This window comes from Xanthomonas sp. WHRI 7064 (assembly GCF_040202355.2).
Taxonomy (GTDB): domain Bacteria; phylum Pseudomonadota; class Gammaproteobacteria; order Xanthomonadales; family Xanthomonadaceae; genus Xanthomonas; species Xanthomonas arboricola.
Map to the genome: position 1 here is coordinate 1,089,705 of NZ_CP167821.1, position 456,551 is coordinate 1,546,255.

At 65.8% G+C, this 456,551-nt stretch carries 392 protein-coding genes, 17 tRNA genes, 2 other RNA genes, 4 pseudogenes and 1 riboswitch (2 of these 416 cut by a window edge); of the genes and pseudogenes, 261 read left to right on the forward strand and 154 right to left on the reverse strand.

Features of this window, described 5'->3' with window-relative positions; genetic code table 11:
* Positions 1-450, reverse strand: the 5' end (the start) of a protein-coding gene (locus tag ABQY74_RS04585; protein ID WP_039530621.1) for an ABC transporter permease. Its footprint begins 2,034 nt before the window's first position; the window shows 450 of its 2,484 coding nt (coding positions 1-450); its start codon is at positions 448-450; its stop codon lies off the left edge, out of view.
* A complete protein-coding gene (locus tag ABQY74_RS04590; RefSeq protein ID WP_372470042.1) occupies positions 447-1,046 on the reverse strand; it encodes an ABC transporter ATP-binding protein in 600 nt (199 codons plus the stop codon). The genes ABQY74_RS04585 and ABQY74_RS04590 overlap by 4 nt, the downstream gene beginning before the upstream one ends.
* 109 nt (positions 1,047-1,155) lie before the next feature.
* On the opposite strand from ABQY74_RS04590, the gene ABQY74_RS04595 reads away from it, so the two are divergent.
* From ABQY74_RS04595 to ABQY74_RS04605, 3 genes are all read left to right on the forward strand, one after another.
* A complete protein-coding gene (locus ABQY74_RS04595; RefSeq protein ID WP_180969788.1) occupies positions 1,156-1,824 on the forward strand; it encodes an arylesterase in 669 nt (222 codons plus the stop codon).
* Positions 1,825-1,928: 104 nt separating this feature from the next.
* Positions 1,929-2,642, forward strand: a complete 714-nt coding sequence (locus ABQY74_RS04600; protein ID WP_002811889.1) for a response regulator transcription factor — start codon at positions 1,929-1,931, stop codon at positions 2,640-2,642.
* A 144-nt stretch (positions 2,643-2,786) separates the two neighbouring features.
* A complete protein-coding gene (locus tag ABQY74_RS04605; RefSeq protein ID WP_039530619.1) occupies positions 2,787-4,058 on the forward strand; it encodes a HAMP domain-containing sensor histidine kinase in 1,272 nt (423 codons plus the stop codon).
* Between the two features lie 239 nt (positions 4,059-4,297).
* On the opposite strand, the gene ABQY74_RS04610 is transcribed toward ABQY74_RS04605, so the two are convergent.
* Positions 4,298-4,999 carry an SGNH/GDSL hydrolase family protein gene (locus ABQY74_RS04610; protein WP_349793624.1) on the reverse strand — a complete coding sequence of 234 codons (702 nt, stop codon included), beginning with the start codon at positions 4,997-4,999 and terminating at the stop codon, positions 4,298-4,300.
* 318 nt (positions 5,000-5,317) lie between these two features.
* Between ABQY74_RS04610 and ABQY74_RS04615 the strand changes: the two genes are divergently transcribed.
* From ABQY74_RS04615 to ABQY74_RS04645, 7 genes are all read left to right on the forward strand, one after another.
* Entirely contained in the window at positions 5,318-5,698 is a 381-nt protein-coding gene (locus ABQY74_RS04615; RefSeq protein ID WP_039530617.1) for a diacylglycerol kinase, read from the forward strand.
* A gap of 266 nt (positions 5,699-5,964) precedes the next feature.
* Positions 5,965-6,594 carry a LemA family protein gene (locus ABQY74_RS04620; RefSeq protein WP_039524070.1) on the forward strand — a complete coding sequence of 210 codons (630 nt, stop codon included), beginning with the start codon at positions 5,965-5,967 and terminating at the stop codon, positions 6,592-6,594.
* Positions 6,595-6,979: 385 nt separating this feature from the next.
* Entirely contained in the window at positions 6,980-7,888 is a 909-nt protein-coding gene (locus ABQY74_RS04625; RefSeq protein WP_349793621.1) for a TPM domain-containing protein, read from the forward strand.
* A complete protein-coding gene (locus tag ABQY74_RS04630; RefSeq protein ID WP_184230095.1) occupies positions 7,888-8,379 on the forward strand; it encodes a TPM domain-containing protein in 492 nt (163 codons plus the stop codon). Before ABQY74_RS04625 ends, ABQY74_RS04630 begins: the two co-directional genes overlap by 1 nt.
* A 54-nt stretch (positions 8,380-8,433) precedes the next feature.
* Positions 8,434-9,324 (forward strand): prolipoprotein diacylglyceryl transferase, encoded by an 891-nt coding sequence (gene lgt, locus ABQY74_RS04635; RefSeq protein WP_184230093.1) that lies wholly within the window; start codon positions 8,434-8,436, stop codon positions 9,322-9,324.
* Positions 9,321-10,115 (forward strand): thymidylate synthase, encoded by a 795-nt coding sequence (locus tag ABQY74_RS04640; RefSeq protein WP_104560195.1) that lies wholly within the window; start codon positions 9,321-9,323, stop codon positions 10,113-10,115. The genes lgt and ABQY74_RS04640 overlap by 4 nt, the downstream gene beginning before the upstream one ends.
* Before the next feature lie 65 nt (positions 10,116-10,180).
* Entirely contained in the window at positions 10,181-10,675 is a 495-nt protein-coding gene (locus ABQY74_RS04645; protein WP_104600999.1) for a dihydrofolate reductase, read from the forward strand.
* A 351-nt stretch (positions 10,676-11,026) separates the two neighbouring features.
* Here ABQY74_RS04645 and ABQY74_RS04650 read toward each other — a convergent pair whose 3' ends face one another.
* The 9 genes from ABQY74_RS04650 to ABQY74_RS04690 form a co-directional block, all read right to left on the reverse strand.
* A complete protein-coding gene (locus tag ABQY74_RS04650) occupies positions 11,027-11,986 on the reverse strand; it encodes a symmetrical bis(5'-nucleosyl)-tetraphosphatase (protein WP_104574024.1) in 960 nt (319 codons plus the stop codon).
* 28 nt (positions 11,987-12,014) lie between these two features.
* The gene (gene apaG / locus ABQY74_RS04655) at positions 12,015-12,398 is read right to left on the reverse strand and encodes a Co2+/Mg2+ efflux protein ApaG (protein WP_039523655.1); all 384 of its coding nucleotides are present in this window, start codon (positions 12,396-12,398) and stop codon (positions 12,015-12,017) included.
* Positions 12,399-12,434: 36 nt separating this feature from the next.
* Positions 12,435-13,223, reverse strand: coding sequence for a 16S rRNA (adenine(1518)-N(6)/adenine(1519)-N(6))-dimethyltransferase RsmA (gene rsmA / locus ABQY74_RS04660; RefSeq protein WP_047125971.1), 789 nt, complete (start codon positions 13,221-13,223; stop codon positions 12,435-12,437).
* 115 nt (positions 13,224-13,338) lie between these two features.
* Positions 13,339-14,307 carry a 4-hydroxythreonine-4-phosphate dehydrogenase PdxA gene (gene pdxA, locus ABQY74_RS04665; protein WP_349793617.1) on the reverse strand — a complete coding sequence of 323 codons (969 nt, stop codon included), beginning with the start codon at positions 14,305-14,307 and terminating at the stop codon, positions 13,339-13,341.
* A 4-nt stretch (positions 14,308-14,311) separates the two neighbouring features.
* Positions 14,312-15,712, reverse strand: coding sequence for a peptidylprolyl isomerase (locus ABQY74_RS04670; RefSeq protein WP_047124651.1), 1,401 nt, complete (start codon positions 15,710-15,712; stop codon positions 14,312-14,314).
* Complete coding sequence (lptD, locus tag ABQY74_RS04675; protein ID WP_039523662.1) at positions 15,709-18,138, reverse strand: LPS-assembly protein LptD; 2,430 nt, start codon at positions 18,136-18,138, stop codon at positions 15,709-15,711. Before lptD ends, ABQY74_RS04670 begins: the two co-directional genes overlap by 4 nt.
* Positions 18,139-18,263: 125 nt before the next feature.
* Positions 18,264-19,172 (reverse strand): histone deacetylase family protein, encoded by a 909-nt coding sequence (locus ABQY74_RS04680; protein ID WP_104570361.1) that lies wholly within the window; start codon positions 19,170-19,172, stop codon positions 18,264-18,266.
* Positions 19,173-19,209: 37 nt separating this feature from the next.
* On the reverse strand, positions 19,210-19,767 hold the full coding sequence (locus tag ABQY74_RS04685) for a cob(I)yrinic acid a,c-diamide adenosyltransferase (RefSeq protein ID WP_104570360.1): 558 nt from the start codon (positions 19,765-19,767) through the stop codon (positions 19,210-19,212).
* A gap of 1 nt (position 19,768) precedes the next feature.
* Positions 19,769-20,347 carry a hypothetical protein gene (locus tag ABQY74_RS04690; RefSeq protein ID WP_104570359.1) on the reverse strand — a complete coding sequence of 193 codons (579 nt, stop codon included), beginning with the start codon at positions 20,345-20,347 and terminating at the stop codon, positions 19,769-19,771.
* 269 nt (positions 20,348-20,616) lie between these two features.
* Between ABQY74_RS04690 and ubiH the strand changes: the two genes are divergently transcribed.
* The 5 genes from ubiH (at position 20,617) to ABQY74_RS04715 (ending at position 25,517) form a co-directional block, all read left to right on the forward strand.
* Complete coding sequence (gene ubiH, locus ABQY74_RS04695; protein WP_104570358.1) at positions 20,617-21,825, forward strand: 2-octaprenyl-6-methoxyphenyl hydroxylase; 1,209 nt, start codon at positions 20,617-20,619, stop codon at positions 21,823-21,825.
* Complete coding sequence (locus ABQY74_RS04700) at positions 21,822-23,003, forward strand: UbiH/UbiF family hydroxylase (protein WP_104570357.1); 1,182 nt, start codon at positions 21,822-21,824, stop codon at positions 23,001-23,003. The genes ubiH and ABQY74_RS04700 overlap by 4 nt, the downstream gene beginning before the upstream one ends.
* Before the next feature lie 113 nt (positions 23,004-23,116).
* Complete coding sequence (locus ABQY74_RS04705) at positions 23,117-23,839, forward strand: alpha/beta fold hydrolase (protein ID WP_104555965.1); 723 nt, start codon at positions 23,117-23,119, stop codon at positions 23,837-23,839.
* A gap of 85 nt (positions 23,840-23,924) precedes the next feature.
* The gene (locus ABQY74_RS04710) at positions 23,925-24,356 is read left to right on the forward strand and encodes a nuclear transport factor 2 family protein (RefSeq protein ID WP_349793612.1); all 432 of its coding nucleotides are present in this window, start codon (positions 23,925-23,927) and stop codon (positions 24,354-24,356) included.
* A gap of 126 nt (positions 24,357-24,482) precedes the next feature.
* Positions 24,483-25,517: a transporter gene (locus ABQY74_RS04715; RefSeq protein ID WP_181143225.1), complete on the forward strand. Its 1,035-nt coding sequence runs from the start codon at positions 24,483-24,485 to the stop codon at positions 25,515-25,517.
* Positions 25,518-25,727: 210 nt separating this feature from the next.
* On the opposite strand, the gene ABQY74_RS04720 is transcribed toward ABQY74_RS04715, so the two are convergent.
* Complete coding sequence (locus ABQY74_RS04720; protein WP_047128171.1) at positions 25,728-26,402, reverse strand: GntR family transcriptional regulator; 675 nt, start codon at positions 26,400-26,402, stop codon at positions 25,728-25,730.
* A gap of 235 nt (positions 26,403-26,637) precedes the next feature.
* Between ABQY74_RS04720 and ABQY74_RS04725 the strand changes: the two genes are divergently transcribed.
* The 3 genes from ABQY74_RS04725 (at position 26,638) to ABQY74_RS04735 (ending at position 28,981) form a co-directional block, all read left to right on the forward strand.
* The gene (locus ABQY74_RS04725) at positions 26,638-27,543 is read left to right on the forward strand and encodes a gallate dioxygenase (protein WP_024938270.1); all 906 of its coding nucleotides are present in this window, start codon (positions 26,638-26,640) and stop codon (positions 27,541-27,543) included.
* 10 nt (positions 27,544-27,553) lie between these two features.
* Entirely contained in the window at positions 27,554-27,913 is a 360-nt protein-coding gene (locus tag ABQY74_RS04730) for a protocatechuate 3,4-dioxygenase (protein WP_039523676.1), read from the forward strand.
* A 66-nt stretch (positions 27,914-27,979) separates the two neighbouring features.
* Positions 27,980-28,981 (forward strand): LysR substrate-binding domain-containing protein, encoded by a 1,002-nt coding sequence (locus ABQY74_RS04735; RefSeq protein WP_016900751.1) that lies wholly within the window; start codon positions 27,980-27,982, stop codon positions 28,979-28,981.
* Between the two features lie 186 nt (positions 28,982-29,167).
* On the opposite strand, the gene ABQY74_RS04740 is transcribed toward ABQY74_RS04735, so the two are convergent.
* The 7 genes from ABQY74_RS04740 to ABQY74_RS04770 all read right to left on the reverse strand — a co-directional run bounded on the left by ABQY74_RS04740 (position 29,168) and on the right by ABQY74_RS04770 (position 36,190).
* Positions 29,168-30,646 carry an AMP-binding protein gene (locus ABQY74_RS04740; RefSeq protein ID WP_349793609.1) on the reverse strand — a complete coding sequence of 493 codons (1,479 nt, stop codon included), beginning with the start codon at positions 30,644-30,646 and terminating at the stop codon, positions 29,168-29,170.
* A gap of 204 nt (positions 30,647-30,850) precedes the next feature.
* A complete protein-coding gene (locus ABQY74_RS04745) occupies positions 30,851-32,320 on the reverse strand; it encodes an aldehyde dehydrogenase (protein WP_349793607.1) in 1,470 nt (489 codons plus the stop codon).
* Between the two features lie 83 nt (positions 32,321-32,403).
* Positions 32,404-33,231, reverse strand: coding sequence for a p-hydroxycinnamoyl CoA hydratase/lyase (locus ABQY74_RS04750; protein WP_016900748.1), 828 nt, complete (start codon positions 33,229-33,231; stop codon positions 32,404-32,406).
* A gap of 34 nt (positions 33,232-33,265) precedes the next feature.
* Positions 33,266-33,739 (reverse strand): MarR family winged helix-turn-helix transcriptional regulator, encoded by a 474-nt coding sequence (locus tag ABQY74_RS04755; RefSeq protein ID WP_024938266.1) that lies wholly within the window; start codon positions 33,737-33,739, stop codon positions 33,266-33,268.
* A gap of 145 nt (positions 33,740-33,884) precedes the next feature.
* Positions 33,885-34,280, reverse strand: a complete 396-nt coding sequence (locus ABQY74_RS04760) for a hypothetical protein (RefSeq protein WP_024938265.1) — start codon at positions 34,278-34,280, stop codon at positions 33,885-33,887.
* A 203-nt stretch (positions 34,281-34,483) separates the two neighbouring features.
* On the reverse strand, positions 34,484-35,206 hold the full coding sequence (locus ABQY74_RS04765; RefSeq protein ID WP_016900745.1) for a hypothetical protein: 723 nt from the start codon (positions 35,204-35,206) through the stop codon (positions 34,484-34,486).
* A gap of 81 nt (positions 35,207-35,287) precedes the next feature.
* A complete protein-coding gene (locus ABQY74_RS04770; RefSeq protein ID WP_104647051.1) occupies positions 35,288-36,190 on the reverse strand; it encodes an SMP-30/gluconolactonase/LRE family protein in 903 nt (300 codons plus the stop codon).
* A 260-nt stretch (positions 36,191-36,450) separates the two neighbouring features.
* Here ABQY74_RS04770 and ABQY74_RS04775 point away from each other — a divergent pair, with 260 nt between their 5' ends.
* A complete protein-coding gene (locus ABQY74_RS04775; RefSeq protein ID WP_039523684.1) occupies positions 36,451-37,560 on the forward strand; it encodes a Gfo/Idh/MocA family protein in 1,110 nt (369 codons plus the stop codon).
* A gap of 272 nt (positions 37,561-37,832) precedes the next feature.
* Here the strand turns inward: ABQY74_RS04775 and rlmM are convergent, their stop codons facing one another.
* The 6 genes from rlmM to ABQY74_RS04805 form a co-directional block, all read right to left on the reverse strand.
* Positions 37,833-38,876 (reverse strand): 23S rRNA (cytidine(2498)-2'-O)-methyltransferase RlmM, encoded by a 1,044-nt coding sequence (rlmM, locus tag ABQY74_RS04780; RefSeq protein ID WP_349793604.1) that lies wholly within the window; start codon positions 38,874-38,876, stop codon positions 37,833-37,835.
* A gap of 36 nt (positions 38,877-38,912) precedes the next feature.
* Positions 38,913-39,473, reverse strand: a complete 561-nt coding sequence (locus ABQY74_RS04785; RefSeq protein ID WP_024938261.1) for a nucleoside deaminase — start codon at positions 39,471-39,473, stop codon at positions 38,913-38,915.
* Entirely contained in the window at positions 39,473-39,889 is a 417-nt protein-coding gene (locus ABQY74_RS04790; protein WP_065048025.1) for a hypothetical protein, read from the reverse strand. Before ABQY74_RS04790 ends, ABQY74_RS04785 begins: the two co-directional genes overlap by 1 nt.
* Before the next feature lie 176 nt (positions 39,890-40,065).
* Complete coding sequence (locus ABQY74_RS04795; RefSeq protein WP_164741726.1) at positions 40,066-40,263, reverse strand: hypothetical protein; 198 nt, start codon at positions 40,261-40,263, stop codon at positions 40,066-40,068.
* Between the two features lie 115 nt (positions 40,264-40,378).
* Complete coding sequence (locus ABQY74_RS04800; RefSeq protein ID WP_104560213.1) at positions 40,379-41,308, reverse strand: DMT family transporter; 930 nt, start codon at positions 41,306-41,308, stop codon at positions 40,379-40,381.
* A 217-nt stretch (positions 41,309-41,525) separates the two neighbouring features.
* Positions 41,526-43,265, reverse strand: coding sequence for a glutamine--tRNA ligase/YqeY domain fusion protein (locus ABQY74_RS04805; RefSeq protein ID WP_039523690.1), 1,740 nt, complete (start codon positions 43,263-43,265; stop codon positions 41,526-41,528).
* 243 nt (positions 43,266-43,508) lie between these two features.
* Here ABQY74_RS04805 and ABQY74_RS04810 point away from each other — a divergent pair, with 243 nt between their 5' ends.
* Together ABQY74_RS04810 and ABQY74_RS04815 are read left to right on the forward strand one after the other, a co-directional pair.
* Positions 43,509-44,150 carry a glutathione S-transferase family protein gene (locus ABQY74_RS04810; RefSeq protein WP_349793601.1) on the forward strand — a complete coding sequence of 214 codons (642 nt, stop codon included), beginning with the start codon at positions 43,509-43,511 and terminating at the stop codon, positions 44,148-44,150.
* A 1-nt stretch (position 44,151) separates the two neighbouring features.
* The gene (locus ABQY74_RS04815; protein ID WP_016900736.1) at positions 44,152-44,382 is read left to right on the forward strand and encodes a DUF2007 domain-containing protein; all 231 of its coding nucleotides are present in this window, start codon (positions 44,152-44,154) and stop codon (positions 44,380-44,382) included.
* A 141-nt stretch (positions 44,383-44,523) separates the two neighbouring features.
* Here ABQY74_RS04815 and ABQY74_RS04820 read toward each other — a convergent pair whose 3' ends face one another.
* The 3 genes from ABQY74_RS04820 to ABQY74_RS04830 are packed head-to-tail and all read right to left on the reverse strand — an operon-like array spanning position 44,524 to position 47,599.
* Positions 44,524-44,988 carry a response regulator gene (locus ABQY74_RS04820; protein ID WP_228600634.1) on the reverse strand — a complete coding sequence of 155 codons (465 nt, stop codon included), beginning with the start codon at positions 44,986-44,988 and terminating at the stop codon, positions 44,524-44,526.
* On the reverse strand, positions 44,985-46,895 hold the full coding sequence (locus ABQY74_RS04825; protein ID WP_349793598.1) for an ATP-binding protein: 1,911 nt from the start codon (positions 46,893-46,895) through the stop codon (positions 44,985-44,987). Before ABQY74_RS04825 ends, ABQY74_RS04820 begins: the two co-directional genes overlap by 4 nt.
* Positions 46,892-47,599, reverse strand: coding sequence for a response regulator transcription factor (locus ABQY74_RS04830; protein WP_115510502.1), 708 nt, complete (start codon positions 47,597-47,599; stop codon positions 46,892-46,894). The genes ABQY74_RS04825 and ABQY74_RS04830 overlap by 4 nt, the downstream gene beginning before the upstream one ends.
* Positions 47,600-47,723: 124 nt before the next feature.
* Here ABQY74_RS04830 and ABQY74_RS04835 point away from each other — a divergent pair, with 124 nt between their 5' ends.
* Both ABQY74_RS04835 and msrA read left to right on the forward strand, forming a co-directional pair.
* The gene (locus ABQY74_RS04835) at positions 47,724-48,239 is read left to right on the forward strand and encodes an SgcJ/EcaC family oxidoreductase (protein WP_047128182.1); all 516 of its coding nucleotides are present in this window, start codon (positions 47,724-47,726) and stop codon (positions 48,237-48,239) included.
* Positions 48,240-48,321: 82 nt separating this feature from the next.
* Positions 48,322-48,972 carry a peptide-methionine (S)-S-oxide reductase MsrA gene (gene msrA / locus ABQY74_RS04840; protein WP_039530550.1) on the forward strand — a complete coding sequence of 217 codons (651 nt, stop codon included), beginning with the start codon at positions 48,322-48,324 and terminating at the stop codon, positions 48,970-48,972.
* Positions 48,973-49,303: 331 nt separating this feature from the next.
* Here the strand turns inward: msrA and ABQY74_RS04845 are convergent, their stop codons facing one another.
* The 6 genes from ABQY74_RS04845 to ahpC all read right to left on the reverse strand — a co-directional run bounded on the left by ABQY74_RS04845 (position 49,304) and on the right by ahpC (position 55,500).
* Positions 49,304-49,873, reverse strand: a complete 570-nt coding sequence (locus ABQY74_RS04845; protein WP_016900730.1) for a type 1 glutamine amidotransferase family protein — start codon at positions 49,871-49,873, stop codon at positions 49,304-49,306.
* A 338-nt stretch (positions 49,874-50,211) separates the two neighbouring features.
* Positions 50,212-51,177, reverse strand: a complete 966-nt coding sequence (gene tal / locus ABQY74_RS04850) for a transaldolase (protein WP_349793595.1) — start codon at positions 51,175-51,177, stop codon at positions 50,212-50,214.
* A 75-nt stretch (positions 51,178-51,252) separates the two neighbouring features.
* Positions 51,253-51,675: a nucleoside diphosphate kinase regulator gene (rnk, locus tag ABQY74_RS04855; RefSeq protein WP_016900728.1), complete on the reverse strand. Its 423-nt coding sequence runs from the start codon at positions 51,673-51,675 to the stop codon at positions 51,253-51,255.
* A gap of 432 nt (positions 51,676-52,107) precedes the next feature.
* Positions 52,108-53,049, reverse strand: coding sequence for a LysR substrate-binding domain-containing protein (locus tag ABQY74_RS04860; protein WP_024940621.1), 942 nt, complete (start codon positions 53,047-53,049; stop codon positions 52,108-52,110).
* A gap of 79 nt (positions 53,050-53,128) precedes the next feature.
* On the reverse strand, positions 53,129-54,721 hold the full coding sequence (gene ahpF / locus ABQY74_RS04865; RefSeq protein WP_024940622.1) for an alkyl hydroperoxide reductase subunit F: 1,593 nt from the start codon (positions 54,719-54,721) through the stop codon (positions 53,129-53,131).
* Positions 54,722-54,936: 215 nt separating this feature from the next.
* Positions 54,937-55,500, reverse strand: a complete 564-nt coding sequence (ahpC, locus tag ABQY74_RS04870; protein WP_039523700.1) for an alkyl hydroperoxide reductase subunit C — start codon at positions 55,498-55,500, stop codon at positions 54,937-54,939.
* Between the two features lie 200 nt (positions 55,501-55,700).
* On the opposite strand from ahpC, the gene prmC reads away from it, so the two are divergent.
* Both prmC and pip read left to right on the forward strand, forming a co-directional pair.
* Complete coding sequence (prmC, locus tag ABQY74_RS04875) at positions 55,701-56,552, forward strand: peptide chain release factor N(5)-glutamine methyltransferase (protein ID WP_167704714.1); 852 nt, start codon at positions 55,701-55,703, stop codon at positions 56,550-56,552.
* A gap of 229 nt (positions 56,553-56,781) precedes the next feature.
* Entirely contained in the window at positions 56,782-57,723 is a 942-nt protein-coding gene (gene pip / locus ABQY74_RS04880; RefSeq protein ID WP_349793592.1) for a prolyl aminopeptidase, read from the forward strand.
* Between the two features lie 131 nt (positions 57,724-57,854).
* On the opposite strand, the gene ABQY74_RS04885 is transcribed toward pip, so the two are convergent.
* The 4 genes from ABQY74_RS04885 to ABQY74_RS04900 are packed head-to-tail and all read right to left on the reverse strand — an operon-like array spanning position 57,855 to position 60,739.
* Positions 57,855-58,640 carry an N-formylglutamate amidohydrolase gene (locus ABQY74_RS04885; protein ID WP_039523704.1) on the reverse strand — a complete coding sequence of 262 codons (786 nt, stop codon included), beginning with the start codon at positions 58,638-58,640 and terminating at the stop codon, positions 57,855-57,857.
* Positions 58,633-59,184, reverse strand: a complete 552-nt coding sequence (locus tag ABQY74_RS04890) for an NUDIX hydrolase (protein WP_349793590.1) — start codon at positions 59,182-59,184, stop codon at positions 58,633-58,635. The genes ABQY74_RS04885 and ABQY74_RS04890 overlap by 8 nt, the downstream gene beginning before the upstream one ends.
* Complete coding sequence (locus ABQY74_RS04895) at positions 59,181-60,149, reverse strand: 5'-3' exonuclease H3TH domain-containing protein (RefSeq protein ID WP_221202393.1); 969 nt, start codon at positions 60,147-60,149, stop codon at positions 59,181-59,183. The genes ABQY74_RS04890 and ABQY74_RS04895 overlap by 4 nt, the downstream gene beginning before the upstream one ends.
* A 14-nt stretch (positions 60,150-60,163) precedes the next feature.
* Positions 60,164-60,739, reverse strand: coding sequence for a nitroreductase (locus tag ABQY74_RS04900; RefSeq protein ID WP_349793588.1), 576 nt, complete (start codon positions 60,737-60,739; stop codon positions 60,164-60,166).
* A gap of 130 nt (positions 60,740-60,869) precedes the next feature.
* On the opposite strand from ABQY74_RS04900, the gene ABQY74_RS04905 reads away from it, so the two are divergent.
* Positions 60,870-63,116, forward strand: a complete 2,247-nt coding sequence (locus ABQY74_RS04905) for a DUF1631 domain-containing protein (protein ID WP_349793586.1) — start codon at positions 60,870-60,872, stop codon at positions 63,114-63,116.
* A gap of 222 nt (positions 63,117-63,338) precedes the next feature.
* Positions 63,339-65,696 carry a DUF1631 domain-containing protein gene (locus tag ABQY74_RS04910; RefSeq protein WP_104600982.1) on the forward strand — a complete coding sequence of 786 codons (2,358 nt, stop codon included), beginning with the start codon at positions 63,339-63,341 and terminating at the stop codon, positions 65,694-65,696.
* A gap of 38 nt (positions 65,697-65,734) precedes the next feature.
* Here ABQY74_RS04910 and ABQY74_RS04915 read toward each other — a convergent pair whose 3' ends face one another.
* Positions 65,735-66,598 carry an alpha/beta hydrolase gene (locus tag ABQY74_RS04915; RefSeq protein ID WP_104596432.1) on the reverse strand — a complete coding sequence of 288 codons (864 nt, stop codon included), beginning with the start codon at positions 66,596-66,598 and terminating at the stop codon, positions 65,735-65,737.
* A gap of 136 nt (positions 66,599-66,734) precedes the next feature.
* Here ABQY74_RS04915 and ABQY74_RS04920 point away from each other — a divergent pair, with 136 nt between their 5' ends.
* Entirely contained in the window at positions 66,735-67,331 is a 597-nt protein-coding gene (locus ABQY74_RS04920) for a TetR/AcrR family transcriptional regulator (RefSeq protein ID WP_065047995.1), read from the forward strand.
* Positions 67,332-67,391: 60 nt separating this feature from the next.
* The gene (locus ABQY74_RS04925; RefSeq protein WP_167704711.1) at positions 67,392-68,483 is read left to right on the forward strand and encodes an NAD(P) transhydrogenase subunit alpha; all 1,092 of its coding nucleotides are present in this window, start codon (positions 67,392-67,394) and stop codon (positions 68,481-68,483) included.
* 213 nt (positions 68,484-68,696) lie between these two features.
* Here the strand turns inward: ABQY74_RS04925 and ABQY74_RS04930 are convergent, their stop codons facing one another.
* From ABQY74_RS04930 to ABQY74_RS04940, 3 genes are read right to left on the reverse strand one after another with little or no spacing between them, the layout of a single operon-like run.
* Positions 68,697-69,179 (reverse strand): DUF3106 domain-containing protein, encoded by a 483-nt coding sequence (locus ABQY74_RS04930; protein ID WP_349793583.1) that lies wholly within the window; start codon positions 69,177-69,179, stop codon positions 68,697-68,699.
* Positions 69,180-69,184: 5 nt separating this feature from the next.
* Positions 69,185-69,529, reverse strand: a complete 345-nt coding sequence (locus ABQY74_RS04935; protein WP_349793581.1) for a hypothetical protein — start codon at positions 69,527-69,529, stop codon at positions 69,185-69,187.
* Complete coding sequence (locus ABQY74_RS04940; protein WP_349793579.1) at positions 69,526-70,089, reverse strand: RNA polymerase sigma factor; 564 nt, start codon at positions 70,087-70,089, stop codon at positions 69,526-69,528. The genes ABQY74_RS04935 and ABQY74_RS04940 overlap by 4 nt, the downstream gene beginning before the upstream one ends.
* Before the next feature lie 123 nt (positions 70,090-70,212).
* Between ABQY74_RS04940 and ABQY74_RS04945 the strand changes: the two genes are divergently transcribed.
* Together ABQY74_RS04945 and ABQY74_RS04950 are read left to right on the forward strand one after the other, a co-directional pair.
* Positions 70,213-70,518 (forward strand): NAD(P) transhydrogenase subunit alpha, encoded by a 306-nt coding sequence (locus ABQY74_RS04945; protein WP_024940817.1) that lies wholly within the window; start codon positions 70,213-70,215, stop codon positions 70,516-70,518.
* Complete coding sequence (locus tag ABQY74_RS04950) at positions 70,515-71,972, forward strand: NAD(P)(+) transhydrogenase (Re/Si-specific) subunit beta (RefSeq protein WP_349793577.1); 1,458 nt, start codon at positions 70,515-70,517, stop codon at positions 71,970-71,972. The genes ABQY74_RS04945 and ABQY74_RS04950 overlap by 4 nt, the downstream gene beginning before the upstream one ends.
* Before the next feature lie 857 nt (positions 71,973-72,829).
* Here ABQY74_RS04950 and ABQY74_RS04955 read toward each other — a convergent pair.
* A complete protein-coding gene (locus ABQY74_RS04955; RefSeq protein ID WP_349793575.1) occupies positions 72,830-73,249 on the reverse strand; it encodes a hypothetical protein in 420 nt (139 codons plus the stop codon).
* A gap of 174 nt (positions 73,250-73,423) precedes the next feature.
* Here ABQY74_RS04955 and sufT point away from each other — a divergent pair, with 174 nt between their 5' ends.
* From sufT to ABQY74_RS04980, 5 genes are all read left to right on the forward strand, one after another.
* A complete protein-coding gene (sufT, locus tag ABQY74_RS04960) occupies positions 73,424-73,978 on the forward strand; it encodes a putative Fe-S cluster assembly protein SufT (RefSeq protein ID WP_016900709.1) in 555 nt (184 codons plus the stop codon).
* 64 nt (positions 73,979-74,042) lie between these two features.
* Positions 74,043-75,128 (forward strand): branched-chain amino acid aminotransferase, encoded by a 1,086-nt coding sequence (locus tag ABQY74_RS04965; RefSeq protein WP_349793573.1) that lies wholly within the window; start codon positions 74,043-74,045, stop codon positions 75,126-75,128.
* A 314-nt stretch (positions 75,129-75,442) separates the two neighbouring features.
* Positions 75,443-77,188: a S8 family peptidase gene (locus ABQY74_RS04970; RefSeq protein ID WP_039523743.1), complete on the forward strand. Its 1,746-nt coding sequence runs from the start codon at positions 75,443-75,445 to the stop codon at positions 77,186-77,188.
* A 267-nt stretch (positions 77,189-77,455) separates the two neighbouring features.
* Positions 77,456-78,865 carry a S8 family peptidase gene (locus ABQY74_RS04975; protein ID WP_349793571.1) on the forward strand — a complete coding sequence of 470 codons (1,410 nt, stop codon included), beginning with the start codon at positions 77,456-77,458 and terminating at the stop codon, positions 78,863-78,865.
* A 364-nt stretch (positions 78,866-79,229) separates the two neighbouring features.
* Positions 79,230-80,927 carry a S8 family peptidase gene (locus ABQY74_RS04980; protein ID WP_349793569.1) on the forward strand — a complete coding sequence of 566 codons (1,698 nt, stop codon included), beginning with the start codon at positions 79,230-79,232 and terminating at the stop codon, positions 80,925-80,927.
* Between the two features lie 200 nt (positions 80,928-81,127).
* Here the strand turns inward: ABQY74_RS04980 and ybaK are convergent, their stop codons facing one another.
* The 4 genes from ybaK to wrbA all read right to left on the reverse strand — a co-directional run bounded on the left by ybaK (position 81,128) and on the right by wrbA (position 83,174).
* Positions 81,128-81,601, reverse strand: coding sequence for a Cys-tRNA(Pro) deacylase (gene ybaK / locus ABQY74_RS04985; protein ID WP_349793567.1), 474 nt, complete (start codon positions 81,599-81,601; stop codon positions 81,128-81,130).
* A gap of 4 nt (positions 81,602-81,605) precedes the next feature.
* On the reverse strand, positions 81,606-82,091 hold the full coding sequence (locus ABQY74_RS04990; RefSeq protein WP_016900703.1) for an asparaginase domain-containing protein: 486 nt from the start codon (positions 82,089-82,091) through the stop codon (positions 81,606-81,608).
* Positions 82,092-82,176: 85 nt separating this feature from the next.
* Positions 82,177-82,521, reverse strand: coding sequence for a DUF2069 domain-containing protein (locus tag ABQY74_RS04995; RefSeq protein ID WP_104555996.1), 345 nt, complete (start codon positions 82,519-82,521; stop codon positions 82,177-82,179).
* Positions 82,518-83,174 (reverse strand): NAD(P)H:quinone oxidoreductase, encoded by a 657-nt coding sequence (gene wrbA / locus ABQY74_RS05000; RefSeq protein ID WP_172454310.1) that lies wholly within the window; start codon positions 83,172-83,174, stop codon positions 82,518-82,520. Before wrbA ends, ABQY74_RS04995 begins: the two co-directional genes overlap by 4 nt.
* Positions 83,175-83,225: 51 nt before the next feature.
* Between wrbA and ABQY74_RS05005 the strand changes: the two genes are divergently transcribed.
* The 4 genes and pseudogenes from ABQY74_RS05005 (at position 83,226) to ABQY74_RS05020 (ending at position 86,682) form a co-directional block, all read left to right on the forward strand.
* Entirely contained in the window at positions 83,226-84,503 is a 1,278-nt protein-coding gene (locus ABQY74_RS05005) for a YihY family inner membrane protein (RefSeq protein ID WP_024938585.1), read from the forward strand.
* On the forward strand, positions 84,500-85,108 hold the full coding sequence (locus ABQY74_RS05010) for a TlpA disulfide reductase family protein (protein ID WP_024938584.1): 609 nt from the start codon (positions 84,500-84,502) through the stop codon (positions 85,106-85,108). Before ABQY74_RS05005 ends, ABQY74_RS05010 begins: the two co-directional genes overlap by 4 nt.
* Positions 85,108-85,374, forward strand: a pseudogene (locus ABQY74_RS05015) (acylphosphatase). Before ABQY74_RS05010 ends, ABQY74_RS05015 begins: the two are co-directional and overlap by 1 nt.
* Before the next feature lie 84 nt (positions 85,375-85,458).
* A complete protein-coding gene (locus tag ABQY74_RS05020; RefSeq protein WP_065047973.1) occupies positions 85,459-86,682 on the forward strand; it encodes a hypothetical protein in 1,224 nt (407 codons plus the stop codon).
* On the opposite strand, the gene ppk2 is transcribed toward ABQY74_RS05020, so the two are convergent.
* From ppk2 to hemA, 5 genes are all read right to left on the reverse strand, one after another.
* Complete coding sequence (gene ppk2 / locus ABQY74_RS05025) at positions 86,664-87,446, reverse strand: polyphosphate kinase 2 (RefSeq protein WP_024938581.1); 783 nt, start codon at positions 87,444-87,446, stop codon at positions 86,664-86,666. The genes ABQY74_RS05020 and ppk2 overlap by 19 nt on opposite strands.
* A 30-nt stretch (positions 87,447-87,476) precedes the next feature.
* Positions 87,477-87,995 (reverse strand): molybdenum cofactor biosynthesis protein B, encoded by a 519-nt coding sequence (gene moaB / locus ABQY74_RS05030; protein WP_104556002.1) that lies wholly within the window; start codon positions 87,993-87,995, stop codon positions 87,477-87,479.
* 560 nt (positions 87,996-88,555) lie between these two features.
* On the reverse strand, positions 88,556-90,262 hold the full coding sequence (locus ABQY74_RS05035; RefSeq protein WP_349793564.1) for a tetratricopeptide repeat protein: 1,707 nt from the start codon (positions 90,260-90,262) through the stop codon (positions 88,556-88,558).
* Positions 90,259-91,344 carry a peptide chain release factor 1 gene (gene prfA, locus ABQY74_RS05040; RefSeq protein WP_039810741.1) on the reverse strand — a complete coding sequence of 362 codons (1,086 nt, stop codon included), beginning with the start codon at positions 91,342-91,344 and terminating at the stop codon, positions 90,259-90,261. The genes ABQY74_RS05035 and prfA overlap by 4 nt, the downstream gene beginning before the upstream one ends.
* Positions 91,322-92,620: a glutamyl-tRNA reductase gene (gene hemA / locus ABQY74_RS05045; protein WP_039810738.1), complete on the reverse strand. Its 1,299-nt coding sequence runs from the start codon at positions 92,618-92,620 to the stop codon at positions 91,322-91,324. Before hemA ends, prfA begins: the two co-directional genes overlap by 23 nt.
* Positions 92,621-92,685: 65 nt before the next feature.
* On the opposite strand from hemA, the gene ABQY74_RS05050 reads away from it, so the two are divergent.
* From ABQY74_RS05050 to ABQY74_RS05320, 55 genes are all read left to right on the forward strand, one after another.
* Positions 92,686-94,374: a tetratricopeptide repeat protein gene (locus ABQY74_RS05050; RefSeq protein WP_026063966.1), complete on the forward strand. Its 1,689-nt coding sequence runs from the start codon at positions 92,686-92,688 to the stop codon at positions 94,372-94,374.
* Complete coding sequence (gene lolB, locus ABQY74_RS05055; RefSeq protein WP_102583836.1) at positions 94,371-95,024, forward strand: lipoprotein insertase outer membrane protein LolB; 654 nt, start codon at positions 94,371-94,373, stop codon at positions 95,022-95,024. Before ABQY74_RS05050 ends, lolB begins: the two co-directional genes overlap by 4 nt.
* Positions 95,006-95,893, forward strand: a complete 888-nt coding sequence (ispE, locus tag ABQY74_RS05060) for a 4-(cytidine 5'-diphospho)-2-C-methyl-D-erythritol kinase (RefSeq protein WP_104556005.1) — start codon at positions 95,006-95,008, stop codon at positions 95,891-95,893. Before lolB ends, ispE begins: the two co-directional genes overlap by 19 nt.
* A 3-nt stretch (positions 95,894-95,896) precedes the next feature.
* A tRNA-Gln gene (locus tag ABQY74_RS05065) sits at positions 95,897-95,973 on the forward strand.
* A gap of 159 nt (positions 95,974-96,132) precedes the next feature.
* Positions 96,133-97,092: a ribose-phosphate diphosphokinase gene (locus ABQY74_RS05070; protein ID WP_002811729.1), complete on the forward strand. Its 960-nt coding sequence runs from the start codon at positions 96,133-96,135 to the stop codon at positions 97,090-97,092.
* A 110-nt stretch (positions 97,093-97,202) separates the two neighbouring features.
* A complete protein-coding gene (locus ABQY74_RS05075; protein WP_016900688.1) occupies positions 97,203-97,838 on the forward strand; it encodes a 50S ribosomal protein L25/general stress protein Ctc in 636 nt (211 codons plus the stop codon).
* 49 nt (positions 97,839-97,887) lie between these two features.
* Entirely contained in the window at positions 97,888-98,466 is a 579-nt protein-coding gene (gene pth, locus ABQY74_RS05080; RefSeq protein ID WP_349793561.1) for an aminoacyl-tRNA hydrolase, read from the forward strand.
* Between the two features lie 77 nt (positions 98,467-98,543).
* Entirely contained in the window at positions 98,544-99,635 is a 1,092-nt protein-coding gene (gene ychF / locus ABQY74_RS05085; protein WP_016900686.1) for a redox-regulated ATPase YchF, read from the forward strand.
* A 154-nt stretch (positions 99,636-99,789) separates the two neighbouring features.
* A tRNA-Tyr gene (locus ABQY74_RS05090) sits at positions 99,790-99,875 on the forward strand.
* 29 nt (positions 99,876-99,904) lie between these two features.
* A tRNA-Gly gene (locus tag ABQY74_RS05095) sits at positions 99,905-99,978 on the forward strand.
* A 33-nt stretch (positions 99,979-100,011) separates the two neighbouring features.
* Positions 100,012-100,087 (forward strand) — tRNA-Thr (locus ABQY74_RS05100).
* A gap of 46 nt (positions 100,088-100,133) precedes the next feature.
* Positions 100,134-101,324 (forward strand): elongation factor Tu, encoded by a 1,191-nt coding sequence (gene tuf, locus ABQY74_RS05105; protein ID WP_024938571.1) that lies wholly within the window; start codon positions 100,134-100,136, stop codon positions 101,322-101,324.
* Positions 101,325-101,430: 106 nt separating this feature from the next.
* A tRNA-Trp gene (locus ABQY74_RS05110) sits at positions 101,431-101,506 on the forward strand.
* Between the two features lie 49 nt (positions 101,507-101,555).
* Complete coding sequence (secE, locus tag ABQY74_RS05115) at positions 101,556-101,966, forward strand: preprotein translocase subunit SecE (RefSeq protein ID WP_016900684.1); 411 nt, start codon at positions 101,556-101,558, stop codon at positions 101,964-101,966.
* A 13-nt stretch (positions 101,967-101,979) separates the two neighbouring features.
* Positions 101,980-102,537 (forward strand): transcription termination/antitermination protein NusG, encoded by a 558-nt coding sequence (gene nusG, locus ABQY74_RS05120; protein ID WP_016900683.1) that lies wholly within the window; start codon positions 101,980-101,982, stop codon positions 102,535-102,537.
* Positions 102,538-102,736: 199 nt separating this feature from the next.
* Complete coding sequence (gene rplK / locus ABQY74_RS05125) at positions 102,737-103,165, forward strand: 50S ribosomal protein L11 (protein WP_016900682.1); 429 nt, start codon at positions 102,737-102,739, stop codon at positions 103,163-103,165.
* A 3-nt stretch (positions 103,166-103,168) separates the two neighbouring features.
* On the forward strand, positions 103,169-103,867 hold the full coding sequence (gene rplA / locus ABQY74_RS05130; protein ID WP_016900681.1) for a 50S ribosomal protein L1: 699 nt from the start codon (positions 103,169-103,171) through the stop codon (positions 103,865-103,867).
* Between the two features lie 549 nt (positions 103,868-104,416).
* Complete coding sequence (rplJ, locus tag ABQY74_RS05135) at positions 104,417-104,950, forward strand: 50S ribosomal protein L10 (RefSeq protein ID WP_016900680.1); 534 nt, start codon at positions 104,417-104,419, stop codon at positions 104,948-104,950.
* Positions 104,951-105,004: 54 nt separating this feature from the next.
* Positions 105,005-105,370, forward strand: a complete 366-nt coding sequence (gene rplL / locus ABQY74_RS05140; RefSeq protein WP_016900679.1) for a 50S ribosomal protein L7/L12 — start codon at positions 105,005-105,007, stop codon at positions 105,368-105,370.
* A gap of 298 nt (positions 105,371-105,668) precedes the next feature.
* Entirely contained in the window at positions 105,669-109,820 is a 4,152-nt protein-coding gene (rpoB, locus tag ABQY74_RS05145) for a DNA-directed RNA polymerase subunit beta (protein ID WP_016900677.1), read from the forward strand.
* Between the two features lie 100 nt (positions 109,821-109,920).
* Positions 109,921-114,135 carry a DNA-directed RNA polymerase subunit beta' gene (rpoC, locus tag ABQY74_RS05150; RefSeq protein ID WP_039524480.1) on the forward strand — a complete coding sequence of 1,405 codons (4,215 nt, stop codon included), beginning with the start codon at positions 109,921-109,923 and terminating at the stop codon, positions 114,133-114,135.
* 221 nt (positions 114,136-114,356) lie between these two features.
* Positions 114,357-114,731 (forward strand): 30S ribosomal protein S12, encoded by a 375-nt coding sequence (rpsL, locus tag ABQY74_RS05155; protein WP_002811712.1) that lies wholly within the window; start codon positions 114,357-114,359, stop codon positions 114,729-114,731.
* A 12-nt stretch (positions 114,732-114,743) separates the two neighbouring features.
* Positions 114,744-115,211, forward strand: coding sequence for a 30S ribosomal protein S7 (gene rpsG / locus ABQY74_RS05160; protein WP_005993356.1), 468 nt, complete (start codon positions 114,744-114,746; stop codon positions 115,209-115,211).
* Between the two features lie 137 nt (positions 115,212-115,348).
* Positions 115,349-117,466 carry an elongation factor G gene (gene fusA, locus ABQY74_RS05165; protein ID WP_024938568.1) on the forward strand — a complete coding sequence of 706 codons (2,118 nt, stop codon included), beginning with the start codon at positions 115,349-115,351 and terminating at the stop codon, positions 117,464-117,466.
* Between the two features lie 48 nt (positions 117,467-117,514).
* Positions 117,515-118,705, forward strand: coding sequence for an elongation factor Tu (tuf, locus tag ABQY74_RS05170; protein WP_024938571.1), 1,191 nt, complete (start codon positions 117,515-117,517; stop codon positions 118,703-118,705).
* A gap of 466 nt (positions 118,706-119,171) precedes the next feature.
* A complete protein-coding gene (gene rpsJ, locus ABQY74_RS05175) occupies positions 119,172-119,483 on the forward strand; it encodes a 30S ribosomal protein S10 (RefSeq protein ID WP_003486723.1) in 312 nt (103 codons plus the stop codon).
* A gap of 11 nt (positions 119,484-119,494) precedes the next feature.
* Positions 119,495-120,145 carry a 50S ribosomal protein L3 gene (rplC, locus tag ABQY74_RS05180; protein WP_006450633.1) on the forward strand — a complete coding sequence of 217 codons (651 nt, stop codon included), beginning with the start codon at positions 119,495-119,497 and terminating at the stop codon, positions 120,143-120,145.
* Between the two features lie 12 nt (positions 120,146-120,157).
* Positions 120,158-120,763 (forward strand): 50S ribosomal protein L4, encoded by a 606-nt coding sequence (gene rplD, locus ABQY74_RS05185; RefSeq protein WP_024938567.1) that lies wholly within the window; start codon positions 120,158-120,160, stop codon positions 120,761-120,763.
* Positions 120,760-121,059, forward strand: coding sequence for a 50S ribosomal protein L23 (gene rplW, locus ABQY74_RS05190; protein ID WP_002811694.1), 300 nt, complete (start codon positions 120,760-120,762; stop codon positions 121,057-121,059). The genes rplD and rplW overlap by 4 nt, the downstream gene beginning before the upstream one ends.
* 10 nt (positions 121,060-121,069) lie before the next feature.
* Entirely contained in the window at positions 121,070-121,897 is an 828-nt protein-coding gene (rplB, locus tag ABQY74_RS05195) for a 50S ribosomal protein L2 (protein WP_003486715.1), read from the forward strand.
* Between the two features lie 6 nt (positions 121,898-121,903).
* Entirely contained in the window at positions 121,904-122,173 is a 270-nt protein-coding gene (gene rpsS / locus ABQY74_RS05200; protein ID WP_005993369.1) for a 30S ribosomal protein S19, read from the forward strand.
* A gap of 12 nt (positions 122,174-122,185) precedes the next feature.
* Positions 122,186-122,521, forward strand: coding sequence for a 50S ribosomal protein L22 (gene rplV, locus ABQY74_RS05205; RefSeq protein ID WP_002811686.1), 336 nt, complete (start codon positions 122,186-122,188; stop codon positions 122,519-122,521).
* 17 nt (positions 122,522-122,538) lie between these two features.
* A complete protein-coding gene (rpsC, locus tag ABQY74_RS05210) occupies positions 122,539-123,273 on the forward strand; it encodes a 30S ribosomal protein S3 (RefSeq protein WP_024938565.1) in 735 nt (244 codons plus the stop codon).
* A gap of 5 nt (positions 123,274-123,278) precedes the next feature.
* The gene (gene rplP, locus ABQY74_RS05215; protein WP_011036127.1) at positions 123,279-123,692 is read left to right on the forward strand and encodes a 50S ribosomal protein L16; all 414 of its coding nucleotides are present in this window, start codon (positions 123,279-123,281) and stop codon (positions 123,690-123,692) included.
* On the forward strand, positions 123,692-123,877 hold the full coding sequence (gene rpmC, locus ABQY74_RS05220) for a 50S ribosomal protein L29 (protein WP_006450638.1): 186 nt from the start codon (positions 123,692-123,694) through the stop codon (positions 123,875-123,877). The genes rplP and rpmC overlap by 1 nt, the downstream gene beginning before the upstream one ends.
* A gap of 11 nt (positions 123,878-123,888) precedes the next feature.
* The gene (gene rpsQ, locus ABQY74_RS05225; protein ID WP_016900663.1) at positions 123,889-124,158 is read left to right on the forward strand and encodes a 30S ribosomal protein S17; all 270 of its coding nucleotides are present in this window, start codon (positions 123,889-123,891) and stop codon (positions 124,156-124,158) included.
* A 14-nt stretch (positions 124,159-124,172) separates the two neighbouring features.
* Complete coding sequence (rplN, locus tag ABQY74_RS05230; RefSeq protein ID WP_003486699.1) at positions 124,173-124,541, forward strand: 50S ribosomal protein L14; 369 nt, start codon at positions 124,173-124,175, stop codon at positions 124,539-124,541.
* Positions 124,542-124,556: 15 nt separating this feature from the next.
* Positions 124,557-124,874 carry a 50S ribosomal protein L24 gene (gene rplX, locus ABQY74_RS05235; protein WP_003486696.1) on the forward strand — a complete coding sequence of 106 codons (318 nt, stop codon included), beginning with the start codon at positions 124,557-124,559 and terminating at the stop codon, positions 124,872-124,874.
* A gap of 11 nt (positions 124,875-124,885) precedes the next feature.
* Positions 124,886-125,428, forward strand: a complete 543-nt coding sequence (gene rplE, locus ABQY74_RS05240) for a 50S ribosomal protein L5 (RefSeq protein ID WP_010371090.1) — start codon at positions 124,886-124,888, stop codon at positions 125,426-125,428.
* 18 nt (positions 125,429-125,446) lie between these two features.
* Complete coding sequence (gene rpsN / locus ABQY74_RS05245) at positions 125,447-125,752, forward strand: 30S ribosomal protein S14 (RefSeq protein ID WP_005917137.1); 306 nt, start codon at positions 125,447-125,449, stop codon at positions 125,750-125,752.
* Between the two features lie 205 nt (positions 125,753-125,957).
* Entirely contained in the window at positions 125,958-126,356 is a 399-nt protein-coding gene (rpsH, locus tag ABQY74_RS05250; protein WP_010371096.1) for a 30S ribosomal protein S8, read from the forward strand.
* A 15-nt stretch (positions 126,357-126,371) separates the two neighbouring features.
* Positions 126,372-126,899, forward strand: a complete 528-nt coding sequence (rplF, locus tag ABQY74_RS05255; protein ID WP_016900656.1) for a 50S ribosomal protein L6 — start codon at positions 126,372-126,374, stop codon at positions 126,897-126,899.
* 88 nt (positions 126,900-126,987) lie between these two features.
* Positions 126,988-127,347, forward strand: coding sequence for a 50S ribosomal protein L18 (rplR, locus tag ABQY74_RS05260; protein ID WP_016900655.1), 360 nt, complete (start codon positions 126,988-126,990; stop codon positions 127,345-127,347).
* Positions 127,348-127,506: 159 nt separating this feature from the next.
* Positions 127,507-128,049 (forward strand): 30S ribosomal protein S5, encoded by a 543-nt coding sequence (gene rpsE, locus ABQY74_RS05265; protein WP_003486682.1) that lies wholly within the window; start codon positions 127,507-127,509, stop codon positions 128,047-128,049.
* Positions 128,042-128,233, forward strand: coding sequence for a 50S ribosomal protein L30 (rpmD, locus tag ABQY74_RS05270; RefSeq protein ID WP_104627723.1), 192 nt, complete (start codon positions 128,042-128,044; stop codon positions 128,231-128,233). Before rpsE ends, rpmD begins: the two co-directional genes overlap by 8 nt.
* A gap of 4 nt (positions 128,234-128,237) precedes the next feature.
* Positions 128,238-128,681, forward strand: coding sequence for a 50S ribosomal protein L15 (gene rplO, locus ABQY74_RS05275; protein WP_016900650.1), 444 nt, complete (start codon positions 128,238-128,240; stop codon positions 128,679-128,681).
* A gap of 7 nt (positions 128,682-128,688) precedes the next feature.
* Positions 128,689-130,056, forward strand: a complete 1,368-nt coding sequence (gene secY / locus ABQY74_RS05280; RefSeq protein WP_349793557.1) for a preprotein translocase subunit SecY — start codon at positions 128,689-128,691, stop codon at positions 130,054-130,056.
* A 332-nt stretch (positions 130,057-130,388) separates the two neighbouring features.
* Positions 130,389-130,745, forward strand: coding sequence for a 30S ribosomal protein S13 (gene rpsM, locus ABQY74_RS05285; RefSeq protein WP_003486672.1), 357 nt, complete (start codon positions 130,389-130,391; stop codon positions 130,743-130,745).
* A gap of 10 nt (positions 130,746-130,755) precedes the next feature.
* Positions 130,756-131,148 (forward strand): 30S ribosomal protein S11, encoded by a 393-nt coding sequence (gene rpsK, locus ABQY74_RS05290; protein ID WP_003486671.1) that lies wholly within the window; start codon positions 130,756-130,758, stop codon positions 131,146-131,148.
* A gap of 15 nt (positions 131,149-131,163) precedes the next feature.
* Positions 131,164-131,790 carry a 30S ribosomal protein S4 gene (gene rpsD / locus ABQY74_RS05295; protein ID WP_002811641.1) on the forward strand — a complete coding sequence of 209 codons (627 nt, stop codon included), beginning with the start codon at positions 131,164-131,166 and terminating at the stop codon, positions 131,788-131,790.
* Positions 131,791-131,843: 53 nt separating this feature from the next.
* The gene (gene rpoA, locus ABQY74_RS05300) at positions 131,844-132,842 is read left to right on the forward strand and encodes a DNA-directed RNA polymerase subunit alpha (RefSeq protein ID WP_002811635.1); all 999 of its coding nucleotides are present in this window, start codon (positions 131,844-131,846) and stop codon (positions 132,840-132,842) included.
* Positions 132,843-133,022: 180 nt separating this feature from the next.
* The gene (gene rplQ, locus ABQY74_RS05305) at positions 133,023-133,406 is read left to right on the forward strand and encodes a 50S ribosomal protein L17 (RefSeq protein ID WP_011036134.1); all 384 of its coding nucleotides are present in this window, start codon (positions 133,023-133,025) and stop codon (positions 133,404-133,406) included.
* 325 nt (positions 133,407-133,731) lie between these two features.
* A complete protein-coding gene (locus tag ABQY74_RS05310) occupies positions 133,732-134,250 on the forward strand; it encodes a disulfide bond formation protein B (protein WP_039513404.1) in 519 nt (172 codons plus the stop codon).
* Positions 134,251-134,298: 48 nt separating this feature from the next.
* Positions 134,299-135,690, forward strand: coding sequence for a class II 3-deoxy-7-phosphoheptulonate synthase (locus ABQY74_RS05315; RefSeq protein WP_349793555.1), 1,392 nt, complete (start codon positions 134,299-134,301; stop codon positions 135,688-135,690).
* Positions 135,691-135,775: 85 nt separating this feature from the next.
* The gene (locus ABQY74_RS05320; protein WP_047128220.1) at positions 135,776-136,903 is read left to right on the forward strand and encodes a mechanosensitive ion channel family protein; all 1,128 of its coding nucleotides are present in this window, start codon (positions 135,776-135,778) and stop codon (positions 136,901-136,903) included.
* Here ABQY74_RS05320 and ABQY74_RS05325 read toward each other — a convergent pair.
* From ABQY74_RS05325 to typA, 3 genes are all read right to left on the reverse strand, one after another.
* The gene (locus ABQY74_RS05325) at positions 136,893-138,500 is read right to left on the reverse strand and encodes an amidase (protein ID WP_349793641.1); all 1,608 of its coding nucleotides are present in this window, start codon (positions 138,498-138,500) and stop codon (positions 136,893-136,895) included. The genes ABQY74_RS05320 and ABQY74_RS05325 overlap by 11 nt on opposite strands.
* Positions 138,501-138,605: 105 nt before the next feature.
* Positions 138,606-139,025 carry a DUF2127 domain-containing protein gene (locus ABQY74_RS05330; protein ID WP_179465012.1) on the reverse strand — a complete coding sequence of 140 codons (420 nt, stop codon included), beginning with the start codon at positions 139,023-139,025 and terminating at the stop codon, positions 138,606-138,608.
* Positions 139,026-139,095: 70 nt separating this feature from the next.
* Positions 139,096-140,925, reverse strand: coding sequence for a translational GTPase TypA (gene typA, locus ABQY74_RS05335; protein WP_016904579.1), 1,830 nt, complete (start codon positions 140,923-140,925; stop codon positions 139,096-139,098).
* Positions 140,926-141,143: 218 nt separating this feature from the next.
* Here typA and ABQY74_RS05340 point away from each other — a divergent pair, with 218 nt between their 5' ends.
* Both ABQY74_RS05340 and ABQY74_RS05345 read left to right on the forward strand, forming a co-directional pair.
* Positions 141,144-141,638 (forward strand): peptidylprolyl isomerase, encoded by a 495-nt coding sequence (locus ABQY74_RS05340; protein ID WP_016904578.1) that lies wholly within the window; start codon positions 141,144-141,146, stop codon positions 141,636-141,638.
* Positions 141,639-141,754: 116 nt separating this feature from the next.
* Positions 141,755-142,741 carry a malate dehydrogenase gene (locus tag ABQY74_RS05345; RefSeq protein WP_024938556.1) on the forward strand — a complete coding sequence of 329 codons (987 nt, stop codon included), beginning with the start codon at positions 141,755-141,757 and terminating at the stop codon, positions 142,739-142,741.
* A gap of 191 nt (positions 142,742-142,932) precedes the next feature.
* On the opposite strand, the gene ABQY74_RS05350 is transcribed toward ABQY74_RS05345, so the two are convergent.
* From ABQY74_RS05350 to ABQY74_RS05370, 5 genes are all read right to left on the reverse strand, one after another.
* Positions 142,933-143,547 (reverse strand): glutathione binding-like protein, encoded by a 615-nt coding sequence (locus ABQY74_RS05350; protein WP_349793553.1) that lies wholly within the window; start codon positions 143,545-143,547, stop codon positions 142,933-142,935.
* Positions 143,548-143,610: 63 nt separating this feature from the next.
* A complete protein-coding gene (locus tag ABQY74_RS05355; protein WP_016905076.1) occupies positions 143,611-144,072 on the reverse strand; it encodes a cell wall hydrolase in 462 nt (153 codons plus the stop codon).
* A 1,091-nt stretch (positions 144,073-145,163) separates the two neighbouring features.
* A complete protein-coding gene (locus ABQY74_RS05360; protein WP_349793551.1) occupies positions 145,164-146,474 on the reverse strand; it encodes an MFS transporter in 1,311 nt (436 codons plus the stop codon).
* Between the two features lie 298 nt (positions 146,475-146,772).
* On the reverse strand, positions 146,773-148,812 hold the full coding sequence (locus ABQY74_RS05365; RefSeq protein WP_349793549.1) for an NADPH-dependent 2,4-dienoyl-CoA reductase: 2,040 nt from the start codon (positions 148,810-148,812) through the stop codon (positions 146,773-146,775).
* Between the two features lie 601 nt (positions 148,813-149,413).
* Entirely contained in the window at positions 149,414-150,436 is a 1,023-nt protein-coding gene (locus ABQY74_RS05370; RefSeq protein ID WP_349793547.1) for a zinc-binding alcohol dehydrogenase family protein, read from the reverse strand.
* A gap of 416 nt (positions 150,437-150,852) precedes the next feature.
* Here ABQY74_RS05370 and ABQY74_RS05375 point away from each other — a divergent pair, with 416 nt between their 5' ends.
* The 3 genes from ABQY74_RS05375 (at position 150,853) to ABQY74_RS05385 (ending at position 153,527) form a co-directional block, all read left to right on the forward strand.
* Entirely contained in the window at positions 150,853-151,950 is a 1,098-nt protein-coding gene (locus ABQY74_RS05375; protein WP_016904179.1) for an OmpA family protein, read from the forward strand.
* A gap of 190 nt (positions 151,951-152,140) precedes the next feature.
* Positions 152,141-152,656 (forward strand): hypothetical protein, encoded by a 516-nt coding sequence (locus tag ABQY74_RS05380; protein WP_024938551.1) that lies wholly within the window; start codon positions 152,141-152,143, stop codon positions 152,654-152,656.
* Between the two features lie 19 nt (positions 152,657-152,675).
* On the forward strand, positions 152,676-153,527 hold the full coding sequence (locus ABQY74_RS05385) for a pseudouridine synthase (RefSeq protein ID WP_349793545.1): 852 nt from the start codon (positions 152,676-152,678) through the stop codon (positions 153,525-153,527).
* Here the strand turns inward: ABQY74_RS05385 and ABQY74_RS05390 are convergent.
* Both ABQY74_RS05390 and kbl read right to left on the reverse strand, forming a co-directional pair.
* A complete protein-coding gene (locus ABQY74_RS05390) occupies positions 153,481-153,870 on the reverse strand; it encodes an HNH endonuclease (RefSeq protein ID WP_104576257.1) in 390 nt (129 codons plus the stop codon). The genes ABQY74_RS05385 and ABQY74_RS05390 overlap by 47 nt on opposite strands.
* Positions 153,870-155,078 carry a glycine C-acetyltransferase gene (gene kbl, locus ABQY74_RS05395; protein ID WP_349793543.1) on the reverse strand — a complete coding sequence of 403 codons (1,209 nt, stop codon included), beginning with the start codon at positions 155,076-155,078 and terminating at the stop codon, positions 153,870-153,872. The genes ABQY74_RS05390 and kbl overlap by 1 nt, the downstream gene beginning before the upstream one ends.
* Positions 155,079-155,167: 89 nt before the next feature.
* On the opposite strand from kbl, the gene ABQY74_RS05400 reads away from it, so the two are divergent.
* The 5 genes from ABQY74_RS05400 to ABQY74_RS05420 all read left to right on the forward strand — a co-directional run bounded on the left by ABQY74_RS05400 (position 155,168) and on the right by ABQY74_RS05420 (position 160,138).
* Entirely contained in the window at positions 155,168-156,268 is a 1,101-nt protein-coding gene (locus ABQY74_RS05400) for a sulfate ABC transporter substrate-binding protein (RefSeq protein ID WP_349793541.1), read from the forward strand.
* Between the two features lie 3 nt (positions 156,269-156,271).
* Positions 156,272-157,132 carry a sulfate ABC transporter permease subunit CysT gene (gene cysT, locus ABQY74_RS05405; protein WP_024938546.1) on the forward strand — a complete coding sequence of 287 codons (861 nt, stop codon included), beginning with the start codon at positions 156,272-156,274 and terminating at the stop codon, positions 157,130-157,132.
* Positions 157,129-158,082 carry a sulfate ABC transporter permease subunit CysW gene (gene cysW, locus ABQY74_RS05410; RefSeq protein WP_047128230.1) on the forward strand — a complete coding sequence of 318 codons (954 nt, stop codon included), beginning with the start codon at positions 157,129-157,131 and terminating at the stop codon, positions 158,080-158,082. The genes cysT and cysW overlap by 4 nt, the downstream gene beginning before the upstream one ends.
* A gap of 7 nt (positions 158,083-158,089) precedes the next feature.
* Entirely contained in the window at positions 158,090-159,121 is a 1,032-nt protein-coding gene (locus ABQY74_RS05415) for a sulfate/molybdate ABC transporter ATP-binding protein (RefSeq protein ID WP_016902217.1), read from the forward strand.
* A gap of 300 nt (positions 159,122-159,421) precedes the next feature.
* A complete protein-coding gene (locus ABQY74_RS05420; RefSeq protein ID WP_039523829.1) occupies positions 159,422-160,138 on the forward strand; it encodes a TorF family putative porin in 717 nt (238 codons plus the stop codon).
* Positions 160,139-161,325: 1,187 nt separating this feature from the next.
* Here the strand turns inward: ABQY74_RS05420 and tdh are convergent.
* Together tdh and ABQY74_RS05430 are read right to left on the reverse strand one after the other, a co-directional pair.
* Positions 161,326-162,360 (reverse strand): L-threonine 3-dehydrogenase, encoded by a 1,035-nt coding sequence (gene tdh, locus ABQY74_RS05425; RefSeq protein ID WP_172641694.1) that lies wholly within the window; start codon positions 162,358-162,360, stop codon positions 161,326-161,328.
* A gap of 557 nt (positions 162,361-162,917) precedes the next feature.
* Positions 162,918-165,263 carry a TonB-dependent receptor domain-containing protein gene (locus ABQY74_RS05430; protein WP_349793539.1) on the reverse strand — a complete coding sequence of 782 codons (2,346 nt, stop codon included), beginning with the start codon at positions 165,261-165,263 and terminating at the stop codon, positions 162,918-162,920.
* 194 nt (positions 165,264-165,457) lie between these two features.
* Between ABQY74_RS05430 and ABQY74_RS05435 the strand changes: the two genes are divergently transcribed.
* From ABQY74_RS05435 to ABQY74_RS05485, 11 genes and pseudogenes are all read left to right on the forward strand, one after another.
* Positions 165,458-167,539: a phosphocholine-specific phospholipase C gene (locus ABQY74_RS05435; protein ID WP_104570314.1), complete on the forward strand. Its 2,082-nt coding sequence runs from the start codon at positions 165,458-165,460 to the stop codon at positions 167,537-167,539.
* A gap of 11 nt (positions 167,540-167,550) precedes the next feature.
* Positions 167,551-167,742: pseudogene (locus tag ABQY74_RS05440) on the forward strand (S46 family peptidase); the annotation flags it as partial.
* 91 nt (positions 167,743-167,833) lie between these two features.
* Positions 167,834-168,478 carry a histidine phosphatase family protein gene (locus ABQY74_RS05445; protein ID WP_016902223.1) on the forward strand — a complete coding sequence of 215 codons (645 nt, stop codon included), beginning with the start codon at positions 167,834-167,836 and terminating at the stop codon, positions 168,476-168,478.
* Between the two features lie 89 nt (positions 168,479-168,567).
* Complete coding sequence (locus ABQY74_RS05450) at positions 168,568-169,077, forward strand: hypothetical protein (protein ID WP_241235798.1); 510 nt, start codon at positions 168,568-168,570, stop codon at positions 169,075-169,077.
* Positions 169,078-169,227: 150 nt separating this feature from the next.
* A complete protein-coding gene (folC, locus tag ABQY74_RS05455; protein ID WP_126968020.1) occupies positions 169,228-170,520 on the forward strand; it encodes a bifunctional tetrahydrofolate synthase/dihydrofolate synthase in 1,293 nt (430 codons plus the stop codon).
* 59 nt (positions 170,521-170,579) lie between these two features.
* Entirely contained in the window at positions 170,580-171,650 is a 1,071-nt protein-coding gene (locus ABQY74_RS05460; protein WP_126968021.1) for an SPOR domain-containing protein, read from the forward strand.
* A 213-nt stretch (positions 171,651-171,863) separates the two neighbouring features.
* On the forward strand, positions 171,864-172,610 hold the full coding sequence (locus tag ABQY74_RS05465) for a CvpA family protein (RefSeq protein ID WP_016902227.1): 747 nt from the start codon (positions 171,864-171,866) through the stop codon (positions 172,608-172,610).
* Positions 172,611-172,640: 30 nt separating this feature from the next.
* Complete coding sequence (purF, locus tag ABQY74_RS05470; protein WP_016902228.1) at positions 172,641-174,107, forward strand: amidophosphoribosyltransferase; 1,467 nt, start codon at positions 172,641-172,643, stop codon at positions 174,105-174,107.
* A gap of 265 nt (positions 174,108-174,372) precedes the next feature.
* Positions 174,373-175,176, forward strand: a complete 804-nt coding sequence (locus ABQY74_RS05475) for a ferritin-like domain-containing protein (RefSeq protein WP_039530460.1) — start codon at positions 174,373-174,375, stop codon at positions 175,174-175,176.
* A 482-nt stretch (positions 175,177-175,658) separates the two neighbouring features.
* Positions 175,659-176,912, forward strand: a complete 1,254-nt coding sequence (locus ABQY74_RS05480; RefSeq protein WP_349793535.1) for a zinc-dependent metalloprotease — start codon at positions 175,659-175,661, stop codon at positions 176,910-176,912.
* A 135-nt stretch (positions 176,913-177,047) separates the two neighbouring features.
* Positions 177,048-177,467: a hypothetical protein gene (locus ABQY74_RS05485; RefSeq protein WP_126968022.1), complete on the forward strand. Its 420-nt coding sequence runs from the start codon at positions 177,048-177,050 to the stop codon at positions 177,465-177,467.
* Between the two features lie 255 nt (positions 177,468-177,722).
* Here ABQY74_RS05485 and lpxH read toward each other — a convergent pair whose 3' ends face one another.
* The 8 genes from lpxH to ABQY74_RS05525 form a co-directional block, all read right to left on the reverse strand.
* Positions 177,723-178,466, reverse strand: a complete 744-nt coding sequence (gene lpxH / locus ABQY74_RS05490; RefSeq protein ID WP_126968023.1) for a UDP-2,3-diacylglucosamine diphosphatase — start codon at positions 178,464-178,466, stop codon at positions 177,723-177,725.
* A 163-nt stretch (positions 178,467-178,629) separates the two neighbouring features.
* The gene (locus ABQY74_RS05495) at positions 178,630-179,172 is read right to left on the reverse strand and encodes a phosphatase PAP2 family protein (protein WP_016902233.1); all 543 of its coding nucleotides are present in this window, start codon (positions 179,170-179,172) and stop codon (positions 178,630-178,632) included.
* Positions 179,153-180,289 carry a glycosyltransferase family 1 protein gene (locus ABQY74_RS05500; protein WP_102583855.1) on the reverse strand — a complete coding sequence of 379 codons (1,137 nt, stop codon included), beginning with the start codon at positions 180,287-180,289 and terminating at the stop codon, positions 179,153-179,155. Before ABQY74_RS05500 ends, ABQY74_RS05495 begins: the two co-directional genes overlap by 20 nt.
* Before the next feature lie 243 nt (positions 180,290-180,532).
* On the reverse strand, positions 180,533-182,053 hold the full coding sequence (gene ppx, locus ABQY74_RS05505; protein ID WP_349793638.1) for an exopolyphosphatase: 1,521 nt from the start codon (positions 182,051-182,053) through the stop codon (positions 180,533-180,535).
* A 63-nt stretch (positions 182,054-182,116) separates the two neighbouring features.
* Positions 182,117-184,219: a polyphosphate kinase 1 gene (gene ppk1 / locus ABQY74_RS05510; RefSeq protein ID WP_039510626.1), complete on the reverse strand. Its 2,103-nt coding sequence runs from the start codon at positions 184,217-184,219 to the stop codon at positions 182,117-182,119.
* 122 nt (positions 184,220-184,341) lie between these two features.
* Positions 184,342-185,670, reverse strand: a complete 1,329-nt coding sequence (gene phoR, locus ABQY74_RS05515; RefSeq protein WP_016902237.1) for a phosphate regulon sensor histidine kinase PhoR — start codon at positions 185,668-185,670, stop codon at positions 184,342-184,344.
* A 77-nt stretch (positions 185,671-185,747) separates the two neighbouring features.
* A complete protein-coding gene (gene phoB, locus ABQY74_RS05520; protein ID WP_002806631.1) occupies positions 185,748-186,437 on the reverse strand; it encodes a phosphate regulon transcriptional regulator PhoB in 690 nt (229 codons plus the stop codon).
* A 174-nt stretch (positions 186,438-186,611) separates the two neighbouring features.
* Entirely contained in the window at positions 186,612-188,318 is a 1,707-nt protein-coding gene (locus tag ABQY74_RS05525) for a M48 family metalloprotease (protein WP_016902238.1), read from the reverse strand.
* An 88-nt stretch (positions 188,319-188,406) separates the two neighbouring features.
* Between ABQY74_RS05525 and grxC the strand changes: the two genes are divergently transcribed.
* The 3 genes from grxC to ABQY74_RS05540 all read left to right on the forward strand — a co-directional run bounded on the left by grxC (position 188,407) and on the right by ABQY74_RS05540 (position 190,483).
* A complete protein-coding gene (gene grxC, locus ABQY74_RS05530) occupies positions 188,407-188,715 on the forward strand; it encodes a glutaredoxin 3 (protein WP_016902239.1) in 309 nt (102 codons plus the stop codon).
* Positions 188,712-189,107 (forward strand): carboxymuconolactone decarboxylase family protein, encoded by a 396-nt coding sequence (locus ABQY74_RS05535; RefSeq protein WP_039523858.1) that lies wholly within the window; start codon positions 188,712-188,714, stop codon positions 189,105-189,107. The genes grxC and ABQY74_RS05535 overlap by 4 nt, the downstream gene beginning before the upstream one ends.
* 368 nt (positions 189,108-189,475) lie before the next feature.
* On the forward strand, positions 189,476-190,483 hold the full coding sequence (locus ABQY74_RS05540; protein WP_349793532.1) for an isocitrate dehydrogenase: 1,008 nt from the start codon (positions 189,476-189,478) through the stop codon (positions 190,481-190,483).
* A gap of 118 nt (positions 190,484-190,601) precedes the next feature.
* On the opposite strand, the gene ABQY74_RS05545 is transcribed toward ABQY74_RS05540, so the two are convergent.
* Positions 190,602-191,363 (reverse strand): Bax inhibitor-1/YccA family protein, encoded by a 762-nt coding sequence (locus tag ABQY74_RS05545; protein WP_016902241.1) that lies wholly within the window; start codon positions 191,361-191,363, stop codon positions 190,602-190,604.
* 152 nt (positions 191,364-191,515) lie between these two features.
* Here ABQY74_RS05545 and ABQY74_RS05550 point away from each other — a divergent pair.
* The 5 genes from ABQY74_RS05550 (at position 191,516) to ABQY74_RS05570 (ending at position 192,636) form a co-directional block, all read left to right on the forward strand.
* Positions 191,516-191,592: transfer RNA gene (locus tag ABQY74_RS05550), tRNA-Pro, on the forward strand.
* 42 nt (positions 191,593-191,634) lie between these two features.
* Positions 191,635-191,711 (forward strand) — tRNA-Arg (locus ABQY74_RS05555).
* Between the two features lie 31 nt (positions 191,712-191,742).
* A tRNA-His gene (locus ABQY74_RS05560) sits at positions 191,743-191,819 on the forward strand.
* An 84-nt stretch (positions 191,820-191,903) separates the two neighbouring features.
* Positions 191,904-191,979: transfer RNA gene (locus ABQY74_RS05565), tRNA-Lys, on the forward strand.
* A 210-nt stretch (positions 191,980-192,189) separates the two neighbouring features.
* Complete coding sequence (locus ABQY74_RS05570; RefSeq protein WP_372470045.1) at positions 192,190-192,636, forward strand: hypothetical protein; 447 nt, start codon at positions 192,190-192,192, stop codon at positions 192,634-192,636.
* A 125-nt stretch (positions 192,637-192,761) separates the two neighbouring features.
* Here ABQY74_RS05570 and ABQY74_RS05575 read toward each other — a convergent pair whose 3' ends face one another.
* Positions 192,762-194,057, reverse strand: coding sequence for a PAS domain-containing sensor histidine kinase (locus ABQY74_RS05575; RefSeq protein ID WP_104570307.1), 1,296 nt, complete (start codon positions 194,055-194,057; stop codon positions 192,762-192,764).
* A gap of 274 nt (positions 194,058-194,331) precedes the next feature.
* Here ABQY74_RS05575 and ABQY74_RS05580 point away from each other — a divergent pair.
* The 10 genes from ABQY74_RS05580 (at position 194,332) to ABQY74_RS05625 (ending at position 203,650) form a co-directional block, all read left to right on the forward strand.
* Positions 194,332-194,416 (forward strand) — tRNA-Leu (locus ABQY74_RS05580).
* Between the two features lie 201 nt (positions 194,417-194,617).
* A complete protein-coding gene (tig, locus tag ABQY74_RS05585; RefSeq protein WP_039524079.1) occupies positions 194,618-195,910 on the forward strand; it encodes a trigger factor in 1,293 nt (430 codons plus the stop codon).
* A 98-nt stretch (positions 195,911-196,008) separates the two neighbouring features.
* On the forward strand, positions 196,009-196,635 hold the full coding sequence (gene clpP / locus ABQY74_RS05590) for an ATP-dependent Clp endopeptidase proteolytic subunit ClpP (protein ID WP_002806026.1): 627 nt from the start codon (positions 196,009-196,011) through the stop codon (positions 196,633-196,635).
* Between the two features lie 125 nt (positions 196,636-196,760).
* Complete coding sequence (clpX, locus tag ABQY74_RS05595; protein ID WP_003483788.1) at positions 196,761-198,047, forward strand: ATP-dependent Clp protease ATP-binding subunit ClpX; 1,287 nt, start codon at positions 196,761-196,763, stop codon at positions 198,045-198,047.
* A gap of 145 nt (positions 198,048-198,192) precedes the next feature.
* Entirely contained in the window at positions 198,193-200,664 is a 2,472-nt protein-coding gene (lon, locus tag ABQY74_RS05600) for an endopeptidase La (RefSeq protein ID WP_016904733.1), read from the forward strand.
* 214 nt (positions 200,665-200,878) lie between these two features.
* Positions 200,879-201,151, forward strand: a complete 273-nt coding sequence (locus ABQY74_RS05605; RefSeq protein WP_024938423.1) for an HU family DNA-binding protein — start codon at positions 200,879-200,881, stop codon at positions 201,149-201,151.
* An 11-nt stretch (positions 201,152-201,162) separates the two neighbouring features.
* A tRNA-Val gene (locus ABQY74_RS05610) sits at positions 201,163-201,237 on the forward strand.
* A 28-nt stretch (positions 201,238-201,265) separates the two neighbouring features.
* Positions 201,266-201,342: transfer RNA gene (locus ABQY74_RS05615), tRNA-Asp, on the forward strand.
* 95 nt (positions 201,343-201,437) lie between these two features.
* Positions 201,438-201,514: transfer RNA gene (locus ABQY74_RS05620), tRNA-Asp, on the forward strand.
* A 165-nt stretch (positions 201,515-201,679) separates the two neighbouring features.
* Complete coding sequence (locus tag ABQY74_RS05625) at positions 201,680-203,650, forward strand: peptidyl-prolyl cis-trans isomerase (protein WP_349793529.1); 1,971 nt, start codon at positions 201,680-201,682, stop codon at positions 203,648-203,650.
* 681 nt (positions 203,651-204,331) lie between these two features.
* Here the strand turns inward: ABQY74_RS05625 and ABQY74_RS05630 are convergent.
* The gene (locus ABQY74_RS05630) at positions 204,332-205,516 is read right to left on the reverse strand and encodes a transglycosylase SLT domain-containing protein (protein ID WP_349793527.1); all 1,185 of its coding nucleotides are present in this window, start codon (positions 205,514-205,516) and stop codon (positions 204,332-204,334) included.
* The gene (gloB, locus tag ABQY74_RS05635) at positions 205,513-206,280 is read right to left on the reverse strand and encodes a hydroxyacylglutathione hydrolase (protein WP_126968519.1); all 768 of its coding nucleotides are present in this window, start codon (positions 206,278-206,280) and stop codon (positions 205,513-205,515) included. The genes ABQY74_RS05630 and gloB overlap by 4 nt, the downstream gene beginning before the upstream one ends.
* Positions 206,281-206,292: 12 nt before the next feature.
* On the opposite strand from gloB, the gene ABQY74_RS05640 reads away from it, so the two are divergent.
* The 3 genes from ABQY74_RS05640 to dnaQ are packed head-to-tail and all read left to right on the forward strand — an operon-like array spanning position 206,293 to position 208,187.
* A complete protein-coding gene (locus ABQY74_RS05640) occupies positions 206,293-206,949 on the forward strand; it encodes a hypothetical protein (RefSeq protein ID WP_065047613.1) in 657 nt (218 codons plus the stop codon).
* Positions 206,950-206,980: 31 nt separating this feature from the next.
* Positions 206,981-207,433 carry a ribonuclease HI gene (rnhA, locus tag ABQY74_RS05645; protein WP_024938428.1) on the forward strand — a complete coding sequence of 151 codons (453 nt, stop codon included), beginning with the start codon at positions 206,981-206,983 and terminating at the stop codon, positions 207,431-207,433.
* A 19-nt stretch (positions 207,434-207,452) separates the two neighbouring features.
* The gene (dnaQ, locus tag ABQY74_RS05650) at positions 207,453-208,187 is read left to right on the forward strand and encodes a DNA polymerase III subunit epsilon (protein ID WP_349793525.1); all 735 of its coding nucleotides are present in this window, start codon (positions 207,453-207,455) and stop codon (positions 208,185-208,187) included.
* A gap of 600 nt (positions 208,188-208,787) precedes the next feature.
* Here the strand turns inward: dnaQ and ABQY74_RS05655 are convergent.
* Complete coding sequence (locus ABQY74_RS05655; RefSeq protein ID WP_104595613.1) at positions 208,788-209,492, reverse strand: PP2C family serine/threonine-protein phosphatase; 705 nt, start codon at positions 209,490-209,492, stop codon at positions 208,788-208,790.
* A 197-nt stretch (positions 209,493-209,689) separates the two neighbouring features.
* Here ABQY74_RS05655 and ABQY74_RS05660 point away from each other — a divergent pair.
* Together ABQY74_RS05660 and ABQY74_RS05665 are read left to right on the forward strand one after the other, a co-directional pair.
* Positions 209,690-209,780, forward strand: a tRNA-Ser gene (locus ABQY74_RS05660).
* A 257-nt stretch (positions 209,781-210,037) separates the two neighbouring features.
* Entirely contained in the window at positions 210,038-210,442 is a 405-nt protein-coding gene (locus ABQY74_RS05665; protein ID WP_102252645.1) for a DUF6165 family protein, read from the forward strand.
* Positions 210,443-210,679: 237 nt separating this feature from the next.
* Here ABQY74_RS05665 and ABQY74_RS05670 read toward each other — a convergent pair whose 3' ends face one another.
* Complete coding sequence (locus ABQY74_RS05670) at positions 210,680-211,729, reverse strand: glycosyltransferase family 9 protein (RefSeq protein ID WP_126968518.1); 1,050 nt, start codon at positions 211,727-211,729, stop codon at positions 210,680-210,682.
* 20 nt (positions 211,730-211,749) lie between these two features.
* Here ABQY74_RS05670 and ABQY74_RS05675 point away from each other — a divergent pair, with 20 nt between their 5' ends.
* From ABQY74_RS05675 to ABQY74_RS05700, 6 genes are all read left to right on the forward strand, one after another.
* Positions 211,750-212,499: a 3-deoxy-D-manno-octulosonic acid kinase gene (locus ABQY74_RS05675; protein ID WP_024938433.1), complete on the forward strand. Its 750-nt coding sequence runs from the start codon at positions 211,750-211,752 to the stop codon at positions 212,497-212,499.
* Positions 212,499-213,248 carry an MBL fold metallo-hydrolase gene (locus ABQY74_RS05680; RefSeq protein WP_016902535.1) on the forward strand — a complete coding sequence of 250 codons (750 nt, stop codon included), beginning with the start codon at positions 212,499-212,501 and terminating at the stop codon, positions 213,246-213,248. Before ABQY74_RS05675 ends, ABQY74_RS05680 begins: the two co-directional genes overlap by 1 nt.
* A complete protein-coding gene (moaA, locus tag ABQY74_RS05685; protein ID WP_126968517.1) occupies positions 213,248-214,279 on the forward strand; it encodes a GTP 3',8-cyclase MoaA in 1,032 nt (343 codons plus the stop codon). Before ABQY74_RS05680 ends, moaA begins: the two co-directional genes overlap by 1 nt.
* A 76-nt stretch (positions 214,280-214,355) precedes the next feature.
* On the forward strand, positions 214,356-214,853 hold the full coding sequence (gene moaC, locus ABQY74_RS05690) for a cyclic pyranopterin monophosphate synthase MoaC (RefSeq protein ID WP_039523889.1): 498 nt from the start codon (positions 214,356-214,358) through the stop codon (positions 214,851-214,853).
* Positions 214,850-215,095: a MoaD/ThiS family protein gene (locus tag ABQY74_RS05695; protein ID WP_016902532.1), complete on the forward strand. Its 246-nt coding sequence runs from the start codon at positions 214,850-214,852 to the stop codon at positions 215,093-215,095. Before moaC ends, ABQY74_RS05695 begins: the two co-directional genes overlap by 4 nt.
* Positions 215,092-215,541, forward strand: a complete 450-nt coding sequence (locus tag ABQY74_RS05700; RefSeq protein ID WP_047128245.1) for a molybdenum cofactor biosynthesis protein MoaE — start codon at positions 215,092-215,094, stop codon at positions 215,539-215,541. The genes ABQY74_RS05695 and ABQY74_RS05700 overlap by 4 nt, the downstream gene beginning before the upstream one ends.
* A gap of 248 nt (positions 215,542-215,789) precedes the next feature.
* Here the strand turns inward: ABQY74_RS05700 and ffs are convergent.
* An RNA gene (ffs, locus tag ABQY74_RS05705) (signal recognition particle sRNA small type) lies at positions 215,790-215,886 on the reverse strand.
* Positions 215,887-215,955: 69 nt separating this feature from the next.
* Positions 215,956-216,048: transfer RNA gene (locus ABQY74_RS05710), tRNA-Ser, on the reverse strand.
* A 236-nt stretch (positions 216,049-216,284) separates the two neighbouring features.
* Between ABQY74_RS05710 and dnaX the strand changes: the two genes are divergently transcribed.
* From dnaX to ABQY74_RS05730, 4 genes are all read left to right on the forward strand, one after another.
* Positions 216,285-218,318: a DNA polymerase III subunit gamma/tau gene (gene dnaX / locus ABQY74_RS05715; RefSeq protein ID WP_115510459.1), complete on the forward strand. Its 2,034-nt coding sequence runs from the start codon at positions 216,285-216,287 to the stop codon at positions 218,316-218,318.
* A gap of 6 nt (positions 218,319-218,324) precedes the next feature.
* Complete coding sequence (locus ABQY74_RS05720) at positions 218,325-218,645, forward strand: YbaB/EbfC family nucleoid-associated protein (RefSeq protein ID WP_005913896.1); 321 nt, start codon at positions 218,325-218,327, stop codon at positions 218,643-218,645.
* Positions 218,646-218,742: 97 nt separating this feature from the next.
* Positions 218,743-219,336 carry a recombination mediator RecR gene (gene recR, locus ABQY74_RS05725; RefSeq protein WP_115510458.1) on the forward strand — a complete coding sequence of 198 codons (594 nt, stop codon included), beginning with the start codon at positions 218,743-218,745 and terminating at the stop codon, positions 219,334-219,336.
* Positions 219,337-219,442: 106 nt separating this feature from the next.
* A complete protein-coding gene (locus ABQY74_RS05730) occupies positions 219,443-219,793 on the forward strand; it encodes a histidine triad nucleotide-binding protein (protein WP_006448425.1) in 351 nt (116 codons plus the stop codon).
* 111 nt (positions 219,794-219,904) lie between these two features.
* Here ABQY74_RS05730 and ABQY74_RS05735 read toward each other — a convergent pair whose 3' ends face one another.
* The 4 genes from ABQY74_RS05735 to ABQY74_RS05750 are packed head-to-tail and all read right to left on the reverse strand — an operon-like array spanning position 219,905 to position 224,295.
* The gene (locus ABQY74_RS05735) at positions 219,905-220,438 is read right to left on the reverse strand and encodes a Slp family lipoprotein (protein ID WP_016902527.1); all 534 of its coding nucleotides are present in this window, start codon (positions 220,436-220,438) and stop codon (positions 219,905-219,907) included.
* A complete protein-coding gene (locus ABQY74_RS05740; RefSeq protein ID WP_126968516.1) occupies positions 220,435-222,387 on the reverse strand; it encodes a DUF3488 and transglutaminase-like domain-containing protein in 1,953 nt (650 codons plus the stop codon). The genes ABQY74_RS05735 and ABQY74_RS05740 overlap by 4 nt, the downstream gene beginning before the upstream one ends.
* Positions 222,380-223,336 carry a DUF58 domain-containing protein gene (locus tag ABQY74_RS05745; protein WP_104576234.1) on the reverse strand — a complete coding sequence of 319 codons (957 nt, stop codon included), beginning with the start codon at positions 223,334-223,336 and terminating at the stop codon, positions 222,380-222,382. Before ABQY74_RS05745 ends, ABQY74_RS05740 begins: the two co-directional genes overlap by 8 nt.
* Before the next feature lie 5 nt (positions 223,337-223,341).
* The gene (locus ABQY74_RS05750) at positions 223,342-224,295 is read right to left on the reverse strand and encodes a MoxR family ATPase (protein ID WP_016902524.1); all 954 of its coding nucleotides are present in this window, start codon (positions 224,293-224,295) and stop codon (positions 223,342-223,344) included.
* A 36-nt stretch (positions 224,296-224,331) separates the two neighbouring features.
* On the opposite strand from ABQY74_RS05750, the gene ABQY74_RS05755 reads away from it, so the two are divergent.
* Genes ABQY74_RS05755 through ABQY74_RS05765 form a run of 3 tightly spaced genes read left to right on the forward strand, consistent with a single transcriptional unit; the run spans position 224,332 to position 229,009 of the window.
* Positions 224,332-226,173 carry a glycosyltransferase family 39 protein gene (locus ABQY74_RS05755; protein WP_349793518.1) on the forward strand — a complete coding sequence of 614 codons (1,842 nt, stop codon included), beginning with the start codon at positions 224,332-224,334 and terminating at the stop codon, positions 226,171-226,173.
* An 8-nt stretch (positions 226,174-226,181) separates the two neighbouring features.
* On the forward strand, positions 226,182-227,177 hold the full coding sequence (locus ABQY74_RS05760; RefSeq protein WP_349793516.1) for a glycosyltransferase: 996 nt from the start codon (positions 226,182-226,184) through the stop codon (positions 227,175-227,177).
* On the forward strand, positions 227,177-229,009 hold the full coding sequence (locus ABQY74_RS05765; protein WP_349793514.1) for a hypothetical protein: 1,833 nt from the start codon (positions 227,177-227,179) through the stop codon (positions 229,007-229,009). Before ABQY74_RS05760 ends, ABQY74_RS05765 begins: the two co-directional genes overlap by 1 nt.
* Positions 229,010-229,123: 114 nt before the next feature.
* On the opposite strand, the gene ABQY74_RS05770 is transcribed toward ABQY74_RS05765, so the two are convergent.
* A complete protein-coding gene (locus ABQY74_RS05770; protein WP_126968512.1) occupies positions 229,124-229,699 on the reverse strand; it encodes a nucleoside triphosphate pyrophosphatase in 576 nt (191 codons plus the stop codon).
* Positions 229,700-229,808: 109 nt separating this feature from the next.
* Between ABQY74_RS05770 and ABQY74_RS05775 the strand changes: the two genes are divergently transcribed.
* The 14 genes from ABQY74_RS05775 (at position 229,809) to ABQY74_RS05840 (ending at position 241,085) form a co-directional block, all read left to right on the forward strand.
* Complete coding sequence (locus tag ABQY74_RS05775; protein WP_047128252.1) at positions 229,809-230,318, forward strand: YceD family protein; 510 nt, start codon at positions 229,809-229,811, stop codon at positions 230,316-230,318.
* Between the two features lie 97 nt (positions 230,319-230,415).
* A complete protein-coding gene (gene rpmF, locus ABQY74_RS05780) occupies positions 230,416-230,610 on the forward strand; it encodes a 50S ribosomal protein L32 (protein ID WP_003483870.1) in 195 nt (64 codons plus the stop codon).
* Between the two features lie 90 nt (positions 230,611-230,700).
* On the forward strand, positions 230,701-231,678 hold the full coding sequence (locus ABQY74_RS05785) for a beta-ketoacyl-ACP synthase III (protein ID WP_024938452.1): 978 nt from the start codon (positions 230,701-230,703) through the stop codon (positions 231,676-231,678).
* 60 nt (positions 231,679-231,738) lie between these two features.
* On the forward strand, positions 231,739-232,521 hold the full coding sequence (locus ABQY74_RS05790; protein ID WP_349793512.1) for a serine/threonine protein phosphatase: 783 nt from the start codon (positions 231,739-231,741) through the stop codon (positions 232,519-232,521).
* 104 nt (positions 232,522-232,625) lie between these two features.
* Positions 232,626-233,570 (forward strand): ACP S-malonyltransferase, encoded by a 945-nt coding sequence (gene fabD, locus ABQY74_RS05795; RefSeq protein ID WP_102583874.1) that lies wholly within the window; start codon positions 232,626-232,628, stop codon positions 233,568-233,570.
* A gap of 82 nt (positions 233,571-233,652) precedes the next feature.
* A complete protein-coding gene (gene fabG / locus ABQY74_RS05800; protein WP_102583875.1) occupies positions 233,653-234,396 on the forward strand; it encodes a 3-oxoacyl-ACP reductase FabG in 744 nt (247 codons plus the stop codon).
* 155 nt (positions 234,397-234,551) lie between these two features.
* Positions 234,552-234,791 (forward strand): acyl carrier protein, encoded by a 240-nt coding sequence (gene acpP / locus ABQY74_RS05805; RefSeq protein WP_002814322.1) that lies wholly within the window; start codon positions 234,552-234,554, stop codon positions 234,789-234,791.
* Positions 234,792-234,932: 141 nt separating this feature from the next.
* Positions 234,933-236,168: a beta-ketoacyl-ACP synthase II gene (gene fabF / locus ABQY74_RS05810; RefSeq protein WP_024938455.1), complete on the forward strand. Its 1,236-nt coding sequence runs from the start codon at positions 234,933-234,935 to the stop codon at positions 236,166-236,168.
* A 181-nt stretch (positions 236,169-236,349) separates the two neighbouring features.
* The gene (locus ABQY74_RS05815) at positions 236,350-237,705 is read left to right on the forward strand and encodes an aminodeoxychorismate synthase component I (protein ID WP_349793509.1); all 1,356 of its coding nucleotides are present in this window, start codon (positions 236,350-236,352) and stop codon (positions 237,703-237,705) included.
* 60 nt (positions 237,706-237,765) lie between these two features.
* Complete coding sequence (mltG, locus tag ABQY74_RS05820) at positions 237,766-238,830, forward strand: endolytic transglycosylase MltG (RefSeq protein ID WP_349793507.1); 1,065 nt, start codon at positions 237,766-237,768, stop codon at positions 238,828-238,830.
* Positions 238,827-239,786: a DNA polymerase III subunit delta' gene (locus ABQY74_RS05825; protein ID WP_039523908.1), complete on the forward strand. Its 960-nt coding sequence runs from the start codon at positions 238,827-238,829 to the stop codon at positions 239,784-239,786. Before mltG ends, ABQY74_RS05825 begins: the two co-directional genes overlap by 4 nt.
* Positions 239,783-240,136 (forward strand): PilZ domain-containing protein, encoded by a 354-nt coding sequence (locus ABQY74_RS05830; protein WP_024938459.1) that lies wholly within the window; start codon positions 239,783-239,785, stop codon positions 240,134-240,136. The genes ABQY74_RS05825 and ABQY74_RS05830 overlap by 4 nt, the downstream gene beginning before the upstream one ends.
* A gap of 241 nt (positions 240,137-240,377) precedes the next feature.
* A tRNA-Val gene (locus ABQY74_RS05835) sits at positions 240,378-240,452 on the forward strand.
* 306 nt (positions 240,453-240,758) lie between these two features.
* On the forward strand, positions 240,759-241,085 hold the full coding sequence (locus ABQY74_RS05840; protein ID WP_127159574.1) for a hypothetical protein: 327 nt from the start codon (positions 240,759-240,761) through the stop codon (positions 241,083-241,085).
* A gap of 206 nt (positions 241,086-241,291) precedes the next feature.
* Here ABQY74_RS05840 and prpR read toward each other — a convergent pair whose 3' ends face one another.
* A complete protein-coding gene (gene prpR, locus ABQY74_RS05845; RefSeq protein ID WP_349793505.1) occupies positions 241,292-242,893 on the reverse strand; it encodes a propionate catabolism operon regulatory protein PrpR in 1,602 nt (533 codons plus the stop codon).
* Between the two features lie 146 nt (positions 242,894-243,039).
* On the opposite strand from prpR, the gene prpB reads away from it, so the two are divergent.
* From prpB to pbpC, 14 genes and pseudogenes are all read left to right on the forward strand, one after another.
* The gene (gene prpB / locus ABQY74_RS05850; RefSeq protein ID WP_006448401.1) at positions 243,040-243,936 is read left to right on the forward strand and encodes a methylisocitrate lyase; all 897 of its coding nucleotides are present in this window, start codon (positions 243,040-243,042) and stop codon (positions 243,934-243,936) included.
* A 75-nt stretch (positions 243,937-244,011) separates the two neighbouring features.
* Complete coding sequence (prpC, locus tag ABQY74_RS05855) at positions 244,012-245,166, forward strand: 2-methylcitrate synthase (RefSeq protein ID WP_016903133.1); 1,155 nt, start codon at positions 244,012-244,014, stop codon at positions 245,164-245,166.
* Between the two features lie 172 nt (positions 245,167-245,338).
* Positions 245,339-247,930, forward strand: a complete 2,592-nt coding sequence (acnD, locus tag ABQY74_RS05860; RefSeq protein WP_349793503.1) for a Fe/S-dependent 2-methylisocitrate dehydratase AcnD — start codon at positions 245,339-245,341, stop codon at positions 247,928-247,930.
* Between the two features lie 91 nt (positions 247,931-248,021).
* Positions 248,022-248,264, forward strand: coding sequence for a type II toxin-antitoxin system ParD family antitoxin (locus ABQY74_RS05865; protein ID WP_016903135.1), 243 nt, complete (start codon positions 248,022-248,024; stop codon positions 248,262-248,264).
* Positions 248,265-248,284: 20 nt separating this feature from the next.
* Entirely contained in the window at positions 248,285-248,578 is a 294-nt protein-coding gene (locus ABQY74_RS05870) for a type II toxin-antitoxin system RelE/ParE family toxin (protein ID WP_202397434.1), read from the forward strand.
* A gap of 93 nt (positions 248,579-248,671) precedes the next feature.
* Entirely contained in the window at positions 248,672-249,871 is a 1,200-nt protein-coding gene (gene prpF / locus ABQY74_RS05875; RefSeq protein ID WP_349793500.1) for a 2-methylaconitate cis-trans isomerase PrpF, read from the forward strand.
* Between the two features lie 189 nt (positions 249,872-250,060).
* The gene (locus ABQY74_RS05880; RefSeq protein WP_349793498.1) at positions 250,061-252,277 is read left to right on the forward strand and encodes a TonB-dependent receptor domain-containing protein; all 2,217 of its coding nucleotides are present in this window, start codon (positions 250,061-250,063) and stop codon (positions 252,275-252,277) included.
* 106 nt (positions 252,278-252,383) lie between these two features.
* Positions 252,384-253,361, forward strand: coding sequence for a nucleoside hydrolase (locus ABQY74_RS05885; RefSeq protein WP_349793636.1), 978 nt, complete (start codon positions 252,384-252,386; stop codon positions 253,359-253,361).
* Positions 253,362-254,227: 866 nt separating this feature from the next.
* The gene (locus tag ABQY74_RS05890; protein WP_349794367.1) at positions 254,228-259,129 is read left to right on the forward strand and encodes an alpha-2-macroglobulin; all 4,902 of its coding nucleotides are present in this window, start codon (positions 254,228-254,230) and stop codon (positions 259,127-259,129) included.
* A gap of 153 nt (positions 259,130-259,282) precedes the next feature.
* Positions 259,283-259,750 (forward strand): annotated as a pseudogene (locus tag ABQY74_RS05895) (transposase).
* A gap of 214 nt (positions 259,751-259,964) precedes the next feature.
* A complete protein-coding gene (locus ABQY74_RS05900; RefSeq protein ID WP_372470046.1) occupies positions 259,965-263,114 on the forward strand; it encodes a TonB-dependent receptor in 3,150 nt (1,049 codons plus the stop codon).
* A gap of 156 nt (positions 263,115-263,270) precedes the next feature.
* Complete coding sequence (locus tag ABQY74_RS05905; protein ID WP_181141921.1) at positions 263,271-264,218, forward strand: glycerophosphodiester phosphodiesterase family protein; 948 nt, start codon at positions 263,271-263,273, stop codon at positions 264,216-264,218.
* A 131-nt stretch (positions 264,219-264,349) separates the two neighbouring features.
* Entirely contained in the window at positions 264,350-265,126 is a 777-nt protein-coding gene (locus tag ABQY74_RS05910; protein WP_349794371.1) for a type II CAAX prenyl endopeptidase Rce1 family protein, read from the forward strand.
* 111 nt (positions 265,127-265,237) lie between these two features.
* Positions 265,238-267,658, forward strand: a complete 2,421-nt coding sequence (gene pbpC / locus ABQY74_RS05915; RefSeq protein ID WP_349794373.1) for a penicillin-binding protein 1C — start codon at positions 265,238-265,240, stop codon at positions 267,656-267,658.
* 277 nt (positions 267,659-267,935) lie between these two features.
* Here the strand turns inward: pbpC and ABQY74_RS05920 are convergent, their stop codons facing one another.
* Together ABQY74_RS05920 and ABQY74_RS05925 are read right to left on the reverse strand one after the other, a co-directional pair.
* Positions 267,936-268,496, reverse strand: coding sequence for a bacterioferritin (locus ABQY74_RS05920; protein WP_024938597.1), 561 nt, complete (start codon positions 268,494-268,496; stop codon positions 267,936-267,938).
* Positions 268,497-268,539: 43 nt separating this feature from the next.
* Entirely contained in the window at positions 268,540-269,022 is a 483-nt protein-coding gene (locus ABQY74_RS05925; RefSeq protein WP_016903926.1) for a peroxiredoxin, read from the reverse strand.
* A 162-nt stretch (positions 269,023-269,184) separates the two neighbouring features.
* On the opposite strand from ABQY74_RS05925, the gene ABQY74_RS05930 reads away from it, so the two are divergent.
* From ABQY74_RS05930 to ABQY74_RS05975, 10 genes are all read left to right on the forward strand, one after another.
* Positions 269,185-269,661, forward strand: a complete 477-nt coding sequence (locus tag ABQY74_RS05930) for an Hsp20/alpha crystallin family protein (protein WP_039510602.1) — start codon at positions 269,185-269,187, stop codon at positions 269,659-269,661.
* Between the two features lie 140 nt (positions 269,662-269,801).
* Positions 269,802-270,698, forward strand: a complete 897-nt coding sequence (locus ABQY74_RS05935) for a DnaJ C-terminal domain-containing protein (protein WP_054590856.1) — start codon at positions 269,802-269,804, stop codon at positions 270,696-270,698.
* A gap of 523 nt (positions 270,699-271,221) precedes the next feature.
* Positions 271,222-271,608, forward strand: coding sequence for a twitching motility response regulator PilH (gene pilH, locus ABQY74_RS05940; protein WP_024938599.1), 387 nt, complete (start codon positions 271,222-271,224; stop codon positions 271,606-271,608).
* A 465-nt stretch (positions 271,609-272,073) separates the two neighbouring features.
* The gene (hflK, locus tag ABQY74_RS05945) at positions 272,074-273,213 is read left to right on the forward strand and encodes an FtsH protease activity modulator HflK (RefSeq protein ID WP_349794376.1); all 1,140 of its coding nucleotides are present in this window, start codon (positions 272,074-272,076) and stop codon (positions 273,211-273,213) included.
* Positions 273,213-274,076 carry a protease modulator HflC gene (gene hflC / locus ABQY74_RS05950; RefSeq protein ID WP_016903921.1) on the forward strand — a complete coding sequence of 288 codons (864 nt, stop codon included), beginning with the start codon at positions 273,213-273,215 and terminating at the stop codon, positions 274,074-274,076. The genes hflK and hflC overlap by 1 nt, the downstream gene beginning before the upstream one ends.
* A 407-nt stretch (positions 274,077-274,483) precedes the next feature.
* On the forward strand, positions 274,484-274,948 hold the full coding sequence (locus tag ABQY74_RS05955; protein WP_349794378.1) for a transposase: 465 nt from the start codon (positions 274,484-274,486) through the stop codon (positions 274,946-274,948).
* A gap of 266 nt (positions 274,949-275,214) precedes the next feature.
* Positions 275,215-275,400 carry a DUF2065 family protein gene (locus tag ABQY74_RS05960; RefSeq protein WP_349794380.1) on the forward strand — a complete coding sequence of 62 codons (186 nt, stop codon included), beginning with the start codon at positions 275,215-275,217 and terminating at the stop codon, positions 275,398-275,400.
* Between the two features lie 445 nt (positions 275,401-275,845).
* On the forward strand, positions 275,846-277,138 hold the full coding sequence (locus tag ABQY74_RS05965; protein WP_024938603.1) for an adenylosuccinate synthase: 1,293 nt from the start codon (positions 275,846-275,848) through the stop codon (positions 277,136-277,138).
* A gap of 175 nt (positions 277,139-277,313) precedes the next feature.
* Positions 277,314-279,977, forward strand: coding sequence for a M1 family metallopeptidase (locus ABQY74_RS05970; RefSeq protein WP_349794382.1), 2,664 nt, complete (start codon positions 277,314-277,316; stop codon positions 279,975-279,977).
* 225 nt (positions 279,978-280,202) lie between these two features.
* Positions 280,203-280,382 carry a type II toxin-antitoxin system RelE/ParE family toxin gene (locus ABQY74_RS05975; protein WP_372470048.1) on the forward strand — a complete coding sequence of 60 codons (180 nt, stop codon included), beginning with the start codon at positions 280,203-280,205 and terminating at the stop codon, positions 280,380-280,382.
* A gap of 289 nt (positions 280,383-280,671) precedes the next feature.
* Here ABQY74_RS05975 and ABQY74_RS05980 read toward each other — a convergent pair whose 3' ends face one another.
* The 3 genes from ABQY74_RS05980 to bdcA form a co-directional block, all read right to left on the reverse strand.
* A complete protein-coding gene (locus ABQY74_RS05980) occupies positions 280,672-281,997 on the reverse strand; it encodes an XVIPCD domain-containing protein (RefSeq protein ID WP_164739532.1) in 1,326 nt (441 codons plus the stop codon).
* A 25-nt stretch (positions 281,998-282,022) separates the two neighbouring features.
* The gene (locus ABQY74_RS05985; RefSeq protein ID WP_349794384.1) at positions 282,023-282,886 is read right to left on the reverse strand and encodes a hypothetical protein; all 864 of its coding nucleotides are present in this window, start codon (positions 282,884-282,886) and stop codon (positions 282,023-282,025) included.
* Between the two features lie 258 nt (positions 282,887-283,144).
* On the reverse strand, positions 283,145-283,858 hold the full coding sequence (gene bdcA, locus ABQY74_RS05990; RefSeq protein WP_184516421.1) for an SDR family oxidoreductase: 714 nt from the start codon (positions 283,856-283,858) through the stop codon (positions 283,145-283,147).
* Between the two features lie 70 nt (positions 283,859-283,928).
* Here bdcA and ABQY74_RS05995 point away from each other — a divergent pair, with 70 nt between their 5' ends.
* Positions 283,929-284,519, forward strand: coding sequence for a TetR/AcrR family transcriptional regulator (locus tag ABQY74_RS05995; RefSeq protein WP_349794387.1), 591 nt, complete (start codon positions 283,929-283,931; stop codon positions 284,517-284,519).
* Positions 284,520-284,858: 339 nt separating this feature from the next.
* Positions 284,859-285,216, forward strand: a pseudogene (locus tag ABQY74_RS06000) (AsnC family protein); the annotation flags it as partial.
* Between the two features lie 78 nt (positions 285,217-285,294).
* Here ABQY74_RS06000 and ABQY74_RS06005 read toward each other — a convergent pair.
* From ABQY74_RS06005 to hsdR, 5 genes are all read right to left on the reverse strand, one after another.
* On the reverse strand, positions 285,295-287,097 hold the full coding sequence (locus tag ABQY74_RS06005; RefSeq protein ID WP_349794389.1) for a DUF262 domain-containing protein: 1,803 nt from the start codon (positions 287,095-287,097) through the stop codon (positions 285,295-285,297).
* A gap of 36 nt (positions 287,098-287,133) precedes the next feature.
* The gene (locus ABQY74_RS06010) at positions 287,134-288,522 is read right to left on the reverse strand and encodes a restriction endonuclease subunit S (RefSeq protein WP_349794391.1); all 1,389 of its coding nucleotides are present in this window, start codon (positions 288,520-288,522) and stop codon (positions 287,134-287,136) included.
* Entirely contained in the window at positions 288,503-290,041 is a 1,539-nt protein-coding gene (locus ABQY74_RS06015; protein WP_349794394.1) for an N-6 DNA methylase, read from the reverse strand. Before ABQY74_RS06015 ends, ABQY74_RS06010 begins: the two co-directional genes overlap by 20 nt.
* Positions 290,038-291,240 (reverse strand): Fic family protein, encoded by a 1,203-nt coding sequence (locus ABQY74_RS06020; protein WP_349794397.1) that lies wholly within the window; start codon positions 291,238-291,240, stop codon positions 290,038-290,040. Before ABQY74_RS06020 ends, ABQY74_RS06015 begins: the two co-directional genes overlap by 4 nt.
* Before the next feature lie 88 nt (positions 291,241-291,328).
* The gene (hsdR, locus tag ABQY74_RS06025; RefSeq protein WP_349794399.1) at positions 291,329-294,802 is read right to left on the reverse strand and encodes a type I restriction-modification system endonuclease; all 3,474 of its coding nucleotides are present in this window, start codon (positions 294,800-294,802) and stop codon (positions 291,329-291,331) included.
* Between the two features lie 575 nt (positions 294,803-295,377).
* Here hsdR and ABQY74_RS06030 point away from each other — a divergent pair.
* A complete protein-coding gene (locus ABQY74_RS06030; RefSeq protein ID WP_102254645.1) occupies positions 295,378-295,638 on the forward strand; it encodes an XAC0095 family protein in 261 nt (86 codons plus the stop codon).
* 283 nt (positions 295,639-295,921) lie between these two features.
* Here the strand turns inward: ABQY74_RS06030 and ABQY74_RS06035 are convergent, their stop codons facing one another.
* Both ABQY74_RS06035 and ABQY74_RS06040 read right to left on the reverse strand, forming a co-directional pair.
* The gene (locus ABQY74_RS06035) at positions 295,922-296,374 is read right to left on the reverse strand and encodes a hypothetical protein (protein WP_102254646.1); all 453 of its coding nucleotides are present in this window, start codon (positions 296,372-296,374) and stop codon (positions 295,922-295,924) included.
* Between the two features lie 99 nt (positions 296,375-296,473).
* Positions 296,474-297,103: a TetR/AcrR family transcriptional regulator gene (locus tag ABQY74_RS06040; RefSeq protein ID WP_349794402.1), complete on the reverse strand. Its 630-nt coding sequence runs from the start codon at positions 297,101-297,103 to the stop codon at positions 296,474-296,476.
* A gap of 173 nt (positions 297,104-297,276) precedes the next feature.
* Between ABQY74_RS06040 and ABQY74_RS06045 the strand changes: the two genes are divergently transcribed.
* On the forward strand, positions 297,277-298,065 hold the full coding sequence (locus tag ABQY74_RS06045; RefSeq protein WP_126968486.1) for a histidine phosphatase family protein: 789 nt from the start codon (positions 297,277-297,279) through the stop codon (positions 298,063-298,065).
* Entirely contained in the window at positions 298,065-298,934 is an 870-nt protein-coding gene (locus ABQY74_RS06050) for an NAD(P)H-hydrate dehydratase (RefSeq protein WP_126968485.1), read from the forward strand. Before ABQY74_RS06045 ends, ABQY74_RS06050 begins: the two co-directional genes overlap by 1 nt.
* Before the next feature lie 288 nt (positions 298,935-299,222).
* Here ABQY74_RS06050 and ABQY74_RS06055 read toward each other — a convergent pair whose 3' ends face one another.
* Positions 299,223-299,420 carry a hypothetical protein gene (locus tag ABQY74_RS06055; protein WP_349794405.1) on the reverse strand — a complete coding sequence of 66 codons (198 nt, stop codon included), beginning with the start codon at positions 299,418-299,420 and terminating at the stop codon, positions 299,223-299,225.
* 110 nt (positions 299,421-299,530) lie between these two features.
* On the opposite strand from ABQY74_RS06055, the gene ABQY74_RS06060 reads away from it, so the two are divergent.
* Entirely contained in the window at positions 299,531-300,850 is a 1,320-nt protein-coding gene (locus tag ABQY74_RS06060; RefSeq protein ID WP_349794407.1) for a glycoside hydrolase family 30 protein, read from the forward strand.
* A 272-nt stretch (positions 300,851-301,122) separates the two neighbouring features.
* Here the strand turns inward: ABQY74_RS06060 and ABQY74_RS06065 are convergent, their stop codons facing one another.
* Positions 301,123-302,025, reverse strand: coding sequence for an SDR family oxidoreductase (locus tag ABQY74_RS06065; RefSeq protein WP_065046666.1), 903 nt, complete (start codon positions 302,023-302,025; stop codon positions 301,123-301,125).
* Between the two features lie 184 nt (positions 302,026-302,209).
* Here ABQY74_RS06065 and ABQY74_RS06070 point away from each other — a divergent pair, with 184 nt between their 5' ends.
* Entirely contained in the window at positions 302,210-302,917 is a 708-nt protein-coding gene (locus tag ABQY74_RS06070) for a DUF429 domain-containing protein (protein WP_349794410.1), read from the forward strand.
* Between the two features lies 1 nt (position 302,918).
* Here ABQY74_RS06070 and ABQY74_RS06075 read toward each other — a convergent pair whose 3' ends face one another.
* Positions 302,919-305,273, reverse strand: a complete 2,355-nt coding sequence (locus tag ABQY74_RS06075) for a GH92 family glycosyl hydrolase (RefSeq protein WP_349794412.1) — start codon at positions 305,271-305,273, stop codon at positions 302,919-302,921.
* 310 nt (positions 305,274-305,583) lie between these two features.
* Between ABQY74_RS06075 and ABQY74_RS06080 the strand changes: the two genes are divergently transcribed.
* The 3 genes from ABQY74_RS06080 to ABQY74_RS06090 all read left to right on the forward strand — a co-directional run bounded on the left by ABQY74_RS06080 (position 305,584) and on the right by ABQY74_RS06090 (position 308,667).
* A complete protein-coding gene (locus ABQY74_RS06080) occupies positions 305,584-306,213 on the forward strand; it encodes an alpha-ketoglutarate-dependent dioxygenase AlkB (protein ID WP_349794414.1) in 630 nt (209 codons plus the stop codon).
* Positions 306,214-306,655: 442 nt separating this feature from the next.
* Positions 306,656-308,365: an FAD-dependent oxidoreductase gene (locus ABQY74_RS06085; RefSeq protein ID WP_349794416.1), complete on the forward strand. Its 1,710-nt coding sequence runs from the start codon at positions 306,656-306,658 to the stop codon at positions 308,363-308,365.
* A complete protein-coding gene (locus ABQY74_RS06090; protein ID WP_349794418.1) occupies positions 308,362-308,667 on the forward strand; it encodes a UBP-type zinc finger domain-containing protein in 306 nt (101 codons plus the stop codon). Before ABQY74_RS06085 ends, ABQY74_RS06090 begins: the two co-directional genes overlap by 4 nt.
* A 189-nt stretch (positions 308,668-308,856) precedes the next feature.
* On the opposite strand, the gene ABQY74_RS06095 is transcribed toward ABQY74_RS06090, so the two are convergent.
* Positions 308,857-309,603, reverse strand: a complete 747-nt coding sequence (locus ABQY74_RS06095; RefSeq protein WP_349794420.1) for an EAL domain-containing protein — start codon at positions 309,601-309,603, stop codon at positions 308,857-308,859.
* 148 nt (positions 309,604-309,751) lie between these two features.
* Here ABQY74_RS06095 and ABQY74_RS06100 point away from each other — a divergent pair, with 148 nt between their 5' ends.
* Positions 309,752-310,390, forward strand: a complete 639-nt coding sequence (locus ABQY74_RS06100) for an HD domain-containing protein (RefSeq protein ID WP_016904210.1) — start codon at positions 309,752-309,754, stop codon at positions 310,388-310,390.
* Positions 310,391-311,031: 641 nt separating this feature from the next.
* On the forward strand, positions 311,032-313,569 hold the full coding sequence (locus ABQY74_RS06105) for an excinuclease ABC subunit UvrA (RefSeq protein WP_349794422.1): 2,538 nt from the start codon (positions 311,032-311,034) through the stop codon (positions 313,567-313,569).
* Positions 313,570-314,081: 512 nt separating this feature from the next.
* Here the strand turns inward: ABQY74_RS06105 and ABQY74_RS06110 are convergent.
* Positions 314,082-316,364: a glycoside hydrolase family 3 N-terminal domain-containing protein gene (locus tag ABQY74_RS06110; protein ID WP_349794424.1), complete on the reverse strand. Its 2,283-nt coding sequence runs from the start codon at positions 316,362-316,364 to the stop codon at positions 314,082-314,084.
* 173 nt (positions 316,365-316,537) lie between these two features.
* Between ABQY74_RS06110 and ABQY74_RS06115 the strand changes: the two genes are divergently transcribed.
* Positions 316,538-317,038, forward strand: coding sequence for a DUF421 domain-containing protein (locus ABQY74_RS06115; protein ID WP_053051582.1), 501 nt, complete (start codon positions 316,538-316,540; stop codon positions 317,036-317,038).
* Positions 317,039-317,132: 94 nt separating this feature from the next.
* Here the strand turns inward: ABQY74_RS06115 and ABQY74_RS06120 are convergent, their stop codons facing one another.
* The 5 genes from ABQY74_RS06120 to ABQY74_RS06140 are packed head-to-tail and all read right to left on the reverse strand — an operon-like array spanning position 317,133 to position 324,859.
* The gene (locus ABQY74_RS06120) at positions 317,133-318,296 is read right to left on the reverse strand and encodes an SGNH/GDSL hydrolase family protein (protein WP_349794463.1); all 1,164 of its coding nucleotides are present in this window, start codon (positions 318,294-318,296) and stop codon (positions 317,133-317,135) included.
* Positions 318,297-318,331: 35 nt separating this feature from the next.
* The gene (locus tag ABQY74_RS06125) at positions 318,332-319,084 is read right to left on the reverse strand and encodes an SDR family NAD(P)-dependent oxidoreductase (RefSeq protein ID WP_024938633.1); all 753 of its coding nucleotides are present in this window, start codon (positions 319,082-319,084) and stop codon (positions 318,332-318,334) included.
* Positions 319,085-319,134: 50 nt separating this feature from the next.
* Positions 319,135-320,430 carry an MFS transporter gene (locus ABQY74_RS06130; RefSeq protein WP_104624190.1) on the reverse strand — a complete coding sequence of 432 codons (1,296 nt, stop codon included), beginning with the start codon at positions 320,428-320,430 and terminating at the stop codon, positions 319,135-319,137.
* Positions 320,427-322,670, reverse strand: coding sequence for an oligoalginate lyase (locus ABQY74_RS06135; RefSeq protein ID WP_104624189.1), 2,244 nt, complete (start codon positions 322,668-322,670; stop codon positions 320,427-320,429). Before ABQY74_RS06135 ends, ABQY74_RS06130 begins: the two co-directional genes overlap by 4 nt.
* Positions 322,667-324,859, reverse strand: a complete 2,193-nt coding sequence (locus ABQY74_RS06140; protein WP_349794427.1) for a polysaccharide lyase 6 family protein — start codon at positions 324,857-324,859, stop codon at positions 322,667-322,669. The genes ABQY74_RS06135 and ABQY74_RS06140 overlap by 4 nt, the downstream gene beginning before the upstream one ends.
* A 270-nt stretch (positions 324,860-325,129) precedes the next feature.
* On the opposite strand from ABQY74_RS06140, the gene ABQY74_RS06145 reads away from it, so the two are divergent.
* Both ABQY74_RS06145 and ABQY74_RS06150 read left to right on the forward strand, forming a co-directional pair.
* Entirely contained in the window at positions 325,130-328,006 is a 2,877-nt protein-coding gene (locus ABQY74_RS06145; protein ID WP_372470090.1) for a TonB-dependent receptor, read from the forward strand.
* Between the two features lie 61 nt (positions 328,007-328,067).
* On the forward strand, positions 328,068-328,811 hold the full coding sequence (locus ABQY74_RS06150) for an FCD domain-containing protein (protein ID WP_349794431.1): 744 nt from the start codon (positions 328,068-328,070) through the stop codon (positions 328,809-328,811).
* A 256-nt stretch (positions 328,812-329,067) separates the two neighbouring features.
* Here the strand turns inward: ABQY74_RS06150 and ABQY74_RS06155 are convergent, their stop codons facing one another.
* The 3 genes from ABQY74_RS06155 to ABQY74_RS06165 are packed head-to-tail and all read right to left on the reverse strand — an operon-like array spanning position 329,068 to position 332,998.
* Positions 329,068-331,365: a xanthine dehydrogenase family protein molybdopterin-binding subunit gene (locus ABQY74_RS06155; protein WP_349794433.1), complete on the reverse strand. Its 2,298-nt coding sequence runs from the start codon at positions 331,363-331,365 to the stop codon at positions 329,068-329,070.
* The gene (locus tag ABQY74_RS06160; RefSeq protein WP_349794435.1) at positions 331,362-332,450 is read right to left on the reverse strand and encodes a xanthine dehydrogenase family protein subunit M; all 1,089 of its coding nucleotides are present in this window, start codon (positions 332,448-332,450) and stop codon (positions 331,362-331,364) included. Before ABQY74_RS06160 ends, ABQY74_RS06155 begins: the two co-directional genes overlap by 4 nt.
* Complete coding sequence (locus ABQY74_RS06165) at positions 332,423-332,998, reverse strand: (2Fe-2S)-binding protein (RefSeq protein ID WP_349794437.1); 576 nt, start codon at positions 332,996-332,998, stop codon at positions 332,423-332,425. Before ABQY74_RS06165 ends, ABQY74_RS06160 begins: the two co-directional genes overlap by 28 nt.
* A gap of 247 nt (positions 332,999-333,245) precedes the next feature.
* On the opposite strand from ABQY74_RS06165, the gene ABQY74_RS06170 reads away from it, so the two are divergent.
* The 5 genes from ABQY74_RS06170 to ABQY74_RS06190 all read left to right on the forward strand — a co-directional run bounded on the left by ABQY74_RS06170 (position 333,246) and on the right by ABQY74_RS06190 (position 341,137).
* Complete coding sequence (locus ABQY74_RS06170) at positions 333,246-333,770, forward strand: RNA polymerase sigma factor (protein WP_104590539.1); 525 nt, start codon at positions 333,246-333,248, stop codon at positions 333,768-333,770.
* A 65-nt stretch (positions 333,771-333,835) separates the two neighbouring features.
* Positions 333,836-334,858: a FecR domain-containing protein gene (locus ABQY74_RS06175; protein ID WP_349794465.1), complete on the forward strand. Its 1,023-nt coding sequence runs from the start codon at positions 333,836-333,838 to the stop codon at positions 334,856-334,858.
* A 374-nt stretch (positions 334,859-335,232) separates the two neighbouring features.
* Positions 335,233-338,130 carry a TonB-dependent receptor gene (locus ABQY74_RS06180; protein WP_349794439.1) on the forward strand — a complete coding sequence of 966 codons (2,898 nt, stop codon included), beginning with the start codon at positions 335,233-335,235 and terminating at the stop codon, positions 338,128-338,130.
* Positions 338,131-338,406: 276 nt separating this feature from the next.
* On the forward strand, positions 338,407-339,723 hold the full coding sequence (locus ABQY74_RS06185; RefSeq protein ID WP_181109777.1) for a histidine-type phosphatase: 1,317 nt from the start codon (positions 338,407-338,409) through the stop codon (positions 339,721-339,723).
* A 109-nt stretch (positions 339,724-339,832) separates the two neighbouring features.
* Positions 339,833-341,137, forward strand: a complete 1,305-nt coding sequence (locus ABQY74_RS06190) for a jacalin-like lectin (protein WP_349794441.1) — start codon at positions 339,833-339,835, stop codon at positions 341,135-341,137.
* A gap of 86 nt (positions 341,138-341,223) precedes the next feature.
* Here the strand turns inward: ABQY74_RS06190 and ABQY74_RS06195 are convergent, their stop codons facing one another.
* Both ABQY74_RS06195 and ABQY74_RS06200 read right to left on the reverse strand, forming a co-directional pair.
* Complete coding sequence (locus ABQY74_RS06195) at positions 341,224-341,649, reverse strand: type II toxin-antitoxin system death-on-curing family toxin (RefSeq protein WP_102254668.1); 426 nt, start codon at positions 341,647-341,649, stop codon at positions 341,224-341,226.
* A gap of 9 nt (positions 341,650-341,658) precedes the next feature.
* Positions 341,659-341,880: an AbrB/MazE/SpoVT family DNA-binding domain-containing protein gene (locus ABQY74_RS06200; protein ID WP_016903820.1), complete on the reverse strand. Its 222-nt coding sequence runs from the start codon at positions 341,878-341,880 to the stop codon at positions 341,659-341,661.
* Between the two features lie 161 nt (positions 341,881-342,041).
* Between ABQY74_RS06200 and lexA the strand changes: the two genes are divergently transcribed.
* From lexA to ABQY74_RS06220, 4 genes are all read left to right on the forward strand, one after another.
* Complete coding sequence (gene lexA / locus ABQY74_RS06205; RefSeq protein WP_184353228.1) at positions 342,042-342,647, forward strand: transcriptional repressor LexA; 606 nt, start codon at positions 342,042-342,044, stop codon at positions 342,645-342,647.
* 1 nt (position 342,648) lies between these two features.
* Positions 342,649-343,302 carry a translesion DNA synthesis-associated protein ImuA gene (imuA, locus tag ABQY74_RS06210; RefSeq protein WP_024938648.1) on the forward strand — a complete coding sequence of 218 codons (654 nt, stop codon included), beginning with the start codon at positions 342,649-342,651 and terminating at the stop codon, positions 343,300-343,302.
* A 9-nt stretch (positions 343,303-343,311) separates the two neighbouring features.
* Positions 343,312-344,730, forward strand: coding sequence for a DNA polymerase Y family protein (locus ABQY74_RS06215; RefSeq protein ID WP_104560793.1), 1,419 nt, complete (start codon positions 343,312-343,314; stop codon positions 344,728-344,730).
* 156 nt (positions 344,731-344,886) lie between these two features.
* Positions 344,887-348,135 (forward strand): error-prone DNA polymerase, encoded by a 3,249-nt coding sequence (locus ABQY74_RS06220; protein ID WP_349794445.1) that lies wholly within the window; start codon positions 344,887-344,889, stop codon positions 348,133-348,135.
* 145 nt (positions 348,136-348,280) lie between these two features.
* On the opposite strand, the gene ABQY74_RS06225 is transcribed toward ABQY74_RS06220, so the two are convergent.
* On the reverse strand, positions 348,281-348,484 hold the full coding sequence (locus ABQY74_RS06225) for a hypothetical protein (protein WP_080715734.1): 204 nt from the start codon (positions 348,482-348,484) through the stop codon (positions 348,281-348,283).
* An 82-nt stretch (positions 348,485-348,566) separates the two neighbouring features.
* On the opposite strand from ABQY74_RS06225, the gene ABQY74_RS06230 reads away from it, so the two are divergent.
* The 7 genes from ABQY74_RS06230 (at position 348,567) to ABQY74_RS06260 (ending at position 362,000) form a co-directional block, all read left to right on the forward strand.
* On the forward strand, positions 348,567-350,159 hold the full coding sequence (locus ABQY74_RS06230) for a S9 family peptidase (protein ID WP_349794467.1): 1,593 nt from the start codon (positions 348,567-348,569) through the stop codon (positions 350,157-350,159).
* 211 nt (positions 350,160-350,370) lie between these two features.
* A complete protein-coding gene (locus ABQY74_RS06235; RefSeq protein WP_047125796.1) occupies positions 350,371-351,189 on the forward strand; it encodes an HDOD domain-containing protein in 819 nt (272 codons plus the stop codon).
* A gap of 609 nt (positions 351,190-351,798) precedes the next feature.
* Positions 351,799-353,769, forward strand: a complete 1,971-nt coding sequence (locus ABQY74_RS06240) for an OPT family oligopeptide transporter (protein ID WP_104573900.1) — start codon at positions 351,799-351,801, stop codon at positions 353,767-353,769.
* Between the two features lie 835 nt (positions 353,770-354,604).
* Complete coding sequence (locus tag ABQY74_RS06245) at positions 354,605-355,453, forward strand: transporter (protein ID WP_104574042.1); 849 nt, start codon at positions 354,605-354,607, stop codon at positions 355,451-355,453.
* A gap of 302 nt (positions 355,454-355,755) precedes the next feature.
* Positions 355,756-358,182, forward strand: a complete 2,427-nt coding sequence (locus ABQY74_RS06250) for a glucose/quinate/shikimate family membrane-bound PQQ-dependent dehydrogenase (RefSeq protein WP_258077095.1) — start codon at positions 355,756-355,758, stop codon at positions 358,180-358,182.
* Between the two features lie 238 nt (positions 358,183-358,420).
* The gene (locus ABQY74_RS06255; RefSeq protein WP_349794448.1) at positions 358,421-359,707 is read left to right on the forward strand and encodes a carbohydrate porin; all 1,287 of its coding nucleotides are present in this window, start codon (positions 358,421-358,423) and stop codon (positions 359,705-359,707) included.
* 172 nt (positions 359,708-359,879) lie between these two features.
* Entirely contained in the window at positions 359,880-362,000 is a 2,121-nt protein-coding gene (locus ABQY74_RS06260) for a S9 family peptidase (RefSeq protein ID WP_349794450.1), read from the forward strand.
* A gap of 101 nt (positions 362,001-362,101) precedes the next feature.
* On the opposite strand, the gene ABQY74_RS06265 is transcribed toward ABQY74_RS06260, so the two are convergent.
* Positions 362,102-362,506, reverse strand: coding sequence for a hypothetical protein (locus ABQY74_RS06265; protein WP_023903078.1), 405 nt, complete (start codon positions 362,504-362,506; stop codon positions 362,102-362,104).
* Positions 362,507-362,838: 332 nt separating this feature from the next.
* On the opposite strand from ABQY74_RS06265, the gene ABQY74_RS06270 reads away from it, so the two are divergent.
* The gene (locus tag ABQY74_RS06270) at positions 362,839-363,309 is read left to right on the forward strand and encodes a hypothetical protein (protein WP_349794453.1); all 471 of its coding nucleotides are present in this window, start codon (positions 362,839-362,841) and stop codon (positions 363,307-363,309) included.
* A 128-nt stretch (positions 363,310-363,437) separates the two neighbouring features.
* Positions 363,438-364,163 carry an AraC family transcriptional regulator gene (locus ABQY74_RS06275; RefSeq protein WP_024939479.1) on the forward strand — a complete coding sequence of 242 codons (726 nt, stop codon included), beginning with the start codon at positions 363,438-363,440 and terminating at the stop codon, positions 364,161-364,163.
* Positions 364,164-364,987: 824 nt separating this feature from the next.
* On the opposite strand, the gene ABQY74_RS06280 is transcribed toward ABQY74_RS06275, so the two are convergent.
* The 4 genes from ABQY74_RS06280 to gcvP form a co-directional block, all read right to left on the reverse strand.
* The gene (locus tag ABQY74_RS06280) at positions 364,988-367,096 is read right to left on the reverse strand and encodes a catalase (RefSeq protein ID WP_046342001.1); all 2,109 of its coding nucleotides are present in this window, start codon (positions 367,094-367,096) and stop codon (positions 364,988-364,990) included.
* Positions 367,097-367,302: 206 nt separating this feature from the next.
* The gene (locus ABQY74_RS06285) at positions 367,303-368,157 is read right to left on the reverse strand and encodes an aldo/keto reductase (RefSeq protein ID WP_104645429.1); all 855 of its coding nucleotides are present in this window, start codon (positions 368,155-368,157) and stop codon (positions 367,303-367,305) included.
* Positions 368,158-368,178: 21 nt separating this feature from the next.
* Positions 368,179-369,828 (reverse strand): carboxylesterase/lipase family protein, encoded by a 1,650-nt coding sequence (locus ABQY74_RS06290; RefSeq protein ID WP_349794455.1) that lies wholly within the window; start codon positions 369,826-369,828, stop codon positions 368,179-368,181.
* Between the two features lie 428 nt (positions 369,829-370,256).
* Positions 370,257-373,190, reverse strand: a complete 2,934-nt coding sequence (gene gcvP / locus ABQY74_RS06295) for an aminomethyl-transferring glycine dehydrogenase (protein WP_349794457.1) — start codon at positions 373,188-373,190, stop codon at positions 370,257-370,259.
* A 97-nt stretch (positions 373,191-373,287) separates the two neighbouring features.
* Positions 373,288-373,402: riboswitch (glycine riboswitch) on the reverse strand.
* 257 nt (positions 373,403-373,659) lie between these two features.
* On the opposite strand from gcvP, the gene ABQY74_RS06300 reads away from it, so the two are divergent.
* Positions 373,660-374,913: a multidrug effflux MFS transporter gene (locus ABQY74_RS06300; protein WP_024939474.1), complete on the forward strand. Its 1,254-nt coding sequence runs from the start codon at positions 373,660-373,662 to the stop codon at positions 374,911-374,913.
* A 16-nt stretch (positions 374,914-374,929) separates the two neighbouring features.
* On the forward strand, positions 374,930-375,331 hold the full coding sequence (locus ABQY74_RS06305) for a hypothetical protein (protein WP_016901679.1): 402 nt from the start codon (positions 374,930-374,932) through the stop codon (positions 375,329-375,331).
* A 118-nt stretch (positions 375,332-375,449) separates the two neighbouring features.
* Here the strand turns inward: ABQY74_RS06305 and ABQY74_RS06310 are convergent, their stop codons facing one another.
* From ABQY74_RS06310 to ABQY74_RS06330, 5 genes are all read right to left on the reverse strand, one after another.
* On the reverse strand, positions 375,450-377,384 hold the full coding sequence (locus ABQY74_RS06310; RefSeq protein WP_349794458.1) for an XVIPCD domain-containing protein: 1,935 nt from the start codon (positions 377,382-377,384) through the stop codon (positions 375,450-375,452).
* Between the two features lie 130 nt (positions 377,385-377,514).
* Positions 377,515-379,533, reverse strand: a complete 2,019-nt coding sequence (locus ABQY74_RS06315) for a M2 family metallopeptidase (RefSeq protein WP_349794460.1) — start codon at positions 379,531-379,533, stop codon at positions 377,515-377,517.
* Between the two features lie 907 nt (positions 379,534-380,440).
* Positions 380,441-382,096, reverse strand: coding sequence for a phosphoethanolamine transferase (locus tag ABQY74_RS06320; protein ID WP_184231203.1), 1,656 nt, complete (start codon positions 382,094-382,096; stop codon positions 380,441-380,443).
* A complete protein-coding gene (locus tag ABQY74_RS06325; RefSeq protein WP_065049273.1) occupies positions 382,093-382,857 on the reverse strand; it encodes a phosphatase PAP2 family protein in 765 nt (254 codons plus the stop codon). Before ABQY74_RS06325 ends, ABQY74_RS06320 begins: the two co-directional genes overlap by 4 nt.
* A 100-nt stretch (positions 382,858-382,957) precedes the next feature.
* Positions 382,958-384,691, reverse strand: a complete 1,734-nt coding sequence (locus ABQY74_RS06330) for a glycosyltransferase family 39 protein (RefSeq protein WP_349793979.1) — start codon at positions 384,689-384,691, stop codon at positions 382,958-382,960.
* Between the two features lie 136 nt (positions 384,692-384,827).
* Between ABQY74_RS06330 and ABQY74_RS06335 the strand changes: the two genes are divergently transcribed.
* A complete protein-coding gene (locus tag ABQY74_RS06335; RefSeq protein WP_016901685.1) occupies positions 384,828-385,544 on the forward strand; it encodes a response regulator transcription factor in 717 nt (238 codons plus the stop codon).
* Complete coding sequence (locus ABQY74_RS06340; protein ID WP_039528578.1) at positions 385,537-386,820, forward strand: HAMP domain-containing sensor histidine kinase; 1,284 nt, start codon at positions 385,537-385,539, stop codon at positions 386,818-386,820. The genes ABQY74_RS06335 and ABQY74_RS06340 overlap by 8 nt, the downstream gene beginning before the upstream one ends.
* Here the strand turns inward: ABQY74_RS06340 and ABQY74_RS06345 are convergent.
* The 6 genes from ABQY74_RS06345 to ABQY74_RS06370 all read right to left on the reverse strand — a co-directional run bounded on the left by ABQY74_RS06345 (position 386,817) and on the right by ABQY74_RS06370 (position 390,976).
* On the reverse strand, positions 386,817-387,632 hold the full coding sequence (locus tag ABQY74_RS06345) for a sugar phosphate isomerase/epimerase (protein WP_104624171.1): 816 nt from the start codon (positions 387,630-387,632) through the stop codon (positions 386,817-386,819). The two genes, ABQY74_RS06340 and ABQY74_RS06345, sit on opposite strands and share 4 nt — an antisense overlap.
* A gap of 328 nt (positions 387,633-387,960) precedes the next feature.
* Positions 387,961-388,452, reverse strand: a complete 492-nt coding sequence (locus ABQY74_RS06350; protein ID WP_102583787.1) for a hypothetical protein — start codon at positions 388,450-388,452, stop codon at positions 387,961-387,963.
* A 69-nt stretch (positions 388,453-388,521) separates the two neighbouring features.
* Positions 388,522-388,779 carry a cell division topological specificity factor MinE gene (minE, locus tag ABQY74_RS06355; RefSeq protein ID WP_005994583.1) on the reverse strand — a complete coding sequence of 86 codons (258 nt, stop codon included), beginning with the start codon at positions 388,777-388,779 and terminating at the stop codon, positions 388,522-388,524.
* Between the two features lie 2 nt (positions 388,780-388,781).
* A complete protein-coding gene (gene minD / locus ABQY74_RS06360) occupies positions 388,782-389,591 on the reverse strand; it encodes a septum site-determining protein MinD (protein ID WP_016901689.1) in 810 nt (269 codons plus the stop codon).
* A gap of 35 nt (positions 389,592-389,626) precedes the next feature.
* Complete coding sequence (gene minC / locus ABQY74_RS06365) at positions 389,627-390,373, reverse strand: septum site-determining protein MinC (RefSeq protein WP_016901690.1); 747 nt, start codon at positions 390,371-390,373, stop codon at positions 389,627-389,629.
* Positions 390,374-390,376: 3 nt separating this feature from the next.
* Positions 390,377-390,976 (reverse strand): GNAT family N-acetyltransferase, encoded by a 600-nt coding sequence (locus tag ABQY74_RS06370; RefSeq protein WP_016901691.1) that lies wholly within the window; start codon positions 390,974-390,976, stop codon positions 390,377-390,379.
* Positions 390,977-391,202: 226 nt separating this feature from the next.
* On the opposite strand from ABQY74_RS06370, the gene ABQY74_RS06375 reads away from it, so the two are divergent.
* The 5 genes from ABQY74_RS06375 to ABQY74_RS06395 all read left to right on the forward strand — a co-directional run bounded on the left by ABQY74_RS06375 (position 391,203) and on the right by ABQY74_RS06395 (position 395,739).
* Positions 391,203-392,399, forward strand: coding sequence for a sensor histidine kinase (locus ABQY74_RS06375; protein ID WP_016901692.1), 1,197 nt, complete (start codon positions 391,203-391,205; stop codon positions 392,397-392,399).
* Complete coding sequence (locus ABQY74_RS06380) at positions 392,399-393,040, forward strand: response regulator transcription factor (protein ID WP_016901693.1); 642 nt, start codon at positions 392,399-392,401, stop codon at positions 393,038-393,040. The genes ABQY74_RS06375 and ABQY74_RS06380 overlap by 1 nt, the downstream gene beginning before the upstream one ends.
* A gap of 373 nt (positions 393,041-393,413) precedes the next feature.
* On the forward strand, positions 393,414-394,595 hold the full coding sequence (locus ABQY74_RS06385; RefSeq protein ID WP_349793976.1) for an SRPBCC family protein: 1,182 nt from the start codon (positions 393,414-393,416) through the stop codon (positions 394,593-394,595).
* Positions 394,596-394,690: 95 nt separating this feature from the next.
* A complete protein-coding gene (locus tag ABQY74_RS06390; protein WP_104645185.1) occupies positions 394,691-395,062 on the forward strand; it encodes a DUF423 domain-containing protein in 372 nt (123 codons plus the stop codon).
* Between the two features lie 2 nt (positions 395,063-395,064).
* On the forward strand, positions 395,065-395,739 hold the full coding sequence (locus ABQY74_RS06395; protein ID WP_184627497.1) for a DNA-3-methyladenine glycosylase: 675 nt from the start codon (positions 395,065-395,067) through the stop codon (positions 395,737-395,739).
* A gap of 39 nt (positions 395,740-395,778) precedes the next feature.
* Here the strand turns inward: ABQY74_RS06395 and ABQY74_RS06400 are convergent, their stop codons facing one another.
* The 4 genes from ABQY74_RS06400 to ABQY74_RS06415 all read right to left on the reverse strand — a co-directional run bounded on the left by ABQY74_RS06400 (position 395,779) and on the right by ABQY74_RS06415 (position 398,071).
* Positions 395,779-396,576, reverse strand: a complete 798-nt coding sequence (locus ABQY74_RS06400; protein WP_184627495.1) for a M15 family metallopeptidase — start codon at positions 396,574-396,576, stop codon at positions 395,779-395,781.
* Between the two features lie 155 nt (positions 396,577-396,731).
* The gene (locus ABQY74_RS06405; RefSeq protein WP_053051285.1) at positions 396,732-396,911 is read right to left on the reverse strand and encodes a hypothetical protein; all 180 of its coding nucleotides are present in this window, start codon (positions 396,909-396,911) and stop codon (positions 396,732-396,734) included.
* Complete coding sequence (locus ABQY74_RS06410; RefSeq protein ID WP_016901699.1) at positions 396,908-397,192, reverse strand: hypothetical protein; 285 nt, start codon at positions 397,190-397,192, stop codon at positions 396,908-396,910. The genes ABQY74_RS06405 and ABQY74_RS06410 overlap by 4 nt, the downstream gene beginning before the upstream one ends.
* 9 nt (positions 397,193-397,201) lie before the next feature.
* On the reverse strand, positions 397,202-398,071 hold the full coding sequence (locus ABQY74_RS06415) for an SPFH domain-containing protein (RefSeq protein ID WP_016901700.1): 870 nt from the start codon (positions 398,069-398,071) through the stop codon (positions 397,202-397,204).
* Positions 398,072-398,198: 127 nt separating this feature from the next.
* Here ABQY74_RS06415 and purT point away from each other — a divergent pair, with 127 nt between their 5' ends.
* Positions 398,199-399,398, forward strand: coding sequence for a formate-dependent phosphoribosylglycinamide formyltransferase (purT, locus tag ABQY74_RS06420; protein WP_349793973.1), 1,200 nt, complete (start codon positions 398,199-398,201; stop codon positions 399,396-399,398).
* 92 nt (positions 399,399-399,490) lie between these two features.
* Here purT and ABQY74_RS06425 read toward each other — a convergent pair whose 3' ends face one another.
* On the reverse strand, positions 399,491-400,720 hold the full coding sequence (locus ABQY74_RS06425) for an endonuclease/exonuclease/phosphatase family protein (RefSeq protein ID WP_349793971.1): 1,230 nt from the start codon (positions 400,718-400,720) through the stop codon (positions 399,491-399,493).
* A 52-nt stretch (positions 400,721-400,772) separates the two neighbouring features.
* A complete protein-coding gene (locus ABQY74_RS06430) occupies positions 400,773-401,687 on the reverse strand; it encodes an arginyltransferase (protein WP_039528547.1) in 915 nt (304 codons plus the stop codon).
* On the opposite strand from ABQY74_RS06430, the gene ABQY74_RS06435 reads away from it, so the two are divergent.
* On the forward strand, positions 401,578-402,315 hold the full coding sequence (locus ABQY74_RS06435) for an EF-hand domain-containing protein (RefSeq protein ID WP_372470051.1): 738 nt from the start codon (positions 401,578-401,580) through the stop codon (positions 402,313-402,315). The genes ABQY74_RS06430 and ABQY74_RS06435 overlap by 110 nt on opposite strands.
* Positions 402,316-402,501: 186 nt before the next feature.
* On the opposite strand, the gene ABQY74_RS06440 is transcribed toward ABQY74_RS06435, so the two are convergent.
* From ABQY74_RS06440 to ABQY74_RS06455, 4 genes are all read right to left on the reverse strand, one after another.
* Positions 402,502-403,695 (reverse strand): sigma-70 family RNA polymerase sigma factor, encoded by a 1,194-nt coding sequence (locus ABQY74_RS06440; RefSeq protein WP_349793967.1) that lies wholly within the window; start codon positions 403,693-403,695, stop codon positions 402,502-402,504.
* A gap of 99 nt (positions 403,696-403,794) precedes the next feature.
* The gene (locus ABQY74_RS06445) at positions 403,795-404,304 is read right to left on the reverse strand and encodes a pathogenicity-like protein (protein ID WP_016901706.1); all 510 of its coding nucleotides are present in this window, start codon (positions 404,302-404,304) and stop codon (positions 403,795-403,797) included.
* Between the two features lie 148 nt (positions 404,305-404,452).
* Positions 404,453-405,367, reverse strand: a complete 915-nt coding sequence (gene tesB / locus ABQY74_RS06450; RefSeq protein WP_016901707.1) for an acyl-CoA thioesterase II — start codon at positions 405,365-405,367, stop codon at positions 404,453-404,455.
* Between the two features lie 71 nt (positions 405,368-405,438).
* Positions 405,439-406,209 (reverse strand): enoyl-CoA hydratase/isomerase family protein, encoded by a 771-nt coding sequence (locus tag ABQY74_RS06455; protein WP_046342022.1) that lies wholly within the window; start codon positions 406,207-406,209, stop codon positions 405,439-405,441.
* A 53-nt stretch (positions 406,210-406,262) separates the two neighbouring features.
* On the opposite strand from ABQY74_RS06455, the gene ABQY74_RS06460 reads away from it, so the two are divergent.
* Positions 406,263-406,703 (forward strand): copper chaperone PCu(A)C, encoded by a 441-nt coding sequence (locus ABQY74_RS06460; protein ID WP_372470091.1) that lies wholly within the window; start codon positions 406,263-406,265, stop codon positions 406,701-406,703.
* A gap of 251 nt (positions 406,704-406,954) precedes the next feature.
* Here the strand turns inward: ABQY74_RS06460 and ABQY74_RS06465 are convergent, their stop codons facing one another.
* The gene (locus tag ABQY74_RS06465; protein WP_039519984.1) at positions 406,955-407,362 is read right to left on the reverse strand and encodes a thioesterase family protein; all 408 of its coding nucleotides are present in this window, start codon (positions 407,360-407,362) and stop codon (positions 406,955-406,957) included.
* The gene (uvrA, locus tag ABQY74_RS06470) at positions 407,362-410,328 is read right to left on the reverse strand and encodes an excinuclease ABC subunit UvrA (RefSeq protein WP_024940077.1); all 2,967 of its coding nucleotides are present in this window, start codon (positions 410,326-410,328) and stop codon (positions 407,362-407,364) included. The genes ABQY74_RS06465 and uvrA overlap by 1 nt, the downstream gene beginning before the upstream one ends.
* 291 nt (positions 410,329-410,619) lie before the next feature.
* On the opposite strand from uvrA, the gene rplU reads away from it, so the two are divergent.
* The 3 genes from rplU to obgE all read left to right on the forward strand — a co-directional run bounded on the left by rplU (position 410,620) and on the right by obgE (position 412,513).
* On the forward strand, positions 410,620-410,940 hold the full coding sequence (gene rplU, locus ABQY74_RS06475) for a 50S ribosomal protein L21 (RefSeq protein WP_016901712.1): 321 nt from the start codon (positions 410,620-410,622) through the stop codon (positions 410,938-410,940).
* Positions 410,941-410,952: 12 nt separating this feature from the next.
* Entirely contained in the window at positions 410,953-411,213 is a 261-nt protein-coding gene (gene rpmA, locus ABQY74_RS06480; protein ID WP_010365804.1) for a 50S ribosomal protein L27, read from the forward strand.
* A gap of 250 nt (positions 411,214-411,463) precedes the next feature.
* The gene (gene obgE / locus ABQY74_RS06485; RefSeq protein WP_016901714.1) at positions 411,464-412,513 is read left to right on the forward strand and encodes a GTPase ObgE; all 1,050 of its coding nucleotides are present in this window, start codon (positions 411,464-411,466) and stop codon (positions 412,511-412,513) included.
* Positions 412,514-412,604: 91 nt separating this feature from the next.
* Here the strand turns inward: obgE and rpsT are convergent, their stop codons facing one another.
* Positions 412,605-412,874, reverse strand: coding sequence for a 30S ribosomal protein S20 (rpsT, locus tag ABQY74_RS06490; protein WP_002807888.1), 270 nt, complete (start codon positions 412,872-412,874; stop codon positions 412,605-412,607).
* A gap of 116 nt (positions 412,875-412,990) precedes the next feature.
* On the opposite strand from rpsT, the gene murJ reads away from it, so the two are divergent.
* The 13 genes from murJ to ABQY74_RS06555 all read left to right on the forward strand — a co-directional run bounded on the left by murJ (position 412,991) and on the right by ABQY74_RS06555 (position 429,541).
* Positions 412,991-414,583, forward strand: a complete 1,593-nt coding sequence (murJ, locus tag ABQY74_RS06495; RefSeq protein WP_349793964.1) for a murein biosynthesis integral membrane protein MurJ — start codon at positions 412,991-412,993, stop codon at positions 414,581-414,583.
* A gap of 219 nt (positions 414,584-414,802) precedes the next feature.
* On the forward strand, positions 414,803-415,873 hold the full coding sequence (locus ABQY74_RS06500; RefSeq protein WP_349793962.1) for a bifunctional riboflavin kinase/FAD synthetase: 1,071 nt from the start codon (positions 414,803-414,805) through the stop codon (positions 415,871-415,873).
* 6 nt (positions 415,874-415,879) lie between these two features.
* Positions 415,880-418,711: an isoleucine--tRNA ligase gene (ileS, locus tag ABQY74_RS06505; protein WP_349793960.1), complete on the forward strand. Its 2,832-nt coding sequence runs from the start codon at positions 415,880-415,882 to the stop codon at positions 418,709-418,711.
* Positions 418,712-419,031: 320 nt separating this feature from the next.
* Positions 419,032-419,544, forward strand: coding sequence for a signal peptidase II (gene lspA, locus ABQY74_RS06510; RefSeq protein WP_039511422.1), 513 nt, complete (start codon positions 419,032-419,034; stop codon positions 419,542-419,544).
* 77 nt (positions 419,545-419,621) lie between these two features.
* Positions 419,622-420,572 carry a 4-hydroxy-3-methylbut-2-enyl diphosphate reductase gene (gene ispH / locus ABQY74_RS06515; RefSeq protein WP_349793957.1) on the forward strand — a complete coding sequence of 317 codons (951 nt, stop codon included), beginning with the start codon at positions 419,622-419,624 and terminating at the stop codon, positions 420,570-420,572.
* A gap of 179 nt (positions 420,573-420,751) precedes the next feature.
* Positions 420,752-420,827: transfer RNA gene (locus ABQY74_RS06520), tRNA-Thr, on the forward strand.
* A gap of 359 nt (positions 420,828-421,186) precedes the next feature.
* Positions 421,187-422,122: a ubiquinol oxidase subunit II gene (cyoA, locus tag ABQY74_RS06525; protein ID WP_024940071.1), complete on the forward strand. Its 936-nt coding sequence runs from the start codon at positions 421,187-421,189 to the stop codon at positions 422,120-422,122.
* Positions 422,122-424,122: a cytochrome o ubiquinol oxidase subunit I gene (gene cyoB / locus ABQY74_RS06530; protein WP_016901525.1), complete on the forward strand. Its 2,001-nt coding sequence runs from the start codon at positions 422,122-422,124 to the stop codon at positions 424,120-424,122. Before cyoA ends, cyoB begins: the two co-directional genes overlap by 1 nt.
* Positions 424,119-424,748, forward strand: a complete 630-nt coding sequence (gene cyoC / locus ABQY74_RS06535) for a cytochrome o ubiquinol oxidase subunit III (protein WP_006450194.1) — start codon at positions 424,119-424,121, stop codon at positions 424,746-424,748. Before cyoB ends, cyoC begins: the two co-directional genes overlap by 4 nt.
* Positions 424,748-425,083, forward strand: a complete 336-nt coding sequence (cyoD, locus tag ABQY74_RS06540; protein WP_006450195.1) for a cytochrome o ubiquinol oxidase subunit IV — start codon at positions 424,748-424,750, stop codon at positions 425,081-425,083. Before cyoC ends, cyoD begins: the two co-directional genes overlap by 1 nt.
* A gap of 180 nt (positions 425,084-425,263) precedes the next feature.
* On the forward strand, positions 425,264-427,144 hold the full coding sequence (locus ABQY74_RS06545) for a M61 family metallopeptidase (protein ID WP_161961170.1): 1,881 nt from the start codon (positions 425,264-425,266) through the stop codon (positions 427,142-427,144).
* Positions 427,145-427,462: 318 nt separating this feature from the next.
* The gene (radA, locus tag ABQY74_RS06550; protein ID WP_016901522.1) at positions 427,463-428,854 is read left to right on the forward strand and encodes a DNA repair protein RadA; all 1,392 of its coding nucleotides are present in this window, start codon (positions 427,463-427,465) and stop codon (positions 428,852-428,854) included.
* A gap of 300 nt (positions 428,855-429,154) precedes the next feature.
* Complete coding sequence (locus ABQY74_RS06555) at positions 429,155-429,541, forward strand: DUF805 domain-containing protein (protein ID WP_016901521.1); 387 nt, start codon at positions 429,155-429,157, stop codon at positions 429,539-429,541.
* 414 nt (positions 429,542-429,955) lie between these two features.
* Here ABQY74_RS06555 and ABQY74_RS06560 read toward each other — a convergent pair whose 3' ends face one another.
* Positions 429,956-430,741: a response regulator transcription factor gene (locus ABQY74_RS06560; RefSeq protein WP_104555714.1), complete on the reverse strand. Its 786-nt coding sequence runs from the start codon at positions 430,739-430,741 to the stop codon at positions 429,956-429,958.
* Positions 430,742-431,651: 910 nt separating this feature from the next.
* On the opposite strand from ABQY74_RS06560, the gene ABQY74_RS06565 reads away from it, so the two are divergent.
* The 3 genes from ABQY74_RS06565 (at position 431,652) to ABQY74_RS06575 (ending at position 437,446) form a co-directional block, all read left to right on the forward strand.
* Positions 431,652-433,007: a helix-turn-helix transcriptional regulator gene (locus tag ABQY74_RS06565; RefSeq protein WP_172454415.1), complete on the forward strand. Its 1,356-nt coding sequence runs from the start codon at positions 431,652-431,654 to the stop codon at positions 433,005-433,007.
* Positions 433,008-433,228: 221 nt separating this feature from the next.
* Entirely contained in the window at positions 433,229-435,097 is a 1,869-nt protein-coding gene (locus tag ABQY74_RS06570; protein WP_184231193.1) for an ATP-binding protein, read from the forward strand.
* Between the two features lie 24 nt (positions 435,098-435,121).
* The gene (locus tag ABQY74_RS06575) at positions 435,122-437,446 is read left to right on the forward strand and encodes a hypothetical protein (RefSeq protein ID WP_349793955.1); all 2,325 of its coding nucleotides are present in this window, start codon (positions 435,122-435,124) and stop codon (positions 437,444-437,446) included.
* Between the two features lie 1,459 nt (positions 437,447-438,905).
* Here ABQY74_RS06575 and ABQY74_RS06580 read toward each other — a convergent pair.
* Positions 438,906-440,006, reverse strand: a complete 1,101-nt coding sequence (locus tag ABQY74_RS06580; protein ID WP_104555717.1) for an NADH:flavin oxidoreductase/NADH oxidase — start codon at positions 440,004-440,006, stop codon at positions 438,906-438,908.
* A 547-nt stretch (positions 440,007-440,553) separates the two neighbouring features.
* On the opposite strand from ABQY74_RS06580, the gene ABQY74_RS06585 reads away from it, so the two are divergent.
* The 6 genes from ABQY74_RS06585 to ABQY74_RS06610 are packed head-to-tail and all read left to right on the forward strand — an operon-like array spanning position 440,554 to position 445,973.
* A complete protein-coding gene (locus tag ABQY74_RS06585; protein ID WP_039528520.1) occupies positions 440,554-441,396 on the forward strand; it encodes an STAS domain-containing protein in 843 nt (280 codons plus the stop codon).
* Position 441,397: 1 nt separating this feature from the next.
* Positions 441,398-441,760, forward strand: a complete 363-nt coding sequence (locus ABQY74_RS06590) for an STAS domain-containing protein (RefSeq protein WP_016901513.1) — start codon at positions 441,398-441,400, stop codon at positions 441,758-441,760.
* Positions 441,757-442,152 carry an ATP-binding protein gene (locus tag ABQY74_RS06595; RefSeq protein ID WP_349793952.1) on the forward strand — a complete coding sequence of 132 codons (396 nt, stop codon included), beginning with the start codon at positions 441,757-441,759 and terminating at the stop codon, positions 442,150-442,152. The genes ABQY74_RS06590 and ABQY74_RS06595 overlap by 4 nt, the downstream gene beginning before the upstream one ends.
* Entirely contained in the window at positions 442,143-443,153 is a 1,011-nt protein-coding gene (locus tag ABQY74_RS06600) for an ATP-binding protein (protein WP_104555718.1), read from the forward strand. The genes ABQY74_RS06595 and ABQY74_RS06600 overlap by 10 nt, the downstream gene beginning before the upstream one ends.
* The gene (locus ABQY74_RS06605; protein ID WP_104555719.1) at positions 443,150-444,025 is read left to right on the forward strand and encodes a sensor histidine kinase KdpD; all 876 of its coding nucleotides are present in this window, start codon (positions 443,150-443,152) and stop codon (positions 444,023-444,025) included. Before ABQY74_RS06600 ends, ABQY74_RS06605 begins: the two co-directional genes overlap by 4 nt.
* A complete protein-coding gene (locus ABQY74_RS06610; RefSeq protein ID WP_180973866.1) occupies positions 444,015-445,973 on the forward strand; it encodes a response regulator in 1,959 nt (652 codons plus the stop codon). The genes ABQY74_RS06605 and ABQY74_RS06610 overlap by 11 nt, the downstream gene beginning before the upstream one ends.
* A 231-nt stretch (positions 445,974-446,204) precedes the next feature.
* Here the strand turns inward: ABQY74_RS06610 and ABQY74_RS06615 are convergent, their stop codons facing one another.
* Positions 446,205-447,854 (reverse strand): glycoside hydrolase family 43 protein, encoded by a 1,650-nt coding sequence (locus ABQY74_RS06615; RefSeq protein WP_047124183.1) that lies wholly within the window; start codon positions 447,852-447,854, stop codon positions 446,205-446,207.
* 249 nt (positions 447,855-448,103) lie between these two features.
* Positions 448,104-448,180, reverse strand: a non-coding RNA gene (locus ABQY74_RS06620) — sX9 sRNA.
* Positions 448,181-448,288: 108 nt separating this feature from the next.
* Here ABQY74_RS06620 and ABQY74_RS06625 point away from each other — a divergent pair.
* Positions 448,289-450,664: a TonB-dependent receptor gene (locus ABQY74_RS06625; RefSeq protein ID WP_102596416.1), complete on the forward strand. Its 2,376-nt coding sequence runs from the start codon at positions 448,289-448,291 to the stop codon at positions 450,662-450,664.
* Positions 450,665-450,821: 157 nt separating this feature from the next.
* Here ABQY74_RS06625 and trxC read toward each other — a convergent pair whose 3' ends face one another.
* From trxC to ABQY74_RS06655, 6 genes are all read right to left on the reverse strand, one after another.
* Positions 450,822-451,268, reverse strand: coding sequence for a thioredoxin TrxC (trxC, locus tag ABQY74_RS06630; RefSeq protein ID WP_104555720.1), 447 nt, complete (start codon positions 451,266-451,268; stop codon positions 450,822-450,824).
* A gap of 176 nt (positions 451,269-451,444) precedes the next feature.
* Positions 451,445-451,810, reverse strand: coding sequence for a DUF1428 domain-containing protein (locus ABQY74_RS06635; RefSeq protein ID WP_024938078.1), 366 nt, complete (start codon positions 451,808-451,810; stop codon positions 451,445-451,447).
* Between the two features lie 390 nt (positions 451,811-452,200).
* Positions 452,201-453,331, reverse strand: coding sequence for a hybrid sensor histidine kinase/response regulator (locus tag ABQY74_RS06640; RefSeq protein ID WP_102583711.1), 1,131 nt, complete (start codon positions 453,329-453,331; stop codon positions 452,201-452,203).
* A complete protein-coding gene (locus tag ABQY74_RS06645) occupies positions 453,328-453,906 on the reverse strand; it encodes a chemotaxis protein CheB (protein ID WP_181098320.1) in 579 nt (192 codons plus the stop codon). Before ABQY74_RS06645 ends, ABQY74_RS06640 begins: the two co-directional genes overlap by 4 nt.
* A 5-nt stretch (positions 453,907-453,911) precedes the next feature.
* Positions 453,912-454,763 carry a protein-glutamate O-methyltransferase CheR gene (locus ABQY74_RS06650; RefSeq protein WP_180970621.1) on the reverse strand — a complete coding sequence of 284 codons (852 nt, stop codon included), beginning with the start codon at positions 454,761-454,763 and terminating at the stop codon, positions 453,912-453,914.
* Positions 454,736-456,551: the 3' portion of a response regulator gene (locus tag ABQY74_RS06655; RefSeq protein ID WP_104555722.1), read on the reverse strand. 1,349 nt of this gene lie beyond the right edge of the window; the window shows 1,816 of its 3,165 coding nt (coding positions 1,350-3,165); its start codon lies beyond the right edge, outside the window; its stop codon occupies positions 454,736-454,738. Before ABQY74_RS06655 ends, ABQY74_RS06650 begins: the two co-directional genes overlap by 28 nt.

Sequence of the window (456,551 nt, forward strand, 5' to 3'; positions counted from 1 at the left end):
GCCCAGGGCCTCCAGCAGGCGGGGATCGGCATAGGCCTGGCCCGGCGGTGGTGCGCCCGCAGGCTTGCCCTGCATGCCGGCACTGTCCGAGGACACCAGCAATTGCCCACGCAGCGGGTAGCCCGCGCCGACCCCGCGGATATTGGCCATCTGGCTGGCGTCGCCATGGAACAGCACGCTGGGGAAGCTGACCATGCGCGTGCTCTGCAAGCCACGCCGCTGCGCTTCCTCGGCGAAGTCGGCCGGGATCTCCTGGCGGCCGGTCACGCCCAGATCGCCACCAAGTACTTCGGCCGCGCTGGAGGTCAACGCCAGGGTCACCCGATCGACCAGCGTGCCCACGGCCGTCATCACTGCCACGCCCAGTACCAGCGCGGCGAACACGGTCAGCAGGTCGCCGGCCAGGAATTCGCGGCGCACCGCGCGCGCGGCTTGGCGCAGCACGTTCATGCGGCCGAACCGGGCTGGGCGTGCAGGCGGCCGCTGTCGATGCGGTAGATGTGGTTGCAGCGCTGCGCCAGCGTCATGTCGTGGGTCACCAGCACCAGGGTGGTGTCGCTGGTCGCATTGAGCGCAAACAGCAGGTCGCTGATCTGCGCGCCGGTGGTTTGGTCCAGGCTGCCGGTGGGCTCGTCGGCAAACAGGATGCGCGGTTTGGCCACGAAGGCGCGTGCCAGCGCCACACGTTGCTGCTCGCCGCCGGACAGCTGGCGCGGGTAGTGGCGCGCACGCGCGCTCAGCCCCACCGCATCCAGCACCTCGCGCACCCGCGCCGGATCCTCGCGCCCGGCCAGTTCCAGCGGCAGCGCGATGTTTTCTTCGGCGGTGAGTGCCGGCAGCAGGTGGAAGCTCTGGAACACGAAGCCCACCTCGCGCGCGCGCAGGGCGGCGCGCGCCTCCTCGTCCAACTGGCCCAGCTGCTGGCCGGAGAGCGCGATGCTGCCGCGGCTGGGCAGGTCTAGCCCGGCCAGCAGGCCGAGCAGGGTGGTCTTGCCCGAGCCGGACGCGCCGACGATGGCGATACTGTCGCCTTCACTGACCGTCAAGCTGATGTTGTCGAGGATGTGGAGTGTTCCCTCCGGTCCGCTGACGGACTTGCCGACCTCGCGGACGTCGATGGCGGTGCGGGTGCTGGAGCGGGGGGCCAGACTGTCGATGAGGAATCTCCGAATGCGTGAAAGAACACTGCGATATGGCGCGCTGGTCCTGTGGCTGCTGACACTGTCCCTGCTTGCGCCGGGAATTGCCTCTGCCAAAAGTCCGGTGGCGGCCGCACCGATCCTGGTGGTCGGCGACAGCCTGAGCGCTGCGCACAACATCCCGGTACAGTCCGGCTGGGTCACCTTGCTGGACCAACGCCTCAAGCGTGACATGGCGACGCCACCGGCGGTCGTCAATGCCAGCATCAGCGGCGAAACCACCTCCGGTGCGTTGACGCGGCTGCCCGGCCTGCTACAGAAGCACCGCCCCGGCGTGGTGGTGATCGAACTGGGCGGCAACGATGCGCTGCGCGGCCTGACCCCGGCCCAGCTCAAGGGCAACCTGGAAAAGATGATCCAGCTTAGTCAGCAGGCCGGCGCGAAGGTGCTGCTGCTAGGCATCGATGTGCCGCCCAACTACGGCCCCGCCTACCGTGAGCGCCTGAAGGCGAGCTACGCCGACCTGTCCAGGCAGTACAAGACCGCGCTAGTGCCGTTTTTCCTGGAAAAGGTCGCGCTGCAGCCAGGCCTGATGCAGGCGGACGGCCTGCATCCCACTGCCGCTGCCCAGCCCAGGGTGCTGGAAACGGTGTGGCCAGCGCTGCGTCCGTTGCTCGGGCGCTGACAACCGGCGGCCACCGCGCGCCGTCACAGAACGTTAGTTGGTCTTCACGCCCTTTCCACTGCCGATCCGGCATGTTTCACAAAGCTGAAGACCGAGGAAAGTCCATGCGTCAGACCAAGGAAACGTCCGGCCTCGTGCTGGTCGTCGAAGACAACCGCAATATCTCTGAAATGATCGGCGAGTACCTGGAAGGCCGTGGCTTCGAGGTCGACTACGCGCAGGACGGACTCGACGGCTACCGTCTGGCCGCCGAGAACAGCTACGACGTGGTCGTGCTGGATCTCATGCTGCCACGTCTGGACGGCATCGAAGTGTGTCGCCGCCTGCGTAACGACGCACGCAAGTCCACCCCGGTGCTGATGTTGACCGCCCGCGACACGCTGGACGACAAGCTTACCGGCCTGGGCTTCGGTGCCGACGACTACCTGACCAAGCCGTTCGCGATCCAGGAACTGGAAGCGCGTCTGCGTGCCCTGATCCGCCGCGAGCGCCGCCAGGTCGGCTCGGAAGTGCTCAAGGTCGCCGACCTGGTGCTCGATCCGGTCAGCATGCGCGCCACCCGCGCCGGCACCGAGCTGCAGCTCTCGCCGATCGGCCTGCGCCTGCTCACCATCCTGATGCGCGAGTCGCCGCGGGTGGTCACCCGCCAGGAAATCGAGCGCGAGATCTGGGGCAACGGGTTGCCGGATTCGGACACCTTGCGCAGCCATCTGTACAACCTGCGCAAGATCATCGACAAGCCGTTCGACCGTCCGCTGCTGCACACCGTGCAGAGCGCCGGCTATCGCATCGCCGACATCGCCCAGCCGATGGCCTGATGTCACCGGCCGGCCGCCGCTCTGGTGGCCGGTCACCTCCTCTAGGCGCCCACGCGCCTGTCGCTTCCGCGTGCTGCCGTCTGGCTGCACGACGGGCTTACGGAAGCGTTGCCTATAATCCGGCGCTCTCCCCTGGATGCAGCAATGCCGCACGGGCTCCCACGAAAAATACGTCTCGCCTTCCTGCTGCAGGTCGCCCTGGCGAGCCTGGCGATCGTGCTGGGCGGCTATCTGCTGTCCTTCGTGATCAAGTACAGCCTGGTGCGCACCGTGCTTGCCGACGAGGCAGTGCATTTCTGGCACCTGCACAAGAGCGCGCCGACCAACCCGCCGCCGAATACACGCAACATCCAGGGCTATTTTTCGCCCGCCGGCCAAGCCCGTGACCCTGCGCCAGCAGCCTTGCAGCGGTTGTCGCCGGGCTTCAGTGAAGTAGCCGCCGCCGACGCCCTGGTGTATGTCGATCAACGCCCGGAAGGGCGCTTGTACCTGGTGTTCCCACGCTCGCGTGCGGCGCACCTGACACTCTGGTTCGGGGTGGTGCCGGCGATGCTGGTGCTGCTGGCGATCTATGGCGTGTTCTGGGTGACCTACCGGATTTCCAAGCGGCTGGTCTCGCCGATCAGCTGGCTGGCGCGGCGCGTGTCGCAGTGGGATCCGCGCAATCCGGATGTCGACGAACTGGCGCCGGAGCGGCTGCCTGCCGACCTGCAGGGTGAAACCCGGCAATTGGCCGCCGCGCTGCATGCGCTGGGGCAGAAGGTCAGCGACCATGTCGCACGCGAGCGCAATTTCACCCGCGATGCCAGCCATGAACTGCGCACACCGTTGACGGTGATCCGAGTGGCCAGCGACATGGCGCTGGCCGACGACGAACTGTCGCAACGCACCCAGCGCAGCCTGCGCCGGATCCAGCGTGCCGGCCGCGACATGGAAGCGGTGATCGACGCCTTCCTGATCCTGGCGCGCGAGGCCGAGATCGACCCGCAAAGCGAAACCTTCGATGCCGCCGAACTGGCAAGCGAGGAAGTCGACAGCGCCCGCGAACTGCTGGGCGACAAGCCGGTGTCCCTGACGATGGTCGGCGACCGCAGCCTGCAGATGTTCGCCCCGCCGCGGGTAATGCGCGTGGTGCTCAGCAACCTACTGCGCAATGCCTGCGCCTACACCGACACCGGCAGCATCGAAGTGGAAGTCACCCAGGACCGCATCATCGTGCGCGATACCGGCATCGGCATGAGCGAGGAGGCGCGCGCGCGCGCATTCGAGCCCTTCTTCCGCGCCGATCCCACACGCCCGCAGGGTACCGGCCTGGGCCTGTCGATCGTGCGCCGGCTGTGCGATCGCTTCGGCTGGCGGATCGAGCTGCATAGCGAGTCCGGTGTCGGCACCTCGGTTGCGGTGGTGGTGGCCTGAGGTAGTGGTGGTGTTAGTGACATGCGGGTCGCCTGGAATCGTCTGCTGACGAGGCAGACGCGCTGCATGCGCCTGGGGCGCCGTTTACGGTTGCGATGATGGTGTTTTCGACCGCGCGGCATTGATCTCGCGCGCTGTGGCGATCCACCGCAGACGACAGCTGCATCTGCGGGATCGCTTCCCGCAATCGATCAATGGACCGATCTGGCGAGTGCGTCGCCAGATCGACCTGCAGGGCGCTACTTCTGCTTCAGTACCGGAGCCACCGCCTTGCGCCAGATGGCATACCCATCGGCGGTCATGTGCAGCATGTCCTGGCGAAACAGCTCGGCGCGTGGTTTGCCGTTGGTGTCGAGCATCGGCGTGTAGACGTCCACGTAGTCCACGTGCGGCAGTGGCGCGAGTGCGTCCTTGATCAGGCGGTTGGCAGTGACGATCGAAGGCAGCAGATGCGCGCGCGACGGGCTGGGTTTGATCGACAGATAGCTGATGCGCGCGGTGGGCAGGTCGCGGCGGATGCGCTGCACGAATGCCAGCACGTCGTCGCGCACCTGCTGTGGCGTGCGGCCGCTGTTGAGATCGTTGTCGCCGGCATACAGCACCACCTGGCGCGGCGCATACGGAATCACGATGCGGTCGGCGTACCAGGTGCTGTCGCGGACTTCCGAACCGCCGAAGCCACGATTGATCACCGGCATGCCGGGGAAATCCTGTGCCAGCGTGTCCCAGAAACGGATCGACGAACTGCCGACGAAGACGATGCCGTGCTTGGGCGGCGGTTGTTGCGCATCGCTTTCGGAAAAGCGCCGCATGTCGTCTTCCCAGGCGACGTTGGACACCTGTGCCGGTATCTGTGGCGTGGTGTGCGGGGCGGCGGCGTGGACGTGGCCGGACAACAAGGCAAGCGCGCAGAGCAGCGTGCGCAAGGGATGTTTGGTCATGCGAAAGAACCTGCGACAGTGAAGCGGACCACCATGGTGCGACAGGCTGGAAGCCCAGGGCAAACCGGCGGGCGTCCAGCGCCTGTCATGGGTTGCTCGCAGAGCGTGCCGCCGAGCCTGCACAGACAATGTGGAAAAGATTGCGCCATGCGGCAGCATCTGACGGCCTTGCAGGCCCAACGCCAGCTGTTGCTGCACCTGGTCATGCCCTGGCGGCGCGCTGCACGACGGTGCAAGATTCGCACTTTCCCCAGCAGTGACCACGCCATGCGTTCGAGCCGTCCCCAGACACGCCCTTGCGGCCGGAAGCACTGACGCATGGCCGATCAACTGGGACACGTGCCGCGCGGTCCGCGCCGAATGCTCAAGGCGGCGATCTGGTCATGGCAGGGCCTGCGCGCGGCATGGCTGCACGAATCCTCGTTTCGGCTGGAGGTGTGCCTGGCGGCAGTTCTGCTGCCGCTGGGGCTGTGGCTTGGCCAGTCCGGGCTGGAGCGCATCGCGCTGATCGCGCCGTTGCTGATCGTGCTGGCCGCCGAACTGCTGAACTCGGCGATCGAGGCGGTGATCGAACGCTACGGCCCCGAGCACCACGTGCTGGCCGGCCGTGCCAAGGACATGGGCTCGGCGGCGGTGTTCCTGCTGCTGATCAATGTGCTGCTGTGCTGGGGACTGATCCTGCTGCCGCGCTTGTTCTGAAGAGCGCTGCCTCTGCGCGACGTGCAACGACCAGTTGGCCTCTGCAGGCGACTGGATTGGCGGATGCATGGAGACCTTCGTTGCGATGAGATGCACCGGATCGCGCCAGCCGACGTATCAATCTGTCACCGCAGCATGCAGCGACTGCTTCTGCTGATGGCCGGGCGTCATCGTGCCTGGCCGAATCGCCTGCCAGGCGCACGCGTGCATGCCGGCTTGACTCGCCGCATGGCATGCTGCGGCTCTCTTTCAACGGAATCGCCTGCATGCCCGTCCTGATTCGCGCCCTGGTATTGCTGATCCTGACCGTCTCGCTGTCCGGTTGCGGCTACAACGCGATCCAGCAGAAGGAAGAAGGCGTCAAGGCAGGTTGGTCGGAGGTGCTGAATCAATATCAGCGTCGCGCCGACCTGATTCCCAATCTGGTGCGCACCGTGCAGGGCTATGCCCAGCAGGAGCGCCAGGTGCTGACCGAGGTGACCAATGCGCGCTCGCGGGTCGGGCAGATCCAGGTCAATGCCGACGACGAAGCCTCGCTCAAGCAGTTCCAGCAGGCGCAGGGCGAACTCGGCAGCGCACTGTCGCGCCTGTTGGTGGTCAGCGAAAACTATCCGCAGCTGAAATCCGACCAGTCGTTCCGCGATCTGCAGGTGCAGCTGGAAGGCACCGAGAACCGCATCACCGTGGCGCGGGGTCGCTACATCCAGACGGTGCAGGAGTACAACACCTACATCCGTTCGTTCCCGCAGGTGATCACCGCCAAGATCTTCGGCTACCAGCCCAAGCCCAATTTCAGCGTGGAAAACGAAGCGCAGATTTCGCGCGCACCGCAGGTGGATTTCGGCAATCAGCAGGCGCCGCAGCAGCCCGCGCAGCAGCCGCAGCCAGCGCAGTAAATACATGAATTTGCGCAGTACCAAATACTGCGCAATGTGCAGCACGGCATGTCGAGGCGATCGTTAGGTTTGCGATGGCAACCCATCGATCGCCAGTTGGATCAATGCCAACTTTCAGGAGCGGCACATCAAGCTCTCTGCCTTGGGGCGATAAGGCACGGCTTGCGCGCCGCTGGCGCACGTGCCTTTGAGCGCCCACGCTGCTAGCGAGGGCTAGGGCGCGGTGCGGGGGAGGGTACTAGGCGAAACCTGTGCGTTATTCATTCACACGAGGCTTCGCTCGCATCCTCATCCGCCCCTTCGGGGCAGCTTCTCCCGCATGGAGAAGGATCAGCCAAGTACCAGTGCCGATGAAGTGTCAGTGCTAATCAGCCAGGAGTTGCGAATGCGGAAGAACTACACGCGGGTGTTCTGGATGTTGGCGCTGTTGCTGTTGCCGGCCTCGCTGCTGGCGCAGGATCTGGCAGCCATTCCGCCACTGCGCTCGCCCGTGGTCGATACCACCGGCACACTGGACGCCACGCAGGTCCAGCAACTCGAGCAGCAGGCGTTGGTCTTGCAGCAGCGCAAGGGCGCGCAGTTGCAGGTCCTGATCGTGCCGACCACGCAGCCGGAGCCGATCGAGCAGTACACCCAGCGCGTGTTCGACCAGTGGGAGATCGGCCGCAAGGGCGTGGACGACGGTGTGTTGCTGCTGGTGGCCAAGGACGACCGCCGGGTGCGGATCCAGCCGGGCTATGGCCTGGAAGGTGCGATCCCCGACATCACGGCCAACCGCATCATCCAGGAGTATCTGGCGCCGCGCTTCCGTGAGGGCGACTACGCCGGCGGCGTCAGTGCGGCGACTGCGACGCTGGCCGGCCTGATCGAGGGCGAGGCCTTGCCGGCGCCGGTCAGCGGGCACGCCGATGGCGGCGCCGGCAATGGCTCGGGTGGCGGCGGCTGGATCATGGCCTTGTTCATCGGTTTTGTGGTCGCGATGGTGGCGCGCGGCATTCTCGGTGCTTTGCCACGGCCGCTGCGTGCATTGCTGACCGGCGTCGCCGCCGGCGGTGCCGCCTTGCTGTTTACCTCGCTACTGTTTGCCAGCGCCGGCGCTGCGGTGATCGGGCTGCTGGCCGGCCTGGCGTCCGGTTCGCCGGGGCGCTTTGTAGGCGGCGGTGGCTGGGGCGGTGGCGGATTCGGTGGTGGATTCGGTGGCTTTGGAGGCGGTGGCCGCGGCGGTTTCGGCGGCGGCGGCTGGGGTGGTGGTGGCGGATCATCGGGAGGCGGTGGCGCCTCGGGGAGCTGGTAATGCGGTGGCTCAGGCATATCTTCGCGCCCTCGGCGCAGCGCAGTTTCCCGGCCGGCTGCATGGATGCGATCGCCGCGGCGGTTGCCGCCAGCGAGCGTACCCATACCGGCCAGGTCATGGTGGCGGTGGAAGCCGACCTGCCGCTGGACGCGCTATGGCGCGGGCACACTGCGCGCCAGCGTGCCGAGCAGGCCTTCGCGCAATTGCGCACCTGGGACACCGAAGCCAACAACGGGGTGCTGCTCTACCTGCTGCTGGCCGACCACGCCATCGAAGTGGTCGCCGACCGTGGGCTGCGCAGCCGGGTGCCGGAGGCGCAGTGGGCCGAGGTGTGCCGGCGCATGCAGCAGTTCCTGCGCGATGGCGAGCACGAGGCGGCGGTGCTGGCCGGGATCGAGGCGGTGACCGAGCTGTTGACCGAGCATTTTCCTGCCGCTGCCGGCTCCCAGCATGAAGATGAGCTGCCCGATCGTCCCCAGCTCTTAGGCTGAACGCGTGCGAGGTGTCAGAATAGACGCCTCGCTTTTTTGTGATCCGCGGTCCGCATGATCTATCTGCACGCCATCGACCCCATCGCCTTCTCGCTTGGACCGGTGCAGGTGCACTGGTACGGGTTGATGTACCTGGCCGCATTCTTCTCTGCCTGGGCACTGGGGCGCTCGCGCATCCTGAGTGGCCGCCTGCCGGGTGTGGACATGGACGGATTTTCCGACCTGTTGTTCTACGGCATGCTCGGCGTGGTGCTGGGCGGGCGCATTGGCTACATGCTGTTCTATGCGTTCGACAGCCTGCTGGCCAACCCGTTGATCCTGTTCAAGGTGTGGCAGGGCGGCATGAGCTTCCACGGCGGCCTGCTGGGCGTGCTGATCGCCTGCGGGCTGTGGGCGCGCAAGCACCGGCTGCACTTCTTCGACGTGATGGATTTCGTGGCGCCGCTGGTGCCGCTGGGCCTGGGCTTCGGGAGGCTCGGCAATTTTGTCGGCGGCGAGTTGTGGGGCAAGTTCACCGATGCCGGCTGGGGCGTGATCTTCCCGCTTGCGCCGGAACTGGCCGGCAAGTTGCCGGCAGAACTCCAGGCGCAGTACGCCGCCGGTGCGTTGAACCAGTTCGCGCGCCATCCTTCGCAGCTCTACGAGGCGGCGCTGGAAGGCGTGGTGATGTTCGTGGTGCTGTGGACCTTCTCGATGAAGCCGCGCGCACGCTATGCGGTGTCGGGGATGTTCGCGCTGCTGTACGGCGTGTTCCGTTTCATCGTGGAATTCGTGCGCGTGCCGGATGCACCGATCGGTTACCTGGCCTTCAATTGGCTGACGATGGGGCAGATCCTGAGCCTGCCGTTGATCATCGGCGGCCTGGTGTTGCTGGCGATGTCGCGCCGCGCGCCGGTGTTGCAGCCGATGCTGGTGCAGACCGCGGGCGCGGAGGCGGCCAAGTGAAGCCTTATCTGGACCTGCTGCAGCATGTGCTGGAACACGGCGCCGAGAAGTCCGATCGCACCGGTACCGGCACGCGCAGCGTGTTCGGCTGGCAGATGCGCTTCGACCTCAACGACGGCTTTCCGCTGGTCACCACCAAGAAGCTGCACCTGCGCTCGATCATCCACGAGCTGCTGTGGTTCCTGCAGGGCGACACCAACATCGGCTATCTCAAGGACCACCAGGTCCGCATCTGGGACGAGTGGGCCGACGACAACGGCGATCTCGGCCCGGTGTACGGCAAGCAGTGGCGACGCTGGACCGGCCCGGACGGTGTCGAGATCGACCAGATGCAATGGCTGGTGGACGAGATCAAGCGCAACCCTGACTCGCGTCGGCTTGTGATCAGTGCCTGGAACGTCGGCGAGCTGCCGCAGATGGCCTTGATGCCGTGCCACAGCCTGTTCCAGTTCTATGTGGTGAACGGTAAGCTCAGCTGCCAGCTGTATCAGCGCAGCGGCGACATCTTTCTCGGCGTGCCGTTCAATATCGCCAGCTACGCACTGCTGACGCATATGGTGGCGCAGGCCACCGGCCTGGGCGTGGGCGATTTCGTGCATACGCTGGGCGATGCGCACCTGTACTCGAATCACTTCGAGCAGGCACGCGAGCAGCTGACCCGCACGCCACGCGCGCTGCCGCGCCTGCGCCTGAACCCGGCGGTGACCGACCTGTTCGCGTTCCGCTTCGAGGACATCGCCATCGAGGGGTACGACCCGCATCCAGCGATCAAGGCGCCGGTGGCGGTGTGAGCATCGCTTGGCTGGCGAGTGATGCCACACATTGATTTGATGTTCGAAGGGATATCGTCCGCTGCATGAAACTTATCCTGATCGTCGCCTTCGACCGTAACAATGCCATCGGCCGCGACAACGAATTGCCATGGAAGTTGCCGGACGATCTCAAGCGCTTCAAGGCGCTGACCTTGGGCAAGCCGATCCTGATGGGGCGCAAGACCGCGCAGTCGCTGGGGCGTGCCTTGCCGGGGCGAGTGAACCTGGTGCTGACGCGTTCGGGGCAGGTGCCGTTCGCGGACATGCAGGCGGTGGCGTCGCTCGATGAGGCGATTGCGCAGGCCGAGGCGGCCGGTGCACAGGAGCTGTGCGTGATCGGTGGCGGTGAGGTCTATCGCCTGAGCATGGAGCGTGCGGATCTGCTGGCCGTCACCGAAGTGGACACCACCGTGGAACGGGCCGACACCTACTTTCCGCCGATCGACCCGGCCGTGTGGGAGCCGGTGCAGCGCGAGTCGCATGCGCCCGATGCGCGGCATGCCTTCGCATTCGACTATGTGGACTACCAGCGCCGCTGAGGCTTGCGCTTCGACTGAAGAGCGAGTGGTTCAGTGATTGCTGCACGCCGTGTTGTCCATGCGCTGTTCGGCACTGCGCAGATCACGTTCAAGCAGCTGCCGCGCGATCATCCGATGCGCTTGTTCACCAGCAGCTCGCCTGACGCGACCCGCCGCGCGTGCACGATGGTGCGTGTCTAGCGCACGCAGCTCTCTGTTCCAGGGCGGTGAATGCGACCCGCGTGTCCGCGCGCCGGAGGTCGAACCTGCAAGCGTGCCAGTCGCGTAGCGGATGCATGCTCTGGCTAATTTGCAATCGCCGAGGTACCACCCCCGGCATGCTGCAACCAGTGCGCCGTTCACGCCCGTTAACTAGTCCGCAGCGGCAGCGGGCGGGGCTGCACTGGGAGCGGTCGAACCGGCGCTCGCGTTCGCATTGTCTCCGCCACCGCCACGCTGGCGTTGCCGACGGCGCGGTGGCCGGCTGCGCTGTGCGGTCTTTGGTGGCTGCGTGATCGGGATTCCCGGCACCTGCACCACGCGCAGTTCGTCGGTATCCAGCTGCAAGGCGGTGAGTTTGCCACCCCATACCGCACCGGTATCGATGGCGTGCACGCCCTGGGTGATGGTCAGCCCGAGTGCGGACCAATGCCCACAGACGATCTTGAGATCGCGCTCGACCCGGCCCGGCACTTCGAACCAGGGATACAGGCCCTGCGCCTGGGTACCCGGGGTGCCCTTGTCGTCGGTGGCAATGCGCCCACGCGGGGTGCAATAGCGCATGCGCGTGAACAGGTTGATGATTGCGCGGCTGCGGTCGTACCCGCTCAGGCCCGGCGACCAGCCCGGCTGATCGCCGTACATATTGCGCAGCAGTTTGCGATAGCCGCCGCCCTGCAGTTGCTGCTCGACCTCGCGCGCATGTTTCTCGGCCATCTGCGTGGTCCACTTTGGCGCCAGCCCGGCATGGATCATCATCCAGCCCAGTTCGCGGTCCACATGGGCCAGCTTCTGCATCCGCAGCCAGTCGAGCAGCAGGTCGCGGTCCTCGGCCAGCACGATGCGCAGCAGATCCGGGTTGACCTTGCGTTGTTCCTCTTCCGAACGCGCGCCGATCGCCAGCAGCGACAGGTCATGGTTGCCCAGCACCACCACGCTATGCGCGCGCAGCGAATGCACCAGGCGCAGCGTTTCCAGCGATTGACCGCCGCGGTTGACCAGGTCGCCACAGAACCACAGCGTGTCCTGCGCGGGGTCGAAGTTGATTTTTTCCAGCAGGCGCTGGGTGATGTCGTAACACCCCTGCAGGTCGCCAATTGCCCAGACGCTCATCGCGTGCGCTCCATCAGTCCAGCATCCATCAGTGCAGCGTCCTGGGTACGCTCAGCACGAAGGCGGCGATCGGGGCGGTGAATTCGGTGCCATCGTCGGCCACCATGTCGTAATGACCTTGCATCTGTCCCTGCTCGGTCTCCAGCAGCACGCCGGAGGTGTAACTGAACGCCTCGCCGGGACGCAGCCAGGGCTGTTCGCCGACCACGCCTTCGCCATCCACCCGTTCGGTGCGTCCGTTGGCGTCGGTGATCTGCCAATGGCGCGCGATCAGGCGCGCAGGCACGGCCCCCGCGTTCTGAATGCGGATGCTGTAGGCGAAGGCATAGCGGCCTTCGTCGGGGGTCGATTGATGGGCGAGGAAGCGGGGCGACACCTCGACCTCGACCCGGTAGCGCGGATCATCGTGCATGCGGAAAGTCTAAATAAAACCGTGTGGGAGCGGCGCTCAAGCCGGCTCGACATTGGCCAGGCGGATGAAATCCGCGACCTCGAGTTGTTCGGCGCGTGCATCCGGGCGCACCTGCGCGGCCTCGAAATGGGCAGGCTCGCAGACGTTGGACAAGGCATTGCGCAGGGTCTTGCGACGCTGGCCGAAGCCGGCACGCACCACGTCGGCAAAGCGCCGCCGATCCCTGATCTGTACCGTGGCCGGATCGCGCGGCACCAGCCGTACCACCGCCGAGTCCACCTTCGGCGGCGGCCGGAATGCGCCCGGCGGCACCACGAACAGCGCGGTGACCTCGCAATACGCCTGCAGCATCACGCTCAAGCGCCCGTACACCTTGCTGCCCGGGCCGGCAGCCATGCGGTCGACCACTTCCTTTTGCAGCATGAAGTGCATGTCGGCCACCGCTGCGGCGTGGTCCAGCGCATGGAACAGGATTGGCGAGGAGATGTTGTAGGGCAGGTTGCCAACCAGCCGGATCGGCGTGCCATCGGCCAGTGCAGTGAAATCCACACTGAGCACATCGCGATGGATGATGCTCAGCGCGCCGATCGGTGCGGCGGCGTCGGTCAGTGGTGCGATCAGGTCGCGGTCAAATTCGATCACGGTCAGTGCGCCGTGCTTGCGCAGCAGCGGGAAGGTGATCGCGCCCTGACCAGGGCCGATTTCGACCAGGTGCTGGCCGGCGCGCGGGTCCACTGCCTGCACGATGCGGTCGATGTAATACCGGTCGGCAAGAAAGTGCTGGCCAAGCGACTTCTTGGCCGGTGCGCTGAAAGAATGATTCATGTGCGCAGTTTAACGTGGCAGCGCCTGCACGCGGTGCCGGTTCTGCGCATCGCCGGCACGCCAGACGGGCTGCGTGCACGCTGCGCCCCGTCGATTGTTGGCAATCAGGCCTCGCTCAGCCGCGTGTGGCCAGGCGCGCGCACAGCTCGGTCGCCGCCATCAGGCTGGACGGGTCGGCGATACCGCGCCCGGCCAGCTCCAGCGCGGTGCCGTGATCGACCGCCACGCGTGGATAGGGCAGGCCGAGCGTGATGTTGACCGCCTGCTCGAAGCCGCTGTACTTGAGCACCGGCAGGCCCTGGTCGTGATACATCGCCACCACCGCATCGAAGCCGGTGAGCTTCTGCGGCAAGAATGCGGTGTCGGCCGGCAGCGGGCCGATCAGCTGCATGCCGTCGCCGCGTAGCTGCTCCAGTACCGGGATGATGACGTCCAGCTCCTCGCGGCCCAGGTGCCCGTCTTCGCCGGCATGCGGGTTGAGGCCCAGCACCGCGATGCGCGGGCGTTCCAGGCCGAAGTCGCGTCGCATCGCGGCGTCGGTGATGCGAAGGCAGCGCGTCACCGCGTCGGCAGTGATCGCATCGGCCACTGCGCGCAGCGGCAAATGGGTAGTCACCAGGGCGACGCGCACGATGGCATTGGCCAGCATCATCACTACCGGGCAGCCCGCCTGCTCGGCCAGCAGCTCGGTGGTGCCGGTGTAGGGAATGCCGCCGGCATTGATCACCGCCTTGTGCACCGGGCCGGTGACGATGCCCTGCAGCTTGCCGGACAGGCAGTCGCCGGCAGCGCCGCGCAGGCCGGCGATGACCGCCGCCGCATTGGCAGGGTTCGCGGTGCCGAAACGGGTCGGCACTGCCTGGCGGATCGGATGCAGCGGCAGGTCACCGGGCGCGCGGGCGCGCTGGTCCGGATCGAGCAGCCGTACAGACAAAGACAGCGCCTTTGCGGCGCTGTGCAGGGTGTCCGGATCGGCGTAGGCGATCAGATGGGCGTCCGAGCGCGGCCGTTGGGCGAGCCGGACGCACAGTTCCGGCCCGATCCCGGCCGGCTCGCCTGGCACCAGCGCGAGCGACGGGAGCATCGAATCAGCGCGTCGGCTGCGCCGGCGGCGGCGTCGGTGCGGCAGGCGCCGCAGGGTCGGCCGGCTTGGCCGGAGCGGCAGTGGCATCGCCATCGGCGCGGTCGCCGGTGCGGAAGCTCACATACGCTTCGCCACGCAGCTCCTGCAGATAGCGGTTGTACTCTTCTTCCAGCTTGCGGCGGCCGATCGTTTCACGGATCTGCGCACGCTGGCTTTCGGCACTGACGTCGGTCTGACGGCTGCCCACGCGCTGCACGATGTGCCAACCCGCCTGGGTGCGGAACGGCTCGGACACCGCGCCATCGGCCAGGCCTTCGACCTGCTTGCCGAAGTCCGGGCCGAACGCATCGGCCGGGAACCAGCCCAGATCGCCACCCTGACCACGGCTGTTGGTGTCTTCCGACGACTCCTTCGCGGTAGCCTGGAAGTCGGCGCCGCCGGTGATGCGGGCACGCAGCGTGTCGATCTTGGCCTTGGCCTGCGCCTCGGTTTGGCTGTCGTTGATGCGCACCAGGATGTGGCGTGCGTTGTATTCGGTGACCAGCTTCTTTTCGCCGCCGGCATTGGCGTCGCGCATTTCCACCAGTTTGAGCAACTGGAAACCGCTGGGGCCGCGCAGCGGACCGGCGACCTGGCCAGGCTGCATGTCGCGGATCAGCTGGGCGAATGCGTTGGGGATCTCGTCCAGGCTGCGCCAGCCCAGATCGCCGCCTTCCAGCGCGTTCGGGCTGTCGGAATACCGCACTGCCGCTGCTGAGAAGTCCAGCTCGCCTTTGTCGATCAATGCCTTCACGCCATCGACCTTTTTCTGGCCAGTGGCGATCTGGTCGGCCGTCGCACCTTCCGGCAGGCCAACCAGGATGTGCGCCAGGTGATATTGGCTGCCGGTGGTGGCCTGCTGCGCCAGCGCAGTGTCCACTTCACCTTCGCTCACACTGATGCGGCTCTGTGCAAAGCTCTGGCGCAGGCGCTGCACGATGATTTCGTCGCGCACCGAAGCGCGGAAATCGCCATAGCCCATGCCGTCGGCCGCCAGTTTCTGGCGCAGGCCATCGACAGTGGTGCCGTTCTGCTGGGCGATGCTGGCAATTGCCCGGTTGAGTTCCTCGTCGCTGACGCGGATACCGCTGCCATCGGCACGACCGACCTGCAATTTGACCAGAACCAGACGCTCGAGCACCTGGCGCTGCAGGACATCGTCCGGCGGCAGCTGGTTTTCCCGGCCGGCGTACTGCGACTTGACGTTGCGTACGGCACGATCGAGCTCGCTCTGCAACACCACGTCTTCATCGACGATGGCGGCAATGCGATCCAGCGGCTGGGATTGCTGTGCCGAGGCCAACGGCGAGAGCGTGCTGGTGAGTACCAGCAGCGAGGCAAGAACAACAGAGAAAGGCTTGGTCATGGAATCAAGTTCGGATCGTAATCGTCCGGATTAGTCGTGGTATTGCTGGGCGGGACCAGGTACAGGTCGTCGCGGTAATAGCCGAGAATAGCACGGCGCAAAGTGCGGTCCGTGTTCTGCCCGAACGAGCTCAGGCCCTTCAGCACGAACTCCACCTGGATGGAGTTGTCCATCTCGCCATTGCGGTTGCGCACGAACCGGCGCACCAGCGCGCGCACCGCCAGGCAGCAGCTGTCCCACTGCACGCCACCGATGATTTCCAGCGGCTTGCGGTCCAGCAGCGAGTAGTAATAGCGGCCGACCGCACTCCAGGTGGGGTTGATCGGGTACAGGAAGGAGAAGTCGGCCTGTTTGAGCTGATCGTTGTTACTGATCAGATCGCGGCGGTACCGGTATGCCAGATTGATGATGCCGTCGTTGCCCAGCAGGTAGCGCGTGCGCAGGCTGGCCAGATCTTCCTTGCGCGAGTTCGGGTTCCACTGATAAGTGGCGCCCATCGACCAGCGGTCGTTGATCATGTAGTTGGCATCGGCCACCCAGGCGGACTTGCCCTGCTCGATGGTCTGCTCGCTACCGGCAGCGGCATTGGTGCTGTTGTTGATGGTGACCAGCGAATCGTTGAAGTACAGGATCTGGCCGGCACTCAATGACAGCTTCTCGCGGCCGTCGTCCTGGCGCAGCCAGCGCGAGGTCACTGCCAGGGTCAACTGGTTGGCATCGTTCTGGCGGTCGGCGCCGGTATAGCGGCTATCGCGGAACAACTGTCCGTAGCTGAAGGTGAACGGGCGGGTATCGAAGACCGGCAGATCATCCTGGTCGCGGTAGGGCACGTACAGGTAGTACATGCGCGGTTCCAGCGTATTGAGATAGTTGGTGCCGAACACCGAGGTCTCACGGTCGAAATACAGACCGGCGTCGACGGATGCGATGGGCAGGCTGCGCGACGGAGAACGGTCGCCGGTCAACGGCGGGGTGTTGGCCAGCGTCGAATCCAGCTGATACGCGGTGTAGCGCCAAGCCACGGTCGGAGTGAAGAACCAGGCAGCGCCGGACAGCGGCATCGAGATGTAGGGCTTGATGTCAAAGCGCGAGCCGCTGCCATATTCCTTGTTGCGGATATTGGTGCGGACGTACTCGTCGCCGTTGTTATCGTTGTTGCCACTGTTGGGCGTGAACGTCACCAGATATGAGTCGTCATGGGTGAACCGCACTGCCTCGGCATACACGCCGGCCTCGAAGATGCCGAACGGCTTGTCCCAGGTGAAATAGGCGCGAGGCTGGCGGTTGTAGGGCAGCGCCTGCTCGTCCAGCGTGTAGTCGGTGAGCTGCCAACGGTCGGCCATCAGGCCGGCGGTCCAGGTCTCGCCCGTCCCGTAGACGCCTACAGTGCTCTGCAGGCTGGAGGCCGAGCCCATGCCGTTGATGCGGCTGGTGAAATCTTCCACATAGCGGGTGTCGCTGACCCAGGAGATGCTGCTGCGCGCCTGCCAGTGGGAATTGAGATTGTGGTAGCCACTGTAGAAAACGCTGCCGCGATCTTTATCGCGCAATTTGTCGTTGGGCAGATAGTTGCCGGTGATCTCGCCACGACCGCCTTCGTACAGGTAGCGGAACTCGGTGCCGAACATGAAACCGCGCTTGCTCATGTAGCGCGGCAACAGGGTCGCGTCGTAGTTCGGCGCCAGGTTCAGGTAGATCGGTTGCAGGTAATCGAAGCCATTGCGGCCGGACAGGCCGAACTGCGGGAACAGCAGGCCGGTCTGGCGACGGTCATCGATCGGGAACTTGAACCAGGGGAAATACAGCACCGGCACCTTGCCGATCTGCAGCACGGCGTTGCGGGCGGTGCCGAAGCCTTCTTCGTTGTCGACGTCGATCTCCGGCGCGCGCACACGCCAGATCGGCTGCGAGGGATCGCAGGTGGTATAGGTCGAGCGGTGCATCTGCCCGACCTGGCCCTGCAGGTCCACCGATTCGGCCGCGCCGTTGCCGCGCCGGTCCACCAACTGGTACTGGATGTTGGTGACCTTGTGGGCGTCGGTGTCCTGGTTGCCTTCGGCACGGTCGGCGACCATACGGAAGGAGGTGTCCTGGTAGCGGACATGGCCTTCGGCGATGTAGTTGCCGGTCTCGGTGTCCATGCGCAGGTTGTCGGCGCCCAGGAACTGGTCGCCGCGCTTGAGCGCCACATTGCCCTGGTACTGCGGGGTGGTGCTGGTGCCGGACAGCTGGTCGCCTTCGATGTCGGTCGGCAACTGCTGGCGCATTTCGGCGGCCTTGGCGTCTGCGGCGGGCGCGCCGTCGAAGCCAGGCAGCGGATCCACGGCCGGGCACAGTCCCCAGTTCAACGGCTTGTCGGCAGCCATGGCCGGGAGGCAGATGGCGATGCTCAAAGGCAGGGGCAGCAGGCGGAGAACTCGGCGCACGCGTGATTCAACCAATAAAATGGCGACTAGCTTGCCGCATACCCCGCATAGGGGCAATGAAGAGCTCCCTGGTCGGGAGGGCGAGGTTCATCGCGATGGGGGCGCGAACAAGGCGCCGGTAGGGTTCAACGCAGCGCGGCCACGTGCGCCACGCTGCTTTCGCGCAAGGCCTGCAGGTCGTAGCCGCCTTCCAGCATGGACACCACCCGGCCACGGGCATGCCGCTCGGCCAGGGTGCGCAGCGCGCCGGTCAGCCAGGCGAAATCGTCGGCATCGAGCATCAGATCGGCCAGCGGATCGCGCAAATGCGCATCGAAGCCGGCCGAGATCAGGATCAGCTGCGGGCGGAAGGCATCCACCAGCGGCAGCATCTCGTCTTCCCACACGTTGCGGAAGCGCAGCCCGTCGCTGCCTGGTTGCAGCAGCAGGTTGTGGATGTTGCCGATGCCGCGCTCGTAAACGCTGCCCGAGTGCGGATAGAGCCCGGACTGGTGGGTGCTGAGATACTGCACGCTCGGGTCGCGTTCGAAGATCGCCTGCGTGCCGTTGCCGTGGTGGACGTCGAAATCTACGATGCTGATGCGTTCCAGCCCATGCCGGTCGCGCGCATGCGCGGCGGCCACGGCAATGTTGTTGAACAGGCAAAAGCCCATCGACACCTGCGCGGTGGCGTGGTGCCCGGGTGGGCGCACGGCGCAAAACGCGGTGCGGGTGGCGTCCTGCATCACCGCGTCCACCGCGGCGATGCCGGCGCCAGCCGCGCGCAATGCTGCCGCGCGCGAGCCAGGTGACATCACAGTATCCACGTCGAGCCGGTGGTGGCCTTGGAACGCGGTTTCCAGTACCGCGTCGACCTGTTCGCGCTCATGCACCCGGCACAGGTCGCCGAGCTTGGCCAGTGGCGCCTCGCGCCAGTCCAGGTTCGGGAACGCGTCGCGCAGGGCCCCCACCACCGCTTCCAGGCGGGCGGGGCTCTCGGGATGCTCGGGGCCGGCGTCGTGACCGAGGCAGGCGGGATGGGTAAAGACCAACATGGGGCAAATCTAGCCTGTCCGCCGTGCCATGTGCAGCTCAGCCGCGCCGGCGGTCGTGCCGCCATAGCACTTCCTGCCGGCCATCGGCGCGCGCCAGCACGCGCGCCAGCACGAACAGAAGGTCGGATAGCCGGTTCAGGTAGCCGATCGCCTCGCTGCGCACGCTCTCCTGGCGCGATAGTGCAACGGTCTCGCGCTCGGCCCGGCGCACGATGGTGCGGGCCAGGTGGCAGCGCGCAGCGGCCTCGCCCCCGGCCGGCAGAATGAATTCCTTTAGCGGGGGCAGCGTGTCGTTGAACAGGTCCAGCTGGCGCTCCAGCGCATCGATATCGGCGCTATCGATGGCGGCATGGCCGGGGATGCACAACTCGCCGCCCAGATCGAACAACTGGTGCTGGATGGTGGTCAGCAGCCCGGCGATCGATTCCGGCACACCGGGGGCGGCCAGCAGCACGCCGATGGCCGAATTGGCCTCGTCCACGGTGCCGTAGGCGTTGACCCGCAGCGCATCCTTGCCGGTACGGCTGCCGTCGCCCAGCCCGGTGCTGCCGTCGTCGCCGGTGCGCGTATAGATCCGCGAGAGCCGGTTGCCCATCTCAGCCGGCCTGGGTCTGGCCAGGTGCGCTGGTCAGGCGCTCGGCGGCGACCTGGATTGCCGCAGCCGCAGCGACATACAGCGTGGCGCTGCGCAGATACGGTCCCAGCCAGTCGGTGTAGTTCTTGAACCAGCCGGCCACGGTCGGCTCGGCCACGCTGGCACTGATCCAGTAGAAGCTGCCCTGGGCGATCAACTGGCACAGCGCCACCGAGAGCAGCAGCGCCGGCACCAGCCGGGCCAGCGCGCTCCACTGTGCGCCGTGATACTGCCGACGCAGCCACACGCCGCCGGCCCATAGCGCGAAATACGCCGGGATCAGGCACCAGTACGCCGGCGACACGCAGTAGTGCTGCCAGAAGCTCAGGCCCTGGTTGGTGATCACCAGCCAATCCACCGCCACCGCCAGCAGCATCAGCAGCGGGAACGCCAGCCTGGTGCGCGCGGCCAGATGGAAGCCGCCGATGAAGAACACCGCCCAGGACGCGTCCGGGATCGGCGCGAAGTGATTGATCCGCGTGGCCGCCATCAGGACGGCAAGCAGACTCAAAACCAGGGTGTCGTGCGAGCGAGGAGTCATGCGCGAGAGGTGGCCGGATCACAGGCTGGCGAGTGTAGCGTGGAACCCGGCACGCCCGCGCCATTGGCGGCCTTGCGGTGGCCCGCCTGGCCGCCCCCGTTGCTGGACACGACGGACGCAAATCGGTGGGTTTCCGGATGCGCCCTGCACCGGCAAGGGTCGGCAGCGCTACCTGAGCGATCGCCGGCCGCGCTACGCCAGCCCGGGCGCGGCAAGCTGTCCCACCCGGGCGCGGCAACGGGTCACGGGCGAAGGCTTATCATGTGGCAATGACACATCCACATGACGTTCTGATCGTCGGCGGCGGCCTAGTTGGCTCCAGCCTGGCGATTGCGCTGGACCGCATCGGCCTGGATGTCGGGCTGGTGGAAGCCACCCCGGCCGGCACGCCGCCAGCGGTGTTCGACCAGCGCAACCTGAGTTTTGCCGCCGCCACCGTCAATGCGCTGAGCGTGCTGGGGGTGATGGCCAAGCTGCGCAGCGCCCCCGGGCCGATCCGGCGCATCCACGTCAGCCGGGCCGGCGACTTCGGTCGTGTGCAGCTGGACGCGGCCGATTACGGCCGCGACAGCTTCGGCCAGGTGGTGGTGGCGCGCGATTTCGGCGAGGCCTTGCAGGCACGCCTGAACGAACTGACCCGGCTGCGCCGCTATCGCCCGGCACGCTGCATCGGGGTCGAGCCGGTGCAGGACGGTCTGCGCGCGCTGCGGATTGCCACCGCCGATGGCGAGCAGCGCGTGCAGGCGCGGCTGGTGGTGGGCGCCGACGGCACCCATAGCGCAGTGCGCGAGCTGCTGCATATCGGCAGCGACGCGCACGACTTCCTGCAGACCTTGTTCGTGGCGCGGGTGCGTGCCTCCCGCCCACCGGATGGTACCGCCTGGGAGCGCTTCGGCGAGCACGGGCCGACCGCTTTGTTGCCGCGCGGCGACCGCCATTACGGTGCGATCCACTGCGTGGCGCGCGCCGAGGCCGAGACGGTGGCCGCGCTCGACGAGACCGGCTGGCTGGCCCGGTTGCAGCGGGCGGCCGGATGGCGCGCCGGGCGCTTTGTCGCCAGCGGCGAGCGCAGCGCGTACCCGCTGGTGCAGGTGCTGGCCAACGAGTTGGTCGCCGAGCGCGTGGTGCTGCTGGGCAACGCCGCGCAGACGCTGCATCCGATTGGCGCGCAAGGCTTCAACCTCGGCTTGCGCGATGCACTGACGCTGGCCGAACTGATCGAGCACGATCGCAGCGATGCCGGGGCGGGCGCATTGTTGGCCGAGTACCTGGCGCGGCGGCGCGTGGACCGCGAGCAGACCATCGGGTTTTCCAGCGGGCTGGCGCGGCTCACCGGCAATCCGGCGCCGTTGCTGCGGCCGTTGCGCAGCCTCGGCCTGCTCGCCACCTCGCAGGCGGCGCCGCTGCAATCGATGCTGGTCGGCGGGGCGATGGGTTTCCGGGGCGATGTGCCGCAGTTGTGCAGGGGCGTCGCATGAGTCGCCGTGGTACCCGCGATGCCTTGATCGTCGGCGGTGGCGTGGTTGGTGCTGCCTGCGCGCTGGCGCTGGCCGATGCCGGCCTGAGCGTGGCCCTGATCGAAGGCCGCGAGCCCGCGCGCTGGCGGGCAGACCAGTCCGATTTACGCGTCTATGCCTTCGCCGCCGACAATGCCGCATTGCTCGACAGCCTGGGCGTATGGTCCTTGGTGCGCGCTGCCCGCGTGCAGCCGTACCGGCGCATGCGGGTCTGGGATGCGGCCGGTGGCGGCGAGCTGAGCTTCGATGCCGACACCCTGGGCCGCGAACAACTCGGCTGGATCATCGAACACGCGGTGCTGGTCGATCGCCTGTGGGCCGCCGTGCACGCGGCCGGCATCGAGGTGCATTGCCCGGCACGCGTGGTCGAGCTGGAGCAGGACGCACATAGCGTACGCCTGCGCCTGGACGATGGCAGCCGCCTGGAAGCGGCGCTCGCCATCGCTGCCGACGGCGCCGCATCGAGCCTGCGCGAGCTCGCCGGTCTGCCGGTGTCGCGGCATGCCTACGCGCAGCGCGGCGTGGTCGCCTTCGTGGAGACCGAACAGCCGCATCAGGCCACTGCCTGGCAGCGTTTCCTGACCACCGGCCCGCTGGCATTCCTGCCGTTCGCCGATGGACGCAGTTCGATCGTATGGACCTTGCCGGATGCCGAGGCCGCGCGTGTGCTGGCGCTGGACGATGCCGACTTCTCGCGCGAGCTGACCCAAGCCTTTGCGGCGCGGTTGGGGCAGGTGCAAGTGGTCTCCGCGCGCACCGCGTTTCCGCTGCAACGGCAACTGGTGGAGCAATACGTCAGCGGCCGCGTGCTGACCTTGGGCGATGCCGCGCACGTGGTGCATCCGCTGGCCGGGCAGGGCGTCAATCTGGGCCTGCGCGATGTCGCTGCGTTGCGCGATGAAGTGCGCAATGCGCTGGCAAAGCGTGCGGACTGGGCAGCCCCGCACCGGCTGCAGCGCTGGGCGCGCACCCGGCGCAGCGAGAACACCGTGGCCGCGTATGGCTTCGATGCGATCAACACGGTGTTCTCCAACGACGACATGCACCTGACCCTGTTGCGCGGGTCGGTGCTCGGGCTGGCCGGCAAGTTGCCGCCGCTGGTCGATGTGCTGTGGAAGCGCGCCTCCGGCAGCGCGTGATCGCCTGACGGCCGACGCGCAAGCGTCGGCCATGTCTTGGTATGTTGATTCGCTTATAGCGCGGGCAGCATGTTCCATACGACGGGCGAAGCCGGCGTGGCTACAGTCGAGCCATGTCATCTTCCACCACCCGTTCGTCCAAGCCCGGCCTGCTGCTGCTCTGCGGCCTGCTCTGCGACGCCAGCATCTGGCAGCCGCAACGCGCGGCGCTGGGCGATCTGGCCGAGGTGCAGGTGCTGGACTTCGCCGGCTTCGACAGCATCGTGCAGATGGCAGCACACGTATTGGCCGTCGCTCCGCCGCAGTTCGCAGTGGCCGGCCATTCGATGGGCGGGCGGGTGGCGCTGGAGATCATGCGCCAGGCGCCGCAACGGGTGCAGCGCCTGGCCTTGCTGGACACCGGCATCGCGCCACGCCGCGACGGCGAGCGTGAGCAGCGCGCGGCGCTGGTGCGGCTTGCGCACACGCAAGGCATGCAGGCGCTGGCACGGCAATGGCTGCCGCCGATGCTGCATCCGGACCGGCACGCCGATGCCGAGCTGATGAACCCACTGATCGCGATGGTCCAGCGGCACAGCGTGCAGGACTACGCCGGCCAGATCGAAGCCTTGTTGGAGCGCCCCGATGCCGCGCCGGTGCTGGCGCAGATCCGCTGCCCGACCTTGCTGGGCGTGGGTCGGCAGGACGTCTGGAGCCCCCTGGCCCAGCACCAGCAGATGGCGCAGCAGATCCCGCACGCACGGCTGGTGGTCTTCGAAAACAGCGGGCATATGGCGCCGCTGGAAGCACCCGCGGCCGTCAGTGCAGCAATGCGCGACTGGCTGCAGGACGCGTGATGGCGGCCCGGTCCGGCTGGCGGCGCGTGCGCTGCCGTCGTTGACCAGGCGTGTCGGTTTTTCAGCAACGACCCGAGGAGGCTGCATGCCCGACAATGCATCGATCATCATTGCCTGCGAGCAGGTGATTCGCCAATTCGCACTGCTCAACGATCGGCACGATCACGACGGGCTCGCCGCATTGTTCACTGCCGACGGCGTGTTCGCCCGCCCCAGTGCGCCGGAGCTGCCGGTGCACGGGCGCGAGGCGATTCTGCAATCGTTCCGCGCCCGTCCGCCGCGGACGACCTGTCACCTGATGCTCAACACCCTGGTCAGCATCCAGTCGCCGACCCTGGCGCATGCGCACAGCAAGGTCCTGCTCTACACCGCTGCAGACACCTCGACGGCGCCGCCCTGGACAGCCCAATCGCCTGCGTTGCTCGGCAGTTTCGACGACGTGCTGGTGCTGGAGCAGGGGCGCTGGTTGTTCAAGCAGCGGCTTGGCGCCTTGCTGATGCGCATCGGCGCTGACTGATCGGCTGCCCTTACCGATTCATCGACGCACAGACGGCGCAGTCGCCGCCGCCGCGTACCGCAGCACCGCTTTCCTCCCCCCACGTCGCGCCGCAGTCATCCATCCATCGCATTGGAGAATCGCCTAGTGGAACGCGTGAGCTCATCTGCCTGCTGTGCTGTTGCACCGCCACGGTTGCCGTCGTACCGGCGCCGTGTCCTGACCTTGCTGACACTGCTTGGCGCCGGCGTGCCCGTTGCGGCATCCGCACAAGCGGTGCCGGAAACCGCTGCACCGCCGCAGGGCATCAACCTGGGCGGGACAAGTTTTCTCGATGGCTTCGGCTCCTCGACGCCGGGCTGGACGGTGATCGAGTATCTGCGCCACTACGACTTCGACGCGATCAAGGACGCGCGCGGCGACGATTCGGCTGCCTTCCGCGATCCCAAGGTCGGTGTCAGCGTCCTGCTGACCCAGCTGATCTATGTCACGCCCTATCGGTGGAAGCGCGCGTCGCTGAGCTTCAATACGATCGTGCCGCTGGTCAACTACGACACGTCCTTCGCCGCAGACAGCCCGGTGCAGTTGCGCGGCAACGGGTTCGGGATGGGCGACATTTCCTTCGGCCCGGCGCTGCAGATCGACCCGGTGATGCGCAACGGACGAATCCTGTTCTTCCAGCGGTTCGCGATCGATGCGTTTGCTCCGGTGGGCAAATTCGATCGCGATGTCGCGATCAACCAGAGCACCGGATTCTGGTCGGTGGCGCCGCATTGGGCGTTCACCGTACAACCCAGCGACAACTGGGAGATCAGCATGCGGCTGAACTATCTCTACAATTTCCGCACCGATCGCGCCGGCGGCGTACCGCCGATCCCGGGATTCCGTTTTCGCAATGGTCAGGCCGGCGATGTGCTGTGGGCCAACCTGGCTAGTTCGTTCAAGGTCAGCGAGCAACTGCGCCTGGGCATCAACGGGTATTACCTGCAGCAGCTAAAGGACAACCGCACCAACGGGCAGCGTGTGCCCGACAGCAAGCGCATGCAGTTCTATCTCGGGCCAGGGCTGTCCTGGCGTCTGGATGCCAACAACCTGCTGAATTTCAATGTCTATCTGCCGGTAGAGGTGAAGAATTCGGTGGCCGGCACCAGCGTCAACCTGATGTTCGTGCATTCCCTCTAGCTTGGACTCTCTGGCGTGGAAATCCGCAGGTATCCGCGGCATGCACGCCGGTGTATCTGCGTGCATGCCGCGGCGCAGACGAATGCAGCACGCTGATGCAGGCAACGCTGCATGCAGCGCAAGCCCGGGTAGTCCTACGTTCGAGTTCTGAGCTGTGCAGGCTGCTGCGCCAGGCCAGTGCACGCTGTCCGCGCCAAACCCGTGCGCGCGTCAGATGCCCATGCTGTGGCGCTGGGTATTGGCGTGCTCGCGGAACAACAGCTCGGCACGCGCGCCATCGCGTTGTTCGATGGCCGAGACGATGGCGCCGTGCTGCCGATGTCCGTAGTACAGATCGTCGTAGGCCAGGCTGGGCGAGCGTTGGCCGAACACCACATTGACCGGGCTGACGAAGGGCACCACGGTGCACCGGTCCACGGTCTCGGTCAGGATCGGCTTGTTGGCGGCCACCACGATGGCGCGGTGGAAGCGGGCATTCATCGCGCCATAGGCCTGCTCGTCGTCGGCATCCAGGCTGCGCGTGGCCAGGATCCGGTCGCCTTCGCCCAGACAGGCATGCAGCGTGGCCAGCAACGCAGCCGAGGCGCCCTGTTCGGCGACGGCGCGTGCAGCCATGCCTTCCATCAGGGCGCGCACCGCCAGGGCGTCCAGGCTCTCCTGCTGGCTGAAACGTCGCACCGCATAGCCGCGGTTACCGGCCTGCACAAGAAGGCCTTCCTGGCACAGCGCCGGCAGGGCCTGACGGATCGGAGTGCGCGAGATAGCCAGTCGCTCGGCCAGCGCGGCCTCGGTGATGCGCTCACCGGGGGCGAAGGTGCCGCACAGAATCAGTTCGCGTAGCTGCTGGACCGCTTGCAATCGGTGGTTGTTCGCCATTGGCTCCATTCTCTCGCGCCGTACTGCAGCGCACGTTCCTTCGAAGGGGAAAACTCGCAAAACCGGTATAAAAACCTTGCAGATGAGAGCGCTTGGTGGCACTTTGGATCCCAAGGATACCGTTTTGGCGGTCCGGAGTGGCTGGTCGGCGTTGTTGGGATCCCAAAGCGGGACGGATTTCGACTCAATCAATGATGCGCAATCGGCCAGCAGTGGTGGCCGGCGTGCATCGCAGGAGTGCAGCATGGCAAGCATCATCGGCGGCATCGGAACCTCGCACGTTCCCACCATCGGGGTGGCCTACGACAAGGGCAAACAGCAGGATCCATTGTGGAAGCCGTTGTTCGACGGCTACACACCGGTGGCTGCCTGGTTGGCTGAGCAGCAGGCAGACGTGCTGGTGTTCTTCTACAACGACCATTGCACGACGTTCTTCTTCGACCTGTATCCGACCTTCGCCCTGGGCATCGGCGAGCGCTTCCCGGTGGCCGACGAAGGCGCAGGGCTGCGCAACCTGCCGCCGATCCGCGGCGATGTGCAATTGCAGGCGCATATCGCCGAATGTCTGGTCAACGACGAATTCGATCTGACTGTCTTTCAGGACAAGCCGATCGACCATGGCTGCGCGGCGCCGCTGCCGTTGCTGTGGCCGCACGTGCCGGACTGGCCGGGCACGGTGGTGCCGATCGCGATCAACGTGCTGCAGTACCCGCTGCCGACCGCGCGCCGTTGCTATCGCCTGGGCCAGGCGGTGCGGCGGGCGATCGAATCCTATCCGGAGGATCTCAGGGTGGTGGTGGTGGGCACCGGCGGGCTGTCGCACCAGATCCACGGCGAGCGCACCGGTTTCAACAACACCGACTGGGACATGGAATTTCTGGACCGCTTCCAGCATGCGCCGGAAACGCTGACCGATCTCACCCACACCGATTACGTGCGCCTGGGTGGCGCCGAGAGCGTGGAGCAGATCATGTGGCTGGCGATGCGTGGCGCGCTGGGCGGGCCGATCCGCAAGCTGCATCAGAACTACTATCTGATGACCACCACCGCGATGACGGTGGTGCTGTACGAGCCGGGCGTCGAAGCCGCTGACGCGCCGTCTTCGGCGCAATTGCTCGCGCACGCCACGTCTACCGCGAATGCTGCATGAGGGCCGGCCGATGAATCCGCAAGTACAGGGCATGGACCAGATCGGCGGCACTTACCTGTTCGATCTGCGCACCAGCAACCGCGCGTTGCGCATCAACCGATTCTTCTGGCATATGATCCGCGCCCCATGGCGCGACCGCTTTCTGGAAGATTCCGAAACCCTGATGCAGGAAGCCGGCCTCACCGAGCATGAAAAGGCGCTGATCCGTGCGCGCGACTGGCTCGGCCTGGTGCAGTACGGCGCCAATTTCTTCGTCATCGAAAAATTCGCCCGCGTGGTGCGCATGACCAATCTGCAGGTCTACGCCATCATGCGTGGCGAATCCTTCGAAGATTTCATGCAGACCCGGCGTGTACCCGATGCACGCTGAGCTGCAGGCGGCGGCCTGGTGCCGTCCCGCCGCATTCCCCGACTTCCCAACGTAAGGTCTACCCCCATGACCATGTCCTCCGTGTTCTTCGAACACCGCATCAAGGTCCGGCATCTACGTGTCATCGAGGCGCTGGACCGGCAGAAAAGCCTGCTCCGCGCCTCACGCGTCTTGAACGTCACCCAGCCCGCATTGACGCGTGCCCTGCAGGAGATCGAAGAGATCGTCGGCGCGCCGCTGTTTGAGCGTCATTCGCGCGGCGTGCGCCCCAATGCAATGGGCGAGGTGCTGGTACAGACCGCGCATGTCGTGCTCGGCCAGTTGCGCCGCGCGCAGGACACCTTCGAGGGGCTGCTGCAGGACGATGCGCTCACCATCACCGTGGGCGCGTTGCCGGTCGCCGCCAGCGGCCTGTTGCCGGCCGTGCTGGCCGCCTTGTATCGCGCCGAACCCACGCTGCGGGTACGCCTGCTGCACGGACGCACCGACGAACTGCTGCCCAAGCTGGCCGGCAACGAGATCGACCTGGTGGTGGGCCGGCTGTATCCGCTGGCCCGCTACGACGCGTTGATCCGCAAGGTGCTGTACCAGGACCCGATCGCGCTGGTGGCGCGCAGCGATCACCCCCTGTTTGCCAATGGCCAGGTGCGCATCGCCGAAGCCGCTGCGTATCGCCAGGTGTTGCCGACGCTGAGCCAGCACGTCGAGCGCGACGTGGCGCAGGTGATGCGCGAGCACGGGCTGGCCACGCGCGATCAGCTGCGTTCCAGTTCGGCCAGCTTCACCCGCGAGATCCTGCTCGGCACCGACAGCATCGCGGTGATGCCGAGCATGATGGTGGCCGGGGATATCGCACGCGGCGAGCTGCGTGCCTTCCAGCTGCAGCAGCCGTCGCAGGCGCGCGCAGGCGGGGTGATCTATCGCGATGGCAGTGCCATCCACAAGCCCGGCGTGCGCCTGTTGATGCGCGAACTGGAACACCAGTTGGCGGTCATGGCCGAGCAGGGGGCGGTGTGGGTGGACGACCAGATCAGCGAGGACAACTTGTTGCTGGGCGAGTCCGCGTGATCGATTGAGCGCGGCATGCGCGGCGCAAGCCGCTGCCGTGTCGGGATGGCGCTGGAGTGCGGCATGCACACAACGGGCAGCTCAGGCTGCCCGTTGTGCTGTCTGGCATCGGTCGCTGCCTTGGCTGGGGCAGCGAGCCTGCGGGTCACTGCCGGCTGCTCGCGGCGTAATCCACATCCGGCCGCATCACGTCTCGGTGGCCAGCGCATCTTTCAGGCGCGCCTTCTGCAGCTTGCCGGTCGCGGTGCGCGGCAGTGCCTCGACCACGCGCAGGTGCTTGGGCACCTTGTACTTGGCCAGCCGTTCGATCAGATAGACGCGGATCTGCTCCAGATCCGGCGTCTCGTCGGCCGGTACGATCGCCAGGTAGCCCACCTCCCCCCATTGCGGGTCGGCGATCCCCACCACTGCGCATTCGCGTACCTGCGGGTGATCGGCAAGCAGCGCTTCGATCTCGGCCGGATACACGTTCTCGCCGCCGGAAATGAACATGTCCTTCTTGCGATCGACGACCCAGAAGAATCCGTCGGCATCGCGCCGCACGATGTCGCCGGTGCGGAACCAGCCGTGCTCGTCGAGCGCAGCGGCGCTTGCCTGCGGGTCGCGCCAGTAGCCGGGGCTGAGGTTGGGGCCGCGCAACAACAGCTCGCCGGGCATGCCGACCGGGCAGTCGTTGCCATCGCCATCGACCACGCGCGTCTGCACCGCAGGGGTCGAAATGCCGACTGCGCCCAGCTTGTCGCGGATCACCGCGCAGTCCACCGACATGCCGAACACCGTGCCGGCTTCGCTCATGCCGAAGCCGCTGACCATCGGCACACCGTCGTCCAGCCAGCCGAGCAGGTCATCGCTGGCGTGCGGCGCGCCGCCGCTGACCAGCGCGGTGAGATGCCGCAGCGACGCCGCGTCGAAACCGGGCTGGCTGCGGAAGGCCTGCATCATCTGCGGCACGCCGACGTAATGGGTGATGCCCAGCGACTGGTCGCTCAGCCAGCCCAGCGTGCGCCTGGGCTCGAAGCCGTTGGAAACCTGGATCGAGCCGCCCACCGCCAGCACCGGGCGCACGTTGGTGGCCAGGCCGATGATGTGGAACATCGGCGCTTCGCACAGGAAACTGCTGCCGGCATCCACGCGCGTGGTAACGCCGAAGTTGTGCGCCACCTGCTGCAGGTTCTGCTCGCTCAGCATCACGCCTTTGGGCTGGCCGGAGGTGCCGGAGGTGAACAGGATCAGGCTGATGCGTTCGGGTGGAATCGACCCGGTGTTCGCCGGTTCGAGCGTGTTCGCCGCATCGACGAAGTCGGCCAGCGAGGCGACATCGGTGCGCCCTGCCGCAACGTCGTCGCCCAACAGCAGGTGTGGCTCGGCGCGCTGCAGCAATGCATCCAGTTCGGCCGTGCTCAGCCGCCAGTTGAGCGGCACGTAAATCGCGCCGACGCGTCCACAGGCGAAATGCAGCGCCACCTGCCAGACCGAATTGCGCGCCAGCACGGCGAGCCGTTCGCCATCGATGCAGCCGCGCGCCTGTAGCAAGGCGGCCAGACGGCCGATCAAGATATCCAGTTCTGCGTACGTCCATTGCCGGTCCTGCAGCAGGTCGCGGGCGGCAAGCCGGTGTGGGGTGAGACGGGCGTGGAAGGAGATCGAGTCGGTCGGCATGGTCATGGCGCTGTCTTCCGAATGCAGATTGGGGGAGTGACTGGCGTGAGTGCGACGGCTGCGGCTGAAGGTTGACGCGTGTGCGAAAACACCTGGCGAACGTTCACCAGAAAGTGCGAACACACCGCAGGAACCGATGGACAAGGCAGTGCCTGTCGCATCGCGTTGCGACCGCGCTCTGGTGGTTGCGCGGTCGGTGAGCTGAAGGGCCTAATTGAGGTAGATGGTTTTGGTTTCTAGGAAAGCGTGCAGCCCTTCGATGCCGCCTTCGCGGCCGATCCCGGAGTGCTTGACCCCGCCGAACGGCATGTCGAAGTCCACCCACATGCCATTGATCGAATGACTGCCACTGCGCACGCGGCGGGCGATGCGATAGGCGCGATCGGGGTCCTCGCTGTAGACCGTGCCGTGCAGGCCGAAGTCGCTGGCATTGACCTTGGCGATCAGGTCGGCCTCGTCGTGGTAATCGATGAAGCTCACCACCGGGCCGAAGATCTCTTCGCGGGCGATGGTCATGTCCGGGGTCACCCCGGCAAACACCGTCGGCTCGATGAAGAAGCCGCGCGGCAGATGCGTCGGCCGGCCGCCGCCCATGACTAGGCGTGCGCCCTCGGCGCTGCCTTGTGCGATGTAGGACTGCACGCGCTCGAGCTGGCGGCCAAGCGCCAACGGGCCCATGCCGGTCTCGGCTGCGAACGGGTCGCCCAGCTTGAGCGCGCCCACAGCCGCGCAGTACGCCTGCAGGATCTGGTCGCGTCGCTGCGCCGGCACCAGCACGCGGGTGAGTGCGAAGCACACCTGGCCGGTGATCGGCATCGAGTAGGGCACCAGGCTGGGCAGCAGCTTGGCGATGTCTGCATCGTCCAGCACGATCGCGGCCGACTTGCCGCCCAGCTCCAGCCCGACCCGCGCCAGGCGCTCGGCGCAGGCCACGCCGATCAGCCGCCCGGCCTGGGTGGAACCGGTGAAACTCACCTTGTCCACCTGCGGATGGCGGATCAGCTGTTCGCCGACCTCGCGACCGCCCGGCAGCAGATTGAACACGCCACCGGGCACGCCGGCGGCGCTGATGCACTCGGCCAGGATGTAGGCATCGATCGGCGTTTCCGGCGAGGGTTTGGCCACCACCGTGCAACCGGCCGCCAGGGCCGCAGCGACCTTGTAGCAGAGCAGTACCAGCGGGGCGTTCCAGGGAGTGATCGTGGCGACCACGCCCACCGGCTCCTGCACGATATGCACGCGGCCGCCGTTGGCACGTGCACGCGGCTCCACGAATGGGTGGGTCGCGATCAGATCGCCGTAATAGTCGAACAGGCCGGGTGCTTGCTGCGAGGCGCGGCGACTGAAGCCGATCGTGGCGCCGACCTGTCCGGTCCAGGCCTCGGCCAGCTCCGGCAGGCGCGCACGCAGCTGTGCGGCCACGCGCTTGAGCACGACGCCACGCTCCTGCGGCGATAGCTGCGGCCAGGGGCCGCTGTCGAACGCGGCACGCGCGGCGGCGATGGCCGCCTCGGTGTCTGCCGGCGAGGGCTCGGTGTAGCGCAGCAGGCGTTGTTCGGTGTGTGGGGCAATCACATCGACGTCGCGATCGCCGCTGCTTGCGCGCCATTGGCCATCGATGAACAGGCCCAACGGCCCACGCGCAGCGATCCCGCGCAGGGTTGCGGACAAGGCTTCCATACTCCCTCCTCGGTGCAGAAAACCACTGGCAGCGCCAGCGATGCGCGTGCTGCACGCATCGCTTCAGGCGCCGTAGGACGTGCTCAGGCGCTGTTTTTGGTCAGGTCGTATTCGCCCAGGCCGGGCTTGTAGCTCTTCTCGTCGATGAACTGACGGATGCCTTCCTTGCGGGCGTTGTTGTCGAACGAATTGGCTGCTTCCTGCATGCGCACCAAGTAATCTTCGGCTTCGTCGTAGGTCATGGTGCCGACCCGGCGCACGGCGTCCTTTGCATACTTCAGCGCGACCGGATTCTTCTTGAGCAGTAACTGGGCCACTTCGCGGGTGCGTGCTTCCAGCCGTTCCAGCGGCACGCTTTCGTTGACCAGACGCCATTCGGCGGCCTTCTTGCCGTCGACCATTTCGCCGGTCAGCGTCATCCACATCGCATCGCGCATGGACAGCAGTTCCACCGCGACCTTGGTGACGCCGCCGCCGGGCAGGATGCCCCAGTTGATTTCCGACAGGCCGAACTGCGCCTCGTCGGCGGCGATCGCCAGGTCACAGGCGAACAACGGCCCGAAACCGCCACCGAAACACCAGCCATTGACCATCGCGATGGTGGGTTTCTGGTACCAGCGCAGGCGGCGGAACCAGCCGTAGGATTCGCGCTGCGAGCGACGCACGCCGCGCAGGCCCTGCGCCTCGGTCTCGCGGAAATATTCCTTCAGGTCCATGCCGGCCGACCAGGCGGTGCCTTCGCCACCGAGTACCAGCACGCCGACGTTGTCGTCGAATTCCAGCTCGTCCAGTACGTCCATCATGCGGCGGTTGAGCGCCGGGCTCATCGCATTGCGTTTGTCGGGGCGTGCGAACTTCACCCAGGCAATGCGGTTTTCGATACGGACCGATACCACGTCATGCTCGTTCAAGCGGCGTCTCCTTCGAGTCGGTACAGAGTGGAAGTCACAGTTCTTCGGCGAGCGCGGCGTCCGGCACGTTTGCCCGTTCCAATGTGGCGCTGGCGTTCAACTTGCAGAGCAGGCGCAGCAAGGTCTGCTGCTCGCTGGCCTGCAGGCCGGTGCAGGTGCGCGCGACTGCCCGCGCCAGACAGCCCTGCGCGGTGCCGAGCGTGCGCTCGCCAAGCGGGGTGAGGTACAGGCCCTTGCTGCGTCGGTCGCGGCCGGCCAGGCGCTCGATCAGGCCCTGCTCGGCCAGTGCGTTGGCGATCTTCATGCCGGCAGCGCGATTGACCAGCAGGCGGTTGCCCAGTTCGGTCTGGTCGCAGCCGGGCTGGTCGCGGATGTGGATCAAGGCGGTGACGCGCGCCGGGGTCAGATGCAGTTCGGCCAGTTCCTGGCGCGCGGCATGGCTGGAGGCCAGGGTCGCCAGTTGCAATTGATAGCCAAGGTCTGCGGCAAGGGCCAGGCGAGCGCTCATCGATCCATCCAAATTGTATCCGTTAAATACAATCTAGCCGACCGAAGCGGGCACTGCAAGAGGTTGTGGCGGTCATAAACGAAGGGCCGTGCGCGCCTGCGTAGCGCGGACGCGCGCGGCCCTGTTCGTGATGCTGCCGAATGACTTACTGGATCAGCCAGCCGGCCAGCTGTTCGCGGCTCAGGTGGCCGCTGTGCTGGGTGTCGAGCGCGTCGAATTCATCGGCCAGTGCCGGGTTGGCCTGTGCCTCGGCGCGGCTGATGCTGCCGTCGCCGTCGGTATCCATGGCCTGGAAATCGATGCGGTAGCTGCCGACCACGCTGTTGGGCTGGATCGAGCGCACGATCACGCTGGACTCGCCGCGCGGACGCTCCAGCTGGGCCTGATGGGTAACCTCGCCGCTGGACAGCGGCTGGGTGCGAATCACGTTGGGCACCTCGATCAGCGGCATGCTGCTGGCCGGCGTCGGCGCCTGTTGCGCGAGCGCGTGGCCGCCGAGCAGCAGCAATACGGAAAACGAAACGGTACGAACGGTGGTCATCAGATCCCCCTGATGTGGAACAGCCCGCAAGCATAGAGGCTGTCGGGCGTCCTGAGGTGTGCAACGTGCGCTCGATGTCTGACGACAGTGCCTGCATGCACTAGCTGACGGTGCGGCGTGCGCGATGCGGCATCGGCAACCGGGATGGGATCCGGAGCCAATGGCTGCATCGCTACCTCGCACGCTGCACCCGGGACAGCGGCTCAGCCGGGGATGAATGGAAACACGATCTTCAACAAGCCCTTCAGACCGCCCTCGGCAGTGCTGGCCACGGCTTTGGCGCCCAGGCTGTTGAGCGCGCGCCGTACGTCTTCCCAACGCACCTGCGCGATGTCCTTCTTCAACAGGTCCGCCACTTCTTCGGCGGTGGGTGTGAGCTTTTGCAGCTCGCGCACGGTGGCCTGCGGATCCGGCTGCAGATAGCCCCAGCGCTCGGCGACTTTCAGCAGCGTGTCGAAGCGCACCGCGACCACTTCGCGATTGCGCTCGTACACCGGCAAGGCACCCACATCCAGGATGGCCTGTTCGAATTGCTGCGCGTCATCCGGGTGTTCGATGCGCACCGCCAGAAAGCCTTCCTTGCGGCTACGCTCGCTGACGTGCTTGGCACCGGAGCGCAGGTTGTCTTCGGTGAGCACGTTGGCGACGATGCGCTGCATTGCCGCGTCGCCTTCTTCGGGCACCAGCGAGCGCCAGCGCGCATAGCCGTCGCGACGCAACGCCTTGACCTTGGCCGAGGTCACCCGCAGCTGCAGCGCGACCATCGCGTTGGAGCTGTTGCGCGAGATGGCGCCGTCGCGTTCGAGCAGCACGAAGATCAGCAATTCCAGATCGCGCTTGGTCAGCGATTGGAATCCCTGCAGCAGGGTCAGGCGCAGGAATTCGTTGCCGAAGGCAGCCGCGTCCTTGAGTTCGATCGGTTGCATGGGGAGTCCTCCACGGGTGACCTGCAGGATGCCAGGACGCTGTTGCGCGACCTGAGAACCGTTGCGACGCGCGCAGCAGTTTCAGCGTCCGGTTTCGCGGCCCGGACGATCGGACCTGAACGTTTCAACTGCGCCACGATCCTGCAAGGTGACGAACACCTGTTTGCCATCGGTGCCGCCGAACGCGACGTTGCTGGCCTTGCGGCCCTTCAACGCGACCGTGCGCAGCAACTTGCCCTGCGGCGAGACCACCGCGATCTGCCCGGCATCGTAGCGAGCGATATAGAGGTTGCCGTCGGCATCGCAACGCATGCCATCCATGCCGAAGTCCGGGAAGCTGATCAGCAGGCGCTTGTTGCGCAGGCCGCCATCGACGCGGTCGTATACCCACACCTTGCGCGACATGCTTTCGTTGACGTAGAGATGCTTGCCGTCGGGGCTGACGTCCAACCCGTTGGGCGTGGTCATGCCCGATTCCATCAACGTGACGACGCCCTCGCGGCTGATGTGCCACAGGCGGCCGCTGTTGTCCTTCCAGTTCGGGTCGCTTGCATAGAAGCTGCCATCGGGCGCGATCGCCAGATCGTTGGGGCCGTCGGCGTCGGGCAGCGAGGCGAAGGTGCTGACCGCGCGCGTCTGCAGGTTCACCTGCAGGATCTTGTGGCCGGTGAAATCGGCCACGTACATCGTCCCGTCGCGGAAGCGGATGCCATTGCCGGTGCTGCCCTCGGGCAAGGTCACAAACACCTCTGCCTTGGCGCTGCCATCGGCGTGCAGGGCAATGCGTGCGATGGTGCCGTCCTTGCCCAGATTCACCGCATAGAGCGCGCCATCCGGTCCGGCTGCAGGACCTTCGGCATTGTGGGTGAAGGCGCCATCGCCGATCAGGTCGCGCGCAACGAACGGCGCATCGGCAGCGGTCGCCAGCGAGCTGGACAACAGCAACGCCAATGGCAGGAAACGGCGGCGGGCAACAGCGGTCATGCGGCATGCTCCAGATGGGATCGTTGCCAGTGTGCCAGAACGTGCGCAGCGGCCATGGCGGTGATCACGCACGATCAAGTAAGGTGCCCGGGCAGCATTGGCCGACGAGCGACCAACAGAAGCACTGCGTCCGCCTGCGGGCAGTGCGATTGGGCGCGGTGCGGCATGTACCCACTGACACTCCGGTGCGAGTGTGTCGTCGTCACTGACGAACGCACGCGATGGTGTCAGCCGCTCTCAATCTTGCCAAGGAGGTTTGCATGTCCGTGGAATCGATCACACGTCGCCGTTTGCTCGCCGCGTTCGGCGGTGCTGGCATCCTGCTTGCTGCGCCCGGCTGGGCATTGCCGAAGAAAAAGCCGGGCAAACCGCTCAACGTGGCGTTGGCCGGCCTGGGCAGTTATGCCAGCGAACAGCTCGCGCCGGGCCTGGCATTGACCAAGCATTGCAAGCTGGCCGGCATCGTCACCGGCACGCCCGCGAAGATTCCGCAGTGGCAGGCCAAGTACGGCATCGCCGACCGCAATGTCTACAACTACGAGAACTTCGACCGGATCGCCGACAACGACGACATCGACGTGGTCTACATCGTCACGCCGACCCATCTGCATGCGCCGCTGACCCTGCGCGCGGCGGCGGCCGGCAAGCACGTCTGGTGCGAAAAGCCGATGGCGATGCATGCCGGCGAATGCGAGGCGATGATCGCGGCTTGCAAGCGCAACAAGGTGGCGCTGACCATCGGTTACCGCATGCAGCACGAACCCAACACGCGTCGCCTGATCGCGATGGCCAGCGAGAAACCGTTCGGCGCGATGCAGCGTGTGCGCGCCGAGGCCGGGTACAACGGCTATCACGATGCGACCAAGGCCGATCGTCCGTGGCGCTTGCGCTCCAAGTTCGGCGGCGGGGCGATGTACGACATGGGCGTGTATCCGCTCAATGCCGCGCGCTACACGGTGGGCAGCGAGCCGTTGGCCGTGACCGCCAAGCGCTGGACCGATCGCCCCGAATTGTTCGACGAAGTCGACGAGCATATGGACTTCACCCTGGAATTCCCGAACGCGGTGCGTGCCGAGTGCAAGACCAGCTTCGGGAACAACATGAATGTGCTGCGTGCCGAATGCGAGCGCGGCTGGTACGAGTTGTCGCCGTTCCAGAGCTACCAGGGCGTGACCGGCAAGGCCAGCGACGGGCGCGTGTTCGACGCCAAGGTGCCGCACCAGCAGGCACTGCAGATGGACGAGGACGCGCTGGCGATTATCAATGGCACCCCGCTGCGTGCGCCCGGCGAAGAAGGCCTGCGCGACATCCGCATCGTCGATGCGATCTACCGCTCGGCCCGCGAGGGCAGCAAGCGAATCGTGCTCTGATCGCGCCCAGCTTCGTCAATCGACGGAGCTGCCCGCCGAAGCGAAACGAGCAGGCTGGCGCGCACCAGCCTGCCACGATGAAGTCCCCAAGGGCCGTGCAGTCCAGCACCGAAAGCGGCTGCCGATCAATCACGCCGGACTGCCAGCACTGCCGACTGCGCTGATGTGGAACGCCACACCAAATTAGGCGATACCCGCCAGCACCCACAGCAACAACGCCACCAATCCCCCGCTTTTACGATTCCCAGTTCCCGATTCCCGATTCCCCGCTCTCAACCCCGCATCGCCAACACCGTGATCTCCTCACGATCGTGATACAGCTGCTTGGCACGCACGATCAGCGATTTCTCGGCCTGCTGCTCGAACAGGTCCAGGCACAGGCGGGTCTCGTCCCAGCGCTTTTTCATCGGCAGCTTGAGGTTGAAGATGGTGTTGCGGCACCAGCCTTCGCGGACCCAGGTGGCCATGCGTTCGGCCACGCGGCGCGGTTGCTCGACCATGTCGCAGACCATCCAGTCCAGCGCCTGCGCAGGCTTCCAATGAAAGCCGTCGGCACGCAGATGCTCGACCAGGCCGGTCTCCAGCACGTGCTCGCGTAGCGGGCCGTTGTCGACGCTGGTGACATGCACATGCTGGCGGGTGAGCACCCAGGTCCAGCCGCCGGGAGCTGCGCCCAGGTCGGCGGCGCGCATGCCGGGCTTGACCAGCGCTTCGCGTTCGTCCGGCGCGAGCAGGGTGAGCAGGGCTTCGTCGAGCTTTAGCGCCGAGCGCGATGGCGCCTCCGGCAACAGCTTCAAACGTGGAATGCCCAGAGGCCAGGGCGCGCTGTCGGCACTGTCGGCCACCGCCAGCAAGGCGTGGTCGCCATCGAGAAAACAGATGTGCAGCCGTGCCAGGCGCGGCTGCGGCTTGTCGGTGAGCAGGCCGGCCTTGCGCAAGGCCGGACGCAAGGCATTGCCGAAGCTGCGCGCCAGCCCTGCCAGCGGCTTGCCCGCGTCCGAATCCGGGTGTTCCACCCACAGATCGCCGAAACGCGGCTGGCCTTCCAATGCGGCCAGGATCGGCGTGATGCGGTCCTTAGGGTCGATGCCCTTGAGTTCGGCAATCACCACCAGCTTCTGCCGCGCGAAGATCAGCTCGCGCCAGTGCAGTTTCGCAGCCAGTTGTGCGGCCTCATCGCAGACGAACAGCACATAGCCGTCGTTGCGCTGGGTACGTGCATAGCCGGCGATGCCGACGAATGCGGCACGCGCACTCAACTCGGCGGCCAGCTCCGGCTCGAAGCCCTGGCGGCAGTAACACAGCAGGCCGCTCATCGCAGTGCCTGGCGTGCGCGATCGCTGCGGGGCAGATCAGTAATGGTCACCGCCGCCCTCGCCATAGTTGCGCAGTACCGCGCAGGCCTGGTCGCGATGCACGTCGCGCACTACCTCGATGCCGCGGCGCGTGAGCTCGCCCACCCAGTCGGCAGGCAGCGGGCCTTCGTCGAATTCGGTCAGCGCCATCACGTCTTCGGCGCGTGCGCCGATCAGCAGGCGGTCGATGCCGGCCCACACCGTGGCGCCGTAGCACTGGCAGCACGGCTGCGCGGAGGTGGCCAGCGTCACTGGCGACAGCACATCGTTCAGGCGCGGCGTCTGCAGGCGCTGCTGCGCGAGCATGTAGGCCATGTTTTCGGCATGCGCCAGCGAGGTGGTCTGCGGCACCACGCGGTTCACCGCCGCGGCGATGATGCGGTGGTCCGGGCCGAACACGACCGCACCGAACGGGCCGCCGCTGCGCTCCTGCACATTCATCCGCGACAGTTCGATTGCCAGCGCCACCTTGTCCTCGTCGCTGGGATAGGCGCGGCTGTCGTCGACATGCGCGTGGATCCAGTCGGGCAGCGTGAGGTGGACTTGCGCGTAAAGCATCAGTGGACCATTTCTGTAGAGGGGGGAGCGGGGCGCAGTGTATCGGCCTGGGCGTCCTTTGCGGCACATTGCCCGGCCACGCACTGGCAGGCGCTGATCTCGCGGAAGCCGCATACGCTCATCATGCCGCTTGCCTGGCACTGCGCCATCACGCCTTTGGGGTCGGTGGCACTGTTGACGTTGACGCAGGCCGGGAAGGCGCCGCAGCAGTTGCCGACGTTCTTCACCGTGCAATCGGCGTCGGTGCGGCAGGTGGTGGTCACGGTGACCGGTTTGCCGGTGGCCGGGCCACTTGCCGAGCCGGTCGCCGGAGGCGGCGCGGCGGTATCGGCCGGTGGTGCGGCCACGCAGCCGATCGACACCAGGCAGGCCAGCAGCAACAGCGTGCTCAGACACCGGGACAAAAGACGGGACATGCGGCCGCTCCGATCAGGACAGGTGAGCGGCCATGGTAAGCCCCGGATGCGCTGAATGTGGCGCGCGCTGGATCAGCTACGGAAACCCCTGGGATCGGCGGCCTTCACGCGTTGCGGCTGACGACCCTGGCCGGGGCGCGGCGTGTGACCGCAACACGCCTGCAGTTTCACCGCAGTCAACGCTGTCTGCGCAGCGCCAGGTGGCAGCGCGTGGCAAGGTCCAGTTGCTGCATGCTTTCGTCGCGGCGATCGCTGGGCAGATCGTCATCTGGCCGGCTCGGAAGAAGCGTGCAGAACACCTCGGCCGGGGTCACCGCGTTCGAGACGGGTGGCTGCGGCGAGCAGGCCGCCAGGCCGATCGACAGCGAAAACACCGCGCTACGCAGCGTGTTTGCAGGCGGGCGTGGACATGGTTGTGGGAGGCACATGGCGGCGTTGCTGGCGGACACAGCCTGCAATCTAGGCCGCTGCGTGCATCAGGTGCCGGCGTCATTTCGCTTCCGCATGCAGTGCTGCGCACCACAGCACGCCGACCAGCAGGCAGGCGATGGCGGCCAGCTCCAGTGGCGTGGGCAGGCGCATTTCCCAGGCAAAGCCGTATAGCAACGCAAAGACCGTCTCGAATACGATCATCTGGCCAACCAGAGTCAGCGGCAGCACCCGGCTGGCCCGGTTCCACAAGGCGTTGCCGATTACCGAGGCCAGGATGCCCAGCAACAGCGAGATGCCCCAGAAACTGGCCCAGTCGATCGGCGCATGTGGCGCGCTGCCGATCAGTGCGGCCGGCGCCAACAACAGCGCCAATGCGCCGGTGACCACACCGGTCAGCAGCGACCAATCGCCACCGGACAGGTCCGGGCGCCGCCGCAGCCAGCGCGCATTGCCGATGGAGTAGGCCGACCACGACACCAGTGCACCGACTGCGCAGAGCAGGCCGGCGATGCGGGTGGTGCGATCGCTGGCGTGGTGAGCGGCATCATGTTGCAAGGTGTCCAGGGCGACCAGCGCCACGCCGATGACGCACAACACGCAGGGCGCGGCCAGGCGTCGCAGTTGCACCGCGCCTGCGGCCCGCGTGCCGATCACGGTGACCACCACCGGCAGCAGGCCGATGATCAATGCGGTCGCCGCGCTGCCGGCCCACTGCACCGCGCTGCCGAGCAGCACGTAATAGATTAGGTTGCCCAACAGGCTCAGGCGCACCAGCGCCCACCATTCGGCGCGCCCCAGCCGCGCAGCGGTCTGGCGCGCGCGCGGTGCCAGCACCAGGGCTGCGACCGCGCCATACGACAGGTAACGGGCAACGGCCAATTGCAACGGCGTAAACGCCGCCAGCAACTGCGGCGCCAGAAACACCAGTCCCCATAACGCACCTGCGCCGATGCCGCAGGCAACACCCACCATCAAGCGCTCACGCATCGTGCTGCTCCTTCATGCCATGCAGCATGCAACGAAGTGCGGCACGCAGTCTCCATTGCGCTTGCTCATCAACTCAGAAGATACCGCTCTGAGGCGTCGTCCCCGCTGGCTGCATCACGCGCGATGACCACCAGCTGTGCGCCGATCGCCGCAGGCCTGGCTGCGGCTGCCTGCCGCCATTCCCGCGCCGGATGGCTGGCATCCGGCGCGGTCTGAATCACTTGGCCCAGGTGTCGCGCAGGGTCACGCTGCGGTTGAACACCGGCGTGGCAGCGCTATGGTCGCGGCGATCGGCAACGAAGTAGCCGGTACGCTCGAACTGGAACGACTGCTCGGGCGCTGCCTGTGCCGCGCTCGGCTCCACATAGCCGCGCACGCTGCGCTTGGACTCGGGGTTGAGATAGTCGCGGTAGGTCTTGCCTTCGGACTCGTCATCGGGCTTCTCCACCGAGAACAGGCGGTCGTACAGGCGGATTTCCGCTTCCACCGCATGCGCGGCGCTGACCCAATGGATGGTGCCCTTGACCTTGCGGTTGGCGCCTTCCATGCCCGGACGCGACTCCGGGTCCAGCCAGCCCCGCAGCTCGACGATCTCGCCCGCGTCGTTCTTGATCACCTCGTCCACGCGCGCAATGCCGGCGCCGCGCAGGCGGATCTCGCCACCGGGCACCAGGCGCTTCCAGCCCTTGGGCGGGACTTCGGCAAAATCCTCGCGCTCGATCCACAGTTCGCGCGCGAACGGCACCTCGCGTGTGCCGAAGGATTCGTCCTTGGGATGGTTGGAAAAGCTCAGCGTCTCGCTGTGGCCTTCCGGCAGATTGGTCAGCACCAGCTTGAGCGGGTCGACCACCGCCATGCGGCGCGCCGCGGCCGCATCCAGGTCCTCGCGCAGGCAGCCTTCCAGCACCGAGAAATCGATCAGCGAGTTCTGCTTGCTGATCCCCACCCGATCCACGAACAGGCGCATCGCCGCCGGCGTATAGCCGCGCCGGCGCAGGCCCTGCAGCGTGTACATGCGCGGGTCGTCCCAGCCATCCACCAGCTGTTCTTCCACCAGCGCGGTGAGCTTGCGCTTGCTCATCACCGTGTAGTTGATGTTCAGGCGCGAAAACTCGATCTGGCGCGGCTTGGCGGCCTCGCGCGGAAGCCCCTTGTCCAGCAGCGGCTGCAGCAGCTCCGGATGCGCGGCCAGGTCCACCTTGTCCACGCACCAGTCGTAGAGCGGGCGGTGGTCTTCGAATTCCAGCGTGCACAGCGAATGGGTGATGCCTTCCACCGCATCGCCCAGCGAATGCGCGAAGTCATACATCGGGTAGATCGGCCACGCATTGCCGGTGTTCTGATGCTCGACATGCTTGATGCGGTACAGCGCCGGGTCGCGCAGGTTGATGTTGCCGCTGGCCATGTCGATCCTGGCGCGCAGGGTGCGTGCGCCATCGGGGAATTCGCCGGCACGCATGCGCCGGAACAGGTCCAGGTTTTCCTCGACGCTGCGTTCGCGGAACGGCGAATTGCGGCCGGGCTCGGTCAGCGTGCCGCGGTATTCGCGCACCTGCTCGGCGGACAGGTCGCAGACGAAGGCATGGCCGTCGCGGATCAGTTTTTCCGCGGCCAGGTAATACACCTCGAAATAATCCGATGCATGGCGCAGCTGCGCCCACTCGAATCCGAGCCAGCGCACGTCGTCCTGGATGGCGACCACGAACTCGGGGTCTTCCTTGGCCGGGTTGGTGTCGTCCAGGCGCAGATTGCACAGCCCGCCGAACTCGGAGGCCAGGCCGAAATCCAGGCAGATCGCCTTGGCGTGGCCGATATGCAGATAGCCGTTGGGCTCGGGCGGGAAGCGGGTGCGGATGACCGTGTGCTTGCCGCTGGCCAGATCCTCGCGGACGATCTGGCGGATGAAGTCTTTCTTCTCCGCCGGGGCGGTGGCGTCGGTGGCTAGGGTCTCGGACATGCGCGCATCAGCAATAGGTAAACCGCAAGTTTAGGCGGTGGCACCGGTTAGGGGTAGGCGGCGTGTCGGGGGCGTACATCGCGCGCCACCTGCGCGCAGTGGTCTTGCGCGCAAGCGCCTTGCTGCCTGGGGCTGCACGGGCTGACTGCACCCAGGCCGGGTGCCATCGGCAGGCGGCACAGCGGGCTGGCCGGCACCGCCGCCGGCGCGTACGCTGCGGCGATCCTTCGGAGTGCCCCACGCATGCCTTTGCCCCGCCTGGTGATCGGCGACAAGACCCTGTCCTCCTGGTCGCTGCGCCCGTGGCTGCTGCTGCGGCACTTCCAGGTACCGTTCGAAGAGATCGCGCTGCCGCTGGATACGCCGCAATTCCAGGCCCGCATCGCCGGTTATTCGCCCACCCGCAAGGTGCCGGTGCTATGGGACGACACCCTGCATGTCTGGGATTCGCTGGCGATCTGCGAATACGTCAACGAACGCTGGCTGGATGGCCGCGGCTGGCCGGCCGAGCTGTCGGTGCGGGCGCAGGCCCGCGCGGCGGCGGCGGAAATGCACTCGGGCTTTGTGGATTTGCGCACCCAGCTGCCGATGAACCTGGCCCGCGCGCCTGGCCCGGCCCGCTGGGACGCGGCTGCCAAGCGCGACATCACCCGCATCCAAGCGCTATGGGCCAGCCTGCGCGCCGAGCACGGCCATGCCGGGCAGTTCCTGTGCGGCGACTTCGGCATTGTCGATGCGATATTCGCCCCGGTCGCGCTGCGTTTTGCCAGCTACGGCGTGCCGCTGTTCGAGGCTGCCGGCGATTACCTGGCCGCACTGGATGCACTGCCGGCACTGCGCGAGTGGAAGCAGGACGCCGAGCGCGAACGCCTGGAGCGCGGCTGACATGCAGATCGCGTATCGCGCCAGTCACATCATCGACGCGCATCTGGCCAAGCACGCGCTGGAGGATGCCGGTATCACCGCCTTCGTGTTCGGCGAGTCGCTCTTGGGCGGTGCCGGGGAACTGCCTGCCTTCGGCGTGCTGCAGGTCTGCGTGGCCGACCTGCACCTGAGCCAGGCACAGGCGGTACTGGCAGAGATCGGCCTGTGCGGCGAGGTCACCCGCGCGCTGTAGCGCAGCGCCCGTCGCAGGAGCGCACCCGGGCGCGCCGAGGCTGTGCCGATAAACGCCACGTCGCGCCCGGGCGCGCTTCTGCGCTGGTGTTATCGGCAAAGCTCCGGTCGCGCCCGGGTGCGCTCCTACGATGTGCGCGCGTCATTCCGGCTTACGCCACCCTGGCGGCGCCGCATCCGGTGCGGCCAGCGCCCGCAGGCGTTTGAACAGCACGGTGGTTTCGGCCACGTTCCAGACCCGCAGCGCGACCTCGAAGGTGTCCAGCGGCTTGGTCAGGAAGTCCTTGGCGCCCAGGCCCAGGGCGCGATGGCGCGCGCTGCGGCTGGGGTCGGCGGTGAGCACGATCACCGGCAGGAAGTGGCCGGGATCGGACAGCCGCGCCAGTTGTTCCAGCAGTGCATAGCCGTCGAGTTCCGGCATCTTCAGATCCAGCAGGATCAGGTCCGGCGCGAATGCCGACACCAGCCCCATCACCCGCAATGGGTCGGTGGTGGCGATGACCTGCTGGAAGCCTTCGCGCTGCAGCAGGTCTTCGAGCAGCCGCACATTGGCCGGCTCGTCGTCGACGATGAGGATGCGGGAACCCAGGATTTCGTCGCGTGTCATGCCAGCAGTCCGTCGATCACAGTGAAGAATTCCGCCACATCGAGCGGCTTGGTCAGATACGCGCGCACGCCCTGATTGCCGACGCGCGCCAGGGTGGCGGTGGTGGCATCGGCACTGATCACCACCATCGGCACGCCGGCCGTGGCCGGCTGCGCCTGCAGCTCGCGCAGCAGCTCTTCGCCGTTGCCGTCGCTCAGATGCAGGTCCAGCAGGATCAGGTCCGGCACGCCGTGCTGCAGCAGCGCGCGCGCCTGCGCCAGGCTGGCCGCTTCCAATAGCTGCCATTGCGGGCGACGTTCGCTGAGGGTGCGGATCAGGGCCTGGTTGGACGGGTTGTCTTCGATGCTCAACAGCCGGCATACGCCGGTGCCCGCGTTACTCGGCGGCACGATGGCGCGCGCCGGCTCGCTGCGTTGCGGTTCGCCCTGCGGCAGCGAGATCCAGAAGCGCGCGCCATCGCGGCTGCTGTCCACGCCGATGCGCCCGCCCATCGCCTCGATCAGCCGCTTGCTCAGTGCCAGGCCCAAGCCGGTGCCTTCCACCGCCGAGCGCTCGGCACCCAGCCGCTCGAACGGCGTGAACAGCCGCTCGATCTGCGCCGGTGTCAGGCCCGCGCCCTGGTCGGCGACCGTGATGCGCACCTGCTCGCCATCCGGCTGCGCGCTCACCTGCACCTGGCCGCCGGTGCGATTGAACTTGACCGCGTTCGACAGCAGGTTGAGCAGTACCTGGCGCAGCCGCTGTGCATCGGCGCGCACTGTCCACGGCCCGTCGATGGCGGCCGGCTGCAGCGCGATGCCATGCTTGTCCGCGTCCGGCGCGATCAGGCCCAGCGCCTCGTGCACGGCCGCGCGCACCGAGATCGGCTCCGGGCTCAGATCCAGTTGGTCGGCTTCGATCCGCGCGATGTCCAGCAGCTCGGTGATCAGCCCCAGCAGGTGTCGGCCGGCGCCGAGAATATGCTGCAGATGACGGCGATGCCCGGGCTCGGGCAGATCCATTTCCAGCACCTGCGCATAGCCCAGGATTGCATTGAGCGGCGTGCGCAATTCGTGGCTGCTGCGCGACAGGAATTCGGTCTTTGCGCGGTTGGCGGTTTCTGCCTCGCGCCGTGCCAGTTGCGCTTCGGCCGCACGTGCGGCCAGCAGTTCGCTGGCCTGCGCCAGGCGCTGGCCGACCTGGCCCAGCTCGTCGCCGGCGCGCGGCTGCGGCGCCAGCGGCAGGCCTTCGCCCAATCGGTCGGCGTTAGCCGCCAGCGTGCGCAGGCGCCCGGAAAGTGCCGAGGCGAACCACGCCACCGCGAACACCGCGCCCAGGCCGCCCAGCATTGCCGCACTTAAAGTGATGATGAGATTGCGCTGGCGCAGCCCTTGCGCCTTGGCGGTACGTACCTGCAATTGCGCGGTTTCGTAATTGCGCAGTTCGCGCAGTTCGGCACGCAGGATGTCGAGCTTGTACTTGCCGTCCCACAGCTGGCGGATCTCTTCTTCGCGGCTCAGATCCGGCGCCAGCAGCCGGCGCCACCCCTGCATTTTTTCCGCAAACAACGGTTTGATGCGCGCAAACCGCTGCGCCTGCCCCGGGTCGGTGATGCGTTGCGACAGCCGCTCGGCCACCCGTTGCAGGCGCGGCTCGGCATCGCGGTACGGGGTGAGGAATTCATCGCGGCGCACCAGCCGATACCCGCGCACGCCGGCCGCGGTTTCGGCCAATAGCGCGTGTGCTTCGTACAGATCGCTCAACACCTCCAGCGTCTGCCGCACATCGTTTTCGGCGGCGATGTTCTGCCGCTCCACGCTGTAGATCGCCATCAAGGCCACCGCCAGCAGCAGCAGCGGCAGGGTCACCACCGCCAGGCTCTTGCGGGTGATCGGCCAATCGTTCCAACGCACCGCCATTGCATTCATAGCGCGAGTCCGGCTTGGACCGCGTACACCGCGGCCTGGGTGCGATCTTTTACCTCAAGTTTCTGCAGGATTCGCTCCACATGCACTTTGACCGTGCCGGGAGAAATCCCCAGTTCAGCTGCCAGCGTCGCATTGGTGAGGCCGCGTGGCAGCAGGGACAGCACCTGTTTCTCGCGTTTGCTGAGCGCGGTGAGGCGGTCGTCCTGCACCGGCTTGCGCCGACGCGTGGCGAGCGGTCTGGCCGGTTCGGCCACCATCGCCGGCAGCAGCAGTGCGAAGGCCTGCAGCGCCTGCACATCGTCGTTGCCGGGGGCGGGACGGGTGTCGTTCCAGGCCACGCACAGCATGCCCAGGGTGCTGCCCAGCGCCTGGATCGGCACCTTGGCCTCGCGGATATCGGCCGGGCGCGGTGGCATCAGCCAGGCCGCTTCATGGCTGTCGCCGGCTGCGCTGGCACCGGGCGGCAATGCGCGGCCGCGGCTGGCCAGCACCTGCGCGCGTGGCCCACGCTGTGCCAGCACCGCGCCATGTTCCAGGCCCAGCAACAGCAGCACCCGGCCCAGTACCGCGTCGCAGGCCTGTTCCGGCGTCTGTGCCTGACGCAGCGCCACCGCGACCTCCCAGAGCGCCTGCCAGCGTGCGCTGTCGGATGCTTCGCGGCGTAGCGTCAGGCGCCAATCGCCAGCATTGGTAGGGGTTTCCATGAGTTCGCTCTAGGCCGATCAGCATATTTGAGTATATGCCAGTCGGCAGAATTGTTGGGCCCGCTTGGTTTCGATACTGAGCTTGCCCGATGCGGCAACCCCCTCAACCACACGGAGATTTCCCATGCGTCGCACTCTGTTCTCTCTGGTTCTGGCTCTGGCTGCCACCCCGGCGCTGGCTGGCGGCGTGATGCACTACACCGACAAGGCCACGTTGCCGGCCGGCGGCGAAGAACGCGAAGTCGCCGCGCTGTTCGACACCTGGAACGCGGCACTGGCTACCGGCAATCCGGACAAGGTGGCCGATCTGTATGCCCCGGACGGTGTGCTGCTGCCGACCGTGTCCAACGAGGTCCGCGCCTCGCGCGAGCAGATCGAAAAGTACTTCGAGATGTTCCTGACCAAGAAGCCGCAGGGCGTCGTCAACTACCGCACTGTGCGTGTGCTCGATGACGACAGCGCGGTGGATGCCGGTGTCTACACCTTCACGCTGACCGACAAGAACGGCAAGAAGACCGACGTGCAGGCGCGCTACACCTTCGTGTACGAGAAGCGCGACGGCAAGTGGCTGATCATCAATCACCACAGCTCGGCGATGCCGGAAGTGGACACCGCCACCGCCTCGGTGACCAGGAAGTAACGCCGCATTGGCCGTAGTGGCTTGAAAGCCGCTACGGCCGGCGCCATCCAGCAGGCAATCCTCACGATTGCGGAGTTGCACCATGCTGGGAATCGGCGCTTTCAAACAACGCATGCCACGTCCGGGCGAGGCCTTACCCGGACGCGAGCAGGCACTACCGCTCCACAACACCCACCTGATCAACGGCCATCCGTTGCGTGGGGAGTTCACCGGCCTGGCCCAGGTGCAGTTCGGGCTTGGCTGCTTCTGGGGTGCAGAACGCAAGTTCTGGAACCTGCCAGGGGTGTACACCACGGCGGTCGGTTACGCCGGCGGCGAGACACCCAACGCCACCTACGGCGAAGTGTGTTCCGGGCAGACCGGCCATACCGAAGCGGTGTTGGTGGTGTACGACGAAGCGTCGGTGTCGTTCGCACAGTTGCTGCGCACGTTCTGGGAAAGCCACGACCCCACCCAGGGCATGCAGCAGGGCAACGACGTCGGCACGCAATACCGCTCGGCGATCTATTGCACGACACAGGCGCAATACGACGCCGCGCTTGCCAGCCGCGATGCGTACCAGCAGCAACTGGACGCCGCCGGGTATGGCGCGATCACCACGGAGATCCGTTTCCCGGCGCCCGCGTTCTACTACGCCGAAGACGATCACCAGCAATATCTCGCCAAGCATCCCAATGGCTATTGCGGGCTTGGCGGAACGGGAGTGAGCTGCCCGATCGGGCTGGATGCCTGACGGAAAGGCGGGCCGGATTGAAGCGCTGTCATCCACGTGATCGTGGCGGCGTGCCGATGGCCAACAGTGACCGGCAGCGTTATCACGATCAGGCAGCGCATGGGAGTGCATGCCAGGCAACTTGAATGGCTACGTCGGAGACGACGTGGCCATCTTTTTTTTGCGGCGTGCGCACCACGCGCCGGCACCGCCGCGTGTAGCTGAGAGGCGAACCGGCCCGGCGCATCATTGTGGTCAATCCCGACAGCCAATCGGTGCAATGGATCGGTGCGGCGACCCACTGCATCCAGTCAGTGCAGCCAATGCGCCAGGCGTGCCTGAATCCGCTGGATCAGACGAACTCGCCGGCGAACATGCCGCGCAGCTGGGCGAGCATGTCGGTGCGTTCCGGATGCAGCAGTCGCATGCAGGCAAGAGCGAAGCCGACCGGGCTGGTGCCGGGTGCGGTGATCACGCCATCGGCGGTCACCACCTTTTCGTGCCGGTATTGCGCAGCACCGGCATACGGCACCACGTGTTCCTGCAGGAAGGCCAGCGCGTTGCTGGTATGCGCGCGCTGGTCGAGCAGGCCGGCATAGGCCAGGGCGATGGTGGCGCCGCAGATCGCCGCGACCGGGCGCTGGTGCTGCACGCGCTCGACCAGCAGGCCGCTCAGGCCGGGGATTTCGCCGGCCTGCCAACGCTCGCTGCCGGGCAGTATCCAGAGATCGGCGTCCAGCGGCGCCAGATCGGAGAGGGCGAAGTCCGGGGTGATGCGCAGCCCGCCGATCGACTGCACCGGCTGACCATCGATGCTGGCGATGGCGACCTGGTCGCCGAACCATTCGCGCGCCGCCGGCAGGACAACGCCAATTTCCCAATCGGCCACGCCGTCGACCATCACCACTGCAATGTTTGCCATTGTCCGCTACGCCAGTTGAGGAACCCGGATTCTAGGCAGTGCGGGTTGCGCGGGTGTAAGCGACGTGTGGAGAACGACGCCGAACCGCGCGCCGATCAGGCCAAAACGCGCGCATGGCAGCTCGGTGGCGGCTGTGCAGGCGTCAATGCGCCCACAAGCTCAACGTTGCCTGGGAGGTAAGGCAGCCCGAGGGCGGCCGCAGTTTCCAATGCCAGCGTCGCGAGGGCCTTGCCTACGCGTCGTGGCTGCATTGTGTGCTGCGCAGCCAGATTGCAAAAACCAAAACGCCCACAGCCACCAGGCTGCAGGCGTTGGTATTGCGACCCGCGGCGCTGCAATCAGTCGGCGAGCTTGTCGGTGATGGTCTTGCGCAGTGCCTGCAGATCCTTGGCGAAGGCATCAATGCCGCTGGCCAGCTTTTCGGTGGCCATCGGGTCGGCCGCCAGATCGGTGGCGAAGCTGTCGCTGTCGATCGGGGTGATCTGCGCGTTATCGGCCTGCGCAGGCGAGAGCTTGCGCGGCAGTTCGCCATATTCGGCGTCGAGCTTTTCCAGCAGCTCCGGCGAGATGGTCAGCCGGTCGCAACCGGCCAGGGCCTCGATCTGCGCGGTGGAGCGGAACGAGGCGCCCATCACCACGGTGGACGAGCCGCGCTGCTTGAACTCGTTGTAGACCGTGCGCACGAACACCACGCCCGGATCTTCGTCGATGCTGGCCGGGGTCTGCCCCTGGGCGACGTAGTAGTCCAGGATCCGGCCGACGAACGGCGAGATCAGGAACACGCCCGCTTCCGCACAGGCCAGCGCCTGCGAGCGGTTGAAGATCAGGGTCAGATTGCAGTCGATGCCTTCGCGCTGCAGCTGGCGCGCGGCCTCGATGCCTTCCCAGGTGGCCGCGATCTTGATCAGGATCTTGTCCTTGGACACGCCACGCTCGGCGTACATCGCAATGAACTTGCGCGCCTTGGCGATGGTCGCCTCGGTGTCGTGCGCCAGGTCGGCATCGACCTCGGTGGAGACGCGGCCCGGGACCAGCTCGGCCAGCCTGACGCCGACGCCGATAGTGAGGCGGTCGGCCACTTCGTTGACGGTGCTGGTGCGGTCTTCGCCGCCGTGTTCGCGGCCCCAGGCCAGTTCGCGCTCGATCAGGTCGGCATACACCGGCAGATCCAATGCCTTTTTGACCAGGGTGGGATTGGTGGTGCAGTCGACCGGCTTCAGGCGCTTGATGGCGTCGTAGTCGCCGGTGTCGGCAACGACGACAGACAGGTCACGCAACTGGGCAAGCTTGGAGGGAGCAGTCATGCGGGTTCTCTCGAATCGTGGAACGGGTCGTGGATAGGACGCAGCGCGCTACGGTAGCGCGCCTGGCGTGGGAAGTCAGGCGCCGGCCAGGGCATGTTGATCGTGCACGGCGCTGACACGCAGACGCAGGTCGCGCCCGTCGGGCGTGCGCCAATCGATGCTCTGACCGACCGACAGGCCAAGCAACGCACTGCCGACCGGCGCCAGCACCGAGATGCGGCCGTGCTGCACGTCGGCCTCGTGCGGATACACAAGGGTGAGCGTATGTCGTTCGCCATGCAGCTCATCTTCGCAATCGATGCGGGAGTGCATGGTGACGACATCGCCGGGAATCTGGTCGGGTGGCACGACGCGTGCGCGGCCCAGTTCGTCACTCAGCGCGGTGGCGGCCGGGTGCTTGTTGAAAGCGGGGGAATCGAGCAGGGCCTCGAGCCGGGCGAGGTCGTGGCTGGAAACCAGGATGGACGGCGGCAAGCCGCTGTGGTGCTGTGAAGTCATGGCAATCTCCTTGACGATGACGGCCCGCCAACATGGCAAGCCTCGCTGGTCAGATGAGGGCGCCGCTGCCCGATCGCAATGCATGGCGAGATGGCGCAGTGCATGGCAGGTATCGGGCGAGGCCGGCGCGGCACCGCGAGTAACGGACCGTGGCCAGCGCACCAGGCAGGCAGCGCTGCAGCGCCCAGGTGCGTGCCATCCGCCATCACCCAGCGACTGACTTGAAGTGCCTCGTGGAAGTCCACCACGTGCCAATGACGCCGCAACTGCCACGTGCGTCCAGATACATCACGTCGTAACCACCCACCAAACAAAAAACGACGCTTGCGCGTCGCTTCTGTTCGAGAACAGGTGAAAAAACATCCCGCCAAGCAACCGCAGCCATGAAACGATTTCCCGATTCCCGATTCCCGATTCCCGATTCCCGATTCCTCAGGCCGCAACTGCCTTGGGCCCAGTCGCCGGCTGATCCAACGTGAACAGGCTCTCCGGCAACTCCTTGAACAACTGCGCCAGCTGCTCCAGGAACGCGGTCATGGCCGAGCTGCGGCGCCAGGCCATGGCGATGCGGCGGCTGGGCTGCTTGTCTTCGCGGAAACGGATCAGGCGGATGTTCTCCGAGCGTGCAACCGGCGGCTTGACCGCCAGCAGCGGCAGCAAGGTCACGCCGACGTTGGCAGCCACCATCTGGCGCAGCGTCTCCAGGCTGGTGGCCTGGAATTCGGATTTTTCCAGGGCGCCAGCAAGATGGCAGACATCCAGCGCCTGCTCACGCAGGCAGTGGCCATCTTCCAGCAGCAACAGCCGCTGCTCGGACAGATCGTCCAGCGTCATGCTGTCGTGGCGCGACAGCGGATGGCCTTCTGGCACCGCCAGCACGAAGGGTTCCTCGAACAGGAATTCGGCATGCAGCTGCTCATCCTGCAACGGCAGTGCGAGCAGCGCCGCATCCAGACGGCCTTCGCGCAGCTGGTGCACCAGTTGATCGCTTTTTTCCTCGATCAGCAGCAGTTCCAGGCGCGGGAACCGCTCGCGGATCCGCGGCACCACATGCGGCAACAGATACGGCGCCAGGGTGGGAAAGATGCCCAGCCGCACGGTGCCGGCTTCCGGATCCTGGCTGCGCCGCGCGGCTTCCTTCATCTGTTCCACTTCGGCCACGATGCCGCGTGCGCGCATCGCCGCTTCGCGGCCGGCCGGGGTCAGCATCACCTTGCGCGGCGCACGTTCCACCAGCGGCACGCCAAGCTCGTCTTCGAGTTTCTTGATCTGTGTGGACAGCGTCGGTTGACTGACGAAGCAGGCCGTCGCAGCACGGCCGAAATGCTTGTGGTCGGCCAGTGCGACCAGATATTTCAGGTCACGCAGATTCATGTGCAGCAGCCCTCATTGCGGTGACGGGGTACGACTGGAGCTTAGCGCCCGGGCTGGCCGGGCGCTGGCTTGAGTGCGCTTATGCTGCCTGGGCGACGTTGTCGGCGCTGACCGGTGCACTGGAGCGGATCAGGTAATCGAACGCGCTCAACGCAGCCTTGGAACCTTCGCCCATCGCGATCACGATCTGCTTGTACGGCACCGTGGTGGCGTCGCCGGCAGCGAATACGCCCGGAACATTGGTCTGGCCACGGTCGTCGACGATGATCTCGCCGCGCGGCGACAACGCCACCGAGCCCTTGAGGAATTCGGTGTTGGGCAGCAGGCCGATCTGCACGAACACGCCTTCCAGATCCACGTGCTGGATGTCGCCGCCGGTGCGATCCTTGTAGACCAGGCCGGTGACCTTCTGACCATCGCCCAGCACTTCGGTGGTCTGCGCGCTGGTGATGATGCGCACGTTGTGCAGGCTGCGCAGCTTGCGTTGCAGCACTTCGTCGGCGCGCAGCTTGTCGTCGAACTCCACCAGCGTGACATGCGCCACGATACCGGCCAGATCGATCGCCGCCTCGACGCCCGAATTGCCGCCGCCGATCACCGCCACGCGCTTGCCCTTGAACAGCGGGCCGTCGCAATGCGGGCAGTAGGCCACGCCCTTGTTCTTGTACTGGTCTTCGCCCGGCACGTTCATCTGCCTCCAGCGCGCGCCGGTGGACAGGATCACGGTCTTGCTCTTGAGCGAGGCGCCATTGGCCAGCTTGATCTCGATCAGGCCATCGGCACCGGCCGGAATCAGCTGCTCGGCGCGCTGCAGGTTCATGATGTCCACGTCGTACTGGCGCACATGCTGCTCGAGCGCGGCGGCCATCTTCGGGCCTTCGGTTTCCGGCACCGAGATGAAGTTTTCGATCGACATGGTGTCCAGCACCTGACCACCGAAACGCTCGGCGGCCACGCCGGTGCGGATGCCCTTGCGCGCGGCGTAAACAGCCGCTGCCGAGCCGGCCGGGCCGCCACCGACCACCAGCACCTCGAAGGCGTCCTTGGCGGCGATCTTGGCGGCGTCGCGCTTTGCGGCATTGGTGTCGAGCTTGGCGACGATCTGCTCCAGCGTCATGCGGCCCTGGTCGAACAGCTCGCCGTTCAAGTAGACGGTGGGCACCGACATGATCTGGCGGGTTTCGACCTCGTCCTGGAACCACGCGCCGTCGATGGCCACGTGCTTGATGCGCGGGTTGAGCACGGCGGCAAGATTCAGCGCCTGCACCACGTCCGGGCAGTTCTGGCACGACAGCGAGAAATAGGTTTCGAACTGGTAGTCGCCATCCAGGTGCTGCACCTGCTCGATCAGCTCGGCGGCGGCCTTGGACGGGTGGCCGCCCACCTGCAGCAGCGCCAGCACCAGCGAGGTGAACTCGTGGCCCATCGGCAGGCCGGCAAAGCGCAGCGAGATGTCCTGGCCCGGCGTGGTCAGCGCGAACGACGGCTTGCGCTGGTTGTCATCGCGGTGGATGTCCAGGCTGATCTTGTCCGACAGCAGCACCAGATCCTCCAGCAGGTCGAGCATTTCGCGCGAGCCGGCGCTTTCGTCGATCGAGGCATTGATCTGGATCGGACGGGTAACCCGTTCCAGGTAGGCGGTCAGCTGGGTCTTGAGGTTGGCATCCAACATGGAGAACTCCTGGGAATGGGCAAGGGGAGGGCGTGGCGTCGCTGCGCTGAGGCAGGTCGCCGGGGAGGAGGGGATGAACCGCAGCCGGCGCGATGTCGGGAATGCGTGCTGGCGATGGCTGGCGGGCAGCCCGGCACCGGCTCCGGTTCACCCCCGGCCCAGTGCTGGGCCGGAGATGCTCCGGCCTCAACCACAGGCCGGAGGTGTCAGTCGGTTTAGATCTTGCCGACCAGGTCCAGCGACGGAGCCAGGGTCTTGGCGCCTTCCTTCCACTTGGCCGGGCAGACCTGGCCCGGGTTGTTGGCGACGAACTGGGCAGCGGTCAGCTTGCGCAGCGTCTCGGTGACGTCGCGGGCGATCGCGTTGTCGTGGATCTCGAGGGTCTTGATGACGCCTTCCGGATTGATGATGAAGGTGCCGCGCAGGGCCAGGCCTTCTTCTTCGATGTGCACGCCGAACGCACGGGTCAGCTTGTGGGTCGGATCGCCGATCAGCGGGAACTGCGCCTTGCCCACGGCCGGCGAGGTTTCGTGCCACACCTTGTGCGAGAAGTGCGTATCGGTGGTGACGATGTAGACCTCGGCGCCTGCCTTCTGGAACGCGGCATAGTTGTCGGCGGCGTCTTCCACTTCGGTCGGGCAGTTGAAGGTGAAGGCGGCCGGCATGAAGATCAGCACCGACCACTTGCCCTTCAGGCTGGCCTCGGTGACTTCGATGAAGTTGCCGTTGTGGTACGCATTCGCCTTGAACGGCTGGACCTGAGTGTTGATAAGAGACATTGAGTTTCCTCGTGCGATGAAGGGGGCGGGGGATGGAACAGTCGCCATGGTAGGTAGGATCGATAGATTTCTCAAATCGATTGATGGAATTGTATAGATAGGCTGTGGCTATCAAGTTTGCAGACGGCGTCTGCCGCTGCAGGGGCCGATTCCATCTCCGATAATGGTCAGCCGATGTTGCGCATGAGTGAATGATCCGTATGAGTGAGGACCCAGCCGGTCTTGCCGCCGAGCAGCTGCTGCGGCATGCGGTCGAGCGGATCGAGCGCAGTGATGCCGAGCCGCTGCTGCTGCACGCGCTGGGCCGCGACCGCGCCTGGCTGTTCGCGCATGGCCGCGATCCGGTCGAGCCGTCGGTCGCGCAGGCATTCGCGGCATTGGTGCAGCGGCGCCAGGCCGGCGAACCGGTGGCCTACCTGACCGGTACGCGGGGGTTCTGGACGCTGGATCTGGCGGTCTCCACCGCCACGCTGATCCCGCGCGCCGACACCGAAGTGCTGGTCGAGCTGGCACTTGAGCGACTGGACGCCCGGCCAGGCCGCCGCGTTGCCGATCTGGGTACCGGCAGCGGCGCGATCGCGCTGGCCATCGCCAGCGAGCGGCCGCAGGCACAGGTGATCGCCACCGATGCCAGCGCGGCGGCGTTGGCGGTTGCTCAGCGCAATGCCGACAGCCACCGCTTGCGCAATGTCGAATGCCGGCAGGGCAGCTGGTTCGCGCCGCTGGCCGGCGAGCGCTTCGACCTGATCGCCAGCAACCCGCCGTATATCGCCGCGCAGGATCCGCATCTGGGCGAAGGCGACCTGCGCTACGAGCCGGCCAGTGCGCTGGCTTCCGGCCCCGACGGCCTGGACGACATCCGCCTGATCGTCGCCGATGCGCCTGCGCATCTGCTGCCGGGCGGCTGGCTGCTGCTCGAACACGGCTGGGACCAGGGCGCGGCGGTGGCCGCGCTGCTGCAGGCGCGTGGCTTCGATGCGGTGGCCACGCATCAGGACCTGGAGCAGCGTGACCGGGTGACGTCGGGGCGCTGGTCGCCTGCTGCGGGCTAGGCGGCGGGCCAGCGGTCGCCGGGTGGGGCGCGGACGGCGCTCAGAGCTGAAACAGGACATGCCGCTTCCGGGCACCGACCGCGCCCGTCCGGCGCTGCGTGCAGGAGCCTGGCTCCGTCGCTCCACTCCCTCGCGCTTCGCCGTGCCCCCGCCCTGGCTCGATCGCATGAGGCGCCCGCGTGTGCAGACCGGGTGCCGATACACTAGCGGTTTCCCGCAGGACCGACGCATGCGCACGCTCTATCCCGAGATCACGCCGTACGACCACGGCACCCTCCAGGTCGACGACCGCCACACCCTGTATTTCGAACAGTGCGGCAATCCGCAGGGCAGGCCGGTGGTGATGCTGCACGGCGGCCCCGGCGGCGGTTGCAACGACAAGATGCGGCGCTTCCATGACCCGGCCAAGTACCGCATCGTGCTGTTCGATCAGCGCGGCGCAGGCCGTTCCACCCCGCATGCCGATCTGGTGAACAACACCACCTGGGACCTGGTTGCCGACATCGAGCGCCTGCGCGAACACCTGGGCATCGCACGCTGGCAGGTGTTCGGTGGCAGCTGGGGCTCGACCCTGGCGCTGGCCTATGCGCAGACCCATCCGCAGCAGGTCACCGAGCTGGTGCTGCGCGGCATCTTCCTGCTGCGCCGTTTCGAGCTGGAATGGTTCTATCAGCAGGGCGCCAGCCGGCTGTTCCCGGATGCCTGGGAGCATTACGTCAACGCGATTCCAGTAGTGGAGCGCGCCGATCTGATCTCCGCCTTCCATCGCCGCCTGACCAGCGACGACGAAGCCACGCGTTTGGCCGCGGCCAAGGCGTGGAGCGTGTGGGAAGGTGCCACCAGCTTCCTGCATGTGGACGCCGACTTCGTCACCGGACACGAGGACGCGCACTTCGCCCTGGCGTTCGCGCGCATCGAGAACCACTACTTCGTCAACGGCGGTTTCTTCGAGGTCGAAGACCAGCTGCTGCGCGACGCGCACCGCATCGCCGACATCCCCGGCGTGATCGTGCAGGGGCGTTACGACGTGGTGTGCCCGATGCAAAGCGCCTGGGACCTGCACAAGGTCTGGCCGAAGGCGCAGCTGCAGATCAGCCCGGCATCGGGGCATTCGGCCTTCGAGCCGGAAAATGTCGATGCGCTGGTGCGCGCCACCGACGGGTTCGCCTGAGCGCAACCGCGAGCGTGCACGGGAAGCTGCAGCAGTGCTCGCGCGCCAGCGGTAGGAGCGCACCCGGGCGCGACGTAGGGTAACGGGACGGCCTGTCGCGCCCGGGTGCGCTCCTACGGTGACTGCTGGAGTCAGTGCGGCAGCAGCGCCTGCGCCAGCGGCGGCAGGATGCGTGCCAGGCGCTGCGCCCACGCCTGTTGCCCGGCGGCATCGGCAATCAGGTCCTGGCGCAGTTCCAGCTCCACATGCAGCAGTCCGCGGCCTTCGCCGTAGACCGGAATCGCATAGTCGCTGGTGTCGCTGACCGCGTAGGGCTGGTTGTCGCCAACCACCAGATCCGGCTCGTTGCGCAAGGCCTGCAGCAGGCGGTGCGCCAGCCGCGTGTCGCGGTTGTACAGCACGCCGGCATGCCAGGGCCGTGCATTGCCGGCCATGATCGGCGTGAAGCTGTGCATCGACACCAGCACGGTGGGTTGCCCGCGCTGTGCGCGTGCATCCAGTTCCGTCGCAATGCGCGCGTGGTACGGCGCAAAGATCTCGTCGATGCGCTGCTGACGATCGTCAGCCGACAGCTGCATGTTGCCCGGAACCGAGGTGCCGTCGCTGACCTCGGGCATCAGCGTGGCCGAAGCATGCGGGCGGTTGCAGTCGATCACCAGGCGCGAATAGGTCTGCGCGATGGCGACCGCATCCAGCGCATCGGCCAGCAAGCGGGTGACCTCGGCAATGCCGATATCCCAGCCGATGTGGCGGTCCAGCTCCTGCTGCGGCAGGCCCAGATCGCCCAGCCGCGCCGGCACGCGCTGACCGGCGTGGTCGGCGATCAGCAGCCACGGCGAGGCGGCCTGCGGGTTGTGCACACTGAACGGTGCGGGATCGTCGGCGCCGAGCAGGCGGGCAGCGGTCGCTTCAGCCACGCGGGGTGCCGTCCAGTGCGTGATCGACCAGATACAGCCCGGCCCACAGCTTGGGATCCATCTGATAGCCCTCGGCCATCTTCTGCACCAGCCAGGCGCCGACCTGCGCGCGCGGGATCTCGTGCACGGTGATGTCTTCGCTGGCATCGCCGCCGCCGGCGCCGACCTTGCGCAGGCCGGTGGCGCGGACGAAGGCGATCTTCTCGCTGCTGGCGCCGGCCGAGGTCGGGCCGATCATCAGCACTTCGGCGTGCTCGGCGGTCCAGCCGGTTTCTTCTTCCAGTTCGCGAATGGCCGACAGCTCGATCGACTCGTCGGCATGCACGTCGCCGACCAGGCCGGCCGGCATTTCGATGGTGCGGGCCTGTAGCGGCACGCGGAACTGTTCGACGAACAACATCGCATCGTCCGGGGTCACCGCCACGATGATCGCGGCCAGGCCGCCGGCGTGCATGCGTTCGGAATATTCCCAGGTGCCGCGCACGACCATGCGCTGGTACTTGCCTTCGTAGACCACGGTGGGCGGGGTGTCGTGTCGGTTCATGGATGCAGGCCTTGTTCCAGGGAAACGGGAGTGCGCGGTGCCGGCGCGCCGCCGCAGGCGGCCAGCAACCGGCGCCGGGTGAGCGGGCCGAAGCGCAGGCTCTCGCACAATCCGCCCAGCATGTCGGTATCGGCTGGCGCGCGCGTGAAACCGGCATCGGTCAGCGCCAGCGGCGCGTCGAGTGCGATGGTGGTGAGCTGACGCCACAGCAGCGCGTGCTCGCGTTGCTCGCGCAGGCGCGCGGCCATCTGCGCCGCGCCGCGCAGGCGCAGGAACGGGATCTCGTCGATACGTTCAAGCAAGGCATCCAGGCTGCCGAAATGCGCCAGCAGGACCGCCGCCGATTTGGCGCCGATGCCGGTGACGCCGGGAATGTTGTCGATCGCATCGCCGCACAACGCCAGGTAGTCGGCGATCTGATGGGCGTGCACGCCGTGGCGCGCCTTGACCCCGTCCATGCCCCAACGCAGGTTGCGCGCGTAATCCCACTGCTCGTCGTGCTCGAGCAGCAGCTGCGACAGGTCCTTGTCGGCCGACACGATCACCCCGCGCAGGCCGTGCGCACGCACGCTGTGCAAGGCGCTGCCGATCAGGTCGTCGGCCTCGTAGTCGCGGTGCGCCAGCACGCTCAGCCCCAATGCCGCGCACAGCGCCTTGCAATGCGCGAACTGGCGCCGCAACGCATCCGGTGCCGGGGTGCGATTGCCCTTGTAGGCCGGGTAGAGCGCATGCCGAAAACAGCTGTCCAGCGCCTCGTCAAAGGCGATGGTGATGTGCTGCGGATCCTCGCGTTCGAGCAGGTCGAGCAGGAAGCGCGCAAAGCCGTGCACGGCATTGGTCGGCCAGCCCTGCGCATCCTGGAATTCATCCGGGATCGAATGCCAGGCGCGGAACACGTACAGGCTGGCATCGACCAGATACAGCGGGGTCGGGCGGCTGATCGCTGCCGGCGCACCTGCAAGCATTGGTGGGTGCGTGGTCACGGGGTCCAGTCGCGCAGCAGCGCACGCGGGTCCGGGCGCTCGCGCTCTGGCACCTGCAGGCGCGGGGTGCCGATATGGATGAAACCGGCGATGCGCTCGTTCTGCTCCAGGCCCAGATAGCCGGTCACCGCCGGGTCGTAGGCCATCCATGCAGTTAGCCACTGCGCGCCGAAGCCATGCGCCTGCGCAGCCTGCAGCAACGCAAAACACACGCAGCCGGCGGTGAGCAGCTGTTCCTGCTCGGGCACCTTGTGCCCGGGGCGCAACTCGGCGATCACCACGATCACCAGTGGCGCATCGTTGAAACGGTTGCGGTCTTTTTCGACCGCGGCGGGCGGCGTCAGCGGATCGGCGGCCAGGCTGCGCTCGGCCAGGAAATCGCCCAGTGCCTGGCGGGCATCGCCGCTGATGCGCAAGAAGCGGAACGGCACCAGCTTGCCGTGGTCGGGCACGCGCACTGCCGAGGTGAGCATGCGCAGCAGGGTGTCTTCATCCGGGCCGGGCTCGCCCAGCTGTTTGGAGGGGACCGAGCGGCGCGCGTCCAGCGCCTGGAGCGAATACGGTGCGTGCATAATTCCGGGTCGAGGCGAGGATGCGGGCAATTATAGACGGGCCCTTCCCAACGCCCGCCGCATCATGGGTGGCGGGCCGATGCCGGTCCGGTCGTGACATCCCTTCCATGTTCGTCCTGTGCGCCGCCCGATGACCCAGTTCGTATCCACCCCCGTGCTCCCCAGCCGCAATCCGCAGCTGCTCGATCAGGTACGCGAGATCGTGCTGGTGCCGCTGGCCGATGCCTTTGTCCAATTCCAGGACACATTGGCCGAGGCGCTGTTCCGGCTGGCGGCCGATGCCGGCCCGGCCCAGAACGACTTCCTGGAAGCGATCCAGGCGGTGCGGCAGCAGCGCGAGCCGATCACTGCGCGTTTTCGCGGGCATCTGGCCAAGGCCTGGCAGGGGCTGGAATCCGGGCGGCCGTTGTCGGCCGATCGCAGCCTGGGACGCGGTGCGGCCGGGCTGACCCTGCTGCCCGAGCAGGATCTGGAGGTGCGCCTGGCGGTGCGCAACCTGGCCGGCGCGCTGCAGCACCAGTGGCGCACGGAGCTGATGCGGCTCAATCGCTATCTCGGCTTCATTGCCGGCGGGCTGCGTATCGACGGCGACAGCAATCCGTTCGGGCCGGAGCATCTGGGCGTGGCCCTGTACGAGGCCTTTCAGGGGGTGACGCTGGCGCCCAAGGCGCATCTTGCGGTGATCAAGGTCTGCGAGCAGCACCTGATGGAACGCGTCGGCCAGCGCTACGGCGCGCTGGAACAGGCGCTGGCGCAGGTGGCGCGCTTGCGCGAGTTGCCGCAGCCGCGCAGCCGGCGGCGCGGCATTCCGCGCCAGGACGAAGGCGCCGGCGAGCAGGCCGCCGAGACGCCGGACTGGATTGCGCGCTTCTTCGCCGACTGGTCGGGCGGGCAGGGCGCGCTGTCCGGCGTCGAGGCGATCGACGTGCATCTGCGCAGCGGCCGCGAGCTGTTGCCGGCCAGCCTGCGCCATTTGCTGCAGCATGCCCGCCGCCAGCGCGAACCCGATACCGACACGCACGCATCTGCCGGGCAGCGCCTGCTGTCGCCGCGCGAGGTGGTCTCGGCGCTGTCGCTGCTGCAGACCATGCCGGCGGCCGGGTTCGATGCCATCGACGGCACCGATTCGGGCCTGGCGCGTGGCCTGCGGCAGCAGGTCAGACGCGCCGCCGCCGCGCTTGGGGTGGATCCGGCCACCACCTGCCTCAACCCCGACGACGAGGACGCGCTGGATCTGGTGGCCTTGTTGTTCGCCGCGATCCTGGTGCAGAGCCATCTGTCGGATGCGCAGCGCAGCCTGCTTGGCCAGCTGCTGGTGCCGATGGCCAAGCTGGCGATGCTGGACGGCCACCTGTTCGTGCGCGACGGCCATCCGGCGCGCCGCCTGCTCAACCTGTTGGTCGACGCCTGCGATGGCAATGCCGGCGAAACCGCGGCAGAGCAGGCCTTGCTCGGCCAGGTGCAGGCGGTGATCGACACGGTGGTGCGCGACTTCGACGAGCATCCGGGGCTGTTTCTGACGCTGGAAGCCGAGTTCGGCGCCAGTTACGAACAGTATCGGCGCCGGGTGGAAATTGCCGAGCGCCGCGCCAGCGAATTGCAGCGCGCCGAAGAACGCCGCGAAGCCGCACGCAGCACGGCCGCGCAGGCCCTGGCAGAGCGCTTGGCGCGCGGGCCGCTGCCGCCGCTGGTCGAGCACTTCCTCGGCCGCGTCTGGCAGCCGTATGTGCAACAGGTGGCGTTGCGTGGCGACGGCGCCAGCCCGGCGTTGGAAGCCGCCCTGGCCCTGGGCGATGCGGTGTTGGCGCAACTGGGTGCTGCGCCTGGTGACACCGCGCTGGAACCGCAGCGTGCGCAGCTGCTGCAGGCTTTTGCGCTGGCCGGCCTGGCGCAACGCGACGCCGAGCTGGCCCTGCAGGAACTGCAGCGCGCGCTGCTGTCCACGCCATCGGTGCCGGCTGCGGGAGCGCCGGATCCGGCCCTGTTTGCGCCGACCTTGAGCGCGCTGCGCCCGAGCCCCGGTCCGGCCGAGCCGGTCGGCGAGCCGCTGACGCCGATGCTGGATGCCACCGCGCAGGTGGAATTCGATCGTGTCACCGCCGATTTCTTCCGCGGCATGGCGCTGGGCACCTGCCTGGAGTTCGTCGACCGGCACGGCCGTGTGCAGGCCGGCAGGTTGTCCTGGATCAGCCCGATTTCCGGGCGGCTGATGTTCGTCAACCGGCGCGGCGGGCGGCTGTGCGTGTCCTCGCCGGAGGAACTGGCGATGATGGTGTGGCTGGACCGCCTGCGTCTGTACCGCGACGAGGACGCGTTCTACAGCGCGATGCAGGACGTGGTCGATGCGCTGGACCGGCCGCACATGCTGAAGGCTTAACCCCCGCAGGCGGTTGATACGCGCTGGCAAGCGCCACCGCAGCGATGCACGCTAGGATGTCCGACTGACACGCAAACCCTGGGCGGTCACGACTAAAGTGCGAATTGCGTCACACTTAACAAACGAGCGAAACGCCTACCATGCGGTGGCGGAATTTGGGGCCGCGTCCGTTTCCTTTCGTTTGAATATTTTCACGCCTGCAGGGGCGGGGAGCCTTTGCGCATGACTTTTCAGCCCAGTCCGTCGGGACATCCGGGCCGTGACCAACGCTTGCTCGAACAGGCGCACGCCGTGTTCGTGCCCGCACTCGCGCAGGTTTTTGCAGCTGCAGTCGCCCACTTTGATGATGTGCTGTTCGATCGCGCCGAATCCGCGGGAACATCGCAGTTGCTGTTTCTCGATGGCATGCGCGAGTTGCGCCGGAAGCGCGACGAAGTGGCCACGCAGTTCCGCCAGCAGCTGGACGATGGCTGGCAGGCGTTGCTGCTGGGCGAGCCCTTGTCGGCCGAGGTGGTCCTGGCAGGCGACATCGGCACCGGCCCGCTGAGTCTGGTGCCCGAACACGTGCTCGAATCGCGGCTGGCGGTGCGCAACCTGGCCACCGTGCTGCTGCGCGACTTCAAGCAGGTGCTGGCGCGGGTGGACCGCCGCCTGGGCTGGATCGCCGGTGGCCTGGAGCTGGTGGCCGACACCAACCCGCTCGGTCCGGAACATCTGGGCGTGGCGATCCATGAAGCCTTCGCCACCTGCGACCTGGCGCCGGAAGTGCGCCTGGTGCTGATCAAGCTGTGCGAGCGCGACCTGGCCGAGCCGATCGGCAAGCTGTATGCGCGCCTGGACGAGACGCTGGCCAAGGCCGGCGTCATGCCGGAAATCTCCCAGCCCAAGCGCCCGCCGCCGCGCGTGCAACCGCGTGGCGACACGCCCGAGGAGCGTGCCCAGGCCGAAGCCCAGGGCGCGGCTGCCGACATGGGCGGCGACGACCAGAGCGACCAGTACGCACCGGCCTGGGCCAACCGCTTCCTGGACCGCTGGGCGCATAGCCGCGGCCGCATGCAGGCCGCCGCCCAACGTGGCCAGGCCGGCGGCGGCGCTGCCGGCGGCATGGATGGGGGCGAGGCCGATCACCCTGGCGGCAGCCAGGGCATGTTGCTGGAGGCGCTGCACGAACTGCTGCAGCAAACCCGCAGCGTGCGCGACAACACCGCCTCTGCCGCATCGGTGGCGGTAGGGCAGCAACGCCCGTTGAGCCAGCGCGAGATGATGTCGGTGCTGTCGCTGCTGCAGGCCACGCCGAGCGCGACGTTGCAGGCAGCCATCGGCGACGACACCGAGTCGCTGGCGCAGCGGCTGAAGAACGAAGTGCTGTCCAGCGCCACCCGGCTGGGCGTGGACCCGGCGACCGCGCGCCTGGACCCGATGGACGAGGATGCGATCGATCTGGTCGGCATGCTGTTCGACGTGATGCTGGACGAGCGCGATCTGGAAAACCGCTCGCGCGAAATGATCGGCCGGCTGGTGGTGCCCTTCGTCAAGGTCGCGCTGCTGGACCGCAAGATGTTCGTGCAGAAGACCCACCCCGCGCGGCGCCTGCTCAATTCGCTGGCCGAGGCCTGCGAAGGCAACAATGGCGACAGCGCTGCCGAGCGCGTGCTGATGGGCAAGGTCGAGGAAATCGTCGACCGCCTGGTGGCCGAATTCAACGAGAACCTGGCGATCTTCCTGACCCTGGAAGAGGAATTCCGCGATTTCCTGTCGCAGCACCGGCGCCGGGTGGAAATCGCCGAGCGGCGCGCCACCGAAACCCAGCGCGGCCAGGAAAAGCTCGAGTTGGCACGCAGCCGCGCGCTGTCGGAGCTGGAACAGCGCACGCAGGCCGGCACGCCGCTGCCCAGGGCCGTGGAGGATTTCCTGCGTCAGCCGTGGCTGCACCATCTGACCATGGCGATCTTGCGCGACGGCGACGAAGGCCCGGGCACCGTCGAGGCACTGGCCCTGGCCGATGGCGTGCTGGAAGAACTGGCCGAGGCGCGTCGCCACATCGTCGGCAAGCCGTGGCTGCAGGTCTGGCAACCGGCATTGCATCGCGTATTTGCCAGCGTCGGCCTGCATGGCGATGCGGTGGTGGTGGCCATCACCGCATTGCACGACACCTTGCAGGCCATTGCCGAAGCGCGCCCTGAGCTGGAAAAGGCCTTGCCGGAGCTGCCGCAGGTCAACCTGCCGCCGCCGGCTGCCGAAAGCGTCAGCGTGGTGCTGGGTGCCGAGGCGGTGGCGCAAAGCATCGACAGTGCCGATGCCGAGCGTTTCCGCGCGATGGATATCGGCACCTGGCTGGATTTTGTCGACAAGGACGGCAAGGTGCAGGCGGGCAAGCTGTCGTGGGTGAGCCCGATCTCGCAGCGGCTGCTGTTCGTCAATCGCCGCGGCGTACGCTTCTGCGTCGCCTCGCCGGAAGAACTGGCGGTGATGGTGCGCCTGGGCCGGCTGCGCGAGCACATCAATGACGGCGCCTTCGACAGCGCCATGCAGGGCGTCATCGACCGCCTGGATCCGCTGCACAACAGCACCGTGCACTAGCGGGTGCCGCGCGATGCGCTTGCCGCATCGCGGTACGGTCAGGCGCGCGCCGGGCCGATAAAGTCCAGCGCCGCTTCGATGACCGAGGCATGGTCGACCATGCGGTTGTGGCCCAGGCCTTCGGTGGTCAGCAGTTGCGCCTGCGGCCACAGCGCCGCAAAACGCGCGCCTTCGTCCCAGGGGGTCTCGCGGTCGCGGCGGTCGTGGATGATCAGGGCTGGGCGCTGGAAACGCGGCAGATGCGGGGACGCATCGAAATCGGCAAAGCGTTTGCCGGTGATGGTGTGCAGCAGATTCTCGAACGGAACGAAGGTCTTGGCCGCGATGCCGAAGGCGCGGAACTGGCGGTGCGCGGCGTCGGCCGGTGCCAGCAATGGCGCGATCAGTACGTAGCGCTCCGGCTGCCAGGCCGCTTCATCGGCGAACACGATCGATGCCGAACCCAGCGAGTGGCCGATGAAGGCGACCGGCCGGCCGAAGCGATGCCCGATCCGGCGCAGCACCTCGACAAAGTGCGGCATGTAGCTGATGCGCCCCCCACTCAAGCCGTGCCCGGCCTGGTCGAAGGCCACCACCGCATAGCCCAGCGCCTGCAGCCGTGGCACCCAGGCGGCAAAGCGCAGGCCATAGCTGGACCAGCCGTGGGAGAGCAGCACATACGGTTGCTGCGCCGGGTCGCCCCAGACATACACCGCGATCTCGATGCCATCGATGGACAGGCTGTCGCGGCCCACGTCGGACAGCGTGGCCAGGGTGGATGCGGCGTGCCGGCGTGATGCCGCATCCGGCGTCACGAAGCGGCGCGCCAGCAGGCGGCCGGTCGGGCCGGGAGCCAGGCGGCTGGCCAACCCGAACAGCGTGCGGGTCAGGCGCATGCGCCAGCGGGAGGATGCCTTAGCCATGGGAACACTCGCTGGGGGAAGGGCTGCATCCGCCGCCAAATCTTGACGCTGGCAAGATGCGGGGCGAGTCTGCACCGCCAATCTTGTCAGCGTCAAGATTCCCTGCTCCAATGAAATCCCGATTTGCGAAGCCGCCATGTCCCACGCGCCCAAGTCAGCGACGTATCACCACGGCGATCTGCCCGCGGCCCTGCGCCGCGCGGCCTGGGAGATCGTCGGCGAATCGGGTCCGCGCGGGCTGAGCCTGCGCGAGTGCGCCCGCCGTGCGGGCGTTTCGCATGCCGCGCCGGCACATCACTTCGGTTCGCTGGAAGGCCTGGTGGTGGAACTGGTTGCAGACGGGTACGAACGCATGGTCGAGTGGATCGTGCAGGCCCAGCGCGAGGTCGACCCACTGCTGGGCGGCGGCCTAGGCTATATCCGGTTCGCCATCGCCTACCCGCAGCAGTTTCGCCTGATGCAGAGCCTGGAGCCGCAGCGACGCAGCCTGCCGCGCCTGCTGGCGGCCACCGATGCGGCAATGGCCTGCCTGCGCGATGCCTTGCATGCGGCCTGGCTGACCCGGCACGGCAGTGCGCCGGATGCGCACCTGCTACATCAACGGGTGTTGCTGGCCTGGAGCGCGGCGCATGGTTATGCGTGTCTGGCCATCGACCACCGCACCGAAGCGGTGGCGCTGGCGCCGCCCGAGCAGTTGCTCGCCCCGATGCTGCCGGCCTTGCTGACGCCCTGAGCGTGGCTGCCGCGCTCTGCTAGCATCGCCGCGACGACAGGCGCGCGAGCGGAGCAAGCCATGGCTGTGCAGGTGCTGGTGCTGAAAGAACACGCGGCAGGCGAGCGCCGTGTCGCCGCCACGCCGGAAACGGTCAGGAAACTGGTCGCGCTCGGCGCCAGCGTGTGGATCGAGCCAGGCGCCGGCTGTGCCAGCAGCATGGCCGACGCGGCGTATCTGCAGGCCGGGGCGCAGCTCGCCACGGCAGACACACTGGCCCAGGCCGAGGTGCTGCTGAGCGTGCAGGCACCGCCCACCGAGCTGCTGCAGCAATGCAGGCCCCACACCGTGCTGATCGGCATGCTGGCGCCGGACGCCGACCCGGCACGTGCGCAGGCGATTTCTACCGGTGCGCTGGTCGCGTTTCCGCTGGAGCGCCTGCCGCGCACCACACGTGCGCAATCGATGGACGTCTTGAGTTCGCAGGCCGGCATGGCCGGCTACAAGGCCGTGCTGATCGCCGCGCAACTGGCGCCGCGCTTCTTTCCGATGCTGACCACCGCCGCCGGCACCATGCGCCCGTGCAAGGTGCTGGTGATCGGTGCGGGCGTGGCCGGGCTGCAGGCGATCGCCACCGCCAAACGGCTGGGCGCGCAGGTCGAAGGCTTCGACGTGCGCCCGGAAACGCGCGAGCAGATCGCCTCGCTGGGCGCGCGCTTCCTCGATCTGGGCGTGAGCGCGGCCGGCGAGGGCGGTTATGCGCGCCAGCTCACCGACGACGAACGCGCCGAACAGCAACGCCGGCTGGCCGAACACCTCAAGAGCGTGGACGTTGTGGTCTGCACCGCCGCCGTGCCCGGCCGGCCGGCGCCCAAGATCCTGAGCATGGAGATGCTGCACGGCATGCGCGCCGGCAGCGTGATCGTCGATCTGGCCGCGGAAACCGGCGGCAATTGCGCCGCCACCCGGCCCGGCGATACCTATGAGCGCGATGGCGTGGTGATCGCCGGCCCGCTCAATCTGGCCAGCCAGGGCGCGGTGCACGCCAGCGAGATGTTCGCGCGCAACGTCTACGCGTTCGCCGCATTGCTGATCAAGGATGGCGCGCTGTCGTTCGACTGGGATGACGAACTGCTGGCCAAGACACGCTGGTCGGCGCCAGCGACTGCGTAGCCCCGCCGAGCCCATGCGCCTTGCGCGTTGACGGGTAGGAGCGCGCTGGCGCGCGATGGCGCTTTATCGGTAACGCTGCGTCGCGCGATGGCGCTTTATCTGTAATGCTCCATCGCGCGCTAGCGCGCTCCTACGGTGGCCGCGCGCATGTCCGCCTGTGACCGGGATGCGCGCGTGCGCTGGCGGGTCGCACTCGCCGCGGCAGCGCTTCCGTCAATCGTCGGTGGGCGGATGCTCGCGCAGCCAGGTGCTGCGTTCGGCCGGGCTCATCTTCTGCCAGCGTTGCTGCAGCTCATTGCGTTGTTGCTGGTTGAGCGTGCGCATGCGTTCGAACAAGGCCTTGGCCTCGCGGCGTTGCTCCGGGCTCATGTTGCGGAAGCGGTCCATGCCGGCCTTGGCCTGTTTGCGCTGCTCCGGGGTCATGTCCAGCCAGCGGCGCGCGTGGCGATACATGCGCGGGCGTTCTTCCGGCACATCATTCCAGCGTTCGCGTAGCGCATCGATCAGCACCTGCCGCTGCTGCTGGGTGAGCTTGTCCCACTCGGGCATCGGCGTGTCTGCCTCGCGCGGTCCGGGTCCTCGCGGGCCGGGGCCATCCGGCGGCGGCGGTTCGGGGGAATGGGCCTGGGCCAGCAGGGACGCGCAGGGCGCGGCGCACAGCAGCAGGGTCAACAACAGGCGGGTGGTGCGGGTCATCGTGCTTATTCCATGGCCAGGGCGGTATCGGACCCCAGCCAGACGTACAGGTCCGGGTTCTGGGTCAGCATGTCGTCGGTATCGGTGGTGGTGCCGGCGACCACCTGGGTCGGAGCGCGGTCCGGCGAGGCGCTCTCGCCCGGACGCAGCTGCAGGCCGATGCCGACCGCCAGCAGGCCGGAACACGCGGTCGCCAGCAACCAGTAGCCGCGCCGGGCGCGCGTGGGAGCAGCCGCATGACGGGCCTGGCGCAGGCGCGCCAGGGTCTGCGGCGTCAGGCTGGTCAGTGCGGAGGCATGCAGCTGGCGCAGGTGCGCATCCAGCTGGGCCGGGTCGTGGGAGCGGTTCACAGGAAATCCTCGAACTGTTTTTGCAACGCGTCGCGCGCACGCGACAGGTGGGTTTTGACCGAGCCTTCCGAGCAGCCCATCGCCTTGGCGGTGGTGGCCACGTCCAGCTCTTCCAGCACGCGCAGCGTGAACGCTTCGCGCTGGCGCGCCGGCAGGTTGCGCAAGGCCTCGACCAGCCGTTGGTAGGCCTGCTGATGCTGTTGTTCGTCCACGGGGCCGGTGCCGGGGTCGGCCCAGTCGATGGTGCCTTCGTCGTCGGCGCGTTCGGCCGGCGCCCAGAACTTCAGGCGAAAGCTGCGCCGGCGCTGCAGGTCGATGATGCGGCTGCGCAGGATGCTCCAGAACAACGGCGTCCATTCGGTGGCCGGGCGCTCGCGATAGCCGAGCAGCTTCACCATGGCGTCCTGCACGGCGTCCAGCGCATCTTCGCGGTGACGCAGGCCGGCCTCGGCAAAGCGGAACGCACGCGGGCCGATGCCGGCCAGGAAGGCGTCCAGCGAAGCCGGCGCGGTGGCGGCCGGTGCGGCAGGTTGCGGATCGAAAGGGGTTCCCACCAGCACAGCGTAGCTTCCGCGGAGACGATACGACGTCAACGGGCGAGTGCCGATTCGGTTGACACGCGCCCGGGCGCGCACGGCGTGGGTATGATCGGCGGGCCGCACCGGCCAGTGGAGCGAACGACGATGAGCGACGGATTCGTAGCGCTGTACATCTTCATGCTGGCGGCCATCGCCGGCCACGTGATCATCTCGCGGGTGCCGGTGATCCTGCATACCCCGCTGATGTCCGGCTCCAACTTCATCCACGGCATCGTGCTGATCGGTGCGATGGTGGTGCTGGGGCATGCCGATACCACGCTGGAAAAGGCGCTGGGATTTGTCGCAGTGGTGCTGGGTGCGGGCAATGCGGCCGGTGGTTATGTGGTGACCGAGCGGATGCTGGACATGTTCAAGTCCAGCAAGAAGCCGTCGGGCGGGGATGCTCCATGAACGTCTCCACTGCCGAGCTGCTGGCATGGCTGGTGAAGTCCAGCTATCTGGTCGCGGCGACCTTGTTCCTGCTCGGGCTGCAGCGCATGGCGTCGCCGCTGACCGCGCGCAGCGGCATCCGCTGGGCCGGGCTGGGCATGCTGATCGCCACGGTGGCGACATTCTTCCTGCCCGAGCTGCATAACGTGCCGCTGATCCTGGCCGCGCTGGTGATCGGCACCGGCGTGGCGTGGTGGTCGGCCAGGAAGATCGCCATCACCGACATGCCGCAGATGGTGGCCCTGTACAACGGCATGGGCGGCGGCTCGGCGGCGGCGATCGGGGCGGTGGAGTTGCTGCGCTTTGCCTTTTTCGCCAACCGCGACACTACCCACTGGAGCGCCCAGGCGATCGCCGAACTGGCGGCGCGGCGGCCGGACACCACCACGGTGGTGCTGGCGGTGGTCGGCTCGGCGATCGGCGCGGTGTCGCTGTCCGGGTCGATCGTGGCCTGGGCCAAGCTGGATGGCCGGCTCGACCGTCGGGTGACCTTTGCGGGCCAGCAGGCCTTTAATCTGCTGGTGGCGCTGGCGGTGCTGGTGCTCGGCATCTGGGCGGCCAGCAGCCTGCAGCCGCTGGCGATCATCGCCTTCTTCGTGGCGGCGCTGGCGCTGGGCGTGTTGATGACGCTGCCGATTGGCGGTGCCGACATGCCGGTGGTGATCTCGCTGTACAACGCATTCACCGGCCTGGCGGTGGCTTTCGAAGGCTATGTGCTGGGCAACGAGTCGCTGATCATCGCCGGCATGATGGTCGGCGCGGCCGGCATTCTGCTGACGCGCCTGATGGCCAAGGCGATGAACCGGCCGATCAGCGGGGTGCTGTTTTCCAACTTCGGTGGCGGCGGGCAGGCACAGGAGATCGCTGGAGCGCAGAAGCCGATCGAGGCAGGTGATGTGGCGGCGATGATGGCGTTCGCCGAGCGGGTGGTGATCGTGCCCGGCTACGGCATGGCGGTGGCACAGGCGCAGCACAAGATCTGGGAGCTGGCGCAGCGGCTGATCGCGCGCGGGGTGAAGGTGAAGTTCGCAATCCACCCGGTTGCCGGGCGCATGCCCGGGCACATGAACGTGCTGCTGGCCGAAGCCGGCGTGCCCTACGACCTGATCGCCGACATGGACGACATCAACCCCGAGTTCGCCAGCACCGACGTGTCGCTGGTGATCGGCGCCAACGACGTGGTCAACCCGGTGGCCAGGACCGACCCGGCCAGCCCGATCTACGGCATGCCGATCCTGGACGTGGTCAATTCGAAGAACACGGTAGTGATCAAGCGCGGCAAGGGCACCGGCTTTGCCGGCATCGAGAATGCGCTGTTCTACGCCGACAACACCCGCATGCTGTACGGCGATGGCGCGGAAGCGGCCGGCGCGCTGGTCAGCGAGCTGAAGGCGCTGGACGGGGGCGGGCACTGAGGCGTTGTGCGACTGATTTAACGGATGAATTTGCGAAGCCACTTGGTCGAGGGGCGGTGTCCTTTCTCACTACCAAGGACCTTGTAGCGATCTGCAGAACAGCCGCTCCTAAGTTGATCTATTCGTGTTTGTCCGGCCAGTCGTAAACAAGCCACGCAGCTTCAAGAAAATACCGGGCTTTGTGGGGCGTAGCGGTGTTTAAAGGCATTCAAGAGCTCGGCTCTTCGAGTGCGCGGTGCCCTCACCGCTTGCGGGACACGCCGTGAATCCATCCATGGAGGCTCCTTGGCGGCATCCATGCCGCCAAGGGTCCCGCAACCGGCAAGGACACCGCACCAGGAGGTTGGTTGGTGGTCGAATGAAAAGCTGCCTGTTGCGATTGCAAGTCTTGCGTCGGAACGCTGAAACGTTTGCAGGTTGCTTTGTTGAGCGGCTTCCGTTACTCGGTTTGCGCTGGAAAGCTGATCGAACGCACGGTGATCCGAACAACACACACCATGCTTTGCTTGCAACCAAACCACCGACCATCTCGACAGGTCCTTGCCGGCCCATCGTCGCGGGACCTTACGCGGCATGGATGCCGCGTAAGAGCCTACATGGACGTACTTGCGGCGTGTCCTGCGATGGTGGGCGGGCAAGGGCCCTGCAGCAAACTCACAGCGTCGAGGGCGCGGCGAGGACACCGCACCGGTTACCGGTTGCTCTGTCGAAAACCATGCACACCGACCATCTCGACCGGGCCTTGTCCGCTCACCGTCGCGGAACCTTACGTTGCAGAAGCGGCGTGACTTGCGCTGTGCACATGAAGCATCAACTTCAACGGATGCCTAGTGGCAGTCATTGCGAACGCGTCCGACTCAGCGCGCCGCCCACCACGCCAGGACCAGCGCGGCGGCATAGCACAGCAGGTCGAAGCCGTTGTTGGCCAGTTGCAGCAGGGTCCAGGCCAGCCCGGTGCCCATCTTCTGTGCCGAGGTCCACGGGTCCAGGCCCAGTGCGCCACCCAGCTGCGCCGAGGCGATGCCCCAGTTGGCGCCGACGATGATCAGCGCGGTCGCCACGACCGCGATGCCGATGCGCAAGGGGCCGGCGCCCAGCGTGCCCAGGCGCAGCATCCAGACGATTTCCAGCGCCACCAGCACCGCCATCCAGCCAGCCTGGTTGCCGAGGGCAAGCGCGATGAGCATCCAGGCGATCAGGGCGGTAACGCATCCCAGCAGCAGGAGCGGGGGCCAGAGCCAGTGGGCGGTTCTGGCGGACTCGGTGGTAGGCGGCATTGGAGCTCCTGACAGTGCGCACATGATAAAGCGCGCGCTGTACTTTGCGCGGTGATGGACGCGCCGATGGAATGCAGCGTCGTCGCTGGCTCCATCCCGCAACGGCAGCGGCCTTGCCGTGGTCGGCTAGAATGGCGGACTTGCGCGCATCCGCCGCGGCCCCATATCCAGCCCATGTACTCCCGTAGCAGCGAACCCGTCCAGTTCGAACGCGATTGCGATGCCGTCATGGTGCCGCAGGGCGATTCGGTGACCCTGCCCGCAGGCAGTTACGGCTATATCACCCAGGCGCTGGGTGGCAGCTATACCGTCTTTGTCGAAGGCAACCTGTTCCGCATTGCCGGCAAGGATGGCGATGCGATCGGCAAGGAGGCCCCGCCGGGGCTGGAACTGCCCGCCGATGCCAGCGACGAAGAGGTGGAGGCACTGGTGTGGCAGCAGCTGCGCACCTGTTTCGACCCCGAGATCCCGTTCAACATCGTCGATCTGGGCCTGGTCTACGAGGCGGTGGTCAGCCATCGCGAGGAAGACGATCAGCGCCGGGTGGACGTCAAGATGACCCTCACCGCGCCCGGTTGCGGCATGGGCGAGATCCTGGTCGACGACGTGCGCAGCAAGGTGGAGATGATCCCGACCATTGCCGAGGCCGACGTCGAGCTGGTCTTCGACCCGCCGTGGGGCCGGCATATGATGTCCGAAGCAGCCCGTCTCGAGACCGGCATGCTCTGATCGTCAGGCGCCATGTCCAAGAGGTGGCGCCGCGTCCTTTCGCCCGCCATACAGGAATCTTCCGGTGTCCGTGTCCTTCGCTTCCACCCGTTCCCCGTCGCCGCGCAGTGCCGACGAGCTATCCGTGATCCTGACCGCGCCCGGCTTCGGGCTGCATTTCACCGACCACATGGTCGCCATTTCCTGGACCAACGAGCTCGGTTGGCATGACGCGCAGGTACGCGCGTATGGCCCGCTGCAGCTGGATCCGGCTGCCTCGGTGCTGCATTACGGCCAGGAGATCTTCGAAGGCATCAAGGCCTACCGGCATGCCGATGGCTCGATCTGGACCTTCCGCCCGCAAGCCAATGGCGAGCGGCTGCAGCGCTCGGCGCGCCGGCTGGCGCTGCCGGAACTGCCGGTGGACCTGTTCGTCGAATCGCTGCGCCAGCTGGTGGCGGTGGATGCGAGCTGGGTGCCGTCGGCCCCGGAAACCAGCTTGTATTTCCGCCCGTTCATGATCGCCGACGAGGCGTTCCTGGGCGTGCGTGCGGCGCACAAGGCCTCGTACTACGTTATCGCAAGTCCCGCCGGTCCGTATTTCGCCAAGGGCGTGGCGCCGGTGTCGATCTGGTTGTCCACCGAGTACGCGCGCGCGGCCAAGGGCGGCACCGGTGCGGCCAAGTGCGGCGGCAACTATGCCGCCTCGCTGCTGCCGCAGCAGAAGGCCTATGCGCAGGGCTGCTCGCAGGTGCTGTTCCTGGACCCGGTGGAAGGCAAGTACATCGAAGAACTGGGCGGCATGAACGTGTTCCTGGTCTACAAGGACGGCACGCTGGTGACGCCGGAACTGTCCGGCAGCATCCTGGAGGGCATCACCCGCGACAGCATCCTGCAACTGGCCCGCGATCGCGGCATGCAGGTGATCGAGCGCAAGGTCGCCATCGACGAGTGGAAGCAGGGCGTGGCGTCGGGCGAGATCACCGAGGTGTTCGCCTGCGGTACCGCTGCCGTGGTCACCCCGATCGGCGAGCTGAAGGGCGATGGCTTTGCGGTCGGCGACCTGTCCGCACCGGCCGGCGAGGTGACCATGTCGCTGCGCCAGGAGCTGACCGACATCCAGTACGGGCGCGTCCCGGACCGCCACGGTTGGCTGGTGCGTCTGTCCTGAGCCAACACATCGCGTCAAAAAGGCCTCTGCGCGGTCGCGCAGGGGCCTTTTTTTTGGGCGCAGCGCAGCAGGTATGTGGCAATTCATGTCCGAATGTGTCGTCAACTGACTGAACGGTGCCGTACGGTGTCACAAATCTGATATTTAATTTATGGAAAGTGCGAACTTCTTATTGTCCAGTCTGGTTGTAGTGCGATAGGTTCGCTGAACGGATCGATAACAGGGGATCGGTCCGGGACCTCGGTGCTGACCTATGGAAGGCGGCACCGGCTACCACCGCTCCGGCGGTTCTCTTTGATCTAGAAGGGAATTCGATGTCGAACGAGTCTTTCCGCAAGTGCCCCCGCGCACTGACCATCCTGAGCGCAGCTGCGCTGACCTCGTTGTTGCTGGCAACCCCGGCCTTTGCCGGCGAGGTGTATCTGGATGGCCTGGCCACCGCCCAAACCCACCAGAAATTCATCGTGACCTACAAGGACGGCAGCACCGCGCTGGCCAGTCCAACCGCGTTGAGCACCTCGCTGCGCACTGCCGCGCGCGCTGTTCCGGCCAAGGCCGGCAAGGCGCTGGGCCTGAACTCGGTGCGCCGCCTGGCGCTGGGACCGGAGCTGGTCAAGGCCGACCGCGCACTCGACCGCGCCGAAGCCGAAACCCTGATGCGCCAGCTGGCCTCCGACCCCAACGTGCAGAGCGTGGAAGTCGACCAGATCCTGCACGCCACGCTGACCCCGAACGACACCCGCCTGTCCGAGCAGTGGGCCTTCGGCACCACCAATGCCGGCCTCAATATCCGCCCGGCCTGGGACAAGGCCACCGGCGCCAATGTGGTGGTGGCGGTGATCGACACCGGCATCACCACCCATGCCGATCTCAACGCCAACATCCTGCCGGGCTACGACTTCATCAGCGATGCCACCACGGCGCGCGATGGCAACGGGCGCGACAGCAATCCTGCCGACGAAGGCGACTGGTACGCCGCCAATGAGTGCGGCACCGGCATTCCCGCCGCCAATTCCAGCTGGCATGGCACCCACGTGGCCGGCACGGTGGCCGCGGTGACCAACAACACCACCGGCGTGGCGGGCACGGCCTACAACGCCAAGGTCGTGCCGGTGCGCGTACTCGGCAAGTGCGGCGGCTCGCTGTCGGATATCGCCGACGCCATCATCTGGGCCTCCGGCGGCAGCGTCAGCGGCATTCCGGCCAATGCCAATCCGGCCGAGGTGATCAACATGTCGCTCGGCGGCGGCGGTACCTGCTCGACCACCATGCAGAACGCGATCAGCGGTGCGGTATCGCGCGGCACCACGGTGGTGGTGGCGGCAGGCAACGATTCTGCCAACGTGTCCGGTTCGCTGCCGGCCAACTGCGCCAACGTGATCGCGGTGGCAGCCACCACCTCGGCCGGCGCCAAGGCCAGCTATTCCAACTTCGGCACCGGGATCGACGTGTCGGCGCCGGGTTCGGCGATCCTGTCCACGCTCAACAGCGGCACCACCACCCCGGGCAGCGCCAGCTACGCGTCCTACAACGGCACCTCGATGGCGGCGCCGCATGTGGCCGGCGTGGTCGCGCTGGTGCAGTCGGTCGCGCCGAGCGCACTCACCCCGGCTGCCGTGGAAACCCTGTTGAAGAACACCGCACGTGCGTTGCCGGGCGCCTGCTCGGGCGGCTGCGGCGCCGGCATCGTCAATGCCGATGCGGCGGTGACTGCCGCCATCAGTGGCAGCAATGGCGGCGGCGGTGGCGGCACCGGCAACACCCTGACCAACGGCACGCCGGTCACCGGACTGGGCGCGGCCACGGGTGCGGAGCTGAACTACACCATCGCAGTGCCGGCCGGTAGCGGCACGCTGACCGTGGCGATCAGCGGCGGCAGCGGCGATGCAGACCTGTACGTGCGTGCCGGCAGTGCGCCGACCGACACCACCTACACCTGCCGTCCGTACCGCAGCGGCAATGCCGAGACCTGCAGCATCAGCGCGCCGTCTGGCACTTACTACGTGCGCGTCAAGGCGTACAGCACGTTCTCCGGCGTGACCTTGCGCGCCAGCTACTGAGGCACGTCGGCACTGCCTGGCCCCGGCCAGGCAGTGCCGATCCGATCCGCTGCTGCGGATCCGCTTCACCCCCATCAGCGACCTATTGCCCACGTCTGCCGCATCGGCCGGCGGAGGCGGTGTGTTGCCGCTCGACCGGAATGGACATCGGTCAGTCGTCTCGCCGGGCGCTCGCGCCCGTGCACTGCCTGACCCGATCCGCAGCACGTGGAGCCGGTTCGGCCATCTCGCCGCAACTGCGGCACCCTCTCAAATAAGGAACGATCGATGTCCAATGTGTCGCAACGTCGTGCGCCCACGCGCGCGCTGGTGGTCCTGGGTGTGTCCGCGCTGACTTCGCTGCTGGCAGTGCCGGCGTTTGCCGGTCAGGTCAATCTTTCCGGGCTGGATTCGCAGCCCACCCTGGACCGCTTCATCGTCAAGTACAGGGACGGTTCCAGCGCCGCGGTGAGCCCGACCTCGCTGCGCGCATCGCTCAATTCGGTCGCCACCGCTGTGCCGGCACGCGCCGGCCGCGCGCTGGGCCTGAATCACGTGCGTCGCACCGCGCTGGGATCGGAAGTGCTCAAGACCGACCGTGGCCTGGACCGTGCCGAGGCCGAGACGCTGATGCGCCGGATCGCCGCCGACCCGAGCGTGGAGTACGTGGAAGTCGATCAGATCATGTACCCGACGCTGACCCCCAACGACACCCGTCTGTCCGAGCAGTGGGGCTTCGGCACCACCGCCTCGAGCATCAACGTGCGTCCGGCCTGGGATACCGCCACCGGCACCGGCGTGGTGGTGGCGGTGATCGACACCGGCATCACCAGCCACCCGGACCTCAACGCCAATGTGCTGCCGGGCTATGACTTCATCAGCGACGCGGCGCGTGCGCGTGACAACAATGGCCGCGACAACAACCCGGCCGACCAGGGCGACTGGCGCGCAGCCAACCAATGCGGCTCCGGCGTGGCAGCGGCCAACTCCAGCTGGCACGGCACCCACGTGGCCGGCACCATCGCTGCGGTCACCAACAACAGCACCGGTGTGGCCGGCACCGCGTTCAATGCGCGCATCGTGCCGGTGCGTGCGCTGGGCCTGTGCGGCGGCACCACCTCCGACATTGCCGACGCAATCGTGTGGGCATCCGGCGGCACCGTCTCCGGCGTGCCGGCCAATGCCAATCCGGCCGAAGTGATCAACATGTCGCTGGGCGGCAACGGCACCTGCTCGAGCACCTACCAGAACGCCATCAACGGCGCGGTGTCGCGCGGCACCACGGTGGTGGTGGCGGCCGGCAACAGCAATGCCAACGTGGCCAACTTCACCCCGGCCAGCTGCGCCAACGTGATTTCAGTGGCGTCGATCACCTCGGCCGGTGCGCGTTCGAGCTTCTCCAACTTCGGCAGCACCATCGACATCTCCGGCCCGGGCTCGGCGATCCTGTCCACGCTCAACAGCGGCACCACCACCCCGGGCAGCGCCAGCTACGCCTCCTACAACGGTACCTCGATGGCGGCCCCGCACGTGGCCGGCGTGGTGGCGCTGGTGCAGTCGGCGGCCAGCCGTCCGCTGACCCCGGCGGCGGTGGAAACGTTGTTGAAGAACACCGCGCGTCCGCTGCCGGGTACCTGTTCGGGCGGCTGCGGTGCCGGCATCGTCAACGCGGCCGGCGCGGTCAGCCAGACCCCGTAAGACGCCTCGCGGTGCCAGCGGCCGAGCCGTTGGCAGCGCTGCGGTCTGCGTGATGCGGTGTGTCTGCAGCACGCTCGATACCCCATTGCCCCGCCAAGTGCGGGGCAATGGCGTTTTGGGGGCGGCGCTGGAGAGTAGGACGGCGCGGTCCTGGTCGCCGCCGGCATCTGCCTCTCGAGCGGCCACCTTAACCAACCCGGTGGTTCGCCACGCCTGGCCAGCGATCCCGGCTCAGGTCCGTCCATACCCGGTCGATAGCGTGGGCAGGTGGGCAGCGACGCCAGTCGGCGCGCCTCACCACGATGCAAGGGCGGCACAGATGTGCCCTCGTTTGCACCACGACATCCCGGGGAGGGGTCGATCCATGCGTTATTTACCGTTCAAGGGGCTGCGCCATGTCGCGCTGGCCTGTGCACTGCTATGCGGCACTGCGCCTGCATTTGCTGGCGACGTCAGCCTGCAGGGGCTGGGGTCGGCGTCCGCCCATCAGCGTTTCATCGTCAGCTACAAGGACAGCAGCGCCGGCGACCGTGGGCGTCTGAGTGGCTCGTTACGCGAGATCGCCCGCGCGGTGCCGGCGCGGCGCGGACGGGCGCTCGGCCTGTCGTCGTCGCGCTGGCTTGGAGTCGGGCCGCAATTGCTGGTGGCCGATCGCGCGCTGGACCGGGTCGATGCGGAAACCCTGATGCGTCGTCTGGCGGCCGACCCGGCGGTCAAGCGCGTGGAAGTGGACATGCTGCTGCGCCCGATGCTGGTGCCCAACGACAGCCACCTGTCCGAGCAATGGGCGCTGGGCACCACCAGCGCCGGCATCAATGTGCGGCCGGCCTGGGACAAGGCCACCGGCAAGGGCGCGGTGGTGGCAGTGATCGATACCGGCGTGACCGCGCATCCGGAGCTGTCGGCCAATGTGCTGGCCGGCTATGACTTCATCAGCGATGCCTTCATCGCCCGTGACGGCAATGCGCGCGACACCGACGCCGCCGATCCGGGCGACTGGGCCGCGGCCAACGAGTGCGGCAGCGGTGCGAGCGCGTCCAGTTCCAGCTGGCATGGCACCCATGTGGCCGGCATCGTCGCGGCCGCCGCCAACAATGGTGCCGGTACCGCGGGCGTGGCATTCAATGCCAAGGTGCTGCCGGTGCGCGTGCTGGGCCGTTGCGGCGGCTACCTGTCCGACATCGCCGATGCGATCGTGTGGGCCTCCGGCGGCACGGTGTCCGGCGTGCCGGCCAATCCGACCCCGGCCAGGGTGATCAACCTGTCGCTGGGCGGCATCGGTTCCTGTTCCACCACCTTGAGCAATGCGATCGCCAGCGCGGTGTCGCGCGGCACCAGCGTCGTGGTGGCTGCCGGCAACAGCAATATCGACGTATCCAAAAGCGTGCCGGCCAATTGCCCGAACGTGATCGCGGTGGCGGCGACCACCTCGGCCGGGGCCAAGGCCAGCTTTTCCAACTTCGGCCAGGGCGTGGATATCGCCGCGCCGGGGCAGGCGATTCTGTCCACGCTCAACAGCGGCAGCGCGGCGGTGGGCACCCCAGGTTACGCGGTCTACAGCGGCACCTCGATGGCGGCGCCGCATGTGGCTGGCGTGGTGGCATTGATGCAGTCGGTGGCACTCAATCCGCTCAGTGCGGCCAGCGTCGAAGCGGTGCTCAAGAGCACGGCGCGTGCATTGCCGGTGGCGTGTCCGCAGGGGTGTGGGGCAGGGTTGGTCAACGCCGATGGTGCGGTGGCTGCGGTGATCGCCTCGACCACCCTGACCAGCAATGCAGCACGCAACGGCCTGGCCGCAGCCACCGGTGGCTCGCTGTATTACCAGGTCAACGTGCCCGCAGGCACGCGCAGCCTGCGGGTGGCGCTCAGCGGTGGTAGCGGCAATGCCGACCTGTCGCTGCGTGCCGGTGCATTGCCGAGCGATACCGCCTACAACTGCCGCACTGCGGTGGTGGGCAATGCCGACAGCTGCACGCTGAGCGCACCCGCGCCAGGGGTGTATTACGTGCGGCTCAAGGCCACGCTGGCGTTCTCGGCGGTCACGCTGGTGGCCACGTACTGAGCGTGCCCGGAGTCCTGCGCCGGTGGCGTGCAGGACTCCGGTCTTCCTTGGGGCGTGATCTTGTATCGGCCATGTGGCGTTGGCGATGCCTCACGCCGCAGCGGACGTGCGTGATCGCTGCCGCAAACCGAGCCACCTGTGGATTTCCAGATGCCGGCTTGCATCAGCCGGCCTGTACGCGGCGCGGTGTCTCGCCGCGGCTAGTCGCAAACACTGCAGGGCCGCGCCTGCAATGCGGCAACGATGCCATCGCCCGGCAATTCCAGCAGCAAGCCGCGTTGCCCGGCGTTGATCCACAGCGACGGGGCATCCAGTGCACTGGCTTCGATCACGACCGGCGCCTGGCGTTGCTGCCCCAGCGGGCTGATGCCGCCGACCTTGTAGCCGGTGCGACGCTCGGCATCGGCCACCTCCATCATGCGCGCCGACTTGCCGTTGCAGGCACTGGCCAGTTTCTTCAGCGACACCCGGCGATCGCACGGGATCACCACGCACACCGCTTGGTCGTCGACCCAGGCCATCAATGTTTTCAGCACCGTGTGCGGCGCCAGTCCCAGGGCGTTCGCCGCCTGCATGCCCTTCGCATCGGCATCGGCCTGGTAGGCGTAGGGGTGCAACACGTAGGCCACGCCGGCGGCATCCAATGCCTTGGTCGCGCGGGTGGCCTTGCTCATGGCGTCAGAGCGATTCGAAGCGGTTGGCGGCGACGTTCTTGCGCACCTTTTCCGGATTCCAGATGCGTCCGTTCATGGCGATGTACACGCCGGCCGGCAGCGACTGCACCGCGCCGACCGCGCAGCCGATGTTGAACTCTGCATCGGAGCCGCGAAAGCGCGCCGGATTGAGCGCGCCGGTCATCACGATGGTCTTGTCGGCGATCGACTGCAGCACCTTGCCGGTTTCCACCATCGAGTCGGTGCCGTGGGTGATCAGCACGTGGCGTGTCGGCTGGGCGGCGATGGTGGCGCGCACCAGTTCGCGATCGGCGTCGGTGATGTGCAGCGAATCCTTGCGGATGATCGGAATCACCGAGAAGCGGAAGGTCACGCCCAGCTCCTTGAGGATCTGGCCGATCTGCGGGTCGCCGATCTGGTAGTCCGATTTGTCGTCGAAGTAGATCTTGTCGATCGTGCCACCGGTGGTGACGATCAGGAGGTCTTCCATTGCTGCGGGTCCTTCAAACGGGCGCGGTGCAGGCCGCGCGAGGGCAGTCATGATACGACCCCGGCGCGGGTGCTGCCCAAGCGGGTCAACGTGGAGGGCGCTTGCGGCCGAAGCGCGCCGCCATGCCGGGGCCGCCCACCAATGCCACCACCAGCAGGGCCAGCAGCACTTCCAGCCAGGCCAGCCCACGCGCCTGCGGCTGGCTCCAGGCGGCCATCACGCCGTGACTGAACCAGCCCAGCGCGAACACGCCCGCCCAGAAACGCGCACGTGCGCTGCGCAACGCCAGCGCGGCTATCAGCGCCGGCGGCAGCGCAAACACCAGCAGCGCCGCGGTGCGATGGCGGTCGTCGTGAAACCAGCTCACGAATAGCACCGTCAGCGCGATCAGCGCGGCAGTCAGCAGCCAGTGCGTGGCGCGCAGGCTCATGGGCTGGCCAGGCGCCGGGCGATATCGGCCACCCGGCGGCCCAGCGCACGCGCCAGCAGCGCTTCGTCCTCGCTCGGTTGCGGGTCGCCGCCGGCACCGGAGACATGGCTGGCGCCATAGGGCGTGCCGCCGCTGGTGGTATGGCTGAGCGCCGGCTCGGTGAACGGGATGCCGACGATCAGGCAGCCGTGGTGCAGCAGCGGCAGGTGCATCGACAGCAAGGTGGATTCCTGGCCGCCGTGCATCGAGGCGGTGGAAGTGAACACGCCTGCCGGCTTGCCGGCCAGGATGCCGCTGGCCCACTCGGCGCCCAGGCCGTCGAGGAAATGCTTCATCGGCGCGGCCATGTTGCCGAAGCGGGTCGGGCTGCCCAGCAGCAAACCGCTGCATTCGGCCAGATCGGCCTTGTCCACATACGGCGCGCCCTCGTCCGGCACCGGCGGGGCGCTGGTCTGGGTCACCGCCGCCACCGGCGGTACCGTGCGCAGCCGCGCGCCCATGCCCGGTACTTCGCCGATGCCGCGCGCGATCTGCCGCGCCAGCCGCGCCACCGAACCGCCACGGCTGTAATACAGCACCAGAATCTCCGCCATCGCGCATCTACCGCCTGTGTGAGTTGCCGCAGTATCGGCCAAGCCACCGCCTGCCTGCACGCCGCAGTTGCGGCAAGGCCGCGATGACGGCGCATCGGGTACCCTTGCGCGATGTTGCGCGTGAACAAAATCCACCAATGGAAAGAACGACTGCGCGACCGCGCGCGGACGGTCAGCTTCGGGCGCTTCCTGTGGCGCCGCTTTCTCGACGACCGCCTGTTCCAGGCGGCCGCCTCGCTCGCTTACACCACGGTGTTCGCGCTGGTGCCGCTGGCGATCGTGGTGTTCGGGGTGCTGTCGGCGTTTCCGGCCTTCAACGAGTGGAAGGACGCGCTGACCGACTTCATCTTCAACAACTTCGTGCCCGGCGCGGCGCGCTCGGTGCAGAACTACCTCAATCGTTCGCTGGAGGATCTGGGCAAGTTCACCGTGGCCGGTATGGTCGCGCTGGTGGCCTCGCTGCTGATCACCCTGCACAGCATCGAGCAGACCTTCAACAGCATCTGGCGGGTGGCCGCCGCACGTCCGAAGGTGACGCGCTTCCTGATCTACTGGACGGTGCTGACCCTGGGCACCATGCTGGCCGCCGCCTCGATGGCGATGGCCGCCTACGTGTTCGCGCTGCCGCTGTTCCGCACCACCGAAGGCCAGTGGCTGGCCGAATTCGCCTGGCGGCTGGCGCCGATGGCGGTGGAATTCGTCTGCATCGTGCTGATCTACCGCGTGGTGCCGCAGCATGGCGTGCGCCTGCGGCATGCGCTGCCGGGCGCACTGCTGGCGGTGATCCTGATGGAAATCGTCAAATGGGGCTTCGGCTTCTATCTGGGCAATTTCCAGACCTATCAACGTATTTACGGCGCGCTGTCGGCGCTGCCGATCCTGCTGTTGTGGATCTACCTGAGCTGGGTCTCGGTGCTGCTGGGCGCCTCGCTGGCCTCTTCGATGGCGGCATTCCGTTACCAGCCCGAAGCGATGCGGCTGCCGCCGGGCTTCGAGATCTATGGCCTGCTGCGCCTGCTCGGCCGCTTCCGCCAGGCACGCATCCACGGCAACGGGCTGGACGAAGACCGCATCCTGGCGCTGGAGCCGATGCTCACCGACACGCTGATGCAGGAGTTGCTGTGCGAACTCAAACGCATCCGCCTGCTGCGCCGCGATGAGCGCGGCCAATGGCTGCTGGCGCGCGACCTGGATGTGGTGCCGCTGGCCGAACTCTACGAAAGCTGCCAGCTGCGCGTGCCGATCGAAGACCGCCCCCTGCCGTGCCGCGACGATGCCTACGGCCAGGCCGCTGCCGCTGCGCTGGAACAACTGCGCCAACCCTTGCGCAGCGTGCTGGCGCAACCGGTCGGCGACCTCTACACCCACCTTCCCGGAGACCTCCCATGACCGTGCGCCTTGTGCGCGGCGCCTGTGCGCTGCTGTTGCCGCTGTTGCTGCTGACCGCCTGCAAGCCCACCGGCGAGGGCACGCCCGCCGCCGGCGGTGCAGCGCCGGCGACCACCGCACAGACGCCGCAAAAGCCGGCCGCTCCCGCCGACCCGGCCAGCCCAACCGACACCTCGGTGGTGCAGCAGACCGCCGAGATGCCCAAGCTGTCGCTGCCGACCGTGACCGGCGAGGCCTATGACCTGGCCGCGCATCGCGGCAAGTGGGTGGTGGTCAATTTCTGGGCCACCTGGTGCGCGCCGTGCCTGAAGGAAATGCCCGAGCTGTCGGCGCTGCACACCATGCGCGACACCGTCGAAGTGGTGGGCCTGGCCTATGAAGACATCAGCAGCGCCGACATGCAGGCGTTCCTGAAGGACCACCCGGTGTCATACCCGATCGCCATCCTCGATCCCTACCAGCCGCCGCAGGACTTCGCCACGCCGCGCGGCTTGCCGATGACGTATCTGATCGGGCCGGACGGCAAGGTGGCCAAGCAGTTCCTCGGCCCGGTGACCGCACGCGACATCGAGACGGCGGTGGGCATCACCGGCAAGGCCGGCTGATGCAGGCGGCGCGCTTTATCGTCACCGGCGTGGTGCAGGGCGTGTGGTTCCGCGCCTCCACCCGCGAGCGCGCGGTTGCGCTGGGCCTGCGTGGGCATGCACGCAACCAGCCCGACGGCAGCGTGGAAGTGGTTGCTGCCGGGCCCGATGCCGCGCTGGACGCGCTGGAAACCTGGTTATAGCAAGGTCCGCCGGCGGCCAGGGTGGCCGCGGTGACCCGCACGCCCTGCGCGCCGCCGCCGACTGAAGAATTTGTAACTGGCTGAGTCGCTGCCAGCCGAGCAGGCCAACAGACTTGCGATGCGTCGCCGATAACCTTGTCAGCGCGATCAGGCGTGCAGGGGGAATGTATGGCCGCTCCATCTCAAGATCACACCGACGGGCACGAAGTGCCTGCCCGCAACCGTCGCCTAGCGCAGCTGGCGCCATGGCTGTACCTGGGCGTCCTGTCGGGCAGCGGCTGGTTGCTGTTTCTGCAGCCGCAGACCCGTGTGCTGCAGCCAGGGCAGGCGGCCACCAGCTGGCTGCTGGCCTGGATCTTCGGCGGCATCGTGATCGCTGCGGTGCTGTGGAGCCTGAAGCTCGCACGCCACGGCCTGGGCGCGTCCGCTGCCAGCTATCCGCTGTCGGCGCGTCTGCCCGATTCCTGGGCCGACGCCTACGCGGCGCTGTTGCGCCCGGCCCCCGCGGTGCCGCTGTCGGCCTCCAGGCCGGATCCTGCCGGCACCCAGCGCGGCGCAGCCTGGCACCGTTTCGGCGGCGGCATGCTCAGCGTGGAGAATTTCGATCCCAACGACGCTACCCGTGCGCCCTGGGACACCCTGGATGCCCAGGCCTGCATCTCGCGTCTGGATGATCTCCGTCCGGCCTGGCAAAACGCCACCGCGAACCGCGCGCTGCAACAGGAGCGTCGCTACTGGCTGGATGTGGTGCTGTCGCTGCTCGACCACGGCGTGATGCGCCCGCTGCAGGACGGCTACCTGCCCGACACCGCCACGCTGCGCACCGAACGTTTCCTGCTTGGCGCCGATGCCGGCCCGATCGTCCTGGCCGAAGTGCCGGCGCTGTTCGCACGCCGCCTGGCGCTGGCAATCGAGACCATGCCGGCCCCGCAGCGCGAGGCCGCCGGCGTCCAATGGCGTCTGCTGCAGCAATTGCACGGCCTGGTTGCCGAAAGCCGCATGCTGGACGAGCGCTCCCAGGTCATCCAGGTGCTGGCGTGGAATCCGGACGTGGACCTGGATCAGGTCGAAGTGGCCTACATCCTGGCCGCCGAGTACCGCCAGGGCATGCGCGACTGGTTGCGCCGCGCCGCGCTGGTGCGTCTGCCCGACAGCGCGCTACGCCTGGACGAAGTGCTGCTGTCGTCCTGCAGCCCGCTCGGCGCGCAGGCCGACGACGTCGATTACATCGAAGCGATGCGCCCGCTGCACCGCGGTTTCATGCAGCTGTTCAGTCAGCGCCTGAGCCAGCTTGTGCTGCAGGCCGAGCAGGCCGAGCGCCAGGCCGGCCTGTATCCCTTGCCGCGCGCCACCGCGGCCAGCGACGAGATCTCTCAGGACTGGCCGGCGTAATCGTCGATCGGTTCCAGCACGCCGTAACGTTCCTTGTGCGGCTTGCCGTCCAGTGGCGGCAGCTGCAGCGTGTCATCGGGCACCGCGGTGTCCGGGAGCCGATCCAGCAGATTGCGGATCAGGCTCAACCGGCCGCGCTTTTGGTCGTTGAAATCCACCAGCGTCCATGGCGCATCCGGCGTATGCGTCACCTCGAGCATGCGCTCGCGCGCGGCGGTGTAGTCCTCGTACTTGCTGCGTGACTGCAGATCCACCGGCGACAGTTTCCAGCCCTTGAGCGGATCTTCCTGGCGTTCGGCAAAGCGCTGTTCCTGCTCGGCCTGATCCACGCACAGCCAGTACTTGAACAGCAGGATGCCGTCGTCGACCAGCAGTTGTTCGAAGCGCGGCGCCTGCTCCAGGAACGCGTCGTATTGCGCGTCGGTGCAATAGCCCATCACCCGTTCCACGCCGGCGCGGTTGTACCAGCTGCGATCCATCAGCACCAACTCGCCGGCCGCCGGCAGGTGCGCCACATAGCGCTGGAAATACCATTGCGTGCTTTCGCGGTCGTTGGGTGTCGGCAACGCCACCACCCGGCACTGGCGCGGGTTCAGATGGCTGGCGATGGCCTGGATCACACCGCCCTTGCCGGCGGTGTCGCGGCCTTCCACCAGTACCAGCGCACGCTGGTTGGTGTGCCGCAGCCAGCGCGCCATGTTGACCAGTTCCAGCTGCAGCGGTGCCAGCAACTTCTTGTAGGCCTTGCGTTTCAGGTGCGACATGCGCGTTCCGACAGCGATGGAGCGCGCAGGCTATTCGCCCAGACGTGGACGCAGTGTCGCCAGATTGCAGGGCTTGGTCCGCGCATCCAGCTGCGCACGCACGATCTTTTCCCAGGCCGTGCGGCAGGCCGAGGTGGAGCCGGGCAGGCAGAACACGAAACTGTGATTGGCCAGCCCCGCAAACGCGCGCGACTGCAGCGACGAGGTGCCGATTTCTTCGACACTGACCGCGCGGAACAATTCGCCGAAACCGGGCATGGTCTTGTCCAGCAACGGCGTGATCGCCTCCGGTGTGCTGTCACGGCCGGTAAAGCCGGTGCCGCCAGTGATCAGGATGCCGTCGACCTGCGCGTCGGCGATCCATGCAGAGACGATCGCGCGCATGCGGTAGCGATCGTCCGGACACAGGGCGCGCTCGTGCAGCAGGTGACCGTCGTGAGTGAGGGCATCGACCAGATAGTCGCCGGAGCGATCATCGGCCAGCGTGCGGCTATCGGACACCGTCAGCACGCACAGGTGCAAGGGAATGAAGTCGAGATTGGAAGGCATGCCCCAAGCCTAGCGAGCCGGGACGACCGGGTACAGCACCACGGCGTGAAGCCGCACAACCTTGGTTGCCGGTGGGGTTCGCTGATACTGGCAATTGGCAACTGACAGTTCGTGGCAAATCGATAAGTCGCTCTCCCTGCGGGGCGAGAAGGCACAGCTTTCGTGCCCCTGGTGTGCGTGCCGCCGAGCGTCCATGCCGCAAGATTGGACGCCCCTCTCCCGCCGGGAGGAGGGGGTGGGGTGAGGGTACGGCGAAGCACACTGCCTGTCGGTACTAGCTTCGGTCAGGGCGGCAGCGCGGCCGGGGATCGGCTCCTCGGCTCGGCAGACATCCTGTCTGACTCGCCGCCGCGGCACATCCGTGTGCCGCTCTCCGCCAATCCCCGGCCACGCTGCCGCTCTGCACGTTGTTTCCATGACCTGAAAAGGTCTCGGAGAAACTCAATGACGCTTTGAAGCACCTCTCCCGCTGGGGCGAGGAGGCACAGCTGGGCGCGCGTGCCTGGGGGTGAGGGTGCGGCGGAAGACAGCCATCTACCTTGAAAAAGGCAAGCAGCCCGCTAGTTACCCAACCAACCATGTTGGCGCGCGAGTGCTTGCAACAGGTCCGCGAACCCGTCGGCAAACCCATCCATATCGAACACGCCCGACTCGCGCCGACGCTCCGCCACCCGCGCACGCAATGCACTCAACGCCGCTGGGTCACTCGCCAACGCCACCGCCTTGGCCACGAACGCAGCGTTATCGGCCACATTCATCTCATCCAGCCCCAGATGATGATTCAGGCTGCCGGCCACGCGCGCGGCAAATGTCTCGCCGGGCGTCGTCAACACCGGGCAACCCGCCCATAAGGCATCCGATGCGGTGGTATGCGCGTTGTATGGATGCGTATCCAGGAACAGGTCCGCATGCCGGTAGCGTGCCAGATACTGCGCGTGCGGCAGCTTCGGCATGAACACCAGGCGCTGCGCAGCCACGCCTTGCGTCTGCGCCACCGCACGCAGGCGTGCGTCGGCCTCGCCCGGTCCGGACAACAGCCACAGCACGCTGCCCGGCACCGCATGCAACACCGCCAGCATGCGCGCCATGCTGCGGGGATTGAGCTTGTAGCTGTTGTTGAAGCAGCACAGCACTACGCCATGCTCGGGCAAGCCGCACTGCGCCCGCGACGGCGGCTCGGCGACCACGCGCGAGGTGTCCGACGGCTGAAACGCACCGTTCAGGCGCAGCACGCGCTCGCGGTAGAACGGCTCCAGCGACGGCGGCAGCGCAAACGCATCGCCCAGCACATAGTCCATCCACGGCGCGCCCGACGTGCCCGGATATGCCAGCCAGTTGAGCTGCAGCGGCGCCGGCCGCAGTGCGAACACTTCCGGGCGCCCGCCACCGCCCCAGCCGCGCAGGTCGAACAGCAGATCGATGCCCTGGTCGCGGATGTGCTGCGCGGTGGCCAGGTGCCCGAACTCGGTGACATCGTGCAGCGTGGTGGCTTGCGCCAGGCGCGCGCGGATCTCGCTGCGGTCGTCATGGCTGGTGGCGAACAGATGCAGTTGCAGCGCCGGCTGCCGGCGCTTCAGCGCTTCGAACAACGCGACCGTCAGCAAGCCGGTGGGATGCGCACCAAAGCCGTTGGAAACGAAGCCGACCCGCAACCCGCCCTGGCGGCGCACGGCGGTCGGCGGCAGCGGCCGCAAAACGGAAGCGATCGCCTGCGCGCGCGTCCGTGCACAGGCCAGCTGTTCGGCAGCGCCGGCGTCCTCGCTCAGGAAGGCGAACGGTTCCACCGCAGCAGCGCCCTGCGCCACGGCACTGCGCACCTGCGCAGCAAGCGCATCCAGCTCGCGCCAGTCGCACAGGCGGCGTCGCCAGTTGAGCAGTTGCGCAGTGATATACGGCTCGTCGGGCAGCAGCTGATGCGCACGCGTATACGCGGCCGCGGCCGCTTCGGCCTGGCCTGCATCTTCCAATGCATGCCCCAGCCATAGCGCGATGCCCGGATGCTGCGGCACCAGGTCCGATGCCTGCTGCAGCAACGCTGCTGCGTCGGCATGCCGTTGCTGTGTCCAGCGCACCCGGCCAAGCCGCGCCACCGCTTCCGGGTGGCCCGGCTGCAGTGCAAGCGCGCGTTGCACCGCGGCCTCGCCTGCAGCGATTGCGCCCATGCCGAGCTCGGCATCGGCCAGCATCAGCCAGGTGATGAAGTCGCCCGGCTGGCGTCGCACCGCCTCGCGCAGCTGCAGCAGCTCGCGCGGCACCTGCGCACTCACGGGCTGTCGCTCAACCGTGCCAGTTCGTCGGCCTGATGCTCGTGCAGCAGTCGTGCGATCAGTGCATCCAGATCGCCTTCGATGATGTTGGGCAGGTCGTACAGCGTCAGGCCTTCCACGCGGTGGTCGGTGATGCGGCCCTGCGGGAAGCTGTAGGTGCGGATGCGCTGGCTGCGGTCGCCGCTGCCGACCTGCAGCTTGCGCGTCTGCGCTTCGGCGGCGGCCGCCTTGCTGCGTTCGGCTTCCACCAATTGCGCCTTCAGCCGCTTCATCGCCTTGTCGCGGTTGGCGTGCTGGCTGCGCTCGGTCTGGCATTCCACCACTACGCCGCTGGGCATATGGGTGATGCGGATCGCCGATTCGGTCTTGTTGACGTGCTGGCCGCCGGCACCGGACGAGCGGAAGGTGTCCACCTTCAGGTCGGCCGGGTTGATCACGATCTCTTCCACATCGTCGGCTTCGGGAATGATCGCCACCGTCGCCGCCGAGGTGTGGATGCGGCCCTGCGACTCGGTCGCCGGCACGCGCTGCACGCGGTGGGTGCCGGATTCGAACTTCAGCCGCGAATACGCGCCGCGTCCGACCACCCGTGCCACCACTTCCTTGTAGCCGCCGTGCTCGCCGGGGCTGTCGGATTCGATTTCCACCTTCCAGCCCTGGCGCTCGGCATAACGCGCATACATGCGGAACAGGTCGCCGGCAAAGATCGCCGCCTCGTCGCCGCCGGTGCCGGCGCGTACTTCCAGGAACAGGTTGCCGTCATCGCGCGGGTCGCGCGGCACCAGCAGCAAGGCCAGTTGCGCATCCAGTTCTTCCAGGCGCGCCTGTGCGGCGGCGATCTCCTCTTCTGCCAGCTCGCGCATTTCCGGATCGTTGCGCATCGCTTCGGCCGCGCTCAGGTCGGCCTTGGCGCGCGCTTCGTCTTCCAGGGCCACGGCCACCGGCTCCAGCTGCGACAGTTCGCGCGACAGCGTGCGGAACTTGTCGTTGTTGTTGACCACATCGGGGTCAGAGAGCAGGTGCTGCAGTTCTTCGCGGCGCTCGGCCAGCGCTTCGAGCTTACGGCGCAGGGTCGGCGTCATCGGTCCTCACGATCGGGGTGGCTACAGGGGGATGTTGGTAACCCGGTTTTTCCGGGAACAGCCGGTCGGCCGCGCTGGTCAATTCCAGGTCGTTGTTGAGCGCGGCATCGCGCAGCGCCGCAGTGGGCGGATGCAGCAGCCGGTTGGTCAGCGCATGCGCCAGCTGTTCCAGTACTTCGTCGGCCGGCTTGCCGTTGTGCAATTGCTGGCGCGCCTTGGCCAGCAGTTCGTCGCGGGTGCTGTCGCCGAATGCGCGCAAGCGTTTGAGCGGCGCCTGGCGCGCGTTGGCCTGCAAGGTCTCGACATAGCGTGCCACCTGCAGGTCGATGATGGCTTCGGCCTGGTCGGCGGCTTCACGGCGGCCGCGGCGGTTGTCTTCCACCGCGCGTTCCAGGTCGTCCACGGTGTACAGGTAGGCGTCGCCGAGTTCGGCCACCGAGGCTTCGATGTCGCGCGGCACCGCCAGGTCGAACAGCAGCATCGGCTTGCGCTTGCGCGCGCGCAGTGCCTGTTCCACCTGTACCCGCGTCACGATCGGCTCGCGCGCGGCAGTGGCCGAGAACACCACGTCGGCTTCGGCCAGATGGCGGTCCAGATCGGTCAGCGGCAGCGCGTAACCGCCGTGCTGGCTGGCCAGCGTCTGCGCATGCGCAAGCGTGCGATTGGCGATCAACAAGCGGCGCACGCGGCCTTCGCTCAGATGCTTGGCCGCAAGCTCGATGGTTTCGCCCGCGCCGATCAGCAGCACGGTGGATTCGTTGAGCCGCGCGAAGGATTCCTGCGCCAGTCGCACCGCCGTGGAGGCCACCGACACCGGATTGGCACCGACGCGGGTATCGGTGCGCGCCCGCTTGGCGACCGAGAAGGTCTGCTGAAACAGGCGGTCCAGCCCGCTGCCCAGCGCGCCATGTGCACGCGCCACTGCCCAGGCGTCCTTCACCTGGCCCAGGATCTGCGGCTCGCCCAGCACCATCGAGTCCAGCCCGGTGGCAACGCGGAACAGGTGGCGTACCGCCGCTTCCTCCTGATGCTGATACAGGTAACCGCTCAAGCCCGGCGCATGGGTCTCCAGCCAGCTCACCAGGCTGTGCGGGTCGTCGGACATCGCATACAGCTCGGTGCGGTTGCAGGTGGACAGCAACGCGGCCTCGCGCACCTGCGGCAACGCGCGCAGGGATTCGAGCGCGCGCGGCAACGCGTCACCTGCGAACGCCGCGCGTTCGCGCAGGTCCACAGGTGCGGTCTGGTGATTCAGTCCGAGCACCCACAACGTCATTGTTCAGTTGCTTGCGATAAGCTGGCGGCCATTCAGGGCCCCATTTTACGGCCCGGTTGCCCCCGATGCCTGTACCGATTCGCATCCTGTGTGTTCTTTTGCTGGTCGCAGTCTCCACCAGTGCCACTGCAGCACCCAAGAAAGCACCGCCCGCGCCGCCGCCCGGTCGCGCCGGCACCACCTCGCTGGAGCCGGTGCTCGCAGGCGAATTCGCCTTGCAGGCCGGGCAGTTGGACGATGCCGCCCGCGCCTACCTGGACGCCGCCAAGGCCGAGGCTGGCGATGCCGGGCTGGCCGAGCGCGCTGCCCGCATCGCCATGCTGGCCAACGACGACCCGCGTGCGATCGAGGCGCTGGCGCTGTGGCGTGCCCGCGCACCCTCGTCGATGTCCATGCGCAGTACCGAAGCCTCGCTGGCCTTGCGCCGCAACGACTTGCGTACCGCCCGCCGTGACCTGCTCGGCCTGCTCAAGGAGCCCGACCCGCGCGGCTGGCGCTTTGCCCTGATCGCCCTGGCCAATGGCGGGCGCGAGCCGGAAGCCTCTGCCGACGTGCTCGAAGACCTGGTCAAGGCCGGCGCCATCCCCAATCAGATCGAAGCCTGGCAGGAGTTCGGCCGGCTCGCCCTGCGCATGGAGCGCCCGGCGCTGGCCAAGCGCATCGTCGACGAAGTGGTGCGCCGCTTCCCCGAAGAGCCGCGCGTGGCCTTGTTGCACGCCACCCAGCTGCAGCAGGAAGGCAAGAACGACGAAGCGCTGGCACTGCTGAAGAATGTCGAGCCGCAGGCGGTCAAGGATTCGGAGCTGCGTGGCGCGCTGGCCTTTGCCTACGACGCCATGGGGCAGACCGAAGCCGCCGCACGGGTCTTGTCGACCGGGCCGCAGGACACCCAGACCTACGGGCTGCGTGCCTCCATGCTGGCCAAGGAAAAGGATCGCACCGCACTGGAGGCGCTGTATGGCGAGCTCAAGAGCAACGCCACCAAGCCCGACCCGGACCGCCGCCTGCTGCTCGGCAAGATCGCCGAATTCCTCAAGCGCTACGACGAGGCGGTGGAGTGGTATCGCGGCGTGCCCGGGGGGCCGCAGCTGAGCGAGGCACGCCTGCGCGCCGCCAGCGCCCTGTACGAGCTGGGCCGCAAGCCCGAGGCGCTCGCCGAAGCCCGCGCATTGCAGAGCGATGCCAGCGCCGACGACGACGCGCGTCGCGACGCCTACGTGCTCGAAGCCGAGCTGCACCAGCGCGCCGACGATGCAGCGGGCGAGCTGGATGCCTTCGAGCGCGGCCTGGCCGCCTACCCGGACGACGGCGCCCTGCTGTACGCCCGCGGCCTGGCCTGGGAGCGCCGTGACGATGTCGCGCGTGCCGAGGCCGACCTGCGCAAGATCCTGGTGGCCGAGCCGGAAAACGTGGCGGCGCTGAACGCGCTGGGCTACACCCTGGCCGACCGCACCACCCGCTACAAGGAAGCGCTGGCGCTGATCGACCGCGCCCGCACCGCCGACCCGGACAACCCGGCCATCGTCGACAGCTACGGCTGGGTGCTGTATCGCATGGGCCGCACCAAGGAAGCCCTGGTGCAACTGCGCCGTGCCTGGGCCCTGGTCAAGGATCCGGAAATCGCCGCGCACGTGGGCGAGGTGCTGTGGGTCAGCGGCAAGCAGGACGAAGCGCGGCGCTACTTCGATGAGGCGCGGCGTCTGGATCCGGACAACCGCGCGCTGCAACGCGCCGTGGAAAAATTCGGGCTATGAGCGGGACGATCCGAACACTGGCCCTGAGCGGGCTGGTGCTGGTCGGGCTGTCGGCCTGCGTCAGCGTGCCGCGCGGGCAGGGCGGTGGCGCCGCAGTGGTCGAACAGGTTTCCGAGGGTGCGCGTCAGGCCGAAGCCGCACGCCAGGCCTGGCTGCAGGCGCATCCGGCCTGGTCGTTCCAGGGCCGGGTGGCGATCAGCAAGGGCAGCAACGGCGGTAGCGGCCGCATCGACTGGCAACAGGACGGTGCGAAATACCGCGTGCAGCTCAGCGCGCCGGTGACCCGGCAGAGCTGGGTGCTCACCGGCGATACCGCCAGCGGCGGCGGACGCCTGGAAGGGCTGGACGGCGGCCCGCGCAGCGGCCCGGATGCCGAGCAGGTGCTGCTGGAAGCGACCGGCTGGACCATCCCGGTCAACCAGATGCCGGACTGGGTCCGCGCGCTGCGCATCGCCGACGCCGGTGCCGAACGCGCGGATCTGGATGCGGCCGGGCGGCCGCGTACCGTGCAGCAGGATGGCTGGACGATCGATTTTCTCGCCTGGGCGCCGGCGGGCGCCGGCCAGCCCGAGCTGCCGCAGCGCATCGAAGCCCGCAACGGCGAGGCCAAGGTGCGCCTGCTGGTCGATCAGTGGACGGTATCGCCCTGATGTCCGCGCTGGAGACGGGCTGGTCGGCGTGGCCTGCGCCGGCCAAGCTCAACCTGTTCCTGCAGATCGTCGGGCGCCGCGCCGATGGCTACCACCTGCTGCAGACCGCGTTCCGGCTGCTGGACTGGGGGGACACCATTCATCTTCGTTTGCGCAACGACGGCCTGATCCGGCGCATCGGCGACAGCCTGCCCGGCGTGGCGGAAGACGATGACCTGGTCATCCGGGCCGCGCGCCTGCTGCAATCCAGCGCGGGCACGCAGGCCGGCGCCGACATCCGGGTCGACAAGCGCATCCCCGCTGGCGGCGGCTTTGGCGGCGGCTCGTCGGATGCCGCCACCGTGCTGGTCGCGCTGAACGCCTTGTGGGGCCTGGGCTTGCCGGTCGACACGCTGGCCGAACTGGGGCTGCGGCTGGGTGCCGATGTGCCGGTGTTCGTGCGCGGGCACAATGCCTGGGCCGAGGGTGTTGGCGAGCAACTGACCCCGATCGGTCTCCCGGCGGCGTCCTACGTGCTGGTCGATCCGGGAATTCACGTGCCCACCCCGGTCTTATTTCAATCACGGGAATTGACGCGGGATGCCGCGCCCGTGAAAATAGCGGACTTCGCTTCGGGTTCTCTGCTCGACAATGCGTTCGAGCCGGTCCTGCGGCGCCGTGAACCCGCCATCGAGGCAGTGTTCCAGGCGCTGTCCAGGATCGGGAGGCCGCGTTTGACCGGGTCAGGGAGCGGGTGTTTCGTCGAATTCGCCACGCGCGCTGCTGCAGAGCAGGCCATGGCGCAGTTGCCGGGCAGCCTGAGGGCGTGGGTCGTGGAAGGTGCAGCGCACTCGCCACTGCTCGACGCGCTGGACGCGAGACAGGTTTGATGCAGGGGCGTCGCCAAGAGGCCCAAGGCACCAGGTTTTGATCCTGGCATTCGTAGGTTCGAATCCTACCGCCCCTGCCAGTTGTTGATGCAGGTCCCCCTGCAACAGTCGTACATGCAGGTCCCCTGCAATAGCCCGCACATCCATGTGCGGAGATTCAACGAAAAGCCCGGCATTTGGTCGGCTTTGTCCAGCTCAACCATCGCCCGCACGCTCTTTGCCGCCGCCCGAGAGATCCCATGCAAGACCAACGTAACCTGCTGGTGTTCTCCGGCAATGCCAACAAACCGCTTGCCCTGAGCATCTGCAAGGAGCTCGGCGTTCGCATGGGCAAGGCGCTGGTCACGCGCTTCTCCGATGGCGAGGTGCAGGTCGAGATCGAGGAAAGCGTGCGCCGGCAGGAAGTGTTCGTGATCCAGCCGACCTGCGCGCCGAGCGCGGAAAACCTGATGGAGCTGCTGGTGCTGATCGACGCGCTCAAGCGCGCCAGCGCCGCGTCGGTGACCGCGGTCATCCCGTACTTCGGCTACTCGCGCCAGGACCGCCGCATGCGTTCCTCGCGCGTGCCGATCACCGCCAAGGTCGCCGCCAAGATGATCTGTGCGATGGAGGCCGACCGCGTGTTGACGGTGGATCTGCATGCCGACCAGATCCAGGGCTTCTTCGATGTGCCGGTCGACAACGTCTATGCCTCGCCGCTGCTGCTGGCCGACATCTGGCGTGCCTACGGCACCGACAACCTGATCGTGGTCTCGCCGGACGTGGGCGGCGTGGTGCGCGCGCGCGCCGTCGCCAAGCGTCTGGACGATGCGGATCTGGCCATCATCGACAAGCGCCGTCCGCGCGCCAACGTCGCCACGGTGATGAACATCATCGGCGACGTGCAGGGCAAGACCTGCGTGCTGGTCGACGACCTGGTCGATACTGCCGGGACCCTGTGCGCCGCCGCCGCAGCGCTGAAGCAGCGCGGCGCGCTCAAGGTGGTGGCCTACATCACCCACCCGGTGCTGTCCGGCCCGGCAGTGGACAACATCAACAATTCGCAGCTCGACGAGCTGGTGGTCACCGACACGATTCCGCTGAACGAAGCCGCGCGCACCTGCGCCAAGATTCGTCAGCTGAGCGTGGCCGAACTGCTGGCCGAGACCATTCGCCGTATCGCCTTCGGCGAGTCGGTGAGTTCGCTCTACGTCGACTGATGCCGCATTCGGCGCCCGGAGTTCCGGGTGCCGGTACTACGTCTCGCCTGGTCGCGGGTGAGACGCTTCATCGCCGCGAGGCGGTATTCCAATCTAGGTAGTGAAACAACATGGCAAAGACTCACGAAATCAAGGTCGAGCGCCGCGCGAACGAGGGGAAGGGTGCGAGCCGCCGCCTACGTCACGCTGGCGTCATTCCGGCCATCGTTTACGGTGGCGAACTCGAGCCGGTCAGCATCCAGCTCAACCATGAGCAGATCTGGCTTGCCCAGCAGAACGAGTGGTTCTACTCGTCGATCCTCGACCTGAACCTCAATGGCGACGTGCAGCAGGTGCTGCTGCGTGACATGCAGCGCCATCCGTTCAAGCAGCTGATCATCCACATCGACTTCCAGCGCGTCAGCGCCAACGAGAAGCTCAGCGCCGCCGTGCCGCTGCACTTCATCAACGAAGCAGCCTCGCCGGCCGGTAAGTCCAGCGAAGTGGTCGTCACCCACGAACTCAACGAAGTTCAGGTCGTCTGCCTGCCGAAGGATCTGCCGGAGTTCATCGAAGTGGACCTGGGTGCCCTGGAAGTGGGCAACGTGATCCACTTGTCCGAGATCAAGCTGCCGGCCGGTGTGGAAATTCCGGAACTGAAGCTGGGCAAGGAGCACGACGTGGCGGTGGTTGCTGCCAAGCACGTGCGGATCGAGGAAGAAGACGCTGCCGGTGAAGAAGGCAGCGAAGGCGCCGAGACCAAGTAAGCCGTCGGCCGATCCCTCGCGCTGCGCGGGATCGGCTGCGGTCACTGGCATGTCTGCACTCCGCCTGATTGTCGGACTCGGGAATCCCGGTCCGGAACACGCGCAAACCCGGCACAACGCCGGGTTTCGTTTCGTCGATGCCCTCGTCGAGCGCCATGGCGTGCGCTGGGGGCTGGACGCCAAGTTGTTCGGCGAGACCGCCAAGGTCGAGATCGCCGGGCAATCGGTCTGGCTGCTCAAGCCGGTCACCTTCATGAATCTCAGCGGCAAATCGATCACCGCCGCGTTGCGGTTCTGGAAGATCGAGCCGGAGCAACTGCTCGTTGCACACGACGAACTGGATCTTGCGCCGGGCATCGCGCGGCTCAAGTTCGATGGCGGCCACGGCGGCCAGAACGGCCTGCGCGATACCATTCGCCTGCTGGGACACGGCAAATTCCATCGCTTGCGGATCGGCATCGGCCATCCCGGCCACAAGGACCGCGTGGTGCCCTGGGTGCTGGGACGGGCAGGGCGCGACGACGACGCGGCAATCGGCACTGCAGTGGACGCAGCCATCGATGTCCTGCCGCTGGCACTGGACGGTAATTTCAACGAGGCGATGAAGCGCCTGCATACGGAAAAATAGAGAATGGGGAATCGGGAATGGGAGGAGCGTTGCTCTTGCCATTCTCGATTCCCGATTCTCCATTCACTGGAAAACCTATGGGTATCAAATGCGGCATCGTCGGCCTGCCCAACGTCGGCAAGTCGACCCTGTTCAATGCGCTGACCAAGGCGGGCATCGCTGCGGCCAATTTTCCGTTCTGCACCATCGAGCCGAACGTCGGCATCGTGCCGGTGCCGGATCCGCGCCTCAATCAACTGGCTGAGATCGTCAAGCCGCAGAAGCTGATTCCGACCGCGGTCGAGTTCGTCGATATCGCCGGCCTGGTGGCAGGTGCGGCCAGCGGCGAAGGGCTGGGCAACAAGTTCCTGGCGCACATCCGCGAAGTCGATGCGATCACCCACGTGGTGCGCTGCTTCGAAAACGACGATGTCATCCATGTGAACAACAAGGTCGACCCGATCAGCGATATCGAAACCATCGATACCGAACTGGCACTGGCCGATCTGGACAGCGTGGAAAAGGCGCTCAACCGTGCCGAGCGCAGTGCCAAGGGTGGCGACAAGGATGCCGCGGCGCGCAAGCCGGTGCTGGCCAAGTTGCAGGCCGCGCTGGCCGATGGCAAGGCGGGGCGTGCAGCCGGCCTGGACGACGATGAAAAGGCGCTGGTGCGCGATCTGTTCCTGTTGACGCTCAAGCCGGTGATGTACATCGCCAACGTGCTTGAGGACGGTTTCGAGAACAATCCGCACCTGGACGCGGTGCGTCGGCATGCGTTGGCCGAAGGCGCCGAAGTGGTACCGGTCTCGGCAGCGATCGAAGAAGAGCTGTCGCAGCTCGACGACGAGGACCGCGACACCTTCCTGGCCGATCTGGGTCTGGACGAGCCGGGCCTGAATCGCGTCATCCGCGCCGCCTACAAGTTGCTTGGCCTGCAGACCTACTTCACTGCCGGCGTCAAGGAAGTGCGTGCGTGGACGGTCAGGGCTGGATCGACCGCGCCGCAGGCGGCAGCGGTGATCCATACCGATTTCGAGAAGGGCTTCATTCGCGCCGAGACGATCGGCTTCGACGACTTCATCAAGCACCGCGGCGAAGCCGGTGCGCGCGATGCGGGGCGTCTGCGTCTGGAAGGCAAGGAATACCGCGTGCAGGAAGGCGACGTGCTGCACTTCCGCTTCAACGTCTGACCGGTTGCGCGCGACCCCGATGGTCGCGCGTCTTCGGCACTGACGATTTGCTCAAAATTTTTGTTGACACTGCATGCATCCCACAACAAAATAACGGGCTGCTTCACCCCGAACCGAATTCGCCTCATCGCGCACCGGTCCGGTAGTAAAAGCTGGAGGGATACCCAAGCGGCCAACGGGGGCAGACTGTAAATCTGCTGGCTTACGCCTTCGGTGGTTCGAATCCACCTCCCTCCACCAGTTTCACGTTGTGGCATGCAGTTCCCGGCGCGGGAGTAGTTCAACGGTAGAACCTCAGTCTTCCAAGCTGATGGTGCGGGTTCGATTCCCGTCTCCCGCTCCATTGAACGCAAATGCATGGCATAATGCAAAACTCGCTCACGTAGCTCAGTCGGTAGAGCACCTCCTTGGTAAGGAGGAGGTCGAAGGTTCGATTCCTTTCGTGAGCACCACTACTCAATCGTCTTTAACTCCAAACGATTACCGAGACACGCACCCATGGCAAAAGCTAAATTTGAGCGCACCAAGCCGCACGTGAACGTCGGCACCATCGGTCACGTTGACCATGGCAAGACCACGTTGACAGCCGCGCTGACCAAGATCGGTGCTGAGCGTTTCGGTGGCGAGTTCAAGGCGTATGACGCGATCGACGCGGCGCCGGAAGAGAAGGCGCGCGGCATCACGATTTCGACCGCCCACGTCGAATACGAATCCCCGAACCGTCACTACGCGCACGTCGACTGCCCCGGTCACGCCGACTACGTCAAGAACATGATCACCGGTGCGGCGCAGATGGACGGCGCGATCCTGGTGTGTTCGGCTGCTGACGGCCCGATGCCGCAGACCCGTGAGCACATCCTGCTCTCGCGTCAGGTCGGTGTGCCGCACATTGTCGTGTTCCTGAACAAGGCCGACATGGTCGACGACGCCGAGCTGCTCGAGCTGGTCGAAATGGAAGTGCGCGAGCTGCTCAGCAAGTACGACTTCCCGGGCGATGACACCCCGATCATCCACGGTTCGGCGCGTCTGGCGCTGGACGGCGATCAGAGCGACATCGGCGTGCCGGCGATCCTGAAGCTAGTCGACGCGCTCGACACCTTCATCCCGGAGCCGACCCGCGACGTCGACCGTCCGTTCCTGATGCCGGTCGAAGACGTGTTCTCGATTTCCGGCCGCGGCACCGTGGTGACCGGTCGTATCGAGCGCGGCATCATCAAGGTTGGCGACGAAATCGAAATCGTCGGTATCCGCGACACCCAGAAGACCACCGTCACCGGCGTGGAAATGTTCCGCAAGTTGCTGGACCAGGGTCAGGCAGGCGACAACGCCGGTCTGCTGCTGCGCGGCACCAAGCGTGACGACGTCGAGCGCGGCCAGGTGCTGTGCAAGCCGGGTTCGATCAAGCCGCACACCGAGTTCGAAGCCGAAGTCTACGTGCTGTCCAAGGATGAGGGTGGCCGTCATACCCCGTTCTTCAAGGGCTACCGTCCGCAGTTCTACTTCCGTACCACCGACATCACTGGTGCTTGCCAGCTGCCGGAAGGCGTGGAGATGGTGATGCCGGGCGACAACGTGAAGATGGTCGTGACCCTGATCAACCCGGTCGCGATGGACGAAGGTCTGCGCTTCGCCATCCGTGAAGGCGGTCGTACCGTCGGCGCCGGTGTGGTTGCCAAGATCATCAAGTAAGTGCCTGCGTCCAGTCGCCTCGTGGCGGCTGGATTCAAACGAATGGCGGGCCGGCTGAACCGCGGTCCGCCTTCGTTGTCTTAGGGTTTGCGGTAAACGAGTACATACGCCAGTAGCTCAATTGGCAGAGCAGCGGTCTCCAAAACCGCAGGTTGGGGGTTCGAGTCCCTCCTGGCGTGCCACTCCTCTTTCCGGCCCAGCGATTCGGGTCAGATCGGTAACTAGAGCCGGATGAATAGCAAAATCGAGCCTTCCAAAAGCGCGTCTGCTGCCAGCGCTGATATCGTGAAATACGTCATCTCCGCGCTCCTGGTGATCGCGGGGTTGTTTGTGTGGTTCTGGTTTTCTGCGCCCGAGCGCGCCACCCAGTTCGGAGCCTGGACGCCGCAGTTGCGTGCGCTGGCCGTGATCGTAGGGTTGGTGGCGGGCGCATTCGTATTTTTGGGAACCGGCAAAGGCCGGGAAACCCGTGAATTCATGTCCGAATCCAGGTTTGAGTTGCGCAAGGTGGTCTGGCCGACGCGCCAGGAAGCCATTCGCACGACCTGGGTCGTGATTGTTGTTGTGATCATTCTGAGTTTGCTGTTGGGCGGCTTCGACTTCGTCATCCAGAAGCTCACGCAGTGGTTCCTGGCTCGTTGAGGAGAATCAAGCAGTGAAGCGTTGGTATGTCGTTCACGCCTATTCAGGCTTCGAAAAATCTGTTGCGCAGGCATTGCGCGACCGTATCGCCCGTACCGAGATGGAAGATCGTTTCGGCGACGTGTTGGTGCCGACCGAAGAAGTCATCGAGATGCGCGCCGGCCAGAAGCGCCGGTCCGAGCGCAAGTTCTTCCCCGGCTACGTGCTGGTGCAGATCGAGACCCACGAAGAGGCCGGTATTCCGCGCATCGACAATGAAAGCTGGCACTTGGTGAAGGAGACTTCCAAGGTGATGGGCTTCATTGGCGGCACCGCTGACCGTCCGTTGCCGATTCGCGACGAAGAAGCCGATGCAATCCTGCAGCGTGTGCAGGACGGCGTCGAGAAGCCGCGTCCGAAGGTGTTGTTCGAGCCGGGTCAGATGGTGCGCGTCACCGATGGTCCGTTCAACGACTTCAATGGCGTGGTGGAAGAGGTCAATTACGAGAAGAGCAGGCTGCGGGTTGCCGTGCTCATCTTCGGTCGCTCCACGCCGGTCGAGCTCGAGTTCGGCCAGGTCGAGAAGGGCTGACGCCGGCCGGGCGCCGTCTAGGCGCCCGCCTTGAATGCTGTTATAGTGCGCGGCTCGCTGACCTGGCGAACCGCCGGGAACCAATGGCTGCCGCATGGCAGCCATCTGCGTGTGGTCAGAAACGTGAAGCCGGGACACGTGATTTCCCGGTCCGATGGGGAGCCTGCAGTCAAGGCGCTAGCACCCGGAGAGTATCGAAATGGCAAAGAAGATAACTGCTTACATCAAGTTGCAGGTCAAGGCCGGTCAGGCCAATCCTGCACCGCCGGTCGGCCCTGCCCTGGGTCAGCGCGGTCTGAACATCATGGAATTCTGCAAGGCGTTCAACGCAGCGACCTCCAAGCTGGAGCCGGGTCTGCCGACGCCGGTGGTCATCACTGCGTACTCCGACCGTACCTTCACCTTCATCACCAAGAGCACCCCGGCCAGTGTGCTGCTCAAGAAGGCTGCAGGCGTGACTTCCGGTTCCAAGCGCCCCAACACCGACAAGGTGGGCAAGGTGACGCGCAAGCAGCTGGAAGAGATCGCCAAGGTCAAGGAAGCCGATTTGACGGCGGCCGAGCTGGAAGCGGCAGTGCGTACGATTGCGGGTTCTGCCCGCAGCATGGGTTTGACGGTGGAGGGCTAAGACATGGCACAGAGCAAGCGCGTTAAGGCCATTGCGGCCGCTGTCGTTCCGGGCAAGACCTATGCCTTCGAAGACGCAATCAAGATCCTGAAGACCGTGACCAAGGCCAAGTTCGTCGAGTCGATCGACGTTGCCGTGCGCCTGGGCGTGGACGCCAAGAAGTCCGACCAGCAGGTGCGCGGTTCGACCGTACTGCCGGCCGGTACGGGCAAGAGCGTGCGCGTTGCCGTGTTCGCACCGGCCGGTGCCAAGGCTGACGAAGCCCTGGCCGCTGGTGCCGAGGCGGTGGGCATGGACGACCTGGCCGAGAAGATGCAGGCCGGCGATCTGAGCTACGACGTGGTCATCGCCACCCCGGACGCGATGCGCGTCGTCGGTAAGCTCGGCACCCTGCTGGGCCCGCGCGGCCTGATGCCGAACCCGAAGGTCGGCACCGTGTCGGCCAACCCGGGCGAAGCGGTCAAGAATGCCAAGTCGGGTCAGGTGCGTTACCGCACCGACAAGGCTGGCATCATCCACTGCACCATCGGCAAGGCCAGCTTCGATGACGAAGCGCTGAAGTCGAACCTGCAGGCGCTGCTGCTGGATCTGATCAAGGCCAAGCCGGCCACCTCGAAGGGTACCTACCTGCAGAAGGTGTCGGTCAGCTCGACGATGGGTCCTGGTGTGACCGTCGACCAGTCCAGCCTTGCGCTGAAGTGAGTTGAGGGGTCGGGCCTGTCATGGGCCTGACCCGTCGATGTAGTACAGCATTGTTTTTCCGGCCCGGGTCACCGTGTGCTGGGAGTCCGTTCCCTCCTTTGGGGTAACGGACATTTTGAAGGCGATCGCCGGCATGTCCGGCGGTAGCCGTCAAAGACCGCAGGCGCGGTCAGCGCAGATCGACGACGGGCATGGATGCTCGCACTGGCAGGGAGTCGCCGTCGATGCAGCGGGATCGCTTAATCAGGTTCGCAAGAGCCGGCCGGCGTAGATGGTGTCGCCCTTCTGGAGCTTTCTGGTTTACGCGCGTCTGGGACATCCCGGATCGAGCCCACTCCAGGTCTAGAACGGCCACCAAAGGAACATCGGTCGATGTTCCCGGCTTCCAGGAAGGAGGCTGCCCTGGACCGCAACCGGCAGGAGCCGCGAGCGGAGTAGTTTGAAGCGGGGATGAGGGATTCGGCATTGGGGATTTGCAGGAGCGGCTTCATGGCTTTCGACGAATCACCAATCACCAATCACCAATCCCGGCTTTAACGGAGGAGTGCAATGGCTCTCAATCTGTCTCAGAAGCAAGAAGTAGTCGCCGAGCTGGCAGACATCGCCGCCAAGGCTCACTCCTTGATCGCCGCCGAATACGCTGGCATCACGGTCTCCCAGATGACCGCGATGCGCAAGCAGGCCCGCGAAACCGGCGTGTTCTTGAAAGTTGTCAAGAACACCCTGGCTGCGCGCGCCGTTGAAGGTACTGATTTCGCTGTCGTCGCTGACAAGCTGGTCGGTCCTTTGCTGTATGCGTTTTCGATGGAGGAGCCCGGCGCTGCCGGTCGCCTGATCAAGGAATTCGCCAAGGGCAACGACAAGCTGCAGGCCAAGGTCGTGTCCATCGGCGGGGAACTGTTCCCGGCTGGCCACGTCGACGTGTTGGCTTCGCTGCCGACCCGCGATCAGGCCCTGGCCATGCTGGCCCGCGTGCTGTCCGAACCGGCTGCCATGTTTGCCCGTGCCGTCAAGGCCGTGGGCGACAAGCAGGGTGGTGGCGACGAAGCCGCCGCGCCGGTCGCCGAGACTGCCGAAGCTTGATGTCCTAGCGTTTGCTAGAACCCCAATCCAGAAAATCATTTAAAGGTAATCACAATGTCCCTTACCAACGAACAGATCGTCGACGCCATCGCCGAGAAGTCCCTGATGGAAGTGATGGAGCTGGTCAAGGCCATCGAAGAAAAGTTCGGCGTCTCCGCCGCCGCTCCGGTCGCTGCCGCTGCAGCTGGCCCGGCCGCCGTGGTCGAAGAGCAGACCGAGTTCAACGTGGTGCTGGTTGATTGCGGCGCCAACAAGGTCGGCGTCATTAAGGCCGTCCGCGCTGTGACCGGCCTGGGCCTGAAGGAAGCCAAGGATCTGACCGAAGCCGGCGGCATCCTGAAGGAAGGCGCCACCAAGGACGAAGCCGAGAAGATCAAGAAGGAACTGACCGAAGCCGGCGCCAAGGTCGAAGTCAAGTAAGCAGCATCTTGCATCGCCAGCGTTTCATGGTGATGCACTGAAGGCTGGGAGCGTAAAGCTCCCGGCCTTTGGCCGTTTCGGGCGGGAATCGAGAATCGGGATTGGGGAATCGCAAATGCAACATCGCGTGCTCATCCGATTCCCATTTCTCCATTCCCGATTCCGGCCTCACCGAGTTGGTAGTTGGAAGTAGCGGGAGAAGGCGTGCTGGTGCCGGCAATACCAGCGACTTCCAACTGACAATTTTGTTATTTCAGGGCCGCCGCGACGCGGCCCCCGCAGCCTAGGGTGAAGACTCATGACGTCTTATTCGTTCACCGAAAAAAAGCGTATCCGCAAGGACTTCGGCAAGCAGCGCTCGATTCTCGAAGTGCCGTTCCTGCTTGCCATCCAGGTCGATTCCTACCGCGAATTCCTGCAGGAAGACGTGGAGCCGAACAAGCGTAAGGACCTCGGTCTGCACGCGGCACTGAAGTCGGTGTTCCCGATTTCCAGCTACAGCGGCAATGCCGCGCTCGAATACGTGGGCTATAAGCTGGGTCAGCCGGTGTTTGACGAGCGTGAATGCCGTCAGCGCGGCATGAGCTATGGCGCGCCGCTGCGCGTGACCGTGCGCCTGGTGATCTACGACCGCGAGTCGTCGACCAAGGCCATCAAGTACGTGAAGGAGCAGGAGGTCTATCTGGGCGAAATCCCGCTGATGACCGACAACGGCACCTTCATCGTCAACGGCACCGAGCGCGTCATCGTCTCGCAGCTGCACCGTTCGCCGGGTGTGTTCTTCGACCACGACCGTGGCAAGACCCACAGCTCGGGCAAGCTGCTGTACAGCGCCCGCATCATCCCTTACCGCGGTTCCTGGCTGGACTTCGAGTTCGACCCGAAGGACGCGTTGTTCACCCGTATCGACCGTCGCCGCAAGCTGCCGGTGTCGATCCTGCTGCGCGCGCTTGGCTACAGCAACGAAGAGATGCTGGCCGAGTTCTTCGAGATCAATACGTTCCACATCAATCCGGACGAAGGCGTGCAGCTGGAGCTGGTGCCGGAGCGTCTGCGTGGCGAAACGCTGAACTTCGACCTGGCCGATGGTGACAAGGTCATCGTGGAAGCGGGCAAGCGCATCACCGCCCGTCACGTCAAGCAGCTCGAAGCCGCCGGCGTTGCCGCGCTGGCCGTGCCGGACGACTACCTGCTCACCCGCATCCTGTCGCACGACGTGGTCGATGGCTCCACCGGCGAACTGCTGGCCAATGCCAACGACGAGATCACCGAAGACCAGCTGGCAGCGTTCCGCAAGGCCGGCGTCGATGCGGTCGGCACCCTGTGGGTGAACGATCTGGACCGTGGTCCGTACCTGTCCAACACCCTGCGGATCGATCCGACCAAGACCCAGCTCGAAGCGCTGGTCGAGATCTACCGCATGATGCGTCCGGGCGAGCCGCCGACCAAGGAAGCCGCACAGAACCTGTTCCACAACCTGTTCTTCACCTTCGAGCGCTACGACCTGTCCACGGTCGGCCGCATGAAGTTCAACCGTCGCGTTGGCCGCAAGGACGTGCTGGGCGAGTCGGTGCTGTACGACAAGAAGTACTTTGCCGAGCGCAACGACGAAGAATCCAAGCGTCTGGTCGCCGAGCACACCGACACCTCCGACATCCTGGAAGTGATCAAGGTGCTCACCGAGATCCGCAACGGTCGCGGCGTGGTCGATGACATCGATCACCTGGGCAACCGTCGCGTGCGTTCGGTCGGCGAAATGGCCGAGAACGTGTTCCGCGTGGGCCTGGTCCGCGTCGAGCGCGCTGTCAAGGAACGCCTGTCGATGGCCGAGTCAGAGGGTCTGACCCCGCAGGAATTGATCAACGCCAAGCCGGTGGCTGCGGCGATCAAGGAATTCTTCGGCTCCTCGCAGCTGTCGCAGTTCATGGATCAGAACAACCCGCTGTCGGAAGTCACGCACAAGCGTCGCGTCTCCGCACTGGGCCCAGGCGGTCTGACCCGCGAGCGCGCCGGCTTCGAAGTGCGCGACGTGCATCCGACCCACTATGGCCGCGTCTGCACCATCGAAACCCCGGAAGGCCCGAACATCGGCCTGATCAACTCGCTGGCCGTGTTCGCCCGCACCAACCAGTACGGTTTCCTCGAGACGCCGTACCGCAAGGTGCTGGACGGCAAGGTCTCCGACGACGTCGAATACCTGTCGGCGATCGAGGAAAACGAGTACGTGATCGCCCAGGCGAACGCGCTGACCGACGCCAAGAACATGCTCACCGAGCAGTTCGTGCCGTGCCGGTTCCAGGGCGAGTCGTTGCTGAAGCCGCCGGCCGAAGTGCATTTCATGGACGTCTCGCCGATGCAGACCGTGTCGGTCGCCGCGGCGCTGGTGCCGTTCCTGGAGCACGACGACGCCAACCGCGCATTGATGGGCGCCAACATGCAGCGCCAGGCCGTGCCGACGCTGCGTTCGCAGAAGCCGTTGGTCGGTACCGGCATCGAGCGTGCAGTTGCGCGCGACTCGGGCGTGACCGTGAATGCACTGCGTGGTGGCGTGATCGAGCAGATCGACGCGGCCCGCATCGTGGTCAAGGTCAACGAGGCAGAAATCGGCGGCGGCACCGATGCCGGCGTGGATATCTACAACCTGATCAAGTACACCCGCTCCAACCAGAACACCTGCATCAACCAGCGTCCGCTGGTGAACGTGGGTGACGTGATCGCGCGCGGCGACGTGCTGGCCGACGGCCCGTCCACCGACATCGGTGAGCTGGCGCTGGGTCAGAACATGCTGATCGCGTTCATGCCGTGGAACGGCTACAACTTCGAAGACTCCATCCTGCTCTCCGAGCGCGTGGTGGAAGAAGATCGTTACACCACGATCCACATCGAAGAACTGACCTGCGTTGCGCGCGACACCAAGCTGGGGCCGGAGGAAATCTCCGCCGACATCCCGAACGTGTCCGAGCAGGCCCTGAACCGTCTGGACGAGAGCGGCGTGGTGTACATCGGTGCGGAAGTGCGCGCCGGCGACATCATGGTCGGCAAGGTCACGCCGAAGGGCGAGAGCCAGCTGACCCCGGAAGAAAAGCTGCTGCGTGCGATCTTCGGTGAGAAGGCGTCCGACGTGAAGGACAGCTCGCTGCGCGTGCCCCCGGGCATGGACGGCACCGTCATCGACGTGCAGGTCTTCACCCGCGACGGCATCGAGAAGGACAAGCGTGCGCGTCAGATCGAAGAGTCCGAAATCAAGCGCGTCAAGAAGGACTTCGACGACCAGTTCCGTATCCTGGAAGCGGCCATCTACGCACGTCTGCGTTCGCAGATCGTGGGCAAGGTCGCCAACGGCGGTCCGAACCTGAAGAAGGGCGACAACGTCACCGACGCGTATCTGGACGGCCTGAAGAAGTCCGACTGGTTCCAGCTGCGCATGAAGGACGAAGACGCTGCCGACGCCATCGAGCGTGCGCAGAAGCAGATCCAGGCGCACGAGAAGGAATTCGAAGCACGCTTTGCCGACAAGCGCGGCAAGATCACTCAGGGCGACGACCTCGCACCGGGCGTGCTGAAGATGGTCAAGGTGTTCCTGGCAGTGAAGCGCCGCATCCAGCCGGGCGACAAGATGGCAGGCCGCCACGGCAACAAGGGTGTGGTCTCCAACGTCGTGCCGGTCGAGGACATGCCGTACATGGCCACCGGCGAGCCGGTCGACATCGTGCTGAACCCGCTCGGCGTGCCGTCGCGTATGAACATCGGCCAGATTCTGGAAGTGCATCTGGGCTGGGCCGCCAAGGGCCTGGGTCGCAAGATCCAGCGCATGCTGGAAGCCCAGGCGGCGGTCAGCGAGCTGCGCAAGTTCCTGGACGACATCTACAACCACGACAGCGCGATCAATGCACAGCGCGTGGACCTGTCGCAGTTCAGCGATGAGGAATTGCTCAACCTGGGCAAGAACCTGATCGATGGCGTGCCGATGGCCACCCCGGTGTTCGACGGCGCCAGCGAAGCGGAAATCAAGCGCATGCTGGAACTGGCCGAACTGCCGCAGAGCGGTCAGACCCAGTTGTACGACGGTCGTACCGGCGAAGCGTTCGATCGCAAGACCACGGTTGGCTACATGCACTACCTGAAGTTGAACCACTTGGTCGACGACAAGATGCATGCACGCTCGACCGGTCCGTACTCCCTCGTCACCCAGCAGCCGCTGGGCGGCAAGGCGCAGTTCGGTGGTCAGCGCTTCGGTGAGATGGAAGTCTGGGCGCTGGAAGCCTACGGCGCGGCCTACACCCTGCAGGAAATGCTGACGGTGAAGTCCGACGACGTGCAGGGCCGCAACCAGATGTACAAGAACATCGTCGATGGTGAGCACGAGATGGTCGCGGGCATGCCGGAATCCTTCAACGTGTTGGTGAAGGAAATCCGCTCGCTGGCGATCAACATGGAACTGGAAGAGTGATCGAGCTGGATCCCGGCGCCGCGATGCGGCGCCGGGATCCGGAACGTAAGGCCCTCGGTTTCATCTCAGCTACGAAATTCCTCCGACCCGGAGATATCAAATGAAAGACCTGCTCAACCTCTTCAATCAACAGCGCCAGACGCTGGATTTCGACGCGATCAAGATCGCGCTGGCATCGCCCGACCTGATCCGTTCGTGGTCCTACGGCGAAGTGAAGAAGCCCGAAACCATCAACTACCGTACCTTCAAGCCCGAGCGTGACGGCCTGTTCTGCGCCGCCATCTTCGGACCGATCAAGGACTACGAGTGCCTGTGCGGCAAGTACAAGCGCATGAAGCACCGCGGCGTGGTCTGCGAAAAGTGCGGCACCGAAGTCACCCTGGCCAAGGTGCGTCGTGAGCGCATGGGTCACATCGACCTGGCCTCGCCGGTCGCGCACATCTGGTTCCTCAAGTCGCTGCCCTCGCGCATCGGCCTGATGCTGGACATGACCCTGCGTGACATCGAGCGCGTGCTGTACTTCGAAGCCTACGTGGTCACCGAGCCGGGCCTGACCCCGCTCGAGCGCCGCCAGCTGCTGACCGAAGAGCAGTACCTGACCGCACGCCAGGAGTACAACGACGACTTCGACGCCGCCATGGGCGCCGAGGCCGTGTACGAACTGCTGCGCACGATCGACCTGCAGTCGGAAATGACCCGCCTGCGCGAGGAAATCGCCAGCACCGGTTCGGAAACCAAGCTCAAGCGCCTCACCAAGCGCATCAAGCTGATCGAAGCCTTCCTGGAATCGGGCAACCGTCCGGAGTGGATGGTCATGACCGTGCTGCCAGTGCTGCCGCCGGATCTGCGTCCGCTGGTGCCGCTGGATGGCGGCCGCTTCGCGACCTCGGATCTGAACGATCTGTACCGCCGCGTGATCAACCGCAACAACCGTCTGCGTCGTCTGCTCGAGCTCAATGCGCCGGACATCATCGTGCGCAACGAGAAGCGCATGCTGCAGGAATCGGTCGATGCGCTGCTGGACAACGGCCGTCGCGGCCGTGCCATCACCGGCACCAACAAGCGTCCGCTGAAGTCGCTGGCCGACATGATCAAGGGCAAGCAGGGCCGGTTCCGTCAGAACCTGCTCGGCAAGCGCGTGGACTACTCCGGTCGTTCGGTCATCACCGTCGGTCCGTACCTCAAGCTGCACCAGTGCGGCCTGCCGAAGAAGATGGCGCTGGAGCTGTTCAAGCCGTTCGTGTTCGCCAAGCTGCAGCGTCGCGGCCTGGCCACCACCATCAAGGCGGCCAAGAAGCTGGTCGAGCGCGAAGAAGCCGAAGTCTGGGACATCCTGGAAGAAGTGATCCGCGAGCATCCGGTGCTGCTGAACCGTGCGCCGACCCTGCACCGTCTGGGCATCCAGGCGTTCGAGCCGGTGTTGATCGAAGGCAAGGCCATCCAGCTGCATCCGCTGGTCTGTACTGCGTTCAACGCCGACTTCGACGGTGACCAGATGGCCGTCCACGTGCCGCTCTCGCTGGAAGCCCAGCTGGAAGCGCGTGCGCTGATGATGTCCACCAACAACATCCTGTCGCCGGCCAACGGCGAGCCGATCATCGTGCCGTCGCAGGACGTGGTGTTGGGCCTGTACTACATGAGCCGCGCCCTGGAGAACAAGAAGGGCGAGGGCATGGTGTTCGCCAACACCAGCGAAGTGAAGCGCGCCTATGACAACCGTGTGGTGGAACTGCACGCCAAGGTCAAGGTCCGCATCACCCAGGTGGACGTGGAAGCCGACGGCAAGCGCAGCAGCGGCACCTCGATCGTGGACACCACGGTCGGTCGTGCACTGCTGAGCGAAATCCTGCCCGAAGGCCTGCCGTTCCAGCTGGCCAACACCGAGATGACCAAAAAGAACATCTCGCGTCTGATCAACTCCAGCTACCGTCTGCTGGGCTTGAAGGACACCGTCGTGTTCGCCGACAAGCTGATGTACACCGGCTATGCCTACGCAACCCGTGCAGGCGTGTCGATCGGCATCGACGACATGCTGATCCCGGACGAGAAGAAGGGCATCCTCACCGAGGCCGAAGCCGAAGTGCTGGAAATCCAGGAGCAGTACCAGTCCGGTCTGGTCACCGCCGGCGAGCGCTACAACAAGGTCGTGGACATCTGGTCGCGTACCAGCGAGCGCATCGCCAAGGCGATGATGGACACCATCGGTACCGAGAAGGTCGAAAATGCCAAGGGCGAGACCATCGACCAGAAGTCGATGAACTCGCTGTACATCATGGCCGACTCCGGTGCGCGTGGTAGCCAGGCGCAGATCCGTCAGCTGGCCGGTATGCGCGGCCTGATGGCGCGTCCGGATGGCTCGATCATCGAGACGCCGATCAAGGCGAACTTCCGCGAAGGCCTGAACGTGCAGGAGTACTTCAACTCCACCCACGGTGCCCGTAAGGGTCTGGCCGATACCGCGCTCAAGACCGCGAACTCGGGTTATCTGACCCGTCGTCTGGTCGACGTGGCGCAGGACGTGGTGATCACCGAAGTCGATTGCGGCACCACCGAAGGGTTGATCATGACCCCGATCGTGGAAGGCGGCGACGTGGTGGAGCCGTTGAAGGAGCGCGTGCTGGGCCGTGTGGTGGCCGAGGACGTGTACCTGCCGGGCAACGACGAAGAGCCGATCGTCACCCGCAACACGCTGCTGGACGAAGCCTGGGTTGCCAAGCTGGAAGACGCCAGCGTGCAGTCGGTGAAGGTGCGTTCGACCATCAGCTGCGAGTCCTCGTTCGGCGTGTGCGCACGCTGCTACGGTCGCGATCTCGCACGTGGTCACCAGGTCAACATCGGTGAAGCGGTCGGCGTCATCGCCGCCCAGTCGATCGGTGAGCCGGGTACCCAGCTGACCATGCGTACGTTCCACATCGGTGGTGCGGCATCGCGTGCGGCGGCGGTGGACAACATCACCGTCAAGACCACCGGTTCGGTGAAGTTCAACAACCTCAAGTCGGTGGCGCATGCCAGCGGCGCGTTGGTCGCGGTCTCGCGTTCGGGCGAACTGTCCGTGCTCGACGGCCATGGCCGCGAGCGCGAGCGTTACAAGCTGCCGTACGGCGCCACCATCACCGCCAAGGACGGTGATGCGGTCAAGGCCGGGCAGGGCGTGGCGAACTGGGATCCGCATAACCACCCGATCGTGTCGGAAGTGGCCGGTTTCATCCGCTTCATCGACTTCGTCGACGGCGTCACCGTCATCGAGAAGACCGACGAACTGACCGGTCTGGCCTCGCGCGAAATCACCGACCCGAAGCGTCGCGGTGCACATGCCAAGGAACTGCGCCCGATCGTGCGCATCGTCGATGGCAAGGGTAACGACCTGACGATCCCGAATACGGATCTGCCGGCCCAGTACCTGTTGCCGCCGCGCTCCATTGTCAACCTGCAGGACGGCGCCGCCGTCGGCGTGGGCGACGTGGTTGCCAAGATCCCGCAGGAAGCGTCCAAGACCCGCGACATCACCGGTGGTCTGCCGCGCGTTGCCGACCTGTTCGAAGCACGCAAGCCGAAGGATCCTGCGATCCTGGCCGAGCGCTCGGGCATCATCAGCTTCGGTAAGGACACCAAGGGCAAGCAGCGCCTGATCATCAAGGACACCGATGGGTCGGAACACGAAGAGCTGATCCCGAAGTACCGCCAGATCATCGTGTTCGAAGGCGAGCATGTGACCAAGGGCGAGACCGTGGTGGACGGCGAGCCGAGCCCGCAGGACATCCTGCGTCTGCTGGGTGTCGAGCCGCTGGCTGCATACCTGGTCAAGGAAATCCAGGACGTGTACCGCCTGCAGGGCGTGAAGATCAACGACAAGCACATCGAGGTGATCACTCGCCAGATGCTGCGCAAGGTCGAGATCACCGACCAGGGCACCAGCAAGTTCCTCAACGGCGAGCAGGTCGAGCGCCAGCGCGTCATCGAGGAAAATGCCCGCCTGGTCAAGCGCAACGAACTGCCGGCCAAGTACGATCCGGTGCTGCTGGGTATCACCAAGGCCTCGCTGGCCACCGAGTCGTTCATCTCGGCGGCTTCGTTCCAGGAGACCACCCGCGTGTTGACCGAGGCTGCCGTGCGCGGTACCCGCGACAACCTGCGCGGTCTGAAGGAAAACGTGATCGTGGGTCGTCTGATCCCGGCCGGTACCGGTCTGGCGTATCACGCCGGACGTCGCAAGTCGTCGGGTCTGACCGACTCGGAAATGGAAACGCTGTCGGGCAAGCCGACGGTAGCCGAACCGGTCGCAGCCGTGGCCGACGCTGGCGCGGACGAGGAGTAAGCGCTCCGACGGCGGTCGCAAGACCGCCGTAAGCCAAGCGAAAAGGAGGGCAGGAGGCCCTCCGTTTTCCGGCCTTGGATGGGCCAGCAGGGTTAGAATTCCGTGAAGTTGACGGAGTTTCGTCCTGCCAGCTATACTTCCCTGTCTCGGCGGGCCGTTTTTCGGCCTGCCTTTGTTTTCGTGCAAGGCCGTCTCGGCCTCTCAATCAGAAGAATCAACTGATGACGACGATCAATCAGCTGGTCCGCAAGCCTCGGCAAGCGACCACCTACAAGAGTGCCTCCCCGGCACTGGACAAGTGTCCGCAGCGCCGTGGCGTCTGCACACGCGTCTACACCACTACCCCGAAGAAGCCGAACTCGGCCCTGCGTAAGGTTGCCAAAGTGCGCCTGACGAACCAGGAAGAGGTCATCAGCTACATCGGTGGTGAAGGCCACAACCTGCAGGAGCACTCCGTGGTCCTGATTCGCGGTGGCCGCGTTAAGGATCTTCCCGGTGTGCGTTATCACACCGTCCGTGGTTCGCTGGACGCCGCCGGCGTCGCAAAGCGCCGTCAAGGTCGTTCCAAGTACGGCGCCAAGCGCCCGAAGAGCTAAGGAAACACTCCAATGTCCCGTAAAGGTTCTACTCCGCAGCGCACCGTCCTGCCTGATCCAAAGCATGGCAGCGAAACCATTGCCCGCTTCATCAATATGGTGATGCAAAGTGGCAAGAAGTCGGTTGCTGAGAAAATTGTCTATGGCGCGATGGACGTCATTGGCGAAAAGAATCCGAATGCCGTCGAGCTGGTGCAGAAAGCACTGGACAACGTGGCCCCGGCTGTCGAAGTTAAATCGCGTCGCGTCGGTGGTGCTACCTATCAGGTGCCCGTCGAAGTGCGCTCCTCCCGTCGCATGGCGCTGGCAATGCGCTGGTTGATCGATTCCGCGCGCAAGCGTGGCGAGAACACCATGCCGCGCAAGCTGGCTGCAGAACTGTTGGACGCCTCGGAAAGCCGTGGCGGCGCGATCAAGAAGCGCGAAGAGACGCACCGTATGGCGGAGGCGAACAAGGCGTTCGCACATTACCGCTGGTGACCTCGTGGGCCTTGGTAACGGGGCCCTTCAGCACCATCTGAGTGCTGTTTGCGACGCGTTACGCGTCGCATCCAATCCGAAGGCCGCCGAAAGGCGGCGTTCGGCCATCCGAAATCCAAGAAATTGAGAGGCTCCCCGTGGCCCGCACCACCCCTATCGAGCGTTACCGCAACTTCGGCATCATGGCCCACATCGATGCCGGCAAGACCACCACCTCCGAGCGCATCCTGTTCTACACCGGTGTCAGTCACAAGATCGGCGAAGTCCATGACGGCGCTGCAGTGATGGACTGGATGGAGCAGGAGCAGGAGCGTGGTATCACCATCACCTCCGCTGCGACCACCGCGTTCTGGTCGGGCATGGACAAGTCCATGCCGCAGCACCGCTTCAACATCATCGACACCCCCGGGCACGTTGACTTCACCATCGAAGTGGAGCGCTCCTTGCGCGTGCTCGACGGTGCGGTGTTCGTGCTGTGCGCCGTCGGTGGCGTGCAGCCGCAGTCCGAGACCGTGTGGCGCCAGGCCAACAAGTACTCCGTGCCGCGCATGGCCTTCGTCAACAAGATGGACCGTACCGGTGCCAACTTCGACAAGGTCGTCGAGCAGCTGAAGGCCCGTCTGGGTGCCTACGCCGTGCCGATGCAGGTGCCGATCGGCGCCGAAGACGGCTTCGAGGGCGTGGTCGACCTGCTCAAGATGAAGGCGATCCATTGGGATACCGCATCGCAGGGCACCACCTTCGAATACCGCGACATCCCGGCCGATCTGGTCGAGATCGCGACCGAGGCGCGTTCGTTCATGGTCGAGGCGGCTGCAGAAGCCAGCGAAGACCTGATGGACAAGTACCTCAACGAAGGCGACCTGAGCGAAGAAGAGATCCTGGTGGGTCTGCGCGAGCGCACCCTGAAAGTCGAAATCGTGCCGGTGTTCTGCGGCTCGGCGTTCAAGAACAAGGGCGTGCAGGCCATGCTCGACGGCGTCGTGCACCTGTTGCCGTCGCCGGCCGACCGTCCGCCGGTCCAGGGTATCGATGAGGACGAGAAGGAAGACACCCGTCCGGCCACCGATACCGCGCCGTTCTCGGCGTTGGCGTTCAAGATCATGACCGACCCGTTCGTGGGCTCGCTGACGTTCTTCCGTGTCTACTCGGGCACGTTGAACTCCGGCGACCAGGTCTACAACCCGGTCAAGTCGAAGAAAGAGCGCGTGGGCCGCATCCTGCAGATGCACTCCAACAATCGCGAAGAGATCAAGGAAGTGCGCGCTGGCGACATCGCTGCTGCCGTGGGTCTGAAGGACGTCACCACCGGCGACACGCTGTGTGCGCAGGACAAGGTCATCACCCTGGAGCGCATGGTGTTCCCGGAGCCGGTGATCTCGATGGCGGTGGAGCCCAAGACCAAGTCGGACCAGGAAAAGATGGGTATGGCCCTGGGCCGTCTGGCGCAGGAAGATCCCTCGTTCCGCGTCAAGACCGACGAAGAATCCGGCCAGACCATCATCTCGGGCATGGGCGAGTTGCACCTGGACATCATCGTCGACCGCATGCGTCGCGAGTTCAATGTCGAGGCCAACGTCGGCAAGCCGCAGGTGGCCTACCGCGAAACCATCCGCAAGTCCGACGTCAAGTCCGACTACAAGCACGCCAAGCAGTCCGGTGGTAAGGGTCAGTACGGTCACGTGGTGATCGAGCTGTCGCCGATGACCGAGGACGATCGCAAGAGCGACAACGTCAAGGACGATTTCCTCTTCATCAACGACATCACCGGCGGCATCATCCCGAAGGAATTCATCCCCTCGGTCGAAAAGGGTCTGCGCGAGACGATCACCAGTGGTCCGATCGCCGGCTTCCCGGTGGTGGGCGTGAAGGTCAAGCTGGTGTTCGGCTCGTACCACGACGTCGACTCCTCGGAAATGGCGTTCAAGCTGGCCGCGTCTATGGCGTTCAAGCAGGGCTTTGCGAAAGCCAGCCCGGTGTTGCTGGAGCCGATCATGAAGGTCGAAATCGTCAGCCCGGAGGATTACCTGGGTGACGTGATGGGCGACGTGAGCCGCCGTCGTGGCGTGTTGCAGGGTCAGGACGACAGCCCGTCGGGCAAGATCATCAACGCGATGATTCCGCTGGGTGAAATGTTCGGCTACGCGACCTCGCTGCGCTCGATGAGCCAGGGCCGTGCGACGTTCTCGATGGAATTCGACCACTACGAAGAGGCACCGGCCAACATCGCCGACGCCGTCACCAAGAAGGGCTGAGTTCGCTCAGCCGCTTCTCACAAATTTTTCAATTAGAGGTAGTTAGTCATGGCAAAAGCTAAATTTGAGCGCACCAAGCCGCACGTGAACGTCGGCACCATCGGTCACGTTGACCATGGCAAGACCACGTTGACAGCCGCGCTGACCAAGATCGGTGCTGAGCGTTTCGGTGGCGAGTTCAAGGCGTATGACGCGATCGACGCGGCGCCTGAAGAGAAGGCGCGCGGCATCACGATTTCGACCGCCCACGTCGAATACGAATCCCCGAACCGCCACTATGCGCACGTCGACTGCCCCGGCCACGCCGACTACGTCAAAAACATGATCACCGGTGCGGCGCAGATGGACGGCGCGATCCTGGTGTGTTCGGCTGCTGACGGCCCGATGCCGCAGACTCGTGAGCACATCCTGCTCTCGCGTCAGGTCGGTGTGCCGCACATCGTCGTGTTCCTGAACAAGGCCGACATGGTCGACGACGCCGAGCTGCTCGAGCTGGTCGAAATGGAAGTGCGCGAGCTGCTCAGCAAGTACGACTTTCCGGGCGATGACACCCCGATCATCCACGGTTCGGCGCGTCTGGCCCTGGACGGCGATCAGAGCGACATCGGCGTGCCGGCGATCCTGAAGCTGGTCGATGCGCTCGACACCTTCATCCCGGAGCCGACCCGCGACGTCGACCGTCCGTTCCTGATGCCGGTCGAAGACGTGTTCTCGATCTCCGGCCGCGGCACCGTGGTGACCGGTCGTATCGAGCGCGGCATCATCAAGGTTGGCGACGAAATCGAAATCGTCGGTATCCGCGACACGCAGAAGACCACCGTCACCGGCGTGGAAATGTTCCGCAAGCTGCTCGACCAGGGTCAGGCAGGCGACAACGCCGGTCTGCTGCTGCGCGGCACCAAGCGTGACGACGTCGAGCGCGGCCAGGTGCTGTGCAAGCCGGGTTCGATCAAGCCGCACACCGAGTTCGAAGCCGAAGTCTATGTTCTGTCCAAGGACGAGGGTGGCCGTCATACCCCGTTCTTCAAGGGCTACCGTCCGCAGTTCTACTTCCGCACCACCGATATCACTGGCGCTTGCCAGCTGCCGGAAGGCGTGGAAATGGTGATGCCGGGCGACAACGTGAAGATGGTCGTGACCCTGATCAACCCGGTCGCGATGGACGAAGGTCTGCGCTTCGCCATCCGTGAAGGCGGTCGTACCGTCGGCGCCGGCGTGGTTGCCAAGATCATCAAGTAAGTCCTGCAGCCCGGCGGCTTCCAGTCGCTGGATCTGCAAAAGAGAGGGTCGGCGCAAGCCGGCCCTTTTTTTGTGCGTCAGGTCAGGTGGACATGCACACGAGGGCGCATTGATGGAACAGGACGCTTGCACAGGTAAAAACCCATCGCTATAATGCGCGGCTCGGTGTCCCTGGGTAGGGCGCCGAGTTACAGCGAAAAGAACGGCAGGATGCCGCTCGTGTTCGCCAGACCGGGAAGGTCGCGTTGCATGGAGCACTCAACAACTCACATGTTGTTGACCGTGCTCTTGTTGCGCATTATACTTTTCCGTCTGGGCAGGCCGGTTTACCGGTCTGCCTCAGTTTTTGGGCGGAGGAAATGCCCTCGTCAGCAGGATGCATGGCGATTTCATCTACGTCAGGAATATCGGGGCAGGTATCCCAGAGGCCTTGCCCGTCGCTCTTTTAACGAAGGAAGCTTCCGTCATGTCGGAACAAAAGATCCGGATTCGGTTGAAGGCGTTCGATCATCGTTTGATCGACCGTTCGGCCAGCGAGATCGTCGAAACGGCTAAGCGGACCGGCGCGCAAGTGCGTGGCCCGATCCCGTTGCCGACCAAGATCGAACGTTACACCATCCTCGTATCCCCGCATGCCGACAAGGATGCGCGTGACCAATACGAAACCCGCACGCACAAGCGTGTGCTCGATATCGTCGACCCGAACGACAAGACCGTGGACGCGCTGATGAAGCTCGAACTCGCGGCTGGCGTCGACGTTCAGATCAAGTTGACCTGAGGACTACGACCATGACGAAGAAATATTCGTTGGGCTTCGTAGGCCGCAAGGCTGGTATGAGCCGCGTCTTCACTGAAGACGGTCGCTCGGTACCGGTCACGCTGATCGAAGCAACTCCAAACCGCATCGCGCAGATCAAGACCGTCGAAGCTGACGGCTACAGCGCTGTGCAGATTACCGTTGGTGCCCGTCGTGCCGCGCTGGTCAACAAGCCGGCTGCTGGCCACTTCGCCAAGGCGAAGGTGGAAGCGGGTCGCGGCCTGTGGGAATTCCGCGTTGAAGACGCGCAGCTCGGCGATTTCGCCGTCGGCGGCGAAATCAAGGCGGACATCTTCGAGGTCGGCCAGAAGGTCGACGTCCAGGGCGTCACCAAGGGTAAGGGTTTCCAGGGCACCATCAAGCGCTACAACTTCCGTATGGGCGATGCAACTCACGGTAACTCGCTGTCGCATCGCGCGCCGGGTTCGTTGGGTCAGCGCCAGACCCCGGGTCGCGTTTTCCCGGGTAAGAAGATGTCGGGCCACATGGGCGCCGTGCAGCAAAGCACGCAGAACCTGGAAGTGGTCAAGGTCGACGTCGAGCGTGGTCTGATTGCTATCCGCGGCGCCGTGCCTGGCGCAGCTGGTGGCGACGTGATCGTCCGTCCGGCGAGCAAGGCATAAGGAGAGATGACGATGGAACTCGTTATCACGGGTAGCAACAACAAGGTCTCGGTCTCCGATGCCGTGTTCGGTCGCGAATTCAGCGAAGATCTGGTTCACCAGGTCGTCGTCGCTTATCGCAATGCCGGCCGCGCTGGTACCAAGGCTCAGAAGACGCGTTCGGAAGTTGCGGGCACGACCAAGAAGTCGAAGAAGCAGAAGGGCGGCGGTGCGCGTCATGGCGCGCTGACGGCTCCGATCTTCATCGGCGGCGGCGTGACCTTCGCGGCCAAGCCGCGCAGCTTCGAACAGAAAGTCAACCGCAAGATGTACCGTGCGGCCATCTGCGCGATCTTCTCTGAGCTTAATCGCCAGGGTCGCCTGATGATCGTCGATGCGTTCGACGTCGAAACCACCAAGACCCAGGGTCTGATCGAGAAGCTGAAGGGACTGGACGTGGGCAAGCGCCCGCTGATCGTCACCGAGGAAGCGTCCGAGCACCTGTATCTGTCCGCCCGCAATCTGCCGTATGTGCAGGTGCGTGATGTGCAGGGTTTGGATCCGGTCGCTCTGGTCGGGGCCGATACGGTCGTGATCACCGCCGATGCGGTCAAGAAGGTCGAGGAGTGGCTGGCATGAGCAGCAACGAAAAAATCTTCAGCGTGCTGCGTGCTCCGCGAGTCTCCGAAAAGACCGCGCGCCTGCAGGAAATCTCCAACCAGTATGTCTTCGAAGTTTCGAACGAAGCCACCAAGGCCGATGTAAAGGCCGCGGTTGAGCAGCTGTTCGACGTCAAGGTCAAAGCGGTCAACGTGGTCAACGTCAAGGGCAAGAGCAAGTCCTTCCGTAACCGTGCTGGCAGCCGTGGCAATTGGCGCAAGGCGTACGTCCGCCTGGTTGATGGTCAGTCCATCGACGTAACGGCCAAGGCCTGAGGTCCATCCCATGCCATTGATGAAGTTCAAACCCACCTCTCCCGGCCGTCGTTCCGCCGTGCGCGTGGTTACTCCCGATCTGCACAAGGGCGCACCGCACGCGGCGCTGCTCGACTCGCAGAGCAAGTCCGGTGGTCGTAACCACCATGGCCGCATCACCGTGCGTCACGTCGGTGGTGGCCACAAGCAGCACTACCGCATCATCGACTTCAAGCGCAACAAGGAAGGCATTCCGGCGCGTGTGGAGCGGATCGAATACGATCCGAACCGTACCGCTCATATCGCCCTGCTGTGCTACGTCGACGGCGAGCGTCGCTACATCATTGCCCCCAAGGGCTTGAAGGCTGGCGATCAGGTCATTGCCGGTGCCAATGCACCGATCAAGACCGGCAACACGCTGCCGCTGCGCAACATCCCGGTCGGTACGACGGTCCACGGTATCGAGCTGAAGCCGGGTAAGGGCGCTCAGATCGCACGTGCTGCCGGCGCAGCCGTCCAGCTGGTCGCTCGCGAAGGCATCTATGCCACGCTGCGTCTGCGCTCGGGCGAAATGCGCAAGGTGCCGGTCGAGTGCCGCGCCACCATCGGCGAAGTCGGCAACGACGAGCACAACCTCGAGAAGCTGGGCAAGGCTGGCGCCAAGCGCTGGCGCGGTGTTCGTCCGACCGTTCGCGGTGCGGCCATGAACCCGGTCGATCACCCGCACGGTGGTGGTGAGGCCAAGGCTGGCCAGGGTAATCCGCATCCGGTCACCCCGTGGGGTGTTCCGACCAAGGGTTACAAGACGCGCAAGAACAAGCGCACCCAGCAATTCATCGTCCGCGATCGTAGGGGCTAATCGACCATGGCACGTTCACTTAAGAAGGGCCCGTTCGTCGATCACCACCTTGCAAAGAAGGTGGAGTCCGCTGCGGGTAGCAAGAAGCCGATCAAGACCTGGTCGCGCCGTTCGATGATCCTGCCGGAAATGGTAGGCATCACCATCGCCGTGCATAACGGCAAGAACCACATTCCGGTGCTCGTCAACGAGAATATGGTCGGCCACAAGCTCGGCGAATTTGCCGTCACCCGGACCTTCAAGGGTCACGGTGGCGACAAGAAGTCGAGCAGGTAAGGAGAGATGACGATGGAAGCGAAAGCAATCCTGCGCACCGCGCGCATCTCCCCGCAGAAGGCCCGCCTGGTCGCTGACCAGGTGCGTGGACTGTCCGCCGAACGTGCGGTCAATCTGCTGAAGTTCTCGGACAAGAAGGCTGCGCACCTGATCAAAAAGGTTGTGGAGTCGGCTATTGCCAATGCCGAGAACAATCAGGGCGCGGATGTCGACGAGCTGAAGGTCAAGACCATCATGGTTGATGAAGGTCCCTCCCTGAAGCGTTTCATGGCGCGGGCGAAAGGCCGCGGTACCCGCATCCTCAAGCGCACCAGTCACATCACTGTGATTGTTGGCGCCGCCAAGTAAGCGGAAAGGAAAAGACCATGGGTCATAAAGTTCATCCGACTGGAATTCGCCTTGGCATCGCCAAGGACTGGAATTCCAAGTGGTACGCAAGCAAGGCCGACTTCGCCGCCTACCTGGCAGCCGACCTGAAAGTGCGTGAAATGCTGCGCAAGAAGCTCGCGCAGGCAGGTATCAGCAAGATCTTGATCGAGCGCCCTGCCAAAACCGCCCGCGTGACGATCCACACCGCCCGTCCGGGCGTGGTGATCGGCAAGCGTGGCGAGGACATCGAAAAGCTGCGTAAGGAAGTGAGCGCGATGATGGGTGTTCCTGCCCACATCAACGTCACCGAAGTGCGCAAGCCGGAGCTGGATGCGCAGCTGGTCGCCGAGTCGATCGCGCAGCAGCTTGAGCGTCGCATCATGTTCCGCCGCGCAATGAAGCGCTCGGTCGGCAACGCGATGCGCTTGGGTGCCCTGGGCATCAAGGTCAACGTGGCTGGCCGCCTCAACGGTGCAGAAATCGCCCGTTCGGAGTGGTACCGCGAAGGCCGCGTGCCGCTGCACACGCTACGTGCCGACATCGATTACGGTTTTGCTGAGGCGTCCACGACGTACGGCATCATCGGCATCAAGGTCTGGATCTATAAGGGTGAGGTCTTCGACTTCTCCCAGGTTGGCCAGGAGAAGCAGGACGACAGCCCGCGCAACGATCGTAACGATCGCGGCGACCGTGGTGACCGTCCTTCGCGCCCGGCTCGTGAAGCGAGGTAACGGCAATGTTGCAACCCAAGCGAACCAAATATCGCAAGATGCACAAGGGCCGTAACGACGGCCTGGCATGGAGCGGAAACGCCGTCAGCTTCGGCGAGTACGGCCTCAAGGCAACCGCGCACGGTCAGCTGACCGCGCGTCAGATTGAAGCAGCACGTCGTACGATCAGTCGCCACGTCAAGAAGGGCGGCAAGATGTGGATTCGTGTGTTCCCCGACAAGCCGATCACCAAGAAGCCGATCGAAGTCCGCATGGGCTCCGGTAAGGGCAACGTGGAGTACTGGGTCGCGCAGATTCAGCCGGGCCGCATGATCTATGAAATCGAGGGTATTCCCGAAGATATCGCACGTGAGGCGTTCCGCCTTGCCGCCGCGAAATTGTCGGTGACCACCACTTTCGTGACCCGGACGGTGCGCTGATGGATATCAAACAACTCCGCGAGAAGTCGGCTGACGAACTGAAGGCCCACCTGACCGATCTGCGTAAGGAGCAGTTCTCGCTCCGTATGCAGCAGGTCACCGGCCAGCTGCCGAAGACCCACGATACCCGCCGGGTGCGCCGCGAGATTGCTCGCGTCAAGTACCTGCTCGGCAGCACCAAGTAAGGACGGCCGCGATGAGCGACAACAACGAAAAGCAAGCGCTGCGCACGGTCGAAGGCCGTGTTGTCAGCAATAAGATGGACAAGACGGTCACCGTGTTGGTGGAGCGCCAGGTCAAGCACCCGTTGTACGGTAAGTACATCAAGCGCTCGTCCAAGCTCCACGCACACGACGCCGACAATGCCTGCAACGAAGGCGACGTCGTGCGTGTGACCGAGATTGCTCCAATGTCCAAGACCAAGAACTGGCGGGTGGTCGAAATCGTCACCCGTTCGGCCGAATAAGGGAGATCTGAATCATGATCCAGATGCAGAGCTACCTCGATGTCGCCGACAATTCGGGTGCCAAGGAAGTGATGTGCATCAAGGTGCTGGGCGGCTCCAAGCGCCGCTACGCACACATTGGCGACATCATCAAGGTGACCGTCAAGGACGCCATTCCGCGTGGCAAGGTCAAGAAGGGCGAAGTCTACGACGCCGTCGTGGTGCGTACCCGCAAGGGTGTGCGCCGTCCCGACGGTTCGCTGATCCGCTTCGATGGCAACGCCGCTGTGCTGTTGAACAATAAGCAGGAGCCGATCGGGACCCGCATCTTCGGGCCGGTGACGCGCGAGCTGCGTTCCGAGAAGTTCATGAAGATCGTCTCGCTCGCTCCCGAAGTGCTGTGAGCGGAGGACATATACATGGCTAACCGTATCAAGAAGGGCGACCAGGTCGTCATCAACACCGGCAAGGACAAGGGTAAGCAGGGTGAAGTTGTGCGTGTGGATGGCGATCGCGTGATCGTCTCCAATGCCAACGTCATCAAGCGCCACACCAAGCCGAACCCGCAGGCGGGTGTCGCCGGCGGCGTGGTCGAGCGTGAAGCGTCGATCCATATCTCCAACGTCAATATCGTCAACCCGGCAACGGGCAAGGGCGAGCGCGTTGGCTTCAAGGTGCTGGAGGATGGACGCAAATTGCGTGTGTTCCGCTCCAGCGGTGAGGCGCTCGACGCCTGAGGAATGCGATCATGAACACTCGTCTCGAAAAGTTTTACAAGGAAAACGTGGTGCCGGCCCTGATGAAGGAATTCGGCTACACCAATCCGATGGAAGTGCCGAAGCTGGTCAAGGTCACGCTCAACATGGGCGTGGGCGAGGCGGCTACCAACAAGAAGATTCTGGAAAATGCGGTCGCCGACATGTCCAAGATCTCCGGTCAGAAGCCGGTGGTCACCAAGTCGCGCGTTTCGGTCGCATCGTTCAAGATTCGTGACGGTTGGCCGATCGGCTGCAAGACCACGTTGCGTCGCGCCAAGATGTACGAGTTTCTGGATCGTCTGATCAACATCTCGCTGCCGCGCGTGCGCGACTTCCGTGGTGTTTCCGGTCGCTCCTTTGACGGTCGTGGCAACTTCAACATGGGTGTGAAGGAACAGATCATCTTCCCGGAAATCGACTTCGACGCCGTCGACGCGATTCGCGGTATGGATATCGCCATCACCACCACCGCCAAGACGGATGCGGAAGCGAAGGCGCTGCTGGCAGCGTTCAAGTTCCCGTTCCGTAACTGACCGTCGAGGACATCCGAAATGGCAAAGACCTCCATGATCCACCGCGACATCAAGCGTGCAAAGCTGGCGAAGAAATTCGCCGGCAAGCGTGATGCGCTGAAGAAGATCCTCTCCAGTCAGGATGCGTCCTACGAAGAGAAGATCGACGCGTCGACCAAGTTGCAGAAGCTGCCGCGCGATTCGTCGCCGAGCCGCCACCGCAACCGTTGCGAGTTGTCCGGTCGTCCGCGCGGTGTCTACCGCAAGTTCGGTCTGGGTCGCAACATGCTGCGCAAGGCCACGATGAACGGCGACGTTCCGGGCCTGCGCAAGGCAAGCTGGTAACAGCATTGCCGGCCGTTCGCGGCCGGCTTGAACAGGATGGTTCTGTTCAACAAGGGAGTCCGACGCAAGTCGGGCTCTTTTGTCGTATACTTCCGCTTCTGTCTTGCCCGCATGGGCCTGGCATGGCGTAAAGGGTCCTGGCCCATCCCCAGGAAAACACAAGATTTTCGCGAAAGCGGATATCGGTGCACTCAAAGGTACTCATATGAGCATGACTGATCCCATCGCCGACCTGCTGGTACGCATCAAGAATGCGGCAGCGGTTGGTAAGCAGACGGTGAAATTGCCGTCGTCCAAGATCAAGGTCGCGATCGCCCAGGTCCTGAAGGACGAGGGTTACATCACCGACCTGCGCGTGACAGCGACCGAGAACAACAAGTCGGAGCTGGAAATCGTGCTGAAGTATTTCGAAGGCCGTCCGGTCATCGAGACCCTGAAGCGTTTCTCGCGCTCGGGTCTGCGCCAGTACCGCGGCAAGACCGAGCTGCCCAAGGTCCTTGGCGGCCTGGGTATCGCCATCATTTCCACGTCGAAGGGCATCATGACCGATGCGCAGGCTCGCGAAGCCGGCGTTGGTGGTGAAGTCCTGTGCTTCGTGGCCTAAGGGAAGGAATCGATCATGTCCCGTGTAGCCAAGAAGCCTGTCTCCCTTCCGAAGGGTGTTGAACTCAAGGTCCAGCCCGAGCTGGTCAGCGTCAAGGGCCCGAAGGGCACCCTGACCCTGCCGAAGCCGGTTGGCGTCGAAATCGCCATCGACGGCGACGTTGCCACGCTGTCGGCCAACGAACCGTCGCAGATCGCCATCACCGGCACCGTGCGCGCCATTCTGGCCAACATGGTCAAGGGTGTGTCCGAGGGCTTCGAGCGCAAGCTCGAGCTGGTCGGCGTCGGTTACCGTGCCGCCATGCAGGGCAAGGACCTGAGCCTGTCGCTTGGTTTCTCGCATCCGCTGGTGTTCGTGGCGCCGGAAGGCATCACGCTGTCGACCCCGACCCAGACCGAAATCGTGGTCCAGGGCGCCGACAAGCAGCGCGTCGGCGAAGTTGCCGCCAAGATTCGCGGTTTCCGTCCGCCGGAGCCCTATAAGGGCAAGGGTGTGAAGTACGCCGGTGAAGTCATCATTCGCAAGGAAGCCAAGAAGGCTTAATGGCGAGTCCCTCGCAAGAGCCCGCACATCCCTGTGCGGACTTTTGATAGGAGCACGCTTTCCCTTCAGCTTCCGTAGGATAAATATCATGAGCATCAACAAGAACATCGCACGTCTGCGTCGCGCCAAGTCCACCCGTTCGCACATCCGTGAACTGGGCGTCGCTCGCCTGTCGGTGCTGCGCACCGGCCAGCACCTGTATGCGCAGGTCTTCACCGCCGACGGCTCCAAGGTGATCGCTGCGGCGAACACCCTGCAGGCCGACGTCAAGGAAGGCCTGAAGAACGGCAAGAACAGCGATGCGGCCGTCAAGGTCGGCAAGCTGATCGCCGAGCGCGCCAAGGCTGCGGGCATCGAGAAGGTCGCATTCGACCGCTCGGGCTACCGCTACCATGGCCGTATCAAGGCGCTGGCCGACGCAGCTCGCGAAGGCGGCCTGCAGTTCTAAGCACTGCTGCGGATGTGGCCATCGGCCATATCCGCGTTACCGCCGGCAGGTGAGATGCCGGACCGTCCCGTTCTTTTGCAACGGTGCCGGGAACACAGCGTGACTCCACAACCATAAGCGGCTTCGAGCCGTACATACTCAATCAATCAAGGAATCAAGATGGCAGAAGAACGTGCACCGCGGGGTCGTGATCGCGACCGTAACCGCGAAGAGAAAGTCGACGATGGCATGATCGAAAAGCTGGTCGCGGTCAATCGCGTCAGCAAGACGGTCAAGGGCGGTCGCCAGTTCACCTTCACCGCGCTGACCGTGGTCGGCGATGGTCTGGGCAAGGTCGGTTTCGGTTATGGCAAGGCGCGCGAAGTGCCGGTCGCCATCCAGAAGTCGATGGAGCAGGCGCGCAAGAACCTGGCCACTGTCGATCTGAACAACGGTACCTTGTGGCATGCCGTCAAGTCCGGCCATGGCGCAGCACGCGTTTACATGCAGCCGGCGTCGGAAGGTACGGGCGTCATCGCCGGCGGCGCCATGCGCGCTGTGCTGGAAGCGGTCGGCGTCAAGAACGTGCTGGCCAAGGCGGTTGGTTCGCGTAATCCGATCAACCTGGTCCGTGCAACCCTGAAGGGTCTGTCGGAAGTGCAGTCGCCGGCCCGTGTTGCGGCCAAGCGCGGCAAGAAGGTGGAGGAGCTCAACCATGGCTAAGGACGCCAACAAGACCGTGAAGGTGCGCCTGGTGCGTGGCCTGCGTGGAACCCAGTCGCGTCACCGCCTGTCGGTGCGTGCGTTGGGCCTGAATAAGCTCAACGATGTGCGTGAACTGAAGGACAGCCCGCAGGTTCGCGGTCTGATCAATACCGTTCACTACCTCGTCAAGGTTGAGGACTAATCCCATGACTTTGCATCTCAATGACCTCAAGCCCGCCGACGGCGCCCGTACCGAGCGCACCCGCGTCGGTCGTGGCATCGGCTCCGGCCTTGGCAAGACCTGCGGCCGCGGCCACAAGGGTTCGTTCGCTCGCAAGGGCGGCGGCAAGATCAAGGCCGGCTTCGAAGGCGGCCAGACGCCGATGCAGCGCCGTCTGCCGAAGATCGGCTTCCGTTCCAAGATGGCGCGTGACAGTGCCGAAGTGTTGTCCTACCAGCTGGACAAGCTGGAAGCCGGTGAGATCGACTTCGCAGCGCTGCGTGCGGCCAATCTGGTCCCGAGCCGCGCCAAGAAGGCGAAGATCGTGCTGAAGGGCGAGCTGAGCAAGAAGTTCGTGCTGAAGGGTGTCGCCGCAAGTGCGGGCGCCAAGGCAGCAATCGAAGCTGCCGGCGGCAGCGTAGAGGAGTAATCGGCAGATGGCGCAGGCTGGCATTGGTAACCTCGGTGGCGGGCTCGGCAAGTTCACGGAACTTCGCCAGCGGCTACTGTTCGTCCTCGGGGCATTGATCGTCTATCGCATCGGCTGCTATGTGCCGGTGCCGGGCGTGAATCCCGATGCCATGCTTTCGTTGATGCAGGCGCAGGGTGGCGGCATCGTGGACATGTTCAACATGTTCTCGGGCGGCGCCCTGCACCGTTTCAGTATTTTTGCGTTGAACGTGATGCCGTATATCTCGGCATCGATCGTGATCCAGTTGGCCACGCACATCTTTCCCGCCCTCAAGGCGATGCAGAAGGAAGGCGAATCCGGCCGACGCAAGATCACCCAGTATTCGCGTATCGGTGCGGTGTTGCTGGCGGTGGTGCAGGGCGGCAGTATCGCGCTGGCACTGCAGAACCAGACCGCGCCTGGTGGCGCTCCGGTGGTGTACGCGCCGGGCATGGGCTTTGTGCTCACCGCAGTGATTGCACTGACCGCCGGCACCATCTTCCTGATGTGGGTGGGCGAGCAGGTCACCGAGCGTGGCATCGGTAACGGCGTATCGTTGATCATCTTCGCTGGCATCGTGGCAGGCCTTCCGTCGGCGGCGATCCAGACCGTCGAGGCCTTCCGCGAAGGCAATCTGAGCTTCATTTCGCTGCTGCTGATCGTCATCACCATTCTGGCGTTCACGCTGTTTGTGGTGTTTGTCGAGCGCGGGCAGCGACGTATCACGGTCAATTACGCGCGCCGCCAGGGCGGTCGCAATGCGTACATGAACCAGACCTCGTTCCTGCCGCTGAAGCTCAACATGGCAGGCGTGATTCCGCCGATCTTCGCCTCCAGCATCCTAGCCTTCCCGGCCACGCTGTCGATGTGGTCCGGTCAGGCGGCGTCTGGCAGCGGTCTGGGTTCGTGGCTGCAGAAGATTGCCAATGCGCTTGGGCCTGGCGAGCCGGTGCACATGCTGGTGTTCGCTGCACTGATCATCGGCTTCGCGTTCTTCTATACCGCGCTGGTGTTCAACTCGCAGGAAACCGCCGACAACCTCAAGAAGTCTGGCGCACTGATTCCGGGTATCCGCCCGGGCAAGGCGACGGCTGATTATGTGGACGGCGTGCTGACTCGCCTGACTGCGGCAGGCTCGTTGTACCTGGTGATCGTCTGCCTGCTGCCGGAAATCATGCGCACCCAGCTGGGCACCTCATTCCACTTCGGTGGTACGTCGTTGCTGATCGCCGTGGTGGTGGTGATGGACTTCATCGCGCAGATCCAGGCACATCTGATGTCGCATCAGTATGAGAGCCTGCTGAAGAAGGCCAACCTCAAGGGTGGCTCGCGCGGCGGTCTGGCGCGCAGTTAAGTGGTACACTAGATCTTCATTGCGTGAAGACGGCTCGGTTCCCGGGCCACGATCTTCCGATCAGAAGGGCGGCTCGCGCGACGTCTCGCGCGCGGGTGTGACGAGGTGGTCCTGTGCGGGAGTAGTACAGGCGATTCAGAGAAGTTTTCTGGATCAACATCGTCCGGCGCCGGAGCGAGGGCACACTCCCCACGCCGGGTCCTTGGAACTTTTGGTTCCACGGGCTTCAAAGCAATCCGAGGCCTTGCTACAATTCCGAGTTCACTTTTGATCCATCCTGCCGGATGGCGCCTGGGCGCTGTCGGGCCATCACTCAGTTGGAGAATCGCGTCATGGCGCGTATTGCAGGCGTCAACCTGCCAGCCCAGAAGCACGTCTGGGTCGGGTTGCAAAGCATCTACGGCATCGGCCGTACCCGTTCGAAGAAGCTCTGCGAATCCGCAGGCGTTACCTCGACCACGAAGATTCGTGATCTGTCCGAACCCGAAATCGAGCGCCTGCGCGCCGAGGTCGGCAAGTATGTCGTCGAAGGCGACCTGCGCCGCGAAATCGGTATCGCGATCAAGCGACTGATGGACCTGGGCTGCTATCGCGGTCTGCGTCATCGCCGTGGTCTCCCGCTGCGTGGTCAGCGCACCCGTACCAACGCCCGCACCCGTAAGGGTCCGCGCAAGGCGATCAGGAAGTAAGGGATAGATCATGGCAAAGCCAGCAGAAAAGAAAACGAAGAAGAAGATCAAGCGCGTCATCACTGACGGCGTCGCTCACGTCCACGCTTCGTTCAACAACACCATCGTCACCATCACCGATCGTCAGGGCAATGCACTGTCGTGGGCTACGTCCGGCGGCGCCGGTTTCCGTGGTTCGCGCAAGTCGACCCCGTTCGCTGCTCAGGTTGCCGCCGAAAAGGCTGGCCGCGCTGCGCTCGACTACGGCGTGAAGTCGCTGGAAGTACGTATCAAGGGTCCGGGTCCGGGCCGTGAGTCGGCCGTGCGTTCGTTGAACAACGTGGGCTACAAGATCACCAACATCATCGACGTGACGCCAATCCCGCACAACGGGTGCCGTCCGCCGAAGAAGCGTCGCGTCTAAAGGGAGCGATAAGAAATGGCTCGTTATATCGGTCCTACCTGTAAGCTCGCCCGCCGCGAAGGCGCCGACCTTTCCCTCAAGAGCCCGGCGCGTGCGCTGGACTCCAAGTGCAAGCTTGAGCAGAAGCCCGGCCAACACGGCGCGGCTCGCAAAGGCAAGCTCTCCGACTACGCTACCCAGCTGCGTGAAAAGCAGAAGGTCAAGCGCATCTACGGTTTGCTGGAACGTCAGTTCCGCAACTACTACAAGAAGGCCTCGACCAAGAAGGGCAACACCGGCGAGAACCTGCTGCAGTTGCTGGAAACCCGTCTGGACAACGTCTGCTACCGCATGGGCTTTGCCGTCACCCGTCCGGCCGCGCGCCAGCTGGTGTCGCACCGTGGCGTGCTGGTCAATGGCAAGTCGGTGAATCTGGCTTCGTACCAGATCAAGGCTGGCGATGCGATCACGCTGTCGGAAAAGGCACAGAAGCAGCTGCGCGTGCAGGAAGCCCTGACCGTGGCTGAGCAGCACGACATGACGCCGTCGTGGGTCGAAGTCGATTCGAAGAAGTTCAGCGGCGTGTTCAAGGCCGTTCCGGATCGCGCTGACCTGCCTTCGGATATCAACGAAGCGCTGATCGTCGAGTTGTATTCGAAGTAATTCACATTGGAGAGCCTCCGGCACCGCCGGAGGTTCGCAGGAGACCCCGCAACATGACGGTTACCGCCAACCAGGTTCTGCGCCCCCGTGGTCCGCAGATCGAACGTCTTACCGACAATCGCGCAAAGGTCGTGATCGAGCCCTTGGAGCGCGGTTACGGGCACACGCTGGGCAATGCCCTGCGTCGTGTGCTGTTGTCGTCGATCCCGGGTTTTGCGATCACCGAGGTCGAGATCGACGGCGTGCTGCACGAGTACACCACGGTCGAAGGGCTGCAGGAAGACGTGCTTGACGTCCTGCTCAACCTGAAAGACGTGGCGATTCGCATGCATAGTGGCGACAGCGCGACGCTGTCGTTGTCCAAGCAGGGTCCGGGCACGGTCACTGCGGCCGACATCAGGACCGATCACAACGTCGAGATCATCAACGGCGACCACGTGATCTGCCACCTGACTAAGGACACGGCGCTGAACATGCGCCTGAAGATCGAGCGTGGTTTCGGCTATCAGCCGGCTGCCGCGCGTCGTCGTCCGGACGAAGAGACACGCACCATCGGTCGTCTGATGCTGGATGCGTCGTTCTCGCCGGTGCGTCGCGTTGCCTATGCCGTGGAAGCTGCGCGCGTTGAACAGCGCACCGACCTCGACAAGCTGGTGATCGATATCGAAACCAACGGCACGATCGATGCCGAGGAAGCCGTGCGCACCGCCGCCGACATTCTCAGCGATCAGCTGTCGGTGTTCGGCGATTTCACCCACCGCGATCGCGGTGCGGCCAAGCCGGCTGCCAGCGGCGTGGATCCGGTGCTGCTGCGCCCGATCGACGACCTCGAGCTGACCGTGCGTTCGGCCAACTGCCTGAAGGCCGAGAGCATCTACTACATCGGCGATCTGATCCAGAAGACCGAAGTGGAGCTGCTCAAGACCCCGAACCTCGGCAAGAAGTCGCTGACCGAAATCAAGGAAGTGCTGGCACAGCGCGGCCTTGCACTGGGCATGAAGCTGGAGAACTGGCCGCCGGCCGGTGTCGCCCAGCACGGCATGCTTGGTTAATGCATCACCGCATGGGCGTCTTCGGGCGCCCATGCTGTTTTTTTACATCGACGGGCCAAAGCCCGCGGTGACATCCGGTCAAAGGACGGCCGGCTCGGACCAACCGCAGTCCATTCAACAGCGCCAGGATGGCGACAACGTCTCTCAAGCAGTCTCAACATTCCTTAGGAAATCACACTCATGCGTCACCAGAAATCCGGTCGTAAATTTAACCGCACCAGCGCACACCGCGAAGCCATGTTCCGCAATATGGCCGCGTCGCTGTTCAAGCACGAGCTGATCAAGACCACTTTGCCGAAGGCCAAGGAACTGCGTCGCGTCGCCGAGCCGCTGATCACCATCGGCAAGGTCGATGGCGTTGCCAATCGTCGTCTGGCGTTCGCTCGCCTGCGCGACAAGGAAGCAGTGGGCAAGCTGTTCGTCGAACTGGGCCCGCGTTACGCGACCCGTCCCGGCGGCTACCTGCGCATCCTGAAGGCCGGCTTCCGTGCCGGTGACAATGCGCCGATGGCGTATGTCGAGCTGGTCGACCGTCCGGTCGTCGCCGAGGAAGTGTCCGAGTAATCGGTTCGCTCTTCGCAAAGATTCTCGAAAAGCCCGGCTAGCGCCGGGCTTTTTTATTGCCGGCCCCGGACCATGTCGGTCGATCTTGGTGCCGGTCTTGCACCAGCGCAGCGCAGTGATGCGCGGGGCCGAGGCTGATCGACACAGGCACTGAAAAAGTGACCGCATCCGGCAGCGTGGCGCGGTCTGCAGGGTGGCGCATGACTGTCGACCTGCATGACTGCGCCGGGCCTGCCGCCAGGCGACCTGCCCGATGCAGCCATCCGTGGTCACCGCGGCAGCGATGGCTGATAATCGGGCATTCGATCCTAGGCAAGCGGTAGCGATGAATCCATTTCGTTGGGGTTTCCGGGCGCAGTTCTTGCTGGGCTTTCTTGCCTGCGCAGGACTGCTTGCCTATGCGATCTATGTACAGCTGCATCTTGGGCTGGAGCCTTGCCCGCTATGCATCTTCCAGCGGATCGCGTTTGCGGCGCTGGCGGTGTTGTTTCTGCTGGGCGCCTTGCATGGGCCGCGCGCCGCGGGCACGCGCAAACTCTATGGCGTGCTGAGCTTCATCGCTGCCGGCGTCGGCATGGGCATCGCGGCGCGGCATGTCTGGGTGCAGATCCGGCCCAAGGACATGATGTCCTCGTGCGGGCCGCCGTTGAGCTTCCTGAGCGAAACGATGGGGCCGTTCGAAGTGTTCCGCACCGTGCTGACCGGCACCGGCGACTGCGGCAATATCGATTGGCGCTTTCTGGGCCTGAGCATGCCGATGTGGAGCATGCTGTGGTTCGTGGGCCTGGCGCTATGGGCGCTGTATGCCGGCTTCAGGCAGCGTGGTCCGCGCAAATTGTTCTGATCGTTTCGTTCCGGCGCTGGCCGGCGCCCGAGATTTCTGGAGTTCACGATGTCCGCTTCCCCTCATTCGTCCGTCAACCAGGCAGACCAGTGGTCGCCGCAGAGCTGGCGGCAGCGTCCGGCGTTGCAGATGCCGGTCTACCCGGACGCCATTGCGCTGGAACACACGCTGGGCGAGTTGCGGCAGTTGCCGCCGCTGGTGACCTCCTGGGAAATCTTCGCGCTCAAGCGCCAGCTGGCGGAGGCGCAGGAAGGCAAGCGCTTCCTGCTGCAGGGCGGCGACTGCGCCGAGAATTTCAGCGATTGCGAATCGGGCACGATCTCCAATCGCCTGAAGGTGCTGCTGCAAATGAGCCTGGTGCTGGTGCATGGCCTGCACCTGCCGGTGGTGCGGGTAGGGCGCTTTGCCGGGCAATACGCCAAGCCGCGCTCGGCCGATACCGAAACCCGCGACGGGGTGACCTTGCCGAGCTACCGCGGCGATGTGATCAACGCGCCGGCCTTCACCGAAGCGGCGCGCGTGCCGGATCCGCAGCACATGATCACCGCGCATTCGCGCTCGGCGATGACGATGAATTTCGTACGCGCCCTGATCGACGGCGGCTTTGCCGACTTGCACCATCCCGAATACTGGAATCTGGACTGGGTGGGGTATTCGCCGCTGGCGGCGGACTACCAGAAGATGGTGGCATCGATCGGCGACGCGGTGCGCTTCATGGAGACCCTGTCCGGCGCGGAGGTCTACAACCTCAACCGCATCGACTTCTACACCTCGCACGAGGCGCTGTTGCTGCCGTACGAGGAAGGCCTGACCCGGCAGGTGCCGCGCCAGTGGGGCTGGTTCAACCTGAGCACGCATTACCCGTGGATCGGCATGCGTACCGCCGCGCTGGATGGCGCGCATGTGGAATACCTGCGTGGCGTGCGTAATCCGATCGCGATCAAGGTAGGGCCGTCGGTTCAGCCGGATCAGCTGTTGCGTCTGATCGACGTGCTCAATCCCGAAGACGAACCCGGCCGCCTGAGCTTCATCCATCGCATGGGCGCGGCGCAGATCGCCGAGAAGTTGCCGCCGCTGCTGGAGGCGGTCAAGCGCGATGGGCGTCGGGTGTTGTGGGTCTGCGATGCGATGCACGGCAATACCGAAAGCACCGGAAATGGCTATAAAACACGGCGTTTCGACAATATCCGCAGCGAGGTCGAGTTGTCGTTCGATCTGCATGCGGCCGCCGGGACGCGGCTGGGCGGGGTGCATCTGGAACTGACCGGCGAAGACGTCACCGAATGCACCGGTGGCGCGCGCGAGTTGACCGAGCGCGATCTGGAACGCGCCTACCGCTCCAGCGTGGATCCGCGGCTGAACTACGAGCAGTCGCTGGAAATCGCAATGGCGATCGTGCGCAAGCAACAGCAGGTGGCGTCGCAGCCGCTGGGCGCGTGATGTCACCGTACGCATGACGTGATGCTCATGCCGCGTGCGGCATGATGCTGCAGCCATCCCTCTTTCCCCCCACAGGAGGAACGGTTTGACTGCCGATTGGAACGTCATCCGCGAATACGCAATCCCGCTTGGTGCCGCGCTGCTGGCGGGCATCGTCACCTGGTCGCTGATGCTGTGGCTGTTTCGCCGCATGCAGGGCCGCGACTATCGCCGCGCACGCATCATTCGCGTGGTCACGCTGCCGGCTGCCTTCATCCTGCCGCTGCTGTTTCTGGGGGTCGCCACCGAAGCGACGCCGCTATCCGGCAAGGGGCTGGCGGCAATGCAGCATCTGCTGCACGTCGGCATCGTCGGCTGCGTGACCTGGTTGTTGGTGCGCGCGGTCGCCGCCGGCGAAATGGCGATCCTGCGCAGCAACCCGATCGAGGTGTCGGACAACCTCACCGCACGGCGCATCCAGACGCAGACACGCGTGCTGAGCCGGGTGGTGATGGGCGCGGTGATCCTGCTCGGCATCTCGGTGGTGCTGCTGACCTTTCCGCAGGTGCGCCAGATCGGCAAGACGCTGCTGGCCTCGGCCGGCATCATCGGCCTGGTGGCCGGTATCGCGGCCAAGCCGGTGTTCGGCAACCTGATCGCCGGCCTGCAGATCGCCCTGACCCAGCCGATCCGGCTGGACGATGTGGTGATCGTGGAAGGCGAGTGGGGCCGCATCGAGGAAATCGGCAGCTCGTATGTCGTGGTGCGGATCTGGGACGAGCGGCGCATGGTGGTGCCGTTGACATGGTGGATCGAGCACCCGTTCCAGAACTGGACACGCAGCAGCGCCGACCTGCTCGGTACCGCATTCCTGTGGCTGGACTACCGCACCCCGATCGCGGCAGTGCGTGCCGAGCTGGAGCGCATCTGCAAGAGCGAGCCGCTGTGGGATGGACGCGTGTGCGTGACCCAGGTGACCGAAACCAGCGAGAGCACGATCCAGGTGCGCCTGCTGGTGAGCGCACGCAATTCCGGCGATGCGTTCGATCTGCGCTGCATCAGCCGCGAGCGCATGATCGACTTCCTGACCCGCGAGCATCCTTACGCATTGCCCAGGATCCGCGCCGAAATCGCCGCGCAGGAAAAGCCGCCCCTGCGCGCTGCCGCGCCGATCGCCCAGGAGAGCGTGCGCTCGCCCGGTGCCGAAGACGGCGAGCCTGCGACTACGGTGTAGTAGCTGCAGGCGCGGCCGCCGACGCGCTGGGCGCAGTCGGCGCATAGCGGGGCGCAACACGCGCCTTGCTGCGTTGTTCGTAGGCGTAGGCCAGTTCGATCAGGCGCGGCTCGCTCCAGGCGCTGCCCATGAACAACAAGCCCAGCGGCAGGCCCTGGGTCTGCCCCATCGGCACGCTCAGGCTGGGATAACCGGCCACCGCGGCCGCACCGTAGCCGGCTCCGGGAAAGGTGTCGCCCTTGACCAGGTCGGTGACCCAGGCAGCACCGGTGGTCGGCACGATCAGGGCATCCAGGCGATTGGCCTGCAGCGCGGCGTCGATGCCGTCCGGCCCGGCCAGCCGTTTGGCAGTGGCGCGGGCCATAAGATACGCGGCATCGTCCAGTCCGGCCGCGGCCTGCGCCTGCTCGAACAGCTCCTGTCCGAAGTAGGGCATTTCACGCTGCGCGTGGCTGCGATTGAAGGCGATCAATTGTTCCAGGCTCGACACCGGGGCGGCGTGGCTGCGCAGATACGCGTTCAGGCCGGCCTTGAACTCGACCAACAAGACTGTTTGCTCGGCGGCATCCCACTGGCCATCGGTTGCCAGGCTGGTTTCGATCACGGTGGCGCCGGCGGCGCGCAGCGTCTGCACGGCGCGCTCCAGCGTGGCGGCAATGGCCGGATCTTCGCGCAGGGGGTTGCGCAGCAGGCCCAGGCGGGCGCCGCGCAGGCCATCGGGCCTGAGATGCGCCAGATAGTCCGGTGTGGACGTCGGTGCAGTGCGCGCGGCCGGATCCTGCGGGTCGGGCGCGGCAATCGCCTGCAGCACCGCGGCCGCATCGGCGACGCTGCGCGTCATCGGGCCGGCGGTGTCCTGGGAGGCCGAGATCGGAATGATGCCGTCGCGGCTGACCAGGCCCACGGTCGGCTTGAGCCCGACCAGGCCGTTCACCGAGGCCGGGCAGGTGATGCTGCCGTCAGTTTCGGTGCCGATGCCGGCCGTGGCCAGGCTGGCGGCGATCGCCGCGCCGGTGCCGGCACTGGAGCCGCAGGGATTGCGATCAAGCGCGTAAGGATTGCGGGTCAGCCCGCCGCGCGCGCTCCAGCCGGAGCTGGATTTGGTGGAGCGGAAGTTGGCCCACTCGCTCAGGTTGGTCTTGCCCAGGATCACCGCGCCAGCGGCGCGCAGGCGCTGCACCAGGAACGCATCGCGGCCGGGCCTGAAATCGGCTAGTGCCAGCGAGCCGGCGCTGTTGACCATCGGCAGCGCATCGATGTTGTCCTTGAGCAGCACCGGAATGCCATGCAGGGGCCCGCGCACATGGCCGGCGCGGCGTTCGGCGTCCAATGCACGTGCGTCGGCTTCGGCCTGCGGGTTGAGTTCGATCACCGCATTGAGGGTGGGCCCGGCGCGATCGATGGTGGCGACACGCTGCAGGTACGCGCGGGTCAGGTCCAGACTGCTGGTCTTCCCTGACGCCATGCGTGCCTGCAGGCCGACGATGTCGGCGTCGATCAGATCGTCTTGCCTGGCAGTGGCTGCGTTGGCACCGGCCGAGGTCAGGCTTTCGGTATGGGCACAGCCGCACAGCGCAAGCAGCAGCGCGAAGGACAAGGTGGTGGATCGCATTGGCGGTGTTCCCCGGGGACTGCTCGCAGGCTAACGGCGCTGCGTCGGGGTGACAATGTGTATGACATGCCCGCAGACGGGCAGGGGGCGTCAGCGGCGCCGGCGCTTGATCAGATCGCGTGCCAGCACGCCGACCACGATCAGATTGATCGCCAGCACGCCCCAGGCGGTCCAGCCGGGATGGCGGACGATGGCATAGATATCGAAAGGCAGGTAGATGGCCGCCGACAGGCAGCCCAGCAGTGATGCCCAGGCCTTGGCACGCCACAGACCCCAGGCTTCCACCACGTGCAACAGGCCATAGGCCAGCATTGCGGCAGCAGCCAGATGGACGGCGTCGGGACTGATGGTCTTGAGCAACGACGGTAGTGCGCCGTGGTCAGGATCCAGGTTGAAACGGCGGATCAGCGTGCTGACCGCGTCCTGCAGCGGGAGCGGGCCCAGAATTTCCAGGCCCGTCGCCGCCAACAGCGCAAGCGTCCCCTTGACCGCCTCTAGCAAGGCGATCACATGCAGCCCCGGATGCGCACGCGGATCCGGGCTGTAGGGCGTGTTGCTCACGGAGATGGACGTCCCGTGCTTAGCCGGAACGGCCAGCGCGCTTGCGGTCGCTTTCGGTGAGGAACTTCTTGCGCAGGCGGATTTCCTTCGGGGTGACTTCGACCAGCTCGTCGTCCTCGATGAAGTCCAGTGCCTGCTCCAGCGTGTACTTGATCGCCGGGGTCAGCTTGATCGCATCGTCCTTGCCCGAGGCGCGCATGTTGGTCAGCGGCTTGGTCTTGATCGCGTTGACGGTCAGGTCGTTGTCCTTGGAGTGGATACCGACCAGCTGACCTTCGTACACGTTGTCGCCTTCGGCAGCGAACAGGCGGCCACGCTCTTCCAACGGCCCCAGCGCATAGGCCGGGGTGGCGCCCGCTGCGTTGGCAATCATCACGCCGTTCTGGCGCTTGGCGATCGCGCCCTGTTCCTTCGGACCGTAATGGTCGAACACGTGGAACAGCAGGCCCGAGCCCTGGGTCAGGGTGCGGAACTCGTTCTGGAAGCCGATCAGGCCACGCGCCGGGATCATGTAGTCCAGGCGCACGCGGCCCTTGCCGTCCGGCTCCATGTTCTTCAGCTGGCCCTTGCGGGTGCCCAGCTTTTCCATCACGCCGCCCTGGTGCTGTTCTTCGATGTCCACCACCAGCTGTTCGATCGGCTCCATCTGCTTGCCGTCGATTTCCTTGATGATGACTTCCGGACGCGACACGGCCAGCTCGTAGCCTTCACGACGCATGTTCTCGATCAGCACCGACAGGTGCAGTTCGCCACGGCCGGAAACCAGGAACTTGTCGGCGTCGGAGCCTTCCTCAACCTTCAGTGCCACGTTGTGCACCTTCTCGCGGTCCAGGCGGTCGCGCAGCTGGCGGCTGGTCAGGAACTTGCCGCCGGACAGGTCCTTGTTGCCGGCGAACGGCGAGTTGTTGACCTGGAAGGTCATCGAGATGGTGGGCTCGTCCACGGTCAGCGCCGGCAGCGCTTCCGGGGCGTCGAGCGCGCACACGGTGTCGGAAATGGTCAGCTCGGCCACGCCGGAGATGGCGACGATGTCGCCGGCCTCGGCGGTGTCCTGCTCGATGCGCTCCAGGCCGAGGAAGCCCAGCACCTGCAGCACCTTGCCCTGGCGCTTCTTGCCTTCGCGGTCGATCACGCTGACCGGCATGTTCTTCTTCAGCACGCCGCGCTGGATGCGGCCGATGCCGATCACGCCGACGAAGTTGTTGTAGTCGAGCTGGCTGATGCGCATCTGGAACGGGCCGTCCGGATCCACGTCCGGTGCCGACACGTGCTGCATGATCGCTTCGTACAGCGGGGTCATGTCGCCGTCGCGCACGCTCGAATCCAGGCTGGCGTAGCCGTTCAGGGCGGAGGTGTAGACGATCGGGAAGTCCAGCTGCTCGTCGGTTGCGCCGAGCTTGTCGAACAAGTCGAACACCTGGTCGATGACCCAGTCCGGGCGTGCGCCGGGACGGTCGATCTTGTTGACCACCACGATCGGCTTGAAGCCCATCGCGAACGCCTTCTGGGTCACGAAGCGGGTCTGCGGCATCGGGCCGTCCATCGCGTCGACCAGGATCAGCACTGAGTCCACCATCGACAGCACGCGCTCGACTTCGCCACCGAAGTCGGCGTGTCCCGGGGTGTCGACGATGTTGATGCGGTTGCCGTTCCAGGTGATGGCCGTGTTCTTGGCCAGGATCGTGATGCCACGCTCCTTTTCCTGATCGTTGCTGTCCATCACGCGCTCAGCCAGCACGGTGCGTTCGGACAGGGTGCCGGACTGCTTCAGCAGGCAGTCGACGAGGGTGGTCTTGCCATGGTCAACGTGCGCGACGATGGCGATATTGCGGAGTTTTTCGATAGACATGCGGAAAGGGCCCCTGTCTGGCGCCAGTCTTGAGATGAGGTAAGCCCGACATTATAGCGGTTTCGTTGCCGTGCCGTTGCGTTCGGCCGCCAAGCGGTCCAAAACGCCCATTCAGCTAGCCCGGATACCCCCGACGATGGTCCAACCTGCACGGCCGCCTGCACGGCCGGGTGTATTCTAATGGGCTGTCATACACCCTGAAACCTGCAAGGATTTCCATGTCCCTGATTGCCCATTTCGACACCACCCGCGGCCCGATCGTGGTCGAGCTGTTCGCCGACAAGGCCCCGCTGACCGTTGCCAACTTCGTCAACCTGGTCCAGCGCGGCTTCTACGACGGCCTGAGCTTCCACCGCGTCATCGCCGACTTCATGATCCAGGGCGGCTGCCCGGAAGGCTCCGGCCGCGGCGGCCCGGGCTACCGTTTCGAGGATGAAGCCAACAACGGCGTCGGTCACGAGCGCGGCGTGCTGTCCATGGCCAATGCCGGCCCCAACACCAACGGCAGCCAGTTCTTCATCACCCACACCGCCACCCCGTGGCTGGACGGCAAGCACACCGTGTTCGGCAAGGTCACCCAGGGCCTGGACGTGGTCGATGCCGTCGCCCAGGGCGATGTGATCAACAAGGTGACGATTGAAGGCGATACCGACGCCGTGCTGGCCGCCAAGGCCGACCGCGTCGCGGAGTGGAACAAGATCCTCGCCGCCTGATGTCTTTCCCCGAACGGCCGCCTTGTGCGGCCGTTCGTCTGTCACTGCGCGCCGCCAGGCCTTGCGCCACGCCAGCGTGCACCTCCACCCATGTTTTTTAGCAGAGGAAACTCCCCATGAAAGCACCTGTTCGTGTTGCCGTGACCGGCGCTGCCGGCCAGATCGGCTATGCCCTGCTGTTCCGCATCGCTTCCGGCGAAATGCTGGGCAAGGATCAGCCGGTGATCCTGCAATTGCTGGAACTGTCCAATGAAAAGGCCCAGGCCGCGCTCAAGGGCGTGATCATGGAGCTGGAAGACTGCGCATTCCCGCTGCTGGCCGGCGTGGTCGGCACCGACGACGCCGAAGTGGCGTTCAAGGACATCGACGTCGCCCTGCTGGTCGGTGCGCGTCCGCGCGGCCCGGGCATGGAGCGCAAGGACCTGCTGCTGGAAAACGCCAAGATCTTCACCGCGCAGGGCGCGGCGTTGAACAAGGTCGCCAAGCGTGACGTGAAGGTGCTGGTGGTCGGCAACCCGGCCAACACCAATGCCTACATCGCAATGAAGTCGGCGCCGGATCTGAACCCGAAGAACTTCACCGCCATGCTGCGTCTGGACCACAACCGTGCGCTCAGCCAGCTGTCGCAGAAGCTCGGCAAGCCGGTCGGCGGCATCGAGAAGCTGGTGGTGTGGGGCAACCATAGCCCGACCATGTACCCGGACTACCGGTTCGCCACCGCCGATGGCGCGTCCATCGGCGATGCGATCAACGACCAGGAATGGAACGCGTCCACCTTCATCCCGACCGTGGGCAAGCGCGGCGCCGCGATCATCGAAGCGCGCGGCCTGTCCTCGGCTGCGTCGGCCGCCAATGCCGCCATCGATCACGTGCGTGACTGGGTGCTGGGCAGCAACGGCAAGTGGGTGACGATGGGCGTGCCGTCCGACGGCTCCTACGGCATTCCGGAAGGCGTGATCTTCGGCTTCCCGGTGACCACCGCCAACGGCGAGTACACCCTGGTCAAGGATCTGCCGATCGACGACTTCAGCCAGAAGTACATCGACAAGACCCTGGCTGAGCTGGAAGAAGAGCGCAGCGGCGTGTCGCATCTGCTGGGCTGATTTGTCGCCTCGCTGTTGTGACGAAAACGCCGGGCAATGCCCGGCGTTTTTTATGTGGCGCTTTGTGCGATGCAGTGCGTGAGATGCGGTGGGCTGCGGCGCGGAAAAGCTACAGGCATGCCCATCGATGTTGTAGAGCCGGTGCGAGACGCATGGCCGCTGCACCGATCACCTCGCGCGCTACCTTCGGCTCAAGCCAGGCCTTCGGCCTGCAATGCGGCCTGCACATCCGTATCGTCCAGCATGCGCTGCACGAATGCATCCACTGCGCTCAGGCCGCTCAGGTCCACGCCCACCTTCTGCGCCCACCGCAGCGTCACGAACAGGTACGCATCGGCGCCGGTGTGGGTGTCGCCTGCCAGCCAGTTGCGCCCCTGCAGATGCGCGTCGACACGTTCGTACAAGCTGCGCAGCTTGCTGCGTGCGTCGGCATGGCTGCGCGCGATCAGCGCGTCGTCCTGCAGATAGGCGGTGCTGCCGAAGATCGGCTTGAAGGCCGGATGCACATCCGCATTGGCGAAGGCGATCCAGCGATTGATCTCTGCACGGCTGCGCGCGGTGCCATCGCCGGACAGGCCGGTGAGCGGCGCGATGTCGGCGATGTAGTTGAGGATGGCGGCGTTCTGGGTCAGTGCCCAGTCGTCAACGAGCAGCAGCGGCACGGCACCGGCCGGGTTGAGGCGCAGATACTCGGGGGACTTCATCGTGGCGGCGTCGACCACCTCCAGATCGAAGGGCAGCCCCGACCAGCGCAGCACGATGTGATCTGCCAGCGAACACGCGCCCGGCTTGGTGTACAGCTTCATGAGAATTTCCGCACAAGAACGAAGACGCAAGCTTAGCGGCAACGCGTGAGTGCGTGGGCAGCGTCAGGATGCGGTGCGCGGGCGCAGCTTCTGTACGCGATAGAACGTGTGGTCGCCGATGGTGGCCACCTGATAGGCATTACGCCAGCTCGGGCTTGCGATCGCGCTTGCGGCAAAGTGACTGGCACCCGGCACGATTTCCTTGCGTTGACCCACCGGCAGCGCCCAGTTGCGCTCTGCAGCCAGTGCCACATCCAGCGCCTTGTTCCAGGCATCGTCGTTTTTCAGCTGCGTTCCCGGAGCCACGATGGTGGGCGCGAACTGCTTGCGCGCAGTGACCACCTGACACATCGAGTCGCCCCACAAACCGCTGTCCAGCCGACGCAACGCAACTTCGGCGACGGCTTGCTGGCCGCGCAAGGTCTGATCACGCGCTTCCAGGTACACGGTAGTGCTCAAGCACAGCGAATCTGCAGCCGGCTGCGGCAACAACTGCGACAGCCAAAGTATCCAAACCAGTTTCATATAACTCCTTGCTCCGTATGGGCCGATCCGTAGAGCATCCAAGGTGGATGCACCAGTACAGAGGGCTTGGCGTCATGGGGAGGCGACCTGCCACGGGTCGCCCGGTCTCCGGCGAAAGAAGATCTACCGGAGGTGCCCACCAAATGCGGTGGGTCAAAAAGTTGGCGCAAGGTAGGCGTCGATCACAGAATCGCGGCTGAATAGGCGGGGTTGACGCGTGTGATCGCTTGCTGCATCTACCGCTTCGCTCAACGACAACAGCGCGATGTATTCGTTGTGTGCGTCGCATCGCGGTGGCGACAGCGATGCTGTAACCGATATCGACACGGTGCCCGCGCAGTGTTGCGGGTCTGCGCGGTTGTTCGAGATACGCAATGCGTTGCGCGTGAGCTACGCATGTAGCGTCATTGGCAGGCTGCGCTACACATCATCGTCACTGATGGATGTGCTTGCGTACTGCCGTTTTCTATCGCAGCGGGGATACATCGAGATGCGAACGCGGGGTGCATAAAGGAACTTTCTGTGCGTGGTGCTTGATGCTGCCCGGATCATGCATCGAACGCTCGCATGTGCATCGTAGAACGCGGCGTTGTAATCACTAGAAGAGGCGTCCGAGTTGCTCGATGCGCGTTGATGGTGACGACTGAGCACGAAGCGCCACGACGTTATTAGCCCTCGCATCGCATCACCAAGTCGCGCATCAAGCTTGCATATGCATCGCGCACAAATGCGTTAGCGGAATTTTAGATGGCTTGTAGTGGCTGCACGATGATATGCAGCCTAGATCGTCAAAATCATCGATCACGATTCTTTCGACGGTATCAGTGGCACATCTGCGGTGACCATACGGCAATCGCATTACGCGCTTGCTGCCGCTTTTGCTTATTCGCAGTGCATATGTTCAAACGTGTCAGGCATCTTGAATCACACGCATCAAGTTCGACACGGAGCGAAATAGTTTCATGCAGACATGCAGACATGCAGACATGCAGACATGCAGACATGCAGGGCGATTGCCGAAGACCACAACTGCAGTCAGCGCAGAGCCTTGTGCGCACGCGTTGAAAATCAGCGTGGCCTGATCGAGATCGTCAGGTCTGACTCGACGGCATTGCTGCAACAGGTCTGCGTTTTTCAGGCATTGCAAATGCACTGCCGATCCAGGCGATCAGCATGCACAACACGCCGCAGAGCATCGGCCCCAAGGCCATCGCCCACGCCAGATGCGTATCGTTTCCGGTGTGATAGTCGGATGTGCCCAGCAGCAGTCCGATCACGCCACTGCCGGCTGCCAGCGCGAGTTGGGCGGTCGCGGTGAGTGCGGCACTTTCGCGCGCCTGCTGTGCGGGGCCATGGCGCGAAGCAAGTTCTGCATGGCGTGCCCACACCCATTGCCCGGCACTACCGGCCGCCAAACCGATGCCGACGGCCAGGCTGGCATCCAGCACGTAATGTCGAGACGTGGCGGTGGCGAAGAGCAATCCCAGTACGGACAACGCGGCTCCACTCAGGCCCAATCGACGCATTGCCACGGTCGGCCAACGCGCTGCCAGGGGCTGTATGCAAACGCTGCCCAATGCATATGCAATCAATACCGCGCTGCCCCAGCCGGCCGAGCCGGTACGCGACTGCGCCAGATACGGCGCCAATTTGGTGAATGTCGGCAACGCCAAGGCCAGTGCGGCGATGATCGCCAAGGGCAGCAACTGATCGCACCGCCAATAAGAGGTAGCTAGCGGCGATGGCGTGGCGGTAGCCGTATGCGTGTAAGGCTGCAGTGCGTTGCGTAACCACCATGCCGACAGCAGTGCGATGCTGCTGACCAGCGCGACCACCATCAACGCAGTCGATGCGGCAGCGGGCGTGCCGGCCTTCAGGACCAGGCCGATCGCGGCGCTGACCAGGAGTGCGGCCAGCCCGCTACCGATCAGACGCAGCGCACTGACGCCGCGCGCGCCACGCCAGGGCCAGTGGCCCAATCCCAGCAAGGTGTTCTGTGCGACGTCACCGACAGCATAAGCGGCGCGGAAGGGCAGGCTGAGCAGCAATACGCTGATCAGGCGGACATCGGCGGGAAGTGATGGCGTCACGAACAGCAGCGCCAGGGCGATCGCTGCCAAGGCAATGCCGCGCCATTGCGAGCGGCCGGCCCAGGCCAGGCTGACGCCGGCGCTCCAGCGTCGCGCTGCAAGCATGCCCATCACCGCACTGACGACCAATCCGCCGGCAACCGACACGCCGGCGGCCACCGCGCTCAATCCGACGTATTCGGTCAACGCAAAAATCAGCAGCAACTCGCCGGTGTACCACAGCAGGCTTTTGCCAAAATGCGCCGCAACGTAGGCCCGCAGCGCTGCCGGCGGCAGGATGGGAGGCAGCGTTGCAGTCAGCGTCGAGGGCATGTGCGGTTTATAGCCGAGCTGCGCGACAGGAAAAAGAATGTACCGCGCTGCGCCGATCAGCGGCGTTCGCATTGTCGGGCGCCAGATCGATGGCAGCGTTGGGGTGCGCACCGATCCGGCGCGTCCGACGCCGGCGTGGACGCCTGCGCCGACATCGGATGGGCAGGCCGGTCATCGCTCGACCATCACCATCGGCGTTGATGGTGGGGCACTCCGGCTAATACGGCACTCGCACGGAGGTTCATGCGGGCGCCGCGAGCAGGCTGCTGTGGCGTTCAGCGCGTTACAGCAGCCCGTGTTACAGCTTCGCCGCCAGTCGGCAGGCCTGATTGATCGCACGCTTGGCATCCAGTTCGGCGGCGACATCCGCACCGCCAATCAGATGCGGTTGCTGCCCGTTGGCCTGCAGCGCGGCCAGCAGGTCGCGGCGCGGTTCCTGCCCGGCGCAGATCACCACCGTGCCGACATCGAGCAATTGTTCGGCGCCTTCCACGCGGATCCGCAGGCCGGCGTCGTCCACGCCCAGATATTCCACGCCGCCCAGCATCTTCACGCCCTTGGCCTTGAGCGTAGCGCGGTGGATCCAGCCGGTGGTCTTGCCCAGGCGCGCGCCAGGTCTGCCGGGGCTGCGCTGCAGCAGCCAGACCTGGCGGGCAGGGCGCTCGGGCTGCGGCTTGGCTAATGCACCAGCCGTTTCGAAGCTGGGGTCCACGCCCCATTCGGCCATCCAGCGTGCAGGGTCCAGCGACGGCGATGGCCCTGTGTGCACGAGAAATTCGCCGACATCAAAGCCAATCCCGCCGGCCCCGATGATCGCGACCTTGTCGGCAGCGACATGGCGGCCCAGCACCACGTCGAGATAGTTCACGACCATCGGATGGTCGGCACCGGGGAAGTCCACCTTGCGCGGCTCGATGCCGGTGGCCAGCACGATCTCGTCGAAGTCTTTCAGGTCTGCCGCTTCTACCCGGGTATTCAGGCGCAGCTGCACCCCGGTCGCGTCGATGCGGTGACCGAAGTAGCGCAGCGTCTCGTTGAATTCTTCCTTGCCCGGGATGCGCCTGGCGACGTTGAATTGCCCGCCGATTGCATCGCCTGCATCGAACAAGGTGACGTGATGACCGCGCTCGGCGGCCACCGTCGCGCAGGCCAGGCCGGCCGGGCCGGCACCGACCACCGCAATGCGCCTGGGGTTGGGGGTCGGTGCGTAGATCAGTTCGGTTTCGTGCGCTGCGCGTGGGTTGACCAGGCAGCTCGCCAGCTTGTTGTCGAACACATGATCCAGGCAGGCCTGATTGCAGGCGATGCAGGTATTGATGGCGTGCGACTGGCCGGTGCGGGCCTTGTTGGCCCACTGCGGGTCGGCCAGCAGCGGGCGCGCCAGCGACACCATGTCGGCCGCGCCGTCGGCGAGGATGCGTTCGGCCACTTCGGGCATGTTGATGCGATTGGTGGCCACCACCGGAATGCGCAGGTGCGGCTTGAGCTTGGCGGTCACACCGGCAAATGCCGCGCGCGGTACCGAGGTGGCGATGGTCGGGATGCGTGCCTCGTGCCAGCCGATACCAGAATTGATGATGGTCGCGCCCGCCGCCTCGATCGCCTTTGCCTGCGTCAGGATGTCCTGCCACTGGTTGCCGCCTTCGACCAGGTCCACCAGCGACAGCCGGTAGATGATGATGAAGTCCGGCCCGCAGGCCTCGCGAATGCGTCGCACGATCTCCACCGCAAAGCGCATGCGCTTGGCCGCATCGCCACCCCAGGCATCGCTGCGCTGGTTTGTGCGCGCAGCGGTGAATTCGTTGATCAGATAGCCTTCCGATCCCATCACCTCCACGCCGTCGTAGCCGGCGTCGCGCGCCAGCCGCGCCGCACGCGCATAGGCAGCGATCTGACGATCCACCGCACGTGCCGATAGCGCGCGAGGAGTGAACGGGTTGATCGGCGCCTTGAGTCTGGACGGTGCCACCGACAGCGGGTGATAGGCGTAGCGCCCGGCATGCAGCAGCTGCAGGCAGATCTTGGCCCCGTGTGCATGCACCGCCCGGGTGACCTGACGATGCGGGCGCACCTCCCACGGCCACGACAGCTTGCCGCCGAACGGCTTGAGCCAGCCCACCACATTCGGCGAAAAGCCGCCGGTGACGATCAAGCCGACCCCGCCGGCAGCGCGCTCGGCGAAATACGCGGCCAGTTTGGGGAAATCGCGCGCCCGGTCTTCCAGACCGGTGTGCATCGAGCCCATCAGGACGCGGTTGCGCAGTTGCGTGAAGCCCAGATCGAGCGGTGCGAACAGGTGCGGGTAGGACGAGACGGACGGGCCGGTGGCGGGCGACATGGTGTGGATACGCTGGCGTACGGAGTGCGCACGATGCAGGCAAACGGGCCTGGCGGCAAGTCTTGACGCACGCGGCCGGTGCTGTCGGCAGTTTGGGACGAGGGCAGGGCGGAGGGTATCCGCAGCTGGCCGCGCATCAGCTGGGGGCGCTCCACCTCTATCTGTATCAGAGCGCCCAGCTGCCTGTATCAGAGCGCCCAGCTGCGCAAACAACAAACGAGACGGCCTTGGATGGCTGGCGTGCGATCCGGCGCTCGCCAATATCCCGATCAGTTGCGTCCGCTTGGCGGTTACGTACTAAACGCCACGCTGGTCGCAGTGATCGCAGTTGCGACTCTCTAATAGAACAGAGCCGATCCACATCGGCGTTCCTGTCGCGGAACAAATCGCCTTGCGTGCATTTCGGCGCACGCAAGGCGATTACGCCGACGCCACAGCAGCAACGCGGGCCGCACGACCAGGAGGCCAGTCCCGCTTTGCCGCTGATTCAAGCGCGTGAGCTGCGGCCTTGCTTCCCTTACTTATGTGCAAGCCAACAGGTTATGCGCAAGCCAACACGCCCAGGCCCCATGCAGCAGCGGCACTCAAGCGCTAATGCCGATCACCAACCCGCCAGCACCAGCTTGCCGATCGTGCTGCCGCTTTCCAGCCGTCGGTGCGCCTCGCGCAATTGCTGCGCATTGATCGGCGACAGCGTTTCGGTATGGGTGGTGCGCAATTCGCCCGCATCAATCAGGCTGGCGGCGCGGTTGAGGATGCGGTGCTGCTCGACCATGTCCTCGGTTGCGTAGCGGGCACGGGTGAACATCAGCTCCCAATGGATGCCGATGCACTTGGATTTGTAGGGGTCGCCGATCGACAGCGGGCCGCGCGGCTCCACGATCAAGCCCACATGCCCCTGCGGTGCCAGGATCTCGCCCAGTTGCTCCCAGTAGCGGTCGGTGTCGGCCAGGTTGAGTGCGGCGTCCACGCTCTGCATCCCCAGGGCCTGCAACTGCGGCTGCAGCGGCTGGTGATGGTCGATCACATGCTGGGCGCCCATCTGTCGCACCCATTCGGTGGTCTCCGGCCGCGAGGCGGTGGCGATCACGCTGAAGCCGGCATGCCGCGCCAGCTGGATCGCGATCGAGCCCACGCCGCCCGCGCCACCGATGATCAACACGTGCTTGCCGCGATTGCGCGCGCCATCGAAAGAGAACGGCATGCGCTGGAACAGCAGCTCCCAGGCGGTCAACGTGGTCAGCGGCAGGGCCGCGGCCTGGGCGAAGCTGAGCGAGGTGGGCTTGCAGCCGGCGATGCGCGCATCGACCAGCTGATATTGCGCATTGCTGCCCGGTCGGCCGATGTCGCCCGCGTAATACACCTCGTCGCCGACTGCGAACGCGGTGACCTCGGGGCCTACCGCTTCGACGACGCCGGCCGCGTCGTAGCCCAGGATCTTCGGCGCATCCAGCGTCTGCGGCTTGGGTGCACGCACCTTGGTGTCGACCGGATTGACCGAGATTGCCTCGACACGCACCAATAAGTCATACCCCGAAGGGGCCGACGGGGCCGGAAGTTCCATGTCAAGCAGTGCGGCGGGATCGTCGATTGGAAGATGACGGGTGATGACGACAGCTTTCATCGGGTCGCTCCATGTGGGGAGTTCAGGGTGCGTTGTGAAGCCGTCGCGCTGCAACCACCGGCCCCACAATTCAGCTCGGACGGGGCCTGGCGTTCACCAATGTGGTTTTCGCATCACTGCGCAGCCCGCCGGCAAGTTGGATCCGCTAGCGTATTCAACTGGCTTAATTGGGCTGCGGTTCATGCGGGTCGGATGTGCAAACTGAGTGCGCGGTCCTTCCCTTCATGAAACTGTATACGTAGTATTGAAGGGGATCGCCGGCTCTGGTGATTGCTTTCACATGTTATATGACCGTTAACGCGATCTTCACTGAAGCCGGCTTAATCTGCGCCCCGATGGCTCTGGATGTGACGAGCATCTTTACCAAGAACAACGCCTCTATCGGTTTTATCTCCCAAAGAAGGAGCTGTATACACATGAACAAGAAAATTCTCACTGCCGCGTTGCTCGGCGGTCTGGCGGTTGCCCAGGCTGCTTCCGCGCAGGAGTTCGATGACCGTTGGTACCTGACCGGTAGCGCTGGCTTCAACTTCCAGGACAGCGATCGTCTGACCAATGATGCCCCGTTCGTCACCCTGGGTCTGGGCAAGTTCGTTAGCCCGAACTGGTCGATCGACGGCGAGCTGAACTATCAGAACCCGAACTTCGATGCCAACCAGGATCAGAACTGGAGCCAGTACGGCATCTCGTTCGACCTGCGTCGCCACTTCATCCAGGAAGGCCGCGGCTGGAACCCCTACCTGCTGTTCGGTCTGGGCTACCAGCGTTCGGAAGAAGAATTCGACGCGACCCCGAACCCGGTTTCGCCGGGCCAGCAGAAGGATGGCAACTTTGCCGCCAAGGCTGGTGTCGGTCTGCAGACCACCTTCGACAAGCGCGTCGCCGTGCGTGCCGAGTTGGCCTACCGCGCTGACTTCAACGACCAGAGCGTTGCTGCTCCGCAGGAAGACTGGTTCGGCGACGTGCTGGCTTCGGTCGGCGTCGTGATCCCGTTGGGACCGGCTCCGTCGACCGCTCCGCCGCCGGCTCCGGCTCCGGTTGCTCCGAGCTGCGCAGACCTGGATGACGACGGTGACGGCGTCAACAACTGCGACGACAAGTGCCCGGCTTCGCAGCCTGGCCAGACCATCGGTCCGGACGGTTGCCCGGTGCCTGTGTCGATCGATCTGAAGGGCGTGAACTTCGACTTCAACAAGTCGACCCTGCGTCCGGACGCCGTCTCGATCCTGAGCGAAGCGACCGAGATCCTGAAGCGTTACCCCGACCTGAAGGTTGAGGTTGCTGGTCACACCGACTCGAAGGGTACCGACGAGTACAACCAGAAGCTGTCCGAGCGTCGTGCGACCACCGTGTACGACTACCTGACCAAGAACGGCGTTGATGCGTCGCGTCTGGTTGGTCCGATCGGCTACGGCGAGAGCCGTCCGATTGCTCCGAACGCCAACCCGGATGGTTCCGACAATCCGGAAGGCCGTGCGAAGAACCGTCGTACCGAGCTGAACGTCCAGAACTAATTGGACCGCTAGCTGTTGCATACAAAACCCGGCCTTGCGCCGGGTTTTGTCTTTGTGGGGCCGCAAAACCTGCGCCCAGGCGGTGCAAATCCTGTCTGTGTTGCCATCCAGGCAAGCTTCCGGTTGAAACGGCGTTCATCGCTGCCTACACTCGCCGCGTCAACACCACACTCATAATTGGAAGAACCCGATGCTGCGTACCGCTACGGCTGGATTGCTCTGTCTCGCCTTGATTCCCGCCGCCTACGCCGCTCCGAACTGCGCCGGCAGCACGGTGTCCCAGCCACTGCCGTTGCCCGCCACCGTCATCGCGCCGGCGGCCGCCGAGTTCTATACCCGTAGCGTGCAGCTGGGCATGCCCACCGGTGTGCTGGCACAGCCTTACACCACCGAGCAGTCGGTAGACCGCGTGCTGCTGCGTCTGCGCGTGGAAGGCTGCCAGGATCTGGCCAAGGTCATTCCGCCCGGCGGCACCGTCAATCCAAACGATCCGGCCGCCTACAAGGCCACCACCGCGTTCGACAACACGCCGTGGCGCTTTGACATGAGCCAGAACGGCAAGCGCATGACCGCCGAAGAATTCGATGCCTGGATGAAGGCGCGCGGGGTGCGTGTGGTCAAGGCACGCCCGGTGGCTGCACCGGCTCCGGCTGCTGCCGCAACGGCAACGCCTGCGGCCGACGCCAAGTCGGTCGAAAACAAGTAAGCAGCGCGGTCGGGACGGCATGACCCGGCGGCCTGCGCCGGCGACGTCCCGGCAGCGCACGCGTGGTCCGGCGGGCGCATCGCGCGCCTCCGGTACGACCACGGCGACCACCGCGCCACGCCACGGGCTGGCGCGCGTGCTGTCCAAACTGGGCGTGTGTTCGCGTACCGAAGCGGCGCGCTGGGTCGCCGACGGGCGGGTCAGCGTGGCCGCGCGCGTAATACGCGATCCCGAATATCCGATCCGCGCCGATCAGCACTCCACCATCCGTGTCGACGGACAGCCATTGGCCGGCCCGGCGCGTTGCTATCTGATGCTCAACAAGCCGCGTGGCGTGGTCACCACCGCGCGCGACGAGCAGGGCAGGGACACGGTGTATCGCTGCTTCGATGGTGCCGGCTTGCCGTGGATCGCCCCGGTCGGGCGCTTGGACAAGGCCAGCGAAGGCCTGCTGCTCTTCAGCAACGATCCGCAATGGGCAGCAACGGTGACCGACCCGATGACCGGGCCGGACAAGACCTATCACGTGCAGATCGATTGCCGCCCGAGCGCTGCGCAACTGGCGCAGCTGCAGGCCGGCGTGGTTGATCCTGATCCGGAAGGCGGGGGCGTGCTGCTGCGCGCCAAGCGGGTCGGCGTGCTGCGCGAAGGCGAGCGCAATGCGTGGCTGGAGATCGTGCTGGACGAAGGCCGCAATCGGCAGATCCGCCGCTTGTTGGCCGCGGTGGAGATCGGCGTGCTGCGGTTGGTGCGGGTGGCGATCGGCTCGTTGGCGATGGGCGAGCTGGGCAAGGGTGCGTGGCGGATGCTCAGTCCAGCGGAAGTCAGTGCGCTGACGGCGGCTCCCGCCAGCGCGCCAGACGCGCGCTGAGCAAGGCGCTCACCACCTCGACGGCGCGGGCGTCGCCGGCACCGTTGGCATCGTGGCGACGGCCCTTGGCGTGATTGCAGCCGGCACAGGCCAGGGCGAGATTACGCGCTGCATTCGCATCGTCGCCGACCTGTGCGCATAGCGTTGCTGCTGCGCGGCGTCCGAACCAGGCCTGCGGGACCACGTGTTCCAGCGTGGTGTGCCCGAGCGGTTCGCCATCGGCGCGCAGTTGCAGGCGCCGACGGCAATGCAGGCAGCGGGTTTCCCAGTTGCCATCCAACAGCTGCGCCTGGGTATCGGTCTGCGCCGCCAGCAGCAGCCGTTGGCGCAGCACCGTGCGCATCAGTGCTGGATGATGTCCAGTTCGCGGCCGATCTTGATGAACGCGTCGATCGCCTGATCCAGCTGTTCGCGGGTGTGCGCGGCGCTGATCTGGGTGCGGATACGCGCCTGACCCTTGGGTACCACCGGGAAGAAGAAGCCGATCGCGTAGATGCCTTCTTCCAGCAGCCGCTCGGCGAATTTTTGCGCCAGCGGCGCGTCGTAGAGCATCACCGGGCTGATCGGGTGCACGCCGGGCTTGAGGTCGAAGCCGGCGGCGGTCATGCGCTCGCGGAAGTAGCGGGTGTTGTCGACCAGCTGCGTGCGCAGCTCGCCGGCGGCTTCCAGCATCTCGAAGGCCTTGATGCCGGCTGCCACCACATGCGGCGGCAGCGAGTTGGAAAACAGGTATGGGCGCGAGCGCTGGCGCAGCAGTTCGATGACTTCGCGCTTGGCGGTGGTGAAGCCGCCCAGTGCGCCGCCCATCGCCTTGCCCAGCGTGCCGGTGATGATGTCGATCCGGTCCAGCACGCCCTTGACTTCGGCCGAGCCGCGGCCGCTGGCGCCGAGGAAGCCGGTGGCATGGCATTCGTCGATATGCACCAGCGCGTTGTATTTGCGGGCGAGGGCGGTGATCTCGTCCAGCGGGGCGATGAAGCCGTCCATCGAGAACACGCCGTCGCTGGTGATCAGCTTGGTCTTGCAGCCGGCCGCATCGGCGGCCTGCAGCTGCGCTTCCAGATCGGCCATGTCGCAGTTGGCGTAGCGGAAGCGCTTGGCCTTGCACAGGCGCACGCCGTCGATGATGGAGGCGTGGTTGAGCGCATCGGAAATGATCGCGTCCGCTTCGCCGAGCAGCGGTTCGAACAGGCCGCCGTTGGCATCGAAACAGGCCGCGTAGAGGATGGTGTCCTCGGTGCCGAAGAAATCGGCGATGGTGCGCTCGAGCTGCTTGTGCAGGTCCTGGGTGCCACAGATGAAACGCACCGAGGCCATGCCGAAGCCGTGCGTGTCCAGCGCGTCCTTGGCGGCCTGGATGATGTCCGGGTGGTCGGCCAGGCCCAGATAGTTGTTGGCGCAGAAGTTGAGCACGCTGCGGCCATTGGCCAGGGTGATCCGCGCCGACTGCGGGCCGGTGATGATGCGCTCGGACTTGAACAGGCCCTGGGACTGGATGGTTTCCAGTTCGGCGGCGTAATGGGCAGTCAGCGCAGCGGGAGCGTTGGTCATGGCGGTCGCAGTGGCAAGAGACGCATGATTTTAACGATCACGGTGGCATACCACTACGTCATGCAAAATCGGCATAAGGTGCGGCCTTGATGTCATTTCACCGCCTGCGTACCGCTGCGCAGCATGGCATGCTTGCTGTTCAGCTGCGCCCCAACGGTTTGGAGATTGCTGTGACCCACCCCCGCTTCCGTCTTGTATCGACCGTGTTGTGCAGCCTGCTGGTCCTGGCCGGCCCGGCAGGCGCGCGCGATATCGGCCTGCTCAATGTCAGTTACGACCCCACTCGCGAGTTCTATCGCGATTACAACACCGCCTTCGCCGCGAACTGGAAGCAGCAGCATCCGCAGGACACCGTCACGGTGGAGACCTCGCATGGCGGCTCCGGCAAACAGGCGCGGGCGGTGATCGACGGCATCGAGGCCGATGTGGTCACTTTGGCGCTGGCCTACGACGTCGATGCGATCGCCGAAAAGGCCAAGCTGATCGACAGCGACTGGGAAAAGCGCCTGCCCGACAACAGCGCGCCGTACACCTCGACCATCGTGTTCCTGGTGCGCAAGGGCAACCCGAAGAACATCCACGATTGGCCGGACCTGCTGCGCTCCGGCGTGTCGGTGGTGACGCCCAACCCCAAGACCTCCGGTGGCGCGCGCTGGAATTATCTGGCCGCCTGGGCCTACGCCGACCATATCTTCAAGGGCGACCGCGAGCGCATCTTGCGCTACATGCAGGCGTTGTTCCGCAACGTGCCGGTGCTCGATACCGGTGCGCGCGGCGCCACCACCACGTTCGTGCAGCGTGGCATCGGGGATGTGCTGCTGGCTTGGGAAAACGAGGCGCTGCTGGCGCGCGAAGAGCTGGGCAAGGACAAGTTCGAGATCGTGGTGCCCAAGCTGTCGATCCTGGCCGAGCCGTCGGTGGCGCTGGTCGACAAGAACGTCGACAAGCACGGCACCCGCGAGGTGGCCGAGGCCTATCTGCGTTACCTGTATGCGCCGGAAGGGCAGAAGCTGGCGGCCAAGCATTTCTATCGGCCGCGCCATCCGGAATTTGCCGACCCTGCCGACCTGGCACGGTTCCCGGACATCAAGCTGGTGACCATCCAGGAAGCGTTCGGGTCGTGGGACAAGGCGCAGCAGGAACACTTCGCCGACGGTGGCGTGTTCGATCAGATCCAGGCAAAAAAGTAGGCGATGCAGATGTCGGTTGCACCCCACCCAGCGCCGTCACCGCGCCGACGCGTGATGCCGGGGCTGGGCTTGAGTCTTGGAATCACGCTGACCTGGCTGGGATTGATCGTGCTGATCCCGCTGCTGGGCATCTTCATCAAGACCAGCGGGCTGGGCTGGGACGGCCTGTGGCGGGTGTGGAGCGAGCCGCGCGTGCTGTCGGCGCTGCGGGTGAGCTTCGGCACCGCTTTCGCGGCCGGCGCCTTCAATGCGGTGATGGGCACCTGGGTGGCCTGGGTGTTCGTGCGCTACAACTTTCCGGGCAAGCGCCTGTTCGATGCGGTGATCGACTTGCCGTTCGCTTTGCCGACTGCGGTGGCTGGCATCGCGCTGACCGCGTTGTACGGCGGAAACGGTTGGGTCGGGCGCTGGCTGGAGGCGATCGGCATCAAGGTGGCCTACACCCAGCTTGGCATCGTGCTGGCGCTGGTGTTCGTCGGGTTGCCGTTCGTGGTGCGGGTGGTGCAGCCGGTGCTTGCCGAGAGCGAGCGGGAGCTGGAAGCGGCCGCGGCCACGCTGGGCGCATCGCGCTGGCAGACGGTGTGGCGGGTGGTGCTGCCCGGGCTCTGGCCGGCGGTCCTGACCGGGTTTGCGCTGGCCTTCGCGCGGGGCGTGGGTGAGTACGGCTCGGTGATCTTCATCGCCGGCAACCTGCCCAATTCGACCGAGATCGCGCCGCTGCTGATCACCATCCGGCTGGAGGAATTCGACTATGCCGGCGCCACCGCGATTGCCGCGGCGATGCTGCTGCTGTCGTTCGTGATCCTGCTGGTGGTCAATACGCTGCAGGCACGCCTGCTGCGCTATCAACGGAGGACTGCATGAACGATGCTGTTTCGCCGCTGCCTGCCATGTTGCACACCCGCCAGATGACCGAACAGGCCCGCCGCATCACCGACTCGGCCACCAACGAGCCGCGTTGGGTGCAGTGGTTGATGATTGCGGGGGCGCTGCTGTTCCTGCTGGCGTTCCTGCTGCTGCCGCTGGTGCTGGTGTTTGCCGAGGCGCTGCGCGGCGGCTGGGAGACCTTTCTGCGTGCGATCGTCGATCCGGACGCGTTGTCGGCGATCAAGCTGACCCTGATCGTCACTGCCATCGTGCTGCCGCTGAACCTGGTGTTCGGCGTGGCGGCGGCGTGGGCGGTCAGCAAGCACCAATTCGCCGGCAAGCGCTTGCTGATCAGCCTGATCGACCTGCCGTTCTCGGTGTCGCCGGTGGTGGCTGGCCTGATCTTCGTGCTGATCTTCGGCCGCAGCGGCTGGGCATGGCCGTTGATCGACGAAGGCTGGCGGCTGCAGTTGCCGTTTTTTGGCGAGTTGCTGATCCAGTTGCCGCGCATCGTGTTTGCGTTGCCCGGCATCGTGCTGGCAACGACCTTCGTCACGTTCCCGTTCATCGCGCGCGAGTTGATGCCGCTGATGGAACAGCAGGGCAGCGATGAAGAACTGGCCGCATTGAGCCTGGGCGCCAACGGTTGGCAGATGTTCTGGCGGGTGACCCTGCCGAACATCCGCTGGGGCCTGCTGTACGGCGTGTTGCTGTGCGCGGCGCGTGCGATGGGCGAATTTGGCGCGGTGTCGGTGGTATCCGGGCATATCCGCGGGCGTACCAACACGCTGCCCCTGCATGTTGAAATTCTCTACAACGAATACGCCTATAGCGCCGCGTTTGCGTGTGCCTCGTTGCTCGCACTGACCGCGCTGCTGACGCTGGCGCTGAAGACGTACCTGGAATGGCGGCACGGCGATTCGCTCGCCGCCAACCACCGACATTGAGGTGAACATGGGCATCCGCATCCACCGCCTGCGCAAGCAGTTCGATACGTTCACCGCGCTGGACGACATCACCCTGGACGTGCGTCAGGGCGAGTTGCTGGCCTTGCTGGGGCCGTCCGGTTCGGGCAAGACCACCCTGCTGCGGATCATGGCCGGGCTGGAGCATGCCGATGGCGGGCAGGTGCTGTTCGGCGACGAAGACGCCACCCGCATGAGCGTGCAGTCGCGCCGGGTCGGCTTCGTGTTCCAGCACTACGCGCTGTTCAAGCATATGGACGTGTTCGAGAACATCGCGTTCGGCCTGCGGGTGCGGCGCGGCAACGAGCGCTGGGCCGAAGCGCGTATCCGCGCACGGGTGGAGGAGCTGCTGGCGCTGGTGCAGTTGCAGGGCCTGGAGCAGCGCTATCCCACCCAGCTGTCCGGTGGCCAGCGGCAGCGTGTGGCCTTGGCGCGTGCGTTGGCGATCGAGCCGCGCGTGCTGCTGCTGGACGAGCCGTTCGGTGCGCTGGATGCGCAGGTGCGCCGCGATCTGCGCCGCTGGCTGCGCGAGCTGCACGAACGGACCGGCCTGACCACGGTGTTCGTCACCCACGATCAGGAAGAAGCGCTGGAGCTGGCCGACCGGGTGGCGATCCTCAACCGTGGCCGCATCGAGCAGCTCGACACGCCGGCGATGATCTACGACAAGCCGGCCTCGCCGTTCGTGTACTCCTTCGTGGGAGCGGTGAACCGCATCCCCGGTGTGCTGGCGCAAGGCCAGATCCAGGTTGCCGGGCATGCCTTGCCGGCAGCCAATGCCGCGCTGGCGGCCGGCCCGGTCGAGGTTTACGTGCGGCCGGAAGATCTGGTGCCGGACGACGCTGGCTGGCCGGCCACGGTGGCCTGGTCGCAGCGTAGCGGGGCGCGTCTGCGCCTGCGTGCAACGCTGGAGCCGGCAGGCAACGAGGTGGAAGTAGAGCTGCCGGCATCAGCGGGGAGCTTTCAGCCCGGGCAGCAGCTGCGGCTGGCCGCGCGGCATTACGGGGTGTTTCCGGTCTGATTTGGGCTGGCTGGCGCCAGCCGGGAATGGTGAATCGGGAATAGGGAATTGGAATTAGCGGTCGGCAGCGCTGCGCATTGCTGTTGCGAATCTCTAATCCCGAATCTCCACTCCCGGCCATCAAGATTCCGCGCGGGCGGTCGATGAGACAGAACGCTGATCAGCGTCGTCTGCGCTCAAGCGTGTGCGCTGGGTCAAGCGAGCGCGACTTGTATGTTGCGCTGCAATGACAGTTGGACTAATAAGTCATGGCAGGCCCGCCTTGCGCAATCCGACCGCCCATCGTTCCAGGAGATGTCCATGAAGCCGTCCTCGCTCGCGTGTTGTCTGTCGTTGCTGTTGCTCGGTGTGGTGCCGTTGGCACAAGCGCAGGACGAAGAAGCCGCCGCTTCTCCCTTCAGCGGCACTTTCGCGGTGACCAGCGACTATCTGTTCCGCGGTATTTCGCAGACCAATGAAGAGCCCGCCTTCCAGGCCGGACTCACCTACAAGACGCCGTTTGGCCTGTACATCGGCACCTGGACGTCCAATGTCGACTACGGTGCCGGCGATCCGGATTGGGAAGTGGATGGCTTTGTCGGCTACAACACCGATCTGGGCACCAATTTCAATTTCGATGTGATGGTCAATCGCTACCAGTATCTGGGAGCAGGCGCGTCCAATTACGCCGAGTTGATCACCAAGACCACGTTCCTGAAAACCTATAGCCTCACCGTTGCCTACACCAACGATCTCTACGGCACCAAGACCGATGGCTACTACTACGCGCTGGATGCCAACTGGTCGCTGCCCTACGACTTCACCTTCGGCGCGCATGCGGGGCACAGCGTCTATACCTCGTCGCTGAGTCAGGTGGATCACGACTACAACGACTTCGGCGTGAATGTCGGCAAGGCCTTCGGTCCGCTGGGCCTGAGCGTTGGCTATTACGACACCAGCGAGGCGGCGGAATTCGGCTTCGGTCGGCAGAATTCGCAGAACCATCTGGTCGCGACTGCCACGGTTACCTGGCCGTAATGCCGTGATGGCAATCGCTTGAACAGCGGCTTTAATGACTCGGCTGTGCAGTGATAGTGGTGAGGCGGCAAGAGTTGATGCCTGGGTTCTTCAGTGCCTGAAGTTGAACGACACTAGGAATCAAATCTCGCTGTTTTGTCTTTGAGTGATGCATTGTGCGGATAGATCACTTGCGGAGCGGCTGATCTGCTGCCTGGCTGCAGGGCCCTTGCCCGCCCACCATCGCGGGACACGCCGCAAGTACATCCCTGTAGGCTCTTACGCGGCATCCATGCCGCGTAAGGTCCCGCGACGGTAAGCGGACAAGGACCAGTTGAGATGGTCGGTCTTTTGCAGCAGTCGCCCATGCGATAGCTCAATCGTAGAGCGGTTGAGCTGCGGCCTTTGCTGCAGGGCTCTTGCCCGCCCACCGTCGCGGGACACGCCGCAAGTACGTCCCTGTAGGCTCTTACGCGGCGTCCATGCCGCGTAAGGTCCCGCGACGGTAGGCGGACAAGGGCCAGTTGAGATGGTCGGTCGTTGAAGCAGTCGCCCATGTGATAGCTCAATCGTGGAGCGGTTGATCTGCGGCTTTGCTGCAGGGCCCTTGCCCGCCCAGCATCGCGGGACACGCCGCAAGTACGTCCATGTAGGCTCTTACGCGGCATCCATGCCGCGTAAGGTCCCGCGACGGTGGGCGGGCAAGGACCAGTCGAGATGGTCGGTCGTTGAAGCAGTCGCCCATGCGATAGCTCAATCGTGGAGCGGATGATCTGCGGCTTTGCTGCAGGGCCCTTGCCCGCCCAGCATCGCGGGACACGCCGCAAGTACGTCCTTGTAGGCTCTTACGCGGCATCCATGCCGCGTAAGGTCCCGCGACGGTAGGCGGGCAAGGACCAGTCGAGATGGTCGGTGCGTGGTTGCAAGCAGGCCATCTCGTGCATCGTCCGGATCACCTTGCATCCGAGAATTTTCCCGTCGCGCGCTGAGCAACGGGTGGACTTCCAACAAGCAATCTATGGACCTCTCAGCGTCTCAACGCCTAGCAACAAGCGTGTTTTTTACCTGACCACCGACCAACTTTTTGGTGCATTGAGGCCGCCGCGCCCTCGACCCACTAAGCTTTGCCTGCTGCGTTGCCTGCGCTCTGAAAACGGACATGCAAAAGGCGCCTCGCGGCGCCTTTTGCGTTGAAGCGTATTGGCCGATCAGTTCCAGCTCAACACGACCTTGCCGGCCTTGCCTTCTTCCATCAGGTCGAAGCCCTTCTGGAAGTCGTCGATCGGCAATTGGTGGGTCAGTACCTTGTGCAGCGGGAAACCCGACAACACCAGTTGCGTCATCTTGTACCAGGTCTCGTACATCTTGCGGCCGTAGATGCCCTGCACGGTGAGGCCCTTGAAGATGATCTTGTCCCAGTCGCAACCGGCGCCGCGCGGCATGATGCCGAGCATGGCGATCTTGCCGCCGTGGTACATGCAGTCGAGCATGTCGTTGAAGGCACGCGGGTTGCCGCTCATTTCCAGGCCCACGTCGAAGCCTTCCATGTGCAGGTCGGCCATGACCTCCTTGAGCGAGGTCTTGGACACGTTGACCACGCGCGTGGCGCCCATGTCGGCCGCCAGCTTGAGGCGGAAGTCGTTGACGTCGGTGACCACCACGTTGCGCGCACCGATGTGCTTGCAGATGCCGGCGGCAATGATGCCGATCGGGCCGGCGCCGGTGATCAGCACGTCCTCGCCGATCACGTCGAACTCCAGCGCGCAGTGCGCGGCGTTGCCGTAAGGGTCGAAGAACGCGGCCAGCTCCGAGGGAATCTGGTCGGGGATCGGCCACAGGTTGCTGGCTGGCATCACCATGTACTCGGCAAAGGCGCCGTTGACGTTGACGCCGATGCCGACCGTGTTGGGGCACAGGTGCGGGCGGCCGCCACGGCAGTTGCGGCAATGCCCGCAGACGATGTGGCCTTCGGCCGACACGCGCTGGCCGACCTGGTAGCCGGTCACCGCCGAACCGAGCTCGGCCACGCGGCCGACGAACTCATGGCCGATGGTCAGGCCGGGCTTGATGGTGCGCTGGCTCCACTCGTCCCACAGGTAGATATGCAGGTCGGTGCCGCAGATTGCGGTCTTTTCCAGCTTGATCAGCACCTCGTTGGGGCCGGGGCTGGGAACGGCGACCTGTTCCAGCCAGATGCCCTTGTTTGCTTCGCGCTTGACCAGCGCCTTCATCGTCTGCGCCATCTGGCGGGACCTGCTGAGTGAAAGTAAGACGGCGATTATATGCGGCGCGAGGTCGGGGCCATGCGGCGGTGCGGGAAGTGAGTGATGTCGGCTGACCCGGTTCATGACGGGGTAGGGCCGGTGCCGCGCTTCTCCCCTCGGGAGAAGGTGGCCCGCAGGCGGCGGATGATGGGGCGCCCCAGAGATTTACCAGTACATCCAATGACAAACGCGTCGCCACGCGCCTTCATCAGTAACGCGCCGGGTTCTTCGCAGCGTACCCTCAACCCAACCCCTCTCCCGGAGGGAGAGGGGCTTTGACCTTGCTTCTGCCGTCGGGACATCGGCCTCTTTACGAGGCGAAGGTGGCGCAAAGCGTCGGATGAAGGGGCGCCTCAGCAATATGTCACCGCCTGCGATGGCAGGCGCGTCGCCAGGGTGAATCATCGGCGTTACCCCCATTCTAAAAGCTTCCGCTCCGTGCCCCTGCCTGCGCTAGCGGGTGCGCCAAGGCACGCGCGCCGGTGGCGCGCAAGCCGGGCCTTCTCGCCACTGGAGGTGGAAAGGGCGGCGGTGACTCAGAACTTCACATCCAGACTCATGAAATACTGCCGCGGTGCGCCGACCACCATGGTCTGGTTGTAGCCATCCGGATCGGAGGCGACATAGCCGTTGGTGCCGGTGCTGGCGAAATAGCGCTTGTCGGTGAGGTTGGCGATGTTGAGCGCCAACGCCACATCGGCCACCCCGCCCACGCGACCGAAGTCGTAGCGCGCGCCGGCATTGAACAGCCAGTACGAGGGCACCTGCGAATCGTTGAGGAAGGTGATGTAGCGCTTGTCGACGTACTTGCCGTCAAGATCCAGGCGCAGGTTGCCTAGCTGGTAGCTGGCGCTGGAGGAGAACATCAACGCGGGGATACCGACCACGTCCTTGCCGGAGGTGGCGACCACGCCGTTGTTGAGGTAATCGTCCTGGTAGCGCGAGCGGTTCCACGACAGCGAGTTCAACCAGCTCAGGCCCTCCACCGGGCGCCACATCAAGGCCAGGTCGGCACCCGCGCTATGCACGGCGCCGACGTTGCTCAGGATGGCCGCGCAGGTCTGCACTGCGGTACACGGCGAGGTGGTCAACAAGCGGTTGGAGAACTTGGTGAAGTAGGCATCGGCCGACAGCTGGAACTGCGCATCCTGCACGCGGTAACCCACCTGCACGGTCTGCGATTCTTCCGGTTCCAGCGTGGAGCGGCTGCGGTCAAACGCCGCCTGCGAGGTGCCGAACGGAGTGAAGCCGAACGCGGCGATGTTCTTGCTGTAGGAGGCGTACAGGTCCTGGCGCTCATCCAGCTTGTAGTTCACGCCGACCTGCGGCAGGAAGTTGTCTTCGGCACGGATGCGGCCCTGTGCCAGTGCGGTGGTCGGCACCAGCGATTGCGCGCGCGTGGTGGTGCTGAGCGCCTTTGCGCCGTAGTTGAGGGTCAGCCGATCGTCGAGCAGGCGCACGGTGTCCTGCAGGTACAACATGCGGGTCTGGGTGGTGTAGCGCTGCAGGAAGTCGCGACGGAACGGGGTCTGCACTTCGTACACGTTGTACAGCGAGATATAGCCCTCGTTGCCGAGCGCGAAGTAGTTGCGCTGCTGCGTGGTACGTGCGTTTTCCGCCCACAGGCCCACTTCCAGATCGTGGTTGCCCCACGACCATTTCAATGCGCTGGTGCCGCCGAAACGATCCAGGCCGTAGTCGGTGGTGCGCATTGACAGCGGCACCTGCGCAGAGGTGCGTACATACGGTGTCACCCACTGACCTTCGCCACGATTGCCGTGGTAGTAGCCGGTGGCATCCAGGGTGGCGCCACCGAACACGAACGTGCCCGACAGACCGGCCAGGTTGTCGCGGCGCAGGCCGCCGCCGGCGTAGTAGCTGGCGTCGAGCCAGCTGTAATCGTCGGGCAGCCCGGCCAGCGATTGCGGATAGCCGTTGGCCACGCCGCTGGTGGCGCCGGTGTTCTGATACGCACGCGCCATCTGCACGGCGGTGGCCCAATCCGGCTGCAGGTAGTCGTAGTCCCAGCCCAGTGCGCGTTGGCTGGTCAACGACAGGTCCATGTAGTCGTATTCCTTGCGCCGCGAGGTATCCACGAACAGGCTCAGACGGTTGCCGTCGCCCCACTGGTAGACGGTCTTGAGGTTGGCCTGCTCGGACTGCTGGTCGCCGAAGCCTTTCCACTTGTCGGTGCTGGCATTGGCATAGGACAGGTACGCCGACAAGCCGTTGCGATCGCCGGTGTCGCCGCGCACGAAGGTGCGGCGCGTGGCATCGCTGCCGACCGTCTGCACCAGGCGCAAACCCGGCGTGCTCTGCGGGTCGGCCGAGTAAAACTGCATGGTGCCGCCAAGGTTGGTGTTGGACGCGGTGCCCAGCGCACCGGCGCCTTGCGCGATTTCCACCGAGCCGAGGTTTTCCGAAATGATGGCGCGGGTGATGTGCAGGCCGTTGGTGACGCCGTAGCTCATGTTGCCGAGCGGAATGCCATCGAGCGTGTAACCCAGCCGGCTCTGATCGAAGCCGTGCAGGGTGACCTGCGTGGACCACTCGTAGGTGCCGAACGGATCGGCCGACTGGAACTGCACGCCCGGCAGCTTTTCGACTGCCTTGAAGGCGCTGCTGCCCGGGGTCAGCTGCTCGATGTCCTGCCGGCTGATGCGCTGGACCTGGCGGGTGCTGCCTTGCGACACCACGTTGATCGCATCCAGCTGGGTGGCGTTGGTGGCGGCATCGGCCACGCTGGCCGGGGCATCGGCTACCGGCGCATCTGCACCGGCAACCGGATCGGCCGCCGGTGTGGCAGCAGAGGCGATGGCGGGGAGCAGCGCGGCCAGGGCAAGCGCCAGCGGAGTGACATGAAAACGGCGAGCGGAAGTCATGGGGGAATCCTGTTCGAGCACGGCTGAGGGCAACGCGCGGTGCAGGACCGGCGTTTCGCGACGCAGGGTGTCAACGACGTATGAAACATTGATGACGGTGGCTGTCGCAAAACTGTCGTGCTTGCCCGCTATACGTGTCGTACCCAGCCGCGCTGTGCGGCGATGTACATGTATTTCCTGCAGGTCCAGTAGCCATGACGTCCTCCCCCTCGCGACGCGATTTCCTCAAGCGCGTCGCCGCACTGACCGCCGCCGGCGCCTTGCCGTCCTCGATCGGCCGCGCACTCGCGCTGCCGGCCAACTCGCGCACCGGCACGCTGCGCGACATCGAACACGTGGTGATCCTGATGCAGGAAAACCGCTCCTTCGATCATTATTTCGGTGCGCTGCGCGGCGTGCGCGGCTTTGGCGATCCGCGTCCGTTGCAGCTGCGCGACGGTCACCCGGTATGGAGCCAGCCGGCCGCCGATGGTCGTCGCCTGCTGCCGTTTGCTTTCGATTCGCAAAGCACCTGCGCGCCGTTGATCAAGAGCCTGGATCACTCGTGGAAAGCCGGCCACGGGCAGGACCCGGCGCGCTGGGCCGAGTACGACGCCTGGGTGCCGTACAAGGGTGAATTGACGATGGGGTATTTCCAGCGTCACGACATCCCGTACTACCACGCACTGGCCGATGCGTTCACCATTTGCGATGGCTATTTCTGTTCGCTGCACGGGCCGACCAATCCCAATCGCATGTACCTGTTCACCGGCACCAGCGGCCCGAGCGTGGGCAACCTCGGCGCGCAGGCGGTGACCAATGCCGACGACGGCAACTGGACCGCCGACATGGCGCGCGACAAGCCTGGTTATGCGGCGATGGACTGGACCACCTATGCGCAGCGCCTGCAGGCCGCAGGCGTGGACTGGCGCGTGTACCAGGAGTACGACAACTTCGGCTGCAACTCGCTGGCGTATTTTTCGCACTACCGCGATCTGCACCCGAGCGACGAACGCTATCGACGTGCACGTGCCTGCGTGCCCGGGTCCACTGCAGACAATGCCGCCACCACGCAGGCCGATCATCTGATCGCCGCAATCGCCGCCGACGTGCAGGCCGATCGCTTGCCGCAGGTGTCCTGGATCGTGCCGCCCACCGCGTACTGCGAGCATCCGGAAGCGCCGCCGGCCTATGGCGAATCGCTGGTGGCGCGCCTGATCGATGCGCTCACCGCCAATCCGCAGGTGTGGGCGAAGACCGCGCTGATCATCAACTACGACGAGAACGACGGCTTCTTCGATCACGTCCCCGCAGCGCTGCCAGCATTGGATGCGCGCATGGGGCGCAGCAATGTCGATACGCGCGGGGAGGTCTACGAGGGCGTGCCGATGGGGCTGGGTATCCGCGTGCCGATGCTGGTGATCTCGCCCTGGACGCGCGGTGGCTGGGTCAATTCGCAGGTATTCGATCACACCTCGGTGTTGCGCTTGCTGGAACGCCGCTTCGGTGTGGCCGAGCCGAACATCAGCCCGTGGCGTCGCGCGGTCAGCGGCGATCTGACCAGCGTGTTCGATTTCCGCAAGCCGGACGATTCGGCACTGAGCGCATTGCCGTCGGTCGACGACTACCGCGCGCGCACCGCCGCGGTGCGCAACAAGCCGCTACCGGTGCCGCCGGCCCAGGCCAGCATGCCGCGGCAGGAGCCGGGACAACGTCCGGCGCGCGCGTTGCCGTATGCCTTGCAGGTGCATGCGCGCGAGCAGGGCGACGGCGGCGTGCAACTGCAGTTCGTCAACAGCGGCGCTGCGGCGGCCGCGTTCAACGTCTACACCAGCGCTGCGAGTGGCGGCCCCTGGTACTACACCGTATTGCCTGGCACCCGCCTCGACGATGTTCCGGTCGGCGCTGCGCACAACGGCGGCTATGCGCTGAGCGTGCATGGACCCAATGGCTTCCTGCGCGAATTCGCCGGTGACCTCGCTGCCGCCGCGACGCAATCGGCAGCGCCGTGGTTGGAGGCGCGCCAGGACGGCGAGGCGCTGGTGCTGGACATCGGCAATGCCGGGCAGCAACCGTGCACGCTGCAGCTGCGCGCGCTGGACTACGCAGACCCGACCGCGCGCTCGCTGCACTTGGCCGCAGGTCAGCGCCAGACCGTGCGTCTGGCGCTTGCTGCCAGTGATCATTGGTACGACGTGGTGCTGGAACAACCGGGAGCGGCATTCCGCCGCCGCCTGGCCGGGCATCTGGAAACCGGCAGGCCCAGCCGCAGCGATCCGGCATTCGGGCGCGCCTGAGCCGGCGCCGGGGCGCGCCGGTGATGGACGCGCAGGGCAGGCGGGTCGGCCTGGCCTCGACGGCAACCGGGCGTCGGTGAGCCGCAACGGGATCTTCGATCCGGCGATGACCCGCACGATCGCCGTGGATAGCCGGTATCTGCGTTGGGTCATGCCGGAGTCGCCCCGCATCGCAGCTGTTGCAGCAACTCGGCATGCGCTGACGCGGGCGGCCGGCACCGCAGCGGGAGGGGTTATCATGCGCTCCCGTTTCGCTGCGGCGAGCCGGCCCCTTCCCCAAGGAATCCCTCGCGCATGCGCATCCTGCTTGCCCGTCACGGCGAGACGCCGTGGAACGCCGAAGGCCGTTACCAGGGCCAGATCGATATCCCGCTGTCGCCGGTCGGCGAAGGCCAGGCCGCCGCCCTCGGCGCGCGTCTGCAATCGTTGGAGATCACCCGCGCGGTGGCATCGCCGCTGTCGCGTGCGCAGGCCACCGCCAGGCTGGCGCTGGGCAGCAACCGCGAAAGCCTGCTGCAGACCGATGCAGACCTGCAGGAAATCGCCCACGGCGAATGGGAAGGCCTGCTGGCCAGCGAGATCAACGACAAGGATCCGGCACGTCTGCGCGCCTGGCGCGACGAGCCCGATACCGTGCTGATGCCCGGCGGCGAGTCCCTGCGGCAGGTGCTGGACCGCAGCTGGCGCGGCCTGGCGCGCGCGGCCGAAGGCCTGGGCGCGGCCGACACCTTGCTGGTGGTCGCGCACGATGCCGTCAATCGCGTGATCCTGTGCAAGATACTGGGCCTGCCGCTGTCCCGGCTGTGGACCTTCCGCCAGGCACCGACCACGCTCAACCTGCTCGAAGGCGAGGACGTGGATCACCTGGAAGTGGTGCGGCTCAACGACTGCGCGCACCACACGCCGTTTTTTGGCGAAGCCAAGCATCGGGCGCTGTAAGACAACGCCCGGCACGGACGCTGGATGAGACCGTGGCCTGTGATATCGGCACAATTGCCAGGTGGCCCAGGGCGCTTCGCTACGCTGTTTTGGGCAGCGTGTCCGGCCTGTTGGCGTTGGGAGCGTTCTCCGACTTCATTCCTGCGCCTTTCCTGTCCGGTCGGGCCTGGATAGCGCCGATGGTGCTGCTGGGAAGCTGGTTGACGGTATTGATCGTCGCGCCGGCCTATCGCATCGGCGGCTGGAAGGCGGTCGTCGGCAAGCAGCTGTTCAACACCGTGCTGGCGCTCTGCCTGGCGCCGCCGCTCTTGGGATTGCTGTGCTGGCTGGTGCTGGCCAGAGGTGGGCCCTGGATCTACACCCGCATCGCCGGCGTCGATTTCGAAGAAACGCATGTCATGCAGACCGCCGCCATGCCCGGCGCGCGAGCGTGCAAATACCGGTTGAGTGGCGGGCCGCTCGCGCATCGTTTTCCGGGCCATCTGTGCATCGACGAAGCGCAGTATCGGCGTCACCCCGAGCAGCGCGTCTCGGTGCTGTTGCGCGGTCAACGCTCCGTGTTGGGCATGCGCATTGCGTCCATTTCCGATGTCCCTTGACTGCGGGCGACAGCGCTCCTCCAGTTGCTGGCTGAGGCGTGCGCACCCTGTCGGCCCATGCGACGGTGCGCGATCTGCCGGCATGCCTGGTGATGTGCGTTGCGCGCCGGCAAACGGCGATAATGCGGTTCTTCTCGCGCAGCCCTGACCGTGAACGCAACCGACTCCCTCTCCGACTGGCTCGCCTACATCGAGCAGCAGCATCCGCAGAACATCGCCATGGGGCTGGAGCGTGTGCGCGAGGTCGCGGCGCGTCTGCAGCTTGCCGCGCCTGCCAGGCACGTCATCGTGGTCGGCGGCACCAACGGCAAAGGCTCCACCGTGGCCTTTATCGAGGCGATCGCGCAGGCCGCCGGCTGGAAGGTGGGCAGCTACACCTCGCCGCATCTGCTGCGCTACAACGAGCGCGTGCGCATCGACGGCAACGAGGCCGGCGACGCGCAACTGGTGGACGCCTTTGCCGCCGTCGAAGCGGCGCGTGGCCAGACCGCACTGACGTATTTCGAATACGGCACGCTGGCGGCGCTGTGGCTGCTGCAGCGCTCCGGGCTGGACCTGGCGGTGCTGGAAATCGGCCTGGGCGGGCGTCTGGACGCGGTCAACCTCATTGATTCGGATGTGGCGGTGATCACCACCGTGGATATCGACCACACCGATTGGCTGGGCGAAGACCGCGAGGCGATCGGCACCGAGAAGGCCGGCATCATCCGCGCCTGGAAGCCGGTGGTGCTGGGCGAAATCGACCCGCCGTCGAGCGTGTTGCGGCGGGCCTACCAGTTGGGCGCCAATGCGATCCGCGCCGGCAGCGATTATTTCTTCGAGCCGATCGAGGCGCAGCACTCCGACGCGCCGCAGTGGCGCTGGCGCGATGTCGCGGTGACCCTGGAGCTGCCAATGCCGGCCTTGCAGGCGCCGGTGCAACTGGCCAACGCCGCCGCGGCGATCGCCGCGTTGCAGGCCTTGCCGGTGGAACTGCCCGATGCCGCCTGGGCGCAGGGCATTGCCAATGCACGGGTGGCCGGGCGGCTGCAGCGCAGCGACATCGATGGCGTGCAGGTGCTGCTGGATGTCGGCCATAACCCGCAGGCCGCGCGCGCGCTGGCCGATGCACTGGGCGCGCAGGCGCACACCGGCAGCACCCATGCGATCTACGCCGCATTGGCGGACAAGGATGTGCTGGGCGTGGTGGAGGCGGTGGCCGCGCAGGTCGACCATTGGGCTCTGGCGGGGCTGGACGGTGCGCGGGGGCAGTCGGCGCAGGCCTTGCAGGCCCGGCTGCAGGGCAGTGCCGCAGCGCAGGCGGCCTGCCATGGCGATGTGGCGGGCGCACTGCGCGCGGCGCTGGCGCAGGCCTCACCGGGCGATCGGGTGCTGGTGTTCGGCTCGTTTCATACCGTTGCCGACGCCCTAAACGCACTTCGTTCAGTCCACCCGGGTCGGTAGCCCGGCTGCGGCCTTATAATCGCCGCGGCACCCCGCCACGCCGCCTCTCGTCTCTTTACGTGGATACTGCTCTGAAACAGCGACTGATTGGCGCCATCGTTCTGGTGGCGCTTGCCGTGATCTTCCTGCCGATGCTGGTCAAGGGCCCTGCGCCGTCGAGCGGCGTGGCCGATGTGCCGCTGGAGGCGCCTGCCGCACCGGCCAATGGCGAGTTCGAAACCCGCGAATTGCCGCTGGTCACCCCGGGCGATGCGCCGGCCGGTGGCGCGCTGGGCATGCGCGGCGCCGCCACGGCGCCGGCTGCGGTGCAGGACAACCCGGACGCGGCCGATCTGGCCAACCCGTCCAGCGCGCCGTCGGCGCCTGAGGTGGCGGCCGGCAACTACGCGGTCAACTTCGGCGCCTATGCCACCAGCGCTGATGCCGACGCGGTGCTGGCGCGGCTCAAGCAGGCGCAGCTGCCCGGCTTCAGCGAAAAGACCCAGATCAACGGCCGCCCGGCCTGGCGCGTGCGCGTGGGGCCGTATGTCGACCAGGCGCAGGCCGAAGCGGCGCGCCTGCAGGCAGTGAAGGTGCGCAGCGACGTCAACGCCCAGGTGGTGACGCTGGATGCCAATGCCGCCGCGCCGGCGCCTGCAGCCAGCACACCGACGCCGGCACCGGCCCCGACCCCGGCCGCAAAACCCAGCAGCAGCGTGGCCGCCGCCAGCACCGCCGCACCGACCAAGACCGAAAGCCTGCCGCCGGAGCCGGCCAAGCCGGTGGCCGCCGCGCCCAAGCCGGCCGAAGCGCCCAAGCCCGCTCCGGCCAAGCCGGAGGTGGCGAAAACGGAGCCCGCCAAGCCCGAGCCGGCCAAGCCGGTCATCGCGGCGCCGGCAGCCCCTGCGGCCAGTTCAGTCGGCTTTGCGGTGCAGCTGGGCGCCTTTGGGCGCGCCGAAGACGCCGACGCCTTGCGCGATCGCGTGCGCGCCGCCGGTTTCAGTGCCTTCGTCGAACAGGTGCGGACCGACAAGGGCGCGCTCAACCGCGTGCGGGTCGGCCCGGTGGCCAACCGTGGCGATGCCGAACAGTTGCGTGCGCAGGTGGCGGCCAAGGTCGGCATTTCCGGCATGGTGCGTCCGCATCCGTAAACCATTGCGCCTCCATCGGGCGGGCGCGGTGCATGGTGGAGATCGGCATGCCGGTTGGTTCGCTACGTGCAGTGCGGCTCGTCCGCTCGCCGCTTGCGTGGTATCGCCATTGGCGAGCGGATTTCCTGATCGCCTCACACCCATGGAGGGGAGCGCAATGAACACCGAGCCAGGTTGGACCAGCGGCGCATGCGCCGCGCGGAGAAGTGGGCAATGATCGACATGGTGCTGGGCGTCATCATCCTGGTGTCGGCCCTGTTGGGCCTGCTGCGCGGATTTGTCGCCATCGTGGTCGGCACGTTGTCGTGGTTGCTGGCCGGCTGGGCGACGTTCCAGTTCGGCGGCCCGGCCGCGCGCTGGATCGCCGACGGCAAGCATCCGTCGGCCACCGAATCGTTTGGCGGCTACGCGATGGTGTTCGTGGGCGTGTTGATCACCGTGGCGGTGATCGGCATGGTGATCCGCGCCGGCGTGGACGCGGTGCGCCTGGGCGGGATGGACCGCATGCTCGGGTTCGGCCTGGGTCTGGTGCGCGGCGGTTTTCTCGCCAGCGTGCTGGTGCTGCTGATGAGCTTCACGCCGCTGCCGCGCGAGCCGTCCTGGCGCCAGTCGATGCTGATGCCGATGCTGTCGCCGGGCGCGAGCTGGATGCGGGCGCAACTGCCGGCCTGGCGGATGCCGTCGATGGACATGCCATCAATGGAACTCGGCAACTTGCCAACGGAGTTGGGGAAGTTGCCCTCGGCAGGCGATAATACGGACCTGGGCAAGGCGCTGTCCGGGTCCGGTCTGAGCGACACCATCACGCGTGCGCTCGGGCAACCCGGCAAAGCCGCCAGCGACGGACGCGATCCGGCGCAGGCGATGCCGGCCAATATCGATCCGGCGCAGGTTCGCGGCGGAGAAAGCGACCCGGCTCGGGTCGAGTCCCAAGGCCAGGCACGGCCCCCTTCACAGTAACGGCGCAAGCCGTAGCGGAGAACGCGCACCATGTGTGGCATCGTCGGTATTGTCGGCAACCAGAACGTCGCCGGGCAGCTCTATGACGGCCTGACCGTCCTGCAGCATCGTGGGCAGGACGCCGCAGGCATCGCCACCGCAGACGGCACGCGCCTGCGCGTGCAAAAGGCCAACGGGCTGGTACGCGACGTCTTCGACGAGAAGAAGATGGCGGTGCTGGAAGGCCGGGTCGGCATCGCGCATTGCCGCTACCCGACCGCGGGCTCGGAAGGCATGGACGAGGCGCAGCCGTTCTACGTCAACTCGCCCTACGGCATCGCGCTGGCGCACAACGGCAACCTGATCAACACCGAGGCCTTGCGCCAGCAGGTGTTCGAAGCCGACCGCCGCAACATCAACACCGATTCGGACAGCGAGGTGCTGCTGAACGTGTTCGCCTACGAGCTGGACGCGCAGCGCATGCTCACCCCCGAGGCGGCGATCCGCGCGGTGGCCGGCGTGCACCGCCGTTGCAAGGGCGGCTATGCGGTGGTCAGCGTAGTGCTGGGCCTGGGCCTGGTGGCCTTCCGCGACCCGCATGGCATCCGTCCGCTGGTGCTGGGCAAGCGCGAGCATGCCGAAGGCACCGAATACATCGTTTCCTCCGAATCGGCCGCGCTGGACATCCTCGGCTACCAGCGCGTGCGCGACGTGCGCCCCGGCGAGGCGATGGTGATCACCGCGCGCGGCGAGCTGTTTTCGGAAGTCTGCGCTGCGCCGACCGTCAACGCGCCGTGCATCTTCGAGTACGTGTACTTCGCGCGTCCCGACTCGATGATCGACAACATCTCGGTGCACAAGGCGCGCATGCGCATGGGCCTGAAGCTGGGCGAGAAGATCCTGCGGCTGCGCCCGGACCACGATATCGACACCATCATTCCGATCCCGGACACCTCGCGCGATGTGGCGCTGGAGATGTCCAACGTGCTCGGGGTGAAGTACCGCGAGGGCTTCGTCAAGAATCGCTACGTGGGCCGGACCTTCATCATGCCGGGGCAGGGCGAGCGGCAGAAATCGGTGCGGCGCAAGCTCAATCCGATCCACCTGGAGTTCCGCAACCGCGTGGTGCTGCTGGTCGACGATTCGATCGTGCGCGGCACCACCAGCCGGCAGATCGTGCAGATGGCGCGCGATGCCGGTGCGCGCAAGGTGTATCTGGCCTCGGCCGCGCCGCCGGTGCGTTACCCCAATATCTACGGCATCGACATGCCGGCGGCCGAAGAACTCATCGCGCATGGCCGCAGTGAGCTGGAAATCCAGGAATTTTTGGGCTGCGACTGGCTGATCTACCAGGATCTGGAAGACCTGGAAGTGGCCGTGCGCGAAGGCAACCCGGACATCCAGCAGTTCGATTCCTCGTGCTTCAACGGCGAGTACATCACCGGCATCGAGCCGGGCTATTTCGAACGCATCCAGCAATTGCGCTCGGACGATGCCAAGAAGCGTCGCCGCGCGTGAGGCTGTGCGGTAGCGCTGCAGCTCGGCGCTACCCAGACGTGGCCTAGAACCGCTGTGCTTCGCAGCAGTACCTGCGTGGCGATCGCTCGATTCGGGTGCCGCCGATCGACAGGCGGGTGCGCTGCGCTGGTTCGATAGTGGCGCCAGCCGCTGGTTGTTCGCAGACCGCACCTGCGACGGCTGCGTGGGGGTCTCGCTCGCCGCTGCAGATCGAAGCGCCAGTTGTCGATCTGGCGGCTACCGCAACGATGGAGTGATGGACACGATGGATCTTCTGCAAGCCGCACACGCCTGCCTGCAAGCGGCCGATCCGCTGGAGAAGGTCGCGTTGACGCAGCGACATGCGGCCGCGTTCCGTGCCGGTGAGTTGCCGTTGCCACCGCCGCAGGCGGCGCCTCCGGAGCCGATCCGCATGCCTGGCCGACCTGCAAGGCCGGTGCTGGTGCATCCGCGCGAGGTGCCGCGGCGCGGGCTGGGCAACCCGGAAGGCCGCGCCGCCTTTATCCACGCCATCGCGCATATCGAGCTCAACGCCATCGACCTGGCCTGGGATGCGGTGTATCGCTTCCGTGGGTTGCCGGCGGCGTTCTATGCCGACTGGGTTGGCGTGGCCGACGACGAATCGCGCCACTTCATGCTGCTGCGCGCGCGATTGCATGCGCACGACCACGACTACGGCGACTTCGCCGCGCACAACGGCCTGTGGGAAATGTGCGAGAAAACCGCACACGACGGCCTGGCACGCATGGCGCTGGTGCCGCGCGTGCTGGAAGCGCGCGGGCTGGATGTGACACCGGCGATGATCGTCAAGCTGCGCTCGCTCGGCGATACCGCCACTGCCGAGGTGCTGGACACCATCCTGCGCGAAGAAGTGGCGCATGTGGCGGCCGGGTCGCGCTGGTACCGCTGGTATTGCGCGCAGGCCGGCATCGAGCCGCGCGCGCGCTTCAAGGCGCTGCTGCACGAGTACGCCGGTGGTTACCTGCATGGCCCGTTCAATCTGCAGGCGCGGCTGCTTGCCGGCTTCGATGAGGACGAACTGGCCGATCTGGTAGAGCAGGCCGGCTGAGCAGCCGGTAATGGATGCGTGGGCGGGCTGCAGTGCGCAATCTGTTGATCGCCATTTGCGGAGCAGATATCGAGTTGGCTCGCACCGACGCCACGCTGGGTGAGGCGCGTTGCAGCCTCGCTCATGAAGTACCGAGCGCATTGTGCGGCAGAACGAACGCTCGGTGGCGTTGGCGTGCTGCGGTACTGCGCACTGGGGCGATGCGTACCGCATCCCTCGTCATGACGTGGTGCCCCGCGCCGGCTACCGCCAAACGCGACAGGCCACCTACGCGGCAACGCGCCTTCGATCACCTGACTGTGCGCTGGGTCCTGCCGCGCAGCTGCCGGAATCGCATCCATTCAACGGCAGACATCACAAAACTGTAATTTTCTTTTGTAACAACTTGCAATCGGCACGGTCCGGCGCGCCTTAATGGCGTCCCGGGGGCAGGGGCCCGGTGTTTCACATCCGTTACTTCCATGTCTAAGGAGAGAGAGACGATGAAGTCGAAGTCGATGTGCACCACGGTGGGTCTGATCGCCATGTGTCTGGCCGGTTCGGCCGTCGCTGCCGGCAAGCCGCTGTATCAATCCGGCCCTGCGTTGAGCCGCAGCGCAAGCGCCACCGCCACTGCCGAACCCTCGTTGCAGCGCCTGCTCAGCGCACCGTCCACCGCCAACGCGCAGGTGGTCCAGCTCGACGCCGGTGCCGTCACCGCCTCGGAAAAGCTGCTGGAACTGCAGCTGGATGGCCAGACCATCACCGCCACCCAGGCCAAGGTGGATGCGCTGGAAGGCGGCGATAGCGTGTGGTACGGCAATCTTGGCCCGCGCGCCGGCACCCGTGCCCGCACGCTGTCGGGTGTGGATCCGCTGAACTCGGCCATCCTGGTGCGCAGCGGCGATACGGTCACCGGCACCATCCGTTATGCCGGCAAGCTGTATCGGCTGCGTCCGCTCGCCGATGGCCGCCATGTGCTGGTGCAGGTGGAAGAAAGCCGCCTGCCGCAGGAGCACCCGGCCGAATACAGCCTGCTGCCGAAGATCGACATGCCCAGCGACGGGCGCGTCACCGCGGCCGCCGCATCGTCGGGCAGCCCGGCGACCATCCGCGTGCTGGTGGTGGCCACCAATCAGGCGGTGACCGCCTACGGCGGCAACATGCAGTCGCTGGTGCAACTGGCAGTGGCCGAGGCCAACCAGGGCTATATCAACAGCAATGTCGGCATCACCTTGCAGCTGGCGCGTTACGAGACCACCAGCTACAGCGAAACCGGCAATTTCACTACCGACCTGCAGCGCTTCCGCGTAACCAACGACGGTTACATGGACAGCATCCACACCAGCCGCAACACCTATACCGCCGATGTGGGCGTGATCGTGTTGAACAACAGCAGTTACTGCGGCCTGGCATCGGGCATCGGCTCCACCGCGGCGACCGCGTTTGCCTCAGTGTACTGGGATTGCGCCACCGGCTATTACAGCTTCGCGCATGAAATCGGCCATCTGCAGAGCGCCCGTCACGACGCCACCAACGACCCCAGCACCTCGCCATATGCGTACGGGCACGGTTATCGCTACGGCAACAGCTGGCGCACCATCATGGCCTACGACTGCAGTAGCAGCTGCCCGCGCCTGAACTACTGGTCCAACCCCAACATCAGCTACAACGGCGTGCCCATGGGCAACGCCAGCACCGCCGACAATCAGCGCGTGCTGGTCAACACCAAGGCCACCATCGCCGGCTTCCGCTGAGGACCAAGCCGATCGTTCCGTCGTCGGGCCCGGCACGCAGGTGCCGGGCCTTTGCCGCTACACGCAGGCGCAGCGATCGCGCAGACTAGAGGCACTGCCGGCAGCTGCCGGCGTGTCCTGCGGAGCGGAGCACCCATGTCCAAGTCCCTGCTTTATGCGGCGCTGTGCCTGGTCGCGCTGGCAGTTGCCGGCTGCAAACAGCAACCTGCCGACCCGGCCCCTGCGCCACCCAAACCGGCGGTGTCCGCGCCGGCAGCCACGACCGGCAACGATGCCCGCGCCCGCGCGCTGGATGTGCTGGAAACCCGCCTGCAGAACGACCATTTCTATCCGGACAACTGCATCAGCATCGTCGACGAAGACGACGCTGAGCCCGCAGCGGATGCGTTCGACTTTGCAGTGCGCGAGCGGCATGGCAACGAGTGCCCTGGCGATCCGCAGACCAACCCGGTGCGCGATCGTTTCCGCGTGCAGGCCGATGGTACGGTGCTCTGGTACGACATAGTCAACGCCGACTTTGTCGACTACGCCGAGCATGCGCGCAGCATGCAGTGATGCGTCTGGAGACTGCATGGACCGTGCGGTTGCGTACCAGCAGGCTGACGCGATCAGGCATGCCGACAGCGCGTCAAGTTGCATTCCAGCACGGGTGCGCAGCACACCGAGCGTGCGCAGGCCTGATCTCGAAACCACGGCGCTCGCCTCCAGACGGCGCGGCCCCTGCCCATCGCGGTCTGTCGCTTGCAAACGGGTGCCGGGCGAGCGGCCTGCGCCGAGCTGGCGGCCGCTCGCTAGCTGCTGGCAGCCACGTTAAAGCGGCAGCTGCTCCAGCGACACGCCGTCGGCATCCACATGCAACACCGAGCCTTGTTCGTACCAGTCGCCCAGCACGATGCGCGTGCAGGTCTGGCCGCCGGCCTGCAGGGTGTGGATTGCAGGGCGATGGGTGTGACCATGGATCAGGCGGTCCAGGCCATACCGCACGAAGGTGGCCTCCACCTCGGCCGGGGTGACATCGGTGACGGTCTCGAAGCGCGATTGGTCGCCCTGCTTGAGTTCTGCATGACGCGCCTGGCTGGTAGCGCGCGCCTGCTGCGCGAAGGCCACCCGCGCGGCCAGCGGCTGCGCCAGGAACTGCGCCTGAAAGACCGGATCGCGCGTCTGCGCACGGAACGCCTGGTAGGCGGTGTCGTCGGTGCACAGCAGATCGCCATGCATCAGCAAGGTCGGGTGTCCGTACAAATCGACCACGGTGGGGTCGGGCAGGATGCGGAAGCCCGCACGTTGCGCATACGCCTCGCCAACCAGGAAGTCGCGGTTGCCCGGCATGAAGAACACCGGCACGCCGCTATCGGCCACCGCATGCAGCGCCACAGCCACCGCATCGGCAGCGGTCGATGGCGTGTCATCGCCGATCCAGGCTTCGAACAGATCGCCGAGGATGTAGAGCGCGTCGCTACCGGGCACCTGCGTGCGCAGGAAGTCCAGAAACAGCTCGGTGATCGCCGGCCGGGCCGGATCCAGATGCAGGTCGGAAATGAACAGGGTCGTCATTGCGCCATTGTACGGCGGGAGCGCGGGACGGGAATCGGGAATCGGGAATCGGGAATCGGTGGAGCGTTGCATCGCGGAGCGAGTGCCGGGTGAACGGCTGGCTGTGGCAACGAGAGGATCACCGGCCTGGTCGGGCAGATGCCACGATGACAGCGCTCAATCCTCAGCCGAGCAACACCGGCAATCCCCACAGCGACAGGCTGGCCAGCACTACGCCGATCGCGGTGGCAGCGAGTACGTCGCTGGGATAGTGCAGGCCCAGCACCACGCGCGACAGCGCCACGCCGGCCGAGAACGGCACCAGCAGGGGCGCCAGCCACGGGTAGTAGGCCAGTGCCACGATGCTGAAGGACACCGCGTGCAAGGTGTGGCCGGACGGAAAACTGAACTCGTCCAGCGGCGCCACCCAGGCGCGGATGCGCACGTCGGCCGCGTACGGGCGTGGCCGACGCGTCCAGCGCTTGAGTGATTTGTACAAGGTCAGTGCGAGCACGCCGGTGGCGGCCATGTGCGCAGATGCGCGCACGCCGTCCATGCCGTCGAGCAGCACCAGCAAGCCCATCAGGCTGTACCAGAACACCCCATCGCCGAGCCGGCTGATGGTGGCGAATGCGCGCCGCACCGGGTGGCGCCGGCACCAGTGGTTGGCGCGCCGGCACCAGCGCGCTTCGTGACCGCGCAGAAGTTCAAGCCGCGTTGCCGACATAACGCCCCCGTGCCGCAGTGATGCCCATCAGCAAGGCCTCGAAGTCGGAGACCACGTTGTCCGGATGCAGTTTCTTCATCGCCTGTGCGGCCGCCGCACCCAGACGCTGGCGCATCGCATCGTCGTTGGTGAGTGCGACGGCTGCCTGGATGAACGCCTCGTCGTTCTCCACTGCTGCACCGCTGTGGCCGCTGCGCAGATACTCGCGTGCGGCGCCGTAGTCGAAGGCCACGGTGGCCACACCGCTGGCCATCGCCTCCAGGGTCACATTGCCGAAGGTCTCGCTGCGGCTGGGGAACAGGAACAGATCGCCGCTGGCGAAGTGGCGCGCAAGCGCCTCGCCGCGCTGGATGCCGCAGAAGATGAAGTCCGGATTTTCGTGCGCGATCCTTTCGCGTGCCGGGCCATCGCCCACCCAGACGAAGCGCGCCTTCGGGCGGATCTGCTGCAGCTTGCGAAACGCGCGAATCGCCAACGGCAGATTCTTCTCGTTGGCGATGCGTCCGACGTAGATCGCGGCAAAGCCTTCGCCCTCGATGCCCCATTCGGCACGCAAGGCCGGATCGCGCCGGGCCGGATCGAACTGCTGGCTGTCCACCGCGCGTGCCAGCAACTGCACGCGCTGGAAGCCGCCGTCGCGCAGGAACTGCTGCAGCTCGCGCGTGGGTACCAGGGTTGCCTCGGCCTGATTGTGGAAGCGGCGCATCCAGCGCAGCGCAGTACCCTGCAGCCAGGCGGCACCGTAGTCGGGCAGGTATTCGTCAAAGCGGGTATGGAAGCCGGTGGCGACCGGAATGCCGAGCCGGCGTGCCGCACGCATCGCCGACCAGCCCAGGGGGCCTTCCGTGGCCACATAGACCGCATCCGGTTGCGTGATTTGCCAATGACGAACGAGGCGTTGGGTTGCCGGCAACCCGAATTTCAGGCCCGGGTAGCGCGGCAGCGACGCGCCGCGCACCAGCAGGGCGGTGGCCGCATCGGTATCGCCGCTCTGCCGTGGACGCACCACGTCCACCTGGTGTCCGCGTGCGCGCAGGCCGGTTTCCAGCCCGTGCACGGTCAGCGCAACACCGTTGACTTCGGGGGGATAGGTTTCGGTAACGATCGCGTAGCGCATGCCCGTTCTCCGGTTTTCGCTAGCTTCCGGGAGGGCGATGGCATGGATGTTGCGCGGATAAGTCGCGGCGGTGACAGTGGAGCCGGGAATGGGGAATGGGGAATGGGGAATGGGGAATCGCAAAGGCAGCGTGCTGCACTCGTTTAGCGCAATCGCCACCAGTCAAAACTTCTCAGAGCTCCGTGATCGACTATTCCCGAATCCCCATTCCCGATTCCCGATTCCCGCCTGAGGCCGCAGGCCTCAGGTCACAAACGGTTTGAACGCGATCCCCAGCCCGGCCATGCTCTCGACTTCGCCGATCAGGTCGGCGCGCAGCAGCGGGCGCGAGTCGATCCAGCTTTGCGACAGGATCAATGACAGGCGGGTGTCATCGGCGGTGAGTTCCAGGGTCGGAATCGGATCCGATTCGTGTGCGCGGTGCAGCAGCACCGCCAGCCGCAGCAGCGCGGCCTTGCGCCGGGTCGGCAGCAGCAGGCGGTCCGGCAGCGCATCGAACGCGGTCTTGGGCACGTTGCGGCGGTGCGTGCGCACCAGCGATGCCAGCACCTGCTGCTCCTGGCGCGAGAAACCGGCGATGTCCGAGTGCTCCAGAATGTAGCTGCCGTGCACGTGATACTGGCTGTGCGCGATGATCAGGCCCAGCTCGTGCAGGCGCGCAGCGCGGCGCAACACCTGCGCGTCGTCGCCATCCAGCTGCCAGGCTTCGCAGACCTGGTCGAACAGGCGGCAGGCCGTGGCTTCCACGCGCTGCGCCTGCACTTCGTCGATGCCGTAACGTTGCACCAGCGAGGCCACCGAGCTGTCGCGCGGGTCGTTCTCGCCACCGCGGCCGAGCATGTCGTAGAGGATGCCTTCGCGCATCGCCGCCTTGCTGACCATCAGCTTCTCCAGCCCCAGGGCCTGGAATGCCGCTTCCAGCACCAGGATGCCGCCGGCGATGATCGGCCGGCGTTCGGCGGCCAGGCCGGGCAACTGGATGTCCTCGATGCGCTTGGCCTTGAGCAGTTCATCGCGCAGCGCCGGCAGCGCCTCGGCGGTGATTGCGCCCTTGGTGAGCTTCATCGCCGCACAGATCTCGCCGATGGCCTTGTGCGTGCCGGACGAGCCGATCGCCTCATGCCAGCCCAGCGCCTTGTACTGATTGGCGAACTGCTGGAATTCGGTGCCGATCTCGGTCAGCGCATCCTTCCATTTCTTCTTCGACAGCTTGCCGCCGGGAAAGAAGCGGCGCGTGCTGGCGATGCAGCCAGCCTGCAGGGACTCGCGTTCCAGGGTCTGGAATCCGCGGCCGATGATGAACTCGGTCGAGCCGCCGCCGATGTCGATCACCAGCCGGCGTTGATCGGGCTTGGGCGGTTGCGCATGCGCAACGCCGAGATAGATCAGGCGCGCTTCCTCGCGTCCGCTGACGACTTCGATCGCATGCCCGAGCGCGGTTTCGGCCGGCATCAGGAACGCCTGCGGCGAGCGCAGCTGACGCACCGTGTTGGTGGCCAGCGCGCGTACGCGCAACGACGGCACTTCCCGGATGCGCTGGCCAAAGCGCGCCAGGCATTCGAGTGCGCGCTGGCGCGCTTCGTTGGAGATGCCACCCTTGCCATCCAGGCCGTCGGCCATGCGCACGGTTTCGCGCAGGCGATCGACCACGCGCAGCTGACCCATCAGGTAGCGCGCAATGACCATGTGGAAGCTGTTGGATCCTAAGTCGATGGCGGCGAGGAAATCGCCATCGCGCAGGGGCGGGATCGTGGGGGAGGGCATTGGCATGGGCGCATGGTAGCCGATGGGCCGTTGGCCCCGTGAGGGGCCAAGCCCGCGCCGCTTTCAGATCCGCTCGAGCAAGGTCATCTGCGCCGAATGGGCAGGCTCGCCAGGGCCCGGGATGCGCTTGTGATAGACGCCGTCGGCATCCAGTTCCCAGGCGTTGACGTTGTCGTCCAGGTAGTTCTGCAGCACTTCGCGGTAGACGCGCTTGGCCAGATCCGGGTCCAGGATCGGGAAGCAGGTCTCCACGCGCCGCAGCAGGTTGCGCTCCAGCCAATCGGCGCTGGCGCAGTACAACTCTGCCGCGCCATCGTTGCCGAACCAGTACACGCGGCTATGTTCCAGAAAACGCCCCACGATCGAGCGCACGCGGATATTGTCCGACACGCCGGGGACGCCCGGGCGCAGCGTGCAGGCACCGCGCACGATCAGGTCGATCTGCACGCCGGCTTGCGAGGCGGTGTAGAGCGCACGCACGACCTGCGGCTCGTTGAGGGCATTCATCTTGGCGATGATGCGGCCCGGGCGGCCATTGCGGGCCAGCCGCGTTTCGCGCTCGATCCGCTTCAACACGCCGGCGTGCAGGGTGAAGGGCGACTGCAGCAACTGCTCCAGCTTCATGCGCGGAGCCAGCCCGGACAATTGCTGGAACAGCATGTGCACATCGTTGCCGATTTCCACATCCGCGGTGATCAGGCTGATGTCGGTATACAGGCGTGCGGTGCCGCTGTGGTAATTGCCGGTGCCCAGATGCACATAGCGTTTGAGCTTGCGTCCCTCGCGGCGCACGATCAGCAGCATCTTGGCGTGCGTCTTGAAGCCGACCACGCCGTACACCACCTGCACGCCGGCTTCCTGCAGCTTGTCGGCCAGGCCTAGGTTGGCCTCTTCGTCGAAGCGCGCGCGCAGCTCCACCACCACGGTGACGTCCTTGCCGTTGCGCGCGGCCAGGATCAACGCATCGACGATCAGCGAGTCCTTGCCGGTGCGGTACAGCGTCTGCTTGATCGCCAGCACGTTCGGGTCGACCGCGGCCTGGCGGATCACGTCAAGCACCGCAGTGAATGCATCGAAGGGGTGATGCAGCAGCACATCGCCCTTGCTGACGATCTCGAAGATGCCGTCGTTGTCGCGCAGGGTGCGCGGGTTGAACAACGGATACTTCAGTTCGGGGCGCTGCACCAGATCGTAGACCTGGGTGACGCGGCTCAGGTTCACCGGCCCGACGATGCGGTACACCGCGTTTTCGTTCAGGCCGAAGTTCTGCAGCAGGGTACGCATGATCGGCGCCGGGCAGTCGTGCGCGATCTCCAGGCGCACCGCCGGGCGATAGCCGCGGGTGACCAGCTCGTCGCGCAAGGCCAGCGCCAGGTTCTCGACTTCTTCCTCGTCCACCACCAGCTCGGAGTTGCGGGTGACACGGAACTGATACGAGCCCTTGACCTGCATGCCGGGGAACAGCTCGTCGACGAACTCGGACAGCACCGAGGACAGGAACACGAAGCTCTGCGTGCCCTCCGGCGACAGGCTCGCCGGCAACTGGATGATGCGCGGCAACGAGCGCGGCGCACGCACGATGGCCAGGTGACCGGCGCGCCCGAACGCGTCCTGGCCCTCCAGCACCACCACGATGTTCAAGGTCTTGTTGAGGATCTTCGGAAACGGATGCGCCGGGTCCAGCCCCAGCGGCGACAGCACCGGCATGATCTCGTTGCGGAAGTACGCACGCAGCCAGCGCTTCTGACGCGAGGTCCAGGCCGTGCGGCTGAGCACGGCCACGCCGGCATCTTCCATCGCCGGGCGCAGCACTTCATTCCACGCGTGGTACTGCTGTTCGACCAGCTTGGCGGCGCGGTCGTGCACTGCGTTGAGGATGGCGGTCGGGCTCAGGCCATCCGGCGCCGGCGGCAGGCCGAACTCCTGCGCATGCCGCACGGTGGCGGCGCGGATCTCGAAGAATTCATCCAGGTTGGTGCAGGAAATGCACAGGAACCGCAGCCGTTCCAGCAATGGCACCTGCTCGTCCAACGCCTGTGCCAGCACCCGGAAATTGAAGTCCAGTTGCGACAGTTCCCGGTTGATGTACAGCGCCGGATCGCGCAACGGATCGGTGGCGATGTCCTCGGAAGGTGTGACGTCGTGCAGTTCTTTGGCGTGGCCCATTGGAATCGGTCATCAAGACGGAGATGGTGTGCGGCGTGACAGCGCGGCAGGTGCAGCGCAGGCAATGCAGCGCGTCGTGCGCGCGTGCATCGCACCGCGTTGCGGCGCGCACCCCTTACATATCACGCCGAACGTGACAGTGGCAGGGACTGATCGCGCTGCACGACGCGTGCAGCGACAAAATGGCATGAGAATTCGCTCCCGCGTCCGACTTCGCTTTCGATTTCCAGACGCGCCTGGTGCAGTCCCAGGATGTGCTTGACGATCGACAGCCCCAGCCCGGTGCCGCCGCTCTCGCGCGAGCGGCTGCTGGAGACGCGGTAGAAGCGCTCGGTGATGCGCGGCAGATGCGAGGCGGGAATGCCGTAGCCGGTGTCGCGCACCGCCAGGGCCGCGCCATCGCCTTCGCGCACGAAGCGGATCGTCACCGTGCCGCCGCCTGGCGTGTAGCGCACCGCATTGGTGACCAGGTTGGAGAAGGCGCTATGCAGTTCCTTGTTGGAGCCGAGCAGGTCCACGCCGGCCTCGTCGAACACTTCCACGGTGTGGCGGCCCTGGCTGTGCGCTTCGGCCTCGCGCCGCAGCGTCGACAGCATCGGCGCCATCGCCACGTGTTCCTCGCCGAGTTCTTCCTGCGATTCCAGCCGCGACAGCGTCAGCAGGTCTTCGACCAGTTGCGCCATGCGCTGCGACTGCTTGCGCATCTCGGCCAGCATCGGGCCCGAATCGGGAAAGTCTTCCGGGTCGAGCATGTCCAGATAGCCATGCACCACCGTCAATGGCGTACGCAGCTCGTGCGAGACGTTGGCCACGAAGTCGCGGCGCACCTGCTCCAGCCGCAGCAGTTTGCTGACATCGCGTGCCACCAGCAGCCAGTAATCGTCGGAGTAGGGGATCAGGCGCAGGTTCAGACGCAAATCCGGATCCACCGGCGAGGCGGCGTCGAGCATGGGCTCGGCGTTGCGGCCGGCGGCCAGCCAGTGCGCCAGCGGCAACGGCTGCAACCGCTCCACCACCGACACGCCCATGTCGCCCGGATGATGCAGCCCCAGCAGTCCGCCCGCGGCCCGGTTGAACCACTGCACGCGCTGGCTGTTGCGATCCACCACCACCACCGCATCCGGCAGCGCCTGCGCGGCGGCGCGGTAGGTGCGCAGCATCTCGATGAGGCGGCGCTTGCGCCCGCGCATTTCGGCCTGGCTGCGATAGAGCAGGCGATCCAGCTCGTTCCAGGCGCCGATCCCGGCGGCGGGCTCGGCGCGCTGGCGCGCGGTCAGGCGCTGCAGCACCTGGCGCAACCGCCAGTAATGCCAGGCCAGCACCCCCAGCGCGGTCAGCGTCAACGCCATCCACACATGCTCGATCAGCACGCCGACCAGCACGGCAGCGCCCAGCAACAGCGCGAGAGTGCCGAGCGTCTTGAGCCAGGCGGAACGGATATGTTGAGGCATGGAAGGCGTTACCACGGAGCGTCAGGTGGGCGTGCGAGCCAGCCCAGCGGCAGGGCCGACCGGCTGTGCGGCAAGCACTAGGTTGCCGAAGAGAAACGGTAGCCCGAGCCACGCACGGTCTGCACCATGTTTTCCAGGCCGAACGGTTCCAGCGTCTTGCGCAGGCGGCGGATGTGCACGTCGATGGTGCGCTCTTCCACATACACGCTGCCGCCCCAGACATGATCCAGCAGCTGGGTACGGGTATACACGCGCTCGGGATGTGTCATGAAAAAGTGCAGCAGGCGGTATTCGGTCGGGCCGATCGGCACCGGCGCATCGCCGGCGAACACCCGGTGCGCGGCGCCGTCGATGCGCAGGCGGCCCACCGCCACGCTGCCGTCCTCGTCGTCCTCGCGGGTGCGGCGCATCACCGCGCGGATGCGCGCCAGCAACTCGCGCGCCGAGAACGGCTTGACCACGTAATCGTCGACCCCGGCTTCCAGGCCACCGACGCGGTCGTTCTCTTCGCCGCGTGCGGTCAGCATGATGATCGGAATCTCGCGGGTCAGCTGTTCCTTGCGCCAGCGCCGTGCCAGATCCAGCCCGCTGGTGCCTGGCAGCATCCAGTCCAGCAGGATCAGGTCCGGCACGCGGTCGGCGATGGCGGTCTGCGCCTCGCGGGCATCGCCGGCATGGATGGGTTCGAACTCGCCTTTGCGCAGCGCGAACGCCACCATGTCGCGAATCGCGGGTTCGTCATCGACGATCAGAATGCGTTTTTGCACGCGGGGCTTACCGTCTGGCTTTAGGTTGATCGCCAGTAGACTACGGTTTTGTGACTCTAATGTGACATGCCTGAGGGCTGCCGCCGTGGTCAAAGCGGCCTGTGCCACTGGCAGGCGCGGTGCTGAACCCGTCGACACACGCCCGAATGACCGCTGCGCCAACCGTCACATGCGCTAGCGCGTCGACAGATCCGGGTCGCGGATGCCTTGCCGGCGCAGCTCCAGCACGGTCGGCGTGATCGCTGCGATGCGTGCATCCACCCGCGCCCGTGTCACATAGTCGAGATCTTTCTTCTTCAGCGCTTCCAACTGGATCAGCGCCTGTTCCGGGCGTCCGTTCAAGTACGCAGCTTCGGCATAGGCCTCGCTGGCACGCAGATGGTCGCCGGACAGCTCGCAGGCGCGTGCGTAGGTCTGCTGCAACAGGGGATCTTCGCTGCTGCGATGCAGGAGCGGCTCCAGCACCTGGCGCGCGCGCTGGCCGGACTCCTTGCTGGCCTGCTCGTTGAGCGCGCCGGCATAGGTCAGCGCCACCGCGCGGTTGTTCGGCAGCTGCTTGAGCAGCGCGTCGAAACGCGCATTGGCCACCTCGCGCTGGCCCACCCGCGCCTGCGCCTCGCTCAGCCCCAGCGACAGCCACAGGTTGTCCGGGTGCGCTTCCAGCAGGCTGGTCAGTTCGGCCACCGGCTCACTGGGCCGGCTGCCGCTGTTGCGCAGGCGTGCCAGCGCCAGCCCGTAGCGCTGCGCGTCGGTCAGGCCGTGCTTGGCACTGCGGCGCAGGGTCTCGTATTCGCGGATGGCCGCATCCGGCGTGGTGGCGCTGAGCACGCGCAGGCGTTCCTTGGCCCAGTCAAAGTTCTGCTGGTCGCCGCTGCGGCTCAGCGCATCCACCGGCAGCCGCAGCGCATACGGCAGCAGCGCGTTGCCGTTGCGGCTCAGCGGTTCGGACAGCGACGGGTCGGCCGGGTCCACCCGTTCCTGGCGCGTGCCGCCCGGCACCGAGGTGGTCAGCACCACGGTGTTCTTCTTCATCTGCTCGGCGCGCGCCTTGGCCTCGCTGATGCGGGTGACCGTGACCGGGTGGGTCTGCAGAAAGTCCGGCGCGCTGTAGCCGCCTTCGTTGGCGCGCATCGCCACCGACATGCGCTCGAAGAAGCCGGCCATCGCATCCACGTCGTAGCCGCTGCGCACCAGCGTGCGGATGCCCAGCCGGTCGGCCTCGGATTCGTTGGAGCGGGTGTAGTCGATCTGGCGCTGCTGCATCAGCCCCATCGCACTGGTGATGCCGGCCATGGTGGCATCGCCCTTGGAATTGCCGCCGGCCTGTTGCGCGGCGACCACCGCCGCCAGCATGCCGAGCAGGATCGGGATCTGGTCGCGCTGTGCCCGTTCCACCCCGCGCAGCACATGCTGCTGGGTGACGTGGGCGATTTCGTGCGACAGCACCGCGGCCACCTCGTCCTCGCGCTCGGCGGTCAACACCAGCCCGGCATTGACCGCGATATAGCCGCCCAGCGTGGCGAAGGCGTTGATCTGGCGGTCGCGCAGCATGAAAAACGTAAACGGCTGCTGCGGCTGGTCGCTGTTGGCGCCGAGCCGGGTGCCCATGGTCTGCAGCCAGTCAGTGATCAGCGGGTCGTCCAGCACATAGTCGTAATTGCGCAACTCGGCCAGCATCATCTTGCCGTACTCGGCCTGGCGCGCCGGGGTCAGCAACTCGCCGGCAGACGAGCCGATGTCGGGCAGGCGGTTTTCCTGCGCGGGTGCCACCCCCATGGCAACGGCCAGCGTGAGGGCGGTGGCGAGCGGTAGCAGGCGCAAGTGGAACTCCCAGGTGGTGCGCGGAGCATGCGGGCAGCACGGCGCGATGGCGTGAATCATCGGTTAATCCACAGTGTTGCGGTGACGACATGGAAATTCCAGTCGCCCGGTACCATTGTCAGACCTCAGACCAACCACGGAGTTTCCCGTGAGCCAAGATACCAATGTGCAGGATGCGGCCAGCGGCCCGCAGATCACCCTGTATTCCTCCGCGATCTGCCCGTACTGTGTGGCGGCCAAGAACTTCCTCAAGAGCAAGGGCCGGACCTGGACCGAGGTGCGCATCGACCTGGACCCGGCCGAGCGCAACAAGATGGTTGCGCTGGCCAAGCGCACCAGCGTGCCGCAGATCTTCGTCGGCGACGTCCATGTGGGCGGCTACGACGACATGATGGCGATGCACCGGGCCGGCAAGCTCGAGCCGTTGCTGGCCGGCAACACAGGCGGCCAGGCATGAGCGAGACCGGCGGCGGCAGCGACGACCGGCTGCGCGAGTTCACCGAATTCCGCCAGCGCATGAACCAGCGCATCCTGGCCGAACCCAACCAGGTGGTGCGCCGGTTCTTCGCGCTGGACACCCAGACCTACCAGGCGGGCGCGCTGGATGTGAAGACCAAGGAACTGCTCGGCCTGGTCGCCTCGATGGTGCTGCGCTGCGACGACTGCATCAGCTACCACGTCGCCCAGTGCAAGGAGGCCGGTGTGACCCGTGAGGAATTCTTCGAAACCTTCTCGGTCGGCCTGGTGGTCGGCGGCTCCATCGTCATCCCGCACCTACGGCGCGCGGTGGACTTCCTGGACCAGCTCGAAGGTGGCGCCCCGGCACCGGAGCAGCACGCGCACGGGTGATTGGGGCGGGAGTGGGGAGTGGGGAGTGGTGATTCGGGATTCGTGACGCCGGGCGAGGGCGCATGCCGCCTGTTGTTGGCGGCTTTGCGTTGAGGTGGTCCGATTTGGGCGCTGGCCGCTGGCTGGGACGGCAGGTGCTTTCGGGGCATCTGCACTGAAGTTGTGCTCGCATACGGTGGTACGCGCGTCCGTTTCTGCCGCCATTCGCTGCACCGAATGGCCGCCGTGCGCATCTGGCGGCTCTTAGACCAAGGTCGGTTTGGGCGCCTTCACCGGCATCGGGCATAATTGCCTGTGAAACCTCCTTGCGCCGCTCTGCCGGGTATTGCGGCTGGCGCTCCCCCCTTCAAGTTCGGAAACCCAACGTTATGACGCAGACAATCACGGTCATCCGCGGCGACGGTATCGGCCCGGAGATCATGGATGCCACGCTGTTCGTGCTCGACGCGCTGCAGGCTGGCCTGACCTACGAGTACGCCGACGCTGGCCTGGTCGCGCTGGAAAAGCACGGCGATCTGCTGCCCGAGTCCACCCTGGCCTCGATCACCAAGAACAAGGTGGCCTTGAAAAGCCCGCTGACCACCCCGGTCGGCGAGGGCTTCAGCTCGATCAACGTCGCCATGCGTCGCAAGTTCGACCTGTACGCCAACGTGCGTCCGGCCAAGTCGTTCCCCAACACCAAGTCGCGTTTCGCCGATGGCGTGGACCTGATCACGGTGCGTGAGAACACCGAAGGCGCCTACCTGAGCGAAGGCCAGACCGTGTCCGAGGACGGCGAGACCGCGTTCTCCGGCGCCCGCGTCACCCGCAAGGGCTCCGAGCGCATCGTGCGCTACGCCTTCGACCTGGCGCGCGCCACCGGCCGCAAGAAGGTCACCGCGGTGCACAAGGCCAACATTATCAAGTCGACCTCGGGCCTGTTCCTGAAGGTGGCACGCGATGTGGCCATGCAGTACCCGGAAATCGAATTCCAGGAAATGATCGTCGACAACACCTGCATGCAGCTGGTGATGCGTCCTGAGCAGTTCGACATCATCGTGACCACCAACCTGTTCGGCGACATCATCTCCGACCTGTGCGCCGGTCTGGTCGGCGGCCTGGGCCTGGCCCCGGGCGCCAACATCGGTGTGGACGCGGCAATCTTCGAGGCCGTGCACGGCTCGGCGCCGGACATTGCAGGGCAGGGCAAGGCCAACCCGTGCGCGCTGCTGCTGGGTGCTGCGCAGATGCTGGACCACATCGGCCAGCCGCAGAACGCCGAGCGCCTGCGCGAAGCGATCGTGGCCACCCTGGAAGCCAAGGATTCGCTGACCCCCGACCTGGGCGGCACCGGCAACACCATGGGCTTTGCCAAGGCCATCGCCAGCCGCCTCTGAGCGACACGGCGACAGCAAAAAAAGAAAGGGCGCCCAGGCGCCCTTTTTTTTGCATTGAGTCCAGGGATTGGGTGGAATCGCTCTTACGAATCCCCAATCCCGACGCTCGATTCCCCGCTCAATTCCGCGACTGCAGCTTCGACAGCAAGCGCAGGAACTCGATGTACAGCCACACCAGCGTCACCATCAGGCCGAACGCGCCATACCACTCCATGTGCTTGGGAGCGCCCTGTTCGACACCGCTTTCGATGAAGTCGAAGTCCAGCACCAGGTTCAATGCAGCCACCACCACCACGAACAGGCTGAAGCCGATGCCGATCAGGCCAGAGTCGTGGATGAAGGGGATGCGCACGCCGAACAGGCCCAGCACGATGGTCGCCAGATACACCAGCGCAATGCCGCCGGTGGCTGCCACCACGCCCAGCTTGAAGTTCTCGGTGGCCTTGATCATGCCGCTGCGATAGGCAAACAGCAGCGCGAACATGGTGCCGAAGGTCAGCAGGACCGCCTGGAACACGATACCGTTGAAACGCGCCTCGTAGACTGCCGAGATCGCGCCCAGGAAGAAGCCTTCCACCAGCGCGTACAGCGGCGCAGTGACCGGGGCCCAGGTCGGCTTGAAGCTGGTCGCCAGCGCGAACACCAGCCCGCCGATCGCACCGGCGATCATGTACAGCCGCGCGGCAGGCAACGGAGCGCCATCGGCCCCGATCGACTGCGACCAGGCGAAGGCGGCAGTGACCACTGCCATCAGCAACAGCAGGCCGGTCTTGTTGACGGTGCCGTTGAGCGTCATCGCCTGACCATCGCGGGTGACTACCGAGCCGGAACCGAGGTCGAGGAAGGTGGATTCCCGAAGGGCGGGATTGCCGCTACGCATGCGTGTTCTCCATGAAATGTAGGTGCCTGCCGACTTGGCGAGCGATGCCGCGAGGATACCGGATCGTCCGATTTACACAGAGTGATTGACAGCAAGGCCAATCATTCCCAAAATAGCCGACCTTTCCAGCCTTCGGGATTGAAAGGTCCCGCCGGGGTATAGCGCAGTCTGGTAGCGCGCCTGCTTTGGGAGCAGGATGTCGGGGGTTCGAATCCCTCTACCCCGACCATTCCGAGCTCTTGACGGCGTGGGAATGCGAAGTTCGGTCCGGGCGCCCGTAGCTCAACCGGATAGAGCACCGGCCTTCTAAGCCGGCGGTTACAGGTTCGAGTCCTGTCGGGCGCGCCATCGGCGGTGCGGTAGGAAGTAGGTTTCAGTGGTGGCTGTAGCTCAGCTGGTTAGAGTACTGGATTGTGATTCCAGATGTCGGGGGTTCGAGTCCCCTCAGCCACCCCACTGATTGCAGGAAAAGTTGGACCCGATGCATCGCGGGGTGTTGCAACGACGCAAAAACGCGCATACAATGTGCGACCAGTTTCAGGGCCGTTAGCTCAGTTGGTAGAGCAGTTGACTCTTAATCAATAGGTCCAAGGTTCGAATCCTTGACGGCCCACCAAACAAAAGCACTTAGGCATTAGCCTAGGTGCTTTTCTTTTTGTGCTGAGGAAAAGATGACGCAAGGAATCGGCTGCAGCTTCGCTGTCGTCTCGGTCGGCGGCCGCGGCGACGTAGTGTCGATCTCGGCCCGGCGCGATGTCTGGCCGGCGTCAGGTGCGCAATCGCCGCCGATCGTCGCCCGGATGAGCGGATGCCAATGAGGTCTGAGGTGTCCGGAGCATTGCGGCATTCGATCCTGGGCCAGGTTGGCGTCTTCGCGATCGTCGGTCCTCCGCTCGGCGGGCTGCTGGGCCTGGCGCGATTGACCCGTTTCGACCTACAGACCGCGTTGTTGATCGTTGCCTGGTCTTACGGCCTGGTGTTGCCGGTGATTGCCTGCGCCGCGGCGGGATGGCTGTGTGCGCGCATCTGCGCCTGGTGGTATCGCGGGCGCCGGCCCAACCTGCTGGTCCACGTTGGCATCGGTGCGTTGAGCGGTCTGCTCTCGGCCGGGGTGATCGTGCTGCTGCTGGCGATCATCGGCGGCTGGTCGATGATGTCTGATCGCGCAGTGATGCTGACGCTGCTGCAATGTGGGCTGGCGGCAGGTGGCGCCTGTGCCCTGTTTGTCTGGCTGATGTGGTCGCGCCTGGCAGTGTCGCCTCGCGCCGGGTGACGGGCCGCCAGGCAACGTCCATCAGCATGCGCAGCAAGAGGTTCTTTGCTGCACTGGATGGCGCTTACGACCTTGATGCGGTGCGCTACGCCTGATCGGCGACAGGCAACTGCAGCCGTGGTCGCTTACGGCGATGCGGCGGGCGCCGGCGCCGCGCTCTGCTGCATGCGTGGGAACGCCAGCGTAAAGCGCGCGCCCTGGCCGGGCGCCGATGTCACTTCCACAAAGCCACCTGCCTGACGGACTGCGCTGTACACCTGCGCCAGTCCCAGGCCCGCGCCTTTGTCGGCATCCTTGGTGGTGAAATACGCTTCGAACAGGTGCGCCTGCACGTGCGCATCCATGCCATGCCCGTTGTCGGCCACGGCGATGGTGACGTAGTGCCCGGCCGGCCTGGCCAGGTTGGCCTGTTCTTCAGCGACCACGGCGTCGCCGGTCTCCACGCGAATGACGCCGCCACCCTGGCAGGCATCGCGGGAGTTGATCACCAGGTTCAAGATGGCGCGTTCCACCGTGTGGCGGTCGACCATTGCGCAGCATCCACCTTCGGCGGTGCGCAGCTGCAATTGCAGATCTGCGCCGATCACCTGTTCGAGCAAGGGGCCGAGCTGTTCGGTCAAGGCAGCCAGGTCCACTGATTCCGGGCTGTACGGATACTGCCGCGAAAACCCGACCAGGCGCTGTGCCATGACCGAGCCATGTTGAAGCGCCGCATCGGCCACGCTCAACAGCTTGGTGTCGTGCGCATCGATCCTGGCGCGCTGTACCACCAGCTCGATGGCCGAGGTTGCCGCCTGCAGCACGTTGTTCAAATCGTGCACCACGCCGGCCAGCAGTTGTCCCACCGCCTCGCCCTTTTGCGCCTGCTCGGAAATCTTTTCGGCGGCGCTCTGCGCGGCGCGCGCAATGTCCAGATCGCCTTCGATGCGCTCTTGCAGGTCGCGCAGGCTGTGCAGTTCGCTCGACAGCGAATGTTCGCGCGCTTGCGCCAGTCGCAGCACACCACTGGAAAATGCGCGCTCTGCGGTCAGGGTTGAATCCAGTGTGCGAAAGGCGGTCTCCAGCGCCCGGCGGTCGGAGATGTTCTTGCTCACCGCCAGGATCGCTTCGACCTTGCCAAGCGCATCGAATAGCGGGCTGGTGACGACCTGCCAAATCTGGCGCACGCCGGCGAAGTTCACGCTGGCGGCCTCGAATTCCTGGATCGAACCGGCGCGGGAGCCGGCGATGGCCGCATCCACCAGCTCGGCCGCTTCCGGCGGCCACAGGTCGCGCCAGGGCCGCGCGATCAGCTGATCCTGGTGGCTGGCGCGCAGTTCGGTCAGGCCATTGATGTTGATGGCCGTAATCCGCCCGTCGAGGTCGATCTCCTTGATGCAGTCGCGGGACAGGGCCACGATCTGCCGATAGCGATCTCTCATCGCGATGACTGCCTCTCACTGGTGTTAACGGAATTTTAGCGAATGCCAGCTTTACCCAGCGCTAGCGGGCGGAAGCAAGGTACGCCAGTGCGCGCCGAGTTGCATGATGAATGTGTTTATCGTCGGCGCGTCGGACTCAGGGTCGGCCGCGCTTGCGCTGTCCGTCCAGGCGCGCAGGGTGCAGGCCGTGGGCGACATTCAGCGGCGTAGTTGCTCCCGCGATGCTTTTTCTTTCCCGGCATCCCTGCAACAATGGCAGGGCAGGAGCAGCATCGCGAAAGTGGCGGAATTGGTAGACGCACCAGATTTAGGTTCTGACGCCGCAAGGCGTGGGGGTTCGAGTCCCCCCTTTCGCACCAATGCAGTGCGGCCGTGCGTGTTCCGGCCGCTTCCCGCCGCAGGCCTGGGGTCTTTCCATTGCGCGGTGCGGTGACGCGTATTCCGCTGGCAGCGGCCGCCGTTATCGGCGAAACTACAAGGCTCGGCGGCTTTCTCGCCATCCGTCAACCCGCATCTTCCATCTCGTGCCGACGCTTGTGCAGTCGGTGGCAGGAGTCAACATGCAAGCATCGATCGAATCCACCGGCAATCTGGAACGCCGCCTGACCTTCACCCTGCCGCAGGAGCGCCTGGAGACGCATGTCGGTGGCCGCCTGCGCGAACTTGCGCGGACCACGCGCATCAAGGGTTTCCGCCCGGGCAAGGTGCCGACCAAGGTCATCGAGCAGCGCTTCGGTCAGCAGGTGCGTGCCGAGGCGATGGAAGGCCTGCTGCGTGAGACCTTCGATTCGGCAGTGCGCGAGCATTCGCTGCGTCTGGCCGGCAACCCGCGTATCGACCAGGGCGAGAGCGATTTCGACTTCGTCGCCACCTTCGAAGTGGTGCCGGATTTTGGCGATATCGACGTGGCCAAGCTGTCGGTGGTGCGTCATACCGCCGACGTGACCGATGCCGACATCGATCAGATGATCGAGAACCTGCGTCTGCAGCGCCGCACCTGGAACCCGGTCGAGCGCGGCGCGCAGGTCGGTGATCTGGTGGCGCTGGAGACCTGGTCGCAGGCGGGCGACGAGCGTCTGCCCGCCGAAGGCGTGGAGACCGGCAGCAGCGTGCTGGGCTCGGGCGTGATGTTCGACCAGATCGAAAAGGGCCTGGAAGGCCTGGCCAAGGGCGAAGACAAGACCCTGACCATCGACTTCCCGGCCGAGTGGCGCGTGCCGCAGCTGGCCGGCAAGACCGTGCAGGTGCACGTCAAGGCGGTCGAGGTCTCCGAGCCGGTGTTGCCGGTGGTGGACAAGGAGTTCATCAAGAGCTTCGGCGTGAAGAGTGGCGATGCCGAGCAGTTCCGCGCCGACATCCGCACCAACCTGGAGCGCGAGCTCAAGGGCGCGTTGATGAACCGCCTGCGTCGCGAAGTGGGCGAGCAGCTGATCGCCGCCTATGCGCACGTGGAAATGCCGCCGCGCCTGGTCGAGAACGAAGCCCGTTCGATGCTGGCGCAGCAGGTCGAGCAGGTCCGCCGCAGCGGCCGCAACCCGGGCGAGATTCCGGCCGATGCCCACCAGGGTTTCATGGACGCGGCTGCCAAGCGCGTGCTGGTCGGTCTGCTGGTGGGCGAGGTGGCCCGTCGCAACGAGCTGCGCCTGGAATCCAAGCGCGTCAGCGAAACGCTGCGTCTGATCGCCTCGACCTACGAAGAGCCGGAACAGGTCATTGAGATGTACCGCAACGACCCCCAACTGATGAGTGGACTGCAGAGCCGTGTCATGGAAGAGCAGGTGATCGACTGGATCGCCGAGCGCGCCCAGCACACCGAGCAGTCGCTGTCGTTCCAGGACGCCATTCGGGTCTAAGGTAAGCGACCGCGTGACACCAACCCGCATCCCGATGGCTGGGATGCGGATGTCAAACCCGGGCATCGGCGCAAGCCGCTGCCATTACAGGAAGACTGATGAGCATTGTGACCAAAGCCCTGAACCTGGTGCCGATGGTGGTCGAACAGACCAGCCGCGGCGAGCGTGCGTATGACATCTACTCGCGTCTGCTGAAGGAGCGTCTGATCTTCCTGGTCGGTCCGATCGACGACCACATGGCCAACGTGATCGTGGCCCAGCTGCTGTTCCTGGAAGCGGACAACCCGGAAAAGGACATCAGCATCTACATCAATTCGCCGGGCGGCGTGGTCACCGCCGGCATGGCGATCTACGACACCATGCAGTACATCAAGCCGGACGTGAGCACCATCTGCGTCGGCCAGGCCGCCTCGATGGGCGCGCTGTTGCTGGCATCGGGTGCGGCCGGCAAGCGCTATGCGCTGCCGAACTCGCGCGTGATGATCCACCAGCCGCTGGGCGGCTTCCAGGGCCAGGCCACCGATATCGACATCCATGCGCGTGAGATCCTGACCCTGCGTTCGCGTTTGAACGAGATCCTGGCCAAGCACACCGGCCAATCCCTCGAGACGATTGCGCGCGATACCGAGCGCGACAACTTCAAGAGTGCGGTCGATGCGCAGGCCTATGGCTTGGTCGACCAGGTGCTGGAACGCCGTCCGGAAGAGTCGATCCAGCCGTCTTGATCGCCAGATTGCTGAAATTGCAGGAAAAACCGGCAGGGTCGGGCTGGGCGGATGTCCTCCCGACCCTGTGCTATTCTCGAAATCGAACCCCCGTGCATCGGGTGGGGTAACTGGGTAACAGAAGCATGAGCGAAGACCGCCAAGGTCGTTCCGGCGACAGCAACAAGATTCTCTACTGCTCGTTCTGCGGTAAGAGTCAGCATGAAGTCCGCAAGCTGATTGCCGGTCCCAGCGTATTCATCTGCGATGAGTGCGTTGAGCTGTGCAACGACATCATCCGCGAGGAACTCGAAGAGAAGGCGCAGTCGGCACGCTCCAGTCTGCCCAAGCCACGCGAGATTCTCGAGGTGCTGGATCAATACGTGATCGGGCAGTTGCGCGCCAAGCGCACGCTCGCCGTGGCGGTGTACAACCACTACAAGCGTATCGAGAGCCGCAGCAAGAACGATGACGTCGAGCTGGCGAAATCCAACATCCTGCTGGTCGGTCCGACCGGCTCGGGCAAGACGCTGCTGGCCGAAACGCTGGCGCGCCTGCTCAATGTGCCGTTCACGATCGCCGATGCCACCACGCTGACCGAAGCCGGCTATGTCGGCGAGGACGTGGAAAACATCATCCAGAAGCTGCTGCAGAAGTGCGACTACGACGTCGAGAAGGCCCAGCAGGGCATCGTCTACATCGACGAAATCGACAAGATCTCGCGCAAGAGCGAGAACCCGTCGATCACCCGCGACGTGTCCGGTGAAGGCGTGCAGCAGGCGCTGCTGAAGCTGATCGAAGGCACGGTGGCCTCGGTGCCGCCGCAGGGCGGTCGCAAGCATCCGCAGCAGGAATTCCTGCAGGTGGACACCAAGAACATCCTGTTCATTTGCGGCGGCGCGTTCGCCGGGCTGGACAAGGTGATCCAGCAGCGTTCCAACGATGCCGGCGGCATCGGCTTCGGTGCCAAGGTCAAGAGCAGTGAGCGCAAGCAGGAAGTCGGCAAGATCCTGGCCGAGGTCGAGCCGGAAGATCTGATCAAGTTCGGCCTGATTCCCGAGTTCGTCGGCCGCCTGCCGGTGGTGGCCACGCTCGAGGAACTGGACGAGCCGGCGCTGATCAAGATCCTGACCGAGCCCAAGAACGCCATCACCAAGCAGTTCAAGAAGCTGTTCGACATGGAGGGCGTGGAGCTGGAGTTCCGCCCCGACGCGCTGTCGGCGATCGCCAAGAAGGCGCTCAAGCGCAAGACCGGCGCGCGTGGTCTGCGCACCATCGTCGAATCGGTGCTGCTGGACACGATGTACGAGCTGCCCTCGCAGGAAAATGTCAGCAAGGTGGTGGTGGACGAGTCGGTGATCGAGCACAAATCCGAGCCGTATCTGATCTACCAGGCGCAACCGGCCCCGGCCAAGGCTGCGTCCGGCGACTGAGGCCTGGATGCCGCTGCGCCCGGCCCCGGCCTCGCTCGCGGATAAAGGGTTTCCGAACGCTACTTGCAACACCTCGCCGATGGCCCCATAACGGGGCCATCGGCTTTTTTTACGCCCCAAAACCCCCATTCCTGCGGAGCGCCCCATGGCCCAGTCCCAACCAGAAGTTCTCGATCTGCCGGTGTTGCCGCTGCGCGACGTGGTGGTGTTTCCGCACATGGTGATTCCGCTGTTCGTCGGCCGTGACAAGTCGATGCGCGCGCTGGAAAAAGCCATGGAGGCGGACAAGCGCATCCTGCTGGTTGCGCAGAAGTCGGCCGAAACCGACGACCCGACCGCCAGCGACCTCTATACCGTTGGCACGCTCGCGCAGGTGCTGCAGCTGCTCAAGTTGCCCGACGGCACCATCAAGGTGCTGGTCGAAGGTCTGTCGCGGGTCACCGTCGACAAGGTCGTCGAGCTGGATGGCGCACTGCAGGGCCAGGGCATCGAGATCGAAGCCAGCGACGCGCGCGAGCCGCGCGAAGTGGAAGCCATCGCGCGTTCGCTGATGTCGCTGTTCGAGCAGTACGTCAAGACCAATCGCAAGCTGCCGCCGGAGCTGCTGCAGACCCTGGCCGGCATCGACGAGCCTGGCCGTCTGGCCGACACCATCGCCGCGCACATTGGCGTGCGCCTGGCCGACAAGCAGCGCCTGCTGGAAATCACCGAGATCGGCGAGCGGCTGGAGCTGCTGGTCGGGCTGGTGGACGGCGAGATCGACGTACAGCAGCTGGAAAAGCGCATCCGCGGCCGCGTCAAGTCGCAGATGGAAAAGAGCCAGCGCGAGTACTACCTCAACGAGCAGATGAAGGCGATCCAGAAGGAGCTGGGCGATCTGGACGATGCGCCGGGCGAGCTGGAGGAGCTGGCGCGCAAGATCGCCGAGGCGGGCATGCCCAAGCCGGTCGAGACCAAGGCCAAGGCCGAGCTCAACAAGCTCAAGCAGATGTCGCCGATGTCCGCCGAGGCGGCCGTGGTGCGCAACTATCTGGACTGGCTGCTGGGCGTGCCGTGGAAGAAGCGCACCAAGGTCCGCAAGGATCTGAAGGTCGCAGAGGACACCCTGGACGCCGATCACTACGGCCTGGACAAGGTCAAGGAACGCATCCTCGAGTATCTGGCGGTGCAGTCGCGCGTGAAGCAGATGAAGGGCCCGATCCTGTGCCTGGTCGGGCCGCCGGGCGTGGGCAAGACCTCGCTCGGGCAATCGATCGCCAAGGCGACCAACCGCAAGTTCGTGCGCATGAGCCTGGGCGGTATCCGCGACGAGGCCGAGATCCGTGGCCATCGCCGGACCTATGTCGGTTCGATGCCCGGCCGCCTGGTGCAGAACCTCAACAAGGTTGGCAGCAAGAATCCGCTGTTTCTGTTGGACGAGATCGACAAGATGTCGATGGACTTCCGCGGCGACCCGTCCTCGGCGCTGCTGGAGGTGCTCGACCCCGAGCAGAACAACTCCTTCAACGACCATTATCTGGAAGTGGACCTGGACCTGTCGGAGGTGATGTTCGTCGCCACCTCCAACTCGCTCAACATTCCCGGTCCGTTGCTAGACCGCATGGAAGTCATCCGCATCCCCGGCTACACCGAGGATGAGAAGCTCAACATCGCCATGCGTTACCTGGTGCCCAAGCAGATCAAGGCCAACGGCCTGAAGCCGGAAGAGATCGAGATCGGCAGCGATGCGATCCAGGACATCGTGCGTTACTACACGCGCGAATCGGGCGTGCGTAACCTCGAGCGCGAAGTCGCCAAGATCTGCCGCAAGGTGGTCAAGGAAATCGCGCTTGCCGGCCCGCAGCCGGATGCCAAGAAGGTGGTCGCCAAGAAGGGCAAGCCCAAGGCCCTGGTCACGGTCAACGCGAAGAACCTCGACAAGTATCTGGGCGTGCGTCGCTTCGATTTCGGCCGTGCCGAAGAAGAAAACGAAATCGGTCTGGTCACCGGTCTGGCCTGGACCGAAGTCGGCGGCGAGCTGCTGCAGGTCGAGTCCACGCTGGTGCCGGGCAAGGGCAACCTGATCCTGACCGGTCAGCTCGGCAACGTCATGAAGGAATCGGCGTCGGCCGCCTTGTCGGTGGTGCGTTCGCGCGCCGAGCGACTCGGCATCGATGTGGATTTCCTGCAGAAGCAGGACGTGCACGTGCACGTGCCCGATGGTGCGACACCGAAGGATGGCCCGAGCGCCGGTATCGCGATGGTGACCTCGCTGGTGTCGGTGTTGACCAAGGTGCCGATTCGCGCCGATGTGGCGATGACCGGCGAGATCACCTTGCGTGGTCGCGTCTCGGCGATCGGGGGCCTGAAGGAGAAGTTGCTGGCAGCGTTGCGCGGTGGCATCCGCACCGTGCTGATCCCCGACGAGAACCGTAAAGATCTGGCCGACATCCCGGCCAACGTCACGCGTGATCTGAAGATCGTGCCGGTCAAGTGGATCGACGAAGTGCTGGATCTCGCATTGGAGCGTCCGTTGGCACCGAAGAAGGCGGGTAAGGAAAAGGCCCGCAAGACCGCTTCGCGGGTTGCGGTCCGCGGCAAGTCACGCACTACGCCGGGTACCCGCGTCAAGCACTAAAACCGCTTGTCTAAACCCAGGCAAAACAAGCCAAAACCCGCGTCGTTATTGGGTTTTGGCTTGCGTGCGGTTGGGGGCGCTGGTATAAATGCACGACTCGTGGGCGCGGCAAATTGTGATGCGTCACGCGATACCACTTGTGTCGGGTTCTTCGCTAACGGCAAGAGCGCCGATTGTCGATTCCGCGGCATCTGCCGCAAAGGGAGTTTCAAGAATGAATAAAACCGAATTGATCGATGGCGTTGCCGCTGCCGCTGACATCTCCAAGGCTGAGGCCGGCCGTGCTGTTGACGCGGTTGTGAGCGAAATCACCAAGGCGCTGAAGAAGGGCGATGCCGTCACCCTCGTTGGCTTTGGCACCTTCCAGGTCCGCGCGCGCGCTGAGCGTACCGGCCGCAATCCGAAGACCGGCGACAGCATCAAGATCGCTGCTTCGAAGAATCCTGCATTCAAGGCTGGCAAAGCCCTGAAGGATGCAGTAAACTAATCGACTCGCTAGGGTGCTTAGCTCAGCGGTAGAGCGTCTCCCTTACACGGAGAGGGTCGGGGGTTCGAAACCCTCAGCACCCACCATTAAGCACCAGGCAAATGTTTCAAGCGCGGAGCGGTAGTTCAGCTGGTTAGAATGCTGGCCTGTCACGCCGGAGGTCGCGGGTTCGAGTCCCGTCCGCTCCGCCAGTTATACCGAAGCCCCTGAGCGATTGGGGGCTTCGTTTTCTCCACCGCATTCGCATTGCGGAAATGGTGGGGAAGCAGCAGTCCAAGTTTAAAGCGGAGCGGTAGTTCAGCTGGTTAGAATGCTGGCCTGTCACGCCGGAGGTCGCGGGTTCGAGTCCCGTCCGCTCCGCCAGTTATGCAAAGCCCTCGGCTCCGTGCCGGGGGCTTTTTTTTGGCCGCTATCGCGGTAATTGCGCGCCGAAAGCCATGCCGGATCCGGTACGGTGCGGGATTGGGCTGGGTGCCCGGCGTCAGGCGCGTTACACTGCGCGGCTCGCCCACAGGCCGTGATTTGCCAATGCTGCAGAAACTTCGCGACAAGACGTCAGGCTGGATCGCTACCGCCATCCTGGGGTTGCTGATGATTCCGTTCCTGTTCGTCATCGACAACAGCTACCTCGGCGGCATTGGCGCCAATAACGTGGCCAAGGTGCAGGCGCCACCAACGTGGTGGAAATCGGCACCGTCGTGGTGGCCGGTCTCGCTGCTGTGGCAGCACCATGAAATCAGTACGCAGGATTTCCGCGCCCGCTTCGAGCAGGCACGCATGCAGGAACGGCAGCGCCAGGGCGAGAATTTCGATCCGCGCACGTTCGAATCGCGCGAAAATAAATTGCAGGTGCTCGACCAGTTGGTCGATGAGCAAGTCGTGCGTCTGGGTGCCGAAGATGCCGGCATCGTGATCGGCGATGCGACGGTGCGCGATTACATCGCCGGCATTCAGGCGTTCCAGGTCGACGGCAAATTTAGCCCCGACCAGTACCGCGCTGCACTTGCGCAGGGTACGCCGCCGCGCATGCCGGCGCAGTTCGATGCGTTGGTGCGCGACAGCTTGCAGCAGTCGGTGATTCCGCAGGCGATCGCCGAGTCGGGCTTTGCGACCAAGGCCGAGTTCGAGCGCTTGCTCAAGCTGATGGGCGAAACGCGCGACGTGCAGCTGGCGATGCTGCCGCCACCGGCTGCCGATACCGCGCCGGTCAGCGATGCACAGATCAAGCAGTGGTACGACGGGCATACCCAGGACTTCCGTCAGCCGGAGACGGTGACGATCGAGTATGTCGAACTCGATGCCGCCAAGTTGCCGCCGGCAACCGCCGCTGACGAGGCGACGCTGCGCAAGCGCTATGACGAAGAGAAGGCGCGTTTTGTCGAGCCGGATCAGCGTCTGGCATCGCACATCCTGATCACCGCCGGTAGCGATCCTGCCGCGCAGAAAGCCGCCGAGGAGAAAGCGGCCAAGCTGGCTGCGGAAGCCAAGCAGCCGGGCGCCGATTTCGCCGCATTGGCCAAGGCCAATTCGCAGGACCCCGGTTCCAAGGGCGCCGGTGGCGATCTTGGGTGGGTCGAGAAGGGCACGATGGTCAAGCCGTTCGAAGATGCCTTGTTCTCGATGAAGGCTGGCGAGGTGGTCGGCCCGATCAAGAGCGAGTTCGGTTACCACGTGATCCAGCTGCGCGAGGTCAAGGGCGGCCAGGGCAAGTCGTTCGAGCAGGTGCGCGATCAGCTCGCCGCCGAGCAGCTCAAGGCCGATGCCGACAAGGCGTTTACGGATGTGAGCGGCAAGCTGGTGGATCAGGTCTACAAGAATCCCACCGCGCTGGAGCCGGCAGCCAAGCAGGTCGGTCTGCCGGTGCAGACGCTAGGCCCGTTCTCGCGCGCTGATGCCAGCGGTATCGCGGCCAATCCGGCGGTGCTGCGTTCGGCATTCTCCGAAACGCTGGTGCAGGACGGCACGGTGAGCGATCCGATCACCATCGGGCCGAACCACAGCGTGGTGTTGCGTGTGACCAACCACACCGCCGAGGCGGCCCTGCCGTTGGACAAGGTGCGCGAGAAGGTAATCGCCGCCGTCCGCGCGGACCGCAGCGAGAAGGCCGCCGCGGCGGCTGCCGACGCATTGCTAGCACGTGTACAGAAAGGCGAGACCCTGCAGGCGCTGGCCGCCAGCGAGAAGTTGCAGGTGCAGCCGATCCCCGGCTTGCCGCGTACCGCGCCGATTCCGACCCCGGCGGCAAACCGCGCCATCTTCAGCGCGCCGCGTCCGACCGAAGGCAAGCCGTCGGTGGGCAAGGTGGAGCTGGATGGCGGGCGCTTTGCGGTGTTCGTCATCAGCAAGGCGACTCCGGGCGATCTGAAGCAGATGCCGGCCGAGCAGCAGACCATGCTGCGCGAGCAGCTGAGCCAGATCGACGGCAACAACGCGGCGCAGGCGTACGTAAAGGAAATGCGCAAGCGCTACAAGATCCAGATCGAAGAGGCGCAGCTGTAACAGCTGCTGTTCGACTGGTGGAGAAAGAGCCCGGGTAACCGGGCTTTTTCTTTGGCCGATGCCGTGGGCGGGTGCCAGCGTTTCGTGCGGAGTGTCCGGTCGGTGGCGCCGCGGCGAGTCTGTGGTTGCGTGGACCAGGCACTGGATTCCCGCAGCAACTGGCTAAGGCACTGCGATGGCCCGCCGCAACTGATCTGACGTCGTGCGTATTGCCATCCGTTTGGGATAGGTCTGCCGGGGTTGCGGATTTCGAGCGTCATGGTTGCAGGCGTGCGGTCGCAAAGACGTGCGTCATTTAGCGCGCTGATCTGCCAGGCCAATCTGCCAGGCCAGAAAAGCCAGTGTCGGGTTGCGCGTTTGGTGCGCCTACGGGTGGCTGCCTGTCGGTTGGCGGCAGACGCTGCAAGCGCGCTCAATCAACTGCGATTTCGGTCGGCTTGCAGCGATAGCGGGTTAATCGGCTGCGAGTACGTCCGTTCCCGATTCCACATAGGTTTCCGATTCCGTATGGCATCGCTGCAGCAGCGCAGGCAAAGGGGAAATGTCAGGCGCTCTCTTCGCATCCGACCTTCGCCTCCGCAGAGCGGCGCGACGCTCAACTCCCCATGCGCAACGTCGAGGAAAAGCATGCCGCTGTGGTGTCAGCGGCGCCGGAACGGCGCCGGAGGCAGGCGGCTTAGGTCAGGGTGTGTCTTCGAACGACAACACCATGCCGGGCTTCAGCACGGCGCGCTTGTCCAGGCCATTGCTGGTTAGCAGTGTCGTGACGGTCACGCCGTAGCGGCGCGCGATGGCCCAGGCGGATTCGCCGTTGCGCACTGTATGCGTGGTGCGCGCTTGTGGCCTGGATGCCTTCGTCGCCGCGGCGGCAACGACCGTGGTAGCGGCAGCGCTGTTGTCGACAAGGCTGCCCGTGTCGGCAGATGCGACCACGGCGCCTGTCGCACCTGGCTGCGCAGATGCGATCGGGGCGAGCACATGCACGCCCCGCGGTGCGGCGCGCGCGCTGGCCAGCGCCGGATTCAGCCGGGCCAGCAGCTGCGGCTCGATGTCGCGTTGTCCGGCAAAGGCGTTGAGGCTGGTGCCGGCCGGCAATGCATGTTCGGTGAGTACCGGTACCGGGCGGTCGAGCGAGGTCAGCAGATTGCCCTGCTGCTGCGCATGGTCCAGCACACAGGCGAGCGCGTGCAGCTTTTCCACGTACTCGTAGGTGACCTTGGACATGCCAGGCAATTCGGACGGGCGAGCGTTCTGCGCGTTCATCCCGGCCTTGCGCATGGCCTGCAGCACGCGATACTCGCCCGCGTTGTAGGCCATCAGCGCCAGGCGCCAATCGCCGCCGAACATGCCATACAGCGTCTTGAGATAACGCACCGCCGCCGTGGTGGAGTCCACTGCCGAGAGGCGGCCGTCGTATTGAGCGCCAACCGGCACGTGGTGGTTGCGCGCAGTGGTGGCGATGAACTGCCAGAGGCCGGCGGGACCGCTGCCGTTGCGAGCGCCCGGGCGATAACCGCTCTCGACGAACGGAATCAGCGCAAATTCGGTCGGCATGTCGGCTTCGCGTAGTTCATCGACCACGTAGCCGAACAACGGCAACACGTCCTGTGCGTCGTCCGCCAGGCGTGCCGGCGCGCGCGAAAAATGTTGTTCCCAGCGCGTATCGCTATGTTCGCTGTCGCAGCCAGGATCGGCCCGACCATCCAGGAACGACGAAAAAATCTCCCGGCCGTTGCGCACCTCGGGAGTGGCGGTCTGGGTGATCGAGTTCTCTGCGGGTTTGGGGCGGCTTGCGTCGTTGGACGATGCGGCTGCGGGTGCGATGACCGCCAATGCGGTCAGCACTGCCAGAAGCAGGCGCCTCATGCGCGAAATTCGTCTTTCCAGCGCCGAAGTTCGGCGAAAACGTCAACTTCAGAGGAAATTGCCCCGCCTGCGCGAGATGCCACCGCAGCGCGGATTTCGGGACTGCTGGTGCGTAAGAACGGATTGGTGGCCAGTTCACTCTTGAGCGAAATCGGCAGGGTAGGACGGGCTGCATGACGCATGGCCTGGGCTTCCTGTTGACGGCGCTGCAAGGCAGCGTTGGTGGGATCGACGTGCAGCGCAAAGGCCGCGTTGGCCAAGGTGTATTCATGGCCGCAACACACAAGCGTTTCGCCAGGCAGGGAGGCCAGGCGCTGCAACGCGTCGAACATCTGAGGAGCGGTACCTTCGAACATCCGCCCACAGCCTAGGCTGAACAGGGTATCACCGCTGAACAGATGGCGGTCAGTGACGAAGGCGATATGGCTGCGGGTATGGCCGGGCACTTCCAGCACATCGAAGCGGCTGCCGAGCAGGCTCAAGCGGTCGCCCTGGCCCACGCGGTGGGCGTCTGCAGGGATGCGTTCGTCGGCCGGACCGTATAGCGCAAGGTCCGGCCAACGCTGCTGCAGCGCTGCCACGCCGCCAATGTGGTCGGTATGGTGGTGGGTCAGCAGGACGGCGCTGGGGCAGAAGCCTTCGCGCTCTGCGGCGGCGAACACCGGCTCGGCCTGGCCCGGATCGACGATGACTGCGCGGCCATCGCTGGCGACCAGCGCCCAGATGTAGTTGTCGTCGAATGCGGGCAGGGCGGTCAGTCGCATAGAATTGGGACCATGCCTGCCACGCCATTCTCCCGTCAAGCTGGCGTCTCATCCTGGTTTGAAACAGGTGCAGGGCGCAGCCTGCTCCTGCTGGAGCGCAAATTGGCGCTTGCGGCGTTGCAGACGCGTCCGTCGCAGCCCTGGCTGTGGCTGACGCCGACGCCCGAGTTGCCGCCGCGCGAGCTGCTGCAGGGGCGCGGGCTGCGGCTGTCTCGCAGCGCTGGCCGCTTTGCGGGCGACGCGCGTTGCGCCATGCCGTTTCCGTTGCCGACCGAAAGCCTGCAGGCCATCGTGGTGCAGCATGCGGTGGTGGGCGGCGCGGCGGAATTCCTGGCCGAATGCGAGCGGTTGCTGATGCCGGGCGGGCGGCTATGGCTGTTCACGCTCAATCCGCTGAGCCCGTACCGCTTTCGCTGGGCGCGGCGTGGTCCGGTGGCGCTGCGGCCGGATCGCTGGCGGCTGCTGGCGCAGCGTGCGGGGCTGCAATGCGTGGAGACCGAGCGCTACCTGGGGCCGATCTGGCGCACCGGGCGTGGCGTTACCGGCACCGATCGCGCACCCTGGCGCGCGGTGTATCTGCTCGAAGTGGAAAAGCGCGCCGCCGCTTCGATCGGGCCGACCCCGATCGCGATGCCCTCGCGCTGGCCGCAGCCTGTAGCCACGATCTGACGACTGACCACTTTCCAAACACCAGAAGCTGATGAAATCCATTGAAGTGCATACCGACGGCTCCTGCCTCGGCAATCCCGGGCCGGGCGGTTGGGCGGCCCTGTTGCGTTACAACGGCCGCGAGAAGGAATTGTCCGGCGGCGAAGCCACATCCACCAACAACCGCATGGAGTTGATGGCGGCGATCATGGCGCTGGAAACACTCACCGAGCCATGCCAGATCGTGCTGCATACCGACTCGCAATACGTGCGCCAGGGTATTACCGAGTGGATGTCCGGCTGGGTACGCCGCGGTTGGAAAACCGCCGGCGGCGACCCGGTCAAGAACCGTGAACTGTGGGAGCGGCTGCATGCGGCCACGCAACGCCACAGCATCGATTGGCGTTGGGTGAAGGGCCACAATGGTGACCCGGACAACGAGCGCGTCGACGTGCTCGCCCGCAATCAGGCCATCGCCCAGCGCGGTGGCAGCGCAACCGCGTAAGCAATCAGCAAGAGGATTCATGCGTCAGATCATTCTCGATACCGAAACCACCGGCCTGGAATGGCGCAAGGGCAACCGCGTCGTCGAAATCGGTGCGGTGGAGCTGCTGGAGCGGCGCCCGAGCGGCAACAATTTCCATCGCTACCTGAAGCCCGATTGCGATTTCGAACCCGGTGCGCAGGAAGTGACCGGATTGACCCTGGAGTTCCTGGCCGACAAGCCGCTGTTTGCCGATGTGGTCGAGGAGTTCCTGGCCTACATCGACGGCGCGGAGCTGATCATCCACAACGCCGCGTTCGATCTGGGCTTCCTGGACAACGAGCTGTCGCTGCTGGGCGACAACTACGGCCGTATCGTCGAGCGCGCCACCGTGGTGGATACCTTGATGATGGCGCGCGAGCGCTATCCGGGGCAGCGCAACTCGCTGGATGCCTTGTGCAAGCGCCTGGGCGTGGACAACTCGCATCGCCAGTTGCATGGCGCCTTGCTCGATGCGCAGATCCTGGCCGATGTGTACATCGCGCTGACCTCGGGCCAGGAAGAGATCGGCTTTGCCAGCGCCGATACCGGCCAGCGCAGCGAGCATGGCGAGGGCATGATCACCTTCGATCCGGCGTTGCTGTTGCCGCGCGCACGGGTGGTGGTAACCGCGTCGGAGTCGCAGGCGCACGAGGCGCGCCTGGCGCACCTGCGCAAGAAGGCCGGGCGCGCGTTGTGGGATGCGCCGGTTGAAGGGGTGGCTGCTGCCGGGTAGTGCGGCTTTCGGCAACGGGTGTCCGGTTGTCGCGCGGCGTGGCGATGTGGTGGGGCGCAGTGCGCCGCTGAAGCCTGGCGGTTCTGGGCGCGAGTAGTGCGCACATGATGGCTGCCGTGCGGGTTCAATGCCCGTGCTTGGCTCTGCCAACAAAGCGATGTCTCTCTGGTCTAGTGCGGAGCGGGATGATGTTGCTTTTCGCTGCAGGCCGGTGATCTGCGGCCTGGCTGCAGGGCCCTTGCCCGCCCACCATCGCAGGACACGCCGCAAGTACGTCCGTGTAGGCTCTTACGCGGCATCCATGCCGCGTAAGGTCCCGCGACGGTGGGCGGGCAAGGACCAAGCGAGATGGTCGGTGTGCATGGTGTTCAAGCAGGTAGCCGACTCACGCTCTGGTGCACTGCTCTCGACGGTTCCGGGATCCTTGGCGGCCTGGATGCTGCCAGCGAGTCCTTAGGGCTAGATTTATGGCGTGACCCGCAGGCAGTGAGGACATCGCGCCCTCGACCGACCAAGCGGTTGTTTGCATCCAACCATATGCGGCCAACGAAATTCTGCGCTGACCGCCAGCGGGCGTTCGCTAGGTCTTGTCGGCGGCTTTTAGTAGCTGCGCACCAATATCGCGGTGATGTTGTCCGAGCCGCCGCCATCGAGTGCGGCGGCGACCAGGCATTCGACACATTCCTGTGCGCTGCAATCGGCTTGCGACAGGGTCGCGGCGATCGCGGCATCGTCGACTTCTTCGGTGAGGCCGTCGCTGCACAGTAGCAGCTGCATGCCGGATTTGAGTTCGCCCTGCATGGTGGCGACATTGAGGTGGACCGGATCGGTGACGCCCAGTGCCTGGGTCACCACATTGCGATGCGGATGCGCGCGCGCCTGTTCGCTGGTCAGCGTGCCCTGGGCGATCAGTTCCTGCACATAGCTATGGTCCTGGCTCAGCTGCGCCAGCCGGCCGTCGCGCCACAGGTAGGCACGGCTGTCGCCGACCCAGGCCACTTCGAAGCGCTGGCCCAGTACGCGCGCGGCGACGACGGTGGTGCCCATCGGCAAGGTGTCGTTGCAGCGGCGCGAGGTCTTGATGATCTCTTCGTCGGCGATGCGCACCGCCTGGGCCAGCTGGGTGCCGGCGCGCACCTCGCGCACGATGGTTTCGCGCGCCAGGGCGCTGGCCACTTCGCCACAGGCATGCCCACCCATGCCATCGGCCACCAGCCACAGCCCCAGCTCGCTGTCGCCGTAGTACGTGTCCTCGTTGAGGTCACGGCGCAGGCCGACATGGGTAAGGTGTCCGAATTCGAGCATGGGGGCGGGTCGCCAAGGAAGGAGGTGCGTGACCATCATCGCGGGGCGGCCGGCCCGCAGCAACACGCCGATCGCCGGTGCCGCAGGGCGGGTTCACGCCCGGACCTTCGATCGTGCCGGCGATGCCGGCCCGGGCCGCTTGTGGCTGGGCGCCGGTGCCCGTATGATGCACGGCCCCAGGACACTGGGGACCATCTGGAGAGGTGGCAGAGCGGTTGAATGTACCTGACTCGAAATCAGGCAGGCGTTTATAGCGCCTCGGGGGTTCGAATCCCCCCCTCTCCGCCAGATTGAGGCGAGCAGTTGTGCCAGTGCCGCGTGAGTTTTGCCGGCGGCATTGGGGGGTGAGAAGCCCCGGGTTCGACAGACAGCAGCGCTGTCTGCACGGCGAAGCCGCCCGCAGGGCGAAGGCACGAAGTGCCGAGTGAATCCCCCCCTCTCCGCCAGATTCGCATCAGCCCCCGCAAGGGGGCTTTTGTTTATGTGTCGCCGCCGCGCGCTGCTGCGCTGGCTACAATCCGCCCGATATCCGTTGGAGGCCTGTCATGTCCGAGATCCTGGTGCCCGTGTCCTTTGGTGAGCTGCTCGACAAGATCGCGATCCTGCAGATCAAGTCCGAGCGCATGAGCGACCCCGTCAAGCTGGCCAACGTGCGCAGCGAGCTGTCCGCGCTGGAGACCAGCTGGATGGCGCATCCGGCCGCCGGCCACGACATCGTGCGTCTGCGTGCTGCGCTCAAGGCCGTCAACGAGCGGCTGTGGGTGATCGAAGACGACATCCGTCTCAAGGAGCAGGCGCAGACCTTCGATGACGGCTTCGTGCAGCTGGCGCGCAGCGTCTATATCGAAAACGACGAACGCGCGCGCATCAAGAAAGAGATCAACCTGGCGCTGGGTTCGTCGTACGTGGAAGAGAAGTCGTATCAGGACTATCGCGCTAGCGGTGTCTGAGAGCCGCTGACTGCAGGTCTGCGTAACCGATACACGTGGTGGTCGGTGGGTGCGCGGCGCTTTCTGGTGCGCCGCCACACTTCGAGTCGGCCGGTACCGCGGTGATTGGCTGCCGCGCACGTGAGCCGGCGGTGTTTGGCTCGTGCTTCCCGGCTGTCCTGGGCGTCTGCACCGCGGCGCAGCGCGCAGCTGCGCAGCGATTGAACGGCTGTTCGAGCGCCGATCCGATGCCGATCCTCAGCGCGGATGATCGCTGCGATAACGCTCGAATGCGGCGATCGCATCGTCCACGGTGATCAGCGCCATCACCTGGTCGAATTCGATCTTGGTGCCCCATTTCAGTTGGTCGGCCGGCTTGCCCAGGTATTTGCGGGCGGCCGCGTCGTAACGGTCTACGCAGTAGCGCACGTCCGAGTAGGGGCCGCTGCGCAGCGGGTTGCTGGCCGCATGCAGGCCGAGCACCTTGGTGCCCATCGCGTTGGCGATGTGCATCGGCCCGGAATCAGGGGTGACCACCAGATCGGCGCGGGCGAGCAGGGCGGGGAGTTGTTTCAGCGTGTCCTTGCCGACCAGGTCCAGCAGCGGCGTGCGCGCGGCCGCGACGATGGCATCGGCGGTGCTGCGTTCCAGCTCGCTGCGGCCGCCGCACAGCACGACCCGCCAGCCTTGCGCTGCGGCATGGTCGGCCAGCGCGGCATGGCGGTCGGGATACCAGTTACGGCGTGCGTGGCTGGAGCACGGCGAAATCATCAGCACCGGGCGGCTATCGTCGTCCCATTGCGCGCGTGCCCAGCGATGCGCCTCGTCGGGAACCGGCAAGTCCCAGCGCACCTGGGTCTGGGTCAGGCTGAGTGGCTGGGCGAAGCTGCCGATGGCGTCGAGCACGTGGATGCCGGGGCGGTCGGCGATGCGCTCGTTGACGAACAGGCCATGCAGGTCCTTGGAACGGCTGCGGTCATAGCCGATCCGTCGCCGCGCCGGCACGAAGGCCGACAGCACATTGGCGCGCAAGGCCACCTGCATCTGCAGCAGCGCATCGAAGCGACCCGATGGCGCCAGCGAGCGGCGGAGCGCGCGCATGCCGGCCACGCCGGTGCGCTTGTCGTAGGCATGGAACTGCACGCCAGGCAGGCCGTCGAGCAATTTCAGCCCGGCCTTGTCGATGATCCAGTGCAGCTGGCTTGCCGGAAATCCCGCCTGCAGGGTACGCACCAGCGGCACCACATGGGTGACGTCGCCCAGGGCGGACAGGCGCAGCAGGCATAACGAGGCGGGCGTAGAAGCCATGGTGTTGTTAGACTCGATAGATGGTTTCTTTCGACGCCACTGAAGCGCTGGCGCCGTACCGCGAAGGCCGCGGCTATGGCGCCATTCTGTTCGACCGCGAACGGCTGCGGCAAGCCGATGCCGGGCTGTTTTCGCCGCAACGCTGGGGCGACAGGGCACGGCCGGTCGACGAAGGCGGGCGGGGTGGGGCGTGGTTCGTGGATGCGCCGTTCGGTCACAGCGTGTTGCGGCAGTACCTGCGCGGCGGCATGGCCGCGCGCGTGAGCCGCGATCACTATCTGTGGAAGGGCGCCGGGCGCACGCGCAGCTTTGCCGAGTTCCGGCTGATGCGCGAACTGCTCAAGCGCAAGTTGCCGGTGCCGCGCCCGTTGGCGGCTTGCTACTTGCGCGAGGGGCTGAGCTATCGCGCTGCATTGTTGATGGAACGCCTGGAGAACGTGCGCTCGCTCGCCGATCATGCGCAGGTCGCCGGGCGTGGGGCGCCGTGGGAAGAAACCGGGCGGCTGATCGCGCGCTTCCATCGCGCCGGCCTGGATCATGCCGATCTCAACGCGCACAACATCCTGTTCGATGCCGGCGGGCATGGTTGGTTGATCGATTTCGACCGCGGCGTATTGCGCATTCCGGCCACGCGCTGGCGCGAACGCAATCTCAAGCGCCTGCATCGCTCGCTGCTGAAATTGCGCGGCAACCGCAGCCGCGAAGAGGTCGACAAGGATTACGAGCGCCTGCACCGCGCCTACGAACTGGCCTGGGGCCGGGGCTACTGATGAACTGGGCATTGCGGGTGCAAGGGGTCGGCAATGCGTCGGCGGTGGCGCTCGGTTCGCCGATGGCCACCATCGAGCGCGCCGGCGCGCCGTGGCTGACCATCGATTGCGGCAGCGAAGGGCTGACCGCCTACCAGGCACAGTACGGTCATCTGCCGCAGGCGGTCTTCATCACCCATGTACACCTGGACCACGTCGGCGGGCTGGAACGGCTGTTCGTGGACAGCTATTTCTCCCAACGCCGCGGCCGCACGCGCCTGTACGTGCCGGCGCCGGTGGTGCCGTTGCTGCAGCGGCGGATCGCCGACTACCCGAACGTACTGGCCGAGGGCGGCGCAAACTTCTGGGATGCCTTCCAGCTGGTGCCGGTCGGCGACGCGTTCTGGCACGACGGAGTGCGGCTGGAAGTGTTCCCCGCGCGCCACCACTGGCCGGAGACCGCCTATGGGCTGCGGCTGAAGGGGGCGCTGGTCTGGAGCGGCGACACCCGGCCGATCCCGGAAATGCTGGCCCGGTATGCCGATGACAGCGAGCTCATCGCGCATGACTGCGGCGTTCACGGCAACCCGTCGCATACTGGGGTGGACGATTTGGAGCGGGAATACCCGCAGGACCTGTTGAGCCGCATGCTGCTGTACCACTACGCCAGCGACGCCGACGGCGACGTGCTCCGCGCACGCGGCCATCGCGTGGCCGTGCCTGGTCAACATCTGCCGCTGGCGGAGCCGACTGCCGCCATGGTGCCCTGATGGGCGCCCTGCTGTTGCCGAACCTGACCGCCGCGCCGATGCAGGACCGCTATGGCCGGCCGCTGCGCGACCTGCGCCTGTCGGTCATCGAGGCCTGCAATTTCCGCTGCGGTTACTGCATGCCGGCCGATCGCGTGCCCGACGATTACGGATTCGATGCGCAGCAGCGCCTGAGCTTCGATCAGCTGGAAACGCTGGTGCGTGCCTTCGTCTCGGTCGGCGTCACCAAGGTACGCCTGACCGGTGGCGAGCCGCTGTTGCGTCGTGATCTGCCCAGCCTGATTGCGCGCCTGACCACGATCGAGGGCATCGAGGATCTGGCGCTGACTACCAACGGCACCTTGCTCGCCCGTCAGGCGGTGGCGCTGCGCCAGGCCGGGCTGCGCCGCATCACGGTGAGCATGGATGCGCTGGATCCTGAGCTGTTCAGACGCATGAGCGGCAACCGCGGCGAGATCGCGCAGGTGCTGGCCGGTATCGCCGTTGCCGAGCAGGCCGGCTTCCAGCGCCTGAAGATCAACTGCGTGGTGCAGCGTGGCGTCAACGAAGATCAGGTGCTGCCCCTGGTGGAGCACTTCCGTGGCAGCGGCCACGTGCTGCGCTTCATCGAGTTCATGGATGTGGGCAGCTGCAACGGCTGGACGGCCGATGCGGTGGTGACCTCCGCGCAACTGCACGCGCGCATCCACGCGCGCTGGCCATTGCTGCCGCTGGATGCCAATTACACGGGCGAAGTGGCGCAGCGGCATGCATTTGCCGATGGCGCCGGCGAGGTGGGTTTTGTCAGTTCGGTCAGCGTGCCGTTCTGCGGCGATTGCCAGCGCGCACGTGTGTCGGCCGACGGGCAGTTGTACACCTGCCTGTTTGCCAGCCAGGGCCATGACCTCAAGCCGGCCCTGGCCGAGGGCGAGCATGGATTGTCCGAGCATCTGCGTGCGCGCTGGAGCGTGCGTGGCGACCGCTACAGCGAGGTGCGCGCATCGACACCGCGCCGTGGCAAGCCGGTGGAGATGTTCCTGATCGGCGGGTAAGGCACTGCTGTTCCATCCAGGCGCCCCGTTCACCGAGAATGTCGCATCCTGAGCGCCTGTCATCGTGTCGTTTCCCATGCCTGCAAAATCCCGTTCCGCACGCCTGACCCATCTGGACGATTCCGGACTGCCCACGATGGTGGATGTCTCGGACAAGGCGGTCACCGCGCGCAGCGCTACCGCGCAAAGCCGGGTGCGTTTCCCGGCCGCCGTTGCCGCACAGTTGCGTGCCAACGGCTTGCGCAGCGCCAAGGGCGGCATCGTGGAGACCGCGGTGATCGCCGGCACCATGGCGGTCAAACGCACGCACGACTTGATTCCGTTCTGCCACCCGTTGCCGATCGATGCCTGCCGGTTCGAGATCGACTGGGCGGGCGAGCAGCTGCTGGACATCCGTTGCACGGTGCGCTGCGTGCATCGCACCGGTGTGGAAATGGAAGCGCTCACCGGCGCCAGCGTGGCGGCCCTGACGGTCTACGACATGTGCAAGGCGTTGTCGCACAGCATGAGCATCGGCCCGACCAGGTTGGTGTCCAAGCGCGGTGGCAAGCGCGATATCGGAGCAAACCAATGAGCACGACAGTAACGGTGCTGTATTTCGCCAGCCTGCGTGAGGCAGCGGGCATTGCCAGCGAGCAGGTGCACTCGCAGGCGCAGGACCTGCGCGCGCTCTATGCCGAACTCGATACGCGCCATGGCCTGCGCTGGACGCCGGCGCAGCTGCGCGTGGCGGTGGATGGCGCGTTCGCGCGCTGGGAGGACGGCGTGCGCGATGGCAGTGAAATCGTGTTTATTCCGCCGGTGTCGGGAGGTTGAGCATGAGCGAGCAGACTTCCGCCCTCTTTGCGCTTTCCGACGTGCCTTTGCCGGTCGACAGCTTGCGCGCTGCGCTGGAGCACCCACATGCCGGCGCGTTTGCCAGTTTCGAAGGCTGGGTACGCAATCACAATGAAGGCCGCAGCGTGGCCGGGCTGCGTTACGAGGCCTACGCCGCACTGGCGCAGGCCGAAGGCCAGCGCGTGCTCGACGAGGCAATGGGTCGGTTTGCCATCGTCAACGCCTACTGCGTGCACCGCGTGGGCGAGCTGCGCATCGGCGACATGGCGGTATGGGTCGGCGTCAGCGCGGCGCATCGCGGCGCCGCATTCGATGCCTGCCGCTTCATCATCGACGAGGTCAAGGCACGCGTGCCGATCTGGAAGCACGAGCATTACCTGGAAGGCGATGCCGGCTGGCTGCATCCGGAATCGCAGACGCAGTAGCGCGTCTTGCAGGTCAGGCGCTGCCGGAACATCAAGAGATCAGTTGGTGTCCGCCGGTTGAGCGCGCCGGAAAGCGCCTGACGCTGCGCGTATTTCCGAGCCGTTGCCACGGCCGCTGCAAATCACTGGTCAGCTTTGAGCATGGCCGCAAAGCGCCGAGTCGCAGTGGTGCTTGCACAGCGTCTGCATTGCGCGCCGAGTGCGTGCGGCATCTGTCGATGCGCCATCAGTCTGGGGTTGGGGTGGTGTCCCCGCCGGTTGACCTCGGCGCCCGCATCAATCGATACCGTTGCTGCCTTCCGGCCCTGGCGGGATTTTCGATCTAGCGTCGCGAGGGACCGACGGGGCCACCATAAGACGTGGGTCACTGGCGTGACCCTGGATCCATGCAATCGCATTGCAGGATCATGAAACTGGCGGAGAGAGGGGGATTCGAACCCCCGAAGCGCGGTTTAGACGCTTACACACTTTCCAGGCGTGCTCCTTCAACCACTCGGACACCTCTCCGTACCTGCCGTGCGACCGGGTCGTCGGCAGGAGCGGGATTCTAGCCGCCGCGGGCGCCATTAACAAGGTAAAGGATCTGCCGGTCCGGCATGACGGTGCCAGCGCAGGTGGTTGGCCGGCCATCGACGCTGTCCGGCAGTCCTCCGGTGGGTGGCGACGCCGGGGCACCACGGCCGCTGAACGAACCACTTGACGCGCCATGGCACAATATCGGTTCAGAGGAAGCTGGTTGCCCGATGTCTTATCTTGTTCTCGCCCGCAAGTGGCGCCCGAAGCGTTTTGCCGAACTCGTAGGCCAGGAACACGTGGTCCGCGCGCTCAGTAACGCGCTCGACAGTGGGCGTGTGCACCACGCATTCCTGTTCACCGGCACCCGCGGCGTGGGTAAGACCACGATTGCGCGCATTTTCGCCAAATCGCTGAACTGCGAGACCGGCACCAGTGCCGATCCGTGCGGCCAGTGCCCGGCCTGCCTGGATATCGACGCCGGCCGCTATATCGACCTGCTGGAAATCGACGCCGCGTCCAATACCGGCGTGGACGATGTGCGCGAGGTGATCGAGAACGCCCAGTACATGCCCTCGCGCGGCAAGTTCAAGGTCTATCTGATCGACGAAGTGCACATGCTCTCCAAGGCGGCGTTCAATGCGCTGCTGAAGACGCTGGAAGAGCCGCCCGAGCACGTGAAGTTCCTGCTGGCCACCACCGACCCGCAGAAGCTGCCGGTGACCGTGCTGTCGCGCTGCCTGCAGTTCAATCTCAAGCGGCTGGACGAAGACCAGATCCAGGGCCAGATGACCCGGATCCTGGCCGCCGAGCAGATCGAATCGGATCCATCGGCGATCGTGCAGCTGTCCAAGGCCGCCGACGGCTCGCTGCGCGACGGCCTGTCGCTGCTCGACCAGGCCATTGCCTATGCCGGCGGTGCGCTGCGCGAGGACGTGGTGCGCACCATGCTCGGCACGGTCGATCGCACCCAGGTCGGCGCGATGCTGCAGTCGCTGGCCGACGGCGATGGCACGCGCCTGATGCAGGTGGTCGCCGCGCTGGCCGAGTTCTCGCCCGACTGGAGCGGCGTGCTGGAGGCGTTGGCCGAGGCCTTGCACCGCATCCAGGTGCAGCAGTTGGTGCCGTCGGTGGCATTCGTCGGCGATGGCATCGACCCGACTGCCTATGCCGCGCAGCTGCGGCCGGAAGTGGTGCAGCTGTGGTACCAGATGGCGCTCAACGGCCGTCGCGATCTGTATCTGGCGCCGAGTCCGCGCGCCGGTTTCGAGATGGCGGTGCTGCGCATGCTGGCCTTCCGCCCAGCGGCGGCAGTGCCGGCTGGCGGCAGTGACGATGGACGTGGTGCCAGTGCCGGCGGTCATGCGCGGTCTGCGGCAACTGGCGTGCAGGCCGCCGCCCCGGTGGCAGCCGCGCCTGCGCCTGCCACCGGGGCGGCGCCGGCCGTGATGAAGGAGGCCGCGCCTGCTGCCGTAGCTGCGGTCGCCGCACCGGCGCCGGTCGCTGCTGCGCCCGCGCCTGTCGTGGTGCTGCCCGCTGCGCAAGCATCGACCGATAGCCGCCCATCGACAGCTCCCACGCGCAGCGACGACACGCCGCCCTGGGCGATGGACGATGCGCCGGTGCGCGCCAACACTGCCCCCGTCGCTGCGCCGACGCCCGTGCTGGCGCCGGAAGCGGCAATGGCACCACCCGCAGCAGTCGATGCGGCGTTGCCGGCTGCGGCCGCGCCCGAAGCGGCGGTGGCAGTTGCCGCAGCGGCTGAGGTACCTGCATCTGCAGCGGCGGTGGTATCGATGCCATCAGTTGCCGCACCCTCCGTATCGGCACCGGAACCGACAACCGATCCATCGCCCCTGCTCGACAACGGCCATATCGCCGACGCCGAGCAGTGGCTGGATCTGGTCACCCGCAGCGGCTTGAACGGTCCCTCGCGTCAGCTCGCCGCCAATGCCGCCTTCATCGGTCATCGCGACGGCGTGCTGCGCCTGGCGCTGGCACCGGGCTTCGAATACCTCAATTCCGAGCGTTCCATCACCAACCTTGCGCAGGCACTCGCGCCCGAGTTGGGAAATACGCCGCGCATCGTCATCGAGACCGGCAATGCCGATGTCGAGACCCTGCACGAGCGGGCCAGTCGCCAGAAAGGCGAGCGCCAGAGCGCGGCCGAAACAGCGTTCATGAACGACCCGAACGTGCAGCAGCTGATTCAGCAGCAAGGCGCGCGGGTCGTCCCCGATTCCATCCGCCCTTACGACGAGTAACGACACATGCGTGGGAACATTGCCCAATTGATGCAGCAGGCGCAGAAAATGCAGGAAAACCTGCAGCGCGCCCAGGAAGAACTGGCCAAGCTGGAAGTCACCGGCACTGCCGGCGGCGGCATGGTCAGCGTGACGCTGACCGGCGCCAAGGAGTGCCGCAAGGTCCGCATCGACCCGAGCATCCTCTCCGACCAGGAAATGGCCGAGGACTTGATCGCCGCCGCCTTCAACGACGCCTCCAACAAGATCGACGCCGAATCCAAGGACCGCATGGGCTCGGCCACCGCCGGCATGCAGCTGCCGCCGGGCATGAAGTTGCCGTTCTGAGAGGCGGGGAATCGGGAGTGGGGAATCGGGAATCGTAAGAGCGAGGTTGTCCTTGGCTTCTGCGATTCCCCAATCCCGATTCCCGATTCCCGACCCAATGTCCTCTCTTCTCGAACAACTGATCGAGGCCTTCCGGGTATTGCCGGGTGTGGGCCAGAAATCGGCCCAGCGCATGGCCTACCACCTGCTCGAACGCGAGCGCGAGGGGGGGCGCCGCCTGGCTGCGGCGCTGGCCAATGCGGTGGAAAAGGTTGGCCATTGCGTGCAATGCCGCGACTTCACCGAGGCGGAGATCTGCGCGATCTGTGCCAGCAGCAGCCGCGACCGGCAGCAGCTGTGCGTGGTGGAATCGCCGGCCGATCGCCTGGCGATCGAACATGCCACCGGCTACCGCGGGCTGTACTTCATCCTGCAGGGCCGGCTGTCGCCGCTGGACGGCATCGGCCCGCGCGAGCTGGGCCTGGATCGGCTCGGCGAGCGTCTGGCCACCGGTGAGGTCACCGAAATGATCATCGCCACCAATGCCACCGTGGAAGGCGAGGCGACCGCGCATTACCTGGCGCAGCTTGCCCGCCAGCATGCGGTGCGCCCGAGCCGTTTGGCGCAGGGCATGCCGTTGGGCGGCGAGCTGGAATACGTCGATCGCGGCACCTTGTCGCATGCCTTTGGCACCCGGGGTGAGGTGCTTTGAGGGCGGGGAATCGGGATTGGGGAATCGGCAATCGGAGAAGCGAAAAGCAGTGGCGCGCGCGGTAAGCTCTTGCGATTCCCCACTCCCGACTCCCGATTCCCCACCCATGACCGACACCATCTTCGGCAAGATCATTCGTCGCGAAATCCCGGCCAACATCGTCTATGAAGACGACGAGGTGCTGGGCTTTCAGGACATCGCACCGCAGGCGCCGGTGCATGTGCTGTTCATTCCCAAGCAGCACGCGATTCCCACGCTGGACGACGTGCCGCCGGAGCAGGCGCTGTTGGTGGGCAAGCTCGCACTCGCTGCAGCGTCGTATGCACGCGAGCAGGGGCTGGCGCAGGACGGCTATCGCATCGTGATGAACTGCCGCGAGCATGCCGGCCAGACGGTGTTCCATATCCATCTGCATCTGCTGGCCGGCGCGCCGTTGGGACGGTTCGGCACGCCCTGACCTGGTTGCTTGATCGAGCGCATCAGCGCCTGTTCCAGCAGCCGTATCGCATAAACAAAAACGCCGCTCCCTGCGAGCGGCGTTTTTGCGTGTCACTGACTCAGCGGTCGATTACCACCAGCCGCGGCCCCAGCCCCAGCCACCGCCCCAGCGCGGGCCCCACGGGTCGCCCCACGGGCCGTACGGGTAGGCCGGCACCACATCCACCTCGCGCACGACCGGCCACAGGTAGACCACGTCGGCATTCACCTTGGGCAGCTTGTAGTCGTACTCGCCAATCTTGGTGGTTTCGTAGCCTTCGATCTTGCCGATGAAGGTCACTTCGCGGCCGGGCTCGAACACGGCCGGGTCGTAGAAGCCCGAGCGGCAGGCCAGGAAGCGGCCATCGCTGGCGTCCACGGCGTTGCGGTCCGGACGGCCGCTGGCATTGAGCGGACGCGAGATCAGCTCGAAGCAGGTCTGGCCCTGCCCGGGCTTGGTCTGGATGATCTTGCCGCCCCAGCGCACCGACGTGCCGACCTGGGCGCTGGCAGTGGAATCGCTCGGACTGACCGTAGGGAACTGACCCTGCAGCGGCTTGGGCGCGGTGGCACAGGCGGCGAGCCCGAGCGCGGCGACGATGGGAAGAAGAAAGCGGGTACTCATGAGGAAGCTCCGGTTCGCGGGCGATGCTGCTGCAGATCTTTGAGGAGTGAGGCGCTGTCCGAATCAGCGCCAGCGTAGCGCGCGGCAGCGAAACGTTGGCTGAGTGCCAACAATGCCGGATTCGGGTGTGAACGGGCGACACGTTGCGCCCAGGCGATGGCCGGTTCGTGTGGTTCGCGGGCCAGGCCGAGCTTGTCGTAGCGGCGGCCCAGGCGATGCCAGGCGCGCAGCAGCGGGTCGCGCTCACGCTCGCCGCGCGCCAGCAGCCAACCCATCCACGCCAGCGCGCTGACCGCAAACACGCCGAAGATGGCGGCCAGTTGCGAGCTGTCCAGGCGATCGATGCCGAAGGGTTGCAGCAGCCGCTGCTGGCGGTCGGCGTCGAAGGACAGCACCAGATCGTTCCAGCCGCGGCGCAGCAGGTCGCTGACCTGGCCCAGGCTGGCCAACATGCCGAGCTGGGCAAAATTGTTGCCCGCGCCGCCCTGCACGCGGTCTTCCAGCGTGTCGTAGATGCGTTCCGGCGCCACCGCCGCGGTGGGATCCACCCGCACCCAGCCGCGCCCGGCCAGCCAGACTTCGGTCCAGGCATGCGCATCCATGCGCCGCACCACCCAGTAATTGCCGAAGCCGTTGTAGGTGCCGCCGGCATACCCGGTGACCACGCGCGCCGGGATGCCGGCCGCGCGCATCAGCACCACGAACGAAGAGCTGAAGTGCTCGCAGAACCCGGCCTTCTGCTGGAACAGGAATTCGTCGACGCTGTTGCGGCCAAGCAGGGGGGTATCCAGGGTGTAGGCGAAGTCGCGGGTGATCCACTGCAGCGCGCGCTGCACCACGGCATCGTCGTTGCTGCCGGCTTCCGCGCGCCATTGCCGTGCCAGCGCGAGCGTACGTGGATTGAAGCCCGGCGGCAGGGCGAGGGCGCGCTTGCGCAACTGGTCCGGCAGGTCGGTGTCGAAGCGTGCCGGTGGCGCCGATTGCAGCTCCCAGCGGGTCAACGCACTCAATGGCCGCTGCGCGAACAGTTCGTAGTCGGGCGACAGCTCGGCATTGGCCACCGCCTGCGTGGGCAGGTCCAGCGACACCAGCTGGCGACGATCGGTGGGCTCGTAGTCCAGGCGATAGCGATAGCGCTGCGGCCCGGCGGTGACCGAGGCGGGTTGGCCGCGGCCGGTCCAGCGCGCGCGCTGCCAGGTCCGGCCATCGAAGTCCCACATCACCGGCCCGCGCCAGTAGCGTTGCTGCGGCGGCGGCGCCTTGCCGGTGAACTGCACGCGCAGCGCCGGGCTGTCGTCGGCCATCAGGTCGATCCATTCGCCCGGCGACATGTTGTCCGACAGGCCCGGCCGCGACAGCGCGCGCTCGGGCACGCCCCACAGCGGCGAGCTCAGGCGCGGCAGCAGCCAGAACGTGGCCAGGGCCAGCGGCACGCCGATGGCGACCAGCTTGCCGATGCCGCGCAACTGCATCCGCAGCGTAGGCGTGGCGGTGCGGTGTTCCTCGTCGGCCAGCCGCTGCATGCTCAGTAGCGCGCTCACTACCGCCAGCAGCGCCAGCCCCATCGTCGCCGGCCCCTGGTCGAGCAGAAACGCCGCAAACGGGGCGAACAACGCAAAGCCGAGCAGGCTGCGCGCATCGCGCAAGGTGCGCAGCTCGGAGGCCTTGATCGCCAGCATCGCGGCCAGCACCGCGCAGCCGGTGTCGCGGCCGAAGCGCATGCCGATCTGCCAGTACACCGCGCCCAGCATCGCCACCACCAGCAACAACCGCACCGGTGCCATCAAGGTGCCGCGCCAGCTCAGCACCCCGACCAGCACGGCGGCCACGGCAATGGTGCCGGCGAGCAGGCCGGGCAGCTGCAACAGCAACGGCGCCAGTGCCAGCCAACTGGTGACCAGCACCCAGGCGCGGCTGGCCTGGGTGATCGGGACGGACGGCTCAGTCATGGGGAAGCAGGGCCAGGGCGCGCAGACACAGGTGATGGTGGGCCGGACCTTGTGCAGGCCCCAGCGGCGGTTGGCCCGGCAACAACAAGCGGTAGCGCCGCCCGTCGCGCTCGGCCAGGTTGACCCAGCGGGCAAGCCGCGCGATGCGGCGCTCGTACGGCAGCGCATTGAGCGTGCGCCAGTCCAGCGTGACTTCGATGCCCAGCGGCTGCTCGTATTCGCGCACCAGCAGGCTGTCGCGGCGTGCCGAATGCTTCCAGGAAATCGTGCGTGGCGCATCGCCGGCGCGATACGGGCGCAGTTGGTGCAGCTCCTCGCCTTGCGGGTGCAGGCGGGTCTGGTTGGGCGAACCGGCGCCCTCGGGCAATGCCGGCCCCTGTTCCTCGGGCCTGGGATAGGCCAGCAGCGGTGTCTCCGGCCAGACCCACGACCAGGCGCGCACCAGCCCCAGCGGCTGGGTGCTGGACAGGCGGATGCGTTCGATGTCCTGCCAGCCGCGCCGCTCGGTGGGCACCGGCAGGTCCACCTCGGCCATGTCGTGCTCGAGCAACGCACAGAAGCCGCTGCTGTTCAGATGATCCAGGCGCAGCCCACGCCGTGCGCGGCTGTCGCGACGTGCCAGCGACACCCGCATGCGCAACGGTTCGCCGGCGACCACCGGTTCGGCCGACACCGCCTCGATGCGCAGCGCCGACAACTGCAGGTGCGCCATGATGCTGCTGGCAATCCCGGCGGTGGCCAGCAGCAGCGCCAGCAGCAGCGCCGGGTTGTTGTTGTAGTTCAATGCGCCCAGCAGCATCGCCAGCAGCAAGGCGGTGACGAACAACCCGAAGCGCGTCGGCAGCACGTAGATGCGACGCCGATCCAGCACGATCGGCAAGGCCTCCGCGCCCCGCGGGCGCGCCAGCAGGCTGAGTCGGCGGCCAATGCCGCGCACGTGCGCACGCACCTGGATCAGTCCACCGGCACGCTGTGCAGCAGCGCCTTGGCCAGCGCCGGCCCGGACGAGGATTCGGCCTCCGGCACCAGCCGGTGCCCGGCCACCGCCACGAACAAGGCCTGCACGTCTTCCGGCAGCACGTGCTCGCGGCCGAGCAGCAGCGCGTAGGCCTTGGCCGCGCGCAGCAGCGCGATGCCGGCACGCGGCGACAGCCCCACGCGCACCCCGGCGTGCTGGCGGCTGCGCAGCAGCAAGGCCTGCACATAGCCGATCAGCGCATCGCTGGTATGGATCTGGCCCACCACCGTACGCAATGCCACCACGTCGGCGTCGCTGAGCTGCGGTGCGGCCTGGGCGATCAGCTCGCGCCGATCCACGCCCGACAGCAACGCGCGCTCGGCGTCGGCGCTCGGGTAGCCCAGGCTGAGCCGCAGCAGGAAGCGATCCAGTTGCGAATCCGGCAGCGGGAAGGTGCCGGACAGATCGACCGGGTTCTGCGTGGCGATCACGAAGAACGGCTCCGGCAACGCATGGGTGACGCCGTCGAGCGTGACCTGCTGTTCGGCCATGGCCTCCAGCAGCGAGCTTTGCGTACGCGGCGGGGCGCGATTGATTTCGTCGGCCAGCAGCACGTTGGTGAACACCGGGCCGGGATGGAACTGGAACTGGCGCGAGGCGGCGTCGTAGACCGACACGCCCAGCACGTCTGCCGGCAGCAGGTCGGAGGTGAACTGCACGCGCTGGAAGCCCAGCCCCAGGCTGGAGGCCATCGCGTGGGCGAGGGTGGTCTTGCCCAGGCCGGGCAGGTCTTCGATCAACAGATGTCCGCCGGACAGCAGTGCCACGAACGCCAGGCGCACTTCCTGCGCCTTGCCCAGCAGCAGCGAATTGACCTGGTCTTGTGCGCGCCGCAGCGATTGGCGCAGCGCATCGGTTAGCATTTCCGTGGAACGCAGCGGTGTCGACATCACAATTCCGTAGGTGGAAGAAGAGTGCACAGGGCAATGCAAGGGGACCAACGCGCACATCGCACCTTCGTGATCCTGTGGACACTGGCGACGGCCGTCAAGCTGTTGATTGCCGCGCGGCTGCCGCTGTTCGTCGACGAGGCGTTCTATTGGCAGGAAGGCCAGCATCTGGCCGCCGCGTATTCGGATCTGCCGGGCATGACCGCCTGGCTGGCGCGGCTGGGCGTGGAACTGGGCGGGCATCATCTGCTGGCCCTGCGCCTGCCGTTTCTGGCCATTGCCGCGCTGATTCCCTGGTTGATCGCGCATATCGCCACGCGCTGGTTCGGCTCCACGCTGGGCTGGCAGGCCGGCAGCCTGACCCTGCTGATGCCACTGTCGGCAACGCTCGGCATCCTGGCGGTGCCGGATGTGCCGATGGCGCTGGCGGCGGTGCTGTGCATGGATGCCGGCGCGCGGTTGCTGCGCGAGGTCGATGCCACCAGTGCGCTCGAGCTCGCCATCGGCCTGGTGATCGGCGCGCTCAGTCATTACCGCTTTGCCGGGGTGATCGGGGTGGGCTGCATCGCGCTGCTGTGCATTCCGCAGGGGCGCGCGGTCATGCGCGACCCGCGCATCTGGATGGCGCTGACGGTGGGCGCGGTGAGCTGGCTGCCGCTGCTGTTCTGGAACACCGAGCACGACGAGGCCGGGCTGCGCTTCCAACTGGTCGACCGGCATCCATGGCGCTTTCAGATCACCGGGCTGTGGTTCTTGCTGATACAGGCGGTGCTGGTGACCCCGCTGCTGGCCTGGGCGATGCTCAAGGTCGGCCTGGCCGGCACGCGTACCGGTGGCGGTTCGCGTGCGCAATGGCGCTATTTCGGCCTGCTGGGCGGGATTTCGACCGTGGCGATCTTCGTGCTCGGCTTCTTCAGCGATGCCGAGCGGATCAGCTTCCACTGGCCGCTGCCGGGCTACCTGGCCCTGCTGGTGGCGGTGCCAGTGATCCTGATGCGTTGGCCGCATACGCTGCGTCGCGCGGCCTGGGCGATTGCGCTGCTCGGTACCCTGGGTGCGTACGGCTATTACCTGGCCGTGTCGGTGCCGTCGATTCGCGCACATGCGGCCGGCGAAAAATACTATCCGCGCAACTTCGCCGGGTGGAAGGACCTGGCGCGCGCGGTCAAGCTCCGGCTCGCGCAGATGCCGCCGGGCACGCGCGTGCTGGCAGAAAACTTCAAGGTCGGTGCCGAGTTGGGCTTTCAACTGCACGATGCCAACGTGGAAGTGCTGCGTGCGGAGTTGAACGACAAGCACGGACGCAGCGCGCAGCTGCAGCAGTGGGGGCTGCTCAGCGATGGCACGCGCGCCGGGCCGCGGCTGCTGGTGCTCTCGCCCAGCGATCAGCGTTATCGCGACCTGTTGAAGCGCTATCACGACATCTGCGAGATGGTCGGGCCGCTGCCGCCGCCCACGGTTGTGTCCACCGATCACGGCTACCAGCGCTTCCTGCTGTTCGCGCTGCCGGCGCAACGCCAGCCCGGGTCGTGCATCGCTCCGGCGATGGCCTGGATCGATACGCCGCTGCCGGACGTGCGCGTGGCCGGGCGGGTGCAGGTGCGCGGCTGGGCATTCAAGGACGGCGTCGGGCTGTCGCAGGTGGAGCTGCTGATGGACGGGCGCCCGGTCGCGCAGGCCGAGTACGGCACGCCGCTGGATGTGCGCCCGTATTGGAAGATCTCCACCGACCCGCAGCACCCCAACGTCGGTTTCAACGCCACCTTCGACACGCATGCGCTGCCGCCGGGCACGCATTGGCTGGGACTGCGCCTGCATGGCCACGACGGCAGCGTCGAGGACTGGTGGGAACAGCCCATCACCGTTTCCGCACCTTAGATCACGCAATGACCGACGCCATGACTGTTGTCTCTCCCGTGCCTGTGCCCGGGATCCGAATCGCCGTGCTGGTGCCCTGCCATAACGAGGCGGCGACGGTCGCCTCGGTGGTCGCTGCGTTTGCCGCTGCCTTGCCGGGCGCGGCGATCCATGTGCTGGACAACAATTCCAGCGACGCCACCGCGACGATCGCCGCAGCGGCCGGCGCGCAGGTGTGCCGCGTGGCGCTGCAGGGCAAGGGCAATGTGGTGCGGCGTGGATTTGCCGATGTGGAAGCGGACATCTATGTGCTGGTCGATGGCGATGCGACTTACGACGCGGCCGCCGCACCGGCGCTGGTGCGCAAGCTGATCGACGAGCGCCTGGACATGGTGGTCGGCGCGCGCCGCGATCAGCAGCAGGCCGCGTATCGGCCCGGTCATCGCATCGGCAACGTATTGCTGACGCGGTGCGCGGGGCTGCTGTTCGGCCGTAGTTTCGACGACATGCTGTCCGGCTATCGGGTGTTCTCGCGGCGCTACGTCAAATCCTTCGCTGCGCATGCGCAGGGATTCGAAACCGAAACCGAATTGGCCGTGCACGCATTGCAGTTGCGCATGCCGGTGGCCGAGGTCGAAACGGCCTACGGCGTGCGCCCGGAGGGCTCGCAAAGCAAGTTGAATACCTGGCGCGATGGCTGGCGCATCCTCACCACCATTGCCAAGTTGTTCAAGGCCGAGCGGCCGTTGTTGTTCTTCTCCATCGGCTTTGTGCTTAGCGCCACGTTGTCGATCGTGCTGGCGATTCCGTTGTTCGAAACCTATTTCCAGACCGGGCTGGTGCCACGGTTTCCCACGGCGATCCTGTGCGTGGCGCTGATGCTGCTGGGTTTCCTGCTGCTGGCGTGCGGGCTGATCCTGGACACGGTCACGCGCGGACGCGTCGAGGCCAAGCATCTGGCGTATCTGGCCGAGCCGGGTGTCGCCACTGTTGTGGCGCCGCGTGCGCCTGGAGCTACCCGCTGATGGCAGCCATCGCGACATCGACGCCGGTGGGCCGGCGACAGCGGCTGTTGCACTGGGCCGATCGCCATTTCGGCTTTCATTCGCCACGCCAGATCGCCGCGGCGGTGACAGCGGTCGTGCTGCTGGGCGCGCTGCTGTCGCTTGGGCTGGGCCAGGACGCCAACTGGGACCTGCGCAACTACCACCTCTACATCGGCGACGCCTGGGCACACGACCGGCTGGGCGTGGATCTGGCGCCGGCGCAGATGCAGAGTTACTTCAGCCCATTGCTCGATGTGCTGCATGCCTGGCTGATGCTGCAGCTTCCCGGGCCGGTGGCCGGGCTGCTGCTGGGCGGCTTGCATGCGCTGGTGTTCGTTCCGGTGGCGGCAGTGGCATGGCGCGTATTGGCCGGGCAAACGCGGCGCGCGCAATGGGCGCCGCTGCTTGCAGTGGCCGGCATGTGCAGCGCGGTGTTTCTGTCCGGGCTTGGCGGCACCATGGGCGATACCGCCAGCGCGATCCCGGTGCTGGCGGCGCTGGCGCTGGTGTTGTCGGCGCAGGCGCGGGCGCGGCAGGGCACGCATGCCGTGCATCGATGGGCCATTGCCGGCGCACTGATCGGCCTGGCCGTCTCGCTCAAGCTCACCAATGCGCTCTACGCGTTGGCGCTGGTGCCGGCGGTCCTGTGCGATGGCGGGCGGTTGCGTTCGCGCATGCTGGGCCTTGGCGTGCTTTCCGGCGTTGCGGCGCTGGTGTTGGTGCTGGTGGCCGGGCCCTGGTATTGGCAGGTCTGGCAGCACCTGGGCAATCCGCTGTTTCCGCAGTTCAACGGAGTCTTCAAATCGCCGCTGGCGCAGCCGGTATCGATCGCCGATGTGCGGTGGTTGCCGCGCAATCTCGGCGAGCAGCTGATCTGGCCGCTTCTGTTTACCTTCAAGCCGCAGCGGATCGGCGATCTCGGTCTGGTGCAGGCCGGTTGGGCGGTGCTGTATGCGGTGACGCTGGTCGCTGCAGGGCGCGGGTTGCTGCGTCGGCCGGTGCGACAGGTCGGGCTGGATCGCTCGGCCGTGGTCCTGCTGGTGTTCTTCGGCGTTGCGTACGCGCTGTGGCAGGCCATTTTCAGCATTCATCGCTATCTGGTGGTGCTGGAGCTGCTTGCGCCGATGGTGCTCTGGATCGTGAGCCGGCACGCATTTGCCGCACGCGCCGATCGCAAGGCGGCCTGGTTGATCGGGCTATGTGCCCTGGTCGCGGTGGTCGGGTGGAAGGATTGGGGGCATGAAGCCTGGGCACGCGACAGCTTCCAGGTGCAGCAACCGGCGATGGGCGAACCTGCCGCTTCCACGGTGTTGCTGGTCGGCGACGAGCCGCAATCCTGGCGGGTGCCGCTGCTTCCGCGGCAGGTGCGTTACATCGGTGTGGCGACGAATATTGCCGAGACCGACCAGTACCGGCAGCGCGTGCGCACGTTGATTGCCGAGCGGCCCCAGCTCTACGCCATGCTGGGCGCGGCGCGCGACAAGCAGCAGTTGCGGATCGACCGGATGAATCGCTGGGCGCAGCGGCTAGGGTGGAGCGTGCAACCACAATGCACGCGCCTGCGCTGGTTGATCGCGCGCGGCCTGCGCGCCGAACTGGATGCATCGCAGCCGGGCCGCTGCGTGCTCAACATTGCCAAGGGCAGGGCACTGGACATCGCCGCCGCAGACCATGCGGTGCGCGAGGCCGCGCAGCAGCGCCTGGCCGCGTACGGGCTGACGCTGGACCCTGCGCGCTGCCGCACGCTGTCCTCGCGCGTGGGGCAGGCCGATTATCCGTATCAGTTCTGTGAGCTGACTCGGCCCGATTAGGGCTGCGTGCCTGGTGCAGGGATTGGGGATTCGAGATTCGGGATTGGGGAGTTTTGTTCGTGCCCGATCTTTTCCGTGCGTGCGCGGCCTTCACTCCTGGCCGCACTGCAATTCTTACGGGATCTCGAACCCCGCCTGCCGCAGCAGCCGTGCCAGCGCGATCAGCGGCAGACCGACCAGGGCGGTGGGGTCCTGCGAGCGAATGGCGTCGAACAGGCTGATCCCGAAACCCTCGCACTTGAAGCTGCCGGCGCAATCCAGCGCTGGCTCGGCGGCCAGGTAGCGGTCGATTTCGGCGGGCGTCAGCGGGCGCAGCTGCACTTCGGTCAGGTCCAGCGCGTGCGCGGTGCGGCCAGGGCCGGCCAGGCTCACTGCCGTATGGAAGCGCACCACGCGGCCGGACATCGCGGTCAGCTGCGCATGCGCCCGCTCCAGCGTGCCCGGTTTGCCCAGGGCCTGGCCGTCCAGGTCGGCGACCTGGTCCGAACCGATCACCCAGGCGTCGGGCGCCTGCGCAGCCACCGCTGCTGCCTTTTCGGCAGCCAGTCGGCTGGCCAGCGCGTGCGGGCGCTCCCCAGGCTGCGCCTGCTCGTCGACCTCCGGCCGGGCGGTGGTGAAGTCCAGGCGCAGCCGGCCGAGCAACTCGCGCCGATAGACAGAGGTGGAGGCAAGAATCAGGCGTGGCATCATGGGGCGCTGCACAGGACGGGCAGGGAGTCTGCCAGCCTTGGCGCCTTGCGAGGCGCGTGAATAGGGGTATTTGACAGGGCGTCGGCGGATCTTTAACATTCTGCGGCTTATGTCCGCGAACGTACCCGAAATGCTGGATGCTTGGCGGATGGTCGCAGCGCGCAGGCGCTTCGATGGCCGCATCCCGCTCTCTGCGATGACCCGCCTGCGAGGGAGCTTGGTCGATACCGAGGGCGAGTGTGTCTATTCGCTCCAGTTCGATCATGACGACCTGCTGAAGGTCGCCTATGTCGAACTCAGTGTCGATGTCGAGCTTCCGCTGGCCTGCCAGCGCAGCCTGCAGCGTTTTCTGTATCCGGTGCAAATCAGACAGCGTCTTGGTTTGATCCGTGACGAAGCCGACGAAGCTGCGTTGCCGGCCGAGTACGAGGCCTTGCTGGTGCCGGAAGATGGCATGCTGCGGGCCGCGGATCTGGTCGAGGACGAACTGGTGTTGTCGATACCGGTGGTGCCGATGGCGCCGGGCAGCGAGGCCGTCGAGGCCGAGTGGGTTCCGACCCAGGAAGAGCAAGACAAGGCCAGTCCGTTCGCGGCGCTGGCAGCGTTCAAAAAACAGTAACCGCCGCTGTGAAGGGCGGAAAGACAGGTCGGCGCGGGCGTAAAGCGTCCTGTTCGACTCGACAGACAAGTTATCGAACTTAAGTTGGAGCAATCCCATGGCTGTGCAGAAATCCCGAGTTACCCCGTCGCGTCGCGGCCAGCGTCGTTCGCACGATGCCCTGACCGCCAAGCAGCTGTCGACTGATCCGACCAGCGGCGAGATCCATCTGCGCCACCACATCACCGCTGACGGTTACTACCGCGGCAAGAAGGTGATTGCGACCAAGTCGTCGGCCGTCCAAGAAGATTGATTCGTGGCACCCGGCGCGTTCGACGCCGCTGGGTGACCCTCGCTTCTTCCGGAGCCGCCGATCACCGCGGCTCTTGCAACAGGGAACAGTATGAGCAAGCGGATCTATTCCAGAATCGCGGGCACGGGTAGCTATTTGCCCGAAAAGGTGTTGACCAACGACGATATGTCCAAGATCGTCGACACCAGCGATGAATGGATCTTCTCGCGCACTGGTATCCGTGAGCGTCACATCGTCGCCGACGACCAGACCACCAGCGACCTGGCGTATTTCGCCTCGCTGAAGGCGATGGAAGCGGCCGGCGTCACCGCCGACGAGCTCGATCTGATCGTCGTCGGCACCACCACTCCGGACCTGATCTTCCCGTCCACTGCCTGCCTGTTGCAGGCGCGGTTGGGCAATGTCGGGTGTGGCGCGATGGACGTCAACGCCGCCTGCTCGGGCTTTGTCTACGCGCTCAGCGTGGCCGACAAGTTCGTGCGCAGCGGCGACGCCAAGACCGTGTTGGTGGTGGGCGCAGAAACCCTGACCCGCATCGTCGACTGGACCGACCGCACCACCTGCGTGCTGTTCGGCGATGGCGCTGGCGCGGTCGTGCTCAAGGCTGACGAAGACACCGGCATCCTCAGCACCCATCTGCATGCCGATGGCAGCAAGAAAGAGCTGCTGTGGGATCCGGTCGGCGTGTCGGTGGGCTTCGGTGAAGGCAAGAACGGCGGCGGCGCGTTGCTGATGAAGGGCAACGACGTGTTCAAGTACGCGGTCAAGGCGCTGGATTCGGTGGTCGACGAGACCCTGGCCGCCAATGGCTACGACAAGCACGACCTGGACTGGCTGATCCCGCACCAGGCCAACCTGCGCATCATCGAAGCCACCGCCAAGCGGCTGGATCTGCCGATGGAGCAGGTGGTCGTCACCGTGGATCGCCACGGCAATACCTCCTCGGCCTCGGTGCCGCTGGCGTTGGACGAAGCGGTGCGCTCCGGCCGCGTGCAGCGGGGTCAATTGCTGCTGCTGGAAGCGTTCGGTGGTGGATTTACCTGGGGCTCGGCGCTGCTGCGCTACTGAGTTCCGCAGGCAGCGCCGCGTCCGCCGGCGATGCCTGACAGCGTCAGGGACGGACCCGTTATGGCAGAACCCATCGTCATCGCCGGACAGCGCGTCTGGCTGAAGCAGTACCGCCGCGACAGCCGGGCGGTCTCGCTCGGAGCACTCAACTTCGTCGCCCGCCGCTGGGGCCTGGACGCCTTGCGTCCACCGCCGCACCGTGGCGGCGATGCCGCGCGCGATCTGGAAGCGCGCCGGCTCGGCGAACTGCAGGCGCAAGCGGTGAATGTGCCGCGCGTGGTCGGTTGCGGGCAGGCGGCCCTGGTGCTCAGCGACAACGGCCGTTCCTTTGCCAGCTGCCTGCGCGAGGCCGACGCGCCCGAGCGCGACCGCCTGATCGCGCTGGCGGTGGCGGCCATTGCCGCTGCCCATCGCGATGGCGCGTATTTCGGCCAGCCGCTTCCGCGCAACATGACCTTCGACGGGCAGGCGGTCGGCTTCATCGATTTCGAAGAAGACCCGCTGGAAGTGATGGACCTGGCGCAGGCCCAGGCGCGCGACTGGCTGGTGTTCGGCTACGGCGTGGCCAAGTATTACCGCGGCCGCCGCGAGGTGCTGCAGCGGTTGATGACGGGCGCCTTCGATGCGGCCTGCCCGGCGGTGGCGGCGCATGCGCATGTGGTGACCGGGCGCCTGCAGCGGTTTGCGCAGCTCACCGGTCGCCTGGGGCGCTCGGCCGGGGCGCTGGCGCGCGCCATTTTAGCCATTCACGCGGCGACGTCCCTGGCCGTGGTGCTGGTGCTGGTGATGTGCGTGGACTGGCTCGCCGATGGCGAAATGGACCTGCTCAACGCCTTACTGTAAGTGTGCCGGCGGTCGCGCCGGACGGGCCTTGCATACGCGGCAGTACAGACGCCGGGGCGATTTCGCACGTATCATCCCGGCTCGATTTTTGTAGGCAGCAACGCGTGACCGAATCCACTCTCGCCTTCGTGTTCCCCGGCCAGGGCTCGCAGTCCCTGGGCATGCTGGCCGAACTGTCCGAGCTGCATCCGCAGATCCGCGAAACCTTCGCCGAAGCCTCCGAAGGCGCTGGCGTCGACTTGTGGGCGCTGTCCCAGGGCGGCCCGGAAGAGATGCTCAACCGCACCGAATACACCCAGCCGGCCTTGCTGGCCGCCGGCGTGGCCGTGTGGCGGCTGTGGAATGCGCAGCGCGGGCAGCGCCCGGCGGTCCTGGCCGGGCACAGCCTGGGCGAATACACCGCGCTGGTCGCTGCCGGCGCCCTGTCGCTGCACGACGGCGCGCACCTGGTGCGGCTGCGCGGCCAGTTCATGCAGGCCGCCGCGCCGGCCGGTGTCGGTGCGATGGCGGCGGTGCTGGGCGCCGAGGATGCGCTGGTGCTGGAGGTCTGTGCCGAGGCGGCAGGCAGCCAGGTGGTGGTGCCGGCCAATTTCAACTCGCCCGGTCAGATCGTGATCGGCGGCGATGCGGCGGCGGTGGATCGCGCGCTGGCCCTGCTGGCCGAGCGCGGCGTGCGCAAGGCGGTCAAGCTGGCGGTGAGCGTGCCCTCGCATACCCCGTTGATGCGCGATGCCGCCAACCAGCTCGCCGAAGCGATGGCCGGGCTGAGCTGGCACGCCCCGCAGATTCCGGTGGTGCAGAACGTCGATGCGCGCGTGCACACCGGCAGCGATGCGATCCGCCAGGCGCTGGCCGAGCAGCTGTACCTGCCGGTGCAGTGGACCGGCTGCGTGCAGGCGCTGGCCGCCCAGGGCATCACCCGGATCGCCGAATGCGGCCCCGGCAAGGTGCTGAGCGGGCTGATCAAGCGCATCGACAAGAGCCTGGACGCCCGTCCGCTGGCCACGCCTGCCGATTACGCCGGCGCGCTCGAGGCGTGGACGCACTGATTCGACGCACCTGCCGGCGCTGCCGGCAGCCCTCACCGTTCGCGGCTGCGGTCGCGAGCTCCCCACTCGAGGAACAGCATTCATGAGCAAGCCTCTGCAGGGCGAGATCGCCCTCGTCACCGGTGCCAGTCGCGGGATTGGCGCGGCCATCGCCGACACGCTGGCCACCCAGGGCGCCACCGTGATCGGCACCGCGACCTCGGTCTCCGGCGCTGCGGCGATCGGTGCGCGCCTGGCTGCCCAGGGCGGCTACGGCCGTGAGCTCAACGTCACCGACGCCGCGGCGGTCGATGGCCTGATCGATGCGATCGGCAAGGAGTTCGGCGCGATCTCGATCCTGGTCAACAACGCCGGCATCACCCGCGACAACCTGTTGATGCGGATGAAGGACGACGACTGGCAGGCGATCATCGACACCAACCTGACCAGCGTGTTCCGCACCTCCAAGGCGGTGATGCGCGGCATGATGAAGGCGCGCAAGGGCCGCATCGTCAACATCGCCTCGGTGGTGGGCGTGACCGGTAACCCCGGCCAGACCAACTACGCTGCGGCCAAGGCCGGCATCATCGCGTTCTCCAAGTCGCTGGCCAAGGAAATCGGCTCGCGCGGGGTCACCGTGAATGTGGTGGCGCCCGGCTTCATCGATACCGACATGACCAAGGCGCTGCCCGAGGAGGCCAAGGCCGCCCTGCTGCAGCAGATCGCGCTCGGGCATCTGGGCGCGCCGGAAGACATCGCCAATGCGGTGGCGTTCCTGGCCGGCCCGAGCGCCGGTTACATCACCGGTGAGACCCTGCACGTCAACGGTGGCATGTACATGCCGTGAGCGTGCGGCGCCGGGAGGCGCTAAGTGGCTGATCGGCCGGGACTTGTGATGCAATGCAAGGCTCGGTCGCTTCCACTACACTATCCAACGCGGCCATCGCAGCCCGATGGCGTTTTTTTCGTACCACCACTACTCCATCTGGAGCGATATCCCCAATGAGCACCATCGAAGAACGCGTCAAGAAAATCGTCGTCGAACAACTCGGCGTCAAGGAAGAGGAAGTCACCACCAGCGCATCGTTCGTCGATGACCTGGGTGCCGACTCGCTGGACACCGTCGAGCTGGTGATGGCGCTGGAAGAAGAGTTCGAGTGCGAGATCCCGGACGAAGAGGCTGAGAAGATCACCTCGGTCCAGCAGGCGATCGACTACGTCAAGGCTCACGTCAAGAGCTGATGCGTTGTTCCTGACCGCGGTGGCGTGCGTCAAGCCGCTGCTGCGTCAGACATTCCATGGGGCCGCTGATGCGGCCCTGTGTTTTTCAAGCGTCATCCGCAAACCGCAAGCACCGTCCGTTCCGTGGTGAGGAGATCTGCAATGAGTCGTCGTGTTGTCGTTACCGGCATGGGCATGGTGTCGCCGCTGGGCAATGATCTGGCCACCAGCTGGGATGGAATCATCCACGGGCGCTCAGGCATCGGCCCGATCACGCAGATCGATGCCTCGCAGTTCACCACCAAGATCGCCGGCGAGATCAAGAATTTCGACCCCACGCTTTTTGTGTCCGCCAAGGACGTCAAGAAGATGGATTCGTTCATCCATTACGGTGTCGGCGCCTCGTTCATGGCGTTGGACGATTCCGGCCTGGAAATCGACGAAAGCAATGCCGAACGCGTTGGCGCCATTCTCGGCTCCGGCATCGGCGGGCTGCTCGGTATCGAAGAGCAGACCATCAAATTCCATGAGGGCGGCGCGCGCAAGATTTCGCCGTTCTATGTGCCCAGCACCATCATCAACATGCTGCCGGGCCAGGTCAGCCTGATCAAGGGCCTGAAAGGCCCGACCTTCTCGGCCGTATCGGCCTGCGCCACCTCCAACCATTCGATCGGCACCGCGATGCGCATGATCCAGCATGGCGACGCCGATGTGATGCTGGCCGGCGGCGCCGAGCGCGGCTCTTCGCCGAGTTCGGTGGGCGGCTTCTGCGCGATGAAGGCCATGTCCACCCGCAACGACGACCCGACCGGCGCCTCGCGTCCGTGGGACAAGCAGCGCGACGGCTTCGTGCTGGGCGACGGTGCCGGCGTGCTGGTGCTGGAAGAGTACGAACACGCCAAGGCGCGTGGCGCGCGCATCTATGCAGAACTGGTCGGCTTTGGCGCCAGCTCCGACGCCTTCCACATGACCGCACCCAGCGAAGACGGTGAGGGTGCGGCGCGCAGCATGGCCGCGGCGATGCGCGATGCCAAGCTCAATCCCGAGCAGATCGGCTACCTCAACGCGCACGGCACCTCCACGCCGCTGGGCGATCTGGCCGAAACCCTGGCGATGAAGCGCGCGCTGGGCGACCACGCCTACAAGACCATGGTCAGCTCGACCAAGTCGATGACCGGCCACCTGCTCGGCGCGGCCGGCGGCGTGGAAGCGATCTTCTCGGTGATGGCGCTGCATACCGGCATCATTCCGCCGACCATCAATCTGGAAGAGCCCAGCGAAGGCTGCGATCTGGATTACGTGCCGAACGTGGCGCGCGAGGTGCAGGTGGATGCGGTGATGTCCAACGGCTTCGGCTTCGGCGGCACCAACGGCACGCTGGTGTTCAAGCGCGTCTGACGTCCCGGCGCTGGTGTACCGCGAACAATGCTTCGCGGTACACGCCGCACCCAGGTTACGGCGGTCGGGCAGGGCGTGTGTACGCGGCCGAACGTCGCTCCGCGAGCTGATTCTTTTCTTCATGCGTGCCCTGCCTCCCTTGCAGGGCGGCGCCTCTTAGCACCTCACGCCCAACCGGCCGATGACGCTCACCAGACCCCTGCACGCCGACATCGACCTGCTGGCGCTGCATCGGCTGGCGCCGCAGCGGTATCCGGCACTGCTCGAATCCACCGCCTCCGGCACCGCGCACGGTCGCTGGGATGTGCTGCTGCTTGCAGACGGCGCACGCCTGCGGCTGGATGCCGATGGGCGCACGCGCGACGGCGATAGACGCGTGCTGGACGGTGGCTTTCTGCACGCACTGGATGCGGCCTGGCAGGCCGAGCGCCTGCCGCACGATGCGACCAGCCCCTGGCCGTTTCGCGGCGGCTGGGCGGTATTGCTGGATTACGAACTGGCCGCGCAGGTCGAACCGATTCTGCAGTTGCCCACGCGCAGCTATGGCTTGCCGAGCGCACTGGCCTTGCGTGCGCCTGCCGCAGTGCTGCGCGACCGGGTGCAAGGCCGCTGCATCGCGCTGGCCGAGCCGGGCCGCGAGGATCTGCTGACCCGCATCGTCGAGGACATCGCCGCCTGCGCCGCATTGCCACCATTGCCCGGCTGGGTCGGGCCGGAGGCTGTCGATGAGGACGCGCCGGAGCGCTTCACCGATGCAGTGGAGCGCGTGCTCGATTATCTGCGCGCCGGCGATGTGTTCCAGGCCAATATCTCGCGCGCCTGGCATGCGAGGTTCGCCGCGGCGGTCGATCCGGCGGCGTTGCATGCGCGCCTGCGCGCGGCCAATCCCGCTCCGTTTGCCGGCCTGTTCGTCGCGGCAGGACGCGCGGTGGTGAGTTCCTCGCCGGAGCGGCTGGTGTCGGTGCAGGGCGATGTGGTGCAGACGCGCCCGATCGCCGGCACCCGCGCGCGCTTTGCCGGCGACGACGATGCCGCACGCATCCGCGAGCTGGTCGGCCATCCGAAGGAGCGCGCCGAGCACGTCATGCTGATCGACCTGGAGCGCAACGACCTGGGACGCATCTGCGCGCCCGGCACGGTGGAGGTGGACGAGCTGATGGGCGTGGAAAGCTACGCGCACGTGCACCACATCGTCAGCAATGTGCGCGGCCGTCTGCGCGCCGACGTCACTCCGGGCGAGGCGATCGCCGCGGTGTTTCCCGGCGGCACCATCACCGGATGTCCGAAGGTGCGCTGCATGCAGATCATCGCCGAGCTCGAACGCACCGCGCGTGGGGCCTACACCGGCGCATTCGGCTGGCTCAATCGCGACGGCGACATGGATCTGAACATCCTGATCCGCACCGCCGAGGTGGCCGGGGAGCAGGTGCATTTCCGCACCGGCGCCGGGATCGTGGTGGATTCGGACCCGCAGCGCGAACTGGACGAGACCCGCGCCAAGGCGCGCGGCGTGCTGCGCGCCTTCGACCAGGCATGAGCGCTTCAACGGGACATCACCGGCGCGCGGTATCCTGCGCGGCGCTGGGGCAATGACGAGGTGCGTGTGGCGGTGACTGGCAAACGTGGATGTCTGGCTGTGCTGGGCACGGCCCTGTTGCTCGTGGCGCTGCTGGCGATTGCGGGGCTGGTGGCGTGGCGGCATTACCTGCACTTTGCCGAGACACCGGTGAGCGCGAGCGCGCCCAGCGTGGTGATCGCGCCCGGCGATTCGCTCAAGGCCACGTTGCGCAAGTTGCGCGCCGCCGGCGTGGCGCAGGGCACCGATCTGGAATGGCAGTTGCTCGCGCGCCAGGTCGATGCGGCCGGCAAACTCAAGGTGGGCGAATACGCGCTGGCGCCGGCGCTGTCGCCGCGCGAGCTGCTCGAACGCATGCGCCAGGGCCGGGTGATCCAGTACCGCTTCACCATCGTGGAAGGCTGGAACTTCCGCCAGCTGCGCGCCGCGATCGCCACCGCCATGCCGCTGCAGCAATCCATCGCTGCGCTGGACGATGCGGCGTTGATGGCGCGGCTGGGGTTCGCCAACCAGCACCCGGAAGGACGCTTCCTGCCGGAAACCTATCTCTACCAGCGCGGCGACAGCGATCTGGACGTGCTCAAGCGTGCCCACCTGGCCATGGACAAGGCGCTGGCGCAGGCCTGGGAGCAGCGCGCGCCCGATCTGCCGCTCGGCTCGCCGGAACAGGCGTTGATCCTGGCCTCCATTATCGAAAAGGAAACCGCGCTGGGCTCGGAGCGCCCGTTGATTGCCGGCGTGTTCCTGCGTCGCCTGCAGCTGGGTATGAAGCTGCAGACCGACCCCACCGTGATCTACGGCATCGGCAGCAGTTACGACGGCAATATCCGTCGCCGCGACCTGACCACCGATACGCCGTACAACACCTACACGCGTACCGGCCTGACCCCGACGCCGATTGCCATGCCCGGCCGTGAGGCCTTGCTGGCGGCGGTGCGTCCGGCGCCAGGGAATGCCCTGTACTTCGTGGCGGTCGGCGATGGCACCGGCGCGCATGCGTTCTCGGCCACCCTGGCCGAACACAATGCCGCGGTGGCGCGTTACCTGCAGCGCCGTCGCCTGCCGCAACCGGAGTCCACTCCATGACCACTGCGTTTTCACCCTGGCAGCAGCGCGCCTACGACCAGACGCTGGCGGCACTGGACGCCGGCCGGCTCGGGCACGGCCTGCTGATCTGCGGGCCGGATGGCCTGGGCAAGCGTGCGGTGGCGCTGGCGCTGGCTGAGCACGTGCTGGCCAGCTCGCCGGACCCGGCGCTGGCGCAGCGCAGCCGGCAGCTGATCGCAGCTGGAACCCACCCGGACCTGCAGCTGATCTCGTTCATTCCCAACCGTACCGGCGACAAGCTGCGCACCGAGATCGTGATCGAGCAGGTACGCGAGATTTCGCAAAAGCTCTCGCTGACCCCGCAATACGGCATCGCCCAGATCGTGATCGTCGACCCGGCCGATGCGATCAATCGCGCCGCCTGCAACGCCTTGCTCAAGACGCTGGAAGAACCCTCGCCGGGGCGCTACCTGTGGTTGATCAGCGCGCAGCCGGCGCGCCTGCCGGCGACCATCCGCAGCCGCTGCCAGCGTCTGGAGTTCAAGCTGCCGCCCGCACACGAGGCGCTGGCCTGGCTGCTGTCGCAAGGTGTCGACGAGCGGGCTGCACAGGAAGCGCTGGATGCCGCACGCGGTCATCCGGGGCTTGCGGCGCAGTGGCTGCGCGAGGATGGCCTGGCGGTGCGCCGCGCGGTGGCGCAGGACCTGGAGCAGATCGCCGCCGGGCGCGCCAGCGCAGTGGATATTGCGCAGCGCTGGACCAACGACGGCCAGGCCGACCAGCGTCTGCGCCACGCGGCAGACCTTGCGCTGGCACAGGCATCGGCCGGCTTGACCGATCCGTCCCGGTTGCACAAGCTGGCGACCTGGTTCGACGCCGCCAATCGCACCCGCGACCTGCTGCGCACCACCGTCCGCGCCGATCTGGCGGTGACGGAATTGTTGCTGGCCTGGCGCGAGGGAGAGCGTCCGGCACGTTCTAGGGGAACTCGATGAGTGCAATGAATGCACGCCAGGGCATTTTGTCGCTGGCGTTGAAGGACAAGCCGGCGCTCTACAGCGCCTACATGCCGTTTGTGAAAGGTGGCGGTATCTTCGTGCCCACGCCCAAGCGCTACATGCTCGGCGACGAAGTCTTCCTGCTGCTGACCCTGCCGGACTCCAGCGAACGCCTGCCGGTGGCCGGCAAGGTGGTCTGGACCACCCCGGCCGGCGCGCAGGGCAACCGCGCCGCCGGCATCGGCGTGCAGTTCCCGGACGGCCCGGAAGGCGAGGGTGTGCGCAACAAGATCGAGATGTTGCTGGCGGGTCTGACGACCTCGGACAAGCCGACGCATACGATGTGAGGCGATGCGGTGTGAGGCGGGTGCGGGTGCGCGTGATCGCAGTCGTGTTGGACGCGGGGCATCGAAGCTGCGTATCGGGCGTTTGAACGGCGCCGAATCGATCGCCGCGTCATCGCTGCCAGCTAGCGCGAATGCCGCGCCCGGTCACCGGAACGCGGCGTTTTCGACCGCATCATGATCGCAGTGGATGAACCTGTTGACGATCGCCACAGCTGCCCTATAATGTGCGGCTCGCGTCATCGGGCGGTTAGCTCAGCGGTAGAGCATTGCCTTCACACGGCAAGGGTCACAAGTTCGAACCTTGTACCGCCCACCATCGAGACCCAGCAACAGCAAGGGTTTCAGCGCGAGAAGAAGAGCCGGCCATGAGCCGGCTTTTTTGTTGTCCTGCAGTGTCCTGCAAAGCCTGGGCACCTGGCTCGGTTGAAGTGCTGGTATGGACGTGGCCGATGCCGTCGAATCGTCGTTGTCGCCGACATCCGTGCGAGTCGAGTGCAGAGCCTGTTGATTCAGTGGTTTGTTCAAGTCGCTGACGGCCGTGTTCATCCGGTTGTGCCTGCTTGTTGCAGGCTCGGGAGCGAATCGCCATCCTGCAATCCCCCGCGTTGAAGAAGGAGTGGCGATGAAGGCGCTGCTTGGAAGTGCTCTGGTTGCAATGATGTTGCTGACGGGCTGTGCCCGTGACGTGGGCGAGCAGTACGTGGGCAAGTGGGTCAACATGAAGTCGGAGAAGAACGTGCTCAGCATCGAGCACAACGGCGAGAGCTTCATCATTCGCGACACCACGCCGGAGCTGCTGGGCGGTGGCGTCAGGACCAGGAATCATCCGGCGATCTTGAACAAGGGTGTGCTGCAGGTGTCCAACGCCGATGGCACCGTCAACTACGCGATCGACCAGGCGACCGGGCACCTGAGCACGGGCGATACCGAATACACGCGGGTCAAGTGATCGCTGCGCGCTCGCTCACTAGGTGAGTGCTGGGTGGCGTGCTGCATCTGCGGCGGGATCGCATTACCAACGTCGCGCTGACCCTGTCGTGTGATCGTGTCGCATGACCGGTCGCCGCCGACCGCCAATCTTGCGTGCTGAAGGCTCGCCGACCAACGTCTGCGCTTGCAGCCCGGGCAGGCGATGCCAGGGCCCGCAGCTGCATCTCAAGCAGGCGATGCCGACGCGTGCGCCCGCATCCAGCGCCACAACGTGGTGCGCGAGACGCCGAGCGCCTGGGCGGCGAGGGCGCGATTGCCGTTTGCGCGATCGAGCGCGGCGCGGACCGCTGCGGCAGTGAGTTGCATGCGGGAGGTTGCAAGATCGCTGTGTTCGGGGGCCGCCACGCTGTCGCCAATGCGTATGTCGAACAGCTCGGGTGCCCAGCGTTCCAATTGACCCAGGTCCAGGCTGTCGTGCGGTTGGGCCTTCCAGTGGATGCACAGGCGTTCGACCAGGTTGCGTAGTTCGCGCACGTTGCCCGGCCAGCTGTGTTGTTGCAGCCGCTGCAGCGCTGCTGGAGACAATGGCGACGGCAGCGCGCCGAGTTGCTGGAAGTAATGTGCCAGCAACAAGGCGATCTCGTGGGGGCGATGACGCAGCGGCGGCAGGGCGATGCGCAGCGCTGCCAGGCGATAAAAAAGGTCGCGGCGGAAGCGCCCCTGTTCGACGAGAGCCTGCAATGGCTGCAGGCTGGCGGCGATGACGCGTACGTCGACGGCGACCGGCAACGTAGCGCCGACACGCAGCACTTCGCGCTCTTCCAGCACGCGTAGCAGGCGTGTCTGCAGCGGCATCGGCAGTTCGCCGATTTCATCGAGAAACAGCGTGCCGTCCTGCGCGGCTTCGATCAGGCCGACATGGCCGCCGCGGCGTGCGCCGGTAAAGGCGCCGTCGCTGTAGCCGAACAATTCCGCTTCCAGCAGCGATTCGCTGATGGCGCCGCAGTTGATGGCGACGAAACGGCCGCGTCGTCTACTGCCGGCATGCAGCTGGCGTGCGACCAGTTCCTTGCCGGTGCCGGTCTCGCCGCTGATCAATACGGTGCCCGGATGCGGGGCGTACAGCTGCACCAGCTCGCGCACATGCACGATTGCGGTGTCTTCGCCAAGTAATGCGTCGGTGCGCCGCACCCGGCGCGTGCCGGTGCGGCTGCCGCCGCGCTCGTTGCCGGGTGCGGTACCCAGCGCGATGGCGTGTTCGAGCGCCAGGCGCACCGAATCTGCCGAATACAGCAGCACGCCGGGCAGGCCGGCCTGTTCGGCGAAATCGATCGCCATGCCGGTGCCGACGATGACCTGGATGCCGCTGGCGCGCAGGTCGGCAATGCAGTCGCGCGCGTCTTCGGCGGTGACGAAGCGGCGGTGCTCGATGTCGAGGTCGAAGCTGTCCTGGAAGGCGCGGAACGAGGGCACGTCGGTGGCATGGGTGACCACGCCGATGCGCGGTGCGATGCGACGTGCGCGCGCCAGCGCTTCCATCAGATCGAACCCGGTGGCCTGGATCGGCGCCAGTGGCAGTGCAAGCCGGCTACGCAGATAGGCGGCATTAGAGCCGCCGGCGACCAGTACGTCGCAGCGCTCGCGGCGCAGGCGCTGGCCGATGACCTCCACCGCCTCGGCAAAACCGAGGTTGATCTGCTCGATGCGCGCGCGCTGGTCGAACTCGGGGATGACGTCGGCCAGCAGGCCGGTCAGGCGAGAGACGCTGACGGTCCAGATAACCGGTGGAGCGGTCTCCATCGGCTCGGTAAACCTGGGGCTGCGCATCGTTGGTGCCGCGTTGCAAAGATGTTGCATGCTGCGCGTTGCGTTTCAGGTTTGCAACATATAGTTCGTTCTGGCCGAATGAAATCAATGGATTGGCGTTGGCATGCCATTTGCGCCTAATTCCGCATCCCAACTCTGGAATCGCCATGACGTCCTCATCCACCGCTTCCGCCGGCACGCGCTTCCGCGCGGCGTTGGCTGCCGAATCGCCGCTGCAGGTGATCGGCGCGATCAATGCCAACCATGCGCTGCTGGCGCAGCGTGCCGGCTACCAGGCCATCTACCTGTCTGGCGGCGGTGTGGCGGCCGGTTCGCTGGGGCTACCAGACCTGGGCATCAATACGCTGGAAGACGTGCTGATCGACGTGCGCCGCATCACCGATGTCTGCGAGCTGCCGCTGCTGGTGGATGTGGACACCGGCTTCGGGCCGAGCGCGTTCAATATCGAGCGCACCATCAAGTCGCTGATCAAGGCGGGCGCAGCCGGCTGCCATATCGAGGACCAGGTCGGCGCCAAGCGTTGCGGGCATCGGCCGGGCAAGGAGATCGTCAGCCAGGCCGAAATGGTCGACCGGGTCAAGGCGGCAGCCGATGCCAAGACCGATCCGGCGTTCTTCCTGATTGCGCGTACCGATGCGATCCAGATGGAAGGCGTGGATGCGGCGATCGAACGTGCGATCGCCTGCGTGGAAGCCGGTGCCGACGGCATCTTTGCCGAAGCTGCGTACGACCTGGACACCTACAAGCGGTTTGTCGATGCAGTGGGCGTGCCGGTGCTGGCCAACATCACCGAATTCGGCAAGACGCCGCTGTTCACGCGCGACCAGCTTGCGCAGGCCGGTGTGGCGATCCAGCTGTTTCCGCTGTCGGCATTCCGTGCGGCCAACAAGGCGGCCGAGGCGGTCTATACCGCGATTCGGCGCGATGGCCATCAGCAGGCCGTGCTGGACACCATGCAGACGCGCGAAGAGCTGTACGAGCGCATCGGCTACCACGGCTACGAGCAGCGCCTGGACGCGTTGTTTGCACGCAAAGGCGCATGATCGCGCCTTGCCGCGTGCAGGTTCCGCAACTTCATCCGTGACACCGCAACACGACACCGTTTGGGAGCGCATCGCATGAACGACACCGTCAATCCCGGCTTCAAGCCGAAGAAATCCGTCGCACTGTCCGGCACTGCTGCAGGCAACACCGCGCTGTGCACGGTGGGCCGCAGCGGCAACGATCTGCATTACCGTGGCTACGACATCCTGGATCTGGCCACCACCAGCGAGTTCGAGGAAATTGCCTATCTGCTGGTGCACGGCAAGCTGCCCAACAACGGCGAACTGCGCGGCTACAAGGCCAAGCTGCGTTCGCTGCGCGGCGTGCCGGCGGCAGTGAAAACCGCACTGGAGCAGCTGCCGCCGTCGGCGCATCCGATGGATGTGATGCGCACTGGCGTGTCGGTGCTGGGTTGCCTGCAGCCGGAGAAGGACGATCACAATCATCCCGGCGCGCGCGATATTGCCGACAAGCTGATGGCCTCGCTGGGATCGATGCTGCTGTACTGGTACCACTACAGCCACAACGGCAAGCGCATCGAGGTGGAAACCGACGACGACTCGATCGGCGGGCACTTCCTGCATCTGCTGCACGGGTTCGCGCCGAAGGACTCATGGGTGCGTGCGATGCACACCAGCCTGATCCTGTACGCCGAGCACGAGTTCAATGCGTCCACGTTTGCGAGCCGGGTGATCGCCGGCACCGGCAGCGACATGTACAGCGCCATCGCCGGCGGCATCGGCGCGTTGCGCGGTCCCAAGCATGGTGGCGCCAACGAAGTGGCGTTCGAGGTGCAGAAGCGCTACGACACCCCGGACGAGGCCGAGGCCGACATCAAGGCGCGTGTGGAACGCAAGGAAGTGGTGATCGGCTTCGGGCACCCGGTCTACACCGTGTCCGATCCGCGCAACAAGGTGATCAAGGACGTGGCGCGCGAACTCTCCGACGAGCAGGGCAGCCGCAAGATGTACGACATTGCCGAGCGCCTGGAGACGGTGATGTGGGACATCAAGAAGATGTTCCCGAACCTGGATTGGTTCAGTGCGGTGAGCTACCACATGATGGGCGTGCCGACGGCGATGTTTACGCCGCTGTTCGTGCTGGCGCGTACTGCCGGGTGGAGCGCGCACATCATCGAGCAGCGCATGGACGGCAAGATCATTCGTCCCTCGGCCAATTACACCGGCCCGGAAGATCAGGTCTTCGTACCGCTGGATCAGCGTTCCTGAGGACGCGCCAGCGTTTGGATTGATCCACCACGATCGCCTTCATCCAACGAAGGCGATCAGACGATGGCAACCGCAACGAGAGATGGCAGTCCCCCACACGCCTGAAATCCTGAATCAGATTCCCGATTCCCGAATCCCGAAATACCCCCCGCCCGCTTCGATATCGCCAGCCATGAACAGCCAGTACCGCAAGCCCTTGCCGGGCACCTCGTTGGACTATTTCGATGCGCGCGCCGCCGTGGATGCGCTGCAACCCGGCGCCTATGCAACGCTGCCGTACACCGCACGTGTGCATGCGGAGAATCTGGTGCGGCGCGCCGAACCGCAGATGCTGGAGGCCTACCTGCGCCAGCTGATCGAGCGCAGGCGCGACCTGGATTTTCCGTGGTTTCCGGCGCGTGTGGTCTGTCACGACATCCTGGGGCAGACCGCGCTGGTCGACCTGGCCGGGCTGCGCGATGCGATCGCCGAGCAGGGTGGCGACCCGGCGCAGGTCAACCCGGTGGTGCCGGTGCAGTTGATCGTCGATCACTCGCTGGCGGTGGAATACGCCGGTTTCGACAAGCAGGCCTTCGCCAAGAATCGCAGCGTGGAAGATCGCCGCAACGCCGACCGCTTCCACTTCATCGAATGGACCAAGCGCGCATTCGAAAACATGGAAGTGATTCCGCCGGGCAACGGGATCATGCATCAGATCAATCTGGAGAAGATGTCGCCGGTGATCTACACGCTCGATGGCGTGGCGTTCCCGGATACCTGCGTAGGCACCGACAGCCACACCCCGCATGTGGATGCGCTGGGTGTGATCGCAGTGGGCGTGGGCGGGCTGGAAGCGGAAAACGTGATGCTGGGGCGCGCGTCGTGGATGCGCCTGCCCGACATCATCGGTGTGGAACTGCTGGGCCGGCCGGCGCCCGGCATCACCGCCACCGACATCGTGCTGGCCTTGACCGAGTTCCTGCGCCAGCAACGTGTGGTCGGTGCCTATCTGGAGTTCTACGGGGCCGGCGCCAGCGCACTGACCATCGGCGATCGCGCGACCATCTCCAACATGACGCCGGAATTCGGCGCCACTGCGGCAATGTTCTATATCGATCAGCAGACGCTGGATTACCTGCGCCTGACCGGGCGCGAGGACGCACAGATCGCTTTGGTGGAGACCTACGCGCGCTACACCGGCCTGTGGGCGGAGGATTTGGTCACTGCGCAATACGAGCGTGTGCTGCAGTTCGATCTGTCGAGCGTGGTGCGCAACATGGCCGGGCCGTCCAATCCGCACAAGCGCGTGGCCACCAGCGAGCTGGCCGAGCGCGGCATTGCCGGCGTCTGGGATGCCGTGCCGGGCCAGATGCCAGATGGCGCGGTGATCATCGCGGCAATCACCTCGTGCACCAATACCTCCAACCCGCGCAATGTCATTGCTGCGGGCTTGCTGGCGCGCAATGCGAATGCACGCGGATTGACGCGCAAACCCTGGGTGAAAAGTTCGCTGGCGCCGGGCTCCAAGGCGGTGCAGTTGTACCTGGAAGAGGCCGGGTTGCTGGGCGAGCTGGAACAACTGGGTTTCGGCATCGTCGCGTTTGCCTGCACCACCTGTAATGGCATGAGCGGCGCGCTGGACCCTGCGATCCAGCAGGAGATCATCGACCGCGATCTGTATGCCACCGCGGTGTTGTCGGGTAACCGCAATTTCGACGGGCGCATCCATCCGTATGCGAAGCAGGCGTTTCTGGCATCGCCGCCGTTGGTGATTGCCTATGCCATCGCCGGCACGGTGCGCTTCGATATCGAAAAAGATGTGCTGGGCATCGATGCCGATGGCGTTGCAGTGACGCTCAAGGATCTATGGCCGAGCGATGCGGAGATCGATGCGGTGGTGGCGCGCAGCGTCAAGCCGGAGCACTTCCGCAGCGTCTACGACCCGATGTTCAAGCGCAGCGTGGGGCAGGGCATCCAGGTGAGCCCGTTGTACGACTGGCGGCCGGCCAGCACCTACATCCGGCGCCCGCCGTACTGGGAAGGCGCGCTTGCCGGTGCACGCAGTTTGCAGGGCCTGCGCCCGTTGGCGGTGCTGGGCGACAACATCACCACCGACCATCTGTCGCCGTCCAATGCGATCCTGGCTGGCAGCGCGGCAGGCGAATACCTGGCGCAGATGGGCGTGCCGGAGGAAGACTTCAATTCCTACGCCACCCATCGCGGCGATCACCTCACCGCGCAGCGCGCCACTTTCGCCAACCCCAAGCTGGTCAACGAAATGGCGGTGGTCGATGGGCAGGTCACCGCCGGTTCGCTGGCGCGGCTGGAACCGGAAGGGCAGGTGCTGCGCATGTGGGAGGCGATCGAAACCTACATGATGCGCAAGCAGCCGCTGATCATCATTGCCGGTGCCGATTACGGCCAGGGTTCCTCGCGCGACTGGGCCGCCAAGGGCGTGCGTCTGGCCGGCGTGGAGGTAATCGTGGCCGAAGGCTTCGAGCGGATCCACCGCACCAACCTGATCGGCATGGGCGTATTGCCGCTGGAGTTCAAGCCGGGCACCGACCGCAAGACGCTGGGCATCGATGGCAGCGAAACCTTCGATGTGGTCGGCGAGCGCACGCCGGGCGCCACGCTGACGCTTTCGATCCATCGGCGCAACGGCGAGCAGGTGCAGGTGCCGGTCACCTGTCGCCTGGATACCGCCGAGGAAGTGTCCATCTACGAAGCGGGCGGCGTGCTGCAACGGTTTGCGCAGGATTTTCTTGAGGCCTCGGCAGCTTGATGGCTTCGACGCCCGAAGACGCCAGGTCGCCCGCTTGCACCCACCCGTGCAGGCGCGCACACTTTGGCAATCTTTGCCATAAGGAGGTCGCATGGCCACGATGAATATCTCTTTGCCCGACGAGCTCAAGCAGTTCGTCGATCAGCAAGTCCAGGAGCATGCCTACGGTTCCAGCAGCGAGTACCTGCGCGAACTGATCCGCAAGCAACGCGATGTGGAACAGCTGCGTGGGTTGCTGCTGGATGGGGTCAACTCCGGGCCGGCCGTGGCAACGGAGCCTGATTTCTTCGACAAGATGCGTGAGCGCGCGCAGGCACGCGCTGCCAGCAAGTGAAGCCGGCGCGCTGGCGCCCGTTGGCGCTGCGCGACGTCGACGAAGCCGCTGCGTGGTATGGCGAACAAGCCGGACTCGCGCTGGAACTGGCGTTTGCCGACGCGCTGGAGTCGGCGGTCAAGATGCTGATGCAGCACCCGGGTGTCGGTTCCAGCCGACATGCGGTGCTGTTGAAGCTGCAGGACCTGCGGGTGTGGCCACTCAAGGGATTTCCCTATTTGATTTTCTACATCGAACGCGACACGGACATCGTCATCTGGCGTGTGCTGCAGATGCAGCGCGACATTCCTGCGTGGATGAGCGGTGACGCTTGAGCGGTTCAACGCAAGTTTTGCCTCACCTTTCCGGTAGCGCCGCAGTCAGTGCGTCTTCGCTGTGATCACGATCAACCGAGATAGACCAAGCCCATGACCCATCTCCCCCAACTCCGCATCCCGGCCACCTACATGCGTGGCGGCACCAGCAAGGGCGTGTTCTTTCGCCTGCAGGATCTGCCCGCTGCCGCGCAGCAGCCCGGACCTGCGCGCGATGCATTCTTGCTGCGGGTGATCGGCAGCCCCGATCCATATGGCAAGCAGATCGATGGCATGGGCGGGGCGACCTCCAGCACCAGCAAAAGCGTGATCGTGTCGGCCAGTACGCGCGCCGGGCATGATGTGGACTATCTGTTCGGGCAGGTGTCCATCGACAGCGCGTTCGTGGACTGGAGCGGCAACTGCGGCAACCTGTCGGCGGCGGTGGGGCCGTTTGCGATCGCCAATGGCCTGGTCGATGCCGCGCGGGTGCCGCGCGATGGCGTGGCGACGGTGCGGATCTGGCAGGCCAATATCGGCAAGACCATCGTGGCGCATGTGCCGATGACCGGTGGCCAGGTGCAGGAAACCGGCGACTTCGAACTGGATGGGGTGACCTTTCCTGCAGCCGAAGTGCAGCTGGAATTTCTTGATCCAGCCGACGATGCCGAAGGCGAGGGCGGTGCGATGTTCCCCACCGGCCAGCTGATCGATCAGCTGGAGATTCCCGGCCTGGGCACGATCGCCGCGACGCTGATCAATGCCGGCATTCCGACCATCTTCGTCAACGCGCGCGACCTGGGCTATACCGGTACCGAGCTGCAGGAAGCGATCAATGGCGACCCGCGTGCATTGACGATGTTCGAGACCCTGCGTGCGCACGGCGCGGTGCGGATGGGCTTGATTGCGAAGGTGGAAGACGCAGCGACGCGGCAGCACACGCCGAAGGTGGCGTTCGTGGCGCCGCCGGCCGATTACACCGCCTCCAGCGGCAAGCCGGTGCATGCCGCCGAGCTCGATCTGCTGGTGCGGGCGATGTCGATGGGCAAGTTGCATCACGCCATGATGGGCACCGCCGCGGTGGCGATCGGCACCGCGGCCGCGGTGCCCGGCACCCTGGTCAATCTGGCAGCGGGCGGCGCGGCGCGTTCTGCGGTGCGCTTCGGACATCCTTCCGGAACCCTGCGTGTCGGCGCCGAGGCGCAACTGGTGGACGGCCAGTGGCAGGTGACCAAGGCACTGATGAGCCGCAGTGCGCGGGTGCTGATGGAAGGCTGGGTGCGGGTGCCGGTCGATGCCGCCGGTGGCGGCTGATCGCCCGCTGAGACCGGGCAGGCCCCAACGCACAAATTGCATGCGCGTGTTGCATTAATTCGAACGCCTTTTCGAATTTCGAAATCTTTTTCGCACGCGCTCTGCCAAATTTGTGTAAATCGTGTTAATTCTGTTGCAACGCGGCATGCAGATCAGGCCGTTCCGCCACCAGAATCCGGAGTCTTTCCCATGTCCGCCAGCCGGTCGCTCAAGATCAGCGCGCTTGCCGTTGCCGTCGCTTCCTTTCTCCCGTTCTATGCCGCTGCCCAGCAGACGCCCAGCGACGACGGTGTCGTGCGTCTGGACGCGGTCAAGGTCACGGTCGAGCGTCGTTCGGAAGATTCCAAGGACGTGCCGGTCTCGGCATCGGTGCTGCGTCCGGAATTTCTGGATGCCATCTCCACCAGCGGCTCGGATATCCGCGTGCTGGCTGGCAAGGCGCCTAGCCTCAACATCGAATCGTCCAACGGCCGTGTGTTCCCGCGCGTGTACATCCGCGGCTACGGCAATACCGACTTCAACACCTACGCCTCGCAGCCGGTGTCGTTGATCTATGACGACGTGGTGCAGGAAAACGCGTTTTTGAAGGGCTTCCCGATCTTCGATCTGGAAGGCCTGGAAGTGCTGCGCGGCCCGCAGGGCACGCTGTTCGGCCGCAATACGCCGGCCGGCGTGGTCAAGTTCAACTCGGTCAAGCCGACCATCGGCGCCAATGACGGCTACGCCAGCCTGTCCTACGGCACCTACGGCACCATGACGCTGGAAAGCGGCCTGAGCATCGCGATGGGCGACCATTGGGCGGCGCGTCTGTCCACGCTGGGCCAGCGCCGCGACGACTGGGTGGAAAACCGCGATGGCCGCGATCTGGAAGGCTATACCGATTCGGCCGTGCGCCTGCAGCTGCTGTACCAGGCCAGCGACGATTTCAGCGCCTTGTTCAACGCGCATGCGCGTCACCTTGACGGCACCGCGCGGCTGTTCCGCGCCAACATCATCCAGCCCGGCACCAACCAGCTGGTGGACGGCTTCGACGAAGAGAAGTCCTTCATCGACGGCGCCAACAACCAGGAACTGCAGACCTACGGCGGCAGCGCCAATCTGACCTGGGACCTGGGCGACATCGCGCTGCACTCGATCACCGCCTACGAGGGCATCGGCAAGTACTACAGCCGCGGCGATATCGACGGCGGCTTCGGCGCGGTGTTCGCACCGCCGTCCGGCCCGGGCGTGATTCCGTTCCCGGTGGAAACCGCCGGCGGCATCAAGAGCCTGGACCAGTACAGCCAGGAACTGCGTGCCGAATCGCAATACGAAGGCCCGCTCAACTGGCAGGCCGGCCTGTACTACTTCCACGACGATGTGGAAGGCGAAAACTACACCTACAACACCTTCAGCGGCGGCGACCTGGCCAGCTACCAGCTGACCCGCCAGCGCAATACCTCGTGGGCGGCATTCGGCTCGTTGAACTACGCGGCCACCGATCGCCTGAACCTGCGCGCTGGCATTCGCTACACCTACGACAAGAAGACCTTCGACGTGCTGGCGCTGGACCGCGTCACGCTGGTCGAGCCGTCCAGCGGCGAGACCGACAACTCCAAGGTCACCGGCGATCTGGCGGCCACCTTCGCCATCAACGACGACGTCAACGTGTACGCCCGTGCCGCACGCGGTTTCCGCGGCGCCAGCTTCGGCGTGCCTTCGGGCACCGCGCCGCTGACCGTGGCCGAGCCGGAGACGGTGGATTCGTTCGAGATCGGCATCAAGTCCGACCTGTTCGACAACCGCGCGCGTCTGAGCTTTGACATCTACGATTTCCGCGTCAAGAACCAGCAGCTCACCGCAGTGGGCGGCGTCTCCAACGACGTGCGCCTGCTCAACGCCGACAAGACCAAGGCGCGCGGCGCCGAGTTCGACTTCGAAGCGCTGCTCACCCAGAACCTGCGCGTCACCGCCGGCGGCGCCTACAACTGGACCCGCATCGACGACCCGACCCTGTCGGTGGGCGTGTGTCGCACCTGCACCGTGACCGACCCGCTCAATGCGGCCGGCAACGCCATCATCGACGGCAACGACCTGCCGCAGGCTGCCAAGTGGATGGCCAACGCCACCCTGCGTTACGGCATCCCGATGGGCAACGACGGCGAGCTGTTCTTCTACACCGACTGGTCCTACCGCAGCGAAGTGAACTTCTTCCTGTACGACTCCAAGGAGTTCACCGGCCAGCCGCTGGTCGAGGGCGGCGCCAAGATCGGCTACAACTGGGGCGCGGGCGCGTACGAGCTGTCGGTGTTCTGCCGCAACTGCACCAATCAGATCCGCGTGACCGGTGCGATTGACTTCAACAACCTCACCGGCTTCATCAACGACCCGCGCATTGTCGGTGCGCAGTTCCGCGCCAACTTCTGATCGGCGTCGTGGTGTAGCACTATTGAACCGCCGGCCAACATGCCGGCGGTTTTTTTATGGTCGCAGGAGTGGATGCATGCAGCGGAGATGGCGAAACATGTGGTGGATGCTGGGGCTGTGGTGTGCGTCGGCAGTGGCATGGGCGCAGACGCCTGCCGCCAGTGCGGCGCAGCCGGCGCCCACGCCCACGTCGACGTCCTCCGAGTTGCTGGTGGTCTCCACCGATATCGGCGACGACATCGACGATGCGTTTGCGCTCGGGCTGCTGTTGCGTAGCCCGCAGCTGCATGTGCTGGGCATCGCATCGTCCTGGGGCGACACCGGCTTGCGTGCGCAGTTGCTGCAGCGCCTGTTGCAGCAGGCCGGGCGCAGCGAGATTCCGTTGGCGGTGGGCGCACGCACCACCAGCGCGATCCCCTTCAGCCAGGCGCGCTGGGCCGCCAGGGGACAGTTGCCCGGCAAGCTGCCGGATGCGGCGGCGATGATCCTGCAGCAGGCGCGCCTGCACCCTGGCAAGGTGACCTTGCTGGTATTGGGGCCGATGACCGACGCCGCAGTGGCGCAGCAGCGCGACCCGGCCGGCTTTGCCAGGCTCAAGCGCATCGTGGCGATGGGCGGTTCGGTACGCGTTGGCTACGGCAAGTCGGCCTATCGGCCGGCCAGCGCGCCGGCGCCGGAGTACAACATCCTGGCCGATGTGCCGGCGGCGCAGCGGGTGTTCGCGGCCGGCGTGCCGATCGTGTTGCTGCCCTTGGACGCCACCCAGATCACGCTGGAAGAACCCGAGCGCATCGCCTTGTTTGCACATGGCGATGGGCTCACCGATGCGCTCACCCAGCTGTATTACCAGTGGCGCAATACCGACCAGCCCTGGGCCAGCGCCACGCCGACCCTGTTCGACGTAGTGCCGGTGGCCTGGTTGCTGCGCCCCGACCTGTGCCCGACCACGCCGCTGCATCTGGACGTCGATGCGCAGGGCTACACCCGCGAAGGCGCAGGCACACCGAACGTGCAGGCCTGCCTGCGTGCGGACAAGCCGGCTTTGATCGACCTGTACATGCGCACGGTGCTGCAGTTGCGCTAGGAGTGGCGAGCAAAACGACTTCATGTCCGTCTATTGCAGGGCCGCTGAGCTGTCACTTGGCTGCAGGGCCCTTGCCCGCCCACCATCGCGGGACACGCCGCAAGTACGTCCTTGTAGGCTCTTACGCGGCATCCATGCCGCGTAAGGTCCCGCGACGGTGGGCGGGCAAGGACCAGTCGAGAGGGTCGGGTGTGTCCGTTATCGACAAAGCGGCCAACAATCTTTCTGGCGAGGACACCGTGCGTTCGAATGAATCGGCTTTTTGACCGTAGCCAAACGACGCCGCGACCCGACATCGTTGTGGGTTGGTTGGATGAAATGGACATGTCAGTTGCTGGGCGATAGTGCTGCAACTTGGCTGCAGGGTCCTTGCCCGCCCACCATCGCGGGACACACCGCAAGTACTTCCCTGTAGGCTCTTACGCGGCATCCATGCCGCGTAAGGTCCCGCGACGGCGGGCGGGCAAGGACCAGTCGAGAGGGTCGGGTGCGTCTGGTTTTCAACAAGACAACTGGCAACTGTCTGGTGCGGTGTCCTCGCCGATTGCGGGACCGTGTGGCGGCATGGATGCCGCCACCGAGCCTCCACGGACGGATTCACGGCGTGTCCCGCGAGCGGTGAGTGCGCCGCGCACTCGACCCACCAGGCTTCTGACTGCATCTAAAAAAGGCGGCTAGCAACACTACTGCGCTCACCCACCGGTCGGGCGCGGCGGTCCCGTCGCAGCGCTGGCCCGGTGGCGCATCATCGCCGCCCATCGGCAAGTCCTTGCGTCGTCTCATGCCGCCATCGGTGACGTGAACGGCATCGCTATACTTGCGTCCTCAGTCATGGGGTAGTGCGAATGGATAGCCGGGAATCAGGGATGAAGTGGTCGGGTACGCGGCGCATGTTGCTGTGGGTGGTCTTGTTGAGCGTGGCGATCGGCGCGGTGGCGTGCAAGCGCAACGAAAGCGGCCAGCTGCCTGTCGCCAGCGGCGAGGCGATCAAGGCCGACAAGCAGGCGATTACCGGTTTTGCGCTGGCGCGCGCCTATCCCGACCAGACCAGCGACGGCCTGTCGCTGGCGCTGGAATTCTCGCGGCCGTTGGTGGGCACGCAGGACTTCGATGCGCTGGTGCGTTTCGAGGAAAAGGTCGGCACCGGCGACAGCAGCTGGACCCTGTCCGACGACGGCAAGACGCTGCGCTACCCGTACGTGGAAGCGGCCAAGGACTACACCGTCCTGGTCGACGCCAACCTGCTGGCCGCCGATGGCAGCCGCCTGGGCAAGCCGATCAAGCAGAAGGTCTACACCGGCGCGCTCAAGCCGGTGGCCGGGTTCGCTTCGCAAGGCAGCGTGCTGCCGGCACGCGAGAGCCGCGGTCTGCCGGTGGTGTCGGTCAACGTACCGGAAGTGGACGTGGAGTTCCTGCGCGTGCGCGAGAAGTCGCTGCCGGCGTTCTTCCAGCAGTTCCAGCGCGGCGGTCGTCGCGGCAGCTGGGAGCTGGAGAGCGAATATAACGACAAGCAGCCGTTGTCCAAGCTGGCCGACCCGGTCTACGTCAATCGTTTCATTCTCGGCGGCAAGCAGAACGAGCGCGTGCTGACCTACCTGCCCACGCAGGACATCAAAGAACTGCAGGAGCCGGGCCTGTACTTTGCGGTGATGAAGCGTGCCGGCAGTTTCGACAATGGCTTCGACACCGCGTTCTTCACCGTCAGCGACATCGGCCTGCACACGCGCGCCTACAAGGACAGGCTGTTCGTGCACACCGCCTCGCTGCAAAGCGGCGAGCCGATCAAGAACGTGGAAGTGCGCGTCCTCGATGCCAAGGGCGAGCTGTTCCTCAAGGGTGCCACCGACGGCAACGGCAATGCGCTGCTCAACTACACGCTCGATGCCGGCCACGTGCTGGTGGCGCGCAGCAAGACCGATATCTCGGTGCTGCCGTTCAACCAGCCGGCGCTGGATCTGAGCGAATTCGCAGTGGCCGGGCGCGAGAGCGCCTGGTTCGACGTGTTCGCCTGGGCCGGCCGCGACCTGTATCGCCCCGGCGAGACCATGCGCGTGTCGGCGATCCTGCGCGACAACGACGGCAAGCCGACCAAGCCGCAGCCGGTATTCCTGCGCCTCAAGCAGCCGGACGGCAAGACCTTCCGCGAGACCAAGCTGCAGCCGGGCGAGCAGGGCTATTTCGAATTCAGCCAGCAGATTCCGGCCGATGCGCCGACCGGCCGCTGGCAGGTGGAATTCCGCACCGATCCGGCCAGCAAGGATGCCGTGCAGGGCATGACCGTGCGCGTGGAAGAGTTCCTGCCCGAGCGCATGAAGCTGGATCTGGACAGCACGCAGAAGACCCTGAGCGCCGGCCAGCCGTTCACGCTGGTCGCCAATGCCGCGTACCTGTATGGCGCGCCGGCCGACGGCAACCGCTTCACCGCCAAGCTTGCGGTCAGCGTCGAGCAGCATCCGCTTGAGTCGTTGCCGGGCTGGTTCTTCGGCGACCCCACGCTGGAGCTGCCACGCGACGCCAAGGACGTGATCGACACCGAGTTCGGCAGCGATGGCGTATTGCACGAAGACATCGTGCTGCCTGCCGAAGCCAAGCCGGTCAGCACGATTGCGGCGGTGGTCTCGGGCAGCGTGTACGAGACCGGCGGGCGCACCGTCACCCGCAGCGTCAAGCGCGTGCTGTGGCCGGCCAAGGCGCTGGTCGGCGTGCGCCCCCTGTTCGACGACAAGGACGGCACCGACGCCAACGGCACCGCGCGCTTCGAAATCACCCGCGTGGATGCCGATGGCAAGCCGCAACCGGCCAAGGGCCTGAAGGCCACGCTGGTGCGCGAGCTGCGCGACTACCACTGGAACTACACCGACGACCATTGGGATTACGACTTCACCCGCCGCTTCGAGAACAAGGACACGCGCACGCTCGACATCGCCGGCGGCAATGCCAAGCTCGAGGTCCCGGTGGAGTGGGGCGAGTACCGCCTGGACGTGTTCGACCCGTCCACCGGGCTGACCACGCGCTACCCGTTCCGCGCCGGCTGGAGCTGGAACGACGAAAACCGCGGCCTGGACGCGCGCCCGGACAAGGTCAAGCTGGCCTTGGACAAGACCGCCTATCGCGCCGGCGACACGCTCACCGTCACGCTGACCCCGCCGCATGCCGGCAAGGGCGTGCTGCTGGTGGAAAGCGACAAGCTGCTGTACGTGCAGGACATCGACGTCAAGCCGGGCAGCAGCTTCGAAATTCCGGTGACCGACGCGTGGGAACGCCACGATGTCTACGTCACCGCGTTGGTGTTCCGCGGCGGCAGTGCGCCGAGCAAGATCACCCCGGCGCGTGCGGTGGGCGTGGCGTATGTGCCGATGGACCGCAGGGCGCGACGCGTGGCAGTGGGCCTGGCTGCGCCCAAGCAGATGCGCCCCGAGCAGGCGTTGCCGGTGACGGTGAGCGTGCCGGAGCTGGCCGGCAAGGCGGCGCACGTGACCATCTCGGCGGTGGACGTGGGCATCCTCAACATCACCCGCTTCCCGGTGCCTGATGCCAACGCGCAGTTCTTCGCGCAGCGTCGTCTGGGCACCGATGCCTACGACATCTATGGCCGCGTGATCGAGAGCTTCGAAGGCGCCAGCGGCAAGCTCAAGTTCGGCGGCGACATGGCGCTGGAAGCCTTGCCGCAGGCCAAGCGCCCGACCGCGCGCGTGCAGACCGTGGACCTGTTTTCCGGCTCGGTGAAGCTCGATGCCAAGGGCAATGCGCGCGTGCAACTGCCGGTGCCGGATTTCAACGGCACGCTGCGGGTGTCGGCGTTGGTGTATTCGGATACGCGGTTCGGCAACCACGCGGTGGAAACCGTGGTGCGCGCCCCGATCCTGGCCGAGGCCAGCATGCCGCGCGTGATGGCGCCGGGCGACCGCAGCACGGTGACGCTGGATGTGCAGAACTTCACCGGCAAGCCGGGCGAGTTCAATGTGCGCGTGGACGGGATCGGCCCGCTGGCCATCGCCGAGGCGGCGCGCAGCGTCAAGCTCGGTGTGGACGCCAAGCAGACGCTGAGCTTCCCGCTGAGCGCCACCGAGGGCTATAGCGTGGCCAAGGTGCGCGTGCGTGTGGACGGCAACGGCTTCAAGGCCGACCGCAGCTACGACCTGCCGGTGCGTGCCGGCTGGCCGCAGGTGTTGCGTGCGCAGACGCGCGTGCTCGATCCGCTGGCGCCGATCACCCTGGACAGCGGCTTTGCCGATGGCCTGATGGCCGGCTCGGTGACCGCGCGCATGGTGGTCAGCCCGCTGCCGCCGATTCCCTTCGCCAGCGCCCTGCAGGGGGCGTTGGACTATCCGTATGGCTGCGCCGAGCAGACCACCAGCAAGGGCTACGCCGCACTCTTGCTCGACGATGCCACCGCCAGGGCGCTGGGCACCAAGGGGCTGGAGGCAGCCAAGCGCCGCGAGCGCATGGAAGGCGCATTCGGTCGCCTGGCCTCGATGCAGATCGCCAGCGGGCATTTCTCGATGTGGGGCGACGACGGTTACGTCAATCCGGGCCTGACCCCGTATATCGCCGAGTTCCTGCTCGACGCCAAGGACGCCGGCTTTGCGGTGCCCGACAACGTGCTGCAGAAGGCGCTCAATCGGCTCAGCGAGGATCTGCTGTCCGGTGGCAACGAGTTCTACGGGCAGGACCGCCGCGATAGCCTGAAGTTCGCCAACCAGGCCTGGTCCGGCTACGTGCTGGCACGCGTCAACCGGGCCCCGCTGGGCACGCTGCGCGCGCTCTACGACAACCAGCGCGACAAGGCGCTGACCGGCTTGTCGCTGGTGCATCTGGGCGCGGCATTGTCGCTGCAGGGCGACACCAAGCGTGGGCAGGCGGCGATCAAGGCGGGTTTTGCCAAGGACAGCAGCGAGCGCCCGCCGTACTTCGCCGATTACGGCAGCGCGATCCGCGACGATGCCTTGATGATGGCGCTGCTGCACGAGCGTGGCTTGTCCAAGCCCGAGTACGACACCCGCGCAGTGGCATTGGGCCGCGCGCTGGATGCGCGCCGCGCCACCGGCTGGCTGTGGCTGAGCACGCAGGAGCAGGTGGCGCTGGCGCGCTTGGGCAAGGCCTTGATGGTCGGGCAGGGCAAGCAGGTGTCAGGCACCTTGACTGTTGGCGGCGAGACGCAGGAGATTGCGCCGGCACGCCTGTTCGGGCGCAGTTTCGACAGCGCCGCCCTGGCGCGCGGCGTGCAGTTCGCACCGCAGGGCGAGGCACCGATGTACGCCAGCCTGGAAGTGGCCGGCATCCCGCGCAGCGCACCGGAGCCGGACACGCGCAATCTCAGCGTGGAGCGCAGCTGGTACACCACGGATGGCAAACCGTGGACGCCGCGTGCATTGAAGGAAGGCGAAGCGCTGATCGTGCGCGTCACCATCACCGCCAACAGCGACATGCCGGACGCGCTGCTGACCGACCTGTTGCCGGCCGGCCTGGAGATCGAGAACTTCAATCTCGGCGATGCCAAGCAGTGGGCCGATGTGGTGGTGGACGGCATCGGCATCAGCGAGCGTTCCAGCGCCGCCGACGTCAAGCACGAAGAGTTCCGCGACGACCGCTATGTGGCCGCGCTGGCGCTGTCCTCGGGCAGCAAGGCGCAGCTGTATTACTTGGTGCGCGCAGTCACCCCGGGCACGTATACGGTGCCGCCATCGTTGGTGGAAGACATGTACCGCCCCGAGCTGCGCGGTGTGGGGCGCAGCACGCCAGCGACGATGACGGTGGTGCAGCCGTAGGACAACAAGGTAGGAGCGCGCTCGCGCGCGATGGGGCTTTCTCGTTAACGCCCCCATCGCGCGCAAGCGCGCTCCTACGTTCGGGGTTTTTCTCACCGAAGCGAGTGTCCGACTCCGATGCAAGCGTTTGCGTGGCTGGACCAGCATGCATCGATGATCAGCCCTATTTCCGCAGGACATCGCGTGCTTCGTCGTGGCCGGCGCTCGCTGGCAGTTGCTGCTATCTCCTCACCGTTACAACCTGCCAGCGGCGACGTGTGTTCGACGATTTTCAGCTGGCCGCGTCAGCGTGCCGCGCGTTCATCGCCGCGCTGCCAGAAGATGCCACGTTACTTGCCTGGGTGCTGATGCCTGACCATGTCCACTGGCTGGTGCAGTTAGGCGATGTCACTCCGCTCGCGCGGACCGTGTCCTGCATGAAGGCAGCAAGCACGCGTGCAATCAACCAGCAACGCAGGACGCCCGACGTGGTCTGGGCGCGGGCCTACCACGACCGCGGCCTGTGCAAGGACGACGATCTGCGAACCGTGGCTCGTTATCTTCATCGCCCACCCGCTACGCGCCGGACTGGTCGAGCGGGTCGGCGACTATCCATTCTGGGATGCAATCTGGCTGCCGTAGGAGCGCGCTTGCGCGCGATCGGGCATCACCTGGAAAGCCCCATCGCGCGCAAGCGCGCTCCTACGCCAGCACAACCGCTGCTTCGCTTACGACGACATCGCTGCGCACTGTCTTTTCGATGCGATGCCAGCGACACGCAAGGGTCATTTTTGCTGGCTACGGTGGCGTGCTTTCTCACAGGCGCGGCGTTTCTGCTGCGCGATCTCGGGATTCCATGCAGCGCTCCGATTCGTACCGTTTGCACTTGTCCGTTCTCGCCGTTGCCATAGCGGCGTGTTCGCCAGCTCCGCAGGCATGCGCCCACGAGTGGGCGGCTATTGCAGCCGATGCCTCCGCTCAAACGTCTGCTGCGGCCATGACCGCGACCGCGGGCGCATCAGCGAGCGCAGCTACAACTACAGCTGCACCTACAGCTGCACCTACAGCTAATAATGACGAGGCATCCATGCCCGAGGCCGAAGTTGCGACTGCAAGGCAACGTTCTCCATTGCCAGCAGATGCATCCGCTGATTCCATAGACCCTGCATCCCCTGCATCCCCTGCATCCCCTGCATCCCCTGCATCGTCCACGTCGCCTGCATCGCCCACGTTGCCCGCATCCGCACAAGGCGAGGCATCCACTAGCAACGTACCACCCATCACCAAAACCGGCGTGCAGACCCTCGATGCCATGCAGGTCACCGGCGTGCGGCGTGCCAATGCCGCTGCGGTGGAAAGCAAGCGCGCGGCGACCAATATCACCGATGTGATCAGCGCCACCGATGTGCGCGCCTTGCCCGACAGCACCATCGTCGAAGCGCTGCGCCGCGTGCCCGGCCTGTCGGTATTGCCGGCCACCGACAACGAGCATCCGCGCGACGAGGCCGCTACACCGGTACTGCGCGGCCTGGGCCCGTCCTACAACAACGTCACCATCGATGGGCTGACCATTGCCTCGCCCGGCACGCCGAACGGCACGCTCGGCTCGATCACCCGCGGCGTGCGTCTGGACCTACTGCCGGCGTCGATGGTCAGCGAACTGCAGGTGGTCAAGACCTTCACGCCCGACCTGGACCCCAACGCAACGGGCGGGGCCATCAACCTCAAGACGCGCAGCGCCTTCGAAAACGGCGGCAAGCCTTTTTTCAGTGCCGAAGCCGCGCTGGGCCATGCCAACGATGTCGGCAAGCCGCGCGATCAGGACGACCCCGGCTATCGCTTGAACGCCACCGGCAGCCGCACCTTCGGCAGCGAGCAGCAGTACGGGGTCACCCTGTCGGCCAACTACCAGACGCTGAGCAGCTATACCGAAACCCATATGACCACCGACACGGTGCATTACGGGTTCTACGACAACAACGGCGTGCTGCAGACCGGCGCCAATCTCGGCAATGGCTGGGCGGTGCCGCAGCAGGACAAGTACTGGTACGTGCAGAACCAGCGCGATCGCTATGGCGTCACCGGCAAGTTCGAAGTGCATCCCGGTGCCGCGCTCGAAGCCTATGCAACGGCCGGTTACTACTATTTCAAGGACAACATGGAGCGCAACGAGGTCCTCATCGACCCGCGCAACCGTGGCCAGGTGTTCAATCAGACCGCCAGCTCCGGCAGCTATCCCGGCGGCGACATCGAGGTGGGGTACTCGAACCAGATCGTGACCACGCGCACCAAGGTCGCGCAGCTGGGCACGATCTGGCGGCCCACCGATCGGCAACAGTTCTCCGCGCGCGGCGCGTGGTCGGATGCGACCTACGACGAGCCGATCCGCATGATCAAATATGCCACCGGCATCACCCGCGCCGCACCGGTACCGGTGGGCCAGACCGGCAGCGGTGTGACCATCAACGCCACGCCCAACTACGCATTCAACTACGACACCTCCGGCTTCGATCAGCGCTTCGGGGTGTCGCCGCAGGCCTACAACGATCTGGGCAATTACAGCCTGTCGTACTGGCGCCCGGACTACAAACGCACCGCGGCCGATCGCATCCTCACCGGCCGGCTCGATTACGGTTTCAACCAGGGCGAGAGCGATCAGGGCATCGGCTTTGCCGCAGGCGTGTCGTACACCACCGACAAACCGTCGTACGACATCTATCGCGTCGAATATCAGCCCAATACCAGTGCGCCGGCATTCGGCCTGGCCGATGTGGCGGGCACCGGCCGGGCGCCGATGCGCTACGCCGGCCTGAACCTGATCACCATCGATCCTGACAAGGCCAATCGCGCATTGGCTGCAACGCCACTGAGCGCGTTCAACAGCACCGACCAGCAGGCCTTCAGCAATCAGGACAACTTCACCCATACCGAAAAGACCTTCGGCAGCTATGGCCTGGTCAGCTATCGCAGCGAGCGTTTCAATGTGCAGGGCGGCCTGCATTTCGACAGCACCAGGCTCGATACGGTCGGCCGCCAGCGGCAGCTGGATGCCGCGACCAACCGCTATGTGTATGTCGATAACCCGACCAGTGCCGATTACCACTATCTGCTGCCCTCGGCCATCATGACCTACCACCTGACCGATGCATTGGACCTGCGCGCCGGCGCAAGCCGTACGCTCGGCCGCCCGCCATACGATGCGTATGCGGCGCGCACCTCGATCGGCTTCGTCAACACGGCCGATGCCGGCAACCCGAATGCGCAAGGCGTCACCGTCACCATCGGCAACCCGGACATCAAGCCGCGCGTGTCCAATAACCTGGATCTGTCGCTGGAATGGCGCCTGCCTGGCGATTTCGACGCGTTCGCGTCCACGGCCGTGTTCGACAAGCGCATCCAGGACGAGATCTTTACGCTTTCGCGCACCGACAGCTTCACGTTCGACGGCACCACCTACGCCAACGCGCTAATCAGCACGCCGGCCAATGCCGCCAAGGCGCGTATCCGCGGGGTGGAGTTCAACGGCATCGTCAACACCCTGGCGCCGATCGCGCCGTGGCTGAGTGGGGTCGGTTTCAGCGCAAATATTGCGGTGCTCGATGGCAGCCTGGATGTGCCCTACAGCGTTGGCAGCGGCAGCAACGTGGCTCAGCGCGAGCGCAAGCTCGACAACTTGGTCGGCCAGCCCGATTACACCGCCAACGCCACGCTGTTCTACAACAGCGGCGGGCTGGAGCTGCGCGCGGCCTACAATCGCCAGGGCAAGGCCTTGCGTGCCATCGTCAGCAATATCGACTGGCAGGACCTGTATTGGTCGCCGCGTTCGCAGCTGGATTTCACCGCGACCTATGCGATCAGCAAACAGCTCAGCCTGATCGGCCAGGTCAGCAACCTCACCCACAGCCGCATCACCAGCGTGACCGGCCCCGGGCAGAACCTGCTCAAGGACAGTTATTCGGTACCCACGACTTATTGGTTCGGCTTGCGCTTTACGCCGACGTTCTAGGCGCGGCGAAGCTGGCATGACGAGCCGAGCCCAGGCAAGTGCGCGCGGTGCGTGGAAATCAAGATGTGCACGTGGCAGATGCCAGGCCATGTGCCGACCGCGCTCACCTGACCGACACGCAATAGTTCTGTTAATCCCTTCAAGCGGAGTTGTTCGATGACCTTACGTACTGCCGCCACCGCCGCGGCCATGCTGTGCGCGGCACTGGCCACCCATGCGAGCGCGGCGCCCACCGGCGTGGCCGCAATCCAGGCCCGGCTGACCAATCCTGACGGCGGCATCGTGGTGGTGGCCCATCGCGGTTGCCACGCGCCGGCGCCTGATCATGGTTTCAAGGACAGCGCACCGGAGAACTCGCTGGCCGCGCTGGATCGCTGCATCGCTATCGGTGCCGACGTGATGGAGACCGATGTGCGGCGCGCCGCCGATGGCACACTGGTGATGCTGCACGACGCCACCGTGGACCGCACCACCGACGGCACCGGCAAGCTGTCCGAGCTGACCTTGGCCGACCTGCAAAAATTGCGGCTGCGCAGCGACGAAGGTGGCGCGCAGGCACCGCTGACCGATCAACGCGTGGTCACGCTCGAGCAGATGCTGGCCAGGTCCAAGGGCCACATCCTGCTCAACCTGGACGTCAAGGATGCGATCTACGTGCAGGTGGTCGATGCGGTTGCCCGTGCCGGCATGCAGCACCAGGTGATCGTCAAGGCCGAAGCCGGCATCGCCACGCCGCCCCTGGCGGCGATGCTGCCGTTCGACAAGGTGTATTTCTTCCCGATCCTGATCAACGCCCATGGCACTGCCGACCTGGCCGCGATCGCCACTGCGCAGACACGCAACGCGCATCCGGTCGCAATCGAGCTGCCCAAGATGACAGCAGCGCAATTGCCGGCGTTGGTTGCAGTGAGCAAGGCACATAACGTGCGGCTGATGGTCAACTCGCTGTGGGAAGGCTTCATCGCCGGCTACGGCGGCGACGCCGATGCCGAGCGCGATCCGGACAAGGTCTGGGGCCGCATGCACCGCGATGGCATTTCCATCATCCAGACCGACGCGCCGGAAGCCTTGCTGCGCTATCGCGCGTCGCTGGAGAAGCGGTGAGTGTCGCGTTGCATCACCGCATGCAGCTGGCCTGCGACGGGAGCGGATGTCGCCGCGCAATGTGATCCGTAGAACTGCGTCGGTGGTGTTGCCGTTATAGTCAGCGTTCGTTTGCACGCAAGGACGTCTGCATGCCGCTTGATACATCCCTGCGCCGACTCACGCCGCATGTCGTCTGGTTGTTGGTGCTGCTGGTCGCGCTGCAGGTGCGTGATGTGGCCAAGGCCCTTGGTTTTCCAATCCCGAAAATTCCGGTGCCTTACGGCGGTGGGATTCTCGACAATCTGCTCAGCGTAGTGGTCGTGCTCGTCGCAGCGGCGTTGCTGCGTCCTGGCATGCCAGCCGAGCTCGCGGCGCGTCTGGGGTTGCGTTGGAACGGCTTACGCGGCCCGGCGCTGACGTTGCTGGCCACACTGCCGTGTTGGCTGGGGCTGTGGACGCAGTCCAGCTCGGTCGGCACCGACGATCTGCTTGGCCTGCTCTGGTTGGCACTGCTGTTTCCGCTAGCGGAAGAAATCGTGTTTCGCGGTTTCGGCTTCGTCTTTGCCTGCCGTGCGCTGGCCTGGCGTCCGGCAATCGCCGCGCTGGTGCAGGCGGTTGTGTTTGGCGGTGTGCATTGGCTCGGGGCCGGCGGTGGAGGTGGCGAGGCGTTGTTGATCTTCGCCATTACCGGTATCGGTGCGCTGCTGTTTGCCATCGTGGACGCGCAGGATGGCTACACGATCTGGAGCGGCTGGGTGTTGCATGTCTCGCTCAACGCGGCCTGGACGGTCTTTGCGGTCTCCGATTCGGCGGCCAGCGGCTGGCTCGGCATTGCGTTGCGCCTGTCTGCGGTATTCCTGGCGATGGGGCTGCTGCGGCTGTTCGTAAGGCCGCGTCGCTCGCCGCACGCGGACGTGGTGGGCTAGCGCACCTGTCGTCGCGCAAGCAGGAGCGTGCAGTCACGTTGATCGCTCAACGCCGCAGCTTGCCGCGCGCGATGGTGGCCGAAATGCGTTTTGCCCTGCATCCTTGGCAGGATGGATGAGCAGCAGCACGCGCAGGCAAGGATCGACCAGACGCAGGAACGCGTCGCTGGCAAGGAGGGTGTTGCTCGGCGTGGCCGGCGCTGGTTGACGGGGCTACGCTGGAGCGCCGTGGCACTGTTGTCTGCGATGTTGCTGCTGGACCTGGCCTTCCCACTGCCACTACCCAAATCACGGGACACCTCCACGCTGGTGGTGGCACGCGATGGCACGCCGCTGCGCGCGTTCGCCGACCGCAACGGGGTGTGGCGTTATCCGGCCAGCCCGCAGAGTGTGTCGCCGCTGTATCTGCAGGCGCTGCTCAATTACGAGGACCGCTGGTTCTGGCGCCATCCCGGAGTCAACCCGTGGGGCCTGTTGCGTGCCGGCGGGCAGTGGATCGGGCAGGGGCACATCGTCTCCGGCGGTTCGACGCTGACCATGCAGGTGGCGCGCATCCTGGATCCGCATACGCGCACGCCGTGGGGCAAGGCCAAGCAGCTGCTGCGCGCGCTGCAGCTGGAAGCGCACCTGAGCAAGCGCGAGATTCTGACGCTGTATCTGGAGCGCGCGCCCTATGGCGGCACCATCGAAGGCGTGGAAGCGGCCAGCTGGGCGTACCTGGGCAAGCCGGCCAAGGCCTTGTCGCAGGCCGAGGCTGCGTTGCTGGCGGTGTTGCCGCAATCGCCCAGCCGCCTGCGCCCGGATCGCCATCCAGAGGCCGCGCAACGCGCGCGCGACAAGGTGCTCGATCGCATGGTGGAGCTGGGCGTGTGGTCGCGCGCGCAGGTGGACGATGCGCGGATCGAACCGGTGGTGACGCGCTCGCTCAAACCGCCGTTGCATGCGGCGCTGCTCGCGCAGCGGTTGCACAGTGCGCAACCGCGCGCGGCACGCATCGTGACCACGCTGGATGTGGAGCTGCAGCGCACCCTGGAAGAACGCGTCACGACATACTTTTCGCAGCTGCCCGAGCGTACCTCCGCGGCATTGCTGGTGGTGGACAACACCACCATGGAAGCGCGCGCGTATGTGGGCTCGGCCAGCTTCGGCGATCGCAAGCGGCTGGGGCATGTGGACATGGTGCAGGCCTGGCGCTCGCCCGGTTCCACGCTCAAGCCGTTCCTGTACGGCATGGCGTTGGACGATGGGTTGATCCACTCCGAAAGCCTGTTGGTGGATGCGCCGCAGAGTTTTGGCAGTTACCGGCCCGGCAATTTCGATGCGGCCTTCAATGGGCCGGTGAGCGCGGCGACGGCGTTGCGGTTGTCGCTGAACGTGCCGGCAGTGGACCTGCTCGACCGGATCGGCCCGGCGCGGTTTGCTGCGCGGCTGTCCAATGCCGGGATCGAGCTGCGCTTTGCGCACGGCAGCGTGCCCAATCTGGCGTTGATCCTGGGTGGCACAGGCGCGCAATTGCAGGAGCTGGTCGGTGCATTTGCGGCGCTCAATCGCGGCGGCATCGCCGGGCGCGTGCGCTATACGCCGGACGATCCGCGCATCGAGCGCCGGCTGATGTCGCCGGGCGCGGCCTGGATCGTGCGCGAGATCCTGCAAAGCAATCCGCGCCCCGGGTACGGCAGCGGCACCTTCGACACCGCCACGCGCCCGGGCGTGGCCTGGAAGACCGGCACCAGCTACGGCTACCGCGATGCCTGGGCGATCGGCGGCACGCGTCGCTACACGGTCGGGGTGTGGGTGGGGCGTCCGGACGGTACGCCGCTGCCGGGCCAGTACGGCGCCGTCACCGCGCTGCCGCTGATGTTCGAAGTCATCGATGCCTTGCCGCGCAGCGCCGGCGATAGCGCGCCGGTGCCGATGCCGGCTACCGTGCAGGCGCTGGACATCTGCTGGCCGCTCGGCGGCGTGGCCGATCGCACGCCACCGGCGCAATGCGCACGCCGTGCCGACGCCTACGTGCTCGATGGCGCAGTGCCGCCCACCTTTGCCGAGCGCGACGCACGGCTATGGCAAAGCGGGCAGCTGCATTTCGACGTGGATGCGCGCAGCGGCCAGCGGCTGTCGCAGGAGTGCAGCCAGGCGCATGAACGCGTGCCGCATGCAGTGGCGCGCTGGCCGGCATTGGTCTCGCCCTGGCTCAGCGCCGCCGAGCGCGATGCTGCGCAACTGCCGCCCCTTGCGGCGGACTGTCTGCCCGATGGGCGCATGACCGGTGGCGGTGTGCTGCGTATCGACGGGTTGAGCGATCGCGCCACGCTGGCGCGTGCCAACGCCACCTCGCGTCCGGTGCGCCTGCAATTACGTGCCCTGGGCAGTGACGCGCGCATCGACTGGTTGCTGGATGGCCGCTGGATCGCACAGACCAACGGGCGCCAGGGATTTCAGCGCGAATTTGCCGAGGTTGGCACGCATACGCTCACCGCAATGGCCAGCGACGGTGCCTGGACGCAGCTGCACTTTCGCGTATTGCGCTAACCGCGCACGTGCTGCGCCCGACCAGTGTGCACACACCCGTAGGAGCGCACCTGGGCGCGATGGGGCGTTATCGGGAATGCCACGTCGCGCCCGGGTGCGCCCCTACCGCCGCAGGCAACCACACACCATCCTGCGGCACAGAAAACAGACAGGGCGCTCAAGGCGCCCTGTTTGCTTAAATCATCGAGTCGATTTCAACTTTCAACATCACTGTGGATGTCGATACCGATCATCGATCGCAACGCATCGCTGCATTGCTGCATCGCAATCGCTCAGCTCACTCGCCGATCCAGCCTTCCAGCAGGTCGGCGAACTCGTCGGCGTGCTCTTCTTCCTGGGCCAGGATGTCTTCCAGGATGCGCTTGGTGGTGGTGTCCTTGTCGCCGATGAAATCGATCATCTCGCGGTAGCTGTCGATGGCGATGCGCTCGGCGATCAGGTTTTCCTTGACCATGTCGCGCAGGTCGCTGCCTTCCTTGTATTCGGCATGCGAGCGCTTAGTCAGCGTGTCCGGATTGAGGTCCGGTTCGCCGCCCAGCTGCACGATGCGCTCGGCGAGCCTGTGTGCGTGCGCCTGTTCCTGCTGCGCATGCTCCAGGAACTCGCCCTTGACCGCGTCGGCAAGCATGCCCTTGGCCATGAAATAGTGGCGGTAATACCGCAGGGTGCACACGTATTCGGTGGCCAGTGCGGTGTTGAGCAGCTCGATCACCGCCTCGCGGTCGGCGTGGTAGCTCTCGGTGATGGCACCGTCTTCGATGCTCTGGCGTGCGCGGCTGCGCAAGGTGGCGGTATCGGTGATGCCGTCGGGGAGTTGCTTGGCTGGCTGGTTAGACATGGCTGGCCGGTTTCCTTCTGAGTGGTTGGGGGGAATCAATGCATCAATCTGGCAGGTGCTGTAGCACGTAATCGGCGGCGGACACCTTGAATTCGCCGGGTTCTTCGACGAACAAGGCCTTGACCACGGCGTCGTCGGCATACAGCGCGTAGCGGCGCGAGCGCAGGCCCATGCCCGAGCCGCTGGCGTCGATCTCCAGACCCAGTGCGCGGGCCAGTTCGGCGTTGCCGTCGGGCAGCAGGTGCAGGCCGTCGGGGATCAGCTGGCTGCGGCCCCAGGCCTGCATCACGAACGGGTCGTTGACCGCGGTGCACAGCACCTCGATGCCGCGTTTGCGGAATGCGTCGAAGTGCTCCACATAGCCCGGCAGGTGCTTGGCCGAGCAGGTCGGGGTGAAGGCGCCCGGCACCGCGAACAGCAGCACCTTGCGGCCGGCGAACAGGCTGTGGGTGTCCACCGCCTCGATGCCCTCGCGCAGGCGCTTGAGCACGACTTCGGGAATGCGGTCACCAACGTGGATGGTCATGGGGCTGGGCTCCTGCGGCTGAACGAAGTCTAGAAAGGGGCGAGGGAAAAGCGCGTCAACGCGCTTGAAATCCGCAGCGGCACGCCTATCTGACGCACATGGCCGGCGCAACGGCGCACGCCGCGGCAGCCGTCCCCTCACCCAACCTTTTGGAGGCTCGCAATGAACATCGTTCGTTATCCCCAGTGGCCCACCCATGCGCTGCAAAACGAGATCAAGCACGTGTTCGACCGTTTCTTCGAGCAGAATGGCGACACCGACGAATCGGCGGTGGTGACCGCGCAGTGGGTGCCGCGCGTGGACATCAAGGAAGAGGCCAACCACTTCGTGCTGTACGCCGACCTGCCGGGCATCGACCCCGCCCAGATCGAGGTGCAGATGGACAAGGGCATCCTGTCGATCAAGGGCGAGCGCAAGGGCGAGTCCAGCACCGAGACCGAGCGCTTCTCGCGCATCGAGCGCCGCTACGGCAGCTTCCACCGCCGCTTCGCGCTGCCTGACAGTGCCGACCCCGACGGCATCACCGCGACCGGGCACAACGGTGTGCTGGAAATCCGCATCCCCAAGCGCCCGGCGGCCACCCCGCGCCGTATCCAGGTCGGCAACGGCCAGGACCCGGCCGGCAATACGGTGCAGTAAGGCAGCAAAACCTGGAGCGGAGCGGCATGCTTCGCTTCCCGGCGGCAACCGCACCGTAGAATAGGTGCGGTTGCCCGCCCGGCTGCGATATGACTGGCTCGTGGCCTCGGCTGCGGGCCGTTTTTTTCAGAGGTGATTAGATGGAATTCAAGGATTACTACGCAACGCTGGGCGTGGAGCCCAGCGCGGGCGATGCGGAGATCAAGACCGCCTACCGCCGGCTGGCGCGCAAGTACCACCCCGACGTCAGCAAGGAGGCCGGCGCCGAAGACAAGTTCAAGGCGATCAACGAAGCATACGAGGCGCTGCGCGACCCGGCCAAGCGCAAGGCCTACGACCAGCTCAAGGCGCAGGGCTTCCGCCCGGGCGACGAGTTCCAGGCCCCGCCCAGCTACGGCGGTGGGCAGGGCTACGACTACGAGGAAGTGTTCGGCAACGGCGGCGCCGGTGGCGGCTTCAGCGATTTCTTCGAAAGCCTGTTCGCCGGCCAGCGCGGCGGCCGTCCGCGTGGTCCGGGCGCCGGCCCTGGTGCAGGCGCGGGTCCGCAGGCGCGCGGGGATACCCGCGCCAAGCTGGCGGTGCCGTTGGAAGCGGTGTATGCGGGCGACAGCGTGCGCATCACCATCAACGGCAAGCAGCTGGATGTGCGCGTGCCCAAGGGCGTGCAGCCCGGCCAGGTGATCCGCCTGAGCGGGCAGGGCAATGGCGGCGGCAACCTGCTGCTGGAGATCGAATACGCCGCGCACCCGCAGTTCGAGGTGGACGGGCGCAACATCCTGTACACCCTGCAGGTCATGCCCTGGCAGGCGGCACTGGGCACCACCATCAGCGTGCCGACCCTGGGCGGGTCGGTGGAGTTGAAGGTGCCGGCCGACTCGGACGCCGGGCGCAAGCTGCGCCTGCGTGGCCGAGGCCTGCCGGGCACCACGCCGGGCGACCAGATCGTGGAGCTGGAAATCCTGGCCCCGGCCCCCACCGACGATGCGCAGAAGAAGGCCTACCGCAACCTGGCCAAGGCGTTCGGCGAATCGGTGTAGGCCGCGTGGGTCGAGCTGGGAATGGGTGAGGGTTCGGCAGGCAGGTGGTGCGCCAGTGAACGTCGATCTGCGCGGTTGAATCGCCGCCGTACCCTCATCCGGCGCTGCGCGCCACCTTCTCCTGATGGGAGAAGGGAGCAATCGCCCTCTTTGTGGAGGGATTGGGGTGGGGGTTCGGCAGGCGAGTAGTGCGCCGGTGAACGTCGATCTGCGGCGTTGGATCTCCGCCGTCCCCTCATCTGGCGCTTTGCGCCATCTTCTCCCGGTGGAAGAAGGGAGCAATCGCCTTTCCTGTGGTGAGGGATTGAGGGCAGGGCAGCGTGCACGCGTTGTGGCGGTGAACGACCTTCTGCAACGTTGTTGAATCCAGTTGCCCCCTGTGCAACGTAGTACGCGTTGACCAGGGCAACCGCAACGCGCCACCGGATCGCACGTCGCAACAGCATCGCCGGGCGCACCGCCTGGCCTGCTACCGAAAGCGCGGCCGGCGCACTACACTCGCCGCGCACACTAGGGGAAACACATGGCACGCATTCTGATCGTCGACGACTCGCCGTCGCAGCTGCTGGGGATTCAGCGCATCGTCGAGAAGCTGGGGCACGAAACCATCACCGCAACCGATGGTGCCGCCGGCGTGGAAGCGGCCAAGTCCTCGTTGCCGGATCTGGTGCTGATGGATGTGGTGATGCCCAACCTCAACGGCTTCCAGGCCACGCGCACGCTCAAGCGCGAGCCGACCACCCAGCACATCCCGGTGATCCTGGTAACCACCAAGGACCAGGACACCGATCGCATGTGGGGCATGCGCCAGGGCGCACGCGCCTACATCACCAAGCCGTTCTCCGAAGACGAGTTGCTGGAGGTGATGGAGCGCGTGTTCAACCAGAAAGACGAACCGCCGACCGTCTAAGCGCGCCGGCGAGGTGCGACCGGGGCGCGGTTTCGCTCCGCAGTGCGATAAGCCGGCGCGTTGACCGAGGCCGGTGCGATCGACGAAGGCATGCTTGATCCAGCTTCGCGCAGCGTGGAATCGGTAAACCGGTTGGCGCCGCGCGCCCGCGCGCATCACGCGACCACGGGCAGCAACGCGCATCGAAGGCCGCTCACCCTCCGGCCTTGCCTGACTCCGAACGCCAAGGTCAGCACGCGCGCGCCTTTCCGGCCCCCGGGAGCGTGTCGACACGTGCCCCGACCGGTCCATGCCCTGCCATTGCCCGATTCATCCCCGCCCGATACACCCCAGCGGCTAAACCAGGATGCGCCAATCGGGGCCTTTCAAAACGGTCGGTCTGCCCCATCTAGTAGAATCATCGAATCACACAACACGGCGGCACTGCGGGACTGGCCCGCACAGCCCCTCGATCATGGAGCGTGCATGGCCTGGAACACACCCGGCAACAAGGGCGGAGACGGCCCGGACCCCAACCGTCGCAGGTCCTGGGGCCCGCGCGGTGGTGGCAACGGTGGTGGCTGGGGCAATCTGCCCGCCCCGTTGAAGGAGCTGTTCGATGGCGGCGTGGGGCGCTGGATTCTGGTCGCGGTGGTGCTGATGGTGCTGTTCTCCAGCTTCCAGCTCATCGGCGAGCAGCAGCGTGGCGTGGTGCTGCGCTTCGGCCAGTTCTCGCGCATCCTGCAGCCCGGCCCCAACTTCAAGCTGCCCTGGCCGGTCGAGTCGGTGCGCAAGGTCAACGCTACCGAGATCAAGACCTTCAGCAACCAGGTGCCGGTGCTGACCCGCGACGAGAACATCGTCAACGTCTCGCTCAACGTGCAGTACCAGATCAGCGACCCACGCAAGTACCTGTTCGGTTCGCGCAATGCCGATCTGGTGCTGGAGCAGGCTGCGCAAAGCGCCGTGCGTGAGCAGGTAGGTCGTTCCGACCTCAATACCGTGCTCAACAATCGCGGCCCGCTGGCCATCGCCTCCAAGGACCGCCTGCAGGCGGCACTGGATGCCTACAACACGGGTCTGTCGGTCACTGGTGTGACCCTGCCGGACGCGCGTCCGCCGGAAGAAGTGAAGCCGGCCTTCGACGAGGTCAACGGCGCCCAGCAGGTGCGCGAGCGCCTGATCAACGAGGCCCAGGCCTACGCCGCCAAGGTGGTGCCCGAGGCACGCGGCCAGGGTGCGCGCACCCGGACCGGCGCCGAAGGCTACAAGCAGGCGGTGATCTCCAAGGCCGAGGGCGACGCCGATCGCTTCACGCTGTTGCAGGAGCAGTACGCCAACGCCCCCGAGGTCACGCGCAAGCGCCTGTGGCTGGAAACCGTGCAGAAGGTGCTGTCGGAGAACCGCAAGGTGATCGGCAGCGATGGCCGCCAGGTCATCTATGTGCCGCTGCCGGCCGACGCCAGCAAGTTCGGCAGCAACAGCGGTACTGCGGGCAACGGCAGCATGCCGTCGATGGTGCCGCAGGATGTACTGTTGAATCCGCCGCAAACCAGTGGCGGCAGCGAGGGCATCCGCAATCCGGAGCGCGGCCCGCGCCCGACCGGCCGTGAGGGAACCGAGTAATGAAGAATTCGCTAGTCATCGGCCTGATCGTCGCCGTGTTGCTGACCCTGATGGGCTCGGTGTTCGTGGTGCGCGAGGACCAGACCGCCATGGTGCTCAACCTGGGCCGCGTGGTGCGTGCCGACCTCAAGCCCGGCCTGCACTTCAAGATACCAGTGGTGGAATCGGTGCGCGTGTTCGACCGCCGCTTCCAGGTGCTGGACACCGCCCCGGCGCGCTACTTCACCGCCGAGCAGAAAGACGTCAGCGTGGACTTCTTCGCCATCGGCTATATCTCCGATGTGCGGGCGTTCTATCGCGCCACCGGTGGTGAGGAGTCGGTCGCCAATTCGCGCCTGGCCCCGATCATCACCGACTCGCTGCGCAACCAGATCAACTCGCGCACCCTGCAGCAACTGGTCTCCGGCGACCGCAGCGAGTTGATCGCCAACCAGCTCAAGGGCATCAACGGCGCGATCAAGGGCCTGGGCATGCAGATCACCGACCTGCGCATCAAGCAGATCGACCTGCCGACCGACAGCCAGGTGATCACCGACGTCTACGAGCGCATGCGCGCCCAGCGCAAGCAGGAAGCCAGCAAGCTGCGCGCCGAAGGCGAGGAACAGGCCCTGACCATCCGCGCCCAGGCCGACCGCGAGTCCACCGTGATCGTGGCCGACGCCGAGCGCGATGCGCAGAAGCTGCGCGGCGAAGGCGATGCCGACGCCGCCCGCATCTACGGCCAGGCCGGCTCCAAGGATCCGTCGTTCTACGCGTTCTATCGCAGCCTGGAGGCCTATCGCGGCTCCATGACCGACGGCAACGGCGTGGTGGTGCTGGACAAGAACGACCCGTTCCTGCAATACCTCAAGAGCGATCGTTGATCGCTCTGCGCTGAATCGACAACGCCCGCGTTATGCGGGCGTTTTCGCATGTGCCTGTCACTGCCGCACCCCTCACCGTAGGAGCGCACCCGGGCGCGACGACCTTGCCAGGGATGCCCGTCGCGCCCAGGTGCGCTCCTACGCACGGCACATATGGCCGATGATCGAGCGAATGGTCTTTCGTGCACTGCGATGCTGATGGTCACGTCTGGAATCCAGCTGCCTGGAGCGCCTCTCCCGTCGTGTTGGCCAGACTCGGCCCGGTAGGAGCGCACCCGGGCGCGACGGGCCCTACCGGCGGACCCCGCTGATTGCCTTTGACAATCAGTCGCCATATGGATTCCCCCTAGCGCAGAACGCGGCAACCGCCGATATCCCGCGTGGCCCAAGGCCGTCAGCATCGCGCCATGGCCAACACCAACTCTCCAGGGCATCGCGCGCTGCGCCGCGGCAGGCAGTCTTTGCCCAACAGCGTTTACCTGCTGACCACCACGACATGGCAGCGTCGCGCCGTATTCGCAGATTTTCTGCTTGCAGCAACCGCCTGCCGGGCATTCACCGCAGCAACGCCTTGCGATGCCAGGCTGCTGGCGTGGGTGTTGATGCCGGATCACGCACATTGGCTGTTGCAGCTGGGGAGCGTCACCGCGTTGGCCGACGCCGTGTCCCGCATGAAAGCGTGCGTAGCGCGTTCGGTGAACGATCAGCGGCAGCATCACGCACCGGTCTGGAGCCGCAGCTACCACGACCACGCGTTGCGCAAAGACGACGACCTGCACGCAGCCGCGCGCTACCTCATCGCCAATCCGCTCCGGGCCGGGCTGGTCACCCACATCGGTGATTATCTGTTCTGGGACGCGATCTGGCTCTGAGCTTCGAGCCGCGAGCACAACTATTGCACGCCCACCGTTTGCCGCACGCCGCCGCGTAGGAGCGTACCCGGGCGCGACTGGCTTTATCGGGAATGCCCGTCGCGCCCGGGTGCGCTCCTACAGGGTGGATTTGTCGGGGGTTGCCTGCCGTGGATCGGCCGATGGTGCTTTGGGCGGTCTGCAGGTTTGACTAGGCTCCTACGCGGGGCGCGTGGAGGCTGTGGACGCGGCACACTGCAGTTCCCCACGTTGTCCTGGTGTTGCTGATGCACGAATTTCTGTCCGCGTTGTGCCTGATCGCCGTCATCGAAGGCCTGCTGCTGTTTGCCGCGCCCACCGCCTGGAAACGCATGGTCGAGCAACTGTTCAGTCTGCCCACCGCGCAACTGCGTGTGATTGGTGGTGTGACGTTGGTGCTGGGCGCGATCGCGCTGTGGGTGGTGCGTCACTGAGTGGGTGGTCCATTCCGAGCGCAACGGGCAGCGTAGGAGCGCACCTGGGCGCGACGGCTTCACCGGGAATGCCGGTCGCGCCCTGGTCCGCTCTTACGAGCCATTGGGATTGTCGCTACGGTGATTTTCCAGGCTAGGGGCCCTAGGGACCCTAGTGGCCCGCAGCGCTCGGAGCACCGCGCAACCGACGGCCAGCCGCAATCTGACCCGCCCCCGATCCGCCGTCCGCCAGGGGTAGTGCGCGTCACCGGAAACCCGGATAATGCACAAAAGCCGGCCGGGCACGCTCACACAGGGCACCTCGTTCGGCTTTTTCCGTGTCAGGGCTTCACGCGCCGCTGCAACGCTCCCCGATGGAGCCGCGCGCCAGGCGGCGCCGCCAGCCGTGAACCGGTCCCATCCCGCGGCCCCGATGGCCGCAGCAAAACTCAGGAGTTCACCCGTCATGGGTCAGTCAGTTGTCGTGCTCGGTGCCCAGTGGGGCGATGAAGGCAAAGGCAAGATCGTCGATCTGCTTACCGAAGAGATCGGTGCGGTGGTCCGCTTCCAGGGTGGCCACAATGCCGGCCACACGCTCGTCATCAACGGCAAGAAGACCGTCTTGCATCTGATTCCGTCCGGCATCCTGCGCGACGACGCGCTGTGCCTGATCGGCAATGGCGTGGTGATCTCCCCGGCCGCGCTGATCAAGGAAATCAGCGAGCTGGAAGGTGCCGGCGTGGAAGTGCGCTCGCGCCTGAAGATCTCCCCGGCCGCGCCGTTGATCATGCCGTACCACATCGCCCTGGATCAGGCGCGCGAGAAGGCCGCCGGCGGCAAGGCCATCGGCACCACCGGCCGCGGTATCGGCCCGGCGTACGAAGACAAGGTTGCCCGCCGCGGTATCCGCATCGCCGACCTGCATTACCCGCCGCAGCTGGAAGAGCTGCTGCGCACCGCGCTGGATTACCACAACTTCGTGCTGACCAAGTACCTGGGCGTGGAAGCGGTGGACTTCCAGAAGACCTTCGACGAAGCGCTGGCCTTCGGCGACTACGTGCAGCCGATGAAGTCGGACGTGGCCGGCATCCTGCACGATCTGCGCAAGCAGGGTAAGCGCGTGCTGTTCGAAGGCGCGCAGGGCGCGTTGCTGGACATCGACCACGGCACCTATCCGTACGTCACCAGCTCCAACACCACCGTCGGCGGCGCACTGGCCGGCACCGGCGTTGGCGCCGATGCGATCGACTACGTGCTGGGCATCGCCAAGGCCTACGCCACGCGTGTGGGCGGCGGCCCGTTCCCGACCGAGCTGGACGATGAAGTGGGCCAGGGCATCCGCGACCGCGGTGCCGAGTACGGCGCCTCCACCGGCCGCCCGCGCCGCTGCGGCTGGATGGACATCGTTGCGCTCAAGCGTGCGGTGGCCATCAACGGCATCTCCGGCCTGTGCATCACCAAGCTCGACGTGCTCGACGGCATGGAAAAGCTCAAGGTCTGCATCGCCTACGAATACCGCGGCAAGCGTACCGAATACGCGCCGCTGGACGCGCAGGGCTGGGAAGAGTGCACCCCGGTGTACCTGGAGTTCCCGGGCTGGACCGAAAACACCCACGGCATCACCGAGTGGGACAAGCTGCCGGTGGCCGCGCGTGCCTACCTGCGCGCGCTGGAAGAACTGGCCGGCTGCCCGATCTCGATCGTCTCCACTGGCCCGGATCGTGACCACACGATGGTGCTGCAGGATCCGTTCGCCTGATCGGCTGACGCCAGACGCGGCATCGTCCAACGGCCCGGCTTGTCCGGGCCGTTGGCATTTGAGGATTGCTGAGATTTGCCATGACTTCCGGCGGTGCCTGCGCGCACTGTTCCGGCGGATCATCCGCGGCCTGGCGCCGCTTGCCTGCCCACTTCGCCCACATCGAGAATTTCCCATGCGTCTTCCCCTGATGACCGCCATCGCACTGGCCCTGGTCGGTACAAGTCCGGCTGCCTGCGTGCTCGCCGCCGCGCCCGCGCCAACGAGCGCCGCCGCCTCGTCCATCACCACCCAGTTGCCGCGCACGGCCAAGCCCACGCATTACGCGGTGGAGATCACGCCGCATGCCGACAAGATGACGTTCGACGGCAAGGTCGCCATCGACATCAGCGTGCTGCAGGCCACCGACCGCATCGTGTTGCAGGCCGCCAACCTGAGCTTTGCGCGGGGCACGCTCACCCAAAGAGGCGGCAAGCCGCAAGCTGCCAAGGTCAGCACCGATGCCGATGCGCAGACCGCCACGTTCGCGTTCGACAAGCCGCTGGCAGTGGGCGAGTACGTGCTGTCCATCGATTACAGCGGCGTGATCAACACGCAGGCCAACGGCTTGTTCGCGCTGGATTACACCACCGCGCAAGGTGCGCGCCGCGCATTGTTCACCCAGTTCGAAAACTCCGATGCGCGCCGCTTCATTCCCTCCTGGGACGAGCCCAACTTCAAGGCCACCTTCGACCTGGCGATCAATGCGCCGGCCGGGCAGATGGCAGTGAGCAACATGCCGGTGGCCTCGTCCAAGCCGGGCGCAAACGGGCGCACCCGCATCGCGTTCCAGACCTCGCCCAAGATGTCCACGTACCTGCTGTTCGTCAGCGTGGGCGATTTCGAGCGTGCCACCGTCACCGCCGACAACGGCACCGAGATCGGCGTGATCGCGCAGAAGGGCAAGGTGGGCCAGGCGCAGTTCGCGCTGGAATCCGGCCGCGACGTGCTGCACGAATACAACGCCTACTTCGGCATCCCGTACCCGCTGCCCAAGCTGGACAACATCGCCGCGCCCGGGCGCAGCCAGTTCTTCAGCGCCATGGAAAACTGGGGCGCGATCTTCACCTTCGAATACTCGTTGTTGCTGGATCCGGCGGTGGCCAACATCGACACCAAGCAAGGCGTGTTCACTGTCGCCGCGCATGAGATCGCGCACCAGTGGTTCGGTAACCTGGTGACCATGGCGTGGTGGGACGACCTGTGGCTCAACGAAGGCTTCGCCAACTGGATGGAGGCGCGCACCACGGCAAAACTGCATCCGGAATGGGATATCGACAAGACCGGCCCGGCGCTGAAGAGCCGCGCGGCGATGCGGCGCGATGCATATGCGACCACCCACCCGGTGGTGCAGCACGTGGCCACCGTGGAGCAGGCCAGCCAGGCGTTCGACGCCATCACCTACCAGAAGGGCGAGGCAGTGATTGCCATGCTGGAAGACTACGTCGGCTCGGACCACTGGCGCACCGGCGTGCGCAGCTACATCAAGCAACACCAGTACAGCAACGCGGTGACCGACCAGTTGTGGCAGCAGATCGACGCGGTAGCCCCGGGCAAGCAATTTACCCAGGTGGCGCACGACTTCACGCTGCAGCCGGGCGTGCCGTTGATCAAGGCCAGCAGCCGCTGCGTCGGCGGCCAGACCGCGGTGACGCTGGAGCAGGGCGAGTTCACGCTGGACCGCCCCGACAAGCAGCCGTTGCGCTGGCATGTGCCGGTCGTCCTGCGCATCGGCGATGGCGCGCCGGTGCGCGTGCTGGTAGACGGCACCGCCCAGGTGCAGGTGCCCGGCTGCAACGCACCGGTGGTGGTCAATGCCGGGCAAAAGGGCTACTTCCGCACCTGGTATGCGCCCGCGCAGTTCAAGGCGCTGACCGACAGGTTTGGACTGCTGCCGGTTGTGGACCAGGTGGGTGTGTTGAACGACACCAACGCACTGGCCGGTGCCGGCGTGCAGGCGCAGGCCGACGTGCTGGATCTCACCGCCCAGGTGGCGGCAGGTGCATCGCCCGATGTCTGGGACATGGTGGCCAGCATCTACGACGATGTGGATGGCAGCTTCGAGCGCGACCCGGCTGCGCGCGCCACGTGGCGTGCCTATGCCGTGCCGCGCCTGGCGGCCGAATTCGCAACGCTGGGCTGGGACAACCGCGCTGGCGATTCGGCGCAGATCCAGCAGTTGCGTACCCGCCTGGTCGCCACCCTCAGCGACATGGGCGATGCCGCCGTGATCGCCGAGGCGCGCCGGCGCTTTGCCGCCTTCCAGGCCAACCCCGCCTCGCTGTCGCCGGAGCTGCGCGACAGCGTGCTGGGCGCGGTTGCGCACAATGCCGACGCCGCCACCTGGGACGCCTTGCATGCCTTGGCCAGGCAGGAAACCTCGTCGATGGTGCGCGACACCTATTACGACTTCCTCTCCATGCCCAACGACGAGGCGCTGGCCAAGCGCGCCCTGGAACTGGCGTTGACAGCCGAGCCGGGCGCCACCACAGGTGCGAGCATGATCGACCGGGTCGCTTCCCGGCACCCGGAACTTGCCTTCGACTTCGCGGTGGCGCATCGCACGCAGGTGGACACCCTGGTGGATTCCACCTCGCGTGCCCGCTACTACCCCGGCCTGGGCATGGACTCAGCCGAGCTTGCCACCGCCGACCGGATCAAGGCTTATGCCGAGCAGTACATCGCACCCACCTCGCGGCAGGCCGCAGACAACGCCATCAACACGATCCAGACGCGGGTGAAGCTGCGGGCGGCGTCGCTGCCGCAGATCAAGGCATGGTTGAAAGCGCGCAAGCGCTGAGCGTTGCGGTCATCGCAGCACAGGATAAAGCCCGGCCTTGCCGGGCTTTTTCTTTGCCGCGCCGGCAGTCACCTGGAGGTGGGAGCGAGGTTGCCGAGCAGCGTGATGCCGGCATCGTGGCGTCCGGGAAGACCATCGCCTGGGACGACATGCGTGGCTATCTGGAAAAGCGCATGGCCGGCGAGCCGGCAAAGCGTCCCACGGCCCGCAAACTAGCCCGGTAGCATGGCGCGTATCGAGCTGGCACCGGAGGTTGCGCAAGATCTTGAGCGGATCTTCGACCAGCTCCAGCGCCATGATGCCGCACATGTCACAGCACGCCTGCACGAGATCATTGCGGCAATCGACGTGCTGGAAACCAATCCGCTGATCGGCCGGCCGGCGGCGACAAGCGCAAACTGGTGATCGGTCACGGCGCGCACGGCAATCTGGCGCTGTACTGCCATGTCGCGCAGATCGACACGGTGTTTGTGCCGGCCGTTCGCTCGCAACGTGAGGCGGGCTTTGCCGGGCCGTGATGTCGGCAGTTCCCTGATCGCTGTAGCCGGTGTCCCTGTTATTCGATGCACTGCCACCCGACCCGCACAAGCCGGTGCTGGAGATCGTCGCGCGCCACGCCGACGTTGCCAACCGGTATCGCCTGCACGCCATTGCCCAGAAGCCGCCGCAATGCCTCGCCACCCGCCTAGCGCCGTTATCCCATGCGCATCGACGCACTCTCACGCTGCCGGGTATCCATCTCCTGCTGCTGGCTCTGCGCCAACGCCTGCTGGCGATCGGTACTGGCGACTTCCAGCTGCTGCAGCGACTGCTCCACCGGCGTCTGCACAGCCACATCGGTCGGCATATGGGCGCGCAGGTGCGCCGGGTTGTTCAACTCGCCCTGCACCACAAACACATTGCGGCCAGCCGGGCTGTCGGTCGTCTGTTGGCTCAGCACCACGTGGTCGGCCCGGTCCAGGTTGTTCTGGCGGGCGAGGGTCATCACGCTGGCGATGAGGCGCTCGCTGTTCTCGTCCGGTGTGCGTCCGGCTTGCGCATCGATCGCGTTCACGCCTGCGCGCACCTGCTGCAGCAATGCGTAGTCCCGGTGCTCAGGGCCGATATCGGCGAGTTTGGTGGGCGGCTGCATCCGATCGGGCAGCCCGTCGACCGATACCGTGAGCGGGCTGCGGGTAATGGAGCGGTGCGAATCGTCTTCGTGGAACTGCGTGGCTTTCTGCTGCCGTTCCAGACGCACGGCGCGGGCATCGTCGAGTTCGGCGATACGGCCGGGATTTGTTTCTTCGCGCATGGAAAGATGCCCGCCGCCTGCGCTGACGTTCATCCATTTCTGCTCTTTTTCAAAGTACATCGCGTAGAAGCTGTTGCTGCCGATGACGTTGGGGTCGACGGCTGAGCGGCCTTCCAGCATCTGGATCGCCTCGGTGGTGCCGAGCTTGGCCAGGTACTGGCTGCCGGCCGCCAGTCCCATCTGCGCAAAGGTCTCGTAGCCCGTGTTCCTGATACGGGCAGCGCCGCCGTACTCGTTGTCGAGCATGTTGGTCCAGATCTGTTCCAGCTTCTGGGGGCCGCTTTTTTCCAATGCTGCTTGCAGGAGCACGCGGGGTGTCCAGCAGTTAGGGTCGAGCTCATGGTCCAGGAAGGCTTGGTCGTGTGCTCGCATGACGTCCTTGCCGGGAAGGTTCAGTGCCATATCCGGACGCTCTTTGTCAAACCAAGCTTGTCGAAGCTCAAAATCCTTCTTGAGCAGCGTTTGCCCGAACTCTTCCCACTGGCGTTCGCTCAATTCAGCATTGGCAAAGCGCGAGCCAGTATCGCGCTGTGTCTTGGCATAGTCTTGCGCGTAATTGTTAGCCACTTGCCCTGGCAAGCTGTCGTTGCGCACGACGCCTAATGCCAGCGTCCCATAGCCGTCTGCTCCATCAAGCTGCGAGAGATAGTTCCAATACAGCTCGCGATTGCCTTTATTTGCATAGCTGGAAAGAATTTCCAGATCCTGCTCACTCAGTCCGCTCACCGGCTACTCCCTGTAAATACGCTAATCACCGAATTTTATTGCGGGTTAATACGCCCCTCACCGCATCTTCCATGCGCTTCCAGTCCTTCAGGAATGCACGCTTGTAGTTGAGACTGATGGAAAGTTTGTTTTCGATGTCAGAGAAGTAGTGGACGCAACTTGCAGCAACGGCACCTTTTTCATGGACCACTTCAGATCCCTCCAGCCGAACGCCATCTGCTCGAAATTTTTTGCTGTCGCACTTGATGAACGTGGTCAAATTGCCGCTGGAGCCGCGCGCGACGTACCAGTCGTCTTCAAACGCAGGGTTGCGCGTCGGAGGCTCGCCGTGGTGGGCTTCATACGCTTTTACATATGCCGCCATCTTCTCCTCATCAATGGCATAGGGCGTTAATCCGAATGCTTCAGGCTGTGCGATGCGGAGATCGAGCCGGGCGACAGGATTGCCCCGCTCAACTGAGTCTGCCTCTGTACGCCTATCGTTTGACGAGAAACGCTCAAGCAATACCTCAATGGGAACACGGTCGACATAGTCGATAGACACGGAAATTTCTTTCCGGAAATCATTCGTACGCGGGTTGGCCCGTGCCCCGGGCGGAGTGGGGGTCATATCTGGCCACTCGATGACAAGCGTCACGCCTTCGCCCGGCCATGGTGCGATCTGGCTGTCCAGATAGTTGGCGGGGATGCGGAAGGTGTTCGGCCCCAGCTTTACGTCAACCGGCGCATCCGAATAGGTGTGCCCGTTGATGGTGCGGCCTGTGGTAACGGTGCCTGACATGGGGGAAGTCCTTTTTTGTTCGGGTGATGGCGTCCGTGCACAGGCACTGCCGGTGACGGCGATGGCGAGTGCAAGAGCCAGGCACCGGCCAGATGACATCATGTGCATTGGTCAATCCATTGCAGGGTTCGCCGCAACTATAGGCAACTTGGGATCAGCGCGACAGCAAGGGCCAAGCCTGCGATTGTCCGTGCCATGCGCCGCACGACACGGGAATGCGATCACGCTCTGCCGGAAGGAAAGGCGCGTGGATCAAAACGCGGGCGGTGTAACGGCAGCTCGCCACGTGTGCCGAAGAAGGACGTTTGCCGCCCTTGATCGCACTAAGTGTCGAGCTGCAGCGTGGTCAACGCAGACGTCGCCGCGTCATGCCCCAAACGCGCCATCGATCGTATGCATCGCCCCGGTGACAAAGCTCGCTTCCGGGCCGGCGAGCCAGGCCACCATGCCGGCCACTTCGTCGGCGCGGCCGTGGCGTTTGATCGCCATGAAGCTGTGCATCAGGTCTTTCATCGGCCCGTTTTCCGGGTTGGCATCGGTATCGATCGGGCCCGGTTGCACCACGTTGATGGTGATGCCGCGCGGCCCGAAGTCGCGGGCCAGCCCGCGCGCCAGCCCTTGCAGCGCGGATTTGCTCAGCGCGTAGGACGCCATGCCGGGCAGCGGCATGCGGTCGCCGTTGACCGAGCCGATCACGATGATCCGCCCGCCGGGTGGCATCTGCCGCGCGGCCTCCACGGCGGCGTGGTAGGGCGCGTGCACGTTGATGCGGAACAGCCGGTCCACCGCGTCCGGATCCTGGTCCAGCGCATCGCCGAACAGCGCGATGCCGGAGTTGATCACCAGCACATCCAGCGGCCCGCTGCGGCGCACCGTGTCGATGACCGCATCGCGGTCGGCACTGTCGGCCAGCACCGCGGTACTGCCGGTGTCACCGGCCAGGCGCTGCGCCGCCTCGGCAGAACCGGCATAGGTAAACGTCACCCGCGCGCCCTCGGCCACGAAGCGCCGCACGATGGCGGCCCCAATCCCCCGGCTGCCACCGAGCACCAATACCGACTTGTCTTTGAACGCTGACATGCATCACCTCGCAATTAATGTAGCGAGTAATACATAATAGTTTTCGCCTGCCGTCAAGGATTTTGTAACGATGACTACAGAAACCCCCCGGGCCCGCGGCCGGCCGCGCGCATTCGACCCGGATCAAACGGTCGCCACCGCGCAGCAGCTGTTCCATGCGCGCGGCTACGACGCACTGAGCGTGGCCGACCTCACCCAGGCGCTGGGCATCAACCCGCCCAGTTTCTACGCCGCCTTCGGCAGCAAGGCCGGCCTGTATGCGCGCATCCTCGACCGCTACGCGCAGACCCGGGCCATCCCGTTGCCCCAGATCCTGGACACCGCCCGCCCGCTGGCCGACGCCCTTGCCGACGTACTGGAGCAGGCCGCCCGCTGCTACGCCGCAGACCCCGCAGCCACCGGCTGCCTGGTGCTGGAAGGCACGCGCAGCAACGACGCGCAGGCGCGCGAGGCGGCCTGCGGTTTTCATGTCGCAGCCCAGGAGTTGATCCGCTCCCACATCGCCAAGCAGTGCCCGCACGACGCCGACCGGCTGGCCGATTTCGTTAGCACCACCATGGCCGGGCTATCCGCCAGCGCCCGGCATGGGCAGAGCCTGGAGCGTTTGTTGGCGAGTGCGCGGTTGGCGGGGGAGGGGATTCGGGTGGCGCTGCGCGGATAGGAAGAGTGCTTGGTTGCGGGGGCAGGGGCGTTCTACTGTGGACTCACCTGCGTGCCAGCATGCCCACTGACTTGGTAGTCAGCGCCGGTGGAGCAGTCACTGGCAAGGTTGCAAGAGTTCGACGTGCACACCTTGGTGCAGAGGCAAAGCCAGGCGCAGGAGAGATCGCTGCCGCAGGAGGAGGTGAAGCCGCTGAGCATTGGGTGAGCTGTGTCTGGCTTGCGCCGTTGAGCGGTAGACCCTCGCTTAGGTCAGAGCGTGCAGATAAAGACTGCTCGCAAAACAGCTCGTTCGCCGGCTATTCCATATTCCGGAATATGGAATAAGGCGGGCCTGGCTGTGGAGCTGAAGCCCCAGGATCTGGTGGTGCTGTACAAGCAGGTCGCCCAGGCGGGCCAGGCCTGGACGTATGCATCCCTTGGAGAAGCGCTGGGCATGAGCGCTTCTCAGGTGCATCGCAGCGTCAAGCGCGCGGTGGCATCCGGCTTGGCGCTGGAAAAAGCCGCGGCGCGTTGGAGACGGTACGCATGGCGCTGCATGAATTTGCGGTCCACGGCGTGCGCTATGCCTTCCCCGCCGTGATCGGGCCGCTAAGGTGTGGCATTCCTACGGCATTTAGCGTGCCCGCACTGTCCACTGCGATTGCCAGCGCCCATGGGAGGCACCGGTGTGGCCAAGCGCGCAGGGCACAGCCAGACGTGCCCTGTTAGCTGGAAAACGCAGCGCCCTTGAGCGCTGCTGTAGGAGCTGGCGGCGAAGCTCCAAGCGATGGGTGTCAGTCAGCCTCCACCGCTGCAGCGCGCTTTCCCATTGCCGCCTCGATCAGCGCCAAGAGGTTCTGCTGGCGCTGATCGCAGAAGCTGTCGAAGTCATCGGCACGCAGGGCGGCTACCGGGATGCGATGGCTGGCCAGTAGTGCATCCATGCCAACGTTGTCCAGCTGGACCTGCTTGTGGGCCTGCAGGGCGGCCAGATAGCTGGAGGGGGCCGATCCGCCAATCATGCGGTTGGCCTTGTAGGAGATCGGCGTCTTGTTGATGATCGAGTCGTAACGCCGACGCGGGATGTCCTGCTTTTCGCACCAATCGCGCGGGAAGATGTGGTGGATGTCCAGTGCCACCTCGTCGGCCTCCAGGTCGCGGATACGCGATTTCCAGAACAGGTCCTGTGCGCCTTCGCGCAGCACCAGCACGTTGATGCCCTTGTAGGCGGCGCTCAAGCGCGAGGTCAGCGAGGCGAGGCGGTCGATCTGGAAGGTGGCATCGGCAATCGTGCGCGGCGGTTGGTCATCGTGCTCGATCCAGCCTAGCAACTCGTCGACATCGTTGGCGATACGCGTCTCAACCGCGCCGCCGTAAAGTTCGCCCAGCACGCCGCACCAGAACCACTGCGCCAGCTTCTGGTGGATGCGCGGCTCGCGCCAGTGCTCGTCGGCGCCGATCAATGCCAGCACCGCTGCCAACGGCGCCAACTGGGTGCGGTAAGGCAGGTCGCGTGGTGCAGTTAAGCATTCCTGGCGCAGGAACTTGGCCGCACGCAGGAACCCTTGTTCAACAGGGTCAGCCCAGCGCTTGTAGGCATCCAGCGGTAGTTCCAGCACCGATGCGCGCTTGGCGCTGACCGGGGCCACTTGCTTGCCGGTCTTGCCGGCCTCGATATCGGCACGGCGCTTTTCCAGCGTGTGCAGCATGGTCACCGCCTGCAGAAAGTCGGTGTTCTCCACCCCGCGTAGGATTGGTTCCTTGGCCAGCCGCTTGTAGCGCGAGGACACCTTACGCAGCTCGCTGCCGTACCAGTCGTCGCGCAGGTTGTAGCCATCGGCAGCGTAGCTGGCGGTCACCAGCTCGAACACCGATAGCGGGACGCCGCCGGTATTGACCTTCTCGAACACCAGGCACACTGCTTCCTTGCTGGTCTCCTTCTTCAGCACGATCAGCGGGATCTGGTACTCGTTGTATGCATCGAGCACCTTTTCTTTGAACTCAAAGAATTGCGCCTGCGCAGCGGCGTTGAACTTGAACAGGTGCTGCAGCCAGCCCATCGCCTCCAGGATCTCCGAGCATGGGAAGTACAGCTGTTTGCATTCCAGCTCGCGCGTGGACAGGTCCAGATCCAGCCTGCGGCCGAAATCGCTGCGCTGCTGGCGGCTGCCGTCGGTGGCGATGATGGCCTCGTCCAGCCGGTCCGGGCCGGCCAGGGCGGTGGGGATGTGGATGTAGTAGTGGCGGTCGACCGGCTTGCCTTTTTCGGTCGTGGTCTTGACCGGGCCGGACAGCTTGAGCACCTGGGTCAGCGTAGTCAGACGCTGCTGACCGTCGAGGATCAGCTTCTCCGGCGCGGCCAGTCCTTCCAGCGGCACGTTCTCCACCGGGCGGACCTGGAAGCGCACCTCGCCGCCGGTTTCCAGCAGCATCACCGCGCCCACCGGGAACGAGCGCCCCAGGCTGACCAACAGGCTGCGCACATGTTCGTCATCCCAGACCCAGCCGCGCTGGAAGTCCGGCAACTGGATCTTGCCGTGGACGACGTCCTTGAGCAGGTCCTTCAATGGCAGTTTGGTGCTGTCGAATGTGGTCATGGGTTCGCTTCCTTGTGATGGATGGGATGGATCAGATCAGCTTGTCGCCGCCTTGCGGCCGCGCTTCGGTTTGGGCGTGGCGGCGCGCTGGGTGCGGATGCGTTCCAGCAGCACGCTGGCCGGTTCGTCGGTGGGGTCCTGCGGCACCAGTTCGCCGCGGAACGCCTTGGCGAGCAGACTCTGGGTCAGCGCGTCGATGCGCTGCTGGGCAGCGGCGACCTTAGCTTCCAGCTGGTCGGCGTAGGCGAAGAGTTGTTCGACGCGGCGGACGATTTCGGTTTGTTCGGACAAAGTGGGGACCAGAATCGAGCAGGCTTTGACGTCTCCCTGATTGATGCTTGCCTGATTGACCGCATGCTTCGCGTTGGCGATTAGCCTTGCACGTCCAATCTCGGCGCTCAATGCACGCATCAAGAATTCGGGTTCGATCACCCGCTCATCGACGGCTATTCTCATCATATTGCTTTCAAAAACCGTCGGTCCTGGGAGCGAGCGCACAAGCGCGCACTTGCCGAGATATTCGATGCTGTTGACGCGGTTGATGAGGATGTCACCTACGTTGAGCGCCCACACCTGTTCTTCGCGTGCGTCGAGTTGGAGGGACCGTAAAGAGTGCCAATCCCTTAGCTCGCCGGAATAGAAGCCATCAATCCTGACGATCTTTGTTCCAGAGCCGTATGTGCTTGACGGCTTATACAGCCCGTTCTGCGGCCCCGTCCGGATAAGCTCGCCCAGTTTCGTCGGGACGGGATCATCCAAACCTTGCGTCGCGCGCCATTCGCTTGTCAGCTCGCATGTCGCTGCGGAAGTCAGTACGGACTGGCGGAAGCGCTTGAGCAGGGCGGGGATGGCGTCGATGCGGGCCTTGAGAGTGTCGACCTGGGCCAGCAGCGCATCCAGCTTCTGCGCTATGCGCTTTTGCTCTGCCGCCGGTGGAACGGGAACTTTCAGTTCGGCCAGCTTCCCGCGCGCAATCCGCTTCCTCGTGGTCCCGGAAGCGTTGCGCGAAATTTCTTCGCGAATAGGCGAAGCGTTGAGCGTATGCATCAACCAGCGATGGCTGATATCGCGGCTTCCAGAACGAAAGACAGCAACGTCGACGACCGTCAGGCACCGTTGCGGAAGGCGAGGCATTAGACACGCTCGTCCAAGAGGGTCAGGCATTCGGGCAAGCAAGATGTCGCCTTCTTCAAGCGCGGTGCAATTCAATCGGTCGAATGTCTCATCGTTGACGTAACGAGAGGACTTGTCGATAAAGCGCCCGTCGCCAATGTCTGCGAGTTGTAGCAGGCGATTACGCCCGTTTGGATCTTGATCCTTACTTTCAATCCAGTCCCCGTCAGCAAAAATGCCGCCCTGGGCCTGAAGTTCGTTAAGTGAGGCAAAAGCCCACCCTTGCGGCAACTCACTCACCCCCCACCTCACTGCTGGTCACTTCCAGCCCCATCACCTCGGCCAGCAGCCGCTTCTGTTCCAGTGCTTCGTCGCCGGCACCCAGCGCCTGCATCAGTGCGTCGAGTTCGCGCAGCGCTTCGCTGAGTTCGGCCATCGCTTCGGCGGCAAGCACTTCGGGCGCGGGCAGGGTATTGGCATCGACGCTGCCGGCGTCCTTGAGCCAGCTGATATCCAGCGAGTCGCCGCGCTCGGCGATCTGGGCGCGGGTGAAGCAACGGAAGCGGCCTTCCTCGCCTTCGTCGTTGCGCGGGATGGCGCCGTTGGGATCGGTACCGTAGGCCTCCTCGAACGGTTTGAGGTGCGTCGGCCCGAACGGGGTGCGCTTGCCGAAGCTGGGCATGTTGCTGCGCAGGTCATAGACCCAGGTGGCCTGGGTGCAGCCCGTGTCCTGGCGCGGGTTGGCGGCGCTGCCCTTCTGGAAGAACAGCACATTGGTCTTTACGCCCTGCGCGTAGAAGATGCCCGTGGGCAGGCGCAGCAGGGTGTGCAGGTTGCACTTGTCCATCAGGTCGCGGCGAATCTCGGTACCGACGCCGGCCTCGAACAGCACGTTGTCCGGCAGCACCACGGCGGCGCGGCCACCGGGCTTCAGGCCACGGTAGATGTGCTGCAGGAAGGCGAGCTGCTTGTTGCTGGTCTTGTAGGTGAGGTCGTCACGGGTGGGTCCGCCGCCGCCCTTGGCGGTGCCGAATGGCGGGTTGGACAGGATGATGTCCACCTTGGGCAAGGCGGCGCCGGCATTGCCGAGGCTGTTGCCGAGCTGGACCACGCCGGCGCCTTCGCCGGACATGCCGTGCAGCAGGCAGTTCATCAGCGCCAGGCGGCGGGTGCCGGGCACCAGCTCCATGCCGGTATAGGCCTTGTGCTGCTGGAAGCGGCGGGCCTTGTCGTCGAGCGTGTACAGATCGTCGGTGTTGGCCTTGATGTAGGCATCGGCGGCGATTAGAAAGCCGGCGGTACCGGCGGCCGGATCCTGGAGGGTTTCGCCGGGCTGGGGCTGCAGGCAGCGGATGATGGCGTCGATCAGCGGGCGCGGGGTGAAGTACTGGCCGGCGCCGGACTTGGTTTCGTTGGCGTTCTTCTGCAGCAGGCCTTCGTAAAGGTCGCCCAGGCCGTCCTCTCGCGCGCTGAACCAGTCCAGCCCGTCGAGCGCGGTGACCAGGGTTTCCAGGTGGCGTGGTTCCTTGAGGCGGGTCTGCGCGTCGGCGTAGATGGCGGCGATCATCGGATCGCTGCTCTTGCCCAGGTCCAGCAGCATCTGCCGGTAGTGGTTGAGCAGGTTGAGGCCGGACTTGCCGTTGAGATCGGGCCAGCGGCTGCCGGCGGGCAGCTTGTGCTCGAAGGCGTCGTTGTTGCGTACCTGCTCGTATTCCATTTTGACGAACAGCAACAGCACCAGCTCGGTGACGTAATCGCTGTAGTTGATGCCGTCGTCGCGCAGGACGTCGCAGAGGTTCCAAAGTTTCTGGACGATGTCGTTATGGGTCATGGGGTGCTGCCTTGTTCTGAAGTGGTGCGGGCCGGCAGCGCGATGCTGGAGGCCGGCGTGTTGATGGCGTAACGGGTGCTGCGGCCACTGCCGGGCAGGCGGCGCAGGCAGCCTTTTTCCAGCAGGTCGGCCAGATGGCGGGTGGCAGTGGCCTTGGAGACCTTGGCCACTGCCTGGTATTGCGAGGCGCTGATGCCGTGTTCGAAGCCGCGCTCGCCGCCATCGAGCAGGCGGTTGAGCACCTTGGCCTGTTCGGCCGACAGCGGCTGTGCGTGATGCTGCTGCCAGAAGCGTGCTTTGGCCAATACCCGATCGATACGGTGCAGTGCCTGCACCAGGCTGTCGTGCAGTGTGGTGAGGAACCAGTGCAGCCAGTGGGTGATGTCGAGCAGGCCTTTCTGGGTAGTTTCCAGGCTGCGGTAATAGCCGCTGCGGTCGGCGAGGATGCTGGCCGACAGTGCGTGGAGGCAGATCGCCTGCGGTTGCGCCTGGGCTAGGGCGAGATCGGTGAGTGCGCGGGTGAGGCGGCCATTGCCGTCGTCGAACGGGTGCAGAGTGACGAACCACAGATGGGCGATGCCGGCACGCAGCAGCGGATCCAGCGTGGCGTCGGTGCGCGAGCTGGCGAACCAGTCGAGGAAGGCGGCGAGCTGGGCGTCCAGGCCGTCGCGCGGCGGGGCTTCGAAGTGGACGGTGGGGCGGTCGAGCCGGCCGGAGACAACCTGCATCGGTTCATCGCCACGCAGCGCGCCGATGCGGATGCGCGTGGGCAGCAGGCTGTCCTGTTCGGCAAACAGCCAGCGGTGCCATTGCAGCAGGCGGGGCAGGTCCAGCGGGGCGTCGGCGTGGCCGGTGGCGTCTAGCATCAGCTCGGCCAGCCCCTCGCTGCGGCCAGTGGTGCGGCGAGGGTTGTCTTCGGCCAGGCCCAGATGGCGGGCCAGCGAGGAGCGTACCGAGCCGACATCCAGCCGCTCGCCCTCAATGGCCGAGGAGGTGACGATGTTGGAGAGCAGGGTGTCCAGCGCTTCGGCAGCCTGCTGGTCGCCGGCGACCGCGCCGGCCATGCCGAGCAGCTGGCCGTGGGCGTGCTGGCAGTCGCGCAGCAGTGCCGCCAGGGCATCGGCCTGCCAGTGGAAGCGAGGCCAGTCGGGCTGCTGCCAGATCCAGCGAGGGCGGGGTTCGGTTGTTCGGTTGGGCATTGGTGAGCCGATTGGCTGGGTTAATTGGCTCTTTGAATGAGCCGATTATCCTGGCTAATCGGCTCATCCGCCAGTGTGAACTGGCGACTTAGCCCGTCTGCTCCCACAGATGCTCGCCCAGGTCGCCCAAGATTTGGTCCAGCCGGCCATCGAGCAGGCGGTCCAACTGCAGGGCGCCGCCGTCTCCGCTGAAGTTGCGTTGCACCGTGTCGCGGTCCATCACCACCTCGTGTATCAACTGCTGGGCCAGCCGCTTGAGCCAGCGCCGCTGCACCGGCGTCCAGCTGCGCTGGGCATAGATGCCCTGCATGGCCTTGTCGACACGCTGCTCGAACGGCACCAATGCCTCGCCCAGCGCGGCACGGCGGATGTAGCCGATGATGCTGGCAGCGACCTCCTGCTGGGTGCTGTCGCGCCACGCGCCGCGCAGGTGGGCCTCGCTGTAGCCGTGCTGGTCGAGCAGCAGACGTACCTCACGCAGCTGGGCGCGGGTGAGGTCGCGGGGGCGGTTGACGATGACGCTGAGCGCGGCGGACTGATTGATCTGCTCGCGAATGAAGGCGTTGAAACTGTCCAGGTAATCGGCCGGGGCTTCGTTGACGCCGTAGTTCTGTGCGCGTTCGAGCAGGGTGTCAGTGTGTTCGGAAATGACAGGGTAGCGGTCCGTGCCCAGCAGCACGCCCACTTCGGCCAGTTGCTCCACCAGGCGCGGGTGTTCGCGAAGGAAGCTGGCCGCATTGCGCGCGCCGAGCTTGTGCAGGTGGGTGTGCAGCACGGCGGGCGCCACGCCCCAGGAGGTTTCCAGCTCGCTGAGCTTGTCGCGCAGATCCGGGCGCTGCTCGGCGCGATGCTGGGCCTTGCGCAGCACGCGCATGATGCGCTGGCTCAACTGGTCGAGCGCGTCGTCGGCATGGCTGCCGCCGTTGCTGCCGGGGGCATCGAAGCTGCGCTGCTGACCGAGCTCGTGGACCAGCTGCTCGATGCTGATGTTGGGGTCCTTGACCAGCGGGCGCATGGTGTCGACGTCTTCGAGCGCGGCGTACAGATCGACCGGATCGAAGATGCGGAACACGGTCTTGCCGATGTCGTCGCAGCGGCGGGTGGCGCGGCCCTTCATCTGTTCGTAGAGGATGCGCGAGCGGACCCGGCGCATGAACACCAGGTTGGCGATACGCGGCACATCGATGCCGGTAGTCAGCAGGTCGACGGTGATGGCGATATTGGGGTAGCGCTCGTTCTTGTAGTTGCGGATCAGCTGGTCGACCTTGTCGCTTTTGCCGGTGATTACCGCAACGCTGGCCTGGTTGTAGTAATTGCCATGAACCTGTTTGAAGGCCTCGTCCAGCTGGTTCTTGACGCGTTCGGCGTGGGGCTGGCTGACGCAGAAGATCAGGGTCTTTTCCTCGCCGTCCGGGTCCAGTTCGATGGCAAGCTGCTCGCAGACGACCCGATCGAAGTCCGCGGTGATCACACGCCGGTTGAACGACTCGATATTGAAATCGAGTTCGTCTTCCAGGTCTGCGGTATCGACTTCGCCGGTCTGCGTGTTGATGACGCTGACGCGCTCGCCGCGATCGAAGTGGATGCCGTTCTTGCCGAGCGCGGTGGTGTAGCGGATGGGCGGCTCGTGGTCGATCAGCCAGTCATCTGCCACTGCTTCGCGGTAGCTGTAGGTGTAGATCGGCTTGCCGAAGATTTCGGTGGTGTGCTTGGCCGGCGTGGCGGTCAGGCCGATACGGCAGGCATCGAAGTAGTCGAGCACGCGGCGGTATTGCGACAGGTATTGCGCGTGGTCGCGCACGGCCAGCTCGCCGTCGGTCATTTCCTGGTCGAGCGTGTAACCGCGGTGGGCCTCGTCGACGACGATACAGTCGAAGGTGCCGATCGGTGGCGGGTCATCGGACTGGAAAATGCGCCGGACCATGGCCTGCACCGTGGCGACCTGCACGCGGGTCTCATCGGCGGTGCGGGTGTCGTCCAGGCCATCGAGGTTGTAGATCTGCGCCAGCGTCTGGTTCTGCTCAAGCTGCATGTCCTGCATCGTCTCGGTGGCCTGGGTGCCGAGCGCGGAGCGGTCGACCAGGAACAGAACCCGGTGAAAGCGCTCGGCCTTGAGCAGACGGTAGATCAGGCCAATCATTGTGCGCGTCTTGCCGGTGCCGGTCGCCATCGCCAGTAGGCAGTTGCGTGAGCCCGATGCCAGCGCGCCTTCCACTGCCAGGATCGCGCGCTGCTGGTAGTCGCGCAGGTTGAGGTAGGCAAAACCTTCCTGGGCGAGGTCGCGCTCGGCCTGGTCGCGATCGCGGGTGAGCAGGTCGGCGATGTCCTCGGGCGTGTGAAACTTCTGCAGCGGGCGCCGCAGATTGGCCGGTGAGCGCAGGTCGCGGAACCAGATGCCCGATTGCTCGGCCAGCTGTTTCACGAAAGGACGGCCATTGCAGGCGAATGCCAGCGGCACCTGGAAATGGCCACCCTGGCCGTCGGCCCAGCCTGCGATCGAGGTGGTGGCCGGGTAGGCGGGGGCCAGCTCGCCACGCATCACAAAGTCGCGCGCGTAGCGCTCGGCCTGGGGAATCCGGTCGGCGATGTTGATCTGCTTGCGCTTGGCCTCGACGACGGCGACCGGCGTGAGGCCGGCAAACAGCACATAGTCGGCGTTGGCGCGCGGCACCTTGGTGGGCCACTCGGCGATGGCGAGATTGCGACCTTTTTCCGGGCGGATGCCCTTGGCGTGGGTGAGGTCGAGCGAGTCTGCTTCCCAGCCGGCCTCGCGCAGCTGTTGGTCGATCAGGATGCGGGTGAGGTCTTCGCTGAGGTCGAAGTTGTTGCTGGCCTGCTGGGTGGCGCCGGCGACCTGTTGGGTGGCGGCCTGGCGGGCGGTGTCCGGCTGTTGCAGGCTGGCGATGCGTTGTTCGAAGTCCTGGCGAAGCCGTTGCAGTTCCTGTTCGCGTTGGACTGCCAGCGCCGACTGCGCACGCGCTTCGACGTCCATCGCTTCGGCGAGCTCGGCGTTGAGCTTGGCTTCGCTGCTTTTGAGTTCGGCGAGCGCCTGGCTCTGGTCGTGTTGTTGGCGGGCGGTATCCAGCTCCGCTTTCAGGCGATGGACCTCGGCCTGTACTTCACGCAACGGTGCGGCTGGATCCTTCGGGGGCAGGAAAGCACCCGCCTTGAATTCGGCGGCGTTCCTGCCGAAGGCCCGGTGGTACCAGACCGCCAGGTCGCGGGCGACCTTCAGGCCATCCATCGCTTCGCGGTGCTGCGTGGTGAAGCCGTGGGTCGCCTTGTTGCCCTCGACCCGCAGTACGTGGAACAGCTCCTGGATCCGCCGGTCCAGGCGCAGCTCGCGTGCGAGCTGGTAGATCAGATCCGCCTGGGTCGTCCGTTGGTCGTGGATGATGCCGGCACGCCCAGCGAGATCCTGGGCAAGCGCTTCGGCGAACTGCCGGAGCTTGATCAGCGTGGTGTTGGGATCGCTGGCAAAGACCTGCTCGGCCATCGAGGCCAGTTTGAAGAAGACCGGATCGTGTTCCTGCAGGAAGGAAAAGTTGCTGTCGACAGTCACACGCGTATCCGTACTTGGCGCCCGGCGGGATGGCATCTCGCGGTAGCCCTCATAGGTCACCGACGCTGCCGTGGTCATTCTAGCGCCGGATGCGATGGACCGATATGCGATGGCTTGGGCCGTCGCAGCGACCTTGTTGGCAACTGCGCAAGTTTTTCCTATGAGTTCCCAGTCTTCTGTCGACAACTAAGTCGTTGCCGCGATGAAATTCGGCGGCAGCATAGATGCTTCTGCCTGATGATTCGTTTGAAATGGCTCTACTGCCTATATGAAACTGCAGGTACCGAACGCCTTGACGAAGGTAATCCTTGACGGCGGTAATCTGCAGTAGCACGATCAGCCTACGGAGCCTCGAAACTCCTCATATAGCGGTACCCACCTCCGAAATACTGGTGGGTTTTTTGTGCCTGCATGTTCTGTAGGCGCAACCGACGCGATGCCTGCGTCGGGAGGGCGGTGAATACAACACCCGCAAGGGGAATAAGCCCGCCGGCTATATGCGGTTTCGAGCCTCCCGACTTCCCGTCCGTCGCCTTGCGGCGGGCGGGCTGATTCCATGGAATGAGGAGCAGGCCATGTCGGACGTTGTACGAGATGCGCAGTCACACCCGGGCTACTACCTGCCAGAAGGCGCGCAATACCGCTTGCAGCAATTGCGCGACCACATGCGCTTTCTGGCGCGCTTGGCGCAGCCACGCACGCAGGCCGAAGAGCGGGCGCGGCAGCCGGCTATCTGCATGGACGAGTTGGCGGTCTGTCTGGAGCTACTGGCGACGCAGGTGACCCATGTGCTGGAAGAGGTGCAATGGCCTGCGGCGGTGCAGCGCAAGGTGTGATGGCTGGCAGACAAAAACGGCAGGCTGATTGCGCAATCTGCCGTTGATCTTTTACCGATGTCTACGCGCTTAGAAGCAGAATTTGCGCCAGGCTGATGGTGTCGATGTATACGTCGATGCCGTTGAACTCACGCTAGTGGCAGGTGTTCCTGACGCTCAGTTCCTAGCTGCTGATGAAGTCGTAGCCGAGGTTGACGCTGTAGCGGCAGTAGAATGCGCATGGACTGTTGAAGCAGCCTTAATCGTAGAAAGAGGGCCAGCCATGCGCTGCGTAAAGGGCGCTTCATTGTCCGTCCTTGCGCATGTGCCTTGGTTCCCACGTGCTCTCAGGGGCGTAAGGACCAACAATCCATGATGCCGTCCCTGGTATGACGCGCTTGCCCACGATCAGGCGGCCCTTGTTTCCCTCAATCTCAAGAGTGAAAGATGGAGGAACCTCTGGGTCACTGTTATTCATGTACTTGGCACCGGCGCGGGTCATCGCCTTGTCCATGTGGTACTTCACCCCGTTGAAGGGTAGACCCATGTGCTCGTAGCCGGGCCATGTGACCATTGCGCCCGCAATCCCGCCGCTTTCCTCGGAGCCGCCGCCAACGTAGAGCTCCACTTCGTATTGATTGTCCGGCGTATGGAAGGTGACTACCGTGCTCGTCGCGTTGACGGACCAGCTGAAAACGGCAAGCGCTGCAAAAAGCGCTAGCGATCCAGCTCCCTTACTGAAGACTCGATCACGCATGGCATCCCTCCCTGGTATGTGGGGTGATCTTATCCGATCGATTCCCGGTGCCAAGCCATCCGCGCAGCGCTGTCCGTGAGATTCGGTGGCTTAGCGGCGCTACACCGGCGCAGACTTCAAAATCCCCGACAAACTCTCGCGCAGGATCAACTGCAGATGCATGCGGTTGAGTTCCATGCCGCTGGTCATCACGCTGTGCAGGCCGCCGCACATGGCGGCGACGGCGAAGACGCGGGCCTGGAATTCCTGTTCGCTGCTGGCCGGGTCGGCGTGGCCGCGCAGCAGGCGTTTGAGCAGGGCGCTGAGGTGTTCGATCAGTGACGCGCTCTGCCGGCGCATGAAGGCGGCCAGCACCGGGTCGCGCAGGGTAGCCAGGTGCAGCTCCAGGTCGATGCGGGTGCGCTTGATGTTGATTTCCTGCAGCAGCCATTCTTCGAGCAGGCCGGCGATGAAATCCACCACGTGCACGTTGGCCGGGTGTTCCACCAGCCACATCTGGCGGATGGCGCGCATGTAGTTGCGCTCCAGCAATGCGCGCACCAGCGCGTCCTTGTCTTCGAAACGTTGCAGCAGGCTGCCGCAGCTGACCTTGGCGCGCTCGGCGATCAGTTCGAAGCTGGTGGCACTCAGGCCGATGACGTCGATGCACTGCTCGGTGGCGTCCAGCACCTCTTCCAGCAGCAGCTCTTCGCGCTCTTTTGCCGTGCGCAGCAACAGGACGTTGGACATGGGCAGCAGGGTGTCGGGGGGCTGCAGTATACCGGCGCGGCGTTACCCATCCGTTGCGTTCGCTTGTTGCCGTGCCATCAGTCATGGATGCGCGTGCGTATTGAAACACCGGTCACAGATGCGCTGGTCGACCATGTTTTCACGGCGGCTGTGCGACACGTGAGGTCGACGTTGTGCAGGAGAAGCATGTGAGTGAGAACAGTGCGGTAGCCGGTGTCTCGGCGCAGTGGCCGGCGCGGTTGTGGGTGGTGCGGCATGGGCAAAGCGCGGGCAATGTGGCGCGCGATGTGGCCGAGTCCAACGGCTCGGCCTTGATCGACCTGGAGCACCGTGATGCGGATGTGCCGTTGTCGGCGCTGGGCGAGCGCCAGGCCGAGGCGCTGGGGGCGTGGATGGCCGGTTTGCCCGAGCAGGAGCGCCCGACCTTGATCCTGAGTTCCACCTATGTGCGGGCGCGCCAGACCGCCGCTGCGGTGGCGCGTGCGCTGGGGCAGCCGGCCGATTCGGTCAGCGTGGACGAGCGTTTGCGCGAGAAGGAATTCGGCGTGCTCGACCGCTATACCACGGCCGGCATTCTTGCGACCTTTCCGGAGCTGGCCGAGCAGCGCAAGCTGGTGGGCAAGTTCTACTTTCGCCCGCCCGGTGGCGAGAGCTGGTGCGATGTGATCTTCCGCCTGCGCGGGGTGGTGGGTGACCTGCAGCGCAACCATGTGGGCGCGCGCGTGCTGATCGTGGGGCACCAGGTGATCGTCAATTGCTTCCGCTACCTGATCGAGCGGATGGACGAGGCCACCATCCTGGGTATCGACCGCGAAGGCGATGTGCCCAATTGCGGTGTCACCGAATACGCGGCTGCGGCCGACGGGCAATCGCTGGAATTGCTGCGCACCAAGTTCGTGCCGCCGGAGCTGGCCGACGAGCCGGTGACCACCGAGTCCGACCGCCCGGCCGGGGCGCGCTGATGGCCGCCCCGCGCGTGCGCATTCTCACCATGGCCGCCTTGCGGTCGATGCCGTTGCCGGCCCCGGGTGGCGACAAGGAGCAGCGCGGGCGCGTGTTGATCGTGGGTGGCTCGATGCGTGTGCCCGGTGCGGTGCTGCTGGCCGGCGAGGCGGCGCTGCGCACCGGTGCCGGCAAGCTGCAGATTGCCACCGCGGCCAGCGTGGCGCCGGGCATGGCCTTGGCGGTGCCGGAGGCGCTGGTGCTGGGGTTGGCGCAGAACGGGCAGGGCGAGATTGTGCGCGGGCATCGCGCGCTGGACGGGGCGATGGCGGCCTGCGATGCGGCAGTGATCGGGCCGGGGATGGCGTCGTCGGCCACCACCACGGCGATGGTCAGGCGCGCCGCCGAGCAGGCGGTGTGCACCTTGGTGCTGGATGCCGGCGCGTTGTCGCGTGGCCTGCGGGCGCCGATCGGGCGGCCATTCGTGTTGACGCCGCATGCGGGCGAGATGGCGACCCTGGCCGGCGACGACAAGGCGGCGGTGGAAGCGGCGCCGGGCGCGTATGCGCTGAAGTTTGCGCAGAAGCTGCGCAGCGTGGTGATCGTCAAGGGCCCGGACAGCTTTATTGCCGGCCCGGATGGAGTGGTGTGGATGCATCGCGGGGGCGCGTCCGGGTTGGGCACGTCCGGGTCTGGCGATGTGCTGGCGGGATTGATTGCCGGCTTTGCCGCGCGCGGCTGCGATGCGTTGACCGCTGCGTTATGGGGCGTGTTTGTGCATGCGGCCGCGGGCAGGCAGTTGGCCAAGCGGATTGGGCCGGTGGGGTTTTTGGCGCGCGAACTTGGGGCGGAAGTGCCTGGGATTTTGGATCGGTTGGCACGCCGCTGATCGACGCTCGTCGCGGTGATGCCGCGCGCAGACCAAAGGTCCTTCTCCAGCGGGATAGGGGTTGCGGTGAGGGTACGTTTGCTGGAGTCGTGGGGCTGTCTTTCCAGTTGGGGTTTAGGTTGTTGCCTTGATTGCAGGGGGCGGGTTGCACTCTTGGCAGACGTACCCTCATCCGACCCTTCGGGCCACCTTCTCCCGAGGGGAGAAGGGAGTGTCCGATGATGGAAAGGTGCATGGTTGCGCTCGTTTGTTGCGCGATGTTGCGCCGCGTTGGTCGGTTAGGCTTGGTCACCAACCTGGGAGGGTGCACGGTGAAGCGAGCGATTGCGTGGTCAATGGTCGGGGTTCTGGGAGTTTGGGGTGCTGCGACTGAAACGGTGTTGGCCTCTGTAGCAACAACAGCAACAGCATCGGCATCAGCATCAGCATCAGCATCAGCAGCAGCAACAACGCCGATTCCGGTGCCGGCATCGACGGCATCTGCATCCACGCCTGCATCGAAGGCGGTAGAAGCTCCGGTTGCGGAGGCTGCTACTCCGCCAGCCGCCGCCGGTGTACTACGCGTTTACACCTCTGCCCAGGGCGCAACGCAGCAGATGCGTGTCAGCACTGTCGATGCGCCCAGGGCCGGGCATGCGTTGACCGAGAAGGAGAACTCCATCTTCGTCAATCCGCAGCGGCGCTTCCAGGAGGTGCTGGGCATCGGCGGGGCGATCACCGACGCCAGTGCCGAGACTTTCGCCAAGCTGCCAAAGCCTGCGCAGCGCGCCTTGCTCACTGCTTATTACGACCCAAAAAAGGGCATCGGCTATACGCTGGCGCGCACCACCATCCACAGCTCGGATTTCAGCAGCGGCAGCTATACCTATATCAAGGAAGGCGATGCGGCGCTGAAGAGCTTTTCGGTCAGGCACGATCAGCGTTATCGCATCCCGATGCTGCGCCAGGCCATTGCGGCGGCCGGCGGCAAGTTGACGACATTCGCCAGCCCGTGGAGCGCGCCGGCCTTCATGAAAGACAGCAACAACATGCTCAAGGGCGGCAAGTTGCTGCCCGCGTATGCGCAGGCCTGGGCCACCTACTACACGCGCTTTATTGCGGCCTACGAAAAGGCCGGCATCCCGATCTGGGGCATCAGCCTGCAGAACGAGCCGATGGCGGTGCAGACCTGGGAGTCGATGGTGTTTTCCGCCGAGGAAGAGCGCGACTTTTTGAAGAACCACCTCGGCCCGACGATGGAGCAGGCCGGCTATGGCGACCGCAAGATCATCGTGTGGGACCACAACCGCGACATGATGCTGCACCGCGCGCATGTGATCTTCGACGATCCGGAAGCGGCGAAATACGCGTGGGGCATGGGCTTCCACTGGTACGAGACCTGGGCCGGGTTCGCGCCGATGGTGGAGAACGTCGCAGCCGTGGCACAGGCGTACCCGGACAAGCCGCTACTGCTGACCGAAGCGGCGGTGGAAAAGTTCGACCCGGCAAAGTTGCAGTACTGGCCCAATGGCGAGCGCTATGGCACCGCCATCATCAACGATCTCAATCATGGGGCGGTGGGCTGGACCGACTGGAACATCCTGCTCGATCAAAATGGCGGGCCGAACCACGTGGGCAATTACTGCTTTGCGCCGGTGCATGCCGACACGCGCACCGGCGAGGTGATCTACACGCCGAGCTATTGGTACATCGGCCACTTTTCCAGGTTCATCCGCCCCGGTGCGCGGCGGGTGAGTGCGGCCAGTAGCCGCAGCAATCTGGCAACGACGTCCTTTCTCAACACCGATGGCAGCCTGGCGACGGTGGTGATGAATGCCAGCGATGTGGCGATCCGTTACAACCTGTACGTGGGCGAGGCATCGAGTGAATTGGAGATTCCGGCGCATGCAATCCAGACGGTGGTGATGACGCAGTAAGCGCAGGCCGTGGGCGGAGCGTTGGTGGGGGGCGTACCCTCATCCGCCCTTCGGGCACCTTGTCCCGGTGAGAGAAGGGGGGACTCGCATGATCGAAGCCGTCTTTGCGTAGCTGGTCGAACTACCTTGCGGTTCGGTGGTGCTGATGCATCAGCATTCGAGACTGCCGCCGATACCAAAAACGCCACCGAAGAAAACCCCGCCGACCACTGCGGATGCAGCGATCGGCGGGGTTCTGGTGGCGTGACGTTGGAAGTGCGCTTTAAGCTAACTCAGGACAGCAACAAGCCACCGGTGGCACCAAACACTTCGCCGGTGACATAGCTGGATTCCTGCGAAGCCAGGATCACATACAGCGGCGCCATCTCCACCGGCTGGCCGGCACGCTTGAGCGGGGTTTCCGAGCCGAACTCGGGAATCTTTTCCGGCGGCTGGCCACCGCTGGGTTGCAGCGGGGTCCACACCGGGCCGGGGGCGACGGCGTTGACGCGGATGCCCTTCTCGGCGACCTGCTGAGCCAGGCCCTTGGTGAAGTTGACGATGGCCGCCTTGGTGGACGCGTAGTCCAGCAGCGTCGGCGAGGGCTGGTAAGACTGGATCGAGCCGGTGTTGATGATGGATGCACCCGGCGGCAGGTGCGGGATGGCCGCCTTGCACAGCCAGAACATCGCGTACACGTTGGTCTTGTAGGTGGCGTCGAACTGCTCGGTAGTGATGTCGGCGATGTCTTTCATCGCGGTTTGCTTGCCGGCGATATTGACCAGCAGATCCAGCCCACCGAGCTCCTTGACCGCGCGTGCGACCAACTGGTTGCAGAAAGCCTCATCCTTGAGATCACCGGGGATGCTGATCGCCTTGCGGCCTTCGGCCTGGATCAACTTCACCACTTCCGCAGCGTCCTGCTCTTCTTCCGGCAGGTAGTTCAGCACGATGTCGGCGCCTTCGCGTGCGTAGGCGATTGCAGTGGCGCGGCCGATGCCCGAGTCGGCGCCGGTGATCAGCGCCTTGCGGCCCTTCAGGCGGCCGAAGCCCTGGTAGCTCTGCTCGCCGTGGTCGGCCTTGGGCTGCAATGCATGGATGGTGCCCGGCGCTTCCTGGGTCTGCTCGGGGAACTTGGGCTGCGGAAACTGGGTGAGCGGGTTCTGCATTTCATACTGGTTCTTGGTGCTGGACATGCGCTGGCTCCTGCAGTGGGGGATGGCAGGGCCGCAGCGTGCTGCGGCCGATGCGGAGCAGTCTGGAAACCACGGCGATGCGTGCGGGTGAACGAATGTTGTGCATGATGTGAACGCGCCACGCAGATGGCGTGCGTGCGGTGCTGCTGCGCCGTGCACGCAGGCCGCGACCGGGAGGACCGCAATGCAGTGTGTAGGGATCGATGGCGCCGGCAGCGGCTGGCTGGCGGTGTGGCAGGCCGGCGATGGATTGCAGTTTGCCGGCTACCCCACGGTGGCCGCGGTGGCGAGCGCATTGGGGGATGTCGCTGTGCTGGGCGTGGACATACCGATCGGTCTGAGCGAGCACGCGCCACGCGCTGCGGATGTGCAGGCGCGGCGCTTTGTGGGTGGGCGCCGCGCATCCAGCATCTTTGCCGCGCCATTGCGCGGCATGCTGCATGCACCCACGCAGGTGGAAGCGTCCGCGTTGCATCGGGTGTTGGATCACGACGGGCAGCGTGGCTTTGGCGTGCAGTCGTTTGCGCTGCTGTCGAAGATTCGCGCCTGGGACGATGCCTTGCGCGCCGATCCGCCGTGGGCGGAGCGCGTGTTCGAGGTGCACCCGGAAGTGTCGTTCGCCGTGCTCGCCGGCGGGCACGGCCTGGCAGCGGGCAAGAAGAGCAGTGCAGGCCACCAACAGCGCGCCGCCTTGCTGGGCCAGTGCTATGGCGCCAGGCGGGTGGCCGCATTGCTGGAGCGCGTGCCGCGTGCGCTGGCCAAGCCGGACGATGTGCTGGATGCCCTGGTGGCCTGCTGGAGCGCGCAGCGCATTGCCGCGGGCACCGCCGGCAGCCTGCCGGCGGTGGTGGAGCGCGATGCCTGCGGGCTACGCATGGGCATCCACTACTGACTCAGCGCGTCTGGGTCGACATCGAATACGGCCGCTGCGCCGGATCGGTGGCCCATTGCGTGTTCGGCGTGGCTTGCATGCGGAAGCGCAACTCGCCGCCGGCCTGGATTTCTTCGTGCGTGAGGTAGGCGCGGGTCAGTGGCTGGCCGTTGAGGGTGACGCTGCCGACATAGCTGCGCGCCTTGCTCAGGCCATCGGCGATCACGCTGAAGCGCTTGCCATTTGGCAGCTTGAGCGTGGCGCGCGGCAGGAACGGCCGGCCGATGATGTACTGGTTGCTGCCCGGTGCCACCGGATAAAAGCCCAGCGTGGTGAACACGTACCAGGCCGACATCTGGCCGAGGTCGTCGTTGCCGGCCAGGCCTTCGGGGCCGGCGTGGTATTGGGTGTCCATGATCTGGGTCAGCCGCGCCTGGGTGCGCCAGGGCTGGCCGGCGTAGGCGTACAGATAGGCGACATGGTGGCTGGGCTCGTTGCCGTGCGCGTACCAGCCGATCAGACCGGTAATGTCTTCCATGTGCGCGAATACCTTGGGGTCGACCTTGGCATCGAACACTGCATCCAGGCGCGCCAGCAGTTTGTCGTCGCCGCCATGTGCGGCGGCAAGCCCGGCGACGTCCTGTGGCACATACCAGGAGTATTGCCAGGCATTGCCTTCGGTGTAGTCGCTGCCGTAGCCGCTAGTGGATGGATCGAATGGCTCGCGGAAGTTGCCGGCACGGGTACGCGCGCGCATGTAGCCAGTGGCCGGGTCGAAGGCGTGCTTCCAATTGCCGGCGCGCTTGCTGAATTCTGCGGCGATGGCGGGCTTGCCGAGCTTGTCGGCCATGCGCGCGATGGTCCAGTCGTCGAAGGCGTATTCCAGCGTCTTGGAGGCGGCTTCGCCTTCTTCGTCGATGGGCACGTAGCCCAGCTCGCGGTACTGCGCGATACCGTCGTAGGGGCCGTAGTTGGCGCTGGCGACCATGGCATCGAGCGCTTCGTTGGCATCGAAGCCGCCGATGCCTTTCATGTAGGCGTCGGCAATCACCGGCACGGCGTGGTAGCCGATCATGCACCAGGTTTCCAGGCCATGGAATGCCCACACCGGCAGGATGCCGTAGGCGCTCTCGCGGCGTGAGGCGAGCAACGAATTGACCATGTCGCTGCTGCGTTGCGGCGGCTGCACCAGGGTCAGCAGCGGATGCAGGGCGCGGTAGGTGTCCCAGAGCGAGAAGGTGGAGTAATTGGTCCAGCCACGCGCCTGATGCACGGCGTTGTCCGGCCCGCGGTACTGGCCATCGCTGTCCATGAACAGGGTGGGGCCGAGCAGGGTGTGATACAGCGCGGTGTAGAGCTGGGTGCGCTGTTGCGGCGTGCCTTGCGCATCGATCGCCGACAGCGCCTGTGTCCACTGCGCGCGTGCATCGGCGCGCACGCGGTCGAAATCGAAATCGGGCACTTCCGCGTCGAGATTGGCGATGGCGCCGGCCTCGCTCACTGGCGAGAGCGCAACCTTGACCACCAGTGGCGTGCCGTCGTTGGCAACGTCGAACACGCCGACCAGTTGCCGGCCTTCGATCTGTGCGCGCTGGGTGGGGTTCTTCTCGCCCGGCGGCGGAAAGCCCTTGTACGGGATGTCCTGCTCGGTGTCGTGCAATTGCGTGGCGGTGAGCGGGCGCGAAAAGCGCATGGCGAAGTACAGCTGGCGGCCGGGGGCCCAGCCGCGGGTTTCGCGAAAGCCGGTCACGGTGCCATCGCCGCGTACGCGCAGCCGCGACCACTGCACCTTGCCGGGGTAGTCGTACAGGCTGGTGCGCAGGTCCACCAGCACATGCGCCGGTGTGCCCTTGGGGAAGGTGTAGCGATGCACGCCCACGCGCGCACTGGCGGTGAGTTCGGCGCGGATGTTGCGGTCCTTCAAGGTCACCGCGTAATAGCCGGGTTGCGCCTGCTCGCTGGCATGGTCGAACTGCGCGGTGTAGCCGCTACCCGGCGTGGCGGCGTCGCCGCGTTCGAGTCTGACCTGGCCGGTCTGCGGCATCAGCAACACATCGCCCAGGTCCGAATGCCCGGAGCCGGAAAAGTGCGTGTGCGAGAAGCCGACAATCGTGGTGTCGCCATGCCGGTAACCGGCTGCCCAGCCATAGGCCTCCTTGCGCGGCTTGATCTGCGTGTCCGGGCTCAGCTGCACCATGCCGAACGGCAGCGTGGCGCCGGGATAGGTGTGGCCTTCGCCACCGGTGCCGATAAAAGGATCCACCGCGCTGAAACCCGCGTCGTCCGCGCGTGGCGCCGCGTTGCCGGCAAAGCTGACGCAGGCGGCAAGCAGCGCCAGCCAACGCAGGGGAGAGAAGGCGATTGAGCGATGCTGCATGCGAACGGTTCCAGGCGGATGCAGCGCCGGACCGTAGCACAGCTGTCGGGCCTGATCGCATGACATCCATGCCTGCATCGTTGAGCTCGCTAACCGGTGCGCGGCTGGCGGCGGTGATGCGTGCGCCTGTCTTTGAGAGGTTGCTGGCGTTGCGCGCAGGAGACTGCGGATGCGCAGATCGGTCGCCATTCTGCACGGAACGAGCGCAATGCCAGCAACTGCGAGAGAGCGTGCGAATGCGGGGCTTCGGCTGCGGGCAACCGCAACGCCGGGCTGCTGAAATCGCGCAAACCGTCCGCATATCACCCGGATGGATCTGTTCGATACTCCCACCGCGCCCGTGCAGCTGCTGCACGATACGCAGGGCGGCGTGCGCTATTGGCCGCAGCTGCTGGCGCCTGCTGTGGCGCAGCAGTGCTTTGCCGCGTTGCGCCAGGCGACCGACTGGCGCAGCCAGCGCCGCGAGATGTACGACCGTGTGGTGGAGGTGCCGCGGCTGCTGGCATCGTATCGGCTGGACGCACCGCTGCCGCCCGGGCTGCCGCTGCAGGCGCTGCTCGATGCGGTGCAGGCCGTGTTGCCCGCGCCTTACAACGCGGTGGGCCTGAATCTGTACCGCGATGGCCGCGACAGCGTGGCGATGCATCACGACAAGCTGCAGACGTTGCTGGCGCCGTATCCGATTGCATTGGTGTCGCTGGGTGCGACGCGGCGGATGCAGCTGCGCGCAAAGGATGGCAACACGCGTGCGATCGGTGTGGAGCTGGCGCCCGGCAGCCTGCTGGCGATGAGCCATGCCTCGCAACTGAGCCACGAGCACGGCATCGCCAAGACCGCACGTGCGGTGGGCGAGCGCATCAGCGTGGTGTTTCGGGTGCGCCCGGCCGAGCGCATGGCCGCCGGCCAGCACGGGCCGCACTGGGAGCCAGTACAACCGTAGCGTGGCTGACAAGGCGTGGTGTGGGTTCGTCGCCGTGGTGCGGAGTAACCAGAGCAAACCGAGCAGCAGCAGCAACAGCAACAGCAACAGCAGCAACCGAAGCAACCTAAGCAATCGGAGCAATCGGAGCAATCGGAGCATTCGAGTGCTGCGTACCAGCTGCGGGCCCAGTGCCGTGTTCGCTTGGCCGCCAGCGCAGCAGCTACGTCGGCAACCTTCTGCGCGTACGGTTGCGGTTGATTGTGCCGGTCACCGCTGGTGAGCGTGCGGTACCGCTGGCAGCCGCGTGAGGTGTTTTGCCTGTGCAAACAACGCACTGGTGCGCGCGCCGGTGCTGCTCGTGCATGCGCTCTGTCGCGCACGGCATGGCCCTTTCAGGTGATTGCCATCACCCTCACGGCTGGCCATGCTTGCATGTACTCCCCCTCAGCGTCGCCATTCCATGTCCCTGGCCGATACCCGCCACCATCAGATGTTCCCCGAGCTGGACTCGGGCCAATTGGCGATCACGCGGCGGTTCGCCAGCGGGCCGGCGCAGCGTTTCGATGCGGGCGAGCTCGTATTCGACGTGGGCGATGCGCACGCGCCGGTGTGGGTGGTGCTGGAAGGCGCCATCGAAGTGGTGCGGCGCGACGGGCTGGGCAACGAAAAGCCGATCACCTTGCAGACGCCCGGCCAGTTCACCGGCGAGGTCAGTCAGCTGGCCGGGCGCGCGTCGCTGGCCGGTGGGCGTGCCGGGCCGCAGGGCTGCCTGGCGCTGCCGTTCGACACCGCGCATCTGCGCGCGCTGATGATCAGCTCGGCCGAAGTGGGCGAGGTGGTGATGCGTGCGTTGATCCTGCGCCGCGTCGGCCTGATCGAAGGTGATGCCTCGGGCTCGGTGTTGATCGGCGAGCCGGACGATCCGCATCTGACCCGGTTGCAGGGCTTTCTCACCCGTAACGGTTACCCGAACACGGTGATCGATGCCTCCGACGAGGAAGGCCGCGCGTTGGTGCAGCGCTTCGGCATCCAGGAGCAGGAACTGCCGGTGATGGTGTGCCCGAGCGGGCGGGTGCTGCGTCAGCCCAGCGATGCCGAAGCGGCGCATTGCCTGGGCATGACGCCGGACATCGACCCGGACAAGCGCTACGACGTGGCCATCGTCGGCGCCGGCCCGGCCGGTCTGGCGACGGCGGTGTATGCGGCCTCCGAAGGCCTGTCGGTGCTGGTGCTGGACCAGCGCGCCATCGGCGGCCAGGCCGGCGCCTCGGCACGCATCGAAAACTATCTGGGCTTTCCGACCGGCATTTCCGGCCAGGCGCTGGCCGGGCGAGCCTATAACCAGGCGCTGAAATTCGGTGCCGAGCTGGCGATTCCGATCGAGGCCGGCACGCTGGAATGCGGGCGCGACGATGGTGCGCTGAAGCTGGATCTGGCCGACGGCAAGCAGCTGCTGGCCAGCACGGTGGTGGTCGCCTCCGGGGCGCGTTACCGGCGCCCGGAGATCGACGGGCTGGAGCGGTTCGAAGGCCATGGCGTGTCGTACTGGGCCTCGCCGGTGGAAGCGCGGCTGTGCGAGGGCGGCGTGGTGGCGCTGGTGGGCGGCGGCAATTCCGCCGGCCAGGCAGTGGCGTTTCTGGCACCGCGGGTGAAGGAACTGCACCTGATCATTCGCGGCGAAGGGCTGGAATCGTCGATGTCGCAATACCTGATCGACCGCATCGCCGTGCTGCCGAACGTGCAGTTGCATACCGGCACCGAAGTGTCCGCGCTGGAAGGCGACCCGGAGCGCGGCCTGCAGGCGGCGGTATTGCGCACGCGCGCCGATGGGCAGACCACGCGGGTGGAATTGCGGCATCTGTTCCTGTTCGTCGGCGCCGACCCCAACACCGGCTGGCTGCAGCAATGCGTGGAGACCGATGCGCGTGGCTTCGTCGTCACCGGCAACGCGCGCGGCGATGGTGTGCCGGCCTGTTTGCCGCTGGAAACCAATCGCCCCGGCGTGTTCGCCATCGGCGATGTGCGGGCCGGCTCGGTCAAGCGCGTGGCCGCAGCGGTGGGCGAGGGCGCGGCGGTCGTCGCGCAGATCCATCAATACCTGGCACACCAGGCCAACCCGGTGCCGGCATCCGAACTTGTCAGTGCCTCACAGGAGCCCACCACCTCATGAGCGACCAGTGCACACATACCGCGCAGATCAGCGAGGTCACGCCCAGCGCACGTGGCTGCGAAGACTGCCTGGCCATCGACAGCACCTGGGTGCATCTGCGCCTGTGCCGCAGCTGCGGCCATGTGGGGTGCTGCGATGATTCGCCGCATAAGCACGCCACGGCGCACTATCACGCCACAAGCCACGCCATCATCGAAGGCTACGACCCGCCCGAAGGCTGGGGCTGGTGCTATGTGGACGAGGTGGAAGTGGAGTTGCCGGACCAGACGCCGCAGCTGGGGCCGATACCGCGGTATGTGTGAGGCGGCGCGGTTGGTTGGCGGGGTGTGGATGGGGGGCTGGGGCGCCGCTGGGAATCGGGAATCGGGATTGGGGAATCGGGAATCGTAAAAGCGGTTTGCGTGCTGTTTGATTTGGTCGGGTGGGGATTTTGTGTGGGGCGATTGCGCGTTTGCTGAGGGGGGGGGGGGGCAGTTCGCGCGCGCGCCCACTTACTCCGGCCAGTGCACCTCTGGTAGCTCGCCGATCGTTGGGCGGGCGAACAGATAGCCTTGCTGCAGGTGGATGCCCATGTCGCGCAGGGTGCGGTATTCGTCCGGGTGCTCGATGCCTTCGGCGATGATGGCGATACCGAGTTCCTCGCACATGCGGGTGGCGTGGCGGACGATGGCCTGGCGGCTGCGGTCGGCGTCGATGCCGCGCACCAGGGCGATGTCCAGCTTGAGCAGGTCCGGCTGGAAATCGGCCAGCAGGCCGAGGCCGGAATAGCCGGCGCCGAAGTCGTCGATGGCGGTCTTCAGGCCGCGCGCTTGATAGGTGCGCATGATGTCGAGCAGATGCGCCGGCTCGGCCAGGTGTTCCTGTTCGCTGACCTCGAAGATGATGGCGTCCAGCGGCCAGCCGTACTGCGCAGTGGCCGAGAGCGTGGCGCGCAGGCAGTGTTCGGGGTTGTAGACCGCGTTGGGCATGAAGTTGATCGACAACAGGGCCGGCAGCGCGATCTGCGCGGCGCATTCGATCGCCTTGATGCGGCAGGCTTGGTCGAAGGCGTAGCGGTTGCGCTCATCCACGGCGGCCAGGATGCTGCCGGCCGATTCGCCGTCGACGCCGCGCACCAGCGCCTCGCCGGCGTAGATGCTGCGGGTGGACACGTCCACGATCGGCTGGAACGCCATGGTGATGGCGGTGGGAAAGTCCTGGCCGTCGCGGCAGGCGTTGCAAACGGGGAGCGTGGGCATGGCTGAGCAATCGTGCGGCGTAGAGGTAGCCTAGCGGTATCGGCCGCAACAGCGCGTCATTGAGTCTGCACACGCATCCTCGCGCCATCCTCACCTGGGGCGTCACCGGGCTCGGCGATAATGCGCCATTCCCCGCATCGGACGCCCCATGACCGCTCTCACCGAACGTTACGCCCTGGCCGTGGATTACGCGCGCATTGCCCATGCCGGGCAGGTACGCAAGGGCACGCAGATTCCGTATCTGAGCCATTTGCTGGGCGTGTCCACGCTGGTGCTGGAATGCGGCGGCGACGAAGAACAGGCCATCGCCGGGCTGCTGCACGATGTGGTGGAAGACTGCGGCGGCGGTCACGAGGCCTCGATCCGCGCGCAGTTCGGCGATGCGGTGGCCGACATCGTGATGGCGTGCACCGATGCCACCGCCGAAGACAAGGCCGAGGTGGACAACACCGCCAGCGCGCGTAAACGCGACTGGCGCGAGCGCAAGCTGGCCTACCTGGAGCACCTGCGCAACACGCCCGAGCGCGCCTTGCTGGTGTCCGGCTGCGACAAGCTCTATAACGCGCGCACCATCGTGCAGGACCTGGAAAACCCGGACGTGGGCCAGGACATCTTCAACGTATTCACCGCCGGGCGCGCCGGCACGTTGTGGTACTACGGCGAGCTTGAGGAGATCTTTCGCACGCGTGGCGCGGCGACTGCACGGCTGTTCAGTGGCGTGGTGGCGCGCATGCAGGCGCTGGCCGAGACCGGCGAGCAGCCGGTGCCGGCGCACGCGCTGGGGTGATCGGATTGTAGAGCGGCTGGTTTGTGAGTTGGCTGCAGGCCCTTGCCCGCCCACCGTCGCGGGACACGCCGCAAGTACGTCCATGTAGGCGCTTACGCGGCATCCATGCCGCGTAAGGTCCCGACGGTGGGCGGACAAGGACCTGTCGAGATGGCCGGTGTGTGTGGTTTTCGATAAGGCAACCGACTGACTTTCTGGTGAGGTGTTCTCGCCGCGCTCTTGACGCTGTGGGTTTGCTGCAGGGCCCTTGCCCGCCCACCGTCGCGGGACACGCCGCAAGTACGTCCTTGTAGGCTCTTACGCGGCATCCATGCCGCGTAAGGTCCCGCGACGGTGGGCGGACAAGGACCAGTTGAGTTGGCCGGCGCGCATGGTTTTCAACAAAGCAGCCGGCAACTGTCTTGTGCGGTGTCCTCGCCGCTTGCGGGACCGTGTGGCGGCATGGATGCCGCCATCGAGCCCGTGGGATGGTTTACGGCATAGCCCGCGAGCGATGAGGGCGCCGCGCCTTCGACCGATGCATTCCAGGGCGCTCAACGAGTTGCTTGATTGAAGCGCCGCAGGACTCGCCGTCAACACTGACACCGGCTGTATGCGGCACGCGGTAGGCTGGCGCATTGTCGAATGTCGGTGTGTCACTCATGTCCAGCGCAGCGTCGTCTTCCTCCGGCCTGGTGCGCGTGCGCGGTGCGCGCGAGCACAACCTCAAGAACGTGGACGTGGACATCCCGCGCGATGCGCTGGTGGTGTTCACCGGGGTGTCCGGCTCGGGCAAGTCGTCACTGGCGTTCGGTACCGTGTTTGCCGAAGCGCAGCGGCGTTACCTGGATTCGATCTCGCCGTATGCGCGGCGCCTGATCGACCAGGTCGGCGTGCCGGAAGTGGATTCCATCGAAGGCCTGCCGCCGGCGGTGGCCTTGCAGCAGGCGCGCGGCGCGCCGAGTGCGCGCTCGTCGGTGGGCAGCGTCACCACCATCTCCAACTCCCTGCGCATGCTGTATTCGCGTGCGGGCAGCTACCCGCCGGGGCAGGACATCATCTATGCCGACGGCTTTTCGCCCAATACCCCGGCCGGTGCCTGCCCTACCTGTCATGGCCTCGGGCGCATCTACGATGCGACCGAGGCGACCATGGTGCTGGATCCCACTCTGAGCATCCGCGATCGCGCGGTTGCCGCCTGGCCCGGTGCCTGGCATGGCCAGAACCAGCGCGACATCCTCACCACATTGGGCCACGACGTCGATCTGCCGTGGCACAAGCTGCCGAAGAAGACCCGCGACTGGATCCTCTACACCGACGAGCAACCGGTGGTGCCGGTGTACGCCGGCTACAACCTGGACGAGACCAGGCGCGCGCTACGCCGCAAGGAGGAGCCCAGCTACATGGGTACCTTCACCAGCGCGCGGCGCTACGTGCTGCACACCTTTGCCACCACGCAGAGTGCGCAGATGAAAAAGCGCGTGGCGCAGTACCTGATCAGCACGCAGTGCCCGCAGTGCGACGGCAAGCGGCTGCGCCGCGAGGCGCTGTCGGTGACCTTCGCCGGCCTGGACATCGGCGAGCTGTCGCGGCGGCCGCTGGACGAGGTGGCCGACCTGCTGCGCCCGGCTGCGGAAGGTGGCGGTGGCAAGCGCAACGACAAGCGCAAGCAGGCCGACACGCATCCCGAGCAGGCGATTGCCGCGCAACGCATCGCCGCCGACCTGCGCGCGCGGATCGAGGTGGTGCAGGCGCTGGGCCTGGGTTATCTCAGCCTGGAGCGCAGCACGCCGACGCTGTCGCCGGGCGAGCTGCAACGGCTACGGCTGGCCACGCAGATCCGCTCGCAGTTGTTCGGCGTGGTGTATGTGATGGACGAGCCATCGGCGGGCCTGCATCCGGCCGATGCGCAGGCCTTGCTGGGCGCACTGGATCAGCTCAAGGCCGCCGGCAATTCGGTATTCGTGGTCGAACACGAGGTGGATGTGATCCGCCACGCCGACTGGATCGTCGACGTCGGCCCGGCTGCCGGCGTGCACGGCGGGCAGGTGCTGTACAGCGGCCCGCCCGCGGGACTGGAGCAGGTGGAGGCCTCGTCCACGCGGCGTTACCTGTTCGGCACCCCGCCGCAGGTGCACAGTCATGCGCGTGCGGCCACCGGCTGGCTGCAGCTGCGCGGCATCACCCGCAACAATGTGCGCGAGCTGGATGTGGACCTGCCGCTGGGGGTATTCACCACCGTGACCGGTGTGTCCGGCTCGGGCAAGTCGTCGCTGGTGAGCCAGGCATTGGTGGAACTGCTGGCCGCCCATCTTGGACAAACCCAGGCAGAGGAAGACGAAGCGCTGGACCCGCTGGAGCGCGGCACGCAGGTGCCGCTGGGTGGTGCGATCGTCGGCGGGCTCGACCAGGTGCGCCGCCTGGTGCGGGTGGACCAGAAACCGATCGGCCGCACGCCACGTTCGAACTTGGCCACCTACACCGGCCTGTTCGATCCGGTGCGCAAGCTGTTTGCCGCCACACCGGCCGCGCGCCGCCGCCGTTACGACCCGGGGCAGTTTTCGTTCAACGTCGCCAAGGGCCGCTGCGCCACCTGCGAGGGCGAGGGCTCGGTGCATGTGGAATTGCTGTTCATGCCCAGCGTGTACGCGCCATGCCCCAGCTGCCACGGCGCGCGCTACAACGCCAAGACCCTTGAGATCGCGCTGCGGGGTCACAACATCGCGCAGGTGTTGGCGATGACCGTGGACCAGGCCGCCAGCTTCTTTGCCGACGACGCCAGCGTGCTGCGCCCGTTGCAGGTGTTGCGCGAAGTGGGGCTGGGCTATCTGCGGCTTGGCCAGCCGGCCACCGAGCTGTCCGGTGGCGAGGCGCAGCGCATCAAGCTGGCCACCGAGCTGCAACGTGCGCAGCGGCGCGACACCGTGTACGTGCTGGACGAGCCGACCACCGGCCTGCATCCGGCCGATGTGGATACCTTGATGCGTCAGCTGCAAGGCCTGGTGGAGGCCGGCAATACGGTGATCGTGGTCGAGCACGACATGCGTGTGGCCGCCAGCAGCGACTGGGTGCTGGACATGGGCCCGGGCGCGGGCGGCGCGGGTGGCGCTGTCGTGGCGGCGGGTGCGCCGGAGGCGGCTGCGCGGCAGCGTGGCAGCCGCACTGCGCCGTTCCTTGCAGAGGTGTTGCGTGGGAACTAAGCGTGGCTGACAACCCTTTCGAAGGTTGTAGCGATGGCGTCAGCATGTTGGCCAGACGCGCCTTCGATGACGAGTGAATCGATGTCGGCATGGCAGCGAGTTGCTAGCGTCGAAGAACGCTAATCAGACCGCACTGCGTCTCCATCGCATCGCAGGGCACGGCATCACTGCTCCTGACCATGCACACCGACCAACTCGACGGGTCCTTGCCCGCCCACCGTCGCGGGACCTTACGCGGCATGGATGCCGCGTAAGCGCCTACAGGGACGTACTTGCGGCGTGTCCCGCGATGGTGGGTGGGCAAGGGCCCTGCAGCAAACCCGCAGATCGTCCGCTGTAAACCGAGGCACACGCACCGTCCAATCTCTCAAGACCCAGTCCCCTCTCAAGACGACCGAGAGCGTGAGCGTCAGCGCAATGTGGCTGTCCCGAACCAACCTGGGTGCTATGGGTTAGCGAGACACGCCCCATATCCATCCCCTTAGCTGAGCCATTCCGATTGCCGCTGGCGCTCAGCCCATCAATTCAAAACTCGCAGACACGCCCTCGGCCTCCGCAGAGGGCGCCACCCAGAGATCGAATACGCCAGGCTCTACCGTCGGCTTCAATGCCTGGCCGATAAACAGCAGGTCCTCACGGCGCAGCACGAACTCCACCACCGCGCTGCCGCCCGCCGGCACCGCCAGCTTGCGGAAGTCCTTCAGCTCGCGCACCGGGCGGGTGATGCTGGCGCTGCGGTCGCGGATGTAGAGCTGCGCCACTTCCTCGGCATCGCGGGTGCCGCGGTTGTGGATGCGCGCGCTGATGCGCAGGCTGCCGGTCGCCGCCATGCGTGCATCGCTCAAGCGCAGCTCGCCATATTCGATGCGGCCATAGGTCAGGCCGTGTCCGAACGGAAACAACGCGGCATTGGGCGCGGTGCGGTAGCGGGTCTTGAACGGTTGCAAGGCATCCGGGCGCGGGTCGGCACGGCCGCTGGGCTTGTGTGCATAGCTATAGGGCACCTGCCCGGCGGTGTGCGGAAAACTCACCGGCAGGCGCCCGGACGGACCGTGCGCGCCGAACAGGATGTCCGCCAGCGCGGCGCCCGATGCCGAGCCCAGGAACCAGCCGACCAGGATCGCCGGCGCCTTGAGCACCGGGCCATCGATCACCAGCGCACGGCCGTTGCTGAGCACCACCACCACCGGCGTGCCAGTGGCTGCCACCGCAGCCAGCAGCGCTTGCTGCACGGCGGGAATGACGATCTCGCTGCGCGACTGCGCTTCGCCGGAGTAGCGCATCGGCTCGCCGATCGCCAGCACCGCCACATCCGCGGACGCCGCTGCGGTGACGGCCGCCTGCACGCCGCCGGGCAGGCCATGTTCGAAGTCGCAGCCTTCCACCACCTGCAGGCTGTCCGGGTTGCCCAGCCGCGCGCGCACTGCAGTGGCCAGGTCGTTGCCGCTGTCGTCGCCGCCGAACAGCGTCCACGGGCCGGCGCTGTCGGTCCAGTTGCGTGCCATCGGCCCGATCAGCGCGATGCGTTGTCCCTGCGTCTTGAGCGGCAGCAGCTCGCCATCGTTCTTGAGCAGCACGATGGATTTGCGCGCCGCCTCGCGCGCCAGTGCCAGGCTGTCCTGGCGCCGCTGCCGCGCCTGCGCGCGTGCCGGCACGATGCGCAAGAACGGATTGTCGAACAATCCAAGCTCGGCCTTGAACTGCAGCACGCGCCGTACCGAGGCATCCAGCTGCGCCATCGTCACCTCGCCGGCGGCCACCAGCGCCGGCAGATGCTGCAGGTACAGCCCGCTCTGCATGCTGATGTCCACACCGGCCAGGAACGCCAGCCTGGTCGCCTCGCGCGCATCGCTGGCAAACCCGTGCCCGATCAATTCCAGATCGCCGGTGTAGTCGGACACCACCAGGCCACGGTAGTCCCACTCGCCGCGCAATACCTCGCCTAGCAACCAGCGATTGGCGGTGGCAGGGATGCCGGCGATCTCGTTGAAGGCCACCATCGTGGTCACTGCGCCGGCATCGAAGGCAGCCTGGAACGGTGGGAAATAGACCTCGCGCAGGCTGCGCTCGGAGATGTCGACGGTGTTGTAGTCCAGCCCCGCCTCGGCGGCTCCGTAGGCCGCGAAATGCTTGGGGCAGGCCGCAAGTGCGTCGGCATGATCCAGGCCCTCGCCCTGGAAGCCGCGCACGCGGGCCTGCGCAAAGCGCTGGCCGAGCAGCACGTCTTCGCCACTGCCTTCCACGCCGCGCCCCCAGCGCGCATCGCGCGCGATATCCACCATCGGCGCGAAGGTCCAGTCGATGCCGACCGCACTGGCCTCCAGTGCGGCCGCCCGCGCGGTGCGTTGCGCCAGCGCCGGCTCGAAGCTGGCGGCCTCGGCCAGCGGCACCGGAAACACCGTGGTGAACCCGTGGATCACATCGGCGGCAAACAGCAGTGGAATCTGCAGACGGCTCTGCAGCGCGGCCTGCTGCAGTTGCTGATGCCACAGCACATTGGAGCCATTGAAGATGCCGCCGACCCGCCCGGCACGCGCGGCAGCAAGCTGGCCCTCGGCCGTGGGCACGGTATTGATTGGATTGGCCGCTGCGGCGGCATCGGTCTGCTGCGCCGAACCGGACAGCGTCAGCTGGCCGGCCTTTTCTTCCACGCTCATGCGTGCGATCAACGCATCGATAAAGGCCGGCGCCGCGGCCGCACGACGCGGCAGCGCAACTCCCACCGGTACCTGTGCCAACACCGCTGCCGAAGCAGTGCCCAGCAGCAACCCGCGACGCGTGATCCCTTTCCGCATGCCCGCCATCCCCGTCTGTCCAGGCCAGACGCTAACGGATCGCCAGCGAAAAGCCGTGATGCGCTGCACGATGGGTGCCAGGCGGGCGAACTCGGCAACGACGGCGACAGCACAGCGCCTTCACCGTTTCCGCACTAGCGTGCGCCATCGATCAACGGCGGTCAGGACACACGATGCTGGACGTGGAAACACGCGTGCGCTTTTACGAAATGATGCACCTGGACATGCCGTGGTGGGAGTTCGTGCTGCGTGCGGTAGCGGTCTATACCGTGGTTCTGCTGTTGACGCGCCTGACCGGCAAGCGCGCGCTGGGCCAATCCACGCCGTTCGACGTGCTGCTCATCGTGCTGCTGGGAACCGCGGTGCAGAACTCGTTGATCGGCAAGGACGTCTCGCTGCTGGGCGGCATGATCCTGGCGGCGACCTTGCTGGTGTTGAACTGGCTGGTGGGCATGGCCACCGCGCGCAGCCGGCGGATCGATACCTGGGTGCAGGGCACCCCGGCGCTGCTGGCGCGTGGCGGTGAGATCTACTGGAAGGAACTGGTCCGCCACAACGTCAGCTACGCCGATTTCGAGGTGGCAAAACGTAAGGCCGATTGCCGCGACGATGCCGATATCGACATGGCGATCCTGGAGACCTCCGGGGAGATCAGCATCCTGAAAAAGCGCTAGCGCGCCGGCAGGCCGGCGTGCATGCCGGCGGTGCCGCCGCACCAGCGTGGCAGCCAGCCTGGCGCATGTGCGCCACGGCATGGCGACCGGCGGATCAGCGGGCCTTGCAGAACAACGACAGGTCCACCGACTCGGCCATGCGCTGGTAACCGGCATCGTTGGGATGCAGGAAGTCGCGGGTCAGCGCGGCGGGTAGCCACTCCGGCTTGGCCGGGTCGCGCAGCGCGGCGTCGAAGTCGATCACCGCATCGAATGCCTGACCGTCGCGGATGAAGCCGTTGAGCGTCTGGCGCGTGGCTGCCGCCACCGGTTCGTAGCGGTCGGAGTTGCCGAACGGGGTCAGCGTGGCGCCGATCACGGCGATGCCGTGTTGCTGCAGCCGGGTCACGATCTGGCGATACCCCAGCACCATGTCGGCGGCATTGCGGCCGGCAATCGCATCCGGCGGACCGCTGTGGCGGATGTCGTTGATGCCTTCGAACAGGATCACCTGGTCCACGCCCGGCAGTGCCAGCACGTCGCGATCCAGCCGCGCCAGCGCGCTGGGGCTGCGGCCGTCGTCGAGCAGCTTGTTGCCGCTGATGCCGGCGTTGAGCACCACCACGCTGCCGGGGCAACGCTGCTCCAGCCGCCTGGCCAGCAGGGCCGGCCAATCGCCATTGGCGCCGCGCGTGGCGGTGGCACCTTCGGTGATCGAATCGCCCAGCGCCACCACCACCGTCTGGCGTGGGTGCGGTGGTTGCACGTAAAGGGCGGAGATGACGTTCTGGCGATACGCCAACGCCTTGCTGTCCGGCACCTCGGCCTGGCCCTTGACCACCCGCACGGCCGTGCGGCGTACCGCCGGGCGCGCCGGCGTGGGGAAATACAGGCTGACCGCCACCTCGCCCAATGCCGGTGCACGCAATGGCACCGGGTCGCTGAGCAGCACGCCACCGGGCGGCACGGTCACGCTGGCGCGCCCGTCAAAGCGCAGCGGTTGCGCGCCGCCGCCGCCGCCGAGCAGGCGCGCGGTGCCCGCAGCGATGGTCAGCGGTGCGGTGCCCAGCTCGTTGCTGATGCGCACGCGCAGGGCCACTGCCGCGCTGCCCAGGCGCATGTCCTGGCGCACCGTTTCATCGGCAAATTGCAGCGGCGTGTCCGCACCGCCGTCGAGCCGGTCCGGGGTTGCCGAAGCGATCCAGGCCGGCACCCAGCGTGGTGCCGGGTGCGCCGTGGCCGGGCCTGCCAGCACCACACTCAGTGTCGCAGTCATCATCCATCGCCAGCGCATGCGCAGGACTCCTTTGTTGATCAGGAAAAGAACACGCCGCCGTTGACGTCCAGGTTGGCGCCATTGATGAAGCTGGCCGCATCCGATGCCAGGTACAACGCCGCATCGGCTGCTTCCTCCGGGCGGCCTTCGCGCCGCAGCGGGGTGGCATTGGCGACGAAGGCACGCACTTCCGGCTTGGTGAAGTCGTCGTGGAAGCGCGTGGAGATCATGCCGCAGCACAATGCGTTGACGCGGATGCCGCGCGGGCCCAGTTCCTTGGCCATCGCACGCGAGAAGGTCATCACCGCCGCCTTGGCGGTGGCGTAGATGGCCGCACCCGGCCCGCCGCCATCGCGCCCGGCAAGCGAGGCGAAATTGACGATCGCACCGCCTTCGCGCATATGCGGCGCCACCGCCTGGGTGGTCAGGTAGACCGATTTGAGGTTGAGGTCCATCACCTGATGGAAGAAGGCCTCGTCGATGTCGGCCAGCGGCTTGCGCGCCAGCATGCCGCCGGCCACGTTGATCAGCACGTCGATGTGCTGGCCGAAGGCGGTGCGCGTGGCGGTCAGCAGGCCGGCCACGGCAGTGGCATCGGTGACGTCGGCGCGGTGCAGGATGCCCTGGCCGCCGGCGGCCTGCAGCTGTGCCAGGGTGTCGCGCGCGCTGGCGTCGTCGTTGGCGTAGTTGATGCAGACCTTGGCGCCGGCCGCGGCCAGCTTGAGCGAGATGGCGCGGCCGATATCGCGGCCACCGCCGGTGACGATGGCGACCTTGTCGTGGAAGTGCATGCGGGTGTGTCCTGTTGGTGTGGGGAAAGCGGGGTAGGCAGCGGGCACGCTCAGGTGCCCGCCGCGTCGAGTCGGTGGATGCGGCCGGTGACCAGCCACAGCGCGGCCAGCGAGGCCGGCACCAGCGCGGCGACCAGAATGAACATCGGTGCGTACGAGGTTGCGGTCATCACCGGAACCAGCCAGGTGGTGATCAAGGTGCCGGCCACCGCGGCCATGCCGCCGATGCCGGCCAGCGAGCCGACCGATTTGCCGGCGAACAGGTCGCCGGGCAGGGTCTGGATATTGCCGATGGCGATTTGGAAGCCGAACAGCACGGCGGCAATCGTCAGCACCGCCATGCGCGGGTCGGCGGCTTGCACGGCGCCCAGCAGCGCCGGCGCCATGATGGCCCCGCCCAGGGTGATGGTCCATTTGCGCGCGCGGTCCACGCTCCAGCCGGCCGCGATCAGGCGCCCGGACAGCCAGCCGCCGCACAGGCTGCCCAGCATCGCACCGACGAACGGCACCCAGGCGAATGCGCCGATCTGCTTGATGTCGAAGTGGAAGGTCTCGGCCAGGTAGATCGGCAGCCACGACACGAACAGCCACCAGATCGGGTCCAGGAAGAAGCGCGCCAGCACGATCCCCCAGCTTTGCCGGTGCGACATCAGCTGACGCAGCGTGGGCAGGTAGGCCGGCGGCGGCGCGCTGCCGGCGTCGGGCGCATCCAGGATCAACGCACGTTCGGCCGCGTCGACCCAGGGATGCCGGTCCGGCCCGGCGCGGTAGATCACCAGCCATGGCAGCAACCACAGCATGCCGAGCACGCCGATCAGCACGAACGTGCCTTTCCAGCCGAACGACAGGAACAGCAGCGCGATCAGCGGCGCCGAGACGATTGCGCCGATGGAGGCGCCGGCATTGAAGATGCCCTGTGCCAACGCACGCTCGCGCGCGGGAAACCATTCCGCATTGGCCTTGACCGCGCCCGGCCAGGCGCCGGCTTCGCTGATGCCCAGCAGCGCGCGCACCACCGAGAACGCCATGATGGAGTGCGTGACCGCATGCAGCGCGATGGAGAGCGACCACACCGCGATGGACAGGGCAAAGCCGAGCCGGGTGCCGATGATGTCGAACAGCCGCCCGAACACGAACTGCCCGGCGGCATAGAACAGCATGAAGATGGTGACCAGCAGCGCGTAGTCTTCCTTGGTGGCGCCGATGTCGCGCGAGATCGCCGGCCACATCACCGCCAGCGCGTTGCGGTCGATGTAGTTGATCACCGTGGCCACCGCGATCAGCGCCACGATCAGCCAGCGCACCGCCGAGCGCTTGCCTGCGGGGCGCATGCGGGCGGTGCTCATTGCGCACCTGCCGTGCGATCGAAGCGCGCGTAGCCGCCGCGCCAGTTGTAGCGCTGACCGGCGGCCTGTACCTGGTGGCTGCGTTGTGCGTCGGCGTCGTCGGCCACCGCCAGCGCGATGCGCTGGCCGCCGACCAGGGTGAGCACGATCACCTCGGCATCGTCGCCGCGCACGCGCTCGATGGCGCGGATGCGGCTGTTGGCGCCGTGCACGTATTCGGCAGTGCCGTTGTATTCGCCATGCGGTTCCAGCACGCCGAAGAAGCTGACATTGGCCTGCCCATCGACGCGCTGGATCAGCGCCGGTTCGCGGCGCAGGTTGAAATTCGGGTCGTTGGCTCCGCTCTCCACCAGCAGGGCACGCGCCGGCGCGCTGCTGCCGAAGCGGTAGCTGTAGAAGCGGCCGGCGAGCAGCCAGCTCAGGCTGCGCGTGTCGGTGCCCGCATCGCTGGAGGCGTCCACCCACAGGTGCTGATAACCGTTGGCCTTGCCCAGCACCGGGCGTTGCGTCAGTGCGCGCTCTGCGGTGAAGCCGACCTGCATGATCTGCCCGTTGAAGTGCAGCGGCAGGTCGTAACGTGCCGGAGCGCTGGCGTTGACGCGCAGCAGGTCGACCACCACCGGCAAGGGCAGCTGCGGGTGCGACAGCAGCGCCTGGGTGCGGGTGAAGCTGACCCCGCCGTAGGCCTGCTGCATGCGCGCCGACACGATCTGGGTGTCGGCAGTGCTGGCGAACAGCAGCTGCGTCGGCGCGTGTTGCTCGCCCACCTTCCAGTCGCCGTTGAAGTGGCTGGTCTCGTTCACCACCAGCGTGTTGTGCGCAACGGTCTGCTTGGCCCAGCTGGTGTTTTCCGGCAGATAGATGCCGCCGGCCTTGGCTTCCACATTCAGGAAACGCGCCGCGCCGTAGTCGGTGACCACGCGCTGGCCGTTGTCGTAGAACAGCCAGTTCAACTTGTCGAAGTGGCCGTGGCCCATGCCTTGCGAGGTGTTCTTCATCACCAGCGTCTGGCCGTCTTCGCCGCCGCTGCGCAGGATCGCCAGCGCGCCCTGGTCGCCCTGCGCGCCATCGCGCAGCAACACGCTGCCGAAGGCGAACGGTTGGGCGCGGTCCTGCGCGAGCGCGGTGGCCACGGCCAGGCCTTCGGGGGTGAGCAGCACGCGGCGCTGGCGTTGCGCGATGGACAGCAGCTGCGCGTCGTGGGTCTGCGCGTAGGCGATGCCGATGCCGGCCACCAGTTCCTCGGTGTCCAGGCCCTTGTCGAGGATGGCATCGTTGATCGGGAAGAAATAACCGCCGTAGCTGCTCTGCACCAGGCTGTTTACGGCCTTGAGCAGCACGCCGTCGCGGCGCTGGAAGATGTGCTGCTGCGGCTGGTTGCGCTCGATCGCATTGGCAAACAGCACGAACGGCGCCAGGGCATAGCGTTGGTAGTACGGGCCTTCGGCGTAGTAGCCGTCCGGCGAGAACAGCTGGTCCACCTGCGTCAGGAAGCCGGCCTTGCCATCGCGCCCGCTGCCGCGCAGTGCCTTGTCCACCAGCGCCTGATCGCGCAGCACATAACCGGTCATGCCGACCGCGGCCACCGCCCAGGTGGCGTGGTTGTGGATCTTGTCGAAGTTGTCGGCGCTTTCGTCGCACAGGAAGTGCGCCATGCGCGCGAACACGTCACGGTCGATGGTGGCGCGGTCCTGCGCGCTGAGGCTGTCGCGGATGGCGTCGTAGCCCTGGCTTGCGTAGACCAGCCACACCGAGTCGTTCAAGGACTGCCAGAACAGCCGCCCCGGCACCTGGCCGCGCCCGGCCGGGTGTGCGCCCAGCGTGGGATACAGGCGCGCGTAGGCCAGCAGTACGTCGCGCGCATAGTCGGCATAGGCGCGGTCGCCGGTGAGCCGGTACAGCGCGCCGGCGGCCTGGATGGCCTGGTAGTTGCGTTTGTGCTGCTCGTGGCTGGCGCCGCCGCCGGGATCGCTGGGCACCGGCACGTCCACCCCGGCCCGCATCGCCGCGCGCACGCTGGCTTCTGCGCGTGCCTGTTCGCGGGCGAACACCGGCAGCCCGGCGCCAGCGCTGGCCATCTCGCGCCATTGCTGGGCGGTGACCAGTACTGGCGCGGCGTCGGTGGCGCGCGGTTGCGGCTGCGCTGCTTGTTCGGCCGCGGGTGACGGGGCGGCGCTGCAGGGTAGGGCGCTGCCGGCGCCGACCAGGACCAGCAGCAACAGGCGGGTGGAACGGGTCATAGCAGGGGCTCCGCTGCGTCGGCGTGCAAGGCCGGGGTGCCGACGAACTGATTGCCGCTGGCGATGAGGTGAGGTGTGCCGGTGGTGTGCTGCGCCAGGATCGCGGCGCTGTCGGCGAAGCGGTTATTGCGCAGCGCAATGCGCTGCACGCCGTGCAGGCGCAGCGACGCATCCGCAGCCCGGCCGACCTGCGTGAAGTGCGAGTCGCTCACCTGCAGCACCGGGCCGAAGGTGCTTTCGTCGCGGCCGCCGCGATACAGGTCCAGCACCGGCCCGGCGACACGGTGGAACTGCGACTGCCGCACCGTGACCTGTTCGACGTTGTAGGTGCCACGGTCGTCGGTCTCGGCGTGTGCGGACAACACCTTGCCGGAGACGTCCTCGACCAGCAGCCGGTCCAGCAGGATATGGTCGGCCAGGCTGCCCTTGCCGAGTGCGATCACATCGAAGCCGGGTTGCGCGTCCAGATGATGCAGGTGCGTGTCGCGCAAGGTGAGCTGGTACTGCGCCACCGCGCTGCCCGGTGCGGTGCGGATCACCGCATTGCCCGGCTGCGCGGGCGCGGCGCGGCCATCGATCTCGAGCCGGGCCAGGCTGAGCGAGCCGCCGGGCGCGATCTGGAACAGCGCCGGCTGCGAAAAGCGGATGCGCGCGCGGCCGCGTTGCGGGCCTTCCAGCGTCAGCGGCCGGTCCACGTCGAGGATGTCATCGACCTGGTAGCGCCCTGCGTCCAGTTGCAGGCGATCGCCGGGGCCGGCCTGCGCCACGGCGTCGGTCAGGCTGGACTGCCCTGGCCTGACGCGAGTGCGGCGGCCGCTGTCGGCGACTGCCTGCGCTGCCTGCTTGGGGTACCAGCTCACGCCCACCTGTGCGCGCGCGATGTAACTCAGCGCCGGGTCGGCGCCGACGCCAGTGGCGTTGTCGGCGACCAGCAAGCCGGTGCTGGCACGGGTCATCGTCACCTGGCGGCTGTTGACGCCGCCGGGCAGGCGGGTGGATGCCAGCGGGCTTTGCAGGTTGCTGGTAAAGGCAATACCGGACAGATCGCCCAGCACGCGCACCGGGTCGCTGGCGGCCACGATCAGGTTGCCGGCAAAGCGGCTGTTGATCGGCGCGGCGGTGCGCTCGGCATCCATGCCGGCGCCGAAGTACAGCTGGTTGACGGTCACGAAGGTGTTGCGCTCGATGCGCGCCTGATCCACCTGCACGTAGCGGTTGGCAGGCGAGTTGGGCACCCCGTACATGATGCTCAGCGCCGACGAATAGCCATCGCCGGCCAGGTTTTCCAGGTAGTTGTGGCGCACGGTCTGCTTGCGGTTGATCACGCGGATGCCGCCGGTGTTGGCCTTGCCGTCGCCGAAGAACACGTTGCGCTCGACCAGGTTGCCATCGCCATGCCGCAGCACCAGCGCGCCGCGCGATTGCTTGAACACATTGCCACGGTAGGTGTTGCCGCCGGACTTGTTGGAGACCACCTCCACCTCGCCGTCGCAGCCTTCGAACCAGTTGTTGTCCACCACTGAGTTGGAGGCGCTGTCGGCATCGCTGCTGGTGCCGATGCGTAGCGTCTCGCCGCCATTGGCGCCCAGGTTGGGGCGTGGCCCGAACCAGTTGTGGTCGATGCGATGGCGATTGTCCAGGCCCTGGGTGGCATCGCGCACCACCACCAGGGTGGGGCCGGCATTGGTCTTGCCGACCAGTTGGTTGTGGTCGAAGCGGTTGTCGCTGTCGTACAGCGCCACCCAGTTGTCCGAGTCGCTGCGGGTGGGCTTGCTGAAGCCATCCACCACCACGCCGGTGATGCGGCTGTGGCGCGCGCGTTCCTTGCTGGAGATGCGGTACGACAGCACCGCGTCGCCGGGGCTATGGCCGTCGCGGAACACCAGATCCGACACCACCAGGTAGGTGCCGGCCATCTGTAGGTTGGAGGTGCCGCTGATGATCACCTTGCCCGGCGTTTGCGCGGTGAGGGTGATCGGCTGCTCCGCGGTGCCTTGCCCGCGCAGCACGATGGCGAAATCCCGCCACTGCCCATCGGCCAGCACGATGCGATCGCCAGCACGCAGCGCGGCCGCCGCCACGGCGTACTCGCTCTGGTCGTGCACCAGGTACGAGGTGGCCTGGGCCGAGCCGACCCAGGCGGGCGCACACAGCAGCAACAGGCAGGCGAGGGAGACGGGGGATCGCATCGGGATGCTCCTGGACGCTGGCGCGTCGGTGATGGCCGAGGGTAACAGTGCAACTGGATCGTCAACCAAAACGATAGTCCAGTTGGTCCGTATTGAAGTCCTTGATTGCCTCAATGTCATGCTGCAGATGCACAAAAAAATCCACAGAACTGGCCTAGTCAGGTGGCTCGTTCGATAAATCGCAGAAATGATTGACTTGGTGTTGATCCGCATGGAGTCTCCACCACGCTCGATCTCGAGCATCCTTTGGGAGGAGGAATTGTGCGGTATCTGAAACTAGTCCAATCGCGTAGACCAATTATTCGAAATGCACTGGCGCAGGCGCTGCTGGGTGCCGTTGCACTAACTAGCGCGCAGGCAGCCCAGGCCCAGCAAAGCGATGCCGCCCAGCAAACACCGGAGCAAGCGCCCACCACGCTGGACCAGGTCAAGGTCACCGGCATCCGCAGCTCGATCCAGTCGTCCATCGACAGCAAGCGCGAGCAGACGGTGGTGGCCGACGTGCTGTTGGCCGAGGACATCGGCGACCTGCCGGCGCTGTCGATCGGCGAGGCGATCGAGACCATCACCGGTGCGGCCACGCACCGCGAAAAGGGCGGCGCGTCGGAGATCTCCATCCGTGGCCTGGGGCCGTTCCTGGGCTCGGCCACCTTCAACGGGCGCGAGGCCAGCAACGGCAGCGGCGACCGCTCGGTGAACTTCAACCAGTTCCCTTCCGAACTCATCAACACCGTGGCGATCTACAAGACCCAGCGCGCCGACTTCGTCGAAGGCGGCATCGCCGGCACGGTCAACATGCAGACCGTACGGCCGCTGGAATTCGGCAAGCGCCGCGTGCAACTGGACGGGCGGGCGACCTATGCCGATGGCGACAGCAAGTTGCGCAACGCCGATGGTGTGGGTTGGCGCGGCACCGTCAGCTACCTGGACCAGTTCGATCTGCGCGGGGCCGGCAAGCTGGGGGTCTCGCTCGGCCTGCAGCGGCTGGAAGGCACCAACCCGGAAGAGGTGATGAGCAGCAGCTCCACCTGGACGGCCTGCAACGCCAACGAGGTGGTGGGCGCCAGCCGCAACTGCACCGCCGTGACCCCGGCGCAGGTGCAGGCGGGGACGCCGTATTACCTGGCGCCCGGCAGCCGCGTGTACCGCCAGATCAGCGAGCACGATCAACGCGACGCGGCCTTCGCCGCACTGCAATGGCGGCCCTTCGACGGCCTGGAGGTGGCCCTGGATTACCAGGATTCGCAGCGCACCGTGACCGAAGACCGCGCCGAGCTGAACTTCTCCGAGACCCTGCGCAACCTCAACAACCGCCAGGTGGGCGACAACGGCGCCTTGCTCGGCCATACCGGCAGCAGCACGGTGGAATCCTCCACCGACTACAAGGTGCGCGACGAGCAGTACCGCGGTGGCGGGCTGCGCGTGGAATGGCGCCCGAACGCGGCCTGGATGCTGTCCACCGACCTGTCGTATTCGCGCACCGAGCGCAGCGAGATCGACCGCCTGATGCGGCTGCGCTCCAATGCCACCGACATCAACGGCAACCGCGTGCCCGGGATCAACGGACAACGTGTGGACTACACCTACACCTATGCCGGCGATGTGCCGGGGATCGTGGTCGATCCCGCGTTCGACCTGAACAACCCGGACAATTTCAGCGCCGCCGCGCGCGCGCGGCGCGACGAGTTGCGCCGCGAGCACACCATCCGGGCCTGGCGCTTCGATGGCGCCTTCACCCCGGAGAGCGGGCTGCTCACCTCCATCAAGGGCGGCGTGCGCCTGTCCGAGGCGACCTACCGTGACCTGGACGACCGCGTCGAGCGCAACGTCACCGATCCGGCCACGATCCGCGCCGCCAACCTGGCCTGCCGGCAACCGTTCCCGCAGGAGGATTTCCTCTCCAGCGCCAGCGGCAACACCATCCAGCAGTGGGCCACCTTCGACAGCCGCTGTCTGTTTGGCGCCATCACCGGCGTGGACGACACCGGCCGCAATGCCGACCCGCGCGGCACCGCCGACTCCGACGTGGAAGAAAAGACCCGCGCGCTGTATGTGATGGGCGAGTTCGCCAGCACGCTGTTCGGGCTGCCGCTGGACGGCAACCTGGGCGTGCGCTGGGTGCGCACTGACGTCAGCTCGGTGGGTTTGCGCGGCGAGCTGGACGTGGTCGACAACCCGGACGGCACCATCCAGCTGGTGGAAACCGGGCGCTTCGCCGCGCAGACGGTGCGCGCGTCCAACCGTGTGTTCCTGCCCAGCTTCAACGCCAACATCGGCCTCACCGAGCAGACCCAGCTGCGCTTTGGGCTGTACCGGGCCATGGCGCGCCCGGATCTGGTGGCGTTGTCTGCCGGGCGTACCTTCATCCTGGAGCCGGGGACCGAATTCACTACCGTCGGCGAGGCGATCGGCAGCATCACCGCCACCGGCAACCCGCGCACGCAGCCGCTGCTGTCGTCCAATGCGGACGTGTCGCTGGAGTGGTATCCCAATGCCGACTCCCTGCTCAGCGCCGCGGTGTACTACAAGCAGTTCACCGGTGGCGCGGTGCCCACGGTGGTGGACGAGCGTTTCGTCATCGACGGCACCGCGGTGGTGGTGCCGGTGGTGCAGGACGTCACCACCCGGCAAAAGAGCGATCTCACCGGGCTGGAGCTGACCGGCACCCACCGCTTCTCCTACCTGCCGGCGCCCTTCGACGGCCTGGGCGTCAAGCTGAGCTACAACTACGCCGATTCCAACTACAAGACCCAGGATCTGCGCCTGGGCGACCAGGTCGACCCGGCAACCGGCCTGGTGAGCAGCGGCATCGTCGCGCCGGCCAATATCTTCGGCCTGTCGCGGCACGTGTTCTCCGGCCAGCTGTATTACGCCATCGGCGCGGTCGACCTGCAGGCCATCTACAAGTACCGCTCCGAGTATTTCCAGAAGTTCGTCGGCGCCCCGGCGCAGAACCGCTACGTGCGCGACAGCGGCACCCTGGACCTGCGTGCCAGCTACCGCGTCAATGCGCAGCTGTCGGTGTCGCTGGAGGCTTCGAACCTGACCAACGAGCCGCGGATCTCCGACATGCCGGTGCCCGGCAGCTTCCGTGAGTACAACACTTACGGGCGACGTTATTATTTGGGGGTGCGCTACCGGTTCTAGCGTCGCCCACCTGTCCGGCACCCGTGTGCCGGGCCGATCACCCTGAGGGTTTGAGTCGCCGATGTCCGAAAACCGCCTGTACCACTCCGTTGCCGCCAAGATCCGCGCGCTGATCGACACGGGCGAATTCCCGGTCGGCTCGCGCCTGCCGGGCGAGCGCGAGTTGGCCGAGCGCTTCGGCGTCAGTCGCGTCACCGTGCGCGAGGCCGAGATCGCGCTGGAGGCGCAGGGCCGCATCGTGATCAAGATCGGCTCGGGCGTGTACGTCAAGCCACGCCTGGCCTCGGACGAAGGCGCGCTGCCGGATGTCAGCGCGTTCGAGCTGACTGCCGCGCGCGCGGTGATCGAGGCGGAGGCGGCCGCATTGGCCGCCAGCCACATCACCGATGCGGATCTGGATGAATTGAACGGCATGATCCAGGCGCTGTCCGCACCGGGGCTCAGCGATGCGGCCGCTGCCGACTACGACCGTTCCTTCCACCTGGCGATCGCGCGGATTAGCGGCAACCCGGTGGTGGCGCACTGCGTGCAGCTGATCTGGCGCATGCGCAACGAATTGCCGCGCGTACGCGAGGTGTATGCGCGGGTCTGCCACGACGACGGCGCCACCCGCGTGGACGAACACACCGCCATCCTGCAGGCCCTGCAGCAACGCGACCCGGTGGCGGCACGCACGGCCATGCGCAACCATTTCCAGCGCCTGTTCGAATCCATGCTGGAAGCGACCGAGAACGATGCACTGGCGGAGATCCGCCGCCGCACCCAGCAGGACCGCGCGCATTTTCTGGCGGCCACGCGCACCTGAGTGCATGGGATGGATTGTTGGAGGCGCTGCGTCCACTGCCAGCGGCACTTTCGTGCCGCTGACGCTGGTTCCTCCGAAAGACAGATCCTCCAATCAGCTGGACGCGCCGTCTACGCTGGGTCGGCACTATCGACACGTGGCTGATCTGAGTGTCGCGCCAGCGGTCACCGCGGACGCTGCAGCGACAGCACGCTGCAGCGTCCGGCCTGAGGCAGATCGCTCTACCTGAGGGGCGTGGGTACCTGCGGTGCAGGCCTCAGTCCGCCATCACCTTGTCCGGCGTCATCGGGGTGCTGCGGATGCGCTTGCCGGTGGCATGGAAGATCGCATTGCAGATCGCCGCCGAAACACCGACCAGGCCGATTTCGCCCACGCCTTTCGCACCCAGGCTGCTGACGATGCGATCGTCCTCGTCGGCAAAGATCACATCGATGTCGTGGATGTCGGCATTGGCCGAGACGTGATACATCGCAAAATCGTGATTCATGAAACGACCGAAGCGGTGATCGGACTGGGTGTGTTCGTGCAGCGCCTGGCCGATGCCCCAGACCACGCCGCCGACGATCTGGCTGCGCGCGGTGATCGGGTTGAGAATGCGCCCGGCTGCAACCGCGCTGACCACGCGGGTGACGCGGACCGTGCCAAGCTCTTCGTCCACCCGCACTTCCACAAACACCGCACCATGGGTGGCGCGGGTGTACTTGCGTTGCTTGAGCACATTGGGCAGCAGCAGGAACTTGTCTTCGATCTGTTCCAGTTCTGCTGCACGCAACAATTCGGTCAAGGCAATGGTGGTGCCGGCATCGGCGCGCAATGCCAGCGTGCCATCGGCAAACACCACCTCGTCCAGCTTGGCCTTGCCAAAGCGCGAATTCGGCAACGCCTGCGCCAGGCGCAGCAACCGTGCGCGCAGCTTCGCGCACACGCCATCCACTGCCGAGCCCACCGTGGTCACATGCGACGAGCCGCCTTCGATCGGTGCGACCGGCAGGGTCGAATCGCCGAGCTGGAAGGTGACCTGTTCCAGCGGCAGGCCCAGTGCTTCGGCCGCGATCATCGCCATCACCGTATAGGTCCCGGTGCCGATATCGCTGGCTGCGCTGCTCACCACCAGCCGACCGTCGGCGTGCAGCACCGCATGCGCGCGCGCAAACATCTGCATCGCATCCCATTGCCCGGTGGCCATGCCCCAGCCGACCCACTCGTTGCCTTCCTTGCGTGCGCGCGGCTGCAGCGGGCGCTTCGCCCAGCCGAAGCGTTCGGCACCTTGCTGGTAGCACGCGCGCAGCGCCTTGGTGGAGTAGGGCTTGTCGTCGGCCGGGTTGACCTCGGCATAGTTCTTCAGGCGCAGCGCCAGCGGGTCCATGCCCAGCTCATAGGACAGCTCGTCCATCGCCACTTCCAGCGCATGCACGCCGTGTGCGGCACCGGGTGCGCGCATGTCCATCGGGCTGAACTGGTCCAGGCTCACCAGGTTGTAGCCCAGATGCACGTTGTCGCAGGCATACAGCTGCCCGCTCCAGTTGACCACCACCTCGACGTAATCCTCGATGCGCGAGGTCTCGGCAATGGCCTCGTGCCAGATCGCGCGCAAGCTGCCGTCGCGGTCGGCGCCGAGCTTGAGCCGTTGCAATGTCTCCGGGCGATGGCCGAAGGTGAACATCTGTTGCCGCGTCAGCACCACGCGCACCGAGCGGTCCAGCAGGATCGAAGCCATCACCGCCAGCGGCAACTGATACTGCGGGCGCAGCCCGGAGCCGAAGGCGCCGCCCACGTACGGATTGCGCACGGTGACCTTGCGCTTGCTCAGGCCGAACACATGCGAGACATACCAGCGGCTGTTCTGCGAGCCCTGGGTCTTGTCGTAGATGGTGAAGTGGCCATCGGCGTCGCGGATCACCGTGGAGGCGAACAGCTCCATCGGATTGTGGTGCTCCACGCCGCTGTAATAGTCGGCCTGCACCTGGACAGCCGCATTGGCAAAGGCGGTGTCCGGCTCGCCCTTGTCCTTGGGCGGCGGCGAGAAACCGGCCTTCATGGCCTTGGGCTTGTGCGCACGGTCCAGGTTGGTCATCAGGTTGGTATCGTGCGGGTCCTGCAGCAGTTCCACCTCCACCAGGTGGGCCGCGTGGCGCGCCGCTTCAAAAGTGTCGGCCACCACCAGGGCGATCGGCTGGCCGCTGTACAGGATCTTGTTGTCGTACAGGGGCCGGAACGGCGAACCGGCCGGTGCGGTCATGTCCTTGTAGAAGACATCCATGCCGCGCATATGCGGGCGGTTTTCATGGGTAACGATCTCCAGCACGCCCGGCACCGCACGCGCGGCATCAAGATGGAAGGCGACGATCTCGCCCTTGGCGATGCTGCTGTTGACCACCACACCATAGGCCAGATCCGCCACCGGCCATTCGGCGGCATAACGTGCCTGGCCGGTGACCTTGGCGCGCCCGTCGATGCGGGTGACGCCAGTGCCGGTGGGGCGATAGCCGGTGCCGCTGTCGGCAACCGGCGGACTCAGGTCGTTGTTGGGTACGTCGGTGCTGCGTGCGTTCATGGCGCTTCCTCCAGCGCGCTGGTTCGCCCGCGGTTGTCGATGGTGCCCTCGCGGGCGACGTCCAGGGCACGCACGATCGCGCGGCGTGCCAGCGGCAGCTTGAAGGCATTGTTGCCTTGCGGTTGCGCACCCTGCAGCAAGGCATCGGCCAGGCTGCCGAAGCTCTCGGCCGTGGCCGGTTTGCCCACCAGCTGCGCTTCGGCGTCGGGGTTGCGCCAGGGCTTGTGCGCCACGCCGCCCAGGGCCACGCGCACCTCGCGGATGCTGCCGTCCTCGGCCAGGTCCAGCGCCGCCGCCACCGACACCAGCGCGAATGCATACGACAGGCGCTCGCGGATCTTCAGGTAGGCGCTGTGCGCGAAGAAGCGCTGTGCATCGGGCAGGTCGATATGCACGATCAACTCGTCCGGGGCCAGGGTGCTGTCCAGCTCCGGGTGCTCGCCGGGCAGGCGGTGGAACTGCGCGAACGGGATGTCGCGCTCGCCGTTGGGGCCCTGCACGTGCACCACTGCGTCCAGCGCAGCCAGCGCGACGCACATGTCCGACGGGTGCGTGGCAATGCACTGCGCGCTGGCGCCGAGGATGGCGTTATAGGTGGTGAGCCCGCCGATCGCCGAGCAGCCGGTCCCGGGCGCGCGCTTGTTGCACGGGGTGGCATGGTCGTAGAAATAAAGGCAGCGCGTGCGTTGCAGCAGGTTGCCGCCGTTGCTGGCCATGTTGCGGATCTGTGGCGAGGCGCCGGCCAGGATCGCCGCGCTCAGCAAGGGGTAACACGTCTCCACGTCCGGGTGATAGGCAGTGTCGGCATTGCGTGCGAGTGCGCCCAGGCGCAGGCCGCCTTCGGGGAGCGCGCTGATGCCGTCCAGCGGCAGGCGATTGATATCGACCAGGCTGCCTGGCCGCATCAATTGCAGCTTCATCAGGTCGGTGAGATTGGTGCCGCCGGCGATCAGGCGCACCGGGGCTTCGGCAGGCACCGGGTGCGGGTCGCTGCCGCGCACCGACAGTGCAGTCAGCGCCGCATCGACGCTGTCCGCGCGCGTGTATGTAAGCGGAATCATGCCGGCACCGTCCCTGGCGTCCACGGTGTGGCGGCGCTCTCGCTGCTGTCGCTGGGCTTGCCCATGACCTGCATCACCGCATCGGTGATCTGCGGGTAGGCACCGCAGCGGCACAGATTGCCGCTCATCAACTCGCGCACCTGGTCGCGATCATGCGCCTTGCCTTCATTGATCAGGCCCACTGCCGAGCACAACTGCCCGGGCGTGCAATAGCCGCACTGGAAGGCATCGTTCTCGATGAAGGCACGCTGCAGCGGATGCAGCTGTTCGCCCTTGGCCAGGCCTTCGACGGTGGTGATCTCGGCGCCGTCCTGCATGACCGCAAGCGTCAGGCAGCTGTTGATGCGGCGCCCATCGACCAGCACCGTGCAGGCGCCACATTGGCCGTGGTCGCAGCCTTTCTTGGTGCCGGTGAGGTCGAGCCGGTCGCGCAATAGATCGAGCAGGCTGACCCAGGCTTCGAGCTGCAATTGGTAAGGCTGGCCATTGATGCGCAGGTTGACCGGGTAGGTCGGCGCAGCAGTGGCGGTGGCCGGCGCCAGATGCGTGGCAGTGGCGGGTGTGGCATTCATGCGAACCCCGTGGCGATGGCTGAGAGGAGGATCCTCACCTTGATGCCTGCGTGGTCAAGGTGTGGTGTAGGTGAGTGAGGTCTCTTTCACGCGTGCGTGAAGCCTGAGCGTGGTCATGCGCGGAACATGGCGGCGTTGCTGCGCATGACATCGCTTGATCGCAGGCCGGTGCCATCGTCGGTGCGTCATCGTGGTGTCACCTGCATTGGCCAGGCTAGCCGGCCCAGCGCACAGGGGACGCGCCCGCATGAAAGCCAACGCCACCCGCGCCTGGACGCAGGTGTTTACCCAGCACGGATCGGTGCTGCGTGGCTTTTTCGCGCGTCGCGGCGCCAACGAGGATGCCGAAGACCTGGTGCAGGAAACCTATCTGCGGCTATTGCGTGCGCATCAGGATCAAGGCGAGGCGATCGCCAATCCCGAGGCGTATCTGTATACGGTGGCGCTGAATCTGGCGCGCGAGCAGGCCGCGCGACGCAAGCAGGCGCCACTGCGCATCGACGAGATGGAACAGTTTTCGCAGTTGCTGGCCGCAGGCGACGACGTGGAAGATGCCGCGCACCGGCAGCAGCGCCAGCAACGCCTGCAGGCCCTGCTGGCCACGTTGCCGGAGCGCACCTGCGCGGTATTGGTGATGCAGTACCGCGATGGGCTCAGCTACAAGCAGATCGCCGAGCGCATGGGGGTGTCTGCGCATATGGTCAAGAAGCATGTGGTGCGTGGCTTGTCGGCCTGCAGACGGGCGGTTGCCGACAGCGGGGACAGCTGGTGAGCAAGCCGGTGTTGCCGAGCCGCAGCGTTGTCGGTGAAGCCGCGCACTGGCATGCGCTGCAACGCATGCAGGTGCTGGATGCGACGCAACAGGCAGGCTTTCTGCAATGGCTGACCGCATCGCCGTTGCATGTGCGCGAATACATGGCGGTGCTGCGTGTGGCCGGCGATCTGGGCGATGCCATGCGCGGCATGGACCTGGACGTGGATGCCCTGCTTGCTGCCGACCGGCGCAAGACTGCCGATGCCGCGCCGCCCAATGTGATTGCGCTGCCGCTGCGGTCACGAGGGCAGCCAGCACCGCAACCCGCTGCCCGGCCGCGCCGCAGCGAAGGCCAACCCAAGGCACGCATGCGCAGCTGGCGCATGGGCCTGGCCGCGGCGCTCTGCGGCGTGGCGATCTTGACCGGCTGGGCCTGGCCACGCACGCAGACCTACGCCACTGCGCACGGCGAGCAGCGCAGCGTGCAGTTGGCCGACCGCAGCGTGGTGCATTTGAATGGGCAAAGCAGCCTGCGTGCCACCATGACGCCGTGGAGCCGCCACCTGCAGCTGCTGCGTGGCCAGGCCAGCTTCGTGGTCGCGCCGGATCGGCGCCCGTTGCAGGTGCATGCAGGCCATCTGCGTGTCGAGGATATCGGCACCACCTTCGATATCGCCCTGTATCAACACCAGGCACGCATCGAGGTCGCCGAGGGCCGTGTCCATGTCTGGCGCGACGCGCGCGATGGGCAGCCGATGCTCGCCGACCTGGGAGCGGGGCAGAGCGCACGGATCGATGCGGCCACCGGCAAGATCGAACTGGCCAGCGAAGAGGTGGCCGCCATGCATGCCTGGCGGCAGCGGCGCATCGTGTTCCGCGACGCGCCGCTGGCCACGGTGGCCGAAGACTTCAATCGTCTCAACCGCACGCGTTTGTCGATCGACGATGCTGCCGCCGGTGCACTGCGGCTCACCGGCAATCTGCGCGGTGACGATCTCGCCGCGCTGCGTGCCTTCCTGGATGGCCAGCCGAACCTGCGCGTGGTCAGCGCGCCGGGGATGCTGCGCGTGAGCAGCCGGCCTGCGCAGGGAACGGCAACGCGATAGCCACGGCGCTGCACGACGCCGTGATGCGTGCAGCGCGTGCGCATGCCGCATCGCGCGCGTAGCGCACATGCATTGATCCTGCGCGCAGTGGATGAGGTTGCCGATGCCATTGCGCCGCGTGCGTACCGATGGCCGTCTGCGGCTGCGTCCACGCACATGCAAGACCTCACGTCCTCGCGTGCATGCAAGGCGCAGCGCGATGCAGATGCCGTGCGTCGCGCCCGCACCGTTCGGTGCCTGTGCAGATGTCACAGAAAATTCATCAAAAAACGGTGCCCGATCGTCGCTGTCGATGCTCGTAGTCCAGGTACAACGCAGCATTCCCGCGTGGCGGGTGATGTTGCGCATTGCTTCCTCCCCTACTGGATTTCACGATGCGCCGTACGTTGTTTCTTTCGATCGCTCTCGCCCTGCACGCCGGTACCGCTGGCGCCCAGACGGCTGCTGCCACCGTCGCGGTCGAGGCGATTCCGGCCCAGCCACTGGCGCGCGCGCTCAATGCGCTGTCGCGCCAGACCGGGCTGCAGTTTGTCTATGCCGCCGGCGTGGCCGGCAACCCGCAGACCCGCGCCACCGCGGCCGGCGTCGCACCCGAGCAGGCCCTGCAACAATTGCTCGACGGTACCGGCCTGCGCTACCGCTATCTCGATGCGACCACGGTGACGATCGAAACCGCCGAGCCGGCGCCCGGCCTGCCGCCAGCGGCTCCGGCAACGGCCGCGGTCGCCACGGCACCGGTGCCGCGTGCAGACGCGCCGGTGCAGGAACTGGACAGCATCCAGGTGCTCGGCAGTTACGCCGGCAGCCTCAGCGCCGCGTTGCGCCAGAAACGCTACGCCGACAGCGTGGTGGATGTGATCGCCGCCGAAGACATCGGCAAGCTGCCCGCGCAGAACGTGGCCGAGGCGCTACAGCGCGTGCCGGGCGTGTCGATCGTGCGCGACCGCGGCGAAGGCGTGTACGTGCGCGTACGCGGCCTGGGCCCGAATTTCCAGGTCACCACGCTCAACGGCCAGACCATGGCGGTCAACGAGAACGTGCGCACCTCCGGCCAGACCGGGCGGCAATTCCGCTACGACACGCTGCCGGCCGAACTGGTCTCCGGGCTGGACGTGATCAAGAGCCCCACCGCCGACCTGGACGAAGGCGCCATCGGCGGCATCGTCAACGTGCGTACATTCCGCCCGCTGGAGCTGGGCAAGACGCTGACCAACGTATCGCTGGAATCCAGCCAGGCCCAGCGCACCCAGGCTAACGATCCGCGCGTCTCCGGGCTGTTCAACTGGGTCAATGCCGAGGGTACCTTCGGCATGCTGATCTCCGGTGCATATGCGCAACGCACCTTACGCCAGGACCGCGTCAACGAGGTGAGCTGGGACTACTACCGCAACGGCGTGCCGGGTGTGCCCGGTGCCAACTACGTCCCCACCGGCCTGCGCCCGACGCTGGAACTGGAAGAGCGCGAGCGCACCGGCGTGGCGGCCTCGCTGCAATGGAAGCCCAGCGCGGCGTGGGAGACCAATCTGGATCTGCTCTACGCCAAGCAAACCGTGCATTACGACGAATACAGCATGGGCGTGGGCTTCGACAGCCTGGCCAAGCTGAGTAATCTGCGGGTGCAAAACGGCGGTATCGCCGGCTTCGATTATCGCAACGGCCAGGTGCAGATCTCGCGCGAGACCTCCGGCATCACCGACGACAATCGCAGTGCACGCCTGTCCAGCACCTGGAGCGGCGACCAGTGGACGCTGGGCGCAGTGGCGTTCCACTCGCAGGCGCACAGCTACGACTCCGATCCGATCCGGCGCACCCGTCTGCGCAGCGGCACCAACCTGTCGATGCGCGTGGACATGCCGCAAGCCGACGGCGACAACGTGCCGGACTGGAGCTTCACCAACGGCTTCGATCCGACCAACCCGGCCACCGTGGCAGGGCGCCGGCTGGAATGGCGCGAGATCGATGCGCGCGACAAGGAAAACGCGCTGCAGTTCGATGCCAGGCGCATACTCGACGGCAGCTTCTTCCGCGATGTCAAGGTGGGCGCCAAGTACCGCCAGCGCTCGCGCACCTACGATCGCGCCGACCTGCTGCTCAACAGCATTGCCGGGGTACGTTTCCCGGGCAGCTATTTCACCGCGTTGCCGGTGGGCGACATGCTGTCGGACGCCAACGGCAACCTGCCGCGGCAATGGCTGGCGCCGATCGAATCCGCGTTCTGGGGCAATTGGCCGACCAGCGCCGATCTGAGCAACACGCCCAACAGCGCCGACCTGCAGAATTCCTACGAGGTGCAGGAAAAGATCGCCTCGGCGTACGCGATGAGCAACTTCGCCACCCAGCTGGCGGGCCGCGAACTGCGCGGTAATGTCGGCGCGCGCGTGGTGCGCACCGAGCAGGCCACCGATGGCCATGCCGATGTCAACGGCAGCGCACAGCCGGTGCATTTCGAGCGCAGCTATACCAATGTGCTGCCTTCGTTCAACGCGGCCTGGGACGTGCGCGAGGACATGGTGCTGCGGACTTCCGCGGCCAAGGTGATCACGCGCCCGGACCTCACCGATCTGTCGTCCAAGCTGACCTTCAATTCCAGTGGCGAACGCCTCACCGCCAGCGGCGGCAACCCAGCGCTGCAGCCGTTCGAGGCATGGCAGTACGACCTGACCTTCGAGTGGTACATCGACGGCACCTCGGCACTGACCGGTGGCCTGTTCTACAAGGACATCTCCAGCTTCATCCAGACCCAGATGTCCAACCTGGTTTACCAAGGCCAGACCTATCTGCTGTCGTCCAAGACCAACGGCAGCAAGGCGATGGTGCAAGGCGCGGAAGTGGCGTATCAGCAGGTCTTCAGCGGCCTGCCGTCGCCGCTGGACGGCCTGGGCATGCAGCTCAACTACACCTGGACCGACAGCAAGGCGACCTATCACGACGGCACCGGCAGCTTCACCGACAGCCTGGAAGGCGTGGCCAGGAACACCTACAACGCCGTGCTGTTCTACGAGAAGGGGCCGTTGATGGCACGCGTCAGCTACAGCTGGAGCGACGACATCCTCAACGCGGTGGGTACCGCCAATGTGGCCACGCTCAACAGCGACCGGTTCGGCAGCCTGGATGCCAATGTCGCCTACAAGGTCAACGACACGCTCTCGGTGTTCGTCAACGCGATCAATCTCACTGGCGAAGTGCAGCGCCAGTTCGTTGGCGATCACTTGTTCGGCGGCTATACCGACTACGGCCGCACCTGGTCGCTGGGGTTGCGCGCGCGGTTTTAAAAAGGGCTGGAGACCTGACGGGCAGTTGCCAGCGACGTGCGCTGTGCACCCCGGGACGCTGCGCTTGCGCGTGACATGCGGCCATGGAGGCCTTGCGACGAGCGCAGCCGTCGTGATCGCCGATCCAGTTTGTTGGCGGCAGCCAATGCCGCCACCGGGCGCCTTGCTGCAAGGCGCCATCTGCAAGGGCCATGGCTTCGGCTGTGGCGCTGTTGCCAGCCCCACATCGCCGCGTATCGCGGTGTGCAACAGCTGCATCACGTGTTGAGACCACTCATGTCATTACTGCTTCGTAGCTGTATCGGTTTTTTTGTCTTGATCGTGGCCGGCCTAGCCATGCCGGTAGTGCATGCCGCCACCACGTCGGAAACGCTTGAAAAAGTCGTGATCCTCAAGCGCCACGGCGTGCGTGCGGCGATGTCCAGCCCGGAACAACTGGGTCGCTATTCCGCACGTCCCTGGCCACGCTTCGATGTGCCGGCCGGCCACCTGACCGCAAACGGTGCGCGTCTGGAGGCATTATTCGGTGCCTATTACCGCGCCCGTTACACGCCGCTGGGTCTGTTCGATGGCGATGGCTGCGCCAATGTCTATTACTGGGCCAATCGCACCCAGCGCACAATCGCCTCGGCGCGTGCGTTGGCAAGCACGCTCACCCCGGGGTGTACGAACACGGTGCACCACGTGGCCGATGACGCGTCCGATCCACTGTTCGACGGCGCGCGGGCATTGCGACAACCCGCTGCGGCGGCATTGATGCGCGCGGCCATCGCCGGCCGCGTCGGCGGCGATGTGGTCGCCTGGAACGCGGCGCAACGCGATGCGATCGACAGCTTGCAGCAACTGTTGCTGCAGTGCGCGCAGCGGCCGTGCCCGACCCGGGCCGGTGCCGGCAAGCAACGCCTGGATGCGGTGCCCGCAGGCATGGGCGCTGCCCACGACGGAATCGCCGGTGTCGAAGGCCCGGCACCGGCAGCCTCCGGCATCAGCGAAAGCCTGTTGATGGGCTGGGCCGACGGCCAGGACTTTGCCGGGCTGGGATGGCAAGGCGTGGACGAAGCCAGTCTGCTGCGTGCGTTCGCCCCGCATCAGGCCGAGTTCGCGCTGCGCCTGCGTGCGCCGACGGTAGCGCGCATGGCCAGTACGCCGCTGGCGGCGCGGCTGCTGGCGACGTTGCAGCAAGGCAGTGTCGCCAGTGGCAATCGCAATCCATCGCAGGCCACGCCGATCGGTGGCGATGCACGGCTGGTGGTGCTATCCGGTCACGACGGCACGCTGACGCTGCTGGCCGGCATGTTCGATCTGCATTGGCAGTTGCCCGGTTACCAACCCGACCAGACCGTGCCTGGCGGCGCCTTGGTCTTCGAGCGCTGGCTGCGTGCCGATGGGCAGCGCGTGATCCGCCTGCGCTACACCGCGCAGACGCTGGCGCAACTGCGCGAACGCCGCGCGCTGACACCGCAGGTGCCGCCGCCGTCATCGCCGGTGTTCATTCCCGGCTGCAGCAGCGCCACCCCGGAGTACGACTGCCCGCTATCAACCTTGGCGACATTGATCGACGCCGCGATCGACCCGCATTACCTGAGCGAATGACGCCGCGCGCGCCGGCCGCGACCGGCGCATGTGGTTGCATCGGCGCATCGGCGCCGTTTCCCTGGCCACCGTGCCAGCCGCTGTTTCTCACCACTGCAAGAGGCGATTTATGCTCCACCAGCGACGTACTCTCGTCAGTCTCGCAATCACTCTCGGTCTTGCCTGCGCAGGCATCGCACAGGCGCAAACGGACGTCGGCCTACTCGACGTACTGACCTACAACGTCGCCGGCCTGCCCGAAGGCCTGTCCAGCGGAACGCCGGCCATCAACACCGCACTGCTCGCACCGAAACTGGCGCCTTACGGGCTGGTCAACGTGCAGGAAGACTTCAACTATCACGCCACGCTGTACGCCGGCGACGCGCATCCCTACCGCACTGCCACCAGTGGCGGTGCCGCGTTCGGCGACGGGCTCAACACGCTCAGCAACTATCCCTTCAACGACTTCACCCGGGTCAAGTGGAGCCAGTGCAACGGCACCGACTGCCTGACCCCGAAGGGTTTCAGTTACATGCGCGTGCGCCTGGCCGACGGCGTGTTGCTGGACGTCTACAACGCGCATCCCAATGCCGGGGTCGAAGCGGGCGACCTGTCCGCACGTCGCGCCAATATCGGCCAGCTCTCGCAGTTCATCCAGACCTGGTCGGCCGGCAATGCGGTGCTGGTGATGATGGATTCCAATACGCGCTACACCCGCAGCGACGACAACATCCGCGAGTTGATCGCCTCCAACGGTTTGACCGATCCGTGGGTGGAGCTGATCAAGGGCGCAGCACCGGCGGCCGGCGCCGCACCGCTGTTGTGCGGCACGCCGCCCACCAATAGCTGCGAAGTGGTCGACAAGATCCTGTACCGCGACGCGCCGCAATTGACCCTGGTGGCCAACCGTTACCAGCTCGATGGCGGCGGCTTCTACGACAGCGCCGGCAAGCCGCTGTCCGACCACTACCCGCTGCATGCGCAATTCGGATGGGCCGTGGGCGACCAATTGCGCACCAGCGACCAGTTCGGTGGTCCGCATGGCGTTCCGTTCAACGATCTGGCCGGCAATCCTGGCGTGCGTCCGCTCAGTGGCGTGACCCTGCGCGGCGGTGCGCGCCTGGATGGCGTCGGCGTGATCCTCGACAGCGGCAAGCTGCTCGCGCATGGCGGCAGCGGCGGGCAGGCGACCACACTGTCGCTGGGTGCCAACGAAACGCTGTCCTCGGCCACCTTCACTGTGGGCAAGTACAACGACCGCACCCGCCTGTTCTCGCTGAGCCTGCGCACCAACAAAGGCCGCAGCGTGCAGGTGGGCAGCCCGACCAGCGAGAGCTACACGCTGACCGCTCCCAGCGGCTGGCATATCGCAGGTTTCACCGGCCGCGCGGGTGAGGAGATCGACAAGCTGGGGGTGATGTATGCGAAGGACTAGGCGCTGACGCTGTTTTCAGTGACAGCGGCAGGGCAGCGATGTGCGCCATGGATGGCTTCTGCACTGTAGGCTTGCCGGGCTACCAGTCACCCATATGACGGCGCCGATTCGTGCACGCGATCTGGATGCCGCAAGCGCAGGCGTGAGCGCAACCACGCGGCGCAGGCCGCTTCATCGAGTGAGCCATCGGCCAGGCCGATGTAGAAACCGTAGAGTTCCAGATCATCGGCGACCAAGGTCGCACCATTGAGCACGATGAAGGTTTCGCAAGCGACGGCGGCAGTGCGCTTGTTGCCGTCGACAAACGGATGGTTGCGGCCCAATCCGTAGGCAAGACTGGCGGCAAGCGCAGCCAGATCCGGTGGCGGCTCGCCGTAGGACAGCAGTTGCTTTGGCCTGGCAAGCGCCGAGTCGAGCAGGGCGTCGTCGCGCACGCCGTTGCCGCCGCCGTGTTCGGCCAGCTGGCGATCGTGGATGGCCAGGACAAGTGGCCGCTCGATCCAGACGATCATGGTCGAGCCTTATTGCGCCAGCTTGTGCAGCAGCGCGCGGCGGTTGCGCATCACCTGCTCGGCCACATCCATCTGCGCGGCCAGGGTCGGGTCGAACGCGGTCAGCTTGATGCCGTCGGGCGTTTCCAGTGCATAGAGTTCGTCGCCCTTGCCCAGGCGCAGGCGGGCGAGCAGTTCCTTGGGCAGGATGACGCCAGCGGAATTGCCGATGGAGGTGATCTTGAGCTTCATGGTCGACGCCTTCGTTAGTACGCAAGTTATAACTCCGCCTCCAGCCGATCACAAGCCCGTCCTGGCTGAAGCGGCTCAGCAACCTGCATGGGCCAATCTCGCCTGCTGCGATTGATAGGTGTACAAATGTACACCTTGTCCCGGCCGGCCGTTGCACTCCCATGGATTCTCTCTCCCCCAAGCGTCAGGCGGTGCTGGCTTTCCTGCAGGAGCAGGCCCGTGCAGGGGTGTCGCCCAGCCTGGCCGAGATTGCGCAGGCGTTCGGGTTCGCCTCGCGCAATGCCGCGCAGAAGCACGTGCAGGCGCTGGCCGAGGCCGGGTTGATCGAGCTGCTGCCCAATCAGAAGCGTGGCATCCGCATGCCGGGTGGGGCCGCGCGCGATGCCTTGCTGGCCTTGCCGGTGCTGGGCCGGGTGGCGGCCGGTGTGCCGATCGGGGCGGATATCGGCCTGGACCGGCAGTTGTGGCTGGACCGCACGCTGTTCTCGTTGCGCCCGGACTATCTGCTGCAGGTGCAAGGCGATTCGATGATCGACGACGGCATCCTGGATGGCGATCTGGTCGGCGTGCATCGCAGCAGCGAGGCGCGCGATGGGCAGATCGTGGTGGCGCGGGTGGATGGTGAAATCACCATCAAGCGGCTGGAGCGCGGTGCCGAACGTATCCGCCTGTTGCCGCGCAACCGCGCGCATGCGCCGATCGTGGTGGCGGCCGATGCCGACTTCGCGATCGAAGGACTGTACTGCGGTCTGATCCGGCAGGGTTGAGATGAGCCAGGAGCCCGCGCGCATCAGGCAGGACGGCAACGCGGCAGTGGCGCTGCCGCTGGACGCCCTACTGGCCGCACGCACGGTGTGGCGCGCGGGTCGTGGCACCGCCATCGCCCATGGCGGCGAATCCACCGGGCATGCGGCACTGGATGCGCTGCTGCCCGATGGCGGCTGGCCGCGGCGGGCACTGACCGAGTTGCTGCTGCCCGCGCACGGCGTGGGCGAGATCGCCTTGTTGTTGCCCACGCTGGCGCGCATGACCGGCGCCAGCAGCCGGGTGGTGCTGGTGGCGCCGCCGTTCATTCCCTACGCGCCGGCCTGGCAGGCGGGCGGGGTAGTGCTGGAACATCTGGAAGTGGTGCAGGCCGAGCCGCGCGACGCCTTGTGGGCGTTCGAGCAATGCCTGCGCAGTGGCGCATGCGCGGCGGTGCTGGGCTGGCCGCAGACCGGCGATGCACGCGCATTGCGGCGGCTGCAGGTCGCCGCCGACAGCGGCAACTGCTGCGCGTTCGCGTTGCGCGATCGCAAGCATGCGGTCAATGCATCGCCGGCGGCATTACGGCTGGAATTTCTGCCCGAGCGCGATGCCTGGCAGGTGCGCAAGTGCCGCGGCGGGCAGGTCCCGTCGCAGCCGTTGCGGCTGGCGCATTGAGGCGCGCGCATGTTGTGGGCCTGCATCTTGCTGCCGCAGCTGGCGCTGGACGCCGTCCTCCGGCGTCTGGAAGAGCCGGACGCAGCGCTGGCGTTGGTGGAAGGGCCGGCGCAGTTGCGCAGCCTGCACTCGGTCAATGCAGCGGCGTCCGCCGCCGGCCTGAAAGCCGGCATGCGGCTGTCGGCGGCGCATGCGCTGATGTCCCATGTACGCACCATCGATTACGAGGCCCAGGCTGAGGCGCGTACGCAGCGGTTTCTCGCGGCGTGGGCGTACCGGCACAGTTCGTTGGTGAGCCAGCAATGGTCGCGTGCCATCGTGCTGGAGGCCGGTGCCAGTTTTCGGTTGTTCGGTCCATGGCCGCGTTTCGAGCGCCGCCTGCGCGATGAACTGCAGGCCTTGGGCTTCCGGCACCGGCTTGCACTGGCACCTACGCCGCGCGCCGCGCGCGTGCTGGCCGGTTTGCGCGATGGCATGGTGGTGACGCAGTTGCCGGCCCTGCACACCATGCTCGACAAGGTGCCGGTACGCCGCGCCGCGTTGCCGGGCGATGCCGGCGAGCGCCTGCAACACATGGGCGTGCGCACGCTGGCGGCAGTGCGCGCGTTGCCGCGCGATGGGCTGCGCCGGCGGTTCGGTGCGGGCCTGCTAGAACATCTGGACCGCCTCTACGGCCAGGTCGACGACCCTCTGGAGTGCTACGCGCCACCGGACCACTTCGACCAGCGCGTGGAGCTCGGCTACGAGGTGGAAATGCATCCGGCGCTGCTGTTCCCGCTGCGGCGCCTCATCGGCGATCTGTGCACCTACCTGTCCATCCGCGACGGCGGCGTGCAACGGTTCCTGCTGCGGCTGGAACACGAGGAAGGCGCCACCGATGTCGAGATCGGCTTGCTGACGCCGGAGCGCGCTCCGACGCTGTTGTTCGAGCTTGCGCGCAACCGGCTGGAGCGGGTGGAGATTCCACGCCCGGTAGTGGCGATGCGCCTGCTGGCGCGGCAGCTGCCACCGTTCGTGCCGGCCATGCGGGATCTGTTCGATCAACGTGCGCAGCAATCGGTGGAGTGGCCGCAGCTGCGCGAGCGCCTGCGCGCGCGGCTGGGCGATGAGGCGGTGTACCGCGTGCTGCCGGCCGACGACCCGCGCCCGGAACGTGCCTGGCGGCGCGCCATCGGTGATGCAGTGCGCGAAGCCCATGCACCGCCGCGTCCGCCGCGCCCGACCTGGCTGTTGCCGCAGCCGGTGCCCCTGCACGAGACGCAGCTGCGCATCATCTCCGGCCCGGAGCGGCTGGAAAGCGGCTGGTGGGACGACGACGAGGCGCGCCGCGATTACTACGTGGTGGAAACCGCGCGCGGCCGGCGTGGCTGGGCGTTTGCCGCGCCAGGCCATGTCGATGGCTGGATGCTGCACGGGTGGTTCGCATGATCGGTTGCGTGCCCTTGCAGCATCAGAGCGTTGCCTGCGGTGCTGGTCATCGCAGCGGTGCAGCACGCGTCCGATGCCACGGACCGAAGAGGCAAACGCAGCGCGTCGATCTGCAGCGCATGTGTGGCGGCGCCGCGATGTCGAAGAGGTGCGCGCATGAGCTGGGATGACGCCGTCGACGGCGTGGACCGCGATACGCCCGGTGGGCGCATGCCGCGCGCCTGGACGGTCGCCGCACGGTTGCGCGCGGCAAACGACGACATCGCCCATGCCATGGTCGCCGATGGGCTGCCTGCCTATGCCGAGCTGCACTGCCTGTCGGATTTTTCGTTCCTGCGCGGCGCCTCCAGCGCCGAACAATTGTTCATGCGCGCGCAACACTGCGGCTACAGCGCCCTGGCGATCACCGACGAGTGCTCGTTGGCCGGCATCGTGCGCGGCCTGGAAGCCTCGCGCGCCACCGGCGTGCGCCTGATCGTCGGCAGCGAGTTCACCCTGGTCGATGGCACCCGCTTCGTGCTGCTGGTGGAAAACGCGCACGGCTATCCGCAGTTGTGCGCGCTGATCACCACCGCGCGGCGTGCGGCAGGCAAGGGTGCGTATCGGCTCGGGCGTGCCGAGGTGGAGGCACAGTTTCGCGCTGTGGAACCCGGCGTGTTCGCGCTGTGGTTGCCCGGTGCGCAGCCGCAGGCCGAGCAGGGCGCCTGGCTGCAGCAGGTGTTCGGCGAGCGTGCATACCTGGCGGTGGAACTGCATCGCGAACAGGACGATGCGGCGCGGTTGCTCGCCCTGCAGCTGCTGGCGCAGCAACTGGGCATGACCGCTCTGGCCAGCGGCGATGTGCATATGGCGCAGCGGCGCGAGCGCATCGTGCAGGACACCCTGACCGCCATCCGCCACGGCTTGCCGTTGGCCGAGTGCGGCGCGCACCTGTTCCGCAACGGCGAGCGCCATCTGCGCACGCGGCGTGCCTTGGGCAACATCTATCCGGATGCGCTGTTGCAGGCCACGGTGGACCTGGCGCAGCGCTGCAGCTTCGATATCTCCAGGCTTGAATACACCTATCCGCGCGAACTGGTGCCGCAAGGGCATACGCCGGCGAGTTATCTGCGACAGCTCACCGAAGAGGGGATGCGCGAGCGGTGGCCGGATGGTGTGCCGGAAAAGATACGCGATGACATCGAAAAAGAATTGGAGCTGATCGCCGAGCTGAAATACGAGGCTTTCTTCCTCACTGTGCGCGATGTGGTGAATTTTGCGCGGTTACGCAAGATTCTTTGCCAGGGGAGGGGGTCGTCTGCCAATTCCGCAGTGTGCTATGCACTCGGCATCACCTCCGTGGACCCAATCAAGACACGATTGTTGATCTCGCGTTTCTTATCCAAGGCGCGCAACGAGCCACCTGACATCGACGTGGATTTCGAGCACGAACGGCGCGAAGAAGTGCTGCAATATGTCTACAACAAGTACGGCCGCGAACGTGCTGCGCTGGCCGCCACCGTGATCTGCTATCGCGGCAAAAGTGCCGTGCGCGATGTGGCCAAGGCCTTCGGCCTGCCGCCGGACCAGATCGCGTTGCTGGCCAATTGCTACGGCTGGGGCAATGGCGAAACGCCGATGGAACAGCGCATCGAAGAGGCCGGGTTCGATCTGGCCAATCCACTGATCAACAAGATTCTTGCGGTGACCGAGCAACTGCGCGATCACCCGCGCCATCTGTCGCAGCATGTCGGCGGATTCGTCATCTCCGACGAACCCCTGTCGCTGCTGGTGCCGGTGGAAAACGCCGCCATGGCCGACCGCACCATCATCCAGTGGGACAAGGACGATCTGGAAACCATGAAGCTGCTCAAGGTCGATTGCCTGGCGCTGGGCATGCTGACCTGCATCCGCAAGACGCTGGACCTGGTGCGTGGCCATCGGGGTCGCAAGTACGAGTTGGCGACGTTGCCGGATGAGGATGCGGCTACCTACAAGATGATCCAGCGCGCCGATACGGTTGGCGTGTTCCAGATCGAGTCGCGTGCGCAGATGGCGATGCTGCCGAGGCTCAAACCTGCAGAGTTCTACGATCTGGTCATTGAAGTGGCGATCGTGCGGCCCGGGCCGATCCAGGGCGACATGGTGCATCCGTATCTGCAGCGGCGTAAAGACAAGAGCCTGATCAGCTATCCCTCCGAAGGTGTAGAGAAAATTCTCGGGCCGACATTGGGGATTCCGCTATTCCAGGAACAGGTGATGGAGCTGGTGATTCACGCCGGTTACGACCCGGACGATGCCGACAAATTACGCCGCTCGATGGCGGCCTGGCGTCGCGGTGGTGATATGGAATCGCATCGGACCCGGATTCGCGCGCTGATGGAAGGCAAAGGCTACGCCTCCACCTTCATCGACCAGATCTTCGAGCAGATCAAGGGCTTCGGTTCCTACGGTTTCCCGCAAAGCCACGCCGCCTCGTTCGCCAAGCTTGTCTACGCCAGCTGCTGGCTCAAGCGCCACGAGCCGGCGGCCTTCGCCTGCGGGCTGCTCAACGCGCAGCCGATGGGCTTCTATTCGGCCAGCCAGATCGTGCAGGACGCACGCCGCGGCAGTCCCGAGCGTGCGCGCGTGGAGGTGTTGCCGGTGGATGTGCTGCACAGCGTCTGGGACAACACGCTGGTCGGTGGCCGGCCCTGGCGCAGCGACCAAGACCCCGGCGAACAACCGGCGATCCGGCTGGGCATGCGCCAGGTCGCTGGATTATCGGAAGTGGTGGCCAACCGCATTGCCGCGGCACGCGCGCAGCGGGCCTTCGCCGATATCGGCGATCTGTGCCTGCGTGCCGCACTCGACGAAAAGGCGCGCCTGGCATTGGCCGAAGCCGGCGCCTTGCAGGGCATGGTGGGCAACCGCAACGCCGCGCGCTGGGCGATGGCCGGCGTGGAAGCGCGTCGGCCGCTGCTGCCGGGCAGCCCGCAGGAACGCCCGGTGGAGTTTGCGGCACCGCGCGCAGGCGAGGAGATCCTGGCCGACTATCGCGCGGTCGGCCTGAGTCTGCGTCAGCATCCGATGGCGCTGCTGCGCCCGCAGATGCGGCAGCGGCGCATCCTCGGCCTGCGCGAACTGCAGGGCCGCCGTCATGGCAGCGGCGTACACGTCGCCGGCCTGGTCACCCAGCGCCAGCGCCCGGCCACCGCCAAGGGCACCATCTTCGTCACCCTGGAAGACGAACACGGCATGATCAACGTCATCGTCTGGTCGCACCTGGCGTTGCGCCGCCGCCGCGCACTGCTGGAATCGCGCCTGCTGGCCGTCCGCGGTCGCTGGGAGCGCGTGGACGGCGTGGAGCATCTCATCGCCGGCGATCTGCACGACCTCAGCGACCTGCTCGGCGAAATGCAGCTGCCCTCGCGCGATTTTCATTGAAGCTTTGTCTGGTCTGCGATTGCTGGTAAATTTCGCGCTCAGTTTGCACACGACATGGAGCAGCACGTGCGGAAAAGGATTTTATTGCGGCCTTGGGGCTGCTGATGGCTGCCGGCACTGCCGCAGCGCAGGTGGATGTCGGCGCCTATATCAAAAAAGACAAGTTTGCCGATATCAAGCTATCGCCCAGCGGCGCGTTTTTCGCCGCTACCGTACCGATGGAAGACAAGACCGCCCTGGCGATCGTGCGGCGTTCGGACAACAGCATGGGCGCGACCTTTGTGCTGGAGAAGAACACGTATGTGAGCGACTTTGCCTGGGTCAGCGAGACGCGTGTGTTGATCTCCATCGCACAGAAATACGGTCTGCTCGACAAGCCGTTGCCGACCGGCGAGCTGTATGCCATCAATGCCGATGGCACTGGTGTCGAGTTGCTGGTGGGCTATCGTGCTCGAGGCACCGGGCTTGGCACTAACATCAAGGTCAAGAAAACCGAAGCAGTTGCCGCATTCCTCACCGATACCTTGCCCGACGACGATCGCAACGTGGTCGTCGGCATCTGGCCGTTGTCAGGGCAGGACCCGTACACGCGCGCAGAAAAGCTCGACGTCAACACAGGTCGGCGCCTTCCGCTGGCGCGTGCCCCGATTCAGCGCGCCAGCTTCACCACCGACCACCATGGCGAGGTGCGTTTTGCGCAGGGCGCAGGCTCGGACAATGTCAGCAAGCTGTATTACCGCGTTGGTGGTGGAACCGAGTGGACGCTGCTCAACGACGAACAGGCCAGCGGCCGCATCGAAACCCCACTGGGCTTTTCGCAGGACGAGCGCATTGCCTACCTGCGCGTGCAGGCTGCCGATGGCCCCGATGCGATCGTGGCTTGGGACATCCAGGCCAATCGCCGTGAACAGGTGCTGCGTGACGCAGTGGCCGATCCCCTGGACGTCATCTATCGCAACGGCACCACGATCCCGGTGGGTGCCATTTTCATGGCTGACCGTCCGCGCAGCCGCTTTTTCGACGAGCAGGGCCCCGAGGCGCGGATGTATCACAGCCTGGAGGTCGCCTTCGCCGGCAACGCCGTGCGTATCACCTCCAGTACCAGCGATGGCCGCTACGTCATGTTGCAGGTCGATTCGGGCAGCAACCCTGGCGATTTCTATGTGTTCGATACGCAGGAGAAAAAAGCCCAGCACGTGATCAGCCGGCGCGACTGGTTCGATCCCGAGCGCACCGCGACCGTGCAGCCCATCGCGCTGCAGGCACGCGATGGCGTGCCGTTGCATGGCTACCTCACGCTGCCGCGCACCGGCGCGGCGAAGAACCTGCCGATGGTGGTGATGCCGCATGGCGGCCCGTTCGAGATCTTCGACAGCTGGCAGTTCGACGACGACGCGCAGTTGCTGGCGCAGGCCGGCTACGCGGTGCTGCAGATCAATTTCCGTGGTTCCGGCAATTACGGCCGCGCTTTCCAGCATGCCGGCGCGCGCCAGTGGGGCGGCACCATGCAGGACGACGTCACCGACGCCACGCGCTGGGCGGTGACGCAGGGCTATGCAGATGCGCGCAAGATCTGCATCTTTGGTGCAAGTTATGGTGCGTATGCAGCTCTGATGGGGGCAGCCAAGGAACCTGGGTTGTATGCCTGCGCGGCCGGCTATGTCGGCGTCTACGACCTGCCGATGATGTTCACCAGCGGCGACATCCAGAAGCGCGGCTCAGGCGAAAACTATCTGAAGCAATGGCTGGGCGATCCGGCAACCCTGGCCGCACGCTCGCCGGTCCATCTGGCCAAGCAGATCAAGGTTCCGGTGTTCCTGGCGGCCGGTGGCGAGGACGAGCGCGCGCCGATCCAGCACAGCAAGCGCATGGAGGCGGCATTGCGCCAGGCCGGAACGCCGGTGGAGACCTTGTACTACGACACCGAAGGCCACGGGTTCTATACCGAGCCGCATCGGCGTGCGTTCTATACGCAGTTGCTGGCGTTTCTGGCCAAGTCCCTGGATGGTGCCAAGGCCAAGTAGTGGTGTCGACGCACGCATATCGGGATCTTGACGACCGCGCTGTCCATGATGGCCGTCGCTACGCGACCGGCGGGGCAGCCCGCCGCAAGGCGATGACGCAAAAGCCCGGGTGAATAGCCGCCGTGGCGGGGCATCGTCATCCAACCGGTCTGTGCTACACCATGCAGGCCGGCGCGGCCGCGCTGGCTTACCTTTCATCCACGAGGCGATCATGAAGTTGGAGGCGTTGTTCGACCAGTTGCACACCTTGCCCACCGTACCCGAGGTGGCGCAGGACCTGATTGCCCGGTTCGACGATCCGGCAACCAACATCGATGTGCTGGCGCACACCATCGAGCGCGATCCGGTGATCGCCGCCAAGGTGCTGCGGCTTGCCAATTCGGCGCGCTTCCACGGCCTGCGCGACTCCACCAGCGTGGAAGACGCGGCCATGCGGCTGGGCTTCAACACGCTGCGCACCTTGGTGCTGGCCTCGGCGATGACCGGCGCGTTCCGCGCCGGCCCGGGCTTCGATCTGAAGGCGTTCTGGCGGCACAGTTTCGAGGTGGCCGGCATCTGCCGCCTGCTGGCGCGCCAGCACGGCGTGGATCCGGAAACCGCGTTTACCTGCGGCATGATGCACAACATCGGCGAGCTGCTGATCCAGTCCGGCGCGCCGGATTACGCCAGCCGCATCAATCACGAGACCTCATCGGCCGGCCATGCCGCCGAAGAAACCCTGCAGTTGGGCTTCGGCTACCCGGAAGTCGGCGCCGAGCTGGTACGTCGCTGGCAGCTGCCTGTCGTCATCCAGGAAGCGATCGCCTATCAGGTCCGCCCGGCCGCTGCCCCGGAAGGTGCGCGGATGCCGCTGCTGGTCGCCCAGGCGGTGCAGGTGTCAGACGCGCTGCGTGCACATGGTGGCGCCACGCCGGCGGCGTTGGAGGCGGTGCGCGGTCCGTTGATGGACACGGTGGATCTGGATGCCTTGTTCGCCGCACTGCCGGACGTGATCGAGGCCGACCGCGCGTTTGCCGAACTGCTGCATTGATTGGACAGCCGCGCCGACGTCGCCAGCGTTGGCGCAGCCGCTGACGCACCATCGCCGGCAGCAGATCCCTGACGTGCAGGAAAAACGGCAACGCCCAGCAATCACGGCGACAGCGATATACGGCAACGCGTGCCCGCCGCTGCAGCAGCAGACCAGTCGGCCCTTACGGGCGCACGGCCTCATCCGCGACCCCTCACCAGCGCATTGTCCCGCCAGCACGGGCGGCAGGCGACCGCCGGTGCGAGCGATGGACGTGATGACGAGTCCATCGCTCGTTGTCACCTATCGGCCACGGCGCGCGTCGCTCATGGCGCCTCCGTCGGTCGACGAGCCGGAAAACCCCATCGCTGCATCCTGACGCCGTATGCCGCTGGTCTGCATGCCATGCAGCAGTGTCCGCCACCTCCACACCGTGCGACCTATGCGTTTGCGATCCGCATGCGCGATGCAGTCGCCGACACACGCTGGTACACGCCTGTTGTCCCCGTCGCTACATCCCTAGGCATTCCAGCCGCCACAGCAGGCACAGTGTCACGCCGCGGCGCAGCTGGACGGAACCCCGTGTAGGCGCTAGCGTGGTCCGGATTTTTTGCCACAGGGGAACTGCCCATGAGCCATGACGCGCAGCCGCGCCAGCTCACCTTCCGCGCCGTCGTGCTGGCCATCGTGCTGGCGGTGGTGCTTTCGGCCGCCAACGCCTATCTCGGCCTGTTTGCCGGCCTGACCATCGCCACCGCCATTCCGGCTGCGGTCGTCTCGATGGGCGTGCTGCGCCTGCTCGGCGGCGGCACCATTCTGGAAAACAACATCGTCCAGACTGGTGCCTCGGCCGGTTCGTCGATCGCCGCCGGGGTGATCTTCACCATCCCCGCGTTGGTGATCATGGGCTACTGGCCGGACTTCAAATACTGGTGGGTGCTGGGCATCGCCGGCATGGGCGGCTTGCTCGGGGTGCTGTTCTCGGTGCCGTTGCGGCGCTCGATGATCGTCGAAGACCCGCTGCCGTTCCCCGAAGGCAAGGCGGCGGCCGAGGTGCTCAAGGCCGGTGAAAACCCCGGCCCGGGCCTGAAGATTCTGGCAATGTCCGGTGCGATCGGCGCGCTGGTCAAGCTGGGTGCGGCCAGCGGCCTGCGGGTGATCCCGGACACCTGGGCGCAGGCCACCTACCTGGGCAGCAGCCGCCTGGTCGGCTATCTGGGCACCAACCTGTCGCCGGCGCTGCTGGGCGTGGGCTACATCGTCGGCCTGAATGTCGGCATCGTGGTGCTGTCCGGGTCGATCCTGTCCTGGCATATCGCCATTCCGCTGTATCAGCAGTTCTTCATGGGCAGCGACCCGGCCCTGGCGCAGAGCCTGGTCGGTGCGCCAGCGGCCGATGCGGCATTCGGCATCTGGGGCGCGAAGATCCGTTACCTGGGTGTCGGCGCGATGCTGATCGGCGGCGTATGGACGCTGTTCTCGCTGCGCAAGTCGCTGTTGTCCGGCGTCAAGAGCGGCTTTGCCGCCGCGCGCAAGAGTGGTGGCGGTGTGGTCGCCGAGACCGAGCGCGACCTGCCGATGAAGTGGATGCTGGCGGCGCTGGTGCTGTGCACGTTGCCGCTGCTGGGCCTGTACCAGGCGATCGTGCAGCAGTGGCACGTGTCGATCCCGATGACCATCATCATGATCGTGGCCGGCTTTCTGTTCGTGTCGGTGTCCGGCTATCTGGCCGGCTTGATCGGCTCGTCCAACAACCCGGTCTCGGGCATCACCATTTCCACCATCCTGTTCGCCTCGGCGGTGCTGGTGCTGTTGCTCGGCAAGGATGGTCTGGTGCCGGTCGGCATCGGCGCGGCGCCGTTGGGTGCGGTGGCGGCGATCATGATCGGCGCGGTGGTGTGCTGCGCGGCAGCGGTGGGCGGCGACAACCTGCAGGATCTCAAGGCCGGCTATCTGGTCGGCGCCACGCCATGGAAGCAGCAGCTGATGCTGGGCATCGGCGCGTTTTCCTGCGCACTGATCATGGCGCCGGTGTTGAACCTGCTGGCGCAGGCCTACGGCATCGGCCCGGCCACGCCGCAGCACCCCAACTCGCTCGCTGCGCCGCAGGCCACGCTGATGGCCTCGGTCGCCAAGGGCCTGTTCGGAGGGCAACTGCCGTGGTCGATGATTGCCATCGGTGCCGCCGTGGGCGCGGCGATCATCGCGCTGGACGAATGGCTGAAGAAGACCGGCAAGCGCTTCCGCGTGCCGGTGCTGGCGGCGGCGATCGGTATCTATCTGCCGCTGGAGCTGATGGTGCCGATCTTTATCGGCGGCCTGATCGCGCACCTGGTGGAGCGCTTCCACAAGATCCGCGCCGACGACGAAGATGGCCGCGACCGCGTGCATCGCCCGGGCGTGCTGTTCGCCGCCGGCCTGATCACCGGCGAGGCGTTGATGGGTATCGCCATCGCGGTGCCGATCGTGCTGTCCAGCCGCGCCGATGTGCTGGCGTTGCCGGCCAGCCTGCAGCTCAACCAATGGTTCGGCCTGGCGATCCTCGCCCTGGTCGGCTGGCTGCTGTACCGCGTCGGCAAGCGCGGCGAACAAACCGCCTGAGGGTGACGCTTCACCAAGGCATGCGCCTGCGCGCTGCCTCTCGACGGACACGCATCGCTGGATGCGTGTCCGTTTTTCGTTATGGCATTGAAACCGGATTGCCGCTGTTCTGATTGCATCGCAGCAGGCGCGGTTCGAATGCGGCCCTGCTGCCGAATGCGCAAGTGCAGCAGCATGCCGGCAAGGCATGGTGCACCGAATCGATGCCGTGACCGCGCAGCGGCATATCCAGTTCGAACATCCCTGCAAGCTCGTGCATTGCCACCGTGAGCGGACCTGCATTGTCGCTGCAGGGCAACGTCGTTGGCGCATCTGGTTAATCAGCTGACACGACGAGAGCAGCTGCACCACGCCAAGGCATCAAGCGTTTGCCGATCGCGCAATGCACGCACAGCGCACGCACAACGCTCAGGCCATCGCGTCTGCACCACCGCAGCGCCTTTGCGCCGGCTTTACGCCTCACCCAGGCCTCGTGCATAGCGACTTTATGCGGCTGCTCCGTATCGTGCCGTCTCCCGCACCGATGGTGCACCACGGCGACCGCATGCCTCGATCGATCCCGGTGACGCGCCACGGCGCAGCTCATCGCACCGCCTGACCCCCATAAATGATGGATGTGGAAAAGCGACTCGCATCACGCTGTGCGACATCCGCACACTGTTGAGGCCGCTTTTGTCACCGACGGCGTTTTCGGACCTGCCGACGCCTATAAGATCGATTGGCAACACGCCGCCCTCCAGCGGCCATGCAGTCGTTCGACATCCACGCGCATTCCCCCTCCCACTGCTGGCCGTTCACGCGATCTGGCCAGCGTCTTGCCATGGAAACCACTGCAATGCTGACTGCTGCTATCTCCCACCGTTCCACCCGCGCACGCCGTGCCCCCTTGTTGAGCATCGCCCTGGCCGGTGTGCTGTGCAGCCTTGCGCTGCAGGCGCAGGCACAGGAGGCCGCCGACGCGGCGCTGTGTACCGATCGCCCGACCAAGGCCAATTCCACCTGCACCGTGCCAACCGGCGCCTGGCAGCTGGAAACCGACATCGGCAGCTACACCCGCGACAGCCAGCCCGGCACGCGCATCGAAACCTCGGTGTTCACCAACCCCACGCTCAAATACGGCGTCAGCGACCGCATCGATCTGCAGCTCAACTGGGCCCCGCAGCTGCAGGTCAAGACCACCGACCGTGCCACCGGTGCGCGCAGCAGCCTGAGCGGCGGCGGCGATATCTTTCTGCGCATGAAGGCGCGTTTCTACGAAAGCGATACCGCCAGCGTGGCGTTGCTGCCGTTCGTCAAGGCACCGACCGCGCGCACCGGCCTGGGCAACGACGAGTGGGAAGGCGGCGTCGCATTGCCGATCAATTTCGCGCTGCCCAACAGCTTCTCGCTGACCTTCGGGCCCGAGGTGGATTGGTTGGCCGACAGCGATGGCAGCGGCAAGCATGTTGCGCTGATCAACGCGATCAATCTGGCGCATCCGCTCACATCCAAGTTGTCGATGGCGGTGGAAGTGTGGTCCTCGATCAACCGCGATCCGGCGCAGACCATCGAGCAGTATTCGGCCGACATCGCCGCTGCGTATCTGCTCAATCCGCTGCTGCAGCTGGATGTGGGCGCCAATTTCGGCCTCAACGACCGCACCCCGGACGCGCAGGTGTATGTGGGCATGTCGCACCGCTTCTGACGCGCGCAGCGCGCGCTGCGCACACAAAACGCCACTGCGGTCCGCGCCTGTGCGGACTGCAGTGTTCCGCAGGCAACCGCTTCAGATATGTAATAACTACCCGGTGCGGTGCGACACTATGTCGTCAGTCTGCCGGGCATGCCGGTGCCGGTCTCGCCAGAGGTACGCGGGCCGGGGAGGGGAGTGACAGAAAGTGGGCAGTGATGCTGCCTCTACTGGCCGTCGTGCGGGCACCTTGTAGCATCCAGATCGGAATGCCGGGCGCAGTGCAGGGCGGAATCTCCTGATCGAGGTGTTGCAACGTGGAAACGAAATCGAAGTTGCCGGTCCCCGGCCGGGCATTGCTGCTGGTGCTGGGCATGCTGGTCGCGCTGGTGGGGCTGATTTTTCTGCTGGGTGGCGCGAGGTTGGCCAGCCTGGGCGGCAGCTGGTACTTCCTGCTGATGGGCCTGGCGACCGTCGTGGCCGGGGTGCTGATCGTGCTGCGTCGGCCGGCCGGTGCGCTGGTGTACGGCGTCGCCTTCGCGCTGACGCTGGTGTGGGCGCTGTGGGATGCGGGGCTGGAGTTCTGGCCGCTGGTCTCGCGGCTGATGCTGCCTGCGGCGTTCGCCGTGCTGGTGGCACTGGCCTGGCCAGCGCTGCGGCGCAGCCGGGCGTTGCCGACCGGGCGCACGGCCTATGGCGTGGCGACGGTGCTGGCGCTGGCGGTAGTGGCCGGGATCGGCGGCATGTTCGTGCCGCATCCGCCGGTCGCAGGCAACGCGGGGCCGGGCATGACGGCGGTGCCGCCTGGAAGCGTGCAACAGAACTGGTCCGCCTACGGCAATACCGATGGCGGCAGCCGCTTCGCTGCGCTGGACCAGATCAACCGCAGCAACGTCGACCGGCTGCAGGTCGCCTGGACCTACCACACCGGCGAGATCGCCAACAGCGACGGCAACGGTGCCGAAGACCAGCTGACCCCGCTGCAGGTGGGCGAGAAGGTGTTCCTGTGCACGCCGCACAACAATCTGATTGCGCTCGACGCCAGCACCGGCAAGCAGCTGTGGCGGCGCGAGATCAATGCGACCTCGTCGGTCTGGCAGCGCTGCCGTGGCCTGGGTTACTTCGACGCCGACGCGGCGTTGCCGACGCCGAGCGTGGCCAACCCCTCGCCGATCGCCGCGGTAACCGTGGCGCAGGACGCCAACTGCCGTCGCCGCCTGTTCACCAACACCATCGATGGCCGCCTGATCGCGGTGGATGCGGACACCGGTGCGTTCTGCCAGGGCTTCGGCAGCAACGGTCAGGTCGATCTCAAGGCCGGCCTGGGCGCTGCGCCGGATCCGTTCTACCAGCTGACCTCGCCGCCGCTGGTGGCCGGCACCACCGTGGTGGTGGGCGGACGCGTGGCCGACAACGTGCAGACCGACATGCCTGGTGGCGTGGTGCGCGGCTTCGATGTGGTCACCGGCGCGCAGCGCTGGGCCTTCGACCCGGGCAATCCGCACGACCGCCAGGCGCCGGCCGCCGGCAGCAGCTATGTGCGCAGCACGCCGAACGTATGGGCACCGATGTCCTACGACGCGGCGATGAACACCGTGTTCCTGCCGCTGGGCGGGCCGTCGACCGATCTATACGGCGCCGAGCGCACCGCGCTCGATCACCGTTACGGCGCCTCGGTGCTGGCGCTGGATGCCACCACCGGTGCGGAGAAGTGGGTCTACCAGACCGTGCACAACGATCTGTGGGACTTCGACCTGCCGATGCAGCCCAGCCTGATCGACTTCCCCAACCCGGACGGCAGCCACACCCCGGCGGTGGTCATCGGCACCAAGGCCGGGCAGATCTACGTGCTCGACCGCGCCACCGGCAAGCCGCTGACCGAGGTCAGGGAAGTACCGGTGAAAGGCTCGGATATTGCGCACGAGCAGTACGCGCCGACACAGCCGCTGTCGGTCGGCATGCCGCAGATCGGCACCAAACACCTGACCGAATCGGACATGTGGGGCGCCACTGCGATCGACCAGATGCTGTGCCGTATCGCGTTCAAGCAGATGCGTTATGAAGGCCTGTACACCGCGCCGGGCACCGATGTCTCGCTGAGTTTCCCCGGCTCGCTGGGCGGCATGAACTGGGGAGGCCTGTCGACCGACCCGGTGCATGACGTCATCTTCGCCAACGACATGCGCCTGGGCTTGTGGGTGCAGATGATTCCTGCCGACACCCGCAAGGCCGAGGCGGCCGGTGGTGGCGAGGCCGTCAATACCGGCATGGGCGCCGTGCCGCTGAAGGGCACGCCGTATGCGGTCAACAAGAACCGCTTCCTGTCGGCGCTGGGCATTCCGTGCCAGGCGCCGCCGTACGGCACGCTCAGCGCGATCGACCTCAAGACGCGCAGCATCGCCTGGCAGGTGCCGGTGGGGACGGTGCAGGACACCGGCCCGTTCGGCATCAAGATGCATCTGCCGATCCCGATCGGCATGCCGACGCTGGGCGGCACGCTGTCCACCCAGGGCGGGCTCGTGTTCATCGCCGGCACCCAGGACTACTACCTGCGCGCGTTCGACAGTGCCACCGGCAAGGAACTCTGGAAGGGCCGCTTGCCGGTCGGCAGTCAGGGCGGGCCGATGACCTACGTCTCGCATAAGACCGGCAAGCAGTACGTGGTGATCAGTGCCGGCGGTGCGCGGCAGTCGCCCGATCGTGGCGATGACGTGATCGCCTACAGCTTGCCTGACGTGCACTGACACCGCCCACCGGTGACCACGTCGGCAGCTGCGTCGGCGTGGTCACGGAGCGGCCGACAAACCTCGCGCGTGCCCGGCTGACCGCTGCGCACTCGCGTCAGCCGCTGTTGGCTGTAACCCGACGGCCGGGTGTCTCGCATATCCCGGCCAACGTTCCCGTTACCGCAGCGGCGCTCTGGCATCACCGCCATGCATCGCCACCGATGGCCGTGCACGCTGCCCCGATCAGAGAACCACGATGCATCGTCTGTCTTTCCTCATGCGCCGCAGTGCGCTGGGCTACGCCTTATTGCTGGCACTGCCGGCCACCGCAGTCGCCGCGGGCGACACCACGCTGACCGGCGACTGGGGCGGGCGCCGGTCCGCCTGGGCCGAGCAAGGCGTGAGCGTCCGCGGCGACTACGTGTCAGAAACGTTTGGCGTGGTGGATGGCGGCTACGAGAACACCAGCGCGCGCTATGCGCAGCAACTGCGGGTGGGCGTGGATCTGGACATGGCCAAGCTCGCCGGCTGGGGCGGTGGCAGCCTGCACGTCACCATCAACGACCGCCGCGGCCGCAGCACCTCCGCCGACCTGGTCGGCAATCGCTTCCCCATCCAGGAAGTGTACGGAGGCCAGTACACCCGCCTGAGCGAGTTCAGCTACGACCGCAGCTTCAACCAGGGCAAGACGTATCTGAAACTGGGCTTCTATGCGATGGGCAACCAGTTCGCTTCGCACACGTTGCTGGTGAACTTCGTCAATGCTGCGTTCTGCGCGCATCCGCTGGCGTTTTCGGCCAATAGCGGCTGGTACAACTATCCGGCCGCGCGCTGGGGCATCGAAAGCGCGCAGCAGCTGACCCCGCAGCTCAACCTGCATGCCGGCTGGTTTCAGGTCAACCCGAATCTGGGCTTCGGTGCCCGCGACACCTACGCGTTCGAGCCGTTCGCCAGCGGCACCACCGGTGCGATCTTCCCGCTCGAATTTACCTGGAAGCCGGCCACCGCACGCTACCCGGGCGTGTACAAGTTCGGCGGCTATTACGACTCCTCGTCGGTACCCAGGCGTGGGCTGGACACCAGCCGCAGCACCGGCCGCGACGGCGCCTATCTGCTGGTCGAACAGAAACTGTTCACCCCGGGAGCTGACCCCAGCATTGGCCTGACCGGATTCGCCCAGTACATGGCCAGCGACCACGACAGTGCGCTGATGACACGGTGGTATTCGGTCGGCGGGGTGTACCAGGGCATCGGCACACGCACGCAGGACCGCATCGCACTTGGCTATGTGGCCGGCAGGATCAATCATCGGCTGCTCGATGCACGCCGCGCAGAACTGATCGATGCCGGCGTGGCGGCCGATTCGCCACTGGCCGGGCTGAGCGCCGCCGAAGAGCTCTACGAGCTTGCCTACAGCGCGCAGATCACGCCGTGGCTAATGTTGCGGCCGGACCTGCAATACATCGTCAATCCCGGGACCTATGCCTATACCCACACGCGCAACGCAGTGGTGGTCGGGCTGCAGGCCAAACTCACCTTCTGAGTGCGTGCCCACAGCGTGGCGCGCCGTTGCCGGACGGCGCACTGCGCGCGGTGTGCATTGCGCCTTGCAGGGCGCGGCCACGTGCGGCGCCTGCGGGCGCATGACCTTGTGCCTTTGCGCGTGCGCCGCAGCAACGCCTACCATCGACGTTTTGCCGTTGCAGGAACTCTCGATGAAGCTTCGTTACGCCGTGCTGCCCCTGTGTCTGTTGACCGCCTTGCCAAGTCTTGCCGCTGCGCGCGGATTCGATGTGCGCGACATGGTCGCGCTGGACCGGGTGTCTTCGCCCACGCTCAGCCCTGACGGCAGCGTGCTGGTGTTCGCCAAGCGGCAGGCCAAGAGCAGCAATGGCAAGCCGGCCACCGGCCTGTGGACGCGCAATCTGCGTACCCGCGATGCCGCGCCGCCCAGGCGGCTCACTCCCGACGGCTGGAACGTCAACAGCCCGGCGCTGTCGCCGGACGGCAAGACGGTGTACTTCCTCAGCAGTAAATCCGGTACGCAGCAGCTGTACGCGCAGCCGCTGGCCGGCGGCGCGCCGCAGCAATTGACCGCGTTTGCGGTGGATGTGGACAGCTACAAGCTCTCGCCCGACGGCAAGCGCATCGCCTTCAGTGCCGGCGTGTTCCAGGACTGCGGCTCGGACCTGGGGTGCACCAAGAGCAAGCTCGCCAACCTCAAGAACGCCAAGGCCAGCGGCGTGGTCTATGACCAGTTGTTCGTGCGGCATTGGGATACCTGGAACGATGGCCGCCGCAATACCTTGTTCGTCGCCGACCTGCCGGCTGCCGGCGGCAAGGCCGTGGCCGGTGCCTCGGCGATCAGCGCCACGTTGGCCGGCGATGCGCCCTCCAAGCCGTTCGGCGGCAACGACGATTACGCCTGGTCGCCCGACGGCGGCAGTGTGGTGGCCAGCGTGCGCGTGCCGCAGCCGCACGGGCCGGAAACCGGCAAGAAGGCAAGCGCCGGCGCCAAGCCCACCGGCAACGACGAGCCGTGGCAGACCAACTTCGACCTGTACCGTCTGGATGCGGCCGGCAAGGCCGCGCCGGTCAATCTGACCGCGGCCAACCCGGCCTGGGATGCCGGCCCGGTGTTCAGCAGCGACGGCAAGACGCTGTACTACCGCGCGATGAAGCGCCCCGGTTTCGAAGCCGACCGCTTCGGCCTGATGGCGATGGACGTGGCCAGCGGCAAGAGCCGCGAGATCGCCCCCAAGTGGGACCGCTCGGCCGGCGAGATCGTTTTGAGCGCCGATGGCGCCAGCCTCTACACCAGCGCCGACGACCTCGGCGAGCATCCGTTGTTCAAGATCGACATCGCCAGCGGCCAGGCGACCAAGCTGGTGGGCGAGGGCAGCGTGCATGCGCCGACCCTGGCCGGCAACACGCTGGCGTTCACCCGCAACTCGCTCAAGAGCGGCGACCAGGTCTTTGTCAGCGATGTGCAGGGCCAGGGCTTGCGTGCGATCACCCAGAGCGCCGGCGAGCTGCTGCCGGAGGTGCAGTTCGGCGATTACGAGCAGTTCCAGTTCAAGGGCTGGAACAACGACACCGTGCACGGCTATGTGGTCAAGCCGTACAACTATCAGGAAGGCAAGACCTACCCGGTGGCATTCCTGATCCACGGCGGGCCGCAGGGCAGCTTCGGCAACGGCTGGAGCAACCGCTGGAATCCGCAGACCTACGCCGGCCAGGGCTATGCGGTGGTGATGATCGACTTCCACGGCTCCACCGGCTACGGCCAGGAATTCACCGATGCGATCAGCCAGCATTGGGGCGACCGCCCGCTGGAAGACCTGCAGAAGGGCTGGGCCGCCGCGCAGAAGCAGTACGGCTTCCTCAACGGCGACAAGGCCTGCGCGCTGGGTGCCAGCTATGGCGGCTACATGGTCTATTGGATGGCCGGCAACTGGAATCAGCCATGGAAGTGCCTGGTCGACCACGACGGCGTGTTCGACAACCGCACCATGGGCTACGCCACCGAGGAGCTGTGGTTCAGCGAATGGGAAAACGGCGGCACGCCGTGGCAGAGCCCGGCCGGCTACGAGAAGTTCAACCCGGTGCTGCACGTGGACAAGTGGAAGGTGCCGATGCTGGTCATCCACGGCCAGCAGGATTTCCGCATCCCGGTCGAACAGGGCCTGGCCGCGTTCACCGCGCTGCAGCGCAAGGGCATCGATTCCAAGTTCCTGTACTTCCCGGACGAGAACCACTGGGTGCTCAAGCCGGACAACAGCGTGCTGTGGCACGACACCGTCAACAGCTGGCTGAAGCAGCATATCGGCCAGTGAGGTCGCGACCGGCACGCCGCCTGGAGCGGCGTGCCGGTTGGTGCGGCGATGACGCGTGAGACCTCGCCTTTGATGCGGGTCGCAGGGGTCGTTCGGTTTGCTCAGTTCGGCAGCTGATCGCGTTTGGCCAACTGGCCTTCCACGATCTGCAGGATCTCCGCCACTGCGATGCCGAACGAGCCGGCATTGCCGGCGTCGAAGGCGGCCTTCCATTCTGCATAACCCGGCAGGTAATCCTGATTGGGCGCGGCATTGCCGACATGTTCGGCAGCGCTGCGCTCCAGGGTCTGCGCGATCACCGGGATGTGCGGCAGCGCGTCCAGGATCCCATCGGGCAATCCGGCGTGACGTACCTGGATGTCGCTGATGCTCACGTGCAGGATCTGGCCGCCGTGGGGATGCACATCGATCTGGTTGATCAGCAGCAGCGGGGTCTCGGTTGCGGTGCGCCCACGGCAGCGCCAGAGCTGGCCGACCGCATAGACGGGGGAGGTGGTGTCGGGCATCGGGTACTCCACGATCAAACCGCAATGATGCAACGGGCTTGCGGAGATGGCGACTCTGCGCCGTGCCGGCCATGGAAAGGAATGATCCGGTCTTCAACCCGACGTCTGCGCAGTCGCGCTTCGCCCGCAAGACGATGTCCGCAGGTGCCGCGTTGTGCGCTGACAGCGCCGACGTCTGAATGAGCTCGCTTGCAGCACCGGAGATGGCCTGGATCACCGCATCTGGCTGAATGCCAGCATGAGCCAGCAGTGCCGCAGTACACGCAAGCCATGTCAAAATAGCGATTCTTTAACTTCCTCAGCTCCCTGCCAGGATCGCAAGGACCGTCTGCATGCGCACCTTGTTCCGCCCCTCATTGTGGGCGCTCGCCCTCGTCTGTAGTCCTGCCCTGAATGCCGCATCGCGGCCCACGGCCGTGCCTGCGCGCGCGCCCGTGTCTGCGACTGCCGCAGGTGGCACCGATGCGGTGGCCAGTGACCCGGCCGTGCCACTGCCGGCCACGCTGAAGTCCGGCATGGGCTACCGCGCGTTTGCGCAGGCGGTGATGGAGCAGGGCTGGCAGCTGGTGGATCCGCTTGCCGCCGACAGCTGCATGGCCGCCGGCGATTGCGCCGTCGAGTTCATCGCGCCCGGCGGCAGTGCACGCCTGCAGGTGCAGGTCGGCTCGCAGTCCGGTGCGGCGGTGGTCAGTGGCTGGCGCGCGCAGCAGGTGCCGCTGGATCGCATCGGCAACCCCACCGCAGCGGCGGTGGACAGCAAGGTTGCGCCGGCCGCGTCCAAGGTGGCCGACAACCCGCGTTAAGCGCAGTGCGCCGGCGTCTGAGGCGCGCGGCGTATCATGGCGCTGCACGCGCTGCGGCCTGCATCGGTGGCGCGCGTCAGCGTCAGCTGCGTCTTTCCTGATCCCGAGTCCAGTCCCGCATGACCTCCATGAAGAGCATCGATCCTGCCGATCTGGAAGCGTTGTTCGATGCCGTGCCGGACGTGCTGTTCTTCGTCAAGGATCGCGAGGGCCGCTATACCCACGTCAACCAGACCATGCTGCGGCGCCTGGGCCTGAAATCGCGCAAGGAATTGATCGGCAAGCGCGTTGCCGAGGTCTATCCCAGCGGGCTGGGCGCCAACTACGCCAATCAGGACGAGCAGGTGCTGGCCGGGGAAGTGATCGACAACCTGCTGGAACTGCATCTGTTCGCCAACCGCGAACCGGGCTGGTGCCTGACCTGCAAACGTCCGCTGCTGGTCGACGGCAAGGTGCAGGGCATCATCGGCATCTCGCGCGATCTGGGGCCGCAGGACGGGCACGAATCGCAGTACGAAAAACTGCGGCTCGCGCTGGCGTACCTCAACGCCAACTACGCGCAGAACGTACGCATGCAGGCGCTGGTGGAGATCACCGGGTTTTCGATGTCCAAGCTGCAACGCTCGTTCCGCAAGGTGTTCCAACTCACCCCGCAACAGGTGCTGGCCAAGCTACGCCTGCAGATGGCGATGCATCTGCTGCACGGAAACAAGAGCCTCACCGAAATCGGGCATGCCTGCGGTTTCAGCGATCAAAGCGCCTTCGCACGGCAGTTCAAGCTGGCGGTCGGCATGACGCCACGCGAGTACCGCGCCTTGGCGAACGCGGCGCAGTTTCCTGCCGAACCGGCTTAGCGCGCCTGAGCAAGAAGACTGCTCAGTAGCTGAGTTAGCCGAGCACGTGGCTCCCTTACTGCTTGCCGAGCACTGCGTGAATCCAGCGGAATTCCGGGTTGCAGTTTCATTTGGTAGATGCAGTCAAAAGCCTGGGGAGTCGAGTGCGCGGTGCCCTCACCGCTTGCGGGACACGCCGTGAACCCATCCCTGGGGGCTCGGTGGCGGCATCCATGCCGCCACACGGTCCCGCAACCGGCGAGGGCATAGCACCAGATAGTTGGTCGGCTGTTTTCCTGAAAGCTTGTTGCTCAGCCTGGGCAGAAGAGAAGTTGGTAGGTCACGTGTTGAAAGCCTGTTGGCTACTCCGCTTGCAGCGGAGAGTCGTTAAGGGCTGGTCGCACCCAGAGCAATCCGCCCAGCGCACCGCATGCTCTTGCTTGCAACCGTGCACACCGACCCTCTCGACGGGTCCTTGCCCGCCCACCGTCGCGGGACCTTACGCGGCATGGATGCCGCGTAAGAGCCTACACGGACGTACTTGCGGCGTGTCCTGCGATGGTGGGCGGGCAAGGGCCTTGCAGCCAAACCACAGCCCGCCGCTCTACTGCCGAGCTGGCAGCGCGCCGACACCCCAAAAACACGACCGCACAACAACGTAGAGACAGCCGGTTTCCAAATCGCAGCGTCGTCTATTAGACGCTGCCAAAGACTGGTTAAAGGTTGGTCGTTGCAGAGGATGCGCTGGTTTTCCGTTGAGGACGAATTGCTCCCGCATAAACGACTTGGGCGCGAACGACGTGAAGTCGTTCGCGCCCAAGCCTGTGCAGCCCATGCGGATGCGGTTACGCCAGCATGCGCACCTTCGGTTCGCGTGCCCACTGGCGGGTCTTGGCGGCAGTGATGAATGCCTTGGTGTCTGCCGCCGCGATCACGCCCGCGTCCTTGCCGACATTGCCGGCCTTCAGCAGCAGCTGCGCGCCATCGTCGAAGGCGATTGCCTTCAGATGCGCCCACGCATTGCTGACGAAATCCAGCGCCGCCGATTCGCGTGTCAGCGCCTTGGCAGCTTCCGACGACAACACCACCGCCACCGCATCGAACACCACCGAGGGTGTGCCGGCCAATTGACCATCGGCAGCCAGCTGCTTGCCGTCGCTGAGCTTGGCGCCGCCCAGTTTTGGCGCAACGATCTTGACCGTCGCACCGGCGGCTTCGGCGGCCTTGCGCACCGCCTTGATCGTCGCTGCATCGGAGCCGTCGTGAATCAGGATGCCGACCGTGCGGCCCTGCAAGGTGTCCTTCATCTTGCCGATCAGCTGCAAGGCGGGCGACAGCGGCATGTCGGTCGGTGCGACCGCAGCCGGCGGTGCCGGCGGCAACGTGGTCATGCCCATGCCATCGGCCACACGCTGTGCCAGTGTCGGGTCGATGTGACGCAGGTGACCGACGATGGCTTCGCGCACGTGCGCGGTTTCCACCTTGGACAACTCGAACACCAGCGCCGATGCCATATGCGCCTGTTCCGGTGCGGTCTGGCTGCGGAAGAACATGCGTGCCTGGCTGTAGTGATCGGCAAAACTTGCTGCGCGTACGCGGCCCTTGGCGCCGTCTTCGGCCGGTGTCGCATGGCTGGGGAATCCACGCAGCGCCTCACGCGGTGCATCGGCCTGCAACGAGCTGGGTTCGTAGGCGACACGGCCCTTGGGGACGCCCATCTGCATATGGCCGTCGCGCTGGTTGTTGGCGAACGGGCACTTGGGCGCATTGACCGGGATCTGGTGGAAGTTCGGCCCGCCCAGGCGGCTCAGTTGCGTATCCAGATACGAGAAAAGGCGGCCCTGCAGCAGCGGATCGTTGCTGAAGTCGATGCCGGGCACGATGTTGGCCGGGCAGTACGCCACCTGTTCGGTCTCTGCGAAGAAGTTGTCCGGCCAGCGGTCGAGCACCATGCGGCCGACGATCTGCAGCGGCACCAGTTCTTCCGGGATGACCTTGGTCGAATCCAGGTGATCGAACGGGAATGCATCGGCTTCCGCCTCGGTGAACAGCTGCACGCCCAGCTCCCACTCGGGGAAGTCGCCGTTCTGGATCGATTCGAACAGATCGCGACGATGGAAGTCCTGGTCGGCGCCGGCAATCTTCACCGCCTCATCCCAGATCGTGGACTGCAGGCCGAGCTTGGGGCGCCAATGGAACTTGACGAAGGTGCTGTCGCCCTTTTCATTGAGGAAACGGAAGCTGTGGATGCCGAAGCCTTCGATCATGCGCAGCGAGCGCGGAATGGTGCGGTCGCTCATCGCCCACATGATCATGTGCATCGATTCGGGGCTCAACGAGATGAAGTCCCAAAAGGTGTCATGCGCACTGGCAGCCTGCGGGAAACCACGGTCCGGCTCCATTTTCACCGCATGGATCAGGTCCGGGAACTTCATCGAGTCCTGGATGAAGAATACCGGGATGTTGTTGCCCACCAGATCCCAGTTGCCTTCCTTGGTGTAGAACTTCACCGCAAACCCGCGCACGTCGCGCGGCGTGTCCACCGAGCCGGCACCACCGGCAACGGTGGAAAAACGCGTGAACAACGGCGTCTTTTCGCCGACTTCGGTGAAGATCTTGGCAGTGGTGTACTGGCTCAACGACTTGGTCAGCTCGAAATAGCCATGCGCCGCACTGCCACGTGCGTGCACGATGCGCTCGGGGATGCGCTCGTGATCGAAGTGGGTGATCTTCTCGCGCAGGATGAAGTCTTCCAGCAACGTCGGCCCGCGCGGCGTGGCGCGCAGCGAGTTCTGGTTGTCGCCAACCGGAATGCCCTGGTTGGTGGTCAGCTGCGGATGGGTGCCGCCGGCCTTCTGATGCAATTCATCGCCCGTGCCGCGCAACGTTTCGGGAGTTGCGCTGACAGCAGCGGTGGACGGAAGTTGCGCGGACTTGCTGGGGGACTTGGGCATGGGACTCCACTCTGGCGGGCTTGAGATGCGGGCTGATCCACTGAGCCTGGGAGTGGCGCTGTTAAGTGCACGTGTCTGCATGCGAACGAATACTCACATGCAGCCAAAAGCTTGCGCTGGATCGCAGCTGCCCGATGCGTCTGTCACGCAATACACCGATGCACGGCCTGCAAACGCATGCAGCGAACGCGACCGTTACATGCCGACTACAGAAGGTCCAGCGGCTGCTTGCGCGTCGGTGGCGGGAACGCACGGTCCAGTTCGGCAAGGTCCTGCGCGTCCAGTTGCAGCGTGCACGCCGCTGCATTCGCGCGCACATGTGCAGGCGTTCCCGATTCGGGAATGGCAATGACCTGGCCGCTGCGGATCGCCCATGCCAGCGCTACCGCAGTTGCGGCCACGCCGCGTCGCTCGCCGATCGCGTGCAGTACCGGGTGATCCAGCAATGCGCGGCTGCCCAGCGGCGAATACGCCATCACCGTCACCTCGTGCTGTGCGCACCACGGCAGCAGATCGAACTCGATGCCGCGGCTACCGGCGTGATACAGCACCTGATTGACCAGGCAATGCTGCCCGCCCTCGATCTCCCACAGCTCCTGCATGTCCTCCACATCGAAATTCGATACGCCCCAGTCGCGGATCTTGCCGGCATCGCGCAAGGCCTCGAACGCATCGACCACCTCGCGCAGATCGCTGCCGCCGCGCCAGTGCAGCAGATACAGATCCAGCGTACGCACGCCAAGCCGCTGCAGGCTGGCCTCGCAGGCACGCGCGATGCCGCGCGCGCTGGCATTGCTCGGCAGGACCTTCGACACCAGATAAGGCCGCTGCGCGCTATCCATGGCCTGGCCGATCAGTTGCTCCGACCGGCCATTGCCATACATCTCGGCGGTGTCGATCAGGCGCATGCCCAACTGCTGGCCTGTCTGCAGCGCATCGATCTCCTGCTGCGGCGGGTGTCGTCCCTGGCCCAGATTCCACGAGCCGAGCCCGAGTGCCGGCACGCTGCGTCCATTGCGCAGGCGCACCGTGGGGCAGGGGGATGAGGTGGAAACGGACATGGGTGGCTCCTGATGATGCGCTCAATGCGAGGGTGACTGTGCCGGCGTTGCGGTCGCGTGCGGTGGCGTCAGCGTTGCCTGTGCATCCCAGAACGTGCAGCGATGTCGTTGCGCGAAGTCGGGCGTTGCGCCGATCCTGCCGGGCGACAGCGTCAACGGAGCGTCGCCGTCGAAGCGCGGCCACTGCGGACGGCCAGCCCCGTTCGGATCGCCGGTGCGTGCAAACGCGCCCCAGTAATCCTGCAGCGTATCGGCGAAGGCCTGCTGCGCCGGCGTGAACGCCGGCGCGCCACTGAGCACCCACGGACGCTGGAACAGGTACACCAGCTCGGACGCGTGATACGCGCCCAGCGGCTGCGAGAACGGCAGGCGCAACAGGCCGTAAGGCGCTTGCGGGTCGTCGAATTCGTACGCATACACCGGCGCGCGGCTGCGCAAGGCCTGGCCCAGCCGGCGTGTCGGGCAGGCGAATCCGCCATCGGTGACGATGTCGGCAAACGCATCCCAGCGCGATTGCGCGACAACGTCCGCGTAGCGCGCCATGATCGCGGTGGGGTCGGCATGCATGCGCTTGAGGCGTGCCTCATAACCGCTGCGCAGGTTGAGCTTGCCGATGTAGGACAGCAGCTGCGCAAACAGCCGCCCTTCGTTGCGGTTGGTGCCGATCATCACCGGCACCTGCGCATGTTGCAGGTTGGCGATCGCCTTGGCGGGCGGCAACGGCAACACCTCGCCGCCGGACATCGGCGCCCACGCATCGCTGCCGGTCAGGCCACGCCGCTGTGGTTTTGCGTCGGCCACGGTGTCGGCAGGCAATGCGCGCAGGCAGGCGGCAACATCGCCTGCGTGCTCGCAGCCAAGCGTCTGCGCCATGCGCACACCGCCGCGCTCGGCTTCGGCACGCGGCAGGCTGGAATCGCTGGCCAGGCAACTGCCGCTCTGCAGGATTGCGCGTTGGAACAGACCGGCCGCGCCCGGTGCGGCCAGTTGATAGCAGATGCTCCAGGCACCGGCCGATTCACCGAACACGGTGACGTTATGTGCATCGCCTCCGAAGGCGGCGATATTGCGCCTGACCCAGCGCAACGCAGCCTGTTGATCGAGCAATGCATATGCGCCTTCGCCCTCGCCACGCAGCGCCGGATGCGCGAAGAAGCCGAACACTCCCAGCCGGTAATTGGGCGCCACCACGATGACGTTCTGCCGCGCCGCCAATGCACTCAGGTCGTAGTCGACATTGCTGCCCAGCTCCAGCGCGCCACCGTAGATCCACACCATCACTGCGCGCGGATGCACCGGCGCAGGGCCGGGTGGCGCATAGACGTTGAGGGTGAGGCAATCCTCGGAGACCTGCTTCTGCCCGAAGCGATAACGCGGCAGGCACGCCGGCCCGGCCTGGGTGGCATCGCGGACTCCCTTCCAGGCGGGCGCCGCCTGCGGCGCGCGAAAGCGCAATGCGCCCACCGGCGGCGCGGCGAACGGCACGCCCAAAAACACCCGCCCCTGCGCGCCGGCGACTCCGCGGATCGCGCCGGCATCGGTCTGCACCACCTCGGCCTGCGCATCGGCCGCGTGCACCAGCGCCGGCACCTCGCCAGGGCGGCGTGGCGCGCACGCGGTCAGCGTGCAGGCCACCAGCAGGAGGATGCCGAAGTGTTTCAGCTGAAGCATGCGCAGGTCTGCCGTGTGCGTGAGGACGTCCGCCATCATCTCCACCGCACGTGTAGGGCAGGCAAACGTCTGGTTGGTAGGACACCGGCATGAGATGGCCGGGTACACGTGTTGCTGGGGGAGTGAGCGGGTACCGCTGCCTGCGGCGCATGTGTACCTACTGGCGCAGTCGTCCTGCACGAAGTGTTGATGCATCCGCTGGCGAGGGGCAGATGGCATCGCTGTCGCTTGGTCGAGTGCGGTGCGATGAGCGCAGCACGCGCCGGAGGCAATCTTTCACCGCTGTCCATGAAGAGCCGGCTATCGCCCTGGCTGTGACAGACGCAAAACCTGTGTTGGCGGCTGCAGCGCCGGCCTGTCCCGGCACGGCAACAAAAAACCCAGCCGTGTGACCGGCTGGGTTTCGCGTTTTTACCTTGTGGTGGCGCTTACGCCTCCACGTCGTCCTTGTACGCATCCACCGGGATGCAGGCACACATCACGTTCTTGTCGCCGTAGACGTTGTCCACGCGCGCCACCGGCGGCCAGTACTTCTGCTGCTTGAGGCTGGGCAGCGGGAAGGCGGCTAGTTCGCGCGGGTAGGCGTGGGCCCACTCGCTGGCCGACACCTGGGTGGCGGTGTGCGGGGCGTGCTTGAGCGGATTGTCGTCGCGGTCCAGGCGGCCGTCTTCGATGGCGCGGATCTCTTCGCGGATCTGGATCATCGCGTCGATGAAGCGGTCCAGTTCGTGCTGCGATTCGCTTTCGGTCGGCTCCACCATCAAGGTGCCGGCGACCGGGAAGCTCAGCGTCGGCGCGTGGAAGCCGAAGTCGATCAGGCGCTTGGCGATGTCTTCGGCACCGATGCCGCTGGTCTTTTCCAGCGGGCGGATGTCGAGGATGCACTCGTGTGCCACCAGGCCGTTGCGGCCGGTGTACAGCGTCTTGTAGTGCGGTGCCAAGCGCTTGGCGATGTAGTTGGCATTGAGCAGGGCCACCTGGGTCGCCTTGCGCAGGCCGCCGCTGCCCATCATGGTCACGTACATCCAGCTGATCGGCAGGATCGAGGCCGAGCCGTAGGCCGCCGCGCTGACCATGCCGCCGATGCGCGAGGAGTGTCCACTCCCGCTTTCGGAGTTGAGTCCGCCGCCATGGATGGCGGCAGTTTGACCTTCGCCGGCATGGATGCCGGCACGAGGCAGGTATGGCGCCAGATGCGACTTCACCGCGCACGGGCCCACACCCGGGCCGCCGCCGCCATGCGGAATGCAGAAGGTCTTGTGCAGGTTCAGGTGCGACACGTCCGAGCCCCACTTGCCGGGCTTGGCCACGCCGACCAGGGCATTCATGTTGGCGCCGTCGGTGTAGACCTGGCCGCCATGCGCATGCACCGCTTCGCAGATCGCCACCACGTCCTCTTCGAACACGCCGTGGGTGGACGGGTAGGTGATCATCAACGCGGCCAGACGCTCGGAGTACTTTTCCGCCTTGGCGCGGATGTCGTCGACATCGACATTGCCGTTGGCATCGCACTTGGTCACGACCACGGTCATGCCGCACATCTGCGCCGACGCCGGATTGGTGCCGTGGGCGGATTCGGGAATCAGGCAGATGTCGCGATGCGCTTCACCGCGCGCGCGGTGATAAGCACGGATTGCCAGCAGGCCGGCGTACTCGCCCTGCGCGCCGGAGTTGGGCTGCAGGCTCACCGCGTCGTAGCCGGTGCATTCGACCAGCATCGCTTCCAGCTCCTCGATCAGCTGCGCGTAGCCGGCCGACTGCTCGGCCGGGGCCAGCGGATGGATTGCGCCAAACTCGGGCCAGGTCACCGGGATCATCTCGGCGGTGGCGTTGAGCTTCATCGTGCAGCTGCCCAGCGGGATCATGGTGCGATCCATCGCCAGGTCCTTGTCGGCCAGCGAGCGCATGTAGCGCAGCAGTTCGTGCTCGCTGTGGTGGGTATTGAACACCGGGTGTGTCAGGAACGCGCTGCCGCGCAGCAGGCCCTGCGGCAATGCGTCGGCGGTGGCGGCATCGAGCGCGTCCACGTCCGCCTGCGCACCGAACAACGCGGCCAGTGCGACCACATCGGCGCGCGTGCTGGTTTCATCCAGGCTGATGCCGACCGCTTCGCTGTCGATCGCGCGCAGGTTGATGCCGGCGGCGCGGGCCTTGGCGTGGATGGCGTCGGCATCGATCGCCTTGACGTGCAGGGTGTCGAAGAACTGCTCGCCCACGGTGACACCGGCACCGCGCAGGGCGGCGGCCAGGATCGCGGCAAGGCGATGCGTGCGCCGCGCGATGCGGGTCAGGCCCTGGGGGCCGTGGTAGACCGCGTACATCGAGGCCATGACGGCCAGCAGCACCTGCGCGGTGCAGATGTTGGAGGTGGCCTTCTCGCGGCGGATATGTTGCTCGCGCGTCTGCAGGGTGAGGCGATAGGCCGGGTTGCCGGCGGCATCGATCGACACGCCGATCAGGCGGCCCGGCATCGAGCGCTTGTAGGCATCGCGGCAGGCCATGAACGCGGCATGCGGGCCGCCGAAGCCGAACGGCACGCCGAAGCGCTGCGAATTGCCGACCACGATGTCCGCGCCCCATTCGCCGGGTGCGGCGATCAGGGTCAGCGCCAGCAGGTCGGTGGCCACCGCGACCAGGCCGCCTTGCGCGTGCACCGCATCGGCCAGCGCGGCGTGATCGCCGATATGCCCGAAGCTGTCCGGGTACTGCAGCAGCACGCCGAAGCACTCGGCCTGCAAGGCCTCTTCCGGCGTGCCGACGCGCAGCACGATGCCCAGCGGCTCGGCGCGGGTGCGCAGCAGTTCCAGCGTCTGCGGGTGCACCGCGTCGTGCACGAAGAAGGTGTCCGACTTCGACTTGGCCGAACGCTTGGCCAGCGTCATCGCCTCGGCTGCGGCAGTGGCTTCGTCCAACAGCGAGGCGTTGGCGATCTGCATGCCGGTGAGGTCGGCGCACAGGGTCTGGAAGTTGATCAGCGCTTCCATGCGGCCCTGCGAAATCTCGGCCTGGTAGGGCGTGTAGGCGGTGTACCAGGCCGGGTTTTCCAGGATGTTGCGCAGGATCACCTTCGGCGTATGGGTGCCGTAATAGCCCTGGCCGATAAAGCTGCGCTGCACCTGGTTCTTGCTGGCGATGGCGCGGATCTTGGCCAGCGCCTCTTCTTCGGTGATCGCCTCGGGTAGCGCCAGCGCCGCTGGCGACTTGATGTTGCCGGGCACGATCGCATCGGTCATCGCATCCAGCGAGGCGTGGCCGACCACCTCCAGCATCTGTGCGATTTCTGCGTCGTTGGGGCCGATATGGCGTTCGACGAACGCGCTGTGGTGTTCGAGGTCGCGCAAGGAAGACGTGGTCTGGGACATGGCGGGCATCCGGGGCAGGGGGCAGACGAATGGTCGACCGCACCGGACCGGCGTGACGCGCGCAGCGCATCACCTCCTGTCGCAGCGACAGTCTTCCTCGCGCCCCTCTGTCCTTTTGCCTGAGAGTTTAAGAACGCGGCATGGCGCTGGGCCTGCCTGCGTTCCGTGCCCCTTCGGCGCCGGCATCGGCCGGTCTCTCCAGAGTTGTACTGCGGATGGTATCGGGCCTGAGCGATTACGGGCTGTTGCGCCTTCGGCAGCGGCAGTGCCGCTTCTCCCACCGTGTTGCCGGCCGATTATAGCCTGCGAGTGCGCGCGCCGGAGCGCATGCGGCAGGGCCATGCACTCGGGTTTGCTTAACCTTGCAACGGCGAGCGCCTATCATCGACGCCCTTGTGCTCATCCCGACGCCGCCCCCAGGGCGGCGCCGGCGTGCGTCCCCCCGATGCACCACGTTTCGGATCCCTGCATGACCCCCACCACGCCTTCCACCCGTCGCATGGCGCTGCTGCTCGCCGGGTTGGCGATGTTTGGCCCGTTTTCCATCGACACCATCTTCCCGGCGTTCTCGCGGCTCAGCCGCAGCTTGGCGGTGGACGAGGTGGCGATCCAGCAGACCATCAGCGTCTATCTGCTCGCCTACGGGCTGATGAGCATCGCGCACGGCCCGCTGTCCGATGCCTGGGGCCGCAAGCGGGTGATCCTGGGCGGGCTGGTGCTGTTCATCGCCGGCTCGGTGGGCTGCGCGTTGTCGCAGGACCTGCCCACCCTGCTGGCGTTCCGCGCGCTGCAGGGGCTGTCGGCCGGGGTGGGCATGATCGTCGGGCGGGCGGTGATCCGCGACCTGTTCCAGGGGGCGGACGCGCAACGGCTGATGAGCCAGGTGTCGATGATCTTCGGCATCGCCCCGGCGATCGCGCCGATCATCGGCGGCTGGATCCTGCTCAGCGGTGCCGGCTGGCCGCTGATCTTCTGGTTCCTGGTAGCGTTCGGGCTGGTGCTGCTGGTGGCCACGCTGACCTGGCTGCCGGAGACCCACCCGCCGGAGGCACGCACGCCGCTGCAGCTGCGCCGGCTGATGCACGACTACGTGCGGATCGGCTTCAACCCGCGTTTTCAGCGGCTGGCGGCGGCCGGTGCGTTCAACTTCGCCGGCATCTTCCTGTACATCGCCTCGGCGCCGGTGCTGATCATGCGCCACCTGCACCTGGGCGAGGGCGACTTCGCCTGGCTGTTCATTCCCACCATCGGCGGCATGACGCTGGGCTCGTTCCTGTCCGGGCGCATGGCCGGCAGCATGGATCCGGTGCGGCAGATCCGCATCGGCTTCATCTGCTGCGGCGTGGCGGCGCTGGCGAACCTGGGCTACACCATGACGGCAGCGCAGATCGCGCTGCCCTGGGCGGTGCTGCCGATCTTCCTGGCCGGCGTGGGCATGGCGCTGATCTTCCCGATCCTGGCGCTGGCGGTGCTGGACATGTACCCGCACCAGCGCGGCCTGGCCTCCTCGCTGCAGGCCTTCACCCAACTGATGACCAATACGCTGGTGGCCGGGGTGCTGTCGCCGCTGCTGAGTGAACACCCGCGCCATCTGGCGATCGGCATGACCGGTTTTTTCCTGCTGGGCTGGCTATTCTGGCGCTGGGAACGCCGCAGCGGCCGCCGTCTGCGCCGCCGCCAGGCCGAGGAGGCAGTGCCTCTGGAGCCGGCCGACCATCTCTGACCTCACAGGAGCCTGCATGTCCACCGATTCCAAGCTGCGCCGCGATGCCCGCAAGCGCGCCGCCGAGCGCCAGCGCAACCAGGCCGCCGCCAATCCCGCGCCGGTCTCGCCGATCGAGCCGCATGCCGAACTGCGCGACCAGCAACGCACGTTACTGGCCGGCATCGTCCGCCGCGACGGCGAATGGGTGCTGGGCATGGACGGCCGCATCGCCGGCGAAAGCACCAGCGCCGCCCAGGTGCTGGCCCTGATCATGCGCGCGGCCGAGCTGCACGAACGCCAGGGCACACCGGTACGGCTGACCTATTCGGACGCGCTCAAGGACGCGGCGCATGCCGAGGCGGCCGCCGATGGCAGGGATTTCGAGGCGTTCCGGATCGAGTTCGCGCAGAAGCTGGTGCCCGCGCGCACCAACTGAGGTCATAACGCAGCGGTGTCGGCGACGCCGGCTCCGAACACGGCCCATTCCGCGTGGATGGGCCGTGTTGGGGCTGATTTGCGCCAGCGCTTGGCTGCGGATCAGCCGGCGCGCTGAATCAGCGCGCCGGAGCCTGTCGCTGGAGGTCCTGCTGCTGCGCCTGTTCCTGCGCGGCGGCGTTGCGATCCTGCTCGGCGCCCACAGCCTGCGCGCGCTGCAGGCTGTGGTCCACCGGCGTCTGCTGCGCGGCCTGGGCGTCGAAGGGTCCGCGCAGGTGCGCCGGCGAATCCAGCGCTCCCTGGACCACGAAGCCCTGTGACGGGTCGCGCCCCAGCACCACGTGGTCGACGCGCTGCAGCCCGTGCTCGCGTGCTGCCACCAGCGCACCGGCTGCCAGGCGCTCACTGTCCGCATCGGGCACACGGCCGCGCGCGGCCTCCAACTGCTCCACCGCTGCGGTGCATTGGCCCAGCAGCGCATGGTCCGGACTGGCCGGATTGCGCGGATCCGCCGCCGCGGTTGCCGCAGCCGGCTGGCGCGGAAGCGCCTCGGCATCGATGCGCTGCAACCGGCCGTCGTATGCCCCATCGGCGCCGTCGGCGATGCGCTGCAGCCGCTCGACGAACGGATACGGCTCGCCGCCCACATTGCGGGCCATCGCGATCGCGAAGCGTTCGGGTGACTGCGGTGCGGCGTTGCGGTCGCCGACCAGCGCCGTCAGCGAGCTGCCGCCGATCCTGCCGGCTTCGACGCTGGCCTGGGTCTGCTGCATCAGCGCCTGCATCTGCGCCTCGCTGAAGGCCAGCGTGGTCTTCTGCCCTGGCGCAATCGCACCGGTGCCCGCCATGTCACCGCTCAGCGCGCTGTTGAGATTCTGTGCAATCGCCTTTTCCTCGCTGGCCTCGTTGCGCCCGCCCAGGCGTTGCAGCAGCCCCGGCGCGGCGACATCGCCATCGATCTCGAAGCGGTAGCTGCGTTCCTGCACGCGCTCGGTGTCGTTGCCGTCGTACTGGCGCACGATCGTCAGCGGCACGTTGCCGCCGTATTGCAGCTGCTGCACCACGGTGTAGCCGTCCTGGCCCGGTGTGCTGATGCGCACCTGGCTGCCCTGATTCCGGTTGCCGGCCACATCGGCGCTGAGCGGGCCCAATTCCAGCTGTAGACGCTGCTGCGAGCTGAAACTGATCCGCTCCACCGTCTGTAGCTCATCGACGCCGGGCACGCCCGGTGCCATCTTGCCCTCGCGCACAAAGTCGCCCATGGCCGCGAGCGCGCGTGGATCGGCCAGGTCGAATTGCGCGCTCTCCACACGCGACTGGCCCAGGGCGTCGGCGCGCCCGAGCAGGGCCTGCGCCGGTCCCACCTTGACGCCAACGGCGTTCACTGCCTCGATGGCTGCGTTGGGTCCGGTCACCACACGCACGTGGCGCTCATCCACCCGCTCGATCAGGTAGCTGCGGCCGCTGGCTTCGGTGATCTCGCTTTGCATGGTGAGGTGTTGCAGGCTCGCCGAGGCATCGCGCTGGGTGTAGGTCTGCGCGTCCATCACCGCGCGCGCGCCGATCGGCAGGCTCTCCGGCTGCAGCGGATTGACGCGTGTGGCCGCTTCTGCAGGCTGGTCTGCACCGGGCAGCGTCAGTGCGTAACGCATGCGCTGCCCGGCACTGGTGCTGGTCTCGATGCTCAGCTTGCTGTCGCCGAGCTTGGTCTGCAGGCGTTGCTGCTGGCCGGTGTTGGCATCGGCCTCGAGGTTGAAGGTGGTGGTCTTGGCCTCGGCGTCGCTGAGCTTGCCCAGGCCGAGCGAGCGGCTGGTGCGCAGGCTGTTCTCGCCCAGTGGCTGCGTCGGACTGCCGCTGCTCTGCTCGCTGGTATGGGAATACTTGACCGTCTGATCTTCGGGGCTGAGCTCGATGTTGCTGCCGCCCACTTCCAGCGCGTAGTCGCTGCTCTTGCTGCTGTAGATCGGGTCGAATGCGCGGTCGTTTGCGTCGTCGATGAACTGCTTGTTGCGGTCCGCGTCGCGCGGGTCCGGGCCGGTGGAGGGGTTGTTCACTGGATGCATCCTGCATGCTGCGCCGGTGCAGCGGGCGCGCAGTATATCGCCGGCGTTTTGTGGGTTTATCAAATCAACGTTATGCGGCGGCCAGGGTGAGGGCCGTCGCATGCCGCAGGAAACGCGTGCGTCAGTGCGTTGCGGCAGGCACAGGCGTAGTGCTGGCGGCCGCGGGTGCGTTCGCCTGCCAGCCGCACAATTTCCCCTGGTTCTGCTGCTTCAGCCACTCGTTCATCGGGGCGAAATATTCCAGCATCGGGCCGGCATCCAGGCGGTCGTTGCCGGTGAGTTCCTTCAGCGTGGTCTGCCAGGGTTGGCTGGAGCCCCGTTGCAGCATCGACCAGAACTTCTGCCCGGCGTCCTTGTTGCCGTAGAAACTGCACTCATACAACGGGCCTTGATGGTCGGCGGCTTCGCACAGGCCCTTGTAGAACTGGAACTGCAGGATGTGCGCAAGAAAATACCGGGTGTAGGGCGTGTTGCCGGGCACATGGTACTTGGCGCCGGCGTCGAAGAACTCTTCGCCGCGCGGGCTCGCCGGTGCCACGCCCTGGTACCTGGCTTTCAGTTCCCACCAGGCCTGGTTGTAACGCTCGGGGGGGATCGAGCCGTCGAACACGCCCCAGCGCCAGCGGTCGATCATCAGGCCGAACGGCAGGAAGGCGATCTTGCTCAGTGCCATGCGCATCTGCGAATTGAGCAGCGCCTCGCGGCTGGTTTGCTGTTCGCCGACCATGCCGATCGACTGCAGATACTTGGGCGTCATCGCCAGCACGATGGTGTCGCCGATCGCTTCGTGAAAACCGTCGTTGGCGCCATTCTGGAACAGTGGCGGCAGCGGGTTGTAGGCCAGGTCGTAATAGATGTGCCCAAGCTCGTGATAGATGGTGGTGAAATCCTCTTCGGTCGGCTTGATGCACATCTTGGTGCGCACGTCCGCACCGATGTTCTGCGTCGCTTCGCCGCCCATGTTCATGTCCCATGCGCTGGCATGGCAGACCACGTCGCGGTCCAGCGGTTTGATGAACTGCGAACGCTGCCAATAGGTGTCGGGAAGCTTGGGCATGCCGAGCGAGGTGTAGAAATCCTGCGCACGTTCGGTCATCTGTTTTGCGGTGCGCAGCTGCGCTTCGCGCTCGGCCTGGAAGCGCGCGCCACTGCCGCCTTCGGTGCCGGTGGTGCGCGCCAGCACCGCACTCAGGTTGCCCTGGTACTGTTTTTCCAGCGCAGCGGTGATGTCCAGGTCGCCGGCACCCGGGTATGGCTGCAGCAGGTCCCACAGATTGCTCCAGTCCTGCTGCCACATATTGCCCATCAGATGCGCCGGCAACATGCCGCCGGCGAGCTCGCCCTTGTCCTTGCCGTACTGCGTATCGAGCTTGCCGCGTGCATAGCACTGCAGTTGGGTGTAAAGCGGCTTGACCTGGTCCCAGAGACGGTCGGTTTCGCTGGCCAGTTGCGCTGGCGGCATGTCGTAACCGCTGCGCCACAGCACGCCGACATCGGCAAAGCCCAGCCCGCGCGCGCCCTCGTTGGCGAGCTCGACAAAGCGTTGGTAGTCCTTGCGCATCGGGACTGCGGTGCCATGCCAGCCTTGCCAGGCATCCAGCTGTTCGGTGTAATCACGGCTGCTGGCGAGCACTTGTTCCAGCTCGCCAAGCTGGCGGCAGCGGCGTTGATCGCCATCGCCTATGCAATAACTGGCCGCACCATAATCGCCTTCCATCTTGGCGGCGATCCGGGTGAGCTCTGCCAGCTTGGCCGGGTCGCGTGGGGCGGGCAGGGCGCTCATCAATTTCAGCAGTTGCAATGCACGCGCGCTGTCGGCCGACAGCGGGGTACCTGCATACTGCTTGGATTGTTCGATCCAGCGGTCCAGTTGCGCCAGCGCGCGTTCGTTGGCCTTGGCGGCCAGCAGCTGCGAATCGCCGTTGATATAGGTCGAGGACAACCATTGCGCGGCGGTGAGTTCCGGGTAAGCGGCCTTGTAATCGGCGCTGATGCGCGCGACGAACTGGTCGGCGTTTTCCTCCGGCGCGGCTTTGGTGGCAGCGGGCTTGGCGGGTGCTGCCGCGTCCTGACGGCAGGCCGACAACGACAGGGTGCCGGTGGCCACGGCCAGTGCCAGCCACAACAAACGAGGATTCACGGGTGGTCCTTGCGGTGAAGTCCGACGCAGGCTAGAGCGCGTCGGGGTTCACCGCAAGCGCTGTCACGGCGTACGCGATTTGGGTGGGCTGCAAATCCATCTGTGCTCGTCAGAGCAAGTGCCACATTGGCGTGCTCACCGCAGGCGGGCACGGCCGTTACCTGTTTGCTCGCCATGTACTGCCAGCTGCTTCAAGGCTGGGGACCGGTTGCATTGGGTTGATGGAACGGTGCAGGCGGATCAGTTGCAGAGCGGATGATCTGCCGCTTGGCTGCAGGGCCTCGCCCGCCCACCATCGCGGGACACGCCGCAAGTACGTCCGTGTAGGCTCTTACGCGGCATCCATGCCGCGTAAGGTCCCGCGACGGTGGGCGGGCAAGGACCAGTGGAGGTTGTCCGATACTCGACGTCCGACACACGCGCGACAAGCAGCTTTTCACGAGCTTGCTTTTGGTCTCGTGCTCCAAAGGATTGGGTGACGCCGATGCATCAGTTGCAGAGCGGATGATCTGCCGCTTGGCTGCAGGGCCCTTGTCCGCCCACCATCGCAGGACACGCCGCAAGTACGTCCGTGTAGGCTCTTACGCGGCATCCATGCCGCGTAAGGTCCCGCGACGGTAGGCGGGCAAGGACCAGTCGGGATGGTTGGTGTGCACATCCAAGCTCAGTGTTTGATGCGCGTAGTTAGATGCTGATGCACAGGCCCGATGTCCGATGCAGGGCGAGCGATAAGCAGCTTTTCACGTGGCCACCGACCAACTTGCCGGTGCGGTGTGCTCTTGCCGGTTGCGGGACCCTTGGCGGCATGGATGCCGCCAGGGAGCCTCCACGGAAGGATTCACGGCGTGTGGCGCGAGCGGCTAGGGCACGCGCCTTCGATAACCATGCTTTAAAAATTCAGCCGCGTTTATCCCGTGCATTGCGCGAATAGATCGCGCTCGCGCGCATAGACGCTGGTCTTGACCTGCATCAACCCGAGCACCGACGGAAACAGCGCGTCCTGATCGGTGTACTGGCCGGCACGGTGGCGCAGGCAGGTTTCGTCCAGGCCGCGGTCACGTGCGAACTCCGGCGAGAACCACATCACCATCGGCACGTGGGTCTGCTCCTTGGGCGCGATCGCGTACGGCACGCCATGCAGGTAGAGGCCTTTTTCGCCCAGTGATTCGCCATGATCGGAGAGGTAGATCATCGCGGTGTCGTAGTCCTGCAGCCCGCGCAGCGTGTGGATGGCCTGGTTGAGGAAGTGATCGGTATAGGTGATGGAATTGTCGTAGGCGTTGACGATGTTCTGGCGGCTGCAACTGCCCAGGTCAGCAGTCTTGCATACCGGTTTGAAGCGCTCGAACTGTACCGGGTAGCGTTCGAAGTAACTTGGCCCGTGGCTGCCGAGTTGATGTAGCACCACCACGCGGTCGCCGGGCTTTGCGCGCACTTGCGCAGCCAGGTCGCTCAGCAGGATCTCGTCCATGCAGCGGCCATCGGCGCACAGCCCTGGCGTGGTGGCATCGTCCAGCTTCTGGATGTCCAGGCCATCGCAGACGCCCTTGCAGCCGGACTGGTTGTCGCGCCACAGCGTGGAAATGCCGGCATGTTCGAGCACATGCAGCAGCGACTGGTGGCCGCGGATCGTGTCCTCGTTGTAATCGCGGCGGCCGAACGGCGAGAACATGCACGGCACCGAGACCTCGGTGCTGGTGCCGCAGGAATGCATGTCGGGGAAATTGATCACCCCGGCCTGTGCCAGCTCGGGCGTGGTCTGGCGCGCATAGCCGTTGAGGCCCCAGTTCTGCGCACGTGCGGTTTCGCCCAGCACCACCAGCAGCAGGCGCGGACGGCTACCCGGTGCACGTGGCGTGGCCATGGCGTCGTGTTCGACCGGTTGCTTGGGCGCATGCTTGATCGGCGAATCGGATTTGAGGTTCTGCCGCAGTGCCACGATGTAGTTGATCGGCGTGGCCAGGTAACGCACCTCGCGGTGATTGCGCATCAATGCCGAGACGTCCTGCGACGACAGCATCGCGCCGGCCGCGCCGACCACTGCCACCACCAGCAAGAAGCCGGCGCGGATTGCCAGTGATCTGCCGATGCTGCGTGCTTGCAGGCGCGTGCGCCACAACAGCGTGGCCGGAATCAGGAAGTAGCACAGCAGCGGCAGGATCAAGCCGGGCGTGAGCAGTTCGCGCGATTCCTTGTGGTCGGTATGCAGCACATTGCGCAGCATGTCCGCATCCAGGTAGACGTTGTAGCTGTCCATGTAGTGCGCAGCCAGCGCGGTGGTGAACAGCAGCAGCGTCAACAGCGGCTTGGCATTCCAGCGCCACACCAGCAGGCCCAGCAATAACGCATGCACGGCCACCAGCAAGGCCATCAACGAGATGGCAAACCCGAGACTGCCCGGATGCGTGGCCATAGCCGTGTGCCAGAACAGCTGGTTGCACACCAGTGCGAAGAACAGACTCGACAACAACACCAAGGTTTCGGTCGAGACCGTCGGTCGCGTCGTCCAGCTCAGTGCGCGCAGGCGCTTGAGCCCACGCGATTGCGGTAGATAGGTACTCATGCTGCATCCCCCGATTGCAACACCACAACATTGGCGCGATGCGGTCGAGCCAGCATCACGCAGTACAGTGCAAGTGCAGTTCCCCAACACACCGCCAGCGACCACAGGTCATGCGACAGGAAATGCGCGCCGCGTAATTGCTGCGCAATCCCGAACAACAACCCTGCCGCGATGCCCAGCCACAATGCAGGAACACGCCACGCAGGACGTAGTGCCAGCGCACAGAAATACAGCGCCACCCACGCATAACCGGCGCTGGCGTGGCCTGCAGGAAAACAACCAGACGCAGCAATGCCGTGGCGCGATTCGAACAGCCCGATCATCTGCTGGGTGCCGCCGTAACGGCTCAGATCCCATGGGCAATCCATCGCCGTCCACGACTTGAGCAAGGACACCAGCGAGGTCGACAGTGCGATCGATGCAGCCAGATACGTCAGCGGCCAGCGCAGCACACGCAGGCGCGGCCGGTACCAGGCAACCAGCGCCAGCACCAGCACGCTGACAGCGCCAGCGGTGCTCAACCATTTGCCGACACGGTGAATCACGCCGCTGGTGAACCAGTGGTCCTTGAGCAGCCACTGCCCACCTTCCAGCCGATATAGCGCATCGGCAACCCACTGGTCGCCGCCGGCGCCCATCAACAACGCGCTGAGCACCAGCACACCGGCCAGCGGCAGCCACAGATGCCGAATGAGAAAGCGGGTTTGCGCAACGGTGGCTGTGCGCGCCAGGGCAGGTGCGTATACGGGAAGCGTGGTCATCGAAGCATCGGCCGGTGGTCTATGCCCGGCATCTTCGAAAGCGGCATGTCGGAAAGCGGTCGGACCGGAGTTGTCCGGCGGTTAACGCGCTATCCGGCGTTCAGTCTGTCTCGCTGTCGCCACCGCCGGTGTTGGTGTCGGAGGCGGTTGCAACGCAACCGGCATGCCATGCCGTGCCCGGCACCAACTGCCATTGATTGCGGTTGGACTCGCCAATATCGATCCGTTGCGCCGGATCGATGCACGCCGGTACCGCCTGCTTGAGGACGAACAGCCAACGGCGCTCAGGTGCGTGTGCAAGCCATGGACCTGCCTTGGCCCACTGCTGCTGCCAACTCGCCCTGAAGCCGAAGTCGGTGACCGGTCGATCCGCCTGCAGCATGTTCTGCTCGCGCCAGGCCAGCATCCCGAGCTCGGCCTCCGGGCCGATGCGCTGTCCCACGCGCTGCATCAAGCCAGCGGCAGAACTGTAGGGGTCCAGTGCCGGCATCAAGCCCAGGCCGTACACGCTCCATAGTGCGGCGGTCACCACCACCACCGCGGTGCCGGTGCGCTTGCCACGCGACCATGCAATTGCCGCCAGGCCGACCACGCCCAGCCCGATCAACCAGACACCCACCGATCGCAGCGAGGCCAACTCCATCCCGCGCTGCAGGGCGGTGTTTTCCGCCCAGTGCAGATGCAGTGCGATACCGCTGCCCAATGCAAGAGCGGCCAGCGCAAGCAGCAGCAGGTAGCCGGTCAGCAATACGCGGACACCACGCTTGCGCAGCAGCCCGGCCAGAAGCGGTGCGGCGGCGATGCACAGGGCCGGCAGCATCGGAAAGATGTAGACCTCGCGCTTGCCTGGGCTGGCGCTGAAAAACACCAGCACCAACACGCTCCAGGCAAGCAGCAACAGATAGCGCGGGTCGCCGCGTCGCAGCCGTCGCCACCAGGCCGGCAGCAACCAGGGCAGCACCAGGCAGCCGGGCAACCACAGCGTGGCGATCACCTGCAGGTAGTACCAGGCCGGCTTGACATGATGCCAGGCGTGCGCATAACGGGTACCGGTCTGCTTGAACAACAACTCATGTGCGTAGGCATGCAGCGCCGGGTCGTTGCTTTGCCACAACGCGATGCCCAGCGGACCAAGCCACACCGCGGTGCCCGCCAGAAACGCAGGCAGCACCAGCAACCAGCTGCGCCCGGCCTGTGCGCGTGCCGGCAGCACGCTCCAGTGCCTGCGCGGCAGCGCCATCCACGGCAGCAACAGCAGCAAGGGCAGAAAGCCCACACCCTTGGTCACCGTGCCCACGCCGGCGGCAAACAATCCCAGCGTCCATGCGCGCCAGTCCGGCCCACGCAGCAGATGCCGCAGCATCCCCCACAACGACAGCGTGGTCAGCGCCACCAGCACCATGTCGATCTGCGCACGCTTGGCCATCAGGCCGAACTGCAGCACCGCAAACAACGCCAGTACCGCATGCCGCGCCACGCGTCGGTTCCATAACCGCCGCGCGATGTCCCAGGTCAGCCATAACGTGGCGAGCGCAGCCAGCAGCGACGGCAGCAGGAACGCGACCGGCCAGTGCGGCACCAGCTCGTAGCTGGCTGCCTGCAACCACATGAAGACCGGCGGCTTTTCGGCGTACAGCTCGCTGCCCCGGTGCGGCACTAGCCATTGACCGGTCGCAACCATGCTGCGTGCGGCCAGCACAAAGCGCGGCTCGTCCGGTGGGTTGGGCTGACGCAGGCCCAGCCCGGCCAGCAGGCTGACGACGATCAGCAAGACGGCGGCGAGCAGTGCACGCTGGCGGGAAGTGGCGGCGGAGATGGCAGGCGACACGCGCACGCCCCGATCGGTGGGGCGCCACACTATCCGGCAAGCAGGTCGGAATTTTGTCGGAGCCATCCAGAGCGGCTGTGTTCGGCCAGGCTCGGTTAGGATGCGCACATCGTCCCTGCCGGGCCGCCCTGGAAACGCGCTCATGCGGCTGCTGGTCATCGAAGACAACCGCAACATGGTTGCCAACCTGTTCGACTATTTCGAAGCGCGCGGGCACACCCTGGACGCAGCGCCCGACGGCATCACCGGCCTGCATCTGGCCACCACCCAGCAGTACGACGTGCTGGTGCTGGACTGGATGATGCCGCGCATGGACGGCCCGGAAGTGCTGCGCCGCCTGCGCGAGCAGCACCAGTCCGAGCTGCCGGTGATCATGCTCACCGCCCGCGACGAGCTGCCCGACAAGATCGCCGGCTTCCGTGCCGGTGCCGACGACTATCTGACCAAGCCGTTCGCGCTGCCGGAACTGGAGGTCCGCATCGAGGCCCTGCTTGCGCGTGCGCATGGGCGCCGACGCGGCAAGTTGCTGCAGGTGGCCGATCTGCGTCTGGACCTGTCCACGCTGGAAGCCACCCGCGCCGGCCAGGTGCTGCACCTGTATCCGGCCTGCCGCAAGCTGCTGGAAGTGCTGATGCAGGCCAGCCCAGCCGCGGTCACCCGGCAGCGGCTGGAGCAATCGCTATGGGGCGACGATCCACCCGATGGCGACATGCTGCGCTCGCATATCTACGAGTTGCGTCGCAGCGTGGATGGCCCGTTCGCGCAGAAACTGATCCACACCCTGCCGCGGCTGGGCTATCGCCTGGCGCCGCTGGAAGGTGCCGGCGATCCGGCCGCGGGCGAGTGCAGCGATGCTTAGGCAGCGCCCGTTGGGCCGCCGCGTGCTGGTGTGGTTGTTCGGCTACACGCTTTTGATGGTGCTGGCGGTGTTCGGCACCGCGCAGTATCTGCACGAGCGCGCAGAACACGGCGTGTGGCGCTCGTTGTTGAATTCGGAGCTGGACAGCATCCTGGATCGCAGCGCGCAGAATCCGGATTACCGCTGGCAGGACTCGGACACCCTGCGGCTGTATCGCGTCGACGGCAGCGCGGCAGTGCCGCCGGTCCTGCGCACGCTGCATCCCGGCCTGCACGACGAGCTGGAAATCGCCGGCCGCCAGAGCGCGGTGATGGTGCGCGACACGCCGCATGCCGGGCGCCTGGCGCTGGTGCTGGACATCACCGACTTCGAAGCGCTGGAGCAGTTCATCACCCGCTGGATGCTGGCGGCAGGCGTCGCGCTGATCGGCATCACCTTGCTGATGGGCACTTATGCGATGGCGCGGCTGGTGCGCCCGCTGGTGGAGCTGGCGCGCGACATCGGTGCGCTGCGTCCCGAGCGGCGCGCGCAACGCATTGCTGTTGGCCCGCAGGGCAGCGCCGAGTTGTACGTGATTGCCGACGCGCTCAACGACTATCTCGATCGCAACGGCCAGTTCGTCGAACGCGAACGTGCCTTCATCGACAGTGCCAGCCACGAGTTGCGCACCCCGCTGGCAGTGATCGGCAACGCCGCCGAACTGGCGCTGGAACAACCCGGCACACCGCCGGCGGTGCGCCACCAGCTGGAACGCATTGCCCAGACCAGCGCCGCGGTGGAGCAGTTGATCACCTTGTTGCTGGTGCTGGCCAAGGACCCCGGCCGGCTGACGCGCAGCAGCGATACGCTGCGTCTGGACCAGTTGCTGCCGGAGATTGTTGCCGATCACGCGCATCTGCTCGCCGACAAAGATCTGCAGGTACTCACCGATCCGCTTCCGCCATGCAGCCTCACCGCACCGGTGGCGATCGTGCAGACCGCTATCGGCAATCTGTTGCGCAACGCGATCGAGAACAGCGACCGCGGCATCATCCGTGTCTCGCTATCGGCACCAGGGGTGGTGCGCATTGCCGACCCGGGCCACGGCATGACGCCGGAGGAGATCAGCGCAATCTACGCGCGCCTGGCGCGCGACAACGCACGCCAGGGCAACGGCATCGGGCTGGAGCTGATCGGACGGCTCTGCGAGCATTTGGGCTGGCATCTGCATCTGGATTCCAGCGCGGGGCAGGGCACGGTGGTGACGCTGGATCTCAGCGGCGCGCAGCGCAGCTAAGCGCCGGCACGCTCAAGGCAGCTGCGCAGTGCGGCCATCGCCGCCGCCGCGGTGGCCGGGGCAGCGGCGGCCTTGCGGACATCGTTGAAGACCTCGATGCCGATCGGCCCTGTGTAGCCCATGCCGGCCAGGCGCCGCAACAGCGCCGACAGCGGAAAGCAGCCTTCGCCCGGCAGCAGGCGCGCATGCCGCGCCACCGCGGCCAGCGCACTTGGCGCCACCGGCTGCGCCACATCGCATAACTGCACGTTGGCGATGCGCGTGGCCGGGATGGCGTCCAGATCGTCCAGCCCACGGCCTGGCGCGAACACATGGTAGGCATCCACCACCAGATCGATGTTGTCCGCACCGCTGGCACGCACGCTTGCCCACGCGGCAGGCAGAGTGTGATTGACCCTGCTCCACGCCATCGGTTCGTAGGCGATGCGCAGGCCGTGCTCGGCCGCGGCACGGCCCAGCCAGCGCAGATCCTCGACGATCCGTGCAGGCACGACGTCGGCACGCGTGTTGGCCGGTGCCTGCACCACGCCCGCGCCCAACGCGGCGGCGGTTTCCAGCATCTGCAGCGCGTGCGCGCGGCACTGGTCGCGTTGCGCGTCAGCGGCACCGTCCACATCGCGCAACACCTGGTAGTCGGTCAGTCCAAGCCCGAGCTGGTGGAGGGCGTCGCGCACCTGCGCCGGCGATCGCGCCAATTGCTGCAGGTCCTGTTCCCACAATTCGACGGCATCGAAGCCGGCCGCTTGCGCGGCCGACAATTTATCGGCTGCGGTGCCGCCCAGCAGCACCGTGTTGAGAAACAGGCTGTGCATGCGCTGCAGCCTACGCGGCGTGGCGTTGAGGAGATGTCTGCGGCGTAGTGATGCTGCGCGGCGTGACCTGCAGCGCTACGAAACGCCGCGCCTGGCGATGCGCGCGACCTGCACGGAGACGGCAGCCGGCATGTTCTACGTGCGAGCACCCGGCATGGGCTGTGCGGATGCTGACGACCCCGTCGTCTGTGGCCTGCTCATGCCACGCAGTGCAGTGCCACTGCAGTGCGTGGCCACTGACTCGATCACGGGGCCGCAGGCTGGCAGCCTGTGCACGCCGGCCTGCAGGCACGTCACGGCCAGGCGATCAGGCTGCGGCGATCCGGCGTTACTGCGGCAACAGGTTGCGCGCGAGCAGCCAGCTGCGCGCATTTTCCGCGTCCTGCTCGAACCAGGCGCGCGTGGATCCCAGCCGGTAGGTGTAGCCCCAGGTGTCCATGTCGGTCATCAGGCGCGCGCTACCGACGCCCGGCAATTGCTCGGCCAGCAGGATCTGCAGATAACAGGTGGCGTCTTCCTCATCCACCGAATCGGTGGCGTCGGTGTGCACGGCCGCGCGCTTGTCGGCCGGCAGGACGATCAGGTGCCCGGCCTCGTGCAACAGCGAATGCACCGGCGTGTCGTCACGCACATAGACATCGCAGCCGATGATGCCGGCTTCCGGTTCGCCCCAGAAACTGCCGGGGATCGGCGCGCCGGCTTCCACGCGATGCAGGCGCAGGCCATAGCGGGCGAGCAGGGCGGCCGGTGCGTCCAGGCCGATATCGCCCACGCACAACACGCTGGCTGGCTCGGAGCTGGGAGAGGAATCGATGGTCACACGCAAGGGCTCGCGGTCGGTTCGGGCCGTCAAGGCGGCACCGTGCAAACACGGTGCCGCAGGGGACGCTTACTTGTCGCCGTCTTCGGGCAAGGCGACCGAAATATCGAGCACGTCATGCTCGCCATCCTTGACCAGATCAACCCGCACCGCATCGGCGTCGATGTTGACGTACTTCTTGATCACTTCCAGCAATTCGCGCTGCAGCAGCGGCAGGTAATCCGGCCCGCCGCGGTGGTTGCGCTCCTGCGCAATGATGATCTGCAGGCGGTTCTTGGCCGTCTCGGCGGTGTTCTTCTTGCTCTTGAGAAAATCGAGCAGGCCCATGCTTACCCTCCGAACAGCTTGCTGAAGAAGCCTTTCTTCTCCACGGATATGAATCGCATCGGGCGCTCTTCGCCCATGATGCGGGCGACCGCGTCGTCGTAGGCCTGGCCGGCCGGGGACTCGGCATCCAGGATCACCGGCTCGCCCTTGTTGGAAGCGTTGAGCACATCACCGGATTCGGGAATCACGCCGATGGCCTTCAGCCCCAGCACTTCTTCCACGTCGGTGATGCTGAGCATCTCGCCGCCTTCCACGCGGCCCGGGCTGTAGCGGGTCAGCAGCAGGAAGGCCGGCACGGTCTGGCCTTGCTCGGCCTTGCGGGTCTTGGAATCCAGCAGGCCGATGATGCGGTCCGAGTCGCGGACCGAGGAGACTTCCGGATTGACCACCACCACCGCGCGGTCGGCGAAATACATCGCCAGGAACGCGCCTTTCTCGATGCCGGCCGGCGAATCGCAGACGATGTAGTCGAAGCCGTCGGCGGCCAGGTCCTTGAGTACCTTCTCCACGCCTTCCTGGGTCAGCGCGTCCTTGTCGCGGGTCTGCGAGGCAGCCAGCACGTACAGGTTGTCGAAGCGCTTGTCCTTGATCAGCGACTGCTTGAGCGTGGCTTCGCCATGCACGACGTTGACGAAGTCGTACACCACGCGCCGCTCGCAGCCCATGATCAGGTCCAGGTTGCGCAGACCGACGTCGAAGTCGATGACGGCGACCTTCTTGCCGCGCCGTGCCAGCCCGCAGGCCAGGCTCGCGCTGGTGGTGGTCTTGCCAACGCCGCCCTTGCCGGAGGTGACTACGATGATTTCAGCCAAAGGATTTCTCCGAATATTTCTGTGGTTGGGCTGCGTCAGTCCAGCGCAGCGATCTTGATCTGATCCTGCTCCAGCCAGACCTGGACGGCCTTGCCACGCAGGTCCATGGGAACATCGTCCAGCACCTTGTAGTGGCCAGCGATGGCAACCAGTTCGGCGTGGAAGTCGCGGCAGAAGATGCGCGCGTCAGGGTTGCCCTGGGCGCCGGCCAACGCGCGGCCACGCAGGGTACCGTAGATATGGATGCTGCCGTCGGCGATGACCTCCGCCCCGGCACCGACCGTACTGAGCACAGTCAGGTCGCAGTTCTCCGCATACAGCTGCTGGCCCGAGCGCACCGCGTTGCGTTGCATGCGCCCAGGGGCCGGCCGCGCGGCGGGCGCTGCGGGTTCGGCACGCGCCGGTGGCGGCGGGGGCGGCGGCGGGCTCACCGCGGTCGGCTCGTATTGCGCACGGAACTTGGCCAGCAGCGGCACGCCGAGCTGCTGCGAGAGCAGGTCGATCTCGCTGGTGCCGTAGGCCAGCGCCACCGGCAACACGCCGGCATCGCGCAGACCGTCCAGCAGCGCCTTGGCCGTGGCCAGGTCCGGTACCTGCGACAAGCCGCCGAAATCCAGGATCACCGCCGCGCGTCCGAACAACTTCGGCGCGCGGGTCACGCGTTCGCGCATCTCGCGCACCAAGCGCGGCACGTCCAGCGTGCGCACGCGCAGGTTGGCAATGCCCACCTGGCCGATCTTCAGTTCGCCGGCCTGTTCAAAATCCACATTCACGCTCGCCACGCCTCAGCTCCCCGTCGACGGGTTGTCGGTGGCGGCGGCATGACGCGGCCGGCCGACCCACGGCAGGTGGTCGGGCAACTTGCCGGCATAGGTCTCCTTGACCCACGGATAGCTGCACATGTCTTTCATCAGCATGCTGGCGCGCACCTCGACATCGGCCATGGTGTTCTGGCCGACCTCGCGGAAGCCGAAGCTGCCATGGAACAGCAGCGCCGCATCGGCGCCATGATCCAGGAACACCTCGCAGGCCAGTTGCGGGTAGCGCAACTCGGTGTAGCTCTGCACATCGGCATAGAACGCACGCCCGACGCCACCGCCGCGACGGCGGCTGGCGACCACGATGCGGTCGATATAGAAGAATTCCGGGTGACGGTCCCGGAACCAGGCGAAATTGCTGCTGTCATGCGCACTGCCGCTGCCGAACCCGACCAGGAAACCGGCCAGGTTGCCGTCGCGCTCGGCGACGCGGAAATATTCGGCCTGCTCGTAGAAACGTTGCAGCTTGGTTGAATCCAGCGGCAGGATTGCCAGTCCGGCATTGTTGTTCAGGGCCAGGACGGAATCGAGCTCGTGCTCGCGCACGTCGCGGATAACGATCGACATTGGGACTCCGTGGGGTAACGCTCTCGACCCGAAATCGGATCTGCGTCGGATTATTGCATGCGTGGCCTGAAGCGGCGACCCGCCGTGTGCCGCCAGCCAGGCGTGAGAGCCGACTGCAGCATGCCGACGCCGGCAGCTCCTGCTGCCAAGGCAGGCGCGCCATGCCACACGCATGCATGACTTCCGGCAAGAGGGCAGCCGCCCGGCGAGCGCCTAAGATGCCTGCATGTTGGGATACCTCAGTCATACGCGCGTCCTGCGCTTCGCCGGCCTGTTCACCTGGGCAATGATCGCCATGCCCTTGGTGTACACCTATTGGCCGGCGGCCGAAGAGGGCGACCACCGCAGCGTGGCCGAAGGCCTGCTGATGTCGGCGTTCTTCGTCGGCTTCGGCGCCAGCTACTTCTGGCTGACCCGCGGCCTGAGCAGCGGCGGCCATGCGCATTGGTACGACCGGCTGATCCTGCTGCTGCTGACCATCTTCGCGCTGGCGGTCAGCTATCTGAGCGGGACCGGGCTGGGCAGCATCCTGATGATGGTGGCGGCCGGGGTCATCCCCTGGCTGCTGCCGTTACGCATCGGCGTGGCCTGGCTGGTGCTCAGCCAGCTGGCGGTGCTGCCGGTGTTCTATTACCTGCGCCCGGACTTCACCCTGTTCGCCGCGCTGATGCAGTCGCTGCTGTACGGCGGGTTTTCGATGTTCATCTTCGTGACCAGCCTGGTCGCGCGCCAGCAGACCGATGCCCGCGAAGAACAGCGCCGGCTCAATGCCGAGCTGCGCGCCACCCGCGCGCTGCTGGCCGAAAGCGCCCGCGTCAACGAGCGCACCCGCATCTCGCGCGAGCTGCACGACCTGCTTGGCCACCACCTCACCGCGCTGAGCCTGAACCTGGAAGTGGCCGGTCACATCACCGACGGCCAGGCCCAGGAGCACGTGCGCCAGGCGCATACGCTGGCCAAGCTGCTGCTCACCGATGTGCGCGAAGCGGTCAGCCACCTGCGCGACAGCGGCGCGATCGACCTGGAAGCGGCCCTGCGCCCGCTGGTGACCCAGGTGCCGTCGCTGGACATCCATCTGGACATCGCCCAGCCGCTGACCCTGGACGACCCCGAGCGCGCCCACGTGCTGCTGCGCTGTACCCAGGAAATCATCACCAATGCGGTGCGCCATGCCGGTGCGCGCAACCTGTGGATCCAGGTGCGGCGCGATGCCGACACCGTGTTGATCGACGCGCGCGACGATGGCCACGGCGCCGACACGGTGGCGCCCGGCAACGGGCTGCGCGGCATGCGCGAGCGGCTGAACCAGTATGGTGGCCAGCTCGAGATTCAAACCCGGCGGGGTGACGGCTTCGGCCTGCGCATCTCCGTTCCAGGCGCGCCGGCACTGATGCCTGCGGCCGTGACTCAAGGAGTGTTCTGATGATCCGTGTGTGCCTGGTCGACGACCAAACCCTGGTACGCCAGGGCATCCGCTCGCTGCTGGCGCTGGATAACGGCATCGAGGTGGTGGCCGAGGCCTCGGACGGCAAGCAGGCGGTCGAGCAGATCCCGCAGGTCCAGCCCGACGTGGTGCTGATGGACATGCGCATGCCGGTGATGTCCGGCCTGGAGGCGCTGCAGATGCTCTCGCGCAACGGCACGCTGCCGCCGACCATCATCCTGACCACCTTCGACGACGACCAGCTGGTGCTGGCCGGGCTGAAGGCCGGCGCCAAGGGCTACCTGCTCAAGGACGTCTCGCTGGAACAGCTGGTCGGCGCTATCCGCACCGTGGCCGACGGCGGCTCGCTGGTGCAGCCGGCGGTGACCCAGCGCCTGCTGTCGGGCCTGGAACACATGCGCAACGAGTTCGTCAGCCTGGACCGGCCCGATCCGCTGACCGACCGCGAGACCGAGATCCTGCGGCTGATGGCCAGCGGCTTCTCCAACAAGGAGATCGCCAACTCGCTGGGCGTGGCCGAGGGCACCATCAAGAATCACGTCTCCAACATCCTGTCCAAGCTCGGCGTGCGCGACCGCACCCGCGCGGTGCTGAAGGCGTTCGAGCTGCAATTGGTCTGATCGCAGCGCAGGTGGCGCTGCGTGCGGCATGGCGGCCACGCGTGCGCGACGCTGCGCGTACGCCAGGGCACCCGGCGGGGTGGTCTGGTCGTTTCCGACCTGATCATGCACGCGGCCGGGAGGCAGAACGTGGCGCCGGCGGCAATCGCATCACACACAGGCATCGCGCGATGTGCATGATAGCTGCGCGCAATCTGACCAAACCCTTGTGCAGGTTGGGGTTGCGCAGTCATGGGCTGCGCGGTTGCGCGGTGGATGACACCGCAAGACCGCGCTACCCGTCGCACAACTGAACATCTTTCTCGAAGCCTGCTAGGATGGCGGCTTCGCTTCACTCAACCCGGCCGTGGGATCGGCCCCGGAGACCTCCTGAATGACCCGTATTATCGAGTTCCTGATCGCCTTGGGGATCGTGGCTGGCTTGTTTGTCGTGGTGGGCTTGGTGTTGCCCTCGGAGCGGCAGATGTCCGAGAGTGTTGAGACCAACCGCAGGATGACGATTGTTTACGACACCGTGAACAGCTTCCGTCGTTTCAAGGATTGGAACCCGCTTGTGCTGCGTGACCCGAAGATCCAGCTGAAGCTGGTCGGCCCGACCGAGGGCAAGGGTGCACGCGTCGAATACAGCTCCACCGAAGGCTATATCGGCGACGGCAGCTGGGAGATCACCAACAGCGTCAAGAACGAGCGTGTTGAGATTTCGATCGACGATCCCACCAAGGGCTACGACAAAGTCACCAACTTCACCCTTGCGCCGACCGGCAAGAACAACAAGAACGTCAAGATCACCCAGGACTACAGCGTCAAGTACGGCTGGAACCTGTTCGGTCGTTATGCCGGTCTGTATGTCAGCCGCCACGTGGGCGACGACCTGAAGCTGGGTCTGTCGCGTCTGACGACCGCACTGGCCACCGTGCCGAATTTCGACTACCGCGCCCAGCTCGACGGCAAGCCGGTGTTGAGCGATCTCAAGCTCGTCGATGTGCCGGCCGAGGACCTGTTGGTCGTCACCGCGGGCAACATCGATCGTGACAACGAGACGATCAAGACGTCGATCAAGGACAACCAGGAGTGGATCAAGCGCGTGATGGACGCCAACGGCCTCGAGGCTGCTGGTCCGGTCCGCATCGTGACCACCGACTTTGCTACCGACAAGTACGCGTTCGACGTGGTGCAGCCGGTCCGCAAGCGTGCCGGTGGCGCGCCGAAGACCGATGCCAAGGCCGACACCGCCAAGGCGGATGCCAAGAAGGACGACGCCGCGGCTGCCGCACCTGTGGATGCAACCCCGGTTGCTGCAGCGGGCGAGGAGTTGAAGGTCAACATCCCGTCGGAAGCACCGGTCAAGTACGAGCGCACCAAGGCACACCGTTCCGCGTTTGCAACCTACGCAGGCCACATGGCCGGCCTGGACGCAGTGCGTAGCTCCCTGCGTGCCTGGGCTGCCACCAACGGCAACGATGTGACCGAGCGTCCGTACGAGTCGTGGAAGGGCGGCGTGGACAAGTCGTTTACGCAGGACGGTACCTACGACGTCTACTGGGCCATCAAGTAATCGTCTCACCACGATGATCTGATCCAGACGAAAACGCGCCGCAGTCCTGCGGCGCGTTTTTTTTTGCGCCACGGCGCTGCAATGGAAACTTCGTTATGTCCCTGCTCGAACGTCGCAAGAAACATCCGTCGCTGCTGGCGTTTTGCGGCGCCTTGCTGGCCGCCGTCGCGGTGGGCCTGTCGGCTTATGCCTCGCACGGGGTGGCCGATGCGCTGGTGCAATCGCGGCTGCAACTGGCAGCGCTGTACGCCTTCGGCCATGGCGCCGTGCTGACGGTGCTCGGCGCTACCGAAACGCGTGCACTTGGCCGGCTCGGCCTGTATCTGCTGTTGCTCGGCACGCTGCTGTTTGCCGGCAGCCTGGTCGGCGGCGCGCTGCTGCACTGGCCCACCAGCCTGGCACCGGTCGGCGGCACCAGCCTGATGCTGGGCTGGGCGGTGCTGGCGATCGGCGCGTTGAGGCGCTGAGCATGCCGCGCCATTCCCGCGGATTCGATGTGGAGGCCGCCTTTGCGTACCTGAGCCGGCGCGATCGCGCGCTGGGTGCGTGGATGAAGCGCATCGGCCCGATCACCGCGCAGCCGGGTTGGCGCAAGCCGTTCGATCCGGTGGATGCGTTGGCGCGCGCGATCCTGTTCCAGCAACTCAGCGGCAAGGCCGCATCGACGATCGTGGCGCGGGTGGAAGCGGCCATCGGGGCGCCGCGCCTGCATGCGGACACGCTCGGTCGCATCGACGACGCGGCACTGCGCGCGTGTGGCGTGTCCGGCAACAAGTCGCTGGCGCTGCGCGATCTGGCGCGCCGCGAGCGCGATGGCGAGATTCCCTCCCTGCGCAGGCTCGCCTTCATGGACGAAGAAGCGATTGTGCAGGCGCTGATTCCGGTGCGCGGCATCGGCCGCTGGACGGTGGAGATGATGCTGATGTTCCGCCTGGGCCGGCCGGATCTGCTGCCCGTCGATGACCTGGGCGTGCGCAAGGGCGCCCAGCGCGTGGACAGGCAGGAACAGATGCCGACACCGAAGGAGCTGGCCATCCGTGGCGAACGCTGGGGCCCATACCGCAGCTACGCGGCGTTCTATCTGTGGAAGATCGCCGACTTCAGCGTGGCGGCCAAGGTGCCGACGCCGCGCTCGCAGGAGTAGGGTGTTGGATTGCGCGGTGCGTGCAGCTTGCCGCGCGCATTACGCCGCCGACCAACGCCAATGCCAGGGCTCGTAGACGATGCCGTAGGGATTGTCGCGCGGATAACTCAGCCGGTAGCCAAAGCGATCCGCGTGGTCGCGCAGCCACGCGAAGGCCGGCGTGGTCTCGAAGGATTCTTCCACCGGCGGCTCGCCGGGCGTGCCGATATCCAGTGCATCGCCGCTGTGGTGTTCGCTGAAGCCGGGCGCGGTGTTGACCGCCAGGATCTGCGGCACCGTCAGTCCGCGCGCCAGCTTGCGTTCGAAGATCGCCAGTTGGTAATCGTGGCTGCGATAGCCGGACAATGCATCCAGCCGCACGCCAGCGCGTGCAGCGTCGGCCCGCATCTGTCGCCATGCACGGCTTGCGCCGGCGCTGAGCCACAACGGACGCGCAAAACGATCGCGTCCGGCAAAGTGCAGGGCAGCAGGTTCGGCTATCAGGCTCAGCCCGGTCTGCCGTGGATACGCCTCCACGTCGATTTCCAGCAGCGCCAGCCGCTGCTGCACGCCGCTGACCGGCAGCAACGTGCTCGCCCGGTCCAATGCACGCCCGCCTGGCAGTTCCAGCAGCGCCAGTGCCTCGTCCAGCCCCGGCTCGTACGCCAGTCGCGGGATCAACGGCATCAGGCCCTGCGGCAGATGCGCGGCCAGGTAGCGCCCGTCGCGCTTGCGCCGCAGCAGCCAGTCGGCTTGCGCCAGCACGCGTGCATCCGCATTGCCGCGCGCACGCAGCAGGTCTGCCGGCCACAGTTCGATGTCGGAGGTGTTGAGCAGAAAGCGTGGGGAATTGCGCATCGCCGCAGCTTAGCGGGTGCCACGTGAGGGCTGCCAGTCCGTAGCGGCGCGAACGCTTGCCTGCAGCGATAAAGATGCTCCGCTGAGCGGCGGCGGGGCGGATGCATGCGAGCGGAAGCTGATCCGTTCTGACGATCACTCACGCCTGTGCTTGTTCAAGCACCGGCGTCCTTGTCGGCCTGCGGCTTCGGCAGGCGCCCGGCCTTGCGTAGCGCATCGCGCAGCACGTATTCGATCTGCGCGTTGAGGCTGCGCAGTTCGTCGTCGGCCCAGCGCTGCGCGGCGGCCAGCACGTCGGCGTTGATGCGCAGCGGATAGGCCTTCTTCTCGCTCACTCGCGCTCCTGGCGGCCGCTGTGGCGGCGCAGGTGCATCACCATCGACACGATCAACACATTCACACCGACGAGCATGCCGATCACCACCGCGTAGATGCCGGCGCGGTTGTCGCCGGCCCAGTACAGGCAGGCAGCACCGATCAGGATGACCAGGCTGATCAGGGCCCAGCGCAGCCCCAGGCCGCGCGCGCGGTCGTCGTCGTCCGCGCCGATGGAGGCGGCGATTGCCAATGCAGGCAAGCCGGAAAGCGCGACGACCAACGGCACCATGACATTCATTGCATCACCTCAATACAGCGAGCCGGCGTTGACCACCGGTTGGGTACCACGATCAGAACACAACACGGTGAGCAGGTTGCTGACCATATGCGCCTTGCGCTCTTCGTCCAGCTGTACCACGCCGTTTTTCTGCAGCTCGGCCAGCGCCATTTCGACCATGCCCACCGCACCGGCGACGATGCGCGTGCGTGCGGCGATCACCGCATTGGCCTGCTGGCGTTGCAGCATGGCCTGGGCGATTTCCGGCGCGTAGGCGAGGTGGCTGATGCGTGCTTCGATCACGTCCACGCCGGCCTGGGTCAGGCGCTCGTCCAGATGGCGCTTGAGCTGTTCGCTGATTTCGGCCGGATGGCTGCGCAGCGAGATCTGATCGTCTTCGTGCTGGTCGTACGGGTAGCTGGTGGCCATCGCGCGCAGCGCCGCTTCGGACTGGATATGCACGAAGCTTTCGTAATCGTCGACGTTGTAGACCGCCTCGGAAGCGTCCAGCACCTGCCACACGATGACCGCGGCGATCTCGATCGGGCTGCCGTCCAGTTCGTTGACCTTGAGCCGGCCGCTCTCGAAGTTGCGCACGCGCTGGCTGACCCGGCGCTTGGCATAGAAGGGGCTGTTCCAGCGCAGGCCCGGGTCCTTGACCGTGCCGACGTACTTGCCGAACAGGCTCAGCACCGCCGCCTGGTTCGGCTCCAGCGTGTACAGGCCGGCCAGCATGAAGATGCCCGCCGCCACCACCAACAGCGCAATCAGGAACCCGGCTGGAGTCGGGCTGCCGGCCGCCAGGGTGGTGAGAATGAACCAGGCGGCGCCCGCGAACGCGGCGCCAGCGGCGAGGATGACCGGAATGCCCGGCAGTGAGCTGATCGGCTTCTCTTTCATGAGGTGGGTGTCCTTGGAGAGTTCAAAAAAGATATCAAAGTGATATCAGTTGATGCAAGTCGCGCAGCCGGCGGCCATGGTGACGGCCCGTTAGAATGGCGGCCCCCTCCCGATCTGGACCGCGCTCATGACTACTCTCGGCACGCCGTTGTCGCCTTCCGCCACCCGCGTGTTGTTGCTGGGCTCGGGCGAGCTGGGCAAGGAAGTGGCGATCGAATTGCAGCGCTTCGGGGTGGAAGTGATCGCCGCCGATCGCTATGCCAACGCGCCGGCGATGCAGGTCGCGCACCGTTCGCACGTGCTGGACATGCTCGATCCCCAGGCGCTGCGCGCGCTGATCGCCCGGGAGCAGCCGCATCTGATCGTGCCGGAGATCGAGGCGATCCATACCGAAACGCTGCTCGCGCTGGAACGCGAGCAGGGCCAGCGGGTCATCCCGACCGCGCGCGCCGCACGCCTGACCATGGACCGCGAGGGCATCCGTCGCCTGGCTGCCGAAACGCTGGGCCTGCCGACCTCGCCGTATCGCTTCGTCGACACGGCTGCCGAGTATCGCGAGGCGATCGCCGCGGTGGGCCTGCCGTGCGTGGTCAAGCCGGTGATGTCGTCGTCGGGCAAGGGCCAGAGCACCCTGCGCAGCGAGGCGGACATCGAGGCGGCCTGGGATTACGCGCAGACCGGCGGACGTGCCGGTGCCGGCCGCTGCATCGTCGAGGGCTTCATCGATTTCGATTACGAGATCACCTTGTTGACCGTGCGGCATGCCGGCGGCACCTCGTTCTGCGACCCGATCGGGCATTGGCAGAAGGACGGCGATTACCGCGAGAGCTGGCAGCCGCAGCCGATGTCAGCGGCCGCCTTGCAGCGCTCGCAGCAGATCGCGCAGGCCATCACCGACGACCTGGGCGGTCTGGGTCTGTTTGGCGTGGAATTGTTCGTCAAGGGCGACGAGGTGTGGTTCAGCGAAGTCTCGCCGCGCCCGCACGACACCGGCCTGGTCACGCTGGTCTCGCAGGAGCTGAGCGAATTCGCCCTGCACGCACGCGCGATTCTCGGCCTGCCGGTCGGTGCGGAAAACGGCGGCGTGATCCGTCAGAGCGGCCCGTCGGCCTCGTGCGCGCTGCTGGCGCACGGTCACGGCGTGCCGGTCTTCGACAATGTTGCGCAGGCCTTGCGCGACCCGGACACCGCACTGCGCCTGTTCGGCAAGCCGCGCGTGGACGGTCACCGCCGCGTCGGCGTCACGCTGGCGCGCGCGGACAGCATCGATGCCGCGCGCGAGAAGGCGCGTGTAGCCGCAGAGGCATTGCAGATCCAGCTGGACTGAGTGATGCGCGGGTCATGGCGCAGTTGCGGCGACCACCGCAATCGCGCCACGACACAAGCGACCACCCGACGCGTCAGATCCCCAATCCCCAATCACCGCCCCCCAGCAACATCCACCCAAACCGCATGATGGTCGCTGCCATCGGCGATCGCCGCTTCCGGCGTGGCGCTGGCGGGCCAGAAGATGCCGCTGCCGACCAGGGTGAACTGGCGCGAAGGCAGCACGTAGTCCAGCCGCATCGTGCCCGCCTGCGGCCCGAAGTCGCCGGTCACCTGGTGCGGGTCGCCCGCATGTGCAATGCCTTGCGCGGCGTACTCGGCAGTTTTTTCCGGGCCGCCTGCACTGCGCGGCGTGGGGTACTGCAGCACCCGCGGGTGCGTGATCAAGGCGCGGATCGCATCGTGCCGGCCAGCGCCGTCGACCGGGTCGTTATTGAGGTCGCCGAGAATGACAAAGCGCGCATCGGCGGGCAGCCCGCCGCAGCGGCCCTGGTCGTCGCACAGCCAGCTGGCGTCCTGGGGATTGTCCAGATACTCGCGCCACAGCCGCAGCTCGTCGTGGTTGCGGGCGACGTTACGCTTCTCGGCGCCATCGAACACCGGCGGGGTGGGGTGCGAGACCAGCGCGTGCACCACACCGAGCGGCGTGCGCACCGGCACGTCCCAATGCGATTTGGACGACAGCCGCAGCTGCGCCCAGATCGCGTCGCGATAGAACGCTTGTTTGCTGGACGGGTCGGTCGGGCGCAGCGCACCCGGCAGCGCGCTCCATTTCAGCAACTGGAAACTGCGCACCGCCTGCGTGTCGATCGGGTAGCGCGACAGCACCAGCATGCCGTACTGGCCGGGATGCAATCCGTAACCCCAGGCATCGTTGCCGCGGGTGCGGCCATCGCCACCGACGCTGCCGTTGTTGTCCAGATCCAGGCCGCTTGGCACGCCGGTATTGACCGGGGCCAGATAGCGATACGGGTAGCGCAACGCTGCGCCGCCGCCCGGCTGGGCGACCTGCAGATAGCGTTGCTGGAACAGATCGGCGGCGCGGTGCTCGGGGTCGAAGTCGAACTCGTTGAGCAGCACCAGATCCGGACGCACCCGCTGCAGCACCGCGGCGATCTTGCGCGCATGCGCGCTGTCGCCCTGCAGTTCGCGCACCAGGCCGCCGGCCTGATCCGAATACAGCGAGGTGTTGTAGGTCGCGATGCGTAGCTGGGCCGGCGCGGAGTCGGCAGTTGCCTTGGCGCTCGTATCCGGAGAGGTCGCCTGATGTGCGCAGGCGGCGCAGAGCGCGGTCAGCGCAAGCAGTAAGAGAGGTCTGATCATCGCCACATTCTCGCATGTGCAAGACGACAGCCCGATGTCGTCCCGGCGTGGTTCAAACTTCCGGTGCAGCGGCAGGAAGCCCGCGCCATTGGCGGCCGTCGTAGGCCTCCAGCGCGCTGAAGCGGCGCTTGTAGTTCATCTTGGCATGGCCGTCGATCCAGTAGCCCAGATACACATGCGCGCGGCGCTCGCGTTGCGCCCACTGGATCTGCTGCAGGATCGCGAAGGTGCCCAGGCTGCGCGCAGTGGCATCCGGTGCGTAAAACGTATAGACCGCCGACAACGCATGCTCGGTGACATCGGTGACCGCAACGGCGAGCAGCCGCCCTGGCGCGTGCGCCACCGCCGGTTCGCGGATTTCCAGGAAGCGTCCATGCGACCAGCCGCCGATCAGGAACTGGTCGAATTCGGTGGCGCCATGTTCGTCCATGCCGCCGCCGGGATGGCGGTGCTTGAGGTACTGCCGGTACAACGCGAGTTGTTCGTCGGTGCGCTCGGCAGCGACAACGCGCACCACCAGGTCCTGGTTGCGCGCCAGGCAACGGCGCTGGCTGCGATCGGGCCGGAACGCATCCACCGCGATGCGCACCGGCACGCAGGCGCGGCAACGTTCGCAGTGCGGCCGGTAGACCAGATCGCCGGAGCGACGGAATCCCCATGCCAAGGCCTGCGGATAGATCGCACCCAGACGCGGGTCGTGCGGATCCAGCACCAGGTCGCGCGCACGGCGCTCGGACCAGTAGCCACAGGCATGCTCGCCGGTCTGGAACAGGCGCAGGTCGTCATGGGTGTCGGCGTGAATGGCCATGGCGTCAGGATAGCGCCTGCGCGTCGCAACAGCGGCGACTGTCCGCCGGATGAATACGCCCGGTTGCCGCGTCAACGCGCGCGCCGATGGCTCGTTGATGTGGGTGTTGGTGGCAGCGCACGGTGGATCCGGATGCGCCACCCACGCGATGCGGCCCATGCAGGTGCCGCGTGTGGTTCCCACATTCCAGGAGTTTCTCATGACGTCTCGCAAACCGTTTCTCGCATTGGCCGTGCTGGCTGCCCTGTCCACCGGCGCGGTGTTCGCCGCTCCGCCTGCCGCCGGCGATGCGCCGCGTCCTGCCAAACTCGACAAGAACGGCGATGGCGTGATCGATCGCAGCGAAGCCGCTGCCGACCCCAGGCTGGCCGCACAGTTCGACACGCTGGACACCAATAAGGACGGCAAGCTGTCGCGCGACGAGCGCCCGCATCATCGCGGCCCGGGCCGCAGTGGACGTGGCGAATGGCTGAGCAAGCTCGACACCAACAAGGACGGCCGCATCAGCCGCGAAGAAGCCAAGGCCGACCCCAAGTTCGCCGCGCGCTTCGATGAGATGGACATCAACAAGGACGGCTTTGTCGATCGCGCCGACCGTGAGCTGCGCATGCAGCAGCATCGCGACGCGTGGTTTGCCAAGGCCGATACCGACAAGGACGGCAAGCTGAGCAAGGCCGAGTTCGATGCCGCATCCAAGCAGCGTGGCGAGCATGGCCGCTGGGGTCAGGGCGAGCATGGCGATCACGGCAAGCGTCCGATGCCGGCCAAGCCTGCCGCGGGCAACTGAGTTCATCCAGTCGCTTACCCGGTCGCAGTGCTGCGACCGGGGCAGCACTGTCGTCATACGCAGCATGTAAACCGCAACACGCAACAAGGCGCCGATCGACCAACGGCCTCCCGCGCAAGCAGGAGGCCGTTTTTGTTGACAGGAATGGTCGCACTTGCCGCATGCGACGATGAGCTCACGCCAGGATCAGAGCATCCCCAGCTTTATGTAGTGCCGCACGATGGGCAGCATGACCGCCGCCGTGCTCACCAACATCGCGCCCGGGCTGAACATGCAGCGATACAGCAGCGGTGCCCGCGTGGTGCGGCGTCGTTGCGCATCGCGTTCCAGCATCGGGCGCATGACGCGTGGCAGCACCCGGATGGATTGGTAGTTGAGCACCGCCATGCCTGCGCCCAGCAACAGCAGCGACGTCCATGCGCCGGCATCCAGGCGTTTGAGCAGCAGCGTGCTGCCCACCACCAGCACCGACGTCAGCGTGGTGATGTGCAGGAAACGACGAATCGCCGCTGCTTCGGCGGCGGTCTGCGCAAAGCGCAGCAGATACCAGCACGACCAGTACGTGCCGACTCCGGCAATCAGCACGGCGCCGGCGGCGAACAGCGACGGCAGGCCGAGCCAGAGGCTTAGCGCACCGGCCGCTCCACCCCCGCCCAATGCCGAGCCGGTCAGCCCGCTCACGCCTAATTTGCCCGCGCCCCCCATGCCGGTCAGCACGATGGCCGCGCTCGCCGTCCCCGGCGCGGCCAGCAGGGTTGCCGAGGTCACCGCGGTGGCAAAGGCCACGCTGGGCGCGCTGGCACGGGCGAACTCGCCGAACCGGCGCAGCAGCTCGCCGCGCACGCTGGCACGTGCCCGCGACAGGCGCTTGCGCACGGCCGCATCGCTCAGGCCAAGCAGCGAGGCGACCTGCCGCGAACTCTGGCCTTCGCGATAAAACAGCAGCAGCGTCTCGCGGCTTTCTTCGGGCAATGCAGAAATGATGTCGAGCGCGGCGATCTCTTCTTCCACCTGCAGCAACTGGTCGGCGGGCGAGGGGGCCGGGTCGGCGGCCATCGCGATCGCCAGGTCCGCCGCTTCGCCGCTGAGCGCGCGATGCCGGTTGGCGCGCAGCCAGTCGCGCGCCAGGTTGCGGGTGATCTGCCGCAGCCACGGCAGGAAGCTGGCCGGCTGATGCAATTGCGCCAGCCGCTGCCAGGCGCGCAGGAAGGCTTCCTGGGCGATGTCTTCGCTGGCGGCGATATCGCGGGTGATCGCCAGCGCGATGGCGGTCACCGTGTTCTGGCAGGCGCGCACGATGCGGCCGTAGGCCTGCTGGCAGCCGGCGGCGGCGACCGGCAATTCGCGTTGCAACATCAGGTCCAGCGTGTCGGTGTGCATCGGCGCAATCCATGTCCTGGTCCCAGCATGACGCAGGCGAGCAGCGGATGTGACCGACGTGATGGCGGTGGCGCCTGGTGCAGCGCCGGGTGGCTGCGCTCAGCGCGCCGGCTGGATCCGTACACGCACTTCGTCGTCCTCTGCGGCGGGCGGTGCGGTGGTGGCGGGCGCTGGCTGCGCGGCCGGCGGTGCCACTGGCCTGGCCGCATCCGGGGCATTGCGATGGCGCAGCACCACGAACATGGCGACCGCGCCGATCACCAGCAGCAGCACCAGCCGGATGCGCCAGGCCCAGCTGCGCGCATTGGTGCTCGAGCCGTTTTCGCCGTCGCGGAAGGTGTACTCCACATTCGGCAGATCGCGGCGGGTGGTGTCGAGCAGGCGTGCGTCGCGCAGCAGATCGCGGGCGCGCGGCTGGTCGTCGGCGTGCACGATCCACACCGTGGGGTAGGCCTGGGCGTTGCCCTGTTCGAGATAGCTGAACTGGCCGCTGCGCTTGCTCTCGTAGGAGCGGCCGTTGCTCATGCGCACGTCGATACCGGCGTTGCGCAGGAGATCGGCCACGCCTTCGGCGGTTTCGATACGTTGACTGCTGAAGATCTTGCGCATGCTTAAGGGGTGCCAGCGATTGCCGAGCAGGGCGCGCTGCGAATGCGCTTGCTCGAGCTGAAAGAAAGGAGCGGCAAGGACGTCGATCCAGGCCGGAAAGTGCAGGCGGCCATCAGCATGCCTGCGCGCGACGAACGCGGTGCAGCAATCAACATGGCGAGTCGTTTGCCGGCACCGCGATCGCGCTGCCGTCGGGCACCACGCGGATCAGGCCTTCCTGGGTGGTGCTGGCGACCAGCACGCCATCGCGGGTGAAGAACTGCCCGCGCGCCAGGCCGCGCGAACCCTGTGCGGTGGGGCTGTCGAGTGAGTACAGCAGCCAGTCGTCGGTACGGAACGGGCGGTGGAACCACAGCGCGTGATCGAGTGAGGCCATCTGCACATTCGGCGTGTAGTAGCTGATGCCATGCGGAAACGTGGAGGTGCCCAGCAGCTGAAAATCCGAGGCATAGGCGAGCAAGGCCTGGTGCAGGCCGACGTCGTCGCCGACCGGGTCGCTCAGGCGCAGCCACATCTGCTGGAACGGCGGGCGCTTGGGCGGCTTGAGTTCGTCGCGCGGAAACACATGGCGAAACTCGAACGGGCCGCCACGCGACAGCCAGCGCTGCACCTTGGCAGGCAGTTTCTCCAGCACCTCCGCCGCCAGCGGCGGGGTGGGTTCGATGTCTTCGGGCGGCGGCACCACCGGCATCGCGGACTGGTGTTCGGCGCCGTCTTCGCGCTGCTGGAACGAGGCCGCGCAGAAGAAGATCACCTTGCCATGCTGGATCGCAGTGACCCGGCGCACCGAAAAACTGCCGCCATCACGGGTGCGGTCGACGTCGTAGACGATCGGGTGGTCGATATTGCCGGCGCGCAGGAAATAGGCATGCAGGGAGTGCGCCTGGCGGCCGTTGTCCACGGTGGCCTGCGCGGCGGCCAGCGCCTGGCCCAGCACCTGTCCGCCGAACACGTACTTGGTGCCGATATCGCGGCTCTGGCCGCGGAACAGGTTGTCTTCCAGGCGCTCCAGCGACAGCAGGCTGATCAGTTCGGAGACGACGGGTTCGGCAGTGGCGGACAAGGGGCTGGCCTGGGCGTGCGACGGACCGCGATTATAGCGGGCCGCCCCCTGCGCGCCGTGCGGGAGCGGCGTCAGGCCTTCTGCAGCCGTGCCACCAGGCCGTGCAGGGCCGCCTGCGCATCCGGCGCGTACCAGCCGTCGATGAAGCGCTCCAGCTGGATCAGCTCCGGCGCCAGTGCCGCGCGCAGATCGGCGCGGGCAATCGCGCGCGTGGCCAGCATCGGCTGGCGCGGCAGCTGCTGCAGGTCCTGCAGCCAGGCCACCGCGCGGGCGGTGACCAATTCGCCATCGACCAGTTCGTCGACCAGGCCGATCGTGACCGCCTGCTCGGCCGGCAGCAGCTGTCCGGAGATCAGCAGGCGCTCGGCGCGGTGCGCGCCGACCACGCGGCGCAGCAGGCGCTGGATGCCTTCCGGCGCGGCCAGGCCCACCTGCACCTCGTTCAAGCCGATCGCATAGGGTTTGGCGGTATCGGCGCTGCGTGCCATCACCCGGTAGTCGCAGCACAGCGCCAGCACGCAGCCGCCGGCCGGCGCATGCCCGCCAATGGCCGCAACCACCGGCACGCGGCTGTTGGCCAGCGCCTGCGCGGCCTCGAAGAAGGCCGTCCAGCTGGCCAGCAACGCGGCGCGGTCGGTGCCATGCGCCAGCAGGTGTGGCACGTCCATGCCACCGGAGAAGATCCGCTCGCTGCCCGACAGCACGATGCCGTCGGTCTCCTCGCCGGCCTGCTGCACCGCAACGCTCAGGGCCTGGCACAGCGCGCTGTCCAGTGCATTGACCGGCGGGCGCGCCAGACGGATTTCGCGAAGACGGCCATGGTCTAAGATCTGGATGCTCATTCGGGGCTCCTGGAGGTTGGGTCATGATAGACGGCAGTCGAAGCAGGCAGCGCATGTGCGGGCGCGTGCTGCTCGGTGCATGGGTGATGCTGGCAAGTGCAGGCGCTGGCGCGCAGTGCCTGCCCGAGTTCAAGGACGGCTGGATCCGCATTCCGCCACCCGGTGGCATGGGCATGGCAGCGGGCTTCGGGCAGTTCCACAACGGCTGTGCGCAGCCGTTGCAGGTCACCGCGGCCAAGAGCAGCGCGTTTGCCGATGTGTCCATCCACGAGACCACGCAAACCAACGGCGTCAGCCGCATGCGCGCGGTGCCGGAGCTGGCGTTGCCGGCCGGCAAGTCGGTGCCGCTTGCACCGGGCGGCCTGCATCTGATGCTGATGGAAGCGCGTGCGCCGCTGCAGGAAGGCGCGCAGGTGCCGGTGACCTTTACCTTGCAGGATGGCCGCGAGGTCAAGACCACGCTGCAGGCGCGCAAGCGCGCGCCGGGTTCGTAAACGCGCGCAATGCGCGGCTGAGCGGAGTCTGGGTCCTGCAGTGTTTGCCGAGCCCACTGCGCGATATTGCCGATCAAACGCGATGCGTGGTGGCGAGCAGGCTGCCACTTCACTGTGTCGGTCTCGATCACGCGGCCTATCGGTGGTAGCGCGCAGCGGCACGGCAGGATCGCTGCAAACAACAACGGCGGCTCCCGGAAGAGCCGCCGTCGTCTTATGGCGCTGGAGAGCCAGCGCGCAACTGGCAAATCTCAGCTGCTGGCGGCGCGTACCGCGTCCGGCAGCGATGCGCTCTTGCCGGTCTGCGTATCGATCCACACCACCACCACGTTGCCATCGGAATACAGCACGCCCTCGTCCTTCTGGTCGAGGATGCGGTGACCGATGGTGATGCTGCTGCTGCCCAGGCGCTCGACGAACAGTTCCACCAGGATGTCGTTCGGCCATAGCAGCGGGCGCTTGTAGTTGACGTTGGTGGCCGCGACCACCGGCGCGATGCGGTCGGTCATCGCCACGCCTTCAACGCCCAGCATCCAGCGCACGCGCGCTTCTTCCAAGTACGAAATGTACTTGGCGTTGTTGACATGGCCCATGCTGTCCATGTCGCGCCAGCGCACGCTGATCGGGATGCGTGCCAACACCTTGTGCTCTTCGCTCATCAGCTTGCCTTCTTCTTTGCGGTTTTCTTGGTGGCGGACTTGGCGACTTTCGCCACCTTCTCCGGTTTGATCTTGCGTGGCGGGCGCGCATCCGGCTTGTTGGCCATCGCCGCCGGCCGGGTCTCGCGCGCCTTCACCGATGGCAGCATCTTGGCCAGGAACTGCCCGGTGTAGGACGCCTTGTGCGCAGCCACATCTTCCGGCGTGCCGGAGACCAGGATGCTGCCGCCGCGATGGCCACCTTCCGGGCCCAGATCCACGATCCAGTCGGCGGTCTTGATCACGTCCAGATTGTGTTCGATCACCACCACCGTGTTGCCCTCGTCGCGCAGCTTGTGCAGCACGCCGAGCAGCGCTTCGATGTCGTGGAAGTGCAGGCCGGTGGTCGGCTCGTCGAGGATGTACAGGGTGCGTCCGGTATCGCGGCGCGACAGTTCCTTGGACAACTTGACGCGCTGCGCCTCACCGCCGGACAGCGTGGTCGCGCTCTGGCCCAGCTTGATGTAACTCAGCCCCACATCCACCAGCGTTTCCAGCTTGCGTGCGATCGACGGCACCGGCTCGAACAGCCGCAGCGCATCTTCCACGGTCATCTGCAGCACGTCGCTGATGTTGAAGCCCTTGTAGCGGATCTCCAGCGTCTCGCGGTTGTAGCGCTTGCCGTGGCAGACATCGCAGGGCACGTAGACGTCGGGCAGGAAGTGCATCTCCACCTTGATCAGGCCATCGCCCTGGCAGGCCTCGCAGCGGCCGCCGCGCACGTTGAAGCTGAAACGGCCCGGCGAATAGCCGCGCGCACGCGCTTCCGGCACCTGCGCGAACAACTCGCGCAACGGCGTGAACATGCCGGTGTAGGTGGCCGGATTGGAACGCGGGGTGCGCCCGATGGGCGACTGGTCGATATCCACGACCTTGTCGAACAGATCCAGATTCTCGACCTCGCGATGCGCGGCCACCGGATGCGAGGCGCCGTTGATCTCGTTGGCGGCCAGCGAGAACAAGGTGTCGTTGATCAGCGTGGACTTGCCCGAGCCGGACACGCCGGTGATGCAGGTCAACAGGCCGGCCGGAATGTCCAGGTCGACATTCTTCAGGTTGTTGCCGGTCGCCCCGCGCAGATGCAGCATCATCTTCGGGTTGGGCTTGTGGCGCTGCTTGGGAATCTCGATGCGGCGCTTGCCCGACAGGTACTGGCCGGTCAGCGAGCCGGGCGCATCCAGAATGTCCTGCAACGAGCCTTGCGCGCAGATTTCGCCACCGTGTACGCCGGCGCCGGGGCCGATGTCCAGCACGTAATCGGCCAGGCGGATCGCGTCTTCGTCATGCTCGACGACGATGACGGTATTGCCCAGATCGCGCAGCCGCGTCAGCGTGCCGAGCAGGCGCTCGTTGTCGCGCTGATGCAGGCCGATCGACGGCTCGTCCAGCACATACATCACCCCGACCAGGCCGGCGCCGATCTGGCTGGCCAGCCGGATGCGCTGCGCCTCGCCACCGGACAAGGTGTCGGCCTTGCGTTCCAGGGTCAGGTAATCCAGGCCCACGTCGACCAGGAAGCCCAGCCGTTCGCCGATCTCCTTGACGATCTTGCTGGCGATCTCGCCACGCCAGCCCGGCAGCGACAAGCCGCGGAAAAAGCTCAATGCCTCGTTGACCGGCAGCACCACCAGCTCGGGCAACGGGCGGTCGGCGACGAACACGTTGCGCGCGGCACGATTCAGGCGCGTGCCGTTGCAGGCCGGGCAGGGCTGCTGGCTGACGTATTTGGTCAGCTCTTCGCGCACGGCCGGCGATTCGGTTTCGCGGTAGCGGCGTTCCAGGTTCGGCAGAATGCCCTCGAAACGGTGCTTGCGGGTGGTGCGCCCGCCCGCATCGGTGAAGTAGGTGAAACTGATTACCTCATCGCCGCTGCCGAACAGTACCGCCTGGCGCACCTTGGCCGGCAGCGTGTTCCACACCGCGTCCACGTCGAACTTGTAGTGCTTGGCCAGCGAGGCGATCAGCTGGAAATAATAGGCATTGCGCCGATCCCAGCCGCGCACCGCGCCGGCCGACAGCGACAGCTCCGGATGCACCACGACGCGATCCGGGTCGAAGAACTCGGCCACGCCCAGGCCATCGCAACTGGGGCAGGCGCCCACCGGTGCGTTGAACGAAAACAGCCGCGGCTCCAGCTCCGGCAGCGAGTAATCGCAGACCGGGCAGCTGTACTTGGACGAGAACAGGTGCGGCGCCGCGGCCGGGTCGTCCAGCGACTGCACCGCGACCATGCCTTCGCCGAGCTTGAGCGCAGTCTCGAAACTTTCCGCCAGCCGTTGCTTGATGTCTTCGCGCGGACGGAAGCGGTCGATCACCGCCTCGATGGTGTGCTTCTGGCGCAGCGCCAGCGGCGGCACCGCGTCGATCTCGTACAGCTCGCCATCCACGCGCACGCGCACAAAGCCCTGCGCGCGCAGCTGCTCGAACACCTGCGCGTGCTCACCCTTGCGCTCGCGGATCACCGGCGCCAGCAGCATGTAACGCTGCTCCTGGTCCTGCGTGAGCATGTGGTCGACCATCTGGCTGACGGTCTGCGCTTCCAGCGGGAAGCCGTGGTCCGGGCAGCGCGGCTGACCGACGCGCGCGTACAGCAGGCGCAGGTAGTCGTAGATCTCGGTGATCGTGCCGACCGTGGAGCGCGGGTTGTGCGAGGTCGATTTCTGTTCGATCGAAATCGCCGGAGACAGGCCTTCGATGTGGTCCAGGTCCGGCTTTTCCATCACGCTGAGGAACTGGCGCGCATACGCCGACAGCGACTCGACGTAGCGGCGCTGGCCTTCTGCATAGATGGTGTCGAACGCCAACGACGACTTGCCCGAGCCGGACAGGCCGGTGATCACGATCAGTTTGTCGCGAGGCAGGTCGAGGTCGATGTTCTTGAGGTTGTGCGTCCGCGCGCCGCGGATGCGGATGAAATCCATCGCCATGGGGGATCCGATGTCGGGCCGGCGAACCGGCAGTGGTGCGAGCGTGCTCAGCAGGAATGAGTGGCAGTCGATCAGCCTACCCGCCGACCTAGGTGAGGGCAATTGCCCCAAATGCCAGTCTGACGGGGCGCCTGTGGCGGCCGGATGATGCGTTGCACGGGTGGATCGGGCGTGGCCGCGCTCCGGCGGCCGGCAGGTTGACCCCAAACCCCGCCAGCCCGTACAATCCCGCTTCTGTCTGCCCTAGGGCACGTCAGTGCGACCATAATAACTACAGAGGAAAACCTGGTCATGTACGCAGTTCTGGTAACCGGCGGTAAGCAATACCGCGTCGCGCAGGGCGAAACGCTCCGCGTGGAAAAGCTCGAAGTCGAAGCTGGCAACGAGATCAAGTTCGACACCGTCCTGATGTTGGGCGATAGCGATGGCATCAAGCTGGGCGATGCGCTGAAGGGCGCCTCGGTCACCGCCAAGGTCGTGGCCCACGGCCGCGCCGACAAGGTGCGCATCATCAAGTTCCGTCGCCGCAAGCACCACATGAAGCGTCAGGGACACCGTCAGTACTACACCGAAATCGAGATCACCGGCATCGCCGGTGGCGATAAGAAGTAAGGAGAACCAGTCATGGCACATAAAAAAGGCGTAGGTTCCTCGCGCAACGGTCGCGATTCCAACCCGAAGTACCTGGGTGTGAAGATCTTCGGTGGCCAGGCCATCGATGCCGGCAACATCATCGTGCGTCAGCGTGGCACCCAGTTCCATCCGGGCGCCGGCGTCGGCCTCGGTCGTGACCACACCCTGTTCGCGCTGGTCGACGGCAAGGTGGAGTTCTCGGTCAAGGGTGCGAAGAAGCGTCGTACCGTCAGCGTGGTTGCCGAGGCGTAATCGCCCGCTCCATGCAGGCCAGTCCGTCAGGCATCCATGCCTGGCGGACGAGACGGAAAGCCCCGCTTTTGCGGGGTTTTTCGTTTGACGGCCGGGAGTGGGGAATAGGGAATCGGGAATCGGAAAAGCCGGCTCCTGGTTTCTTCTCGCTCTTTGCTGTCTTGCTGGTGAGTGCGCTCGCCGGCAGGGGTCAGGCTGGTTTCTTTGGCCGATTCCCTATTCCCCATTCCCAATTCCCGGTTGCAAGCTCATGAAGTTAGTCGACGAAGCAGAAATCCTGGTCAGTGCCGGCAATGGCGGCAATGGCTGTGTCGGCTTTCGCCGCGAGAAGTTCATCCCGCTCGGTGGGCCCGATGGTGGCGACGGCGGTAACGGCGGCAGCGTATGGATCGTGGCCGACGAGAACGTCAATACGCTGGTCGACTTCCGGCATGAGCGTACCTTCAAGGCGCAGCGCGGCGAGAACGGCATGGGGCGTCAGGCCTACGGCAAGGGCGGCGAAGACCGCATCATCGTGGTGCCGGTCGGCACCGTGGTGATGAATGTGCAGACCGACGAAGTCATCGGCGACCTGACCCAGCATGGCGATCGCCTACTGGTGGCCAAGGGCGGCAAGGGCGGCCTGGGCAACATGCATTTCAAGAGCTCGGTCAACCGTGCGCCGCGCCAGTCCACCACCGGTGAAGAGGGCGAGGAGCGGTTGCTCAAGCTGGAACTGAAGCTGCTGGCCGATGTTGGCCTGCTGGGCTTTCCCAATGCGGGCAAGAGCACCCTGATCCGCGCGGTGTCCTCGGCAACCCCGAAGGTGGCCGATTACCCGTTCACCACCCTGTACCCGAATCTGGGCGTGGTCAGCGTCGAGGCGTATCGCAGCTTCGTCATCGCCGACGTGCCGGGCCTGATCGAGGGCGCGGCCGACGGTGCCGGGCTGGGCACGCAGTTCCTGCGCCATCTGCAGCGCACCCGTCTGCTGCTGCATTTGGTGGACATTTCGCCGATGGATGGTGGGGTGGAGGCGTCGCCGGTGGATCAGGTGCGCACCATCGAGCGCGAGCTGGAGCGCCACGATCCCGAGTTGCTGAAGAAGCCGCGCTGGCTGGTGCTCAACAAGGCCGACCTGATGTTCGAGGACGAGGCGCGCGCTGCGGCCGAGACGATCGTGGCCGAGCTTGGCTGGACCGCGCCGTGGTATCTGGTCTCGGCGCTGGGCCGCGATGGCACCTTCCCGATCATGAAGGACATCATGGCGTTCTTCGACCGGCAGCGCGAGGACGAGCTCGAGGCACGCAATGCCGGCTGAGCGCATGCGCAGGCACACAAAAAACCCGGCCAAGGCCGGGTTTTTCTATGCCACCGCAGGCCAGGCCTGCGGTGATGCCAACACGGCTCGCTTACGCGGCCTTGATGGCCTTGATGCGAGCGGTCAGACGGCTCTTGTGACGCGCAGCCTTGTTCTTGTGAATCAGGCCACGGGCGCTGAAACGGTCGAGAATGGGCTGGGCAACGGCGAAAGCAGCTTCGGCGCCTGCAGCATCGTTGGCGTCAAGGGCCTTGATCACCTTCTTGACGGCGGTGCGCAGCATCGAACGCTGGCCCGTGTTGCGCTCATTGCGCACGACGGTCTGCTTGGCGCGCTTCTTGGCGGACTTGATATTGGCCACGGTGGTGGGTTCCTGAAAAATCGGTGTAGTGGAAAAAGCAAGCGGGAAAGTATGATGGGCTTAGTTATGTACGTCAAGTCAGTTGTCAAGAGGGATGCAGCGTGAGCAAGCCCGGCATGTTGAGAGGCCTGCTCTCATTCAGCAGTATGACCATGGTGTCGCGGGTGTTGGGCCTGATCCGCGACCAGGCGATCTCCACCACCTTCGGCGCCAATGCGGTCACCGACGCGTTCTGGGTGGCGTTCCGGATCCCCAATTTCCTGCGTCGGCTGTTCGCCGAGGGCTCGTTCGCCACCGCCTTCGTGCCGGTGTTCACCGAGGTCAAGGAGACCCGCCCGCACTCGGACCTGCGCGAGCTGATGTCGCGGGTGTCCGGCACGCTCGGCGGCATGTTGCTGCTGATCACCGCGCTGGGGCTGATCTTCACCCCGCAGCTGGCGTCGGTGTTTTCCGATGGCGCGGCCACCGATCCGGATAAATACGGCCTGCTGGTGGACTTGCTGCGGCTGACGTTTCCGTTTCTGTTATTCGTGTCGTTGACCGCGCTGGCGGGCGGGGCGCTCAACAGCTTCCAGCGGTTTGCGATTCCGGCGCTGACGCCGGTGATCCTCAACCTGTGCATGATCGCCGGCGCGCTGTGGCTGGCGCCGCGGCTGGACGTGCCGATCCTGGCGCTGGGCTGGGCGGTGCTGGTGGCCGGGGCGCTGCAGTTGCTGTTTCAGCTACCGGCCCTGAAGGGCATCGACCTGCTGACGCTGCCGCGCTGGGGCTGGACGCACCCGGACGTGCGCAAGGTGCTGACTCTGATGATTCCGACCCTGTTCGGTTCGTCGATCGCGCAGATCAACCTGATGCTGGACACGGTGATCGCCGCACGGCTGGCCGACGGCTCGCAGTCGTGGCTGTCGCTGGCCGACCGGTTCCTGGAGCTGCCGTTGGGCGTGTTCGGGGTGGCGCTGGGCACGGTGATCCTGCCGGCGCTGGCGCGCCATCACGTCAAGACCGACCGCAGCGCGTTCTCCGGCGCGCTGGACTGGGGGTTCCGCACCACGCTGCTGATCGCGATGCCGGCCATGCTCGGCCTGCTGCTGCTGGCCGAGCCGCTGGTGGCGACCTTGTTCCAGTACCGCCAGTTCACCGCCTTCGATACGCGCATGACCGCGATGTCGGTCTACGGCCTGAGCTTCGGCCTGCCGGCGTACGCCATGCTCAAGGTGTTGTTGCCGGCCTTCTACGCCCGCCAGGACACCCGCACCCCGGTGCGTGCCGGCGTGGCGGCGTTGATCGCCAACATGGTGTTCAACTTCGCGTTGCTGGCGGTGGTCTACCAGATCATGGTGCCGCCCGAGCTCAAGGCGCAGGGCGTGATGCAGGCGCTGGGCAAGCAGCCGGGCCTGCATCTGGCGCTGGGCATTGCCAGCGCGCTGTCCAGTTATCTCAACCTGGCTTTGCTGTGGTACTGGCTGGGCAAGTCCGGCGTGTATCAGCGCCGGCCGGGTTGGGCTGGCTATGCGCTGCGCCTGTTGCTGGCATGCGCGGCGATGGTGGCGGTGCTGCTGAGCCTGCTGTGGTGGCTGCCATCGTTCACCGTGATGGACAAGTGGGATCGCATCGGCTGGCTGGCGGTGCTGGTTGGCAGCGGTGGGGCGACCTACCTGGTGGCGCAAGTGGCGCTGGGATGGCGGCCGCGGCATCTGCGCGAGGGCTAGTCGTCCGCCAAGCTGGCCGAGCGGGTGCAGAGCCAGCCGTCATGCACGGTGGGTAGGGCCGGTCCCGGGCCGGGAAGGCGCGCAATCGTCTGCCCGCTTCCGGGACGCGGCGGCACAGGCCCGGGGCCGCGCCCATGCGGATTGACAGGCACGGCTATACTTGCGGGTTATGCATCAACGAGGGTCGGCCGGCAGGCCGGCATCTGTTTGGATCGAGGAATGAGCAGGCTGTTTAGAGACGTCGAGGGCGGGACCCTGTTCCCGCACGGAAGCGTGGTCTGCATCGGCGCCTTCGATGGCCTGCACCTGGGGCATCGGGCATTGGTGCAGCACGCAGTCGCGCGCGCGCGCGCGTTGGGGGTGCCGGCGGTGGCGGTGAGCTTCGAGCCGCTGCCGCGCGAGTTTTTCGCCCCGGCCGCGCCGCCGCCGCGACTGACCCTGGCCCGCGCCAAGATCGAAGGGCTGCACGGCTTCGGTGCCGACAGCGTGGGCATGATCCGTTTCGATGGTCGCCTGTCGGCGATGAGCGCCGAAGACTTCGTACGCCTGGCCCTGGTCGGCCGGCTGTGTGCCAAAGAGGTCTGGATCGGCCCGGAGTTCCGTTTCGGCCATCGGCGTGGCGGCGATATCGGCCTGCTGCGCTCGCTTGGTGCCCACTACGGCTTTGCAGCGGGCGAAATCGCGCCGGTGCACCTGCACGGCGAGCGCATCTCGGCCACGCGCATCCGCGAGCTGCTGGGCGTGGGCGAGTTCGCGCACGCCGGGCAATTGCTTGGCCGTCCGTATGCCATCGGCGGGCGGGTGGTGCGCGGCAAACAGCTTGGCCGCACCCTCGGCTATCCCACCGCCAATCTGCGCTTTCCGCGCACCCCGGCGCTGTCGGGCATTTACGCGACCTGGGTGCATGGCGTAGCCGAGCGGCCTTGGCCGTCGGTCTCGAGCTTTGGCACACGCCCGACCGTGGCCGGCCTGGAGCCGCTGCTGGAAGCGCATCTGTTCGATTTCCAGGGCGACCTGTATGGCCGGCATATCGAGGTCGAATTCGTTGCCAAGCTGCGCGACGAAGAGAAGTTCGATGGCCTGGACGCGCTGACGGTGCAGATGCATCGAGATGCCGAGCAGGCGCGTGCGGTGTTGGACAGGCACGCAGTTTCTGCAACACATGCGAGTTCCTCGCAACAGCCCGCCTATGATGCGAATCCCTCGCAGGAGCCGACCTATGATGCGAGTCCCTCGCAAGAGCCCGCACATCCATGTGCGGACTTATCAAAAAATCCAGCGCAACGGTAGAGACCTGTGACCCAAGACTACAAAGCCACTCTCCATCTGCCCGCGACGGAATTCCCGATGCGTGGCGACCTGCCCAAGCGCGAGCCGGCGATGCTGGACCGCTGGGAGCGCGAGGGGCTGTACGCGCAACTGCGCGCCAATGCGGCAGGGCGCCCGCTGTTCGTGCTGCACGACGGCCCGCCGTATGCCAATGGCCAGATCCATCTGGGCCATGCGGTCAACAAGATCCTCAAGGACATCATCGTCAAGTCGAAGTATCTGGCTGGCTTCGATGCGCCCTACATCCCGGGCTGGGATTGCCACGGCCTGCCGATCGAGATCGCGATCGAGAAAAAGTACGGCAAGGTCGGCGTCAAGCTCGACGCAGCGCAGTTCCGCCAGAAGTGCCGTGAGTACGCCACCGAGCAGATCGATCTGCAGCGCCGCGATTTCAAGCGCCTGGGCGTGATCGGCGATTGGGACAACCCGTACAAGACGCTGGATTTCCGCTTCGAAGCCAACGAGATCCGCGCGCTGGCCAAGGTGGTCGACAACGGCCATCTGACCCGTGGCGTGAAGCCGGTGCACTGGTGCTTCGACTGCGGCTCGGCGCTGGCCGAGGCCGAGATCGAATACGCCGACAAGGTGTCGCCGACGGTGGACATCGCCTATCCGGCGCGTGATCCGGCGGCTGTTGCTGCTGCATTCGGCGCCAGCCTGCCGGCGGGCGTGGGCGTGGCGGTACCGATCTGGACCACCACCCCGTGGACACTGCCGGCGTCGCTGGCGGTGAGCCTGGGCGCGGAACTGGACTACGTGCTGGTCGAAGGCCCGGCCGATCGCGGCCAGCCGCGCTGGCTAGTGATCGCCGAGGCCTTGGCCGGCAAGGCGTTGGCGCGCTATGGCGTGGACACGGTGGTGGTGCACGGCCATGCCAAGGGCGCGGCGCTGGAGCAGATGCTGCTGAACCACCCGTTCTATGCCGAGCGCGAGATCCCGCTGCTGCTGGGCGACCACGTGTCGGCCGAGGACGGTACCGGCGCGGTGCATACCGCACCGGGCCATGGCCAGGAGGACTACCAGGTCTCCAAGCAGTACGGCCTGCTCGAGCGTTACGGCGCTGCGCAGATCAACCCGGTGGACGGGCGCGGCGTGTACCTGCCGTCGACGCCGCCGCTGGGCGACACCGTGCTGGCCGGGCTGCACATCTGGAAAGCCAACGACATCATCATCGAGGCGCTGCGCGACACCGGCGTGTTGCTGGCGGCCAGCAAGATGGAGCACAGTTATCCGCATTGCTGGCGGCACAAGACGCCGATCGCGTTCCGCGCCACGCCGCAGTGGTTCATCTCGATGGAGCAGGCCAACCTGCGCGCCGATGCGCTCAAGGCCATCGACAACGTGCACTGGTATCCATCCTGGGGCCAGGCGCGTATCGCCGGCATGGTCGATGGACGTCCGGACTGGACCATCTCGCGCCAGCGCACCTGGGGCGTGCCGATCGCCTTGTTCGTGCATCGCGAAACCGGCGAGCCGCATCCGCGCAGCACCGAGTTGCTGCGCCAGGTCGCCGACCGGGTGGAACTGGGCGGCGTGGACGTGTGGTACACGCTGGATGCGGCCGAACTGCTGGGCGGTGAGGCGGCCGATTACGACAAGATCACCGACATCCTGGATGTGTGGTTCGACTCCGGCGTGACCCATGAAGCGGTGCTGGTGGACCGCGGCCTGCCCAAGCCGGCCGACCTGTACCTGGAAGGCTCCGACCAGCACCGTGGCTGGTTCCAGTCCTCGCTGCTGACCGGCGTGGCGATGGACAAGGCGGCGCCGTACAAGCAGTGCCTGACCCACGGCTTCACCGTGGACGAGCACGGCCGCAAGATGTCCAAGTCGCTGGGCAACGGCATCGAGCCGCAGGACATCATGAAGACCCTGGGCGCGGACATCCTGCGCCTGTGGATCGCCTCGGCCGATTACAGCAACGAGATGTCGCTGTCGCAGGAGATCCTCAAGCGCAATGCCGATGCGTATCGCCGCCTGCGCAATACCGCGCGCTTCCTGCTCGGCAACCTGCATGGCTTCGATCCGCTGCAGCACCTGGTGGCACTGGACGACATGGTGCTGCTGGACCGCTGGATCGTGCACCGCGCGCACGAGCTGCAGGAAAAGATCGCTGCCGCGTATGCGCGTTACGACTTTGCCGAAATCGTGCAGGCGCTGCTGAATTTCTGCAGCGTCGACCTGGGCTCGCTGTATCTGGACGTGACCAAGGACCGCCTGTACACGATGGCCGAGGATGCACGCGGCCGCCGTTCGGCGCAGAGCGCGATGTATCACGTGGCCGAGGCGTTCGTGCGCTGGATCGCGCCGGTGCTGAGCTTCACCGCCGAGGAACTGTGGGGCTATCTGCCGGGCAAGCGGGTCGACAACGTGTTGTTCGCCACCTGGTACGACGGCCTGGCGCCGTTGCCGGCCGATGCCGCGCTGAGCAGTGCCGATGTCGACAGGCTGCTGGCCTTGCGCGAGCAGGTGGCCAAGGTGCTGGAGCCGATGCGTGCCAACGGGGCGATCGGCGCGGCGCTGGAAGCGGAGATCACCGTGGCGGCCGATGCGCAGACCGCCGCGCGCTGGCAGCCGCTGGCCGAGGAACTGCGCTTCCTGTTCATCAGTGGCGACGTGACCGTGACTGCGGCCAGCACCGACGACATCTTCGTCAGCGCGCAGCCGACCAGCAAGGCCAAGTGCGTGCGTTGCTGGCACCACCAGGCCAGCGTGGGCAGCGATCCGCGTCACCCGGAACTGTGCAGCCGCTGCGTCAGCAATATCGAAGGCCCCGGCGAGCAACGCCGCTGGTTCTGACGGGGTTGCGTGAAGGCGCGTGGCGGGCAGGTCCTGCCACGCGTTATCGAGACCCGTACGGGCTGGCGTGCGCCTCTATCGCGGCATCATGGGCAGGCGCTGGTGCCGGATGACGAATGCCCCGGCGCTGCATGCACGCCCTTGCTGAAGCGTGGCGCATGCGGCACGGCGGGGCAGGGGAGCCGGCTCCGGTGCCCATGCCATCCTTGCCTGCCTGTCATCCCGCTTTCGTCAGCTTCATCTGCCACCGCCATCACCTATCGCCATCCAGGCATCTTCTCCGACGTCGGAGAAGTCACCACTAACTGCGACCTTTCGACATGAGTCAACGCCCCAAACCCTCCGCCCTGATCTGGTTGCTGCTGTCGGCGCTCGTGATCGGGCTGGACCAGTGGAGCAAGGCCTGGGTGCTGTCCAGCCTGCCCGAATACACCCCGGTGCCGGTGATCGACGGCTTCTGGAACTGGTACCGCACCTACAACACCGGCGCGGCCTTCAGCTTCCTGAGCGATGCCGGCGGCTGGCAGCTGTGGTTCTTCACCGCGCTGGCGGTGGGCATCAGTGGGCTGCTGGCGTTCTGGCTGTCGCGCACCGCACGCAGCGAATGGCGCAGCGCGCTGCCGTATGCGCTGGTGATCGGCGGGGCGATCGGCAACGTGATCGACCGCCTGATGCACGGCCATGTGGTCGATTTCATCCAGTGGTACATCGGCAGCCACACCTGGCCGTCGTTCAACATCGCTGACTCGGCGATCGTCGGCGGCGCCATCGGGATCGCGGTATTCGGTCTGTTCGACAAGTCCGGCAAGCGCGAGTCGGGGATGCGGAAGTAGGAATCGACGCTGAAGTCGTGGCGCACCGGCGCCGCCCGGTCTCATCCTCCATTCCCCATTCCCGTAGAATGCCCGCCATGGATGTCCTGCTCGCCAATCCCCGTGGTTTCTGTGCCGGTGTCGACCGCGCGATCGAGATCGTCAAGCGTGCGATCGAAACGCTGGGCGCGCCGATCTATGTGCGCCACGAAGTGGTGCACAACCGTTTCGTGGTCGACGACCTCAAGCAGCGCGGCGCGGTCTTCGTCGAGGAACTGGACGAGGTGCCCGACAACGCCACGGTGATCTTCAGCGCGCACGGCGTCTCGCAGGCGGTGCGTCAGGAAGCCGAGCGCCGCGGGCTCAAGGTGTTCGACGCGACCTGTCCGCTGGTGACCAAGGTGCATTTCGAGGTGGCGCGGCATTGCCGGGCCGGCCGCGACGTGGTGCTGATCGGCCACGCCGGGCATCCGGAAGTGGAGGGCACGATGGGGCAGTGGAGCCGCGAGCGTGGCCCGGGCACGATCTATCTGGTCGAGGACATCGAGCAGGTCGCCACGCTGCAGATCCGCCAGCCGGAGAACCTTGCCTACACCACCCAGACCACGCTGTCGGTGGACGACACCATGGGCATCATCGAGGCCCTGCGTGCGCGCTTCCCGGCGATGCAGGGGCCGCGCCACGACGACATCTGCTACGCCACCCAGAACCGCCAGGACGCGGTGCGCGATCTCGCGCGCCAGTGCGATCTGGTGCTGGTGGTCGGTTCGCCCAACAGCTCCAATTCCAATCGCCTCAGCGAGCTGGCCCGGCGCGACGGGGTGGAGTCCTACCTGATCGACAACGCTGGCGAGATCGACCCGGCCTGGATCATCGGCAAGCAGCACATCGGCCTGACCGCCGGCGCCTCCGCACCGCAGGTGCTGGTCGATGGCGTGCTGGCGCGGCTGCGCGAGCTGGGCGCCGAGGGTGTGTCCGAGCTGGAAGGCGAGCCGGAATCGATGGTGTTCGCGCTGCCCAAGGAACTGCGGTTGCGTCTGGTCAGCTGACAGCGGGTGCTCCAGGCTGGCTGAGCCAGCGTCGAGTGCATGCGGCAAGTCCGGGCGTTTCGCAGTTGCAGGAGGCCATCGTTTGAAGGCCACAGCGCCGGGCTCGAGGCCGGGATGCGTAGTCCGCCGCCTGGCGGCGATTGACCGGGCACCGGCTCCGCTCCTACAATTCACGGCTCGCCGGAATAGCTCAGTTGGTAGAGCGGCGCATTCGTAATGCGTAGGTCGTAGGTTCGATTCCTATTTCCGGCACCATCGCTTCAGCACTGGGTCGACCATTGGTCGGCCCAGTTGCGTTTTGGGCCGATGCACGCACACCCCGGCGCTGCGCCGCCATATACGCCGCACATCACGCAGACCGCAATCGATGGCCGCAACCGCATCTTGGCCGCCCCGCGCAGCGCTGCGACAACATGTCGCACAGTTTTGCGCGCATTAATTGCGACAGATCATTGCCGATGGGTTTCGTGCAGGTGCAGCAAAGTCTAAAATCAGGGAGCTAACTCGTGTCTTCGGTCTGCGTGGCCGCCTTCCCCCCGGGAAGCGCGCCGTCAGGACGAGTCCACATGGATACGACGAACGAGGCTGGCGTTCCTTCGCACTTGGATCGACCGATGATTCCGTTGAAACATCTCGGGCGTGTACTTCGTCCAGGCCTGATGCTGCCGTTCCTGCTGTTGGCAGGCTGCAACTCGGCCATTCTCAATCCGAAAGGCCAGATCGGCCACGACGAGAAGCAACTGCTGATCACCTCGGTCGTGCTGATGCTGATCGTGGTCATCCCGGTGATCGTGATGACGATTGCGTTCGCGTGGAAATATCGCGCGTCCAACACGAAGGCGCGCTACGAGCCGGACTGGTCGCACTCCACCGCCATCGAAGTGGTGGTGTGGTCGATCCCCTGCGTGATCATCCTGGTGCTGGCGGTGCTGACCTGGCGCTCCTCGCACGCGCTGGACCCGTACCGGCCGCTGGATTCGGACGTCAAGCCGATCACCATCGAAGCGGTGTCGCTGGACTGGAAGTGGATGTTCATCTACCCGGACCAGAACATCGCCACGGTCAACGAGATCGCGTTCCCGGTGCATACGCCGCTGAACTTCAAGATCACCTCCGATACGGTGATGAACTCGTTCTTCATCCCGCACCTGGGCACGATGATCTACGCGATGGCCGGCATGGAAACCAAGCTGCACCTGGTGGCCAACGAGCCGGGCGAATACTTCGGCCTGTCGACCAACTACAGCGGTCACGGCTTCTCGAAGATGAGCTTCAAGGCGCATGCGGTCGATCAGGCCGGCTTCGATGCGTGGGTGGCCAAGGTCAAGGCATCGCCGACCGCGTTGAACGCCGCCGAGTACCAGGTGCTGGCGGCCAACCGCAACGACAAGGAACAGTATCCGGTCACCTACTACTCGTCGGTGCAGGACGGCATGTTCCGCTCGCTCGTCGACAAATACATGAATGGTCCGGGCCATAACAAAGGCCATGGCGACCATCAGGCAGCGGCTGCAGAGCCGGTTGCCATGTGCACTTCTGGAGACAAGTGATGCTAGGCAAACTTACGATCGAGGCGGTTCCGTACCACGAGCCGATCATCATGGTCGCACTCGGTGGTGCCGGCCTGCTCGGCCTGCTCATCGCGGGCGCCATCACCAAGTACAAGCTGTGGGGCTACCTGTGGAACGAGTGGTTCACCTCGGTGGATCACAAGCGCATCGGTGTGATGTACATCATCGTGGCGCTGGTCATGTTGCTGCGCGGCTTCGCCGATGCGGCGATGATGCGCACCCAGCAGGCGCTGGCGGGTAACGGCGGCGAAGGTGTGCTGCCGCCGCATCACTACGACCAGATCTTCACCGCGCACGGCGTGATCATGATCTTCTTCATGGCCATGCCGTTCATGACCGGCCTGTTGAACCTGATCGTGCCGCTGCAGATCGGCGCACGCGACGTGGCGTTCCCGTTCCTGAACTCGCTGAGCTTCTGGCTGTTCGTGGCCGGCGCGGCGCTGATCAACATCTCGCTGGGTGTCGGCGAATTCGCGCAGACCGGCTGGCTGGCCTATCCGCCGTTGTCGGGGCTGGAATACAGTCCAGGGGTCGGTGTCGATTACTACATCTGGGCGCTGCAGGTCTCAGGCCTGGGCACGTTGCTGACCGGCATCAACTTCTTCGTGACGATCATGCGGATGCGCGCGCCGGGTATGACCCTGATGCGCATGCCGATCTTCACCTGGACCGCGCTGATCACCAACATCCTGATCATCGCCGCATTCCCGATCCTGACCGTGGCGCTGGCGCTGCTGGGTGCCGACCGTTACCTGGGCACGCACTTCTTCACCAATGACGGTGGCGGCAACGCCATGATGTACGTCAACCTGATCTGGATCTGGGGTCACCCGGAAGTCTATATCCTGATCCTGCCGGCGTTCGGCATCTTCTCCGAGCTGATCGCGACCTACAGCCGCAAGCGCTTGTTCGGCTACACCTCGATGGTCTACGCGACCTCGTGCATCGGCGTGCTGTCGTTCGTGGTGTGGTTGCACCACTTCTTCACCATGGGCTCGGGTGCCAACGTCAATGCCTTCTTCGGCATCACGACGATGATCATCTCGATCCCGACCGGCGTGAAGATCTTCAACTGGCTGTTCACCATGTTCCGCGGTCGTGTGCACATGACCTCGCCGGTGCTGTGGACGATCGGCTTCATCATCACTTTCACCATTGGCGGCATGACCGGCGTGATGCTGGCGATTCCGGCCGTGGACTTCGTGCTGCACAACAGCCTGTTCCTGATCGCGCACTTCCATAACGTGATCATCGGCGGCGTGGTGTTCGGTTACCTGGCCGGCCTGACCTACTGGTTCCCGAAGGCGTTCGGCTTCAAGCTCAACGAGAAGATCGGCAAGGCCTCGTTCTGGTGCTGGATCATCGGCTTCTTCGTGGCCTTCATGCCGCTGTACGTGCTCGGCTTCATGGGCATGACCCGTCGCATGAATACCTACAACCACCCCGAGTGGGCGCCGTGGCTGTACGTCGCTGCGGCCGGTGCTGCGATCATCGGCCTGGGTATCTTCCTGAACCTGGTGCAGATCGGTTACAGCGTGTGGAAGCGCAAGGAGCACATGGACTACACGGGCGATCCGTGGGATGGCCGTACGCTGGAGTGGGCCACCTCCTCGCCGCCGCCGTTCTACAACTTCGCCGTGCTGCCGCACATCGACGACCGCGATCAGTTCTGGGCCGACAAGCAGAACGGCAAGGGCTGGGTGCGTCCGTCCAAGTACGAGGCGATCCACATGCCGCGCAACACCGGGGCAGGCGTGTATATCGGTGCCTTCAGCGTGCTGATGGGCTTCGGTCTGATCTGGCACATCTGGTGGCTGGCCATCATCGGCCTGGTCGGCATGATCGGCAGCTTCATTGCGCGCACCTTCGATGACGACATCGATTACTGGGTGCCGGCCGACGAAGTGGAGCGCATCGAAAACGCGCGCTTTGCCCTGCTCGAACAGCAACATGCGGCGCAGGCCGCGAAGGTGGTATGACCATGTCTTCCTCGACCACGCTTGACCACGCCGCCCACGCGGGCGGCCACGACGACCACGAACATCACGACGCCGGTGGCAACACCGTCTTCGGGTTCTGGGTCTACCTGATGAGCGACTGCCTGCTGTTCGCCGGCCTGTTCGCCACCTATGCGGTGCTCTCGGGCGCCACGGTGGACGGACCGACCGCCAAGGAGCTGTTCGACCTGAAGTTCGTGCTGGTGGAAACCTTCCTGCTGTTGTTCAGCAGCCTGAGCTTCGGCGTTGCGATGATCTCCGCGCACAAGCGCAGCATGACCGGGCTGTACGCCTGGCTGGGCGTCACCGCACTGCTGGGTATTGGCTTTCTGTGCATGGAAGTGTGGGAGTTCAACCACCTGATCCATGAAGGGGCGGGTCCGGGGCGCAGCGCGTTCCTGTCGGCCTTCTTCACCCTGGTGGGTACGCACGGCCTGCACGTGGCTTCGGGCCTGTTGTGGATGGCAGTGCTGGTGATCCAGATCTCCAAGAACGGCCTGACCCCGCGCAACAGCACGCGTCTGGCCTGCCTGAGCCTGTTCTGGCATTTCCTGGACATCATCTGGATCGGTGTGTTCACCGTCGTCTACCTGCTGGGAGCGCTGTAATGGCCAATCACCACGCGCATGAAACCGCTGCCGATGCACATGCCGGCGGCCTAAAGTCCTACCTGATCGGCTTTGTGATGGCCGTGATCCTCACCGTCATCCCGTTTGCGATGGTGATGAGCGGGGCGTTCTCCAAGGGCGTCACCGTCATCGTGATCTCGCTGATGGCGGCGGTGCAGATGCTGGTGCACATGGTGTACTTCCTGCACATGGATCGCTCGCCCGAGCAGCGCTCCAACGTGCAGGTGGGCCTGTTCTCGCTGCTGATCATCGGCATCGTGATCGTCGGTTCGCTGTGGGTGCTGCACAACATGAACGTCAACATGATGCATTGAGACGGTGCTGTGCCGGATCACGGCACGCCGGATCGAAGCATGCTGGACAAAAAGCCGCCGGGTTACCGGCGGTTTTTTTGTGTGTGAATCGCTGCGCAGCATGACCTATGGCATACGGGGAAGCGCGGGCAGGCGCTTAGCATCGTGGGCTTGCCTGTTCCAGGTCCCTGCGGAGTTGCGATGAAGATCCCCACCTTGTTGTCCGTGTCGTTGCTGGCGGCACTGTCGTTGCCTGCGGCCGCACAAACTGCCGCGCCGCAGGACGTGCCGTTCGACGGCACCTTGAAGATCGACGTCGATGCCACCGATCTGGCCCATCGCATCTTCAAGGTCAAAACCACCATGCCGGCCCGGCCGGGCCCGATGACGCTGCTGTATCCGCAGTGGATTCCCGGCAATCACTCGCCGACCGGGCCGATCGACAAGCTCGCCGGTCTGGTGATCAAGGTGGACGGCAAGGTAGTGCCATGGAAGCGCGACCAGTTCGATGTGTATGCCTTCACCGTGGACGTGCCGCAGGGCGCCAGCGAGCTGGTGGCCGAGTTCAAGTTCCTCTCGCCGCAAGCCCCCAACCAGGGCCGGGTGATGATGACCCCGGAGATGCTCAACCTGCAGTGGAACACCACGGCGCTGTATCCGGCCGGCGTCTTCGCACGCAACATCAAGGCCCAGGCCAGCGTCACCTTGCCAGCCGGCTGGAGCTATGCCACGGCGCTGGAGACCGACCGCCGGGTTGGCGACACCGTGACCTTCAAGCCGATCGACTTCGACGACCTGGTCGACTCGCCGATGTTCGCCGGCAAGTACTACAAGCGCGTGGAGCTGAGCGGCGGCAAGCAGCCGGTCTACCTCAACGTGTTCGCCGACGAAGCCAAGTCGCTGGAGGCCAAGCCCGAGCAGATCAAGGCGCATGCGTCGCTGGTGCAGCAGATGGACAAGCTCTACGGCGCGCGGCATTTCGATCACTACGAGTTCCTGCTGGCGCTGACCAAGAAGTTGGGTGGCATCGGCCTGGAGCATCATCGCTCCAGCGAAAACAGCGGCGTGCCGACCTACTTCACCGAGTGGGACAAGAGCTGGACCGGCCGCGATCTGCTCGCGCACGAGTTCAACCATTCCTGGAACGGCAAGTACCGCCGTGGCGCCGACCTGGCCACGCCCAACTTCAACGTGCCGATGGGCGACAGCCTGCTGTGGCTGTACGAAGGCCAGACCCAGTTCTGGGGCGAAGTGATGGCTGCGCGTTCGGGCCTGTGGACGCAGGACCAGGCGCGCGAGATGCTGGCCGGCGTGGCGGCGAACTACGAGCGCGGTCGCCCCGGCATGGCCTGGCGCACCGTGCAGGACACCACCAACGACCCGACCATGTCGATGCGCCGGCCCAAGGCCTACCGTAGCTATCAGATGGCCGAAGACTATTACTCCGGCGGCCAGATGATGTGGCTGGAAGTGGACAGCAAGCTGCGCGCGCTGACCAACAACAAGCGTTCCATCGACGATTTCGGCAAGGCCTTCTTCGGCATGAAGAACGGCGATTGGGACGTCAATCCGTACACCTTCGACGACATCGTTGCCACGCTCAATGGCGTGGCTCCCTACGACTGGGCGAGCCTGTTGCGCAGCCGCATGGACGGGCATGGTTCCTTGAACGGTGGCATCGAAGCCAACGGCTGGAAGCTGGTCTACAACGAGGAGCCGAACTTGGCCACCAAGGCCGACGAGAGCGACGACAAGGACGCCAGCCTGACCTATTCGCTTGGCGTGTCCCTGAAAGCCTCTGGCGATATCGGCGATGTGCTGTGGGACGGCCCGGCCTTCAATGCCGGCCTGATCGCCGGCAACACCATCGTGGCGGTCAACGGCCGCGCCTTCAGCAGTGAGGTGATCAAGGACGCGATCAAGGCGGCCAAGGGCACCACCGCGCCGATCGAACTGCTGGTCAAGCGCCTGGACCGCTACGACACCGTGCGCATCGATTACCACGGCGGCCTGCTGTATCCGCATCTGGAGCGCATCCCCGGCAAGCCGGATCGCCTGAGCGAGTTGTACAAGCCGCGCTGAGTGGCAGCCGCCCGCTCGCAGCCGTTGAAGCGGGCAATGGCAAGACCTTGGGGCTGCATGGCCGATTGCGATCGATCATGCAGCTCCAGACGCTGTTTCTGGTCGGTACCGATGCCGACCGATCAAAAGACATCGCGCCAGGCAAACGCTCGGCGCCATCGATGTCCGAGTGAAAACGCAGCAGCAGGAGGAATGCGCGGTTGCATCCATTCCAGCAACGCCGCAGCCTGGCCGATTCCCGATTCCCGAGCCAGCGTCGCGCATCCTGAGACCGACGCCGACTATCCTGTCGCTCCAGAAGCGATTGGTTAACTGACGATGGCGAAGGCGAAAACGGCCTATGTCTGCGGCGAGTGCGGCGCCGAATACAACAAGTGGCAGGGGCAATGCACCGAGTGCGGGGTGTGGAACACGCTCAGCGAGATCGTGCTCGAAAGTGCCACGCCCGGCGGCAAGGCCTCGCCTGCGGCATCGCGGCGTAGCGGCTGGGCCGGCAAGGCCGAGGCGCCCAAGATCACCGCGCTCAAGGACGTGCAGCAGTCCGAGCAGGCGCGTGTGTCCACCGGCATCGGCGAGTTCGATCGGGTGCTGGGCGGGGGCCTGGTCGAAGGCGCGGTGGTGTTGATCGGTGGCGACCCCGGCATTGGCAAGTCGACGCTGTTGCTGCAGGCGCTGGCGAGCATGGCCAGCACGCTGCCGGTGCTGTACGTCACCGGTGAGGAATCGCTGGCACAGGTGGCCGGGCGCGCAGTGCGGCTGGATCTGCCGTTGGAGGGCCTGAACGCGCTGGCCGAAACCGGCATCGAAAACATTTTGCAGCATGCCAGCGTGGCGCGGCCGAAGCTGATCGTGGCCGACTCGGTACAGACGCTGTGGACCGAGTCGCTGACCGCGGCGCCGGGCTCGGTCAGCCAGGTACGCGAGAGCGCTGCGCGGCTGGTGCGCTATGCCAAGGAGACCGGCACCGCGGTATTCCTGGTCGGCCATGTGACCAAGGAAGGCGGCATCGCCGGCCCGCGCGTGCTCGAGCATATGGTCGATGCGGTGCTGTACTTCGAAGGCGAGAGCGGCAGCCGGTTCCGGCTGTTGCGCGCGTTCAAGAACCGCTTCGGTGCGGTCAACGAGCTGGGCGTGTTCGCGATGGGCGAGAAGGGCCTCAAGGAGGTCTCCAACCCGTCGGCGATCTTCCTGTCTGGCGGCAGCACCCAGCAGCCGGGCAGCTGCGTGATGGTCACCCGCGAAGGCACCCGTCCGCTGATGGTGGAGGTGCAGGCGCTGGTGGACGCCTCGCCGCTGTCCAATCCGCGGCGCGTGGCGGTGGGTCTGGAGCAGAACCGGCTGGCGATGCTGCTGGCGGTGCTGCATCGCCATGGCGGCATTGTGGTGGGCGACCAGGACGTGTTCGTCAACGTGGTCGGCGGCATCCGGGTGCAGGAAACCGCCGCCGACCTGCCGGTGCTGCTCGCAGTGCTGTCCTCGCTGCGTGACCGGCCGCTGTCCGAGAAGACCATCGCGTTTGGCGAAGTGGGCCTGTCCGGCGAGATCCGGCCGGTGCCGAATGGCGAGGACCGTCTGAAGGAGGCCGCCACCCATGGTTTCAAGCGCGCGATCGTGCCCAAGGCCAACGCGCCCAAGACCACCAGCATCAAGGGCATGGAGATCGTTGCGGTGGAGCGGCTGAGCCAGGCACTGGAAGCGGCGGCCGAGTGATGCCGACGCGGTAGCGGAGCGACTGTCGGCACAGGCGTCGCTCTGCACGCGATGAGCTGACCCCGCACCCCCGAGCAGTGGGCGGCATGGCCGCCTGCGTCATGCCGGAATGACATCAATGAAGTTTCGGGCTGGCCGCCGCCAGCTCCGGTGACCGTCCGTCGGCCAGCAGGTCGCGATCTGCCATTAGCCGATAAGAAAACGTTTTCAGCGCAGGGCGGCTATGGCACCATGCGCGGCCCGTTGCACTGTGCACCGGATCACGGACAGCGCTCACTGCGCGTTATCAGGAGAAACACGATGGAATGGATGTTGTTGCCACTCAAGCGCTACGCCGACTTCAATGGCCGCTCGCGCCGCAAGGAATATTGGATGTTCATGCTGCTGCAGGCGATCGTCCTGCTGGTGTTGGGCGGCCTGTTCGGCATCGCGGCTGCACTGATGGGCGGCGAGAACGGTCCTGGTGCACTGGCATGGCTGGTTGCTGCCGTCATGGGGATCGTGGTGCTGGCATTGATTGTGCCGAGCATTGCAGTGACCGTGCGTCGCTTGCACGACCAGGGCAAGTCGGGTTGGTTCTATCTGATCAGCCTGGTGCCGTACGTCGGCGGCTTCATCGTGCTGGTCTTCATGTGCCTGGAAGGCACGCCCGGCCCGAACGAGTACGGCGAGAATCCCAAGCAGTAACCGGGGGCAAGGCCTGATCGAACAATGGCGCGGAGACTTCTCCGCGCCATTGTCGTTTCTGGAGATGTACGGTTGGCGCAGGCTCACCAACAAGACGCATGCGTTTGAGTGCCGGATTCGGCTCGATTGATGCGTTCTTCAACTGCCGGCAAAAACTTGGACGTCCTGCCAGGGTGTAGGAAGCAGTCGACCGGCAATGCGCCAAGGCTCTATTCGTATGTTCAATACATTATTGAACTATTAATTGGGTGCGTTTCCACTCAACGTGGCGCCGGCGAACAAGCTCTGTCAGTTAATGCCTGGCCAGATCAACGCATGGCGACTGCCGATTCACTGCAATGCAGGCGTCGATAGCAGTTGGCAAGCGCAGGTCGCCGCCGATCGCCGCGCTTCGCTCTTGCAGGGCCGCATCGCTCAACAAGCCGCAGCATGATGGGCGGTGCTGGGGCTGACGGCCTTGCCGGGCGTCGGTGCGTCCTTGTCCTGCAGGGCAAGTTCCAGCTTGTACCCATGCGAATACACGGTTCTGATGCGCACCACGCCGCTGTGATTGCACAGTTGCAGCTTCTTGCGCAGCTTGTAGATGTGCTGCTCCATCGTGCGGTCGGTGAACTCGGTGTGGCTACCCCACACCGCCTTGGCCAACTGGCAGCGGCGGAAACACACACCGGGGCTGGAAAACAGCAGCCAGGCGATCGAGAACTCGCGTGCGGTCAACACGATCGGCTTGCCGTGCAGATACACGGTATTTTCGTCGCGGATCAGCTGGTAGGGGCCCACACTCAGCTGCTGGCTCTCGGGGCACGCCTCGGCCACCGGCGACAGCGCCAATGCTGCTCGCACATGCAGTTCGTGGGAATTGAAGGGAAGGGCGAGTACATCGTGTGCGCCGACGCGGTACCAGGCCAGGATGTCGTGGGCACAGTCAAAACGCCCCAGCACGATCAACGGCGTGGGATGGCCGCTGTGGCAGCGTTGCCAGGCCAGCAACGAGCTGTCATCCGACGCGACGCAGGTCGCGTCGAAAATCAACAGCTCGCAAGGGGAATGCCGCAGCGAGCGCAGAAGTTCGAGTTCGTCGGAAAACACCGCAAAACTCGGGGCGAGCGGTGCGAGGCTCGCGTTGACCTGCGATGCCAGACGCGCGTCCTGCGTCAACAGGAAAGCCGATCCTTGCTTGCCGGGAAGGTTGCCGTGCATCAGCCGGCCTTCCCATGTCTGCACACGTACCAGTCGTACGTCGGATGCCTGTTGCGGACAGCAGGCGCCAATACAAAACCCACATGTAGAGATAAGTGCATCGCCATCGCCTTTGGCTGCCAGGGGATCCGACCTGGAGTCGGACGAATGGTATGTACCATTGCCGAGGCAGAAAGTTTCACTGCTGCGTACTTTTCTTCGGCTTTGGGTAGGCCGGCTTTAACGTACGCTCATTTAGGCGCAACACAGCTCTTACATCCAGGGCATGCGTCGTGAGTAACTAACAAAATTCCGACATCGGGCAATGCGCAGGCCGGGCGATCCGGGGAAACAACAGACGCGATCGCCGAGTTCATTCCATCGCGTGCCCAGGTCTATACCACGGTATTGCGATTTGCATGCGCTTGCAGCGCACATGGAATATGTCGCCAATTCGTCGATGCAACGAAACCGCGCGGCAATCGTTTGAAGCGCATCTTTCATTTACTGAAGCGCCGCGCCAGCAGCCATTGCCACGTCATGCCCGGACAGCGCTCAAGCCAATGCAAGGCTTGGCCTCTGGATTGCCTTGCGAATTCTCTCCGGCAGAAGTCCTGTCTTCAATACGGTTTCGCATGGCGTGCAATGTCCTATGCATGACAGCGCCGGCGGTATGCAAAAAGTGCCCTTTATCTGCATGCCGCATAACTGGGTTGCCAGGAGACAGAGTGAGGTTTTTTGATTTTCTTAGTGCCTTCGAGTGAGAAATTCCATTGGATCCGCTGCATACAATCGGTTGCGCCAGCCAGACCGGCGCATTGTTGTTTTTGCTCATCCCCCTATGAGAGAGCCCGGCATGATCCTTTCAACCTACTTCGCGGCGATCTCTGCGTTGTCGTACGCAGACCGTCTTCCTACCTATACAAGCAGGATGCTGGTTGGTGCCTGGCCGCAAGGTCTGCAACATCTTCAACAACGCCGTGATGGCCAGGCCGCCGCGGATGGCGCCGACGACGAAGTCGGCCTGCTCGGCGCCAGCGGCGACGCCTTGTTGATTCTCGAATACCAGGAGGAGGCCGAAGATGCCTACCGCCACGCCTTGAAGGCGATGCGCGGGCATCAGCGCCAACTGCGGTTGCTGTCCTGCCGCAATACCGCCTGGTTGATGCTGAGCCAGCGCCGCCTGAGCGCTGCATTGAACTGCTTCGCACAGCTGGCGATGGACCGCGAGACGCCGGCCTGCCTGTGCGGTGAGAGTCTGCTGGGCAAGGCGCTGACCCACTTCCATCTGGGCCAGAGCACGCTGGCGCTGCAGACCCTTGAGCGTGCCAACGACGTGCTGGCGGAACTGGACAGCGGCGCAACCGAGTGGCTGCGCATCGCAAATGCGCTGCGCCTGGACATGATTGCGCAGTTGCGCATCCGGCGCGCCGACCGGATGAGCGACCACGTGTTCTGGCAGGCCACGCTGCGCCAGGAGGATGCGGCACACGCGTTCGAGCCCAACGAGCTGCGCGCCTGCATCGCCGACCTGGCCGAGAGCATGCCGGTGCTCGCACAGCGCATGCGCCACGTGCGCAATCTGCTGCGCATCGCCGGTGGCGACACCTTCGGTTTCGATGCGCAGATCGATGCGCTGCCGGCCGCCGCCACCGGTTGCCCGCCCTGCGCCCGGCAGGATGCGCAGGTGGAGCTGGCGCTTGCCGCATTGGCGGTGGGGCGCGCCGATCTGGCGGAGCGTGCCCTGGCCGGTGCCGGCCGGCACCACGCGCCACGCTGGAATCTGGAGTTCGAGTATTGCCAAGCCAAGATCAGCCAGGCGTTGGGCAAGACCGAGCAGGCACTGCTGCTGTACAACCGCTATGCGCTGGGCGCGGTGCAGTGCCTGCGCAGCGAGGTGCAGGCGCCGCGGCTGCTGGAAAGCGGCACGCCGGCGCATGTCAGCGACGACATCTCCGCGCGGCTGCCGGCCAAGTACCGGCGGGCCTACGCCTACATGATCACCAATGCGCACCGCTCGGACCTGTCGATCAACGAGGTGGCTGCGCAGATCGGCGTCACCGGGCGCGCCTTGCAGCAGGCTTTCAAGTCCGCCACCGGGCTGTCGCCGACCCAGGTGCTGCGTCGTTACCGGATGCAGAGCATTCGCGACGAACTGCTGGCCGAAGGCGGCTGCGGCAGCGTGCTGCAGGCGGCCAGCCGCTGGGGCGTGGGCAGCCGCTCGGCGCTGGCCAAGGGCTATCGCCAGCATTTCAATGAGGCGCCGATGGAAACCCTGCAGCGCTAAGCCGTTGCGCGCCACGGCCGGGCGTCGACGCAGGCCGTGGCGCGTCGTTTCCAAAGGGTGTGCTGCAGTGGCGACCGAACGGCTGGCCAGGCGCTGAAGGCAGTCATAGTGTGACGCGCGTGCGTATGGCGTGGCTTGCGGCTATCCTGTTCGGCTCGCACTGCCACCCAGGAAGGCGCGTCCGAGGATGGGCGTGGCCGCCAAGGAAACGACGAACGATCATGCAAGATCACACCTCCGAGGCGACGGACGCCTCCCAGATCCGCCGTGCAGGCGTCGATCTCAACGGACTGATGTCCGTGCTCAGCAAGCATCTGTATTCCACGCCGGTGGTCGCGCTGCGCGAGCTGGTGCAGAACGCGCACGACTCGATCCTGCGTCGCCGGCTGGAACAACCCGACTGGCAAGGCGAATCGCGCATCGAAGTGAATGCCGACGCTGCCCAGGGCATCGTGCGCATCATCGACACCGGCGCCGGGCTGACCCAGCAGGAAATCCACGACTACCTGGCCACGGTCGGCGTGGGGTATACGCGTGGCCTGCGTCAGGGCGGGCATGAGGACAGCGGCCTGATCGGCATGTTCGGGCTGGGCTTTCTGTCGGCCTTCGTGCTGGCGCGCCGCGTCACCGTGCGCACCACCTCCTACCAGAGCCCGACGCTGGGGCATTGCTATATCTCCAGCAATGCCGAGCAATACACGGTGAGCCCAATCCCGGCGCGTGCGCAGGTCGGGACCGAAGTGGTGCTGGAACTGCACCAGGACTATCTGTCGTTGGCCCAGGAAGCACGGCTGCGCGAGATCCTGTCGCGCTATTGCGCGCTGCTGCGCGAGCCGATCTGGATTGGCTCCGATACCCAGGCGATTAACCCCGAGCCGCCGCCGTGGCGCATGCACGACGCGGTGCCGTTGCATCCGGTGCAGGCCTGGCGGCGCCAACGCGAGTTTGCTGCACGTTTCGAGCGCAACTTCGAACCCTTGTGCTGCATGCCGGTGCGCGCGGAGGAGGGCAGCGATGCGGTCGGCCTGCTGTGGGTGCAGGACGGGGCCACCTATGGCACCAGCGACAACCGCAATCTGTCGGTGTTCCTGCGCGGCATGCTGCTGGACGACAACGCGCGCGAACTGCTGCCGCCGTGGGCGGGCTTTATCGGGGGCGTGATCGAATCCAATCGCTTGACGCCCACCGCCAGCCGCGAGGATCTGCAGCGCGATGCCACCTACGCGGCCGTGCAGCACGCACTGTCCGAGGCGCTGGTGCAGGGCCTGGCCGATGTGGCGCGTCAGCAGCCGGAAGCCTGGCGGCGCATCCTGCTGCGGCACAACGAGGCATTGCTGGGCGCGGCGCTGTGCGACGAGCGTCTGTTCGAATTGCTGATGGAACACGTGCGGGTGCCGACCTCGCAGGGCGACCTGCCGGCGCAGCAGTTGCCGGCGCGTGGTGCGGTGCACGTGATCCTGGACAGCGACAGTGGTTTCGAAGAAATGCTGTTCCGCGCAATGGGCGTGCCGGTGGCCTACGGAAACCGCTATGCGGTGGTGCCGTTCCTGCGCCGCTGGGCGCAGGCCAAGGGCGTGCGCCTGGTCGAGCTGGGCACCGAGCAGGGCAACCGGCAGTTGTTCCAGCTGGACACGCTGCCGGCCGACGAACTGGCCTGGCTGGAACAGCATCTGGGCGATGGCGAAGCGCTGGTGCCGGCGCGTTTCAGTCCCGAGGCATTGCCATTGGTGGTGGTGCCCGACCGCGAGGCCGAACTGAAACGCCGCCTGGAGCAGGACGAGAACGACAAGCGCGTGTCCACCGCTGCGCTGCGGCTGGCCCGGCAATTCACGGCGGGGATCGAAGCACGGCAGACCCAGCGGCTCTACCTGAATCTCGACAACCCGGCGTTGCAGGCGCTGCTGGCGGCGCAACGCGCCGGCAATCCGCAGGCGGCGGTGGCGGCACGGCTGCTGCGCTCACTGAAGGTGATCGTGTCGGCGCAGGGGCGCACCCAGCCGCAGCCCGGTGCCAACGCATCGGGCGGATCGGATTTGAACCGGGCCTTCGGCGATCTTGCCGAGGCCGTGACCCAATTGCTGGCACGCTGAGCGCCGCATCGAAGGAGCAACACGATGGAAATCTGGAACTGGGTAGAAAAGCTGCAGGACGATCTGGGCGAAGCCGGGCAGCCGCAGAATGCGCAGCTGCTGACGCGCCTGACCGACCACATCTGCGACCTGCAGATCGAACGCGCCGAAGCGCTGTTGCCCGAGGCGCGTGCGCTGGGCAAGACGCTGGCCAATCCGTGGCTGGAGGTGTTCGTCGGGCATTGGGAAATGCGCAACCGGGTCGGCAACCTGTGCGAAGGCGAGCGTGCGCTGAGCGATGCGGTGACGCTGTTCGAGCGCGCGCACCGCCCCGATGCGGTGGAGTGCCCGCAGTCGGTGTGCGTGACCCAGGATCTGGCCGCGTGCTACGCCAACATCGATGGTCCGGGCTGGGTGGAAGAGCGCATCGAGGTCTGCGAGGAAACGCTGGGCCGCATCGATCCGAGCTGGTCGTGCTACCAGTGCCTGAGCTGCGAAAAAGCCGACGCCTTGCTCGACGACGGACGCGGCGAGGCGGCGCTGAGTTATCTGGAGCAGCAGTCGCAGACCATTGTTGCGCATGGCGGGCAGATCTACGACGGCGTGCCGGACATGCGCATCTCGATCCTGCTCTCGCTGGGCCGCGCGGAAGATGCGCTGGCACTGATCGAGCAGCGCGAACGCGAGGCCGCGCGCGAGGGGGCGGAGTGGGCCAACTGCAGTCAGCCGCGGCGTTTGCAGAAAGCCCGCGCCTTGGCGATGTTGAATCGTGACGACGAAGCGCTGGAAGCGTTTCTGCCGTGGCGCGAGGTCGCGCCGCGCTACCGCCTGCACTGGTTGCGTGCGGTGGTGGTGCTGGTGTCGCGCCAGCCCGAGCGCAACACCTGGGATCTGGGCAGCCGCCTGCAGGTGATGCTCGATCATTACGCGCAGGTCGGTGCGCATCGCATCCTGATCGAGGCGGCCGAAATGGCGATCGGGCTGGCCTTGCAGCGTGGCGCGGTGTGGACTGCGCGCCGCCACCTGGCGCTTGCGCGTGCGCACGTGCCCAAGTTGCGCCAGGACCGTGGCGCTACGCAATTGCTGGACGGTCTGGCCGTGCGCATCGAAACCGCACCGGCCGGCGAGCCGGCGCCGGTCCCCGCCGAGCAGTTGCTGGCATGGCTGGATGCGCAGGGCGAAGACGTGGCGCGTAACCCCGAGCGCGAGGCGCAGTGGTTGCTGCAGGCAGTGGCCGAGCGACCCGACGATGCCGAGTTGGTGGACACCACGGCGTCGGCATTGAGCGCGTGTGCGGCCGACGACGAGGCGATCGCGCTGCTGTGGGCCTTCGTGCAGCGGCATGCCGATCGCGAAACCAGTCCGACCTTCCGGCTGATGAATCTGCTGCTGGGCCGTGGCGACGAGGCCGGCCTGCGCCGGCTGGCGCAGCTGTATCGCCCGCTGGTGCCGGTGGCGGCGTTGTGGTGCGAGGCGCAGCTGGCCCAGCGGCTGGCCGATTGGCCGGCGCTGGAGCAGGCCTGCACCGCGTTGCTGGAACTGTCGCCCGGCTCGCACGGAGCGCGCGGCTTGCTGGGGCGCATGTATCTCAACACCGGCCGCTTCGCCGATGCCACCGAGGTGTATCGACAGCTGACCGAGTTGATGGAAGAACCACGCTCCGCGCATTGGGATCACATGACTGCGGCCAGCGCGGCGCAGCAGTGGGACGCGGTGCGCACCTCGGCGCTGGCGCTCGGCATGGAGCTGAGCAGCACCAGCGGCGTGGTCGAAGAAACCTGGGGTTGGGTGATCGTGCGCTGCGTGGATGACGGCGAGGCAGCCGAGTATTACGCGCGGCGCACCGGCCCGGTCACCGCGCGTATCGTCGAAAATGCACCGGCGCATCGGCGCCAGCATGTCGGCGACTGGGTGGTGTTCGATGCGGAGCTGCTTTATCCGCCGCCGGAGGACGAGGCCGAGCGCGAGCGTTTCGTGCCGACCTATGCGCAGGTGCATGTGCTGGAGGCGGGCGGTTACGGCAGCAGCTGGCTGGTGGATGGCGTGCATCCCGGCGAGCAGGCGATCGACGCCCTGCGCCAGGACATCGAAGCGCGTGGCTGGAAACTGTGGCTGCATAGCCGCGACGACTATCGCGTGGTCGATCCGGAACACGCGGACGCGTTCGACCCGGAAGATGCGAGCACGGGCTTGCCGGGCGTGCTGTTCACCGTGGCGCTGCCGGAAGCGGCGGCGCCGCTGGAACTGCATCGCGTCCTGCTGGCTACAACCGCGCAGTGGGCGCACCCGATGTGCTGGCTGCGCCTGGCCGAGGCCTGTGATCAGGACCCGCGCCCGCATCTGGACGCAGTGGAGCGCTACGGGCTGTAGGCGGCGATCAAGCTCGTCGCGCAGTGGCTGCTGATGCGGCCGCCGCCGGGATTGGGGATTGGGCATTCGGGATTGGCATGCGTGGTTGCGTGCCAACTGCTGGTATGTCGTCAGGAATGGTGACGTTCTCAAGGACGTGCAGCTCAGCGGGCCCTTGGCTTTTGTTTCAGCAACCGATAGCAATCGGTGGTGCTTGCGCGCGTGCCGGCGTGGGACCTTAAGCGGCATGGATGCCGCGCCAGAGCCTACACGGACGTACTTGCGGCGTGTCCTACGCTGGTACGCGTGCAAGCTCCCTCGGCAGACCGAGGCATTCGCGAAGAACCGGTGGATGTCGTGCGCAAGATTGATCGGTGTGCGGAGTCGGTCGGCGGCGCGGCGCCGCATCCGGTGTCGGGACACGCCGTGAATCCGTCCCTGGAGGCTCGGTGGCGACATCCATGTCGCCACACGGTCCCGCCACCGGACGCGGCGCCGCGCTCCCAAGATTGCTACCGCTGATCGGCAAGCAATGCTTTCAAAGTACGTGTGGATGCCTGCTCAGTCCGTGGCCAATGCAAATCGGCAAGCCATCTATTTGCTGCCACATCGTCAGCGATGGCGACACGCCGAAGCACCTACGGCCCAACAGGCCCTCCGCATTTCTTTCAGCAACCGACAACAACCGGTGGTGCTTGCGCGGGTGCCGGCGTGGGACCTTGAGCGGCATGGATGCCGCGCCAGAGCCTACACGGACGTACTTGCGGCGTGTCCCATGCCGGTACACGTGCAAGCGCCCTCGGCAGACCGAAGCATTCGCGCGTAAACGAAAGATGTTCTGCACAAATTGATCGGTGTGCGGAGCTGGTCGGCGGCGCGGCGCCGCATCCAGTGTCGGGACACGCCGTGAATCCATCCCTGGAGGCTCGGTGGCGACATCCATGTCGCCACACGGTCCCGCCCCCGGACGCGGCACCGCGCTCCCAACATTGCCACCGCTGATCGGCAAGCAATGCTTTCAAAGCACGTGCGGATGCCTGCGCAGTCTGTGGCCAATGCAAATCGGCAAGCTATCTATCTGCTGCCACATCGTCAGCGATGGCGACACGCCGAAGCACCTACTGCCCAACAGGCCCTCCGCATTTCTGTCAGCAACCGATAGCAACCGGTGATGCTTGCGCGCGTGCCGGCGTGGGACCTTGAGCGGCATGGATGCTGCGCCAGAGCCTACATGGACGTACTTGCGGCGTGTCCTACGCCGGTACGCGTGCAAGCGCCCTCGGCAGACCGAAGCATTCGTGTGGAACCGGCAGAGGTCTTGCACAAGATTGCCAGGTCTGCGGAGCTGTTCAGCGGCGCGGCGCCGCATCCAGTGTCGGGACACGCCGGGAATCCATCCCTGGAAACCCGGTGCAAGCGCCCGCAGCAGACCTAAGCATTTGCACGTACCGCACTCTCGCAGTGCATCGCAGCTGTCCGATCAGCTGCGCTTGCCGTAACGTTCCAGCCAGTGCGCGTACGAGGGCGGCAGCACCCACGACGGGCGTTCTTCGCCCAAGGCCAATGCGGCGTCATACGGCCAGTGCGGGTTGGCCAGGTGCGCGCGGCCGACCATCACCAGCTCCATCTGTCCGGCGGCGACGACGCGGTCGGCTTCCAGTGGATCGTCGATGTTCCAGGACGAGGCAACCGGCAGCTGCGCCTCGCGGCTGACGCGTTCGGCGTAAGGCGCCAGCAAGGCCGGTCCCCACGGAATCTGCGCAGTCGGGGTGCTGAAGCCGATGCTGACGTTGAGCAGATCCAGGCCGCCTTGCTTGAAGTTGCGCGTCAGTGCGATGGCTTCCTGCAGGGTCTCTTCGTCGCGGCCATCGAATTCGATCACGCCAAAGCGTGCGGTCAGCGGCAGCTGTTCCGGCCAGACCGCACGCACGGCCTGCAGCGTTTCCAGCAGGAAGCGCGCGCGGTTGTCGGCAGTGCCGCCGTAGTGATCCTGGCGTTGATTGGCGTGTACCGAGAAGAAGCTCTGCGCCAGATAGCCGTGGGCAAAATGCAGCTCCAGCCACTGGAAGCCGGCATCGCGCGCGCGCTGTGCTGCAGCGACAAAATCGCCGCGCACGCGGGCGATGTCGTCCAGCGTCATCTCACGCGGCACTTTGGGCAGGCCGCCGCCGAAGGCGATGGCCGAGGGCGAGATGGTGTCCCAGCCGCGCGGGTCGCCGTCGGCGATGTGGTCGTCGCCTTCCCACGGCAGGTTGGCACTGGCCTTGCGGCCGGCGTGGCCGATCTGGATCCCCGGCACGGCGCCGGCAGCGCTGATCGATGCCGCGATGCGCGCCAGTCCTTCGGCCTGGGCGTCGTTCCACAGGCCCAGGCACCCGGGGGTGATGCGTCCTTCCGGTGATACGCCGGTGGCTTCGACGATGACCAGGCCCGCACCGCCGCGCGCAATGCCGGCGTAGTGCACCTGATGCCACGCGTTGCTGAGGCCGTCGACGGCGGTGTACTGGCACATGGGCGGAACCGCGATGCGGTTGCGCAGGGTGACGTCCTTGAGTTGATACGGAGAAAACAGCGATGACATGGAGAGCGACCACCTGAGAAAAAGCAGGCTGCGATCAGACCACGCCCGGCTGCCGCGCAGACACCCTGCCGGTGGCACAGCGCGTTGCATGCGGTACCGGTTGTGGACAAGCGGGCCCGCCGGCGCAGCGGGCGCCTCCGCTGGCATGGGATGCGCGGTTCCGATCGGTCTGGGCCGGTGTCAGGCGCGCTCTGCCCGCAAAGCATGACCACCGTTGCGCAGCGGTCGGCGGCTGCATGCACGGCCGAGCCGGCGGCGGACGCCAACCGGCTGCCGTCGCGCCTGCAATCGTCGCGCCCGTGTGGCAAGGGAACGGGACGGCAGTCATCGCATCTTTGCAGGCGTGGTCGCGCTCACGTTCACCGCGTGCGCCGCAATGTCAAACTCTGTCTGGACGTTCCTCTGACCGCTACAGGTTCGTCGCTGGTTGCCGAAACTGAATTGCTTTATTCTGCTGCGCTTCGGCGTGGGGGCGCCGCGCCAGATAGGGGGCGCCATCGTCCCGCATGCCCAGCCTTCTCTCTTCTTACTCTCGGCGGGTGATCTCATGGTGGCATTGCAGCAGCGCTCGATCGATGCGATTCGTGGCCAGGAAAGTGCATTGTTGGCTGCATGGCTGGGCTCCAGCCTGGGCAGCGATGGACGGATTTCCCGGCAGGACATCGAAACCCAGAGTGCGGACTTTTTGCATCTGTTGGTCGCTTCCCTGAAGGACGGCGGCAGTAGCCTGGACAGCGCCGACTGGAGCGAGGTACGTCGTTTCCTGGAAAACCTGTCGCGTGACCGCGCCACCCGCGGCTTCGATTCGCAGGAAACCGCCAACTTCATCTTCTCGCTCAAGCGTGTGCTGTTTGCGCTGGTGCAGCGCGAGTACGCCGATACGCCTGAAGAACTGGGCCAGCAGCTGTGGGCGCTGTCCGAGCTGCTGGACCGTCTGGGCCTGTACACCGTCAAGGCGTTCCAGAAGACCCGCGAAGACATCATCGTGCGCCAGCAGGAAGAAATGCTGGAGTTGTCCACCCCGGTGGTCAAACTGTGGGATGGCGTGCTGGCACTGCCGATGATCGGCACGCTGGATTCGCAGCGCACCCAGGTGGTGATGGAGTCGCTGCTGCAGCGCATCGTCGATACCGGCTCGGAAATCGCCATCATCGACATCACCGGCGTGCCCACCGTGGACACGCTGGTCGCGCAGCACCTGCTCAAGACCGTCACTGCGATCCGCCTGATGGGCGCCGACGCTATCATCAGCGGGGTGCGCCCGCAGATCGCGCAGACCATCGTGCACCTGGGCCTGGACCTGCAGGGCATCGTCACCAAGGCCAACCTGTCCGACGCGCTGGCGCTGGCGCTCAAGCGCATCGGCGTGACCGTCAGCAAGGCAGGCTGACATGGAGCGCATCCCGATCCTGCGGATGGGCGACCTGCTGCTGGTCACCATCCAGGTGGACATGCACGACCAACTGGCGATGACGCTGCAGGAAGACCTGTCGGAAAAGATCAGCGCCACCTCCGCGCGCGGCGTGCTGATCGACATTTCCGCACTGGACATCGTCGACTCCTTCATCGGCCGCATGATCAGCACCATCTCCGGCTTGGCGGCGATCATGGATGCCAGGACCGTGGTGGTGGGCATGCAGCCGGCCGTGGCGATCACGCTGGTCGAGCTGGGCCTGACCCTGCCGTCGGTGCGCACCGCGCTCAATGTCGAACGCGGCATGCGCCTGTTGCAGCAACCCGATCGCGATTCATGACCACCGGTTCGCAACCGGTGCGCACCGAACAGGATGTGGTGCTGGCCCGGCAGACGGTACGCAAGCTGGTGGTGCAGTGCGGCCTGCGTCTGGTCGACCAGACCAAGCTGGTCACCGCAGCCAGCGAGCTGGCCCGCAACACCGTGATCTACGGCGGCGGCGGCGACATGGATTGGGCCCTGGTGGAAAGCGGCATCCGCAAGGGCGTGCAGCTGACCTTCCGCGACGAAGGCCCCGGCATACCCGACCTGGATCTGGCGCTCACCGATGGCTGGACCTCCGGCAGCGGACTGGGACTGGGCCTGTCTGGCAGCCGTCGGCTGGTGGATGATTTCGTGGTGGACACCGCAGCCGGCAAGGGCACGCGCATCACCATCACCAAATGGAAGTGATGCTTGCTGGCGAGGTCACGCGCGCGTTTCGCGTCGACGAAACCAGCCAGGTCGGGCAGGCACGGCGCGAGGCGGCGGCGCTGGCACTGACGTTGGGTTTCGATGAGGCCGCCGGCGGGCGCGTGGCGCTGGTGGCCACCGAGCTTGCCACCAACATGGTCAAGCATGGACGTGGCGGCTGGCTGCAGTTGTCCACGGTGGCCGCACGCCAGGGCATGGGCGTGGAGATCTGTGCCATCGACGGCGGCCCCGGGTTCGCACTCGTGGACGGCCTGCGCGATGGCTATTCCACTGCCGGCACGCCGGGCACCGGGCTGGGCGCGATCCAGCGCCAGGCGCAGGTGCTGGATGCGTATTCCGATGCCAAGGGCGCGGTGGTGATGGCACGGCTGTTTGCGCAGCAACGCGCCGAGCTGGACCTGCCGTACGGCGCCATCCGCCTGCCGCTGCACAGCGAAACGGTGTGCGGCGATGCCTGGCATCTGGCGATTGGCGAGCAGCGGGCGACCGTCACCGTGATCGATGGCCTGGGCCACGGTCCGGGTGCCGCCGATGCTGCCGATGCCGGGACGCGCGCTGCAGCCACGGCCCGCGGCGAGCCCGGCGAGCGCATCGCGCAGCTGCATGCCGGCATGTCCGGCACCCGCGGCGGCGCGGCAGCGGTGATGCAGTTCGACAGCAGCACCGGCCGGGTGCGCTTTGCCGGGGTGGGCAATATCGTCGCCTCGCTGTGCGATGGCGACGGCGTGCGTGGCATGCCGTCGCATCCGGGCATCGTCGGGGTGCAGTTCCGCAAGGCGCAGCCGTTCGATTTTGCGGATGCCGCCGGCAAGCTGCTGGTCATGCACAGCGATGGCCTGCAATCGCGCTGGAACCTGCGCGATCATCCGGGCCTGCTGTCGCGCCATCCGCGTCTGATTGCGGCGGTGCTGTTGCGCGATTACACGCGTGGCCGCGACGATTGCGGCGTGTTTGTCATGCGGCTGGGAGGCCTGCAATGAATGCTTCCGGTGAGACACTGCCGCTCGATCCGCTGGCCGAACTGGACGCGCTGCGGCGGCAGAACCAGGCCCTGCGCGAAGAGCTGGAAGAGACCAACCAGGGTGTGCTGGCGCTGTATGCCGAGCTGGATCAGCAGGCCGAACAGCTGCGCGACGTGTCCGAGCTCAAGAGCCGCTTCCTGTCGTACATGAGCCACGAGTTCCGCACCCCGCTCAGCTCGATCCTGAGCATCACGCGGCTGCTGGAAGACGGCATGGACGGGCCGCTGACTGCCGAGCAGTCCAAGCAGGTGCGCTTTGTCAGCGCCTCGGCGCGCGAGCTCACCGAGATGGTCGACGACCTGCTGGATCTGGCCAAGATCGAGGCCGGGCGCATCACCATCTCGCCGGGCTGGTTCGACTTGATGGACCTGTTTGCGGCCTTGCGCGGCATGTTCCGCCCGCTCACCGATGCCGGCAGCACCACCTTGATCTTCGAAGATCCGCCGGTGCTGCCGATGCTCTATACCGACGACAAGAAGCTGGCGCAGATCCTGCGCAACTTCATTTCCAACGCGCTCAAGTTCACCCCGCAAGGCCATGTGCGTGTGTTCGCGCAGCTGGAAGGCGAGACCCATGTGCGCTTCGGCGTGCAGGACACCGGCATCGGCATTCCGGCCGAGCTTCACGACGCCTTGTTCGAGGATTTTGTACAGGTGGATTCGCCGTTGCAGAAACGCCTCACCGGCACCGGTCTGGGGCTGTCGATCTGCAAGCGGTTCGCCGAGTTGCTGGGCGGCACGGTGGGGATCAACAGCGTGGTCGGGCAGGGCTCGGAATTTTTCGTGGTGCTGCCGGTCACGCTGGCAGCGGAGGATGCACTTGGGCAGTAAGCCGCACATTCTGGTGGTCGACGACAACGCGGTGACGCGTTATTCGGTGCGCCGCGTGCTCGAACATCACCAGTTCGTGGTCGACGAAGCCGGCACCGGCACCGACGGCCTGGCCAAGCTGGCCGAGCAGGCATTCTCTGCGGTGGTGCTGGACGTCAATCTGCCGGACATGAGCGGCTTTGACATCGTGCGCACGCTACGCGCCGAGCCGCGCACCGCGTTGCTGCCGGTGGTGCACGTGTCGGCGGCATCGATTGCCACCGGCGACATGATCACCGGCCTGGAGGCCGGTGCCGACGCCTACCTGATTCACCCGGTCGACCCCAGCGTGCTGGTCGCCACGCTGCGCACCCTGTTGCGTGCGCGCCAGGCCGAAGACGCCTTGCGTATCAGCGAGGCACGCTTCCGCGAGATCTTCGAGCACATCAGCGCACCGATTGCGGTGGTCGATGCCAGGCTGCACACGCATGAGGCCAATGCGGCGTTTCAGCGCCTGATCGGTACCGTCACGCCCGGCGAGGCGCTTGCCGTGCCCGGCGTGGACCAGGCCGCCACCGTGCAGGCGCTGACCGACGCGCTGGCGCAGCGCGAGCGCTGGAGTGGCGCCTTGTCGATCCTGCGCGAGGGCAAGGTGTGCGAAACCGAGTGGCGCGTGTCGCCGTATCGCGAACCGGATCTGGGCCTGCTGCTGGTCGAGGACGTCACCGAACAGCGCCTGCGCGAGCGCGAGCAGCGCCAGGAACTGGATACCGCCACCACCGAGCTGGCCCACCAGATCGCCGAGCGCCAGCGCACCGAAATCCAGTTGCTGCAGGCGCAGAAGATGGAAGCGCTGGGCAAGCTCACCGGCGGCATCGCGCACGACTTCAACAATCTGCTGACCAGCATCATTTCCGGCCTGGACATGATCCAGCTGGCGGTCGAGTCCAACCGCATCGAGCGGGTGCCGCGGCTGGCCGAGATCGCCACCGGCTCGGCGCATCGCGCCGCCGCGCTGACCCAGCGCATGCTGGCCTTTGCACGCAAGCAATCGCTGGATGCGCAGGCCTTCGACATCAATGCACGCGTGCGTTCGCTGGAAGACATGCTGCACCGCTCGATCGGCGAGAACATCGTGCTGGAACTGGAGCTGGCGGACACGCCGCTGGTGGCGGTGGCCGATGCCAATCAGCTCGAAAACGTGGTGCTTAACCTGGTGATCAACGCACGCGACGCGTTGAAGGGCCGGGGCACCATCCGCATCCAGAGCGCGGCCTATACCGCGCAAGGCGATCCGGAACTGGACGATGGCGATTACGTGGCGGTGAACGTGATCGACAACGGCAGCGGCATCGAGCCTGCGATTCTCAATCAGGTCTTCGAGCCGTTCTTCACCACCAAGCCGATCGGCGAGGGCACCGGCCTGGGCTTGTCGATGACCTATGGCTTTGCGCGCCAGTCCGGTGGCACCGCACGCATCACCAGCACCGTGGGCCGCGGGACCACGGTGGCCTTGCTGCTGCCGCGCGGGCTCACCGCCAGCGCAGTGCCGCCGGCACCGGCACCGAGTTCGCCCCGTGCCCGCAGCGAGCGCATCCTGCTGGTGGACGACACCGACGTGGTGCGCATGATGGTGAGCGAGGTGCTCAGCGATGCCGGCTACCACGTGGTCGAAGCCGAAGATGCCAACGGCGCGCTGGATCAGTTGCGCGCCGGGGTGGAGATCGATCTGGTGGTGTCCGACGTCGGCCTGCCCGGCATGAACGGGCGCGACATGGCCGACGTTGCGCGCGCGCTGCGGCCCGGCTTGCCGATCCTGTTCATCACCGGCTACGCCGAAAATGCCGCCACCCGCCAGGAATTCCTGGCCGACGGCATGGCGCTGCTGCCCAAGCCTTTCAGCCTCAACGACCTGCTCAACATGGTCGGGCAGATGCTCGATAGCAGCGTGATCGCCGCCCGCGCCTGACGCGGTTTACGCGCGTAGGCGCCAGCTGTCGGTGCCTGCGTCTGCCGCGCGACGATGACGACGATGTGCGCGCGCCGCCTCAGGCGTTGACCGCGTCCAATCCAATGTCGAACTACGTGTGTTTCAGGTGTGCGCTGCCTGTGCCCAACGCGCCGCGTTGCGCGCGCCTGGCTGCAGTGGATGCTTGTCCAGTGCGCCGGCAGCGCCGGCGTGTCATTGGCGGGCGTGCGCTCACTGCGCGTACGCGTAGGGGCCGAACGTGGCACCCAGGAAACCGCCGGCGCTGTCGGTGCTGAGCATGCGGGCATCGCCCTGTTCCAGCAGCGTCTGCCACTGGCCGCTGCCGACTGCGTAATCCACATGCACGCGTGCGCCATCCAGGGCAAAGCGCAGCGTGACCGGTTGGGTTGCATCGGCCAGCGGCGCGCGCGCCAGCACGGTGCCGCTGCCTGGCTCCTGCGTCCCGGCGCGGCGCGACAGCACCACCGACATGCCAGCATCCTCGCGCACCAGCAGTAAGGCCAGGTAATGCGTTTCCCTGGCGACGATTGCCAGCCCGGCCTGTTCGCCCGCTGCCAGCGTGCTGCCATCGACGGTCGCCGCCAGCGTGGCGTGGTGATGCTGCAGACGGTGGCCCAGATACGCCGGCTGCCCGCGGCCGATATCGCCCAGCGCCACGCTCGAGGGCGTGATGCGCAGACCCTGCGGGCCGGTGACATACCACGGCGTCGTTGGCGGATGGATGGTCATCCATTGCATCGGCACGCGTGCGTCCTGGAAATGCTCGCTCCACTGCATCGGCCCGCTGGTGGGTGCGTCTTGCGTGCCTGCCGGTAGCGGCGGGCGCGTGGCGACCGCAGGCACTGCCGTGCCGTGCGGCAATATCACCGGCCAGCCGTCGCGCCACTGCACCGGCAGCAGGAAGGTTTCGCGACCCAGGGTGTAGTGGTTGCCTTGATACGGGCGGGTGGCCAGGAATACCGCCCACCAGGAGCCGTCCTGCAATTCGACCAGTTGCGCGTGACCGGCGGAGGTGATCGGCGCGCTGCGGCTGGGGTCCAAATCGCGCTGGGTCAGCACTGGATTGCCGCTCCAGGGCTGATATGGCCCGGCGATCTGGCGGCTGCGGTAGATCATCTGTGCATGCTGCTCGCCGGTGCCGCCCTCGGCTGCGGTCAGGTAGTAATAGCCATCGCGGCGGAACAGATGCGGGCCTTCGATATGCTCGGGGTTGCTGGCAGGTTGGAAGCCCGCATCCACCAGCACCTGGCGCGTGCCGACCAGTTTCATGCTGGCCAGATCCAGCCGCTGCAGCCAGATCGCGCGGTGCCCGTCGTAACGCAGCTTGCCGGCCGGCACATCGTTGTTGACCAGCCAGGCGCTGCCGTCGTCGTCGAAGAACAGCGATGGGTCGATGCCCTTGGCATCCAGCCAGATCGGGTCCGACCAGGGCCCGGCCGGGTCCTTGGCGGTGATCAGGAAATTGCCGTAATCGCAGTAGAAACAGGTGTTGGCGATGTAGAAGGTGCCGTCGTGGTGGCTGATGCTGGCGGCGAACAGGCCGCGGGTGAGTTCGTCGTTGCCGTATTTGATTTGATCAGGGCGATCGATCGCGTTGCCGATCTGCGTCCAGTGCACCAGATCGCGGCTCTTGAACACCGGCAGGCCGGGGAAATAGCCGAAGCTGGAGTTGACCAGATAGAAGTCGTCGCCCACGCGGACCGCCGAGGGGTCCGGATGGAAACCGGCCACGACCGGGTTGCGGTACTGCGCCGCGGTCGGTACCGGGCCGCCATCATCGCCCTGGTAGTCGATCCGGCTGATCACCGCGCTGCCGGCCTGCGCCAGCTGACAACTCACCGCGGCCAGTACGCCCGCCATCCATCCAAGTCGTTTCAAGCTCTGTCCCTCGCCGCTGAGCGCGTCCGCATGGCGCCAGCATGCCAGCACGCGGCTAGCGCAGGCATGCCGTTTCGAAATGCCTGGCGCGCGCCGCGGCATGGCTCTGCAACGGCGGCCATGTGCGCAACGGCACGCTTGCCATAGAGCTGCAACATTGCTGACATATCGTGCGCGCGGCGCCACCTAGCGTCGTCGGCCGGCATGCCCGGTGTCGACGGACGCTGGAGTGGTCAACAAAACGTGGCGAGCGGTTGTCAAGTGGGCACGGACGGTAGGGGAGGAACCGGCGTGTACGAGTGCGACGTGCCGATTCCAAGTACCGGCCGTGCCCGCCTGATCGCCGCGCAGTCATGTTGATCGCCGCGTTTGCCTCCGTGTCACCCCTCGCGTCACCTACCCAAGGATCATCTCGCATGTCGCTGTACTCGTCTGTCTCCGCGTCCCTGACGTCCGCCACCACGCACGCACCCGCACGCCGTCGCGCCGCCTTGCAGCGCACGCCGCTGGCGCGTGCCTGCGCCGGCCTGCTGCTTGCCTCGCTGGCCGCCGCTGCCTCTGCGCAGCAGGCGCCGACGCGCCAGGGCGAGAGCGAGGGCAGCCCGACCGCGCTGGATACGGTCACCGTCACTGCCGAACACCGCGAGCAGAACCTGCAGGAAGTGCCGGTGTCGGTGGGCGTGGTGCAGGGCGCGGCGATGCGCGAGTTCACCGCCGGTGGCGACGACACGCTGCTGGCGCTGTCCGGCCGCGTGCCGGGCTTCTATGCCGAGACCACCACCGGGCGCATCTTCCCGCGCTTCTATATCCGTGGCCTGGGCAATATCGATTTCTACCTCGGCGCTTCGCAGCCGGTGTCCATCATCCAGGACGACGTGGTGCTGGAGCACGTGGTGCTCAAGTCCAACCCGGTCTATGACGTGGACCAGGTCGAAGTGCTGCGCGGCCCGCAGGGCACCTTGTTCGGCCGCAACACCACCGCCGGCATCGTCAAGTTCGACACCATCAAACCCGGCGATACCTATACCGGCCGCGTCGATGCCAGCTACGGCAGCTACAACACGGTGTCGCTGGACGGCGGCTTCGGCGGCCCGATCAACGACGTGCTGTCGTTCCGTGTGTCGGCCCTGTACCAGCACCGCGACGACTGGGTGGACAACACCTTCGCCGGCAGCAGCGCCGACGGCACGCGTACCCCGCGCAAGGATGCGATGGGCGGCTACAACGACCGCAATGCGCGCCTGCAGCTGCTGCTCAAGCCCAACGACGCGTTTTCGCTGCTGGGCTCGGTGCACACGCGCGACTACGACGGCACCTCCACGTTGTTCCTGCGCAATGCGGTCACGCGCGGCAGCGACAAGGTCGACGTGCCGCGCGATCGCGTGGCCTACGACGAGGCGCACGACAACCCGCAGGCGTATCAGACCGACGGCGGCTCGATCAAGGCGATCTACGATTTCGGCGGCGTGTCGCTGACCTCCATCACCGCCTACGAAACCACCTCCGGCTATAGCCGCGGCGACACCGATGGCGGCGCCGCGGCGAACTACCCGGTCAACGGCGTGCCGAACGGCTTCGGCCAGTCGATGGGGCAGATCCGCGACCTGGATCAGTACACCCAGGAACTGCGTCTGGCCAGCGAAGGCGACGACGCTCTGCAATGGCAGGTGGGCGCGTTCTACTTCGACGGGCGCGACACCACCGATTTCTATCAGCGTGCGTATTTCCTGCAGACCGCCGCGCGCAACCCCAACAACTGGGTGCGCCTGCGCAACACCAATACCTCCTGGGCCGGGTTCGGGCAGCTCAGCTACAAAGCCACCGACGCACTCACCCTGACTGCCGGTCTGCGCCAGACCAAGGACAGCAAGGAAACCCGCCTGCTCAAGACCGCCGATACCGCCGCCGGTGCGGTGACCTATCGCGGCCGTCGCGACGTGCGCATGTCCGATACCCAGCCCAGCTGGGATCTCAGCGCGATGTATGAGATCAATCCCGAGCTGAGCGTCTATGCGCGCGTGGCACGCGGTTTCCGCGGTCCGACCATCCAGGGCCGCAGCGCGGTGTTCAATTCGGATTTCACCACCGCCGATTCGGAAACCATCCTGTCGTGGGAGGCCGGCATCAAGAGCAGCCTGTTCGACAACCGCCTGCGTCTGAACGTCAGCGGCTTCACCTACACGGTGGACGACATCCAGCTCAACGGCAACGATTCGGACGGCAACGGCGTGCTGTTCAATGCCGACAAGGCCAAGGCCTACGGCCTGGAGGCGGATCTGGACTGGCGCCCGATCTCCAACCTGTCGCTGACCGTCGGCCTGAGCCTGTTGCACAGCGAAATCCACGACGATCGCGTCTACGCGCAGGCCTGTGCGCTCAACGGCGTGGTGGTGTGCACGGTCAACGACCCGACCATCCGCGTCGGTGCCAACACCTTTGCGCAGATCGACGGCAACCCGCTGCCCAACGCGCCCAAGTACAACCTCAACCTGGCCGCGCGCTACGACATCCCGGTGGGCAACGATGGCGCCTTCTTTGTCTCCACCGACTGGAACAAGCAGGGCGAAACCAGCTTCGTGCTGTACGACTCCACCGAGTTCCGCGCCGACGGCAATTTCGAAGGCGGCCTCAAGCTTGGCTACACCGGCGGCTATGGCGCGTGGGAAGTAGCGGCGTTTGCACGCAACATCACCAACGAGAAGAACGTCAAGGGCGTGATCGAAAACTACATGGCGGCGGTGTACAACGAGCCGCGCGTGGTGGGTGTGTCGGTCAACGTCAACTGGCAGTAAGAGCGACTGAAAAGTCGCCAGCGGCTGCACGGTGCTCTGGTCAGCCGCTCCCGGTGCTTGATCGATCGACTGCATCACTGCGCGTGTGCCGCAGTGATGCCGATCGTAGAATGTAGAACAGACCCGCTGCGTGCATCATGCAGCGGGTTTTTTTGTGTCAACGGCTGCGCAACACCGACTGCACCCAGCTGACGATCTGCGCGCTGCTCACCGCGCCGGAGTGACGGCCCAGCTCACTGCCGCCGCGGATGACCAGCAAGGTCGGGATGCTGCGGATGCCGAAGCGCGTGCCCAGCGCCGGATGCAGATCGGTATCGACCTTCGCCAGCCGGACCTGCGGTTCGAGCATTGCCGCGGCTGCGGCAAACTGTGGCGCCATGCTCAGGCACGGCCCGCACCACGGCGCCCAGAAATCCACCACCACGGGTAGCGCGCTGCGCACCGCATGCTTGTCGAAATCGGTGCCCGACAGCGCCACCGGCGTGCCCAGGAACAAGGGCTTGTGGCAACTGCCGCAGTTGGGGGCATCGCGCAGACGCGCAGCTGCGACACGGTTCATCGCAGCGCAGCTCGGGCAGGCGATCAGGAGCGGTGCGTCGGTCATGCGGTGGTCTCCGGTGGCAGGCAATGCAGTCGCTGCGCTCGCATGCCATGGCGGCAAGTGCGGCTGCATGCGGCCAGTGTAACTGCCATCGCCGAAGGTCCGGTGTCGTCGGCCACTGCCGCAACACCGGGTGTGCGGCGTTCATGCGACAGGCCGGCGCACGCGCGCTGCAGTGCTCAGCCCGATTGCCCCAGGCTCAGGATCGGAACGAAGCCGCCGTAGATCAGGCGCTTGCCATCGAACGGCATCGGGTTGACCGATGGGTCCATGCGCGGGTCGTCCATCATCTTGCGCATGCCCGCATCGCGGGTCGCCTTGTCCGGCCATTCGATCCACGAAAACACCACGGTTTCGTCCTCGCCGGCATCGACCGCGCGATGGAAGTCGGTCAGTTGTCCATGCTGGACGTCATCGCCCCAGCACTCCACCACGCGCAGCGCGCCGTACTCGATGATGATGGCATCGCCCATGCGGGCATGTTCCAGAAACGCGGCTTTGTTGGCCGTCGGCACCGCGAGCGCAAACCCATCCACATACGACATGACCACCTCCTCGGACATGGCGCACGGCGTGCGCCTGATGATGACGAACAGATGCTGGTGCGACCGAAACAAGCTGGAATGCGGCGCCGCGATGGATGTCGCCCGCGCGTGGAGTGCGAGCATACGGTGCATCCGGGTGCCGAGCACTGGTCGCGCTCGCATGACGATGCACACCGTTGTCGTGCCCGGTTTCGTTGTCGGATCGCATGTGCGGCACGTTGCGTGCCGCGTCCTGGATGAGTTCGTCAGTGGGATTGTGTTGTCGCGATGGGCTGGGCTTACAACAGGCCGTCAGCATCGGGATTGCACCGGCTTCGATCACCCATCACGCCTTGCCGGACGCGCCGTGGCGGACGCCCGGCGTGATGCTTGTCGCCCCGTTGGCCGCGATTACGCGGCCAGGTTGTGTCGCCGCAGCACGGCTTCAAACACCACGTCGCCGTCTTCGTTGCGTGCCTGCAGCGTGCCGCCGTGCGCCTTGACGAACTGGTCGGCGATGAACAGGCCCAGCCCCAGGCCCTGGCTGGCATGGAAGCTGGCCTTGAACGGCTCGAACAGGCGCGGCATCAGGCTGTCCGGGATGCGCCCGACATTGCGCACCGACAGCCGCAGCGTGTCGCGTTCGCGTCCATCCAGGTGCACCCGCACCGGCTGGCTGCCGCCATGCAGCACCGCATTGCCGACCAGATTGGACACGACCTGGGCCAGGCGATCGCCATCGCCATCGCCGTCCAGATCGCCTTCGGTACGCAGGTCGATCGGCGTGTGCGGATTGGCCTGCGCCACTTCGCCCACCACACTATGGGTGACTTCGCCCAGATTGCAGGGGCCGAATTGCATCGACAGCCCGTCGCTGCGCAGGCGCGAGAAATCCAGCAACTGCTCGACCATCCGCGCCATCCGCCGCGCGCTGTTTTCCAGGTGATCGAGCGTGCGTGCGGCCGAGCCATCGGCCTCCACATCCAGGCTGAGCTTGTCGGCGCACAGCAGGATCACCGACAGCGGCGTACGCAGGTCGTGGGTGAGCACGGCCATCATGGTTTCGTTGAGGGTGAGCGCGCGTTCCAGCGAGGCGTTGCGTGCCTTGAGCAGGCGCCGCTGCTGGTACAACTCGATGAACACATTGACCTTGCTCAGGATCACGTGCGGCTCGATCGGCTTGTGCAGGAAATCCACCGCGCCGGTTTCGTAGCCCTGGAAGGCGCGCATCGGATCGTTCGGCGATGCGGTCAGGAAAATGATCGGCACATGCCGGCTGCGCTGCGAGCCGCGCATCAGTTCGGCCAGCGAAAAGCCGTCCATTTCCGGCATGTGCACATCCAGCAGCGCCAGCGCCACATCGTGTTCGAGCAGCAGCTCCAGCGCCTGCGCGCCGGACGCGGCACACAGCACCTGGAGGCCGTCGCGCTGCAGCAGCGCTTCCATCGCCACCAGGTTCTGTGGCACGTCGTCGACGATCAGCAGCTTGGCGGGTTCGTCGCCGTTGCCGTGCGCAGCCAGGCCGGTCGCGGTGAGATTCATGGGTGAAAGGCTTCCAGTCGGCTGCAGATCGCCTGCAGGGTGAGCACCGCATCGGCGCCAGCATAGGCGAGAGCGGAGGCGGGCATCAGCGGTGAGGCGGCATCGTCGGGGCGCTGGATCCAGGCGGTGCCACCGACCGCGCGCACCGCCGCCACGCCGGCGCTACCGTCGCTGCTGGCGCCGGTGAGCAGGATCGCCAGCAGGCGCTGCCCGAAGACGTCGGCCGCCGATTCGAACAAGGGGTCGATCGCCGGGCGCGAGAACAGCACCGGTGCATCCATCGACAACGCCAGGCTGTCGCGCGTTTCCACCAGCAGATGGTAGTCGGGCGGGGCGATGGTCACGCTGCCGGCAAGCAGCGGCTGCTTGTCTTCGGCCTCGCGCACCGGCAAGGCGCAGCGTGCATCCATCAGCTCGGCAAGATGGCTGGTGCGGTCGCGCGGCAGGTGCAACACCACCAGCACCGGCATCGGCAGGTCCGCAGGCAGGCTGGACAACAGCGCCTGCAAGGCCATGACGCCACCGGCCGAGGCGCCGATCACCATCGCGTCGAACTGCGCGGCCTCCGCGTGCATCTCGTTCATGCCGCCGCCTTGCGGAACAGGCGCTGCTCGCGTGCCACGGTTTCGAACGCCTGCGCATGCGCACCGAACTGCAGCGACTCCTTGCTGCCCAGGCCCAGGAACCCACGGTGCACCAATGCATCGTGGAACAGGCCCACGGCACGGTCCTGCAGGCTGCGGTTGAAATAGATCAGCACGTTGCGGCACGACACCAGATGCACTTCGGAGAACACCGTATCGGTGGCCAGGCTGTGGTCGGCGAAGACGATGTTGCGCTTCAACCGGCGATCGAACACCGCGCCGTCGTAGGCGGTGGTGTAGTAATCCGAGAGCGAGCCGCGGCCGCCGGCATCCAGGTAATTGCGGCTGAACTGCGCGATGCGGTCGATGCCGAAGGCACCGGCTTCGGCCATGCCCAGCGCTTCGGGATTGATGTCGGTGGCGTAGATCACCGCCTTTTCCAGCAGGCCTTCTTCGTGCAGCAGGATCGCCAGCGACCAGACTTCCTCGCCGGTGCTGCAGCCGGCCACCCATAGCTTGATCGATGGATAGGTGCGCAAGACCGGCACCGCATGCTCGCGCAGTACGCGGAAGTAGGCCGGGTCGCGGAACATCTCCGACACCTGCACGGTGAAGAACTGCATCGCCTGCGCAAAGGTGTCCGGTTCGTGCAGCAGGCGGTGCTGCAGATCGGCCACGCGCGCGCACTCTAGGCGTGCCATTGCGTGGCGCATGCGCCGGCGCAGCGACGACACCGCGTAATCACGGAAGTCGTAGTGGTAGCGCTGGTAGACCGCTTCCAGCAGCACCCGCAGCTCCAGGTCGAACAGCTCCACCGCGTTCATTGCCGCGAGCACCACACCCGGCACAGCGACACCAGCTTGTCCACGTCGATGGGCTTGGCGATGTAGTCGTTGGCGCCGGCCTCAAGACAACGTTCGCGATCGTCGGCCATGGCCTTGGCGGTCAGCGCGATGATCGGCAGATCCTGCCACTGGCGATTGGCGCGGATCTGGCGCATCGCGGTCAGGCCGTCCATCTCCGGCATCATGATGTCCATCAGCACCAGGTCCACCTCGTGCTTGGCCAGATGTTCCAGCGCCTCGCGGCCGTTGCGGGCGATCTGCAGCGTCACGCCCAGCGGCTCGAGCACGCTGGAGAGCGCAAAGATGTTGCGCACGTCGTCCTCGGCCAGCAGCACGGTGGCGCCGTCCAGCACCGCATCGCGGCGGCGCGCTTCGCGCAGCAGGCGTTGCTGGTCGCTGGGCAGCGAGGCTTCCACGCTGTGCAGGAACAGCGTCACCTCATCGAGCAGGCGCTCGGGCGAGCGCACGCCCTTGATGATGATGCTCTTGGAATAGCGGCGCAGGCGTTGTTCCTCGTCGCGGGTGAGCGCGCGCCCGGTGTAGACGATGACCGGCGGAAACGCGACTGCGTCGTTGCCGGCCATGCGCTCGAGCAGGTCGTAGCCGCTGCCGTCGGGCAGCGCCAGATCGGTGACCATGCAGTCGAAGGTCGAGCCGGCCAGCTGCTGCATCGCCTCGGCAATGCTGCCCACCGCGATGATCTCCAGTTGATCGCGCGCCAGCAGCAATTGCAGATTCGCGCGCAGCGCGCTGTCGTCCTCGACGATCAGCAGGCGGCGCACCGCACGTGCATTGGTGTCTTCCAGTTGACGGATCGCGCCCGCCAGCAGCTCGCGCGTGGCCGGCTTGATCAGATAGCCCACCGCGCCCAGTTCCAGCGCAATCTGGCTGCGCTCCAGCGCGGACACCACATGCACCGGAATATGGCGCGTGGCCGGATCGCGCTTGAGGCGTTCGAGCACGCTCAGGCCGGACGCATCCGGCAGGCCGATATCGAGCAGGATGCCGCTGGGGCGCAGTTCGGCGGCCAGACGCAGCGCTTCTTCGGCGCTGGGCGCCACCACGCAATCGAAGTCCAGCTCGTGCGCCAGGTCGACCAGCGCCTGTGCAAAGCGTGCTTCGTCCTCCACCGCCAGGATCAGCCGGCCGGGACGGGTGCGTTGGTCGCGATCATCGTCGGCGCGCTGCAGCGGCGGGGCGGTGGCTGCCGGAATCGGCAGCGGCATCCCCGTGGACGCAACCGTTGCGCGCCCATCAAGGCGCGAGTCCATGGCCGTGCCACTGGCGGATTGCGACGACGGCGCGGTGCCGATCGCCATCGCACCCGCGTTGGCCTGTGCTGCGGTGACCAGCTCGGCCGGCGCGCCGTCGATCGGCAATTCCAGCGTGAAACAGCTGCCGCGTCCGGGCTGGCTGTCCACGCGGATGCTGCCGCCCATGCGCTGGGCCAGGTCGCGCGAGATCGACAGCCCCAAGCCGGTGCCGCCGTAGCGACGGCGCGTGCTGCCATCGGCCTGGCGGAACGCTTCGAAGATGACCTCGGTCTGTTCGTGCGCGATGCCGATGCCGGTGTCGTTGACCTTGAACAGCACCCGGCCCGGCGTGTGCGCCTGGATCGACAGGCTGACGCTGCCGTGCTCGGTGAACTTGATCGCGTTGGCCAGCAGGTTCTTGAGGATCTGCTGCAGGCGCTGGCTATCGACGACCAGTTGCGTCGGTGCGTCCGATTCGGCAGCCATCTGCAACGCCAGGCCCTTCTGCCGCGCCAGCGGTTCGAAGGTCTCGCGCAGG

What these genes read in the sequence shown, in the direction of transcription:
- prpF (WP_349793500.1), top strand. Translation starts at nt 248,672, where the DNA reads ATGACCCATCTCCCCCAACTCCGCATCCCGGCCACCTACATGCGTGGC.
- ABQY74_RS05675 (WP_024938433.1), top strand. Translation starts at nt 211,750, where the DNA reads ATGGTTTCTTTCGACGCCACTGAAGCGCTGGCGCCGTACCGCGAAGGC.
- ABQY74_RS04735 (WP_016900751.1), top strand. Translation starts at nt 27,980, where the DNA reads ATGACCATGTCCTCCGTGTTCTTCGAACACCGCATCAAGGTCCGGCAT.
- ABQY74_RS04790 (WP_065048025.1), bottom strand. Translation starts at nt 39,889, where the DNA reads ATGTCCCGTCTTTTGTCCCGGTGTCTGAGCACGCTGTTGCTGCTGGCC.
- ppk1 (WP_039510626.1), bottom strand. Translation starts at nt 184,219, where the DNA reads ATGGGCCACGCCAAAGAACTGCACGACGTCACACCTTCCGAGGACATC.
- rpsL (WP_002811712.1), top strand. Translation starts at nt 114,357, where the DNA reads ATGACGACGATCAATCAGCTGGTCCGCAAGCCTCGGCAAGCGACCACC.
- rsmA (WP_047125971.1), bottom strand. Translation starts at nt 13,223, where the DNA reads ATGAATCATTCTTTCAGCGCACCGGCCAAGAAGTCGCTTGGCCAGCAC.
- ABQY74_RS04925 (WP_167704711.1), top strand. Translation starts at nt 67,392, where the DNA reads ATGGCTGTGCAGGTGCTGGTGCTGAAAGAACACGCGGCAGGCGAGCGC.
- ABQY74_RS05925 (WP_016903926.1), bottom strand. Translation starts at nt 269,022, where the DNA reads ATGACCATCCACGTTGGTGACCGCATTCCCGAAGTCGTGCTCAAGCGC.
- ABQY74_RS05355 (WP_016905076.1), bottom strand. Translation starts at nt 144,072, where the DNA reads ATGAAACTGGTTTGGATACTTTGGCTGTCGCAGTTGTTGCCGCAGCCG.
- ABQY74_RS04730 (WP_039523676.1), top strand. Translation starts at nt 27,554, where the DNA reads ATGAATCCGCAAGTACAGGGCATGGACCAGATCGGCGGCACTTACCTG.
- rpmF (WP_003483870.1), top strand. Translation starts at nt 230,416, where the DNA reads ATGGCTGTGCAGAAATCCCGAGTTACCCCGTCGCGTCGCGGCCAGCGT.
- prpR (WP_349793505.1), bottom strand. Translation starts at nt 242,893, where the DNA reads ATGCGCAGCCCCAGGTTTACCGAGCCGATGGAGACCGCTCCACCGGTT.
- ABQY74_RS06055 (WP_349794405.1), bottom strand. Translation starts at nt 299,420, where the DNA reads ATGCAGATGCCGTCGATGCCGGCACCGGAATCGGCGTTGTTGCTGCTG.
- ABQY74_RS04990 (WP_016900703.1), bottom strand. Translation starts at nt 82,091, where the DNA reads ATGGAAGACCTCCTGATCGTCACCACCGGTGGCACGATCGACAAGATC.
- bdcA (WP_184516421.1), bottom strand. Translation starts at nt 283,858, where the DNA reads ATGTCAGCGTTCAAAGACAAGTCGGTATTGGTGCTCGGTGGCAGCCGG.
- ABQY74_RS06640 (WP_102583711.1), bottom strand. Translation starts at nt 453,331, where the DNA reads ATGAATCTCACCGCGACCGGCCTGGCTGCGCACGGCAACGGCGACGAA.
- ABQY74_RS05630 (WP_349793527.1), bottom strand. Translation starts at nt 205,516, where the DNA reads ATGAGGCGCCTGCTTCTGGCAGTGCTGACCGCATTGGCGGTCATCGCA.
- ABQY74_RS06125 (WP_024938633.1), bottom strand. Translation starts at nt 319,084, where the DNA reads ATGCACTTCCACGACAAGGTCGCCATCGTCACCGGCGGTGGCCGCGAT.
- ABQY74_RS06275 (WP_024939479.1), top strand. Translation starts at nt 363,438, where the DNA reads ATGAAGAGCATCGATCCTGCCGATCTGGAAGCGTTGTTCGATGCCGTG.
- rpmD (WP_104627723.1), top strand. Translation starts at nt 128,042, where the DNA reads ATGGCTAAGGACGCCAACAAGACCGTGAAGGTGCGCCTGGTGCGTGGC.
- ABQY74_RS05480 (WP_349793535.1), top strand. Translation starts at nt 175,659, where the DNA reads ATGAAGTCGAAGTCGATGTGCACCACGGTGGGTCTGATCGCCATGTGT.
- ABQY74_RS06305 (WP_016901679.1), top strand. Translation starts at nt 374,930, where the DNA reads ATGTCCACCGATTCCAAGCTGCGCCGCGATGCCCGCAAGCGCGCCGCC.
- ABQY74_RS06340 (WP_039528578.1), top strand. Translation starts at nt 385,537, where the DNA reads ATGCTTAGGCAGCGCCCGTTGGGCCGCCGCGTGCTGGTGTGGTTGTTC.
- ABQY74_RS06565 (WP_172454415.1), top strand. Translation starts at nt 431,652, where the DNA reads ATGCTGGTTGGTGCCTGGCCGCAAGGTCTGCAACATCTTCAACAACGC.
- fabF (WP_024938455.1), top strand. Translation starts at nt 234,933, where the DNA reads ATGAGTCGTCGTGTTGTCGTTACCGGCATGGGCATGGTGTCGCCGCTG.
- cysW (WP_047128230.1), top strand. Translation starts at nt 157,129, where the DNA reads ATGAACGATGCTGTTTCGCCGCTGCCTGCCATGTTGCACACCCGCCAG.
- ABQY74_RS06105 (WP_349794422.1), top strand. Translation starts at nt 311,032, where the DNA reads ATGTCCAGCGCAGCGTCGTCTTCCTCCGGCCTGGTGCGCGTGCGCGGT.
- ABQY74_RS06095 (WP_349794420.1), bottom strand. Translation starts at nt 309,603, where the DNA reads ATGCCCACGCTCCCCGTTTGCAACGCCTGCCGCGACGGCCAGGACTTT.
- ABQY74_RS06645 (WP_181098320.1), bottom strand. Translation starts at nt 453,906, where the DNA reads ATGCACGCGGAGGCCGCGCAGTTCGACGCGATGGTGATCGGCGCCTCG.
- rplW (WP_002811694.1), top strand. Translation starts at nt 120,760, where the DNA reads ATGAGCAGCAACGAAAAAATCTTCAGCGTGCTGCGTGCTCCGCGAGTC.
- ABQY74_RS06545 (WP_161961170.1), top strand. Translation starts at nt 425,264, where the DNA reads ATGAAGATCCCCACCTTGTTGTCCGTGTCGTTGCTGGCGGCACTGTCG.
- ABQY74_RS06060 (WP_349794407.1), top strand. Translation starts at nt 299,531, where the DNA reads ATGCGTGTCAGCACTGTCGATGCGCCCAGGGCCGGGCATGCGTTGACC.
- rpsE (WP_003486682.1), top strand. Translation starts at nt 127,507, where the DNA reads ATGGCAGAAGAACGTGCACCGCGGGGTCGTGATCGCGACCGTAACCGC.
- ABQY74_RS06460 (WP_372470091.1), top strand. Translation starts at nt 406,263, where the DNA reads ATGTGCGGGCGCGTGCTGCTCGGTGCATGGGTGATGCTGGCAAGTGCA.
- ABQY74_RS06015 (WP_349794394.1), bottom strand. Translation starts at nt 290,041, where the DNA reads ATGACCCATAACGACATCGTCCAGAAACTTTGGAACCTCTGCGACGTC.
- phoR (WP_016902237.1), bottom strand. Translation starts at nt 185,670, where the DNA reads ATGCCTCAACATATCCGTTCCGCCTGGCTCAAGACGCTCGGCACTCTC.
- ABQY74_RS05435 (WP_104570314.1), top strand. Translation starts at nt 165,458, where the DNA reads ATGACGTCCTCCCCCTCGCGACGCGATTTCCTCAAGCGCGTCGCCGCA.
- rplO (WP_016900650.1), top strand. Translation starts at nt 128,238, where the DNA reads ATGACTTTGCATCTCAATGACCTCAAGCCCGCCGACGGCGCCCGTACC.
- ABQY74_RS04765 (WP_016900745.1), bottom strand. Translation starts at nt 35,206, where the DNA reads ATGCAACCGATCGAACTCAAGGACGCGGCTGCCTTCGGCAACGAATTC.
- ABQY74_RS05340 (WP_016904578.1), top strand. Translation starts at nt 141,144, where the DNA reads ATGTCCCTGATTGCCCATTTCGACACCACCCGCGGCCCGATCGTGGTC.
- rpsD (WP_002811641.1), top strand. Translation starts at nt 131,164, where the DNA reads ATGGCTCGTTATATCGGTCCTACCTGTAAGCTCGCCCGCCGCGAAGGC.
- ABQY74_RS06180 (WP_349794439.1), top strand. Translation starts at nt 335,233, where the DNA reads ATGCGCCGTACGTTGTTTCTTTCGATCGCTCTCGCCCTGCACGCCGGT.
- ABQY74_RS05020 (WP_065047973.1), top strand. Translation starts at nt 85,459, where the DNA reads ATGGCCGCTCCATCTCAAGATCACACCGACGGGCACGAAGTGCCTGCC.
- ABQY74_RS06440 (WP_349793967.1), bottom strand. Translation starts at nt 403,695, where the DNA reads ATGCACACCGACACGCTGGACCTGATGTTGCAACGCGAATTGCCGGTC.
- ABQY74_RS04955 (WP_349793575.1), bottom strand. Translation starts at nt 73,249, where the DNA reads ATGCCGCCTACCACCGAGTCCGCCAGAACCGCCCACTGGCTCTGGCCC.
- ABQY74_RS05930 (WP_039510602.1), top strand. Translation starts at nt 269,185, where the DNA reads ATGAACATCGTTCGTTATCCCCAGTGGCCCACCCATGCGCTGCAAAAC.
- rpoA (WP_002811635.1), top strand. Translation starts at nt 131,844, where the DNA reads ATGACGGTTACCGCCAACCAGGTTCTGCGCCCCCGTGGTCCGCAGATC.
- ABQY74_RS04815 (WP_016900736.1), top strand. Translation starts at nt 44,152, where the DNA reads ATGCAGATCGCGTATCGCGCCAGTCACATCATCGACGCGCATCTGGCC.
- ABQY74_RS04770 (WP_104647051.1), bottom strand. Translation starts at nt 36,190, where the DNA reads ATGACCGCTGTTGCCCGCCGCCGTTTCCTGCCATTGGCGTTGCTGTTG.
- ABQY74_RS06555 (WP_016901521.1), top strand. Translation starts at nt 429,155, where the DNA reads ATGGAATGGATGTTGTTGCCACTCAAGCGCTACGCCGACTTCAATGGC.
- ABQY74_RS06195 (WP_102254668.1), bottom strand. Translation starts at nt 341,649, where the DNA reads ATGATCGTCTGGATCGAGCGGCCACTTGTCCTGGCCATCCACGATCGC.
- hemA (WP_039810738.1), bottom strand. Translation starts at nt 92,620, where the DNA reads ATGACGTTGTGGGTGCTCGGACTGAATCACCAGACCGCACCTGTGGAC.
- ABQY74_RS05995 (WP_349794387.1), top strand. Translation starts at nt 283,929, where the DNA reads ATGACTACAGAAACCCCCCGGGCCCGCGGCCGGCCGCGCGCATTCGAC.
- tig (WP_039524079.1), top strand. Translation starts at nt 194,618, where the DNA reads ATGCAAGCATCGATCGAATCCACCGGCAATCTGGAACGCCGCCTGACC.
- ABQY74_RS04805 (WP_039523690.1), bottom strand. Translation starts at nt 43,265, where the DNA reads ATGTCCGAGACCCTAGCCACCGACGCCACCGCCCCGGCGGAGAAGAAA.
- pilH (WP_024938599.1), top strand. Translation starts at nt 271,222, where the DNA reads ATGGCACGCATTCTGATCGTCGACGACTCGCCGTCGCAGCTGCTGGGG.
- tuf (WP_024938571.1), top strand. Translation starts at nt 100,134, where the DNA reads ATGGCAAAAGCTAAATTTGAGCGCACCAAGCCGCACGTGAACGTCGGC.
- ABQY74_RS04970 (WP_039523743.1), top strand. Translation starts at nt 75,443, where the DNA reads ATGTCGAACGAGTCTTTCCGCAAGTGCCCCCGCGCACTGACCATCCTG.
- ABQY74_RS04785 (WP_024938261.1), bottom strand. Translation starts at nt 39,473, where the DNA reads ATGCTTTACGCGCAAGTCCACCTCACGCTGCCCGACTGGATCCACGCG.
- ABQY74_RS06260 (WP_349794450.1), top strand. Translation starts at nt 359,880, where the DNA reads ATGAAGCTTCGTTACGCCGTGCTGCCCCTGTGTCTGTTGACCGCCTTG.
- ABQY74_RS04810 (WP_349793601.1), top strand. Translation starts at nt 43,509, where the DNA reads ATGCCTTTGCCCCGCCTGGTGATCGGCGACAAGACCCTGTCCTCCTGG.
- ABQY74_RS05760 (WP_349793516.1), top strand. Translation starts at nt 226,182, where the DNA reads ATGACCGACGCCATGACTGTTGTCTCTCCCGTGCCTGTGCCCGGGATC.
- ABQY74_RS04825 (WP_349793598.1), bottom strand. Translation starts at nt 46,895, where the DNA reads ATGAATGCAATGGCGGTGCGTTGGAACGATTGGCCGATCACCCGCAAG.
- ABQY74_RS04775 (WP_039523684.1), top strand. Translation starts at nt 36,451, where the DNA reads ATGTCCGTGGAATCGATCACACGTCGCCGTTTGCTCGCCGCGTTCGGC.
- ABQY74_RS05605 (WP_024938423.1), top strand. Translation starts at nt 200,879, where the DNA reads ATGAATAAAACCGAATTGATCGATGGCGTTGCCGCTGCCGCTGACATC.
- cyoB (WP_016901525.1), top strand. Translation starts at nt 422,122, where the DNA reads ATGCTAGGCAAACTTACGATCGAGGCGGTTCCGTACCACGAGCCGATC.
- ABQY74_RS06115 (WP_053051582.1), top strand. Translation starts at nt 316,538, where the DNA reads ATGCTGGACGTGGAAACACGCGTGCGCTTTTACGAAATGATGCACCTG.
- ABQY74_RS05680 (WP_016902535.1), top strand. Translation starts at nt 212,499, where the DNA reads ATGAACTGGGCATTGCGGGTGCAAGGGGTCGGCAATGCGTCGGCGGTG.
- pth (WP_349793561.1), top strand. Translation starts at nt 97,888, where the DNA reads ATGTCTGCACTCCGCCTGATTGTCGGACTCGGGAATCCCGGTCCGGAA.
- ABQY74_RS06625 (WP_102596416.1), top strand. Translation starts at nt 448,289, where the DNA reads ATGTCGCTGTACTCGTCTGTCTCCGCGTCCCTGACGTCCGCCACCACG.
- ABQY74_RS06375 (WP_016901692.1), top strand. Translation starts at nt 391,203, where the DNA reads ATGTTGGGATACCTCAGTCATACGCGCGTCCTGCGCTTCGCCGGCCTG.
- ABQY74_RS06220 (WP_349794445.1), top strand. Translation starts at nt 344,887, where the DNA reads ATGAGCTGGGATGACGCCGTCGACGGCGTGGACCGCGATACGCCCGGT.
- ABQY74_RS04605 (WP_039530619.1), top strand. Translation starts at nt 2,787, where the DNA reads ATGCCGCACGGGCTCCCACGAAAAATACGTCTCGCCTTCCTGCTGCAG.
- dnaQ (WP_349793525.1), top strand. Translation starts at nt 207,453, where the DNA reads ATGCGTCAGATCATTCTCGATACCGAAACCACCGGCCTGGAATGGCGC.
- ABQY74_RS06050 (WP_126968485.1), top strand. Translation starts at nt 298,065, where the DNA reads ATGGCCGCCCCGCGCGTGCGCATTCTCACCATGGCCGCCTTGCGGTCG.
- ABQY74_RS06385 (WP_349793976.1), top strand. Translation starts at nt 393,414, where the DNA reads ATGACCCGTATTATCGAGTTCCTGATCGCCTTGGGGATCGTGGCTGGC.
- hflK (WP_349794376.1), top strand. Translation starts at nt 272,074, where the DNA reads ATGGCCTGGAACACACCCGGCAACAAGGGCGGAGACGGCCCGGACCCC.
- ABQY74_RS05910 (WP_349794371.1), top strand. Translation starts at nt 264,350, where the DNA reads ATGCCGCTTGATACATCCCTGCGCCGACTCACGCCGCATGTCGTCTGG.
- ABQY74_RS06560 (WP_104555714.1), bottom strand. Translation starts at nt 430,741, where the DNA reads ATGCACGGCAACCTTCCCGGCAAGCAAGGATCGGCTTTCCTGTTGACG.
- ABQY74_RS06225 (WP_080715734.1), bottom strand. Translation starts at nt 348,484, where the DNA reads ATGGAGATCAACACACGCGTCTCGCTGACCCAGGCAAAGTCGCTCACA.
- obgE (WP_016901714.1), top strand. Translation starts at nt 411,464, where the DNA reads ATGAAGTTAGTCGACGAAGCAGAAATCCTGGTCAGTGCCGGCAATGGC.
- ABQY74_RS04615 (WP_039530617.1), top strand. Translation starts at nt 5,318, where the DNA reads ATGGCCGATCAACTGGGACACGTGCCGCGCGGTCCGCGCCGAATGCTC.
- apaG (WP_039523655.1), bottom strand. Translation starts at nt 12,398, where the DNA reads ATGCACGATGATCCGCGCTACCGGGTCGAGGTCGAGGTGTCGCCCCGC.
- acpP (WP_002814322.1), top strand. Translation starts at nt 234,552, where the DNA reads ATGAGCACCATCGAAGAACGCGTCAAGAAAATCGTCGTCGAACAACTC.
- ABQY74_RS04720 (WP_047128171.1), bottom strand. Translation starts at nt 26,402, where the DNA reads ATGGAGCCAATGGCGAACAACCACCGATTGCAAGCGGTCCAGCAGCTA.
- prpB (WP_006448401.1), top strand. Translation starts at nt 243,040, where the DNA reads ATGACGTCCTCATCCACCGCTTCCGCCGGCACGCGCTTCCGCGCGGCG.
- ABQY74_RS04975 (WP_349793571.1), top strand. Translation starts at nt 77,456, where the DNA reads ATGTCCAATGTGTCGCAACGTCGTGCGCCCACGCGCGCGCTGGTGGTC.
- ABQY74_RS05010 (WP_024938584.1), top strand. Translation starts at nt 84,500, where the DNA reads ATGACCGTGCGCCTTGTGCGCGGCGCCTGTGCGCTGCTGTTGCCGCTG.
- ABQY74_RS04670 (WP_047124651.1), bottom strand. Translation starts at nt 15,712, where the DNA reads ATGACCAAGCCTTTCTCTGTTGTTCTTGCCTCGCTGCTGGTACTCACC.
- ABQY74_RS05445 (WP_016902223.1), top strand. Translation starts at nt 167,834, where the DNA reads ATGCGCATCCTGCTTGCCCGTCACGGCGAGACGCCGTGGAACGCCGAA.
- ABQY74_RS04890 (WP_349793590.1), bottom strand. Translation starts at nt 59,184, where the DNA reads ATGAACCGACACGACACCCCGCCCACCGTGGTCTACGAAGGCAAGTAC.
- ABQY74_RS05495 (WP_016902233.1), bottom strand. Translation starts at nt 179,172, where the DNA reads ATGTCGGCAACGCGGCTTGAACTTCTGCGCGGTCACGAAGCGCGCTGG.
- moaC (WP_039523889.1), top strand. Translation starts at nt 214,356, where the DNA reads ATGCCTGCAAAATCCCGTTCCGCACGCCTGACCCATCTGGACGATTCC.
- ABQY74_RS06190 (WP_349794441.1), top strand. Translation starts at nt 339,833, where the DNA reads ATGCTCCACCAGCGACGTACTCTCGTCAGTCTCGCAATCACTCTCGGT.
- ABQY74_RS04900 (WP_349793588.1), bottom strand. Translation starts at nt 60,739, where the DNA reads ATGCACGCACCGTATTCGCTCCAGGCGCTGGACGCGCGCCGCTCGGTC.
- gloB (WP_126968519.1), bottom strand. Translation starts at nt 206,280, where the DNA reads ATGCGACTGACCGCCCTGCCCGCATTCGACGACAACTACATCTGGGCG.
- acnD (WP_349793503.1), top strand. Translation starts at nt 245,339, where the DNA reads ATGAACAGCCAGTACCGCAAGCCCTTGCCGGGCACCTCGTTGGACTAT.
- prmC (WP_167704714.1), top strand. Translation starts at nt 55,701, where the DNA reads ATGAGTGAGGACCCAGCCGGTCTTGCCGCCGAGCAGCTGCTGCGGCAT.
- rplF (WP_016900656.1), top strand. Translation starts at nt 126,372, where the DNA reads ATGTCCCGTGTAGCCAAGAAGCCTGTCTCCCTTCCGAAGGGTGTTGAA.
- prpC (WP_016903133.1), top strand. Translation starts at nt 244,012, where the DNA reads ATGAACGACACCGTCAATCCCGGCTTCAAGCCGAAGAAATCCGTCGCA.
- rplN (WP_003486699.1), top strand. Translation starts at nt 124,173, where the DNA reads ATGATCCAGATGCAGAGCTACCTCGATGTCGCCGACAATTCGGGTGCC.
- ABQY74_RS06085 (WP_349794416.1), top strand. Translation starts at nt 306,656, where the DNA reads ATGTCCCTGGCCGATACCCGCCACCATCAGATGTTCCCCGAGCTGGAC.
- secE (WP_016900684.1), top strand. Translation starts at nt 101,556, where the DNA reads ATGAATAGCAAAATCGAGCCTTCCAAAAGCGCGTCTGCTGCCAGCGCT.
- ABQY74_RS05350 (WP_349793553.1), bottom strand. Translation starts at nt 143,547, where the DNA reads ATGAAGCTGTACACCAAGCCGGGCGCGTGTTCGCTGGCAGATCACATC.
- ABQY74_RS06325 (WP_065049273.1), bottom strand. Translation starts at nt 382,857, where the DNA reads ATGACCACGCTTCCCGTATACGCACCTGCCCTGGCGCGCACAGCCACC.
- ABQY74_RS05765 (WP_349793514.1), top strand. Translation starts at nt 227,177, where the DNA reads ATGGCAGCCATCGCGACATCGACGCCGGTGGGCCGGCGACAGCGGCTG.
- ABQY74_RS06430 (WP_039528547.1), bottom strand. Translation starts at nt 401,687, where the DNA reads ATGGGCCGCATCGCGTGGGTGGCGCATCCGGATCCACCGTGCGCTGCC.
- ABQY74_RS05380 (WP_024938551.1), top strand. Translation starts at nt 152,141, where the DNA reads ATGCTGCGTACCGCTACGGCTGGATTGCTCTGTCTCGCCTTGATTCCC.
- rpmC (WP_006450638.1), top strand. Translation starts at nt 123,692, where the DNA reads ATGGATATCAAACAACTCCGCGAGAAGTCGGCTGACGAACTGAAGGCC.
- ABQY74_RS04645 (WP_104600999.1), top strand. Translation starts at nt 10,181, where the DNA reads ATGAAACTTATCCTGATCGTCGCCTTCGACCGTAACAATGCCATCGGC.
- ABQY74_RS04835 (WP_047128182.1), top strand. Translation starts at nt 47,724, where the DNA reads ATGCGTCGCACTCTGTTCTCTCTGGTTCTGGCTCTGGCTGCCACCCCG.
- rplJ (WP_016900680.1), top strand. Translation starts at nt 104,417, where the DNA reads ATGGCTCTCAATCTGTCTCAGAAGCAAGAAGTAGTCGCCGAGCTGGCA.
- ispH (WP_349793957.1), top strand. Translation starts at nt 419,622, where the DNA reads ATGGATGTCCTGCTCGCCAATCCCCGTGGTTTCTGTGCCGGTGTCGAC.
- lgt (WP_184230093.1), top strand. Translation starts at nt 8,434, where the DNA reads ATGATCTATCTGCACGCCATCGACCCCATCGCCTTCTCGCTTGGACCG.
- tuf (WP_024938571.1), top strand. Translation starts at nt 117,515, where the DNA reads ATGGCAAAAGCTAAATTTGAGCGCACCAAGCCGCACGTGAACGTCGGC.
- ABQY74_RS04690 (WP_104570359.1), bottom strand. Translation starts at nt 20,347, where the DNA reads ATGACTCCTCGCTCGCACGACACCCTGGTTTTGAGTCTGCTTGCCGTC.
- ABQY74_RS05525 (WP_016902238.1), bottom strand. Translation starts at nt 188,318, where the DNA reads ATGATTCACGCCATCGCGCCGTGCTGCCCGCATGCTCCGCGCACCACC.
- ABQY74_RS06110 (WP_349794424.1), bottom strand. Translation starts at nt 316,364, where the DNA reads ATGCGGAAAGGGATCACGCGTCGCGGGTTGCTGCTGGGCACTGCTTCG.
- rpsS (WP_005993369.1), top strand. Translation starts at nt 121,904, where the DNA reads ATGGCACGTTCACTTAAGAAGGGCCCGTTCGTCGATCACCACCTTGCA.
- ABQY74_RS06370 (WP_016901691.1), bottom strand. Translation starts at nt 390,976, where the DNA reads ATGTCGATCGTTATCCGCGACGTGCGCGAGCACGAGCTCGATTCCGTC.
- ABQY74_RS06575 (WP_349793955.1), top strand. Translation starts at nt 435,122, where the DNA reads ATGGAAATCTGGAACTGGGTAGAAAAGCTGCAGGACGATCTGGGCGAA.
- ABQY74_RS06280 (WP_046342001.1), bottom strand. Translation starts at nt 367,096, where the DNA reads ATGCCCAAGTCCCCCAGCAAGTCCGCGCAACTTCCGTCCACCGCTGCT.
- ABQY74_RS04845 (WP_016900730.1), bottom strand. Translation starts at nt 49,873, where the DNA reads ATGGCAAACATTGCAGTGGTGATGGTCGACGGCGTGGCCGATTGGGAA.
- ABQY74_RS06500 (WP_349793962.1), top strand. Translation starts at nt 414,803, where the DNA reads ATGAGCAGGCTGTTTAGAGACGTCGAGGGCGGGACCCTGTTCCCGCAC.
- ABQY74_RS06080 (WP_349794414.1), top strand. Translation starts at nt 305,584, where the DNA reads ATGGATCTGTTCGATACTCCCACCGCGCCCGTGCAGCTGCTGCACGAT.
- ABQY74_RS05900 (WP_372470046.1), top strand. Translation starts at nt 259,965, where the DNA reads ATGCAGCGCTCCGATTCGTACCGTTTGCACTTGTCCGTTCTCGCCGTT.
- ABQY74_RS05370 (WP_349793547.1), bottom strand. Translation starts at nt 150,436, where the DNA reads ATGAAAGCTGTCGTCATCACCCGTCATCTTCCAATCGACGATCCCGCC.
- ABQY74_RS06130 (WP_104624190.1), bottom strand. Translation starts at nt 320,430, where the DNA reads ATGAGCACCGCCCGCATGCGCCCCGCAGGCAAGCGCTCGGCGGTGCGC.
- ABQY74_RS06240 (WP_104573900.1), top strand. Translation starts at nt 351,799, where the DNA reads ATGAGCCATGACGCGCAGCCGCGCCAGCTCACCTTCCGCGCCGTCGTG.
- trxC (WP_104555720.1), bottom strand. Translation starts at nt 451,268, where the DNA reads ATGACCGACGCACCGCTCCTGATCGCCTGCCCGAGCTGCGCTGCGATG.
- ABQY74_RS06040 (WP_349794402.1), bottom strand. Translation starts at nt 297,103, where the DNA reads ATGTCCAACGTCCTGTTGCTGCGCACGGCAAAAGAGCGCGAAGAGCTG.
- ABQY74_RS05385 (WP_349793545.1), top strand. Translation starts at nt 152,676, where the DNA reads ATGACCCGGCGGCCTGCGCCGGCGACGTCCCGGCAGCGCACGCGTGGT.
- ABQY74_RS05500 (WP_102583855.1), bottom strand. Translation starts at nt 180,289, where the DNA reads ATGCGCTACGCGATCGTTACCGAAACCTATCCCCCCGAAGTCAACGGT.
- ABQY74_RS06290 (WP_349794455.1), bottom strand. Translation starts at nt 369,828, where the DNA reads ATGCTTCAGCTGAAACACTTCGGCATCCTCCTGCTGGTGGCCTGCACG.
- lexA (WP_184353228.1), top strand. Translation starts at nt 342,042, where the DNA reads ATGGATTCTCTCTCCCCCAAGCGTCAGGCGGTGCTGGCTTTCCTGCAG.
- ABQY74_RS05390 (WP_104576257.1), bottom strand. Translation starts at nt 153,870, where the DNA reads ATGCGCACGGTGCTGCGCCAACGGCTGCTGCTGGCGGCGCAGACCGAT.
- murJ (WP_349793964.1), top strand. Translation starts at nt 412,991, where the DNA reads ATGTTGAGAGGCCTGCTCTCATTCAGCAGTATGACCATGGTGTCGCGG.
- ABQY74_RS06380 (WP_016901693.1), top strand. Translation starts at nt 392,399, where the DNA reads ATGATCCGTGTGTGCCTGGTCGACGACCAAACCCTGGTACGCCAGGGC.
- ABQY74_RS04920 (WP_065047995.1), top strand. Translation starts at nt 66,735, where the DNA reads ATGTCCCACGCGCCCAAGTCAGCGACGTATCACCACGGCGATCTGCCC.
- ahpF (WP_024940622.1), bottom strand. Translation starts at nt 54,721, where the DNA reads ATGTTGGATGCCAACCTCAAGACCCAGCTGACCGCCTACCTGGAACGG.
- rpsC (WP_024938565.1), top strand. Translation starts at nt 122,539, where the DNA reads ATGGGTCATAAAGTTCATCCGACTGGAATTCGCCTTGGCATCGCCAAG.
- ABQY74_RS06005 (WP_349794389.1), bottom strand. Translation starts at nt 287,097, where the DNA reads ATGACCACATTCGACAGCACCAAACTGCCATTGAAGGACCTGCTCAAG.
- rnhA (WP_024938428.1), top strand. Translation starts at nt 206,981, where the DNA reads ATGAAATCCATTGAAGTGCATACCGACGGCTCCTGCCTCGGCAATCCC.
- ABQY74_RS04680 (WP_104570361.1), bottom strand. Translation starts at nt 19,172, where the DNA reads ATGTTGGTCTTTACCCATCCCGCCTGCCTCGGTCACGACGCCGGCCCC.
- rplR (WP_016900655.1), top strand. Translation starts at nt 126,988, where the DNA reads ATGAGCATCAACAAGAACATCGCACGTCTGCGTCGCGCCAAGTCCACC.
- ABQY74_RS04915 (WP_104596432.1), bottom strand. Translation starts at nt 66,598, where the DNA reads ATGGCTAAGGCATCCTCCCGCTGGCGCATGCGCCTGACCCGCACGCTG.
- ABQY74_RS05005 (WP_024938585.1), top strand. Translation starts at nt 83,226, where the DNA reads ATGTTGCGCGTGAACAAAATCCACCAATGGAAAGAACGACTGCGCGAC.
- rplB (WP_003486715.1), top strand. Translation starts at nt 121,070, where the DNA reads ATGCCATTGATGAAGTTCAAACCCACCTCTCCCGGCCGTCGTTCCGCC.
- ABQY74_RS04895 (WP_221202393.1), bottom strand. Translation starts at nt 60,149, where the DNA reads ATGCTTGCAGGTGCGCCGGCAGCGATCAGCCGCCCGACCCCGCTGTAT.
- rplL (WP_016900679.1), top strand. Translation starts at nt 105,005, where the DNA reads ATGTCCCTTACCAACGAACAGATCGTCGACGCCATCGCCGAGAAGTCC.
- ABQY74_RS06285 (WP_104645429.1), bottom strand. Translation starts at nt 368,157, where the DNA reads ATGTCCGTTTCCACCTCATCCCCCTGCCCCACGGTGCGCCTGCGCAAT.
- ahpC (WP_039523700.1), bottom strand. Translation starts at nt 55,500, where the DNA reads ATGTCTCTTATCAACACTCAGGTCCAGCCGTTCAAGGCGAATGCGTAC.
- ABQY74_RS05815 (WP_349793509.1), top strand. Translation starts at nt 236,350, where the DNA reads ATGACGCTCACCAGACCCCTGCACGCCGACATCGACCTGCTGGCGCTG.
- ABQY74_RS05865 (WP_016903135.1), top strand. Translation starts at nt 248,022, where the DNA reads ATGGCCACGATGAATATCTCTTTGCCCGACGAGCTCAAGCAGTTCGTC.
- rplU (WP_016901712.1), top strand. Translation starts at nt 410,620, where the DNA reads ATGTACGCAGTTCTGGTAACCGGCGGTAAGCAATACCGCGTCGCGCAG.
- ABQY74_RS05485 (WP_126968022.1), top strand. Translation starts at nt 177,048, where the DNA reads ATGTCCAAGTCCCTGCTTTATGCGGCGCTGTGCCTGGTCGCGCTGGCA.
- ppx (WP_349793638.1), bottom strand. Translation starts at nt 182,053, where the DNA reads ATGCCCTCCCCCACGATCCCGCCCCTGCGCGATGGCGATTTCCTCGCC.
- ABQY74_RS06300 (WP_024939474.1), top strand. Translation starts at nt 373,660, where the DNA reads ATGACCCCCACCACGCCTTCCACCCGTCGCATGGCGCTGCTGCTCGCC.
- ABQY74_RS05625 (WP_349793529.1), top strand. Translation starts at nt 201,680, where the DNA reads ATGCTGCAGAAACTTCGCGACAAGACGTCAGGCTGGATCGCTACCGCC.
- ABQY74_RS05695 (WP_016902532.1), top strand. Translation starts at nt 214,850, where the DNA reads ATGAGCACGACAGTAACGGTGCTGTATTTCGCCAGCCTGCGTGAGGCA.
- ABQY74_RS06245 (WP_104574042.1), top strand. Translation starts at nt 354,605, where the DNA reads ATGCTGACTGCTGCTATCTCCCACCGTTCCACCCGCGCACGCCGTGCC.
- rpmA (WP_010365804.1), top strand. Translation starts at nt 410,953, where the DNA reads ATGGCACATAAAAAAGGCGTAGGTTCCTCGCGCAACGGTCGCGATTCC.
- cysT (WP_024938546.1), top strand. Translation starts at nt 156,272, where the DNA reads ATGCAGATGTCGGTTGCACCCCACCCAGCGCCGTCACCGCGCCGACGC.
- ABQY74_RS05790 (WP_349793512.1), top strand. Translation starts at nt 231,739, where the DNA reads ATGGCAGAACCCATCGTCATCGCCGGACAGCGCGTCTGGCTGAAGCAG.
- ABQY74_RS04745 (WP_349793607.1), bottom strand. Translation starts at nt 32,320, where the DNA reads ATGGAAGCCTTGTCCGCAACCCTGCGCGGGATCGCTGCGCGTGGGCCG.
- ABQY74_RS05720 (WP_005913896.1), top strand. Translation starts at nt 218,325, where the DNA reads ATGCGTGGGAACATTGCCCAATTGATGCAGCAGGCGCAGAAAATGCAG.
- ABQY74_RS05415 (WP_016902217.1), top strand. Translation starts at nt 158,090, where the DNA reads ATGGGCATCCGCATCCACCGCCTGCGCAAGCAGTTCGATACGTTCACC.
- ABQY74_RS06175 (WP_349794465.1), top strand. Translation starts at nt 333,836, where the DNA reads ATGCAGGTGCTGGATGCGACGCAACAGGCAGGCTTTCTGCAATGGCTG.
- ABQY74_RS05430 (WP_349793539.1), bottom strand. Translation starts at nt 165,263, where the DNA reads ATGACTTCCGCTCGCCGTTTTCATGTCACTCCGCTGGCGCTTGCCCTG.
- rplC (WP_006450633.1), top strand. Translation starts at nt 119,495, where the DNA reads ATGACGAAGAAATATTCGTTGGGCTTCGTAGGCCGCAAGGCTGGTATG.
- lon (WP_016904733.1), top strand. Translation starts at nt 198,193, where the DNA reads ATGGCCCAGTCCCAACCAGAAGTTCTCGATCTGCCGGTGTTGCCGCTG.
- ABQY74_RS04710 (WP_349793612.1), top strand. Translation starts at nt 23,925, where the DNA reads ATGCCCGACAATGCATCGATCATCATTGCCTGCGAGCAGGTGATTCGC.
- ABQY74_RS06605 (WP_104555719.1), top strand. Translation starts at nt 443,150, where the DNA reads ATGAATGCTTCCGGTGAGACACTGCCGCTCGATCCGCTGGCCGAACTG.
- sufT (WP_016900709.1), top strand. Translation starts at nt 73,424, where the DNA reads ATGTACTCCCGTAGCAGCGAACCCGTCCAGTTCGAACGCGATTGCGAT.
- rplA (WP_016900681.1), top strand. Translation starts at nt 103,169, where the DNA reads ATGGCACAGAGCAAGCGCGTTAAGGCCATTGCGGCCGCTGTCGTTCCG.
- ABQY74_RS05400 (WP_349793541.1), top strand. Translation starts at nt 155,168, where the DNA reads ATGTCATTTCACCGCCTGCGTACCGCTGCGCAGCATGGCATGCTTGCT.
- ABQY74_RS05730 (WP_006448425.1), top strand. Translation starts at nt 219,443, where the DNA reads ATGACCGACACCATCTTCGGCAAGATCATTCGTCGCGAAATCCCGGCC.
- ABQY74_RS05345 (WP_024938556.1), top strand. Translation starts at nt 141,755, where the DNA reads ATGAAAGCACCTGTTCGTGTTGCCGTGACCGGCGCTGCCGGCCAGATC.
- radA (WP_016901522.1), top strand. Translation starts at nt 427,463, where the DNA reads ATGGCGAAGGCGAAAACGGCCTATGTCTGCGGCGAGTGCGGCGCCGAA.
- rplP (WP_011036127.1), top strand. Translation starts at nt 123,279, where the DNA reads ATGTTGCAACCCAAGCGAACCAAATATCGCAAGATGCACAAGGGCCGT.
- rplX (WP_003486696.1), top strand. Translation starts at nt 124,557, where the DNA reads ATGGCTAACCGTATCAAGAAGGGCGACCAGGTCGTCATCAACACCGGC.
- purF (WP_016902228.1), top strand. Translation starts at nt 172,641, where the DNA reads ATGTGTGGCATCGTCGGTATTGTCGGCAACCAGAACGTCGCCGGGCAG.
- ABQY74_RS06595 (WP_349793952.1), top strand. Translation starts at nt 441,757, where the DNA reads ATGACCACCGGTTCGCAACCGGTGCGCACCGAACAGGATGTGGTGCTG.
- ychF (WP_016900686.1), top strand. Translation starts at nt 98,544, where the DNA reads ATGGGTATCAAATGCGGCATCGTCGGCCTGCCCAACGTCGGCAAGTCG.
- ABQY74_RS06100 (WP_016904210.1), top strand. Translation starts at nt 309,752, where the DNA reads ATGACCGCTCTCACCGAACGTTACGCCCTGGCCGTGGATTACGCGCGC.
- ABQY74_RS05970 (WP_349794382.1), top strand. Translation starts at nt 277,314, where the DNA reads ATGCGTCTTCCCCTGATGACCGCCATCGCACTGGCCCTGGTCGGTACA.
- ABQY74_RS06075 (WP_349794412.1), bottom strand. Translation starts at nt 305,273, where the DNA reads ATGCAGCATCGCTCAATCGCCTTCTCTCCCCTGCGTTGGCTGGCGCTG.
- ABQY74_RS06165 (WP_349794437.1), bottom strand. Translation starts at nt 332,998, where the DNA reads ATGAATGCCACACCCGCCACTGCCACGCATCTGGCGCCGGCCACCGCC.
- ABQY74_RS04725 (WP_024938270.1), top strand. Translation starts at nt 26,638, where the DNA reads ATGGCAAGCATCATCGGCGGCATCGGAACCTCGCACGTTCCCACCATC.
- recR (WP_115510458.1), top strand. Translation starts at nt 218,743, where the DNA reads ATGTCCTCTCTTCTCGAACAACTGATCGAGGCCTTCCGGGTATTGCCG.
- ABQY74_RS05070 (WP_002811729.1), top strand. Translation starts at nt 96,133, where the DNA reads ATGCAAGACCAACGTAACCTGCTGGTGTTCTCCGGCAATGCCAACAAA.
- ABQY74_RS04820 (WP_228600634.1), bottom strand. Translation starts at nt 44,988, where the DNA reads ATGACACGCGACGAAATCCTGGGTTCCCGCATCCTCATCGTCGACGAC.
- rpsN (WP_005917137.1), top strand. Translation starts at nt 125,447, where the DNA reads ATGGCAAAGACCTCCATGATCCACCGCGACATCAAGCGTGCAAAGCTG.
- clpP (WP_002806026.1), top strand. Translation starts at nt 196,009, where the DNA reads ATGAGCATTGTGACCAAAGCCCTGAACCTGGTGCCGATGGTGGTCGAA.
- ABQY74_RS05785 (WP_024938452.1), top strand. Translation starts at nt 230,701, where the DNA reads ATGAGCAAGCGGATCTATTCCAGAATCGCGGGCACGGGTAGCTATTTG.
- ABQY74_RS06135 (WP_104624189.1), bottom strand. Translation starts at nt 322,670, where the DNA reads ATGACCCGTTCCACCCGCCTGTTGCTGCTGGTCCTGGTCGGCGCCGGC.
- ABQY74_RS06600 (WP_104555718.1), top strand. Translation starts at nt 442,143, where the DNA reads ATGGAAGTGATGCTTGCTGGCGAGGTCACGCGCGCGTTTCGCGTCGAC.
- msrA (WP_039530550.1), top strand. Translation starts at nt 48,322, where the DNA reads ATGCTGGGAATCGGCGCTTTCAAACAACGCATGCCACGTCCGGGCGAG.
- ABQY74_RS05050 (WP_026063966.1), top strand. Translation starts at nt 92,686, where the DNA reads ATGCCTGTACCGATTCGCATCCTGTGTGTTCTTTTGCTGGTCGCAGTC.
- ABQY74_RS05920 (WP_024938597.1), bottom strand. Translation starts at nt 268,496, where the DNA reads ATGTCTAACCAGCCAGCCAAGCAACTCCCCGACGGCATCACCGATACC.
- ABQY74_RS06270 (WP_349794453.1), top strand. Translation starts at nt 362,839, where the DNA reads ATGCGCACCTTGTTCCGCCCCTCATTGTGGGCGCTCGCCCTCGTCTGT.
- cyoC (WP_006450194.1), top strand. Translation starts at nt 424,119, where the DNA reads ATGACCATGTCTTCCTCGACCACGCTTGACCACGCCGCCCACGCGGGC.
- rplD (WP_024938567.1), top strand. Translation starts at nt 120,158, where the DNA reads ATGGAACTCGTTATCACGGGTAGCAACAACAAGGTCTCGGTCTCCGAT.
- ABQY74_RS06580 (WP_104555717.1), bottom strand. Translation starts at nt 440,006, where the DNA reads ATGTCATCGCTGTTTTCTCCGTATCAACTCAAGGACGTCACCCTGCGC.
- ABQY74_RS06030 (WP_102254645.1), top strand. Translation starts at nt 295,378, where the DNA reads ATGTCGGACGTTGTACGAGATGCGCAGTCACACCCGGGCTACTACCTG.
- ABQY74_RS05830 (WP_024938459.1), top strand. Translation starts at nt 239,783, where the DNA reads ATGAGTGCAATGAATGCACGCCAGGGCATTTTGTCGCTGGCGTTGAAG.
- ABQY74_RS04830 (WP_115510502.1), bottom strand. Translation starts at nt 47,599, where the DNA reads ATGGAAACCCCTACCAATGCTGGCGATTGGCGCCTGACGCTACGCCGC.
- moaB (WP_104556002.1), bottom strand. Translation starts at nt 87,995, where the DNA reads ATGCCTTCCAATCTCGACTTCATTCCCTTGCACCTGTGCGTGCTGACG.
- ABQY74_RS04760 (WP_024938265.1), bottom strand. Translation starts at nt 34,280, where the DNA reads ATGACCACCGTTCGTACCGTTTCGTTTTCCGTATTGCTGCTGCTCGGC.
- ABQY74_RS06590 (WP_016901513.1), top strand. Translation starts at nt 441,398, where the DNA reads ATGGAGCGCATCCCGATCCTGCGGATGGGCGACCTGCTGCTGGTCACC.
- rplE (WP_010371090.1), top strand. Translation starts at nt 124,886, where the DNA reads ATGAACACTCGTCTCGAAAAGTTTTACAAGGAAAACGTGGTGCCGGCC.
- ABQY74_RS05935 (WP_054590856.1), top strand. Translation starts at nt 269,802, where the DNA reads ATGGAATTCAAGGATTACTACGCAACGCTGGGCGTGGAGCCCAGCGCG.
- ABQY74_RS04650 (WP_104574024.1), bottom strand. Translation starts at nt 11,986, where the DNA reads ATGAGCGTCTGGGCAATTGGCGACCTGCAGGGGTGTTACGACATCACC.
- ABQY74_RS06070 (WP_349794410.1), top strand. Translation starts at nt 302,210, where the DNA reads ATGCAGTGTGTAGGGATCGATGGCGCCGGCAGCGGCTGGCTGGCGGTG.
- ABQY74_RS05365 (WP_349793549.1), bottom strand. Translation starts at nt 148,812, where the DNA reads ATGTCGCCCGCCACCGGCCCGTCCGTCTCGTCCTACCCGCACCTGTTC.
- ABQY74_RS06320 (WP_184231203.1), bottom strand. Translation starts at nt 382,096, where the DNA reads ATGAGTACCTATCTACCGCAATCGCGTGGGCTCAAGCGCCTGCGCGCA.
- ABQY74_RS05735 (WP_016902527.1), bottom strand. Translation starts at nt 220,438, where the DNA reads ATGAGTACCCGCTTTCTTCTTCCCATCGTCGCCGCGCTCGGGCTCGCC.
- pbpC (WP_349794373.1), top strand. Translation starts at nt 265,238, where the DNA reads ATGGATGAGCAGCAGCACGCGCAGGCAAGGATCGACCAGACGCAGGAA.
- ABQY74_RS04755 (WP_024938266.1), bottom strand. Translation starts at nt 33,739, where the DNA reads ATGAGCGCTCGCCTGGCCCTTGCCGCAGACCTTGGCTATCAATTGCAA.
- ABQY74_RS06120 (WP_349794463.1), bottom strand. Translation starts at nt 318,296, where the DNA reads ATGATGACTGCGACACTGAGTGTGGTGCTGGCAGGCCCGGCCACGGCG.
- ppk2 (WP_024938581.1), bottom strand. Translation starts at nt 87,446, where the DNA reads ATGTCGCACCTGAAACGCAAGGCCTACAAGAAGTTGCTGGCACCGCTG.
- ABQY74_RS05075 (WP_016900688.1), top strand. Translation starts at nt 97,203, where the DNA reads ATGGCAAAGACTCACGAAATCAAGGTCGAGCGCCGCGCGAACGAGGGG.
- rpoB (WP_016900677.1), top strand. Translation starts at nt 105,669, where the DNA reads ATGACGTCTTATTCGTTCACCGAAAAAAAGCGTATCCGCAAGGACTTC.
- ABQY74_RS04595 (WP_180969788.1), top strand. Translation starts at nt 1,156, where the DNA reads ATGAGGAATCTCCGAATGCGTGAAAGAACACTGCGATATGGCGCGCTG.
- pdxA (WP_349793617.1), bottom strand. Translation starts at nt 14,307, where the DNA reads ATGCTCCCGTCGCTCGCGCTGGTGCCAGGCGAGCCGGCCGGGATCGGG.
- rpsG (WP_005993356.1), top strand. Translation starts at nt 114,744, where the DNA reads ATGTCCCGTAAAGGTTCTACTCCGCAGCGCACCGTCCTGCCTGATCCA.
- rpsM (WP_003486672.1), top strand. Translation starts at nt 130,389, where the DNA reads ATGGCGCGTATTGCAGGCGTCAACCTGCCAGCCCAGAAGCACGTCTGG.
- ABQY74_RS05885 (WP_349793636.1), top strand. Translation starts at nt 252,384, where the DNA reads ATGCTGGGGCTGTGGTGTGCGTCGGCAGTGGCATGGGCGCAGACGCCT.
- ybaK (WP_349793567.1), bottom strand. Translation starts at nt 81,601, where the DNA reads ATGAGCAAGGCCACCCGCGCGACCAAGGCATTGGATGCCGCCGGCGTG.
- ABQY74_RS05905 (WP_181141921.1), top strand. Translation starts at nt 263,271, where the DNA reads ATGACCTTACGTACTGCCGCCACCGCCGCGGCCATGCTGTGCGCGGCA.
- rpsJ (WP_003486723.1), top strand. Translation starts at nt 119,172, where the DNA reads ATGTCGGAACAAAAGATCCGGATTCGGTTGAAGGCGTTCGATCATCGT.
- ABQY74_RS06445 (WP_016901706.1), bottom strand. Translation starts at nt 404,304, where the DNA reads ATGCGCAAGATCTTCAGCAGTCAACGTATCGAAACCGCCGAAGGCGTG.
- ABQY74_RS04930 (WP_349793583.1), bottom strand. Translation starts at nt 69,179, where the DNA reads ATGACCCGCACCACCCGCCTGTTGTTGACCCTGCTGCTGTGCGCCGCG.
- ABQY74_RS06390 (WP_104645185.1), top strand. Translation starts at nt 394,691, where the DNA reads ATGTCCCTGCTCGAACGTCGCAAGAAACATCCGTCGCTGCTGGCGTTT.
- rplK (WP_016900682.1), top strand. Translation starts at nt 102,737, where the DNA reads ATGGCAAAGAAGATAACTGCTTACATCAAGTTGCAGGTCAAGGCCGGT.
- ABQY74_RS04625 (WP_349793621.1), top strand. Translation starts at nt 6,980, where the DNA reads ATGCGGAAGAACTACACGCGGGTGTTCTGGATGTTGGCGCTGTTGCTG.
- ABQY74_RS06020 (WP_349794397.1), bottom strand. Translation starts at nt 291,240, where the DNA reads ATGCCCAACCGAACAACCGAACCCCGCCCTCGCTGGATCTGGCAGCAG.
- ABQY74_RS06345 (WP_104624171.1), bottom strand. Translation starts at nt 387,632, where the DNA reads ATGCACAGCCTGTTTCTCAACACGGTGCTGCTGGGCGGCACCGCAGCC.
- cyoD (WP_006450195.1), top strand. Translation starts at nt 424,748, where the DNA reads ATGGCCAATCACCACGCGCATGAAACCGCTGCCGATGCACATGCCGGC.
- ABQY74_RS04995 (WP_104555996.1), bottom strand. Translation starts at nt 82,521, where the DNA reads ATGAGCCTGCGCGCCACGCACTGGCTGCTGACTGCCGCGCTGATCGCG.
- ABQY74_RS04800 (WP_104560213.1), bottom strand. Translation starts at nt 41,308, where the DNA reads ATGCGTGAGCGCTTGATGGTGGGTGTTGCCTGCGGCATCGGCGCAGGT.
- ABQY74_RS05545 (WP_016902241.1), bottom strand. Translation starts at nt 191,363, where the DNA reads ATGCGTAGCGGCAATCCCGCCCTTCGGGAATCCACCTTCCTCGACCTC.
- ABQY74_RS06265 (WP_023903078.1), bottom strand. Translation starts at nt 362,506, where the DNA reads ATGCCCGACACCACCTCCCCCGTCTATGCGGTCGGCCAGCTCTGGCGC.
- ABQY74_RS05465 (WP_016902227.1), top strand. Translation starts at nt 171,864, where the DNA reads ATGATCGACATGGTGCTGGGCGTCATCATCCTGGTGTCGGCCCTGTTG.
- ABQY74_RS05880 (WP_349793498.1), top strand. Translation starts at nt 250,061, where the DNA reads ATGTCCGCCAGCCGGTCGCTCAAGATCAGCGCGCTTGCCGTTGCCGTC.
- ABQY74_RS06335 (WP_016901685.1), top strand. Translation starts at nt 384,828, where the DNA reads ATGCGGCTGCTGGTCATCGAAGACAACCGCAACATGGTTGCCAACCTG.
- ABQY74_RS05420 (WP_039523829.1), top strand. Translation starts at nt 159,422, where the DNA reads ATGAAGCCGTCCTCGCTCGCGTGTTGTCTGTCGTTGCTGTTGCTCGGT.
- ABQY74_RS06255 (WP_349794448.1), top strand. Translation starts at nt 358,421, where the DNA reads ATGCATCGTCTGTCTTTCCTCATGCGCCGCAGTGCGCTGGGCTACGCC.
- rpsK (WP_003486671.1), top strand. Translation starts at nt 130,756, where the DNA reads ATGGCAAAGCCAGCAGAAAAGAAAACGAAGAAGAAGATCAAGCGCGTC.
- ABQY74_RS04860 (WP_024940621.1), bottom strand. Translation starts at nt 53,049, where the DNA reads ATGAATCTGCGTGACCTGAAATATCTGGTCGCACTGGCCGACCACAAG.
- ABQY74_RS04700 (WP_104570357.1), top strand. Translation starts at nt 21,822, where the DNA reads ATGAGTCGCCGTGGTACCCGCGATGCCTTGATCGTCGGCGGTGGCGTG.
- ABQY74_RS05825 (WP_039523908.1), top strand. Translation starts at nt 238,827, where the DNA reads ATGACCACTGCGTTTTCACCCTGGCAGCAGCGCGCCTACGACCAGACG.
- ABQY74_RS06090 (WP_349794418.1), top strand. Translation starts at nt 308,362, where the DNA reads ATGAGCGACCAGTGCACACATACCGCGCAGATCAGCGAGGTCACGCCC.
- ABQY74_RS06400 (WP_184627495.1), bottom strand. Translation starts at nt 396,576, where the DNA reads ATGCGCAATTCCCCACGCTTTCTGCTCAACACCTCCGACATCGAACTG.
- ABQY74_RS06395 (WP_184627497.1), top strand. Translation starts at nt 395,065, where the DNA reads ATGCCGCGCCATTCCCGCGGATTCGATGTGGAGGCCGCCTTTGCGTAC.
- rplQ (WP_011036134.1), top strand. Translation starts at nt 133,023, where the DNA reads ATGCGTCACCAGAAATCCGGTCGTAAATTTAACCGCACCAGCGCACAC.
- typA (WP_016904579.1), bottom strand. Translation starts at nt 140,925, where the DNA reads ATGTCTATCGAAAAACTCCGCAATATCGCCATCGTCGCGCACGTTGAC.
- ABQY74_RS06585 (WP_039528520.1), top strand. Translation starts at nt 440,554, where the DNA reads ATGGTGGCATTGCAGCAGCGCTCGATCGATGCGATTCGTGGCCAGGAA.
- ABQY74_RS06185 (WP_181109777.1), top strand. Translation starts at nt 338,407, where the DNA reads ATGTCATTACTGCTTCGTAGCTGTATCGGTTTTTTTGTCTTGATCGTG.
- ABQY74_RS05985 (WP_349794384.1), bottom strand. Translation starts at nt 282,886, where the DNA reads ATGCACATGATGTCATCTGGCCGGTGCCTGGCTCTTGCACTCGCCATC.
- ubiH (WP_104570358.1), top strand. Translation starts at nt 20,617, where the DNA reads ATGACACATCCACATGACGTTCTGATCGTCGGCGGCGGCCTAGTTGGC.
- ABQY74_RS06410 (WP_016901699.1), bottom strand. Translation starts at nt 397,192, where the DNA reads ATGAATGTCATGGTGCCGTTGGTCGTCGCGCTTTCCGGCTTGCCTGCA.
- ABQY74_RS05955 (WP_349794378.1), top strand. Translation starts at nt 274,484, where the DNA reads ATGGCCAACACCAACTCTCCAGGGCATCGCGCGCTGCGCCGCGGCAGG.
- rpsQ (WP_016900663.1), top strand. Translation starts at nt 123,889, where the DNA reads ATGAGCGACAACAACGAAAAGCAAGCGCTGCGCACGGTCGAAGGCCGT.
- ABQY74_RS06415 (WP_016901700.1), bottom strand. Translation starts at nt 398,071, where the DNA reads ATGAAAGAGAAGCCGATCAGCTCACTGCCGGGCATTCCGGTCATCCTC.
- ABQY74_RS06200 (WP_016903820.1), bottom strand. Translation starts at nt 341,880, where the DNA reads ATGAAGCTCAAGATCACCTCCATCGGCAATTCCGCTGGCGTCATCCTG.
- ABQY74_RS06455 (WP_046342022.1), bottom strand. Translation starts at nt 406,209, where the DNA reads ATGAGCATCCAGATCTTAGACCATGGCCGTCTTCGCGAAATCCGTCTG.
- ABQY74_RS06140 (WP_349794427.1), bottom strand. Translation starts at nt 324,859, where the DNA reads ATGCGATCCCCCGTCTCCCTCGCCTGCCTGTTGCTGCTGTGTGCGCCC.
- rpsH (WP_010371096.1), top strand. Translation starts at nt 125,958, where the DNA reads ATGAGCATGACTGATCCCATCGCCGACCTGCTGGTACGCATCAAGAAT.
- ABQY74_RS04945 (WP_024940817.1), top strand. Translation starts at nt 70,213, where the DNA reads ATGAGCGACGGATTCGTAGCGCTGTACATCTTCATGCTGGCGGCCATC.
- ABQY74_RS05640 (WP_065047613.1), top strand. Translation starts at nt 206,293, where the DNA reads ATGCCTGCCACGCCATTCTCCCGTCAAGCTGGCGTCTCATCCTGGTTT.
- rlmM (WP_349793604.1), bottom strand. Translation starts at nt 38,876, where the DNA reads ATGAGCGGCCTGCTGTGTTACTGCCGCCAGGGCTTCGAGCCGGAGCTG.
- kbl (WP_349793543.1), bottom strand. Translation starts at nt 155,078, where the DNA reads ATGACCAACGCTCCCGCTGCGCTGACTGCCCATTACGCCGCCGAACTG.
- ABQY74_RS06570 (WP_184231193.1), top strand. Translation starts at nt 433,229, where the DNA reads ATGCAAGATCACACCTCCGAGGCGACGGACGCCTCCCAGATCCGCCGT.
- ABQY74_RS05975 (WP_372470048.1), top strand. Translation starts at nt 280,203, where the DNA reads ATGGCGCGTATCGAGCTGGCACCGGAGGTTGCGCAAGATCTTGAGCGG.
- ABQY74_RS05310 (WP_039513404.1), top strand. Translation starts at nt 133,732, where the DNA reads ATGAATCCATTTCGTTGGGGTTTCCGGGCGCAGTTCTTGCTGGGCTTT.
- ABQY74_RS04910 (WP_104600982.1), top strand. Translation starts at nt 63,339, where the DNA reads ATGACTTTTCAGCCCAGTCCGTCGGGACATCCGGGCCGTGACCAACGC.
- ABQY74_RS06170 (WP_104590539.1), top strand. Translation starts at nt 333,246, where the DNA reads ATGAAAGCCAACGCCACCCGCGCCTGGACGCAGGTGTTTACCCAGCAC.
- rpoC (WP_039524480.1), top strand. Translation starts at nt 109,921, where the DNA reads ATGAAAGACCTGCTCAACCTCTTCAATCAACAGCGCCAGACGCTGGAT.
- ABQY74_RS05655 (WP_104595613.1), bottom strand. Translation starts at nt 209,492, where the DNA reads ATGCTCGAATTCGGACACCTTACCCATGTCGGCCTGCGCCGTGACCTC.
- ABQY74_RS06425 (WP_349793971.1), bottom strand. Translation starts at nt 400,720, where the DNA reads ATGATCAGACCTCTCTTACTGCTTGCGCTGACCGCGCTCTGCGCCGCC.
- ABQY74_RS04620 (WP_039524070.1), top strand. Translation starts at nt 5,965, where the DNA reads ATGCCCGTCCTGATTCGCGCCCTGGTATTGCTGATCCTGACCGTCTCG.
- imuA (WP_024938648.1), top strand. Translation starts at nt 342,649, where the DNA reads ATGAGCCAGGAGCCCGCGCGCATCAGGCAGGACGGCAACGCGGCAGTG.
- ABQY74_RS05540 (WP_349793532.1), top strand. Translation starts at nt 189,476, where the DNA reads ATGACGCAGACAATCACGGTCATCCGCGGCGACGGTATCGGCCCGGAG.
- gcvP (WP_349794457.1), bottom strand. Translation starts at nt 373,190, where the DNA reads ATGTCCCAGACCACGTCTTCCTTGCGCGACCTCGAACACCACAGCGCG.
- fabG (WP_102583875.1), top strand. Translation starts at nt 233,653, where the DNA reads ATGAGCAAGCCTCTGCAGGGCGAGATCGCCCTCGTCACCGGTGCCAGT.
- ABQY74_RS05670 (WP_126968518.1), bottom strand. Translation starts at nt 211,729, where the DNA reads ATGGCTTCTACGCCCGCCTCGTTATGCCTGCTGCGCCTGTCCGCCCTG.
- ABQY74_RS05965 (WP_024938603.1), top strand. Translation starts at nt 275,846, where the DNA reads ATGGGTCAGTCAGTTGTCGTGCTCGGTGCCCAGTGGGGCGATGAAGGC.
- ABQY74_RS06615 (WP_047124183.1), bottom strand. Translation starts at nt 447,854, where the DNA reads ATGGCGGGCGTACTGGCCGCGGTGAGTTGTCAGCTGGCGCAGGCCGGC.
- tal (WP_349793595.1), bottom strand. Translation starts at nt 51,177, where the DNA reads ATGACTGCTCCCTCCAAGCTTGCCCAGTTGCGTGACCTGTCTGTCGTC.
- ABQY74_RS05475 (WP_039530460.1), top strand. Translation starts at nt 174,373, where the DNA reads ATGGATCTTCTGCAAGCCGCACACGCCTGCCTGCAAGCGGCCGATCCG.
- lspA (WP_039511422.1), top strand. Translation starts at nt 419,032, where the DNA reads ATGAGTCAACGCCCCAAACCCTCCGCCCTGATCTGGTTGCTGCTGTCG.
- ABQY74_RS05360 (WP_349793551.1), bottom strand. Translation starts at nt 146,474, where the DNA reads ATGCCCTCGACGCTGACTGCAACGCTGCCTCCCATCCTGCCGCCGGCA.
- ABQY74_RS06435 (WP_372470051.1), top strand. Translation starts at nt 401,578, where the DNA reads ATGAATACGCCCGGTTGCCGCGTCAACGCGCGCGCCGATGGCTCGTTG.
- pip (WP_349793592.1), top strand. Translation starts at nt 56,782, where the DNA reads ATGCGCACGCTCTATCCCGAGATCACGCCGTACGACCACGGCACCCTC.
- ABQY74_RS06465 (WP_039519984.1), bottom strand. Translation starts at nt 407,362, where the DNA reads ATGAGCGAAGAGCACAAGGTGTTGGCACGCATCCCGATCAGCGTGCGC.
- ABQY74_RS05535 (WP_039523858.1), top strand. Translation starts at nt 188,712, where the DNA reads ATGAGCGAGACCGGCGGCGGCAGCGACGACCGGCTGCGCGAGTTCACC.
- ABQY74_RS05755 (WP_349793518.1), top strand. Translation starts at nt 224,332, where the DNA reads ATGCAAGGGGACCAACGCGCACATCGCACCTTCGTGATCCTGTGGACA.
- ABQY74_RS05315 (WP_349793555.1), top strand. Translation starts at nt 134,299, where the DNA reads ATGTCCGCTTCCCCTCATTCGTCCGTCAACCAGGCAGACCAGTGGTCG.
- cyoA (WP_024940071.1), top strand. Translation starts at nt 421,187, where the DNA reads ATGATTCCGTTGAAACATCTCGGGCGTGTACTTCGTCCAGGCCTGATG.
- tdh (WP_172641694.1), bottom strand. Translation starts at nt 162,360, where the DNA reads ATGGCGCAGACGATGAAGGCGCTGGTCAAGCGCGAAGCAAACAAGGGC.
- ABQY74_RS04905 (WP_349793586.1), top strand. Translation starts at nt 60,870, where the DNA reads ATGACCCAGTTCGTATCCACCCCCGTGCTCCCCAGCCGCAATCCGCAG.
- ABQY74_RS05665 (WP_102252645.1), top strand. Translation starts at nt 210,038, where the DNA reads ATGTCCGAGATCCTGGTGCCCGTGTCCTTTGGTGAGCTGCTCGACAAG.
- rplV (WP_002811686.1), top strand. Translation starts at nt 122,186, where the DNA reads ATGGAAGCGAAAGCAATCCTGCGCACCGCGCGCATCTCCCCGCAGAAG.
- ABQY74_RS05775 (WP_047128252.1), top strand. Translation starts at nt 229,809, where the DNA reads ATGTCCGCGAACGTACCCGAAATGCTGGATGCTTGGCGGATGGTCGCA.
- ABQY74_RS04740 (WP_349793609.1), bottom strand. Translation starts at nt 30,646, where the DNA reads ATGACCATGCCGACCGACTCGATCTCCTTCCACGCCCGTCTCACCCCA.
- ABQY74_RS05750 (WP_016902524.1), bottom strand. Translation starts at nt 224,295, where the DNA reads ATGTCGACACCGCTGCGTTCCACGGAAATGCTAACCGATGCGCTGCGC.
- rnk (WP_016900728.1), bottom strand. Translation starts at nt 51,675, where the DNA reads ATGACTTCACAGCACCACAGCGGCTTGCCGCCGTCCATCCTGGTTTCC.
- ABQY74_RS05375 (WP_016904179.1), top strand. Translation starts at nt 150,853, where the DNA reads ATGAACAAGAAAATTCTCACTGCCGCGTTGCTCGGCGGTCTGGCGGTT.
- purT (WP_349793973.1), top strand. Translation starts at nt 398,199, where the DNA reads ATGACTACTCTCGGCACGCCGTTGTCGCCTTCCGCCACCCGCGTGTTG.
- ABQY74_RS05840 (WP_127159574.1), top strand. Translation starts at nt 240,759, where the DNA reads ATGAAGGCGCTGCTTGGAAGTGCTCTGGTTGCAATGATGTTGCTGACG.
- minE (WP_005994583.1), bottom strand. Translation starts at nt 388,779, where the DNA reads ATGGGCCTGCTCGATTTTCTCAAGAGCAAGAAGAACACCGCCGAGACG.
- ABQY74_RS04610 (WP_349793624.1), bottom strand. Translation starts at nt 4,999, where the DNA reads ATGACCAAACATCCCTTGCGCACGCTGCTCTGCGCGCTTGCCTTGTTG.
- ABQY74_RS04980 (WP_349793569.1), top strand. Translation starts at nt 79,230, where the DNA reads ATGCGTTATTTACCGTTCAAGGGGCTGCGCCATGTCGCGCTGGCCTGT.
- clpX (WP_003483788.1), top strand. Translation starts at nt 196,761, where the DNA reads ATGAGCGAAGACCGCCAAGGTCGTTCCGGCGACAGCAACAAGATTCTC.
- lolB (WP_102583836.1), top strand. Translation starts at nt 94,371, where the DNA reads ATGAGCGGGACGATCCGAACACTGGCCCTGAGCGGGCTGGTGCTGGTC.
- lpxH (WP_126968023.1), bottom strand. Translation starts at nt 178,466, where the DNA reads ATGACGACCCTGTTCATTTCCGACCTGCATCTGGATCCGGCCCGGCCG.
- ABQY74_RS06065 (WP_065046666.1), bottom strand. Translation starts at nt 302,025, where the DNA reads ATGTCCAGCACCAAGAACCAGTATGAAATGCAGAACCCGCTCACCCAG.
- ABQY74_RS05575 (WP_104570307.1), bottom strand. Translation starts at nt 194,057, where the DNA reads ATGAGAGATCGCTATCGGCAGATCGTGGCCCTGTCCCGCGACTGCATC.
- uvrA (WP_024940077.1), bottom strand. Translation starts at nt 410,328, where the DNA reads ATGGCGATGGATTTCATCCGCATCCGCGGCGCGCGGACGCACAACCTC.
- ABQY74_RS05890 (WP_349794367.1), top strand. Translation starts at nt 254,228, where the DNA reads ATGAAGTGGTCGGGTACGCGGCGCATGTTGCTGTGGGTGGTCTTGTTG.
- ABQY74_RS06215 (WP_104560793.1), top strand. Translation starts at nt 343,312, where the DNA reads ATGTTGTGGGCCTGCATCTTGCTGCCGCAGCTGGCGCTGGACGCCGTC.
- moaA (WP_126968517.1), top strand. Translation starts at nt 213,248, where the DNA reads ATGGGCGCCCTGCTGTTGCCGAACCTGACCGCCGCGCCGATGCAGGAC.
- prfA (WP_039810741.1), bottom strand. Translation starts at nt 91,344, where the DNA reads ATGACGCCGACCCTGCGCCGTAAGCTCGAAGCGCTGGCCGAGCGCCGC.
- secY (WP_349793557.1), top strand. Translation starts at nt 128,689, where the DNA reads ATGGCGCAGGCTGGCATTGGTAACCTCGGTGGCGGGCTCGGCAAGTTC.
- ABQY74_RS06235 (WP_047125796.1), top strand. Translation starts at nt 350,371, where the DNA reads ATGAAGTTGGAGGCGTTGTTCGACCAGTTGCACACCTTGCCCACCGTA.
- hflC (WP_016903921.1), top strand. Translation starts at nt 273,213, where the DNA reads ATGAAGAATTCGCTAGTCATCGGCCTGATCGTCGCCGTGTTGCTGACC.
- ABQY74_RS04600 (WP_002811889.1), top strand. Translation starts at nt 1,929, where the DNA reads ATGCGTCAGACCAAGGAAACGTCCGGCCTCGTGCTGGTCGTCGAAGAC.
- ABQY74_RS04950 (WP_349793577.1), top strand. Translation starts at nt 70,515, where the DNA reads ATGAACGTCTCCACTGCCGAGCTGCTGGCATGGCTGGTGAAGTCCAGC.
- ABQY74_RS06635 (WP_024938078.1), bottom strand. Translation starts at nt 451,810, where the DNA reads ATGTCGTATGTGGATGGGTTTGCGCTCGCGGTGCCGACGGCCAACAAA.
- ABQY74_RS06155 (WP_349794433.1), bottom strand. Translation starts at nt 331,365, where the DNA reads ATGAACGCACGCAGCACCGACGTACCCAACAACGACCTGAGTCCGCCG.
- dnaX (WP_115510459.1), top strand. Translation starts at nt 216,285, where the DNA reads ATGTCTTATCTTGTTCTCGCCCGCAAGTGGCGCCCGAAGCGTTTTGCC.
- ABQY74_RS05740 (WP_126968516.1), bottom strand. Translation starts at nt 222,387, where the DNA reads ATGACTGAGCCGTCCGTCCCGATCACCCAGGCCAGCCGCGCCTGGGTG.
- ABQY74_RS05770 (WP_126968512.1), bottom strand. Translation starts at nt 229,699, where the DNA reads ATGATGCCACGCCTGATTCTTGCCTCCACCTCTGTCTATCGGCGCGAG.
- ABQY74_RS05960 (WP_349794380.1), top strand. Translation starts at nt 275,215, where the DNA reads ATGCACGAATTTCTGTCCGCGTTGTGCCTGATCGCCGTCATCGAAGGC.
- ABQY74_RS04705 (WP_104555965.1), top strand. Translation starts at nt 23,117, where the DNA reads ATGTCATCTTCCACCACCCGTTCGTCCAAGCCCGGCCTGCTGCTGCTC.
- ABQY74_RS04685 (WP_104570360.1), bottom strand. Translation starts at nt 19,767, where the DNA reads ATGGGCAACCGGCTCTCGCGGATCTATACGCGCACCGGCGACGACGGC.
- ABQY74_RS04630 (WP_184230095.1), top strand. Translation starts at nt 7,888, where the DNA reads ATGCGGTGGCTCAGGCATATCTTCGCGCCCTCGGCGCAGCGCAGTTTC.
- ABQY74_RS06150 (WP_349794431.1), top strand. Translation starts at nt 328,068, where the DNA reads ATGTCCGAAAACCGCCTGTACCACTCCGTTGCCGCCAAGATCCGCGCG.
- ABQY74_RS06035 (WP_102254646.1), bottom strand. Translation starts at nt 296,374, where the DNA reads ATGCGTGATCGAGTCTTCAGTAAGGGAGCTGGATCGCTAGCGCTTTTT.